The sequence below is a fragment of the Desulfuromonas svalbardensis genome (assembly GCF_055389415.1).
This window is the reverse complement of sequence record NZ_AP042416.1, coordinates 1,381,798-1,843,170: the sequence shown is the minus strand read 5'-3', so window position 1 is coordinate 1,843,170 and position 461,373 is coordinate 1,381,798. Positions and strand designations below refer to the sequence as shown.

Sequence of the window (461,373 nt, the reverse complement as noted above, 5' to 3'; positions counted from 1 at the left end):
GGATTAATTCCTGAAATCTCCAAGCCAGCATCCGTCAAAACTTGGCGGTAACTGTTATTAAATTCATACCGATGGCGATGGCGCTCAGCAATTTTCTTCTTACCATAAATCCGATAAGCAAGACTGCCCTCGACCAGTTCGCAGTCATAAGCACCCAGGCGCATAGTGCCGCCCTTACCTGTAACTGTTTTTTGATCTTCCATAATATGAATAACAGGGTTCTCTGCTTCAACACGAAATTCAGCAGAATAAGCATCTTCAAGTTTACAAATGCTGCGAGCAAACTCAACGACTGCCATTTGCATCCCAAGACAGATACCAAAAAATGGAATATTGTTTTCACGAGCATAACCAATGGCAGCAGTTTTACCTTCACTGCCGCGCTCGCCAAAGCCGCCGGGAACTAGGATTCCATCCACATCATCAAAGGTCTCGCCAATACCGTGCCGTTCGAGTGATTCAGAATCAACATATTTTAGATCGACGCGACAATCGTTACCAATACCACCGTGGATCAACGCTTCAGCAAGTGATTTATAGCTTTCGGTCAACTCAACATACTTGCCGACAATGGCAATGGTTGTTTGAGATTGCGGCTCTTTAACACGCCGAATCACTTCATTCCACGCTGAGAGGTCTGGAGCTTTTGTCCAAATCTCTAACCCTTCAACCACGCGCTCATCAAGGCCTTGCTCGTGATAAATAACTGGAACTTCATAAATCGATGCAACATCTCGAGCCGTAATAACGGACTCTTCGCGAACGTTGCAAAACAGCGCAATTTTATTTTTCATATCGCGCGGAATTTCACGATCACAACGGCACAGCAAGATGTCAGGTTGAATACCAATTTGACGTAGGTCTTTAACACTGTGCTGTGTTGGCTTAGTTTTAAGCTCACCAGCCGCGGCAAGATAAGGAACCAAAGTTAGGTGAACATAAAGAACATTGCTATGTCCTAAATCGGCGCGGAATTGACGTATCGCTTCCAAAAATGGGAGCGATTCAATATCGCCAACGGTACCGCCAACTTCGACAATCGCTAAATCAACATCTTGCGCATTATCAATGATTTTGCTTTTAATCTCATTGGTAATATGTGGAATGACCTGAACCGTTCCACCAAGGTAGTCACCACGGCGCTCTTTACGAATAACTGAATCGTAAATTTGACCCGTTGTGAAGTTTGACTTACGTGTCAACCGCGCCGAGGTGTAACGCTCATAGTGACCTAAATCGAGGTCAGTTTCAGCACCATCATCGGTGACAAATACTTCGCCATGTTGAAACGGACTCATTGTGCCTGGATCAACATTGATATAAGGGTCAAGCTTTTGCATAGAGACGCGCAGTCCCCGAGCTTCCATCAAAGCACCGATTGATGCTGCAGCGAGTCCCTTCCCTAATGAAGATGCAACTCCTCCGGTAACAAATAGAAACTTAGTTTTCATCTAAACGGCCTCCAGGCAAAACTTTAAAATTTAATTCAGAATACGACTAACACTAGCCATACCCGCAAATGTTTTTATACAAATTCGGTAAAACAACACAACGTAAATAGTTAATCAAAGCCCTACTATTTAGAGTGTTTCGTACAAGCGAGAAACACTACACTGAACAGGTCGAAAAGAAAAGAGGAAACACCAGACATTCCTCACTTTATCCCTTCAATTTTTGCCACAATTAAACGAACTTTTTCCAAATCTTCAGGGGTATCAACACCCTGCGAAGGTCGAGCCGTTTCAGCGACATGAATTTTGTATCCATGTTCAAGGGCGCGGAGCTGTTCAAGTTTCTCCATCGACTCGAGCGGCGTTACGGGCAACGTCGGATATTTCAATAAAAACTCACGTCGATAGACATATAAGCCAATATGTTTAAACGCCCTCACTGCACTAAAGTTATCGTGCAAGGAATCAACATAATCACGAACGCATGGGATCGGTGAACGAGAGAAATAGAGCGCGGTATTGCGTTGATCTGTAACCACTTTGACCGCATTCGGACTCAAAAACTCTTCAACAGAGTCAATCGCAACCATTAATGTTCCCATAGAGATCGTTGCATCATCAACCAATGGCCCAATGGCCTGATCAATCATGCTCGGTTCAATCAACGGCTCATCACCCTGAACATTTACAATTAAATCTGAAGTTAATGTTGCTGCAACTTCAGCCAAGCGATCGGTTCCCGTTTCATGCTGATCTGAAGTCATACAAACTTCACCACCAAAAGCTGTCACTACTGCGGCAATTCTCTCGTCATCCGTAGCAACAATCACCCGGTCAATTAATGACGATTGCGCCGTGCGCTGATAAACGCGCTCAATCATGGTTTTACCGTGGATATCAACGAGGGGCTTTCCCGGGAAACGGGTCGAGCCATATCGAGCGGGTATGATAGCTGTTATGTTCACACAATTCTCCATGCTGAGAGATTCATTTACTTGGGCTGACAATCAGCACAGACACCATACAGCTCTAACCGTTGATGAGATAAGGTAAAACTATGATCTTTGGCTGTTTGTAAAAACAGAGCTTCAATTTTCGCATCTTCGAATTCAATAATTTTACCACACGAATTACAAATAAGGTGGTAGTGATGCTCTTCACTAATATTGGGTTCATAACGCGTTTGACGATCACCAAAATGGCGTTCACTGGCGATACCACTTTCCGCCAAAATTTTCATAGTCCGGTAAACCGTCGCATAGCCAATATTAGGATGATTACTACGTAACCGCAAATAAAGTTCTTCGGCAGAAAGGTGAGAGGGAGAGCAAAGAAACTCCTCTAAAATAATCTCACGCTGCCGGGTAACTTTAAGACCATGAGTAGAAAGATACTCACGAAACGAATCTTTTACGCTCGCCATTTCCTGCTCCTTAATTGAAATGAAATTGAACATCAACTTATCAAAACCGCACCAGAGCGTCAACTATTCAGCTGACACCATTCCAGCTTTGAGTAACGAGCGAAGATAAGTGATCATCTGCAAACTATTCCAATCAAGCGATCCAATTACTCGCTCACGCACAACACCTTCAGCATCAATAATAAAAGTTTCTGGGTATTTCGAAACACCAAATTTTCCACGAACCGTTCCGTCGACATCAAAAAGAACTGGAAAACCAAAAGGAACTCGCTGCATAAACTTAGGCACAGTCTGAGAACCATCAGGCTCAACATTAATCGCCAAAAGTTCAACCCCTTCACTGTGCAACAATTGATACAAACGATCCATAGATGGGATCTCTTCGCGACAGGGTGGACACCATGTCGCCCAAAAGTTAACCAATACAACCTTACCTCGTAGGGCTGAAAGTGAGACCGTGTTGCCCTTTAAATCTGACAATTCAAAATCGGGAGCCATTGGCCGCTCTTTAGTCAAATCAACCCCAGAAGAAGTTGATGTCGTTGGTGCTTGGCTGCTAATTAACAGAAAAAATATCACGACAGTTAGTAAGATCATCACAATAAACAAACGCTTCATTTAATTTCTCCATTTTTTTAATCGATGATGTTCATCGCTAGCAGTATAATAAAGTCAAACCAATTGACGCCCCCAATTACACATGAAATACTCACAGCGACTTAAGCAACCTACCGTATTTTACTGAAAGGAACAACTTGTGGGACGTGAATTTAGCGCTTTTACTATTGGAGAACATTTCCGCATTTTACCTGAGGGGGGTGTCCCGCAACAGGATAATCGAATTGAAATCGTTATGGCAGCAGGAGCTTTTGGCTCAGGTGAACACGAAACAACAGCGAGCTGTCTTGAAATTTTAGAAAAACATCCCGATATTAAAGGAGCGAGAATTCTTGATTTAGGCAGTGGTACGGGGATTTTATCGATTGCAGCCTTAAAACTTGGGGCCAAGAGTACCCTGTGTGTTGATATTGATCCCCTTGCCGTTGCAACCTGCCAACGCAATTGTGACATCAACCATGTCAACAGCCAAGTGGAACATTTTTGTGGCACCCTCGATAAGGTTGAAGAGGGAAACTTTGATTTCATTTTAGCCAATATCTATGGTGACATTTTAATTGATGTCGCCAAAAACCTAACTGCCAAGGCCGCGGATAAAGCCCCGCTACTGCTCTCAGGCGTTCTCTATGAATACAATTTCGATGTTCGTCAAGCGTACAAACGACTCGGATTTGAAGAGATAAAAAACTTCATGCTTGATGAATTTAGTACCGTATTACTACGAAAAAAATAAAGCGCCCCAATAATAGGGCGCCAAAAAAGTAAAGCTACATAAACCGCTCATAAGCGGCAGCAGGCTCTTAGCCTGCCATACAGCGAAACGACTCTTGTGTCCACCGCCGATAGCGACAATTATAACAGGAGCACTCCTCATCAGCGACCCACTCATCTTCATCGTCAGCGACAAAAGATGAACACTCGTTTGCGATCTGCGCTACCTCAGAATCTGCATCTCGCCCCAAGAGAAACACCCGCGTTCTATCTGCCATAATGTTCCACATATACGTTCTCCGAAATTCAATACACCTTAAGTTTTTGTCGACTTAAATTTTGCCAATGTCCCTGTTCATTGCGTTGAACCAGCAATACGGGTTGTCCTTTAACCTGAACAATTTTGACCTTATCGATCAAACAAATTCGAGCATCACCAGAGAGAACCTCCCCTTGCTCCGTTTGGACAGTAGACACCCACTTATGATTAAGAAGACTGGCAACATCAATCCCATTGTCGACAGGATCCGTATCAAAAGCTATTTTGCCCTTCAAACGGCCATCGTGTCCGCCCATGCGTAAGCCAATGCCAGCAATGGCACCAATAACGCCCTGCCCTGTCCCACCGTGCTGTGAAAGATGAACACCTGAGTGTAACGCTAACTCATAAGCCTGTGCCTTGGTTAACACTATTTTCTTAGCTTGTAGACCAAAGTCAATGACTTCGGCAACACAACGTAGCGTTTCTGGCAGGGCGACACACAATCCGGGGTCGGAACCCGTTGCACTCTCACTCGCTAAAAAATCACTGGCATAATTAATCACTTTACCCAGTGCGTGATCCTCAATCTGGGCCTGAAAACACATGGAACTATTGTGTGAGGTATAGGGGATATCAGGATGGATAAAAAGCTGATGGCGGGTAATATAGCTACACTCCCCCCAACCTTGTGTGTGGATATACGCGGCAATTTGACTGGCTAACTCGCCAGTGCCACAGCTCTCAAGATTATCAGTATCGTCGATGGACAGATAAATTTCCATATGGTGTTATTCTCCACCCGGTTGAGGTTGGACGAGGATACCTCGTGCTTTAAGTTTACGTAAGATCGAAGGGATAAGTAGCGCGCCAAGACAAGCAAACATGAGGCTAAAAAATGCATCAATTGACGCTTGTTGCACTAACACAATTCGATCCATTCCCAAAAAATAACCCTTTAACCAACTATTGATAAATTTACTCGCTCCAGCCAGCGCCGCGACAACAACACAACCCGTGACACTGAAAAAAAACAATGGCATTACCAGCGCTGCCAGATCGATCACTAAAGCTGGAAATAAAAATTTCAAAACAATTAGCGGCCCCCCTTTACCTAGGCCAATACTGGTAGCCATAAGTCCGGCCAAAAGAGCAGTCAGGCATGCCGACCAGCGGTAATTAACACAGCCGCGAGCAAGAAGTAACAGAGCTACGGTAAAAAACATGGCATGGCCGTTAATACCTAAGTGCCAACGAAACAACAATTTACACACAATAATAGAACCTGCACAAAAACCGATAAACAGTGCATCATTGAGCGGCAATCGATCCAACATCGTCTTTTTAGTCATCGTTCCTCCGACCAGCAACTGCGTTGGCCATTGTGAAAATTGCGTGCTTTGGCCGCCACGGCAATCTCAGCAGTAAGGGCTAAAGATTGCACCACAGCCGGCACGATTAAGCAGGTAACAAAATCAGGCCAGTGCCACGGACATAATAAATCACGAGCCGACAAACGCGCGCCCTTCAACACCTGCACTTGGTACAGAGCGGTCATATCAGCCAAGGCTAACGGGAAAAAATGTAAACTTGAGGCAAGAACAAAAGAAGCTTGCGCGGGTAAAAAGCGGCTGACAGTTTGAGCCAATTGGGAAGGTGACGTACTCCACAACAGCACCATACCGGGTACTAACGTCAAGAGTAATTGACACGAAATCTGCAAACCAGCACTTGCCCCTGCTGGATACCCCTGCTGATACAAATAAAGCGGGATAAGGACAGCAGTTTGGACCATAAATGGCTTCACCAACTTCAACCATAATCGCGAAGGTAAACCACACAACACAAACCATAAAACATTGATACTGGCGAGCGTAGCAACAGCCTCAGGCGCACGAACGATAAAAGCAAATGCTGACAACAGTAAACAAACCACTAAACGTACGCCAACAGGAGCGCGAAGCATCACCGCCCATTTTTTACTTAACGTTTGTACGTCATTGGCTGAATTCATCAGTTGCATTAGATCAGAACGATTGCGTCGCAAAAAGACCTCCTGAGATCGTATGGAGTTGATCGACCTGATCCATTACGCCTGGTTGATGATGACTGGTTCTCACCACCAGCGTCCCCTGCTCACGACTTTGGTGGTGTAACAACTGATACACTCGTTGCTGGTAATGGCTATCGAGGCCGGCAAAAGGGTCATCCAGCAACAACACCTGTGGCCTGCTCACCAACAACGAAGCGAGGGCCACCAAATGCTTTTGACCATAACTGAGTTTATGCGCCGAACTTTGTTCGAGATGATCAAGACCGCATGTAACGAGCGTCTGCTTAACAAGATCAGCCCGCTCGTTGCGGCATCGACCTGCCAAGCGATGACTCAACGCCAATTCATCATAGACACTGTTTTCACACAGCTGACGTTGTGGATTTTGCAGTAACCAACCAACACGACCGCGCATCATACGAGGCTGAGGGTGTTGGCCAAACAAACGCACCTCACCATGCAGCGGTGCTAAAAAGCCGCAGAGACACCGCAACAGCGTACTCTTTCCAGTGCCGTTACCGCCAACGACAAGCACCTGCTGACCTTGACTCCAACTAAAATCCTCGGCACGCCATAACGGCTGCTGCACATCACAACCAACGGTTAAATCAGAGGCTGTTAGCAGCGTCGCTCCTTTATTCATTGAAGAGGAGCCTACGGAGCTCGAAGCGTAAAGATGATCACCCTCTGTGGCCGTATATGTTGAGGGTGCCATTTTTCCCTCACGATCTAATAACCAGAACGAATCGATGAGATCACTAAGCGGCCCAGGGTTGTGTTCGCAGATGAGTATTGCCACCCCCTGCTGGAGCAGGCGCCGCAAGATGTAACGCAAATCGCGTAAGCCGCCTTCATCTAACTGAGCTACCGGTTCATCAAGGATTAACAGCTGAGGTTCAAGCACCAACATTGACGCCAGTAGTAAACGGTACTTTTGCCCCATAGAGAGCGTTGCCACCGGTGCACTAAGAGGAAGATCTAAGCCGACATGAGTCAATGCCTGTTCAACCCGTGCAGCCATCTGTTGTGGCGCAACCGCCATATTTTCTAAGCCAAATGCGACTTCAGCGCCAACCGTTCGCGCGAACAGTTGGCTCTCCGGGTTTTGTAGTACCAAACCAACACGCAATGTCGGAGTTTCACTCTCCAGCTGATAATGAATACTCCCTTGTTGCCGCCCTGTGGCCAGCAAACCTTTCAACGCTAAAGCAAGGGTCGACTTGCCACTGCCGGTGGCACCACATAAACAGTGGCACTCACCGGCAGCAATTGACCAATCAATATCGCGCAGCGTCCAATCACGCTCATCATAAGCGTAACTAAACCTCTGCAGCGACACTAACGCACTATCATCATAACGATTAGAAACGATATGAAACTCCACCGTAAACATTACGACCAGGTTGAGGATAACCATAACTTTGCTCATAATCTTCATCGAACAGATTATTGGCACCAAGATATAGCTCTAAGGCATCATTGAGCAGAGATTGACTGACCTTCACATCCACCAAAGTATAGGCTGGCGCGCGTTTTTGGCCCAATTCGTCCTTACCATAAAAATATTGGTTAGCAACATAGACCACCGAAGCTTGAGCCGTCATCCCCCAGGCAAAGTCGTAAAGCGTTTCAAAGGTCACCCGATCTCGTGGTCGGTTCTGCAGTTGATGCTTTTCACTGCTGGAAGAACGATCTTCCGACTCAAGATAGGAGTAACTTAGACTTAACAACAGATTGTCAAATTGACGGTTATCTAAAGCGACCTCAAAACCATGGAAAAGATATTCATCGTTATTTTGATTGATATCGGTATCATCTTTTTCGATGAAGTTGCTCGCATCGTTGACGAAGCCATTAATGGACAACACCGTGTTGGCGGGCAGCTGCTGTTCTAAGCCTAATTCATAGTGGAGAGTTTCTTCGGCCACTAAATCGGCATCGCCACCGCTCCCATAAAGTTGCTTAATTGATGGAAAACGAATTTTACGCGCATGGCTGAGCTTAAGACGGCTACTCGTAGTCACATCGTAATAAAGACCCATCATGTACGAATAGGTATCTTCATCGTTACCAGTGTCGCGATTTTGCCAGTGGTAGCCATAGCCTAAAACCATACCAAGGTTGTCGAGCAGGTTGACCTCATATTCTAAAGCCGTGCTATACACTTGAACATCTTCATCTTCAGAAGTGCGGAGAGTCTCTGTCTTTTTAGTCTTTTTGTCTGTAGAGATCGCAAAACCACGGTCAGACCAATCTTCATTTCGGCCCATCAACGCTAAGGTTAGTCCACCACGTTGCTGGAGATCCGCATTGATCTGCAGCGTTCCACCTGTTGATTTAGTGGTGCTATCCGAGGAGTAGGCACCATCCTTATCCTGAGTGTCATAAGAATCATCGTCGTAACGGTTTTCTTCTAACTGCAACTCATTGTAAAAGCCCCAACCACGAATACTAAAAACCCCCTCAGTCTGATGACTAAATGCCAACTGAGTTGCCACCCCTTCACTGTCATCAACCCGTAAATACTTCGGTTTCTTAGTATAGATATCTTTTTTATCGTAATTGGTGATCGCTGGCTTACCGTACTCGCCCTGTTGATAGTTGATGCTCACACCAATTTGAGTTCGATCACTGAGGGCATAATCAAGATTCGTGAACAGATCTGTTTGTTCGAGATCACTATTATCACGATCATCGCCATCTTCAGCGTCAGTGGTTGAATAATGGTTAGAAAGTGGAGCGCCATCACGATCAGCTCGACTGGCACTCACAAAGGCATTGTAACGTTCGCCCCCCGCAGCCATGGTTAAGCGACTAAGATAACTTTGCTCCTGAGCCACTTCAGCATTCAGCGTTCCCTGAAAGCCCTGTTGGCCGTGCTTAGTTATAATGTTAATCACACCACCATTACCGCCGGCACCGTAGAGCACCGAACCACCACCTGTTGTCACCTTGATTTCAGCAATCATTTCGGCTGGAATGGTGCGCGGATCAAACTGTCCATCGTAAGTGGAATTCATTGGAATACCGTTGAGCAAAAACAGCACGTGACGGGTTCTCATGCCGCGAATATCAATACGCGGTGTACCATCTGCGCCAACACGAATATTAACGCCTGGCACCAACTGTAGTGCTTCATTCAGAGTGCGCACGCCGCGAGATTCAATCGTCGCCGCTGTGACCGTCATGACTGTTGCCACTTTCTCCGTCGCCTGGTCCTCAGCGGTAACGATAACTTCACTCAGGTTGTATAATTCTGGCTCCTGTTGTACGGTTGCCATCGCAGTTGTCCCATATAATATTGCACTCGCAAGAACCAAACCGATTCGCAAGTTGCGCTGCCACACCATAGTCATAAAAAATCTCCAGTCTTCTCTTCACTAAATTGTTGAATAACGAAATGTTAGCCAACTAACATTAACAACAAGAGCATAACAATCCGCTCTTTGGCCTATTTAAACAATTATCCAAGCAATAACCATACCCGATGTATAACCTGATATATAACGCTTGAGCAACAACGTTTTAAGCAAAATCGTTGTCACAACAACCTGAACACCACTGTTCCAACACGTAACACCAACGTTCCAAAATGGTACAAAATGAATTTACCTTGAAACAATCACGACTGAAACCTTTATCAATAGTAAACGCTAATAAAGTTCATAGAGCCTATTGTTTCTAAAATCTTAATTCCCTTGTCAATCCATCCTGATACGAATTGTCTCAAAAAAGACCACATCCATATTTTTCGGCACAAAACACCAAATTTTATGAGCCATAAATCAGCTAGTTACAATTTTTGAAAAGTTGGCACACCTTTCGCAAAACAACACTAAAGCAAACAGTTGCACGGTATACATTGTTACCATTCAACGTTGCATCAACAGCAACGTCACACATAACTCAGTACTTTTAATAAAAAGGAGAAATCAGATGGGTAGGAAAAAGGAAAATGCAAAAAAGAATATTATTTCTTGTCGGATTGATGATAACGAAATGACAATGCTTAAGAAGTGCGCCAGCAGAGAGGGTGTCAGTATCACTGAAGTGCTGCGTCATAGCATTAACTTACTTCTAACCACCCCAGCCACCTAAGACAACAATTCTAACGGTGCTAGTTTACACAAATAACCCGGTAATTTATTTACCGGGTATTTTACTAAAAAATTAACAACAGACAGGCAACAATTCAGTACCGTAAAAAACGATACAATATCGCAGTCACTCCTGGATTATTACGATGATTAAAGCGAAAAACAGCTTCGGTCATCAGCAACTTACCAGATAGCGAACTGCGCTCTTTTTTTCTGCGACACAACTCTTGGATTATTTTTTCAAATTTTTCGAGATCACTCCTCCAAGATTTCGCCACACCTCCAATTGTAGCTTGGTCTACATAAACCAAACAATGAACCACCATCGATGGGATCCCTAACAATATCATCGCAGAATACCACCACCGATAATCGATAGATTCCGCACGAACATGTCGCCAAGACGGCTGAGATAAGCGCTCACACCACGTTGTCTCTGAATCAACAAGCAAACAGAACACCTCGGGCTCACTCTCATTGCGCGGTAAACGACAAGTTTTTTTCTCCTCGGCGTTTATCCCCTGCTCTATTAAGCCATAATGACGACACACCGTCTTGCGATCAAGATTCAGATTTACAGCAACGGTCTTAATTGGCGCACTAAGCCAAAAATAGAGCGCAATCTGCTTAAGAGTTTTTGCTGACAAGCGACTTCGCAAATGGCGGCGTGAATATTTTTTACCACAACGGCAACATTTTCTACGGCCATCACCAAGACGGTAACCTTCTCGAGAATGGCACTCAGGACAACAACTATGTCGTGATAACTGTGACATGGGTATACCTTTTTTCTGCCAAAAAAATAATTTCTATCCAATTGAAATAATTAAATAAAGCCCCTCTTATTCAGTCCGACAAACTGGATATCAACCCAAAACGCAAACTTGATATGTCATTATATAACGTATACAGTACACCACACCAACACTACTTCAAACTAAATACCATTTAAGGTTCCAACTTTAATGGTCACAACAAAGGATTGACAGCAGTTTTAAACAATCAGGGCGTACACCAGGTTAAAAACGGGAGGAAGCGATGACAAAAGATATTCAAGCTTACGTTGCCCACTATGCAGGGCAACTGATTGCCGACTGGTCCAACTCATCAATATGTGACAAAGACCAAAACAAACACATGTTAATCACGACAGAGGCAACAGGATTCGACCTGAAAATTTATCCCGCTCGAACAGGCTGCAATAACAACAAAAGCCGAGATGGTACTAACTACTGCATCATTAACGATGAAAAGGGTCACCACATTTGCATGTCAATTTACGGAAAATTATTTGATGGCTACGATCATGCCAGCACTTCGCATTTCAGTGGCATGGTTGATGATGACATTGTCGAACTTTATGATTATAACGAATCAGATTTCTTCAGATTCGAAAAGAATTAAACAACACAAAACGTTACAATACTGCCCTGAGCTTTCCTCGGATTTGTGGTTAAAACCACAGATTCGAGGGTTTTAGCTCTCACGATACATTATTGTAAAACAAATATTTGCGTACCAGCCTTTACGGGACCGCCCTCTATCACTTTGACGAAAATACCCTCTTTCGGCATCACACAATCGCCAGCTTGATGGTAGATTGCACAACGCGTGTGGCACTCTTTACCGATCTGAGTCACTTCAACGATGGTCGAACCGATATTAAGCTGAGTACCAACAGGCAGAGCGACCAGATCAATACCTGAAGTGGTGATATTTTCACCAAAATCTCCCGGACCAACCTCAAGACCTAATGCCTTCATTTTTGCGACACTCTCCATCGCCAACAGACTTACCTGTCGGTGCCACGGACCAGCATGAGCATCATCGACTATGCCATGCCGTTCTTCAAACATCACGCAATCAACGGGAGTTTTGCGCTCCCCTTTATTTTTACTGGTACAGACTGCTACAACTTGAGCTTGCATGGCAAAGATTCCTTTCTATTCAGCCACCGATGTTTGACATTGAAAAGGGGACATGCGGGGCATGAGTTGTGGATAAGTGGTGCCGAGCTGGTTTCGCTCCGATCATCTGCCGCAGTTCATCCATAAGAAACGAATCTGCTTCATGGCTAAGTGCTGGGCGTAAATTAATTCGATCATCTGAAAACAAGCAACTACTCGCATGGCCGTCAGCAGAGATTCTAATTCGATTACACTGCGCGCAAAAATGTCCCGACAACGGTGTAATTAAACCAAAGGTTCCACTAGCACCTTTAACACGGTACATTTTGGCTGGGCCACAGCGTAGGCCCGAATCAACAGACTCAATCTGGTGAGTTTGACAGATATGTTCAAGAATTTCCTGCCCAGTCATCACCAATGATTGCCAACCAGCTTCCTTAATAACAGGCATATATTCTATAAATCGAACACTCACTGCTGGTTCCATGGTTTTAGCGATAAAATCTAAAATTTCACCGTCATTGACCCCGCGCATGACCACGGTATTAATTTTAACCGGAAAACCAATATCACGTGCGGCCTGAATACCTTTCAGCACTGCACTGAGCTTTCCTCGACGGCTAATGCGAGTAAAAATCTCATCATGAAAGGTATCGAGACTCACATTGAGACGCTTAACACCCGCAGCATGGAGATCCGCAGCCATCTCAGGGAGCAATATGCCATTGGTGGTCAACACCAACTCTTTGAGTTTCGGCAGCTCTGATAACCGAGCCAAAAAATCGACCACCCCTTTACGTACCAAGGGCTCCCCGCCAGTAATCCTGATTTTCTCGATGCCTAACTCAGTCGCCACTGAAGCGATACGATACAGCTCTTCAAATCGGAGAATGTCACTGTGAGTCTGTTTCACTACACCATCGTTCGGCATGCAGTAACTGCAACGCAAATTACAGCGATCGGTGATGGATAAACGTAAATAGTTTATTTTTCGCCCAAACGTATCAATCAGTGACATGCAACCCCCATCGCACTAGCGTACTATTTAACGATAAACTAAATCTTGTGTTTTGCCAGAAGCTCAAATCGTATTGAACAACAAACTCGATGGTCTCGCAACTTACACTTGGGCCGTATCAGGATTGATCATCCCACGCACTTCAGAAATACGGCTCACAGGGAAGCCGCCCTTCGCAGCATGCTCTTGAACCGACTCTTCATCAGGAGCAACATATACGCAATACAGTTTATTTTCAGTGAGATAGCTTTCAATCCAACGAATTTGCGGCCCCATTTCATTGAGGATTGAACACGATTTTTGTGAAATGGCCTGTAGCTCAGCAGGGCTAAGATTTCCTACTCCGGGAATTTCACGTTCGATAATATATTTAGGCATAGTTAAAGTTCCTTTTGCTATTTTTAAAGTTAAGAGAAGTTACTTGAAGCCTCACATAAACCACCACTAACCAGGGGAAACAAAGCCAAGACATCCCCCTCATTCAACATTTTCGTTAGTGGCACATGGCGACTATTCATCATGACAACCACAATTTCAGATTCAGCAATCGCCAAAGTTGCAACGATGCCTAAACAGGTCACCGCTTCAGGAACGTCACGTTCCTCAATTTTAAAGCGGTCATTGCGGAATTGGGCAAATAACTTAATCGTCACCGCCATAATATTCACCCCAACCTATTTACTTATAGGACTGGACTATTCATCATAAAATTGTGCTAAAAAAACCGACGTGATCGAGGCAGACGATCACGTCGGTAAGGAGAGAGAGCCTAAGCTCCCATCAGAGTTTGTTTAAAAATCCCAAAAAGCATCGATCTCTGCATCGCTAAAATCCCAAACAGCATTGTGCGGAAGCACAGGCTCTTTAAAGAATTCAGGTAGACGGTCATGCTTATTGTTCAACCCTGCAGCCAAGTTAAAAGCATGCTCAGTTTTGAGGATTGACTTCCCGAGATTGGTCACATCATCACCTGTAAGAGCAATACCAAACCGCGCATTGAGCATATCGATCAGAGCGGGTAAACACTCAGGGTTGTCAAGAGCTGGGAACGCAATAAAAATACACATACCTGTTGAATCAACTGCAGCAGAAGCAATTTGAAGATTACGAGAAAGCTCAACTTGGCCTTCTTTTTTCAACGGATCGACAAAACCGCCAACATTAAGAATATTGGTAGCAATTGTGTAGCCTGCGGTATGGTCAGCGCCCATAGTGCTTGTGGCGTAGGTGATACCAATCCCTTTAACACTACGGGGATCGTAAGCTGGAATCGCTTGATTCTTAACGACAGGCACACGAGTCACGCCGTAAGCTTTACCAACGCTCGCGGTACCACAACCCAAAATCCGACCTAGAGGAGTTGCCATGGCAATCTCTTCTCTGAGCATACGCAGAATTCCTGCACCGTCACCGAAAGGTAGGATGCCAGCTTCCATTGCGACAGCGAACATCACCACAGTTTCGATGGAATCAATACCGATATCATCCATGATATTGTCGGCTTCTGCGATCTGATCAAGATTATCAACGAGGCAATTTGCGCCCATACCCCAAATGGTCTCGTACTCAAAACCTGAGGTCAGATAGTTACCATCTTTATCGTTATAAACTTGTGAGCACTGAATGAGGCAACCTTTATGACAACCGTGCTTCGGTTTACCACCACGCTCAACGATCGTGTCGTGCATGGTCTCGCCAGAGATCATGTCGTGCTTCTCCCAGTTACCTTCGGTAAAGTTACGTGTTGGTAGCCCACCAGCTTCGTTGAGGATATTAACCAGAATATTGGTGCCAAACGTAGGCAGTCCTTCACCAGCAACAGGGTGATCCATCAATGCCTTAGCAAACACCCGCGATGCCACTTTAAACTTTTCAGGGTCAGCAATAGCAACACGGCCAGAACCTTCAGGGTTAACAGTGATATATTTGATCTTCTTTGAGCCCATTACAGCCCCCAGACCACCACGGCCGTGACTACGGATTTTGCTGTCTGGATCTTTAACTGAGATATTCGCCGCAGTCATTTTCGCCTCGCCCACTTGGCCGATACTCATGACGCCGACTTTCTTATCGTACTTGGCTTCCATTGCCTCGATAACTGCGAAGTTACCCTTGCCAAGCAACTCAGTCTCTTCCGCAATGGTCACACCATTCATGGTCACATCAAGACTATAGTACTTGTCTTCTTTAGGTAGACCTTCAATGATAAGTGCTTTGATGCCCATTTTGGCAAATTGCTGAGCTGTAGTACCACCAACATTACTCTCTTTAATACCACCAGTAAGGGGGCTCTTAGCACCGCAGGACATACGTCCTGAGTTTGCTGCAGCTGTTCCAGAAAGCAGGCCTGGAGCGAACACTAACTTATTGCCATCACCAAGAGCATGGCACATTGGGTCAACTTCTGCGGCAACGATTGTCGATGTTAAACCTCGACCACCGAGACCAAGCCAGTTTTGTGGAACTTCCTCAACACTCGTAGTGAGGTTTGTCATATTTACGCGAAAAATTTTATCCATAGGTGCTACTCCCTTTTATCAAAGCTATTGCCTAATGCGATGTACACGTCATCAATCTCCTTTCCAAAAGGGAGGCTTCACCGTTTCCAGTAAAACCCGTCGACCTGCTACCATCAGGAAAAACCTCTAAGGCAATCAGGTTCGGAGACCGGTCATTGATTCCATCAACGAATGACCTTTACAACTCGTTGCAATAAAAACGTTGCAATAAAAAGGCCAAGAGAAAAATTCCTCTTGGCCTAGAATTGAACGCGATTTACATTGACGCCTTGTAAATATTGATCACTTCCTCAAGTTTTGCTTTACGAGGGTTAGTCAACATACATGCATCTTTCTGAGCATTTTCAGCCATGGTAGAAAGATCAGCTTCCTTAACATCAAGAGCAGTCAAACCAGCAGGAATACCGATAGAAGCAGAAAGATCACGAATTGCAGCAATACCTGCTTGAGCCGCCTCAACAGTGTTTAAGCCTTCGATGTTCTCGCCCATTGCAACAGCGATATCTGCGAAGCGTTGTGGGTTTGCGATGGTGTTAAACTCACATACCGCAGGAAGAAGGATTGCGTTGCACAGACCGTGTGGCAAGTTGTAGAAGCCACCAAGTTGGTGAGCCATAGCGTGAACATAACCAAGTGAAGCGTTGTTAAACGCCATACCTGCGAGGAATTCAGCATAAGCCATCTTGTCACGCGCTTCGAGGTTTTCGCCGTTGGCAACAACAGGGCGTAAGTATTCAGCAACCAGCTCAATCGCCTTAATTGCACACGCATCAGTGATTGGTGTTGCAATAGTTGAAACATACGCCTCAATCGCGTGAGTCAATGCATCCATGCCTGTTGCAGCAGTTAAGCCAGCTGGCTTACCAACCATCAAAACAGGGTCATTGATAGCGATATTAGGGGTACAACGCCAGTCAACAATTGCCATCTTAACGTGGGTTTCTGTATTAGTGATGATACAAAAACGTGTCATCTCTGAAGCGGTACCAGCGGTCGTGTTAATTGCTACGAAAGGAGGCATTGGCTTAGTGGTTTTGTTTACCCCTTCGCAATCACGAATGTGGCCGCCGTTTGAAGCAACCATGCCGATACCCTTACCACAGTCGTGAGAAGAACCACCACCGAGTGTAATGATAGTGTCACATTTTTCGTCTTGATAAACCTTCAGACCATCATGAACGTTCTTATCAGTAGGGTTAGGCTCTGAACCGTCAAAAATAACAACTTCAATACCAGAAGCTTCAACCTGAGCCTTAATTTGATCAGCCATGCCTGTTGCCACAATACCCTTGTCAGTTACCAACAAAGCCTTTGAACCGCCGAGCGCCTTAACTTGCTCGCCAGTTTCCTTTGAAGAACCAACGCCCATAAGTGAAACAGTAGGAATGTAAAAACCATAAGTTTGATCTGCTAAAGCCATTTTTTTCTCTCCAGTTTTGTTGTTAGTGCTACATAAATAAAATACATACGATATATTCCCACTGAGCAACAACAATGCCAGCCTTAAAATAAAATCGGTAACATACTGTAAACACAAGTCTTCTTAGCGAACAAACGTTCACAAGTGAAAGGACACCCCCCTCAGACAACATGAGACAAATCGACTCGAAGCGTTCCAATATGTGACAGTATGTAACATTGCCCCCACAATCAACGTTCCATCCAAGCAAACCAATACGACACCAACAGGTGTTCCACAATGGGTCACTTTGCATCAATTCGATACACTCAGCCCCCTCTGTGCACAACGGCCCATGCGAACCAAGAAAATCAATCGCCACATTTCGTTCCAACCGTTCCAAATTCTAAACTGTAGTGGTGCACTAAAATACCCACACTGAGCACCACTTATCCAGCCATCGCCATTTACCGCCTTGGAAACAAAACCTTATCTAAACAAAATGATCCATTTTTGCATGGCTCTTGCATGTATAATTAGTGCAGAATGAACAACAGTACGATCATTAGTATAATTATCCCACGATGACTGACCATCACAACTGACAAGGAATTAATGCAATGAAGCCTATTTTGACACTAATCATGGCAGTAAGCCTATGCGTAGCATTCACTATACCGGCACTGGCCACTGAACACTTACGCTTAGCAACCACGACCTCGACCGAAAATTCGGGTTTACTCGCCGTACTATTGCCCCCCTTTGAACAGGCTAACAATTGTCAAATTGATGTCATTGCCGTCGGTACAGGCAAAGCTATTAAACTTGGTGAGTCGGGTGATGTAGATGTTGTAATGGTGCACGCCCGCAGTAAGGAAGATAAGTTTATTGCCGATGGCTACGGTGTGGATCGCCGCGACGTGATGTACAATGATTTTGTTGTTCTTGGACCTGCTAACGACCCCGCTGGCGTAAAACAAACAACGGATGTAACCGCAGCGATGGCGACCATTGCTCAGCACCAGGAAACGTTTGTTTCTCGCGGCGACGATTCGGGAACCCATAGCCGCGAAAAACAACTGTGGCGTGCAGCACATGTTACTCCAGAGGGTAAGTGGTATTTAGAAGCTGGCCGAGGTATGGGCGAAGTGATTATTATGGCAGGTGAGCGAAAAGGCTACACCCTAAGCGACCGCGGCACCTATCTTGCTTTTAGTGGCAAGACTGATCTAGAGGTTGTCAGTCAAGGCGATTCTCAGCTTTTTAACCCATATGGGGTGATCATGGTTAACCCCCTAAAACACCCACACGTAAAAGATGAATTAGCCAAAAAGTTCCTTGCCTTCCTCGTGTCAGATCAAGCAAAAGCACTGATCACTGGCTATCGTCGAGGCGGTGAGCAACTTTTCTACGTACAATAAGGGGATCGAATTGGACTACCTGTTCGAATCAATACGCGCCGCTATAAAGCTCATCTTTGCCTTCGATCAGGACATACAGAGGATCGTTTGGACCTCTCTTTACACCTCCTTTTGCGCGATTACGTTATCTGCAGCAGTTGCCGTTCCAATGGGCGTTGTTCTTGGTTTAACACAGTTTCGCGGGCGGCGTATCGTGATCACTCTGCTCAATACCTTAATGGCGCTGCCAACCGTTGTCGTAGGGCTGGTATTGTTTGGGGTGTTCAGTCGACAAGGCCCCATGGGCAACCTTGGTCTTCTTTTTACACCCATTGCCATGATTGCCGGACAGATGGTTCTAGCAACGCCCATCATCTGCAATTATGTACTCGCTGCAGTTGAAGGTTCCGATAGCCGAATTATAAACACCGCTCTTACCCTTGGCGCGACACCGTTACAGGCCAATATTCAACTCATTAAAGAGATCCGTTTCGGGGTGATGGCGGCAATCATAGCGGGTTTTGGCCGAGTGATTGGTGAAGTGGGCGTAGCGATGATGCTTGGTGGCAATATTCGTAACTCAACCCGCACCATGACCACAGCAATTGCCCTCGAAACAAGCAAGGGTGAATTTGCCTTTGGCTTAGCATTAGGTATTGTTTTATTGAGCGTAGCGCTGTTCGTAAATATGTTTTTAAATCTACTGCAACAAAGGTAATAGGATGGAGCCAATACTCAGCTTGAAAAATGTGGTGATCCATCAAGGTGACAATTTTTGTTTATCAATTGACAGCCTTGAACTTTTCCCCCAGCGCAGCTATGCGCTCTCAGGGGCAAATGGTTCAGGTAAGAGCACCCTGCTAAGGGTTCTTGCCTTATTACAACAACCACAACAAGGGACCATTATTTTTGACAGTAAGGCTAAAACAATCACCGAAAAAAGGCAGCAGATCACCCTCGTTGAACAATCGCCCTATCTGTTTAAAGGAACCGTGTATGACAACCTCGCTTTTGGCCTCAAATTACGCGGCATACACACTAAAGATCAACAACAACGCATTCAATCAGCTCTAGAGATGGTAGGACTCTCAGCCCTCGCGCAGCGTATGTTCGACAACCTTTCAGGTGGCGAAATTCAACGTATCGCTCTGGCACGCGCGCTCGCTTTAGAGCCAAATATTATTCTGCTAGATGAACCAACGGCCAGTGTCGATGGTGACAGCGTACAGAACTTTGAAGCATTACTCAGCGAGTTACCGCGTCGTGGAGTAACCGTGGTGTATTCCACTCACGACCAATCACAGCCGCAACGAATCGGCAGTGAAGTGATACGCATTGATCATGGACAGCTCGTCAATGCATCAAACACACGACAAAAAAATACCAATGATAATTTAAAGGAGAACACAATATGGCAACGTCTTATGAACGTGCACGAGAGCTAATCTTAGACAGATCAGCTCTACTGCAAAGTGAATCTATAGCACTCATTGATCTCGCTGGCCGAGTACTTGCCGAAGAGATCGTATCTCAGTGTGAACTACCACGTTGGAACAACTCAGCGATGGACGGATTTGCAGTGTGTCATGAGGATAACCGAGTTGGTGCGCAGCTAAAAATCATTGGCTACATCCCAGCTGGAGCTGTCGCTGGTGAGCTAAATGTTGTACCCGGTACCGCGATAAAAATCATGACTGGCGCTCCAACACCACAAGGGTGCCAAGCCATTATTCCCATTGAAGATACTGAGAATGATGAGGACACGGTCACCATTACCCAGCCTTTTAAGATGGGGGACCATATCCGTGTCCAAGGGGAGGATATCCCAAAAAATGAGCTAATACTGACGGCTGGAACCGTTCTGCGCCCAGCCGCGATTAACCTGTTAGCAACTTTAGGGTTTTCCACCGTCAAGGTATTTAGAAAACCGAAAGTCGCTATTTTATCGACAGGAGACGAACTGGTAGAACCCGGTGAAACGGTTGGCGCAGGTCAAATCACCAACAGTAACGCCTATTCAATTGCTGCGGCAGTCAAAGAGGCTGGCGGTGAGCCGATCCTCCTCGGCATCGCTCGCGATAACCGCGAAAGCCTACAACAAAAGCTTAGTGAAGGATTAAAAGCCGAAGTGTTAATCACCTCGGCGGGTGTCTCCATGGGAGATCGTGATCTTGTCTGCGACATGTTAAACGAATCGGGCGTAGAACAGATATTTTGGAAAGTTGACGTTAAACCGGGCCGCCCCACTGCCTTTGCTGTGAACGATGGTAGGTTGATTTTTTCTCTACCGGGGAATCCCGTATCAACGATGGTCACCTTCGAAGAGTTTGTTCGACCTGCATTACTGAAAATGCAAGGTCATCGCAACCCGATTAAAGACACCGTCAAGGCCACATTAACTGAGGCGGTGAAGAAAAAGGAGGGTCGCGTTCAATTTTTACGCGTTTTCGTTACCAACAGTGATAACGGCCTGACTGCCACAAGTTCAGGGGATCAAAATACTGGAATTTTAAGCACAATGATTCGCGCCAACGCCATCGCTATTTTACCCGCTGATCGCGACCGAATTGAAGCAGGTGAAACGGTGGAGATCCAAATGATTTAAAGGTGGTCATCGCCACCAAACAGCAATATTGAGGATCCAGCACTGATACACATTTAACAGAAAGAACAAATATGAATATCACCAAGTTTGTCACACCAGAAATTATCTTCGGTTGCGGTTCTCTCAGTCAAATTGGAGAAAGCGCATTGCGTCTTGGTGCGTCCAAGGTTTTTATCGTCAGTGACGAAGGGGTGATTGACTCAGGCTGGGTCGAGATTGCCTGTAGCTACCTGAAACAAGCAGGATTGGAGATTGAGATCTTTTCGGCATTAACAACAAACCCTAAAGATCATGAGATCGATGCAGGCCTTGCCCAGTATCTCGAATCTGGCTGTGATGCCCTCATCGCCGTTGGCGGCGGTAGCCCCACCGATGTCGCTAAGTCGATCGCGATGTTAGCCACCAACGGCGGCACTCTGCGCGACTACGAAGGTGTCAACAATATCAGTCGGCCTCTGCCGCCAATGATCATGGTCCCCTCCACTGCTGGTGCGGGTTCCGAAGTGAGTCAATTTGCCATCATTGTCGATACCGAACGGATGCTGAAGATGTCGATCATCTCAAAATCATTGGTTCCCGATATTGCCATTGTTGACCCCGAGCTACTGCGCACCAAAGACAGTTGGCTCGCCGCAGCGACAGGCGTTGATGCGCTAACCCACGGCATTGAAGCCTATGTCTCTTTGGCAGCAACACCACTGACAGATATTCATGCTCTCAATGCTATTCGACTGGTTTCTGGCAATCTACGTCATGCAGTTCTTCATCGTGATGATATTGAGTCTAATACCAATATGGCGATGGCTAGCCTTTCAGCGGGAATTGCCTTTTCCAATGCAATTCTTGGCGCAACGCATGCCATGACACACCAGGTTGACGGCCTTCTCGATCATCATCATGGTGAAACTAACGCAGCAATTTTGCCACATGTTATGGAATTTAATTTGTCAGCAAACCCAGCTAAATTCGCCACCATTGCCGAAGCAATGGGCAAAAACATTCGCGGTCTAAGCAGTATAAATGCGGCGCAACTTGCCATCACTGCGGTGAATGAGATCATATATGATATTGGTCTCGCCAAAGGGTTAGCCGAGTTCGGTATCGAAAAAGAGATGATCAACGCATTAAGTATCAATGCACTAAACGATGCCTGCCTGATTACCAACCCGCGTGAAACAACTCTTCAAGATATTGAAGAAATCTTTCACCAGGCACTGTAAAGGGTTCTTACCTAAGGGAGTCATCGTGGATAAAAAAGAGAAACAGCTTGAACAACTGACGGGGGTCAACTCCTCAAAACTGAACTACTATGTTGAGTTAAAAAAAACTACAGAGGAAGCCCTTAAGCAAAATGAGCGACTGGAGGTTCTCCATCAGTTACTTCACGATATCAATATTGACATGTCGATTCAGGACATCCTTGATCGTACGTACACTCGCTTGCCTCAGGCGCTCCCTTGTACTTTTATGGCGCTTATTGCTCTCAACGAGGATGAACTTCATCTTAAAGCCGTTGCACCACGTGACTACTGTCGCGTTAGCCACTTTCCTGACAACTCACCATCATGGCAAGTGATGAAAAGTAAAGAGGCTACTATTTTCAAAGCTTCACAAGTAGAACACTCTCACGTATGGCAAAATTCTAAGTTCCCAAAGCAATTAAGTTCATTTGCTATTGCACCACTGTTTGAACGCGCTAAAGTGATTGGCGTCATGGTCGTTGGCCGAACAAATGAAGCTGAATTTTCAGAGCCAGAACTTGAATTTATTAGTCACCTCACTGATCAAATGGCGATCAGTATCCAGAATTCAAGACTCTACCGACAGGTTGCGCACACGACAAAGGAGTGGGAAGAAACATTTAATGCAGTAACAGACCCCATTTTTCTAGTCGATTCCAACTACAATATTTTGCGCCATAATGATCGTTTTACTCCCGAGATAAGCCGCCACTGGCAAAAATCGTTAGTAAACAAATGCTATTCACGGCTTCATGGCAGAGATAAACCGTGCCCTGTTTGTGCCATGGAAGAGATCAAAAGCAGTAGTCAACCCGCTCACCGCAATTGGCCAACGGATTCTGGTGTTTTACTGGAGACCTATTACTATCCCATTTTCAATGATGAGAACAAACTCGCCGCGTTCACCATCATCTTAAAAGATGTGACCCAAAAAACAAAAATGGAAGCTCAATTGCTTCAATCGGCAAAACTTGCCGCATTAGGTGAAATGGCCGCAGGGGTCGCCCACGAACTGAATAGCCCAATGACAGTGATCATCGGTACCGCTCAGATGTTGGCGAGAGAGTTCGCCAGTGAATCGGTTGAGAATGAGAGTTTACAGGATGTGATCAATTGCGGCTTACGTTGTAAGCGAATTATTCAAAACCTGCTCACCTTCTCCCGTCAAGACCAAATGCCGATGACAGATAGCGATATCAATGAGCAGGTTCGATTGGTGTTAGGACTGATCCGCTATCAAATTAATCGTAACCAGATTCAGATTATCGATAAGCTCGATCCAGATTTGACCATGGTCAATATCAACGGCTCTCAAATTCAGCAGGTTTTAACCAACTTATTGATCAATGCCCGCGATGCGTTAAATGAATCAGATCAAGAGTACAAACAGATTACGGTTTCCTCTTTTGTCCGCCACGATGAAGCAAAAACGTGGGCGGTCATCAGCGTTCAAGACAATGGTACCGGGATTGATCAAGAGAATCTCAAAAAAATATTTACCCCGTTCTTTACCAGTAAAGATGCGACAAAGGGAACAGGACTCGGACTTTCAGTCAGTCTTGGAATCGCTGAATCACATTCAGGAACAATTGAAGTTGAAAGTACGCTTGGTGAGGGAAGTACCTTTTCTCTTTTACTGCCCGTTCCATTAAAGGCTATCGCGGCCCCCCATTCAACAGAGGTGAGAGACATTGTCTGAGAACCGAATATTGATCATTGACGATGAGGTAGATGTTTGTAATTTTTTCAAACGCCTACTGCATAAAAAAGGTTATCAAGTTGTCACAGCCACCAGTGAGAAAGAAGCTCTGACGGCCCTAGAGGACTGGGATTTCAATGTGGCAATGGTTGACCTCAAGTTGCCTGACACCGACGGCTTAACGCTACTGCAAATGATTAAAAGAGCTCAACCCAGCTGCGAAGTGATTATCATGACGGGCTTTAGCACCATTAAAACAGCTGTTGACGCCATGCATTTGGGCGCATTTGAATATATCGAAAAGCCTTTTGACAACATAGACGAGATCGAAAACCTCATTCAAAATGCTGCCAGCCATGCTCATAATCGGCAAAATGGACAGGTCGGTGAAGAAGATTGGACAGCTGTCGCCGAGCGAGTTGGATTCTTTGTCGGCCAGTCACCACAAATGCGCCGCCTGGTAAGCTTGGCCTATAAGATCGCCAGTAAAAACATTAACGTCTTGATTCAAGGCAATACCGGAACGGGAAAAGAGGTGCTTGCTCGCTTTATCCATGCAGCCTCCAATAGAGCCGACCAACCCTTCATTGCCATTAACTGCGGCGCATTACCAGAAAACCTTCTCGAAAGCGAGCTTTTTGGACATGAGCGAGGCGCCTTTACTGGGGCCAACCAAGCTCGTCGTGGAATTTTTGAATTATCGCACCGTGGAACACTTTTTTTAGATGAGATTGGTGATGCCAGTCCATCGATTCAAGTCAAACTGCTGCGCGTGTTAGAAACAGGTGAATTCTGCCGTGTTGGTGGTGAGCGCTCAAGCAAAACAGATGTTCGTATCCTCTCAGCCACCAACATCAATTTAGAGGAGGCGATTCGCGAAAAAACCTTTCGCGAAGATCTATTCTACCGCCTCAATGTGGTAAGCCTCACCAGCCCCGATTTGGCCCAGCGTCGTGAGGATATTAAAGCCCTAGCTGAACACTTTATCCAGCAATACAGCCCTAACGTCAAATTACACCCAAAAGCAGCCCTTGCCTTAGAAAACTATGCGTGGCCAGGAAACATTCGCGAGCTATCAAATGTTGTCCGCCGTGCTATCGCATTATCAGATGACCAGTCGATTCAGATTCAACATTTGGCAACCCAACTAACTAACGATTTCTCAACACCAACCACAAAAATAATCTGCGAACAACCGCAGGATCTTGTCCACCAACATAACCCGAATGTTCTGGAAGATTTTTGGCAGCACTACGCCAAAGAGGAACACCTGCAAAACATGAGCGCCAGCGAGTTAAATCAGCTATTACTATCACTACGCGGACTAGAGAACTCGGTGGTCACCATCATGCGCAACAAAGGGTTAAAGCCGTCGCAAAACCGTATTCTCAAAGAATCGGAAGCAGACACCATCAAAAAGACCCTTGAGGAAAATCTTTGGAATGTCACGGCAACAGCCAAAGCATTAGGAATTGCCCGTAATACGTTACACCGTAAAATTAAACTATATGGGCTACAGAACCCATAGCAGACCGCAATGAAACCGCAAACAATTTGCAGACAATAGAAAGGCACACTATGTCATTTAATCACTTTGATGATCAAGGGCACGCCATTATGGTCGATATCAGCGCCAAAGCACCAACGTTGCGCCGCGCTGTCGCCTCAGCCCAAGTTCAGTTACAACCAAAGATTTTAAAAGCAATTTTAGATCAAAAAATCGCCAAAGGTGATGTCCTTTCTGTTGCCAGAATCGCGGGAATCGCTGCAGCAAAAATGACACCAACACTGATACCGCTATCCCATCCTCTCGCAATTCATAAGGTCAGTATCGACTTTGAGCCCGATCCAGAACGTGGCATTTTAAACATCATCAGTGATGTCACGGCACTGGAGCGCAGTGGCATGGAGATGGAAGCGATGGTTGCCGCATCACTGGCGGCGTTGACAGTATATGACATGTGCAAAGGAAGCGATAAATCAATACTGATCAGTGAAACGAAACTGCTCTATAAAGAGGGCGGAAAAAGTGGCGTATTCAAACGGGATGAAGCCTTATGAATTGGAACAGAGTAGCGATTCTCACTTTAAGTGACAAGGGCGCACGTGGTGAACGTGTTGATGAAAGTGGCCCTGCCCTGTCAACATGGCTGGCTGATCATGGAGTCATTACCGTAGAGGCGCTAATAATTGCCGATGATTTAAACCTGATTACCGAAACACTGATCGACTGGGCTGAACTGGATATTGCCGACTTGATCTTGACGACTGGGGGAACAGGACTTTCACCCCGCGATGTCACACCTGAAGCGACAATGCAGGTTGTTGACCGACTCGTTCCCGGTCTCGGCGAGTTAATGCGCATGGAGAGCCTTAAGAAAACTCCGATGGCGTCCCTGTCAAGAGCCGTTGCTGGGATAAAAGGTCGCTCATTGATTGTTAATCTACCGGGCAGCCCTAAAGCTGCATTGGAAAACCTACAAGCCGTATGGCCTGCTATTGGACACGGAATCGACAAAATTCGTGGCGACCAACAAGACTGTGCCGGCCAGTTTGATCGATAGTTCAAACTTTATTTCTTTTTCTGCATAAAAAAATCGCCCCGAAAACTTTTTCGGGGCGTTGAATTATTTAATCACTACCGTACTTCCAATCGTCGTCGGTAGTACCTGTGCTGAGAAAACACACATCTTGTTCAAGATCAATTGGTGGAGCCGGTGGATAGATTCCTTCAGGCCAATTCCAATGTTCGCAGCTGATTTCTACGGCAACGTTCTCCATGATGTTTCTCCTTTGGTACGTTAAAGTACAGTAGCTCAATAATGCTGTCGTAACACATATATTGCTAGCAACGTGCCAAAGTCGAAATAAATAAAATAACTATTCTAAATCATTGACTATTTTTCTAACAAAACCTATAACCTCTTGTTTTACAGTAGAAATCCAACTGTTTCACATTGGAACACAGTGCTACAAAACAGCTCATTTCTCAGCAATTTCTAGTTACATTCACTGGATCAAGAAACCTGTATGGTTTGACGAACCATAGCGAGAAACAGTCGACTAGCCCATCAAATCATTCCTTGAATGAACCATCCGGCCATGCTGTAACGAGTAATAACGAATCCAACTGGGGGCATGTGACATAAATCCAGAAATAACAATAATAACGATCAGGGATGGAATCGTAAATTGAGGATAAAGGTGCATAAACAATAAAATAAGCAACTTTAAATAAACTGCGACAGCCCTGAGCTGAACAAACCAGATCCAACGAGAATAGGCATCCATCACAACGAGAAGAATGCCAGAATAGATCGCTAGGGTAATATAGATCGACGCAGAAACACCCATCATTGCATTACCAAAGGTTCCAGCAATGCCGACAAGGTGTAGGGTTCGTAACATGACTTTAAATAAACGCCTGACGGTGTTGTCAGGCAAGGTACTTAGTAACGACATAGAATATCTCCGTAAAAAAACGCCATAAAAACACAATAGGAAAAAAAGTGAGAAAACTTCAAGACAATTGTCGCGTCGCCCTTAGTCGATATAACACACTTAATGCGAACCATCACTTTATGCCTAACGACTTTTAAAGTCGCGCAATTTCCTCTCCAAGACTAAATCAATGCCTTTAACTATACAGAGAACAAAACCTCTTTAAGCAACCTTTTGTGCGCGAATCCCCTTCAGGGTACTAATCGATATTTATGTCCACAACAAACAAAATCAATTTCGGCCCTAAACGACCAAACAACCATTAAGTGGCCCATAGCATGGAATTTTCAGCCCAGCTCATCTCCATGCGAGCTGAGAGCTCATAGGACATTTTATAGTCAAGAATGGATCATCAATAGACACCAGAATGTAACGGATCCAAGGAATCACTAATTAGCTCTAAAATATAGTTGAGACGAAAAAAAAGAGCCAAACCAGTAAAAACTGATTTGGCTCTATTATTTATGGTACCGGGACGAGAATCGAACAGTTAATATAAATGCCTAAAACTATAAGCACTCCATCTATTCAATTTTAAAAAGTATCCCTAAAAGTATCCCTAATGGGTTTTGTCCCTAGTTTTTTGGTAATCATCTAGGACGTGTTTCTTACCTGACTCGAATGTGTTCAGTTCCCATGTGACTAGAGATTCTTTCCGAAAAATTGCTTCGTAGTGCTCAGCATCTTGTGTCTTGCCGATAGCGTAAGAACAGTTAGCCAGTGTAGCGTAAACCCATCGGCGGTCGGAGCGTTCTTCAAAAGAGGGTTCCTCTAACGCGGCGGTAAGTTCAAGAATAATCTCTTCTCGCACCTTATGTGCACTCATCCGATCATATTGCGATTCATCCTGATCTGAATGCAGGTGCGATCTGAAGTCGTAGCAGACAGCAAGGTTCTCTCCGTTGTAGTAGTCACGCCGAAACTCAAATCCACGCCCGTAATGGCGGATGGCAGCATCCAGTTGTGCTGGATCTTTAGTTGATAACCATAGCCTCTTGTTCATGGCTCCCGTTATGCCACGTGTCTCTGGGTCGTTTGAACTGTCTGGCTGAAGTACTGAGATGATCTGAAGTCCATTCACGAGTGCGCTAATCACAGATGGCTGTTCGGATTTGTACGTGGCGAGCGCAAGTTGCTGGATAATGAACGGGTCATTAGGTTTGAGCTGGCTTGCCGCCGCGTAAGCTGTGACAGCATCACTATGCCGACTGTCTTTACTGGCAGACTCCCCTGCGCACATATAACCAGATAGACGCTCTTGCTCGGCTTCTTTCTCGTCAAGCAACTCGGCAAATTCTTCGTCGCTCAGCCTAGGCTGCTGCAGTTTGGGCAGGAAGGTATAAACCGGACTGTCTGGACGCTGCGCAACGAGCACTTCTTCAATTAAGGCATGCAAGTCACGCGACGCCCGTATTGCCTCACGAGCACCGATATCCACACCCAAGTGTTGGTATTGAAATGTACTGACATGGTCTAAATCAAAATAGAGACGGCCCTTGTCCTCTTTCATGATTATGGTCGAGTTCGGTCGTAGTGCATGGCGAACCCCAAGCTCGTAAACCGCATTGACGTTACCTGTTGATATGTCAGCTATCACCAGTTCGGCACGCAGCAGCATTTCGTACATCTCAGTATCAATAACACCGGAATGCATAACCTCGTCCGCACGTATGCACCGTAGCCCGGCATTTGTTGCTGCCGGCTGGATAATTGCCTCGTAGGTAGCGTTTAGATCAAGAGTCCGACCAGACTCAAAGTCAGTTTTTTTCCCGAAACCCATCACAACAAAGCAAAGCTTACGGCTATCTGTCATTTTCCCTCGCTAGTTTCGTCAAAAATGTGTCTGTCTGGGGCTATCTCACATGGCCGTAATATCTTAGATATTGTTTTTTTTCGAGGTCCACCATGTAGGGTTAGAATTGACAACCTAGGACAGCCCAAACACCTCATCTATCTGTCTGGCACCATCTTCCCCAAACACACGCAATGCAACAGCTACAGCTTGCATGTGCATGGAATCGCATTCTCTCAGTTTTGTTGCCAACTCTCGAGCCCTTTGATAAGCAACCACTCCCGATTCTAGATCACCTAGTAACAAGGAAGCTTCACCTTTAGTAGCATAAGTCCAATGGTTCTCACGCGAATTTTCGACATGATTTAACGTCCTCCTCGCCATAGTCTCAATCTCAGAGGTGACGGATCCAACTTCTGTTGTTGCCATCAACAGAAGGAACGCCACGTTGATGGCATGGTAGTACGCTTGGCTACTGTCTACGTTTGTCTCAGCACGCTCTAGCCCCTCAGAGTATAGTTCAAGAGCTCGGTCGAAATCATGTTGCTGATGTGATACTAACCATCGACGTTTTAAGCGCCCTGCAAGGACTCCTATGGGATCAAGTGTGCGGCACTCATGATTACGATTCCATTTTCCGATCACAGTCATTGCCTCTTCACCGCGACCAACACTCTCAAGTGCAAGCGCTAAGGTAACAATCCCGGAATCGTCAAGACCATCCTGCTTTTGCATCAAGAGTTCAATCGCACGGTAAAACTGGTTGTGTTCTACCGCAAGCCGTGCGCTTTCTATTACTGAATGGTCTCCACGCGCTCCCGTCAAAATTTTGTAGAACAATACATATGAGTAGTGATTTGTCGAGTCTGGCCGCACAATTTCCAGGTGGTTACCTGGTACCACAGCCTGCTGTGACGATGGAAAGGGATCAAGAGATGAAGACGCTGGGATAAAAGCGTCGTCTTCACCTGCGATAGAGATAAATGTGAACGATGGCTGTGTACCAATTGTTCCCTGCCACTCCTCTCGAATCTTTGCTATGAATGCACTGCCTTCTCTCATTTCCCGCGCCTGTCGCTTAATGCGCGATCCCAGGGCAGCCTTCGACACCCCAGCACTTGGCGTACCATAAAGCATAACGTGACTAAGGCGCTCTCTTAAATCAGCACTGTCAAGAATGGCTTTTTGTACTACGAGCCCGCCCATGCTGTGTGCAACCAAGGTTATAGCCTTGTATCTCTCTAGTGGGGCGAGACCTAATTTCGTGACTAAGCCTTTAGCACATGAACTGATATCTGGGTCCGAAGTCCAAATTGGCAAATCAACAGAAAGGTTCGTAGCATAACCAACGCTATAGATATCCCAGTCATTGAGACGATAATCTATAAGAAATTGCTTGTGGAATGATGCCCAAGTCTCAACAGCCTCACCATGGAACCCATGTACAAAAACAACCGCAGCATGGCTTCCAGCGTTCCTTTTCGTTACAAGAGGTTGTATATGTTTTTTTTGCCCCCCATGTAAAATATTCACAACTATATCTTTAATCTTCAACACCCTCTCCTTACAGTGAGAACTGTCTTTTTTTCGAATCCTTGAGAGAGGGCAATACGCATAAAATCCGCTGTGGAGTCGCCCTTTCCACGAGATTTCCCTTCCCAAACAACAAAGGCAAGTTTTCGATTAAGGCCTAATGTTAATGCCTCCTGAATTATCCTACTGTTTGTTTTTGAAAAGGAATTATCGTCATCGACGTCAAATCCAAGCTCTACAAGGTTGCCTCGATCACTAGCTAACTTTACCACATTATCAAAGCGTTCCCCCCAGTTGCCGGGACGATCAGTTACAGAAATTTTTCGAAAGGTATGTGATGAAAAGGGCAGAACTATTATTGCAGGGACTGCTAATTTTTCTGCAGCTTCAAGTGCGAGAATGTCTGCACCGCACGCGGCAGAGCAGACGAGATAATCAATGCTCTCCTGACGAAAGCGGCGAACGAGTTTATTAAACACATTTTCAGCTTCAAAGAGTGGAAAACGAACTTTATCGGTATCTTGATTATCTATTCGACGACCAGCAAGTGCTGCGACAACAGGTGTAACGCTCTTGACACCCACCTTTACTTCAACTCATCCGACAATTTGGACCAAGGCACTACTTTGGTACCTTCAGGGAGCCAAGCGGGTTTCTCCCCTTTGAGTTGTGCACCCGAATGTACCGCGATGACCCTCTTGCCCAGCTCAAGACTCTTGTCAACTTCCCACTTGACCCATTGGCTATTAGCTGCATTTGGTGAAAGATAGACAACCGTGGTTGAAACCCTGTTTATGCGCTCCGAAATCTTGCGCTTAATATATTCTGCTCTATCACTGTTGTACGGTTCACGTACCGAGTGATCATTAAACTCGATGTCACTTTTTTCGTTTTTGGCCTGACCACGAAGAAGATTGACCTCATCCATATCCTCGGTTGCAAAACTGATGAAGACGTTTCGCTTTCCGCCTTGAAGCGCTTCTTTTGCCTTTTGTTCGAGCGCTCGAATATCACCTAGTGTGCTCCAACCACCACCACCGTTACCACCCATCTTAGACCTCCTCGAACTTGTATTCATTGCACGCGATGCACTCGCCACAGGCTATTTCACCACCCATATGGCAAGAGTAAGTGTTTAGAATGCCTTTATTCCTAGCAAGTGCTACCACATCTACTTTATGAAATGCAGCGAGAGGCGCGAGCACTTTTATTTTTTTACTCATGCATTGGCTAATCAAGCCTTCAGCGTCACCAAGAAAGGCAGGAGTTTGGTCAGGAAACAAGGCGGTACTTTCATGGAGTAGCCCTATCGAGACCGCATCGGCACCGACTTGATATGCATAAGCTGCGGCGGTTAACAAAAACAACATATTCCGACCAGGCGTGAAAGCATCATCGATTAGATGAAGATTTGGGTCTGTAAGCCCTGAGCGAATGAGTTCACCGAAGCCGGAGAGGTCTACTACCTTCAGCTCAGGCAGATTAAGGTCAACCATAGCGCGACGGCAAGCCGCCAACTCCCGATCACGTGAGCGCTGTCCATAATCGACGAATAAAGGATATTGCTGAAGTCCTTCTTCCTGTGCAAGTTTTGCGACAAGAACCGAGTCAAGCCCCCCCGAAACAAGTGTGACAATACTCATAGTGCAACGGGCTCCATATTACGGTTTGCTACACGCATAACGATCCATATTGCCCAATCAAGAAGTCCAACTGGACAGTCCAGTTCTTGAGCATGCTCGCGTAGAACCTCTTCATGTCGCTTGTATTGCTTCAGACCGGAAATAAAATGCTTAGTGCCTGAATAGAGACCGAGCGTTGACATGTAATTCAGAACGTGTCGGTCAAGGATTGCCAGGTCATAACTTACACCCGCATTACGTAAAAACATGCTGGCCTGTTTTGGCCCGATACCAGGAACATGCTCGACAAACCAAGTGCGAGCCTCCATAGCACAATTGAAATTATTGACGAGTTCGCGTAGTGAACCCGTTTCCGACGTGATGGTGGCACGTGTTGCTGTAAGGTGCTGAGCACGAGCCACAGGGAAGCGATACTTACGCGCCCGACCTTCAACCATTAAAGGCACGCTCAGTAGTTCGATTAATTGTTTCACTAGCTTCTCGGGGCTGGCTTGAGTGTTCAAAAGAAGCTTTTCCTTATCTATGGCGTTGGCTGCAGAAACGGCAAGTGGGTACGGGACCTGACTGCTTAAAATACACGAGGACAACTCCCACCACAGACGTCTTTCGGTGTGAGACTTTGAAGCGCTCCTTACTCGGTCCTGAATATCTGGACAAATCGCGGCGACAGCCTTCGAGAGAACATTAGGTTCGTATATACTCATTCAAATAACTCCGGAAATTGCTCTTTCAATTTTTGGAATGCATTTTTACTGAGCACTCCCTGCACAAAAGATTCAATCTTATTTTGGGTAAACATATCATGCATAATGTTCCCAAACGAGGTGAAATATTTAAGATTATGTAAGGTGACGCTATTTCCAAACCCCATCTCCGTATCAACATCATCAAATAAATCAAAAAGTTGGAAATGATTTATTCCTTCAAGTTCAGTATCTAACGTATAGCGACACCACTCTAGGCCGTCAAACGTATCAGCACCAGCCGCCGCAAGGACAGCGATGGACCAAGGATTGCCTGTCCCAAGAAGGTGGATTGGTTGGTAGTAAGGTAACTTGTCTAACTCTTTTCTTATCTCTCGAACCGTTTTGGCTCTTGCGATGAGCCCAGCTCCCAGTTCACGCTCTGGAATGGCTATCAAAGGTGGCTCTAGAATCTCAGATACTTCGCGGATAATCTGAGGTATTTTTTCAAGTTGGAATCCACCCTTTTTAAGCTTAGGAGCATGTATGATCGGGAGTATCGTCTTCGAAGTAAATTTTTGGTCACGCTTAACCGCCTTGACAATTTCTTCCACGGCAAGGCGATGGCCCTTACTTGGATCCATGTTGTCAAAACAGAATGCCCAATGATGCGGAGTACAAGAAAGAGCCTCTTTCAAGTTATTTTCCACCCAAGACTTATCTTTTAGCTTAGAGGATTCATACTTTCCAGAATCAATCAGAATTAAACCTTCTTTTTGGTATTTTTCCAATTCCTTGACCATAGCCAGAGCCGCATCACGGCGGTCTTCATCTTGGCGAGAAGCCGCGTTATAAGCCCAAGCTAAATCATAAGCCGATACAAGGATAGTTGGCATCTTAAGTGCCAAAAGGATTCTCACAGCATCAGGTGGATCAACGTTCGTATTAAAGGATGAGACTGACATAAAAATTGTTGGTAGAGGCACTTTCCCATGTGCTATCGCTTTGGGCCGTTGAGGCTTTTCCCTTGCAGGAACAACGTTGGAAATTTTCCGTTGCAAGAGTTTGAATCCGGAATGGTCAACTTCGCCAGTCCAATCACGCATATCTATACTACTGATATTGCCGTAACCATAAGGTGCCCTGCTTTCATCAAGTTTAATCGGCAGTAATTTTATATTATGCTCCATAGCGAGCCGTAATTCGTCAGTAACCGTGCCTTTCTTTCGTGAGTTTACTGTGAACAGAGGTATGATACACCGCGCCTTAGGGATTTCAGCCTCAATCTCTTCAGCGAAATCACCAACGATGTCTTCATCCCACCAAGTGGTCCACTGCTGAGACAGGAGCTCATGGAGTTTTTCAGCTTTCTCATGATCCTCCCTCGCATATATTATGCAGATATCAGCCATATACAGCTTATCCCTCTCTTTTTATCGCAAACAACCCCGGATAAAATTCAACTTGCGAGTTAAGTGGCATGCTCCGCTGCAGCCCAAGCGGCGAAATAAAGTGCTGAAGTAAAATCATCGCTGATAGTGACATCGGCTTCAGAGGTAAAGGATCTTGCCGTTTCCACTCCGTTTTCACGTAAAACCACCATAGACATTCCGGCAGTTTTTTTTCTTATTTGTTTGAACGCTTCATTATCGACCCCCTCAGCAAGAACCAAGACTGCGTTTGCCTTCGGATTTATGGAGCAGTCCAATGCAGGGCAAAACACTTCAACTCCGAGTTCACGCAGTACAAATCGAGCCTCTTCAGTCGTATATCGTTGCCCAATGCTATCAATTGACCCTTCAAGCAAAACGGAACCGGGAGAGGTAAATTGAATCGGCACCAAAGCACGGAAATCTTCATCAGTAAGTGGCAAATGACCAGTACTGCAATATGCAGCAACTGAACGCGAGGCAATGTCTGCGCCTTCAGCTGCGGACAATCTCTTCTCTGCCCAGAAATGAGCAAAGATAGCACTGAATACGTCGCCGGTGCCGATCTTGAATACACGCGTTGAACGGTATGCAGGGATAGGAGTGGTTCTTCCGCCACGCTCAAAGACCGTAGCTCCTCGAATTCCCCTTTTGACGACAACAATTTCTGCATTTTGCTGTTCAATGAGATTTAAGGCTGCCAACTTGATATCATCGAGGCCAGTAGCTGATCGTAGTTCAAGTTCGTTGAGCACAACAGCTAGCTCTTTTGCGACAGACCCGTTCGCACCAAACGTAATCGGGTTTTTCCAGGTCTGAGGGTCGTAAACTGCACGGTTTGCATCTACAGCCGCATCACCTTCGAGAAATCCAAAGCGAAGGACAGCATCACCGCTAACCTGAATTATTGGTTGCTGCTCAATCTCAACAGGTGGTGGTTGGATATGTGGTCTTGATAGGGGATGGAAATAGGTAAAAACAATTGCCGTTGGCCGCGGGCTGAGACGCAACTCAATTCCCAGTTTCTTTAGCGAGTCAACATCTTTACTGTCGGAGTTTTCGGCATAGGTATAAAGTACACTGCCCGGCGAAAGCATCGATAATGCCGCTGCGGCGCGGCCACCAGAACCAAACACAGTGTCCCACTCAGGTATGCAGCATTGTTCTCTATAAAAACCACCGACAATATGCATTCGATTACCTCTTCTGTATTGACACAACCGAGTGACCAAAACCGATAGTAAAAAAGCCACCGCCCAAATATGGTTTTAGGTAATGGCTTCTATTCATTGCTGATCCATGACCTCACTGCCGTCCTTCATTTATATATTAATTTTTTTTCAGATACTGGTCTTACTTGCTTATTTAGTCAAGAATATTTTTCACACGAAGGATCAGTAAAGATAGCATCTGTATCAAGAGGGGTGTCGTAATCCTCATTATGGTCGCCTCGATCGTTAATGTGGTTATTTCATTTCAAAGTTCAAAAGGTTTAGAACCATAGTTTGGAAACTCATCAGACAATTGACTGATAAGCGCCTCCACAGGTGGCCCAAAATGACAATGAACATCGCTTTCTCCACTATAGTATGCAATATCTCCCCTAATACGACTTTGCATAATCCCCCGCAAACGGTCATAAAGGTTAAGCTCCTGAGCAGCATCCGTACCGTAAAGTATTTCGATCCAACGCTCTAAGAGCAAAGCTTCCTCTTCCATGCCAACGCGACATCCATGAAGTCGCCATAGGGACTCAATGGTTTTCTGTGCGGGATACTGTGGATCAACAAGGGAGGTATTAGTTTTAATCGTCTTTTTTAATTCGTGTTTTCGCTGCCAGATTTCAAAAAAATTAATACAATAGAAAACAGGGATCATTAGAGCTAAAAAAGAAACCACAAGAACAGCTACAGGCATAAGTAAAACCTGATTCCTTCGACCTGCAGTATCATCTTTCCACTTAAAATCCCAAGCGAAACCAGCCAGTGGCGATTCAAAAGAAGGAGGATTTTCCCGAAGATCTGCTAATTCAATTTTTGCATCTGCCACACGTGCTTCGGCCGCAACCTTAATACATTGAAGCTCTTTGGAGTGTTCCATTTTGCCCCTAGGCGATAAAAAAACGTTAAACAGATAAAACCAATTATTTATTGCAAATTCTATGTCCAGCACGACCCTATGTCAAACGCTGGTTGACACTCTCAGTGGTTGTGGTCTGTTTCTGTATAGCCAGGAGCGACGATCTCTATTCGCATAGGCATGATGATACTAGGACCGTCATTTACACCAGTGAATGCATTGACCGCTTTGTGTTTGCCCAACAACTCTAGGTTTTTCAGTTTATCTGGCCACTTGATTTTTTTCAGAAATGCAACAGCAACGCCAGAATCAACTGGACCTGCCGTCACTTCTTGCACATCGAAACTTGATAGGTAGGTGCGCCACACTTTCGGCCACTCGCTTAATGGCTTCAAGGTCCAATCGTCGTTAAGGATGTCGATGATGTCCATTTGATCTATTTCAACGAATCGGTTTAGCACGTAAACAGCATCAACCAAAGCCTCTTTAGTCACCTGCTCACACAACTCATTCAATCTTGTGGCAATCTTGGGGTTTTTAAGCAGTGAGTGAGCTTCACGGTGAATAGTAGTATTTTTCATTCGTGTAACATTAAAAACCTTACGATACGCTTCAGTGGCGCAGTTAGTACGGATATATTCAGCGCAAAACAAGCTCTGTTTTGGGGTTAACTTACACTTGGCCATTTTCAAAACTCCTCTTAAGATAACACCTTGTTTTCATTGCTTTTACAGCCCTCCCACACAACTCTGATTACTGAACGAGAAGTACGGGAGGGAGTTAGGTAAATCACGCCTGATTGACATTGCCAACTTCATGAGCTAACTGATGGCCTTGCTGGCGTCCAATCTCATCTTCCCGTCGTTGCTAATTACACGCTTTAAACCGCTGATACTCGCCATGGAACTCACACCGTATCGCCACGTTCCGCTGTCCTCCGCGATTTTTGCCAACGATGATCTCAGCCCTGCGCTGGTGTTTTTTCAGATTGTGGTCTGCGTCGTCGATGAAGTCTCGGCACTTTTGGCAGTATTCACACTCGCGGAAGGGAAATAAGATCACGTCGCAGTCTTGCTCTATCTCACCAGAATCCCGCAGGTCGGACATTATCGGCTTCTTATCTGGCCGCTCGTCAACCTTTCTGGATAACTGACACAGTATCAGCACTGGGATCTTCAGATCCTTTGCCAGCTGCTTGAGCCCCCTGGTAACAGACCCCACTGCTGCCGAGCGCTGTGGACCATCTGGCATTTCCATTAGCGTTAGGTAGTCAACGACAACTAACTTCAGCCCCCGCTTGCTCTGCATCTGCCGTGCCTTCGTTTTGATGTGCTGGATTGAAACGGTTGATGTGTCATCTACGGCAAAGTCGAGATCCCTTATTTTTTGTGCCGCACCGGTCATGCGTGACCAGTCAGCATCGTCAAAGCAACCGCTAGCAATGTTGGAATATTTCACACCCCCCTCATCGGCAATGATCCGCTCAACAAGCTCGGCAATCAGCATCTCCATCGAAAAAAATAGAACCTGGCCCGCTTGTCTTGCAGCAGACATAGCAATATTCACAGCGATAGCGGTCTTCCCCATACCTGGACGACCAGCAATGGCGTACAGCTTGCCTTCAATTAACCCATTGATCGCCTTATCAAGCCCTTCGATGCCAGTAGGGATACCAACAACCTTTCCCCTGTTTTTATGCCGCTGATCTAGGACACTAAATACTTCAGCAAGGGCATCACCTACTTGCCTCGGTTCGTTATTGGTCGATGGAGCCACTCCAAGCAGCGCCGTCTCTGCGAACTCTATCATTTGCGCAGCAGAGCTGCTTTGAGCCATCCCCGTGAGATCAGAGGCGATTCGCACGATGCGTTTGCAGGTGTTTGCGTCCCGTAACTGCTCACAGTATTTTTTCAGGTGAAAGCGTGAACCATTACCTTCAAGCCACTGCGCCAAGGTTGTTGATGGCACCTCAGTTGCGGAGCACAGGCTAACGATGTCTGCGCTACCGCTTGAGGCTATCTCACTAAACACTTTCCGGTACTGCCCGTCGAAATCATCAACAGTGAGCAGATCTAGTACCGTATAGACTTCTTCTGGGAACGTAAGCAGTGTGCCAAGAATCTCTTGCTGTAAATTTTTCATGGGCAGGTATACTCCTGAAATACGTTTGATCCATCGTGGCGCGAAAACTTTGATTGCTGCTGGTTGCTACCTTCGGCCCACTCAGCTTTGAACCCCACCCAACTACGCTCACAGCACATCGTGATAATTTCACCCCACGGCTTGCCTGATTTTTCAATCTGTGTGGTTAGTCCGTTAAAGGCTGTTTGAGTATTGGCCGCTTTCTTTTTTGAACGCACTAGCATCCAATCTTTGGCGACTTGTTCTTCAACGCCTTTTGCCTTTAGAGACTCAAAGAAATTAAACACACGGTCTTTAGGGTTTATTTCTTTAGTTCTTAACTTCTTTACTTCTTGTTTGTTGTTAGTCGACTGTTGCTCGGCTATTGGTGGGCTGTTAGTCGAAACTTCACCACCCTGAAATAAGTCATAATTACAGATGGTTATTACTGAAAATTGACTGTTAGATTTTCTTGAAACTTCTCTGGTTTTTTTGAGATGTTTCAAGGCTGTCCTGACAGACTGAACCGAAAGCCCCGTCTCTTGGCTCAAGGTTGGCAATCCAGCAACCAATTGACCACGTTCAACCATAATCCCTTTCCAACGCTTTGGTTCATGATTGGCCTTTAAAAGCAGGTGGATAAACAAAACCTTGGTGTTAATGTCTTGGTACCACTCCCAGCTCAAAAGGTCCCTGTGTAGTTTGATCCAACCAGTTGCCATCATTACCGCCTATGCCGCGAGCTTAAATTCCAGAGAAACACGCAAATCGCGCTCTTCACGCCAACAGTGTTCGGTTGTCGCTAATGCCTGTTCAAGTTCTATGATCCGTGCACCCTTGCGCTGATTATCTTCGTACAGGGCTTCGATATGGGCGGCCTGACGCAACAGACGCACTTTGATCTCGTCAGCAATCATACTGCGACCTCTAAATTGCTAGAGATTTCCAAAACCTCGGATTCCTTCCATACTGTGGTTTTAGGACCAAGTTTAATAGACTGAGGGAAACGGCCCGTTTTGATGCCAGCCCACCAAGAAGATGAAGATACGGGGATAATTGGATCAATTTTTTCTTGTGGTCGTCGCGGTGATTTACCAATCTTTCGATTGATGGCCGCTTGTTCTGGGGTTATTTGTGGTTGGCCGATGATTTGGTTTAAACGTAGATAACGATCTGTCTTTTTCATAGTGTCCTCCATTGCACAAGAAGTGATTGTGATGGACTCTACGATACAGAGCAAAAACTCGTATGTCATTGATGTTACTAGGCGAATCGTCGCTCAATAAAAGCGTAATACGATTCGCCTAGAGGTAAGATCAGGAAGATTAGGTAATAATAGAGAGGAGTTCGTTTTTAAGTCGGTCTATCGCTGGAGACAAATAACTATCTAGTCTCGCGTTTTCGTCTACAGACTCACCACTCATTTTTAAAACATAGCGCATAAGCTTTATAGAGACATCATCATCTTGGGAAGGGGCCCTAGTGTTAGGGCTAATACCTTCGCCACGATGATAGTCTTTGTGAGTTGTTTTTGCTTCAATACCACAACTATGTAATGCAAGCACAACCCTGTCGGCTAATTCCAACTTTGCAGCATCAGGTGGGGTATTGGCAGTCTTTTGAGAATGCAGATCTGCTCTCTCTAAGAGAGCAACCAATGGACTTATTTCTCCTGTGGGTGCGCCTAAAAGAAATTTGACATCGCGGATAACGTCAAGTTGTTCTTCATCATAAATCCATTCCCACCCTCTTTGAGGTACTACAGATAGAATTCGTTGAAACTCTTTAGCAAGAAACAACAATCCTGGCTCCTTCTTCTTAGAGTTTGGGTTTCCAAAAAGCGCCCTTCTAGCTTCAGCCACCATACCAAATTGCTCTTGCAATGTTTTTTCCGCCTCATAACACGTCATTGCCGTGTTTAGTTCAATGCGCAATTTAGAAACAGTTTCTGGGTTTTTAAGGCCTGTAATCTGCGAAAGGGTCAGATCAACTTCATCAGAAAGTTTTTCCTGAATTAAGCGACAAATTTCCCCATAAGAACTACCTGTTACCTCGGCCAACTCTGAAATAGTACAATGAGCTTTTTCTATTTGGACAAACATATCTTCGCAAATCCTGAAATCGGTAACCCCAGTAGGCAAATCATGTCCTTTTTGATTTTCTTTTTTTTTCATGAGCCCATCTTTTACAGCCCCTCAATAAAAGATAACGCGTCAGGCTGGTGAGGCAACCAAACTTACCCGCTTATAATTTATGCTTCGCTTCGATGAGATGAAACAACTTGAGTCCCTTGTTTCAAACCATCAAGATAATCAGCCCAGCGCTGCATCATCTTCCGTCGTTCTTCAAGGTGCGTAGTTCGGTTGTATGCCCTGCCTAGAGGATCTTTAACGCAATGGGCAAGCTGTTGCTCGACATACTCAACTTTCTCGTGCAGGACCTCTTCCAAGATTGTGCGAGCCGTGGCCCTAAAACCGTGAGCGGACACCTCTTCTTTGGTAAATCCCATACGTCTCAACCCAGCATTCAAGGTGTTGTCACTTATTGGTTTTGATATCGTACGAATCGATGGAAAAACTAATTCACCTGCACCAGTCAGATCATGTAAGGACTTCAGTACGTCCAATGCCTGCCTAGGTAACGGGACAATGTGTTCAGTCTTGGTTTTTGGTACGACGTAACGCCACTCAGATGTTTCAAAATCTAGATCAGACCATTTCATTGCCCTGAGTTCCCCCGGTCTAACAAACAGCATAGGAGCCAGTTGCAATGCGTGTTTAACAACGGCATAACCTTCGTAATCATCAATCGCACGTAACAAAGGGGCAAGCTTTGACGGTTCCGTAATTGCCGCCATGTGGCCGCGCTCAACCTTTTTCAAAGCACCTAACAGGTCAGTAGTTGGATCACGCTCGACATACCCACATGCGACACCGTAGCGAAACACCTGTGAAGTAATACTTTTCACTCTAAGTGCCAAGACCCCTACCCCCCGACGTTCCATGGGTCGCAGTACCTTATCAAGAATTTGCTTTGGCTTGATCTCAACAATGGGCATATTCCCAATCTGAGGGAAGATATCTTTTTGCAACCTACGCAAATTCAATTTCCTGGTCGATTCGGCAAGATGAACCTGATTGCCGTACCATTCGAGAGCCACTCGCTTGAAGGTGTTCTCTAGGACAGCCTTTGTCTGCTCTCTCCTGTCACTTCGCTCTTGCATAGGGTCAACGCCCTTTACGATGAGTTTTTTTGCCTCAGCACGTAAATCACGAGCATCTAACAGGCTAACTGCTGGGTATGGCCCAAAAGACATCAGCTTTTCTTTACCCAAAAAGCGATATTTGAAGCGCCACCCTTTTGATCCCGACGTAGAGACAAGCAAGAAAAGTCCTCCACCATCGAAAAAAGTTACCTGTTTTCCGTCTTTTGCTTTTGCATTTTTAACGTCAGTATCAGTGAGCGGTTTAGCCCTTCTGGCCATCGTGTCCCCCTTTTAGGTATAGAAATATTGAAAAATAAATACCTATACCTATCCACTATACCTAAAAACAGTGGATGTCAAGACACGGTCTTGGACGTAAAAAGACAAAAAGAAGAACAACCAAAGAGAATTGAACAAAAGGAGAAAACCTGTAACTACCAGCAATATAGGGACGTTCAGGTCGTAACTGGACATTATTGGACGAAAAAAGACAAAGAAAAAGCCCCTGACGAATCAGAGGCTATTTCTTCAAATGGTACCCGGGACGAGAATCGAACTCGTACAGGCCGAAGCCCGAGGGATTTTAAGTCCCTTGCGTCTACCAGTTCCGCCACCCGGGCAAAATGTGAGGCTAGTTTTAATGCATTCCCCACTCTGTGTCAAACAAAAACAATTTTTTCTTTACCGATCCATGTCAACAAAAGAGATTTCTGGCATTTCAGCCAAATATTTATACTTAACACAAAGGTGAAAGAACAGAGTCAATCCCTTTACATGTTGATCCTCTAAAGAATATGACATTGACTGCCAATACTCAACGAGTTGCTCAGCGGTGATCCACTCTTTACCTTGAACACTTTTTGCCAAACTATTTAAATCGGCAAAGGCCATCTTACGTGAGGTCTCTAATTGCTGTTGAAGTTGCAATAATTCATCGGTTAAAGTAGCGAGGCTTTCGCGCCGAACAATCCATAACGCAAAGACAAACGGTAACTGAGTGAATTGGTACCAGAGTTGTGCCAGATCATATTGATACCCCTGCCCCATATATTGTGATGCGGCCCTTAATGCACGATCACCGATCAATAAGACAGGATATTTTTTTTGTAGAAGATCTTCTATTGGCTGCTCTGGCACGAGACATTTAACGTCGCTCCATCCATAATACTCACGCAACAGTACTCGCAGCAAATTAACCGAGGTCGCTGATTCACCGGTAAGATAAATACATTGCCCCTCAAGCTCCTCAATTGGCACAGGAGAAAACAATAAAACGCTTTTAACGCTGTGTAACGCACTAATCGAATGGTGCGGCAACAGGACGTAATCTTTAAAGCGACAGCCATATTCAAATGATGATGAGGGACTGACATCGATGGTTCCTTGAGCTAACATTTCGTTTAACTCGGCGGGCACACCAGCGATTGTGTTTCCATCAAATCCACACTGTGGTAAATAATGAAAAAATGGAACACAATTAAGATAATCAATTCGTCCTAGTTTTAATGTCATCGATTTTTCTACTTTAAAAGAATGAAGGGCGAAAACTTAGCCTCCGCCCTTCACAATCAATTAATATATCTTCCGACTAAATTTCTAAAGCTTTACCCGCTCTAGGAAACTTGTATCAATATCACCTTCAATAAACTCTTTATTATTCATAATTTTTTGATGGAATGAGATCGTTGTCTTAATTCCTTCAATAATATACTCGTCTAACGCTCGCGCCATCCGCTTAATAGCCTCTTCGCGAGTATCAGCATGAACAATAAGTTTAGCGATCATTGAATCGTAATGAGGTAGCACCTTATATTGATCGTAGACAGCACTATCAACTCGTACTCCTAAACCACCAGGAGTGTGATAACCGTCAATCAAGCCTGGGCAAGGCGTGAATTTAACGGGATCCTCAGCATTAATACGACACTCGATCGCATGACCTTGAATCTTAATGTCATCTTGAGTAAAGCGTAGTGGATGACCCGCCGCCGAATTAATCTGCTCTTTAATAATATCGACGCCAGTGATCATTTCAGTAACAGGATGCTCTACTTGAACACGGGTATTCATTTCCATGAAGAAGAAATCATTGTTGGCATCAAGTAAAAATTCGATCGTACCAACACTCGAATAATTGACCGCTTTTGATGCTGCTACCGCACAATCACACATTTTCTGGCGAACTTCTTCTGGTAAAATCGAACATGGTGCTTCTTCTATCAACTTCTGATGGCGACGTTGAATGGAACAGTCGCGCTCACCAAGATGGATGACATTGCCATGTTTATCAGCAAGAATCTGAATCTCAACGTGACGAGGCCGTTCACAGTAGCGCTCCATATAAACTTCAGGATTACCAAAGCCTGACTGCGCCTCAGATCGGGCAGCAGCAAATGCATTCGGCAAAGATGTTGGCGAATGAACAATTTTCATGCCGCGACCACCACCACCTGCTGTTGCTTTAATAATCACAGGGTAGCCAATTTCCCCAGCAATGCGTACCGCCTCTTCGGCCGTAGGCACACCTTCTTTAGTACCTGGTAAAATTGGAACACCAGCGGCAGTAACAGTTTGACGAGCGCTGATCTTATCACCCATAAGGCGCATATTCTCAGCAGTGGGGCCAATAAAGGTCAAACCACAGTTTTCGCAAATCTCTGCAAATTCTGCATTCTCAGACAAAAAACCATAGCCCGGATGAATCGCATCGGCATCGGTGATCTCAGCAGCACTAATAATCGCCTTCATATTGAGGTAACTATCAATACTGGCAGCAGGACCAATACAAACACTTTGATCGGCTAACTTGACATGTAGTGCTTCACTATCGACGTCGGAATGAACCGCAACGGTTTTAATTCCGAGTTCTTTACACGCACGTAAGATACGTAACGCAATCTCACCGCGATTAGCAATGACAACCTTGTGTATCATAATCTCTCCAGAATTCGAATCAGGTGTATTTCAAATTAAGCCTGAAAGTGCAGGATCACAATTACAACTTTTCTACGAGGAACAATGCATCACCAAATTCAACTGGCTGAGCGTTACCTTTGACAAATTCAACAATCTTACACTTGAACTCAGCTTCGATTTCGTTCATCAGCTTCATGGCTTCAACAATACACAATGTTTGCCCTGCTTCAACAATATCACCCACGTTGACATAGTCATCAGACTCAGGAGATGGTGCACCATAGAAAGTACCAACAATCGGTGAGGTGATCGTTTCGTATTTATCATTCACAACAACGTCAGCAACAGGTGCTGCAGCAGGAGCAGCAACGGCTGGAGCAGCGGCAAGAGGTGCAGCATAATTTGGCGCTGACATATGGATCACTTCTTGATCTTTGCCACGCTTTATCACAATGCGTTGTTCTTCGGTTTCCATCTCAAATTCAGTAATATCTGTGTCAGTTACAACTTTGATCAATGTTTTAATGTCTTTAATATCCATCAGATTCTCTCCACTTCATTGTTGATGAAGACTGCCTAGCAGTCACGGCAACATGATATGTGCCTTAATTATTTGCCACATTTTTTATCAAATACGAATAGTTAGATTACTATGCTTTCCAAATTTACCTTAACTTTCGACATGCTTTTACAGCATAAGATCATTGATTGTTACGCGCAGGAAATTTCTTGATAACTCTTTTGACACTGCGTTAAGCAGCGGTATCCATCCATGGACAACAAAACAGTATCTTCAATTCTTACACCACCGACACCTGGCACATAAATACCTGGTTCAACAGTAAAAACCATTCCTGCACTTAAACGTGCTTCTGAACGAGGTGATAACGTTGGCGATTCGTGAACCTCCAAGCCAACACCATGACCTAATCCATGACCAAAATATTTTCCAAACCCATGGTCGTGAATATAATCACGAGCAACACGATCCACCTCTTTGGCTGCCACTGATATCTCCAAAGATTCCAAAGCAAGGTCGTGTGCACGAAGCACTACATCAAACATCGTACGCAATTGATCTGAGACATTACCAACACCAAAAGTAACCGTCTCGTCAGAATAGTACCCATTGCAACGAGTACCAAAATCAATCGTGACTAACTCACCACACTCAATCTTTTTATCAGAAGCAATACCATGTGGTAATGCGCCACGTACTCCTGATGCGACGATAAGATCAAAGGCTTTATCCTCGCCACCTAGTCGGCGCAAGGTAAACTCTAAATCAAGGGCCACTTCTCTCTCGGTCATACCCACTTGAATACGGGGGAAAACCTCCTGAAAAGCGACACAATTCAATCGAGCCGCCTCGTCTAGGAATGAGAGTTCTTCTTCATCTTTAATTTGACGAAGAGAACTTAATTCTTCATCAACAGCTTGAAACGTGAGGGTTGAACACTTGTTTTCAAGGCGGCGAAACTGGTCCACACTTAATACCTTAGATTCAAAACCCACGTGTTTCACTAAAAGAACGTTAAGCTGATGATCAATTGCAGCAAGCTTATCACTATACTCAAGCACATCATCGGCTAACACCTCAGTTTTGGACTGAGTTGTGTAACGTGAATCGGTTAAAAAAAGAGTCTGATGCAAGGTAACAAGTAGAGCACCATCAGAACCTGTAAAACCACAAAAATAGCGAAGACTTACACTCCCCTGTATTAAAAGGGCGTCTAAATTCTTCACTCGTAAGATATCACGAAGCCGATTAACCCGAGACTTTAACATATCACCACATCTTCAGCGAGACTAAAAAAGGAAATTATCCGTTTAAACATTCGATCAAACCATCCACAGCCATCATGTAACCTTTTGTACCAAATCCAGCAATTTGACCAATGGCGACTGGAGCAATAAAGGAGTGATGTCGAAACTCTTCACGAGCATGAACATTCGATAAATGCACCTCAACGGTCGGCAGTGCAACAGCTGATATCGCGTCACGCAATGCCACACTGGTATGGGTCAATCCACCCGGATTGATTACAATACCTGCAAAGCCATCAGCAAAAGCCTTATGGATCTGGTCGATCAGGAATCCTTCAACATTTGATTGATAAAAATGACACTCTATATCCAAATTCTTGCTTAATGCGTGTTGAGTGATTTTTTCGTTAATCTCTGAAAGCGTTTCACTCCCATAGATATTTGGTTCTCGTATGCCGAGCATGTTGAGGTTTGGACCATGTGCAATGAGGATTTTCATAAAATATGTCCTAGCAGGCTATCGAACTTGACGGTCCGTAGCGAGAAATAGACTGCTTGAGTCCAGATTTTCGAGAATTTGAGAGCGAATAGTTGACCTATTTGTCGAGAATTGTCGGGAATATGGTCCAAGTCAGGCTTTATCGCAGTAGGTCCATGTGAAGTCCGACAATTCGCTAAATCAATCTAATGCTGTGCGTAAAAGATTGGCGTCACGGCGAAGTAAATAGCGTCCCTTTGCAGCATTACCATCTCGATCGACAAGTAATGCGACAAAATATTCGCTCGTCAACATCATGAGGAGTATGTTCAATTTCTCGCACTTAACAGCAATCTCCTCAAGTCCACCAACATTAAGAAGTGATGCGGTATGTGCCACCTCGGTGACAATTGCAGCAAACTCTACAACTACGGATTGGGCACCTTCTTCAGAGGTTAAATCAACGCTAAAGTGATCAACAGCAATACCATCACAGCCCATTAAAATTGCGGACCGAGCTCCTGGTGTATGTTCAACTAAATTCTTTAAAATCGGCTTAAACATTGTTCCTCCTACGTTCAATTGCAAACAACCATTGCTCTAATCCCGCAACGTGCCTATCCGTTATATCTTTCGCGCTCTCGTCACCACTGCTCTGCAACAATTCAGCAAGCTTATCTCGATAGTGTTCATTATCTGGATAACGATGTGACAAACTATGATAAATAGAGGTCGCTTTCTCCTTCAAACCTTGACTCAAATAAAGTTCAGCCATCGTCGCAGTGGGCAATAAGATACTCTCATCATGTTCAACCTTAAATGACTTGAGTTGTTCCTTAAGGGGCTCAATGGCTTCATGTTTAGGATCAACACTAACAAGCTGATTGATGTGAATCTGGGCACGCTCACAATGCTGCTGGCGTAGATCTAACTGTATCAGCCCCACTAATGCATCACAGTTGTGTTCATCAAAAGACAAAACACGTTCATAGTACACAATAGCTTCATCAAATTCTTGAAACTTTGTCAGTAAATCAGCAAAAAACAATACCCCTAATACATGGTCTGGATTCTTTTCGATTCCACGCTTTATAGCATCAAGGCCAGCCGCATCCAAGCCAAGCTCACAGTAACAACGAGCCAAAGGTAAAAACACATCCGAAACAGGGTCTATGCGAAGCTGTTCCGTGTAGTCTCGTATCAAACCGAGAAGTTGTGTTTCATTTACAGGTACCTCCACCAATACAGTCCCCTTTATACTTCAACAAAAAGATCAAGGTTTGCAAGTTTTCCACCAAGATTCGACACCGACCGGATTTCATAACCTCCTATGCCACGGTTGAAAATCATGCGTAACACACCATCTTGAACTTTTTTGTCACGTGACATGGCATCCATATAACGTGATAAATCAAAAGACGGCGGAAGCACAGGTAAATGACATTTAGATAATAATTCGACCAGACGATCAACATCCTGCTGCGTACATAACTGTAACTGTTTAGATAACTTAGCCGCGACAACCATACCAATGGCAACAGCTTCACCATGTAGAACGTTACCATAGCCCGACAACTGCTCAACAGCGTGGCCAAAAGTGTGACCATAATTCAAGATAGCACGAACGGATGTCTCTGTTTCATCCTCTTCCACGACACGCGCCTTAATTGCACACGAACGCGTTATCGCTGTAATCAATGCATCACGATCACGGTTAACCAATTGATCAATATTCTCTTCAAGCCACGCGAAAAAATCGCCATCATAGATCATCCCATATTTGATCACTTCTGCTAAGCCAGCAATAAAGTCACGATCAGAAAGGGTACTCAAGGTTTTGACATCAATCATGACATGACAGGGTTGATAAAACGCACCAATAAGGTTTTTACCTAAGGGATGATTGATGGCGGTTTTACCACCCACAGAGCTATCAACTTGAGACAAAAGAGTGGTAGGAACCTGAACAAAGGGTACTCCACGCAAGAAAGTTGCCGCAGCATAGCCCGCCATATCACCAACAACACCGCCACCAAGGGCAACAATACCGGTACTTCGGTCACACTGTTGTTCAATTAATTGAGTGTAGATAGAGTTCAGTGTTTGCGACGTTTTATAACTCTCACCATCAGGGACACTGATCAAATCAACCTTAAAACCTGATTGCTGCAAAGAACTGAGAACAGCACTACCATAGAGAGGCTCAACCGTTGTGTTGGTCACAATCACTGCGTGACGAGGAAACTTCAAACGCTTCAACGTAGTACCTAATGTGCTCAGGCAATCATAATCGACATCAATATCATAACTACGACAATCTAAACCAACAGTAAGTTTTTGCATTTGATTAATCATTCTAGGAGCCTGTCGAGTTTAGCAAATCGTAGCGAGAAATTGGATAATCGTGGGCATATTTTCAAACATTTGAGAGCGAATAGCCAGCCTATTTGTCGAAAATGTGAGGGAATATGCACCGAGTAGACGATTTCGCAGTAGATTTTTGCTAAGCCCGGCAACCTCCTCGGGCAAGGGCTAACAAAATTTGGTCAACGACCTGTTGTGGATTAAGTTGATCGGTAACAATGACCACATCGGCTTGTTGGTAAAGTGGCAGGCGCTTTTTCCACAACTGGTGCAACTCACTATCCGTACCATTTTTCGCCAGAGGGCGATGTGACGTGTCAATCAGGCGTGATGAAATGGTCGACCAATCAGCATGAAGATACACCACGGTACCTGATTGCTTCATGATATGCCAGTTGTCTCCCCTGCCAACAATGCCACCACCAGTTGAAACTACGGCACAATCATGACCTTGCAAGCGAGATAGAGATTCGGTTTCTAGCTCGCGAAAAAACTGTTCTCCCTGCTGTTCAAAAATATGAGAGATTTTTAAACCGATAACGGATTCGACCTCTGCATCGGTATCAAAGAAAGGGCAATCAAGTTTTTCTGCTAGCAGACGACCAACAGTCGACTTGCCAACTCCCATAAAACCAATAATATAAACTGCACGCTCAAATCGTAACGTCATATAAAGTCACTAAAATGAAAAAGGACAGGGCAAGCCCTGTCCTTTATTTTCAACTCAAACAAACGACCTTATTGAACCACGATATGTGGTGTAATGAAGATCAATAGTTCACTGCGATCACTACTGGCACTATTTGACTCAAACAATTTCCCCAAATAAGGAATATCTTTCAAGAACGGCGTGCCAGTATTACTATTTATAGTACTCTCAATAAAAATACCACCAATTACGGTTGTTTCACCATCTTTAAGCAACAATTTCGTTTCTGCTTCTTTTGTATCAATCGCTGGCGCACTGCCTGCTCCAGTCGAAACAGTTGAGCCAATGGTACTGTTCGATGCAATGATTTCTAAAATCACGGTATCGTCAGGATTAACTTCAGGTGTTACTTCTAGCGACAAAGTCGCATTTTTAAATTCAGTAACGGTTCCCTGATCACTGACTGACTGGTATGGAATTTGAGTTCCTTGCTCAATTCGTGCCGATTCACCATCAAGGGTTAAAATGCGAGGTGATGACACAACCTTAACATTACCACTTGATTCAAGAGCTGAAAGTCTCAAACTGATGGTTGTCGAATCCAATCCTACACGACCAAAATTAAGTAATCCTCCTAGTCCCGAGGTGCCAATAGTTGACGGTAAGGCAAATGCTCCCCCCAAACCAAAAGCTAAATCATTAATCGTATTAGTACCAATACCAATCAAACTTGTATCAACATTATCAACGGTATTACCGGCGCCATCATCAGTACTTATCGACGTTGTCTGCACACCGTCAACACGGGTTAAACTACTACTCGTAGTGGCATCACCAACCTTAGTATCGAGGGATCTATTGATGTCACTGGTAGCAACATCATTCGTATAACCAATTCCCCAGTTCACACCAAGATCAAGACCTTCAGTTGTTCTCATCTCAACAATTCGCGCTTCAATCAAGACCTGCTTAACAGGTTCATCAAGCAAAACAAGCAAATCTCTAATTTCAACCAGCTTAGAAGGAATATCCGTTACCATTAACTTTTTGCTACCGTCAATCGCAGAAACTTCACCTTGATCGGAAAGCATGTCTTCAACAACATTTTCAATGGTATCAACATCTTTATAATTAACTTCAAAAATTTGTGTTTGCGTTTCTTCGAGGCGCTTAATCGTTTGCTTAGCCTGTAAGCGCGCAGTCTCCATTGCTTCAATTTGTTTAAGTGGTAACACTCGAACAACATTACCCTGATCTATCGTACCTAACTCTTTAATCTCTAGCACCAAATCAAGAGCTTGATCCCAAGGCACATCATGGAGGCGAAGAGTAATATTGCCACTAACGGCGTCAGATAAAATAATATTTTGATCACTTATTTCAGCAATAAGTTGCATTACCTTACGGATATCTGCATCATCAAAAACCAACGTAACAGGTTCACCTGTATAAACCTTAGATTTAGCGGTATCAGCGCCTAAAGTACTCGAAGCAGATTCAATACTTTGCGATGAACCACCCAAGGACTCAAGAACTTGAGCCACATCATCACTATCATTAACAAATTCGTTCACTTGATCTACTTCAACAGGCACAACAACTGTGCTCAGCTTCGCTGCGGGAGCTTCAGCAAAAGGGCCATCATTCGTACGGAACACCAATGAAGAACCAACAAGATTAACAGTGTAATCAACAGGCCCCTTCATTCGCGCAGCAAACATGACACAACGTTCACCTGCAACGATCGTAGAATATGGGGTAATTTGTAATACAGCACTTGGAAAAACTGACGCATCAACCACCCGACGAAGCGAGCGCGGTATGACAGTGTCTTTCACACCAAAGCGGATGACATCACCATCAACTTCAGGAGAGATCAACTCAGCTTGAGATGAAAGAGAAGCGGTAAAAATAGATTGGCCGTTCCTCGCATCAAAATCAATTATCTCTATTGCATTCGGAGTACCAGGCACTACTGGCGCAGTAACAACTTCCCCCTGAATGCCCCATGATATAATTAATTTGCCATCAACGTGCTCAACTCTTGACTCAGGTAAAACATCATTAAGAGCATCAAACACAAACCGAGTTTTGTCCGCATATAATCCTATGCGCAGTTCTTTAAAACCATCATTAATCGTAAACTTTCGATCACTGAATTCAGGTAGCGCATTTTCAACATCAACAACCAAGCGTGAAGGAGCACCAAGAGTATAGGATTTAAATACCACCACGCTAGAGTCCGTATTCAACACAACACTACCGGTGCTAATGTCTACAGATGTGACAGTAACCATTGCGGACGATGCTTGAACGCTATTCGCACCACCAAAAAGCACAGTTGCCAATAACAGCAGCGAGCACAGATTCATAAGCTTTGTCCGTACATTTGAAATCATTATTAGCACCCCTATTCCCCGTCCCTATGAGGGAGAGTAATTTTTTTAATCTCTGTTCTTACGCCGCCAGAGAAATCACGAAACTGCTCTTCGACGACAACTTCATCCGCTGTTATCTCTTTTACATACCCCTGATTGCGTCCAACCTTTACGCCTAGAGTCAATATATATGCTTTATTATCTGGCGCAATGATCATCGCTCGAGTTTGCCCTTTACCAGAAACAATTGCAGTTAGCCTCAGTTCTTTAACACCAAAACTTTGCAGTGGCGTTTTTGGTTCAAAATCATCTTTTAAAGGTTCACGAACAACCATTAATGACGTAAAAGGGTCTCTGCGATCATTGTAAACATAACGGAAAGCATCCTGTTTAGAACTCTCAACCACTTCAGCAACCACCACAGGTACACTCGTTTTTTTGGTCACTGCACGAGGTTGAACTGTTCGCTTCTGTGGGGGGGGAGTATCATCGCAAGCAGCAAGACTAAACAACGCACCAACGCTTAACAAAACCACGATAAATTTCATCATCTCTTTTTCCCCTTTTTCGAGGGCGTTGGTGGATTTTCTACAAATCGATATGTAACTGCATTCGATGTAATAGACAACTGCGTTTGGCCATCAGTCGTTTTAGCCTTACCTAGGGTAATATTTTCAATATTAACAATTCGGTCTAACTGTAGTGGTCAACTAATTTCGGACAGTACGTTAGGTTCTTTTTCTGCAACAGCTGGTGCAAGCCCATCATTTCTCTGATGTGGCCGTTGCCAGTTGTAGTAATCCATCAAGTATTTACCAATGTCTTTCTTTGCTTCGCTGAAGCTCAAATAACCTTTTGATGGCATCCATTCACTTTTGTAGCTACGAAATACGCGTTCCATTGGGGCATTGTCCCAACAATTTCCTCGCCGACTCATGCTTTGCTTTATCTGGTAACGCCATAATCTCTGACGAAAGGTTTTGCTGCTGTATTGGCTGCCTTGATCTGAGTGGAACATCACACCCTGTGGTTTTCCTCGTAGTTGATATGCATGATCAAGTGCTGCAATGGCTAAATCAGCATCGACTTTTTCAGATACACTCCAACCAACAACTCGGCGCCTACAAAGATCCAAAACGACGGCAAGATACATCCATCGTCCGTGTGCCCAAATATAGGTAATATCGCCGCACCATAATTGATTCGGTCGTTTCACATCGAACTGACGGTCTAAATGATTCGGTATGTCTGGTCGCTCCACCTTTGCTACTTTGTATGCGGGTGGTTTGGGTTGTTTACTAACTAAACCGGCTTCCTTCATCAAGCGACGAACTTTAAACCGACCAATGATTTCACCCTGTTCACGTAATTTGGTGACGATGCTCCGACTGCCCGCTGATTGGCGACTGGCATTGAATATTTCCGTTGCTTTGGCTCGAAGACGTAACCTTGTAATATCTATCCTTGTTCGTCGCTGTAGATGATCATAGTAGCTTGAACGTGGTACTGAAAATAGTGCGCAAAGTTTGCGAACATTGCTATGCTCTCTTAATTGGGTGATCAACCTGAACGTTTTATATCGTCCGACATCAAGAGAGCGGTAGCCTTTTTTAGTATCATTTTATCGGTCTCTAACTCTTTGATTCGTTTTTCCAGTTGTTGAATACGTTGCTGCTCTGGCGTTAACGCTGCAGCTTTAGGAGTTCCGCCACCATATTCTTGTTCGAGTTGGTTAACCCAACGGCTGATGGCGGTAGTACCAACATCCATCGCACGGCTGGCTTCAGTAACAGAGTAGCCCTCATTGATAACCAAGTTGGCGGCTTCTCGTTTAAACTCTTTCGTAAATGATCGTCTTCCCATAGCTATGAACACTCCTTGTTGATGGCTCAATATACCACCTTAAGTTGTGTCCGGCTTTAGTAGACCACTTCAAACATCGAAACGGCCTCACAAAACAACGCCATTTCGTGATATGACCCTGAAAGCTTTAGAGAGACGGGGACTTTGGCATAGAACCCTTGTGCCACTTCTTTTGCTGGTTTAAATTCAATAATTTCTAACCCGTTATCACGAGCTAAGCCTGCAATACTCGACAATAAACTCGGTATTTCACTCTTATTGGGCAACTCATTTAGAGCCAATTCAAGACGCTCTTTCATTTGCTCATATTCGGCTTTAAACCGAGGTAAATTATTGGCAATACGTCGGCTCTCTTGCAATTTAATCAGCAGTTTGTCGTTTTTAGCATTCTCATTAACTAGCGTTTGTTGCGCAGGCAATTGCAAAAAGTAAACATACCCGCCAATAATTAGACCAACAACAAGCAATAACAACAATAGGCGTTGGTATAGTGGCAACTTTAAAATATTTTCTATCCGAGGATCCATTGTTATTCCTCCTATTTAGCTGAATCTGGAGTAGGTTTTTGTTTCTCAACTTGGCAACTCAGATCGAAAATTTGTAACCGCATGCCGCTCTCAACTTTTTGTTTGGTAACTTTCAATAACACATTTTGATAATATGGAGAGGCTTCAAGTTGTGTCATGAAATCCGCGACATCATCCTCACTCAGACCAACACCCTTCAGAGTAATCTGACCACCCTTCTCTTTATAGTCGGTAATCCAAAGTTTTTCAGGAAGTGCACTTATGAGGTCATCCATCAAGTGAACAGGGCCAGACTTGGCTGCCTTCAAAGTCGCTAAAACCTCGAGTTTATTTCTCAGTTCTTCTTGAAGTTTTTTAAACTTATTTACTTCACCAATTTGCTTCTTAAGCTTGGCTATTTCTGTATTGTTTCGACTGATTTCACTCTTAACAGAGCTAATTTCAGATTGTAATGACGAATAGAAGGTAAAGCAACCAACTACAGTAACCAACACCACAAACGCACCAACAATAAGCTGATTACGAAGTTGTTCTTTTTTTTGAGCCGCTTTAATAGGAAGTAGATTGATACGAATCATAATTTATCTCCCACCTTGCGGGTTGCCAAACCTGCAGCAACAGAGAAAAACGGCGCAACCGATTTAACATAATCAAGATCAAAATCCTTTTCACTCACAACCATTCGACTAAAGGGATCTAGCACCTCAACAGGCATATCCAACCCAGTAGATAAGGAGTTAAGAACATTGTCAGTTAACGTGACACCACCTGTTATATATATTTTCTGAATACGCTCATCAGCGAATGTTGCAGAAAAGAAATCTAGCGCGCGACGAACTTCCTGTACTAAATTATCGGTAATTTCTTGAATCGCAACCTTAACAAGTGAAGGATCAACACCAGCGAGCTCTCCACCAAGTTTTAGATCCTCAGCATCTTGAGTATTGAGCCCAAAACGTTTTTGTAGTTCCTCATTGTAACTATTGCCGCCGAATTGAATATCACGAGTAAATACAGAGACAGACTCTTTCAATATATTGATTTGAAGCCCGCTCGCGCCCATATCGACAAGTCCAACAACATCAAACGTCTCATCGTCATAAACTGAGCAATAAATATTTTCAATGGCGAAGCAATCAATATCCATAACAACCGGATTGAGTCCACCCTCTTTTAATACCGAGATGTATTCATCAACAAAATCTTTTTTTGCGGCAACAAGAACCACTTCCATCTGACCTTGATCGTTTTGGTCGGGACCAAGAATGTGGTAATCGAGAAAAACTTCAGACATTTCAAAGGGGATATACTGCTCAGCCTCCCACTGGATTGACTTATCAAGTTCATCTTCAGTCATGAGCGGCAAAGAGATTTTTCGGATAATAACAGAGTGACCTGAGACAGATGCGGCAACATCCTGTGACTTAATATTGTTTCGAGATATCAAGTCGCGAATTGCGCTAACAACGACACTCGAATCCATAATAGAATCATCAACAACCGCTTCAGGTGGCAAAGGTTCACGATCTAACCCTTTTAGTTGAAATCCATTTTTAGATTCTTGTAACTGGACGAGTTTGACAGAACTAGCGCCAATATCGATTCCAACAATATCTTTCCTTGATCCAAACATAGATAAGATCCTACGGTAAGAGATGGTTGCTAAGAACACAGAAGAACAACAGCGTCTTCCTGTAATTACACGTATTTGATTATAGGGATTTTTAAAGGTGCGTCAAGAATAATTAAAAAATAACAAGTTGGCGAAACTGGCGTTAATAATAAAAGCTAAGGTACCACCGAATGATTACGGGGCCCCAGAATAAGTAGACAATACTTGCAATGGCCAAAAAAGGGCCAAAGGGGATCGCCAAGCGACCATTTTCACCCTTAATTAACATCAGCGGCACGCCAATCAGCGTGCCAGCAAGAGAACTTAAAAAGATAATCGGCAACACCGCTTTCCAGCCTAAAAAAGCACCCAGCATTGCCAAAAGTTTAATATCTCCCCCGCCCATCCCTTGTTTCTTTGTCAACAGCTCATAACCCGCCGCCACCGCGAACAAACTACCACCACCAAGCAATATTCCGAACAGGGAATCCTGCCATGAGAGCCACGGCAACATAAACGAACAGCCAAAGCCAACAACAATGCCAGATAAACTAATCACATCAGGGATGATTTGATGATCAAGATCGATAAAAGTGATAACGACTAAAGCAGAGACAAACAGGAAGAATACTAATGCTGGCGAACTAAAACCAAAAAACCAAAAAACCAACACGAACAAACCACCATTGAGTGCTTCAATTAACGGATATCGCCATGATATTTTCACCTGACAAAATGCACACCTGCCGCGTAAAACTAAAAAACTTAGAATCGGGACATTGTGATACCAACGCAATGTTGTTTCACAACTCCCACAGCGCGACGGTGGGGAAACAATCGATAGCCCAGCAGGGATTCGGTAGATACAGACATTAAGAAAGGAGCCAATAACTGCCCCCAAAATGAAGACAGCACACAGTAGAAAGGTTTCACTCAGTACATCTATTGGCATAAGATATTGTTCCAATAAAAGGATTAAACAACCTACACCCTAATCTAGCGGGAAGGGCGATCCAGCGACAACAATTGATCACGCCAATGCAATTCAAAATCTACAAAAGTGGGGATAACGGAGAGGAAACCAGGAACCAAACTTTCTAACTCGGGGGGATATACACCATAGGTATCAAAATATTGCTGAATCGCCTTTTCAACACCAATCGCCTGATTAAACACTTCAATTTCATCACGGTAGCGTTGCTTCATCACTTCATCGGATTCAACGGCGAGCATCGACTGCAACGAAATAAGCCCTGCATATAAATTGCCGCCACGCGCAGATAAAATTGCGGCAAAATGACCAAACCATGTTGGCGCACCATCGCGTGAAGCCAACTCAGCAAACACCTCCGAGGCACGTTGTGGCTCGTTCATGTAGTAAAAATAGTTAAAACCACGAAAAAAGTGGATGATGATATCCTGCTGACCACCAGTACCGGTATAGCGGGCTAAAATAACATTGGCGATACCAGCATATGTGGGTGAAATATGGGGAAGAGTAGCCTGACACAAATAATAGGGGTCAATGAATTCGGGATAAATACTCGTAGCAACATCAAGATTAGAACTTAGGCTATTAGCATTTTTTTCCATAACAGCCGCAGGGAGGTTGCTGCCATTAAACACTGCACACTTGACAAACAATAACTCGGCACCAAGCTGTTGAAAAAAACCTAATACTGCACGTTGAACAACTGCTGGCAACGGCGGCGCTAAGGTCGGCAACACACGAGTGGCCAGTTGCTGTTGCTGTTGCTGTGAAAAAACCGCCAGATATACGCCGGCAACTATGACAAAAGTAACAGCAAAACGTTTCATCGCAAATCCTTGCGACCATAAACGAAACAGGCCAACAATAAAACCAGCACTGCGTAAAGCAATACGGTAAAAAAATTAACGGCTACCTCATTTAGCGGCAGTAATACCTGAGCTGAAACGACATATGCTTTAAAATCCAGAGGGGAGAAATCGGGAAATAGTGCCGACAACCACACTAGAAACTGGCCACGTAATTCTGGATTGCTGCCAGAATTTTGCAACACCGTATCGCGAACGACAGGCAAACCAGAGCAGATTAAATAATAGGAGAGCGACATCAGTAGCACAGTAAAACTGCCGCGAATCAAACCAGACAGCAACAGGATCACGGCCAGCAGGGTTAATTCAATCAACGACACTCCCAACCAGGTTAACAGGTAATGAGTGGTTGAAAAATAGCTGAAATAAACTGGACCAACCTGCCCTTTAATAGTAACCAACACGACATAACCCACCCCAGCCAGCAATAGGTTCAAGAGGAGCAGCAAGGTTGTTAGCCCAACAAACAGGCCCAACACATATTCCGCCCGCGACAGTGGTCGAGCTAAGATAGTATGAATTAGACGCTTATTGCCCCCCCACGCTGTAATGTTTACGGCATGAACAAACAGGAAGATCAAACCAGTTAAAAAGCTGATGGAAAAAATAAAGTCGCTTGAAACTCGGCCAATATCACGGGGGATAAAACCAAAGAACAGCAACCCTCCCGCTTCACACGCCACAGCCAAACAGAGCAAACCAATAATAGCGTGGGAACGCATACCATCAATCACAATAATCCGCGATAAACTAGTGATTCGTCGCCAACAACTAAGCATTTCCACCACCATCCCCCTGTATCACGGCTAAAAAGGCCTCTGTGAGTGATGAAACACCTTGTTGCTCACACAACTGATCAACCGTGCCATCAAACAACTTTTGACCATGATGCAACACCAACAAGCGGTCAGCCAAACGATCCACATCCTCTAAAATATGAGAACAGAACAGAATAGTTTTACCTTCCCCCTTAAGTCGGTGAATTAAAGCGATAATTTTTTCTCGCCCAACAGGATCTAGGCCGCTCATCGGTTCATCCAAAATCAATAATTCAGGGTTGCCAATCAGAGCCACCGCCAAACTTGCTCGCTGCTGCATCCCTTTAGAATAGGAGCGTAACGGTCGATTACGAACATCCCACAGTTCAAGTTCTCGCAGCAGTAATGCGCCGCGCTGCTTAATCTCTCTGACGGATAGGCCACAAGAGGTTCCAGCAAAGCGGAGCATATCCATCACCGTTAAATTAGCAGGAAACGTTGCAATTTCAGGCAAATAGCCAATGGAAGAACGCAAGGATGAATCATTAACATCTTGGCCTTTAATAGTTATCTCGCCGCAATCAAGGCCAATAAAATTCATCAGCAGGTGAATACAGGTACTTTTCCCTGCACCATTCGCTCCAACAAGTCCCAACATACAACCTTGTTCTAGGTCGAATGAAACCGACTTTAAAGCTGTATGCGCCGAAGAGCCTAACTCTTTCGGGTATGTTTTCCAAACTTGATCGAAATGAATCAGCCGGTTTGCTAACATATCGACAACCTTTATGCCATAAATGCTTATAAAAATAGGCACTGCTCGACAACACGAACAGTACCTATTTTCGTTCTCAAAATACTTTGTTACACGCTTGCCATTGTACCATAAATCTAATTATAAAACGGTATAAGCATTTGTGCTTGGCCCGTTAATAACCACGCCACCCGGTGCAAAGTCATCAACAGCAACAGTAGATGCAGGCTCTTCACCACCAGCTATTGCTACACCGATATTTACAGCGGCTCTATCAGCATAAATATTTGTAGTATCTCCATCGGTACCATAAAAACTATCACCTTGAAGATGTTTTGCCAAAGTTGTAAAGCTACCACCTGTACCATCAGTAGTCGCTACGAGATTAACACCATTACTAAGTGGAATTTGTAGATCCTGAGCAGCACCATTTATATCAGTACCAGTAATGAGGTCTGTGACATTATTACCACCAACGCAAAGACCACCAGCACCAAAGACACCCGCTCCAGCACCAACTGCGGCTTCTTCACTTGCACCAAACACGCGCCAATCACCAAAAAATGCCGCTTCAGATACCGAGACATTACGAACATCTGATTGACTGGCAGAGTTAAATGCACGAACTCGATACGCTGCAAACTGAGGGATAGCAATGGCGGCCAAAATACCGATAATAGCAACAACGATCAACAGCTCAATGAGGGTAAAACCCTGCTCATTCTTTTTAAACTTATTTAACATAATCTTGTTCCCCTTTCGTGAGAAAAACAGTGGGCCGAATATTTCGACCCGTCGGTTAATAAACATTTGCGAACAGTAACACTATTCACCATCTTTGTTAAAATCTTTTTCACATACAAACTATTTAGTAATAATTACTCTGCCTTCAGACTCTAACAACTACAATTACTATGCCAGATTAGCCGAACCGCAGCACCGCCCACTTAAACAGAGATTGGTCGATATGTATCAAGCCTACGAAGGCGTAGAATAACAATTTACGCGTGTTGATGTGACGTTTTTTGTCACCCCCTTCTCGCGCCAAGGAAGATCAGAATCTAACACAGGAGCGTTCTCACACGGAGGCTCAAAGGCACCAAGAAGAGAAAAATCAAGAACTATCAATCTTCTGGGTTCAAGATCCGCCCTTTGTGGCTTTGTGTGAGCCGATCCTGACTTTAAATCAAAAGCGTTCTCTCACGGAGCCACAAAGTCACTAAGAAGGGCTAAATCTAAAACAACCCATAGCCTTCTGGTTTCAAGTCCTCTTTGTGGCTTTGTGTGAGTCGGTTCACGCATGAAAAGATTATCGTAACAGCCACAACGCTTTGACACTAAGACACTAAAGCGCTACAATACATAAAATAAACAACAAAAAGGGAGGAATCGAACCATGGGTGAATTATCTAAAAGATCGACCGTTTATTTTAAACAGGAAATCCACCAAGCCCTAAAAATCAAAGCAGCAATAACACAGCAATCCATTTCGCAAGTTGTCAATGAGGCGATACGTATTGCGCTGATTGAAGACAATGAAGACCTAGAAGCCTTTACAGAAAGAGCAGACGAACCGGTACTAACCTATGAAACACTGCTGGCTGACCTGAAATCGCATGGCAAGATATAGGCATGGTGAGCTATCGGCTTGTATTTAAAAAATCGGTCACCAAAGATTTACATGCCTTGCCAAATAACGCTGTAAAGCAGATCCTCAAACGGATCGATCTATTGCGCGAGGCCCCCAGAGGAGTTGGCTGCATTAAACTTTCCAGCCAGGAACGTTATCGGGTCCGGCAGGGGTGCTATCGGATTATTTATGAAATTAAGGACACGGAATTGATTATCACCGTTGTCAAAGTAGCGCATCGCAAGGATGTGTACAGGGACAGCTAAAACATAGTGATAAAGAGCGTTCTCACACGGAGACACAAAGGCACTAAGAAGGGCAAGGTCTACATCAAGGCCAAAATCTTCTGGTTCCAAGATCCACCCTTTGTGGCTTCGTGGCTTTGTGTGAACCGAGCTTGACTTTAAATCAAAAACATCCTCTCACGGAGACACAAAGGCACTAAGAAGGGCAAGGTCTACATCAAGGCCAAAATCTTCTGGTTCCAAGATCCACCCTTTGTGGCTTCGTGGCTTTGTGTGAACCGGTTGCTGCTGTATAAAAAAATGATAATTTTCGGCCATGTGATTTAGTGGAGGAAGTATGAAACATAGCGACAAAACTGATATTCGTTGGAAGCAAAGATTTATCCATTTCCAGCGATCATTTCAACTGCTTGAAAATACCATGGCCATTCAACACCCTTCCGAAGCTGAAAGAGCTGGCCTGATCCAGTTTTTCGAAATATCGTTTGAATTGAGTTGGAAAGTTCTGAAAGATTACCTTGAAGAGGAAGGGTTTACCATTTCAAGCCCTAGAGATGCGATTAAGCAGGCCTTTCAGATCAACATCATAAACGATGGCCATGTTTGGATCGAGGCATTAAAGGATCGCAATTTGACGGTTCATACTTATGAGGAAAAAATTGCCATTGCGGTTGAGAAGAAAATAAGGGGTACTTATTTTCCAGCGTTACAGTGTTTTTCAGTCGCATTTACAGCAAAGTTTGACGAATGAAGTTTGGCCTACGACAACAAGACATAGCTGAAATCATTCAGATGCTTAAACAGCATCCTGCGATAGAAGAAGCGATTATTTTTGGTTCGCGAGCCAAGGGAAACTATAAAAAAGGTTCAGATATTGATATTGCCCTCAAAGGGGAGAGCCTTAATTACGATACGATTTCAGCACTCTCATTTTATCTGAATGAGGAATCATCTCTGCCCTATTACTTTGATGTTGTTCATTTCGAAGAGATTTCTGAAAAAAAGCTTACCGAGCATATTGATCGCGTGGGATGCCTACTTTACTCGCGTAACGATAACCATCCAGAAATAAAATAACATCACTATCATTTTCTCGCGCCAAGCCGTAAAAACCGCGATAGAAACTGCAAGGCTAACTCACACGGAGGCACAAAGGCACCAAGAAGAGCAAAATCAAGAGCTAATCTTCTGGTTTCAAGATCCACCCTTTGTGACTTCGTGGCTTTGTGTGAGACAGTTTTTTATCGCCCTCTCCTTACAGCCCCAACTTATCTAAACGATAACGCAGTGAACGAAAACTGACTTTCAATAATTTTGCCGCATGCTTGCGCACGCCGTTGCAACGATCCAACGCTTGGATAAGAACTTTTGATTCAACCTCAGCCATATAGGCTTCAAGATCCAACCCATCTTCAGGGATTTGACAAATTAAGGCTCCAGTTTGCCCATGCGAGCAATCGAAGTGAACAGGTAGCCCTGCTTCGGTGAGCAAAGCCCCCTCTTCCAGAATCAGACACCGCTCGACAATATTCTCAAGTTCGCGAACATTACCCGGCCAATGGTAATCCAGCATGCGTCGCATCAATCCCGTAGAAATTTCAACATCTCGCCTGGGTGCGAGTGAGTGACAAAAGGACTGAACCAACAGCGGAAGGTCTTCTTTGCGTTCGCGTAGTGGTGGAATTTCGACATGGATAACATTGAGACGGTAATAAAGATCACTACGAAAAGAACCGTCACTTACGGCTTGCTCCAGATTAATATTTGTTGCAGCGAGTACGCGAACATTCAATTCTAAGTCAACGGTTCCGCCGACGCGTCGAATTTGTTTTTCCTGTAATGTCCTAAGCAACTTAACTTGCATGGCGACTGGCAATTCGCCGATTTCGTCTAAAAAAAGGGTTCCACCTTCAGCGACTTCAAACAATCCTATTTTTGTTGCTACGGCCCCAGTAAATGACCCTTTTTCGTGGCCAAACAATTCACTTTCTAGCAAATTTTCGGGTATCGCACCGCAGTTTACTGGAACAAAAGGGGCCTCATGCTGCTGTGAATGGTGATGAATTGAGCGCGCAACAAGTTCTTTACCAGTACCCGACTCGCCAGTGATCAAAATATTTGCTTTCGATTTCGCTACCTTTTCAATCAAACGATACAGATTTTGCATGGCTACGCTTTTACCGATGAGACGGTCAAACGAGTAACGCTCATCAAGAACCTGCCGCAGGCGACTGTTTTCCTTTTTTAGTTGATGATGCTGGAGTGCTTTGCGAATCACCAGGCGAATCTCATCATTTTTAAAAGGCTTCAGCAGGTAATCGTATGCCCCCTGTTTCATGGCCTCAACAGCTTGTTCTGTTGTCGAGAACGCCGTCATCATAATGACAATCGTATCGGTGCCTAATTCTTTTACTCGACCGAGCAATTCAATGCCATTTAATGTTGGCATACGAATATCACTTAGAATTAGATCGTAAACATTCTCGCAAATCATGCCACATGCCATCTCGCCATCAACGGCACAGTCAACGCAATAGCCCTCTTTTTCAAGCATAATAGTTAAGAATTCACGCATACTCTGTTCATCATCAACAACAAGGATATGTGCTTTGATTTTCATAATAACGTCTTTCGCATGCTGACAATTAAAGATTCACCTGAAAACGAGCCCCTCCAAAGGGGCTATCCAAGCATTCAATGGTACCACCGTGAGCGCTAATAATGGTATGCACAATGGCAAGACCTAATCCTGTGCCTTCAGCACGTGTTGAAAAAAATGGCTCGAAAATTTTCTTTTGTGCGCCCAAAGAGACGCCTGGGCCATTGTCATCAACCCAGAAAGTACCTGCCTCTGAATCAGTTCCTATGCATATTTTTTTAGGAGGAATTGAAAATTGCACCGCATTAACAAGCAAATTCAACAGCACTTGGTGGATTTGATTCGAATCCACAACAGCTAGATAGACCTGATCATCATTAAAGATAAGCTCAACGTCAGCAAAGAGAGGATCTGCCTTGAGCAGCATTACGACCTCTTTAAATATTGCGGTCAGATCACATTCACACATTTGTGGTAGGCGGGGTTTGGCAAAGATCAAAAAATCAGACACTAAGGTGTTTAAACGGGCCGCTTCACGGCTGACGATATTAATTAATCGTTGATCGGACGAAGTAAAATTTTCATCTTCAGAAAGTAATTGCACACTGCCACTTAAAGAGGCAAGGGGATTACGAATCTCATGCGCAAGCCCAGCAGCTAATTTACCCACAGCAGCTAACCGTTCTCCAAGCTGAAAATTTTCTTCTAACTTTTTCGTTGCCGTCAAATCCTGAAAGGTGATCAAAGTTTTAAGGTCATCCGTTGCCAAATCGGTAATCAGGGTCGCATTATAGCCAATGACACGCTTCATTCCTTGCGAATTAACAAAAGAAAACTCCCCGCGATCAACGGGTAATTGCAGATCGTTTAGATTAAAATCAGGAAAAACCTCCGCTAAAGTTCTCTGGCAGGCGTTTGCAGTATCAATCATACAAATAGCGGATGCCGCCGAGTTAAACGAACAAATCTGACCAGAGGGTTCAACAACGATTAACCCACTCGGAATACTTTTCAAAATCATTCGATTCAAGTTCTCGAGTTCAGCATAGTCATCTTGATTGCGTAGCAGCAAGTATTCAGAGTGTCGCAGGCGTACAGAGAGGATAGAACCGAGAAGTCCCGCGAGCAAAAAAGCGACAATATTCAAAAACAGACGATAGATAATATCGGTACCGCTTAAGGTAACGCTATCCCCGACTGGGGGTAAATAACCATAGTGTAGTAAGCCAACCAGTCCGCCATAGAGGACTACTGCTGCGACAATCGTCACATCCAATTCAGTGCGGCTAGACATGAGCGCACAACTCAAAATGACGAAGATAAACAGGAATGAGAACAGGCTCTCTACTCCGCCGGTATAATAGACCGTTAGTGCACTAAGAATGAGATCCCAAACAAGTTGGAACTGAATGAATAAACGTAACCGTTTTTGCCAGCGCAACAACCACAACAGTGAAAAGCAAATCTGAAGAAAGGTGACAAAGAGAAGTGTTACGAGCTGAACATCGGGAAGGTGAAAAAATTGAACTGAGGAGCTAAACCGTACTGCAACGGTTACCCCTAAAAATAACGTCACAATGAAGGCGCGGCCGAGTAAATACCACAGTAAGCTGCTCAAAGAACTTGAAGCCACTGCGTCATCAGGATTAAACCCTTTATTAACAAAAACCATGCCGCTAAACACCTCATAACGATGGCTCAATAGATGATGGCGTCGCAAAAAGTCCGCCCACCTGCGTTGCAGCGTTTATTCAAGACTTTGACATACAACAGGTATGCCTTCACCCTTGAACAACCACTACGCCTTGGGGGACGAAAATTTTGCTTAGCCATCTTATTTGTTTTTGCGAGACCATCAATAGATAAAAGAAAAGCCTCCATCGGAAGGCTTTTCTTTTATACCGTTTGTAGTGCTACTGTTGGGTTGGATTTCGCTACGCTCTACCCAACCTACTCTCAAATTAGGGGCACCGTACCTATATCCCCTGGTTTTGCGTGTAAAACTCACAACCAACATGGTCAATATGCGCCAAAAGATCAGTATTTTCGATTTCAACAAAAAGTGAAATATCAAACAGGTAGATCAAATCAAGCTCGTCAATAGCTTCAAGAACATCGAACAATAACCTCTCTGTTTCACTACCGTCAGTCTTTATGGTGAGGTCTATATCTGAGCCGGTTCGATACGTTCCTTTTGCTCTTGAACCGTAAATAATCACAGATTCGACAGCAGGAAACTGTTCAAAAACTCCCCGGATTTTTTTGACAACATCAGGAGCCAAACCGTATAATGGAGTGTCTTTACACATTAGGAGTTTTCACCGCTAATTTTGTCAGTTTTTTGTGTAACGATTGAAATTCCGCATAATAATCGTCAACAATATGAGCAAGAATCTTCCTTGTTACATCTTGATTATAGGTATGTGACGTAAGGTTACGATCAGCAATCATATCCATCCACGGCTGAGGGTTTGTGATTAATCCACTACTGAACGCTGCTCGCGTTACATCTTTTGAACCGTACAATTCAGCCACACCACGTTCCTGCAAAAAATCCTTTTGTGTTTTCCAGGCAAGCTCGTGGTTATATTCAAAAGACTGGATCAGTCCCTGTTCCTGTAACTCATCCAATTCTCCTTTTGCAATAAACCTCGACAACTGACTCAGTGCCTTTGACCAGTTATTCAACCGCTGTATCCAGCGAACCTCATCTTTCATTGACTTGATCTCCCAAAAACATCTACTTGAGAAGAAAAACAGCTGTTAACATACAGAAATAACTAGCAATCAAAACCGAGAATTAACTCAAACGCATCAAAAAACTCTATTTCCCTACGAAGAGATACAAGGTTGGGTACTGTCCGACGGATTTTGATTGTACGCTTAATGATCAATAAATGGTATTCGACGTTGGTGGCCTCTACATTGGCGGACAATGTCCGCCCAACCAGATCATTAATCGAGAAAAATACACTATAAAAATTCGCCCGCAGGGCGTGGGTCGCTAATCAGGAGAGTTTATATATTGCGTTAACCACCTGAAGCACCAGCTAATTTAAAGATTGGCAAGTACATGGCAATAACAAGTCCACCAACTGTTGTCCCTAAAAATAGCATCAACAAGGGCTCCATCATGGCGGTTAAGTTACCCACCGCATCGTCGACCTCATCGTCATAAAAATCGGCGATTTTATTCAGCATGGTATCAATCGAACCTGCTTGCTCACCCACAGCAATCATTTGACATACCATGGGGGGGAACACGCCCGACTTAGTTAACGGATCAGCAATGGTATTGCCCTCGCTAATACTCTGACGCACCTTGACAATCGCTTTTTCAATAGTACGATTCCCTGCGGTCTTCGCCACAATATCCAAACCATCAAGAATGGGTACGCCACTAGAGACCATCGTACCAAGGGTGCGGGTAAATTTTGCCACCGCGACCTTGCGAATCAAAATCCCCGCCACAGGCGCCTTAAGCGCTAAGTCATCAACAATTTCACGCCCTCGTTTAGAGGCATAAAACTTTTTAGACAAAAAGACCGAAAGCATAAAGCCACCAATAATCACTAAAATATAACTCTGAATAAAATTACTAATATTGATAACAATCTGTGTCGGCATTGGCAGTGCACCACCAAAACTGGCAAACATTTCTTCAAAGGCAGGGATAACAAACACCAAAATAACACCGATAACCACAGAAGCAATACCAACGATAGTTGTTGGATAGGTCATGGCACTCTTGACTTGTTTTTTTAGCTTCATTGATTTTTCAATATAGGTGGCTAAACGGTTTAAAATCGTATCGAGAATGCCGCCTACCTCACCCGCAGCAACCAAGTTGACAAACAGCTCATCAAAGGCCTTTGGGTGTTTACGCAGCGCATCGGCAAATGTTGAACCGGCCTCGACATCCTCTTTAATTGTCAGCAATATCTGCTTAAAAGTGACATTTTCTTGCTGATTGGACAAGATATCCAGACACTGAATCAGTGGCAATCCCGCATCAATCATGGTGGCAAATTGACGGGTGAAGACGACCAGATCCTTGGTTGTTATTTTGGGCTGCATGCCGGGGATATTTATTTTGATATCCATCCCCTTGCCGCGTTCTTTAACCTTATTGGCAACTATCCCCTGACGGCGTAATTGCGCACGTACCATTGCTTCATTGGGTGCTGCCATCTCACCTTTTTGAACTTTTCCGCTGCGATTTTTACCTTGCCAGGAGTATTTAGCCATTGAGCACCTCACCGAATATCTAGATTTTCGAAGAAAAGATTATTTTTTGAAAGTTTGTCCAATGATGCCATCGAACAACGCACGATTCGATAGATAACTACGCCATTTTCTGAGGACCACCATGGGGTCTCTTAAGAGCACCGGAAGGGTTGGCAATCATCTGTCGCAATTCATCTTTTTCTGATGAGCGTGCCATCGCATCATCAAGAGAGATTAACTTGCGATGATACAGATCAAACAACGACTGATTCATGGTCACCATGCCATATTTATCTTGCCCCATTTGCATTTGCGAGTAGAGCTGGTGAACCTTATCGTCACGGATCAGTGCTCTAATTGCGATATTTGGCACCATCACCTCTAGTGCCAAAACACGCCCTTTTCCTGACGCTCTCGGAATAAGAGTTTGTGACAAAACACCCTCAAGAACAAATGATAACTGAGTTCGGACTTGAGCCTGTTGATTGGTTGGAAACACATCAACGATACGGTTAATCGTTTGGACACAACCATTTGTATGTAACGTTGCAAAGCACAGATGACCCGTTTCAGCAATCGTTAGCGCCGCTTCAATGGTTTCAAGGTCGCGCAATTCGCCGAGTAAAACAACATCGGGATCTTGACGTAAAATGGACTTCAACGCCCGCTTAAAGGACTGCGTATCGCTGCCGACCTCACGTTGATTAACAATACAGCCCTTGTGAGGATGGATATATTCAATTGGATCTTCAATGGTAATAATGTGATCGCGGCGTTCAACATTGATGGCATCAATCATCGATGCAAGGGTTGTCGACTTACCACTGCCCGTCGGTCCGGTGACCAAAACAAGCCCCCGTGGTCGACGCGAAATCTCTGTGATAACGGGGGGGAGTCCTAGCTGTTCGAAGGAGAGAAATTCGTAAGGAATCCGACGAAAAGCCCCTGCTATCGCTCCACGCTGAACATAAACATTGCCACGAAAGCGGGCCAACCCTTTGACACCAAAGGAGAGATCGAGTTCATTATCCTCTTCAAGGGTGCGCTTTTGGGCATCCGTTAAAATACTGTAGCACAACTGTTTGGTATCAGCAGGCATCAATACAGGATGTTTTAATGGGCGAATTTCACCATCAATACGAATTTGAGGTGGCGTTCCAGTGGTAATGTGCAGATCAGAAGCACCAGAGTCTACCATAACTTTCAAGAAATCGTGGATCGTTGCCATGTTATTTCTCCGCTCCTGTTATCAACTTATTTTTAATCATCAGAAATCGTGCAACGGACAACCTCTTCAAAAGAAGTCGTTCCGTCTTTAAGTTTTCCTAAAGCCGACTGACGCATGGTTTGCACTCCGAGACGCATCGATTCACGCTTAATTTCAGCAGTATTGGCCCCAGCAAGCACCATCTCACGAATCTCATCAAACATCGGCATCACTTGATAGATACCAACTCGCCCCTTATAGCCGCTATCATTGCAATGACTGCAACCCTTGCCCTTATAGCAGACATATTCATCCACTTCCTCGGGAGAAACACCGGCATCAAGTAACGACTGCTTGGAAATATCATCAACCTCTTTACATTCTGAACACAGGCGACGACCCAACCGTTGCGCTGTAATGAGGTTAACGGCTGACGCCACCAGAAAAGGCTCGATCCCCATGTTCAACAAACGGTTGATGGTACTCGGCGCGTCATTGGTATGCAGAGTCGACAATACGAGGTGACCTGTCAATGCAGCCTTAACGCCGATTTCAGCGGTCTCGAAATCTCGAATCTCACCAATCATAATAATATCGGGGTCTTGGCGCAAAAAGGCACGCAAAGCGCTGGCAAAATTCAAGCCGATCTCTTCGTGCATCTGAACTTGGTTAATTCCAGCAAAGTTAAATTCTACAGGATCTTCAGCTGTTGAAATATTTTCTGTCGTTTTATTCAGTTCGCCCAATGCGGAATAGAGAGAAACAGTTTTACCACTTCCTGTTGGCCCGGTAACAAGCACCATACCAAAAGGCTTGCTGATCTCTTTCTTAAACCACTTAAGGGGTTCCTCTTCATAGCCTAACTTAGTCATATCTAGCTGAAGATTCGACTTATCCAGTAATCGCAAACAGATCTTTTCACCAAATAGTGTTGGCAAACAGTTCACGCGATAGTCCATATCTTTGCCACCAGGCAGTTTGATCTTAATTCGACCATCCTGAGGTAAACGACGCTCGGCAATATCCATCTCGGATAAAATTTTAATCCGAGAGGTAATCGCATTTTTAAGCTTAATTGGTGGCTTCATCACCTCATAAAGCACCCCATCTATCCGATAGCGAACGCGAAATATACGCTCATAAGGCTCGATATGAATATCGGAAGCACCTTTTTTGATGGCATCGGTTAGAATGAGGTTAACCAACTTAACAACGGGTGCATCTTCCGTCGCCATTTGAAGCTCATTCAGGTCAACCTGATCGTTTTCATCAATCACTTCAAGGTCGATGTCATCAAGATCACTCATTACATCGGCGAGTGAAGCTGATTGATCGTAATACTTATCAATCGCGTCCTTAATTGCACCTTCCGTTGCCACCACAACTTCAACATTGTGGCCGGTCATAAACTTTATGTCATCAATTGCAAAGATATTGGAGGGATCGCTCATGGCAACAATAAGCGTTGCACCAGCGCGACTGATTGGAATTAAATGATATTTTTGAACAACATCAGCACCGATAAGTTTAACAACACCGAGGTCAACCTCAAACTCGGCAAGGTCAATAAGAGGGGCACCATATTGACGTGATTGAAACGCCGCTAACTCATCTTGAGTAATATATTTTAAACGGATCAATGTAGCGGGGAGGCGCTCCCTGTTCATTTTTTGTTCACTGACCGCTTTTTCAAGCTGTTCAGCAGACAAAAGATTGTTACGTATCAGTAGATCACCTAGTCGATTATTGGCCATATTTCTCACTCGTTAACGATGAAGTTCACGTTTGTTTTCTATTGATGGAACCAGATTATGCCCAGCCGACAAGTCACAGATCACAGACCTTTCAAATAAGTGTCAAGAGCCACCCTCATCACGCCATTAGGGCACTCTCCAGTCCACAGCCTAAAAGCCTCTTCTCCTTGCGCCGCCAACATACCTAAACCATAACAGGCCCTAAACCCAGCCGCTTTAGCATCACGAACTAAAGGGGTTCCCTTGGGTGAATAAACCATATCGTAGACAGCACACCCCTTTTTCAAATCGGTCCATGCTACCACATTAAAGGATTCACCCGATAGCCCTATTGATGTTGAATTGATAATTAATTCACATTCTCCAAAAAACGAGGTCAAACATTTCTCATCAAGGAGAACAGCAGTAAAATCCGTTTCAGGAAAGTGCGGACGATAGAGGTCAACAAGCTCCTGCGCCCGCCCAACCGTCCTATTGACAATGCAGATTTGCTCTACCCGTTGTTGAGCCAACGCAACAACAGCAGCACGAGCAGCGCCACCAGCTCCGAAAACGACAACGCGCGTTGTCGGTGAACATTCGAAATCGAGATCTGTCTGTAATGATCGTATAAGGCCAATGCCATCGGTATTATAACCTATAAGTCGTCCATCCTGATTGACAATTGTGTTCACGGCACCAATCAGTTGCGCCGCTTCATCAATGTCGTCTAACAACGGGCAAACGGCTTCCTTGTGGGGGATGGTTACATTGACACCTTGGATATTTAACGCCCGCAAACCATCGACCGCTTGCGCAAGAGATTCAGGCTGAACCCTAAAGGGGATAAAAACAGCATCCATTCCAAGAGCTAAAAATGCGTCATTTTGCATCACCGGCGACAAAGAGTGAGCGATGGGGTCGCCAAGAATGCCATAAACGGCCGTCGTCCCTTTCACGACTCTGCTTGAATCTAAACATTTCACAGGTACCACTCCTTCAGACGATCGTCAAATACTCTCGAAACTCAATAATTCTCGTTTTTGCTAGGATCGCGCGCGCGCGCTGAACATCTTGCGTAATCGCACGACATAACCCTTCCTTCGAGGTAAACTTCTGTTCATCCCTCAATCGCTTTACAAAATAGACCCGTAATCTTTCACCATAGAAATCAGCCTGCGCGTCAAGAAGATGCGCTTCTATGGTAAGAGGATGATCACCAAAAGTTGGTTTTTTACCAATATTAACCACGGCAAGATATTCCTTACAGGGCTCGCAGTCACCCTGCTGCTGTTCGTAGCGAACAATGGCAGCATAGACCCCGTCACGAGGCAACAATTCTTTTGTCGTCTGCAAATTTGCTGTAGCAAAACCAAGCCCCTGCCCACGACCATCACCGTGAACCACGACTCCTTCAAGATTGAAGTGACGACCCAGCAACGCCACGGCCCCATCAACATTTCCCGAAAGCAATGCTTGACGCACGCGGGTAGAACTGAGGACTAAATTCTCCTGTTGGACAGGGCCAAACACATCAACCTTAAATCCATATCGAACACCCTGCTCTTTCAAAAAGCTAATTGAGCCACTACGTCCACGACCAAAGGCATAATCGTAACCAACAACGAGATGCTTCAACCCAACCTTCTCCACCAATATATCTCGAACAAATTCCTCCGGGGTGAGATCTGCAAGCTGTTGAGTGAATGGAATGGTCAGCAACACATCAACGCATGACGCCTCAATAAGCCTTTCACGCTCCTGCGGCGTATTGATCAATCGTGGCGCATGGTCGGGAGCCAGCATTTTCAACGGATGAGGCTGAAAAGTGCAAACAATTGATGTTCCACCACTCTCTTTAGCGGTCTTGACGACAGAGCGAAAAATCTCTCGATGACCAAGATGGACACCGTCAAAATTACCCAATGTCACCACAGCATGATGGAACGGTTCTTCTATGTCATTTAAATCATTAATTATTTTCATAGTAGACAATTCGTTGTTTAAATTGAGTCAATACATGGCAGACTGTCGAACTTCACATGGGCCAAGTCAGGCTATTTCGTAGTAGGCCCGTCAAATCCGATAGCCTGCTAGCGACGATTCCGACCTTTGGTCCGATGACGACCACCCTGTTTATTTTTATGCTTTGGTGGTCGACGCTTTTCAATGGAAGCGTTTACATTCTGTTGTGATAGAGAGGGTAAAATAAAATCAATTTCACGTTTATCAGATTGAATCTGTAATACCTCAACGGCAACCGAGTTGCCAACCTGAAAGATTTGGCGACGATTCTGGCCAATCAAACAATGGCGTTCAGGGTCGTAGCGATAATAATCATTATCCAAACGGCGGATATGAACCAACCCTTCAATGAAAAATTCATTCAATTCAACAAAGAAACCAAACGCAGTCACCGCGGTAATGGTTCCAGTATAACGCAAACCGACCTTATCTTCCATAAACTGACATTTACGCAGATCGACAATATCCCGTTCGGCGAGCATAGCCCGGCGTTCAGTGATCGTTGTATGCTCAGCCAATTCGGCTAACGACTCTCCCGGCCAATGATCATTTCCAGCTAACAGCTTCAACAGAAGACGGTGCTGAATTAAATCAGGATAACGGCGAATGGGCGAAGTAAAGTGGCAATACGCCTCACTGGCTAAGCCAAAGTGTCCATGGTTTTCGGCATCGTAACGCGCCTGCTTCATACTGCGCAGCAAGATACGATTGATGGTGTATTCCTGCTCTGTCCCTCGCGCCTGCTTCAACAACTTAAGCAATTCATGCGACTGGACACCACCCTCAGCAACATTAAAACCCATGTCAAATGTCGCAACAAATTGCTGCAGGGACTGCATAGATTGAAGATCGGGTGCATCATGAACCCGAAACAACGCTGATGATCGTTGTTCAAGTACCAAAGAGGCAACAGCCTCGTTGGCGGCCAACATAAACTCCTCAATCAAGCGATGAGACTCTAACCTTACCCGTCTCCCGACAAAATGGGGAACGCCAGCATCAGTCAGTCGAATATCCGCTTCAGGCAGGTCAAAATCGAGAGCACCACGACGATTACGACCACCCCGAAGCTGATGAGCTAAGCGATACATACTCTGAATCATCGCAGAAATGGTGGGATCCATCGCCTCATCCTGACCATCGCCCCCTTCACCTTCGCCCCCGACATCACCATTGACCTCACCACCATCAAAACAGTGCTGAACGTGCTCATAGGTTAATCGAGCATGACTTTTCATCACCGCAGGAAAAGCCTTCATTGCCGTTCGATTACCCCGTTGATCAAACTCTAACTCCAGCGCAACAACCAATCGTTCAACATCGGGATTCAAGGAACACATGCCATTACTAAGCACTTCGGGCAACATCGGAATACACGAGCCAGGAAAATAGACACTGGTTCCGCGCTCCCATGCCGCCTGATCTATCGCACTATCGGGTTGGACATAATGGCTCACATCGGCAATAGCCACCCACAAACGATAGCCACCATCCAACTCTTTTAACGCCACCGCATCATCAAAATCGCGCGCATCGGCACCGTCAATGGTGACCAACGGCAACGAACATAGATCAACGCGCCCAGCATAGTCTTGCTGACAAACAGGAACGGCAGCGGCTTCGGCCTCGCGCAACACGGCAGAGCTAAACTCTGTCGGTATCCCTTGACGATATGCCGCCATTTTAACGTCAACCTGCGGATCACCAGCCTCACCAAACAGCTCAACAATATGACCTTCACCGTGACTCTGCGCTGTGGGGTAACGGTCAATCACCAACACCGCAATCTTGCCCTCTAGCTCGGCAATCGGCCACTGCTGCGCCTTAGCAACAGTAAATTGTATTCCCGAAGGTTCGCTACAGAACAGCATCTGACCATTACGATGCTGACTACAGCGGCCCAACAGACGGCCATGCGCTCGCTGAGTCACCGCAATAACAAGTCCCTCTTTGCGCCGACCGCTTCGGCTACGACGCTCATAATTTTCGGGTAAGATCAATGCCGTGACGGTATCTCCGCACATCGCCCCCATTAATCGATAACGGGAGACGTATAAATCTTCATCCTCGTAAGGCCGATCACCCCCACCATTCCCATCGCCACAATATTCCGTAGGTGACAAAAAAGCATGCCCAGCCGATTGGAGCTGGATCGGCCCAGACACCATTTTCACACTCCGCCGCATGATATAGCGACCATGACGCATATGTTGCAACAACCCCTCTATGACCAGCGCATCAAGAAAGCGGATAAGCTGGCGACGGGTATCACGTTCCAAACCGGTGGCAGCCATGAGTTCCTGCACAGTCGTAGACTGACCATGGTAACGGCGTAATTCTTGAATAATTTTAATTATTGGCAATGTCATAGTAAAGAGGAGATCTAATCCTTTTGTAGGTTACGGTATTGGCTCGTAATCATTTAAGACTTACGGTAATGTTGAACATGAACTGAGTACTCACTGATTCAGCAACCAATTTTAAGCAGACACCACCATGGATGCAAGGGAAAACCTTTTCTTTCACATTCTCAGCATTGGATAGCCCGAATGATTCAAGCGATTAATCTTATCGAAAAATACTTTCTGCCACACACCAAAGCCTATCATATTTTGCGAACCCACAGCGAGCAGGTCGCGAATAAGGCAATATTAATTGCCCAAATGCTCAATCAACGAAACCACAACAATTTTATCGACATCGATTTCATTTCTGAAGCGGCTCTGCTGCACGATATTGGCATCTTTGCAGTCCACGCTCCAGGGCTCGGCTGTTTTGGCCAGCAGCCCTACCTTCGCCATGGCCTCATTGGCGCACAACTCCTCAACGAAATAGGGTTGCCCAGACATGCCCGCGTCTGCGAACGTCATATTGGTGTCGGCCTTACGGCCAAAGAGATTGCGATACAGGAATTGCCCCTGCCCCACCGTGATTATTTACCACTGACCATTGAGGAGCAGATTATCACCTATGCTGATCTGTTCTTTTCGAAAAACCCTAATAAATTAACACAGGAAAAACCATCCACAAGAGTCCGCCAGACCGTCATCTACTATGGTGAAGAGAAAGGACTGATCTTTGATCAATGGCAGTCACAATTCGACCAATAAAAAGAGCTACAACGAACAATCCTTCATTTAAAACCATAAACATGTTACATATTCGGGTGCTTTAAATAAGAATCAATACTACGACTCACATGCGGAGAAGCGATACAATGATCCAGCTCTTTAATGTTGGAAAAATCTACAAAAATGGAGCCCCTGCCCTGCATGACGTTAGCTTGAAAATCCCTTCGGGTGATTTTGTCTATGTCACAGGTTCCTCTGGCGCAGGAAAATCAACCCTATTGCGGCTGCTGTACTGTGCAGAAAAACCTTCACGCGGGCAGATTTTAATGGGTGACCGTAACACCACTCGCCTTAAATCACACAATATTGCCCTATTGCGCCGCGATATTGGCTTTGTTTTCCAAGACTTTAAGCTTCTCAATAGTCGAACCGTTTTTGAAAATGTCGCCCTGCCGTTACAGGTGCAAGCAGCATCACGACAAGAGATCAGTACCCGAGTTTATCAAGTACTTCAATATGTCGGCCTTGAGTACAAACTGCAACGAAAACCCCTTGAACTTTCCGGAGGAGAACAACAACGGGTAGCCATTGCCCGAGCGATGGTGGTAAACCCTCGTTTACTCCTTGCCGATGAGCCAACAGGAAATCTCGATCACGATTTAACTGTCGAAATTATGGAGATGTTTAACCGCATCAACGAATCTGGAACAACAGTTTTGATTGCAACCCATGATAAGGAGATGCTGCAACGCTTTCCTCGGCGCACCATTGTACTTCACAATGGCAATATCGTCTCCGATAGCGCTCCACCTGAAATAGCTGCCAGAGAAGAAGGACTTTAATTCATGGAACGGTTCCGTTATTTCATTCAACGTACCCTATTCAGCATGCGCCAAAGCCCACTTCTGTGCAGTGCAACCATTGGCACCGTGGCCATCGCCTTAATGCTACTCGCATTCTTTACCCTTATTGTCCTCAACATTCAGAATTTGACACGAGAATGGAGTCAAGATATTCAAGTCATCGTTTATCTGGACAATGTTCCCAGCGACGACAAACTCCAACAATGGATGGATGAAATTCAGCAATACCCTGACATTGAGCATGTGCGCTATGTCTCTCAACAACAAGCCTTCGATCGTTTCCATAAACGATTAGGACAAAATGCTGACCTTCTTGAAGGGTTGATGCCTGAGATTCTTCCCGCTGCGCTTGAAATTAGCCTAGAGGAGATCGCCCGTTCGCGAGCAGGAACGGAGCGCTTAATTGAGCTACTAAGAAACAACAAAGACTTTCATAACTTTCGCTATGGTCAAGAATGGCTGGATCGCTACGATGCATTTATCTTTCTGTTGCGACTTACAGGTACAATGGCGGGCGGCTTTCTCATTTTTGCGACCCTATTTATCATCTCCAACACCATCAAACTAACCATCTATGCCCGCCGTGATGAATTAGAGATTATGGGACTCATTGGCGCAACACCGATGTTTATCAAAGCCCCATTTATGGCTGAAGGTGCCTGCCAAGGTGTGGTTGGGGCCCTACTTGCCCTCGGTGGCTGCCACGTCCTGTATTACTTTTTCCTTAAAAAAGGACTCGCAGCGCTGTTAACAACCACCGCCGCTGAGAACGTCCATTTTTTACCCATCCATTATCAAGGGGGAATCATCGTTCTCGGATTATTGCTCGGCTTTATTGGTAGCCTATTACCCTTACGAAAATTTGTGCGGATTTAGCATGCACTTTCCAACACTAAAAACAGTCTATATTTCGCGAAATTCAGCGAAGAAAGCATGGCTAGCTCTGGCACTATTATTTGCTAGCTTCATATTGAGTCACCCCGCGTTAGCTAACGATCTAGATGATCAACGCGGATCATTACAGCAGGTAAAAAAGCAAATAACCGATACCGCAGGCCAACTCAAAAAGAAAAAACAAGCGGAACGTTCAGCATTGCAACAACTCGAACACCTCGACAACCAAATATCAAGTAACAATGCAGCACTCAATTCAGCCGCAACAACCGTTGAAGATTCTCGCAAAAAGATTAAAGAGCTGAAGGGGAAAATCATCCGCTACCAGACGATTTTAGCCCGCTCACAAAAAAGTGTCGAGAAACGACTTAAAGCCCTTTATACCAGTGGTGAGATCAGCTCACTGCGTCTTGTATTTTCAACCGAAACTCCGTTAGAATTGGCTGAAAACTTGAACTTTCTCAGCCGTATTTCGAGCCATGATAAAGACCTGCTAAGTAGTTATCGGCAACGGATGTCTCAACTACATCGAGCCCAAGATGATTTAGAGCAACAGATCGCTCAACAACAACAGACCTTTCAACAACAAAAAGACAAAAAAAAGCAGCTCGTTCAAAACCGAAACCAACGCAAACAGCTCATATCGACCATACGTCGTGACACGACATCGCTTAGTAGTCTTCTGGCTGAGCTTGAAGACCGTTCGGCACGCATGTCTGAACTCATCCAGTCGATGAAAAAAAAGCAAGCCCTAGCCTATACGCCGTCAATAAATAGTCGCAGTTTTCTTTCAGGAAAAGGCACTATCCCTTGGCCATCATCTGGGGCAGTACGTGCTAATTTTGGCACTCAAAAAGATAAAAGCTTTGGTTCACAAATCAAAAGTAATGGCCTCGTCATCACGGCTGTTCCGGGGACACGCATCAAGGCTATTTGGCCTGGTCGCATCGCATTTTCATCACCATTTAAAGGCTATGGTAACCTCATTATCATTGATCACGGCAACCAATACTATAGCCTCTATGCGCAGGCTTCCCATCTTACCCTAGCGGTTGGTACTGTTGTAGACCAAGGTGAAGTCATTACCACATCGGGATTTGAGGGCCGCGACAGTTACTACCTTGAAATTCGTCATGGCGGAACCCCTGTCGACCCACGCAAGTGGTTAACAGCGCGAGCACGTTAAAGAAACCACTGAGACAAAAAGATCAATAACAGCAATGGAGGGGCTAATGCTCACACTTCCCCCAGCAATAAAGACCACAAAAAAAAACATACCATTCATCGTTCTTATTTTGACATGTACACTCTATTTCACATCAATGTGCACTGCGGCGGCAACATCAAAACCTCAGAGCGATTATGAGCAACTCGACCTTTTCAGCGACGCCCTGTATCTGATTCAGAGCAACTATGTCGAAACTGTTGACATGAAAACCTTGGTTCAAGGAGCGATGAAAGGGATGTTGTCAGAACTAGACCCCCATTCTGAGTATCTTACTGCTGAGATGTTTGCCGAACTTGAGATTGAAACCAAAGGGCAATTTAGTGGCTTAGGGATCGAAATAACCGTTAAAGATAATCTCATTACCATTATCGCCCCCATCGCAGATACTCCTGCTGACCGTGCTGGCATTCAAGCGGGTGATAAAATCATCAAAATTGATGGTCGATTTATTAAAGATATGACCACGATAGATGCCGTTAAGATGATGCGCGGCGAAAAAGGGACTCAAATCACCCTCGGCATTATGCGCGGCAATCAATCAGCACCGCTGAAATTCACCCTTACTCGTGAAATGATTGCGATTGAAAGCGTTAAACACCACTATCATGGTGCAGGAATAGGCTATATTCGTCTTTCTCAGTTTCAACAAAAATCTGATTATGAATTGCGTCAAGCCCTACAAGCACTCAACTTTAGTAGCGGTGGTTCGCTCTCTGGCTTGGTACTTGACATGCGTAACAACCCTGGAGGGCTGCTCGATCAAGCCATTAAGGTTGCTGACCTTTTTCTCGAGACAGGTGAAATCGTTTCAACACGTGGACGAAATGAGCAAGAGAATGAAACCTATCGCGCAACAAACATCGCGGGGGAAGAACAAAGCCATTATCCTATAGTTATTCTGGTTAACGGTGGCAGTGCGAGTGCTGCTGAAATTGTTGCCGGCGCACTTCAAGATCAAAAACGAGCTCTTGTTATGGGAACTCAAAGCTTCGGTAAGGGTTCCGTTCAAAGCTTGATTGAATTAAGCGACAAGTCGGGGCTACGCTTAACCACTGCACGCTATTTCACACCAAATGGTACTTCAATCCAAGCACGAGGCATCACTCCTGATATTCACGTTGAACAAGCTGTCTGGAGCGACTCACAAAAAACACAAATTCGTGAACAAGACCTCGACAATCATTTTGAAACACCAGATAATAGCAGTGCAACCGCGACAGAAACACCTGTCACACCACACACACCAGAATCTGACTATCAATTGCTCCGCGCCTTAGACCTGCTACGCGGATGGCAACAACTCAAAGAGTTGACCGTTGCGACAAAACCCTAAGGGTAGAAGTGAAAATATACACATGGTTAAAAAATCAACACCAGAAAAATCAACAACCTCAAAGGCTCCAGCTAAAAACGATGGCAAAAAGGTTCCAGCTAAAAGTGGACTAAAGGGTTGGTTAAAAAAAGTAACTAAAAAGAAAAAAATAACGCCAAAGGAGGTTCAAGCGCAGAGAATTAAAGCACTATTAGCGCTCTCCTTTTTAGCACTGGTTGTCACGGCAGGGTTATTCATCGTTGTCAGTTGGCCAACATCAGCCCCAATCGCACCACCTGTCACTGAGCGTATGCCACCACCACCTGCTGACACAAGCACAGTACCAGCGATCACCGATCCAGTACTCGGACCCGAACTCCCGATTCCGCAAACAGTCAAGGAACGGGTAAAAGTTGCAATTTTGATGGATGATTTGGGGATAAACCTTAAACGAGGAATTGCTGCGATCAATCTCGACATCCCTATTTCAGTTGCCATTATCCCTGGCGAGCAACATGCAACAGATTTGATGAGGTTCGCTCACGAAAAACAACGTGAAATCCTTATTCATATGCCGATGGAACCAGTCAGCTATCCAAAGAATAATCCTGGCCCATTAGGGCTATTTATCTCTCAAACAGATGAAGAGATCATCGCCAACACCCAACACCTTATCGAACTAATCCCGTATGCCACGGGTGGAAACAATCATATGGGGTCGGAGTTTACCCGCCATAGCGATAAAATGGATCTAGTGTTGACCGAAATGGGGAAATCTCATCTGTTTTTTGTCGATAGCCTAACCATTTCAGACTCGGTAGCCCATCAAGAGGCGAAGCGCCTCGGTGTACCCACAACCATACGTGACCGGTTTCTTGATAATGAACGAGAGGTCGAAAAAATTAGCGCTCAGCTTGAAGGTCTTGTCGCGCTAGCCAAAAAAAATGGCCACGCTATTGGTATCTGCCACCCCTATCCTGAAACAATTCTCGCTTTAGAGCTGTTTGCTCAGCAGATCGATTTACTGAATATTGAGATTGTCGCTCTGGCGCAACTCGTAGACTAAAATTGACAAATCTAGGATCACAATGACCCCATCGATACCAAGTATCATAACCGTCTCTACCTTGACGGAGTTAATCAAGGATACACTTGAGGATAATTTTGCCAACGTGTGGCTGCGTGGTGAGATCTCTAACCTATCGATTCCCGCTTCAGGTCATTGGTATTTCACCCTCAAGGATAGCCGTAGCCAACTACGCTGCGCGATGTTTCGCACCAGTAATCGCCGCATTTCTTTTCGTCCCGAAAATGGCCAACAAGTGATCTGCCAAGGCCGTGTTTCACTCTATGGTCAACGAGGTGATGTTCAATTTATTGGCGACAGCATGGAAGTTGAGGGACTTGGCGGGCTTCAACTCGCCTATGAACAACTTAAAAAAGATCTCGAGACCGAAGGGCTCTTCCATGAGGGGAACAAGCAAACACTCCCCCCTTTTCCTCGAACTGTAGGTGTTGTGACATCGGCCACAGGTGCTGCCATCCATGACATCATGAATGTGCTCACCCGCCGTGCGGCAGGAATCCGCATCATCTTACGACCAGTACTCGTTCAGGGAGATCAAGCGGCAAGAGATGTTGCCACCGCCATTACAGAATTCAACCAGCACCAGCAAGCAGACGTTCTGATTGTTGGTCGAGGTGGCGGCTCGCTTGAAGACCTTCAAGCCTTCAATACTGACCAGGTCGCTCGAGCAATCTACGCCTCAAATATTCCAGTTATTTCTGCAGTCGGTCACGAAACAGACTTCACGATTGCCGATTTTGTTGCCGACCACCGGGCACCAACACCCAGTGCCGCAGCAGAACTTGTTGTTAAGAATCGCCACGACCTTGAACAACAGATCGATCAACTCAGTATTCGACTTCACTCCTCTTTGCGGCAACGCTTAGTACGAGCTCAAGATAAAACCCAAAGCCTCGTCGATCAATTACGCTCCCCAGCCCAGCTCCATCAACTGAAAAAGCAACGCACCTTAGCACTGCGTCAACGGCTGCTAACCGCCTTTGAACGCCACACCACTTCAGGTCGACAACAGCTGCTACGTTTGACGAGCCAGTTGGATATTTTATCGCCACTCAATACGCTAGAGCGTGGATTCACGACGGTATCGCTAACCGGGCAGCCAAAAAAAATGATCAGCCGAGTCAAGCAATTACAACGGGGTGATTCAATCACTCTACGCTTCAGCGATGGCCGTATCGCTGCAACCGTTACGAGTCAACCACAGTTTGAAGCATCAGAGCACGAACAGCCTTGACTCTATCAGCAGATGTCGCGATAATTAACCGCTTACATTTTTGATTAAGTTTACAATAGAGAGAAAACTAAATGGCTAAAGCAATTCCGTTCGAAAACTCCCTAGAAACCTTAGAGGAATGTGTTCGACGACTAGAACAAGAAGATCTTCCTATCGATGATGCTTTTCAACTCTTTGAAACCGGAGTTAAAAGTGCACAACGCTGTCAAAAATCGTTGCAGAATATTGAGACCAAGGTGGAAAAACTGATGAATGACCACCGCAATCAGCTCACAACTGAGCCACTCAACCTCACCGATTAAACTAACGCACACGTAGGAACACGAATGGAACTCAAGCACTATATGGAACAGATTTGCCACCAGATTGACGGTGCGCTTTCATACCTGCTACCAGCAAAAGAACAACGTCCTTCGCAGCTTCACGAAGCGATGCACTATTCTGTTTTTGCTGGAGGAAAACGGATACGGCCTATCTTGATGGCCGCTAGTTGCGAAGCAGTTGGCGGAAATATTAAACATGTAATCCCTGCGGCATGTGCAATGGAGATGATCCATACCTACTCACTTATTCATGACGATTTACCTGCTATGGATGACGATGATTTTCGCCGTGGGCTGCCAACAAACCACAAGGTCTACGGAGAAGCCACAGCAATTTTAGCTGGTGATGCCCTTCTCACTCAAGCCTTCATCACCTTGGCAAAACCCAACCCAGCCATTGACATGACAACACAACAGCGCGTACTCGAAATTATAGCTCAGGCCGCAGGTGCCGCTGGAATGGTCGGCGGCCAGATTGTTGATATGGAGGCCGAGGGGCAAACACCAAACCTTGAAACCGTTGATTATATTCATCGCCACAAAACAGGCGCGCTGATCCTCGCCGCAATTCAATGTGGGGCCTTGCTGGGTGGTGCCGATCGAAAAACATTTGAAGATCTCACTTGCTTCGGTAAAGCTGCAGGATTAGCGTTTCAAATTGCTGACGACATTCTCGATATCATTGGTGATCAAGATCAGCTAGGAAAAGATATCGGCAGCGACCAGCAACGCGGTAAGGCGACCTACCCTGCAGTTTTAGGACTTGAAGTTTCACAGAAAAGAATGGAAGAGTTACATCAACAGGCACTGAACATTCTGTCCAGCTACGGCGCAAAGGCAGAACCGCTGCGACAGATTTCGGAATATATTATCAACCGTTCAACATAATACGGCTGAGAAAGTAGAACCTGAACCATGAGTACATTGCTTGAGAACCTTGAATCCACTTCAGACTTAAAAGACTTTTCCCAAGCTGAACTAAAACAGCTGGCAGAAGAGTTACGCGAAAAAATCATTGATACAGTCTCGCAAACAGGCGGTCACCTAGCCAGTTCGTTAGGAATTGTTGAGCTGACCCTCGCGTTGCATACCGTTTTGAATAGCCCAAAAGATAAAATCATTTGGGATGTTGGTCATCAAGCTTATGCCCACAAACTGCTTACGGGCCGCCTCGACACCTTTGACACCCTGCGCCAGCTTAACGGGATCAGCGGTTTTCCAAAACGCCAAGAAAGCCCACACGATTGTTTTGATGTCGGCCACTCAAGCACCTCAATCTCGGCGGCAATGGGTATGGCTATTGGCCGCGACAACTCAGGATTAAGCAATAAAGTGGTTGCGGTAATTGGTGATGGCTCGCTCACGGCAGGAATGGCTTTTGAGGCGCTGAATCACGCTGGTCACCTTGATCGCGATATGATTATCATTCTAAACGACAATGAAATGTCAATCTCACCCAATGTCGGTGCATTATCGTCATTTTTAAGTCGAAAAATGACATCGCGGTTCTTTGTCCGCTTTAAAAAAGAGACAGAAAATTTCCTTAACAGCGTACCGCTCTTTGGAAAAGACCTCATCCAGTTAGCACGGCGTACCGAAGATTCATTTAAGGCATTCGTTACCCCAGGAATGTTATTTGAGGCATTCGGGATTGAATATGTTGGCCCTATTGATGGCCACAACATGGAGGAATTGATTGAGACACTCAAAAATGTTTCTCACCTCCAAGGACCATCTCTTATTCATGTCATCACTAAAAAAGGGAAAGGCTATCAACCCGCAGAAGACAATGCCTCGTTGTTTCACGGTGTTGGCCCATTCAATAAAGAGACAGGTATTGTTAATGCACCAACAGTTAAGACACGCAGTTATACCTCGATTTTTGGTGAATACTTGTGTCAGTTAGCGAAAGAAGACCAACGGGTTTCTGCCATTACAGCAGCGATGAGTTCGGGAACAGGACTGCTGCCATTTGCGGAACAATTTCCTGAGCGTTTCTTTGATGTCGGCATAGCTGAACAGCATGCGGTAACCATGGCTGCGGGGATGGCCTGCGAAGGAATGCGCCCTGTGGTTGCTATCTATTCAACATTTCTCCAGCGCGCATACGACAACATGCTCCATGATGTTTGTCTACAAAATCTGCCTGTAACTTTTGCTCTGGACCGTGGAGGACTGGTGGGCGCCGACGGCCCAACTCATCACGGCGTATTCGATCTGTCTTACCTACGCCATATTCCGAACATCACCGTAACAGTTCCCCGTGATGAAGTGGAACTTAAACGAGCCATGTTAACAGCGACAATGCACGATGGCCCCTTTGTCTACCGCTATCCGCGTGGTAACGCTTTAGGGACTCTTGATTCGAACACAGTTGAACCATTTAACATTGGCGAATGTGAGCTGCTGCGACAAGGTGAGCACGCAACAATCATCGCACTAGGAACCTGCGTTCAGACCGCCCTTGAAGCTGCCGAATTACTAGCGAAAGAGAAGATAGAGGTCTGCGTTATTGATTCACGGTTCCTCAAACCTTTAGACGAAAAACACTTACTTGACGCAGCACAAACCACACCTTGCCTCATCACCATTGAGGAAAACGTACTCGCTGGTGGTTTTGGCTCGGCAGTGATGGAGCTATGCGAACAACATTTCGTATACCCTAAAATACTACGCCTTGGCCTGCCCGATCAGTTTATTGAACAGGGGACACAAGAGGAACTGCGTCAGATTTATGGACTTGATGTCGTAGGTGTCACCAATAAAATAAGAGACTTTTTATCTAAAATTTGATACATGAACTAATATGTAGTTTTATCCATAACTCATTAAACAAACAGGTGATCGTCAGTGCACAATCATATTATTGATAGTATTCGAAAAATTAAACAGCTCCCGCCACCGAGCGGACTGTCGCGCGAAATCATTCGCATTGTTGCTGACGACCAAGTTGATCTTATTGATCTGGTCAGTATTATCAATAAAAGTCCTGCGATCACGGCACGTATTTTACGTTGTGCTAATTCCGCCTACTATGGCCAACGAGGTGAGATCTCCACCGTACGTGAGGCAATTATTCGTGTTCTAGGCCTAGGAATCACCCGCAGCTTAGCTCTCGCAATGGCTCTGACGAGTTCATTTAATATTCAAAAGAGTGCTGGTTTTGATGCTGAGCGTTACTGGTTTAATGCGGTTACAACGGCAAGCATTGCCCAGGGCCTTTCCCATTTTTTGCGTATTCGTGTTAAGCCTGCCCCCGCCACCGCCTACACAACGGGACTAATTCATAATATCGGTATTCAAGCTCTGGTTCATTGTTTTCCAGAACAGATGGAAACTGTTTTTTCTAAACAAAATAAAAAGATTGCCCTTTCAGAGCTTCTTCGTGATGAACTTTCCATCAATCATCATCAAGCCTCAGCAACGTTAGCGCAAAGCTGGGATCTGCCTGAGGAGATTATTCAGGCAATGTCAAGCCTCGATATCAATATTGACTTAGATGTAAATGCTCCGCTCGTTCACCTTGTGTGGCTGAGTTCGCAAATATCAGATAATCTCTATCGCAACCAAAATGATCCATTGAAAGATCTAAGCATCAATGACGAATTCATTAGCATGGATCATGTCCAGAAAGTAATTTCGGATATTGAGGAAAAACTTGAGGGTCTACACGAACTTTCTCAGCTTATTACTAACGGAGGGGGGAACTCATGAGCCAAGATCTAACACTCTCTTCTACGGTCATCAATTTGTCCGACACTTTTGATGATCTACTCGAATCATTATCAACGCTACAGCAACTTGGTGACCTGCGCGCCGACATCCTTGATGAACAACAGATTATGCGAGAAGCGCTGCAAATCCTCTATCAATCCTACAAAGCAACCAGTTGCACGATTTATGTTTGGCCAAGTGATCAAACCAAACAAACGCTACCAACAGCAACACAAGACCTTATAGCAATTGATTCGAATGGAACAATTCACCAACGTGCCGCAACACAAAACGAATTTCTCTTTATAAAAAACACGATTGCAGAACAATCGATGCAACATTGCGATGACTGCTGTACTTTAGGCGATGAATATCAATGTACAGACCATGAGAAGTCGATCATCAGTGTCCCGATCAAAATAAAAAATGAATTGGCTGGCGTCATCACCATTAGCCACAGCAATCGAGCGCATTTCAACTCGTGGGGTTACCGTTTGATGCAGATATTTTCTACATTTCTAAGTCAGCAATTAACAATTTGCCGTCTTAAAAAACAACTTAAATAACAAAAAAGGTTCGGTCGCCATTGGCAACCGAACCTTTTTTTTACGTTATCCAACACGCACGTTCTCTTATGCTGATTCCTCAGCAATAAACTTTTCTGCCGTTGCAACATCCTCGCAACAACCAATAAAAACGGGAGCGCACATGTCGATGCCTTCAGGCTCAATATCGAGAATCGGCATCGATCCATTTGATGCCGCGCCACCTGCTTGCTCAACAAGGAAAGCCATCGGATTCAACTCATAGAGCAAACGTAATTTCCCATGTGGCCGACCTTTGAGGTGTGGGTACATAAAAATACCACGCCCCTTCATCAATATTTGATTAATATCGGGAACAAAACCGCCACTGTAACGAAGTTTGTGTCCACTTGCCTCTAAGCTCAAAACATACTTTTCAGTTCCAGAGGTGTAGAGATTGCGTTGCCCGCCAGGAGAGTAAATTCCCCCGACACCATCAATGGTGACATCTTCTTGAACAAGGGTGTATTCCATTAATTGGTTCATACCGAATTCATGAACACCATCACCAGTAGAATATACAAGCGTCGTCCGTGGCCCGTACAAAACATACATGGCTGCAACCTGCTCACGCCCTTTCAAGAGCACATTATCCCCTTTATAGATTGAGATAATGGTTCCAACGGCTAAATTGACATCGACCAGAGACGAACCATCGAGAGGATCATACGCCACGGAGTAACAATCATCGCCATCACACTCAAAGCGAATAATATCGTTATTTTCTTCAGAAACCATACTGGCACACACACCAGAGTTTTTTAGCCTCTTCTGCAAAATTCGGTCAGATAAAACATCAAGTGCTAACTGCTCCTCACCATAAAGGTTTGAAGTACCCGCAACGCCAAGATCTCCAGTACGGATGGAGTTGATGATATATTTCGACGCTTCAGAAATTTCACAGATAATCCTGATTAAGTTTCTATCAACACCACGTTGACGTAAATGACGACGTAAATCCGTTTGGAATTTAGTTGATCCAGCCTCGCCCATAAAATAATCTCCCTAATATAAATACGAAAAAATTCGTTACATTAACATTGATCGCTACAGCAGATCTGCGTGGCGGCAACAACCGCCAACGGAATTGTTAAAAATTGGACAAACGGGATGAAAAGCATACACATCACCGCAAGACCAAAGCCAAGAGTACTCATCTTATGCGCAAAAATAAACTGACGTTGCTCCTTAAAGCCAAGATGCTTGCGACTATATATATATCCCGTATATTCAACAATCAAAAAGAACACGGTTAACACCACCGAACACGCGGCATATATCGCCGAACCAATTCCAGGTAAGAGATTAAAACCAAGGATTAAGATCATCAACAAAATGAAAATCGACATTTTACGAATTTCGTCTTTCATAACTCGCCATAAATCCACACCAATCTGGCGCAATGAAAATGGTTCATCATTCAACTGATCAGTCAACAACTGTTCAGTTTTTTCGGATAAGATATCATTAAAAGGGGCGGCAATGAGATTCCCAATGACCGTAAATGTAAAAAACACCACCACCAAGGTGATCAGGGCAGCTACCAATTTCACAGCTGCCGCAACAATATGCCAATACCAAGTATCGTACGGAGCAAGATACTGGCCAACCAAGTCACCAAAAAGATCAAAGCCCCAATAGACTGAGCCACAGAACACAATAACGTTAATGATCAATGGAATAGCAATATATTTATACAATCGGGGATTTTTACCAACAAAGCGGAACGCATTCCACAGTGAAAAAAAACCCATGATAAATCCCCGAACACCTTTTTGAGCAGCAACCATTGGTACAACACCTCTTAGTAGAAGAACTAATTTTAAGAACCAAACACCAGCCATCAGTGCAACAGCACAAAGAAAATCGCACTCTAGCATGGTTTGTAGCCGAAACCAACTAAAGGCCATAGCGCTGTGTTCACTTATTTCATCACATCTATCTCTTTTCTCCTTGCTACTCATTGCGCTTTTTCCTATACTGAATGTACGTAAATTGCTCTCTGCTCAACAGGTGACATCTTGACGCCCACGCGGAATAATTTTTCACCGGAGTTTTTTTCGAAATGCGGTGTGCAAGCCCTCCTTTTTAGAGGGACGCCTAATGCGTTTCCCGAAAACACCACCTAATGTCCCTCGTAGTGAGGCCAAAGATGCACGGTTGACGTGGAGAGCTCTCAAATAAAAAGGCATCAGGATTTTTCCCGATGCCTTTTTACGTTTTTGGATTACAGCAAAGACCGACACTCTATTCCAGTATTAACCCCTTACCTTTAACGGTCCACACCATGTCTTTACAGCACGTACCCGCTTCAGAAGAGCTTTCGCAAGAAAGTTCATCATCTGACATTCACCATATTCAAGACGGCTCACGAGAAATCATCCTTATCGGCACAGCGCATATCTCACGCGAATCCGTCGATACAGTCACCCAAGCGATTGAACAACACCAACCTGATTGTGTGTGTGTTGAACTTGATGAACAGCGCTACCAAGCACTTAAGGATCCCAACCGCTGGGAAAAACTCAACATCATTCAAATTGTCAAAGCGGGTCAAGTGCCCTTTTTAATGGCCAACCTCGCTTTAGCCTCATTCCAAAAAAGAATGGGACTACAAACTGGAGTTAAGCCTGGCGAAGAACTTGCGGCGGCGGCCAAAACGGCGGAAGATAACGGCATTGAGGTTACTTTAGTTGATCGCAATATTCGCATTACCCTGTTAAGGGCGTGGCGAAAAACAGGATTGTGGAAAAAACTCAATCTTGTAGCGACGTTATTTGCTGGTATGTTTGAGAAAACAGAGCTAGATGAACAGGAGCTCGCAAACCTACGCCAAAGCGATAACTTATCATCAATGCTCGAAGAGATGGGCGACCTACTTCCTGCGGCAAAAGAGACTCTTGTCGATGAACGCGATGCGTGGATGTCTCACCATATTCAGAACGCTTCAGGTAACAAGATTCTTGCAGTAGTCGGAGCTGCTCATATCCCAGGCATTAAGCGCTGTCTGAAAAATCCGGTCGCGAAAGAACTAATTGAAGAGATGGGGATCATCCCCCCTAAACCCACCATTTCCAAAGTGATCCCTTGGCTTATCCCAGGTGTTGTCATTGCCCTGTTCATTGTTGGCTTCTTTTTTGGCGACCGCAGTCGTCTTCTCGATGCCGCCAGTGCATGGATTATTGCGAATGGTACCCTGTCAGCCATTGGAGCGATCATCGCTTGTGGACATCCATTGACAATCATCGCAGCATTTGTAGCAGCCCCACTCACCTCGCTCAATCCAACCATTGGTGCAGGGATGGTCACAGGATTAGTGCAAGCCTTTATTGCTCCACCGACAGTAAAAGATATGGAACAGGTTGCTGACGATATTGCCACCGCAGGTGGCTGGTGGCGCAACCGAGTTACCCGAGTATTACTGGTCTTTTTCTTCTCATCTATGGGATCAGCAATTGGAACCTTTGTTGCCTTTGGCTGGTTAAAAGATCTGCTGTAATTACAGTTGCATCGCGATACGAAGTTGTATACAATCTCTCAGATCAATATGTAACTATAGCGGGAGGGAACGAAGCACATGACTGAAAAAATCGATCTTCAAAAAGCCATTAAAGAAGCCATGCAAACTGAAAAGAATGCCATGGATTACTATAAGTATGGTGCTGAGAAAATGCATGATGAGAAGGCCAAGCGGTCTTTTGAAATTCTTGCAACAGAAGAGAAGCAACATGCACACATGTTCTTCAGTATCTACAAAGGGGATGACATTCCCGACTTTGAGGCATTCATTTCATCAGCTCCTGATACCGAATCGACTTGGTGGAAAGCACTTCAAAGTGCCATACTAGGTGACTTCGATGAGCGTAAAGCGATTGAACTCGCCATTGAACAAGAAGCACAGCTCGAAAGTGATCTATGCGCCATGGCTGAAAAAATAGATGATGAGGCGGTTAAAAAAATCTACTTAGCCAATGCTCGTTCAACGCATCATCACTATGAACTCTGCATGGAAGAGCGTAACGCTCTATTCGGAGCTTCAAACTAAATATCAAACGGAAAAAGCCCGCTTTAAGCGGGTTTTTTTTGTTAAAAGTAAAACCTTTTAACTCAATTTTTAACCGAAAGCGCACAAGAAGAGATACAATACCCACTCACAACTTGCTGGAGACCTATTATGGCTGTAAAGATCATCATTATCCGCCAAGTTCCACAAGAAAAAGAACCTGAGATCCGCCCCCTTCTACTTAAAATGCGCTCGTTAGCCCATGCCCAATCGGGTTATATCTCGGGTGAAACCCTCATCAATTTTGACAATCCAAACGAACGCATCGTCATCAGCGCGTGGAAATCAATTGAAAACTGGAACCATTGGTTAAACAACCAAGAGCGGCTGTCGCTTCAGATGGAAGTCGATCAGATATTAGGGACAGAAACCCTTTATCAAATTTACTATAACGGCTGATAAAACAGACGCGTTCATTGCACTAACATGACCTCAATTTGATCACCAATCATCACTTCATGTAACAGTTGATGCCAGTGACCGAATTCATCATTCAAAGTGAGAAATCATATGCAGAACAAGATCGACACACTTCTGGCTCTTCGCCAACAAGCGCTTCAAGGTGGCGGTATTGACCGTCAAAAAAAACGGCATAAAAGTGGCCGTTTAAATGCCCGTGAGCGGATCGAACTGTTACTTGATGATGGCAGTTTTGAAGAGTTTGATGTTTTTAAAAAACATCGCTGCACCCAGTTCGGTATGGAACAAAAACACCTCCCAGGTGATGGAGTAATTACTGGCTATGGCACCATCAGCGGGCGGCTGATCTATATTTTTTCTCAAGATTTTACTGTTGTTGGTGGGTCGCTATCTGAAACACATGCTGAGAAAATTTGTAAAGTGATGGATATGGCGCTTAAAAATGGTGCGCCAATTATTGGTTTAAATGATTCTGGTGGTGCTCGTATTCAAGAGGGGATCGAAAGCCTTGCTGGTTATGCTGAAATTTTCCAGCGTAACGTTATGTGCTCGGGGGTGATTCCACAACTCTCTGCCATTATGGGACCCTGCGCAGGTGGTGCCGTGTACAGTCCAGCATTAACCGACTTCACCCTAATGGTACGAGACCAAAGCTACATGTTCCTTACCGGACCAAAAGTGGTTAAAGCTGTAACCCACGAAGATGTTGATGTTGAAACACTTGGAGGTGCTGAGGTTCATACGACGCGCAGTGGCGTGGCTCATCTTGCTGTTGATAATGAACGGATGGCGATCACCGCATTACAACAGTTGCTGTCGTATCTACCACAGAACAACATGGTTCCACCGCCAATCAAAGAAACGGATGATCCACCAACGCGCAATATTACTCAACTCAACAGCCTCATTCCTAGCGACAGCAATCGTCCCTACGACATGAAGCACATCATTGAACTCATCACCGATGATGGGATTTTTTTTGAAATTCAGCCCGATTATGCTCAAAACCTCATCATCGGATTTGCTCGATTTAATGGCATCGCTGTCGGATTAGTTGCCAATCAGCCAAATCATATGGCTGGTGTTCTTGATAACAATTCTTCGATCAAAGGGGCTCGTTTTGTCCGTTGCTGCGATGCCTTTAATATCCCCATCGTTACCCTCGTCGATGTTCCAGGGTTTATGCCAGGAACGGTGCAAGAGTACGGCGGCATTATCCGTAATGGGGCAAAAATCCTTTACGCCTATGCTGAGGCAACGGTACCAAAAGTCACCATTACCACTCGCAAAGCATACGGCGGTGCCTACTGTGTCATGAGTTCTAAGCACCTAAGAGGGGATATCAACTACGCATGGCCATCGGCTGAAATTGCCGTCATGGGTGCCAAAGGAGCGGTTGAACTCCTCTATGGCAAAGAGATTGCCAACGATCCTCAACTCATGCAGGAAAAAGAAGCGCACTACAACGAAACCTTTGCGACCCCTTACGCCGCTGCACAGCGCGGCTATATCGACGATGTCATCTTACCTGAACGGACTCGGCTACGAATCTGTAAAGCTTTAACGATGCTATCAGACAAACAAGATACTAATCCGCCTCGTAAGCACGGCAATATTCCTCTATAGGGTAGGATAACATCATGTTTAAGTTTGAAAATATTAGTGCTGGAAATGGCTATGAAATAAGCCTCACGGGAATGGCGATTGTTTTTAGTGGGTTACTGCTTATCAGTCTGTTCATTATTCTACTGCCACGCATGCTTGCCCTGCTTGATCGTTTGACAGCAAAGGGAAGTCCGCCAACAACAGGGACCGAAACATCAGCATCGGCTCCGGCTCCTGCAACTGAGGCGGAAATTATGGCGGCGATCTCTCTTGCGATCCACATTGAATTAGAACGTTGTGGCGGCGATCTTCAACGTATCACCATGGCAAAACGCCCCTCTTCAGGATCGTTTTGGCACACTGCGGGAAAAATGCGCAGCCTCTCCAACAGGAGCCCTTATGCGTAAATATCAACTCACCATTAATGACAAGCAGATTACAGTCAATCTTCTCGAGTTAACTGCCGAGGCTGCTGAAGTAGAGGTGGATGGCACCAACTACCGCATCACCATTGATTCCATTAGTCAAGATAGAGACAGCGCCGACTCAACACCGCCGCGCAGCTTAGCAAATTCAGCACCATCGCCATCTCCAACAACCACCCCAAGTGGTAACAGCGATGGAATCCTGTGCGCGCCGATCCCTGGTTCCATGCTTGCCCTGTACGTAAAAGTTGGAGATACCGTTAAGGCGGGACAGCCTCTATTTAAAATGGAGGCAATGAAGATGGAAAATGAGATCAACAGCCGCGTCAACGGAACCATTACCGCGATACTTGTAAGTGCGGGTGATAGTGTCGCTCAAGGACAAGAGTTGATCCACATTAGCCCAGCGGAAAATAATCGCCGTGAATCGGATCAATAACAGCGAAGGAGTGCTCAATGAATACCTTTAGTCAATTCTTCGCCGGTACGGGATTTGTCGGCATGACCTGGGGCAATGCCTTAATGATTGTGATCGGCATTGTGTTTATCACCCTAGCGATTGTCAAAGATTACGAGCCCCTGTTACTCGTACCCATCGGTTTTGGTGTTCTCGTCGGCAATATTCCCCCTGTCGCTGGGATGGCACTCAGTGTTTACGATGACGGCAGTGTATTACAATACATCTATTTTGGTGTCAGTCAGGGTGTTTTCCCACCCCTTATTTTTCTCGGCATTGGAGCGATGACCGATTTTTCAGCCATGCTCTCCAACCCTAAATTGATACTCCTTGGCGCTGCGGCTCAGGTAGGGATATTCCTAACCCTCATGGGGGCACTAGCCCTAGGCTTTACCTCGCAAGAAGCCGGTGCTATTGGCATTATTGGTGGCGCAGACGGACCGACAGCGATATTCTTATCGTCAAAACTCGCTCCGCACCTACTTGGCTCTATTGCCATTGCTGCGTATTCCTATATGGCCTTGGTTCCGGTGATCCAACCGCCAATCATGATGCTATTGACCAGCAAAAAGGAGCGGCTTATTCACATGAAAGCGCCGCGTCATGTCAGCCGCCGTGAGCGCGTGATCTTCCCTATTGCCGCATTTTTAATCTGCGCTCTCATCGCTCCCGGTTCAATGGTACTCATCGGCATGCTGTTTTTCGGTAATCTGCTCAAAGAGAGCTTAGTTACTGACCGTTTAGCCAATACAGCGCGTAATGCCATGATCGACATCGTTACGATTTTACTCGGATTTTCTGTTGGCGCGAGTACCAGTGCCGATCATTTCCTGACACCGCAATCTATTTTGATCTTTGCCCTTGGTGCGATCTCATTTTGCATTGCCACCGCAGGGGGAATTCTGTTTGCTAAGTTTATGAACCTCTTCCTAAAGGATAAAATCAATCCTCTCGTCGGTGCTGCGGGCGTTTCTGCGGTACCCGATTCAGCTCGTGTGGTTCATACTGTTGCCCAAAAAGAGGATCCAACCAACTTTCTTCTCATGCATGCCATGGCTCCAAATGTTGCCGGCGTCATCGGTTCAGCTATAAGCGCAGGTGTGCTTTGGACAGTATTGGTTAAATAACTTCTTTCACAAAAACGCAAAAGGGCCGCTTCTCACGAAGCGGCCCTTTTTTTGTTTTTTAGCTATCGGAACGTTTACAGTAGATCGGCAATCTCTGGAGCCATGCCAATATAGCTAGCAGGAGTCATCTCGGTCAGGCGCTTCTTGTCATCAGCGGGAAGATCAAGACCTTCAACAAAATCACGAATGATCTCTTGAGTAATTTTCTGACCGCGGGTCAACTCTTTGAGTTTCTCATAAGGATTTTCGATACCAGCCTTACGCATCACCGTTTGAATTGGCTCAGCCAACACTTCCCACGCCTGATCTAAATCAGCGGCAAGGTTGTGCTCGTTCAGCTTCAACTTACTCAAACCTTTCAACACCGAATGATAAGCGATCATACTGTAACCAAAACCAACCCCCATATTACGTAATACGGTTGAATCGGTCAGATCACGTTGTAGACGTGAGATAGGTAACTTAGTCGCTAGATGACCAAACATGGCATTAGCAAGACCACTGTTGCCCTCAGAGTTCTCAAAATCGATGGGGTTAACCTTATGTGGCATGGTAGAAGAACCAATTTCGCCCTTAATGGTCTTTTGACCAAAATAACCCATTGAGATGTAGGTCCAAAGGTCGCGATTCATATCGGTCAAAATGGTATTCCAACGCGCCATGGCATCAAACAACTCAGCCATATAATCATGCGGCTCAATTTGGGTGGTAAATAGGTTTTGCTTCAAACCAAGACCATCCTCAATCACTCGTTGCGCTAATGCTGGCCAGTTGACATCGGGGTATGCGGACAAATGGGCATTGAAGTTACCCACGGCACCGTTAAGCTTACCTAAAATTTCAACAGTGGCAATACAGGTGCTTTGACGTTTCAAGCGGGCAACAAACACCGCCAGTTCTTTACCGATCGTAGTCGGTGAAGCCGTTTGTCCATGAGTGCGAGCCAACATCGATACTGAACGAAAATCATGTGCCAACTGAGCCACTTGCTCCTCGATCTGTTGTTGAAGAGGAACTAAAGCACTCAAGCCATCCTTCAACATCAACGCATGTGACATATTGTTGATATCTTCAGAGGTACATGCGAAGTGGATAAATTCTGTAATATCTGCCATTGACGTTGTGTCAAGCTGGCGCTTCAAGTAATACTCAATCGCTTTGACATCGTGATTGGTTTCACTTTCAATATCTTTAACAATTTGAGCTTGCTCAGGGGTAAAGTTATCGACAATCGCCCGCAAAGTTTCTTGCTCATCGGTACTTAACGCGCGGCACTCAGCAATACCAGCTTCTGCACACAACTCCAACAGCCACAAAACTTCGACCTTCACACGGTTGCGCATGAGAGCGTATTCTGAAAAACAGTCGGATAAAACAGAAACTTTTGACGCATAGCGCCCATCAATTGGGCTGATTGCCGTAATCATTATTCTCTCTCCTTGAAGTTGACCTATTTAAAGGGTGGTCGTTTCACAAAATGAATTAACTGGCGCAATATATCGCATCCCCCAAGTCGCTGCAAGGTGGTAATCACTCCGACAGCCTGCTAGTGGTTCTTACTTGAGCTGAAGATGAGTAACTGCTATTTTAACAAAGATCTTACACAATGACTTTCAGGTTTTGGCCTACCCTTATCACGTAGGCAGTCAACCTTGCTTTTTAACGCAAGATAAACGGCCTGAACCACTTATCTTTTCAGGAGTCCACGATGAAAATTATTATTAAACTCTTAGTACTCATTCTCGTTGTTGCAACAGTGGTTATTGGTGCGGCAACGTTTTATCTCGATACTATTGCCAAAAAAGCGATTGAGTTTGGTGGCAGCGAAGCGTTAGGTGTTGCAACCACAGTTGATGACCTTGATATCTCGATTTTTAATGGCAGCACCAGCTTGTCAGGATTTTCCATCGCCAACCCACAAGGTTTTAGCGACAACTTGTTTATGGTTCTTAAGCAAGGAAAAGTGAATATTGACACCGAAACATTAATGTCAGATATCATCCATATTTCAGAGATCTCATTTGTTGGTCTCCACCTCAGCCTTGAACAAAGTAGCCAAAGTTCCAACGTCAAAGCGCTACTCGGTAATGTTCCACAATCCAAATCATCGTCGTCAACAACACAGTCTGATACACCCGCATCACCCCCATCAAGTCAAAGCACTAAAAAGTTTGTTGTTGATCGCTTGATCCTTGACGACATCGCCGTCAGCGCTAAAATTCAGGCACTCGGCACGAAATTGAGTGATGTAAGCCTCACCGTTCCACGCATCGAATTGACCAATATCGGCCAACAGCAGGGCGGTATGATGATGCCTGAATTAGTGGAATTTATTGTCACCGAGGTGATCAACGCCGTCGCCAAAAACTCAAGCAGTCTCTCGCCAGCGCTCGCCAGTATGCTCAAAGGTGACTTAGCAAGCATTGACGGCATTAAAGCAGGTGCGATGGGTGCGGCCACGGTCGAAGCTAACCGCGCAGCAAAAAAACTCATTGACGACCTTGAACTCCCTGAAGGCAGCAACACTGAACTAGAAGAGACAGCAGACACCTTGATCAAAGGGTTATTTAAATAACTGGCGCAAGCCAACTGTTTAACAGAGGATCGTAACCATGACCACATTTAGCATTAATCAACAACTTGACAACGATTGCATAACCCTGGGCACATTTGGTCGCAGCCAACTATTATTATTTAACAACTCGTTGGTGCCATGGTTTATCCTCGTTCCTGAAACTGAGGCATGTGAAATCTTCGACATGAAGCCAGATGAGCAGACCATTTTATTTGATGAAATCAACACACTCGGTCGCTTTGTCGATCGCGAATTTAACACCGACAAAGTGAATACCGCTGCCATTGGCAATATTGTCCGCCAACTCCATGTTCATGTTGTCGGTCGCTATGAAGATGATTACTGCTGGCCAAATGTGGTGTGGGGAAACACAGAAAAAAAAAGCTATACCACCTCTGAAATTCAATCGATTATTATCCGCTTAACCACCAAAGTAGACGATTATTTCTGCCCAGCATGTGAACACATCACCAATTAATTAACATGCTTCCTTATGGCGGCGATTACATTAATAATTCAAACACAACCTGCTAACGTTGCGTTATTTTTTTACCGTTCGATGTGCCGAACAATAGAGGCGCTGACTCGTGAGAGTCAGCGCCTTTTTAGTAATTGATCAGTCGAGCAACCCTTCAAGTTCAGGATCAAAAATTTCCCACACCCTCTTCTCTAACTGAGCAAAAAATTGTTCTGAAGTAATATTAGGCAACTGAATATGGGTATTGGGATTTTTATGGACCTCCGCTGGCAAGGAAAATTCATTTTTTTCATAGCCCTGACGTAACTCCAATGCCAAGCCGAGGAGAAAAGCCCGACGCACAGCAGCTCGAATCAGTTGCGCATCGACCTCAAAGCCAAACTCGCTGCGCAAGCAGTCAACCACCATCTGGGTTCCGATACCGTTATTAATATCGAAGAATTTGCACAACCCAATCATGTCGAAACCAACGATATGCAATTTATCCTCGGTGATCCCCTTTACCCACGAATCAATATCGGTCTTGCCTTCACGGGTTAACAATCCATAGGTTCCCATCGACATATGACCACCAGCAATCGCCCACGCATAACCTGGGTTGCTTTCTGGCTGATACGCTGCCAGCTCTAACCCCTTAACATGGTAAGCATAGTCCGTTTCCCCCATCTGCTGCGATAGCCGCATAGAGCCGCAACCAACCTCAGGTAACGTTCCCTCACCAGCTTGAATAATCAGTTGGCGTATCTTTTCATAATCGCCAAATTGCGCCCCGTTAAGGATCGGCTGATCACTATGACGTTCGTTATAGGAAAGTACATACGAGATAGTTACCCCCAACGAAATAGCATCCATACCGTAATTATCGCTAAGTTGAATTAAACGAGCAGCCTGCCCCGCCTCATGGATACCGATATTAGTACCGAGCAGGTTAAGTGGTTCATAGTCGAACTTACCCAAAAACTCGCCACGACTGCCATCAGTATTTTTTTCTGAAATGTTATTATGGCAGGTGATGCCACAGCGATAGCAGGCTTGGGACTCAATAAAATAATCTTTCTCCACATTTTCACGAAACAGTTTTTCGGGGAGTTCGTTACCCTGCGGTCGAAAGTTGTTCACCGGTACAGCATGGAAAGCCTGAAGGACATCATAAGCAGCCCAAGTACCACCACCGCCACCACGCTTGATCGGCTGTAAACGCGCCGCGCCGCCTCCCTTAATAACATTGCGGTTCACCTTTTTCACCTCGGCAGTTACCGGCTTGATCTTATCCTCGCTCTGAGCCACCAGAGCGACCACATTCTTATAGCCCATGATGCTACCCATGCCACCACGGCCAGCAAAACGGCATTTATCTTCGCCCGATTTCAACTGATTTTCAGTACTCAGCGCCACGGCCCCCATATAGACATTTTCCCAATGCTCGCCAGCCTGACCAATCGCGGCAAAATGGGCATTATCATACGTTTTATGCAATGCCATGATTTTATCATGCGTGGAAAGACCAAGCAGATGCTCCGCTGGCCTTAATTCAATCTGAGGTCCTGTCGCTGTCTCCTTAATCAACACATAAACTGGCTTAGGTGAACGGTTTTCGATCACCAGTTCATCCAACCCTGTCCATTTGAACTTAGCGCCAAACTTACCACTACCCGCCGACCACATCGCTGCGGGTAATCCCTTTATTGACCCTTTTATCGGACTATAACTGGAAAAATAGCTGCGCATCCCAGTCATGGCAGTGCTACCAGTCAACAACCCCGTATTAACAATAAGTGGGTTTTCATCGCAGTAAGCGTTCTCAATGCGACGCTGAGCCAGATCTTGAAACGAACGGCCAAAACCACCAAGAACGTCCTCAAGGTTGCGACAAGGGACATCTTCAATGGTGTGTTGTCCATTACTTAAATCAACAGTACCTCGGGTATACAGCACCTTTTCTGGGTGCGCCGCTGGATCGGTAGTATTCATTTCCATCAAGATCTCCTCCCCCTACTCACATAAAAATAACGTATCAATTTAAAAAGTAGTACAGGACTGTAATGACAAAAAGTTATCGCCATCAATTTGGATCGGCCACAAGCTAACCGCCCTCAATGAGCGGCATCAAGGTCAAACAATCCCCATCCTGAAGCTGATCTTCCTCGCTGGCATGCGTTCCATTAATTAGGATAATCCCCAACAATCTCCGTGACAATTTAAGGGTTTCAATCACATCAGCTGCTCGACTACCACCAACCAAAGTGCAACGTTGTTCCTTAAATCGATCAATCCTAAACACGCCAACCAATTTTACCGTAACGGTCATCTCCCTCACATACCTCTCTACTGCCTATCACGACTCACTTACCTATCAAAAGATGCTGTCGTAAAAGATGGTTAATCAATAATTTGCCCAATTGTACCGATAAAAACAAGTAAAGAGTGATGTTTGAACAAAAGTTAGCCAACAACAGATCAGATAAAGGGCAAACCCCCTTGCCCATTGACAAAAATTCTGCAATAGTCCCGAACAGACAATGAAATCACCCAAGGAGAATGACGTGGACTGGAAACGTTTTTTCGATAATTTAGGCATGAATGGTACCCGCTGGCAATGGCGAATTATGCGCTGGCAACGACAACTCAAACAGATGGCACGTGGCGAGCGAGTCCCGAACTCAAGTCTCACCCTGAGCCAAGTTCTATTAATCATGAATCTCGCCCTGTTTTCGGTGATGATTCTGCGTGGTGCAACAGCAGGTGTCGGCATGTCAACCTTGATGCGACCAGGAGGAGAACTTCTCGTTCAGTCTGGTGGCCAATGGTGGCCCCTAGTGGTCCAAAACGGTGAATGGTGGCGCTGTATCACCTACGCCTTCACCCACGGTGGCATTATCCATCTCGGCTTTAACATGATGGTCCTTTATCAAATCGGCCCTCAACTTGAAGAGGAGATCGGTCCCAGCGGCTTTCTCACTCTATATGTGGTTACGGCACTCGCCGCGACAGCACTCGGTTACTTCTGGCATCCTATGACCGTTGTCGTTGGAGCCTCAGGAGCACTGTTTGGTATGATCGGCTTCTCCATCACTTACTTTCACCGTATCGGTGGCCACCATGCACTAGCACAACGCGATCAGATGCTACGCTGGGCAATCTTTGCTTTTATCTTTGGCTTTATCGTCGGTGCCGACAATGCGGCCCACCTTGGTGGCGCTGTCAGCGGTGCACTATTTGGTTTAGTTTTCCCCATCGCCATGCGCGTGCGCCGTAACCTCGCTCCGCTAATCAATACCTTGGCGGTATTAAGCGGCCTCGCAATTATCACAAGCATCGGTCTACTCATATTAAGCTGGTTTCGCTAGAGGATAGTATGGCAAAAGAAAAATTCCCAACAACAGCGGCCATACGCCAGCTTAAACAGCACAAAGTAAACTACACGCCACACCTTTATCCTTACGAAGAAAAAGGCGGTACACGTGCTTCATCTACACAACTTGGAGTCGATGAGAACTGTGTGATCAAAACCTTAGTGATGGAGGATGAGAGCAAACATCCCCTTATCATCTTAATGCACGGCACCTGCGAAGTTTCAACCAAAGAACTTGCCCGCACCCTCAACGTTAAACGGATCACTCCCTGTGCCCCCCCCGTTGCTCAAAAGCATACAGGGTATCAAGTAGGCGGAACCTCCCCTTTTGGCCTATTAAAGCCACTACCCGTTTATGTTGAACAATCCATCCTTGAGTGTGGGGAGATCTATATCAATGGTGGTAAACGGGGATTTTTAGTGAGCTTGCAGGCCGACTCTTTAACTCAAGTATTGCTAGCAACAGCTGTGAATGTGGCAATTCAACGATAAAAACGATCACTCTCGCTCTGCATCAAAGATCCCCAAAAATCAAATTCCACATTTTTAGCACCGTTGCCAAACAACACAACCAACCCTAAATTAAATTTTTCAGCATTCATTAGATTTAGTGAAAAACAGTTTGACATACTGTACTCTGTTACGACTTATCTCACCTCAGCACTGTTACATCACAATGTTTTAAGGAGAAGTCCATGAACAGAGGCATCCAAGCCATTGTGTTGGGATTATTTCTGTCACTATTGCTCGGCTGTTTTGGAAACACCCCTCTCAAAACGCTTAACTACCCTTCTCAAAACGATACAAAACATAAAAACCTTATTATTTTCCTCAGAGGATTGGGTGGAAATCACCATGACTTCGTTCGCGAAGGGTTTGTCGACAGTGTGAGGCAACGTAACCTCCCCTTCGATATGACAGCGCCTGATGCCCACTTTGGTTACTATTTTGCGCAAACCATTACCAACCGTCTTAACACTGACATTATTGCCCCCGCTAAAGTGAACGGTTATGAAAAGATTTGGTTGATCGGCGTTTCGATGGGAGGGTTGGGCTCGCTCATGTACGCGCGCGAGCACCCTGAAGATGTAGACGGTATCTATGTGATCTCCCCTTTTTTAGGCTATGAGGATATTATTGATGAGATCACAGCTGCAGGGGGAGTCCAGCAATGGCAACCGGGCGAGTATGACCCTAATGAAGACTGGCAACGGATGTTCTGGCACTGGCTAAAACAATGTTCAGAGGGGCAGAAGCCAATGCCAAACCTCTACCTCGGTTTTGGCTCACAAGACCGTTTCCACCCTGCTCATCAGCTGTTAGGTGACTTGCTCCTCACAGATCATATCTTTACTATTGCCGGGGGACACGATAAGAAAACGATAAAAAAACTGTGGCTACTTTTTCTTAAACATGATGTTTTGTAACGAACCATTCGTTGTCAAAACAATCGACACAACTACCATTTATTATAGCAATGAATAGCAAACATCTTATTATTCTGGAGGCTTTATGTTTAGACGCTCAACAATAATGATACTACTGCTCATAATCGGCTTGTCTACCGTCTCTTTAGCACAATCTGCTCCGACAGGATTATGGAGCCTTGGCATCGCCAATGACAGTTTTTTTAATCAAGACCGTGGCTATACCAGTGGCCTTGACCTCTCATTTACCCCGACCAATGCGTGCTACACCATCAGTTTAGGTCAAGATATATTTACCCCTGAAACGCGCAGTACCCTACAACCACCTTACGGCGAACACCCCTACGCCTCGTGGTTGTACGTAAAAGGGGAGCACCGTTATTCAATCGTCCCCACACTATTAATCACCTCAAGTTTAAGTTTAGGAACCACTGGCGAACGGGCACAAGGAAAAGAGGTCCAAGACTTTGCTCATCAGGTGCTTGATTTTAACGAATATTCAGGCTGGGACAGTCAGGTCTCAAATCGTTGGGGCTGGGTCGCCAGCGTTAAAGGGCAATGGTTATTACCGATAGTTGAATTCAATGCAGCGGGTGTTGATCTTATCACCCACGTTCAGGGCCGTGGTGGTAATGTTCACGTTGATGGTGAGGCGGGTGCAACCGTTCGCTTCGGATACCACCTGCCCCAACTCAAAGCGCAAAAGAATATTCCAGCAACTACCAGCCTATACGTGACAGTTACGGGCAGTCGAAAAATAGTTGATAAAAACGTCCTACTAGAGGGGGTAAGCAGCAGTGATTATCATGTTGCCCCTGAACGCGGCGTTAATACATTAATTTGCGGCGTTCATTGGCTCTATGATGCCTATCAGGTCGACCTTGATTTTCATTTCCCTGAAAAGGAATTTAAAGATCAGGACTACACCAACTCATACGGAATACTGCGCTTAAGTTACTGGTATTAACTGCTTGGGAGAAACACAACACAGTATAAATAATAATGGAATCTCAGATGAGTCAAACGATAAACATTCAGGACGTACAACGTACTGTCGAAGCGTTAAAACACGCCGAAGCTTTGGTCATTTGCACTGGTGCGGGGATGGGAATTGATTCAGGTTTGCCTGATTTCCGTGGTGATGAAGGCTTTTGGAATGCCTACCCGATGTATGAAAATTTGGGGGTTAATTTTTACGACGCAGCAAACCCTATTCACTTTGCTTGTGACCCTGAGTTTGGTTGGGGATTTTATGGCCATCGTACAAATCTTTACCGTGCCACCACTCCACACAACGGATATTCTTTGCTCAAAGAATGGTCAGGGCGTTTGGAATTAGACACCTTTGTGGTCACCTCAAATGTCGATGGCCAATTTCAAAAGGCGGGATACGATCCTAACAAAATACTAGAGGTACACGGCTCAATCCACCATCTGCAATGCCTGAGGCCATGCAGTCGTGAAATTTGGCCGAACAATGAAGAGATACCCGTCACCCTAACGACGATGCGCGCCCAACATTTGCCCAGTTGTCGTCATTGTCATCAACTGGCTCGTCCCAATATTTTAATGTTTGGTGATTCAAGCTGGCTATCCAATCGAACGGATGAACAACAGCAGCGCTTTAATCAATTTTTGATTGGTAATAACGGTAAAAAATTGGTGGTCATCGAACTCGGCGCTGGAACAGCTGTGCCGACGATTCGTCACCTCACTCAAACACTGAGCCGTAAAGATGAGGTGCTGGCAGTTCGCATCAATCCTCGCGAACCACTCATTAGTTCTCCTCATATCAGCTTTGCTCATGGCGCTTTAGAAGCGTTAACCGCAATTGATCAGCAATTGCGCTAATCGGCCTCGCCCCCAGAGAAGTCATTGTTAGTATTCAATAACTCGTCGAGCTGGAGAGTCGCAATATAGTTGTGGCGAATCGCGTGTAATCGTTCAGCAACCTTAGTCACTTCGACGGGAAGGTGACTGGATTTTTCACGCGGTGTGAGAATTCGTTGCAGATTCAGTGCTTCAATGGGCAGTATAGGGATGACCATCTCAGTATCGACAGTTTCTTCGCATGCCACGATCACCACTCCTTGTTGCTGTAAATGCTTGAGGACCTCTTGTGCTGATTCAGCAGGGACATCTACTTGTTCAATCAACTCTTCAACCGACCAACACATCTCACCACGAACAAAACGATTATAAACCAATAACAACACCTCTAACACCTGTAACGGTTGCCACGCCACCGTATTGCCGTGCCAAAGTAATCGACCTAAATGTAACCGGTTTTGATGAGCCCAGCACACCTGTAAACCAAGCAATGCAATCATCCACGAAAGGTAGACCCAAATCATAAAGATCGGCAATGCCGCCATCGTGCCATAGATTGCATTGTACTTTGCTACGCCATATTGAAACGTTACGTAGCCCCACTGGGTAATCAACCATAGTGTACCAGCACTCATACCACCAATAACGGCCGAAAAAATATTAACCTTTGTGTTGGGGATAAACATATACAAGAAGATAAAAGCTGCCCAAATAACTATAAACGGCAACACCTCAAACCCTAATAGCAACAGATCGCCAAAAACGGGCATATCCAACAACCATTGCACGAGGTCTTGATTGCGTAACGAAGTGTTCATAGAGATGGCAGCAATGAGGAACAGCGGGCCAAGGGTCACAACAGAAAAGTAATCGGCAAAGCGACGAAACAGCGTTCGCGTTTCGCTCACCCTCCAGAGGCTATTAAAACTTTTCTCAATATTGGAGATCAACGCTAAAACCGTAAACACCAACATCACCAAACCGACCGAACCGAGGCGAGCCACGTTGGTATTATTGATATAATCAATAATTTTAAGTACAACATCTTCGGGAACCACAGTCAGATTTTCTAACAACAGTGGTTCGATGGTGTTATGAACACCAAGCCCTTTTAGTAAGGCAAACATGATCGCCAGCAACGGAATAAAAGCAAGCAGAGTACTAAAGGTTAATGCCGCAGCTTTTTGAACACAGTCATTGCGCTGGAAACCGAGTACCGCAGCAATCGGAACGCGAATAGCGTTTGAGCACAACCGATCTTCACCATCTCGCCACACGTCGCCCTGCAGCCATTTCCGTGCCTGTTTCACCTGTTTCAACATATAAGCACTCCATAAAATAAATAGAAAATTCTCTCTAATCTAGCACGGCTTGATCATCTCACCGATGAAAAACATGGCTAAGCTAAAACAAAACAGCCCCACGATTATTAATCGCAGGGCTGTAGAATAAAAAGCTATTCAATTTTTTTAGAACTTACCAAACTCATCGTCATCAAGTGAAATACGCGGTGTCGATTGCCCGCCACCCCACGCATCATCACTCACTGCCACAGGTGGGATATACGCAGGAGTTGTCGCTGCACGATGAGAATATGCTGGCGGGGAACTCATTACTGGTGATCCACCGCCACGACTCAAGGTAAAGCGAGCGAGCATTTCACGTAGATCATTAGCTTGAGCCGCCAACTCTTCACTGGTCGCAGCGCACTCAACGGCATTCGAGGTATTGGATTGTGTTACTTCGTCAATTTGACTTAATCCGACACTTATTTGTGAAATACCCTGTGCCTGTTCATCAGATGACGCCGAAATCTCACTCACCAAGTCGGAAACCTTACTGATACTGGTCACAATCTCATCTAACGCACCAGCGGTATCTTCGGCAATTCGACTACCATTACTCGCTTTTGCCACAGAACCTTCAATGAGTGTTGCTGTTTCACTTGCGGCCTTAGCACTTCGGGCAGCAAGGTTACGCACCTCTTCAGCAACCACAGCAAAACCTTTACCATGCTGACCTGCACGCGCTGCTTCGACCGCAGCATTTAAAGCGAGAAGGTTGGTTTGAAAGGCAATTTCGTCGATAACTTTTATAATCTTCGAAATATCCTTCGCAGAGTGATTAATATCACTCATGGCTTCCACCATATCGCGCATTTGACGATTGCCCTTTTCGGCCACTTGTCGTGCTTGCCCCGTTAACTGATTCACCTGAACAGCATTATCGGCATTCTGCTTGGTGCGCGATCCCATCTCTACCATTGAACTAGTGATCTCTTCTAGGGAACTCGCTTGCTCAGTTGCCGCCTGAGATAATGCCTGACTGGTATCGGAAATTTGATCGGCGCCGCCTGATATCTGCTCAGCTGCCATCTGTACACGGCCCATACTATCATTCAAAGAGGCATTTGATGCAGCAAGAGGTTCACGGATTAACCCTTTAGCCTCAAAGGTAAAGTCACCATCTGACATCTTCTTAAATGCAGTCAGTATCTCATCTTCAAGATTATCAGCAAAAGAATCCATCGTTGCCGCCATAACACCAATTTCGTCACTACGGTTCATTCGCAAGCGTTGATCTAAGTGCCCCGCTTCTAGCCCCTTAATCATTGAGATTAATTGCTGTACCGGCTTGATAATTAAGCGATTGATCACAAACCAACACACAATAAAGACAATCAACACTCCACAAATTCCAGCATAAAGAATGAGTTTTAACGTACCCATCTTTTCTTTAGCGGCTTGTTCATACAACTGCACCGCTGCATTCATCTGCGTCAATAAGGTCACATTGTTATTCAGTACATGGTCTAAAGCACCTATAAAGGCTGGATCGTCCACCTGAACACGCTCGATCGTTTGAATATTCGAGCTGAAATCACGCCACAGGCCTTCTACTTTTTTTAGCTGTGCTTTAATTTTTGGTTCTTGTGTTTGCGGAACCCCCATTGACTTGTCGCCATGGATGAGTGCTTTGAGGGAGGTATCGAAGAGTTGACGTGTTTTAGAAAGATCTTGGCGCGCCTGCTGCTCATTCGTTTGCGAGGCAACAGTTAAAGATTCCTTGGTCATTTTTTGGCTTAACATCCGTTGACGACCCGCAATATTTATAACAGGTGCATCTTGCTCTTGCGCGGCTAAAAAATAGAGTGAGGTTATACTACTTGCAGCAGCTGTAAAAACAGCGAGTCCAACTAACCCTAATAAAATAGTGCGAATACCAAAACGTGATTGACCTTCTGTACAAGCTTGAGCCGTGACCATACAGTTTACCTCTCTCAATGTGTCAACAAATAATAAATATGCAACAAGTCAATAGAGCATCCCATTGAAATACAACGTCTCTAATATAGTTCTCCGCTCTAATAAAAAGCAACTACAATTAATCTTTTACGGACTAAATGAATTTAAATTCAGATCGAATCTCAGAGCAAGAAATGTTGTAACTGAGGCAGCATTCGAGCAACACAGGCTTCGCCTTCAGTAATCGCTTCTTCTGCACGAAAAAACTCCAGCAAACCAAGATGTGAGAGCTTCGGAGTAAGAGTAATATCGGGTGGGTCGCCAGCCATACGGCTGCGAGTAATGCGATCTTGGGTGATATTGATGGAGCTAGCGAGGGTATCAAAGAAACCAGGAACACGAAGTTTTTCGGAATCGCCAAACAGACGAATAGAATACTCTTTTAGAGCCTTGCTAATATTCTCAGCAAACCCATCCTCATCAGCATCGTGTTCCTCAATTTGCGGTTCTGTTTTTTGCCGTTCTTGGTAAAAATGTTTGCCGACAATATCACCATTGAGATTGACCGCAATGACATACTCAGCTCCCAACGCACGGCATAATGATACTGGAACGGGATTAACTAATCCGCCATCAATAAGCCAGCGATCTTGCGAACGCACAGGAGGGAAAACACCTGGCAGGGAGATCGACGACCAAACTGCTTCGACCAATGACCCTTCGGTAAACCACACTTCACGCCCCGTTTCGAGGTCAGTGGCAACGGTAGCAAAGGTTTTCTCAAGGGTTTCGATTTTTTGTGTTTCATTACCAACGTATTGCAGAATGAACGACTGTAGTCGGTCAACATCGACAAAACCATTCATAGAAAAATTGAGTAAGCGCGCCACATCTATTTTCGAAAGGGATCGAACCCAACACTCAAGCTCCGTGAGGTTGCCCGCAGCATACGAAGCGCCAACCAAGCCACCAATAGAGCAACCACAAATGATATCAGGCTCGATACCCACCTTAGCCAAGCCATTAATAACACCAATATGACTCCAGCCTCGTGCAGAACCACTACCAAGAGCGAGCCCTATTTTAGTTTTTCGATTTTGATCTGCCACAACGCCCCCCCTTGAAATTCACTCAGCAATTAATAGGATCGGTTCATCACCTTAATATTAATAATGTGGTGGTTTCTCCTCCGCTGCACTGGTGGCTCCCGATCCGGCGCTAGGTTGGGCATTTATTTTTTTCAATATCAACTTGCAAAACTCTTCCAAGTCGTACAATTGTTTTTGCTGAACAGCGACGAGTTCGTTCAGTTCTTCGATACTATGCTCTTGAAAAGAAATACGCGATTCCAACTCGATAAAACGTTCCTGACTCATAAATAATAGGATCCTTAAACAAAAGATAAAATGATGACACACCGTCATTAACGTATTAAAAAGTGTAGCACAAAGTCAAAAAACAACGCACATAATTTAGCGAATGAGGGGGTTAACTGTTATGATATGTGCAGCACAAATCAAACCACGACGAAAAAGGTGACCAGATGAATTATTGGCTAATGAAATCAGAACCTGAAGCATTCAGTATTGACGACTTAGAGCAGATGGAGAACCAAACTGAACATTGGGATGGTGTCAGAAACTATCAAGCTCGAAACATGATGCGTGATGATATGAGATGCGGTGATCAGGTGTTTTTTTATCACTCGAACTGCAAAGTACCAGGAATCGTTGGCATTATGGAGGTGGTCCGCGAAAGCTATCCAGACTTCACCGCCTTTGATTCCAGTTCAAAATATTATGACGTGAAAAGCGATAGCAATCACCCACGCTGGTTCATGGTCGACATCCGCTTTGTCCGTCGATTAGACAGAACGATACCATTACAAGAGCTTAAACAGATTCACTGTTTAGAAGAGATGCCGCTAGTGCGCAAAGGTAACCGCCTGTCCATCATGCCCGTAAGTGCTGAGCATTGGCAATTTATTCTCGGATTAGAACCACACGCTAACAATGAGTAACACTTTTCGCTCTTTTGCCAATGATACGCCTACGTTAAGGGCGTGTCTTGGCTAAAGAGAATAACCAATTCTTCTGCTCGAACGCACAACATCATCAGAACGACCCTCCTGCGAACACAGCGCAAAGTTCCTCAACACAACACCAACAGACCAATCGAACAAATCCATCATCACGATTGACACAGCATCCTTCTCCTTCGGCACAAAAGAACCAATAAAGTTGACTGCGGTCACTTTTACATTGACAACAACTCCCTCATCTACAAAAATGACCGCAGTCAACTTTTATTAAGGGTCATTATGAGTGGTAAACGAGAGCAGAATAAACGCAAGAACCGACAGGCAATTCTTGACGCAGCGGAACAATTATTTATTCAACGCGGCTTTGAATTAACGCGTATCGACGATCTCGCTCGCGTGGCTGGAATAGGTAAAGGAACCGTTTATAGCTACTTTACCAGCAAAGAAGCTATATTGCTGGAGCTTATCTCCTTTTTCCGTATCGGTATCCATCAACAGTTTGCCGAGCTCAACGATCCCGATGCATCCATGACCGATCAACTGTTAACTCTGTTCATGTGCCAGTTCGACTTTGTCGAAAAAAACCCAGAACTCGCGCGGATCATGCTGCGTGAATCGATGTTTCCCATACAAAACACGGTTGAACAACGCAATCAAGTAGACACGCAATACCTCAACGCCGTAACAACTATTTTGCACCACGGGCAACAAAGTGGTGCATTGCGCCAAGACCTTGACCTACTCACCTGTACGCTACAGTTCTACAGCAACTATCTGATGATTGTTTCAGGTTGGTTTATCGGCTACACCAACAGCCGCGATGATATCTATAACAGTTTACGCCATAGCACCCTAGTAAGCCTATCGGGTTGTGCCAGCGAACCCTTTGCCGAACAGTATAAAGCCGCAACCCCCTATCAAAACCCTTACCTCACTTTACGTCACGAGGACTAAAACAATGCGATTGATTCACTATTTTCAGCCACAGCAGTTGCTCGCTCTATCATCGTTATTAACACTGTTGCTTGTGGGGCCCCTACAGGTCGAAGCTACAGAACAACTTCAAGTTCGCGCAGGTTTCGAGCAGAAAACATTTCAAGGTTACAGTCGTGCGTTTAGCACAGCAACCATCGCTTCTGAAGTGGCGGGCCGGATCCAACGCGTTAATTACGACATCGGTGACACACTGAGCTCAGCAGCGTTACTTCAGATTGATCAAACGTTTATCAACCTAGAGCTACAAGAGATTGCTGTGGCTGTCGAACAAAACAAAATCAAACAACAACAAGCCGAACTACGCACAGCATGGTTGCAACGCGAATTTGAGCGGCGACAAAAGTTGGTCGATGAAGGGCGGGTCTCGCGGGTCGCATTTGAAGAGATTGAACAACAACGTGATCAATCCCAACTGGAAGAACAGCAACTGGTTCAACAACAGCGGCAACTACAAGTGAAACAACAAACAGCTCAGCAGCGACAACAACGTCACCAACCTCATGCTCCCCAAGGATGGCTTGTGAGTGAACGATTAGTGGAACCAAGTGAGCAGGTTAAAGTGGGTGATCCGTTGTTCACTATTCAAGATTTTAGCCGGCTATTGATTCCCTTAGCGCTCAGCCACCCACAACTGAGCGCATTACAGCAACAACAACGTGCCACCCTTAATAATCAAAATATCCACTATCGTGTCTACAGCGTAAGCCCCGCATTCGATGAGAGCACACGAAAAATCCAAGTGGAACTCGAAGTTCTCGACTACCCTGAGAAATACCGTGAAGGGTTACTGTTTAAAGTGCCCGTCACATTGCCGCAAGCGGGACTCATGGTTCCTGACGCTGCGATAACCAGTCGTTACGACCGCCCCCAAGTTCAACGGGCTGACACTCAAGAGCTCATCACTATTCAGATTTTAGATCGTCAAAGAGACTGGGTTAAGATCGCGCCCATTGATAACTTAAAGGCTGGAACGGTTCTCGTCCCGGCACGGAGTGAGGTCCAGTGAAGAATTTTGTCAACCTGACTCTGAAGCAGACCGTTTTCATCAACGTTGTCTTCATCATCCTGATGGTTGGTGGCGTCTATAGCGTATTTCACACCCCAGTGGAAAACCTACCGCCCGTCGCTATTGGTAAGGTTTTTATCACCACCGTCCATTATGGTGCTTCGGCTGAAGATGTAGAACAGCTGGTCACGCGCGAGATTGAAGAAGCCATCGATGGTCTTGAAAGTGTCGAATATGTTCAGTCGACCTCCATGCGCAATGTCTCATCAATTCTAGTTAAATTTGTTGACGACACCGACTACCGTCATCTGTATGACGAATTGCGCCTGCGGGTTCTCAATATTCGCAACGAACTACCGAATGAAGTCGATGACCCGATCTTTACCTATCTAGACAGTCAAGAGTGGAAACCCGTCATTGTCGCCAACATGGTTGGTGAATTATCCAATGCTAGCCTCACCCTATTGGCCGAAGAGTTAAAAAGTGATCTGCGTAAGATTGATGGGGTGCAGGAGGTTGAACTCCATGGTGATTACCATCAAGAGTTTCAAGTCCATCTTGACCCCGACAAGCTGCGTAGTACTGGAGTTAGTTTTGCCGAAGTTGGGCAGGCGATCTCCGATAGCAACATCAAAATTCCCAGCGGTCGCTATCGCCAGGGGGGGCGGAACACCCTCCTCGATACGGGACGCACTTTTGAGCGCCAACAACAGGTTTTGGATGTCGCCGTGCGCCGTGATGGTGATGGCAATTTCATCCGCGTGCGCGAACTGATCGCTCAAGCCAGCCTCAATTATCGCGACCCCGACATCATCTCAACCGTCAACGGTTTAAGCACCGTAAGTTTGAAAGTAAAAAAGCAAGACAGTGCGAATGCAATCACCATTGCTGAACACGTTAAGGCTGAAGTGGAGCTGTTCAATCAACACCATCAACGCGACGGCGTCAAAACAATTCTCACTAACGATTCGACCATTGAAATTGACGACTCGGTGCGCACCCTCGGCGGCAACATGATACTGGGGATGATTCTGGTCACCATCGTTTTATGGCTGACCCTCGGCTTTCGCAATGCCATGCTCACCGCCATCGGTATCCCGTTTTCATTTTTAGTTACCATCATCATTGTTAAATTTACAGGTCAATCGATCAACACCATCAGCTTGTTTTCCTTTGTGTTGGTCTCAGGAATTATTGTTGACGATGCTGTCATCATCATCGAAAACATCTACCGCCATCTATACATGGGAAAAACGCGGCGCACAGCGGTGGTCGATGGTGTCAGCGAAGTCTTCCTTCCCGTCGTCAGTTCAGCGATGACCACCATCTTCGCCTTTGCACCGATGTTGATTATGACTGGCAGCACGGGTGATTTTTTCAGCGTTATCCCGAAAGCGGTCAGCTTTGCTCTGTTTGCGTCGTTGGTTGAATCGCTCTTTATCTTACCGATTCACGTTCTCGACTTCGGCCCGCGCCAAATTGAAAAAAACATCCATGCCGAGGGTGATTACCATCACCTACAGCAAGGACCGTTTGCACCAGCATGGAAACTGTATCGCCGACTCCTCAACACGTTACTCAACCATAAGTTGAAAGCACTTTTTGGTGTGGTGGTTATCTTCTTTATCGCCCTCACCATGATGGCGCTCTCTGCCAGCGGCCGTGTCCCGTTGATTAAGGTGAAGTTTTATCAAGATAGTTACCTGCGCTACCATGTTGCGGTGCAGATGCCGACGGGCACTTCGGCGGAAGGAACCGACGTGGTGGTCCGTGAGCTATCGAAGTACCTCATCAACCTCGGCCCGCAACAAACCCTATCAACATCTGGAATCGCTGGGATCATGGAGGATCGCGACTATCAAGTTCATCGCGCTCAACATTATGGTCAAGTGGTGGTGGAACTACCCGCCCAAGATCAGATGGATCTACCGACGGGTAACGATCAAATCCCCGCCTATATTGATCAAATTCATGACCAACTTGAAGAGTACGTCAGCCTTCACTATCAGCAATGGGCCGGGCGACCCGAACTGCTTGTTTTTGGCGAAAACACTGGGCCACCAGCAGGTAAAGCGGTCAATATCCGTTTGACGGCTCCCGATATTGCTGCGGCCACAGCGGTTTCAGATTTGATGATGAACAACTTTAAAACGGACCAACAAAATGGCGGTGCGTTCAGTGACCTTGTTAACCTTGAAGATAACCGTGCTGAAATACAGTCAGTGTTAACCTTTAGCGTTAAACGCGAGCGCGCTTTAGAGTACGGTCTCACTAGCACTGCGGCAACACAGCTCATTGCCGGCGCCTTGAATGGGATGCCCAGTGGTCAATTTCGCACCACCACTGAGGAGATCGATCTGATGGTCAAGCTAGCGCGAGAGAATGGCAGCGAGGGTGGTTTATCCAGCCCTGAGGCCATTGCTCAGATCCCGATCATCGAGCATAGCCAAAAACCAATTCTGATCGGCGATATTGCCACAATTCGCTACCGTCAAGAGCCCGACACCCGTACACGCTACAACGGCAAACCAACCATCACCATCACCGCTGATATCCGTGATGGATCAACACTTTCAGCAAGCCGTGTTCAGGTGTTAGCGCAACAGTATTTTAACTCCATCACCGCTCAGCACCCTGGCGTGGGTATCGCCTTTGGTGGTGAGTTTGAAAGCACCAACCGTGCTTACACCTCTTTGGCAGCAGCCTTCATTATTGCGGTGTTGGCCATCTATCTAATTTTAGCATCGCAGTTTAATGACTACGTGCAGCCACTTATCATTTTATCGGCGATCCCTTTTGCCTTTATCGGTGTGGTATTCGGCTTGTTCTTTACCCGCTCAGTTTTCACCATCGGCAGCTTTATGGCGGTGATCGGTTTAGCAGGTGTTGCCGTCAACGACTCGTTGATCCTCATCGACTTTATGAACAAAGAGCGTCGCCGCGGCGTGCCCTTACGTGAATCGGTTATCAACAGCTGTAGTGCGCGCATGCGTCCAGTGCTCATCACAACCGTGACCACCATGTTGGGAATGTTGCCCATGGCAATTGGCATTCCGCACAAATCCATCACCTGGGCTCCTATGGCAACAGCTTTTGCCACAGGTCTTGTTAGCGCCACAACTCTGGCATTGCTCATCATCCCTGTTGAATTTGAATTAACCGAACTGATGAAAGAGAAACTATCAGGATTTGGTCATCGGCGCTTACGTCGCAAAGCACGAAAAAAACAACTCAAGGACAACCGCCATGCGTAGTTTAAGCAAACAATGTCTGATCGTCGTTAGCGTCGTAGCACTATGGTTACCCACCTTCACTAACAATGCGTTGGCCATTGATCTTGAAGCCGCACAACAGATGGCTCGACACCATTCAGAGCAGAGCCAGGTCATTGCAGCGCAGCGCGATTATAGCGATGCCGTCGCTCGACAAAGTACCGCCTTTTATCGTCCACAGCTGCAAAGCTATGCCAGTTGGTTTAACTACGACAGCAATAACAATAACGTTTTCACTACCCCCCCTGAACGGGAGATTACAGCACGGGTGACAGCCACCCAATTACTCTTTGCTGGAGGGCGTATTTGGCAGAGCGCTCAACAGCAAAACAATCTTGAACAATTGGCCCAACTCGAACAAACAGAGCAACAGAGAACCCTTGAATACGATGTGGCAATGAGTTATATCGACGTGCAGCGGCAACAACAGATTTTGACCATTGCCACCGACCGCTTACAGCAGCGCCAGAAAGAGCTTAATGATGCCCAAGCGTTGTTTGATGTCGGCAGTGCCCCCCATCTAGATGTCCGTGAAGCACAACTTGCCGTGCAACAGGCTAAAAATGATCAACAAGCCGCCCAAAGCAACCTCTTTGTTGCCATCACAACGTTCAACCACCAATTAGGCCGCAGCGCAGACAGTCCTCCACTGACGCCAACTCAAGAGTTCACACTGCAACCACAGATCGAAGAACTGTTGTTACAGCTCCAACAACAAATTGAGGGAAATGGTCAACTGAATCAACAGATTGGTGAGATAAACTACGATATTGCGACACAACAAAAGAAGATAAACAGCGGTGAGCTTTGGCCGACACTAAGCCTTGTCGCCAGTGGCAATACCACTGGAGTTGATCGCGACACCATGAGTGAAACAACAATGATTGGTGTACAACTCGACTGGAACCTTCTCAACGGCGGCGAAACGCAGGCTAAGGCGGCACGAGCACAAGCCTCAAGGAATCGAACTCTGGCACTGAAACACAAAATGGATAAACAACTCATTGATGCTCACGCGAATATGGACCAACAGCATCGTGATTTATTACAGCAAATTGAGAGACAGCACGATTCGATCAAACTGGCGCAGGAAAACTACAATGATGCTCGTGCACTCTATATGGAGGGGGTCATCACTCTCAGCCACCTTGGTCAATACAACCTTGCTTATGCTGAAAGCCGTTTTACCCTAACGCAGTTGCTTTATGCGTATAATCAATTGTTCCATCAACTGCAACGATTCGCACCGCTTAGCTGAATGGCAGAAGGACAAGATTAAAACAACAAAAGCCCCTTGGCTATGCCAAGGGGCTTTTGTTTATCAACTATAGGCTGTCATTACGCTTTGGTATTAATCAACTGCCCCTTACCTGTAAATTCAGCAATCTGCGCTTGTTGCGCTTCATCGACCTTAAGCTCATCAGAACCTTCAATCGATTTGTCCAAAAGCTCTTGAGCAACTTTAGGCTGTTCATTGGCCCGAGCCAAAACAGATAATCCAGGATTCGAAGTGTTACTTGTATTAATATCCATGCTAAAACTCCTTACTGAGGCAATTAGTTAATCTGCCACGATTTTTTAACACTAACGCCAAAAAACCCTTCTGTCAAAGGGTGTTATCACACAACCAGGAAATTCACGGCTAACTATCTAATAAGAATATAAAAATAATGAAAAAAATAACCACTCTGTGTAATCGGCCAGAATATGGTAAGATTCCTCATTTGAAGCTAAAACATGTTTATATAGAAATAAACAAGACAACGAGAGAGAGTCGTGACATTATTTGCCATTAAATGGTTCCTTGGAATCCTAACAATTGTTCTACTGACGGCATCGCTTTCGCTATCGGGCAAAAGAACTCACGGCAGCCTGCGCAAACTAACGTTAAAATGGAATCTACTCTTTTTTCTCGCAGCGGCGTGCCTCATCTCGTTCATCAACATTCAAACCCATCAACAACAGTTTGAAATCAGTACGCAACAACTTGAGCAAGAACTTCGAGCCAACGCACATGAACAAGTAAAACAACGCGCGCTTTTCATTCAAGACCTCGTCAACAATGAGATTCACCAAAGTAAGGCTCAACTTCGCAAGCAATTAACCATGATTGTTAATCAAGCAAGCAATACAGCCAATCACCTTTATCAGCAATACAAAGCTCAGCTCTCACAAAAAGAGCTCACCCTGCTAATCATCAATTCATTAACATCTTCTCTCTATAACGATGGACGTAGCTACCTTTTTGCTATTCAACTTGACGGCAGGGAACTACTTCTTTCTCCGCAAACACAACACGCAGGTCAAAACGTTCTTAGCTTTTGTGACAAAAATGGAGTTTATTTTGTTCAAGAGATGATCGATCTCGTTAATACACATGGTAACGGCTTTATCTCCTACCATATAAAAAAACCCGGAGATGACTACACTGAGTACCAAAAGCTATCGTACCTCACTTACTTTGCCCCCCTCAATTGCCTAATTGGTACGGGCGAATACCTTGATGAGCACCAACAAGAATCAAAAAACAACATATATAATCGTCTCAATAAGTTAGCAGGAGAAGGTTCCTTAAGTATTTTTGGTGCAAACTATGAAGGTGTTTCGCTGTTTGGTCCAGCACAAGGACAAAACCAACTCAACATTCAAGATCGTGATGGTGTTTTTATCGTTCAGGAACTTATCACACTCGCTCGAAGCGGCGGTGGGTTCCTCACCTATCAGATGCCAGACAGTCTTGCGCCAAAAAGCTATGGAAAAATCAGCTACTGTCTGCCCATTAAAGATTGGGATAGCTATGTTGGTGCTGGAATAAACCTAAACTATGTAAATAGAAATATCACTCTAGCACGCGCTATTCTCAAGAAAAACATCTACCAACAACTCAAACAGGCAGTGATTTTTGTCATCATCGTAGCGCTATTATTGTGGTATATCAGCCGCCGTTTTTCGAACACAATTGAACAAAATGTCACGTTACTTAACCACTCATTACAAAAAGTAGCCACGAGCAACCAATATCTCAATTTGGACAATATTCATATAGATGAATTTAACGCCATTGGTCAAGCCGCCAACGATATGCTGTTTGAACGACATAAGATTGAAGACACCCTTTATGAAAGCGAATCACGGTTTCGTACGGCACTAGAGCGGGCGCCACTACTTGTCGCCCTCTTTGATGCACAACAAAATGTTACCTTTGGCAATACCCTATGGTTCAAAGCGATTGGTCAAATGGCCCCTGTTACAGGGCAACCCCTACTACAACAACTCCTCCCCGTAGAGCAATATGATCACTTTGAATTGGCATTTGGCCAACTGATACAGAGACAAAAACACCATAAAAAACTCGATGCGTCCTTCATGAATGCAGCTTCGGATCGCATTGATTTGGATCTCTCTCTTGTTTCGATTCCAGATACTAAAAACAACAGCGTGTCAGTTCTTCTTATGGCCAAAGACATTACCGCAAGACGTGCTTCAGAACAAAAACTTGAATGGGTCGCCCACTATGATCACTTAACAGGTCTTGCCAACCGCCACAGTTGTGTCGAACAGCTGGAAATTCTACGTCAACTCCCCCAATCATCGACAACATTATGGTTATTCATGATCGACTTAAGTCGCTTTCAGCATGTCAACGATGCCTACGGTCATGATGCTGGAGATTACGTATTAAAAGAGGTGGCGAAACGGCTGTTAAATCTTGGGCAAAAACCTCTTCTTGTCGCCCGTCTCAGCAGCGATGAATTTATCTTGTCAATGGTATTACCTGAAGATACCAGCGCTAAAGAGATTGCCTCCTTGCTGCACAATGAAATTATTAAACCGCTGCACTACAACGGTGAAAACTTTCAGATAAGCAGCTGCATTGGTGCCGTTCCCTTTGCTCAAAGCTCAATAGATCAATTGTTACAGCAAGTTGACATTGCCGTTCGCTCATGCAAGGAACATAAAGGAAAAACAAATTATGTTGAATACGGCAACGAGCTTGAGCAAACATTTCAAAAAGCGCAACAACTTGAAGAAGCATTACGCTCAGCGTTGCAGTCCCCCGACCAGTTCCAATTAAACTTTCAACCAATATGGGATCTATCACGATCAACCCTTAAGGGGTTTGAAGCACTCATCCGCTGGCAACATCCGACCCTTGGACCCATTTCACCAGCGATTTTCATCCCTTTTGCGGAGCAACGTTCATTGATCATCCCATTAGGAAAACTTATCTTTGAGCTTGCCTGTCAAACATTACAGCAATGGATCAAGCTCGATCCACTACTGATCGATGAGCCAATACGACTATCGGTAAATATGGCACCACAGCAATTTATGACCGATACCTTTATTCGCGATATCCATTTAGCCCTTAAGCGCTACGATATCCCTGCGTCTATGCTGTGTGTTGAGATTACTGAAACCAGTTTAATGGAAGACCCTGACCTTGCAGCACAACGAATTCAAGCGTTAAAACAGATGGGGATCGTAATTGCCATCGATGACTTTGGTACCGGCTATTCCTCTTTGGCATATCTCAACCAATTTGATGTGGACACCATAAAAATTGATCGCTCTTTAGTTGAAACGATTTCCACTGATCATTCCGTGGCTAAAATCTCTGAAGCGATTATCAAACTAGCTCATGACCTAGATCTCAAGGTTACCGCTGAGGGGATTGAAGATCACGATCAACTGAACCACCTAAAAGGCCTTGGCTGTGATTTTATTCAGGGGTTCCTCGTGGGTAAACCACAATCTGAAACAAATGCTGAAGCCCTTCTCATTGCCCGCAACAAACCGTGGTCAAATCAAGAGATTGGTGGGTAGAAAAGGGGACGATATTTAGCTTGCGCCATCATCGCCCACAACGTATGATCCGAGCCGAAATCAATAGGGATCAACAGCTTACAACGATTGGATAATCAAATGAGTGCTTTACCAAACTGCCCAAAATGTCAATCTGAATACACCTATGAAGATGGCCTATTATATGTTTGCCCTGAATGCGCCAATGAGTGGCCTCAACAAGAAGAGAACGACAGCGCTGAAGATGAATCAGTCATTAAGGATGCCAACGGAAACATTCTTCAGGACGGTGATTCCATTACGGTGATCAAAGATCTAAAAGTTAAGGGCACATCACTGGTTGTTAAAGTGGGCACTAAAGTTAAGAACATCCGTCTTGTTGATGGCGATCATGATATTGATTGTAAAATTACAGGAATTGGCCCCATGAAACTCAAATCAGAATTTGTCAAAAAGTTGTAGTACCAGACATCACATATCAAAAATTAAAATGCCGCGAACATAAACTGTTCGCGGCATTTTTTATTGCACCACTACGCTCTATCAACATCAAACGTTAACGATACGCCGCCATACACACTAAGGTGTGCGCAAAAGAATAAAGAAAAAAAAGCGAGCCGAAAATATTCGGCTCGCTTTATCTACACACTGATTCAAACCGCGCGATTAATTGACGTCAACACCTTCTGACATCAGTTTAGAGAGCGCCTTAGCAAACACCACAGGATCACGAGGCTTATCGCCCTCAAGCAACAACGCCTGATCGTAAAGCAATCCAGCATATTCTTTAAGCTTTTCACTACTGCTATCGGTAGCAAACAACTTTTGCATGCGACCAATCAGATCGTGATTAGGGTTGACCTCTAGCATCCGTTGCCCTTGTGGCACTTGTTGCCCCATTGCTTCAAACATCTTCGCCATTTTAGGATCAAGATCATGATCTCCAGCTACGAGACAAACTGCAGAATCTTTTAAGCGACCAGAGATACGAACCTCAGAAACGAGATCTTTAAGTTCCTCTTTCATCAACTCTAACAGGTCACCGTATTCTTTTTGTTGTGCTTCTTTATCCCCTTCGCCGAGGTCAAGATCACCCTTAATCGCCGATTGGAATGGTGTATCTTTATAATTTCCGAGACCTGAGATGATAATGTCATCAAAGTCATCGGTCATAATCAGTACTTCAATGCCACGCTCTTTAAATACTTCAAGGTAAGGTGAAGCTTCGGCGCTAGCACGATCACCACCAGTAATATAATAGATCTCTTTTTGATCCTCAGGCATCCGATCAACATACTGAGCTAAGGTCGTTGTTTCACCTGGCTTAGTGCTGGTCGACTCAATCAGCATCAAATCAGCGATGGTATCACGTCGTTCAAAATCGTGATGAATCCCCTCTTTGAGGATACGGCCAAACTCAGCGTAGAAGGTCGCATAGGCTTCAGCGTCATCTTTTTTAAGCTTTGTCAGCGTATCAAGAACTTTTTTGGTGACGTTCTTTTTAATCACTGAAACCACTTTATTTTCCTGAAGGATCTCACGACTGACATTCAGTGGCAGGTCGGAAGACTCAACCACCCCTTTTACGAAACGTAAATAGGAGGGCAGCATCGCTTCGCAGTGATCCATAATCTGCACGCGGCGAACATAAAGTGTGGGACCGATCTTGTAGTCTTGATAGAAGATATCGTGCGGACGCTTTGCAGGAAGATAGAGCAATGCTGAGAATTCAGTGGTTCCCTCAGCACGATAGTGGATCACCTTGGCGGGATCACTAAAGTCGTGCGACACATGCTTGTAAAACTCATTGTACTCTTCGTCAGTGATCTCATCCTTGCTTTTTAGCCAGATCGCTTTACGTGAGTTAAGAATCTCCTCCTTAACTTCAGTGACCTTTTTCTCCTCATCTTCGGGATCAGCCACCTCACGAGTGATATCCATGACGACTGGATATTCAATAAAGTCAGAGTATTGCTTAACAACCTTGCGAATCTCCCACTCTTCAAGGTACGCTTTAGCATCCTCTTTGAGCGTTAAGATAACATCTGTACCCTTACCCTCTTTTTCAGTTTCATCAATAGTGTAGGAGCCATCAGCTTCAGACTTCCATATTACTGCCTGATTTTTATCTGCTCCAGCCTTACGTGTGATAACAGTAACCTGATCAGCAACCATAAACGACGAGTAAAAGCCAACACCAAACTGACCTATCAGTTCAGGATTGTTCTCAACTTCGCGGCTTTCGAGCAGTTGGATAAACTCTTTAGTGCCCGAATGAGCGATGGTTCCGAGTGCATCAACTGCTTCGTCGCGGGTCATGCCAATACCGTTGTCGCGCAAGGTCAGCGTGCCAGCTTCAACGTTAGGGATAAGCTGAATTTTCCACTCATCACCACCTTCAGCAAGGGAAGAATCGGTCAACGACTCGTAGCGTGCTTTATCGATCGCATCCGACGCATTGGAGATCAGCTCACGGAGAAAAATTTCTTTATTGGAATACAGAGAGTGGATCATCAGGTCGAGAATTTTATTTACTTCGGCCTTAAATTCATGCTTGTTCGCTGTCATTGATTATAGTTCCTCGGCTAAGGTTAATATAATGGGGTAACGGCAGTGAAGATAAGTACCCTGCCTTGAATTGTCAACTAGCACCCGATAATTTTACCAAAATTATCGACATACATCAGCATACATCAGCCTACCATTAATCTAACGGCAGATACGCAACCTGAGTGATCTCGAACTCCTCATCACCACCGGGAGTCCTAACAGTCACCGCATCACCTTCGTATGCACCTAACAGGGCTTGACCAACAGGGGAGACCCAGCTAATTCGTCCGCAGCTGGTGTCAATTTCATCGACACCAACAATGCTGACAACCTTTTCCACACCCTCTTCATTTTCAATGGTTACCGTACAACCAAAGAGAACTTTATCGCCAGCAACATTCAGCTGTGCCACCGGATCAATAATTACAGCCGCATCCATCCGTTTTGTTAAATAACGGATGCGCCCATCAATTTGCCGTAACCGTTTTTTGCCATAATGGTAATCGGCATTTTCAGAACGATCACCATTCGATGCTGCCCACGTTACGGTTTTAACCATCTCTGGTCGCTTAACATACAACAGATCTTTAATTTCAGCCTTGATTCGCTCAGCGCAGGAGACCGTCATATAGTTGCCCTGCCCTTTTATTGCGGGCGGGACCGACTGATCTTCGTCGTCCTCATCAGACCAATCATCTGTTGATGGTAGATTGAAACTGTTAACACCCATAACAAACTCCCTATAAGTACGACGCAGCATTCAGCCGTTACCAGCACATCAAACTAAAAAAGGTTAGCTGAAAAATCAGCTAACCTTTTATTTTTTAGTATGGTGGAGCTAAACGGGATCGAACCGTTGACCTCTTGAATGCCATTCAAGCGCTCTCCCAACTGAGCTATAGCCCCAAATCAGTGGTGTTTATACCAAAACAAGCTTCAACCTGTCAATGCATTTCTATCATTAACAGCGATATGCTTGCGTAACGGCTAAACAGTTATTCGTTGCCACAACCACAACCGCCGCCACAGCAAGAACTTGGTGCAGTTTTAAGAGTCACAGGCATGGTCAAGCGGGTCATCGCCTCCATATATTTTTGCCCTGTTTTCTCAACGATATCCTGAGGAAGATCAGGCGCAGGCGCTGTTTTCCCCCAATCCAACGTTTCGAGGTAATCACGTAAAAACTGCTTATCAAAGCTTGGCTGGACACCGCCGGGCTGATACTCGTCGGCTGGCCAAAAACGGGAAGAATCAGGGGTGAGTGCTTCATCGATCCAGATCAACTCACCCTCAAAGATACCGAACTCGAACTTGGTATCGGCGATGATAATCCCTTTTTTTGCTGCGATCTCACGAGCGCGCTCATAGATGGCAATGGTTACATCACGAACTTGCGCGGCAAGTTCTGCACCACACAACTCTTCAACAACATCAAAAGAGATATTTTCATCATGCTCACCCAACTCAGCTTTAGTTGAGGGAGTAAAAATTACTTCAGGAAGTTGCTCGCTCTGCTTAAGCCCTTCAGGAAGTTGGATGCCGCAAATACTCCCCTTTTCCTGATATTCTTTCCAACCAGAACCAGAGATATAGCCGCGAACAATACACTCAACAGGGAGTGGCTTGGCCTTTTTAACCAGCATGCTTCGCCCTTCGAGTTGATCACGGTATTGATGGGTGATCTCAGGAAAGTCATCCACATTGGTGCTGATGATGTGATTTGGGATGATATCTTCCATCTGCTCAAACCAGTATTTGGAGATCTCAGTGAGAACATACCCTTTTTGAGGGATACCCTCATTCATAATGACATCAAAGGCTGAGATTCGATCACTGGTGACAATCAAAAGATATTCACCGACATCATACAGGTCGCGAACTTTCCCTTGATTGACAAGTTTCAGCTCAGGACAATCACTTTTCATCACAACTGGCATCATTTTTTAATTCCCTTCAATAGAGCGCAGAATCGACGGTGCAATAGTTACATCGGCAGATTCTTTCAGTGTCGCAATTTTAGTTCTTAACAGTTCATCACGTTGTGCAGTCAAAACAGCGCTACGGATCCGTTCGGATTCTTCAGGTGTCAAACCGTTGGGATCGGCTGGTTTTAACTGCTTCAAGCGCACCACATAAAATGTATTATTGGCAGTAAATAGTTGCTGAGCAACAGCATCTTTTACCGTTAACGAGAACGCTGCTTCCGATAGTCCTAAAACATTACCCAGTGTTGGCACAAAATCGCCAAGAGTTTGACTAAACAGTCCCGTTTCTTTCAACGTTACCCCTTTCGGCGCAACAGACTTCAACGGTGTTCCAGCAATCACTTTTGCGAGGGCTTCTTCAGCTTGTTGCTGTGCTAAAGAGACAGATTCACCATTTAACAACTCAACTTCAACGATTGCTTTGACAACGGAAAGTTCAGGGATGTGCGTTTCTTTGATCTCTGCAACTTCACTGATGTAGATTCCAGCATCACCTCGAACAGGCGCAATCAAACTACCCTCTGGAGTTGAAAATGCGCGCTGAGTCAATGCCTCATTTACGCCAACCGCTGGGATTGCTGCAGCACGTTGAAATAACCCCGTCTCAACGACAGTAAGATTCAAGCCCTCAGCAATCGTCGCCAGAGATCCTGTTTTGCGATTAACATTATAGGCATCCATTGCATCTTCATAAGCGAGTCGTTCAGACTCCTCAGCGATCAGCGCCTCTTTCACCTCGGCCTCAACATCAGCCAACGCCTTAAAGCCAGCTTCGATACGACCCTGACCTTTAATGATATGGTAGCCAAAACGACTTTTAACAATGGCACTCAATTCGCCTGCTTGCAGAGCGAATGCTGCCTCTTCAAAGGCTGGATCCATAGCACCACGAGCAAAGAATCCAAGAGCACCACCATTTGCAGCGGTAGCCTTATCGTCAGAATACTGCTGAGCTAACTTTTTAAAATCGCCCGACTGCGCTTTTTCCAGAACTGAAGTCGCTAACGCTTCACGAGCAGTTATCGTTGCTTCATTAGCATCGGGTGAAACCATAATCAGAATATGTGCCGCGGAAACTTGTTCTTGAATCTCAAATTGCGACAGATGGCGCTCGTAATAACGTTGCACCTCAGTTTCATCGACAACAACCTCACTCCGATACTGATTGCGGTCAAGCTGAACAAAACTCAGTGCACGTTGCTCTACAACACGGAAGTCTTCTTGATGTTCGGTATAGTATTTATCAATCTGCTCGGCTGTGAGCTTAATCTGATCGCGGAAGCCACTGGCTGCAAATGGAATGTATTCCAAATTGATTTTTTCATTCAAACGACGGAATTCATTGGCAACATCCTCATCACTGACAACAACGCCATCCTCAAGAGCTTGACGCGTCATTTGAACCAATATTTGCTGCTCTTGCATTTGCTCAAACAATTCAGGCTTTAAGCGTTGGTAGGTTAGAACTGAAAGGTATTGTTGTTTATTAAAGGTGCCATCCACTTGAAACGCTGGAACAGCAGCAATGGATTGAACCAATTCCTCTTTTGAAACACTCAGATTAAGGCGATCCGCTTCTTGCAACAACAATGTTTGATCAATAAGAGTATTAATCGATTGCTCTGCTAAACGTAATTGGCGTTCCATCTCTGGAGTAAAATTTTGGCCATAAATATTACGGTAAAAATTATACATACTATTATATGTGCTTTTAAATTCATCAAAACTGATCTCAGTTCCATTTACCTCGGCAGCAACGGTGAACTCGCGAGTTTGCTCGTTACCCTTTCCCCATACAAGAAAAATGGTACCAATAAATGTTGCGATGATGACCCAAAAAACAACTTGGACGACGGTGGTTTTCTGCTTCTTACGAATCAGATCGAGCATAAAAAATATTCTCCTTGAGGGACGCGGAATTTCTAATAAAAAACAGCATCGCATATTACGTTAATTTTTAAGATAAATGCAATAGTTTTTACCTCAGCACCTCCTTGTTTACCCTTGAGAACCAGCCTATTTTCTGTTACTTTAACACTCTTGACCGTTGTCAGAAACTCACAGAAGGAAATGTGACTATGTTTAAACTATTAAATTCCATATGGGGACTCTTTTCAAACGACCTAGCGATTGATCTTGGTACCGCCAATACACTTGTATATCTCAAGTCTAAAGGGATTGTGGTCAGCGAACCTTCAGTTGTTGCCGTTCAAAAAGATGCTTCAGGCAATAAAAAGGTATTAGCTGTTGGTATTGAAGCAAAAAAAATGCTTGGCCGTACTCCGGGCAGTATTGTTGCCATCCGGCCAATGAAGGATGGGGTCATTGCTGATTTTGACATCACAGAAGAGATGCTCCGTTACTTTATACATAAAGTACACAACCGCAAAGCTCTTGTCCGACCTCGTATCGTCATCTGTGTCCCATCTGGAATCACTCAGGTCGAAAAACGGGCGGTTAAGGAATCGGCGGAATCGGCGGGAGCTCGTGAAGTATACCTAATTGAAGAACCCATGGCTGCGGCCATCGGCGCGGGTTTACCTATCACTGAGGCGAACGGCAACATGATCGTCGATATTGGCGGCGGCACAACCGAAGTCGCTATCATCTCATTAGCTGGTATCGTTTACGCGCGAAGCGTCCGTGTCGGCGGCGACAAGCTGGATGAAGCGGTTACGCAATATATCAAACGTAAGTACAACATGCTGATCGGCGAGAGAACGGCTGAGCAGATTAAAATTGAAATCGGCAGTGCCTTCGCGGGTGAAGAGGTTCTGGAAATGGACGTTAAAGGACGTGACCTCGTCACGGGCATTCCACGGACACTTCAAATCAACTCTGAGGAAATTCGAGAGGCGCTGGCTGAAACGATCAATGCCATTGTCGAGGCCGTGCGCGTTGCCTTAGAGCAAACGCCTCCAGAGCTTGCAGCTGACATTGTCGATCGCGGTATTATATTAGCAGGCGGTGGGGCGTGTCTTAAAGGGCTGGACCAACTACTCAAGCAAGAGACGGGGCTACCAGTTGTTATCGCTGACGATCCTTTATCCTGTGTTGTTCTTGGCTCAGGGGCAGTCTTAGACGAGCTGGATCTATTGCGCAGAGTTACGATTGCATCTTAGCGTTGAGCCTGTAAATCACGTGAATGCCCCTGCTTGTTGGTGGGGGCATTTCGCTAATCAAACACCCCTCAGCCATGCTGGCCTCACATGCTGGATTTTTTAAAAACACATCGAACGGCACTTCTTCTTGCGAGCATTTTCACATGCGCTCTGCTGGTCTACTCCAGCAGTTTGCGCCAGCAAAATAAAACAACCTTATTCGAACGCGGTGTTTTACAGCTCACCAGCCCTTTTTATCAAACCCTCGACAACACCCAAAATAAAATTACAATATTATGGAACAACTACATCGATCTAATTGGTGTTCGACAGAACAATATCATCCTCAAGCAGAGAGTTCGCGAACAACGTCAGCATCTACTCCAATTACGTGAAGTAGCTCAAGAGAATAGCCGCCTGCGCAAACTGCTTAACTTTCACGATAACGCTAACGCCCCTGAGCTGCCAGCCCGTGTTATTGCTGTTGATGCCACGAGCTGGTTTCGAACCATCACTATTGACAAAGGTACAAGCGATGGACTACGTGAAGGACTTGCTGTTGTCGTTGCCGAAGGGATTGTTGGTCGTACGATCAAATGTGCGAGCCACACCTCTCGGGTGTTATTAGCCAACGATGCCGCCTCTGAGGTTTCGGCCCTAATTCAGCACAATCGCACCCGTGGCGTAGCTCGCGGCCAAGGGAACACCCTTACCCTCAACTATGCATTACGCAGCAAAGATGTCCAGATCGGCGATGCGGTGATTACGGCGGGAATAGGTGGTATCTTCCCAAAAGGGTTACCCATTGGCACCATTACCAATATTATTAAACACGATTACGGCTTATTCCAAACCCTCGAAATAACACCCAGTGTCGACTTCTCACGACTTGAAGACGTGCTTGTTATCCTTGGTGAACCGAAATGAAGCGACTCGTACTCTACCTTATCTGCGGTCTTTTCTTAATCCTTGTGCAAACATCCTTACTGCCCCTATTTTTCGGTTTAACACTGCGCCCCGATCTAATATTGCTACTCGTCCTTTATATTGGGCTCAACGAACCCCCTATTGCAGGTGCTTTCTATGCATGGTTGCTCGGCTGTATTCTTGACGTGTTTTGCGGCATGACATTAGGGTTAAACGGAATGATTATGTTGCTTATCTTCTGTGGCACCTATATGGGCGGGCGGCAACTGAACCTTAAAAATGATCTGGTAATGCTGGTCGCCACCGTTCTTGGCACGACAAGCAATTCACTATTACTAATTTTGACATTACTGTGCTTTTCAGAGCAGAGTCAAAGTAGCTTTCTCATCTTAAATGGCTTACCTGCACAACTATTTATTAACTTAATAACAGTATTGAGCGTCACGCTACTATTATTAGCAGTCCGAACTCGCTCACAATACAACAAACGTAAAACCTCCCACCAAGGGCTGAGTACATGGCATTAAATAGCCCTCAACCTGACGATTCAAGTCGAAAACGACGCTTTGAATGGCTCGCATTAGCTGCGATCTTTTTTTTCTCGCTGCTCGGTATCCGCCTGTGGTCACTTCAGGTCATCTATGGCGACCAATATCAAACGCTTTCGCAGAAAAATCGCACCCGCTACATCCCTATTGCCGCACCGCGTGGGCCAATCTATGATCGCAATGGGCTACTATTGGTTGATAATCGTCCAGCTTTCACTGTTTCGGTATTACGCCAAGAGGTCACCGACAAAGAGCAACTGCTAACACGCTTAGCTACCTACTTAAGTGCTGATTGGAATCAACTTGAAGTCGACTGGAACAAGCACCGTTATTACCCACAATATCGCCCTATTCCCCTAAAGCGTGACGTAGATCGGGAAACGGTTGAGAAACTTTCAGAGAACTCCATCGACCTCTCGGGGATGTTGATTGAGGTACAGCCAATGCGCGCCTACCCATACCATGAAGCGGCAGCTCATCTCTTCGGTCACATCGGTGCCATTACAGAGAAGGAATTAACACAGCAACGTTATGGTGACTATCATGCGGGTGATTTCATCGGCAAAAGCGGCATAGAAAAACACCTTGAACCGTACCTACGTGGCATCGCCGGTGAAAAACTGGTTGAAGTTGATGTTAAAGGTAAAAAACTACGCCAACACCAGGTAAAACCACCATTACCCGGCAAGAGTGTTTTTCTCACCCTTGATCGTAGTTTACAACTTCTTGCCGAGCAAGCCTTTGGCGATCAATCAGGCGCTGCTGTTGTCTTAGATGTCAACAATGGTGACATTTTAGCAATGGTGAGCCGACCAGCATTTGACCCCGCACTCTTTGCTCGCGGTATCAGTAACGAACAGTGGCAAGCTCTGGTTAACAATCCTGACCACCCGCTTCAGGCCAAAGCAATCAGCGGACAATATCCACCGGCATCGACGTATAAGATGGTTACCGCCCTCGCAGCCCTCCATGAAGGGGTCATCACACCTAACGACCTCATTGATTGCGAGGGACGTACAACAGTAGGTAACCGTTCATTTCGCTGTTGGAAAAAAAGGGGCCACGGGCCCACCAACCTCAAAAAAGCGCTACGCGAAAGTTGTGATGTTTGGTTCTACGAAGTATCTCTGAAGCTTGGTATTGAACGGATGTCGTCGATGGCGCGAAAACTTGGACTCGGTCGCACTTACGATCTGCCACTGGACAATGAACAACCTGGGCTGATCCCAGACAAAGCATGGAAACGTAATCGCTACAATGCCCCTTGGTATAAAGGGGAAACAGTGATTGCTGCAATTGGTCAAGGATATGTTCTCACTACACCATTGCAGCTTGCCGTCATGACCTCGACTATTGCCAACGGTGGCACCCTTTACCAGCCACACCTGATTAAGCGTATTGAAGAGTTTGACGGCCAAATCTTAAAACAAAACACACCTCACGTATTACACGATTCAGATTTAAACCAAGAAGACTTAAGTTATGTAAAAAAGGGGATGGAAGAGGTCGTTAACCATCCACGCGGCACGGGAAAATCAAGTGCACTCAAAGACGTTGCTGTTGCCGCAAAAACTGGAACAGCACAAGTGGTTCGACTTAAAGATGATCCTATTGACGGTGAACCAATCGATATTGAAGAGATTGCCTATCGCCATAGAGATCATGCCCTATTTGTTGCATATGCTCCGGCAAACAAGCCCGAAATAGCCGTTGCCATTGTTGTTGAGCACGGCCAACATGGTGGTAGTGCTGCGGGGCCCATTGCCAAACAGATTTTCACCCATTATTTCAACAACCAACACGCAGTTCAACAGCCAACCGAGAACTCTGGAGAGTCCGATGTTTGATCGTCGCCTAGTAGCTAATTTTGATTGGGTCTTACTCGCCTTAGTGTTATTGGCAGCAGCGGTCGGCATTGCCAATCTGTATAGCTCTACGTCATCGTGGAACCTAAACGGATCACCTGTCTACATGAAACAAACCTATTGGCTGGCCATTGGTTTCTCGATCGCCATCGCGTTAATCATCTTTAGCTATCGCCACCTAGAACATATGGCGACAATCACCTATATTGGCTGCGTTTTCCTACTCGGCTCGGTTCTAGTTTTTGGCAAAACAAGCATGGGTGCCACCCGCTGGATCGATCTTGGTTTCTTCAACTTACAACCCAGTGAAGTGATGAAGGTGGTGATCATCATTACCTTAGCCGCCTATTTCAGCCAGCATGAATCAAGCGAAGGATATCGCCTCAGCGAGTTAATCGCGCCCGGGTTGCTGTTGAGTGTTCCTGTTATTTTAACCATGAAACAACCTGATTTAGGCACAGCCATGTTGCTGCTCTTCATTGGCACAACCATGGCATTGTTTGCCGGAATTCGCCGCTATGCGCTAACCGTCCTAGCCCTGCTGGCCAGTTGCGCCATGACAGGCGGCTGGTTTCTTCTTCACGGTTACCAGAAGGATCGGATTCGAACCTTTCTCGATCCCGAGCGCGACCCTCTCGGTACGGGTTACCACATTATTCAATCGAAAATTGCTGTTGGCAGTGGTCAATTATGGGGCAAAGGGTTTATGCAAGGAACCCAATCACAACTCTCTTTTCTCCCCGAACGCCACACCGATTTTGCTTTTTCCGTTTTTGCCGAGGAGTGGGGGCTATTTGGCTGCACTTTACTGCTAGGACTTTATCTCGCTATCGTGCTGAGAGGAATCAATATTGCTCGTAAAGCCGATTCAAGTTTTGGTATGTATCTAGCCATTGGTGTCACAGCGATGATCTTCTGGCATATCATCGTTAACCTCGGGATGGTCATTGGACTCCTGCCAGTAGTCGGCGTCCCATTGCCTCTCTTTTCCTACGGTGGCACCAGCATGGTGACAACGATGATCGGCTGTGGCCTTCTTCTCAACATCAGCATGCGCCGCTTTATGTTCTAGAAAGATTGCCCAAGCCACATTAAAATAGTACAATCACGCAATCTTCTCGCTTTTTTCTGATTGCATTGTGATGACTACTTGGATCAAACAACTGCCAAATCAAGGAATCTGGCTAACGCTGACAGGCTACAGCAGTGGCATAGTAATCAGTGCAGCACTTCCTTCAGCTCAGCAGCTCCTAAACCACCCTTTTGCCATCTCTGTTATCCTAATCCTTTCACTTTATATCACTAGCAAATGCCGCACTGTTCCACTATGGCCAATCATTGCAGCCCTAAGTTTTATGATAGGCTTTAGTGCTTACGCCTTCGCAATCAGACCGCCAGATGAAACAACCAACCTCTCAGGATTCGCTAATAATCAATTTGTCACCATTACGGCAACGGTCGTTCGAATCGAGCCACAGCAAGGTCGTTGGCGTATGGATGTATCGCTGGAGAACATTGCCAATGGACAACTCACAGCACAAGCGACTGGTAAGCTGCGCGTTCAGGTTGGTCGCAAACAAAAAAACTTAATTAATCCCACACCACGCACCAACGCGATTCTGCCCGGAGACCACATCATATTTAGAGCAAAACTTCGCAAACCAAGACGATACGGTCTCCCCGGTGAGTTTAACTATCCGCAGCACCTTGCGCGGTCACATATCTATATGACAGCATTTGTTGACCAAGAGCAGAGTATTGTACGCTTGCCACAACAACCTGAATCATCGCTACGTTACCGTATCGAACGATGGCGAACCGCGATAGGCGACCAAGTTTCTGCATCCTATTCACCACAAAAAGCTGCTTACCTACTCAGTTTAACCCTCGGTCAAAAATCACGGTTTTCACCAGAGCAGCGCGAACAATTAGCAAACTTCGGCATCTCACACCTTTTTTCAATTTCAGGTCTCCACCTTGGCCTCATTGCCTCTTTGATCTACCTACTATTAAATCGTCTCTACCGCAGCAGTGAACAACTCATGCTATGGCGACCAGCGCAGATGGTGGTACCACTGCTAACCCTGCCACCGCTGTTATTCTACTTATCCCTTAGCGGCAGTGCGCTACCCACAGTGCGAGCAACCCTACTCACAGGCATTACCGTTGCTGCGCTGATCAGCTATCGCACAACACCGCCGTTAACTCTGCTAGCCCTGGTCGCGACAGCCATTATTGTCTACGATCCATTGGCGCTTTTTTCGGCATCGTTTCAACTCTCCTTTGCAGGAGTTGGCGCACTTATTTATTGCCTAGCCAACAAAAAAAAAGATGTCAATTCCGTCGTCAATAAGTGGTTAATCGTACCCTTTACCGCAACAATTATTGCAACAATTGCCACCACCCCAATTGCATTAAGCCACTTCCATACCCTTGCCCCAGCTGGAGTGCTCTGCAACCTGATCGCCATCCCCTTGATTGGAGTTCTAACCGTGCCATTGGCGCTACTTGCAACCCTGTTATTGCCCGTATTTCCGCAATTTTCATTCGCTATCTTCGACGGATGTTTGTGGTTGATTGACACAACGCTAGGTCTAGCAAGCTCTATCGCTCAAGGGCCACTGGCAGGAACATTTGTCTATTTAAGCCCTACGCAGCATGGAGCACTCATACTGCTTGCTCTTGCTACGCTAACCTTCATTGTTAACAAATGGCGTCACACACTACTCTTGTTCAGCGCAAGCGTGGTGGTCTTCATGTCACCCCAATTTCACGCCCCACCCGCGCACCTTGAACTTACCCCTTTCAGTGTTGGCCAAGGTGAATCGCTCCTTCTTCGACTCGGAAATGAGAAGAGCTATCTGATCGATGGTGGTGGATTTTATAGTCAATCTTTTGATGTCGGCAAACAACTTCTCGCCCCAGCCCTTGGCGCTCTAGGTATCAACCACTTAGATGCAGTGATTCTCAGTCATGATCATCCTGATCACCGCAAAGGACTCATTCACATCCTAAACCATTTCGATGTAGAACAATTTTGGAGTTCCGACCCTGTTAAACAATTGCACTGGAGCCTACAAAAGGCGCTGAGAGAGAAAAAGATTCCAACACGACGGTTTGTCTCTAGCTGGACAAATATCCCGCTAAAGGGTGAAGCACAATTAGATGTTTTTGTTCCACCAGACGATACAGCTAAAATGAACGACCGCTCCTTAGTTGTTCTCGCCCGCTACAAAAACGATGGCATCCTGTTAACGGGAGACCTTGAGCATCATGGGGTGACACAACTATTAAATGGCCCGCTATTATCCCCCGTTACTGCGCTTAAGCTTCCGCATCACGGCAGTCGGCGTTCTCTCCCCCACGCTCTCATTCAAGCAACACAAGCAAAAACCGCCATCGCTAGCGTTGGCTTTAACAATTCGTATCACTTTCCTCACCCTGAAACTCTCGCAGCACTTGATATAAATCAAACCACATTAATTCGCACCGACCACGATGGAACAGTACGCCTAAAGAGTTGGGGCAATGGCTGGCAACAACAGCCGTTAGCTCATCCTTAACATTTAGATTTTTGACAAAAAAAGGCCCACCAATTGGCGGGCCTTTTTAATGGATCACTATCTGACAGAGAAGATAACTCTCAGTCAATCAACGTTATTTACATCGCGTCGATAATTGCATTCAAAGTCGCACTAGGACGCATTGCAGCGCTAACCTTCGCAACGTTTGGCTTGTAGTAACCATCAATGTCAACAGGTGAACCTTGAGCAGCAAGAAGCTCCTCATTGATTTTTGCCTCATTGGCCACAAGATCAGCAGCTACTTTAACAAACTTGGCTTTCACGTCAGCATCGGTGTCTTGAGCAGCAAGAGCTTTCGCCCAATACAGACCAATATAGAAGCTACTACCACGGTTGTCGATCTCATTGACCTTACGAGAAGGTGCTTTTGCATTTGAGAGATAACCAGTTACTGCCTCATCAAGGGTATCAGCAAACAATTGAGCCGTTGCATTACCTGTAGATGTAGCAACTTGCTCCAAAGATGGAACCAGAGCACAGTACTCACCGAGTGAATCCCAACGCAGGTGACCTTCTTTGAGGAACTGCTCAACGTGCTTAGGAGCACTACCACCAGCACCAGTCTCAAACACACCGCCACCTTGAAGCAGGGGTACGATAGAGAGCATACGAGCACTTGTACCCAGCTCTAAAATTGGGAACAGGTCGGTCAAGTAGTCACGCAGTGCATTACCTGTACACGTGATCGTATTTTCGCCGCGACGACACCGCTCACACGCAAGAACCATGGCATCATCAGGAGTCATGATACGGATATCAAGACCTACTGTATCGTGGTCCTTGAGGTAAGTTTCAACTTTAGCAATGATTTGTGCATCATGCCCACGCTTAGGATCAAGCCAGAAACAAGTAGGTACACCCTCTGCTTTAGCGCGAGTTACTGCCAACTTGACCCAGTCACGAATCGACTCGTCCTTAGTTTGGCAAGAACGGAACACATCACCAGTTTCAACTGTTTGCTCCAGTAATACACTACCAGTTGCATCATCAAGAACCTGAATTTTACCATCGCCAGGAGCAAAGAAAGTCTTATCGTGTGAACCATACTCCTCAGCTTTTTTAGCCATAAGGCCAACGTTGGAAACAGCACCCATTGTTGATGGATCGAACTGACCATTTTTCTGGCAATCTTCAATAACTGTTTGATAGATTGTTGCGTAGCTACGATCAGGAATCAAAGCGATAGTATCTTGAAGCGCGTCTTGAAGGTTCCACATCTGACCACCATCACGAACAACAACTGGCATGGAAGCATCAATGATTACATCGTTGGGTGCATGCAGGTTGGTGATCCCGTTACGCGAGTCAACCATTGCCACAGCAGGACTGGTCTTGTAGACCTCCATAATTGCAGCTTCGATCTCTTCACGTTTGGCATCTTCCAAGCGGTCAAGTTTGGCATATACATCGCCGAGACCATTACTGATATTCACGCCAATTTTGTCAAAATCAGAACCGTACTTTGCAAATACATCCTTATAGAAAACCTTGACGCACTGACCGAAGATATAAGGGTCAGAGATCTTCATCATGGTTGCCTTCAAGTGCAACGAGAACAATACGCCCTCTTTTTTTGCAGCTTCAATTTGCTCGGCAAAGAACACGCGCAATGCAGCCATGTTCATGGAAGAGGAATCGAGAACCTCACCTGCCAGCATAGGAAGGTTTGCTTTCAGTACTTGCTCACTGCCATCGTTGCCAGCAAACTTGAAAGTAACAGTAGTGTCTTTATCAAGCGTTAGTGAAGTCTCACTACCGTAAAAATCGTTATCGCTCATGTGCGCAACACGAGTTTTAGACACTGCAGGCCAAGGCTTCATCATGCGATGTGGATTTGTTTGAGCAGATTTCTTAACAGAAGCCGCTGCACGACGATCAGAGTTACCTTCACGCAATACTGGGTTTACCGCAGAACCGAGGCATTTAGCATAACGAGTTTGCAACTCTTTTTCAGCATCATTTTGTGGCTCTTCAGGATATGTAGGAACAGCATAGCCCTTGCCTTGAAGCTCGGCGATCGCTTCTTGAAGCTGAGGGATAGAAGCACTTACATTAGGAAGCTTAATGATGTTTGCCGCAGGATCTTGAGTAAGCTCACCTAACTGAGTTAGATAATCTGCTACTTTTTGATCATCCTTCAGCGCGTCAGGGAAATTAGCAAGAATACGTCCTGACAAGGAGATGTCACGTGTCTCAACATCAACACCTGAGCCCTTGAGGAATTTTTGTACAATTGGTAGCAACGCATATGTCGCTAACGCTGGTGCTTCATCAATTTCTGACCAAATAATCGTTGACATGTTCTCTCCTTAAGATTGTTGATAACAACTCGCCTGAGGTCTAAGAAAAGGAGAGATAATCCCCTTACTCAGCCAAATGATATGGTCTCAAGCATTGCAAATAAGTGATATAGGTTACTTCAAAACGTTGTATACAGTATGCAAAAGAGCAACCGCTGTCAAGCAAAAACACCGCGGGACAAGAGGGCCCAGCGCTCGCCCTTAAGTCCTTGTCGTTAGGGACAAATTTTCCGTGGACACCAAGTCACAACAAACATATTTCAACAGGACATTCGTCACCCAAAACGGACAAAAACCTAGCACAATCAGCACATTAATCACGTGAGAAAAAAGCTCTTTTTCGCGCAACGCCCAGAAAAGTTAACTATTAATCTTAATCTAGCAAAAGATGTCATCGCGCAATCAATCAACATTTTTCTCACATACCCTCTTCCAATGGCCGCTTATTTACTGTATTAAGAGGGATTCCACTACAGAACGCACACTAAGTACACATGGTTATCGGCTACCCCAAGCACAACCTGTAGTATTTTAAAATAAGGAGTTTCTTGTGAGTATTACTGGTATTAAAGGGATGAACGACATCTTGCCAGCCGATGTGGCAACATGGCAATTTCTAGAGCAAACAGCTCGCGATATTTTTGGCACCTACGGCTGTCAAGAGATTCGCGTGCCTGTCGTTGAAAAAACGGAGCTGTTTTGTCGTTCCATTGGTGAGACAACGGATATTGTTGAAAAAGAGATGTACACCTTTGACGACAAGAGTGACCACTCTCTGACCCTGCGTCCCGAGGGAACAGCACCCGTGATGCGCTCATTCATCCAACACAAGCTCTTCAATCAAGACCAAGTTACCAAGCTTTACTATATGGGGCCGATGTTTCGCTATGAGCGGCCACAAAAAGGGCGTTACCGTCAGTTCCACCAAATCGGTGCTGAGATCATTGGTATCGATGACCCACGTATTGACGCCCAAGTATTAGCGATGCTCAGTCACTATTTTGAAGCGGTTGGCATTGATGACGTCAGCCTACAGATCAACTCACTTGGTTGCCCTGAGTGTCGGCCCAGTTACCGCGCTACCCTGATCGAATTTTTACAACAGCGCATGGAACAACTGTGCCCAGACTGCCAACGCCGTTGTGCCAGCAACCCCCTACGGGTACTCGACTGCAAAGCTAAATCATGCCAAGAGGCGACCGTTGGGGCACCCTCTGTCCTCGACCACCTGTGCACAGACTGCGAAACACATTTCGCCTCGGTTCAAAAGCACCTCGACCTTATTGGCACACCATACAGCATCAATGACCGCATGGTCCGTGGCTTAGATTACTATACAAAAACAACATTTGAGATGATAACCAACAACCTCGGCGCACAAAATGCCGTGGCTGCTGGAGGTCGTTACGATGGCTTAATTGAGGACCTCGGCGGACCATCATTGCCGGGAATTGGCTTTGCTATGGGGGTCGAACGGCTAGCACTCCTGCTTGAAGGCAACGGCATCACGACTGCCACACCTAAACTCTTTATTGCCGCCATGGGGAGTGAAGCTGAAAACATTGCATTTGGCTTGCTCAGTCAATTGCAGCATCACGGTATTTACGCTGAGATGGATTTCAGCGGCAAAAGCCTTAAAGCTCAATTGCGCCGCGCCAATAAGCTCAAGTGCAGCTACACTCTTTTTCTAGGCGAGAACGAACTTGCCGACGGCAACGCACAACTAAAGTGCATGAGTGACGGCGAGCAAACCGCCCTACCGCTTGAAGGTATTTTCGACCAACTGCGCCAGCTACTTGACGCAGCATCGTCAACATCGCTATAATTGCTCTCTTAACGTTTAAACCTGCGCAAACAGAGTCAAGCACCAGAGAGACTCTTTGAAATAAACTATTTTAAATCTTTTATATTGGAGGAAGACCCTTGAACGACGCACTCGGAAACTGGAAAAGGACTCATTACTGCGGCGATTTGACCAGCGACAACATCGGTAAAGAAGTTTGTCTCATGGGCTGGGTACAGCGCCGCCGTGACCACGGCGGGTTAATTTTCATTGACCTGCGTGACCGCGAAGGGATCACACAACTCGCCCTTGACCCCGACCGCGACCCTGAAGCACACGCAAAAGCAGATAAAATTCGTAATGAGTTTGTCATCGCCGTCAAAGGAACCATCTCTCCACGCCCTGAGGGAACCATCAATCCAAAGATGAAAACAGGCGAAGTAGAGATGGAAGTCAGTGAACTACGTATTCTCAACACCTCCAAGACTCCACCATTCCTCCTTGATGATCACGTAGACGTAGCGGAGAACATCCGTCTCAAGCACCGCTACCTTGACTTACGTCGCCCGGCGCTACAAAAGAACATGATCTTGCGCCACAATGTGACAAGAACAGTCCGGAACTACCTTGATGAAAACGGATTTCTTGAAATCGAGACCCCCGTTCTCAACAAGAGCACCCCAGAAGGTGCCCGTGACTTCTTGGTCCCTAGCCGCGTTAACGGTGGTAATTTCTTTGCCTTGCCGCAGTCGCCACAACTATTCAAACAACTGCTAATGGTTTCAGGTTATGACCGCTATTGCCAGATTGTTAAATGTTTCCGCGATGAGGACCTTCGTGCTGACCGCCAACCAGAGTTTACTCAAATTGACTGCGAGATGAGCTTTGTTGACTGCGACGATGTCATCACCATCATGGAAGGGATGATTGCCCGCGTCTTTAAAGAGACCATCGGCGTCGAGGTCCCTGCCAAAATGGCACGCATGACCTATGCTGAAGCACTCAATCGCTTCGGTGTCGACAATCCAGACCTACGTTTTGATCTTGAGCTGGTTGAACTATCGAGCATCGTTGACGGTTGCGGCTTTAAAGTATTTGCCGATGCTGTTAAAAATGGCGGTATGGTTAAGGCTATCAATGCCAAAAAGTGTGCGACATTCTCACGTAAAGACCTCGACAACCTTACCGACTTCGTCAAAATTTATGGCGCCAAAGGTCTGGCGTGGGTCAAGATGACCGAAGACGGCTGGCAGTCACCAATTGGCAAATTCTTCACTCCTGAGGAACTTGAGCAGATCAACCAAGCGATGGACGCTGAAGTTGGCGACCTGCTGATGTTTGTTGCCGACACCACCGCCATCACCAATGAAGCACTCGGTCGCCTGCGTGGTCACCTTGGCCAAAAGCTCGGCTTGGCAGCCAAAGACAATTATCAATTTGTCTGGATCACCGACTTCCCACTCTTGGAATGGGACGGCGAAACGCGCCGCCACATGGCTGTGCACCACCCTTTCACCGCACCTCGCGATGAAGACATGGGCCTACTCGATACCGAGCCAGCCAAAGCTTGCGCAAAGGCTTACGACCTCGTACTTAACGGTTCTGAAATTGGCGGCGGCAGCATCCGTATCCACGACCAACAAATTCAGAGCAAAATGTTTGAACTTCTCGGCATTGGTGCAGAGGAAGCACGCGAAAAGTTCGGTTTTCTTCTTGACGCCCTCGAATTTGGTGCACCACCCCACGGCGGCCTCGCATTTGGCCTCGATCGTTTAGTGATGATCCTAACCGGCTCAGATTCAATTCGCGATGTCATCGCCTTCCCTAAAACCCAAAAGGCCACCTGTTTACTCTCAGGAGCCCCCAGTGCCGTTGAGGAGAAGCAGCTTCAAGAGCTTTCTATCCGCTTGCGCATGAAAAAAAAGGACGTTGCCCCGCAATAAAGTGGTGCCAACCAAACAAACTCTTTACACGTACATAGGTAAATATGGTGTTCGTTTTTCTTCGCAGTATCACAATTTTATTTGCAACATTCTGTGCAACTGGCCTACTGGCCAGTTGCACGGCAACGCAAAAAAACAAAAGCGCTAGCAGCACAGTAACGCTCCCTGTAACCGTAGCAACACCTCAAGCAACAACAGACAGATCGGCCGACAACCATTCCACTGTTACGGGCCATAAAGCCCTAACAACACAACAACATGTTGACCAGCTCCAAAAAGACCAACTACGGGCCTTCACTGAAAAGTATACTTATTCGGCACCAATAACAGTGACTTATGACGCCCCGCAACCAGTGGTTAAGCGTAAAGCAACACCCCACAAAGCAACACCCAACAAAGAAACACTCATCGAATACATCGTGCAAACAGGTGAGAACCTATACTCCATCGCAGCACGAACCAATATTTACCACGAAGGACTTCTCTGGCCACTTATCTACAAAGCAAATCGTGACCAAATAAAAGACCCTCAACAAATATTCCCAGGCCAACTATTAACCATTACGCGAAATCACAGCGAAAACGAAAAAGAGAATGCCCGCGAAACAGCACGAAATTCGGGGATATTTATTCAACAGCACGGCAGTTAACAAAGCACCCCATTATCCGCAAGATAGAGGATAAAACCCCCATCAGATTTTCCCTTGACAGCTTTTACCCTTTTGCATACTGTATACATCGTTCAGCAATGATCTATATCTGACCTTTATAACTTTATATTGAGCATCAATTTCATCTAAATATAAGTATCTTATTAAGTTTACTGTTTAGATGATTGAATATCCCGTGCTGGAGCGACAGGTGTTGCTCCCGCTTTTTATTTCATTTGATTGATTTGAAGGAGAGAGACATGGCAAGAGCAAAAATTTCATTGATCGGTGGCGGTCAAATCGGTGGTGTTTTAGCACAACTTTGCGCACTTCGTGAGCTAGGTGACGTTGTACTATTTGACATCGTTGAAGGATTACCACAAGGCAAAATGCTCGACATCGCTGAAGTTGCACGTGTTGATGGTTTCGATGTAGACCTCAAAGGTACTAACAGCTACGCTGATATTGCTGACTCTGATATTGTTATCGTTACTGCAGGCCTTCCTCGTAAGCCAGGCATGAGCCGCGACGACCTACTCGGCGTTAACGCTAAGATCATGTCACAGGTTTCTGAAGGCATTAAAGAATTTGCTCCTAACGCATTTGTTATCATCATCTCCAATCCTTTGGATGCGATGGTTACACTCTGTCAAAAAGTTACAGGCTTCCCAGCTGAGCGCGTAATGGGTCAAGCGGGTGTTCTCGACTCAAACCGTTTTTGCTCTTTCATCGCTTGGGAATTAGGCGTATCTGTACGCGACGTAAACGCAATGGTACTTGGTGGTCACGGCGACACAATGGTTCCTATCGTTCGTTATGCAAACGTCAACGGTATCCCAGTTATGGAGCAACTTGTTCGCAAGTACGGTAGCGAAGCAAAAGCTCAAGAAGTTATGACTGCAATGGTAGAACGCACTAAGATGGCTGGTGGTGAAGTTGTTAAATTGTTGGGCAATGGCTCAGCATTCTACAGCCCAGCATCATCTGCTATCGGCATGGCTGAAGCAATCTTGCGCGACCAAAAGCGTGTTCTTCCTGTCTGTGCACTTCTTACAGGTGAGTTCGGCGTTGACAACTACTATGTTGGCGTTCCTTGTATCCTCGGCGCTGCTGGCATCGAAGGTATTCTCGAATTTGATCTAGACGCTGAAGAGCAAGCAATGTTTGACAACTCAGTAGCGGCCGTTAAGGGACTCATTGACGAGCTTCCTAGCATCCTACCTGACCTTGCTGACGTGCTTAAAGGTTAATTAAATAGCGTAATCTATAGGCTATATGATCCCAACAAGGGCAATGGAAACATTGCCCTTGTTGTGTGTCACGCGCAAAGGATTAGTAAAAGCTTACCTTTTTCAACATCCCTAACGCTGTTTTAGTCGCGCTAAAAAGTTTTGTATACAATTTTGCCGTTTGCTCTATATCTGCTTGCATAGTACATAGTGTTAGTGATATATGATTCGCGATTGGCAAGTGACGATGTTTGATTGCTGTAAATTTGCAGCATACTTTATTAAAACATCTCTTTTTTTTACAGGAGACAGTATGGCAGAGAACGCAAAACTCATGAGTGCTGAGCAAATTGTCGTAAAATTCACCGGTGATTCTGGTGACGGCATGCAGCTCATCGGTAACCAGCTTACCGCCCTTGCAGCATTGGACGGTAACGATGTTAACTCCCTTCCCGATTATCCTTCTGAAATTCGTGCCCCTACCGGTACGATTGCCGGTGTTTCCGGTTTCCAGATGTGCCTCGGCGATCACAAGATCTACACTGCAGGTGATGCACCTGACGTACTGGTCTCGTTTAACCCTGCAGCTCTCAAGCACAGTGCTCAATTCGTTAAAGCGGGTGGTATCATTATCACCAACTCTGACTCATACACTGAAAAAGCACTCACTAAAGTCGGTTACGAGAGCAACCCTCTCGAAGACGGCAGCTTGAATGGTTATGACGTTAAAGCAATCCCTATGTTCACCCTCGTGCGTGAAGCACTGGCTGAAATGGATATGCCTAACCCAGCAAAAGACCGCTGCAAAAACTTCTTCACCATGGGCGTACTTTGCTGGTTGTTCAACAAGACTCCTCAGCTTGTTCTTGAGTTCATCCAAGAGAAGTTTGGTGCTAATGCTAAGAAGCCGAAGCTGCAAATCGCTGAAGCGAACACTTTAGCGTTTAAAGCCGGCCTACACTACGGTGAAACTGCTATTATGTTCCAAGAGCGTTATGACCTTGGTGCAGCTCAAATTGAAAAAGGTCTTTACCGTAACATTACAGGTAATGACGCAGCAGCAATCGCGATTGCTGCCGCTGGTGCTAAATCAGGTTTGCAACCATTTATCGGTTCTTACCCAATCACCCCAGCAACAGACCTTCTTCACCTTGCATCTGAATTTAAAGATGTCGGTCTAGTCACCATGCAGATGGAAGACGAGATCGCTGGTATTTGCTGTGCGATTGGTGCGGCATGTGCAGGTAATCTTGCATTCACCACAACTTCAGGTCCTGGTTTGGCTCTCAAGACAGAAGCTGCTGGTATGGCTCTGATCCTTGAAGTACCTTTGGTTATCGTTAACGTTCAACGTGGCGGTCCATGTACAGGTCTTCCTACCAAGACAGAGCAATCTGACTTATTGCAATCTATGTTCGGCCGCAACGGTGATAGCTACATGCCTATCATTGCTGCTAACAGCCCAGCTGACTGCTTTGATGCAACGTATCAAGCAGCAAAGATTGCTCTACAATACCGCACACCTGTAATCGTCTTGACTGACGGCTACATTGGTCAAGGTAGCTGCCCATGGAAAGTACCTACCATGGATGAGCTCGAAGACTTAACACCCTATGTAAACTTCTGGACTCCTGAAGATCACCCAGGTGAGACATACATGTCTTACAAGCGTGACCCTGAGACTCTTGCTCGCGACTGGGCTATCCCTGGAACAAAGGGCTGCCAACACCGTATCGGTACTCTTGAAAAAGATGAGACTGGTGCAGTTAGTCACGATCCAATGAATCACCAGTTGATGACAGAGATTCGTAAAGCTAAAGTTGACAACCTAGCCAAGGTTCTTCCTGAGCTTGAGATCAACGGTAAAGATTCTGGCAAAGTACTCGTTATTAGCTGGGGTGGTACTTATGGCGCGGTTAAAGGTGCTGTAGATCGTATGATCACAGAAGGCAAAGAAGTATCAGGTATCAACCTACGTTGGGTATGGCCTTTCCCACCAAACTTAGGTGAGATCATCAGCCGTTTCGACAAAGTACTCGCACCCGAGCTAAACATGGGTCAATTAAGCCTCATGCTTCGCGCCAAATTCCTAGTTGACGTTCAATCTCTGTCTAAAGTACAGGGCGACCCATTCCGTGAGTTTGAGGTCATCGAAAAAGTCAACGAAATGTTAGGAGAATAAGACCATGGCAGATACTCAACTGACAAAAAAATATTTCGCATCCGCTGCGGAAGTAAAGTGGTGCCCAGGCTGTGGTGACTTCGCTATCATGAACGCTGTTCGTGGCGGCATGGTTGCAGCGGGTAAACCTCGTGATGAAGTAGCTATCGTATCAGGTATCGGCTGTTCTAGCCGTTTCCCTTACTACATGGAAACTTACGGCTTTCACACCATTCACGGTCGTGCTGCAGCTATTGCATCGGGTGTTAAAGTAGCGAATCCTAAGCTTGACGTATGGACAATTTCTGGCGATGGCGACTCTACTGCTATTGGTGGAAACCACTTCATCCACGCGATTCGTCGTAACATCAACCTGAACTATGTTCTCATCAACAACAAGATCTATGGTCTCACCAAAGGTCAGTACTCTCCTTGTTCTGACATGGGTCAAATCTCTAAGACCAGCCCTTATGGTGTTATTGACTACCCCATGACACCTTTGCGTGTTGCGGTAAGCCTTGGCGGTACATTTATCGCGCGTAGTATCGATGCACAAATGAAGCTCTCTGAAGAGATTTGTGTACGCGGCGCTAAGCACAGGGGCTTCAGTATGCTTGAGATCCTTGCTAACTGTGTTATCTACAACGATGGCGCACATAAGCAACTCACTGACAAAGCAACAGGCGCTGACTTCTACATCGTTGTACGTGACGGTGAGAAGTTGACTTTCGGTACAGAAGGTCAGTTCTGCCTCGTTCAAGATGGCTTTAAGCTTAAAGCAGCTAAAGTTGCTGATGTTGCTGAAGCGGACATTCTTGTTCACGATGAGAAGAACGTTGAAGTTGCCGCTCTTCTTACTGAGATGCGTCCAGACGATGGCCTACCTATGGCTTTCGGTGTTATCTATGCTGATGACACAAAGAAAACCTATGATGACATGGTATACGAGCAACTTGACGCTGTTAAAGCGAAGCGTGGTCGTACCTTAGATCAAATCATGCAAGAAGGTCACACTTGGACTGTTTAAGTTCACTGTTTGATTAGGTCAAAAAAAAAGGCTTGGGGAATCCCCAAGCCTTTTTTATTTACAATAATCACCGATTATTTATTCAAACAACATATCCCCTGCTCTATCAACACCTTAATTTGTGATGGCAACACAGGCTTTGAGAACAAAAAACCCTGCATCTGCGGACAATTTCTATCAACTAAAAACTCAATCTGCTCGTGAGTTTCTACCCCCTCGGCAATCACATGTAGGCCCATGTTACGTGACATCGCAATAATAGTTTCTACGATCGTAGCATTATCCGTATCATGATAAATATCCACCAAAAAAGATTTGTCGATCTTTAAACGATCAATCGGAAAATTCTTCAAATAGCTTAAAGATGAATATCCGGTGCCGAAATCATCAATGGCAATTTTCACCCCTAAACTTGAAATTTTATGTAATAAATTCAATGCTTGATCGGTGCGTTCAACCAGTACAGATTCAGTGATCTCCAACTCAAGTTGCTCGGAAGGTAAGCCACTTTCATGCAGTGCAGTGAGAATAACCTCAACAAGGTTTGGTTGTTCAAGTTGAACACCTGACAAGTTGACGGAGAGACTCAATTCAACATCAAGCTCGACCTGAAGTTGCTTCAACTCCTTACAGGCACGACGGAGCACCCATTCACCGATAGAAGTAATGAGTCCCGTCTCTTCAGCAACAGGAATAAACATATCGGGTGAAATCAATCCAAATTCAGGATGATTCCAACGCAGTAGGGCTTCAACACCCACCACCTGTTTCGTTGTCCAATCAACTTGCGGTTGGTAACAAATAAATAGCTGTTCTTCTTCAATTGCATGCCTCAAACCATTCTCAAGCTTTAGCTGTTCGACAGCATTAAGATTCATACTCTCGGAGTAGAATTGAAAGCTATCACCTTTCTCACCCTTTGCCGCATACATGGCCATATCAGCATTACGCATCAGATCATCAGCATTGGTGCCATCTTGAGGATAGATAGCAATTCCGACACTACCCGACAACACTAATTCATGACCTTCAAGCACATAAGGACGAGAAAGATTTTTTAGAATTTTTTGCGCAATATGGGGAACATTAAATGAGTTACGATACCCAGATAGAATGACAACAAACTCATCACCACCTAACCGAGCAGCAGTATCGTTTTCACGAAACGAACTGCGCAAACGCTTAGCCGCTTCCCCCAAAAGAAGGTCACCAATATAATGGCCCAAGGTATCGTTGACTTTTTTAAAGTGATCAAAATCAATAAACATCACACCCAAATGATGGTCAAACCGTTTAGCGTCAGCAATGGCATGAATCAAACGATCTTGAAGCAATGTTCGATTAGGCAGGCCTGTTAACTTATCGTAATAAGCAAGCTGAGGGATCTTGACTTCTGCAGCTTTACGTTCTGAGATATCGCGATAAATGGCGCGAATACTATGGGGCTGGTCATTTTCAAAGCGTAAACTTACATTTCCTTCGAGCAACACAGGGCAACCATCTTTGCGCAAAAATGTCACCTCAGCAGAAGTAACAACCTCACCTGCTATGAGAGATTCAAACCGCTGACGACAATGATGGTGGTCGTCAGGACTTATCACATCAAAGATATTGAGCGAATAAATTTCACTATCGCAATAGCCTAAGGTGTCACGCCAAGCTTGGTTTACAAACAGAAAACGGCCATCAAGGTCCACCGACTGTATTAGATCGGATGCATTTTCAAACAGATCATGATAACGCTCTTGCATGCATGCTTGAGCGTGCATGGCTCGGCGTAACCGGCCGGACCAGATCCCCAGCAGTCCGCCGGCAATACTGCCGTAGACACTTGGAAAAACATAATTGGAGAGATTCCAAATATTCGCACCAAATTGAGACTGAGGCACGATTGAAAAAACAGCGAGAATGATCGCGCCAGCAATGGCAAACAGACAAAAATCAATGACGGGTCGAGAACGCAAACGACCAATAAAAATTTTCATAAGAACAGTCCTTGCACAGTCACATTAAGAACGAATTATTCTTTCTAAACCAAACAGCCTGCCATTGAAAGAAGTTAATAACTATACACTTATTGTTTACCCCATTCATCAAAACCCATCCCCTGAAAACGCGGAACCCAAGGTGATGTTTCCATACTTACAGGCTCAGCAGGTTCCAGAGGCTGTACCTGTTGGGCTGGCACAGCAGGTTCCATTGGTAGCACCTGTTGGGGGGAATCTTCGAGGGGAACAGAAGAAACCTCTTCAACGGTAATGGTTTCTGGATCATTTTGAAGCTGCTTGACAGGCTGAATAACACTAGAATCCTGCGCGACATCTATTGGCGGGGTCGTTATTCGCTCAACAGGGCTCTGCTGTGAAACAGGCTGAGTTTTCGGCAAAACAGCCTGTGGTGCAGACACAACCGGTTCTTGCGTTAGAGCTGTCAATGCGGCATTAACACCACCAATGAGATCTTCAGTATTGTTTGAATAAAAATAATCAGAAACAGCTAAAATTTTGGGCTGTTTAACAGAAATCACCTGAACATGAAAACTTTTCACAACTTCGACAGGCTCGCTTTCCTCAGTTAAGTCTGTCTGTCTCATCCAACGACAGACAACCCGTGCTTGAGCTTGCTCATGATCAGCAACGACATGCCACCCCAAGCGCGTTAATATACTTACAATATCAGCCGTTGTCACATCCTCGGGAGCTTGCTCATGCTCAACGACCACAACAGAAATATTTCGTGCTGACCACGAAGAATCGAAATCAACATTCAAATGGCTGCAACTGATACATAAGAAAGAGACAACAAGCACCATAAATAATTGAATGGCACGAATTCGGAATATTTTTTTCATTGGAGCGGCTCCTTCACTTTTAGTGGCCAGGTTTCATCGATTAACTTAATCACTTCCTGCTCTAGCAACACGACAGGCAGCATCCGCGTTAACGGTCGAATCTCGCGCGGGTTCTTAATCCATTTTTTCAAGCCTTGAACATCCCAAGGCTGGTTGTCTTTAAACGATTTGGGGTAAAACTGACTCAGCAGTCCCGACAAATTTGGTGCAATATCCCCTATCCCAAGACCTCCTTGTTGTGCCGTCAACACGCGATGACAGTTACCACAATGTTTTTCAAACAGGTTTTCTTCATCAACTTCATTTTCAAAATGGACAATTTGTGGTGGTTGCAAACCGGGCTTTTGTGGCCTAAGTCCAGCAGCAAAAATGACATTAACAAGAGCATCCACGTCGTCGTGTTGTAGTGAAAAATCTGGCATAAAAAAAGCGGGGGCACGGATCGAGGTAACCACTTCAGCGGGTAAAACTTGATGAAATAATCGATCTAAATCGGTCGCTACTGAGTTGCCTTTACCTGCCAAAACGTGACAGCGACGACATGCCAACAAATCAACGAGATGTTGACCACGCTTTACAACATTAGACTCGGGGAAACGATACCAGGAGTGACTCGCTTCAATAAGGCGATAATGTGCCAGGTCCCGTCGTAAAGTCGTTGGATTACCACGATGGCAACCAACACAGCCCATCGTCTGCAACGACACGTCATGGTGCCGTTGCGCAGCCCTCGCACCACCACAGAGGTCGTGACAACGCAAACAGCTGGATGGCACTGCTAAGCATTCGCTCGCCCACGTAAGGACGATAACCGTAATTAAAAGAACCAGCCGAATGACCAATTTTCGCCTCTAAAATAAAATGCCACCACCGTCAGAGCAATAATCACTAAAAACGAGATCACTGTTGCCAAATTAATTATTTTTTGATCCGCAGGAAACCACTGTGCGTGCTCACTCGGGCTCATCTTCGGCAGCCAAGGTAACGCGCAAAACACACCCCCGAGAAGGATAATAGGGTAGATCGCGTACTTACTGTAACTAACCAACTCTTGCATCCAGATGAGAAACCATGCCGCACGCGAGGGGTTGGGAACCCGTGACACATCGGCGGGGTCAAGTAATGGTGCAGGGAACAGTGCGGCAAACACCACGACAAGCAGGACAATAGCCGCCATCGATTGTTTGATTAAGCGGAAAAAAACAGGATCACTTTTTACATAATTTTTCACAGGTACGGTAACACCCCTTTTTGCTTGCGAATTTTATAAAAATGTAAAAAACACAACATCAATGTTACCCCAGGCAGAACCACAACATGCAGCACATAAAAGCGCAACAGCGATAATGGCTGACCGACTGCATCGGGGACTAAAAAGCCATGCAGCAACTCACCGAAGGGAACCACGCGGAGTAATTCCATCCCCGTTTGTGTCGCCCACAGTGCCAGTTGATCCATCGGCAACAGATAACCGGTGTAACCAGAAAACAACCCTAAACATAACAGCATGAAGCCAATCAACCAGTTCATCTCACGCGGCTTGCGATAGGCACCCGTCAATATCACCCGCAGGGTATGCAAGAAAAGAAGAATCAAATAAAAATTTGACGCCGTGCGATGCAAACTGTGCAAAAAATGTCCGGCAAACACCTGCTCTTCAATATAAAGAATGGAGTTGTACGCATGATCAGCATGCGGTTGATAGTACATCGACAACAACAGCCCACTCACCATCAACACCATAAAAAGTGTAAAGGCCATGCCCCCCAAACAAAAGGTATAGCTAATGCGTAAGTTGCGCTCAATAACCACCCGCGGAAACAAATGTTTAATAAAATCTTTAATCACAGGAGTACCCTTTATCACGCGCTATAATGCTATCCATAAACAACCCAATCCTCACCCTGTTGTTGTAACTCTAAGCGCGGCAGATCTTTGTCAGCTGGCCCCTTTAGCACAACACCAAACCGATCAAACACACTCCCATGACACGGACAACTCAGGCCCTTTGGTGTCACACTCAAAGTACAGCCTAAATGCGTGCATACCAAACTCAGGACATAAACAGTTCCCTCTTCACGAATCAAAGCGAACCGTTGTTGACGGTACACCAGAGCACCGCGACCAGGAACTGATGCCATTGGAACCCGAGCCAACAATGTTTTCGCTACGGAAGCTGGGGCAAAGAACTTTTGCAGAAACCATAGCCCCGCACCTGCCGCTACTGCGGTGCGGAGGAAGTTTCGTCTTTTTTTAGAAAAGTTTGCCATTTTCTCACATACAGTTCGGCATAGTTGCGATCTCGACGCGACATGCGTTGAAACCGTTCTGCCGGATAAAAGGATCCATTAACAACCTGTTGTCCATCTTGACTCCAAAAGCTTGATAAACCAAGACCGTCTCGGTCTGGACGGTAGATCCGTTTCTCTTCAGGTTGCAACATGAACCGCCGTGGTTCATTGTGACAACTATCGCACATTACGGTACCGCGACGAATGGTGTGCGGCGTATAGGCTTTCCATTCAGCAGCAAGCAACCGATTTTCATCACCCACAGGCTGATTGTTCTCTATCTCACTGTAATAAGCAATAAACTGTGGGCGGATCGGGCTGACACGGCCGCGTTCATTTAAGCCCAGAATCGGCGAATCTTGCCGTTTCAAATAACTACTTTTGACATACTGATCATTCGTTGGCCGCACTCTAAAAAAATTACGATTCGAACTGTCCGTCGTTTTGATATAAAACGTGCCATATTCTTGCGCCGACCATGCCGCATGGCAGCTCACACACTCCATCTTCTCTAAGTGAGCGGCAACGCTGTGTTCAATCACATTCGGGTCGGGGTCATGGCAGTCAAGACAACTGCTGGCGACAACCTTACCCTGTTGCAAGCTCGCCATGGTATGACAATCGCCGCAATCCATCCCCGCTTCAGCGTGGACATCGGGGCGCATTTTTAAATAATATTGACCGTGATTTTGACCACCACGTTGATAGCGCACACTGTCTTCACGAGGCGCACGACCTGAAAAATCCCAGCCGACAAAGTAACCATTATGACATTGCGAACAAGTCTCGGTAGAGGGGCGATCAATAGCATGCCCTTCGCCATGACAATCCAAACAACGTGTCACATGGCAGCCCATACAGTTGGTGTCAAAGAACTGCGGATCGGCTTGCGACCAACTTCGCTGACAGAACTCCTGCTCCGCCTCACGTGTACTCATGGCGTGATCAAAAATATGCTCTGACTGCTCATGGCAGCCCGAGCAACCAACCGCTTTGTTAGCAATGGTTGTTGGATCAGCAACATTACCCGCCGCACCATGACACGCGCGACAGCCTAGCGTTGCATGAACACCGCGAACAACGTGTTCATGGCAATCCTGACACGCTGCCCCAGCAGTCAATTCGGCCAATTGTGCATGGGCTGGTATCGGCTCGGCATGGGTCGGTATAGGTTCGGCATGGGCCGTAACGATGCTACTGAGTACCAGCAGCGCTATTAAAACACTCTTCAACACGATTATAATCCAGTGATTGTTGATAGATAGGATCTTTCGGCTGATCATGGCACACCAAGCATTGATTGACAGCCAAAATACGATGAACTTCTTGATCATTTAACGCCCGACTATGTTCGCGTACCACACCTGAGAATGATTGCACTTCCCCCTGCTGCATCACCATAAAACCATCCAACGGCAAGTTCTCGGCCTTTTCGCACAGCAAGGTGCTTTCAACACTCTGTCCCTCGACAACATGCTGACCAAAGCCCAAAAATGCGGGATTAGCATGGCACTCGCTACAGCCGACAGCCTTAGCCGCGGTATTGTGAGAATAAAACGGTGCAAAACGCAGTTGCTTTTTGCCCTTAAATGTTGAAACGTACTCCTCCACCTGCGGTTTAGCCTCTGCATCAAGTATCGTGACAAAGGTTTGACAACCTGGAGTTAGGGGCGCAATTTTACCGCGCTGATCTAAAGCTAACGGAAAGGGGTACAACGAACGATAATCCTCTGTTTCGCTAAAGCTGCCGCGTGTTTTACGGCCAAGGACGTAATCCATCCCTTGTTGCGACTGATCATACTCGGTATGACAACCAAAACATTGCGGCACTGCAGCCGAATGACACGCATAGCACTCCATTCGCTCATGACCGACAATCTGATGTTCAGGAGTACCTGTGATCACTTTGCTAATATGCTCACGTCCGTCACGCTTACCCACCACAACGACCTTGCCATCACGATAAAAAACATTAGAGTAAGGACGCCCCTTTGACGTTAACACCAAAGCATCACCGCTATAGACCTGCTGCTGATAACTACGCGATTCGCGCACCGCTTCATCATTTTCACGTTCTACTATTTGTACTTTGGGACGCTCTAACGCGCTGCCATGGCAATCTTCACACGACACCTCGGTTTGTAAATACATATTTTCATACGCATAACCATCACCCATCACATCACGAGAGGTATGACAATCAATACATTCTAAACCTTTTTCATGGTGGATATCAGCTTGAATTTGGGTCACGTTACGCGCGCCAGAGATCACTTCGGGGCCGGGGAAGGCATTGCGCACCGGAACGCCACCGCTATTGCCATCGTTCATCCCCTGATAAGACAGGGCGATACGTCCGCTACGGTTGTGACAACGGATGCACACGGTATTGGTTGGCAACGGCTCAAGTCGGTGAGTTTCTGAATGGGGCCATTTATTGCGTAAACTGAGATCATTGCCCTGATAAGTGCCATTTTCGTTAAAAGGGAAATGGCAGGCAGCACAGCCGGACGCATGGGAACCTTTCCACGATTGGGTTGACTCAACCCCCACATGACAAAGAGCACAGTATTTACGATACAATTCTCCCGCCAAATTGTTCAACTCGCGAACAGAGTGCAACTCAACAGGTTCACCTTGAGCATCAAATTGTTGCTGGGCGCTTGTGGCATACAGACCCTCTTCGCCGCCCTCCCAGGTCAATCGAATATTCTTAATAAAGCCGGTATTGGTAAACATCAGGTTTGATTTTAGCCGACGTAATTGATATTCATGGCACTTCCCACACGTTTTATCCCAAAATTCTGGGTCGGATGGATTGCGCGGGCCGTACATACTCGCGTGAGCCGCTTTTTTATCGACTAAGCTCGCATCACCGCCGTGACATTCGATACAATCGCCATGATTCTCTGATGCAAGCTCTAAACCAGCATGACAACGCACACACTGTGAGGCAGGCTCTGAAAACATACAGCCAAAGCACATACAACATAAAACAACCACCACTGATAAACAAAAATATCGAAGCATGAAACCCTAAGGGTAAAGGTGAGGAGCGAAACAGCACAGATAGTGTCCTAAATCTAGCATAGTTCTGAACTTTGCCCAACGGTAAACACCACAAAAAAATGCCCGCACAACATCGTTGTACGGGCATTTTTTATCCGATCATTTCAACTCAAATCAAGCGTTAGAAGCGCACCTGAATTTGTGCTGTTAAACTATCAAAATCTTCAACATCAGCTGACTCGGTGTCATAATCAGTTGCTGAATACTCAACAGTGAGCTTCAATTGCTGGCCACGGAAGTAATAGTTAAAACCACCACCATACCAGTCAATTTCTTGGTCAAAAATACTATCTAGCTGAGCAAAAGACCAGTTTTCAGCACGAACGAAAAACTGAAGTGGTGTATTTGGTAGCATGTAACCAATCTTGGTATAACCACCATTTTTCTCGCCAGTGAGACCATAAGTAAGAGTGTCAGCATCATCACCCTGATAAGCATCATCAAGATCATAATCTACATAAGCGGTAGAGAATGTGAAGGTACCGATATCTTCAAGAGGATACTCGAAGAACAGATCGGCAGTCCACGCCTTGTAGTCAACAGCATCTAACTCCGTAGCATCAGAATAAGCAACGTCTTTCTCCATGGAGTAAGCAGCACCGATGGTCAATACTTTCTTCTTGCCCATGTAAGTACCCTTGTAGCCATAACCTTTTTCTGGATCAAGCAGGGAGACGTGAGCACGAGCGGTATAACGGAAGTTAGAATCAGGAGCAGAGGCAGAATCATTACGACCATTCATCACATCAACACGGTACTGAAACTTGTCCTCAAACAGATTACCGAACACGGCAACACCCTTATCACGGGTGCTAACATAAGGAGCACGGATCATGACTGAACGATCTAAACTCAGCGGATCCTCACAGGATTCAAGGTTTTCACGAGTTAGGTTGTACTTAAATTTACCCGCGCGAACTTGAAGGGCGTTGCTGAACTTGTAGCGGATCTGAGCGTCAAGCATTTGGAAGTTACTACTAGAGCCATCAGTAACAGCGAACGGGCTGATATTGACATCCTCAGAGTACTCGGTTTGAACATAGAGCCCGAGCTTGCCATAAGCACCCATTAAAGCGATACGGTTACGACGGAAGTTAAACTCCATGCTGTCGTCATCATCGGCACCAGCACCATTATCACGCCAGTCAAGTTGAAACTGACCTTTATATTCAAGCTTCATCAGGCCTTCATCATCAGGGCCAAAAGTCCATGTTGGCCCAGCAAATGCTGCAGTGGCAAACAGAGTACACGCCAGCAGCAGACTGCTAACAACGCCAATTTTTGTTAATTTAACCATAAAAAACTCCCTTAAGTTCAAAGCTCCACTCCCCTCTGAGGGAGTGGAGCAATTCATTTAAATCTTAGCAACCTACTGTTGCACCACCACCAGCTGTAGGTGGAGCAACGACAGGCGCATCGTCCTGATTAGTCAGGATCTGATACTCGAAGTCAGCATTTTCAATCTGATTTGCTGCGGTATCGCTAGGCAGCAGATCGAGAGCAGCCGCATCAGCATTCAGAGCCTCAAGAGCCGCAGTGTGATCAACATTGTAGTTGATGATCTGCATGTACTCAGAGCTATCAGTTGCCCAAGCACTATCTGCAAGCTCACCACCTTTTGCTGTATCAGCAGACATTTTGCCCCATTGGCTCCAAGAACCATCGTAGGTCATAACATCAAGACCCATGATAGCGTCCATAACAAAGAAGCCAGTTGAAGCGATGTAACCAGTACGACAGTAAGAGTACACAGGATTGCTGTAAGAACCATCGCTGGAGAACGCAGACACGTCAATACCTGCCGCTAGCATCTCAGCTGCAATTTCAGCTTTAGACTTATAAACTAAGTTACCACCAGCATAGTCGGTATTGAAGTTTTGCCAGCTGAAGAAAGTACCATTATTGAGGCGACCTTCAAAGACACCATAGTCACCACTTGCGCCAAACACGCCAGGCGTTCCTGCTGTAGCAGCTTTGTCGCCACGGAAATCAATCGCAGTACCACGATTATCACGGGCTGCATCCATCAACTCAGCTAAAGCAACACGAGTATCCAGTTGCACACCAGAGTTCAGGTCAGCAACACTGAGAGTCGAAGCAGTAACGGTCGGAGCATCATCTGTGAGGTCAGGAGTTGGCCACGCAGCATTGTAACCATTAAGAACTTTGATACGTGCTTTATCGAAGCCCCAGTAACGGAACAAGAAGTAAGCACGGCTTGGGAAGTACGTCGCAGTTGCCGACGAAGTGATAACAACAGTGGTGTTCGCATCAATACCAGCAGCTTGGATACGAGCGTCCATACTGGCTCCGTCGAGTACCATGTTTACTGCCGGAGCAGGACCCTCAGTACGAACGATAGCTTGACCAACATAGTTCCACAGCTGAGCACCAGGAATGTGCGCCGTACCGTAAGCCAACTCACTGGTAACGTCGAGAATGACAACCTTCTCACCCGATGCTGCATTGACTAGACCTGCATCCATCCAACCTTCGAGAGTATCGTAGTCGATCATGACGTTATCGTTAAATGTTTTGGTCAAGACAGGGGCATCCATGTCGATGCCACCCATTCCAGCAGCGTAATCAGCATCGGCCGCTTCGACCTGGCTTTGAACAACATCACTATTGTCTGCAGGTACATCACCGGTAAACGGTGCAGCCTGAGGAGCAACAGCAGAAGCAGCATCAAGAGTTTCAATGGTTAAAGGAGAGGCAATATCGTCATTGTAATTGTAGACTTCAAGATATTCGTCGATTGCCCATGCAGAACCAGGAGGAAGCTCACCACCTGCTGCAGTAAAATCAGAGTACTTACCAAACTGGCTCCAAGAACCATCGTAGAGTTGAACGTCTACGCCTAACAGAGCGTCGAGGGCAAAGAACAGCGGTGTTGCAGAATAGCCGGACGTACAGTAAACGGTCGCCTTCTTATCTGCAGAGAATGTAGTGGTAGCTTCAAATATTGCTAGAATATCAGCAGCACTCTTGAATTTACCACCCTTGTAAGTATCTACATACAAGCCACCTTGGCCAATGAATTCGCCGCCTGCAGGATGACCATCGACAACAACAACGCCGTCACCCGCGGGTGGGACATAACCAGGGGTCACACCTTCACCATTATAATTTGTAGCACCGCGAGCATCGAACACCATATTGGTGGTTGAGCCTGGCAGAACTTTTACAATTTCAATCATTTCACCAACGGAAGCACGCAGATCGTCGTTCAACCCGGCAAGCTTCTGCACGCTGAAAGTCGAAGCAGTGGGAATTGGTACATCCGTGGTCATCAGTTCAGGATAAGCCGCCGCAAACGCGGTATTACCGCCATCGAGAACTTTCAGGTTATCACGAGAGAAACCCCAGTAGCGGAACATCCAGTAAGCGCGGGTGGTGAAATACCCAGGATTGCCTTCCTTAGTGGTAAAGACAATAGTGGTATTTTCATCAATACCCAGACGTTGGATCACGGAATCAATCTGTGCACCAGTAGCGACCATCGGATATGCTTCAGCAATCCCGTCAACACGCTGAGAGCGCAGGTCACCGATGTCTACGCGACAAGAGCCCTTAATGCGATCAACGCCCAGAGCTTCTGCTGTAGGATAGGAACCGTAATCGAGAACAACCACCTTACGGTCAAAAGAAGCAGCCGCACCAACCTGGCCACTGGCAATCCAAGCTGCAACAGTATCAGCACCAACCAATACATCAGTTGCCGCGCCATTAATCGGAGCAGTCTCAGTTGTCGCAGGCGTATCGTAGCTATCAGAGCCGCCTCCACCACCAGAACCACAACCCGTCAACACCAGACTCGACAATGCGAGCACTGAGGCAAACAGCACCACATTGCTTTTTGCGTTTTTTAACACTTTTTGAATCATGTAGCCTCCACGTAAGTTAAAAAAACCTCTGTTACCCAAACCGTAGACCATCACTTCCCAATCAGGCCTACACGGACGATTATTCAATCTCCCACTTACCAAAAAGCGAGAGAGTATGAATCTAGATTTCTCACGTTCAACACTAACATTAAAAGCATACTGAAAGAGCGTTCATTCCCTAATGAAAACGTAGTTGTGCATGGAATAAAACCAATAATCAATCAAAACGATGCCGCCCTAACTTTCGAACTAAAAAACATTTGAGCGAATCATATCACACATAAATCAAATAACGAATGCTCTTTCTTTTATTTTTCTAAAAAAGTCCTCACCTATAAAGCTTCAAATGTGACCAAACCGCACCCACTACTTCTTGATCGCTGCCCAAGCATTATAGAGCAGATCATCGGCAAACTCTTGTAGCGGATTATTGATCACGCATAACAAGCGTAACTCAACGGCACGGAGAACAACACCGGTGTAGGTGATCGCCGCCGCGTACAGATCTTGCTGACGAATAACACCCGTCGCCATACCCTCTTCAAGCATCAAACGTACCGCCTTAAACGGTTCGGTGAAGCACATTGGCACCGCATCGGTCATAAATTCGGAGTGCTTCATATACAGCATATATTCCATCATCACTGGATCAGATTCTGCAATATCAAACGACAAGTGGCCAAACGACTCAAGTTTTTCACGGACTGTCGTCGCATGTGCTAGGCGCTCTTGTAACATCAGGTTAAACTCTTCGAGGGTATTGTCATGAATCTGTCGGGCAAGACTCTCTTTGTTCTCAAAGTAACTGTATATAGCACCTGTACTCACTCCCGAAGCCTTAACAATGGCCGGGATAGAAACATTATGGTAACCCTTGCTAACAAACAATTCTCGAGCAACCTTTAACACTTTTGCCATTTTTTCCTGTGGTGCAATATGACGCTTTTTTTCCAAAGACATTGATTCCCCCTGCCAAACATAAACCTTATAATATAACTACGATCCACAACATAGCGAAAACAAACACAAAACAAAAGGCGAATCAACGCTGGAATAATTATTTACCCAAGCTGATCCTCCAACAATTGTGAATCCTTGGATTTCTTTCAAAATCCTGTGGGATCGTTTGCTGCGAGATGTCCTCAATATCAAGACCCGTCAATTCATCATGGTCCATCTTAAAACGGCGTAAATTATTCGAGAAGATCAACACACCATCGTCCGTTAACAAGCGACAGGCATTTTGGATTAACGCCACATGATCGCTTTGAATATCAAAGCAATCATCCATTTTTTTAGAATTGGAGAAGGTCGGTGGGTCCAGAAAGATCAAACCATATTTACGTGAGTGCTGTTCCACCCACTTTAAACAATCAGCACTGATCACTTGATGAACATGGGACTTAAAACCATTCAATTCGAGGTTTTCTTTTGCCCACCCGCAGTAGGTACTCGACATATCAACAGTGGTCGTTGATCGTGCCCCACCCGCTGCTGCGTAAACGCTAACACTACCGGTATAGGCAAACAGATTCAAAAAATCACGCTGCGGTGCCAGGTCGCGAATTAACTCACGGGTAAGACGATGATCAAGAAACAGCCCCGTATCGAGATAATCGGCCAAGTTAACCTTAAAGCGTAAACCACCCTCTTGAACTTCAAAGAAATCACGCTGTTTATCTTGACGATCATACTGATCGGCACCGCGTTGGCGCTTGCGTGTTTTGACATAAACATGTTCCGCATCTACCCCTAACAGTTCAGGGAGCACGGTGACAACCTCTCGCACACGACGGCGCGCTAAACGCTCATCAATGGTTGATGGTGCTTGATACTCTTGAACGTGAACGCGATCATCATATAGATCAACGGCCACCGCATATTCAGGCAAATCCGCATCATAAACACGATAACAGCTGATTCCGTTGCGCCCCGCCCAGCGCTTCATTTTTTTCAAATTCTTACGCATACGATTAACGAACATCTGCGCACCATCGCTGAGGGTGACGACGTTAGCGAGGCCATGAGAGGCGGTAATCGGTGCACGGAAAAAATGTTCTGGTTCAACCTTAAAGTGAAGCAATAAGCACTTAAGGGCACCGTTGTAAAAAGTGTGTTTATTCTGCGCACGCATCGCTAATGCTTGACCAAACTCACTGCCCACGGTAAAGACGGAAACATTCCAGTGAAGAAAGTGCTCCCGCATCTTCTCGCCCAGTAGAGTGTAGAGGGCCATAGCCTCCTCTTTTTCACCAAGTCGCTCGCCGTACGGTGGGTTGGTAATCAACAACCCAGGCTCAGAAAAGTCATCACTCTCGCCGAGCTGCTTCAGCTCACGCCGTTCAAAATGGACGCACAAGTCAACACCTGCACGTTCGGCATTGGCCCAGGCATTTTTTACCGCTCGTGGATCACGGTCATAACCAACAATACGCGATACCGACTCTAAACCCTTTTCGCGCCGCGATTGCGCTTCATCAAGCAATTGCTGCCACAGCTGGGCATCGTGTTGTTGCCAATGCAAAAAGCCATAATATTCACGCAACATCCCCGGCGCACAATCACCCGCGATCAGTGCGGCCTCAATGACCAGAGTTCCCGAACCACACATGGGGTCAACCAATGGCGCCCCCGACTGACTCAAGGCGTTCCATCCCGCTCGCACTAACAGTGCGGCAGCTAAATGCTCTTTAAGGGGGGCACGACCACCTTCGGTGCGATACCCACGGCGATGCAAACTATCGCCCGACAAATCGAGGCTCAGAATGAGCTTGTCGTGGTTAAGCCACGCATTAATTCGCCAGTTCGGTTGCTTAACCTCAACGTCAGGGCGTTGCCCCGTGAGTTCACGAAAGCGATCGACCACCGCATCCTTTATCTTTAGTGCCGCATAGCGCGAGTGAGTGATTTTCGATGAGGACAGGTTACAATCCACCGCCATGGTTGCCGTCGAATCAAAGTGATCTTCCCAAGGAAAGTCATGAACGGCCGTATAGAGTTGATCAGGGTCTTCAACGGGTTGCTCGATCAATGGCATCAAGATTCTACCCGCTAACCGCGACCATAAGCATACGCGATACACCACTTCTAATGTGCCGAAGAATTCAACACCACCGCGTGTTTGCCGTGCTGTTGTCGCGCCGAGAGAGCTGAGTTCATCCACCAACAGAGGCTCTAACCCCTTCGGTGAAGTAGCGAATAATTTAAATGATTCCTGTGCCATGAGTCGTATCACTTCATAAAAAGTTGAGAGTTTACTGCTTAAATGATTCTGTACCTGTTGGAAACGCTATTCGTCCTCGGCGATCTCGACCAATTGCAGAGAAAAGTTTAACACTTTACCCGCCATCGGGTGATTACCGTCTAGGGTGATTTGATCGCCGTCAACGCCAGCAATGGTGACCACCAACGGAATACCCTCATCGGTATCAGCTTGCATTTGCAAACCAACCTCAAGCTCCATCCCTTCTGGCAACATGGAGCGATCCACCGTTGCGAGCTGGTCTTCGTCGTACTCACCATAGGCATCAACCGCTTCAATTCGAACCTGCTTTTCTTGGCCAACAGACATCCCCTCAACAGCCTTCTCAAAACCAGGGATCACCTGTGACTGACCGAGAGTAAATTCAAGCGGTGTACCGCCCGTTGAGGAATCAAACTCAGTACCATCCTCATACGTACCAACATAATGAACCTTAACAAATTGACCTTGCTGTACAACATTCATAATCAAATCTTTCTAGTTAAATAATATTTCAAAATAGTGTGACAGAGAATCAGTTCTCTTCAATACGCTTAAGTAATACCTCGGCACAGTCCGTTGGAATTGAACCAATCGACCGAATTTTACCCAATTCCGCGCCGCCCGCTTCAATGCCATGAAAGTCGGAGCCGCCGGTAACCAGTAGTTGCCGTAACCTCGCCTGAGTAAGATACCATTCAATCTCACTACTATTGGCGCCGTTATTATACACTTCTATACCATTTAAACCAACCGCGACCAATTCATTGAGCAATATCTTCATCTTCTCGTCGTCACGCGTCACATAAGGGGGGTGAGCCAGCACCGCAACACCACCCGCAGAGTGAATCAGATCGATCGCTTCATCGACAGGAAAAAATCGTTTCGGAATATTACACGGTACTAAATATTTATTGAAAGCATCCTCCATCGTTTTCACATGGCCCGCCTCCATCAGCTCCATAGCAATATGTGGGCGACCCACCGTGCCATCAGCGCGCGCTTCCACCCGTTCAAAAACGAGCGGTTCCACCCCTTTTTCGACTAACAGGGTATTAATTTTATCGACAATCAATTTATTGCGCTCAGCGCGGAACTTTTGAAAACTATGCAACGCCTGTTGCAGAGGGATATCATGACAATCGAAGCCATAACCGAGAAGATGAACATCTTGATACTCGCCCCAAATACACGACAATTCAACACCAGAGATCACCTGAACACCACACTGTTGACCCACTTCGCGTGCGATCAGTATCCCGTCAATATTATCATGATCACACACTGCAAGCGTTACCACTCCCGCCTGTGCGGCCTTTTCAACCAGCTGCTGCGGTGAATAGACACCGTCAGAACAGCGACTATGGACATGAAGGTCTATCAAATGTGTCATGGTTGTGCTGCTCCTATTTTTTCTGTTGTCTCAGTCTCGACAACCTGCTTCATTGATAAGCTAATGCGACGACGCTTTTCATCAACGCTCAGCACCTTAACACGAACCAACTGCCCAACATGGACACAGTCGGCGGCATCTTTAACAAAGCGGTTCGCTAATTGGCTGACATGCACTAAACCGTCCTGATGAACGCCGACATCGACAAACGCTCCAAAAGCGGCAACATTAGTCACGCAGCCATTTAAAATCATCCCATCATGCAGATCACCAATTTGTGTCACATCGTCTCGATACTCGGCGGTCTCAAATTCCTGCCGTGGATCACGCCCCGGCTTTAACAACTCAGCATGAATATCACGTAACGTTGACAAACCAATCGTCTCATCAACATAGAGAGCCAACGCTACCCCTTTAATTTTTTCTGTTTGGTCGAGCAATTCAGGCACCGTACAGCCCGCATCGCTGGCCATACGCTTGACCAATGCATAATGTTCAGGGTGAACAGCAGTATTATCCAACGGATCACCATGGGTCACTCGCAAGAATCCAGCCGCCTGCTGATAGGCCTTGGCTCCCAAACGTGGCACCTTGAGTAGATCTTTGCGCCGCTTAAACGCTCCATTGTCATCACGGTAAAGAACAATGGCTTTAGCCAATGCTGGGCCAATGCCCGACACATAGCTCAACAACGCTGACGACGCGGTATTCAGATCGACACCGACATAATTGACGCAACTCTCAACCACCGCATCAAGGGAGGTCTTAAGTTCCTTTTGATTAACATCGTGTTGATACTGACCAACACCGATACTTTTCGGATCCACCTTCACCAGTTCAGCAAGAGGATCTTGCAAGCGCCGCGCAATCGAGATCGCTCCGCGAATAGTTAAATCAAGATCAGGAAACTCTTCGCGGGCGCAATCCGAAGCCGAATAAACACTCGCCCCCGCTTCGCTGATCATCACCACCGCAGTCTTTGGATGAGCAGCTGATGACTCTTGTAACTCTTGGCGGCAAAATTGTTCCATCTCACGCCCTGCCGTACCATTACCTACGGCAACCATCTGGATATTATATTTTTTAACCAACGCCAAAAACGTCGCTTTGGCGGCGCTCGCCGAACCTTTACCCGTATGCGGGTAGATCGTCTCATGAGCTTGAAAACTACCCGTTTCATCGACCACGGCCAACTTTGACCCCGTGCGTAACCCCGGATCAACACCTAGCACCCGAAATGACCCCGCAGGTGCCGCTAACAGCAAGTGGCGTAAATTGTCAGCAAAGACCTTAATTGCCGCTTCGTCAGCACTGTTTTTGGCCTTGAGACGTAATTCAACTTCAATAGCTGGAGCCAACAATCGTTGATAACTATCTGCAACCACTTCGAGCAAAAATTGATAACGTTGCCCTGAACAGCGCAGCAGTTTTTTCGCCAACTGGCGGACCAACTCCTCAGCAGGAGCAACCAACGACAACCTGAGCACATCCTCTTTCTCGCCGCGACGCATCGCTAACAATCGGTGCGACGGAATGACACGGATCGGCTCCGAAAAATCATAATAGGTCTCATATTTAGAGATTTCACCGTCAAACCCTTTGGCAACGGTTGACTTCAACACACCAGCCGCCCAGGTGCGCTGCCGTACCAACGTGCGCACATCGCTTTGTTCACTGTAGCCTTCGGCAATGATGTCACCCGCACCGCGTAGTGACATGTCAGCAGAGTCCAACTCGTCATTGGCTGCGGCTAGCCGTTGAGCCTGCCGCTCTACGTGATGCCACTCCACGCGCTGGTCCAATATCTGCGCAGCCAACGGTTCAAGGCCGCGTTCACGTGCCATGGTTGCCCGAGTGCGCCGCCGTGGCTTAAACGGCAGGTAAAGGTCTTCAAGTAACGCTTTTTCGCGCACAGAATGAATTTTCTCGCGCAATTCAGCACTCAACGCCCCCGCAGCCTCAATGGTTTTCACCACCGTTGCCTTGCGGTCGTTTAATTCATTAAAGTAACACAGCTGCTCCTGAAGTTGGCGTAACACCACTTCATCTAGCTCGCCAGTTTGCTCCTTACGATAACGGGCAACAAATGGGATAGTCGCACCGCCATTTAATAGCTCAACGGTGTTCTCAACCTGCCATAATTTTAGGGTAGTACCCTCAATGAGCCAGTGATGAATCTGTCTTTGCGTCTCTGTGTTTTGTTGCATATCGGCCATTCTATTTCGTAAAAGTTTTCATTCAATAAAAGGGAGTAACCCTAGCACACCCAACCTACACCGCCAAATCATAACGACACACGATCAGCCATGAATAAATCACCCCTTGTCAAAGTGCGCCCTTTTATCTTAAAGTGACTAAGTTACGTTTAATTTTACCATTCCCCTAAGCCATAGGCTACCGATGAAATCAGTTCGTGAACTCATCTCAATGATTGCCTCATTTGCACTCGGCAGCACTATTTTTACCTTTTTATCCTATATTCAAAAAAACATTATTGGCATTCCCCATGAGTCAATGGGCTATATTGTACCAGTTTTAGCAGGGGGCTGTATTGGTGGTGTTCTGTACACTCTATCCTTGAATATTGCTCGATTATCAGCACACAATCACGCCCTTACTTACAGCAATAACCGACACGATGACGCGTCGACAACATCGCGCATCCAGCTGATCATCTATGTTCTTCTCGGCATGGCTTTGCTCGCTTTATTTTCAACAATACAAAAATCGCTTGCTGGCTACCCCATCCAATTTGAAGGATATGTCGTTCCACTATTTTTTGGTGGCATCAGCGGTCTCTTTGTTGGCGAACTACTAATCCGCAACCAAATCCTCCTCAAGCAAGAGCGACAAGCCGTTGTTTACTGGCAGCAGGAGAAAGATAAGACTCTCAACATTTTAACCTCATTAGCCGATGGCCTACTGGTCACCGATGCCAGTGGTCGTATCGAACTGATTAATGAACCTGCCCAACTCATTCTCGAACTTGATAGTGACGCGCTTAAAGGACAAAGCCTCGCCGCCATTTTCTCCCGCGCCACCGGCAATGACTACACACACACCTTTATACCATCGAAGATCGGTGAATCATTCCAAGATACCATTATTACCAAAGATGGCAGCATCCGGACCATTAAGGGCAGCACCTCTGCCGTGCAAACACGCCACACCAATACGGGTGCCATCATTGTGTTACTGCGCGACAATACTGAGGAGCAACGCATTGATCGGATGAAATCGGAATTTATCTCTGCAGCGACGCACAACCTTAAAACACCCATTACCACCATCACCGGCTACTCAGAACTGCTGCTGTCACGTAACAATCTCGAGCAAGAACAACAGCAGGAATTTCTGAACCAAATTAATGATAAGGCATGGCAACTCGATAAATTGATTAACTCGCTTCTCGATATCAATCAAGTCGATTCGGGCGGTGAAGTTCACCTAATCAAAGAGCCGTTCCCTGTATCAGTGCTGTTCGATAGCGCGCGTAAATTCTGCTCAACCCAACAAAGCCGCTGTGATCTGCGTTTCAATATCAACGACACCAACTCCATGCTGTTTATTGATCTGAGTAAAATGGAACTTGTGCTCGAAAACTTGCTCAGCAATGCCTTTAAGTTCTCACCCAACGGAGGATTAATCAGGGTATCAGGAGAGTTAAAAGACCTTCGTTACGCCATCACCATCGCCGATGAAGGGATCGGAATGAGCCAAGAGAACTGCCAAAGAATTTTTGATAAATTTTACCGCATCAATGGTACTTATCGCGGTCAGCGCGGTATTGGCCTCGGCTTAACTTTAGCCAAAAAGCTGGTCGAAGCACACGGTGGCGAGATCCAAGCCGAAAGCACATTAGGCAAAGGGACCACGCTATCATTTAGCCTGCCAGTTCGGAACGTAAGCTAAGATGACTAACAACCACACAGTAGACACTGTCGTATCACCCTGCTTGACCCTACACGGTCTTCACACCTACTTTTTCACCCCCGAACGGCTGGTCAAAGCAGTTCAAGATGTCACCCTCACCATCCCTTCGGGTAAAACGGTGGCCATGGTTGGTGAATCAGGCTGTGGAAAATCGATGACTGCACTCTCGATTTTACGCCTGGTGCCGCAACCCGGCCGCATCGTTAGCGGACAAATCAATTTCAACAATGAAGACCTACTGCAGTTGCCCATTGAGGAGATGCGCCGTGTACGCGGTAATCGCATCGCTATGATTTTTCAAGACCCGATGACCGCCCTTAACCCTGTGTTCACCGTCGGCAATCAGATCGCCGAAGTGCTGCAACACCACAAGGGATTAAGTGCTAAGCTAGCTCAAGAACAAGCAGTTGAACTGCTCCATCAGGTCGGAATCCCCAATCCTGGGCAGCGCTATTACGATTACCCGCATCAACTTTCAGGAGGAATGCGCCAACGAGTGATGATCGCCAGCGCGCTGTCATGTGATCCCGATCTGCTCATTGCCGACGAACCAACTACCGCTCTCGATGTCACCATTCAAGCGCAAATTATGGCACTGCTCAACGAGCAACAACAGCAACGGAGCATGTCAACACTGCTCATCAGTCACGACCTTGGTGTGGTTGCCCAAAATGCCGACATTGTTGCCATCATGTACGATGGCCTTATCGTCGAGCAAGCCCCAGTAAATACAATCTTTTCGGCGGCGCAACATCCGTACACGCGCGAACTACTTAACTGTATCCCCACCATCGGTCAGCGTAAAAAACGGCTCAATATCCGTCCACAGTCTGAAAGTTTTTGGGATAATTGCCCCGTTGATTTTGCCCCGCGTGACAGTAAAGCCCCCCCACTGCAAACCATGGCCAACGATCACTTTGTTCGCCATTGGAACGATTAATAAAATTAATAACGATGGAGCAACCAATGCCCGCCACAGTTGAAACCCTACTCGAAATCAAGCATCTACATAAAAGCTTTAAACTCAACAGTAGCGGCAACAGCCTCAAACGGCCGATATTGCCAGCGGTAATCGACGTTAGCCTGAGTCTCAAAAAAGGGCAAACCCTCGGACTTGTTGGTGAATCGGGCTGTGGCAAATCGACCATCAGTAAACTGATCATGGGCTTACTCAAGGCCGACAGCGGCGAGATCTCATTTCACGGTCATGACATTGTCCAGCTCAACCAACAGAAAATGCGACCGCTGCGGCAAAAGATGCAGATGATCTTTCAAGATCCTTACGCCTCTCTTAATCCGCGTATGACCATCTTTGACACTCTGGCCGAACCGTTTCGCATCCACCAGCTTCACAATAAAAAAGCCCTCGCCACCCGTGTCAATCAGCTCCTTGAACACGTCGGACTCGATGAGGAACACGGTTCCCGTTTCCCCCACGAATTTTCAGGAGGTCAACGCCAGCGCATCGGAATCGCTCGCGCCTTAGCGCTCAACCCTGAGCTAGTGATTGCCGATGAACCGGTATCGGCCCTCGACTTGTCGATTCAAGCACAGATCATCAATCTGCTACAGGATCTACAACAACAATTTGGCCTCACTTATCTGTTCATCTCTCACGATCTTTCGGTGGTTGAACACCTATGCGATACCATCGCCGTCATGTACCTTGGCCGCATTGTTGAGCAAGCTCCCATCGCTGAGTTTTTCGCGCGCCCCCTCCACCCCTACAGCGAGATGCTACTGCAAGCGCTACCCGTTGCCGACCCACGCTACAAAAAACGGGCGATCCCTCACGGCGAAGTTCCCTCACCGCTAACGCCACCACCGGGCTGTCCGTTCCACCCGCGCTGCTCCTACGCGCAACCGCAATGTTCACAACAACGCCCAGAGCTCCAGCAATCCGCCCCACAGCGGTTAGTTGCCTGCCACCGCAGCGCTGAGATCACCCTTGAAGGCGTTGCCAGCGAATAATGGATTAAGATTTATGCGACACGACAAGCAATGTCCCTGTCGTTTCATCTATTGAACAACTGAAATAAAATGGAGGCACAGATGGAAATACGTGAAGTGGAATATGCCATTATTGGCGTTGGCACAGCCGGTTTAGGCGCATTCAGTCGCATTCGTAAACAGACGGACAGCGTCGTGCTCATTCAGCATGGCCCGTACGGAACGACCTGTGCGCGTGTCGGTTGCATGCCGAGCAAAATGATGATTGTCGCCGCTGAACTGGCGCATGCCATAGATGAAGGTTCCTATTTTGGTATTGATGGCAGCTATCAGGTCAACGGCAAGCGCCTGTTTGAACGTATCCACCAAGATCGCGCCGAAAAATTTGTTGGCGGCGTAATGAAATATGTCAACAGCATCAGCGATCAATTCAAGCTTGAAGGACAAGCCACCTTTGTCGATCCGCACACCATTGATATTGATGGCCGCGTGCAGGTGAAGGCCAAAAAAATCATTCTCGCCTGTGGATCCACCCCCCATATCGCCCCCGTATTTGAGCCCCTGCGCCATGAACTCGATACCAGCGATACCATCTTTGAACTCAACGATCTGCCCAAATCACTTGCCGTAGTTGGTCTTGGCGTCATCGCTTTGGAGTTAGGTCAATCGTTTCATCGCCTGGGTGTGCAAACCACCCTTTATGGTCGCAGTGGTCGCATCGGCTCCTTTACTCATCCCGACATGCAGCGCGATGTGATGCGCACCATGGAGCAAGAGTTGGACATTGTCTCTCAAGGGCAGTTTACCCAAGCGACCAAGGTTGATGGTGGCTATCAACTGACCTATCGCACCAGCGATGGCGAGGAGAGTATCCGAACCTTTGAGCGCGTATTACTCGCCAGTGGCCGCAGCTCCAATCTACGCACCATGAACCTTGAGAATTCAGGACTTACGTTAGACGACAGAGGCTTACCGCACTACGATCCACTCACCATGCAATGCGGTGACTCGCCGATCTTTGTCGCTGGTGATGCGACGGAAGATCTACCTCTGTGGCATGAAGCATATATTGAAGGGCGCATTGCAGCAGATAGCGCCATCGCATTTCCTACCCGAACAGAGGGGAAACGAACAGCCGCATTGGGGATCTACTTCACCGACCCACAAATGGCCACTGTCGGCGCAGGATACAGCGACCTTAATCCCGAACAGATCGTTATCGGCCAAGCGCGCATGAGTAGCGGCCCTCGCCACGAAATCTACAACGATCATCGCGGGATGATTCAAGTATATGCCGATAAAAAGCGCGGGACGCTGTTAGGAGCGGAGATATTTGGTCGCGGAGCAGAGCATATGGCGCAAACTCTGGTATTAGCCATTGAACACGGTATGACCGTCGATGAGATATTGCAGATGCCTGTCTATCATCCCTCGTTGGAGGAGGTGATGAAAGGGGCGTTGAATAAAACGCTCTTTAAGCTTAAATAGTTCGTATTTAGAACGATCCTCTACGACATAATCATACTAAAACCATTTCATTCCGATTCAGCTCAAACAACAACAGGGGAGCACCGTGACGATGCTCCCCTGTTGGGTAAAGATATTCTAAATTTGTTACACCATGATCAGCTGATGTTATCAGCCTCTTGCTGAACACTTTCAAGTTCAACGCAGGAGAACACCTTGTCAATATTGAGGAGGATAACAAACTCCTCGTTATGTTTTCCCATCCCCTTAATGAACTCTGTATTCAAGCTGGTACCGATTCGTGGTGCCGGTTCAATCTGCTCAGGTGGGATATCAAGTACCTCCTGTACCGAATCGGCCAAGGCTCCGAGAATCGTCGACACACCGTCCATATAAACTTCGGCGATAATGATGCACGTATTCACCCCCTGCTGCGTCCTCTCCATACCGAATTTAAGCCGCATATCAATAACCGGAACAACGCTACCGCGCAGATTTATCACGCCACGCATGAACTCAGGGGCCCGAGGTACTTTAGTGAACGTTGTAAAGTCGAGCACTTCACGTACCTTGTCAATCCCCAGAGCAAACACTTCGTCATCAAGGACAAACGTTAAATATTGGTGACTATCGTTGTTTAAATCCTGTTGCATGGTCCCCCCCTTTCTGCTGTAGATTCGCCATTAAAAGCGCTTGGTGTCATCATCTGCGCTAGGGCCACTTATCGCCAGAGTCGATTGTCTTGAGGTCGACTTCATATCGCGCTGCCGACTGTCGTCATTCTGGTCGATGATGAAAAAACCGATCGCCTGTTGCATTTGGTCGGCCTGAGCATTGAGTTCTTCAGAGGTGGCGGCCATCTCTTCGGCTGCTGAAGCATTTTGTTGAATCACTTGATCCAGTTGCTGAATCGCCTTATTGACCTGATCGGCACCAGCGTCCTGCTCCTTGCTGGCAGCGGCAATCTCCTGAACCAACTCCGCCGTACGTTGAATATCGGGAACCATTTTTTCTAGCATATCGCCAGCATTCTCGGCCACATCAACACTACTGGAAGAGAGCACGCTGATCTCGGCGGCGGCACTTTGGCTGCGTTCGGCCAGCTTGCGAACCTCGGCGGCAACAACGGCAAAACCTTTGCCGTGCTCACCGGCTCGCGCAGCTTCAATGGCGGCATTAAGGGCGAGTAAGTTCGTCTGACGGGCGATCTCTTCAATGATGGAGATCTTACCAGCAATGTCTTTCATCGCCTTGACAGTATGATTGACCGCTTCGCCACCACCCTCAGCATCTTGCGACGATTTGAACGCGATTTTCTCCGTTTGGAGGGCATTGTCGGCATTTTGGCGGATATTGGCGGCCATCTGTTCCATCGATGAGGACGCCTCTTCGGCGGCGGCAGCCTGCTCGGTCGCCCCCTGGCTCATCTGCTCTGAACTCGCCGACAACTCCTGACTCCCTGAAGCGACGTTGTTGGCAGACCCTTTGATATTGTTGACCACCTCTTTGAGGTTATCAGCCATGGCGTTAAGAGCCTCAGCCAGCTGGCCGATCTCATCTTTTTGCTGAATATTCAACTGCTGAGTTAGATCACCAGATGCCAATGATTTAGCGAAATGCACTCCGAGTAGAATAGGCCGGACAATGCCGCCAGCAAAGAACCACAACAAAGCAACGCCGACCAAGATCACCATAAAGCCCATACCGAGCAGCCAATTGACATTGTTATCACCGCGTGAAGCAAGGGTCTGGTCGAGAGCATTGGCTTCGGCCAGAATCACCTTTTCGTTGATGCGGATAAAAACAGACCACGGCTTACCAGTGCGGCCGAGCGCGATTGGCGCCAGAGCCTCAACATCACCGCTAATTTTGTTGGCTTCGACCACAGTTTTTCCAGCTTGAATAATTTCCAGGTCATCTTCCCAATCAGCATTAATCGCCTTGAAGTGTTTGCCGATCAACTCTGGCGATTCACTGTGGGCAACAATCAGCCCCATGTTACTGACGATGATCACTTCGCCTTGGCCGTCAAACAGAGACTTATCTACCTTGATGCTAAGCTCTTGGACAAAATCGAGGATGTAGTCACTACCGGCAACACCGTAAAATTTGTCACCACGCAGAATCGGCACCGACAACGTGGTCAACCACACCTGCTTGCCCTGAACTATATACGGGAACGGATCAAGCACGCTCTCGGTATGGTTTTCCTTTGGCCCTAAATACCAGCCACCTTTACGCACCCCGTTAGCATGGAGAGCGTAACTATCGTATTCAACCAATGGTTGCACGGCAATGTTGCCACTGGCGTCGCGGTTCCAATAAGGGCTAAAGCGACCCGTATCAGCATTATTGCCATCTTTTCCAGTGCGGAAAGCGTCGTCATTGCCATCAATAGCATTAGGTTCCCAGCACGAATAAGTGCCGTTAAGAGACTTGTTCTGCTTGAGAACATTCAACAGCACGCCATTAACACTATCACGGTCAAGAGCCAATAATGGATTGCCATTCGCATCCAGCTCCTTGACCATCTCAAACGTATGGGCCATGGTTCGTGCTGCATTCAGCGCGAGGTCAAATTCGGCCCGAATGACCGCCGCTTCGGCTCTAGCCTGATGTTGCAATTGCAACCTGACGTTGCTGTCAAGCAGCCCAGTCACCTCGGTATTGACAAAGGCTTGGGTATTTCGACTGGTGACTAGGCTGTAACTAACGAGTGTTACAGCAGAGACCAGTAGACAGAGTCCCGCGATGAGCGCAATTTTGAGCTGGATCGATTTAAGTTGCATATTACTCCTCCTAATAGCGTTAGTTATCTGGTAATCCATGCGATATTTGCAATAGCCGTGCCGCGCTCTAATTAAGTGTATTTTCTTAATTTAAGACACACGGAAAGGTTATTGATGCCAGTTGTGTTGCTTGATTGAGCACCGGGCGATAGAGGTGCCGCCACAAGAACCTAACCATCCTTGGCACACATCGAGCCAAAGTGTTACAGCGTGTAACGATTCGGCTATTCTTCATTGGCGGTGCGCGCTACGAGCCAAACCAGTGGAGCACGTCATGTCTTACCCACTCAAAAGTGACCTCACCTAGCCCTCATGAAGTACCAGCATTCAAAGTCGATAAAAAAATATTCATCCATTTTCAAGCAGATACAAATTATTACGCTAAACTATTTAAGACCCCCGACATAAGCAGGGTCAGGCTAATTCGTAGTAGGTCCACGTGAAGTCAGACAGACTACTAGGTCCAGATGTAAGTCCGACAGTCTACTAGCTATATTTTTTCGGGAGGGTGCGATGGGAACCAGAGGGATTGAAATTGTCACCATGGATGTCAACCGGGTGCTAGAGCTATTAAACAAGGCCTTTGCCAATGGTAGACACACGCCATCTCCAGCTTGCACCACAATGACATTACTATGGCGTTAAAAACAGACACCCTGACAGTTGATCGTTGATCGTTGATCAGAGGGCCGTCGGACATTAAGGAGGAATTTATGCAACCAGAGCAATACGTATGCACGGTGTGTGGTTACAACATGGTCGGTTATCATCCGCACCAGTGCCCATTTTGTGGAGCTCGCGACAATACCTTCATCACCGCCCAACGCTGTTCCGACACCTATCACGTACAAACGATACCCGTCAGCGATCATGTCAGCCGCCTCAAGTCAGTGCCAGAACTCGGCATTGAACACTCAGCCTACCGCATCGAGACACCAGAAAAAGTCTACTGGATCGATTGTCCATCCTGTTTCGATACGCACCTAGACGCGGCCAATGTGCTGATGTTTACCCATCATCACTTTCTCGGTGCCTCTAATTTGTACCGTCAACACTTTGGCGCCGATGTGCGTATCCACCGCAATGATAGCGAGCACCTATTGTGTCGCGGCTTCACCTTCGATAACCCGTTCAGCAGCGATTTCAGCGAAAACGGTATTGAAGCGTTTCATATCGACGGCCATACGCCGGGGTTTACCATCTATTTTTATGACGACATTCTGTTTATCTGCGACTACGTTTTTCTCGACGACGGCGTGATGAAATTCAACCCGTTCGGCCCGCTCGATAAAACCATCCTCGGCGGCCATACCATTATCAAACTGTTGCAGGGTCGCACCATCCGCACGGTCTGTGGCTACAATGCCGTGACGGACTACCCCGTGTGGGAACCGCTGTTTAACGAATTACTTGAACAGGTTACGAACTGATTCCAGCCGTGGCAAAATCGCGTTCACCTCACGGCCAGGCTGGGTTGATCCGAGCAAGCACAAACAGGGCAGAGGTAAACCAGCCATGACCATTTCAGCCCGGTTCTCTGCCATTCGCTACCCTTCTCTGCATCCATTCATTTTCCAGCTATCATTAATCATTCCTTTCACTTCAAGCCCATTTGTGCCATCATTCCCACTGCGTTATGACCGTTGTTCACTTACGTTGCATTAAGTATGGGAGATCACTCCATGACAAAACGCAAAAACACAGGCCTAAGCAAATCACTGGTACTCAAAGGGCTACAGTGTCACAAAGCCCTCTGGCTAAAGAAAAACCCACCCGACTTTCACCTAGCACCGCGCCCCGAACTTGAAGCAAGATTTGCTGCCGGCAACGAAGTTGGTGTTTTAGCCCAACAACTGTTTCCCGGTGGGGTTGAAGTTCCCTATGAAGGCCTGCCCTTCGCCGCCCAACTCGCCCGCACCAAACAACTGATCGCCAAAGGCTGCAACGTCATTTACGAAGCCTCGTTCTCGCGCGGTGGTGTGTTTGTTAAAGTGGACATTTTGGTACGCGATGAATCCGTTGGCAACAGCGGCGGCGATGGCGAGAGTTGGCAGATCTATGAAGTTAAAATGGGCACCAGCGTCAAAGAGGTTAACCTTGACGATGTCGCCACCCAATATCACGTATTAACACAATGCGGCCTCAACATCAGCGCCGCCTACCTCACCCATATCAACAACCATTATAAACGCCATGGCGAACTAGACGTTCAACAACTGTTTCGCAGTGAAGATGTCACCGCCGAAGTGGTCGAGCTCCAAGCGCAGCTACCCGAACAACTCGACCAACTACGCGACACCCTGCGCCTCGATGAGGAACCCACCATCGACATCGGCCCATGGTGCACCGCCCCCTTTGAATGCGATTACATCCCCTACTGCTGGCAACATATTCCCAATAATTCGATCTTCGATTTGCGCGGCCGAGGGATCAACAAATTTGCCTACTACCATCAAGGGGTCACCAAACTCGAAGACCTGCCCATTGAGGCACTCAACCCAGCCCAACGCTTTCAACTTGAAGCGACACTCAATCAACAGGACACCACCGACATTCCCGCCATCCGCGAATTTGTCGAGAGCCTGTGGTATCCGCTATGTCATCTCGATTTTGAAACCTTCGATACCCCCATTCCGCCCTTCAATGGCGTGCGCCCGTATCAAAAAATACCGTTTCAATATTCGCTCCATATTCAGCAACAAGCCGGTGCCGAGCCACAGCACTATGAGTATCTTGCTACCGCCACCGCCCACTTTGATCCGCGCCGAGAGTTAGCTGAACAGCTCATTGCTGAAATTCCAGCTGAAGCCTGTGTGTTGACCTACAACCAAGCCTTTGAAAAAAGTGTGCTGCGTGAACTGGCTGAGTTGTTCCCCGACCTTGCCGAAGCTCTCCAGCTGCGTATCGATAACGTGCGTGATTTGATGGTGCCGTTTAAGAAGCGTCATTTGTATCGTTGGCAAATGGCTGGTTCGTATTCGATTAAAGCGGTGCTGCCGGCGTTAGTGCCGGAGCTGTCGTATAAGAGGTTGAGTATTGGCGATGGGCAAATGGCGATGGTGGCTTATCGGGCGATGTGTGATGAGTTGGATTTGGTGACGTTGGCGGAGATTCGGAAGGATTTGTTGGCGTATTGTGAGTTGGATACGTTGGCTATGGTTAGGATTTTAGGGGTTTTGCGGATGGTTGGTTAACGATGGGTAGCGATTATGAACCTGGTAAATTGTCCCCACAATTTATAAAAATAAAATAATAATATCTCACCAAGTTCAAAGATCATTGGAGACACTGTGAACAGCAAATTAAATTGGTTACATCTTTCAGATATTCATTTTAGCCAAAAAACTGAATGGCGTGATGGAACCGCTAGAGATGCTTTACTCGAATATCTTGATGAGATATTCAAAAGCGATAATTCAATACGTCCAGATTTAATTTTCTGTACAGGTGACTTAGCTTTCGGTGAAATAGGCACAGACCCCTTAACTCAACAATATGTTGAGATCGCCAAATTCTTTGATTCACTGCGTTCTATCTGTGGTAAAAGCGATAATCCATTACCTAAAGAACGATTGTTTGTAGTTCCAGGTAATCATGATATTAATCGAAAGAGTATTAATATAGATGCGCAGGAATCTTTGATCGGAAAAGCAAAAGAAGCTCGCAAACACAGCTCGGTGATTAATCAACGCGTAGCAGACCTGTCACCTGAGTTCATCGACAATATCAAACGACTAAATGAATATGTTGGTTTTACCAAAACTCATCTCCCACATCAGTACGACAACAACGGTAGATGTTGCTATACCAATGAAATTGTTATAAATGGAATTATCGTTTGTATTACTGGGTTTAATTCAGCTTGGTCTTGCGCAGGGCCAGAGGATGACCGACACCTTTGGCTTGCTGCCGACTGGCAATTCAATAACGCGAAAAAAAACTCTAAGGATACAAACCTCCGCATCGGTCTAATTCACCACCCGATCGACAACTTCAATGTAGAGGACAGAGACATAGCTACCCGTCGCGTTACCAATGATTTTCATTTTTGGCTACATGGACACAGTCACAACGCCTGGGTAACTCCAACGCCGAGCAATATCACCATAGCCGCAGGTGCTGTTTGTGCTGAGGATAATGAAGAATTTGGAATCAATCTAACATGTCTGGACTTGATTAAATCAACAGGTATTGCACACCTCCATTCCTTCTCTGTAAAAGATAGCGGTTGGGCTATTAAACCAATACCGGGAAAGGCTCCCAAAGCCGAATGGAAATTCGACATTCCAGAAACCCAACACAACCAAAAGCTCCTTGCCGCAGCTACTGTCTCCACTGCAACGTCGCAAGTACTACCGTTATCAGCCAAATACGATACCGCAAACAAAGTCTTCAACTTACCTTTCCGTGAAAAAGGCGAGCAAGTTATCGGCAGAAATGATGCGCTGAGACAACTAAGATGCCAGTTAAACGAAGGGAAGCCAACCTCTGTTGGGCATGCAGCATCATTTGAAGGATTAGGGGGGCTTGGTAAAACACAACTTGCCGTCGAATACGCTTATCGTTTCAGAGAAGAATATACAAATGGTGTCATATGGATCAATGCTGACCAAAATATCGATGCACAACTGACAAACATTGCCGTTTTAGCAAACTGGATTGCCCCAGAAACAGAGCATAAATTAAAACTTGACGTTGCGTTGCACCGCCTTCGTTCCTTTTCCGATTGCTTAATCATTTTTGACAATGTAGATGATTTTGCTGCGATAGAAGAATATTTGCCCCTCCCAATAGCAACGCCTCATATTTTAGTGACAAGTCGTATCCCGTTACCAGGCTTTACACCAATTCAACTTGACCCTCTTAGCGAACCGCAGTCATTAAAACTACTACTCCAAGAAGCAAGCCGTCAAATCACCGCCGAGACAGAAATGGATGCAGCATGTGACATTGTCAAACAGTTAGATGGCTTACCCCTAGCCTTAGAGTTAGCCGGCGGATATCTTCGTCACCGTTCGTCTATGACCTTTTCTAAATACCGGGACCGACTTCTAGATGAACCACTTGATACACTTTCAAAGAGCACTTTTGCAAGCTTCACTAAACATGATGCCGATCTCTTCAAAACGCTTAAAATTGAAGAAGATATTATTCAAGAAGAGCCGCTACTCGAAGATATCTTGCAACTCCTCACATGGAGTGGACCCGCCTCAATGGGATTAAAATCATTATCCACTCTTCTCGGTATCGAAGAAATTAAGCTGTCAGGAGCATTAGCATTCGGCACACAACTAAAACTTCTCCAAAATAACAATGATGATCGCTATGCGTTACATCGTCTGGTACGGGAAGTACGTCGCAATGAAAATCCGTTAGATAGCTCTGGAGAATGGGCAAATGATACGTGCAAGAGGCTCGGAGATTGGCTTGAAGATATGCGCGAAGATTTTCATGCACTCCCTCATTTTGAATCGGAGATTGATCATCTTATTGCATGGCGCTCCAATGTAGAACAACACATACCGGCACATGCGTGCAGGCTTACTTGGCTTCAAGCTTATCCAGCCTATCACAGAGGCCTATATCGCGAATGCCTCAAAATCATCTCGAAAGCAGAAGATATTTACAACTCCGCAGGCTTAACAGACTTAACGCTGCGCGCCAATCTAGATAGCGACCTCGGTTCTACTTATGGATTTTTAGGTAACTATTCAAAAAGCCTAGAATATTTAAAAAGAGGATTAGAACTTCGGGAACCACATCTTGGAAAATTTCATCGTGACACCGCAATGTCGTACAGCAATATTGGCCGCACACTTGATGTATTATATAACCATGAGGAAGCACTTGAATATGAAGAAGTGGCTCTACAAATTAGACAAGCAGTCTTTGGTGAAAACCATCGTGACACCGCAATGTCTTATAATAATATTGGCACTACCTATGGGAGTCTAGAAGATCACCAAAAATCACTAGAATATCAGCAAAAAGCATTGGATATAAATCAAACGGTCCTAGGAGAAAACCATCCAGACACTGCAGGTTCATACAGTTCGATCGGCAACACTTATCGCAAATTAGGCAACAACAACGAGTCAATAGAGTACATTGAAAAAGCTCTAACAATCTACCGCGAAGTTTTAGGTGAAAACCATCCACACATAGCGACTCCATACAGCACTCTTGGAGCTACATACAGTAAATTAAATGATCAACAAATGGCATTAGATTGTGCGAAAAAAGCATTAAACATAAGAGTCGCTGCATTGGGTGAATATCATCCATTCACGGCAATCTCATTCGGAAATGTCGGCAGTGCATATGCCGCCAAGGGAAAGAATCAGGCAGCACTTCAACACCTTGAAAAGGCCCTATCAATTTATAAAAGTGTATTTGGTCAAGAACATCCTGAAACAATTAAAAGCTACCTAAATCTTAGCAACTGTCATTGCAATATGGGAAGATTTGATATTGCTTTTAAATATTTACAAACAGGAAAAAAACTTGCCCAAAAATCACTTCCAAACGCCCATATTTTACTTCAAGAATTCGATGACGCAATAACCAAAGTAAGCAAAAAATATATGCGGCCAGGCTTTCGCCATCAGAAAAAAAAATCAGGAAAAAAGAAAAGGAAATAGGGAACTAAGAGGGGACGGGAAACCAAGAATAAAACCAAAGGCGAAAAGAAGGTCACCATTCTATTTACCAAGGTCAGGCAGAACCGATGCGGTTCGTTGCCCTCACCGCATCCTACTTGTCTGCGGGTCATGTTTTGCATACTTTTGGATGAGATGGATTCAACTGGTCATTGCAACACACCAAATAAACCTTTTATAATGCAAGGGGAATGGTGTCATGCAAAATAAAGATCAAATGAAGGATTCAAAGAAATCCACTATCTGGGAAACAAAAGGGGACATTCTATATCACCAACGTCAACTAAAATAATCCCCACTGCAAAATCAGCAAGTTAAACATGTCGCCCAATTTTGAACGTACCACTGCTGCTATTTCAACACTTGGCGTTAGTCTCACAACTTGGCGAACCTTGAGTTTAATCGTTACAAATATCCGGCATCCCCCGTCCTCAATGGGAGCGGGGCCGCCTCATCATTCCTTATCCAATCTTCAAGATTCCAGTGAGAGGTCCCTGTTTGTCCCGCCCGAGGTCTTTATGCCTCAACGTTCTTGATCGGACTCGTCTCGCCAATGGCTATTTCGAAGGTGGTTTTATACCTTGAAATGGCCAGAATCAAACACTTCGTTTCGCTTCATCATTGTCCATGCCACGATAAGCAGTTTTGCGGCTAATTTGATTCGCATTTTAGTTTTAATGCCGCGTTCTAGTTCTCGCCCTTTGAGTAGTCGGGTAAAGTAGTTTCTGATAGTTTCATCTTGGTAACTGGCAATCAGGGCTGCTTGATATAACCCGTAGCGTAATGCGGCTTTGCCCTGTTTTGAAATTACGGGTACAGCACTGTTGCTTGTTTTACCACTGCGTGATGCGCTTAAATCTAACCCTGCGAGCCGTAACACCTGCTTGCGACTGGTAAAGCGATGGGCATCGCTAATAGCACCAAGGGTCATTGCTGAGATGATTGGCCCAAAGCCAGGGATGGTTATAATGCAGCGGTATGATGAGAACTTCTCTCCAACGTATTTAAGTTGTTGCTCTAAGTCGTGCTTGATCTGTCTGGTATGATGGAGCTGATCAACCATCATCTGTCCTTCCCATGCGGCAGATTCGGGGAGGAAGCAACCGATAGATTGCTGACTTTGTTCCCAAATGGTGCGTAACCGTTTTTCATAGGTAATGGGTCGCCGTGATAGTTTGTATTGTTGGCGAAATGTTTCAAATGGTGTTGCAGCAATATGCGTTGGATCAAAGTCTTTAGCGATAATATCGAGGATCAAACCATCTTGACCGCCTTGAGGCATCTGTTTATCGAGTTCAGGAAAGTATTGAGCTAACAGGTTGTTGCGGATACGCATCCGCAAGCTGTGCTCCTGCTTTTTAAGCTTATTGCGATAAGCGAGGAGACTGCGTAACTCTCTGATGTCATTAGCGGCGAGATCATAGTATTGACAGCGGCTTTGACCGATTAGATCAGCAATGTTCGCAGCATCTTTAGTGTCGTTTTTATCCCAACGACCATCTAAGAGTGATCGGTTATGCTTTACCGCAACATTAGAAACATAAACAACCTGCTCATTGTTACGGATCAGATATTCAGCAAGTGGTTTATGGTAAGAGGCCGTAGGTTCAACACCATACACACACTGCTCTAAAGCATGTCTTGCTACTAAACTACTCGCCATGCCGCGAAGCTTTTGAAACCCTTCAAGATCATTATCAAAAATCAGCCTCTTGTGCAGAGTTTTACCGTTGGCATCACCGAAAAAGGCATGATGGCTACTTTTAGCAACATCAATCCCAACAACCAGAATTGATTTTGATCCACGAATGGTAGAGCGTAGTTGCCGAAACTGTTCCAATCTGTCCAGTTTATCCAACATAAAAGCCTCCTGTTTTGTGGGGTTTGCTTTTATTGTTAGCAGAAAGAACGACCAAAAACAGGCTATTGCTTTTTTATTAATTCGCTTAACTTCCAGGAAGTTAGCTTTGATCGTGAGTCATATATAACGTTCTTGCTTTATTGCTTTAGGAGAAAAGAAGGTAACCATTCTATTTACCAAGGACAGGCAGAACCGATGCGGTTCGTTGCCCTCACCGCATCCTACTTGTCCCTTCCCCTTTGCCTTGGTTCTTTCGACAGGGCGAACCGTCAGACAATGCCTGACAAACCTAACACCAAATAAACAAAGCCAATTCGGAAACTTTCCGAATCGGCTTTCACAACAAACAGCAATTGGTCATGATAAAACCTACGGGGCGATCATCAACTTGCAACCCAAGGCCTCGACAATTTTATTAATCGTATCAAAGCGCGGATTACCATTGTCAGAAAGGGATTTATATAGGCTGGCACGGGTGACTTGTGCAGAACGAGCGAGATCACTCATCCCTTTAGCTCGTGCAGCAATACCGAGAGCATGAATAAAATCGGACTCACTACCTGTAGTAATGGCCTCACTTAAAAACTCATGAATATCTTCATCGGTTTCAAGGTGTTCTGCGATATCAAATCGTTCAATTTTTACAGTCATAATTTACTCCAATTCTCTCAACATTCTCTTGGCTTTTTCAATATCACTTGACTGGCGTGACTTATTACCACCCGTTAGCAACAAAACAACCCTCTCGCCGCGAAGCGTGTAGTAAATGCGTACCCACCACCAAAGGTGCAACGTAGCTCAAATAAGTTTTCGTCGAGTTGTTTATAATCACAAAAGTTATCATTTTCAATTCGTGCTAAACGGAGCAACAGCCTATTTTTACAGGTTTTATCTTTAAGCTGCAAAAACCACTTTTTATATTGGAGTGTATTTTCTAAAATATAATCCATGTTAAAAGTGAATCCCGCAGAGAACACACCGTCAAGATGTAATCTTTATGCCCCCCACTGTCAAAGCAGAACCGCTGCGGTTCGTTGCCCTCACCGCATCCGACCTGAACTAAGCTATCTTGAGTAAAATCTACAAGCGTCGGCCAATGGCCGACCTACCGAAACCAAAGCAACAATGGTTTCAAGGTTTAGTTATTTCGCACCACCCTCCCCCATTTGCCGCAGCCGAACGCAATGAGCGTCATCAGAGCTGCTTGTGCCAAAACTGTCTGAGCGTAGCGAGTTTTTTGGCACACTCTGATATAAGCGATTGAAGTGAGGGAACCCGCAGGGCAAGACAATTGCGGGTCATGTTTTGCCTACTTTTGGATGACGCTAAAAGTAGGGCGACGGTCGGGGGCGCAACCCCGAATTACTTCAGCCGAGGGGTGTTATTATCAGGCTTTCAATATTAATCACGTTCCACAACCTCACAAAATAAGATCAAGTTCGCGAGTCTCGTCTCGCAGCCGACGTACTTTTTTGGTGTGGAGGCTATTGCAGCCACCGAATCTACTGCGAAAAAGTGTGAATGGCCCATATCTCCGATAATCCTCGACAAATAGCCCTGCTATTCGCTCTCAAATTATCAAAAATCTGGTCTCACCCATCCTTTCTCTCGCAACGATCCGTTAACTTCAACAGTCTCCATGCCTCAAAAAAGTAAGCAAAAAACGGCCTTGAAGTTCACACCTGCAGCGGGCCGCATTCTACCTACAATGGTTCACCTTCCCTCTTACATAAACATTGGCGGCTCGTCGGCCTCTCGACCTCCAAATCGGTTTTAATTCGTTATGGCGGCGTAGAATATTTTGGTTGAGTTTTATTATCTAGCTTTAGGGTGGAACCTAACTTGAAAGGAATTACGAAAACTCTAGCTATATAATAGTTTTCCAGTGGTCGGTGACCACTTTTCAATTAGATCAAAGGCAGTGAAGTGCCCCGTTATGCTTCACGAGAAAAAGCCTCTGTTTCCTTTTCTGGAACAAGATCTCGCATGGGATTACGACGATTAAGCGCTTTATTGTGAAGGTAGAACAACAGAGTAAAGCCAGCAACGGCCATGTTGAGATCAAAGAAAACGGTCACTATCGCGGTTCCACTAATCATCAACCCTTCGCGATTGGTAATATAGATTTCACGATCATCATGACGTGAGAAAAAATCCTGCCACTGGTGTCGGTGTTTTATGATCAATTGCTTGAGATAAAGACGCAATGGCATGAAATCAAACACATCATAACCAACCTTGATCAATATACCGACAAACACAGCCTTCGGAATGGCATTGATCCATTCTTGAAACAGAAACATTTCGACCAGAACGAATACCCCCGTCATAATTCCTGCCAACCTGAGGTTGGCCTGCTCCTTCAACATAAGTACTGAACGGATGGTTGCCTGAGCTCCGGGGATACCGCCAACTAAGGCACAGACACTGTTGCCGACGCCTTGAGCCATCAATTCCTGATTTTGGCGAGTTGTTTCGCCACTCATTTTATCGACAACTAACGAAGTCAGCAGCGTATCAAGGTAGCAGAGTACGGCTAACTGCAACGCAAAGGGGAACGCTTTTATCAGGGTTGAAAAGGACCAGTCGCGCGGCCATTGTTGCTCTATTAAGTGGGTAAAATCAGAGAAGTTTTGTAGGTTACCACTGAGCTGTACACGTTCAACGGGGATCTGGAGCACGGCGCAGCCGATACTGACACAAAGGATTGCTAGCAGAGTCGAGGGTAAAAAACGAGAACGGTTGCCAATCACTTTGCGCATTAACGGTGCAAAAACAAAAATGAGCATCAATGTTGTCAAGGCGACCAAACCATTTGCTATACATCCGCCGTGCAGGGCAATTTTTCCGTCCCACCCGAACAAAACATTGAGCTGATCCTGCCAAATCAACAAGGCAATACCGCTCATAAATCCCGATATGACAACATTGGGCACAAAGCGAATAAATCGGCCAAAGCGTAGAACTGCCATGCAGAGCAGGACAAAACCATTGAGCAAAAACACAAGATTAATAAAATGGTCACTATTGGTGATGTGCCCAAGTTGATTGACTTGATCATAGGCATAAGCAACAACGAGAGCACTGACGGCGCTCATGGGAGCTGTTGGGCCTGAGCACTGAACCCGCGTGCCGCCCAACAGGGCAGTAAATAAAGCGATAATACCGGCAGAAAACATACCGGCAAACGCTCCTCGACCAGAAAGAATACCCAGGGCAGCGCCAAGGCTTAAGGCGACAAAGCTGACGGTAAAGCCGATAATAATATTGCGAATGATATTTTGCGCTGGGGAGGAGGACATCAGGCTCTCCGTAGAAGGGGTGTCCAACAAACAGCGTTCTACTCCTAGGGAAAATATACCTTCTAAAGGGATTAATGCAAGATATTTATTACAAAAACATTCGTATAATCAATATGTTAATTAATCTCATTCTCTGGGCAAGCTAGGGTCACTACCCCTTAAAACCAAATTATAAGATCAAGTTCGCGAGTTTCGTCTCGCAGCCAACGTGAGAACTTCAACTGTGTCGTTATACACCAGTGGTCGGTGACCATTGTTCAATCAAACAACAAAAAACTAGGACTCCACCCTTTTGATGTCCACCTCGTTAACTTTACCCATCACCACAGTGATTGATCAAAAATCATACGATAGCGTTAAAAATCGACACGCAATCCAAGCACAATGTTATGGCTAGAGAACTCGTAGTCAACGTCGCTATCAAAGTGTGGATTTTCAGTGGCAAGGTAACGATAATAAACGACTAACTGGTAAGATTCACTCAACGCAGCCGCAACACCTGCACTAAACTGATAGCCAAGCACAGTATCATCGCGACTCAAGGTTTTAGACCAGCCTGTCGCGAGCAAGTCATTTATTTCCACCTTGCTGGCTCCAAGTCCTGCGCCAACAAACGGAGTAAACTTACTGTCATTTAAAAAATCATAATAACCATTCAACAACAGAGACTGATTTGATATAGACCCCTTAGCATCAGCATAAGCGCCTGAAGAGTTCTGGACTTTATCGTAATCATTTTCCTGAAAGACAAACTCACCTTCAAGCCTTAGGTTGTCCCACCTGTATCCCGCAGCGCCACCATAAACCTGCCCCGGATCAAATTTGTTATTAAAACTGCTATTGTATGGCGAACTTCCTGAAATATCTTCGACAAAAGAAGCACCAATGCTGCCCCTTATATAAGGCCCGCTGGACGCAATAGCGACACTTTGAAATATTACAATGATCAGACAAGCAAGCGCTATTTTCACATTAGACCCCATCTTAAACCTCCAGAAGATTTACCATTAAACAAAAAAGACATTAGTAGGGATATGTCAATGAAAGGTACTAGCAGACTGGCGGACTTGAGGCTTCGATAAAACGTACCTCACCCAATTACCGCCGCAAAACGCAATGATCGTCATCGAGCACAGCGCTTTACTTTCCCTCCACTGCAAATGCCTCCGCAGCAGGGATTCCACTTTTAACAGCCTTGATCTGTCGGGAAAGACACATATCACGATCAAGAATATGATGAACAATCCAACTCTTTAAAAAATCAAGCAACTCCACCTTGGCATTCTCACGGCCAAACACCATATTTTGATGAAGATCGAGAACGGCTCGCAAGAAATCATTGTGCTGCTGCATATGTTCTCCAGTATGACGCTCATCAATGGCGACTTCTGCCATCAACTTTTCTTCTTCTGCAAAGTGATACTGAGTGTATGATGCAAGTTCGTTAAACACCTCTGTTAGTGCCTGCAAAGACACGTCATTGCTCGCCACCAACTTAGAAAAATCGTTTGTTACATTTATTAGGTGACGATGTTGCTTATCGACTTCGATCAAACCTGTTTCAAATTTTTCATTCCATTCAAAAGAACTCATTTACATATCTCCAAAAACAAATGGACAATAGTTATCGCAGGTCATTATTCCCTATAATATCAACTGAGTAAACAACTGTTTTCCCACAGTCAACACGCAATTTTCTCGCAATACATGGACGACCATCGGCCCTCAGGGGGCGAAATATGCTAACCAGAACAAAATAAATCCGAACGAAATGAGCGTCATCAGAGCCGCTTGTGACAGAACGGTTTGAACGTAGAGAGTTATTTGGCACGCTCAGGTGGGTGTTAGGCTTAAAGAACCGTAGCGAGAAATTGGCTGTTTGAGATCAGATTTATGAAAATTTGAGAGCGAATAGTTCGCCTATTCGTCGAAGATTTGAATGAATATGAGCCAAACAGACGACTTCGTCGTAGTTTTTTGTAAGCCTGACAGCTACCTAATGTAAGTGATTGGAGGGAGGGAACCCGCAGGGCAAGGCAATTGCGGGTCATGTTTTGCCTATTTTTGGATGACGCTAAAAGGAGGGCGACAGTCGGGGGCTCAACCCCGAATTACTTCAGCCAAAGAATGTTATTTTCACCATTCCTAAGTTGATCACAACCACAACCACACAAACCAAGATCAAGTTCGCGAGTTTCGTCTCGCAGCCGACGCTGAAGCCTAAAGGATATCAATTGTTTTGCCGGACGAAAAACGGCCCCCCCCCTATTTTCAGGTGCTAAAGTACCTTTTCATGGTAAAAATGGTTATTCTAAGAAAAAACTCAACAACGCACACCAATACAAAAAAGGGAACGTTATGAACATTTCAGCGTGGTTAGATCAAAAGCTTATCGATAACGCCGATTTTTCGCAGCTCGAACTACCCTCACAGATGACCTACGATGAAGACCCTAACGAGATTGTTTATTTTGAGGAGTATGATCCGTGCGGAATTTTGTGTGACAAGAATCATCCGTTTTCAACGGTTGAGCGCTATGGTCATTGGTATTACTGTCGCGGGCAGGATAAAAAAGCGGGTATCCATTCGGCACTCATGCAATGGCGACTGTTTACCAAGGACAGGGAACTTGCGGTGCAAACGGCTAAAGAACATATTGAGGAAAACTAAAAGCGTCGGCCAGTGGCCGACCTACCGAGACAACAGCAACAATGGTTTTAAGGTTTAGTTATTTAGCACCACGCTCCCCCATTTGCCGCAGCCGAAGGCAATGAGCGTCAACGAGAATGATTGCCCACTAACTGTTTGAACGTAGTGAGTTGTAGCGGTTCAGGTGGGTGTTAGGCTTGAAGAACCGTAGCGAGAAGTTGGCTGTTTGAGATCAGATTTATGAAAATTTGAGAGCGAATAGTTCGCCTATTCGTCGCAGATTTGAATGAATATGAGCCAAACAAACGACTTCGTAGTAGGTTTTTGTAAGCCTGACAGCGACCTAATGTAAGCGATTGAAGTGAGGGAACCCGTAGGGCGACGGTCGGGGGCGCAACCCCGAATTACTTTAGCCAAGGGTTGTTATTATCAGCCTCACAATGTTGATCACATTCCACAACCACACAAACCAAGATCAAGTTCGCAATTTTCGTCTCGCAGCCGACGTAAGAATCCCAACCGTATCGTTATGCTCCAGTGGTCGATGACCACTTTTCAATCAAAACGTGGCATGACAACGCCCGACCTGATCTTTGTTCTCTAGCAATAGCGCGGCTAGAAAGCCCGAAAGCTAAATTTTTGCCCACCTATTGCCGCTTCGTACATCAAGCCACCTTTGGCGTGAATGAATACAGCCATCCCTTTTTGATAGCCAATGATAGCCTGAGCACCGGTTTCAGGCCCAGCTGTTGCGCTAGCTGAAACACCTACGGTGCCGGCTCTGGCTTGCACACCTGCTGTGATAGCAACGACAGACGCCGCTGCATCGAATTCAAAGTTACCACTGATGAATTCGTTATAGGCGCGCTGATCCTGTAAAAAGATAATTTCACTAAACGCCTGACCACCAAGTTGAAAGCCAATCGAGGCTTTGATGAGCGAGGTTTTTCCGGTGACCATGCCACCACGGTACACTTGGCCGGTGCCGTATGCGCCACCGATGAAAAAACCAGCCTTACCAACGGTTGGAAAAATGGCGTAACCGTAGGAGTTTTGAAAAAAAGGTTGAACTGCTTCTGATTTATTAAACACCGCAATCGTTCGACTGAAACTGTCTGCCTGTGCCGGAGCGGCGATGACCAGTGTCAACAGCAACGCAGCAACGCCCCCTAAAATACGATAACTCTTCATCGTGCCCTCCCATCTCTATTTTCTGTCAGCAATGACCGCTTCCCCTTAACTAATCAAGTGTTGCATCGTTTACAGTCTATCAAAGAAATGCTTGAGTCAAAGCTAAGACGCGTTATTGCTGTTTCCCAATCAAATCATAGGAGATGTCCTATGATGAAGACTCTACCGAAATTGTTTATTTTAAAGGGTTACGGCAACCAAGGGGGGGGGATAAATGGAAGCGAATCGACGACAGAATGGCCAACAAGGAGCAAGGTCCTTGTTAAAGCAAGTACGACCATAACAAGACAAGCACTGCGGCACCGACCAGAACCGTCCCCCTGTATCACAAAAGTGTCTAGGAATGGTTTTTAAGCGTTAATCAATAGGCTAAAAACCGTTCAACAGCTTGCGGAATTTCGTGTTGACTGACATTACCAAAAGCAAGCCTTAAGTAACCTTCTAGCCCCGGGCCAAACACTTCCCCCGGCAGGCAAATAAGATTCGCCTCATCTGCCAGTTTTCGCGCTGCTTGCCGCCCCGTCAATGATGACCACGGATGTTTAACCCATGCAAAAAAAGCACCGCTGCGACACAGGGTAAAACGGTTACTCTTCACACCGAAAAGCTGGCAAAAAAGATCATGACGCTGTTGCATCATGGCGCTGTTTTGATCGACCCAATCGCTCAGCTCTTCGCAACCATAGGCAATGGCGTGCTGAGTGATGCGGGGCTGACACACCACCATGCTATCCTGAACTTTTAGGGCATGGTGAATCAACTCTTTGCCTGCCACCAGAGCCCCAGCCCGATAGCCAGTGAGAGCAAAAGTTTTACCAAATGAGGCAATATGGATAAATGTTTCACCCCAATCCTCCTTAGAAAAAAGGTGATGTGGCACCTGGTTTGGCGGCAAAAAAGCGTTGTATGTTTCGTCTAATATCAAAGCGATATTATTTTGCTTTGCTAAATCATACAAAGTCTCAATCCGTTCTGGAGGCAATACTGTTCCAGTCGGATTACTGGGAGTGACCATAAGAATGGCACGGGTACGTGGGCCAATGGCTGCCGCAATCACATCAAGATCAGGCAAGGGCTGCTCAGCATCGAAGGGGATAAATTTCGGTACAACGCCGAGGGCCCCAAGCCCCATGGGGTGATCAAAATAAGCCGGCAGTGGAACAATCACTTCATCTCCAGATTCACACACCGACAATATCGCCAACCAAAAAGCCTGACTGGCACCAATGGTCATGCAGATCTGATCGGCTGACGGCCCAGATTGATAACGACGTGTGTACCACTCGCTCACCGTCTGGCGAATCTCCGGCAACCCTTCATCGGCTGAATAGACAGACAGCTGTGGCTGAGCCAGCTGATGACGTAAATGAGCCACCAACGATTCCGGCGGAGCATAATCTGGAATCGCTTGGCACAAATCAACCAACGGCTTTTCAGCATTAAACGTACGGTCGGCAATCCAACTTTTCACCTCAGTAATGGGTGGAAAGGTTACCTGTTGTAACCGGGGAGAAATTCTCATTTATATATTACCTCGGCACCACGATCAAAAGCAGCCTGAAAACAAGGCGTTAAGAGATCCGAATAAATTCAGTTAAAAGACGACAGACACTAACAAGATCATCAACGAGAATATATTCATCGACAGAATGAACCTGCTGCATCCCGGTGGCCAAGTTTGCCGTTTCAATGCCATGCTGATTAAACAGATTAGCATCGCTGCCGCCACCCGAAACACCGACCTCCAATGTTTGGGCAACATCTGCCGCAGCTTGACGTAAGTGCTGCAATACCACCGCTTCAGGAGCAACATTCATAGCGGGATAATCATCGATCACATCAATATGAATCTTCGCCTGACAGAGTTCGCCGCGAATGGTCACTGCGCTCTGCTCTGCAGCATCATAAAAACACTGCGACATATGCTCGGTTTGGCGCTGTAATTTGTCGACGTCAAAACTGCGTGCCTCGCCCATCATTTGAACATTTTTGGGGATAATATTTGTCGCCTGACCACCCGTTATCAAACCTATATTTGCGGTCGTTTCACCATCAACACGACCCAACTTCATCGTACTAATCGCTAAAGAGGCAACCTGTATCGCTGAAAGGCCGTGCTCGGGGTCAATACCAGCATGCGCCTCAACCCCTTCGACAACAAAACGCAATTTATTGGCGCATGGTGCTTTGCGCGCAACCATGCCAACGCCAGAAGTATCTAGCACCAGACCACGCTTGGCTTTGAGTTGAGAGTAATCGAGCTGCTTGGCACCAAGTAGACCGACCTCCTCACACACGGTAATCACCACCTCTAACGGTGGATAAGGGATATTGTTTTCTTGTAAAACCTCGATGGCTTCGATGATTTGGGCGATCCCTGATTTATCATCAGCGCCTAAAATTGTTGCCCCTGCGCTGCGAAAGACACCATCGTGCAAAATAGGCTCAACTCCCTTTGCCGGTGAAACCGTATCCATATGGGCAGAGAGCAACAACGGTTCACGTGTGGGATCAGTACCGACAAAGCGGGCAATTAAGTTTCCCGATTCACCGTTAATTGCATGTCCAGCATTATCAATCTCAATCTGTGCACCGAGAGCACAGAAACGTTGATGCAAATACGTGGCAATTTCACCTTCATGAAAAGAGGGGCTGGAGATTGCCGCAAGGGTGGAAAATTCATCACACAAGCGTTGTACATTTATCTTCATATAGGTGTCCTTTTGAACGGCAAAGTAATATTTTAAAAAAGTATAACTGCAAACAACAGATATTCAGACCCAGCTTGGTCTCGGTATCAAGACGATTTCGCAGTAGGATCAGGGTAACTCCGACACCCTGCTGGACAAAAGAGCAACAAAACTGATATGGTGTCGCGATTAATATTCGGTTAGATTTTCATCAAGAATGGATACCGTACCCTATGTCATACAATGCTCGTCGTCGCTCACCGATGGCTAGAAATCGTCGCCGTAAGCAGAATACGACGTTATTCCTTATTCTGGCAAGTGTTGCACTGGTTCTTTTTCTCTTTGTTCGCAACGACAATCCAGAAACTTCGTCGGCGAAATCTGACCAACTTGCCCCTATTGCCTTTACCGAGCCACCAACTGAAGCAGTCATTCAAATTCAACGTGAAACCATCTGCCAATCAGTCCAACCAGGTGATACCATTACGGCAATTTTAGGCCATTACTTTTCACCCGCCGAGATTTTAGTGATTTCGCGTAAAAGCCAGCCAGTTTTCCCATTATCGAACCTCTGTGCGGGTCATCCCTATCAAATTGAAATTGAGAACGAAAACTTTGTCAGTTTCTATTACGATATCAACAAAGAAGATCAATTAGTCATTGAGCAACAGCAGGGCGATTTTTTTGTCCGCCGACAAGCCATCCCTTACACCATTAAAGTAGAGGCCATTGGTGGCCGCATCAACTCAAGCCTGTTTAGCACCGTTGGCCAACTCGGTGAAACTTCAGAACTCGCGGTACGAATCATGACCATTTTCGCATGGGATATCGATTTCATTCGTGATATTCGTCAAGGAGATTATTTTACCGCATTAGTCGAAAAACGCTATCGCGATGGCAATCTTGCTGGCTACGGCGACCTGCTTGCCGCGCAATTTAGCAACCGGAATCTAACCTACGACGCCTTCCGTTTTAATGATGGCGATACTGACTTTGGTTACTACGATGAGCAGGGGAAAAGTTTGCGCAAAGCATTTTTAAAAGCGCCGCTGTCCTATACACGAATTTCATCGGGCTATACGAAACGACGCTTTCACCCAGTACAAAACAAATGGAAGCCCCACCTTGCCATTGACTATGCCGCACCAATTGGCACACCCGTTATGGCTGTTGCCGACGGTACGATCACTCAAAAAAGCTATGATCGCTCGAACGGTAATAAAATTCGTATTCGGCATCCGAATTCGTATGAAACCACCTATATCCACCTGAATAAGTTTGCCCGAGGCATGAAAAAAGGGCGGCGCGTTCGTCAGGGCGAGGTGATTGCCTATGTTGGTACCACAGGTCTGTCCACAGGGCCGCACCTCGACTTTAGAGTCTTTAAAAACGGCCAGGCGATCAATCCGTTGAAGATGAAATCGAGTCCAGCGAAACCAATTTCAAGTGCTAGAAAAGAGGCTTTTGCTGCTGTTGTATCTCAGAGGCAACAGCAACTTAGTAGCATTCAGCAGCAACTAGTTGAAAAGACTAGCGCAACTGAGGCGCCCCCCACGGACACACTTAATTAGCAGTCCGTCAAGTCCGACAGGCTGCTAGCCTCGTATTCGACGCACACGGAAGGTACGGCCTTTCATTTTACCGTTGGTTATTTTTTTCAGTGCGACATTCGCCACATCGCGATGAACAGCGACATACGCCCAATTAGCAAAAACGTTTATGTTCCCTACTTGGGACCCCGATATTCCCTGTTCGCCAGTTAAGGCACCGAGGATATCTCCAGGTCGTACTTTTTGCCTCTTACCACCATCAATTTGTATGGTTGCCATCTCTGGTTGAATCATTTCCGCATCAAAAACAGACTCAGCAGGCAATGGTTCAGCCTCAATCTCCCGATCCATCAGTTTCGCCAATAAATCTATTTTAAAGGTCTCTCTATCGCTAAAGAGGGAGCAGGCAATCCCCGTACTGCCCGCACGACCAGTACGACCAATTCTGTGCAGATGCACTTCTGTTTCACGGGCAAGTTGATAATTAATTACCGCATCTAGATCATCAATATCCAGCCCTCGCGCGGCAACATCCGTTGCAACAAGAATGGAAACACTTTTGTTAGAAAAACGGATTAATGCCTGATCACGATCTCGTTGCTCTAGATCACCGTGGATCGCTAATGCGCTAAACCCTTGAGCGCATAACTCATCCGCGACCTCTTGAGTTTCGCGCTTGGTGTTACAAAAAACAACGGTCGATTTGGGTAAATAATGCAGCAGCAATAAACGCAACGCTAAACGACGCTGTTCACTGCCCTCCTCAATCTGATAATAATGTTGCTGAATCGTACTATTGTCATGCGTCGATTCCACTTTCACCATCGCAGGGTCAGTCATGATCCGTTCTGAAATCTGCTTAATTTGTGCTGGAAACGTCGCACTAAACAGCATCGTTTGGCGCTCAACAGGCATCTGCTCCATAATCTTATCAAGAGCTTCCTGAAAGCCCATCTCCAGCATACGATCCGCTTCATCTAAGACCAACATTTTCAAGTTACTGAGATCCAATGCCCCCTTGCGTACATGCTCCTCAATCCGGCCAGGAGTACCAACAACAATATGAGCCCCATGTTCTAGTGAACCAATTTGCGGACCAAAAGGCATGCCACCACACAGAGTGAGGACTTTTATATTGTGGATCGAACGCGCTAATTTTCGAATCTCCTTCGAAACCTGATCAGCCAGCTCTCGGGTCGGACATAAAACCAACGCTTGTACTCGAAACCATCTCACATTTAAACGATGCAATAAACCGAGACCGAACGCCGCCGTTTTACCTGAACCTGTTTTCCCTTGCGCAATCACATCACGCCCAGAAAGGATCGGCGGTAAACTTTGTGCCTGTATCGGTGTCATCGCCTCATAACCAACGGTTTCAAGGTTTTTAAGTAGATTGTGGTCTAACTTTAAGGTGGAAAATTTCGTTTGATTCAAAATCAATAATCCCAAATAAAAAGTAAAAAGTATAAGCAGTATGTGCCGAAAATTACGCTTCCACAGTCTGCCCCTTTCACCTACTGCTGTCATCATCAAACTGAACTAATTTTATAAGTTAAAAAAATAAATTACCAATGATAGCGGTATAGACTCAACAAGAGATTTTTGATAGTATTCCCGCGATTCTTAAGCGATAGTATGAAGTAAGTGCTCGACCAATGATGTTAATCACCATGCACAAGGGGGCTGAGTGGAAGATTTACTCAATGCTGCAGAAGAAGAAATTCTTTTAGACATTGCTCGCACAACAATTGTGAGTCATGTTTGCAACAACAAGGTATGCGTTGTCCCTCGCGAGGAGCGGCGCCTGAACTTTAAACATGGTTGTTTCGTTACCATTAAACAAAAGGGTAAACTACGAGGCTGTATTGGCAACTTCCAATCGGAACTACCTCTATTTAAAGAGGTGTCTGAAATTGCCATGGCATCAGCCTGTAATGATCCCCGTTTTTATCCACTAAAAATACAGGACCTCGATTCAATCTCATTACAAATCTCCGTACTCTCGCCACTGATTAAGATCGATAACATTGATGAAATTATCCTTGGCACCCATGGCATATATCTTGAGTGTGGTCACAATCGCGGAGTTCTATTACCGCAAGTAGCGATTGAGAACCATTGGGATCGAACCACCTTTTTAAATCAAACATGTATCAAAGCAGGATTGGCGTCAACAGCATGGCAAGGGACGAATGCCGATATTTATATTTTTAGCGCTCAAGTTTTTGGCGACGAAGTTCACAACTGCTAACTGTTTAGTTAAGAGAGTCAAACGGGCCTTCTGTTGAGGCAGTTTGTTGTCATCAGGCAGTGAGTGAGCGCTCACTCACGCAATTACACCAACTAGCATCACCATTTGGATAAAACAAATTATGAAAAAAAAGATAGAATCTCCGTCACAGGAATTGCGTAATAAAATATTACAAGCTTGTCTTACTCTGTTCAGCACAAAAGGGTATTTTAGTACCTCGGTTGACGATATTCGTCGTGAAGCACAAATAAGTGTTGGCTCAGTCTATAACTACTTTAACAACAAAGAAGCTATTGCCGTTGCGTTATTTGATGATCTATCTAAGACAATGGCTAAAACAATGGCAGATATTCTTGCTGATTATGATTCAGCTCATGACCGGTGTCGAGCAGCAATCGAATATCTTTTTGAGTGTACAGAAAAAAACCCTGATGCGATGCATTTCATCTTTTATGCAAAACATAGTGAGTTTCTCCCCGGGGTCAAATCGATTTGCTCTTCAGAGCCCTTAACTCTGATGCGACAAATGCTTACCGATGGCATTAAAAGTGGTGAGATTGTCGAGATGGATACGCTCGTAGCTTCAGCTTGCGTCTTCGGCATTCCGCTGCGAATGGTTCGCATGCGGCTGGATTGTGTTGTCCCCAACCCTCTGCCCACCTACCTCGATACAATTTGGCAACATGCTTGGAGCACCGTTTCAGCCAAATAAGTGCAAAAAATGAACTTACATTAAAAAGCGGCCCGATTTAGGTAGTTTTATTTTGCGATATCCACGTCAAAAGCCTTTTTATGCCGGCTTACAACCAAATCCGACCAAAAATATAATTAAAACCCAACACTCTAATCTGTTCCGATTAAAAAAGTATTGCACGAAAATCAAAACAAGGTTAATGTAAATCGAGGCTGAATGAATCCTCACTCAACAATTTCAACCAAGGTACACGTTTCAGAAGTAAATAATAATTGAGCAGACTCCATCAGTACTATAAAAGCAAGGAAGCATAACTAGCAGTCAATGAATGAACCCTCACTCAAGGGCTATTTATGGCACCACCCTAGAAATGGATATTTTCACCTGCAATGTTGAGTGAATATTCACTCAACATTGCAACAAACAGCTCTCTTCCAGCCCAGCAGCGAATGTCGGTTCACTGCTGGACTAAAAAGGAAGAGAAACTCTAACGGAGGCAACATACTATGAAGATGAAAAGATTGCTATTCATTTGCAGTCTGGCAACGACTCTGGCGCTCAGTGCGGCAGCTATTGTCACAGCCAGCTCTGCAACAAGCCATGTAAGCGTTCAAACCAAGTCTTATGCCAACCCAATTAACACCAGCGAGTGCCTTGTCTGCCACGGCCAGCTCGACTATCTGCGTTCAGTTGTAACCGACACCAAGGATGGCTACGGTCACGATGTTTTAGCTGAGGCCGTCGCTCAAGGTCTTTTCGTTGATCAAGACTTTGTCAACGACCGTATTCATGGCAAGGCATCATGTGAATTCTGCCATGCTGGCGATCCCACAGCAACGGACAAAACCACGGCCCATAAAGGAATAATCACCGACCCCACTGCCGACGGTGGCGAAAAAGTTTGTGGCTCTTGTCATAAAGAGATTGTTGTCAACGCCCAAACATCTATCCACTTCAACATGACAGGAATTAAGCAGAAACTAACTGGCCGCTTAGGTGCAACACACAATAAAGAGGTTGTTGTTGGTCAGATCATGAGTGGCGACTGTATGGCATGCCATGCAACATGTGGCACCTGCCATATCGGCACCCCTCTTGTTGCGAATAGAGGCTTACAATCGAACCATAAATTTGAAGGAAAACCTGACAATCTACAAGTGTGCATCCCTTGCCACCACTTAGCAGGTGCAGGATTCTTTACTGAAGAGAAAAACCTCCATACTGCTATCGGCATGGATTGTAACTCTTGTCATAGCAGCGACCAAGAGTTCCATGGTCGGGGTGGCCCAGAAGAAGCTCAGGGAATGATGACTCCAGGTCTTATCAAAGCCAGTTGCTACAATTGCCATCAAGATGCACCAACCAGTAACTACGCTCACGAAATACATGACGAGACGGTTAGTTGCCAAGCCTGCCACGGTACAGAATACGAGTCGTGCTTATCCTGTCACAACCGCGTTGCTGAGCCAGAGTGGATCTTCAAGCTCGGTCAATTTGGCGGCAAAATCTACCCAATGGTTCACACCACTGGTGACACCTCTGCAGATGCCTTTTCAAGCATGGGCGTAACGTTAAACCAAGAGGATCTTGAATCGAAAGCAACGTGGGCGCCCTACCCAACCCACTTCCTCCAACTTGCACCAATTCACAAAGATGGTGCATCGGTCATGTGCGAAAACTGCCACGGTAATGAGGATATTTTCCTTCAGGAAGATGATCTCACCTTCGTGGAGCTTGAGAAACATTTACTCTACCAAGCTCCTGATGCTTTAAGTAAAGATGAATTAGAGCAAGCACTACGGGAAGCGACAAAGTAATACACCTGCTCCTCCCGAATCTCGCTTCGGGAGGAGCGTTATCGTTTCTATCATGTACGCCTCAGATAATTAGAGGCGAGGAGGTTCGATGAACAAGTTTTTCAAAACTGCTATAATTATGTGCGCCGCGCTGGTACTGCCACTAAGCGCTCACGCAACCAACGGTGATAACCTGATCGGTATCGGCCCAATCTCCCGCGCCATGGGTGGCACCGGCATCGCCGCTCCTCAGGATGCCATCAGTGCCACCTTCGCCAATCCGGCGGCCATGTGCTTCACCAAGTGCTGCCCCTCTTCACAGTTTGACTTTGCCGCTACCCTGTTTTCACCCACCATCGATGGTAAGGTTACAATCGGAAACGATGGAGGTTTCCCCGCACCCGGAATCTACCAAAACGAGGCTGACAAAAAAACCTACATGGTACCGGCCTTCGGTTTTACTGCGCCGATCAACGAAAAATTGCGTTTTGGTCTCGCAGCGTACGGTATTACTGGCCTCGGTGTTGATCATAGCGACAGCGAGTTAAGCGGCGGCTTACTTGCCACCAACATGACTCAATTAATGATCCTCAAGGTAGCCCCAACCCTCTCCTATCAGGCAAGCGACAACTTTTCTATTGGCGCGGCACTGCATGTCGTCAACTCAACGCTTGATTTAGGTCAGGGGTCCTCAGCTGCCTACGGCTACGGTGTACAGATCGGTGCCTTATATCATGTCGATTCATTCCATTTTGGCCTCACATATATTTCCCCAATTTCGGCTGACCACAAAAACGTTTTTGACTTAGACCTTGATGATAGCCAAGATGATTTCGAGCTAGAAGCACCACAACAATTGGGCTTTGGTATTGCTTACGAGCCCAATGAAAAGATACTCGTTGAACTCGATACCAAATGGATTAACTGGGCTGATGCCGCAGGTTATGAAGATCTTGACTGGGATGACCAGGTAAGTGTCGCCATTGGTGTGCAGTTTAAACCCGTAGAAGCACTGGCGCTGCGCATTGGCTACAACTACGCAGAAAGTCAAATCAGCTCGCACACCTTTAACGGTGACGATAGTGTCCGCATTCAAGGAAAACAAGTCAATGCCTACGGTTTTGAAACCCTGAGAATCATCGGTTTCCCTGCCGCAGTTGAGCATCATGTCACCGTTGGTATTGGCTATCAAATCACCCGTGATGTTTCAGTTAACTTCGGCTACATGCACGCCTTCAAGGAATCAGTCAAATCGACCGGCACCCTGCCGACAGCCTTCGGCGGCAACTCTGTTGAGCTCGAGTATGAAGTCAGCGAAGATGCACTCGACTTCTCGATCGCTTGGATGTTCTAACTTCTGTCTTAGATGTTCTAACTTCAATACAGTTTGCCCAGCCACATCAGGTGGCTGGGCCATTTTTCAAGGAGATAGCTTATGTTAAAAAAATGGCACCTGATACTCTGCGCAGCGATATTCCTTGTCCCGACCCTCTGTTGGTCGATGGCGTGTCATTGCTATAGCCAGAAAGATTACGACCCTAACAACCCAACATCAGCTGACCCATACTTATTAGCAACATCACAAAATTCACTGGTAGCCAATGTTTATAATGTTGCAAAGAAAAAAATTGTCCTAGCGAAGCAAAAATCATCGACAACATCAGAACGACTGTGGGTTGCGCACTGGGTTGCTGAGAGAACAACATTCACCCCTGGCGAGCTATTAAAAGCCAGGTACCGTAACGACTCATGGCAGGAAGCCCTCACAACCTTAAAAATTGACACACAAAGCTTTGGTAGCGATTTCACACAGACACTAGGAACCCTTGATGTCGATACCAACCTTTCTCAATTTGTTGTTGATGATGTCCTGCTCTCCAATCAGATCATTGCAGAAAAACAATTAAATGTATTGCGCAAGATGGGTTCAAACGATGCTGAAACCATAATATCAAGCCTACTCGCGCTAAAAACAAATCAACCTGCTAACGAATTTTACAATTCGGTTAAGTATGGTGGAGCGAGTTGGGGATCACACCTCATGTCAGCAAAGATTGATGGCACACAGATGGTTGAGGAGATCAAAGGGTTGTTAGTTCATGCTGCTCCACAACAGATCTAAATTGGCTCCTGCTGCGGCATGAAATGTCTAAAACCATTACCCGAAACAAAAGCAGGGGAAATTGATATCAAAATAGGGGTAACTCCCAATAGCCAAACACCTCATTTAGCTTAAAATTGATTGAGATTTCACACGAAAGTTTGCCACTGCAAGCACACCAATGCTTCGGCGAAACTGAAACAGTTTTCACCATTGGCAGCCAAAAGGAAAAACGACTATGCATGCATTTAATTCATCCAAAACTTATCGGGTTTCGACGCTAGTATGTTTGGGGATAGTTGCAGCGATGCTCGTTTTTTTGGCCTGCCATTTTTATATCATTCCGCAAATTAAACATCTTGAGCAACAAACAGCTTTGCAACAGATTGACCGCTTGCGTTTAAATCTCGATAGCGAACTCGATGCCCTCAATACCACTGCCGATGACTACGCTTCATACACCACACGTTACGCCGATCTGAGCACGCAATCAGCGCTATTTTGGGACCAGTCGTATCCTGATGAGCTTCTTCGACTTCACGGTTTAAGTGATGTGGCAATCTATACCAATAAAGGGCAACTCCTAAGTGGTAAGGGTTTCGACAACGGAACCTCAACATCTCGATCAGTCAATGAAAAGCTGTGTACAAAAATCATCAATATTGCTCTCAAAAACTCACAACACTCGATTACGGGACTGATTGCAGGCGAAGAGTCATTGATGATGGTGACAGCACATTCTCTGTCGCAGGGTCCGAGCACTGCGGGGCCAATTGTTATCTTTTGTAAGCCGTTGACGAATCATGTCATCAACCAAGGGACAAGCCTATTTCAAAGTGATATTGCCATTTTGCAATTACCACTCTCACCGAAAGGTTCGTATCCCTATACCGTAAAAGCTCTGAATCATTTATCAGAGAACCAACACGTATACTTACAACAGATGTCCGATAAACGCTTCATCACTCACGCTCGCCTTATTGATGTAAACCAGCAACCACTGGGTTTGATTCAGTTAACTCTTGACCGACAACCTTTTTGGGATCTTGAGAAAAAAGTGGCCTCAACATTGGCGCTACTACTTGTTGCATTAACCTTAATCATACTACTGATGATAGACCAGCTTAAAAAGATGATCCAACATCCTTTTAAGCTGTTGACCAAACAGCTATGTCACGTACGACAGCAAGGTAAAACAACCATATTCAAGTCCATCAAGGGGGCAGAAAAACTGACCCATGAGATCAATGTGCTACTTGGTGGTTTTGATCTCATCCAACAACAGCAGAACTGCAGTGAACTTGAAATAGACCTCATAAAACGCGTGGTCCCTTGTGCCATTTTCACTATTGATTCAAACCAGTTAATCACATGCTGGAACGAACGCGCCGAGCAGATGACGGGTTATTTCGCCAATGAGATGGTTGGTACGCCCTACTGTCGGTTTATACAGGACACAGGTACGGAGCATTCAGACTGTACGGTGAGCCATCGTTTCACGACACAAAGCACTGGCCGCAAACACACTATTTTCCACAAAAACGGCTCACGTCTCTCAATCAATATGCATTCTGAACCGCTAATCGACAGTGATGGAATTGAAATGGGACGTATTGAATGCTTTACTGATACCACTCTTCATAACCGGGATAAAGACGCGCTAAAGTGGCAGGCTTCAATCAATAGGCACTTATCGAACCTATCTCAAACGATGGTCAAATTTATCGATGATGAAACAGAGGTGGCAAAGAAAGTACTCATGCAAGCACGAAACCTTACCGGCAGCGAACATGGTTTCATCGCAAAACTAGACCCGAGTGGTAAGCAATGGTTGTGGGATTACACCTCCTTATTCGATGAATTTGACATGATGGATAGTCCATCGTTTATTCCATCGGCCCCCACGGGACGGGGCTCACTACTCCATGCAGCCTATAACCGCAAAAATGGTGTTCTGTTCAATAAACTACAACATCTCAACGTTGCTCATCTCGCTGGGGTAATTGATAAACCTTTTTGCCATTTCATGGCGGTACCTATTTGGCAAGATAATAAGATTGTTGGCCAAGTTGCCTTAGCAAACAACAAAACGGGATACATGGCTCGCGATATTCAAGCGGTAGACCAATTGGCCGAACTCTTTGCCGTGTTGCTTGTTAAAAATAAAAACGATAGCGTCAAACATGAAGACCTGCAAGTAAGCCCGTTCAGACTAAAGTAAAATACTGACAATGACACCCATGCCAGAACAACGGAGCTATTTCGATAGCGTTTGAATCAGAAAGCTTTCAGACATGCAGGTAGAAAATTCCAAAAAAGTATCACTATTCACCAACAGCGATCATCAGGCTCTTGCTGACAACAATCATCCTCTTATGCGTCAAATATTGCGTGAGTTTCATCAACGTATTTCCTCAGTTAGCGGTGATGAACTATTTTTCGCAACACTAAAGGACTTAGCTGTTTTATCTGACGCAGACTACATTTTTATTTGTAAATTTTGCAATGAAGCCAAGACACGAGTCAGGACCATTGCAGTGTATGCTGATGGTAAGATCTGTGAGAACTTTGAATTTGACCTCAACAACACGCCGTGCGAAAAAGTGGTTAAAGAGGGACCGTTTTGTTCCCTCAGTGGTGTACAATCGAAGTTCCCACTCGATGAACTTAGTGTCGAATTAGGTATCGACAGCTACATTGGAATACCATTAATTGATTCTACAGGCGAAATTCTTGGACCTATCGCTATACTAGGACGCGAACCATTACGTAACAATGTATTCGCTGAATTATTATTACAGAGCTATGCCCTGCGAGTTTCAGCCGTGCTTGAAAGCAGAAACTATAAAATAGCACTCGACAGCCAAAAAAATCGCCTCCAAACAATACTTGATGCCATACCACAACCAATCTTCTTAAAAGATCACTCTGGGCACTATACTGATTGCAATAAAGCCTTCCAGCAACAGCTAGGGATAGGTAAAAATCAATTACTTGGAAAGACTGTTTTTGATCTGGCTCCAACGCGCGCAGAGAACTGCCATAGTGAGGATATTGCCGTCTTTCAAACTAAAGACTTGCGTGAATATGAGGAACTCATTGATTACGCCGATGGTTCCCGCCGTGACGTTGTTTTCACCAAATCCCCAATTTTTTGCAACGATGGCTCTATTGATGGACTGGTTGGAACCATTCGCGATATCAGCACTAATAAGCGCGCCGATGAAACGATTAATACCCTCATCAAAAGTATCGTCGGGCTTGACGGAACATTATGCCTTTATAATGTGCTCAGGGAGTTATGCAACTGGCTTGATGCTGAATACGCAATCGTTACTGAAGTTTTTGCCAAAACCAAAATTAAAATTCTCGCGATGCATTCTGACAGAATGCTACTGGAAGGCCATATCCTCCCTTTTGATGGAACCCCTTGCGGCAGTGTCATTGAAGATGATTACTCCTATTACCCTAAACAGGTACAAGAGCTTTTCCCTGCCGATGAATTACTCGCGAAACTCGACGCACAAAGCTACATCGGTGTCCGCCTTTATGGTGAAGATGGCAATGTTCTCGGTACACTGTGTGTTCTGGCTCGCCACGTGCTCAACTTGCCACGACGAACCCGCGAACTAATGGAGATTCTCGCGGTTAAAGTTGCGGCAGAGATTGACCGAAATCACACCAAAGATACGCTACAAAAAAACAAAGAATACATTAACTATATCGCTAACTATAACCAAATAACGGGCTTACCCAATATTCTGTTGTTTCAAGATCGACTGCAACAGATTGTAAACAGTGGCAGTACAGGGAATAATCAAGTTGCTTTGCTTCACCTCGAAGTAGATCGTTTAAAAAAAATAAATAATTCTCTTGGCCGCAAGATTGGTGATCAAGTATTAAAAGAGGTCGCGCAACGACTCGTTGAGTGTATTGAAAACAAAGGATCTGTCTCCCACCTTTCTGGTAATGAATTCGGAATTATTCTCGAGTGCAACAGTGACATCAACAATGTTGTTTCCCTTATCAAAAAAATTCAAAAGAACGTTGCTAGCTCGATCAGGATCAACAAAGAGAGCCTCTACATCTGTACCAGTATCGGCATCTGCCTCTATCCCGCCGATGGCAACGATATGTTATCACTGCTCAATTGCGCTGACTCAGCTCTTTGTCGAGCAAAAGAAAACGGTAGCGGTAACTACCAATTTTACACCACAGCCATGAATGACCATGCTCACGAGTTATTGCGATTAGAGAATAACCTTAGAAATGCACTAAAAAATGACGAGTTTGTTTTAAATTACCAACCGCAATTTGACCTTAATTCAAACACAATTATCGGTGTCGAAGCCCTAATCCGCTGGCATCATCCACAACTGGGGATGGTGCCCCCAAATGACTTCATCCCTCTGGCAGAGGAGACGGGGTTAATCATAGACATTGGTGAATGGGTCCTCTACACGGCCTGCCAGCAAAATAAACGTTGGCAACAATTAGGTTACCCATGTTTTCCAGTAGCAGTCAATATTTCCGCTCGTCAATTCGCTCAAGATAATCTGGTCAATCTTATTGAGCACGTGTTAAATGTAACAGGACTGGAACCACAGTTTCTTGAGCTAGAGATCACCGAAAGTTTAATTATGCAAGATATCGATGCGGCGATAATCACCATGAACCACTTAAAAGAACTGGGTTTATCACTCTCAATTGACGACTTTGGCACGGGATATTCATCCCTTAGCTACTTAAAATGTTTTCCCATTGAGAAGTTAAAAATTGACCGATCATTCATTAAGGATGTCATGCAGCAAGGTAACGATACCGCCATCACCACATCAATCATTGCCCTAGCACAAAATATGAAACTTAAAACCATTGCTGAAGGGATTGAAACGGAGGAACAACTCCAATTTCTTCGCCAAGCAGGATGTGAAGAGGGGCAAGGTTTCTATCTTGGTCGACCGAAATCGAACTCTGAGATGCAACAACTATTAGATAACTCAATAGCAGTGGATTAATGCAACAACTATCGTATGGCCGCTTAAGGACAGAGAAAAATTCTTTCGATGTCAATTAAAACACAAAATCCCCGCAGTGTTGCGAGGATTTTGTCAACCGTCTGAGGGTCGCAATCGTTGCGATCCTTTTTTATTTATTCGAAAGTACTGCAAGGCCGGCAGTTAGAAGAAATAGTGCCAAATCCAATCGAGCCGACCGCGCTTAACATAATAGATCCCACTAAATTTCATTACTTCACGTATTTTTTGTCGCATCTCTGGCTTATAGCAATGCACTGTGCAGTGGCGGCAAACGGGTTTTGGTACGAGCGGACAACGGTCGTTACGCTGTAAAGCATACTGTAACAACGCATAGCATTCTGAACAATATTCACGGCCTTGATCACGATGGGTCACACCATCAGACTGCTCACCACCACTAAGATGGTGAATCTGACAATACGCCGAGATAAAGGCTCGTAGAACCTTTTCATCCTTTGCGATCCGCTGCTGCTTTTTTTTCTGCTCTGACGTAGCCAATATTACACCCTAATCCCTGCCGCACGAATGGAAGATGGATCACTGGCATGACAAGGTGTCACAGCGTAAACCATTCCGCAATCGGGGCATTGTCCCTCAAATGTTTCCATAACAAAGGGAGTTTGGCATTGTTCGCAAGTCATTGATACGACCGCCGGCATTGGCTGAGTATTGAATTCCATTGAACGAATTTTATTGAGGACATCTAGTCCTGATGAAAAGTTTCCAGCGCAACCATCGTGCATGAGTGAGTCTCCTTTATTGTTGTTTAAATTATTGCGTTATATTAAACACACCGTCGTCAAGTTCGACATAACTATATGGTTTCGAGCGTTTCACCTTGACGGATGCGATGACGTAGGGCCATCAATTTACGGTCGAGAACTTCAAGTTGTTCTAGATTATCGCGTTCGGCTTGTCCTGTTTCAATGATTTTAGCGACTCCGCCATTTTTGATCACCAAGCGGCGCTGACCCATTAAGGCCAAAATCGGGTCATGGGTTGCCATCAACACAATTTTCTCCTCTTTAATCAACAGAGCTAACGCTTTCTTACGGTCGATTCCGGCATTTTCAATTTCATCAATTAAAACGATAGGTGACCGACTTAAAATTGCCGTATCGGCAATCATCAATGCTCGAGATTGACCACCACTGAGCGAGGTGATCGGTGTATCAGCGCTGAAAGATTCACCCGCTAGCTCGTTAGCCTGAGCCAAAATTGCGGTAATTTTCTCATCGACGTTGGCGACAAAACGACTTTCAGCATGCATACGAATAAATTCTTCGACGCTCAAATCCATGACAAAGTTCATATTTTGCGACAACTGGGCCACCAACTTATGCTCAATGGAAAAGCGCCATTTGGCGTCGGGAACTTGACCATTGATTAGGATATGTCGCCCCGTTGGAGTATCTCCCTGAGCCACCCATTCAATATCAGCCAGCAAACGGCTTTTCCCCGAACCAGTGGGCCCAACAATACAGGTTATTTGTCCGGGTATTAAATCGAGTTCAAAGTTTTCCGCTTCACGGTCTTTATTAAAACCACCACGAATCGTTAACTTTGCTACGGTATCAACTTCCTGCTGCAGTGCACCCATGCCCTCAACGTAGTCACGCAGAGCTGTGCGCAATTGATCCAGTGTCAGCCCCATATCATCAAGGTGATCGTCACTTAACCCGGCAAACAGCTCTTCAACGGTGCCCGTAAGATTCACCGCATCAAAGCCAAAAGAATCAAAAAAATCTTTAAGATAGGGCGCTTCATTGATCAGCTCCTTGAAGGGTGTTGTTAACAACTGGTGTTCATTCATTATTTTGGCCCTTCAGCTGTTGGTTTTGAACTCAAGTCAATTTTGCGTACGTTACCCATTTGATACTCATCGCCAATACGCGTTTCACCTAAACAGTATGAGCACAATGCCGCTGGCATAGAAAAACGCAGAGATTTGCCTTTGAGGGTGTTGATCTCCTCTGTTTGCGCTAACAGCGTTGACAATTCAAACGCGCCTTGGCCGGTTATGCCATTGACATTCATAATTACAGCCTTTGGGTTCACCTGCCGTACCCGTGAGGCAAACACTTCGCGTTCTGCCTGCGAAACGATATCGCCTTTGGTTATCACAACGATATCAGCTGCTTTAAGCATCGGGCCGATTTTTTTCGGTGTGCCAATACCGCTGAGGTTGTCAATGACGCAAATGGCCGTGACATCTTTAATATGGGGAGAACAGCGGTTACACAACCCAGCACTTTCGCTGATAAGAATATCGAGATCTTGCTCTAAGCCCCACTTCATACAGGCTTCAACATTGCTGACAAAATAGTGATCAGGACATAATGCCCCCGAGAGCCCTTTTCTTACCGGCACACCACGTTTTTGATAGAGCTTATCGTCATCGGTGACCAGACAATCAAACTTAACAACACCGATCTGAAAGCGACGCTCCTTGAGGGCATCAATCGCTTGAAGGATGATCGCTGTTTTCCCTGATGAAGGTGGCCCTGATACCGTGACAAATTTCATACTCTACTCCTGGGTCGCTGCCGCATTAAAAATGGCATCGGTGTGACAAATGAGCTCGGCAATATTGTGGTCGTAGATGTAATCCCAGCCTAACCATTTCCACGGTGCGTTCCCGTGAAAACTCTCTGGTAAAACATTCTCAACTTCGGGGTTCAAGGATGGGAACAACCCTTTTTGAGCGAGAACCTCACCGACCGCTTTACTGGCTAAAAATTCTGCAATTTCGCGAGTCTTGTCTAAACTCTGTTTCTTTGCAAGGAGAAAAATCGGGCTGATGATCGCACCATCTTCTGGCCAGACAATCTCTACTGACTTAATCGCACTCGCCATACGGGTGAAGAAATAGGGCAAAATAGTCACTAACGGTTTGTCCTCTTTAACGCGCCCTGCCCCTTTAACCATTTGTGCAGGGTGCATTGACTGCAGCATTGAACGACCAAGGCGTTTTACACCATCGTCACCAAACTCTTTATGAATATTGAGCAAAATAGCATTAAACAGATCAAAGTCACCAACGGGTAAAGCGACCTTCTTTTCATAGATCGGCTTGAGCAAGTCGGCCCATGTCCGCGGTACGGGCAAGTCACCAAGTTCAAGTTTATCAACCATAAATACCGCAGGAACGACCGAAACAATTGAATAAGCATGACGCGGGTCAACCAGATCAACTTCAGAAAAATCCCGATTGATACCAGTAAACTCGACAGCCTCGAAAGCCCCCTGCTGTTGATACAAGCCAATCCCTTTCGGATCAAAAAATGTATCAAACCCAGCCGAGATAAAAAGATCGGGCAACTGACTTGCGCTCGTCAAACTATTAATATTCTCTTCCATCCAATCGGCACCCACAGAGGCCGCCTCAAGGCGACTACGCGTTTTAAAACCACTGCGCTGCTGGTAGTCATCGGTAAAGGCATTGAACGCCTCTAAGAGAGGAACACGGACAGGACACGGCAAAAGACCTGCTACATCAATATCGTAGTCGTCCAGTTTCTTCTCTACCAAGGTAATATCAACTTGGTTGCGCTGTTCGTTCACTTTATCTTCAAGTAATTGAACAAAGGTATCAACCGCATAGCCTTTATTATTCAGTGCAGATTCGAGCTTAAGAAATTTACCGACACTCTCAAGAACTTTTGGCTCCTTTAAATTTTCAAAGCCATTCGCAATAAACACATCCAACGTTTCGGGCCATGCTTCAACGATCTCTTTTATGGTCATTGATAACTGTATCGTCACAATAATCTCCTTTTGTTGATTCAGACTATGCCGAAGCTGTATTCTTTTAAAATTGACACACATCAAAAAAAAGACATTTTGTACATTTCGACGATTGTACGCTCTCACTTATCAGAGACAGTTCTCATTGTCTTACAACCAATTATTAGTTTTCATTACCTGTTTGACTTCTTTAAAACTATGACTATAATTGTCAGGCAAATTTGGACATGATGTGTTTTTAATTACCAGGCCCTTAGCTTACAACCATTGATCTGATGAACGAGAACTCTCTTGTAATAGGCGATGTCATACATGGCCATTTTTATTAATCTTGAATCAAGTACGGAGGAAACATGAAAAGAGTGATCATTATTGCACTAATGCTGTGCACCCTACCAACAATGTTGTTGGCAAGTGAGGCAAACCAGTCATCACAAGCAGGCCGTTTCTACATCAACCCAATGGTTGGTGGCTTAGATATGGAAAGTAGCTCATACGATCCTGAAATCAACTATTCCCTTGGTGGCGGTTACAACTACAATGCCAACCTTAGTAGTGAATTTCGTGTCAGCTTTGCTAACGAAGAAAACGGCGCTAACAGCGATGCAACAACAGCATTTATCGGCGCAATCTACCACCTTATGCCAGAAGGACGACTTGTCCCTTACTTGGCTGCAGGAATTGGTGGTTTATTAATCGATGATAGCGATGCTGATAGTGACCTGTTCTCACAGGTCAACTATGGTGCAGGTCTAAAGTATTTCATCAATGAGGACATGGCGATCAATACTGAAGTAAGGCACATGCTTGCTTCAAGCGGTGAGCCAAACAATGTCATGTATGGCGCCGGTCTTGTCTTCTATTTTGGCGGCGATAAACCAGCTCCTGTTGCGACACCAGAACCTGCACCAGTAGTAAAACCAGCTGTTGACAGCGATGGTGATGGCGTCTTTGATGAGATGGATAAGTGTCCTAACACGCCATCAGGTGTTAGTGTAGACAGCAAAGGTTGCCCTCTTGATAGCGACAACGACGGTGTTTACGATACGTTTGATAAATGCCCAACCACCCCAGCGGGTGTAGCCGTTGATAGCAAGGGCTGTGCTCTTCCTGTCGATAGTGATGGCGACGGTGTTTATGATAATGTTGACCGCTGCCCAAATTCTGCTCCAGGCGCACACGTTGACGAATATGGCTGCCAATTAACCCTAACACTCTTGATTCAGTTTGATACGAACAAGGATGCGATTCGGCCACAACACACCCAAGACATGGTTAGTGCAGCGGCTTTTATCAATAAGTATCCCAGTGAAACCGTTATGATTGCTGGCCACACTGATAGCGATGGTAGCGAGCTATACAATCAACAACTTTCACAAAAGCGTGCACAAGCGGTATGTGACTACCTCGTTACGAGCCACGGTATTAATGTTGAGCAAGTGACTGTTAAGGGCTTTGGCGAAAGCCAACCTGCTGTTGAAAATACGTCAGCTGCGAACAAGCAACAAAATCGACGCGTTGAATTAACTTTGTTCAACAACTAGTCGTGCAATAAACCAGACTCACGACATCTCAGATGTCGTGTTGACGGACAAACAAAAAGCCCGCTGAGTTTTCAGCGGGCTTTTTTATGATCTATATCTTCCTATTTATTCCGTAGGTTCATCCTCTTTTTTCTTACCAAAGAACCGAGCAACCCACACTCCCACCTCGTAAAGAACAATAAATGGCAGCGCAATTGAGACCTGAGAAAACAGGTCAGGCGGAGTCAACATCGCCCCTACAACAAAGGCCAGTAAAAAGGCATAACGTCGGTTACGGGCCAGCCAGTGGTAATCAACAATACCGAGGCGGGCGAGAAAAAAGATCACAATGGGTAACTCGAACACTAAACCAAAGGCGAGCAACAGCCGAGTCGACATACTCAAGTAACCGCCAATCGACAACATCGCCTTGACATCACTGACGCCAATACCGTAATTGATCAGAAACGTGAAGATTATAGGAAAAACAAAGGTAAAGCCAAAGTAGGTGCCAGCGGCAAAACACAAACAGCTACTCAACACAAACGGCACAGCGAGACGTTTTTCACCGGGATACAAGGCAGGGGCAACAAACATCCACAGTTGCCAGAGTAAAACAGGTAAGGAAACCAGTAATCCCGCAACCGCAGCCACTTTAAGGTATGTGAAAAAGGGTTCTGTGGCATGAATAAAAACAAGAGAGCTGCCTTCCGGTAGGGCCTGTCGAACCGGTTCAGCAATAAATTGAAACAACAACTCCGCGTAGTTATAACAAACCATGAAAGCAACCAACCACGCCACAACGCCAATAATCAACCGCCGGCGAAGTTCCCGCATATGACTAAAAAATGGTTGTTCAGGTTCAGTCATGATTCGACTCTGTCGTTGTTTTCTTATCCTCTGGTTCGCTACAAGTATCATCAGACAAGATGACTTCGCCTATTGGTGCATCATCGTTAACAGGATCGTCATTCGCTGCCACCACCGAAACCGCTTCTTCAGCTTGAGGCTCTTGTTGACCATGAATCGTAGGTTGTTGCTGTGGTGAAACAACGTGCGCTTCTAGATCAATACTATTCTTCAGATCATCGGTAGCACGGCGAAATTCACGCAAACCACGACCTAACGCACGAGCAACATCCGGCAGCTTGCTTGGCCCAATGAAGATAATCGCAATCACTAAAATGACGAGCAATTCGGGCATTCCAATGCCAAACATGAACCCTCCCTAAATCGATACACTACAATGAAATAAAGCTTTGACTAAAGCTAACAATCCTTGTCATTTGAATCATCGAGCCTATCATTTGAATCATCAACCGGATCATTATCGTCAGAATTAATCCCTTTTTTAAAGTTTTTAATCCCTTTGCCGAGTCCCGCCCCTAATTGAGGCAACCGTTTAGCACCAAACAACACAACAACAATCACGAGAATAATAATGAGTTCTTGTGAACCTAATCCAAACATAGATTGATCCTTTCATTGCTATCACAACAGGTCAGCAACTGATTACTGAGAGAGAGATCGTCAAGACAATTTAAATTAATAAACGCATTTTCAATCCCTTTAATATCAGCAAGTTGACTAAAGGGAACGTGGCAAACAGTTAACGTATCAAAAAGATCTACAATTTTAAATTGAGAATTTTTCAACGCTTGCTCCATAACGGGCAAACAATTTTTAGAATAACAAGCAAACAGTGGCTCAGCACCTTTTTCGCTGTATGGAACCACAACATCACATTCAGTAGTTAATGATAACAGAAAATTGACCACTTCCACATTAACAAAAGGGAGATCACCAGCTGAAACAAAAATCCATTGTGTTTTTGCGTGAAAAAGGCCAGTAAATAAGCCCCCTAAGGCACTTCCGGGGTAAATATCTTTATACACAGGACAAGAAAAATAACGAAACGGATCACGCTCGTTAGCAATCACCATTATTTGACCAAATAGATGTTGCATGGGTTGGAGTACTCGCTCAAACAACGGCACACCGCCAACATCAAGAAACAGTTTATCCTGTCCCATGCGGCGACTTAATCCACCGGCGAGAATTACCCCTGTAACAGTATCTGAATAATTATCAGTCATAACCATTTCACCTTATTGACAAATGGTGGTCACCACGCCAGAGGTTTCAATTATGGGCTCACCGCTTAAATCGAGATCATCGATCATTTGTGCAACACTGATACGAGTCGCATCCCAATACGTAACAGGATCAAGGTTCCATGTTGTGACCACCTGCTGGCTTAAGCGACTGCGTACGGTCAAAATCATCGGACACGACCTTTGGTCGAAAAGGCTCGTCAAAGACTCAGCCCATCCTTCGCCGCGAAGTTCGAGAGGGCCAATTTCATCGACAATAACAAGATCAACTCCGTCGAGAACCTCAACATTTAATGCGGCAGCACCGAACTGAAGACCTTCTTCAAAAAAACCATAGGGACCATGGTTCGACACAGCGTTTTCTACATCGCGCCGACACAGTGGACAACTCTGCTTTGTCTTCAAATTGACTAAATCAAACCCATAGCGCTCACTATCGCGCCATAGCCCTTTAGCCACAAGGCCACCAATGGTATAGCCCCTTAATTCAAGTTCAGCGACTAACATTTGCACCATTGAGGTTTTACCACAACCGCGATCTCCAACTAGTAAACAAACTGAATCACTTTGACACTGTTGCCGAAACTGCTCTAACCAGCTATCCATCTGGCGCAACATTTGTGCCAGCACCTGTAACGGTGATCGCAACGGAAGATGGTGGGCCATCAACGAGCCCAACATCTGTGGCATCACCCGAAACGATAATTCTAGTGCTGCTGAAAATTGACCTAATCCGCGCACCTGCAACTGTTGTTTGATCCGTGGATTACCAAGTTCCACTCCCAGCGCAGTGAACGTGGCAAGAAGTAATAGCGCACGTAAATTCATCTTTAAACCAATCAGAATGCTTTGCCATTTAAAACTCAACTGAGGGTCATGGAGTGTCCCTAAGAATAGACCCGCTAAGACTGTGATCAAGATAAATACAACCCAAAAACCAGGTTTACAAAAACGACGGTACGCGTTTCGGTAGCGATACACACAGATACTGCTATAGACGAGACAAAACACAGCTCCGTAAATAAACGGTGCTGAAGAAAACAACCATAACCCATACACAACAGCAACAAAATGGCCTATTAGCCAGAGAAATGACCATTGTACGGGTGATGTGATCCGTTTTGTTGGCATCGCTTCGGGTGATGGGTCGACCTCAATCGGCCGTAGCCCCTTCAATCGTTGCCCCAAGCGCCAACCAATGGTGACAGCAACAACGGCCAATAACAGGTAGATCATAACAACGACAATAAAAAAATGCTGCGGCTCAACCCACATCAGCGAGAGCCGTTGTTGAAGATGAGCCAGCATCTCCAAATAGAGGTCGATCATGTCGCGACCATAAAAAACCAACAGTCTTCCAACTTTTTGTACCGGTAGCCACAACATCGCCAGGCATCCTGCGACGAGGCATCCAATCCTGTTTCGGCCAAGTAAACGAATGCCTGTTTCAAACAAAAACGCCTCAGCTATAATTGCCACCATGGGCCCGAAAATTACCGCTCCCGGCGAAAGCGACTTCATCATGGCACAGACAACACCGGCACGCCAAACGAGTCCTTTTTCTGGCCATATTTGAATGAGGGCAACAAGAAAAACAAGAGCTACGGCAGTAAGAAAGCTGCCGGCAAAAGGAAGATGTAAATTATGCAAAAAACTGCCCAGAACAATCTCGACGCATGCCCACAAACTGCCACCGACAGCTGCCTTTAACCACAAATCATCAAGTTTTTTTGCCATAGGTTATCCTCTACTAAACAAATAGAGCCATTGTGATTCTTTGGTGTCATTCTTATCAAACTGACACGTTGACCGCACTCTAAAAGGTAACTCGCAAACCAGTATAAAGTTGACGCCCGGGCTGCGGGAATCCCGCTTCCAATTGGTACTCCGCATCAAGGAGGTTGCGAACACCTAAGTTCCATTGAATATTAGCAGTAATAGGACAATTTAACTGCGCATTGCACAACCAATAGTCATCGGTTGTTTGCCAATCGAAGGTCGTACTATCTTGATAATGACGACGACTGTTCCACTGGGCCTGTGTGACGAGATTCATCGCAGCAGGCAACTGCCACGTGACAGAAACATTAAACTTATGCCGTGAACGGTACGGGAGATGGTCACTACTACGCTGTGCAGAACGGTTACTGGCATCAAGAAAGGTATAATGGCTAGTGAATTCGTGCCCTGCGTCGCTATGGTAGCGTAATGAGACTTCAGTACCGACATAACGCGCTTCACCAACATTTTGTAGCTGTTCTACCCCTGCACCGACAGGCTCACTTTCGATAAGGTCATCTATTTTCGAATAGAAGACGCTGAGCTGAGCAATCAAATCATCACTAAAAAAATGCTCAAATCCCAGTTCATAGTTGAGGCCCTGCTCCTGATTAAGTTCTTCATTTGAGAGTGTCCGAGTACTTTCTAGTCCTGAATACAGTTCTTTTAAGCTCGGGAAGCGAACTTTCTTTGCGACGGAAAACCAACTCCGCGTTGTGAGACCCAGTTGCCAATTTAAGCCAACCAGCGGATTCCACGCATCCTCACTTTGACGATCAAAATCAGTTGATTCGGTCAAAGGTCGTTGCTGGTCATAACTTAAACCAATCACCATGGACAGGGTGTCGCTGAGACTAAAATTATCTTCTATGGCACACGAGTATTGTTCGCTGCGACTTTTCAGCCAGGCTTCACCGCGATCAGATTGTGAACGATGGGTGTCCCGACGGTAATGCACTGCCACGGCGGTATCGTGATCGGGTAAAAGATTCGGACGAAAGGTTAAATTACCACCATAGCTATGATCATCATAAGTACTATGAAAGGCGTATTTGCGTGTTTGACTGGTAAAGTTATCATCGTCATACGAATCTAAAACATTATCAAAGGTGTCATAGAAAAAACGACTGTGAAGCGTTCCGAAGTCGCCTAATTGACTTTTACCCGTCAGATAACCTGTTGTTCGTTGCCACGTACTAAAACGCCAATAACGCCCCCAGCCCTCATCAATGGTTGGCAGACCCCACTCACTATCAACATGATGAATTCCGATGGCATATTCATGCCCTTGTGCAGGTTCATAACCGACCTTAATAGCGATATTTTCCCGTTGCCGATCGCTATTTTGTCGTACACCACCATTCTCATTTTCATGTTTACCATAATCATCGGATAAGCGAAAATTATCGCTATCGCTGTAGCCATAGTCGGCACTAAGATAGTACCTGTCTTGACGACTAGCGATGCGCGCATGGCCCCACGCCGTTCCCCGTTCTTCAATACCACCATCTACTGAGATCTCTAAAGGTCGCTCCGGTTTTGCACTCACCATGTTGACTACGCCGCCCATGGCGGTGCCACCATAAAGAACCGAACTATTTCCCCGAGTAACAGTGATTTTTGCCAAACTATCGATGGGTAAACTGCCACTATCAATAAAACCATCATAGGGAACCATCAATGCAATTCCATCAAGCAAAACAGGGACTTGGCGTTGTTCAAAACCGCGAAGGTTAAATGTTAATTCATTGCGCCGACCAACGTTCGTATAAACTCCAGGCAATGTTGAAATCGCCTCACCGAGGGTACGAACACCTCGTTGGTGCAATTTCTCCTGTGACATCTCATCCACTGCGGCAATTTGAGTGATGGTTTGACGGCTATTTTTTACAACAATCTCCCCTAAAGTAAAGGTTTCAGCGTGAACGAAATGGCTGCAAAGAAGACAAATTGCACACCAAATCAATCCTGTCCTTCTAACCATAGAACCTCCAACAATATGCGAGCACCATCAAACCTAGTCGACAATTACACTTCATAACATGTCACCGTTTATCCCACCAAACAACACACTTTGCCATGAAAACTTTCGCCGCAAATACTAAAGTCCGGGCACTGACAGTGCTGTATTACTCCATAAGGGTCTATGCCACCATGAAACAACAGCTTCTCAAACATTAATATCACATGAAACGGCTTCCGCCCCCTTCCTCGATCAGATCAGAGGCGCTGAACCTATCACCTTAACAACGGTGCAATGCTCATCAAATCCACGGACGCCAACACAATCATTAATGTTTTTCTTACCACCAGCTAACTCGTGTTGTCCACTCAACACAACACGCATAACTTGAACCGGTCATGACATCATATTTACGAACAGGCCGATCGTCCAGTAAACAGGTTTGTCGCAAAAAACAAAAGGGCCCTGTCTGTATGGTACAGACAGGGCCCTTAAGCATACAGAGGTGTTCTAACGCCTATTCACTATAAGACGTACTGAACTCCTTCACACGAGTCGCAGGGTCATAGATCCCTTGAGTCGCCGCTTCTCTTACCCATTCTTCACGCAAGGTACCGAGGAACTTTTTCTTAGCATTAACCAGCTCATCCATTGGCAAACCAATCAACTCCTGAGCTTCTTCCTTGGTAGCATAACCAGGTGCCACGTAATCAACAGCATCATACTTAGCCAAGATGATACGCAATTTCAAACGAGCGTCCTGGGCCTTGTTAATAGCACTACCAAGAATACGTAGAGTCTCTTCTGGTGCATGGAAGAAACCGCCGTGAGCAGCAACAGCAAAATCCCAACGCCATTGACCATGGCGAATATCCGTCAACGCTAGCTTCATCTCATCTTCAGTAGCGCCTAACTCCCAGGCTTTGGCTGCTTCAAGGTGCGCCAGAGCTAAAATTTCAGTCGCAATACCTGCCAACTCGTTCTTGCGCTCTAATTTACGAGCAATGATGTCCTTGAACTCCTGCTCAGTCTCACCATGGCAATTCAGACAGGTGTTTTGGATATTTTCCAATGGGCTACCAATTTTATGGCTGGAGTACTTAACACCACCTTCGCGCACATATGGCATATGGCAATCAGCACAGGCTAGATTGTTTTGGCCGTGAATACCAGTTTTGAACGTTTCATAGCCGGGGTGCTGAGCCTTAAGCATCGGAGTTCTACTCAACTTATGAGTCCAGTCAGCGAACTCACGCTCATCGTAGTAGCTCTCAATATCCTCGGCGGACAAACCGTTGTCCCAAGGTAAAGTAACAACAGCAGCTGTCTGCTCGGCACCAGTTGGATCGGTCCACTTAGTTTTCTTAAAGTAGTACTCGACGTGGCACTGAACACAGACCAACGTGCGCATATCTTGATGATTGGCATCAGCAAACGGCGCACTACCTTCAGCATCAAGAGCACGCTTGAGGTAATCGCGAGTGACAGTCAACTTCATAGTCTCGTTGTCATGGCAATCAGCGCAGCCAACAGGGTTGACAATCTCACTGCCCCAACGGGCCCACTTACCAGTAAAAAAGTCGAGTTCACCCTTCTCTTCGATCAGCCGTGGTACATCTGGCGATTTACAGGTCCAGCAAGCAGTAGGCATTGGACCTGTTTTTTGATCCACAGGGGCTCCCGTACGCAGAGAGTTAATATTGTCTTCCAAAATATAGTAGTGCCCTCGGGGAGCATTGTAGTCCTTGGAGAAGCCGTAACCAGCCCACATTACAACTAAATTTGGATCCTGCTGCAAAACATCTTTAATCTCATCGCTCTTACGAGTTTCGAGATAAGAATCATACTGTCGAGGATAATATCTACCCCACTCAGCACTCTTTGGCTCCAATTCCGCGATTTCAGGTACAGCATTGATCACCTCTTGCTCCGCCTTATTCCCCTTAATCGAGAACGCCAGCATCAGCATGGGGACCAATATGACCACAGAGGCAATTGTCACGAATGTTGATCTTTTCATAGATTCATCTCCTAGTTGGGTCTTCTAAAGTTCTTTGACACCTAAATTATGCTGTGTTGTCGTTAGGTTGCGGGTACGACCATGAGGCACCATCCGGTGGCAGTCCCAGCAACGGCGACCCATAGGTACGGCATCATCAAACTGACGGTACAACTGGCTGTTCATCTGCATTTGCGATACAGCTTCTGCATGGCATGAAATACAATTATTTTGTATCCGATCAGCGGCATCATCAGTAATGCGTAGGTTGTAACCATAAGTCCTGAAAGTCATGGCCATGGAATGGTTAAAGCCATCTTTAGACTTAGCCAGCATCTTGTTGGCAAACGAATCTCGCGGCAGATGGCAGTCAATACAGCTGGCTTGCTCGCGATGAGAGCTATGCTGCCAAGTTGCATAATGGGTGTTCATGGTGTGACAGTTGATGCAGACCTTGGGGTCTCCGGAAAGATAGGACAGCATCTTAGATTCATAGACTATATATAAAAACAGTCCAATCACTGCCACAACACAACAGGTTGCTACATACCTCATAACGTTACTATTTTTCATAAGCAGCCTTTTGAGTAGTGGAACGTTTCTGTTTCGCGAACATTAAGTCTTGATCCAGCATTGCTCTTCGCCAGTGATACATTGCCTCACCTCCCTTGAGGGTTCATAGCTGCGGTAAAGTCCGCTAAAGCCGAATCGGTAGTTCACTTATTGGATTAAAGATTCAGCGTTTTCTCTCCCTCTTCAATTGGAGCGGGAGAGAAAACCTGCCATTAAAACGTGTACTGTAACCGTGCAGTCAAAATTTCAGTATCTACAGTTGGATTAGCGACGCCGTTAGAGGCATCATCATCTTGCATAAAGTTAGCATACTTAATTAAAAGCTTGATATTTTCATTGATCGATTTAACTAAAACGAGATCAATTTCATCACCGTATGTGCCATCAAAAGCATCATCTTCAACAGTATCAAAGTAGTGATAGACAGCAACTAACTTACAACCAAACAGCTTGGTGTTGGCTTTTACATAATAATCCTCTAAACCACCCAGTAAACCACCACCGTTGGTTGCCAAAAAGAGGTCAGCAAAACCATTAAATTTATGCGCGGTACTAAACAAAGTATCAAAGCCACGATCTTGACCATCTTTACCCGAGATATAAGAATAACCAGCACCGACATTAACCTTAGCGATCTGCATGCCAAGATAAACATTTAGCATATCGGCATCGTGATTTTCGCCATCAGCAAAATCTGACTGGTGGGTATAATCTATATAGTAATCAAACGGAGCTGGCTTACCAACAAAGCGGAAACCGTATGTCGCTGAATCGCGAGCCGTATCAGCAGTACTTTCAGTATCGAGAAGATAGACGAAACCAGAGAGTGAGTGTTTCTCAAATGGGGAATATTTCGCATTAAGAAGATAGAAATGGTCTAGGTCTGTATGAGTTAAAAAGATATCATTGACTTGATTTACATACGAAGCAAAAACTTTAAGATCTTTAATCGATGTATTGGTCACTGAAACAGCATCGAACGATTGTCCGTTCAGACGCCAACCAATATTACCCAACAAACGTGCATCATCAAGAATGATCTCTTGACGACCTGCACGAACCAACGTGTTGGAAATACCTTTATAATCAATAAATGCTTTATAAAGACGGTTCCCATCAGGATCGGCAATAATATCGCGATCTAAATCGCCATGAAATGAACCATCTTGCTTAAAGCGAAAATCTTCTTGAAGGTTGGTTAGGTTATGGAATTGGGCATAAGCTTCAAAATCATAAAATGATCCCGTACGGTAGCCAATGCGTGTACGAAGACTGAACTGCTTACCAGGACTAGTTGCATCATCACGATTTTTATACTCATAACTCGCTAAGACATCAAGATCTGCTTTACCACTCTTTATTGCAGTTGTAAAATCATCTAATACCGTTGCACTGGACACTGAAGACCAGCCTAAAAAAATCACCCCTAGTACAACAAAAAAACGCAACAGTTTACTCATTCGCCATTCTCCTCTCAATTAAACCCAATAATTAATAGTGGCTGGCCGACATCTAAGCCTAACGTACAATTTGCAAAGAGCAAGCAAAGGCGCGTCAAAGATCGGTCAACAACCGTGCGTTTGCACAGTCTTCGTATACTATCTACACTGACTGTGCCAAAGGCCAATAACTACCTGTAAACACAAGGGAATAAGAGATAAAGATCTACAATGGCATTTCAAACCAACTTACAGAACGGCAAACGATACCAAACAGTAACAAAATTGCCATTTTGACGTTACCCAGAGGTAACGTCGTCATCTAAATGATAACGTTGAACCTTTTCCCAGAGACTTTTTCTCGAAATTCCGAGCAACTGGGCGGTTTCACCTTTCTTATCGTCACACGATTTCAACGCCTGTGCAATATATTCGCGTTCAAAAAAACTTACAGCTTCTTTAAGTTTGTGACCACTTTGATATCTAAAACCTGAAGACGAATCTGATAGTTTCAATAGATCACGCGGTAGGTCATCAGGGAGGATTAATTCACCTGAACTCAAGGCTACTGCGCGCTCCATGGCATGTTCTAACTGACGAACATTACCTGGAAAACGGCATCCAAGGAGAATATCGAGAGTTGATTGCGATAATCGACAGGTGGGTTTATTCATTTTTTGAGAAAAATTCTCCAAAAACATCTGTGCTAATGGCTCGATATCATCAACCCGCTCACGTAAAGGAGGGACTTCAATCTGAATAACATTCAAACGGTAAAAAAGGTCTTCGCGAAACTTGCCACTCGCAACATCATCAGCTAAAACATGGTTTGTCGCTGCCACAATCCGAACATCGACCGAAACTTCACTCTTACAACCAATAGGTTGAACTGTCCGACTTTGAATGACTCGAAGCAACTTAGCTTGTGCAGCTAATGGCAAGTCACCGATCTCATCTAAAAAAAGTGTGCCTCCATGGGCCAATTCGAACTTGCCTTTACGGTTTTCATTGGCGCCAGTAAAAGCCCCCTTTGCATAACCAAACAATTCAGATTCAATTAAATTTTCAGGTAAGGCCGCGCAATTGACACGTATCAATGGACCATTACGACGGACACTATGTTGATGCAATAATTCAACCACACATTCTTTACCTGTTCCGTTTTCACCACTAACCAAGACCGTTGAATCAATCGCCCCTAAGGTCGTAGCCATCTCCATGACCTTTTGAGCAGCTTCGCTTTTCACCACAAGGCACTTCATCTTATCTTGATCAGCCGGATTTTTTAAAGATTCATTCTCAACGAGCAAACGTTTCTGTTCGGTAACATCGCGACTGATCAATAACGTTCCAAGAAACAATCCCTCTGGGGAACGAATAGCGGTGTATGAATTTGAAAAAAAACGCTTTTGTGCGTTAACAATTCGATTACCTGAAGAGATTTTACCACTTTTCAGGCTTTCAATAAGTTCACGAATTCGATGATGCATACGGGGGGGATGGAGAGATAAAATACTTTTACCAAGGATTCTGTCTGCCTTAACGCGGCGAACACTCTCTGCAGCAGGATTACAAATACGGATGATATCGTTTTCATCGAGAAAAACTACACCCTCAGACATCTCTTCGATGATTGATTGGTAAATAGAACAAAAGGACATTAGCGCACCTCCAAATGTTTACTTTAGGTAACAAAAGTACAGGCTACAACACACCCTGTCAAGATGTTGAAGCCTGTAAACATTTGGCGCGCCATGGTCGCAACGTATTCCTCGATTATTTAATTAGTCTCGGGTTATGCCATTCGCCCCCCAAGTAAGAGACTTGGCGATCCAACCTCGTTTTCCACTTTCATGCACAACACTGAACCAATCATTATTTTCATCAACAATTCTAAAGGCGACACCTTTAGCAGACTTGAAAACAATGCGGTGATTTGTTCCTGGATTTTCTCGAATATTTGCCATTTTTACTGCGATCACGACACTTGGTGTGACATTGACTTGCACAGTGCGAATCCATCCTGTGCGCCCCAAAAAATCACTAACCTGACAAAAACCATTCTCTTCGGAATCCGACAGCAATGGATAATACCGAGGAACCTGCAATACGACGTAACCAAAAGATTCGACGGGAGCGCTAAAGATATCCGCAGTTTCAACATTGACAGACACAACTTTCGCCTGACATAGACTACTCAACATCAGTAACATAACTAGTGCAGCCAGATATTTCATACAACCTCCTTCAATTTAGGAATGTTACTCTCATTGCTTTGCATCAGTACTCACAATGCGGGCAAAGTATGCAAACCGTTGGAATGCATAATTATATTCTTAAAATCATAGCGCCACCTGTGGGTTAAGGAACGAGTTCAGATTTTTTAAGTGGTTCAGACCTTACTCTCTTCAATCGGGTGCGCACTGATTCAGGGCCACGCATTAGCTTAGGAATTATCACCAGCTCCGTCTATTCATCGAAACCATCGCATCAATTAGCGAGCTTCATCCGATTAAGTTGATCTAAATTATTCTGTGCACGGACATAAAACCGTGGATTAAGTTCAAGGGCACTTTTAAACGCATGTTCGGCACGGTTCCACTCCCCAGTTTCCATCAGTAAATAGCCAATATTATTGTACGCAATGGCCTTATCTGATGCGCTTGTAAATAAGCGGATTGCTCGTTCCTCATTACCACTTAGAGCATAGGCAATAGCGAGATTATTCTGCGCATGCACATTCTGTGGTTGAATCGTTAAAGAACGACTCAGTACCGAAATTGCCTCAGAATAATCTCCTTGTAACATCAAATTAAAACCAAGATTGTTGTAACAAGATGCGGTTTGTGGTTGCAATGAAACCACTTGACGATACAGAGGTTCAGCCATTTCAGCATGACCAGAGTTATCGTAACTCATGGCTAATTCCGTCAACACTTCGACATTTTGTTCATTATTCGTTAGTGCCTTAGTTAAAACTTCAATGGCTTCAGAATAATTACCTTGAACACGGTGAACGCGTGCAAGAGCTAACATTGCTAGGCTATAGTCGGAATCTTTTTCTAGCGCACGTTCATACGCTTGAGTAGCGGGTTTAAAAGCTCCATTGCGAAAGAAAATATTTCCTACCCCCGTTAATGCCGCTGCGGACTCAGGGTTTTTATTGATGGCCATTGCGTAATAAATACGCGCCAGACTCTCATTCCCTTTAGCTAGCACATCATTGCCTCTAAATATTAATTGTTCGATAGACAAATCATCCAATTTTTTTTCACTGTTTTTCTCACTATTCAATGAATCAATCGCGGCGTCTGGCCACTGAGAACTGTACGATCTGACCGATTTGGTACAACAACACAATGACAAAAGGATGCTAAGAAGAAGTGCTAAAAAAAGGGTTCTGCGAAAAACTGGTAATAATGTTATTAAAAATATTTTTAGGGGGGCAATTAACATCAATGAGTAACCTCCTTTGCTAAAGACAACTTCAACGCTTAAAAATCACGCTGTGCATTACTCGCCACCTAAAACAGGTAACAAGATTGTTATAACCCGAATAGCGGCCGGACCAAGGAGCACCACAAACAATGCTGGGAAAATAAAAAACACCAGCGGAATAACAAGCTTAACGGCTGCCTTAGCAGCTCTTTCTTCAGCAAGTTGTCGCCGCTTAATTCGCATCGCCTCGGCATGAATGCGCAGAGTTTTTGCGAGGCTTGTTCCAAAACGATTGGTTTGAATGAGTAGAGTCATTAAATTACTGACTTCGGCAACACCTGTTCTCTCAGCCATATTTTTATAGTTTTCATCTCGTGGTCGACCAGCACTCGCTTCCAAATTTGTTAAGTTAAATTCATCGCTGAGATCTGCACTGATGGGACGAATCTCAATCCCAACCCGCTTAAAAGTCATATCCAAACCAAGGCCCGCTTCCACACACACAACCATCAGGTCAAGAGCATCGGGTAATGCTTTTGAAATATTCTGTTTGCGCGACTTCGTTCGATAGTAAAGTACAATATTTGGTAAAAAGAATCCCGTTAGGGTCAAACAGGCTGCCACGGCAACAACCTGAGCCGAAAAACTATAGAAATAACGAGCAAATAGAAATGCACTAGGCAACAGGGCGGCCAAAACAATTTTCAATGCTAAATAATTTTGCACGGCCCTTTCTGAGCGAAAGCCCCCTTGTATTAATTTCAACCGTAACTTTTTTTTAGTCTCATTTTCAGTCGGCGCAACCAGATCATGTAATGGTTTGACGACTTTCGTTACAAAACCATTCTGTTCTGCGACCAGCCTTGGCCTAGAAAGATCAACATCATCTTGCTGATGGACAAAGCGGCCAAGCCTTTGCTTCACATCACTTTGGCGGTTAAACACAAAGTAAAGGCCGAGCAGAACACTTACTACAGCAAGGAAAACAAGCAATAGCATGCCGTAATAGTTTAGATTTTCAATAACTAGATAATAACCATTCAGCAGATAACTCATGTGCCCTCCTACAGTTCAATTGCCACAATTCGTTTGATCAGGTAGGCTCCAAGAATCTGCGATATCACAGCCCCAATCACCATGTAGTGGCCAAGCTCTTCAGTCCACAACAAAGAGACATATTCATAGTTTGCCATGTAGATATAACCGAACATCAATAATGGCAGGAGGACCAATATGATCCCTGAAAGTCGTCCCTCGGCGGTCAATGTTTTTACTTGGCGATCAAAAACGGTACGCTCCCTAATCAACTTACTGATCTGCTCAAGAACTTCAGTCAGGTTGCCCCCAGTATCTTTTTGCACCAATACTGCAATCGCAAAAAAACGTAGATCCATGCTATTTATTCGTGCGCACAAATTGTCGAGTGCCTCCTTCATTGTTAATCCAAGACCTATTTCATCAACCACTACTGAAAACTCAGTTCGAATCGGATCACTCATTTCAGTCGCAACCATTTCAAGCCCTGACACGAGTGCATGACCTGAGCTTAACGCTCGTGAAGTGAGGTCAAGCGCTTCTGGCAACTGCTCTTGAAAGTCGTCAAAATATTTTTGCTCTGCGAATTTCAACATCATGTATGGCACACCTAGCAACAGGCCACCGACAACAACGGCCAAACCTTTTTGCGGTAAAAAATGCCAACCAATCAAAAGACCTGAGCACCCCAAAAGCAAGCTAATCACAACAAAACCACTCGCATTTAATGGCATGTGAACTTTTAGTAACAGGTTATCCAATGAACTTAATCGAGGTAGTGTTAACAGGAAACGCTCCATGACCCCCACATCACGTAGAACCCTATTTCGGTAAACAGAAAGCCTTTCATGCCCGTGTTGTCCACCGGCAGAAATATATAAAAGCCGCTTTTTCATTGTCCGTTTTTCAGCAAATTGACTTTCTTTTACGAGATAAAACAGACCCACAGCAAAAGCTACTGTGCACAAAAAAATGGTCATCATCAATATCGTTTGCTGGTCCATACCACCCTCCTCTACTCGTAGTAGCGGTTACTATTGAACAGGTCCTCGCTCACCGTAATGCCAGCAAGTTCTAATTTGTCGGCAAACTGCGGTCGAATCCCCGTTGATTTAAAGCACCCTCTTACTGCACCATTTTGGTCAACTCCCTGTTTTTCAAAAACAAACAAGTCTTGCAACGTAATGACTGAACCCTCCATCCCAACCACTTCACTGATAGAGGTAACCTTTCTTGTTCCGTCACTTAAACGTGAAATTTGTATGATCATATCAAGTGCTGAAGCAACCATAAAACGCAATGCGCCCTCGGGCAGTCGAATGCCTGTCATCAAAACCATGGACTCAAGCCGCGTCAAAGAATCACGTGGCGTATTCGCATGAATGGTTGTCAAAGAGCCTTCATGCCCTGTATTCATCGCTTGCAGCATGTCAAACGCTTCGGCACCACGAACCTCACCAATGATGATTCGATCTGGCCGCATGCGTAAACTATTTCGCACCAAATCACGTGGCGTAATCTCTCCTGTCCCTTCAATACTTGTCGGACGAGTCTCAAGCCGCACCACGTGATCTTGCTGCAACTGCAGCTCGGCTGAATCCTCAATGGTAATAATCCGTTCGTTATCAGGGATATAAGCGGAAAGGATGTTGAGAAAAGTGGTTTTACCCGATCCCGTTCCACCAGAGATCATGACATTAAGCTTACACTTGACGCAGCCAGCTAAAAAATTAGCTAATTGAGCGGGTAATGATTTGTAATCAATCAAATCATTCATTTGTAGCGGGTTTACCGCAAATCGCCGAATAGACAGGCTCGGCCCATCGATCGCCAGAGGTGGGATAATGGCATTAACACGCGAGCCATCAGGCAGTCGAGCATCAACCATTGGCATTGATTCGTCAATGCGACGTCCCACCTTCGAAACAATACGATCGATAATGTTCATAAGGTGAGCATCGTCAATAAATCGTGCATTCGTTTTTTCAATTAACCCGTGACGTTCAACATAAATATTTTTGTAACTGTTGCATAAAATATCTGAAACCTCAGGATCTTTTAAAAAAGGCTCAAGGGGGCCAAAACCAACGAGTTCATCGACAATTTCAACGACAAGATCTTTTCGTTCCTGTTCATTGACAAAAACTTTCTCCTGCTGAAGATAGTGCTCAAGGATTTGTGCAATTTCACTACGGATATCATCCTCATCCATCTGATCCAGCATGGAAAGGTTGGCTTCCTCAACCAATTGTGTGTGCAATTTTTGTTTAATTTCATAATAATGGTTATCCTTTGTTGTCGGCTTAGCCCTCACAACATCAGAATTTGTTTTATTTTGGGACAAAATATCGCGAAGTGCCATGCTAACCTCCTAAGGACAGAATAAAAACTAGATCGCCTTTCCAAACGTACCGCGGACACCTCGATAATTACCGGCAGACTGTGGATCTTTCAGCTTTTCTACAAAATGTAGAATATTGCTGGAAAACGGGGCATGAGGATGGAGCAAAAGTAAAGGAACACCCTGATTAATCGAAGATACAATGTCATCAAAATCATTGGGAAATAACCAAAAAACTTTCTGCTTTACTGTTTTCTCAACATCGGCAACAGAAAGAACTCCCCCGCGAATGTAACGATTAACAACAACCTCAATTTTATCGGCGTCGATGCCAACTTTACGGATCAACTGAATTAGCCTTGCAGTATTGCGGACGGCTAATACAGAGAGTTCAGTAACGACAATTACTTTTTCTGACGCTTTAAATGCCTCGACAGTGCATTCATCAATAAACATTGACGTACAATCGATGATTGTCTGGTCGTAAATCTTTTTTGAAAGCTTAATAATCTGTTCCACATGGTGAGCACTTACGCTTTGGTAATCTTCCTGATCCAGAGGCGCAGCAAGAAAATCAAACCCAGAGGGTGCTTTAGACATGGCACCGCGCAACAAGGCCACGTCGAGGCGGTGAAAGTTTTGACAAATATCTATGATTGTTGTTTCAGGTACGACATCGATCATCACCGAAGCGTCGCCAGACTGAATACTCATGTCAAAAAAATCGACATCACTTTTCTTATCCGCTGCCATTGCAACAGCGGTATTTACCGCAATGACTGTTGAGCCCAGCCCCCCTTTACTGCCAATAAAACTATAGACTAAACCATTAGCAACTTTATCAACCACATTAGTCAGCCGAATACGTACATCTTCGATCGCTTTATTCAGCGTTTGTTTATCAACTGGAACCATCAAGTATTCAGCAATACCTGACTTCATCATTTCGACAATTCGCTGTGGTGAAGCATCGGTAGAGACAAGAAAAACAATCCGTTCAGGAACCTCAGCGCAAAGAGTTTTCAAAACATTGAACATTGAATTTTCTCCATTATCATCAATGATCACAATATCTGGCTTCACTTTCGTAACCAGCTTCGCAACAGGGACGACCTGAACCGCGTCAAGGCGCTGAATCAGTAACAACAATCTTTGCAACAGATCGTTGTTACTGATTTCTAGTGCGATGTTGATAGTTCTGATCATAGGTGAACTCCACTTTCATTAAAACTTCTTCGCGAGGATAAATAAATCAAAAGGGCACGATATCAAAACTACTCAACAAGGTTCGGAATGGCGCCAATAGTCCCTCCACTGCCACCACCACCACGTAACGCCTTATAATTACAATCGATAACAGCATCGATCGAGTTTTCCGGTGGTCCATTAATTTGAGTCACAATAATATCAGCTTGGCCAATTATAAGGAGTTCTCCTGTTGGATTTTCACATGGGACCCCATCAGCATAAACAGGAACCGTTGCCACCCACACATCATTACGATCAAATCCTTGGTCAGTGAACGGGGCCTTGTCGGGGAAATTGTATTCTTCGTCATCATCCCGTTCTTTCCAAAAATCGAACAAAGCCTCAATAGGGGCGGGATTGTTGACATCGCTATTAAACAGACTGGCAATGGTTCCACCTTGAAAATTAAATATGGTTTCACCCGAAGTAACATGCGGCGAATCATAACCAGCAGGAACTTTTTTTATGTTTGGAAAATTCTCCTCTAACCAAGACAACCCATCGGGGTGGGCAACAATCATACCGATAATCATGGCATCAAGATCGTTGGAATTGATTTTATCCTCATCAAAGATATGCCAGCCAGCACAACTATCCTTCGTATCGCCAAACGTAATTGGTTCCTTACAGTTATCGGGGAACTGATTCTCTGACAAGCCAACCGGTAATTTCAGCACGCCTGGGTCCATCTCAGCTGGCCCCGTCAACGCAGCAACAGCATCGGCCATAACTGCAACCGAATCCTCACCAAACACTCGAGCAAAAAATGTTGATATTTTTCCATTAACGTCATCAGTCAGACCAACAGTAACCCGAACAGCATCGGGATCAGCTGTATTGCTGGTAAAACGCGGTGATGCCCCAGGATCAGCATTCCATGAACCAATTTCTATATCAGAAACAGCTATCGCAATGGACAAACCTGCCGCGCGGTTGTTTTGGCCCACGGCTATTGCGATGTCCTCAATCAACATATGGTCGGTGTCATGATTATACGACCCGTTGTTCATATAGATTTCACCAAGCTTGCCTGCTGCGGCAAGAGCCGAGGCATCACTAATATTTTGCAGTTCGTTCCGAGTCGTTGCAACATAGCCAATATCAATAGCTAATGCAGCAAAGCCAATCAACACTGTCATCAGGATTGCAACGAGAACCAATGTTGCGCCACGTGAATTGAGCAGTACAAAATGTCGTAGATGTCGATACCTCATGATTTCAACTCTCCTCACTTTCAACTACTCCATCTTCATACGAGTCACAGCCGTTAATGTGACTGGCCCTAGCCCAAAGTTTGACAGAACTAAAAAGGAAAACGGATAGGTAACAGTGACCTCTAAATCGTCACCAAAGGATGTCCCATTACGATCAACAACGGTAGTTAGAAGTGCAGAATCACCAAAAGTCACGAGGTGTTGTTGACAATAATGTTCGACAACATCAATCACATCTGACTCTGGTAAACGTGGCACCCGAGACACAACCGCGGCACGGGCCCCCTCCCTGCTGGCATTCGTTAGCACATGCTGGTCAAACAGAAGCACACCAAATTCGATAATCCCAAAAACAATCGAAAGCAGTACAACAACAATAATTGCAAATTCTACCATCGTCGTTCCCTGCTCATTTTGAGCTGGGTTTCTTGTCGCCATGCTTGCCCCCCTTCGGAACCACCAGTTCACAAACAATTTTCGAAGACTATTCAACAACAATCATCATCATCTTCATCACCGTCACTGCACTTAGCTGCATTCTGGTACCAAAACCAAGCAACGATGGGAGCATAAAATCATAATCATAATTGACAGTTACCATCAAATCATCATTAAGTGCGCCCCCTTCGCCAGCAACAGACGTTGTCACATCGTTGGGACTACTAAAGCTGATTAAGCGATCGCGACAATAGTCATCGACAATATCGGAGATATTGCCAACTCGAGCTATTCCAGCACGGGCACCTTCGCGACTGGCGTTGGTCAGCACCTGTTTATTGTAGAAGAGCAAGCCAAATTCAATTATGCCGACGAGCAACAGCAACAACAACGGCAACACAATGGCAAACTCGACAAGGGCGGCACCACGATTGTTTTTCACTGGATTTATTTTCACCATATCGGCCTCCCATACTCAGCCATACTCAGCCATACTCAGCCATACTCAGCCATACTCAGCCATACTCAGCCATACTCAGCCATACTCAGCCATACTCAGCCATACTCAGCCATACTCAGCCATACTCAGCCATACTCAGCCATACTCAGCCAAACTCAGCCATACTCAGCCATACTCATGTTTGCCACAATAATCTTATTGTGGGAGTCAGCAAAACTAATCGCCACCAACCCCAAGCTGGAAAACATCGATTTTAGCTGGCTTTTCAGCAAATGTTTCATTGTGAACGGCCATCACTTCTTCGGCGGTAATGCCACCTAAAGTATCAGGCACTTTGTCAACATAGCGATAATCAGGATTGGCCACCTGCTGATCCCAAGTGATCTGACTGGCTTCGCCAAACTCCTGATCAAGATAATACGCTTCTTCAACCGAGGCGCAGCCGCCAAGAACAATGATTATCGCTATAGTAAGCAGAAAAGCTCTCATGATTGATCTCCTCCGTTATTGGCCTGAAACCGGTTGATGCCCAAATGTACCTTCCAATCCACCCTGAGATTGAACCGGTATGGCGCGGGCCTCAAAACTATGCGCCGACACAGCAGATACGTCATCAGGTCTGCGTTCCCCCTCCAGGCGCCCTTCCAGATAGAATTCAAAGGCATTGGGAGGCTGGAAAAATTCACCCGGATAACGGACAGAACCTTCTTTCACTGGCTTCACCAGATGTGGGGTAACGGTGATCAACAGATCGGTTTTATCCTGTTGATAGTTACTGCTTCTAAACAGAGCACCCAGAACTGGAATATCGCCCAAGCCAGGGACCTTTCTAACGGTCTCTCTCAAATTGTCTTCAAGTAAACCAGCCAAAGCCAAAGTCTGCCCATCATAGAGCTGGACAGTCGTTTCAAGTTTGCGTGTTGACAGACTCGGGATAAAAAACTCTTGCCCCCCCCCAGCACCTATCTTGACGGCCGAGTCAGCAGTTGTCCGGGTTACGCTAGGTGAAACGCGCAGGCTGATTTTGCCATCACTGAGAACCACCGGTGTAAAAATAAGCCCAACACCAAATTCGCGAAACTCAATGGTGATATCTCCGTCACCCTGCGGAACCGGAATCGGGAATTCACCACCAGCCAAAAAACTTGCTTCCTGGCCGCTCATGGTCACCAAGCGAGGTTCCGACAACAAACGGGCCAAGCCCTCGGTTTCCAAAAACTCCAATGCCGTGGTAATATTGTCAAATTTTGCAAAAACATTATTGTTGATACCAGCGAAATTACCCAACAACGATCCGGGGTTATGCGCCGCATTACCAATAATGCCATTACCAATAACATCCCCGCCCACCTTAAAAGCACTACCAAAAATGTCAGTGCCCACATTTGCGACACCGATAGTTCCTAAAAAATGATTGCCGATATCATTAAGTCCCAGCGCCACCTGCAAATCCCGGATGGAGTTACGGTTGACTTCGGCAAACTTCACTTCCAGCATCACCTGCTGCATCCCTTCAACCTGCAGCAGATTGGTCACCGCGTGTCCTGAGCGACCTGTCCCTTGTTTGCCACCATCGCCCTCAGCTTTTTTAGGCATGTAAGTTTGTGTCAGACGCAACACCTGTTCTACAATCTCCGGCCCTGAAACAGTTCCAGCTAACACAACACCTGTTTCTGAACCGTAAACTTCAATTCTCTGTTCAGGGTACAATTCATATATTTTTTGCTTTAACGCCGTCAAATCAAGAGAGACAACAACATCCAGCAAGGTCTTACCTTTACCCTCGGCCCACAGGATGACACTTGTGTAACCCACTTTTTTTCCGTAAACATACAGTTCGTGCGGTGAAAGAACGACCACATCGGCAACAGTTGGATCGGCTATAGACACACGCTTGAACGGATGCGATGTCTTGATCAGATCAGACCCCCCGAGCTTTAGTTCTCGTGTCGTTCGCTCCATTTCTGCGGCCAAGACCGTGCTGCAACAGATAAGTGTTATGGCAAACACCGATAGACCGATGCCAAATCGTAATATACAGTTTCGTCTCATCATGCTCCCCCTCCTGATTAAATTCTCTGTTCCGAATTGACGTGTTGAAATTCAATTTTCTGCACTGGTTGTGATCCTCTGATCACCTCCACATCATGAGATGAAAGTGGCGGTACGCGAACCCTTGATCTGAGCACAGGGACAGGGACAGGGACAGGGACAGGGACAGGGACAGAAGATTTTACTTGTGCCACCTTTTTAATTTCTGGCTTTACGTCATCCAACGGGTTACGTAAAATTAAATGGATCTCCCCTTCGTTGGTTTCTAACGCCAGTTTTTCTGCCTGTTTTGGCTCTAACTCTAAGGTGACGGTACGCACGATCTTAGCTTTACCTTCTTCGGTATACGTCTCTTGAGCAATGGCAAGAACCTCAATTTTTTCAAGGATTGTTTTTACTTTTCGTTGCTGCTGCCCTGACACTTTTTTTACAGAAATAACATCAACAAACGTATTGGGCAGAATAAAACCACCAACTCCGATCACCTCATCAACTTTGATTGACATGGCGCGTTTTCCTGGCTTAATCACCGCGACAAGACCAACACCAGACCCTGGTGCTGCTAACGCGGAGGACACAATAGGCATCCCAGCAACCATCTTATTGACGATGATTCTCCCTTCGACATCCGCTATCGCTGGGTACGAACCCACGGGTGTATTGCCCTTTGGCCAATCGACTAAAGTAAGGTTTTCTGACGACAGCAACGTACCCATATCAAGAGGTTGATTGGCGGTCACAACTGTAGACATGGGTACTTCTGCGTTCTGAACTACCAGCTTTTCAGAACCGTTATTTTCCAGCCAACGATTGGCCATAACGACGGCTCCAAGACCCAAAAGCACGGCAACGCTAAATGCGATGAGAGTGCTATATTTTTTCATGCCTAACCTCCTTGGTGTGGGTTGCTCTTTCGCAATATACTCACGGATATGGCGAGTAACTAACTCTGATTACCGGATTTCAATTCACATTTTTTCACTAATTAGCACTGCTCTTTCGCTCTAGCCAAAAGATCATCTCTGCCACGAAGGCGGGAGCCCAGAAATCTGTGTAAAATTTCTAGATCTCCGCTTTAGCGAGGAGGATGGGTAAAAAGTACAGATCAAGAGAGGAAGATTGACACCAATTAGTTTATTTTTAGATCAGTGGCCCCCATTGGACGAAGGCAAAAAAACCAAAGCCAATCGCTGCAGCATAGGGAAAGCGTAACCGCTCACCTTGACGATCTGGAATAAATAACCTGAAATTCCAGGTGTAAACAAAGGTGCGCAATGTCGTGAAGAAACTGCGACATTTATTGATAAAATTATCCGCCATAGCGTAATGTAAAATCGCCATGGCACCGCCAACCAAGGCGATATAAAGGAATACTTGAAAAACACTTGCGGGGCCAAGCAAAGCACCAAGAGCGGCCAACGCCTTGACATCGCCAGCTCCCATCCCGCCCATCAGGTAGGGAATAATAAGGAGCAACAAACCCGTAATCAGCCCCAGTAGAGAGGTGATAAAACCCGCGAATCCCGCCAGGTACAGGTTGTAACTTGTACCAGCGAGGATTAACCCGAGATTAGCAATATTCGTTATTTTGGCGTGAAACGTGTCGGTAATACAAATATTGAGGATGAAAAGAGAGGCAAGGAGAACAGTCACACTGTTTGCGCCTTCTACTACAGCAAAGTACACAGAGCATGCAACGGCAGCCCCACCTGTAATAAATCGAACACTATTTTTCGAAATGCTCACGCTCACCACCTTGCCTCTTTAATTGATACAGCTCATACTAAATCGTCCCTCAGCCAAACATAACTTACTGAAATCAAAAACAATGACACCGTTCCTGAGTTAGCTTGGTAGCAACTATTGATGAAAGATTAACCTGCAGATCCCCCTAATTTGGTGGAGGCTTTATCAAAGATAGCGTCAACCGAAACGCCCATGGCAGCTGCGCCAAGCATTGCCACAATGGCAATCAGGGCAACCATCAAGCCATACTCGACCATTGTCGCGCCCTCTTCATCTTGCAAAAATGCAACCATTAATTTAGTTATTTTTTTCATCACAACTCTCCTCTTGGGTGTGTCGTACACACCTGAAAATGACTCTAGTTAGCGATAACAGCGACCTGACCAGTCATCATTAAAGACTAGCCTCCAACGGAATCTATTGTGGTGGAGGCATCGGAAAAGAGCGTATTAACTGAAACGCCCATGGCCCTTGCGCCAAGCATTGCCACAATGGCAATTAAGGCAACCATCAAGCCATACTCGACCATTGTTGCGCCCTCTTCGTCCTGCAAAAATCCAACCATTAATTTAGTTAGTTGTTTCATCACGACCCTCCTGATCGGTGTGTCATACACACCTAAAATAGATTCCAATTATCGATAACAACGACCTGAGAAGTCATCATTAAGGACTAACCTCCAACGGAATCTATTACTGTGACGAGCTGTTTAAATGCAGCATTAATTTGATCTCTAAGTAGCTCAACACTAGCAATCGCCACTACAGAGATCAGCGCAACCATGAGTCCGTGATCAACGGGGTTACACCCTTCTCCTCCAAGAGTGATGCATGCAATTTTTTTAGGATTCTTCACTGAGTACCTCCTTTCCTGACATCACTCGCTGCCCACTGTTAATAAAATCATATCTTTCAATTACTGACTGTCAAGCTAGGGAAAAAATTATTTCCATTCTCTAATCTTCGTATAGCCGGTTATCATTAAAAGAAGAAAACAACCATATCTTCCATTCTTAGAGTTTTTTGTCGGAAGGTGACTAAATGAAAAACACTGTTATAGTTCTAAAGTAGGGTTAATATTTGGAATAGTTACAAGACATAGACTTTAGTTGTTCAGAAAGGGCTATTCGTTACGTTATGAATCACTTGACAACTCTCGCTATCAAAAATATTTATCTTCAATTCATGGAAGCAGTGCGTTCACAGCTATTACTCATTGGAATAATCACCCTATACGCATTAACGAGTGTCGCTGTTGCCGACCGATTTAACGTTGCGGCGCAAACGGCTACCACCCTCTACACTCGTGAACTGGGGATACTGAGCGCATGCTTTATATTTTGTTATTTTTGTAGCCACGCTCTCTTTATAACGTTATGGATCAGACCAAACAGACTTTTCAAATATTATTTTAATGACTTACGTGACAACATCTTTATCAGCAAAAGAATTTTTACAGCGGCTCCCATGTTACTTTTTTTCCCGCTATTTTTTTCCGCATTTACATCATTTAAAAATATTCTGCCTGTTATAAATCCATATTCATGGGATCACTCACTCGCAGAACTCGATGCGCTAATCCATGGCGGTATAATGCCGTGGCAATTGCTGCATGCAATCGTTGGCAAACCAATTATCACCAGCGGCATCAATTTTTTCTATCAGTTATGGTTCTTTGTGATGTACGGGATGCTCTTCTGGCAGGCTTTTAGCTTGCGGACACCATTATTGAGGATGCGTTTTTTATTGAGTTTTATCGGGATATGGATACTATTCGGCACTATCGGTGCTATCGGCTTATCTTCTGCTGGGCCATGTTATTACGGACGGATCACTGGACTTTATGACCCCTTTCAATCATTACTAGAATACCTTCGCAATACAAACGAAATCTATCCGATCCTCGCTGTAGATGTACAAGAAATGCTTTGGGAGAACTACACAAATAAGTCAATTGTCCTTGGCAGTGGAATTACTGCAATGCCGAGTATGCATGTTGCCACTTCAACCTTATTTGCACTGTTAGGATGGTGTATCAATCGAGCATTAGGGATACTGCTTACAATTTTTTTGGTGATTATCATGATCGGTTCTGTCCATCTTGGTTGGCACTATGCCATCGATGGTTATGTTGCCATCATCGGAACGTGGCTGATGTGGTTAGGCACAGGATGGATGTTGAACCGATATCCGAAATTAATTGGGTAATCACTCGTTGTAACCGAGAGTTAAGAGATGTCGATATTTCGACTGTTTATGCCGTCCCACCTCCCAGAATGCTAACAGGCTGTGCATTTAACATGATGCGCAGCCTGTTGAGTATGAAACGAATTGTAGCAAAATCAGCGTTACAAACTATTTATCCACAAAGTGCTGGATTTTCGTGAAATAAAGATTTGCAGCGCGTTCTAACTTGTCTCCAGTCAATGGTGTAGCTTCACCTTCATACTGATCAATCGAAGCGACAATATCTAAAATATCCTTCGGAATACACGCTTGAAGGATCTTAGAACCCATGGCAAGGCATAAGTGTCTCAATGAAGCAGCACAGTTTGGTTGACACAACAACTCGCGCTGTTCTACTAATTTATAAAAAATCTGATCGAAAATTTCATCACTGACTGGGGCTACATAGATTTTATTTTTGATTCTGCGTAAAAAGGCATCATCAACAAGACTTCGAGGATCCACATTTGTTGCGAATAAGATGTTCATCTCAAAAGGAACTTGGAGCTTCGCACCATACTTTAAGGTCAAAAAATCAATTTTACGTTCCAAAGGTACAATCCAGCGATTAAGTAATACCTGCGGTGACATGGTCTGGCGTCCAAAATCATCGATCACTAAAATCCCGTTATTTGCCTTCATTTGCACTGGTGCAGCATAGACATTTGCGCCCTCATCTGCGTGTAATTCCAACATTTGTGTTGACAACTCCCCACCACAGACGACAAACGGTCGGCGACAAACTACCCAACGAGGATCACCTGCATATTCAACATCATCCACCTTCTTATGCACAGCGGCATCATAAACAATAATAATTTGGCCATCAAATTCCAATGCATAAGGGATCAATACAGTATCATGGTAAACATTCATAACCTGGCTGGCAACGAAGGTCTTCCCATTCCCGCTCGGACCATAAAGGAAAATAGGGTCTTGTGTCATCAAGGCGGGCCCCAGTTGATCAAGAAAATCATCAGTGACCACTGCATCCGCCAGCGACTCCTTCAACAGCCTACGATTAAGCCTAAGGTCTGGAATCTGTTCAGTCACCATCTGAGTATAACTCGAAACGGATACGGGGATCGGACCCGAATAATGACAGGTATCATAAAGTTTTGCGGCATAATTTCGACCTGGGCCAGAAAGGGCAATCTGGTAATCGTGACCAACCATTCCAGTCACTTCAAACATATTCCTCTCACGTAAGCGTTGAAATAATGCCTGAGTTAAAGAGAATGAAAGCTTCAATGCTTTACCTACATCCGTAAGACTTGAAGAACCTCGACTATACAGATAGCGCAATAAAATACTTTCTACCAAAGGTAATGAAACATCAAGTTCAGCAATACTCTTTGGACCGCCATCAACACGATTAAAGATTCGATTACCCGCTGTGTGTACGCTCATCAATCCCTCCCATTGCAATGAGAACAACTAAATTCTCTTTTTATTGATTGGAAACTTACATCCACAAAAAATGCTATTTCACTTAATTCATTTTAAGTGTAACAGCATATTTTTGTGCAACAAGTGGACGTTGCAATGAAATGGTCATGACAAAGATATTTTCAAAGAATTTTACAACACAACTTAAAGGATAAGCCGAGAGGGAACTTAAGAGTCGGAAACATGATAAACAATGTGTATTTGGAATTTGTTTGGACATAAAAAAAGGGGTGCCCAGTGGACACCCCTTTAATTCTAAAAATAAATTTTAGATATTTTCTATGCGATACCTGCTACTTTTTCGAGCATTGCAGTGGTAACAGACTTAGGACGCTCAATAGCGTAACCCAAAGCACGGTCCCATGTAACGTTAGGTAAGCAACCTAAAGCACGACCTACACCGAAAAGAACAGTGTAGAACTCATACTCTGTTAGGCCATAGAACCACTGAATAACACCAGACTGTGCGTCAACGTTAGGCCAAGGGTTCTTAGCTTTACCTTGCTCAAGCAATACGTCAGGAGCAACTTCATAGATCATGCTAACAAGTTGGAACAGAGGATAGTCTTTCAAGCCCTCTGTAGCGAGGCAGAACTCACGCTGTGAAGTATAACGTGGGTCAGTCTTACGCAATACTGCGTGACCATAACCAGGGATAACTTGACCACTGTTAAGTGTTGCCCAAAGAGCTTCTTTTAGACCTTCAGCAGTTGGAACTTTACCACCTAGTTGCTTCATGAAGTTTTGAGTCCAACGAAGAACTTCTTCGTTAGCCAAACCGTGAAGAGGACCAGCTAAGCCGTTGATACCAGCTGAGTAGGAGTAGAAGATGTCAGAAAGTGCAGAAGCAACCAAGTGAGTGGTATGTGCAGAAACGTTACCAGACTCATGGTCAGAGTGAAGGATGAAGTACATACGTGCAACATCTTTGTACTCTTCGCATTGACCGATCATGTGAGCGAAGTTACCACCCATGTCTAACTCAGGATCAGGAGCAATATGAACATCTGCTTTGTACTTCATACGATAGATATAAGCTGCCAAAGGAGCAAGCTTAGCCATCAAGAAGCTACAATCATCAAGCATGTCTTCCCAACAAGTCATCTTGTTGAATTTGCCCGCTGCATAGTTGTTTGAGAATACAGAATCGCGCTGCATTGCCAAGATACCAGTAGAGAACATTACCATTGGATGGGAGTCACGTGGCAACGCACGGACAACATCAATAACATACTGAGGAAGAGCTGAAAGAGACTTCCACTCCTCAACAATCTCAAGTGTTTGCTCCATTGAAGGAACATCACCAGTCATTAACAAGAACCAGAATGATTCAACATAAGGATACTCACTACCTGGAACTTTAGGTAGTGCAGCAAATGTCTCAGGAATAGTCATGCCACGGAAACGGATACCTTCGAGAGGATCAAGATAAGAGATATCTGTAACAAGACTTTTGATACCACGTCCACCACCGATGCATTGTGCAATAGTAACTTCACCTAAAGACACATCACCAAACTCTTTTACCAGCTTGGTTGTACGAGGACGATGAGCATCAATCTTCTGCTTCATTACTTGCTTTAATGTTGACATTTTTTCTCTCTCCTTATAAATGGAAATGAAAATGGGGTGATCTACATGACCACCAACCAACTACAATAACTTCAGATGAGTAAGTCCCCCGACCACTCATCATGAAGAAAAAACCAATTTCAAAAAATAGGTACGTGTTCTAAATTCGGACACCTTTTTTTACCAACATAAGTTTTAACAAACTCACGGTAGAGCGTCAAGGCATTTTTGTATACAGTATTTTTACGGCCATGTCTCTTTTGGCATTCACAGGGGAAGGACGTCCATGATACATTGCCTAAATTATGAGCAATTCAAAACTTAAAATTGGTTCTCTTATCCTTGAGAATAATGTTGTACTCGCTCCAATGGCTGGGATTACGAACTCCCCTTTTCGCCAAATCTGTAAGCAATCGGGAGCTGGACTTGTCTACTCTGAAATGATCAGCGCGAATGGACTTATTCGTGACGGTCAACGAACAGTTGAACTTCTGCAACGCTCACAAGCTGAAACCCCTTTTGGCGTTCAACTCTTTGGTGATGACCCAGTTGTTCTTGCTGAAGCGGCTAAAATTATTTCTGAATATGGAGAGATCCTTGACCTAAACATGGGCTGCCCTGTCAAGAAAGTAGTGCGTTCGGGTGCGGGCAGTGCGCTAATGCAAAAACCTCGGCATGCTGGTGACGTGATCAGCGCGATGCGCAAAGCGTCAACTCTACCAATGACTGTTAAATTTCGTTCGGGTTGGGACACTGCAACCATCAATTTCATTGAAATTGGTAAAATTGCAGAGCAATGTGGTGCTGATGCCCTTATTCTACACCCACGCACTCGCTGCCAAGGTTTTGGTGGCCAAGCAAACTGGAACCACATTGCTGAACTGAAACAGTCTGTCAATATTCCAGTTATTGGCAGTGGGGACATTATGACCCCTGAAGATGGACTTAGAATGATACAACAAACAGGCTGTGATGGTATCATGATTGGCCGTGGCTGCTATGGCAACCCATGGCTTATTGAGAACATTTTGCGCCTTCAAAGTGGTGAAGAACTTCGTGAAATTTCACCTCAGCAGCGACTAGTGACAATCATGCGTCACCTTAAACTTTATCAACAATCATTTGGCGACCGTCGCGCTGCAGCTGAGATGCGCAAGCACTTATGTTGGTACTCTCGTGGGCTGAATGGAGCGGGGGAATTTCGTTTTCGGGTAAACCAAATTGACCAAATCAATGAGCTTGAAGAGGTCATCCATTCTTTCTTCACTGGTCTGGAGTAATATCATTATCGACTCACATTTAGATCAAGAGAAGCTATCGACCCACGTTCTTAATAGTACCAATGAAGCCATCATTGCCATCGACAGTTCACACCGCATCGTCCTCATCAACCCTGCGGCGCAAATCCTCACTGGATTATCCACTCGCCAAGCTTCTCACTGCGACGTTCGAAAGCTCTTTAAAGATCAAGATGACATCATCTATCTGATCAATACCGCAATGACTGAGGGTCGATCAATCTCTGATCGAGAAACAATCCAGCTACGAAGACCAAATGCCTTACCGCTATCGGTCAGCGTAAACGCCTCGCCTCTTTATACGGATGCAGGAGTACAAAACGGCATCATCTTAACATTACATGATGTATCCAACCTCAGGCAACTGGAACAGGACATTCAACGGGCACAACACTTAGAGATGCTCAAGACCCTAGCTGCTGCACTTGCCCATGAAATAAAAAACCCACTCGGCGGAATTCGTGGAGCAGCACAACTACTATCTATGGAACTAGACCAACATCAGGATTTGCTTGAATACACCCATGTAATGATCAAGGAAACAGATCGTATCAATGGTATCATTGAGGAGTTAATGAATCTCACCTCGCCACGACCTAAAGTAACTAGCGAGGTCAACCTAACCAAGATAATCAATGACATTGTTCTACTTCAGGCGCAGACAGAACAAGGGAAAAAGATTCAATTTAATCTGCAACTCGACCCAAGTATACCGCCTATCAAAGGCGATCAAACAATGCTCACGCGGTTATTTCTAAATTTAATCAAGAACGCGACAGAAGCGATCACCAGCAATGGAACCATTACAGTATCGACACGAATTGACAGCGAACATCACTTAACCCGTCCTGGCCAAACACCCGTACCATTTGTTGTTGTTAAAATAATTGACAATGGCCCGGGCATTAGCGCCAACATTGTACAGAAAATTTTCACACCGTTTTATACAACAAAAAACAACGGTAGCGGCCTTGGCCTAGCGATCAGCCAAAAGATTGTCACCGACCACGATGGGCTATTACGAATTGACAGTGCACAGAAACAGGGCACGTGTTGTAGCGTCTACCTACCGTTCATCTCAACCATTATCCCCAATATTGATCTGGAGTTATAAAATGTCACTTAAACGTGTTTTAGTTGTCGACGACGAAGAGAGTATTCGCTGGGTCCTATCCAAAGCCCTTACTCGCCAAGGACTACACGTTGATGTAGCAGACTGCGGTTCCAGTGCACGTGAACTACTAAAAAATCATTGCTATGACCTTGCCATGATTGATATTAAAATGCCCGACATTTCAGGTCTTGACCTGCTTGATGAGGTACTCAAAAACCACCCTTCCCTTTTTATAATTATGATGACGGCAGAATCATCAATGCAAAATGCGGTTGAGGCGATGAAACGCGGAGCATACGATTACATCACGAAACCATTCGACCTTGATGCTCTCGAAGCAATCATTCTTAAGGCACAAAAAAACTCTATTTCAAACGGAACAGCACCTGCTGCGCAAACACAAAGCCCAACAAGGTCAAGCTCTGAAAAGGCGATCATCGGCAACAGTCGTCCCATGCAAGAGGTCTACAAGCTGTTGGGAAAAGTATCGACATCAGACATTACGGTATTGATTACAGGCGAGTCTGGGACAGGAAAGGAATTGATTGCGCGCGCAGTTCACCACAACAGCAAACGGTCAGACATGCCGTTCGTAGCTTTAAATTGCGCAGCTATCCCACACGAACTACTTGAAAGTGAATTGTTTGGTTTTGAGAAAGGATCTTTTACGGGAGCGAACGAGCGTAAAATTGGCAAATTTGAGCAAGCCAATGGCGGAACAATTTTTCTTGATGAAATTGGCGATATGCCCTTGGATTTACAAACAAAGCTGTTACGGGTTCTGCAAGAGAAAGAGATCACTCGAACTGGAGGGAATCAGCCGATTCCGATCAATGTTCGCATTGTAGCGGCAACAAATAAAATCATTGAAAAATGTGTTGCTGAAAAGACTTTCCGTGAAGATCTATACTACCGCCTCAATGTTTTGCCTCTTGAGCTACCACCATTACGAGATAGGACTGAAGACATTCCACTCCTTGTCAATTTTTTCATTCAAAAAGCGAACAGCGAATTTAATTCAGAGATCAGTCATTGTAGCGACAAAGCCATGGGAATCTTAGTCAATCATCGTTGGCCAGGCAACATCCGTGAGTTGGAGAACACTATCCAACGAGCAAGCCTGCTCAGCCAAGGCAGCACCCTACAGGCTAGCGATTTTCCGCATCTAGTGCAAAACAATGACCAGGAGGCTAAAGAGGATTGTGCCCTTGAAGCTCTTATAGAAAACAAGCTTCGTTCTTCCTTAGCACAACGGGATATCGTTGAGATAAACGACCTATACGAAATGGTTTTGCATCAAATGGAACGACCATTGATTCAAATCATTCTGGATAAAACACGCGGAAATCAGGTTCGTGCTGCTGAGGTCCTCGGCATAAACCGTAATACTCTACGCAAAAAAATTCAATTATTAGGGATTGCAACAGGCAAGAATAGCGGGCACTAAACAGATCAGCTTTCACTTCGATTAGATTGATTTTCGAAGCGTGTAAATTGTCCACGAAAAGTCAAGTGTACGGTTCCAATGGGACCGTTACGCTGCTTACCAATAATGATTTCAGCATCCTTATCATGATCTTTATCACAGCTACCATCACGTCGACGACAGGCTTCACAATATACGGACTCACGATAAACAAACATGATAACATCGGCGTCCTGCTCAATCGCTCCTGATTCACGTAAGTCAGACATCATTGGTCGCTTATCGGTTCGACTCTCCAAAGAACGGTTCAACTGAGACAGCGCGATAACAGGAACATTTAATTCTTTAGCTAAAGCCTTCAATGATCGAGATATCTCTGAAATCTCTTGTTGACGACTCTCAGGATTATTTCCCTGCATCAGCTGCAAGTAATCGATAACGATTAGACCCAAATCATGCTCAGCTTTCAAGCGACGGGACTTAGATCGCACTTCGAGCACTGAGATAGCTGGAGTGTCGTCAATATAGATTTTAGCCTCAGACAACAACCCTGCACCATTGGTCAATTTAGGCCAATCTGACTCACCGAGATGCCCCGTGCGCAAACGGCTAGCATCAACACGAGATACCGAACACAACATACGTTGCACCAGCTGCTCTTTTCCCATCTCTAGAGAAAATATCAATGCTGAAATAGGCTTATCGGAATGCATTGCTGCATGCTCAACAACATTGACGGCAAAGGCAGTCTTACCCATTGAAGGCCGGCCGGCAACAACGATAAAATCACCACCCTGCAAACCAGCTGTCATGGTATCCAGATCGGTATAACCCGTCGGTACACCAGTAACCATCTCTTTACGCTCATACAATTTCTCAATCGCTTTAAACGTATCCTTCATAATCTCTTTAGTCGAGAAATACGAAGGACGAATTTTCATGTTGGCAATTTCGAAAATTGATTTTTCCGCCCAGTCGAGGGTCTTATCCATCTCTTGTCCCTCATAACCGCGAGTGGCAATCTCAGTGGCAACACTGATCATATGACGAGCAACGGATTTTTCTTTAACAAGACGGGAGTAGTAAACAATATTTGCAGCTGTGGGAACGTAATCTACCAGCGACGCAAGATAAGCACTTCCACCAACAGCAGAAAGACTATCACTTTGCTTCAACTGTGAAGTAAGGGTCACTAAGTCTGCGGGTTCACTGCGTTCAGAAAGTGTTACAAGAGATGTGAAAATTTGCCGATGGCTGTCTCGATAAAAATCTTCAGAGGTAAGGATTTCAAGAACCTTATTCAAGGCCTCATTATCTAGCAGAACCCCACCAAGAATAGACATCTCGGCTTCGAGGTTTTGCGGTGGTAATTTATGACTGAGCATCTCTGACATAGGGCGAACCAAAACCTTAATCTGTTAACACCATGATAAAATCAAAGATTTAGTCTACGATTTCATTAGTGACATTACCCAGATGTGAAGGATAAATCAAAAGATGAGAACCCTACGACAAGCCAAAGCCTGTCGCAGGGTTAAACACGCTACTCTGCTGCAATAACAGAAACAGAGATTTGTGCAACAACTGTTGCAGGAAGCTTAACAGCAACCTTATGATCACCCAGAGTCTTGATTGACTCATCAAGTTGGATTTTTTTGCGATCGACTTCAACACCAGCTTCAGCAAGCTTGGCACAGATATCAGCTGAGGTTACAGAACCAAACAGCTTACCATCATCACCAGCACGAAGAGCAAAGACACAAGCAACAGCTTCGATCTTTGTTTTCATAGCATCAGCAGACTTAGCCAATTTCAATGCCTTATGCTCAAGTTGACGCTTTTGGTGCTCAAACTGCTTAACACTGTTTTTATCAGCAAGAACAGCAAAGCCTTTAGGCAATAAATAATTACGAGCAAAACCTGGCTTTACAGTTACTATTTCGCCAATTTCGCCTAACCCATCAATACTTTCAGTTAAGATGATTTCCATCGTTCTCCTCCACAAAGGATCTACGTAGTTTTTGCACGTGGCTTACGAAAATCAAACCACATATCAAACACCCCCATGGCCGTCACCAATAAGGGCAAGGGATTAATAACGAGTATTAGCACATAACCAAATACTCGCGACAAAGTCGAAAACGCTTTCTTTCTAAAAAAGAAAGTCATTATGGCAATACCTTGCAAGAAATACAGTGGCAATAATACGGTTAACACGTTTAAGGCAATTTGTTGAACTACAGTAAAATCCAACAACAAACTAAAGCCTGAAACAATTAAAAACCAAATCAACCATTCTGGCAGATGGAGATCATGAAACAAACCACCAGAAATCACATATCGTCCTCGAGCAACAACACTAAGCAATAATAGCGTAACTACTAACACAACAGCAAAAGAGATCACAGCTAAGCCAACATAGGCTTGCTGAAAGAATATCGCTGTTGTGTCAAGAACCGCTAGTAACTCATCTAGTTGTTCTGGAGCCAACCCTGCATCTTGATAAATCTGACGTGCACCAGCTACTTCATTCGAAATATATGATGCCACAATCGAGGGTACCGTTGTCTCTAACCGTGACGCATAGCCCCAGCCAAAAACAAAAACGATTGTGCTAGTCAAAAGTAAACAAACACCGATCGACTTAAACCAGCCTACACCTAACCTCAACAACTTAGGTAATACGACAGAGGCACTACCAAATTGCAAAAGGTAAAACAATCCATGTTGCATGCTAGACAATTGAACGTCGACGACAAACACAATCAGTAACGCAATAAGTGCAGCGACAAAACCAGACCTCATGCCAACATAAGCAATAGGTAAAGATAAAGCCAAATTTAAAACTACTGCAAGAGGCCCCAGTGCTTGTGAAAACATCAGCAACCCACATGTTACGATTGAAGCGACAACAACCATCAAAAGGGTAGTCGTAAAGCTCGATTTTTCTTGCACAGCAAAGTTAATTGCCAATTAATCAACCGTCCGATTTGAAGTAAATGACAACAATGCAATATTACGCGCACGCTTAATTGCTTCAGTAACCTTACGTTGATGAGTTGCACAGTTACCAGAGATCCGGCGAGGAACAATCTTACCACGCTCAGAAACAAAGTAACGAAGAGTACGAACCTCTTTGTAATCAATTTTAATTGTATTATCAGCGCAGAAACGGCAGCCTTTACGACGACCAAAACGGCGACCAGGGGTACTTTTTTTTACGAAAGCCATATCAAATAATCCTTCCAGATTGTTTCTTTACGAATTACTCCGCAGCGTCAGCTTCAACAGCAGCGTCAGCTTCAACAACAGCGGCACCTTCAACAGCAGCGGCATCACCTTCAACAGCAGCTTCAACTTCTACTGGTGCTTCAACTTCTACAGGAACTTCAAAGCCACCTTCTAGAAGTAAGGTTTGAAACTTGATGATTGATTCATCAAGGCGCATACGACGCTCAAATTCTTTAACAACGTTATTTTCAGCGTTGAATACTACAAGAACATAAATGCCTTGGTCATTTTTCTTAACAGTATAAGCAAGGCGCTTAGTGCCCCACTCGTCTACTTTAAGAATTTCAGCTTGTTGCTCAGTTAAGACACCTTTGAACTTGTCTACTACTGCGGTGTAATCATCACCAGCAAGCTGAGGATTTACAATAAAAATTGTTTCGTAGGTACGCATGCGTAAACCTCCTCATGGATATTAGCCCCGGTCTCCCCCGGAGCAAGGAGCGGACACTTACTATAAGTGGCCGACTTGCAGAATTGGATTAAATAACATAAGGATTGACCGTTGTCTATTGAAAACGGAACCCACTACGTTAACTAAATCATTTCTAACTGCTAAACATTGAAACGGAAATGCATAACATCCCCATCTTTAACAGGATACTCTTTGCCTTCAACACGCAGAAGTCCTTTTTCTTTCGCTCCAGCCTCACCACCAGCAGAGATAAAATCTTCGTAACCAATCACCTCTGCACGGATAAACCCTTTTTCAAAATCAGTATGGATAACGCCAGCGGCTTGAGGGGCCAAAGCATCACTAGAGACAGTCCAAGCACGAACCTCTTTAACGCCCGCTGTAAAATATGTGATAAGTCCCAACAGTTGATAGCCAGCATGAATCATCCGGTCTAACCCGGGCTCATCAAGACCAAGCTCTGCAAGAAATTCAATTTTCTCATCGGCTTCAAGTTCAGCAATTTCGGATTCAATTTTGCCACAAATCGTAACAAACTCAGCCCCTTGATCTGCTGCATAATCTCGCACCTTATCAACATGTGGATGCTCACCAGACAAATCATCTTCAGATACATTTGCCACATACAACACTGGTTTTATCGTGATGAGGTGCAGATCCTTGATCAATGCCAATTCGTCTTCAGTTAATTGAGCTGTCCGCGCGGGACGACCTTCATTCAAACAGGCCTCTAAGGTTTCCAGGGCCTTTAGTTCCACTTTAGCGACTTTGTCACCACTTCGAGCTAGTTTCTGCACCCTGAGGTGACGCTTTTCAACAGAATCTAAATCAGCAAGATTTAATTCCGTTTGAATCACATCAATATCCCTGAGGGGATCAACTGAACCATCAACATGAACAACATTATCGTCTTCAAAGCAGCGAACAACATTTGCAATGGCATCGACCTGTCGAATATGTCCTAAGAATTGATTACCGAGCCCTTCACCGCGGCTAGCCCCTTTTACCAACCCTGCAATATCAACAAACTCCATTGATGTTGGCAAAACGCGTTGTGGTTTAACAATTTCAGCGAGAGCATCAAGACGCCGATCAGGCACAGCTACAATACCGACATTTGGCTCAATCGTGCAAAAAGGGTAATTTGCTGATTCAGCACCAGCAGATGTGATTGCATTGAAAATAGTCGACTTACCAACATTGGGTAACCCAACGATACCGCACTTAAATCCCATAACGCTCTCCAAACAACGATAGCCGAGACAGAGTGTCTCGGCTATCGTCAAACATGTTACATATTCGATTCTAGGCTAATAATGGTGCAATAACCAAAGAAACAACACTCATCAACTTGATAAGGATGTTCATCGCAGGACCAGAAGTATCCTTGAATGGGTCGCCAACGGTGTCGCCGATAACAGCAGCATGGTGAGCTTCACCACCCTTAGACTCGCCTTCAATCTTACCTGTTTCAATAAACTTCTTCGCATTATCCCATGCGCCACCACCATTTGACATCATAAGAGCAAGAAGAACACCAGCAAGCGTTGCACCAGCAAGCATGCCACCGAGAGCTTCTTTACCAAGAATAAAGCCAATAAGGACAGGAGCGACAACAGCCACAACACCAGGAAGAACCATCTCTTTTAGTGCAGCTTGAGCTGCAATATCAATACACTTTCCAGACTCGGGCTTAACACCCTCTTTACCTTCAAGAAGGCCTGGAATCTCACGGAATTGACGACGAATTTCTTCAACCATCAATCCTGCAGCACGACCAACACTGGTCATGGTTAGAGCACCAATGAAGAATGGAAGTGCACCACCAATAAACAAACCAACAACAACGCGTGGCTCAACTAGGTTAATCGTTTCAAGGCCAACAGTTGTTGCATAGGCAGAGAATAGAGCTAACGCTGTTAATGCAGCAGAGCCAATAGCAAAGCCCTTACCTACAGCAGCAGTTGTATTACCGATTGCATCAAGACCATCGGTGATTTCACGAACGTCAGGTCCAAGACCTGCCATCTCAGAAATACCACCAGCATTATCAGCGATTGGGCCGTATGCATCAACCGTCATGGTAACACCAACAGTAGCAAGCATACCAACTGCAGCAATGCCAATACCGTAGAGACCGGCAAAGTAGTTAGCAACCATGATTCCAGCACAAATAATTAGGACCGGAGCCGCTGTACTCTCAAGACCAACAGCTAAACCTGCAATAATGTTTGTTGCAGGACCTGTCTTACTTGCTTCAGCAATACGACGAACTGGAGCTTCAGCAGTGTAGTACTCAGTGATCAAACCAATTGCAATACCAGCAAGTGAGCCGCCAACCAAAGCAAGGAAGATACCGAAATTAAGACCCATAATCAGGATAATGAAGAGAGATGCAGCCAAGAAGCCACCCGCAGCAACAAACGTCGTTAAACGTAGTGCATCAGCAGGATCCTTGTCCTGAAAACGCTTCATGGAGTAGATACCTGCAGCGGAGAACAGCAGACCAAAGGTTGCAAGAACCAGTGGAAGTAACATAGCTGCAGATTGAACGCCCTCACCGCTACCAAGCTGTGCTAGCAATGCTGGGCTAGCAGCCGCGGCAATGGCGATGGTCGCAATAATTGAACCAACATAAGATTCAAAAATATCAGCACCCATACCAGCGGTATCACCAACGCAGTCACCAACGTTATCGGCAATAACACCAGGGTTACGTGGATCATCTTCTGGAATGCCAGCTTCAAGCTTACCAACAAGGTCAGCACCAACGTCAGCAGCCTTGGTATAGATACCACCACCAACACGTGCAAACAGAGCGATAGATGAAGCACCCATAGCGAAGCCATTGATGTAACGAGTTGTTTCAGGATCACCACCAAAGAAGATATACATTGCGCCAACACCGACCAGGCCGAGTGATGCAACAGACAGCCCCATAACAGCGCCACCGTTATAGGATACTTCTAGAGCACGTGCTTGACCATGCAGACGTGCTGCTTCAGTTGTACGAACGTTAGCACGCGTTGCTGCTTTCATACCAATAAAGCCACAGGTCATTGAACATGCTGCACCAGCAAGGAAAGCCATCGCAGTCTGATAGCCCATACCGGCGAGAATCAGCAGAAAAACACCAGCAACGAAAATAGCAAGTACGCGGTACTCACGACGCAAAAAAGCCATCGCACCATCGTGGATAGAATCCGCGATTTCGGCCATGACCTCATTACCTACAGGCTCTTGCTTAACCTTGTTGTACAACATAATAGCGGCCGCGAAGCCTACCATTCCTAGAATTACGGCAAAATATGCCATTGCCAATCTCCCCTTTGAATTAATATTTTACGGATTTAAAATATTGCGCCCATTGTATTCGCACATGGCATACTGTTCACCATGAGTCAGTAAAGCTTCAACCACTTCGGCTGCATACAAGAGCACCTCATCAAGATCTTTTTTTTCACTTCCAGAAAACGACTTAAGGACATAATTAGCGACATCACCCCCCTCAGAGGGTCGACCGACACCAATTCTCACGCGAACATAGGAATTATCACCAAGAACTTGATGAATATTACGCAGGCCGTTATGCCCGCCATGTCCACCGCCAACCTTGACCCGAACAGCGCCAAAGGGAAGATCTATTTCATCGTGTATCACGACCAAATCCCCCGATGCAATATCGAGGGATTTACTCGCAGATGCTACACTAGCACCACTTAAATTCATAAAGGTTTGCGGTTTAAGCATTACAGCACTTTTGCCACAACAACGACCAACCCCATAAAAAGATTGATGGCCCTTTTTCTTTAATGAAACACTGTGACGAGCGGCAAGAAGATCCACAACCATAAACCCGACGTTATGTCGTGTTGACGCGTACTTTTCACCGGGATTACCAAGCCCTGCAATTAAAAACAAAACTAGGCTTCTTCCGCTACAACCTCGCCGTCACCTTCTTCAACATCTTCTCCGCCTTTATAACCAATAACAGTGATAACGGTGTAGTTAACATCGTGAGGAAGTTCTACACCTTCAGGAACGACAACATCATCAATGTGAACAACATCGCCAATCGCTAACGAATCAACAGCGATATCGATCGCAGCAGGAACTTCTGTTGGCAAACAGAACACTTCTAGCTCTTTACGAATCAATTGAAGACTGCCACCCTCTTTTACACCAATCGATTGCCCAACAGCGTTTACAGGAACCATAAATGACGCTGAAACCGTCGCATCAATCGCTTGAAAGTCAACGTGAGTCGGTACGCGGGAGATAGAATCAACCTGCATATCTTTAACAATGGCAAACAAGCCATCAAAAGAACCAACACCCTTAAGTGTCAACATTGTGTTCCAACCAGCAGCGCCACCAATTGCTGTAGCTAACGCCTTTGGCTCAACATTAACGGTGCAAGGAGTGACATTAGGACCATAAACTACGCCAGGTACAAGACCAGCACGACGAGCACTACGTGCTCCGCCTTTGCCAACTCGCTCACGCAGTACAACATTTAATTCCGCTTGTGCCATGATTACTACCTCCAGATATAACAGCGTACTGGCTCAACGGCACAGCATGCTTTGATTTATTTATACAAACAAGGAACTAACTGATTCATCCGCATGAATACGGCGGATAGCCTCTGCCAAAAGTTGAGAAACTGGCAAAGGACGAAGTTTATCACATTGAGCTACTTTATCCGAACAGACAATTGAATCAGACACAACAACTTCTTCAAGGCAACTCTCTGAGATTCGATCCATAGCAGGACCAGACAGTACCGCATGGGTCGCATAGGCAAACACCTGCTTTGCACCTTGCCCTTGTAGCGCCTTTGCCGCCTGGCATAACGTACCAGCGGTATCAATCATGTCATCAACAATGATACATATTTGATCTTTTACATCACCAATAATATGCATCACCTCGGACACATTAGGTCCACTACGACGCTTATCAATAATGGCCAACCCAGCGTCAAGGCGCTTAGCGAAAGCACGAGCACGTTCCGTCCCACCCGCATCAGGTGATACGATAACAACTCGGTCACTAAATTTCGACTGTACATCGTCAAGCAACACAGGAGCAGCATAAAGGTGATCAACAGGAATATCGAAAAATCCCTGAATTTGCCCGGCATGGAGATCCATTGTCAACAAACGATCAACACCAGCACGAGCGATCAAATCGGCAACCAATTTACCCGTAATGGGCGTACGTGGCGCAACCTTGCGATCTTGGCGCGCATACCCAAAGTAAGGCACAACAGCTGTAATGCTCGCTGCCGAAGCTCGCTTCAGCGCATCGGTCATGATCAATAGTTCCATCAAATGGTTATTTGTTGGGGCGCTAGTAGATTGGACGATATAGACATCACAGCCTCGGACATTTTCTCCGATTTCTACCATGATTTCGCCATCAGAAAAGTTCTTAACTTTGGCGCTTCCAAGTGGCACTGAGAGGTGCTCACAAATGTCCCGAGCCAAGAGAGGATTTGAATTTCCTGCAAAAATCTTGATTTTATTCACGGTACATCCTGAGGTGTCAAATTTGTAATTTAAGTATGCCGCCCCCAAAGAGGACAACACAAACAAAAAAAACCTCTCGACGCATGACCGAGTTCCGATCAAACTGTCATCGTAAGAGGTTTTTTAAAAGTGGCTGGGGCGCCAGGGTTCGAACCTGGGAATGCCGGAATCAAAATCCGGTGCCTTACCACTTGGCCACGCCCCATCATAAATCTATTTCTGACTTGAGTAGATCACACTTCGCGTTGAAGGTGTTTTTTATCTGCTCAATTCGTGGAGGCGTTATACAACAAAGATTGAAGAGATGTAAATAGAAAAATTACCTTTCCTGTATTTTAGTATTAAGATAATGGTGTAACAACCTGTGCCCAATAGCCATATTCTTCAACAAAAACCTTAGCAGCTTTTTGTGCTTGACCATACTCAAAGAACACACCAAATACCGTGGCACCACTGCCTGCCATCAAAACGCCTTCTGCATTTAAGTCAACAAGAGAGCTCTTTAGCGTTCCAATTTCGGCACATAAATTCATCGCAACACGCTCAAGATCGTTATGAAGCAATGAAATGAACCCATCTTGCGTTGTGATTGTTTTCGGCATTGAACAACTTGAATAATCTAGCGGGGACAACGCACAATATACTTGAGCTGTTGACACGCCAACACCAGGATTAACAAGAACAACCCAAAATGGTGGCACAATCACTATAGGCGACAATTGGTCACCGACGCCACAGGCCCAGGCAACAGGTTGATACAAAAAAAATGGTACATCGGCCCCCAATGCTAAAGCTTCCCTATGCATCACTTCGGGAGCAAGATCCAACTCCAACAATTGGTTTAAGGCCATCAGTGTTGTCGCAGCATCAGATGATCCACCACCAAGACCTGCAGCCACAGGAATGTTTTTGTGTAACACCAAATCGACACCACGACCAAGTTCATCGTAAGCCAACATAGCACGCGCCGCCCGTACAACAAGATTGTCATCAGGGTTACCTAATTCGGCCTCACATTGAAAACTAACTCCAGGGGTTGCGGCAATTGCAACGTGCAACTCGTCGTACAGTGATACACTCTGCATAATCATAGAAAGCTCATGATAGCCATCTGGGCGCTTGCCATTCACATGTAAACATAAATTTATTTTAGCTGGAGCTAGGTACTTTCGGTGCTGCATACGTATATATCCATGATCGTTAATTTAAACTTTCAAGTGCCGCATTGGTCCAATCAAGTGCATCAATATACGCACGACCAACTAAAGCTTGGTCAAAACCACACTCATCGACCTCACCCCAATTTGCACGTTCATAGGACTCAACACAAGACAGAGTTCTGCCTAGCTGCCCCTTACGTTGCAGCAAAGCAATATTCACCTCTTCAATCAGCGGCAAAGTATTTAAGACTTCCTTCATCGGCATGTCTAAAATGCTATCAAGCATCGAAAACAATCCAACTGTAAAAAACATTCCTCGCTGTTCTGAATCATCAGAACCAGACATAATTTCACACATTTTGCCTCGAATCAATGCCATAGACATCAGTTCCTGCGGCTTATCACTGATACTTCCCATTGAGACAATACATGCCCAATTACGGATATGCAGCAACCCCAAATAAATAATAGCTTGTCGAATTGACTTCACCTCAGAAAGCAAACTATAAAAGCTAGAATTGATTTGCCTCAACAACTTAACACTCAAGTTGACATCTGTCTGAATAATTTCCTCGAGGTTCGTAAGGTCAATATCGACCCTCGAAAGTTCTGCCATTAGGCGCAACATCGCCAATCTACTTGGTGGGACCTTACGCCCCGAAACAACCTGAGGCTTGCTGAAAAAATAACCCTGAAACAAATCAAAACCAAGATTGCGGCAAAAAACATACTCATCGTGTGTTTCAACTTTTTCGGCTAAAAGCTGCAATGGCTTCACTTGCCGTAATTTTCCAACTTGAGAGATTACTTCATCACGCGACAGAGCAAGCACATCAATCTTAACCACATCAGCTAGCTCAACCAAGGGCAGCAAGTCGTCAGTGACGACAAAATCATCCAAAGCAATAAGGTGCCCACTACGTGACAGACTTCGAATCGCATCGATCACCTCGACTTCGGGTGAAACGTTTTCTAACACTTCAACTACGAGTTGATTTGTGGGGAAAGGGATTGACGCCCCCTTTATAAGGAAATCGCGCGTAAAATTGCAAAACGCTTTCTTATTACCAACCAAACGGTCGAGGCCAACCTCAATCAACGAATTAACAACAACTTCAGAACTTGCGGCGTTAAAGTCGGTAATGACTGCGTGATCGACAAAGCCATGCCGGTACAGGAGTTCATAAGCATAAACCCGCATATGTCGATCAAAGATAGGTTGTCGACCTATAAAAACATCAGCCATGAAATACCCTTTAAAACATGTAACTACTCTACGAATGACGGCAAAAACACTAGACGATTAACCTGCTGGTGCAACGAGATTGAACTGATACAAAAACAACAACAATCTAAAATAACAAATTAGCTAAAGATAAACTACTTTAATTATCTACAGTTGATTCACGTCAAAATCATTACGCTTTTTGCACACAAAGCAAAATGCTACAAAAAACATCTTCCTTATATATCCAAAACTATCACATTTGTTACGGGGAAGACTTAAGAAGTATACCTGGAATGGCACGGGGAACGCAGGTTAGCCTTTTTAATTAAGCAAAAAAGACCACACATTAAAAGCTAGCCAACGTGCAAATTTTGATTTCGCGCACGGTTTGCGACAATTGTTGCGTCGAGAATTTCACCACAGCAACTGCACTTCCACGCTTCAAACGAACGCACAAAATCAAAGTATTTCTCTACATACATTCGGCCGTTACATTTTGGACACTTCATTCTTTCGCCCTTTCACTTCACGACTACCTGAAAAACACTTAATATCTGTTTTGATAGTACACCATAAAAACTATAGGGAAAACTAATCTAATCCGGTTAATTTAATTCTAATCAAAAATACTTTTGCCAACGATTTAGACTTTTCTGCGCAATTCCACGTACTCGCCTGAGATTCTCAAACGTATAAAAATCACCATTTTGCTCTCGGTTCACAGTAATCGCGCGAGCCATTGATGCTCCGATGCCAGGGAGTGACTGCCAATCCTCAATTGTCATGCGATCTGGATGTAGGGCTACCCCTAATGTCATCCTCCGCCCTGCAGTCATAAACTTACTCTCTACAGTGACCCTACCACTACAATCTTGGTTGAGTTCAACAGAGTGCCCATCCATCAACTTATGATGAGTTAAATATTTCAGTAAAATTAATTTGCCGTTTGTATCATCAACACGACAAAGCAGGTCATTAATTGAATCAACTTCGACCACTTGAAGACCGGAGCAGATAAATAAGTTTCCCGACAGTTCAACAAATTGGCTTTCACGACTTGGAGCATCAACAAAAACAGGGGATACCTGCGACGCAGGTATCCCCTGTTGGAGATAAAAAAAAGTAACAACGATCACCAAGGCAACAACCAAAGAGCCTCGGTGGTTAAACATCTAGACGGCATCCTTAACCAATTTATACAGCAGAGCATCAACCAGGGCATGGTAGGAGGCGTCAATAATATTATCACTGACCCCAACTGTGCCCCATCGTGAATCGCCATCTCCTGACTCAATTAAGACTCGTGTAATCGATGCCGTGCCATGACCACTTGGCAAAACACGAACTTTGTAGTCGAGAAGCTTCATCTCGTTAAGCTGAGGGTAGAAATGTTCCAATGCTTTACGTAAAGCATTATCTAACGCATTGACAGGGCCATCACCTTCAGCAGCAGTGTGCTCGATCCGACCACCAACCTTCACTTTTATCGTTGCTTCAGACAAAGGCTTATCATCTTCTTTAAGCTTGGTATCAATCACGCGAAAGCCAATCACTGAAAAATAATGGCGCAAGGTACCAAGAGCTTTTCGCATTAACAATTCAAACGATGCTTCAGCACCCTCAAATTGGTAGCCTTTATTCTCCATCTCTTTAATATTTTCAAGAATCTCGAGAGTGACAGGATCCTTGCTATCGAGATTAATATTAAATTGCTCAGCTTTAGCAAGAATATTAGCGCGACCAGATAGATCAGAAACAAGAACTCTCGTCGAGTTACCTACTTTTTCTGGGCGCATATGTTCATAGGTCTCAGGGTGACGCTGAATGGCTGACACGTGGACACCACCCTTATGGGCAAATGCTGAATTCCCGACATACGCCTGGTGTTTATTGGGGATCAAATTCGCCAACTCATACACATAACGTGAAACAACACGTAATGTTTTCATTTGCTCATCGGTCACACAATCATGGCCCATCTTCATCTTAAGAGCAGGAATAATTGAACACAAGTTTGCGTTTCCACAACGCTCACCGAAACCGTTCAGGGTCCCTTGGACTTGTACCGCGCCCAAAGAAACGGCCATTAGTGAGTTTGCCACCGCACACTCACTATCATTATGAGCATGAATGCCAAGCGGTGTGGACACAGCAGCTTTAACTGCTGCCATAATTTCAGGGAACTCACTAGGCAAGGTTCCACCATTGGTATCACACAACACAATACAGTCAACTCCAGCATCTTCGGCAGCCTTGAGCGTTTTGATAGCATATTCAGGATTCGCTTTATAGCCATCAAAAAAATGTTCAGCATCAAAAATAACTTCAGGGATATGTTTTTTTAGATAGGCGAGCGAATCATTAATCAGTTCGAGATTTTCTTCGAGAGAGATACGTAATGCTTCATGGACATGGAAATCCCAAGATTTACCAAAAATAGTTACGACATCAGGATCGGCCTGAATCAGCGTTTGAATATTATTATCTAATTCAGGTGTCGTTTTTGCTCGCCGTGTCGAGCCAAATGCAGCGATTTTCGCCTGCTTCAATGTGACATTCTTGATCTCTTGAAAGAAAGCAATATCCTTGGGATTTGAACCAGGCCAACCACCTTCAATATAATGAACACCAAGTTCATCAAGTCGTTGAGCAATACGCACCTTATCACTCACCAAAAAAGAGATATCTTCAGCTTGTGTTCCGTCGCGTAATGTTGTGTCATAAAGCATTATCTGACTCATCAACCTACTCCCTGTTGGACTGTAATTATTTATTGATCACTACCAAGTTCAAAAGCATCATGCAAGACACGAACAGCCAACTCCGTGTATTTATCTTCAATAACACAAGAGACTTTAATCTCACTGGTTGAGATCATTTGGATATTGACCCCTTCTGAAGAGAGGGTACTAAACATCTTACTAGCAATACCGGTGTGCGAACGCATACCAACCCCGACAATTGAGACCTTTGCAACCTTATCATCAGACGTAACACCGCCAGCACCAATCTGCTGCGCTGTGGCCTCGACAATCTTAAGAGCTTTTTTCACATCACCCTTGGGTACGGTGAATGTTAAGTCGGTAAATCCTTCATGGGAGACGTTCTGAATAATCATGTCAACGGTGATACTTGCCTCAGACAATGGGGAAAAAATATCTGCTGCAATCCCAGGGTGATCGGGGATACGCAAAACTGAAATTTTTGCTTCATCTTTATTACAGGTTACCCCTGAAACCAGTACGGTCTCCATTTCAGAATCCTCCTTCATAACCAGTGTTCCAGGATTATCGTTAAAACTGGAACGAACGTGAATAACTACATCATATTTTTTAGCAAATTCAACGGAGCGAATCTGCAGAACCTTTGCGCCCAACGATGCCATTTCGAGCATCTCTTCATAGGAGATTTTCTCGATTTTACTAGCATTCGGCACAATACGTGGGTCAGTGGTATAAACGCCATCGACATCGGTATATATTTCACACACGTCTGCCGATAACCCAGCCGCAACAGCGACAGCAGAGGTGTCGGAACCACCGCGTCCAAGGGTCGTAATATTGCCCTGATCATCAATCCCTTGAAAACCAGCAACCACAACAATGGTACCGTTTTTCAGGTCCTCACGAATATTATTTTCGCCAATCTCTTTAATTCGTGCTCGCGATGACGAATTATCGGTCAAAATGGGAATTTGATGTCCGAGATAGCTTTTTGCCTTGTATCCCATCGACTGTAAACACATCGACAATAGGGCAATAGTAACCTGCTCACCCGTTGACACCAAAACGTCATATTCACGTTCACTGGGAAATTCGCAAATCTCATCAGCTAATGCGACAAGTTTATTTGTTTCACCTGACATGGCTGAAACAATCACAACAACATCGTTACCTTCATCATAGGTCCGAGCAATCCGCTGAGCTACATTGCGAATTTTATCTGTCGTCCCTACGGAAGTACCACCATATTTCTGTACGACCAGAGCCATTTTCGGTCTACCTCCTTGATCAATCATCACTATCAACATACATATCTGATATCATTTAAAGTATCTGTTTTTAGGCGATTACACCTTAACACAGTGCTTTTAACAGGTAATGATAACAGGGTCAAAACTTTTATTGTATTTACGCTACGCTAACGACTCATCACCGAATTGACCAACAGCAGCAAACTCCGCTAACCCATCGAGTACAGATTGATACTTCGTGGGCTGACCAGCAATTGTAACAGTCAGTTGCCGCGCTTCATCACCAACATATACTAAATCGACAATCAAAGCCTCACAACTCAACCCAGGACAACGTTCCGGCCATTCAACGAGCGCGACACCGTCACCATGAAAATAATCATCAAAACCGAGATCTAACAGTTCATCTTCTGAACTTAGGCGATAAAGATCAAAATGATACAATGGCAACCGTCCCCCATAGCTGTTCATAAGCGTATAGGTTGGGCTCGTGACAGGAGTTGATTCTGCAACCCCTAAACCACGAGCAATTCCAGTGGCAAGGCACGTTTTACCAGCACCGAGATCTCCACGAAGTAGCACCAGTGAACCAGACATCAGGAGATGTCCAAGTTGACGACCAACCTGATCTGTTTGCGCCGCTGATTCTGTTAGAATAGAAAACTGATTAAGGTGTGACAAAAAACTACACTCCAATTGCTCGAATAATATCTAATCGAGCAATAACACCCATCACCTTGGAATTATCGACAACTGGAACCAAATGAACCTTGTGCTGAACCATCAATTCAGCGACCTCCGACACAGGAGTCTCAGCGGTGCAGGTAATAACATCTGTTGTACAAATTTCATCGACAGTTTGTGCGCTAATACGACGAACTTGCTCTTCGAAGTCTTTTTCGCTCTCAAGGTAAAGTACCCAATCGAAAATTGAAACAACCGTTGGGATATGCAACGTTTTATCGCAATCAATAAGATCAGTGGTCGTAATAATACCAACCAAATCATCCTGTGCATTGATAACAGGCATCGAACTCACATTGTGTTCTTGAAACAATGCAGCCAACTCTTTTAATCCTGTTTGCGGTGCAACAGAAATCACCTCGGTAGTCATAATATTTTCAGCTCTTAACATAAGCTACTCCTCTCCCATAAGGGATTGACGAACAACAGGAAGTTGTGGCAACAAATCGGTGGCAACATAACCAGCACTGCCATAATGTGCCACACACTGGTCGGCGGCTTTTCCATGCAAGTAAACGCCAAGCACTGCCGCGTTAAACAGATCGACCCCCTGAGCCAACCAACCCGCAATAACACCAGTTAGTATATCACCCATTCCACCACTACCCATACCAGAATTGCCACTACTGTTGATCCACACTCGACCATCAGGAGCTGCAATCACTGTTCTAGCGCCCTTTAGCACAACGACAACATCCCATTTTTCAGCAAACTTCCCAGCTACCTCAGCACGATGGTTTTGAATTTCGTCTATCGACAAACCTGTCATGCGCGCCATTTCACCCGGATGGGGAGTCACGACAACATGTTTCGCCTGCCGGTTCTTCATGCAAGAAAAGTTACCCTCTAACGCATTCAATGCATCAGCATCAATAACTACAGAACAAGGTACAGACAAAACAATGTCACGTACCAACTGTTTCACCGTATCGGTTTGCCCCAATCCAGGACCAAGCGCAACAACGTTTTTTCCGTGCCATAACGAACGTATAGTTTCAAAACTATCACAGGTCAAACCACCATACTCGCTCGGCAATGCAACGGTCATCACTTCGGGAATAGCTGGTGCAATAAAAGGCTGAACGGTATCCGCTGTTGCAAGAGTCACCAAACCAGCACCTGAGCGCAAACCAGCGGCTGAACACATTTGCGCTGCGCCACCTTTGCCTGTCGATCCAGCGACTACCAGCACATGACCAAACGTCCCCTTGTGACCACCGGGCGGTCGCAGAGGAAGTAGCGTTGCGGCAACCTGTCTTGTTACAAAGACATATTGATTAGAGACAGTTTGCCGCAAATGGTGTGGCATGCCAATATCGGCAACAAATAATTCACCACCACACTGGTACGCGGGATAACTAACCTGCCCTAGCTTAGGAAAAGCGAAGCTGATTGAACAATCGGCCATAATTGATTCAGCGAGAATATCACCAGTGGTCCCATGACAGCCTGAGGGCATATCAACAGCAACCACGGGTAACTTCATCGCATTAATCCGCTGAATAGCATAACGGTAATGACCGCGTACGGCTGAATTGAGTCCGTTGCCAAAGATCGCATCAATTACGAGCGCAACACCCGATAGCTGGTCAATAAATTGAGCAATATCATCATCACTCAGGGCATAATGAAGTAGATGCTGATTGGACTCTAAAATACTAAGATTTGTTGCTGCATCACCAGTAATCCCACTACGCGAAGCAAGAACCAGCGTTTGGACGTTCCAGCCCATATTTTCAAGATGACGGGCCATCACGTAGCCATCACCGCCATTGTTCCCTTTGCCAGCGACAACTAAAATTGAACCAGGACGTAAAGATGAATAACGGTCATTGACAATTTGTGAGGCACCGCGACCTGCATTTTCCATAAGAATAAGGCCGGGGACATTGCAGTCCTCAATCGCGCACCGATCTAATTCTCGTATTTGGTTAGCAGTTAAAAGCCTCATGCTCGCTCCAATACAACGGTTGCCACCGCATACTCCTGCTCGTGGCTATAGGAAAGGTGCGGCGTTGTCAGATTGCGCTCAAGCATAATTTCAGCAGCGCGACCAGTTAAATACAGTGAGGGACAACCAAGGTCATCGTTACAAACCTCCATATCATGCCATGTTATCCCATCACGCAACCCCAAACCGAGTGCTTTAACAAAGGATTCCTTTGAGGCAAAACGTGCGGCAAGATGCTGAGCTGCACTTTTACGCGGAAGTGCGTAAGCTAACTCGCGTTTGGTAAACAAACGCTTCAACAAAGCATCTTCCTGCCGCTCTAGAAAGCGCTGAAAACGTTCCACACGAACAATATCTGTGCCGATCCCAACTATTGCCACAATAGACTACCTTACCAACAGTGCCTTCATTTCACGCACAGCTCGATCGAGACCGACCAAGACAGCGCGAGAAATAATGCTATGTCCAATATTAAACTCTTCAACCACACCTAACGCCACAACAGCTTGAATGTTGTGGTAATTAAGTCCATGCCCCGCATTAACCCCTAACCCAGCTTGTTTTGCCGCATGAATCGCACGTTCAACCTTACCTAGTTCGGCCAATTGAGCACCACGTGAAGGCGCATCACAATAGCTTCCGGTGTGAATTTCAACCGTATCAGCACCCACTTGAAAAGATTGGTCTATTTGATTCAAATCTGGATCAACAAAAAGGCTTACGATGATGCCGTACTCTTGCAACGTAGCAATATGCTCTTTTAATTTCTGCGAGCATGAGGCGACATCAAGACCACCTTCAGTGGTTAGTTCTTGCCGTTTTTCAGGCACTAAAGTCACAGCATCGGGACAAATACGGCACGCAATCGCCACCATTTCATCCGTGCTAGCCATTTCTAAATTGAGTGGCGTTTGGACGGTTTGACGCAACAATTCAACATCTCGATCTTGAATATGGCGTCGATCTTCACGAAGATGAACGGTGATACCATCTGCACCAGCAAGTTCAGCCATCGATGCCGCAGTAACGGGATCAGGATCTATCGTCCCACGTGCTTGACGAATCGTTGCAACATGATCAACATTTACCCCAAGACGAATCATCAATGGTCCCCTTCCGCAACACCGCCAAGGTGTGTTTCAACAGCAGCAACAATTTCACCAGCAAGCTGTTTAATTTGTGAATCACTCTCACCTTCCAACATAATTCGTAAGAGTGGTTCAGTACCAGAATAACGGATCAAAACACGTCCAGACTGTCCTAGTTGCTCTTCACAGTGTTCAATCACCTGTTTAATCTCAGGAATCGTTGCGAGATCAACCCGCTGCTTGACACGAACGTTACAAAGCAGTTGAGGCAAGGCGGTCATCACCTTTGCCAACTCCGACAAGGGCTTTCCTGTCCGCTGCATGATGGCTAGCATCTGCAACGCCGAAAGCGTTCCATCTCCGGTGGTATTATAATCAAAGAAGATCATATGCCCTGATTGCTCACCGCCAAAGTTATAACCATTACGCAGCATCTCTTCTGTGACATAGCGGTCACCAACACCCGTTTTAACCACTTTTCCGCCAGCATTACGTAACGCAATATCTAAACCCATGTTACTCATAACCGTCGCAACGAGTGTGTTCTTTGCCAAAGCGTTATTCTTCATTAGATGGGTCGCGCAGATTGCCATAATATGGTCACCATCAACTTCAGTGCCATGTTCATCAACAAAGATAACGCGATCGGCATCACCATCTAAGGCAATTCCAACATCAGCACGATATTCACGTACCGCTTCGGCCATTACTTGAGGATAAAGTGAGCCACATCCTGCATTAATATTTGTACCATTGGGACTCACGCCCAAGGTGATCACTTCAGCACCAAGTTCTTGAAGCACTGCGGGGGCAACCTTGTATGCCGCACCATTTGCACAGTCAAGAACAATACGTAAACCACGAAGATCGAGGTCACGCGGAAATGAGTTTTTCAAGAAGACAATATAACGTCCCGTTGCATCATCAATACGAAAAGCACGCCCCACCTCATCCGCAGTAGGACGTAAGAGATCCAGCTCTTCAGAAAACATCAACTTTTCAAGTTTAAGCTCCATCTCATCAGGTAATTTCAGTCCTGAATGAGAGAAAAACTTGATCCCATTATCCTGATACGCATTATGTGATGCAGAGATCACAACGCCTGCATCAGCTCGCATCGAACTCGTGATAAAAGCAATGCCTGGCGTTGGCAGCGGTCCAACCAATTGGACATCAACCCCCATTGAACAAATACCTGCAGCCATGGCATTTTCAATCATATAACCCGACAGCCGCGTATCTTTTCCAATCACAATACGACGACGCTTATCTGAGCCTTTAAAAAGATAAGCAACAGCACGACCAAGTTGCATCGCGATCTCAGTGGTCATGGGATACACATTTGCCACACCGCGAACACCATCAGTTCCAAATAATTTTTTTTCCATAATGACATCTTTCAAATAAAGCTGAGTTGTCCATCCAACTTGTTAATTATTATACACACCCTCTTGAGGTAGAACCTCATCACCAACATCTGGTTCAGAATGCTCAGTCGGGGTCGAATTCAAAATAAGTACCTCTACTTCGACCGTTTTTTGGTCCTTCAATTCTGTGTAGGTTCCACGATATTCTATCGGCAACGTAAGGGTAAAACTTTCTTGCGCCAGCGTAATGTCAATGGTTTCGGTTTCAACACTATCAACATCCTTAACCTCGCTTTCGGCTCCTTCAACCGTTACCGATTCGGGACGAACAACGACAGTACCTAACGTTGCACCATTGGCTAGCTGCCCGTGAAATGACACCCGTACAGGAACATTTTTTTGCCTTATTCGCTCAAGTTTTACTTCAACGTACGAAGGAGATAAACGGGACACTCGTAGAGCGCTGGGAATATTTAGGTTTTGATCAAGCCGCTTAAATGTTGTCAACCCAGCCTGCAACCCTTGTAAATCGACTGACATACTTAACGCTGAAGACTGAATATTACTCAATAATGTTCGAGGGCCACTAATCCGGACATCGACTAAACTGGGAACCTCATTGGCAACAACAAGTCCAACGGGAAGGTTTTTCAGCTCTAAAGGAACCGTATAACCAACTTCTGCTTTTTGCTCGCCCATTACAAACAACCATAGCAACAAGGCAAACGTTAACGACAAAAGCTTAAGTCCCCAGTTCCGTATAATCAGTTGAAACATCGATTTAATTGCTCCTATGATTTACGACCTGGGTCAAGTAAACGGGTTAGAATTCGACGCAATGAGGTTGAATCAAGATCACGAGTCATACGGGCCCCAACAACAACTGAAATCTTACCCGTTTCCTCCGACACCACAATGGTTACAGCATCAACAACTTCAGTAAGTCCAATTGCGGCACGATGCCGGGTACCGAGGCTTTTACTTATATCCGGATTTTGCGACAACGGTAAAAAACAACCCGCTTTTTTTAAACGACCATGTTGCAAAACTAAAGCGCCATCATGGATAGGCGAACGAGGCAGAAAAATTGCGGTGATTAGATCAGCCGTCACCTTCGCGTCAACTTCAACCCCCACCTCAAGAAAACTCTTCAAACCAGTTTCTCGCTCAATAACAACCAAAGCACCAATTTTTTTACTAGCAAGATTGATTGCCGCAGTGACAAGCTCGTCGATAACTTGCGTCTCCTCACGGTAGGAAACATCTGCGAAAAAAGGATTACGTCCAACATGCATCAACGCACGCCGAATATCGCTTTGGAAAATAACAACAACAACGAGTACGATTGAGGTCAGAAAATTGTCGAGAATCCATTGGAGGGTATAGAGGCCAGTTAACTGGGAAGCAACATAAACGGCCAGAATAACAGCCAAACCAAGCAGCATCTGCACTGCTCTCGTGCCCTTGATGAGAAGAATTATCCGATAAATGATAAAAGCAACCAAGGCGATATCGAGCGCATCGAGCAGCCACCTAAAGTCTTTCATCATCTCATCGATCATTCCCATACACGTCTCTCTAATACGATTGGAAAATTATTTAATTAACAACGAGCGGTCATCGCCCATGCCATGTCAGCCACATGGCGAGTCGCTTCAACATCATGGACCCGAAATAATTGAACACCTCGAGTCACAGCCACACTGACCGTTGCGAGCGACCCATTTAGGCGCTGTTCAGGCTTCGGTTGATTTAGGATATTACCGATAAAACTTTTACGCGAAGCTCCTAACAGAACAGGGTAGCCAAGACCGCGCAATTCAGACAAACGCTTTAAAATCTCAAGAGTACCGTCTACGGATTTACCAAAGCCGATGCCAGGATCAATTGAAATTTTATCGATTGAAACACCTGCCTCAATAGCCAGATTTGTAGAATGGCGTAAACTCGAAACAATCTCAGCAACAAGGTCCCGATACTGAGTATCCTCCTGCATCACCTCAGGGCGACCACGGGTATGCATGACAAAAAGACCCGCTCCGCTTTGAGCAACAACGTGGGCCATGTTGGAATCGAAGGTCAGGCCGCTGATATCATTAATAAAATTTGCGCCATACTCTATAGCGGCCTGTGCGACAGAAGACTTTGTGGTATCGACCGAAATCGGTATGGTAAAACGTCTTCGTATTGCCTCAACAACAGGGATAACGCGATCACACTCAGTTTGTTCGGCAACACTTAATGATCCAGGCCGTGTACTTTCACCACCAACATCAAGGATGTCAGCCCCAGCAGCTACCTGCACCTCAGCCTGACGTAGTGCATCATCAATAGTGCAGCTTGCACCACCATCATAAAATGAATCAGGGGTAACATTGATGATCCCCATAATCTGCGGATGATCCAACTCAAGCCTGCAATCTTTACCAGCTAGATAGGTTGGATATTCGCTACAGTGAATTAATAACGTGTGTAACTGCTGTGCAACGGTTGCAAGCCCAAAAGGCTGGTATGGCAACCGTTGCACGAGAGCATTCAGCTGTTTCCTTGTCCCCATTAACAGAACATCAGTCCGTTGACGGCTACAGGTAACAGAACCGCGAGCAACAGCGGCATCGGCTCCAATCGCCAACATCTCTTGTTTTATAATATTGGCAGAACCACAAGGGACTGCTTCAATCAAAACATTCAGACTTTGCGCTTTACCCACCATCTTTTTAATACCAGCGGGATCAACACCCAGCGCGGTCATAGCCGATAGCACCTGAGCTTCGGTCTCCAAGTCTAGGACTCGCAGATCAAAACGGCTCACCTACGCATCAACCTCTACGGCAGCAACAGATTCAGACGCTTCAGCAACAGGTTCAGCATCTGTATGGTCGGCCAGAATTCGAGCAATATCTTGTGAGTCAAGGGTTTCAATTTCGAGTAACTCTTGTGCCATCTGCTCAAGAATTTCACTATTATCACGTAAAATCTTCTCAGTTCTCGAGTAGGACTCTGTAACAAGGCGGCTCACTTCTTCATCAATAATCTGCGCCGTTGCCTCACTATAATTTTTCTTATGCCCCATATCTTTACCGAGAAAAACTTCACCCTCTTTCTCACCAAAAGAGATCGCACCCAATTTATCGCTCATACCCCACTCACAGACCATCTTGTGGGCTAAACTGCTGACACGATCAATATCATTACTGGCTCCAGTGGTGATATTACCTAAGAAAATCTCTTCCGCAGCACGACCGCCGAGCAAAGCGCACATCGAAATGAGTAGGCCTTCTTTTGTCTCGCTGTATTTTTCTTCTGTGGGCAGGTACATTGTCACACCTAACGCACGGCCACGGGGAATAATAGAAACCTTATGGACAGGATCGGCACCGGGAATCATCATTGCAACCAATGCATGCCCTGCTTCATGGTAGGCAGTAACCTTTTTCTCTTTCTCAGTGATCACCATCGAGCGTCGTTCTGCACCCATCATCACTTTATCTTTCGCAGCTTCAAGGTCTGCCATTTCAACCAAATCTTTATCACTACGTGCAGCCAAAAGAGCTGCTTCATTGATAAGATTGGCTAAATCAGCACCTGAAAAGCCAGGTGTTCCCTTAGCAACGACTTCTAATTTCACGCTATCCGCCATAGGAACCTTACTTGAATGAACTTCAAGTATCGTTTTTCGCCCCTTAACATCTGGTCGAGGAACAACAACTTGACGGTCAAAGCGGCCCGGACGAAGTAAAGCTGGGTCCAATACATCAGGTCGGTTTGTCGCCGCGATGAGAATAACACCCTCATTGGACTCAAACCCATCCATCTCAACCAGCAACTGATTGAGTGTCTGCTCACGCTCGTCATGCCCACCACCTAGGCCAGCACCACGATGACGACCGACAGCATCAATCTCATCAATAAAGATAATGCATGGTGCATTCTTTTTACCCTGAGCAAACAGGTCACGCACACGACTTGCACCAACACCAACAAACATCTCAACGAAGTCTGAACCTGAGATCGTAAAAAATGGCACATCGGCTTCGCCTGCAATAGCACGGGCCAAAAGTGTTTTACCTGTACCGGGCGAACCGACAAGTAAGACACCTTTCGGAATACGGCCACCAAGGCGGGTAAACTTTTTAGGATCCTTCAAAAAGTTAACGATCTCTTCAAGCTCCTCTTTGGCTTCGTCAACACCCGCAACATCTTTAAACGTCACCATCCCCTGTGTATCAGAGAGTAAGCGAGCACGACTCTTACCAAAGTTCATCGCCTTACCGCCACCACCTTGCATTTGGCGCATAAAGAAGATCCAAACGGCAATAAGCAACAAGATTGGGCCCCACGAAACCAGCATCGTCATCCAAAAGCTTCGATCCTCTTCAGGACGAGCTTCGATCACTATGTTGCGCTCACGCAGTTCTGAAATCAAATTAGGGTCAGACGGGGAAAATGTTTTGAAGTGAGTGCCGTCGCTATAAACACCCTCAATATTAGACCCCTGAATGACTACTTCCTGCACTCGACCATCATCGAGAGCACTCATAAACACGGTATAACTCACAGACTCTTTAGGCTGATCTTGTTGCGTCATCATATTAAACAACAAAATCATGACCAAGAAGATCACAAGCCATAAAGCGATATTTTTATAAAACTGATTCACGTTTCCTCCCAAGGGACAACTTCATTCCCAACACCATTCAGCGTTGGGGACAAATTCACAGTAATTAGACAAGCCTCAAACTACCATAGAGACTGTGTTTTCTCAATTATATTTTACGTATCAATTGTAGATATTGAGATAGTCAAAACGCGGGTTGTTTTGTCATCTACACACCACTCTCCACAGCGCCGAACTCCCACCAACCACAACAACCCATTCACACTTCCTAACACTAATGAGCGAGCCCGATCCTCTTGCTCCATACACTTTTCAGCAAAGATATCGTTAACCTTCTTACTCCCAATCATCCCAACACATGACATCTTATCGCCAGCTCGGAAAGTACGTATCTGAAGCGGAAAAGCGACCTTGTCAGCATCGAACTCCACCCTCGACCGCGACTCTCCAGTTGCAGCTTCAACAATAGCCACCCTTAAAGCACAACCATCAGGCAAAGAGTAGGACCCTGGGCCAGAGACACTGAGCTGAAACGGCACGGCTGGCCTAGGAGCTTCAACACGAAACACCAGCACATCATAACGACGAGCCACCCAGGCGTTAGGTAGATCCAACTGTAATTGAGGACGCGACGATGATAAGAGCCCATCAACAAGCTCAATATGTATCGACTCAATACAACGCAGGTCACCACGGACTCGCTTTAAGCATTCACGAATCACCCGTAGCCTTAACGCTTGATGCAACGCCCCAACCCCGACGCAAGACAAGCGCAACTCTGTATCACGCAACACCGCACAATCATCAAGCACTGAAAAAACCTGTTGCTGCCAACACGATTCCTCTAAAGATACTCGTTGCGACAAACGGTACAGCTGCAAGGACACCTCTGGGTTGATCTGCCGCAGAGCAGGAACAACCTCATGCCTTATCCGGTTGCGTGAATATTTCACCTCGGCATTACTACTATCTTCGACAAAAGGAAGTTTGTTGTGCTGCCGATAGTCCTCAATCGAACTTCTGCTCACATTCAATAATGGCCGAATAAACTGCCCCTGCTGCCACGCCATGGCTGCGAGACCTGAGACAGCACTACCGCGAGTCATTCTCAGCAAAACAGTTTCGGCTTGATCATCCATGTGATGCGCTAACGCGATTCGTCCACACCCTTGCTGGTCAGCAATCCGTTGCAAAAATGCGCGTCGGGCATCACGCCCCGCCTCTTCGATACCACAACCAGACCGACAAGCCAAATTCTCCACATCGACCCTGTCAACGTAACAGGCCACCCCCCAATCACTGCACAATTGACAAACAAAATTGGCATCTTGCGCACTGGTAGCGCGAAGACCATGATCAAGATGAGCAACCGAGATCCGGAAGCGAGAAAACTGATGGGAGAGTGAGATTAGAGCGAACAACAGACTAACGGAATCAACGCCACCAGACACAGCAACCAAAACATGGCCGCCATCAGGGATCAAATGATATCCACGCAAAGACAAAGCCAACAGCTTTTCCATTTCGCTTTTGCCGTCCACGCAAACCTCCCGTTATTAAATTAAATAAAAAAAGCCCCTCCAGCGACTGAAGGGGCTTAATTGGTGGCGGTACAGAGATTCGCACCGCAACAACCAAAGCCCTCAATATTGCTCACATAGATTAATATCACACTCAATCAACGATTAAATCATGTAGCAAAGCTTGTAGCAGGGCGAGCAGAGCTGAGTCAATAGCCAAGTTGAATAAGCTCATCTATAACCATCGCCACTCCACCCAGCAATCGAGGGAATAGTAATGAAGATCACATAGGTGATTACATTCAAGTTTTGATATGTGTTCTAAACGCTATAGTGACTCCACTTCATTCATTCTGTCACCAGTAAAACGGGCGACTCCGCGCCACCCATCCCAGATAGTTTCCAACTAAGTAGTTCATATCTAGTAAAACATCTACAATATCAATCACTTAATTTTACTTTTTAATTCAGTAATATAATTAGTGCGTCAGACGTACATAAGGGGGGAAAGGCACAAAAACACCTGAAACCAAGGAGACCCAATATGTACCGACGCATCCGCAAGACCGTCCCGACCCAAGACCAAGACGCCCAAATGTTTAACAAGCAATTCGATGATGTATCTCGTTATAGCCAGACAGGCCGCGAGCTACACGACATTTTCTATGGTCGTTTTTCAGGCGACGAAGCCGAGTTTAATCGATGGGTTCGATCGAATCTGGATCGATCCGCACTCACCATTAAACGATATCTCAGCATCTATGAAAATATTGAGATGTTGCAGTCCGCTGGGGTCATCAGACTCAGAGACGCTTACATCCTCCTAGGACTAACTGGCTCTACCTCTACCCGCGAATAACCCTCCACAAGTCACATCCTCCATATGGATCTACCGCCATGACTGGCGATCCGTGGCACGGACACCAAGTCAGCGATAGGGCTCCATCTATTCACGCCAGTACTGACACCCACTAACCCACAAACTCTGATAGTCACCGCCTCAACTATGTGAGGTTGGGTTGGGTGAGTAGTACCTAATAGGATCCAACATGAACGCTTTGAAGCACATAGGCTGGGACTTAGCCCTCACAGTCAGTCACAGAAACCTCTCAGATCCCGACGCGGTCTACAATTTAGTCCAATCGGAAATCATCAGACCGCTATCTAAACGGTATAAGACGCAGCTGGTAGCCGTCGGTGTGGTAGCCGCCACAAACCGCAACCACAGTCATTATGCAATCAAGGCCCTGAAGTCGGGTGTTTTGGAAACTGTAACTAACGACAGTCTCCACGCTATGCTCACTGCGAACAAGAGCCCATTAGGTCACCACAGAGACACTGTTCATCTCAGACGATACAACGACGAAGGCTGGATTAACTACCTGAAGAAGAACTTCAATCAATCTAGAGGACTTGGGGCGTGGGTTCCGTTTAACTGTAAGGCCCTGAATAAGCTCACAGGCTTTCGACCAAGACATAAGGCCTAGACATTAACCCTCGCTAACCTTAGTGCCTTAGAAGGCGAATTTGGAGCTCTCACGATGAGGTACTCAGCCTTACGCCGTGTTGCTGACGACATATCGGCCACGACACTAGAATGGGCAGTGTGCACACCTCCAGCAATCAGAGGTCGTGCGCTAACGCTCTACAGTTGCGAAGCGATAAACCGCCGAGGATTTTCCTTCGATGCCTTGTCGCCACAGACGAGGTATGAGCTTCGTACCTTGATCGATGAACATGCAGTTATAGGATTCATTGAGATGCAGGATTACCTCATAGAGGTTTACGCAGCAGAGAACAACATCTCCGAGCGTTCAATAAGAATCAGCCCTACCATCTAGAAGCACAATCTTCAGAACATAATACGACCAGTGTTTCTAACTATCACGAGCTATCTATCGATGACTAACTCAGTTTGACGAACAAATTGAAGTTTAAAGGTTGTTTTAAACATCTTTTCTTTTTATGAGTTAACAGCTCCATTCCTTGTAGAGAATTTTTTTAGCAACAAGTACCGCTTTTTCTCTCGAGAGACACACACCTAAATCAAGCCAATGATACACATTGTAATAACGATACTCATCGCCTACTAAGTAATCATTTAAGATTTTTTTTATACGTTTTTTTGGTAAGGACCTTACACTCTTTACTGCCGTAAACTTACGTATCTCAGAATTTTCAAAATTCAACATGGCCAAGATCGATTCATTACTCAAAGTTCGAAAGATTTGATCTGAAATTTCAACGATTAGATGAGTAAACAACTGACTTGGCATCACGATTGCCACCAACTCACTCAATCTATCTTTACCTAAGGCATAGATCACATTGGCTGCTTTTTTATATCTGGCAACATCAGATGGCAACAAAAGAGAACGACTGTCATTAACTTCTGGTCGCGACAATAAAGATATGATCAGCGGAACATCCTCCCATTCGCCAAATTGTCGAAGGTACTCTATGTCACCTGCTGAGTAATATTTTATATCGTTACTTAACGTTTTTCGAACTAATTGTAGATCTTGAGGGTCAGATTTCTGACATATTATATCAAGCCCCTGTCGTACATAACCTTGCCTTAAAAAACTACCTAATGATCGTGTTCCTTCTATGGTTGTATCATCAACATTTAACCCTGAAAGATAAGCCAATCCCCTGTCGAATACTTCTACAAATTGATTTCTTAAGTCAAAACGTAGGCTATCACCCCGTTTTTTGAAATGTCGAATGTCTAGAATAAACCGATTATCTTGATTGTAAATTGAGCCTGCCCTTTCAAGTTCGTTATCAGTTAGTAAATTTAACCGTTCAAAATTGAAATGTTCCCAGCAACTTTGGCCTGCTGAGTCGGGCTTACCGACCACCAAACCTTGTTGTTGAGTTGACGGGTGCTTGATAATAATTTCTTTAGCCCTAGAATCTGAAAATACATCTCCATTATCAATAAGGAACTTCAATGCTTCACACCTGATTATCGCATCGTTATCGCTCAACAATTTTTGTGCAATCTCAGGGGTTAAAGCACATCGTTGAAGCAGAAGGCTAACAACGATACGGCGGACATCGGCATTCTGATGTCCAACTCCTCTTAAGATGAGCTCTGTACTTAAGGTACTATCATTATCAAACAATTCTTGAATCAAACACTGATCAAGGGTTGTTGGTTGGAGTTCAAAAAGTGCAAGAACAGCCTTCTCACGACAATCACGAAGCTTGATTCGAATGAGTGCCATAACCGCAGCTGTGGCGGTCTGGTAATTATTCTTATCAAGCTCTTCTTTGATGATCAATAGGTCTGAAGTAATGCCACACTCACTGAGGTAATTTAGAGCTGCAACTTTTACGGTACTATCAGACACTTCTGAAAACCATGCTGTTATGTAGGCTTCCCGCCCATCTATCCCTAAATCAATAAGAGACATCGAGAGAAGTCGCATGACAGCGAATGCATTTGCCTGCCTTTTTGAAGGGCCGAATCTCGTGAAAACTGGTAACATTTTTGAGGACAGATAATCACATTCAGCAACCCACCTCCAAAGCGGTACAGTTTCAAAGTGCAGATTGTCCAACCCGCTAACAACAAGCTGGTCTTTCTCGCTGTGTCCGAGATTAAGCGGCTCCCTGTAGGAAAAGATAAGATTTGCGTCGTGCACCCCCAAGGAACTCTCGTCGTTGTTATGATTTTTTACTATATTAGAAAGTAAGCGAAATCTAGCAACTTCAATACTGGTAATGGCGGAGTCGTCTTTAGATTCGGTTTTATCTAAAAACTCGCGAAGGAATTGTACGCCTTCTGCGGATAGAGGTGACGGATTAACCTTTTTGTTGGCTTGTTGCTCATCGCTTTGCTGCTCATCGTCGATTACGGATCGAGCTTGGGGTTGCTCTAAGGACTGGTCTAATTCATCACCGCGAAGCGTTATAATATAAGAAGTAATAGATCGCAAAAGCTTTCGTTCGAAATCTCGAACATTCTGAAAACCTTCGTAGTAAATCTTTTTTTCCTCAATGAGCCGCGCCTGAAACGCTAAAACCTTTTTCAACTCTTCGCCGGGATCTTGTGAAGCATCAGAATTAACCTCCTTAAAGAAGAGGCTCATTTGTGGACTCCCATTTTTCTCGCGGCGACTAAGGGTTCGCATAAATTCTTCTTCAAACCCTGAGGAATACGCACCAGTAATATCGGGCGGAGTTCCCCATCGCTTCCACATCAATCCAACGAAGAGCTCGCATCGGTCAACTTCGAGATTAATCGTAGCTTGAGGACGACCAAAACTTCCAACGGTATCTTCCCACCCAGTAAGTTCAATATGATAACCAAGTTCTTCGGCCCAAAGATCGTTGAAGTCATTAACGACTTCTTTTGCAGCTTTTCGCTCTTCAGTGAGATCTCCGGGTGAAGCGAGAAATACTTTTACAATCCTTCTGCTATTAACCATGCTATCCCTCAATTTCAAAAACATACTTTTATGTCATATAGTTACGCAGCGATTAGAATACACTATAAATCATCAAAGGCACTATACGACACGCCAACGCTTTCGTCAAAACTATCAATTAATATCAATCCTGCTCGCGCCTACAGTGACCAGCCCATTTAACCATGCCCCTGTGGGATTGTGCTAGGCAGGACAACATTCATCCCAATAGGACTAGGTTAGTTATTTTGGGCCACTAATACCGCAACATCCTTGACTCTATTGGGACGCAATGCTAGTGTCCAGACAACAACCAATCGGAGGGACATGCTATGGCACTAGTCGGATATGCGCGAACATCAACAGTGGGTCAGCCGCTGGAAGTACAACGTGACAAGCTCAAAGCATCAGGAGTTGATAGGATCTACGAAGAACAAGTCTCAGGCGTAAAACAGGATCGACCAGAGCTTAAAGCTATGCTCGATTACGTGCGTGAAGGTGATACTGTTGTTGTCTGTAAGTTTGATCGAATAGCCAGAAGTACTAAGCACCTACTGGAGATCGTTGAGGGGCTGGAGGCTAAAGGAGTCGCATTTAAGGCTCTAAACATAGACTTAGACACATCAACTCCGACAGGTAAGCTTATGTTGACAATGCTTGGAGCTGTCGCAACATTCGAGCGTGAGATGATGCTTGAGCGTCAAGCTGAAGGGATTGCACAGGCTAAAGCTAATGGCGTCTATAAAGGTAGGAAAGCTACCGCCATGGCTAAGGCGACCCAAGTGTTCGAGTACCTCGACCAAGGACTCAGTAAAGCCTCTATTGCTCGCGAGCTGGAGATCGGCACTAGCAGTGTCTTCAGGATCATTGCAGCAGGACGACCTTAACGACGAGATAATGGCTATAGGTGGCGGCGGTCTTTTTATAGGATACGACCGTCCCTATAAGCTACCCCTCCTTTAACCCGCGAAAAACAAAACCACCCTGACTATACACTCTACTCAACACACAGGGAGGTTACCATGGGCACTATAAGCATTCGACAACATCCGCCAGTTAATGCCAATCGTCCCAGTGACCAAGAACCCCAACAAAATCGACATCGTAATCAATCAGATTCATCACTTCCAACTTCTTATCCAAACCATACTCCTTCATATAGCGATTGGCAGCGAGGGTTTCCTTAGCGTGCCCCATAAGCTCCGACAAGAGACGATCACTGATATCCATATGCCCTAATGCTGTGGCGTATGTATGCCGCAGACTGTGAAACGACTTACTGGAGCAATCGTCTACATACTTATTCTCGAACCCGATGCCTTTACCCTTCTGACCATTGTACCAGTCGCGAAAATTAGCTTGGTACTTGCCATCAGCACGCCCCTTGCTCAAACGGTGAAAGAGCCTAGTATGACCAGCCGCCTTAGTTTGCGCCCAGAAAGCCATGAAGCCCAGATCAAGGAGCACCTGAGGAATCGGCATCGCACGCTTACTCGCAGTATTCTTCAAACTCTTAACTTCAACACCATCTTCATCGAACCAATCACATACTGCACACAAGTTACCCTCGACCTGTTGGATATCGGTTACCAGCAACTGACAAGCTTCCTCAAGACGAAACCCACAGAACAAAGACAGCAGTGGCACCCAAAAACGTTCTGGGCGACCAAGAAAAGTCGTATTTGGCCTCAACCCTAAGCGCTGATGCTCCTGCATTCGCTCTGCCCTTAACCCATTAACAAGGTTAGAAACATCTTGCTGACTGTAAGCAGCTCGCTCTTCATTCTGTCGTTTACGCTTGAGTACGACATGATTGATGCCTGTAGATACGTTGCGCTCAGCATAACCTTCATCAGCCAACCATGCGCAGAACGATTTAACTTGGCGAAGTCCATTCTTAATCGTCTGACCAGCTTGCGGCTTCACGTTAGGAAGAGCAAGAATATCGTCGATAGATTTATCACGGTATATCTTGGCCTTCTTGCGATTGGCAGGCAACCCCTTAGCTACTTTGAGGTATGCATGGATATCGTTGCGGCAGAGTTGGTCAACTCGCTTGTCACCAATGATTTCAATAAATTCATCGAGCATGCCACGATACTCCAACACAGTTTTCGACTTACGCTGTCGCTGAGACTCTTGCGTCTCAAAATATTGATGAACCAGCTCACTCAATAATGGCCCTTGAGGTAACGCTTCATCTTGCTGTACCGGCTCAGACTTAACCAGAAGCCCTCTGTTGGCACCATCATATGAATTTCCATAGTCCCCCTTAACGCGAAGCATTTCGACTCCATAGGCTGCTATTTTAGCCTTCACATAGGCTCTATAGAACATCCGAAAATTTTCGTCAGTCACGCCATGTTGATATGACAGAACAACAATTTCGAGATCCACATGAAAAGCGCAATTATCCTGCTCATAGCGATCCGCTACATACCCAGCAGTAAGGATCTCTTTCAGATTGTTAATTTGTGCTTGGTAAAACCGAACAAGCTCCCGCCGCTTATCAGCAGAAATAAGCTTACCATCACGACTAAATGTACCCTCAAACGCCCTCCCTATCACAGGGCCAAAGTCTGAAGAATAGACAGGTGGGGCTACGTAAAAGTCATTAAGGTTTGCGCCTTTATCACGAAGATCTTCCATACCATCCAACAATGTCCGCATATAGTCCTGAACGATCACGCCGATTTGTTCCTTGGTCAATACAGTACTCCTGATTAATGTTGCAACATCATCAAACGCAGAAGACCATCGGCGAACCAATGCCAAGGCTTCACGCTTACGCGTACAACGTGTAGATTTCCAAATTTCTTGTTTAAAAAAGTGCTGACGGATGTCAGCAGGTATCGCACGACGAAAATAAAACACTTCACCGCGCTGCATGAGATAAGTCTTGTTCATTTCGGCTCCCATGTAGCAGATGATGTAGCACCTGCAACGGTGGAGCAATACTAAAGGGGGGTCAAACAGATAAAAGTAAGGCCCAGTCTACGTTTTCGACTGGGCCTTACTTCTTGATGGTGGCGGTACAGAGATTCGAACTCCGGACACTGCGGATATGAGCCGCATGCTCTAACCAACTGAGCTATACCGCCAAACTTTGTATGTACAACCAAAGGCTCACACCTCTGATTTTGTTGTTTTGGTTGCGGGGGAAGGATTTGAACCTCCGACCTTCGGGTTATGAGCCCGACGAGCTACCAAACTGCTCCACCCCGCGTCAAATCGAGACGAAATTTACGTCTTTAGCCCAACAAAGTCAAGACAAAAAAACAAACAAATTATTTTCAAAAAAACAGACCCAAGGAAGTGATTTAAAGCGGCCTACAAAGTTGTTTTTTTAACAAAACCTGACATCTTATAGCGAGACTGTAATTGTTCCTTTATTTGTACCGCGTCCTTCTTTGTTGTGGACGTTCCGACCAGAACACGATACCAGATCCCCTTTGCACCAAGATCTACTTTACGCACCAACACTACATAGTCCTTTTGGAGCTTAAGTTGGAGTGCTTCAGCATCAACACGGCTCTTAAATGAACCAGCCTGAACAACATAAGCCACAGTCCCCGGGGCAGAACTAACACTCGCCGTTGGGATTGCGACCGTCTTCTTTTGCACCTCAGGTACGACAACAGAATCAGTAGTTTTTTCAACTGCGGGGACCACAGCAGGATCGGATACAACAGTTACCTTAGCCATAACTGGTGTAGAATTCATCCCACTGCCTAAGGGAGATTTCACAATAGACGTGGTAAGTTGCGCCAAAGGGTCACTGTTCGGCTGCGGAGCAACCACCACTACAGATTCAACAGCGTTTTGTGCCACAACGACCGCCTCAACGCTGGCCTCATCACCCACTGGCAAACTCGTCACATTCCCTACCGATTCGGCAACAACTTCCCTAGCCTGAACAACCAGATCTTCACCCGCAACAACAGAATCAGGCTTAGAAGCTGCAGGATGGGTAACAGGAGCACCTGAATCGGCATCTCCAGCAACTTTCTGCCGCTGTTTACCGACAAAAATCCCCAGTGAAAAGGCAGCGAGGCACAATACAACAACGACAACAAGCGCAACAATAGGACGACGGCGACTGTGTTGTTGTGGTGATCTTGAGTATTCAGATTGGCTCATAATTCTTCTCCTGATTCACTACATTTTTTCTGGTGCTGAAACACCAAGAACACGCAGCGCATTATGGATGACAATCTTCACCGCATTAACCAAATACAAACGGGCCTCACTGGTCGCAACATCATCAACGATAACGCGGTGCTGGTTATAGTAACTATGAAATTTAGCGGCAAGTTCCTGGAGGTAAAACGTAACGCGGTGGGGCTCATACTGAAGTGCAGCGCCAGCGATAACCTCAGGGTAACGCGACAACATCTTCGCCAAGGCAAGCTCATCGGCCAATGTCAAAGTGTCAAGCTGAACCGTATTTGTGGTTGGCAAAGTCAAACCAGAATCCTGAGCATTGCGATTAATACTGCACACACGAGCATGTGCATACTGAACATAAAATACGGGATTCTCGGTACTTTGTTTTTTTGCCAATTCGAGATCAAAATCCAACTGGCTATCGGAACGACGCATCAAGAAGAAAAAACGACACGCATCTTTACCAACTTCATCAAGTACCTCTTTCAAGGTGACAAACTTACCCGAGCGGGTACTCATGGCGACCTGCTCACCTTCACGAAGTAAATTAACTAGTTGCACCAAGATGATTTGTAAATCTTCAGGGTTGCGGCCCAAGGCGGCAAGAACAGCCTTCATGCGCGGCACATAACCGTGATGGTCGGCTCCCCAAACATCGATAACCGTATCAAAGCCACGACCATATTTTTCACGATGATAGGCAACATCTGATGCAAAATAAGTTGTCACACCGTTGGAGCGAATCAAAACGCGATCTTTATCATCACCGAAGTCAGTAGTACGGAACCACGTTGCACCATCCAATTCATAGGTATAACCGTCACGAGTCAATGCATCAATGCCCGCCTTGACTAACCCACGGTCATAAAGAGTTTGCTCACTATACCAGTTATCAAATGTGATACCGAAAGACTTCAGGTCATCATCAATTCCAGCACGTATAGCATCACCGCCTGAACGGGAGAAGTGGGCAATCGCCTCTTGCTCGGGGCAGTTCAAAAATAAGTCGCCATGTTGCTGTTGTGCCTCAAGGGCAATGGTTTTGATATAATCACCCTGGTAACAATCTTCAGGGAATTCAATTTCACGACCGAAGACCTGACAGTAACGCAAAAAGATTGAGCGGCCCAAGGTATCCATCTGGTTACCAGCGTCATTGATATAATACTCACGCTGAACCTCAAAGCCAGCCTCTTGCAACACCGACGCAACGGCATCTCCTGTTGCAGCACCACGCCCGTGACCAATATGAAGTGGCCCAGTTGGGTTAGCACTCACAAACTCAACTTGTACTCGGCGACCCTCACCTACAGTTCCCTTGCCAAAAGAGTCTCCCTGAGCATAAACATCTTCAAGAATGGCATACCAACTTTGAGCTGGTAGAAAAAAATTGATGAATCCCGGCCCAGCAATTTCAACACGGTCCCATAGGTCGTGCTGTTGCTTTAATTCCTCTAACAAAATTTCAGCTATTTTACGTGGAGCTTTTTTCTCAGCACGAGCCAACATCATTGCAACATTAACAGCAAAATCTCCATGATCCGTACGGCCAGGAACTTCCAGAGTAAATTCGGGCATCACACCAGAAACAAGCGTTTTCTCATCATAACATTTCTGCAATGCAGCTTGAACCGCATCGATCAATCTTGTTTTCATAAAAAGTACCTTCTTACCAATGAAAATAGGGGACATGACACGTCCCCCATCAAAAAGTGATTATCAACATTTCTAAAAAATTAACGTGATCGTGGCAGAAACTGATACACCAATTCTCCATCACGGACAAAACTTAGCTGCCCACGAGCAACCTGTTCCAGATAGCGGTCATCATTTTGCAGTGCGGAAACCTCATTACGCAACACAAGATTACTCGTATTGAGCTGCTGAACGTGCTCCATCAACTGAGCTTGATGCTGACGCACCTGATGTAAGCGCAACGCACCTTTTTCACCAAACACAGCAAAGCTCAACCCAACCAGTGCCACAAGAGTTAAACAGACAGGTCGGGACTTTATGGCACGTTTTCTTTGATCGTCTGACGGTTCAGATGTCATCGATTAACCATAGCTCAAGAAAAAGATAAATATTCGCACACAACTTAACAATTTTGCCAGTTTATTCCATCCATTTTTTTTGTTCAACCGTTTATTCCACAACATTCACCATCATTGAATTGTTGAACAAATAAAAATATACTATATTGCTGCAATTCAAGGTAAATCACATAAATCTCAGCAAAACAGTTTACAACTAACATTACGAGTGAAAAGCACATCAGAAAGGTTCGGTCATGACAACTAAAATCAATAGCACTCCCAATAGCACCACCGCAGGGCAAGACAAAACCACCCAACCACCTCGCTTTTATGTCATTATGCATAATGATGATTATACCACCATGGAATTTGTTATCGAGCTTTTGGAAAAAGTTTTTCGTAAAACGCCTCGTGATGCCGCCCACCTTATGTTGACCATACATACTGAAGGGCAAGCAACGTGCGGCTGCTATCCACATGAGGTTGCCGAAACGAAGATAACTCAAGCTCATCACTACGCCAAAGAGTCAGGATATCCTTTACGTTGCAGTCTTGACAGAGGCTAACAAAAAATCTATATCAGCACTGCAATAACGTTAGCCATTGCAGTTGATAGAAAGAATTGTTTCGTGACATTCACAAAAGACGTTCAAATTATATTTTCACTTGCCGTGCAAGAAGCTAAACGCCGTCACCATGAATACCTCATGACAGAGCACCTACTCTACGCCATGCTCTACACTGACGAATCTAAACAGATCCTGATCAGTTGCGGCGGCCACATCGACACACTGCGCGACACCCTGAATGATTACTTCACCACCCAAGTTGAGAGTCTTGACGACATCGAGTTGCTGGATGATGAAATTCCGGAGCAAACAGTTGCCCTACAACGAATCCTACAAGATGCCATCACCCATTGTTCTGCAGCGGGAAAAGAGAGTGTCAACTCGGGTGACCTCTTGGTGTCAATCTTAGCAGAAGAGCAGGCGCATACGGCCCAACTGCTCATCAACCAAGGGGTGCTACGACTCGATGTCCTCAACTACATCTCACATGGCACAACGAAACATCCCCACCCTCAGCCACACTTTGAGACGACGGATGAAGAAGCCGAGAGCCAACCTACTCCAATTAAAAAAACAGCTCTAGAAAGTTACACCACCAATCTTCGTCAGCGAGCTGAGAAGGGGCAAATTGACCCACTTATTGGCCGCAAGGCGGAACTGCAACGCACCCTGCAGGTTCTTTGTCGGCGACGTAAAAACAATCCTATTCTAGTTGGAGAGCCCGGCACAGGAAAAACAGCCCTTGCTGAAGGCCTCGCTACCATGCTTATCAACGGTGATGTGCCAGCGTTCATCAAAGATACCGATATCTTTGCTCTCGATATGGGCGCATTGATTGCTGGAACAAAATTTCGCGGTGACTTCGAAGAACGTCTTAAGGCAGTCCTACATGAGCTCAGCGAAAAAGATAAACCAATTCTTTTCATTGATGAGATCCACACCATAATTGGCGCGGGCGCGACAGGTAGCGGCACCATGGATGTATCCAACTTGTTAAAACCTGCCTTAGCTTCTGGAGAGATCCGTTGTATCGGCGCCACAACTTATGATGAATACAAATCACTTTTTGAAAAAGATCGCGCCCTGTCTCGTCGCTTTCAAAAAATTGACGTACACGAACCAAGCGTTGGAGAAACCATTGAGATACTCAAAGGGCTTAAGAAACATTACGAAAGCTACCACAATATCCGCTACAGTGATGATGTACTCCGTGCGGCAGCCGAGTTATCCAATCGCTACTTGACCCATCGCCACCTTCCCGACAAAGCCATCGACCTCATTGACGAGATTGGTGCGCGGCTAAGAACTCAGCAGACGAAACGGCGAACTATTAAAGTTGCAGACATCGAATCTGTTGTTGCCGAGATGGCTCAAATCCCACCACGCTCGGTTTCGCGTGATGACCGAAAAAGCCTTATCACTCTTGAAAAACGCCTAAAACGCAAAGTCTTCGGTCAAGATAAAGCGTTGAAGCTCATTACGCGATCGATCCTCCGCTCACGCGCTGGGCTGGGACACCCAGAACACCCCATCGGCTCTTTTTTATTTGCCGGCCCTACGGGCGTTGGCAAAACAGAAGTGGCACGACAACTTGCCACTGAGCTCGGTGTCGCTTTTAGCCGCTTTGACATGAGTGAATACATGGAGAAGCATTCTGTCGCCCGACTCATTGGTGCTCCTCCGGGCTATGTAGGCTTTGATCAAGGAGGCTTGCTGACCGATGCCGTCAGCAAAAAACCACACACGGTCCTTTTGCTCGATGAGATCGAAAAAGCCCACCCCGATCTATTCAACATTTTATTGCAGATCATGGATCATGGTAGTTTGACGGATAACAACGGCAAAACAGCAGACTTTCGCAATGTCATCTTAATTATGACCAGCAATGCTGGCGCACGCGAGATGAGCAGTACCCTCATTGGATTTAATGCAGAGGGGAGTTTCTCAGGTGGAAGCCCCGACCAAGCCTTAGCTAAAACATTTTCTCCTGAATTTCGGAACCGCCTTGATGCAACAGTTGTCTTTTCAGCATTGGCAGCAGACGACATTCGCAACATTGTTGATAAATTCGTTGCCGAACTTCAACAACGGCTAGATGAAAACAACGTCACCCTCCACTTAAGTTCAGCAGCGCGAAACTATTTTGCCCAGCATGGCTTTGACCCCAAATTTGGCGCCCGCCCTCTGAGCCGGCTTATTCAGGAAGAACTCAGCGACCCATTGGCCGAAGCAATCCTATTCGGTTCACTTGCTCACGGAGGTCAGGCACAGGTAGGTTCCCGTCATGACACCTTGACGTTTCGCTTTAGTGCAAACAAAAAGTAATCCAATTATGGCTATTTTTGCCCTTGATCACCAATTGATTTTCCCCGCTCCTTATCTGGCTGAAGATGATGGACTGCTTGCTGTCGGTGGTGATCTCTCCCCGCAACGACTTCTATCAGCCTACAGTTGCGGCATCTTCCCGTGGGGGCACCCCAGCGATCCACTGCTTTGGTGGTCACCCGATCCGCGCTGTGTATTGGCTCCTAACGAAATCCACATCTCACGCAGCATGGCAAAAACAACCCGAAAAGGTCAATTCAACATCACTTTTAACCGCGCATTTAGACGCTGCATTGAGCTATGTGCGACAACAAATCAACGCGCCGCCGAAACATGGATCAGCCCCGCTATGATAAAGGCCTATACAGCACTTCACACCATGGGGTACGCACACTCCGTTGAGTGCTGGGAGAATGGGGAATTAATCGGGGGGCTTTACGGTGTCGCGATTGGTCGTTGTTTTTGTGGCGAATCAATGTTTCACACTCGCCGTGACGCATCAAAGTTGGCCTTCATTGCGCTGGCAAACCACCTTAAACGACAGAACTTCAACTTAATTGACTGCCAGCTCCCCACAGAACATCTGCATTCGTTGGGAGCTTACGACATATCTCGCAGGGATTTTTTAAATCGATTACAGGGGTGTGAAATAATGAAAGACGGTCAGATTAAAGCGGGAGAGTTTTGTCGCGGCAAACAAGATATAAGTATTAACCAAACCATGAGCGATTAACCACGAACTGGCTGGTAACGGAAATTATGTTGTTTCTGCTCACGAATGTAGGCATCAATTTGGTCTAGCGAGAGCATGCCCTGCTCAACGAAATACTGACCAAAAAGTTTTTGTAGCTGACGCTGATGACGGAGCAACACCTGCACCTGAAACGAAGTGAGGTAACCCAGCTCAACAGCACGTGCGCCAAACCGACCACGACAACCACTCCTACGATTGATCGCTTGAACGTCGCTGGCCTTCAACCAACCCCAACGTTCCGCCAAAGTACCAAGGATAGGACGCTGGCGCCGTTGCCACACTAAAGCTTCGATCATTTCAGCATACGAAATAACGCCACGATAATAGAGAAACAGCCCCGTCTCAAGATGGCGCTTAGGCAAACTAAAGGGTGATTCATCCGTTTCGAAGTGATTGTTACGGGTCTCACGCGGTTTCGAATAAGATGGATTAGAGGTAGACGGCTGCTGTTGGTTAAACCCAGCATTCCAATCTGCTGGTGTCCAAATCCTCTTGCGCTCAGTTGATGAAAATGAATCGAGCAATTGGTAGGCTTGACTGACGTCACGAAACAGTTCTGCGCGACGATCATACTCCTCAGGTGCGGCACCAATCAAACGATCAGGATGTGTCTCTTTCGCTTTTTGCCGATACGCCGTCTTAACCCCACTGGGTTGGATGTAATACAGAAAATCTCGATTAATCTGCAACTCGCCACTAAATAGCACACGGCAGGCATCTAAAAGTTCTGTTTCGGCAAATGAAGACATTGCATACCTTAAGGATAAATAACAACAAACGCAGTCAATCTCTGAGAATCAATGACATTGGGTCGTATTATACTGAAAAAGCGCTAGAAACAAAGACAAATCCCCTTGAATTTACAGTTAAAACCATTAGAATTTATCGGCATCCAACAGTATTAGAAATAAAAACCGTGCAACCTACTGCCGATATTGAACAAAAAACATTTTCAGCCTAAAGAGCTACATATGGTATAGCAACAAAGCTATGACCACTAACGGTAGCCACCACCGATCTCAACTCTCAAACTGGCAACATCAACAGCAATGTGTTAGTCTTTCGCACCCCATACGGGGGTTATCCTAACATTGGAGCACAAATGAAAAACACCACCGAACAATTTTTTGTCATTGTCCCACCGGGATTTGAATCCACCTGCGCCAAAGAGTTATCGCAGTGGGTTGACGCTCCATTGACCCTCTGTCACGGTGGCATCACATTTTCGGGCAAGTTACGAGATCTCTATCTTGCCAACCTCTGGCTACGCAGCGCTAGCAGAGTTTTGGTGCGCCTTGACAGCTTTAGCTGTCGCGACTTCCCAACACTTCACCGGAAATCACTCCGTTTACCTTGGGGCCGCTTTATCCAGCCAGATCGTCCGCTTACTCTGCGTGTCACCTGCCGTGGATCTCGGCTTATCCATAGTGACCGCGTTGCTGAAACCATCGAAAACGCGATCAATAAAGCTCTCGGAACCACCGCAGCAGGTAGCAATACTGGCCAAGAGAGCCAAATGATCTTTGTCCGTCTCGATGAAGATATGTGCACAATCTCTATTGATAGCAGTGGTGACTTACTGCACAAACGGGGCTATCGGGTTAAATCAACAACCGCACCCTTACGTGAGACCCTTGCTGCGGGCTGCCTTCTCCATTGCAACTGGCATGGCGAGGTACCACTATGGGATCCTTTCTGTGGATCAGGAACCTTCCCAATTGAGGCAGCGATGATTGCGGCAAACATCCCCCCCGGCAACCAGCGCACGTTTTCGTTTATGAACTGGCCTGGTTTCCGTCAAGGACTTTGGAATGCCCTCATCAGCGAAGCAAACAAACTTAAACGTGACACTTCCGTAACGATATATGGTAGTGACCTGAATGAAGAAGCCCTCAGTGCCGCGCAACATAATGCTAAACATGCAGGGGTAGAAACGATGATTCAGTTTCATCAGCACGATGCATTTACCCCTTTTAACGCATTTGATGAGGGGTTATTTATTTGCAATCCCCCTTATGGTGAACGGCTCGCATCCGCTTTCTCACCGGCAAAACTATTAAAAAAGTTAGCACAACAACTTAAGAACTCACCGAATATAGAAACAGCTATTGTCCTGCCTCACGACAAACAGATGCCGCAAAATACGCGACTTACTTTCTCCAATGGCGGCCTTGATGTTGCCCTCTATTCAACAAAAAAAAACCATACCCGTTAATGGGTATGGCGTTTTGAATTTCCTTGATCACAACACGACTAATCTGAAGTCAGGCTACTACCAACATGGCCCACATTACCAATGCCACTCAGCGCAAAGGTAAACATAATCTCCTCATCATCTAAGCGATCGCGATAACTAACAAACAAACTCCAGCATTGGGCACGATACTCAAGGCTGACGAGGTTTTCGAGTCTTTGTTTGTCACCAAGGTCGTAGCGATACTCATACTTAGCATACACAGGTTTCAACAAATCAATATCGACTGTCGCAGCCAAATATTCGGAGGCATTGCTAGCTTGGACTGAATTATCTTCAGTGTAACGATATGAGGCAGAGAAACCGACATCATCAGAATAACGGGCACCCGTTTCAGCATTGAATTTTGTAAATTGATTGCGGTGCGGATCATAACTCAAATCGACATCAACAATCCATTGTGTAGTGGGCCGCAAAATGAGTTCCGTGCGAATATCGGAGAAACGATCCGTGCCCTCTTTCTCCTCGCGGTCGCGACGACTGAGCCAAAAATCATGGCTTTGTGAAAAACGCAAATAACCGAGTTCTCGGTAAGTTGGTCGATTACTTTCTTCAACAAATCGACCGACAAAACGGTTAACCAGAGCGTATTCCACCTCATTTCTGTTTTCGATAAGGTCCTGTGAATCAAAATAAGGCAAATCACTCTGCTTAGTATTCGGAGTGTAGTAGTAGGTCACTTCGGGTTCAATACTGTGCTTAATCTTGGTCAAGCCCTGCTGCCGACCAAGATCAAAAATACGTGAGACCCTGGCCGAAAAACGCGTTGAAAAATCAACATTTTCAGCATGTTCAAACCCAGGCCCTTCACTTGAGGTCCAGTACAAACGCTCACGATAGCCAATCTCAGGTTCGACCTCTACGATATCTCCAGGTTGAAAAAAGGCAGATAGAGTGGGACGCATATCAACGCGCTCGCCCTTAAGACCTTCACGTCGCCAAAAGTAGGTGGAGGTTGAATCGAAGCTAAAGTAAAAAGGGCTTTCCCCAAGCCGGGTGCGATTATATTCCAGTTGAATTTCAGGCAGACGTTGCAAAGTGGTATCATTATTAGCGGTAAGATCGAGATCCTTAGTATAAAGTATTTGCCCCGTTAATGATAAATTCCCCCAGCGACGACTTAGGGCAATGGTCGATTCAACCTCATCCTTATCGTATTCCTCTGCGATCTCACCAAAATCTTCGAAATACTCGCGGTCACTGACGTATTCAACATCAGCACTAAAGCGTACATCGCCAGATAGTGTTCCAAGATGATCCCACCGATAGGCGAAACGATCATCTAGATCACTATAGTTTGAATCACCAGTGCTCGACACATAATAAAAGTTGGCGACACCTTCATTATCGTCACCGAAAACATAGCGGTACTGAAGCCCAGTACCAACGCCCATGTCTGAAAAATAATCAAGATAGAGGGTGGCATCCATGTTGCGTCCCATCACTTGATAGTATGCAAGAGATAGCTGCGATCCAAGTTCAGTGGAATAGCCAAACATCGGCAACAAAAAACCAGACTCACGTTTATCACTGACAGGATAGGCTAAATAGGGGACATAGAGAACGGGAACATCATAGAGATAAAATTTAACATGCTTAGCACGCGCAAACCCACCGACGGTTACGTCGAGAGCACTTGCTCCAAATTTCCAAGCGGGAACATCACCATCGCACGTGGTAAATGTACCATTCTTTATTCGATAACTGGCTTCACCGAGCTTGCTAATTTCATCACCTGAAATATGGAAATTATACGCAGCAAGAAAACCGTGAGCATATTGGGCAACGCCAACACCTGTCTTGATGTTGACATTCATCAACTCACCCTCAAGGGTCCCATCGGGATCGTCTAGCACTGCATTACCGACAGCGTCAGCATCACCGGTAAGGGCGTTGTAATGAACTTGATCAGCCTGCAGCCTAGTTTGGTCTTGTTGTATGTCAACCTGACCTTGAGCAGAGTAGACCGACGTCGCCTTGTCAAAATCAAGTTCATCAGCCTGAATCGACACCGGACTATCACTTTGATCAAAATCGCCAGCAATTGCTGAGGTGGTCAGCAGGCAAACGAAAAACAAAAGCTCTACCACAATACGATAACTATGCTTTACATCGTGCATCACGTCATTCACCTACAGAGATCAAATATTCACGACAGGCTGCCACCAAAAATAACGACCCGGCAACAACGACAATTTCCCCAATATAACAATCTTGCTGTGCAGCTTGAAGGGCCAAACCAATATTACAATAATTTTGAGATTCAACACCGACGGCATTAATCTGTTGCTGAACACTCTCCAGAGGATAGGGCTCTTCGACTGGCGGTGCAACACCATAAAACTTTTTCGTTAATGGCAATAACACATTAAGAATCGCAGGAACATCTTTATCAATTTTAAAGCCACCGACCCAGCGTATATGACACAACTTCTGCGAGGTTAAGTACTCGGCAAGAACCTTCGCGCCAGCAATGTTATGCGCACCATCAAGTAGCACGGCAGGATCGGCGCCAGGCCACCATTCTAAACGACCAGGCCAAAACGCTTGAGCTATCCCCTGCTCAACGGCAGAATCTGTAACAGGGAACCCATATCCAGCAAGAACCTCTAAGGTCATCAGTGCTACCGCAGCATTGTCCCCCTGGTGGACGCCAACAAGTCGAGGTTTTAACCCTGTCCAGTGGTTTCGAGGAGTTGTCACAGACAAAAAATCATCACGATGCTCGCACGTATAATCTTCACCACTCACCCAAGTGTCGCAATGCTTTTCTACAGCGATATCGGTCAATACCTGCAACACTTCATCGGACTGTGGACCAACAACCACAGGAGTGTGAGACTTGATGATTCCACCCTTTTCAACAGCAATATCGGCAAGGTTATCACCTAAATGGCTGACATGATCACGGCTGACGGGAGTAATCACTGAAACGAGGGGCTGAACCACATTGGTAGCGTCGAGCCTTCCTCCCATACCAACTTCAAGCAACACAATATCTACGTTTTGACGTGAGAAGTAAAGCAAAGCCAAGGCAGTCGTGAACTCGAAAAAAGTAGCTTGGCAGTGTGTGTTTTTATCACGAAGTTCTTCAACAAGAGTGATCAAATCATCATCGACGATAGGCTGACCGTCAATGGTGATCCGTTCGTTAAATTCATGAAGGTGGGGCGAGGTATAGGTGCCAACGCGATAACCAGATTGCGTTAGTATTTCACGCATAAAGGTACAAACAGAACCCTTACCGTTAGTTCCAGCCACGTGGACAATCCCATAACTGTTTTGGGGATTGTCCACTGACTGTAATAGTTCATAGCTATTTTCGAGACCGAGTTTTATCCCGAACATCTGGAGCCCGTAGAGAAACTCCAATATGTCATTTTTTGCCATATCAGTTCTTCGTAAAAATTCGTAACACTTGTGAAAGACGAGCCTTCATCTCTTTTCGACGAACAATCATATCAATCATTCCATGTTCAAGTAAGTACTCAGACCGCTGAAAGCCTTCAGGCAGTTTTTGGCGAATGGTTTGCTCAATAACGCGGGGACCAGCAAAGCCGATCAACGCCCGTGGCTCAGTCATATTAATATCACCCAACATGGCGAAACTAGCTGTAACACCGCCCGTCGTCGGATCAGTCAGTACTGAAACAAACGGCAAGCCCGCCTCTTTAAGCTTAGCTAAGGCTGCACTTGTTTTTGCCATTTGCATCAGAGACAAAATACTCTCTTGCATCCGAGCGCCACCAGAACATGAAAAGATAATGACAGGTGCCTGAGTCTCAATCCCTTTTTCAATAGCACGTGTGATTTTTTCACCAACAACCGAGCCCATGCTGCCGCCCATAAAGCTAAAATCAAACACAGAGACCACAACAGGCAGGCTATCAATTGTACCGCTGCCGCAAATCACTGCATCACCGCCACCAGCTTTGGCTACCGAGGCCTTAATACGATCTTTGTATTTTTTGGAATCTTTAAATTCTAGAAAATCAATGGATTCTAGCCCAGCGTCCATCTCCACAAACGAACCTTCATCAAGAACCAAATCAATACGATCTTTGGCACTAATGCGGAAGTGATAATCACATTTGGGACATACGTTGAGGTTTCGCTCAATCTCTTTTGCATAAATAATTTCAGCGCAATTTTTACATTTTGTCCAGATACCTTCAGGCATTTGAACAGTCTTTTTTGCAACAGGCGTAATGGGTGCCTTTGATTTTCTAAACCAGGACATGAGTTACCTCACTTAAGTAAGATCTGTCGCTCGAAGAATTCCCTGTTTAAGGCCATCAACGAATTGATAAACTTCTTCGAGCAAACGAGACGAATCAGCATTTTGCTTAATAACATTAACGAGAGCGCTTCCAACCACAACGGCATCGGAAAAACGTGCAATTAACTCTGCATCCTCAGCGGTAGTAATGCCGAAACCAACGGCCACCGGTACAGGACTGAGATCACGTAAACGCTTAACTTGTGCTTCAATTGAAGCGCCATCAACTTTTGTTGTTCCAGTGACACCCGTCATCGACACATAATAAACAAACCCACTTGCTTGAGACAATAATTCTTCCGTTCTCAACGCTGGAGTTGTTGGTGCCAATAACGTTATCAGATGAATTCCCTGAGGCTCCAAATAGGTGCACAATTCATCTTTTTCTTCAGGCGGAAGATCAACGAGGAGTACTCCATCAATCCCAGATTTTTTTGCATGTTCAGCAAAAAGTTTTGCTCCATAACATAAGATTGGATTGTAATATCCCATCAAAACTATTGGAACTTGAGTCCGCAGGCGAACACGCTCCACCAAAGCTAGAACACCCTTAAGTGTTGTCCCGGCAGCAAGAGCCCTTTCAGAGGCCGCTTGAATGGTTGGGCCATCAGCCATCGGATCGGAAAAAGGCATTCCAAGCTCGATAATATCTGCGCCAGCATCAACCAAAGTATGAATAATCTGCTCTGTTGTCGCTAAGTTAGGATCGCCAGCGGTAACAAAGGGGATCAGTGCTGCTTGTTGGCGCTCTTTTAGCTGTATAAATGTCTTTTCTATCCGCCTCACGCTATCCCCTTGTTCAATCAATCAAATTCAACAATTTGATTTCAGTTCAACTTTTACATAATCGCATAAGTGTAATTCAATAGCGGGTTCTGTTTCAACCGTTTTCTCATGTTAAAAATACTGCCAGCATCAGCAAGCCAGACAAACAACTGTTTATATTGACTTAATGTTATTTATTTCGGTCAAACATCTCTTTAGCTTGCTCTAGTACTGCGTGAAACAGTTGAGGAGTTATGCGCCGAGTCTGTACGTTATAACGACTCGTATGGTAGCTCGCGAGTAAGTACTGACCGTTCGGTAACCGGTAGGCCTCATTGTGTTTGAAAGGATAATCGGCTATTCGTTCAACCAGCCCAACCTCCTTTAAAAGGCGCAATACACTCATAAAGGCATCACGGCCTAATGCTAAAATCACCACCACTTGAGACAGTTGCTGCCACTCTTGTTTCAAATAGGGACGACAGGTATTAAATTCAGCGCCTGTTGGCTTGTTATCAGGTGGGACACATTTTACCGCATTACTGATATACAGATCGTGAAGAATCAAGCCATCATCACTATCACACGCAACAGCTTGATTACTAAAGCCTGACTGATGGATGAGCGGGTACATAAAGTCTCCCGCGCCATCACCAGTAAAGGGCCGACCTGTTCTATTCGCACCATGTGCACCAGGTGCGAGCCCAACAAGCCACAATCGAGCATCAAGATCTCCAAAACCTGACACCGGATGGTTCCAATAATCGTCACGATTGCGGCCAGACTTAGGTGGTAACTGCTTAAGGTATTGCACAAGTCGCGGGCAACGTGTGCACTCGTACAAACCGGGTAAACTTAATTGTGCCAACGACACTATGAGTTCTTCCCCGAAGGGGCTGATGGTTTGCGTCGCCGCGGACGAGCACTTGAAGGCTTATGTCCTGCAGGCTTACCCGCTTGTTTACGGTGAGGTGGTGTTTTCTTCTTAATCTGAGGTCGTTGATATTTCCAGCGGAACAATGCCTCCGCAGGAATTTCACTCGGAATTTTAGCGCTAATGTATTCCTCAATAGCAGGCAAGTGAAAGACAAGGTTTTCATCGGCCATGGTAATGGCAAGTCCCGATGCGCCGGCACGTGCAGTACGACCAATACGATGAACATAGTCTTCTGCATCTTGCGGAACATCGTAATTAACAACATGTGTCACATCATCAATATGAATCCCACGAGAGGCCACATCAGTAGCAACAAGAATATTCAATTTACCATCTTTAAACTCTTGAAGAATTCGCATCCTCTTTGCTTGCGAGATATCGCCAGAAATTTGAGCAGCCTTAAAGTTATTCGCCTGCAACACCAAAGTTACATACTCGGTATCCCGCTTGGTATTGGCAAACACCATCACTCGACCAGCCGCCATGGGTTCATCGAGAAGACCAATCAACAACGGCAATTTCTCTTTCATACCGACATGATAAACAATCTGGTCCACTCGTTCAGCGGTAACTTGTTCAGGTTCGATATCAACCTTTTCGGCATTGTTCATAAAGTCATAAGCAAGTTCCATGACTCGTGGTGATAATGTCGCTGAGAACAACATGGTTTGACGTTTATCAAATGACGGCAAGCGACGTAATATAAAGCGTAGATCACTAATGAAGCCCATGTCGAACATACGATCTGCTTCATCAATAACAAGGACCTCAATATGGTTAAACGAAAAGACCTTCTGCTTGGCGTAATCAATTAAACGACCAGGGGTCGCAACGATCACATCAACACCATCCTGAAGTGCTTTCCGTTGCTTCTCATAATCTACGCCACCAAATACCGGCAGTATTTTCAATCCACACGCTCCACCCAGCCCCTTAGCATCTTCGCAAATCTGCACGACAAGTTCTCGTGTTGGTGCAACGATTAAAGCGCGGGGATTTGTTGAGGTGCTCTGACGTTTTTTAAGCAATTTCGTAAACAGTGCGATCAAGAACGCCGCGGTTTTACCTGTGCCAGTTTGGGCTTGCGCCGCAACATCTTTACCCAATAACGCCAACGGGATTGCTTGCTCTTGTACGGGTGTCAACTCTTCGAAGCCAAGTGCAACAACGCCCTGTTGCACCTCTTCGGGTATTTCAAGTTCGGTAAAACGCATCAGTAAACTCCCGCTATAATTTCACATTAAAGGCTTCGGCAACAGTGTGTATATCCTTGTCGCCGCGCCCCGATAAACATACCGCAATAGTTTGATCCGCCCTCATTTTAGGTGCAAGCTTAATCACTTCAGCAATTGCATGAGCACTCTCAAGTGCGGGGATAATTCCCTCCAATTGCGTTAACATTTTAAACCCATCAAGTGCTTCTGCATCGGTTACAGCAGTATATTCAGCTCGTTTTATCTCATGAAGCAATGCGTGCTCGGGTCCCACCCCTGGATAATCAAGGCCTGCACTGATCGAATGTGCGTGTTCAATCTGACCATCATCATCTTGAAGTAGATAGGTTTTATTGCCATGTAAAACACCGACACGCCCTGCACTGATGCTTGCGGCGTGCTTATCCGTGTCCATACCAAGTCCCGCTGCTTCAACACCTATAAGACGAACTTCTTTGTCATTAATAAAGGGATAAAACATCCCCATCGCATTTGATCCGCCACCAATACAAGCTAAAGCGACATCGGGCAAAGAACCTTCAAGTTCCAGCATCTGCTCTCGCGTTTCACGGCCAATAACAGCCTGAAAGTCGCGCACGATCTGAGGGTAAGGATGTGGCCCCGCAACGGTTCCTATGACATAAAAGGTATCTCGTACATGAGTAACCCAGTGACGCATGGCATCGTTCATAGCGTCCTTAAGTGTTGCCGTACCGCTAGTAACACCATGTACCGTGGCACCCAGAAGTTTCATCCGAAAAACATTAAGAGACTGACGCCGAATATCTTCCGTACCCATAAACACATCGCACTCAAGACCAAAACGTGCAGCAACAGTAGCCGTAGCGACACCATGTTGTCCCGCACCCGTTTCAGCGATCACTTTCTTTTTACCCATCCGCCGCGCTAGTAGTATCTGCCCAACGGTGTTATTCACCTTATGAGCACCAGTGTGATTGAGATCTTCGCGCTTTAAATAGATCTTCGCGCCACCCAAGTGTTGGGTTAATCGTTCAGCATAATACAACGGACTTGGGCGGCCAACATAATGATGAAGATAGTAATCGAATTCAGCGTGAAACTCTGGATCTGCAATTGCTTGCGCATAAGCTTCTTCAAGTTCAAGCAGTGCAGGCATAAGAGTTTCGGCAACATAACGCCCACCAAACTGTCCAAAATGGCCACGATCATCTGGATATGAATACATTATTCTTTCTCCGACATTGATTTGGCGTTAAAAATAAAAGACTGAACACGTTGTGGATCTTTGCGCCCAGGAGACAGTTCAACACCGCTTGAGACATCGACAGCGTAGGGGATAACAGCCTCAATGGCTGCAACAACATTGTCTGGGGTTAACCCGCCGGCAAGAATAACAGGTCTCTTCTGCGCGACTTGCGCGGCTAAGTCCCAGCACCCAAGTTCCCCTGTGCCACCATAGGAGCCATCAACCCAAGCATCAAGCAGTAATGCCGAAACGGAATAATCTTCGAGTCCGACAAGGCATTTCTGGCTACGAATGCGTATGGCCTTGATCACCTTCACACCATCATACTGGCATTGAGACGGCGTTTCATCTCCATGCAATTGTATAATATCAAGGCAACATTGATCAATAACTGTCCGAATAAACTTCGATGTTTCATTAACAAACAAGCCAACAATAGACACTAAAGGTGGAAGTTGTTTAATGATTTTAGCCGCTTGTTCAGGCGAAATATATCGAGGACTTTTACGATAAAAAACAAACCCGAGTGCATCAGTTCCTGATGCAATGGCGTGTAGGGCATCTTCTAGTGAAGTAATCCCACAAACCTTAACTCGGACCGCCCCACGATTCATGGAGAGCGCTTTAGCGTGTACCACAATCTTCACCAATTAGTTCACGCAGCTTTGCAGTAAAATCATCCTCTCGCATCAGACTTTCACCAATCAAGAAGGCACCCGCACCAGCATGCTGCAGTTGCTCAATATCTTCACGGCAATGGAGGCCACTCTCAGAAACAACAAAACGATGTGAAGGAATCAGCTTCATCAATCTTTCACTGGTGCCGAGATCTGTCTTAAAAGTTTTAAGGCAGCGATTATTGATCCCTAACAGGGTACATTCTGTTTGCAGCGCCATCTCTAACTCTTGCTCGTTGTGCACTTCAAGCAAAACATCCATGCCAAGTTCACGCGCTAGCGCGTGGAAATCACGCAGCTGTGACAGATTCAGAGATGCAGCAATCAACAAGATTGCATCAGCACAATTCGCACGTGCTTCATAAATTTGATAAGGATCAACAATAAAATCTTTTCGCAATAAAGGCAGCTTTACCTGTGCGGAAATCTGAGACAAGTAACTGAGATGTCCAAAGAAAAATTGTTCATCGGTCAAAACTGACAAGCAGGTCGCACCAGCAACCTGATACCCTTTAGCGATAACGACAGGGTCAAAGTCCTTACGGATAATACCTTTAGACGGTGATCCTTTTTTTACTTCAGCAATAATCGCTGTCGACACCAAACTGCGACCACGAAGACTCTGCTCAAATCCACGAGGTGCTTCAATAGTACTAAGATCAGCTTCAAGGTCAGCAACAGTCCGGCTTAGCTTAGCTAATGCCACCTCTTCTTTTTTATGACGGACTATTTTATCAAGAATCATTGGTTAGTCATCCGAACGAGGGCACTAAGTTTTGCCTTAGCAAGACCATTATCAATAACCTCTTCAGCTGTGCGTACACCATCTTCAAGGCACTGAACAACACCTGCTGCAACTAAAGCGAATGCGCTATTTATAACAACGATGTCACGGCGTGGGCCGCATAATCCATTTAATATTGATCGAATAATTTCAGCATTACAGGTCGCATCACCCCCCTGAAGATCTTCGATTTGGCAGCAATCAAAACCTAAACTCTCGGGTTTAAATACTTGCATAGTAACCCGACCATTTTCAATTGAGGCAATCGTGGTTTCGCCTGTCATAGTGATCTCGTCCATGCCGTCACACCCATGAACCACAAAACCACGCTTGCACCCTAAACGATTCAACACTTCGGCAATGGGCTGAACTAAGCTTTCTTGATAAACCCCTAAAACTTGATGATCAGCACCTGCTGGATTAGTGAGAGGGCCTAAAAGGTTAAAAATGGTCCGAATACCAACCTCACGTCGTGGTCCAATCGCATATTTCATAGCACCATGTAACGCAGGAGCAAATAAGAATCCAAGATTAAGCTCCTGAACACACTGCTCAACAGTCGCTGGTGACACATTGAGGTTAACGCCTAACTCTTCGAGAACATCCGCACTACCACATGCTGATGAAATGCTACGATTTCCATGTTTAGCGACCTTTACCCCACATGAAGCAACAACAAAGGCAACAGTTGTTGAAACATTAAACGTTTTAGTGTTGCTACCACCAGTTCCGCAGGTATCAAGGATAGTTTCTCGATCGGTATTAATCTCTTCACGATCAAGATCAAGAGTGTGACCAACGCGTATTGGAGTGGCATGTTGCCGCATAACTCGAGCTGCACCAGTAATCTCTTCTATGGTTTCACCCTTCATACGCAATGCAGTAATTAATGACGCAATTTGAGCGGAGGTTGCTTCACCACCCATTACTTGGTTCATCACATCAACCATCATATTTTCACTTAAGTTATGGCCGTCAACAACAAGAGTAATGGCTTCTTTAATCATGATCACTCCAAAACTTATCAGCAAGGCGTAAAAAATTATCCATCAGTTCTTTCCCTGAAACTGAAAGAATTGATTCTGGATGAAACTGCACCCCCCAAATAGGAAGCTCTCGGTGCGCGAGGCCCATAATCATCTGATCTTGAGTCCATGCTGTAACGTTAAGTTCCGCGGGAAATGACGCTTTTTCAACGACAAGTGAGTGATAACGGGTTGCAATAAATGGACTTTCTAGCCCCGAAAAGAGATCACTATCTTCATGATAAATTTCACTGGTTTTTCCGTGCATCAACTCGTGCGCGCGTACGATAGTACCACCAAACGCCTCAGCAATGGATTGATGACCGAGACAAACACCAAAAAGTGGAACCTTACCAGCAAAATGTCGAATGGTTTCAACCGAGATACCCGCTTCGCGTGGTGAACAAGGCCCCGGTGAGATTACAATCTTTTGTGGATTAAGTTCTTCAATAGCATGAAGGTCGATAGCATCATTACGATAAACCACAACCTCCTCACCTAGTTCACGAAAATACTGAACAAGATTGTAAGTAAAAGAGTCATAGTTATCAATCATCAACAACATTACTCTAACCCCCCCTCGGCCATCTCAATGGCTTTCATGACACCACGCGCCTTATTAATTGTTTCATCATATTCAGCTTGAGGATCAGAATCAGCAACAATACCTGCACCAGCTTGAAGATGAATCATATCATCGTGCACAACTAATGTTCGAATCGCGATGGCTAAATCCATATTTCCAGAATAAGAAAAATAACCAACAGCACCACCGTATATTTCACGCCGGACAGGTTCTAATTCATCAATAATTTGCATCGCGCGAATTTTCGGTGCCCCAGTGAGCGTCCCAGCAGGGAATGTTGCTTTGAAGGTATCGAAAGCATCGCAACCATCAGCCAAACAACCACGAACATTTGAGACGATATGCATAACATGAGAATAACGCTCGATCATCTTAAACTCTGAAACTTCAATGCTACCAGTCTTACAGATCCGACCTAGATCATTTCGACCAAGATCAACCAGCATCACATGTTCAGCTAGTTCCTTGGGATCCGTTAAAAGTTCCTGTTCAAGTCGGCGATCATCGACGGAATCAACTCCTCTAGGACGAGTGCCTGCAATAGGTCGAACCTCAACAACGCTGTCCTCTTTTCTAACAAGAACCTCAGGTGAAGCACCGACAACTAGCGTCGAACCAAAACGGAGAAAAAACATGTAAGGTGAGGGATTTATCGTTCTCAATGATCGATAAATATCAAAAGGATCAACACGTAATGGTGCACTAAAGCGTTGAGACAAGACCGTTTGAATCACATCCCCAGAGCGGACATATTCTTTACATTTTTCTACAGCTTTTTTAAAATTTTCAGGAGTAAAATTAGGAGTTAATACGGATGGGTCCTGAACAATGGAGACCTTTGGAGCATGAGGCAAAGGGGTACGGAGTTGATCAATCAATACCTGAATTTTACTTACACCATCGGCATACGCATATTCAGTATCAGTTGAACCATCAACAGACACATTGCAAACAACCTTAATTTTTTGCAATCGATTATCAAAAATAAGGATGGTGTCTGTGAATAAAAAACAGCTGTCGTACGCACCAATTTCTGAATCATTTGAGTCAGGCAACGTCTCCACATAGCGAACCATGTCATAGCCAAGGTAACCCACAGCGCCACCATTAAAACGTGGCAATTCTGCAAGTTCAACGGGCTGATATTGAGCCATTATCGTCTTAAGAACATTGATCGGATCCTTGCTCTCACCTGAATCTATGACGTGTCCATTTTTAAGAACTTCATATCGATCAGATTGTGTGCGAAAGACAGTCCCCGCTCCTGAACCTAAAAACGAATATCTAGCCCATTTTTCCCCACCCTCAACACTCTCCAAAAGAAAGGATAATTCACCATTATCAATTTTCTTAAAAGCCGAAACGGGTGTTTCCATATCAGCTAGAATTTCGGCGTATATTGGTATTAAGTTGCCAGATTGTGTTAACGACTTAAATTCGGTGTATGACGGGTAGATTTGCATAGGTCCACTCAACGACTAGCTAGAAAAAAAGGCAAGGGTAGAAACCCTTGCCTTAGTAAAATCTAAATTTTATAACACCTTACTCTGCTGCCTGCTCTTGTTCAACAAGTTCAATGATTGAAACAGGTGCATTATCACCAAGGCGATTACCAACCTTGATAATACGGGTGTAACCACCAGGGCGGTCTTGGAACCGTGGAGCTAAACGATCAAACAATTTAGCAACAACTTTCTTGTCAAATACAACACTCAATGCTTGACGACGCGCATGCAAATCACCACGTTTACCGAGAGTAATAAGTTTTTCTGCAATTTTACGAACTTCTTTTGCACGAGCATCAGTAGTTGTAATGCGCTCATGATCAAGCAATGATGTAACCATATTTCTTAGCATTGCCTTACGGTGACTGGAATTACGTCCAAGGCGTCTACCTGATTTATTGTGACGCATAACTCGTTTTCCTTTCTATGCGTAGTCGAAAAAGTCTAAGCTTCTTCACGACTTTTCTGAAGCACTTTCAAGTACTCAGGATCGGGGAAATTTTCCAACTTCATGCCTAATGTTAAACCCATCTCAGCAAGGATATCTTTAATCTCATTGAGTGATTTCCGACCAAAATTTTGAGTTTTGAGCATTTCGCCTTCTGTGCGTTGTACTAAATCACCAATCAAGCCAATGCGAGCATTCTTTAGGCAATTTGCACTACGTACAGACAATTCGAGTTCTTCAACGCTACGATAAAGATTCTCATTGATTTTCTGAACTTCATCTTCTTCAGGTTCTTCAACTGGAATCTGTTCTTCATCAAAGTTGATGAACATTTGTAAGTGCTCTTTCAAGATTTTCGCTGCGTAAGCAACGGAATCTTCAGGAGAAACGCTACTGTCTGTCCAAACCTCAAGAGTGAGCTTATCGTAGTCGGTGATTTGACCAACACGTGCATTTGTAACACTATAATTCACCTTTTTAATCGGTGAAAAAATCGAATCAATTGGAATAGTTCCAACAGGTGCCTTTTCATCACGATTTTTTTCTGCTGTTACATAGCCTTTACCAATAGAAACCACCATGTCAATTTCGACATCAGCTTCCTTGGTGCAGGTTGCTATAAACATATCGGGATTTAATACTTCAACATTTGCATCGGTTACAATATCAGCAGCAGTAATGACCCCTGCACCTTTTTTGACGATACGAACATTGCGACTCTCTTGCCCTTCTAAACGAAGAAGTACTGACTTTAAGTTTAGAATAATATCTGTAACGTCTTCAGTAACACCAGGGACAGTAGAGAATTCATGAAGAACCCCTTTAATCCGTACTGAGGTTATTGCCGCTCCCTGCAATGAAGACAATAAAATTCGGCGCAAAGAGTTACCAATCGTAGTACCAAAACCACGTTCAAACGGCTCAGCAAAAAACTTGCCGTAATTGCTAGTCAGACTTTTGGTGTCGACTTGCAGACGCTTCGGCTTGATCAGATCTCTCCAGTTTTTATACATGCATTTGCTCCAAGTTGAGGGTTACAAAGTGATTGCGATTACTTCGAATAAAGTTCAACAATCAACTGTTCCTCGAACACAGGAGAAGTCAGTTCCTCACGTGCCGGCAACGTCTTGACAGTACCTTTAAACGCATCACGCTCAAGTTCCAACCAAGCAGGAATCCCACGACGCATAACACTATCAAGTGCTTCAGCGATCTTAACAACCTTACGACTCTTCTCGCGAACTTCAATCACATCACCAGTGCTTACAAGGTAAGATGGGATGTCGACCTTACGTCCATTGACCAAAAAGTGACCATGGCGGACAAAAAGCCTCGCTTCAGTGCGTGTTGAGGCAAGACCTAAACGGTAAACCATGTTATCCAAGCGACGCTCTAAAAGGATTAACATGTTATGTCCAGTAATTCCCTTCATGCTCTTAGATTTATCAAACACTCTACGGAACTGCTTCTCACTAAGACCGTAGCAAAAACGAACCTTTTGCTTTTCAATCAATTGGCGAGAGTAGTCTGAAGGCTTCCCCTTACGACCGGCACCATGCTCACCCGGAGGTGTTGGACGACGCTCTAATAAGCGGTCATACTTTGGGTTACCGAAAATATTAACACCAAGACGTCTTACAATTTTACCTTTAGGCGTGAAATTTTTTGCCATTTCTTTTTATCCTCTACTGTCTATCGTCAACCTGTCAGAAACTACCCTTAAACGCGACGGCGCTTGGGTGGACGACAGCCATTGTGGGGAATAGGTGTAACATCCTTGATCATTGTGACATTGAGACCTGCCGCTTGCAACGCACGCAGAGCAGACTCACGACCAGAACCAGGTCCCTTGACACACACCTCAATATTACGAAGTCCATGTTCTTGTGCCGCCTTTGCAGCTGTTTCTGCTGCGACTTGTGCGGCAAAAGGAGTACTCTTACGAGATCCTTTAAAACCTGAGCCACCAGAAGTTGCCCATGAGATAACATTACCACTAACATCAGCAATGGAAACGATCGTATTGTTAAAGGTTGCCTGAATATGAGCAACACCGTTAACAATATTCTTTTTAGTCTTATTTTTTCTTACGACTTTTTTACCTGGCTTAGCCATCGTTCCTCCAATTATTTCTTCTTACCAGCAACCGTCTTACGTGGGCCCTTACGGGTACGTGCGTTGGTTTTGGTCTTCTGCCCACGAACTGGCAATCCACGACGATGACGCAGACCACGGTAGCAGCCAAGATCCATCATACGCTTAATATTCATGGAAATTTCACGGCGCAAGTCGCCTTCCACTTTATAGTCAGCATCAAGAACCTTACGAATCTGAGCAATTTCTGATTCGGTTAAATCGTCTGAGCGGGTACTAAAATCTACACCAGCTTGAGACAGGATACGTTGAGCTGTCGAGCGACCAACACCATAAATATAGGTGAGCGCAACTTCAATACGTTTATTTTTCGGTAAGTCAATACCAGCAATACGAGCCAACTTAATACCCTCCCAGTTCTAACCCTGTCTCTGCTTATGTTTAGGGTTTTCGCAAATGACACGCAAAACACCCTTACGCTTAAGAATTTTGCATTTATCACAAATTGTTTTAACCGATGCACGAACTTTCATAACCAACCTCTGTAAAATACTTTAGTTACACCTCGAACTACAATTTTGTCAAAATTACGGCACCATTTTCTGTAACAGCAACCGAATGCTCAAAATGTGCTGAGGAGCAACCATCTTGAGTCACTGCAGTCCATCCATCTTCCAAAACCTTAACATGATGCGTCCCTGCATTTACCATAGGCTCAATAGCAAGAACCATCCCTGCTTTGAGTACTGGGCCAACCCCCGGCTTACCATAATTAGGTATCTGTGGGTCTTCATGCAGTGCACGACCAATTCCATGTCCAACAAATTCTCTAACAACCGAATATCCGGCTTCTTCAGCAACAGCTTGCACTGCAGCCGAAACATCTGACAAATGAACACCCGCTGCAACCGCTTCAATACCAGACATCAAAGAAGCTTTTGTTACATCCATCAAACGTTGACGTTGACTACTCACAACCCCTACGGGCAACGTCACCGCTGAGTCGCCATAAAAGCCATCATAGAGAACACCAAAATCTATACTTAGTATATCACCCTCAACCAAGGGTTTTTCAGTAGCAAAACCATGAACAACAACTTCGTTAGGTGATGCACATATCGCACAAGGAAAACCGCCGTAACCTTTAAAAGCAGGAACTGCATTTCGTTTCCGACATGCCTCCTCTGCCATCCGATCCAAATCTTTGGTCGTTACCCCTGGTACAACATACTGAGCTAACTCACTCAAGACTTCAGCGACCATTTGGCATGGCACTCGCATCCGTTCAATCTCGCGTGGCGTCTTAACTATGATCACACCGAAGCCCCAAGGATTGTAAGTACCGACTTGCCAACCTCATCAATTGGCAACATACCATCAACACAGGAAAGAGACCCGGCTTTACGGTAATATTCAACCAAAGGTAGTGTTTGATCATCATATACTGACATGCGGTTGCGAATAGTATCCTCGCAGTCGTCTTCACGCTGTATCAGTTTGCCACCACACGAGTCACAAACTCCTGACTCAAGGGGTGGTTCATACTGAAGATGATAGCCTGCTCCACATGCAGAACATGTTCTACGCCCCGCCAACCTGATAACCAGTGCTTCAATATCAACTTCAAGTGAAATCACAGAATCAATATCTTTACCCAGTGCAGCAAGCGTTTTAGTGAGAGAATCAGCCTGTGGCAGAGTGCGAGGAAAGCCGTCCAAAATAAAACCATCTTCGCAATCTGACTTAACAAGACGCTCTTCAACAATCCCAACTACTACTTCATCCGGAACTAAAGCACCAGAATCCATGAAAGACTTAGCCTTAACTCCCATAGGAGAGCAATCTTTAACAGCAGCGCGTAATATATCACCTGTTGAAATCTGTGGCACACCAAAGTACTCAACGAGCATCTTAGCCTGTGTACCTTTACCGGCACCAGGTGGTCCAAGCAAAATAAGCTTCATTACTTAATTCTCCACTAGCCGCGACGACCTTTGATCGTAGCGCCACGCATAAAACCTTCATAAGATCTTGAAATCAAGTGCGATTCAATCTGCGATGCCGTATCAAGCCCAACACCAACAACAATAAGCAAAGAGGTACCACCAAAGTAAAACGGCACATTAAATTGCCCAATAAGTAGAGTTGGGAGCACACATACAACCGAGACATATACTGCACCAGCGAAAGTAAGACGACTCAAGACAACATCGAGATAGTCAGACGTTGGCTTACCTGGCCTCACACCGGGGATATATCCACCTTGATTTTTAACATTTTCTGCAACATCAACAGGGTTAAACGTTACAGCTGTGTAGAAGTAACAGAAGAACACTATAAATGCAACAAAAAATACATTATATAACCAATGGCTCGGAGTCATCATCCCTGCCAACTGCTGAACCCACTCAACATCAACAAAGTTCGCGATAGTCGCTGGAAACATAATGATTGAACTGGCAAAGATCGGTGGAATAACACCACTCATGTTAATCTTCAATGGAAGGTGGCTTGACTGCCCACCATGGTTACGCATTCCAACAACACGTTTCGCATAATGAATTGGTACACGCCGCTGCGCACGCTCCATAAAGATGATTGCCATCACAACCACGACCATTGCTAAAAGCAAAAAAAGCATCGTCACAGGCGCCAAAGCACCCGTACGCAACAATCTAATTGAATTAACAATTGCAGATGGCATATTAGCTACAATGCCGGCAAAGATAATCAGGGAGATCCCATTACCAATCCCGCGCTCAGTAACTTGCTCGCCAATCCACATAATAAATGCAGTACCAGCAGTCAAAGTGATCACAGTTAAGATAATAAACGCAATCCCCTGATCTGGAACAACGGGATCACCAGCCGGCCCACGCATTGACTGTAGGCCAACGGCAATACCAGCACCCTGAACAACCGACAAAGCTATCGTGCCGTACCGAGTCCAGCGAGTAATGACCTTTCGGCCCTGCTCGCCTTCCTTCGACAGCCTCTCAACAGGTTCAAACACAACCGTCAATAACTGCAAGATAATTGATGCACTAATGTAAGGCATAATACCAAGCGCAAAGACAGTCATACGCTCTAACGCCCCGCCAGTAAAAGCACTGACCAGCCCCAGCAACGTACCCTGCGTGCCTTCAAAAAAGCTTGCCAAAACTTGACCATTCACGCCCGGTGTAGGCACATGACAACCAATGCGGTATACAGCAAGCATCATCAATGTAAACAGAATACGGTGGCGCAGTTCGGCAATGCCGAAAATATTTTGAAGACTTTTAAACAATTTTAAAGAACCTCAATAGTGCCGCCAACAGCTTCAATTTTCGCCGCTGCCGACTTGCTAAATTTATGTGCTTTAACTGTGACAGCCTTTGTCAACTCACCATCAGCCAGAATTTTGACACCATCACACACGGCCTTAATAAAGCCGGCATTGATCAGCATCTCTGGGTCGATAGAAGAACCAGCTTCAAACGTCTCTAAATCACGGAGATTAACTAACGCATAAACTTTTTTGTTTAACGAAGTAAATCCGCGCTTAGGCAAACGACGCTGAAGAGGCATTTGACCACCCTCAAACCCTGGCTTAACACCACCACCGGAACGAGAGTTTTGGCCTTTATGTCCACGCCCTGAAGTTTTACCTGTTCCAGAGCCAGCACCACGACCAATTCGCTTTCTATTTTTAACCGATCCCGCAGCGGGGCTTAAATTACTCAGATCCATCATCATTTATCCTATTTAGGCTTCAGTAACGACAACCATGTGACTAACCTTATTGATCATCCCACGAATCTCTGGCGTGTCCTGTAGAGAAACAGTCTTATGTAGTCTTGTAAGACCCAACCCCTTCAATACACGAGCAAAGTACTCTGGTCGGCCAATACCACTTTTCTTTAATGTAACTTTGATTTCGTTCGCCATTATCATCTCCAGAGTTCTAATCTTAAGCTTTAAGTCCGCGACGAGATCTGATCTCGTCAGGGCTTCTTAGTTGCCCAAGTGCATGCATCGTAGCTTTTACGACATTATGGGGATTGTTTGAGCCAAGGCATTTCGACAAGATGTCACCAACACCAGCAGCTTCAAGAACCGCACGAGTTGGACCACCAGCAATAACGCCAGTACCTTTAGAAGCAGGCTTCAACAATACACTACCAGCGCCGAACTTACCCAGAACATCATATGGAATTGAGCGATCTTCCAAGGGCACAGTAATCATGCTTTTCTTAGCCTTCTCAACCCCTTTACGGATTGCCTCAGGCACCTCTTTAGCTTTACCGTGACCAAAACCTACACGACCATTACCATCACCCACAACTACGAGTGCTGAAAAGCTAAAACGACGACCACCCTTAACAACCTTGGAACAACGGTTAATATGGATGACACGATCAATCATTTCTGTTTCATTTGGCTCATTGCGATGCAAAGGACCCTCCAATCTCATTAAAACTCAAGTCCGGCTTCACGCGCTGCATCAGCCAAGGCCTTAACACGGCCATGGTATACAAAACCATTACGATCAAAAACAACCTCTTTAATTTCTTTCTCGAGGGCCATTTTCGCAATAGCTGCACCAACCGCCTTAGCGGCTGAAATATTACCGGTATAATTAACACCTTCAGAAACACATTTACATTGTGTCGACGCAGAAACAAGAGAAGAGCCTGTTGCGTCTTCAATAATTTGCGCATAAATGTGCTTAGCACTACGGAAGACAGAAAGACGAGGCCTACTTGCCGTTCCAACTACCTTACGACGCACCCTTGCTTGCCGTCTCTTTCTTGCTTCCGCTCTTGATTTTACGCCAGCCACTTTATTTCTCCCGTATATAAATTAATTACTTACCAGTCTTACCAGCTTTACGCAAGATCCGCTCATCAGCATACTTGATCCCTTTGCCCTTGTAAGGCTCAGGCTCACGAAATGAACGAATTTTTGCAGCAGTAGCACCAACAAGTTCCTTGTCGATACCGCTAACTGTTAAACGGGTTTGCTTCTCTACTGCAACAGTAATACCTTCAGGCAGTGGATATTCAACAGGATGAGAAAAACCCAACGCCAAATTAAGCATTGAACCTTTGACATCTGCACGATAACCAACACCATTAATTTCAAGTACCTTTGAAAAGCCTTTTGTTACGCCATCAACCATGTTCGAGATCAAAGTACGATACAATCCCTGCATTGCTGTGTCGCGACGCACGCTTTCAATCGGTGCAACAAAAAGAGTATCAGCATCCATTGAAACCAAAACAGTCTCAGGAATACTTCTTGTCAAAGCGCCCTTAGGGCCCTTTACACTAACACAACCAGCGGCCAGATCAACAGTTACGCCCGCTGGAATTTGAATAGGTTTTTTACCAATTCTTGACATTGCCTACACTCCTTACTCTAATTACCAAACGGTGCAGATCAATTCGCCACCGATCTGGGCCTCACGTGCAGCAACATCAGACAACACACCACGAGACGTAGAAACAATCGCACAACCTAAGCCATTCTTGACCTTAGGAATATCACCATTACCTACATATAAGCGGCGTCCAGGTGTTGATTCACGCTTAATCTCGTGAATAACGTGAACGTTTTCATTATCAAACTTAAGGTAAATACGAAGAACACCCTGAACACCTTCATTGATGAACTTGTAATTCTTAATATAACCTTGCTCTTTTAATACTGAAGCTACAGCAATCTTTACCTTACTTGAAGGCATTTCTAACTTAAGATGCTTTGCCATTCCCGCATTACGTATGCGAGTCAGCATATCCGAAATAGGATCGGTCATTGCCATGGATCCATCTCCTTGTACGTTACCAACTAGATTTCAAAACGCCTGGAAGTTTACCTTCTAGTGCCAATTTACGCAAGCAAATCCGACACATGTTAAACTTCCGATAATAGGCGCGCGGACGACCACAGAGAGGACAGCGTGTATACTTCCTAACTTGAAATTTTTGCGTCCGAGCCGCTTTTGCTATCATTGATTTTTTTGCCAAAACTTCCTCCGATATCGCCTTATTATTTCCTGAACGGCATGCCAAACTCTGCTAACAGAGCACGACCTTCTTCATCAGTTGCCGCTGAGGTTACGATCGAGATATTCATTCCGCCGATTTTAGCGATTTCCTCTAAGTCAATCTCAGGGAAAATAATCTGCTCACGAACACCTAGCGTATAATTGCCACGACCATCAAACGCTTTAGGGGAAATACCCTTAAAGTCACGTACACGTGGTAGAGCAATATTAATTAAGCGATCGAGAAATTCATAAGCACGATCACGGCGCAATGTCACCATACAACCGATTGGCATATCCTCACGAAGCTTAAAGCCTGCAATAGACTTTTTAGCCTTTGTGATGACCGGCTTCTGTCCAGTAATCATACGGAGTTCTTCAACAGCAGACTCCAGCAGTTTAATATTCTGGATAGCCTCACCGATACCCATATTCACAACCACCTTTTCTACACGCGGTACCTGCATAACATTATCTAGCTGCAGGGACTTAAGTAAATTAGGTGCCAGCTCACTATTGTATCTTTCTTTTAACCTGGCCATTTAAATCTCCATTACCTATCGACAGTCTCGTTGCATTTTTTACAACTACGAACTCTTGTACCATCTTCTAGTGTGCGAAGACCAGTACGAGTTGGTTGATTGCAAGAACTACAAACGATCATGACATTAGAGGCCGCAATTGCAGCTTCTTTCTCTACGATTCCACCTTCTTGATTCTGACGAGAAGGCCGCGTGTGGCGCTTAACGATGTTCAGGTTCTCAACTGTTAGGCGGTTTTTGGTGAAAAAAACTTGAAGCACTTTACCTTGCTTCCCTTTTTCTTTACCAGCCATCACCTGAACAAGATCGCCTTTTTTGACATGAAACTTTTTTACAGCCATTTCTGATAATCTCCAGGCCGTATCAAAGCACCTCAGGTGCCAGAGATACGATTTTCATAAAACGCCGTGCACGCAATTCACGTGCTACAGGACCAAAGATACGAGTACCTACTGGCTCACCTGCGGCGTTGACGACAACAGCAGAATTCTTATCAAAGCGAATACGGGAACCATCTGGTCGCGTAACCTCTTTGGCGGTTCGAACAACAACCGCTCGAATAACATCACCTTTTTTTACTTTAGAATTGGGCATGGCCTCGCGGACAGAGCACACGATGATATCACCGAGTCCTGCATATTTCCTTTTTGAACCACCCAAAACCTTAATGCAGCAGAGTCTCCGAGCTCCGGAGTTATCGGCCACATCAAGTACGGTTTGCATCTGAATCATTATTGATCTCCCAGCCTACAGCGTATTATCAAGAATTTCACTGACACGCCAGCGTTTATCTCTTGACAGAGGACGCGCCTCTGAAATGAGAACTTTATCACCAACAACACATGTATTGTTCTCGTCATGTGCCTTATATTTTTCACTGCGCTTCAGATATTTCCCGTAAACAGGATGCTTTACAAGTTTATCTACTTTAACAACGACAGTTTTATCCATCTTATCACTGGTAACAAAACCTACCAGTTTCTTTTTATTACGAAGATCTGTTGCCATTTTGCTCACCTCAACACCTATTACGCTAGTTTCTGCTGCAGAACAGTCTTAACTCGAGCAATATCCTTCCGCAAACCAGAGATCTTAGCGGTATTCTCAAGATGCCCAGTGTGCAGTTGAAATTTCAAGTTAAAAAGTTCCTGACTCAACTCCAGAGATTTCCCCTCAAGCTCTTCTACGCTGAGGCCAACTAATTCTTTAGCAGTCATTAGAAGTCTCCTCTCTAGCTATAAACTTTGTAGGAATTGGCAACTTATGCGCCGCTAAACGAAATGCTTCACGTGCTATCGCTTCAGTAACACCATGCATTTCATAAAGAATCTGACCTGGCCTAATTACCGCAACCCAACTATCAGGTGACCCCTTACCTTTACCCATACGCGTCTCAGCTGCCTTACGAGTTAGGGACTTGGCAGGAAAACACCGGATCCAAATTTTACCACCACGTTTAATATACCGAGTCATTGCACGACGCGCTGACTCAATTTGCCGCGATGACAACCAGCCACGATTAGTTGCTTGAAGACCATAGTCACCGAAATTAATATCGGTGGCTCCCTTCGCAGCACCTTTCATGCGGCCCTTAAACTGCTTTCTATGCTTAACCTTCTTAGGCATTAACATAACTACATACTCCTATCCGACAAGACTATAGTTCTCGCGAAAGAACTTCACCCTTGAAGATGAGAACTTTAATACCAATAATGCCGTAAGTCGTTTTAGCCTCAGCAAAACCGTAGTCGATATCTGCACGAATTGTGTGCAAAGGAACACGGCCCTCACGATACCATTCTGTACGGCTCATTTCAGCACCACCAAGACGACCACTACACGTAATCTTAATGCCTTGAGCTCCAAAACGAAGAGACTGACCAACACTGCGTTTCATTGCACGACGGAAAGCAACACGACGCTCCAACTGCAATGCAACACCTTCTGCAACAAGTTGCGCGCACATTTCTGGCTTGCGAACTTCTTGAATGTTGAGAAAGATCTCTTTATCGGTGAGTTTGGCCAGCTCTACCTTGAGAGCCTCAACTTCCGAACCACGCTTCCCGATAATAATACCAGGACGCGCCGCGAAAATATTCAGCTTCATCTTACCTGCAGCACGCTCAATTTCAATCTTAGCGATACCGGCATGATAAAGCCGTTTTTTTAGATAATTACGCAGCTTAAGATCTTCATGCACAAATTGTGCATAATCCCCATCTGCATACCACTTTGACTCCCAGGTTCTAATAACACCCAGGCGAAAACCTATAGGATGAACTTTCTGGCCCAAACTATCACCTCCTTGATCGGCTAATGTTCGTCCAGTACAACCTGAACGTGACTTGTTGGTTTACGAATCTTACTTGCACGCCCCTGAGCACGTGGGATAAAACGCTTCAAGGCAGGACCTTGATCAACAGTTATCTCACGGACAAACATACTGTCAACATCAGAGACACCTTTTTGTTCAGCGTTTGCCACTGCAGACTTCACCAACTCTGCAACAATATCGGCAGGCTTTTGGGGTGAGAAACGTAAAATATTCAACGCATCTTGAACATTTTTACCACGTATCATGTCCACAACTAATCGTGCTTTTTGAGGTGACATGCGAACATATCTTAATTTCGCTTTTGCTTCCATGCTGGAACTCCGTTGCGATTATTTTCTCTTGGATTTCTTGTCAGATCCATGACCGTAATACGTACGGGTTGGAGCGAACTCACCAAGCTTGTGACCTACCATATTTTCAGATACATAGACTGGCAAAAACTTTTTACCGTTATGTACCGCAAAGGTATGTCCTACGAACTCGGGAATAATCGTGCTTCGGCGAGACCAGGTCTTAATAACCTTACTGGCCGTAGTACCACCATCCAAATCAACCTTACGTAACAAGCTATCCTGAACGTATGGTCCTTTTTTAATTGATCTAGCCACGATATTCTCCTCTACTTATTCCGACGCCGCACAATAAAACGATCAGTACGTTTATTGCTACGAGTTTTATATCCTTTGGTCGGAACACCCCACGGTGTCACTGGATGCCGTCCGCCTGAACTCTTACCTTCACCACCACCATGAGGGTGATCGACAGGGTTCATAACAACACCACGAGACTGAGGACGTTTGCCCAACCATCTGTTACGACCAGCTTTACCAATCTTGATATTTTCATGATCAGTATTGCCTACTTGACCGATTGTTGCACAGCACTCTTGCAGTACGAGACGCACTTCGCCTGATGGTAACCGCAACTGGGCATAACGACCCTCTTTTGCAGCTATCATTGCATAGGCACCAGCACTACGAGCCAACTGACCACCCTTACCAGCCTTTAGTTCTACATTATGAATCCAAGTCCCCAAAGGAATTGATCGGATCATCATTGCATTACCTGGTTGGATATCTGCTGTTTCGCTTGCAATAACCTCAGTACCAACGGTTAATCCTACTGGTGCAAGGATATAACGCTTCTCACCGTCGGCGTAATTAAGCAATGCAATACGAGAAGATCGATTAGGGTCATACTCTACAGAAACCACACGTGCTGGAATCTCTTTTTTCTCACGCCTAAAATCAATTACCCGGTATTTACGCTTGTGTCCACCGCCTGTGTGTCGCTTGGTTATTCGCCCGTTATTATTACGTCCACCAGACTTTTTCAAAGGTTCCAAAAGTGACTTTTCCGGTGTCGCTGTTGTAACCTCCTCGAAAGTTGAGGCGGTCATGTGACGGCGCCCCGGCGAGGTCGGCTTAAACTTTTTGATCGCCATTATTCTAACTCCGTATCTCTAAGACTGTAATCACACACCAAAGAAGTCGATGTTACTACCTTCAGCGAGAGTCACATATGCTTTTTTGCGATTTGGCCTCTTACCAAACTGCTTGCCAACACGCTTCACTTTACCCGCAACAATCATGGTGTTAACATCTTCTACCTTAACGTCGAAAGCTTTTTCTACAGCCTGCTTTATCTCGATCTTGTTTGCGTCCTTAGCCACTTCAAACACGACAACGCGTCCTTCTTCTTTCTGCATTGCAGTTTTTTCGGTAACCAGAGGCTTCTTTATTACTTGATGTAAAGGTTTCATTACGCCAATGCTCCTTCCAGTTGATCAACAGCACCTTCTGTCAGAACTAAATTGGAGTACTTCATAACGTCATAGACGTTAACACCTTCAGCACGAACAACTTTGATCTTATACAGGTTTCTTGCAGATAATTCAACCTCTGGACATGCAGAACCAATAACTACTAAAGCATTATCCATGTCAAACGTATCAAATACCTGTTTAAAGTTCTTTGTGCTAATCGCATCAAGTTGCAAATCTGACAAAACAGTCAATTTTTCAGCCTGAAAACGGGCAGACAATGCTGAGCACAGTGCCAATTTTTTAACCTTGCGATTAAGCTTAAAGCTGTAATCGCGTGGGCTTGGGCCAAATGCACAACCACCACCAACATGATTCGGTGCTGAAACTGTACCCTGACGTGCATTACCAGTACCTTTTTGCTTAAATGGTTTCTTACCACCACCGGCAACAGCACTACGGTTTTTCGTAGCTGCCGTACCTTGACGACGAGCCGCCATCTGGTAGCGAACCATATCATGAACCAAATATTTCTTCACTTCTGTGTCGAAAATTGCATCTGAAAGCTCACGCTCAGACACTTGGTTCTTTTCCATATCGTAAACTGTTACCTTTGCCATCTTACTTCTCCCGTATCACCACTGGGCCCGACTTATGCCTTAACGGCCTTGTGGATTGAGACCAGTCCATTCTTAGGGCCCGGTACTGCGCCCTTGATGAGAATCAAATTTTGGTCTGCACGAACGGCAACAACTTCAAGATTTTGAACTGTTACGCGTTCATTACCCATCTGGCCTGCCATTTTCTTGCCTTTAAAAACATGAGCAGGCGTAGCACTACAACCAATCGAACCAGGGCCACGGTGAAATGTAGAACCGTGAGTAGAGCGACCACCGGAGAAATTCCAGCGCTTAATTACCCCCTGAAACCCCTTACCTTTACTTGTACCAGAGACATCTACAACATCACCGACAGCAAACACATCAGAACAAACAATTTCTGAACCCACTTCACAGCCTTCAATGTCGCCATCCATCTCACGAAGATGAGCAAAAACACCCTTCCCCGCTTTCTTAAAATGACCCATCTCTGGCTTGTTAATGCGGTGTGCTTTCTGTGCTCCAAAGCCAAGTTGAACTGAACTATAACCATCAGTCTCAGTGACTTTCTTCTGCACAACCGTACACGGCCCAGCTTCAACAACAGTTACCGGGATGCGCATACCGTTCTCGGTAAATATCTGGGTCATACCCAGTTTTTTTCCCAGAATTCCGTTTACCATCATACTATCCTTATCAAAAGCTATTCGAACCTAGAGCTTAATTTCAACGAAGACACCAGCTGACAAATCTAACTTCATCAACGCATCTACCGTTTGCTGTGTAGGATCCAATATATCTACGAGACGCTTATGAGTACGAATCTCAAATTGCTCACGACTTGTCTTATTTACATGGGGACCACGCAACACACAGTACTTATTAATTACTGTAGGTAGCGGGATAGGACCCGCCAAGTGGGACCCAGTCCGTTTCACCGTATCGACAATTTCATTGACTGCCATATCAAGCAGCTTATGATCATACGCCTTCAGGCGAATTCTTATTTTCTGACTGGACATTTTCTAACCTCGATTACTCAATAATTTCACTAACGACACCGGCACCAACAGTACGACCACCTTCACGAATCGCGAAGCGCAGCTCTTTATCCATAGCAATTGGTGTGATCATATCTACAGTCATGGCGATATTGTCACCAGGCATTACCATCTCAACGCCTTCTGGCAATTCTACGATTCCTGTTACGTCTGTTGTGCGGAAGTAGAACTGTGGACGATACCCTTTAAAGAATGGAGTGTGACGACCGCCCTCTTCTTTTGTTAGGATATAGGCCTCTGCCTTAAAGCGTGTGTGAGGCTTAATGCTGCCTGGGTGCGACAATACTTGCCCGCGCTCAATGTCTTCACGTTTAACACCACGAAGGAGTACGCCAACGTTGTCGCCCGCTTGACCTTGATCAAGTAGCTTACGGAACATCTCGACACCCGTTACGGTTGTCTTAGCTGTTTCCTTCATACCAACGATTTCGATCTCTTCACCAACTTTAACAATACCGCGCTCGATACGACCTGTTGCAACAGTACCACGACCAGAGATTGAGAACACGTCCTCAACTGGCATCAAGAATGGAAGATTAACTGCACGCTCAGGCTCAGGAATATAAGCATCAACAGCAGCCATCAAATCGTGAATGGGTTGCTCATCAGCCTCACCTGTTGCACACTGGAGAGCCTTAAGAGCAGAACCTGGAATGACAGGGAGGTCGTCGCCGGGGAAGTCATAAGCGGACAACAGCTCACGAATCTCCATCTCAACCAGCTCCATCAACTCTTCATCATCAACCATGTCTGCTTTATTCAAGAAAACAACGATCGCAGGAACACCAACCTGACGGGCAAGCAAAATGTGCTCACGAGTCTGAGGCATGGGACCATCTGCTGCTGAACATACAAGAATTGCTCCGTCCATCTGAGCCGCACCGGTAATCATGTTCTTTACATAGTCAGCGTGACCGGGGCAATCAACGTGTGCATAGTGACGAGCCGCTGTTTCATACTCGACGTGAGCTGTTGCGATGGTAATACCACGCTCGCGCTCTTCTGGTGCATTGTCAATTTGGTCAAATGCGCGCATCTCTGCTTGACCCAGACCAGCCATTACTTTTGTAATTGCTGCAGTCAGTGTGGTCTTACCATGGTCAACGTGGCCAATTGTACCAATGTTGACATGGGGTTTTGTTCTTTCAAATTTTTCCTTTGCCATGACTTTACTCCTTAGCCCTTAACTTTTGCGATAATTTCTTCAGAAATCGCCTTAGGTACCTGCTCGTAATGATCAAATACCATTGTGTAGTTCGCACGACCCTGAGTTGCACTTCGCAAATCTGTCGCATATCCAAACATACTAGATAGAGGCACATGCGCACCAATCACCTGAGCACCACCACGAGATTCCATACCCTGAATCTTGCCGCGACGACTATTCAAGTCACCAATTACGTCACCCATGTACTCTTCAGGAACAACCACTTCAACTGACATCATCGGCTCAAGCAGAGCGGGACCAGCCTTGGCTGCACCCTCTTTAAAGCCCAGTGAACCAGCAATTTTAAATGCCATCTCGTTTGAGTCAACATCATGATAAGAACCGTCATAGACAGTTACCTTAACATCGACGATTGGGAACCCTGCAAGCACACCGTTCTGAGATGCTTCTTCAGCACCCTTGCCGACAGCACTAATATACTCGCGAGGAATCGCACCGCCCTTGATCGCATCAACAAACTCAAAACCATCACCCGGCTCCGAAGGCTCAATACGCAACCAACAGTCACCATACTGACCACGGCCACCAGACTGACGAACAAACTTACCCTGAACCTCGACCTTACGTGTAATGGACTCACGGTAAGCAACCTGAGGCGCGCCAATGTTTGCTTCAACACTAAACTCACGCTTCATACGGTCAATAATAACTTCAAGGTGGAGCTCGCCCATACCCGACAAGATCGTCTGACCAGTTTCCTCATCAGAACGAACGCGAAGAGAAGGATCCTCAGCCAAAAGTTTACCAAGAGCCGTACCCATTTTCTCTTGATCACTTTTAGTCTTAGGCTCAACAGCAATATGAATAACTGGCTCAGGAAATTCCATAGCTTCCAGCAGACATTCGTCATCAAGAGCACAAAGAGTATCACCGGTGGTACTATACTTAAGACCGACCGCAGCCGCAATATCACCAGCGTAAACTTCCTTAATCTCTTCTCGCTTATTGGCGTGCATCTTAAGAATACGACCCAAGCGCTCTTTTTTGCCTTTGGTCGAATTCAGAACAAACGATCCGGCCTGAGCAACACCTGAATAAACACGGAAGAAAGTAAGTTGACCAACAAAAGGGTCTGTCATGATTTTGAAAGCAAGAGCAGCAAAAGAACCTGCGTCATCGGCAGGACGGGTAATATCATTACCCTTAGGATCGACACCCTCGATTGCTGGAACATCGGTAGGACAGGGCATGTAATCAACAACGGCATCAAGCAAATGCTGAACACCTTTGTTTTTAAATGCACTACCACATAGGACAGGATTAATATGAAGGCCAATCGTCGCACGACGAATGCTCGCCTTCAATTCGTCAACAGTAATCTCTTCACCACCGAGGTATTTTTCCATCAAATCATCATCGTGAGACGACAACTCATCCAACATCGCTTCGCGCGCTTCCGCAACCGCTTCAACCATGTCAGCAGGAATTTCAACTTCGTCAAATTTAGCCCCGAGAGACTCATCGTCCCAAACAAAAGCCGTCATTTTAACAAGGTCGACAACACCCTTAAAGTAATCTTCCTTACCAATAGGAAGTTGAAGCGCGACAGGGTTTGCACCCAAACGGTCACGCATCATATCAACACCATTTTGAAAGTCAGCACCAGTACGGTCCATCTTATTAACAAAAGCAAGACGAGGTACACCGTACTTATCAGCTTGACGCCAAACAGTCTCAGACTGAGGCTCAACGCCACCAACAGAACAGAACACAGCAACAGCACCATCAAGCACGCGCAAAGAGCGCTCTACTTCAATAGTAAAGTCGACATGACCAGGGGTATCAATTATATTTACTCGGTAATCGTTCCAGAAACAGGTTGTTGCAGCTGAGGTAATAGTAATTCCGCGCTCTTGCTCCTGCTCCATCCAGTCCATTGTGGCTGCGCCATCATGAACTTCACCGATCTTGTGAGACACACCTGTATAGTACAGAATACGCTCAGTTGTTGTCGTTTTACCCGCATCAATATGTGCCATGATGCCAATATTACGTGTCTTAGATAGAGATACATTACGTGCCACAGCTCAACATCCTCCAAACAACAAACTACAAGTTACCAACGGTAATGAGCAAAGGCCTTATTCGCCTCAGCCATACGATGAGTATCTTCCTTCTTCTTCACAGACGCACCGCGATTATTCGCTGCATCCAGAAGCTCGGCTGCCAAACGCTCACACATGGTCTTCTCACCACGGCCACGTGACGCTGTTAATACCCAACGGATCACGAGTGCATTTCGACGGTCAGGACGGACCTCAATGGGAACCTGATAAGTTGAACCACCAACACGGCGAGACTTAACCTCAAGAAGTGGGCGAATATTCTCGAACGCCTTCTTGAACACCTCAACAGCATCCTCACCACTTCTCTCGACAACTAAGTCAAACGCACCATAAACAATCTTTTCAGCAACACTTTTCTTGCCACCGATCATAAGGTTGTTAACGAACTTTGTCACTAACTTGTCGTTGTACTTCGGATCAGCTAATACGATCCGCTTTGCGACTTCTCTTCTTCTTGGCATAACTGGACTACCCCATCATTAACGAAAATTTTACTTAGGACGCTTAACACCATACTTCGAACGACCCTGCATACGACCCTGAACACCGGCCAAATCCAAAGTACCACGAACGATATGATAACGAACACCAGGTAAATCCTTCACACGACCACCACGAACAAGAACAACAGAGTGCTCCTGCAAGTTGTGACCAACACCTGGTATATACGAAGTGACAACGATGCCATTTGTAAGACGGACACGAGCGACCTTCCTCAAAGCAGAGTTTGGCTTCTTGGGTGTCGTAGTATATACACGCGTACATACTCCACGGCGCTGCGGATTCGACTTTAGTGCAGGCGCGGTTGACTTCCGCTCTTTTTTCTTGCGTCCCTTACGGACCAACTGATTGATTGTCGGCATTTACTTACTCCCGAAATTACTATTCACAGAATTGAAAGAACAAGTTTCCCGTCAGGGAAACCAGCGAACAATAACAACTGCCTCGACACTTGTCAAGGCAGTTGTACGAAAAAACAAACTTTTTATTTACTGCATTAACTTTCTGCCGTAACTGGTTCTACATCCGCTGCATCTGCAACCTCAGTAGACTCTACAACGCCTTGCTCAGCAAGCTGCTCTGACTCAGCAACCAGCAGCTTAGCACTGCGATACTTAACGATCCCTGTTCCTGCGGGGATCAAACGGCCCATAATTACATTTTCCTTCAAACCACGAAGGTGATCGACTTTGCCCTCAATTGATGCCTGAGTCAAGACTTTTGTTGTTTCTTGGAACGATGCAGCCGAAATAAATGACTCAGTAGACAATGAAGCCTTGGTAATACCAAGCATAACTGGCTCACCGATGGCCGGTTGACCATCCAGATCAAAGATGCGCTCATTTTCGTTTTCAAAATCAATACGAGAAACTTGATCATCGATAAGGAAATGAGTATCACCAACTTCAAGAATTCTGACTCTTCGAAGCATCTGACGAACAATTGTCTCAATATGCTTATCGTTGATAGCAACACCCTGGAGACGATAAACCTCTTGAACCTCATCAACCAAGTACTTAGCTAATTCCTTTTCACCCAATACACGTAAAATGTCGTGTGGATTACGAGGACCATCCATCAGCGGCTCACCAGCTTGTACAATATCACCTTCATGTACACTGATATGCTTGCCTTTAGGGATCAAAAACTCCATTGGCTCGCCAAACTCTGGTGTGACAACAACCTTACGCTTACCTTTTGAATCCTTACCAAACGTAACAATACCATCAATTTCGGTCAAGACCGCAAATTCCTTTGGCTTACGTGCTTCAAACAGTTCCGCAACGCGTGGCAAGCCTCCAGTAATATCTTTGGTCTTAGTCGTTTCACGAGGAATCTTAGCTAAAACGTCACCGGCAAGAACTTCTGTACCCTCAGGAGCAATAATATTTGCACCAACTGGAAGCATATATCTTGCAGGAAGCCCCGTAGGCAGCTTAACAGAGCGACCCTCTTCATCTTTCATGACAATTCTTGGTCGTTTGTCCGTAAGCTTTGTTTCAATAATAACCTTACGTGACAATCCGGTTACATCATCAACTTTTTCATCCATAGTAACGCCGATAAGGACATCACTAAAGCCTACTTGACCAGATACCTCAGTCAAAATTGGCATGGTGTAAGGGTCCCACTCCGCCAACAACATTCCAGCAGTAACAGGTGCACCATCGCCAACAGTTATTCGTGAACCATAAACCAGTGCATGGCGCTCGCGCTCACGACCGGTTTCGTCAACGATAACGATTTCACCATTACGACTCATAACGACGTAATGCCCATCACGGTCGATAACCGTTTTCAAATTGACAAACTGCAAGTCCCCATCAAACCGTGCCTCAAGGGATGTCTGTTCAGCACGACGCGATGCAGTACCACCGATATGGAAAGTACGCATTGTAAGCTGCGTACCCGGCTCACCGATTGATTGTGCAGCAATAACACCAACAGCTTCACCGAGATTAACCATATGACCACGAGCAAGATCACGTCCATAACAGGTCGCACAAATACCGTGCTTACTCTTACACGTTAATACGGAACGAATCTGCAGTTTTTCTATCCCTGCTTGCTCAATTTGAGCAACCAGCGTTTCTGTAATCTCTTGGTTGGCAGGTACAATTAACTCGCCCGTCATCGGATCACAAACATCTTCAAGAGCAGTACGACCTAAAATACGGTCGCCAAGCGACTCAATAACCTCACCACCCTCAGTGAGTGAATTAACCATAATACCATCAATGGTTTCACAATCACGTTCAGTAATGATGGCATCTTGAGCAACATCAACAAGACGACGGGTCAAGTAACCAGAGTTCGCCGTCTTAAGCGCGGTATCGGCCAAACCTTTACGCGCACCATGAGTCGAAATAAAATACTGAAGTACCGTTAAACCCTCACGGAAGTTCGCGGTAATCGGTGTTTCAATAATTTCACCTGAAGGCTTTGCCATCAAACCACGCATACCTGCCAACTGACGAATCTGTTGCGCACTACCTCGAGCCCCAGAGTCAGCCATCATATGGATCGCATTAAATGATGCAGACTCTATTTTTTCACCCGATTCAGAGATAAACTCATCAACAGATAAATCACCAAGCATAGTGCCAGCAATATCTTCAGTACATTTCGCCCAGATATCAATGACTTTGTTGTAGCGCTCACCATCAGTAATTAAACCTTCGGTATACTGACTTTGAATCTCCTTAACCTCAGAGAGGGCCGTGTCAATATATTCAGGCTTACTTTCAGGAACGACCATATTATCGAGGCAAATTGAAATCCCAGCCAATGTTGAGAAGCGATAACCTGTCTGTTTGAGCTTGTCAGCCAAGATAACCGTTTCCTTATTACCAACAAGACGGAAACTTGCATCAATCAGTTCACCAACCTGCTTTTTAGTCATGACTTTGTTGATATAGTCGAAGGGGATCCCAGCAGGGACAGCCTCACGCAACAAAACACGACCTACAGAGGTTTCAGTTAACACAGCCTCTTCGCAATCGGTACGCTTGATCCTAACCTTAATTCCAGCCTGCAAGTCAACAGCACCAGAATCATAAGCAATTTGAACTTCATCTGAAGAGGAGAAGATCTTACCTGAACCTTCAACAAATGGACGAATTCTCGTCATGTAATAGATGCCCAAGATCATATCCTGTGAAGGTACAATAATTGGCTTGCCATTTGCTGGAGACAAGATGTTGTTGGTCGACATCATCAACACTCGTGCTTCAATTTGACTCTCTATTGACAGAGGTAAATGAACCGCCATCTGGTCACCGTCAAAGTCAGCATTAAATGCAGCACAAACCAAAGGGTGCAACTGAATCGCCTTACCCTCAACAAGAACAGGCTCAAACGCCTGAATACCTAAACGGTGCAAAGTTGGTGCCCGGTTCAGCATAACAGGATGCTCTTTAATGACCTCTTCAAGAACGTCCCATACTTCGGGCTTCTCTTTTTCAACTAATTTCTTAGCACTCTTAATCGTCGTGCAAAAACCACGCTCTTCAAGTTTATTGTAAATAAAAGGCTTAAACAGCTCAACGGCCATCTTCTTTGGCAAGCCACACTGATGAAGCTTAAGCTCAGGACCAACAACAATGACTGAACGACCTGAATAGTCAACACGCTTACCAAGAAGGTTTTGACGGAAACGACCGCCTTTACCCTTGAGCATATCTGACATGGATTTTAACGGGCGCTTATTGGGCCCTGTAATTGCACGACCACGACGACCATTGTCAAATAAAGCATCAACCGCTTCTTGCAACATCCGTTTTTCGTTACGGATAATAACATCTGGAGCACGCAATTCCATCAAGCGCTTCAAGCGGTTGTTACGATTAATAACACGACGATACAAATCATTTAAATCTGAGGTTGCAAAACGTCCACCATCGAGAGGAACCAATGGTCGTAACTCTGGTGGCAGCACTGGGATAACTTCAAGAATCATCCACTCTGGGCGGTTACCACTACGCATGAATGCATTGACAACCTTAAGTCGTTTAGCAACCTTCTTGCGCTTCGCCTCACTGGCTGACTCACGCATCTCGACACGAAGGACTTCGGCAATCTCTTCAAGCTCAAGGGCCGAAAGAAGTTCACGAACAGCCTCAGCACCCATGCTTGCGGTAAACTGGCCAGCAAACTCATCCATCAACTCGCGATATTTATCTTCCGAAAGAATTGCACCATTTTCAAGCGGTGCGTCCCCTTTATCAAGGACAACATAAGCTTCAAAATAAAGTACTTTTTCAAGTTCCTTCAGGGTCATATCAAGAAGCGTTGCAATACGAGAAGGCAAAGACTTCAAGAACCAAATATGCGCAACAGGGCAAGCCAGATCGATATGAGCAAGACGCTCACGGCGAACCTTACTAGGGATAACCTCTACACCACATTTTTCGCAGACGATACCACGGTGCTTCATCCGCTTGTATTTGCCACAATTGCACTCGTAATCTTTTACAGGTCCAAAGATTTTCGCACAAAACAGACCATCACGCTCGGGTTTAAACGTGCGATAATTAATGGTCTCCGGCTTCTTGACTTCACCAAAAGATCGCTCCCTTATTGCCTCGGGTGAAGACAATGATAGTCGAATTTTATCGAAACTCAATGGATCTTTTGGACGTTCAAATAGGCTAAAAATATCTTCCAAAACACATCTCCTTAGGGGATGGCAGGTTTATTCGTTTTCCTGAAGCTCAACATCTAGACAAAGTGCTTGAAGTTCCTTAATCAGAACATTAAACGACTCAGGCAAGCCTGCTTCTAACGTATGGCGCCCTTTAACAATGGCTTCATACATCCGCGTACGACCAGCAACATCATCCGACTTAACCGTTAAGAATTCTTGCAATGCGTGCGCTGCACCATATGCTTCCATAGCCCAGACTTCCATCTCACCCAAACGCTGACCACCAAATTGAGCTTTACCACCCAATGGCTGCTGCGTAACAAGGCTATAAGGACCAATACTCCGTGCATGAATCTTATCATCGACCAAGTGATGCAATTTCAACATATACATAATGCCGACGGTAACTTGCTCTTTAAAAGCCTCGCCAGTTTTACCATTATATAATGTAAGTTGACCTGATGTTGGATAGCCAGAGCGGCTGATCTGCCTTTTAATTTCTGCTTCGTTGACTCCCTCAAAAACAGGAGAAGCCATCGGCACACCTGGAGCTAACCGTTTTGCCAGCTTCATCACATCAGTGTCAGGTAACCCATCTAAAAATGGGTTCAACTCTTCATTTTCATAAACATCTTTAATCTTATCACGAACTTCATTTATTTCATGCTGACGATTTAACACTTCCTGAATTTGATTCCCTAGTCCGCGCGCAGCAAGTCCTAAGTGAATCTCTAGGATCTGTCCGACGTTCATCCGTGAAGGGACACCCAATGGATTCAACACAATCTCGACAGGAGTACCGTCTGCAGTATATGGCATATCTTCTTCGGGCAGAATTCTTGACAAAACACCCTTGTTGCCATGTCGTCCAGCCATCTTATCACCAACGGACAATTTCCGTTTAATGGCGATATAGATTTTGACCATCTTAATCACGCCGGGCTGCAAATCGTCGCCGCGCTTAATTTTATCTATTTTGTCCGCAAAGAAACGCTTAATTAACTCTTCACGCTCTCCAAGACGCTGCGTAATTTCCGCAACGCGCTCTTCAATTGCTTCACCATCTACAAGAGACAATTCACTCCAGCGTTTCATAGAAAGTGCAGATAATGTTTCAGCGTTAAGCTCAGAATTTTTCTTAATCACAACGGCATCATCATCAGAGATGGACGCTGCAACGGTATAACCAGACAATAGTTCAATTAGCTTATTGCGGGCTGATTCACGAATAATTCGAATCTCATCGTTCTGATCCTTAATGAGCTTATCAATCTCTTGTTGCTCAATTTTTTCAGTACGTGCGTCCTTATCAGACCCCTTACGTGAGAAAACACGCGCTCCGATAACAACACCTTCGACACCTGGAGAAACACGCAAAGAAGTATCTCTTACATCTCCAGCTTTCTCACCGAAAATAGCCCGAAGAAGTTTTTCCTCTGGCGAGAGTTGCGTCTCACCTTTAGGGGTGATTTTACCAACGAGAATATCACCCGGCTTAACTTCTGCACCAATACGGATAATTCCACTCTCATCTAAATCCTTGAGAGCATCATCTCCGAGATTAGGAATATCATCAGTAATTTCTTCTTTACCTAACTTTGTGTCACGCGCCACACATTCAAATTCTTCAACATGGATGGAGGTGTAACGATCTTCTTTGACCAACTTTTCAGAGATTAAGATCGAGTCCTCAAAGTTGTAACCTTCCCAAGGCATAAATGCGACTAAAACATTTTGCCCCAAACCAAGCTCACCCCATTGAGTTGACGGGCCATCAGCAATAATCGCCCCACTCTTTATATGATCTCCAACTTCAACAATTGGCTTTTGATTTAAACAGGTGTTTTGGTTCGAACGGATAAACTTGATCAGGTTATAAATATCAACACCTGTACCCATTTCATCCTCTTGCCCTTCATCAATACGGACAACAATCCGGCTCGCATCAACAGCTTCTACAACACCATCATGACGAGCGACAACTGCAGCACCTGAGTCATGAGCAACGGTACGCTCCATCCCAGTTCCAACCAATGGTGCATCAGCACGCAATAGCGGCACAGCTTGGCGCTGCATATTGGAACCCATCAACGCACGGTTCGCATCATCATTTTCTAAGAATGGAATAAGCGAAGCAGCGACAGATACAAGTTGTTTTGGTGATACGTCCATGAGCTGAATTTCATCACGATTAAGCATCATGAATTCACCCGACTGACGAGCATTAATCACTTCATTTACAAAGCGACCATCGTCATCCAAAACAGCATTGGCCTGAGCAATAGCATGGCCCTCTTCTTCAAGAGCCGAGAAATACTTAATCTCACTAGTCACACAACCATCATTGACAAGACGGTACGGTGTCTCAACAAAACCGTGCTCGTTTATCCGTGCATATGTTGACAACGAAGCGATCAGACCAATATTTGGTCCCTCTGGAGTTTCAATGGGACATACGCGACCATAATGAGTCGGATGAACGTCACGCACCTCAAAACCAGCTCGTTCACGCGTCAAACCACCGGGTCCGAGTGCGGACAGGCGACGCTTATGAGTAATTTCAGACAAAGGGTTCGTCTGATCCATGAACTGCGAAAGCTGAGACGAACCAAAGAACTCTTTAACCACTGCAGAAACAGGCTTAGAGTTGATCAGATCATGAGGCATCAGGCTATCAACCTCTTGCAGACTCATTCTCTCCTTTATCGCTCGCTCCATTCGTACCAAACCAACACGATACTGATTCTCGAGCAACTCACCAACCGCACGCACACGACGATTGCCAAGGTGATCAATATCATCAATCGTACCGCGACCGCTACGTAACTCAATTAAGTAACGAACAACTTCAAGGATATCCTCTTTTGTGAGCGTTCTATGCTCAAGCGGAATATCCAAATCTAGCTTATAGTTCAACTTTAATCGACCAACGACAGATAGATCGTAACGCTCAGGGTTGAAGAATAAACCTTCAAAAAGAGATGTAGCACTACGCACGGTTGGTGGATCACCAGGACGAAGACGCCGATAGATCTCAATCATTCCCTCTTCTGGAGTGGTCACAGAATCCTGAACTAACGTATCACGGAAGTATGAACCAACATGGACACTGTCGATAAAGAGAGTCTCTACTGAAGTGATCCCTTTTTCTCGTAAAATTTCAAGTGTTGCTTCAGTGATTTCCTGATTACACGCAACTAGAATTTCACCGGTTTCCATATCGATAATATCAGAAGCAACAACTTTACCAATCACCTCGGTTTCAGAGATCATGATTGTCTCTAAACCGCTGTCGGCAATCTTGCGAATTGCTGCTTTAGTAAACTTACGATTAGCCTTTACCAGAACTTCGCCTGCTGCATCAACAACATCTAAAACAGCACGCTGTCCTGTCAAAAGTTTCAGATTGACCTTTTTTGAATAAACACCATCAGCAAGTTGCAATTCTTCAACGTCATAGTAGTACCTGAGTAGCTCCTCAGCACTATATCCGAGAGCTTGAAGCAAAACTGTCGCGGGCAACTTACGCCGCCTGTCGATGCGAACATAAAGTAGATCTTTATGGTCAAAGTCAAAATCTAACCATGAACCACGGTAAGGAATCACACGAGCACTGTAAAGAAGCTTACCGCTTGAGTGAGTTTTACCTTTATCGTGATCATAAAATACGCCCGGCGAACGATGTAATTGACTTACAATAACACGCTCAGTGCCGTTGATAACAAACGTACCATTTTTCGTCATCAGAGGAATTTCACCGAAGTAAACTTCCTGCTGCTTAATATCACGAATCGATTGGACACCAGTATCTTTGTCAACATCCCATGATACTAGGCGCACCCGCACCTTCACCGGTGCAGCAAATGTCATACCGCGTTGGTGACACTCCTCAACATCATATTTGGGAGTTTCCAACATATAAGAAACATATTCAAGCGAACAGGTTTCACTGAAATCCTTTATCGGGAACACAGAACGAAACACTGCCTCTAAACCGACATCTTGACGCGCGGTTGCAGGCAACTCGGCTTGAAGAAATCGCTTATATGAATTTTTCTGAATATCGATAAGGTTAGGCATATCGATGACACGTTTGATTTCAGAAAAATGTTTGCGTAATAACGGGTTATTCGCAATCGAATAAGCCATGGTCACTCCTTAAGACATAAGAAAAGAACGTAGAACAGCCAAGGCCGTAGAAACGACCTTGGCTTATAGCAGAATTATCGAAATAATTACTACTTAAGTTCGACTGAAGCGCCTGCTTCCTCGAGTTGTTTCTTAACATCTTCAGCTTCTTCTTTAGAAGCAGCTTCCTTAACTGGAGCAGGTACACTGTCAACAACAGCTTTAGCTTCTTTGAGGCCAAGACCAGTAATGGCACGAACAGCCTTAATAACGTTGATCTTTTTGTCACCAACAGCAGTCAAGATAACATCAAACTCTGTTTGCTCTTCAGCAGCAGGACCATCAGCAGGGCCAGCAGCAGCAGCAGCAGCAGGAGCCGCTGCAGATACACCAAACTTGTCCTCAAGCTCAGATACTAGCTCAGAAAGCTCGAGTACTGACATGCTTTCGATAAATTCAATTACTTGCTCTTTTGTAATTTCAGCCATTTTAATCTCCATCACACTATTAATTTATGTGCTTAAGTTGTCTATTAATTGTTTTATGCTTCTTTTTGGTCTTTGATCGCGCCAAGAACCTGCACCAATGAACGTGGGACAGCTGCTAATACACCAACAAAATTAGATATTGGTGCGTTAATAGAACCAAGCATTTTGGCAAGCAACTGATCACGACTTGGAAGCTCAGCAAGTGCGCTAACTTCGGCAAGACTTAACAGTTTACCATCAAGGACTGCTGTTTTGAGCTCAAAAACCTTGCTCGCTTTAGCAAAATCAGCTAGTACTTTTGCAGGAGCAACAGGATCGTCCTGTGCAATTGCAATTGCCGTAGGCCCCTTGAGGTATTCATCAAGACAGGTAAAAGGTGTATCTTTCGTAGCAAGACGAAGTAAAGTATTTTTAACAACACGGTACTCTACGCCAGCTTCACGAAGCTTACCGCGCAGCTCATTAACTTCATCAACAGTTAATCCGCGATAGTCAGCCAAAAAAGCAGCCTTAGCCGTCGCAAGTTTTGCAGACAGCTCTTCAATAACCTGAGTTTTACTCATTATAGCCATTCAATTCTCCTCCTTTCCTAGATTTCTAGAACAAAAATCCCTGCTGCGTCTAGAAATAACTGGGAGAACACGAAGTGTCTCATACAGTCTCGGCAGGCGTACAACTTTAAACCGAAGTACCTGCTGTCTTTGACAGGGAACGTACAAACAGCAGGACAATATACTTGTCCTGCTGCAAGATTTAATTCTAACTACTTAACTGCTGCTTGAACACCGGCGATATCAACAAGAACACCTGGGCCCATTGTGCTAGAAATACTGATCTTCTTAAGGTAGGCACCTTTTGCTGTTGAGGGCTTAGCTTTAACCAAGGCATCCATAAGAGACAATACATTCTCTTCCAGCTTTTCTTGATCAAAAGAAACCTTACCAACAGGGGCATGAATGATGCCTGTTTTCTCAACGCGGTACTCAACCTTACCAGACTTTGATTCGTTAACTGCACGAGCAACGTCAAAGGTCACAGTACCAACCTTGGGATTAGGCATTAAACTGCGGGGTCCGAGTAAGCGACCAATTTTACCTACAGTTCCCATCATGTCAGGTGTCGCAATGGCTGTATCAAAGTCAAACCAACCGCCTTGAATTTTCGCCACAAGATCATCACCACCGACAAAGTCTGCACCAGCATCCAAAGCTTCTTGAGCTTTTTCACCTTTAGCGAAAACTAAGACACGTACCGTTTTACCAAGACCATTAGGCAGCACTACAGCGCCACGAACCATTTGGTCGGCTTTACGGGGGTCAACGCCAAGACGTACCGTCAAATCTAACGTTTCGTCAAAGTTGGCCGAAGACACTTCCTTTACCAAACCAATTGCATCAGAGAGAGGATAAGTAACGTCTCTGTCAATTTTTGATTTGGCAGCTATCATTTTTTTTCCTGTTGCCATGTGCTATCACTCCAACTTTATTCGACTTCAAGACCCATACTACGAGCAGTGCCAGAAATAGTACGTACTGCAGCATCTTCGTCAAACGCATTTAAATCGGGCATCTTGATCCGCGCGATTTCACGCACCTGATCTACGGAAATCTTCCCAACTTTTTCTTTATTGGGAACACCTGACCCCTTTGCAATTTTAGCTGCCTTCATAAGCAACACTGCCGCAGGGGGAGTCTTTGTTATAAAACTAAACGAGCGATCACCGAAAACTGTAATGACAACAGGAATAATCATCCCATCTTCACCTTGAGTTTTTGCGTTAAACGCCTTACAAAATTCCATAATGTTAACACCGTGCTGACCTAGCGCGGGTCCAACTGGAGGCGAAGGATTAGCTTTGCCTGCCGGAATTTGCAACTTAATTTGCCCAACTACCTTTTTAGCCATTACGAACTCCTTGACTTATCATCCCAGCCTAGCTGGTCTTCTCAACCTGTATAAAATCTAGTTCAACAGGGGTAACTCGACCAAAAATACTTACCATAACTTTCAGCTTACCCTTGTCAGGCTTAACGTCCTCGACAATACCGGTAAAATTAAGAAATGGTCCATCGACAACCCGAACTGTTTCACCTACCTCATACAACACTTTAGGCTTAGGACGCTCAGCACCCTCTTCCATCCGTGCCATAATTTTTTCTACTTCATCGTCAGGAATCGGTGGGGGTGAAGTACCACCGCCAACAAAACCCGTGACCTTCGCAGTGTCTTTAACGATATGCCACGTTTCGCTGTCCAACTCTAACTGAACTAAAATATAGCCAGGGAAAAACTTCCGAGTTGAAGTTTTACGCTCGCCATTTTTTAACTCAACGACGACCTCTGATGGAACGAGTATCTCGCCAAACTGATCTTCGACACCTAGCATGCGGATGCGCTCTTCTAGATTCAGCTTTACTTTATACTCAAACCCAGAATACGTATGTACACCGTACCACTTCATTGTCATTTACAATGCATCCTATTAGCTAAGCAATTTTTTAACTAGGACCGACAATACGCTATCAACCCCCCAGAGAAATACTGCCACCATAAATACAAATGCGATAACCACGAAGGTTGACGAATAGGTATCTTTCTTTGTTGGCCACGTAACCTTTACAAGTTCACTTTTAACATTCCCTAGGAACGTCGAAACCTTAGATATCACGATATAAACCTCAAAGACGACAAAATTAAATTGGCAGGCCAGGAGGGACTCGAACCCACAACACCCGGTTTTGGAGACCGGTGCTCTAGCCATTAGAGCTACTGGCCTGCAACAATCATAAACAGTTACCTCACTGCAATACTACTTTGTCTCGCGATGAAGTGTATGACGACGGTCGAAGCGGCAATATTTTTTAAACTCTAAACGGTCTGGCAAATTGCGCTTATTTTTTGTCGTTGTATAGTTTCTACGCTTACACTCAGTACAAGCGAGAGTTACGATATCACTCATTTTTATTCTCCGCTTTCACCTTCAATAACTGAAGACAATAAAGCTAATTCGATTACTCGATAATTTCACTAACAACACCAGCACCAACAGTACGACCACCTTCGCGAATCGCGAAGCGTAGCTCTTTATCCATAGCAATTGGTGTGATCATATCTACAGTCATGGCGATATTATCACCAGGCATTACCATCTCAACGCCTTCTGGCAATTCTACGATTCCTGTTACGTCTGTTGTGCGGAAGTAGAATTGTGGACGATACCCTTTAAAGAATGGAGTGTGACGACCGCCCTCTTCTTTTGTTAGGATATATGCCTCTGCCTTAAAGCGTGTGTGAGGCTTAATGCTGCCTGGGTGCGACAATACTTGCCCGCGTTCAATGTCTTCACGTTTAACACCACGAAGAAGTACGCCAACGTTGTCGCCCGCTTGACCTTGATCAAGAAGCTTACGGAACATCTCGACACCCGTTACGGTTGTCTTAGCTGTTTCCTTCATACCAACGATTTCGATCTCTTCGCCAACCTTAACAATACCGCGCTCGATACGACCTGTTGCAACAGTACCACGACCAGAGATTGAGAACACGTCCTCAACTGGCATCAAGAACGGAAGATTAACTGCACGCTCAGGCTCAGGAATATAAGCATCAACAGCAGCCATCAAATCGTGAATGGGTTGCTCATCAGCCTCACCTGTTGCACACTGGAGCGCCTTAAGAGCTGAACCTGGAATGACAGGGAGGTCGTCGCCGGGGAAGTCATAAGCGGACAACAGCTCACGAATCTCCATCTCAACCAGCTCCATCAACTCTTCATCATCAACCATGTCTGCTTTATTCAAGAAAACAACGATCGCAGGAACACCAACCTGACGGGCAAGCAAAATGTGCTCACGAGTCTGAGGCATGGGACCATCTGCTGCTGAACATACAAGAATTGCTCCGTCCATCTGAGCAGCACCAGTAATCATGTTCTTTACATAGTCAGCGTGACCGGGGCAATCAACGTGTGCATAGTGACGAGCCGCTGTTTCATACTCGACGTGAGCTGTTGCGATGGTAATACCACGCTCGCGCTCTTCTGGTGCATTGTCAATTTGGTCAAATGCGCGCATCTCTGCTTGTCCCAGACCAGCCATTACTTTTGTAATTGCTGCAGTCAGTGTGGTCTTGCCATGGTCAACGTGGCCAATTGTGCCAATGTTGACATGGGGCTTTGTTCTTTCAAATTTTTCCTTTGCCATGACTTCTCTTCCTCTCGATCACTTAAACTTAACGATAACTAAACCATACGGCTTACAAGGTTCCAACAGATAGCCCACCTGAATCCAACCCAAACTAGAACGTGGAGCCCACAACCGGATTTGAACCGGTGACCTCTTCCTTACCAAGGAAGTGCTCTACCTACTGAGCTATGTGGGCCAGCAGTCGTTCCGGTTTGAATTTATGGAGCGGGAAACGGGATTCGAACCCGCGACCCTCAGCTTGGAAGGCTGATGCTCTAGCCAGCTGAGCTACTCCCGCCCAAAATTCAGACTTTACACCAAGGACTACAGCGGCCCACCTTTGCAGTATTCGCTAAAAAGCTCCTGCAACAGACAGACCGTCTTCGTCCGATATGAAATTGTGGTGGAGGGGGGAGGATTCGAACCTCCGAAGTCTACGACGTCAGATTTACAGTCTGATCCCTTTGGCCACTCGGGAACCCCTCCAGGGGACGTTCTGAAAGGCTTGCGCCTTTTACTTTTTTAATGGAGCTGGCGATAGGAATTGAACCCACAACATCCTCATTACAAGTGAGGTGCTCTACCTATTGAGCTACGCCAGCACAGAGTCGCAATCTATACAACACCAGCCAAGGCATTGCAAGCTTTTATTTCCCAAAGCTGCTTATGAAAAGATTGCGTAAGCGATGAGATTTATAAATGATTCGGCGCCGGCTGTCAATAGCCTTTTATCCTTTTTTACTTTTTAATTGCAACACGGCGACGAACAACCTCAAACAATGCGATTCCAGTTGCCACTGAAACGTTAAGAGATTCGATCGCACCAAGCATTGGAATCGACAATAAGGCATCACAGCTCTTACGAATAATTGGCCGCAACCCCTTACCTTCGCTGCCGGCAACAAGGGCTACATCACCGCACAAGTCCACATCATAGAGACAACTGCTCTCTTCTCCAGCTAAGCCGTACACCCAAACACCTGCCGACTTCAACTCTTCGACTGCCCTGGATAGGTTTGTGACGCGACAAATAGGGATATGGGCCGTGGCACCCGCAGCAGTCTTTTCGACGACCGCAGTAAGGGGACACGAACGATCCTTACCGACAATAATTCCTTGGCAACCCGCAGCAACAGCTGAACGAATTAAAGCACCAAAGTTATGCGGGTCGGTTACTCCATCCAATACGAGGAAAAATCGTTTACCAACTTCGGTATTATTCAATAAGTCGACAAAAGAAATTGTTCTTTCGGGTGCAAGGCGCTGAGCAACCACACCTTGATGACTCACTTTACCCACCATTTTATCCAGTTCAAAACGTTCAACACGCTTAACCGTTACATTTGATTCCAGCGCGAGATCAACAACCAACTGTACACGAGGCTTTGTTTCACCTCGTAATATCCACAACACCTTAAGCTGACGATTCTGTTCGAGAGCTTCAATGATTGGATTAACTCCATACAACAAGTCTGCCACTACATTACTCCTTGAGACATCTCTGCAACAATCTCACGCGCAGCAGCAGCAGGATCAACGGCTTTCGATATTGGCCGACCAACCACAAGATAGTTTGAACCAGCACGAATTGCTTCAGCAGGCGTCATGACACGCTGCTGATCATCCTGAGAAGCCGTAGCGGGACGAACGCCTGGAGTTACCACGACAAAATCATCACCACACGCAGCACGGATCAGGGCCAATTCTTGCGCCGAAGCAACCACTCCGCTTAAGCCAGACTTTTGTGCAAGATCTGCCAACAGTGGAACCATCTCCACGACAGGCTTGAGAATGCCAACATCTTGCAAATCAGATTCGCTTGAAGAGGTCAGAATCGTCACACCGAGCATAATAGGCAGATCAAAACCCTCGACCTGAGAAGCGCGCACCACTTCATCGACCATGCATTTCATCATCGTCCGACCACCGAGAGCATGAACGTTGAACATCTTAACGCCCATTCTCGCTGCTTCAATACTCGCCTTGGCAACCGTGTTGGGGATATCGTGATACTTGAGGTCTAAAAACACCTCACCACCCTCATCACGAATCATCTGCACAACAGGCGGCCCACAACGAGTGAATAACTGCTTACCAACCTTAAACATACCAACTTCATCATGAAGCAAACGCACCCAACTCCGTGCCTGTTCAAAGCTATCAACATCTAATGCAAATATCAGACGCTCTTTCATACTCCAGTATCCTCCCCAACTAAACGTTTCGCTCGAGCCGTTATCTCTTGAACACGACGAACCAATTCAGCACTTCCTTGCGCGCCAAGAGCCCGTCGGGCAATGGTGCACTCCATATAAACCAATTCGTTCAGCGCTTCGACAATCATCTTTTTTTGTTCGAGCGGTTCAAGACCAACGAGATTTTTCATAATTATTCGACCATCAACGGCTCCATCCTTCTCAAGACAGATCCCTCGAACGACATACAGCATGGGATGTGGCACTTCACGCAAAAACCGATTCACATCCTCCAAAAAACTCGGTGTGGTTTCGCTAATACAATCATGGAGCAACTTAAGTACGCCATTGTAAACTTCAAACAACTCCATAAAGGAGGAACTAACCGTCACCGCCTCGGGCTGAGACAGCTCAACTAACCCCTTCTCAAGTAGCTGGTACAATATCCGTAACGCATCAAATTCGGACAAGCCACCTCGTGCGACCAACTGAGCTACCGTAGCAGGAACGGAATAGACAAAACTCACCAGCTTCTTTTCTTCATCACTTAAGTTTGCAGGTGATTTTCCAGTATAGGAAAGCGAGGCATCCATCGAACGAAAGCGACGTAAATAAAGAGCTCGCTCATCGACCCGCCGCAAGCCCTCCATAATCAAGTTTTGCGTACTCATTGACAGACGAACAATATCGTCGCGTTCCAGCTCCTGTGCAACAAAGTAACAACCACCATCTTGATTTGAGAACAGGTTGTAAACGATCGCTTCAACCTGATGGCGCGTAGCTAACCACAGGTCGCGTGCAACAACGATATTTTTACGCACTAATACCTGGCTGAGAGTTGTCCCCTCTTCCATGTCGGAGCGAATGGCTGTCAAAACATTACGTTCTAACTTACCTAGCTCACATAAGATCTCGCCAAGGTCCTCTTCAAAGCGTTGACTGGTTGCAAAGATAATCTCGCCATCTTGAAAGAACACCTGACGATTGCCATCCGACAAATCAAGATAAAGAACACCTGTTTTACGAAACATATTAAAAAAGGAGAGGACGTCCGCAAGCCCCATCGAGCCAAGAGAAGCCGTCATACAGGCTTCCCCAGCACCATCAACAGCAAGTAATACATGTTGAGGAGATGACGACGTTATCGCTAGGTCGTTTGAACTCAACGCTGCCGCAACACGCCGCGGCAGATCAACACGTCCACTATCATCCAAACAAACACGATACATAAATTAACCTGCGAGCTGACGTTGAACTTCTTCAACCAACCACGTAGCTGTTTCTGCGACCAGCATCATTTGACGCTCGCCACCACCACGCACTTGAACCTCAAAGGCACCCTCTTTTAACGCGCGGCCGCCTACCGTAACCCGAATGGGGACCCCGATCAGGTCAGCATCCTTAAACTTACTACCAGGACGGTCAGCACGGTCATCTAACACCGCCTCAATGCCCGAGTTTAACAATGAATTATAAAGTTCGTTGCCCACAGAAACTACTTGCTCGTCTTTAGCATTCAGCAAGGTAATCATGACCTGAAATGGGGCAATGGCCATCGGAAAGATAACGCCATTATCATCATGGTTTTGTTCTATCGCAGCGGCAACGGTGCGACCGATACCGATACCATAACAGCCCATAACCAATGGGACATCCTTACCCTCACGATTGAGGACCGTTGCACCCAGAGCTTTGGAATATTTTGTCCCCAGCTTAAAAACATGGCCAACTTCAATACCACGCCAGCTCTGCAATGCACCTTCACATCTTGGGCAACCGTCACCCGCTTCAGCTTGGCGTAAATCAACGTACTCACTGACTTCAAAATCTCGACCGGGGCACACACCAACGCAGTGCATATCAGCAGCATTGGCACCGACAACACAGTCAACCATATTTCGTACTTCATGATCGGCAATAATGCGACAATCTAAACCAACAGGACCAGCAAATCCACTGGGTGCCCCTGTTAATTCAACAACTGTTTTTTCGTCAACCATCTCAATTTCGATGCAATCCAAGAAGCGACACAGTTTAATTTCATTCAACTCTCGGTCGCCACGCAACAGAACGGCTAACTGCTCACCGGTATCCGTTTGCACTAGCAGGGTTTTAATCAATCGGCTTTGTGGTAGGTCTAAAAAGTTAGCGACCTCAGCAATCGTCTTACGACCCGGTGTTGCAACCTCGGCCACCTCACCAACAGCCTGTGGAGGCTCTTGATTCTTTAACCGAATTTGGGCTTTTTCGACATTCGCAGCATATTCACAGCTATCACATGAGACAATAGCATCCTCACCGGAATCGGCTAATACCATAAATTCATGTGACGATGAACCGCCAATATTGCCAGTATCTGCTTCAACGGCACGGAAGTTAAGGCCACAACGTTTAAAAATATTTTGATAAGCACGATACATTTTATCATATGAAATATCAGCACTGGCATCATCCAAATCAAACGAATAAGCATCCTTCATAATAAATTCGCGCCCACGCATTAAACCAAAGCGAGGACGGATCTCATCACGAAATTTCCCTTGAATTTGATACAGGCTCATAGGCAATTGACGATAGGAGCGAACCGTACCGCGCACGATGTCTGTAATCACCTCTTCGTGAGTTGGACTAAGGCAAAACTCCGTGTCTTTACGATCACGAATTCGCAACAACTCTTTTCCATATTGCCCCCAACGCTCAGACTCTTGCCACAGCTCAGCAGGAACCACCATCGGCATCAGCAACTCCATAGCCCCAGCACGATCCATCTCTTGACGAACGATTTGCTCGACTTTACGTACAGACCTCAATCCGAGAGGAAGATAACTATAAATTCCAGCAGCGACCTTGCGAATCATTCCCGCGCGCAGCATCAGTTTATGGCTAGCAATTTCGGCATCAGCTGGCGATTCTTTTAATGTTGGCAGCAAATAATTGGTTAAACGCATATTCGATGGGTCCTTTTTATTCTCATTGCTATGTTCTTTGCCGCAGCAAGGAAGATGTTAAACTAAACGATAAATTGATCCACAACGGACAGCCTGCAACGCTAGCGTATTTCTTAGCAAATTGCAAGCGGTGCCACCCAGAGTAGACATTTCCCGCAAAATCCTCTAAGCTCCTGCTAACTAACAAGATTATCCCCTCTTAAATACACATAATCACCCCAAATTGATGAAGGCTGAGATGAAAGAGACCCTAACCATTACGACCTTCGCCCAGCATGTTGCAGCAGGAACTCCACTTCTCGCTATTTCGACTGAAAACGAGCAACGTGCAACCCACCTAATCCACAGCGCGGCAACACACGCAATTAAAGGGTTAGCAGCACCACAGATCTGGTCATGTACCGATGGGTTTGAGGGTGTTGCAGACACCAAGGAGCCGATTGCAGCACTACGCTGGGCATTAGAGCAACAAGGACACGGCGTTTATATTTTTCTCGATATGCACTGGTACTGGAAAGACAATCCGATCATCCAACGACTTCTGCTCAACTTTGCCCAACAACGATCGGCAACCAGAAAGTGCTTGGTTTTCCTCGCTCAGTCAATCCAGATCCCTGAAAATCTAAGCAATTACATTGTCCGCCTGAGGCACCCATTGCCGAACGCTCAAGAGCTAGCTAACTTCTTAGAAAACGGTCGCAGCAATGACCCATTCCTCGACCAAATCTTAACTCAAAAAGATGCTCTACATAAGCTGGTTATTGCAGCGCAAGGGCTAGACTTAATTCGCCTCGAACGCGCATTGCGAATGGCCAAGATCACTCGCGGTCAAGACGTCAAAGAGGTTATTGCCGCCCTGCATCTCGACAAGAAGCAAGCACTCCAGCAAACTGGCATCATAGAATTTGTTGAAAACGATCTTAACGGCGATCATGTTGGCGGGATGAACAACCTCAAACACTGGATGGACAAACGGGAGCAAGCCTTTGGCTCTGAAGAACTCAGCCAAGGAAACAATCTGCCGAGCGGGGTGTTGCTCATGGGGATTAGTGGCTGTGGTAAAAGCTTGTTCGTCAAGGCCATCGCGGCACGCTGGGGATTACCGCTAGTACGACTCGACATGGCAACGATTTACGCTGGAACCCATGGTTCACCTGAGAGCAGCCTACACCGAGCCTGCCAACTGGCCGAAGCCATGGCACCATGTGTACTCTGGATTGATGAAATTGAATCGGGGATCTCGGAACAGGGGTTCAAATCGGGAGGAGGTTCGTCATCACGCGTATTGGGTTATTTCTTAACATGGATGCAAGAGAAGAAAAGCCCCGTGTTTGTCGCTGCTACCGCTAATGCAATTGAGATGCTCCCTGCCGAAGTGCTTCGTAAGGGACGTTTTGACGAAATATTCTACATTGCCCTACCGGGGCTAGATGAACGCCAGGAAATTTTTCGCATCCACATCGCCCGTCACGGACTCGATCCAGAAATTTTCGATCCCGAGACACTTGCTCATTCAAGTAAAGGATTTTCGGGTGCCGAGATAGAACAGGCTGTTGCCAGCGCATGCTTTGAAGCGCTAGCCCTCAAGCGCCCCCTCTCTGCTAAAGATATTATGGAAGCGATCAGTCGCACTGTACCTATCTCTGTCACCATGGCTGAGCAGATCAAGAAAATTGAAGCCTGGGCATTTAAACGGGCCGTTCCTGCCAGCACACGCGGCGAACGGTAATCTACTGTTACTGGTCCTCCAGTGAGGCCTCTTGCTCTTCGGCCATCGCCAATGCTTCGGCAACGAGAGCATCGGCCAACTGAGACTGCGGCACACGCTTAATAATATCACCTTTACGAAACAATAAACCCATCTCTTTACCACCAGCGATACCTAGATCGGCCTCGCGAGCTTCTCCGGGGCCATTAACCACACAACCCATTACGGCAATGGTCAGCGGTACTGACAACGACTGTAAGCGCTGCTCCACCTCTTCGGCAACGGGGATCAAGTCAATCTGACAGCGGCCACAGGTGGGACAACTGATAAAGATGGGGCCACGTTGACGCAACTCCATCGCCTTGAGGATCTCCCAACCGACCCGCACCTCTTCAACGGGATCTCCCGTTAACGAGACACGTATCGTATCACCAATACCATCGTAAAGGAGCGCACCAAGTCCTGCGGCACTCTTGATAGTACCAGCCCACGTGGTTCCCGCCTCGGTAACACCAATATGTAGCGGGTAATCAACTTGATCCGCCAGCAGACGATATGCTGCGACCGTGCGTCGAACATCAGAGGCTTTGAGACTGATCTTCATCTGCTCGTAACCAAGATCCTCTAAAATCCGAATATGACCTAAAGCGCTATCCACCATCGCTTGTGCCGTGGCATGGCCATATTTTTCTAACAGCTCTTTTTCGAGCGAACCGCCATTTACGCCGATCCGGATCGGAACCTGCCGCTCAGCACACGCCTTAACCACCTCAGCGACCTTCCAGTTTTCGCCAATGTTGCCCGGATTAATACGCAAACCAGCCACACCACTATCAACAGCCTTCAGAGCTAAACGATAATCGAAATGAATATCAGCAATCAACGGAATGGGGCACTTCGTCACAATATCATTCAATGCCATGGCTGCAGATTCGTCGGGAACGGCGCAACGTACAATTTCGCAGCCAGCAGTAACGAGGGCATCAATCTGATTCATAGTTGCCAACACATCACGTGTATCAGTGTTGCACATTGATTGCACAGAAACAGGGGCTTCGCCGCCAATATCCATAGTGCCTAACTTCAGTGTGCGTGTTTTTCGCCGAAACGGTTCCATCTTCTACCCCTTCAATAGCTATCTACTTAACACCGACAACAACCTCGTCGGCCACAATGGTAACAATTAGCCACTCGCTTCATACGCCATTTAACTCTCAAATGTTATCTAGCCACAGTCATTACAGAGCGTCAAGAGTCAAGAGAAGATTGACAGTCCACCAACAAGAAGTTACTGTCGCTGAAAATCAACTTTATTTTCAGGACACACTATGAGTAAACAGCAGCAAAGACCACGTAACAAACAACATAAAAAACCAACCGAAACCTGCACCCTCACCATCGACAGCTTAAATAGTGATGGTCTAGGTGTTGGCCAACATCAACGTCGCGAGATGCACGTCGCAGGGACACTCCCTGACGAAGAGGTCAAAATTGAAATTGAGCACCAAGGACAGCGCCGCTCCATTGGCCGCTTACTAAAAGTGCTCAAAAAAAATCCTCAGCGCGTCATCCCCGGCTGTTCGCTAGCCAGCGAATGCTCAGGTTGCCCAATTATCCATTTGGCCTACCCACAACAGCTGAAATATAAAGAGCAGCGGATCACCTCCGCGTTACGCTTTTATCCAAGCTTGAACAACTTAAAGCCGAACCCTGTGTTACCTGCACCAGAAACGTTCGGCTACCGCACCACGGCCAAACTAGCCATCTCTAAAAGCCATGGCGTAGCACAGATTGGCCTCTACAAGCGCGGAACCCATGATGTGATCGACATCGGCAACTGCCCACAACAGCACCCCCTTATTAACAAGGTGGTACAGGCTGTTCGGGATGAAATCGAAAAGCAAGATGTCTATGTTTACAATCCCATCACCCGTCGCGGAATTTTGCGCTACCTTGCGGTTCGTGTTAGCCCAAAATCGAACAAGGCGCTGGTAACCTTCGTTTGTGCCGAACGTAATTACCGCGAAATGACTCATTTAGCTAAGTGGGTTAAAAAGAAGGTCCCCGAGATTATCGGTGTTCATCAAAACATTAACGGCTCAGCAGGTAATGTTGTTTTCGGCCCCACGACAGTTAAAATCATCGGCGGTTCCGACCTAATCGACACTATCGGTGAGATCCGCATGCGCCTGTCGCCAAGTTCATTTTTTCAAGTCAATCACACTCAGGCGGCAAAAATTTACAACCTGGTTACTGAGTGGGCTGGACTAGAAAAAAACGATACTGCTCTTGACCTCTATTGTGGGGTGGGTGGAATCGCTATGCACTTGGCGCGTAGTGGAGCAAGAATCATTGGTGTCGAAATCAACCCTGAGGCTATTTTCAATGCCAAAGCTGCTGCCAAGCTTAACGAGATAAAGAACTGCCGCTTTATTGCTGGTGATGCAACCGACGTCATTCAAGATCTGCAAGATGACTTACCCGCTCTCAAAGCTGCCGTTGTTAATCCACCTCGAAGTGGGTGCAGCGAAGAGGTTCTCAATACGTTGACCGACTTGGGCCCTGAAACACTCCTTTATGTTTCATGCCACCCAATAAGTTTGGCGCGCGACCTCGACCTATTAGACCAACGTGGCTATCAAGCTGTAGAGCTTCAACCCGTTGACATGTTTCCACAAACACCTCACGTTGAATCGGTGGTACGGCTGGTAAGAAAAACAATTTAAAGCTAACGCGTCCATGAGTAGTGGCCGGAACTGAAGGATCAGCAAAATGAATACAATTGATTGCCGTAACATGCCATGTCCTAGGCCTGTTCTCGAGACACGCAAGCAACTGTTAGCGAGCCCCGAAAGCAACCTAACAGTTCTAGTCTCGAACGATATTGCTCAAGCCAACATTACCCGTTTGGCAAACAAGCAAGGCTTTAGCGTTGAGTCAACCGTTACGGATAATGAAATCACTTTGATTCTTACGCCAAGCACGCAATTCGTCGCGCCAACGGACTCTGGGTTAGGTGCTGCAGCGACAACTGATGGGGATACGATTATCTACATCTCCAGCTCGTCTATGGGAACAGGCAGTGATGAACTTGGTGAAGTTCTAATGCGTAACTTTATCTTCACGTTGGCCCAAACTGACAACTATCCAAGCACCATTCTTTTCGTCAATAGCGGTGTAAAGCTCACCTGTGATCAATCGACAGTTCTTGAGCCATTACAACTCCTCGCTGACAACGGTGTGACGATCTGTTCCTGTGGCTTGTGCTTAGATTTTTTCGACCTTCAAGATCAACTCAAGGTTGGCCAGGTTTCAAATATGCTCGAAACAGTCGAAACAATGCAGCAAGCTGAACGCATCATTCAGCCTTAAAGCACATATAACCATGAATATACTTGAATCCATGAAGTCGAGCTGATATATAGAGCTCACTTGTTTGATGAGGGAGTAGTCAGTAGCCTGGTGGCGCTCACGGTCTTCAAAGCCGATGGGGGGCGTACCCCGTCCCCGGTGGGTCCGATTCCCATCTACTCCCGCCAAGCACCTTCTGAAAAATCTAGGACCAACGACAAAACCCGCCTTCATAGCGGGTTTTTCTGTTTCTAGCATTTGAATTAATTTTACACAACGGTCAGACCTACAAAAATAACCAACTCAACTAAATGGCGAGGTGAAATGTTCTATCCGTTCATCTATCGCCGCTTGGTTTTTAGCTTGTTGTTCTTGTATTTTCTTTTTAACAGGATCCTCAACGGACAGTGTAAAGGGGACCTGAAAGGTGATGCGGTGCGCTGAGGTAACAGACTCTCCATCCTTCACTGACACCACTTTGACGGTATTGCCAACTTCGGCAGTCTGTTCATCACCGACGGAGACAGCAACGTCAAATTTGATCACAAGAGCATCATCAGTATTAGCACTCATGCCCAGAGTTCGTAGCTCCGCTTGCGCCCGACTAACACCATAGACAACCTGAACTAAAGTTTTTTTTACAAACTCAGCAAGATCCATAACATCCAGCTCCTCAATTATGACCTATTATTTAAGTAATCTCCTTATACTTTACGCTACAGCACCATTAAACCCTCGGCAATAATTCTAACATTAACCCACCACATTGCTTATTAGGCAGATATTGAGTAAAAAGGACACGCGCATCAATCTACCAATTCAATATCAAGACTTTCGAGTAGTCGAACAGCCTCTAGACGACAAAACCTTGCATGCTTAATTTGGTTATTATTGATATCGATGGTGTAGTTAATGGCATTAAAAAAATTAGCACTAATAAGCGTTGTACTCGCAAACAAACTATTCAAAAGATCAGTAGATGAAAAATCTGCACCACTGAAATCAGCACCACGAAAATCAACATCATGAGCGCGACAATCCTCAATCACGCAGTCCTTGAGATGTAACCCATAAAAAGATGACGCATTGATCACACATTGCTTAAATATAAGCGGTGAGCCTAATCCTAATCGTGGCCATTGGCCCTGAGTCCAGTCGACCCCAACAAGCTTGCACTCATCAAAAACAACATCAACAAATCGGCTATAACCGATTTTGATCACACTTAAATTACAATTAACAAAACGACAGTCACAAAAAGTGCAGCGACTAAACGAACTCTCGCTGAAATCGCAACCTTCAAAGGTGCACCCATCGAATAGTTCCTCATTAAACTCATTTCGTGACAAGCTGTGATTTATGAACTCCTGACCATAATGTTCACCATACTTTGTACCAATATCAACCATTGTAGTCCCTAGTACAAAAATAGAATTAAAACGGATGGTCAAAATCAATCAACAGGGCCGTTGGAATAAACGTATCGAGTTCAACTTGACTACGCCCCGTCAGTTGCAGACTAAATCGACTCAACAACTCAACTTCACGTTGAAAAAAACTCTCAAAATTTCCACGCAACTCAGCCAGCTCCAACGGGTCACAATCGACAAAATTCAAGGTGCAATAGCTGTCACAAAACACCTCTGAACTGATATCAACCTGGGGAATACCATGCAAACGGCACGTTAACGGGCGATAGTCATAGACCATGCATCGTCCGTCCTCACCCAACAATGGGCACGGAGTAAGATCATCTTCTGGCATGTTAAGCCATTGATCGTGCGACAAACGGTTAAGAATAAAAGGGGAATGAAAATCCGGCCATTGTTGCTGGAGCTGTTGGAGACGAGCATCAACTCGCACAAGGACATCACGTTGCAGCACTGGTGATAATTTTTTAAACCCTTGTTGTAGCAGGTAAGCATCAAGTAGTGTGATATCAAACAGCCCGCGACAACAGCCAGAGCAGCCTTCACGACAAGCCATTTTATCACCGTGCGCACCAATACTGTCACTAAACCACGTGTCTACGTGGGTTAACAGTTGCCGATAGTGATCAACAATTTCAATATCCATTTTCAAACTCAACAGTAAATAGAAGGGAACAAAAGTGACAAGTTAGCCATTGGGTATATTGGTGTGTTTAGGAACGAGATACTCTTCAATATCTTGAACGTTTTTAGGTTTACTGAACAGATAGCCTTGCCCGTAACGACAACCGTGGGAATAGAGGAACTGGCGTTGCGCTTCATCTTCAATCCCTTCGGCAATAACATTAAGGTTCATATTTCGTGCTAAATCAATAATCGTTGTCGCAATCGCAGCATCATTGGAGTCAGTCACCACATCACGGACAAAAGACTGATCAATTTTCAATGTATCAATTGGGAATCTCTTCAAATAAGCTAACGACGAGTATCCTGTGCCGAAATCATCAATAGAAAGGTGCACACCGAGCTCATGTAATTGCGTCATGGTTTCAATGGCACTATTAACATCATCCATCAAAACACTTTCAGTGATTTCTAAATCAAGACAATGGGGATCGAGCCCTGTTTGCGTTAACACCTCAGAAATCATTGATACCACATTTTTTTGATTAAATTGACGAGCCGACATGTTGACGGAGATCTGGATTGCTTCATAACCGTGATCTTGCCATTGTTGGCACTGCGAACAAGCACTGCGCAACACCCATTCACCGATTGATACAATTAATCCTGTTTCCTCAGCGAGAGGAATAAAGTCTGCGGGGGAGATCATCCCCTGTTCAGGATGAAGCCAGCGCACTAAGGCTTCAACACCTATAATACCACCAGTCTCCAAATCCACTTGCGGCTGGTAATGGATAACAAGTCGGTCTTGATCGACCGCTTGACGTAACGCCCCCTCAAGCTTTAACAACTCACTGGCGCGCTCATTGACTCCCGCGGTATAGAAACGATAATTATCGCGCCCCAACTGCTTTGCTTGATGCATGGCAGCATCGGCACCCTTGAGTAAAGAGACAACGGTTTTTCCGTCTTGCGGGTACATAGTAATGCCAATACTCACGGTCAAAAACAACTTGTAGTCATCCACCTCAATCACTTTATCAAGAGATCGGCGAATCTCTTCAGCAACTAATATGACGTTTTCAACACTCGATATTTGATCGAGAACGATCCCAAATTCATCGCCACTAATTCGGGCAACAGTATCTACCTCACGCGCACACCCTTGAAGACGCTTGGCAACTTCACAGAGAAGCTGATCACCAAATTCGTGGCCTAATGAATCGTTGACCTTCTTAAATCGATCTAAATCTAGAAACAGAACGGCTACCTGTGACCTGGACATGCGTGCCATAGATATGGCGTGTTGTAACCGATCACGAAATAGTTGTCGATTCGGTAATTCAGTTAACACATCATGGTATGCCAAATATTCAAGATGAGTTTCATTCTCTCGTAACTGGTGCTCTGATTGCTCCCGTTCAATTTCTGCACTCACCCTTGCCGCCATGATCGCCAAAACATCTTTAGCGCGGCCCATACTCTTTATGGGGGCACGTGACAGCACACTAAGCACCCCAATTATTGTGCCATCGTGACTGCGAACAGGGATACCGACATACCCCACAGCTTCGAGGTCTCGAACAATACAACTATCGGGAAAATGACCAAGCAGCCCGTCAGTAAAAAGACACATGCCGTCATTAATCACCTTTTCACAAGGCGTGTTAGCAATATCAAAGCTGTATTCGTCAAAAAAGGTACCATCGCGCCATGTCGCGAGTGACGTCACCTTACCGTCACCATAGATACGGCCAACAATGGCACAATCAGCACTAAACCATTGGCACAATTGTTCCGCAACACGATTGTAGCACTCCGCGCCAGTATGACCAATTGTACTCTCAACCAGCGATTGCATAGCTGTTTCTATTTGTTTCAGTGATGTAATGTCTTGGATTGTGCCAACAAGCCCCATCATCTCACCATCACGGTTGAAGAGTGGTGCCTTGTTGAATAGGACATCGAGTTCATTGCCGTCGGGACAAGTAAATTGATTTTCATAGGTACGCGGCTGCTTAGTCGCAAACACGTTATGATCTTCATGAAGCCCTACATCTGAACGCTGTTCAGGGAGCAACTCTTGTACTGTCTGGCCAAATATCTCCTGACGAGACATGCCGACAATTTTTTCATAACTTTTATTGCAGCCTAAATTACGCCCGTTAATATCCTTGTAAAAAACAGGATTAGGAACCGCATCCAGCAAACTCTGCAAAAAGTGAAGCTCATCTTGGCGTTTTTCCTCTAACGTCAATCGCTCTAGTTCAGCTGATGCCCGCAAGGCGAACATATGTAACGCGGTTTCGATTAACAATAAATGATGCAGCGGCTTACGGCTAAAAATGGCCAAGGGACCAAGCACCGTACCAGATGAGTCGATAAGGGGAACGCCAACATAACTGTCAACATCGAGTTGAATGGCGAGGTGGTCTAAAGGAAAAAGGTCAAGAACACTATGAGGATAACTTTGATAGCCGTTTTCAACGACCACTTCACAGGGGGTGTTTTTTATTTCAAACTCTATATTATCAATAATTTCGCCATCGGCATAAACGGCGACAGTACGAACTATCTCACAGGTTTCTGACGTAAACTGACCAATAAAGGCGTAATCAGCCCCAGCAACGCGTGCAAGTTTAGTTACCAGTGCAGCAAAAAACTCTTTGCCCACTAATTCCATTAGATCATCACAAAGATCGCGCAGTATTTTTTCGTTACTGCCTGTATATATCTCTACTGACATTTATCAAACTTTCAATCTGCAACAGCAGCCTATAATGTATAAAAAACACAGTGAAAGTAACATAAATAACACTTATCTATTAACAGTGCGAACACAAACAACATCGTTATAATTGTGCACTTCCATTGGCGCAGACTGATCACTCAAAAAAGACAACGCCCAATAACGGCGGAGATCTCCGCCAAAGGGCGTAGAAGTCCAGTAAATAGCCCGTTCCACACGAGCTGTGTTTTTCCGCCGACCACCCGAAACATCTAATAGCGTTTCCAATTCCGGCAATGTCGGCAATCGCCAGTCGTAGTGGTTACTAAGCTCCAGTTGTTGGCAATATCTTTGTGCATCCTTATGCCAAAAACGTCGATCATATGTCTGTATTTGCCAGAACTCAACCTCCCGCTGTTCCCACTGTACCGAGGGTTTTGTTGCTGCTCTCGAAGGCGCATAGAAATAAAACATCCCGACACCGAGTGAAAGGACAAGCAACGCCCGAACAAAATTGAGTACGATTCTTTTATTCTTAGTCAAACCACTGTTATGCATCTTGTTGCCCCTGTCAAAGATATGGTACTATTCACCTTCTTGAATGCAACAATATTGCCACCACTGACACTTTTACACATTAGCCCCTGTCAACCCTATTAATGGCGACAAAATATTCCATGAACAAATCAATTGATGACCTCAAAAAACTCCCTTCGATCGACAGCCTTCTTCTAGATCCTCAACTCGCAGCGGCGATTGTCCCGCATTGCTTAAAAGTTGAAGCTGCTCAAGAAGCCGTCGATGCATGTCGAAAACAGATTCTACAGGGAGATTCGCCACAGACTGACATGGTGGCTTCGATTGTTGCGGATGCCTGCCAACGCTTAGCAGAAAAAGCACACCCCTCACTGCGTGAAGTGATCAATGCAACAGGAACTCTGCTGCACACCAACCTTGGCCGTGCCCCACTGAGTGACGCCGCGCTACAATCGATAAACACCGTAGCCAGATCTTACTCAAACTTAGAGCTTAACCTTAAAACGGGTAAACGCGGTCACCGTTACAGTCATATCGACACCCTCCTCTGCCGTCTCACTGGTGCAGAGGCAGCTGCAGTTGTCAACAATAACGCTGGCGCAGTCTTACTTGCGTTAACAGCGTTAGCGCAAGGCGATGAGGCTGTGGTCTCGCGCGGTGAACTAGTTGAAATAGGCGGGGCGTTTCGTGTCCCTGACGTGATGGAAGCTGGCGGCGTTCTTCTGCGTGAAGTGGGTACAACCAATAAAACCCACCTGCACGACTACGAAAACGCGATCAACGACAAGACTGGGTTACTATTAAAAATTCATACTAGCAACTATCGTATTGTTGGTTTCACCGATTCCGTTCCTGCGGCTGAGATGGTGGCCTTAGGCAAGAAGCATAAAATTCCTGTCATGGAGGATCTTGGCAGTGGAATGCTTTTCGACCTATCACGTTTTGGCCTCCCCAAAGAACCAACGGTTAAAGAGGGGGTTGATGCTGGAATTGATGTGCTGACGTTTAGTGGCGACAAACTTTTAGGGGGGCCTCAAGCGGGCCTTATTGTGGGCAAAAAATGGGCGATAGACAAAATTCGCAATCACCCTCTGGCTCGAGCATTGCGGATCGATAAACTGACCCTAGCAGCTCTTGAAACCACCCTTAGCCACTACCTCGATGAGCAGCAGGCCCTTGATGAAATCCCCGTGTTGCGGATGCTCAATATGTCTATTGAATGTCTCGAACAACGAAGCCAAGCCTTTAAAGAGCAACTTCAGAAACAGGTAACACAAACCTGCACGGTAGAAATAATTCTTGAGGACTCCTGTGTTGGCGGAGGCGCACTACCTATCACCAACCTCCCTGGTGCCGCTTTGGCGTTAACACCTCTGCATCTCACTCCTGATCAATTGACCAACCGCTTACGTTCTGCTGAACACGCGGTGGTAGCACGAATTCAGGATAATCGAGTCATCATCAACTTGCGAACAGTACTGCCGAATCAGGAAGACAGCGTGATCCAGACCCTTATCAGCAGTCTCCAACAGAAAAGCAACTAACCATGTCAACACCTCGGACCAAAAACATCATCATCGGCACTGCTGGCCACGTTGATCACGGAAAAACAGCCCTCATTCAAGCTCTAACGGGAGCCAAAACGGATCGGCTCAAAGAGGAACAACAACGAGGGATCTCAATTGACCTTGGCTTTGCCTCATTTGAGCTACCGAATGGTGATCAAGCTGGAGTTATTGACGTTCCGGGTCACGAAAAATTCATCAACAATATGCTTGCAGGTGTCGGCGGGATTGATCTCGTTCTCCTTGTTGTCGACTGCAATGAAGGGGTGATGCCGCAAACCCACGAGCATCTTCAAATCCTCAATCTGCTACAAATTCCACGAGGAATCGTCGTTATGACCAAGGTCGACCTTGCCGATGAAGAGTGGGCCGATGTAGTTGAAGAGGAAATTAGAGAAGAGATCGCGACAACTTTTTTGAAAGATGCACCCTTTTGTCGTGTCTCATCGATAACAGGTCAAGGGATTCCCGAACTGATTCAAACCATTGTTGAGGTGAGCAGCAAAATCCCTCAACGCGATTCAGATGGACCGATGCGCCTACCTATTGACCGCCATTTTTCCGTTGCAGGTTTTGGCACAGTGGTAACAGGGACCCTGCTTACAGGCAGTGCCCATGTCGGTGAAAGTGTCGAAGTATTACCACCAGGTGAAAAGGTTCGAATTCGTGACATTCAGGTGCATGGAAAAAAACAAGAGGTGGCCTATTGTGGACAACGCGTAGCTCTCAACCTAGCAGGATTAGAGCGAAGCGTCTTGCAACGGGGCAGCGTCATTGGCACCCCAGCGATTTTTGAACAAACCAACCGTATTGATGCACGCCTCACCTTGCTGGCCGATGCGCCACGAACGATAAAGTTTCGTGACCCCGTCCATTTCTACCTCGGCACGGCACGCGTTGTAGGGTTGATTGCCCTACTCGATCGCGACCAGATGGAAGCGGGTGAAACCGCATTGGTACAGATCCATCTCGACCGTCCCCTTGTTGCTCACCGTCAAGACCGATTCATTATCCGTTCATACTCACCGATGTTTACCATCGGCGGCGGCATTGTGGTTGACCCTGCACCAGTAAAACACAAACGCTTTCGCGATGAAGTGATCAAGCAACTTGAGGAACTTGAATCGGGTGAAGGGTCGTTTCTACTACAAAAGCTCACTGAGTTACAATGTGCGCGAATCAAAGACCTTGAACAGATATCAGGGATGGGCCGAGAAAAAATCACCAATCACCTGAAAGATCTCGAACAACAAAAGCAGGTGTGTTTACTGGCCGACCAGTGGCTGCCCTCGCCAGTGATGCGTAGTTTTAGTGAACGGATGATTGAAAGTATCGCTGAATTTCATAAACAAAATCCGTTACTACCGGGCATGCCTCACGCCACCCTGAAAGCCAAATTATCGAAACGTTTGACCGGCAAAGCGTTCGATCAACTGCTTGCCAATACCGCGCTGCAACGAGCGGGAGAATGGGTGCAGGTCGAAGGCTATATCCCTCAACCTTCAGCTGAACAGCAGCAGATTCTTGATAAAATTGAGGTCAACTACCGAAAGGCTGGAGTGGTGGCAAAAGGTCGACGAGAGATGCTCGAACCACTTGGTCTTGATGATAAGACGATTGAAGATTGTCTCGGATATCTGTTCTTTAACAATATCTTGATCAAGCTCAACGAGGAAACATTTTTTCATCACACCTACTATCAACAAGCACTGCAACAATTAATTGATCACTTTGCTAAACAACAGAGCCTGACCTTAGGCCAATATCGTGATTTAATTGGCAGTGCACGCAAGCCAGTTCAAGCACTACTAGAGTATTTTGACACGTTAAAGTACACTATGCGCAAGGGCGATGCTCGCGAAGCATGGAAACTTCCAAGTTCAGCACAGTAGCCAACCATTTAACGAATTATTAGCATAAAAAACCATATTAATAACCATGAAGGAACACTTAGTGAGTACTGAAAAAATAACCCTGACTCAACTGGCCCGTAGCGCTGGATGAGCGGCAAAACTTGGTCCTGAGACCTTGGCACAGGTTCTGTGCCAGTTACCGCAAAATGATGACCCCAACCTCTTGTCACGCGATATCCCGTGCGCTGACGCGGGGATCTATCAAATTACGCCAGAATTGGTATTACTGCAGTCCATCGACTTCTTTACCCCGGTGGTTGATGACCCGTATCTATTTGGCGCGATTGCTGCTTCCAACGCGCTTTCAGATGTCTATGCGATGGGTGGTAAGCCGATCACTGCCATGAATATGGTTGCTTTCCCAACCTGTTTGGACATAGACATTCTCACGCAAATTTTATGTGGCAGCACCGATAAGGTTCATGAAGCTGGAGCAACGGTTGTCGGTGGACACTCCATTGAAGATGAAGAGCCAAAATTTGGCCTCGCCATTACCGGAACCGCGCACCCTGATCGACTGATCACCACCCTTGGCTGTCAAGCAGGTGATCTTCTTGTGCTCACAAAACCTCTCGGCACAGGGCTACTAACTACGTCGCTTAAGGCTAAGGTTTTAAACGAGCAACAGATTGGTGTTGCCCTAAAAGGGATGGAACGTCTCAACCGCTACGCCTCTGAAGCAATGCTGAAAGTTGGTGTTTCAGCCTGCACCGACATCACTGGATTCGGTTTGATCGGCCACGCCTTAGAGATGGCAGATGCCAGTCAAGTGCGTCTCACAATTCACGGTGACAGCTTGCCCGACTACCCCCATGCTATTGACATGGCTGAAAACGGTCTGGTTCCCGAGGGTCGCTTCCGTAACCACCGTCACTACATGCCGCGAGTGAGCGGCGAAGCGGGGCAACCGCAACACGTAATCGACCTGCTATGTGACCCACAAACCTCTGGTGGCCTATTAATTTCAGTTCCAGCACAACGTCTTGACCAACTGCTTAGTGCCCTTCAAGAGGCGGGAGACCAAGCTTTTATTATTGGTGAAGTCGAACATGGACCAGCTGGGTCAATGCAACTCATTTAACGAACACCCACAACTTGATAGTACGCACAACGTAAAAAGCCCCGCTCAGCAATCTGAGTGGGGCTTTTGTTTCAAAAATTTGTCCGTCACGTTAAAACTCGTCTGCTGACCACATCGATTCATCAAAGCGTATCGACTTATTGCGCCCCGTATCTTTGGCATTATACAACGCAACATCGGCATACTTAATGGATTGCCAGAAGCCATCGGAATCTAAAGGAAATTCACTCACACCGATACTTATGGTCTTTCTAACTTTTTCAGAGCCAACAATAAACACTTTTTCCTCAATGTTAATTCGGATTTTTTCCGCAACAGCCAATGCGTCGCCTGATTCAACATCAGTAATAATAACCAAAAATTCTTCGCCACCAAAACGAATCACCACATCAGATTCACGTACACTCTCGCTGATGATATTTGAAGTCCCTTTGAGAATTTCATCTCCAGCATCATGACCATATTGATCGTTCACCTGCTTAAAAAAATCGATATCACACATCAACAAGCCAATCCCTTTTTTACGCCGCAAGCTGCCAGCAATAAGATGACCCGCTTGATCTTGTAAGAAACGCCGATTGAATAACCCAGTCATCGGATCGCGTAACGAAGATTCGCGCAGGGTGTTCATCAATCTTTTAGCTTCGAGCACTGATAGCGACTGCTTGATATAGGCTTCTGCCTTTGCAACTTTACGTTCGATCTCATTGCGTGAAAGTGCATATTCACCAACCTTATCAAAGACAAATTGCACTACTCCGCCAGCATGCCCACCAATAATCATCGGCACACAAACATGAACCTTAGTTTGATCGTCAATGAATTGCTTACAGACTCGATCATAAGCGAGGGACGAGATGGGATGACCCGTTTTAACAGCGCGACAAAGATCACATGAAATTAAAATGTCAGCATGACACTGTAGTTCTTTTTCAGACAACGCCATTGGATAAACTGCTTGCATTGTTTTGTAATCACCACTGACTTCATAAATGCAGTACTGATCAATGCCAACATTACAGCTGAACGCCTCCCCCATCCTGGAATACACATCTTCGAGGGTTGCATCTTCTTCAATCACACTTTTAAAGACTGTCATACCATGTACGGTATCCATGAGATCATTAAACTCTTGTGACATTTCACCGATTTCATCGTCAGAACGAATCTCGATTTTGTCTGTCAAATCAACGTGTCCCGTTGCCAAGGTATGAATTTTGGTTATCATCGATGAAACAGGCAAGACAATTGAATCGGATATCCAGAAAGTAAATACCGCCAACAAACCACTGGCCAACGTTAGTACGGTTAGAATCATCCAAAAAGCATAGCTGGTTGTAGTGGTGATACTGGTCGAATATTGATTCGTTTGTTGAGAGACCGATTCTAAAAATTCAACCGAGGCATTTTTAAGCTCGGCTTCGATGGCACCAAAGCGCCCACGTTGATTCTCAAGTCCCGAGCTATTATCTGCACGGTTTTTAACTTGATCAATCTTGAGATACGTCATTTCATTGAGTAATTTTAGCAGTGAAGTTGTTGAACCTTTTACCAACTCAACATAGGCACGATTCCCCTCTTGATCAAGCCATTCGTCATCAGACAATCGATCCCAAATCAAACGCAGTGGCGACAGCATTCTCGGCGCATCTAACTGATCAATTCTTGCATCAATTGCTAACAGATTTGACTTAACCCGCTCTGCTTTTAGAGTAATAATCTGTTCACTCTCGGCATGAATTAAATCGACAATGAGGTGATCAACCTCGTTGGTATTACGTAGGGTATCTTGTGCAAACCACTCATACGGCAGTAAACTATCAACCACTTGGGCAGTTTTAATATTCACATCTACCAGCACATAGAATGAAACACTGGTCAACAAAACAAACCAAAAGAGAACGCCAACGGCAAAGAGGGTAAATTTGCGACGAATAGGCAGGTCGACAAACGTAATCAAACGAACGATTTTTCTAACAATTCCTCGTTTTTTCACTTCTGACATCGAACGATTCCTCTCCGTTGATTCACACCTTATTGACTGTATAATACGCGATAACTCACCCTAATTGAGTCATATTGCTCAATTAATAATGATATCTGCTTTAATTATTCAATCATTTGTTGGATGCAATATCTTTACCAACAGCAAACGCCTGACCAACAAAACCACCTATAGCAAAATATGCGCGATTACCTGGCGCAAACAACAATGGGTCAACCAACCGAATATCAGGTTGTCCATCCGAATTGAGACACCGCTCTTCGATCTTTACATCTACAATTTCACCTACAAACTGAGTATGCGCACCAAGGTCATGCGTTGCCATAAGACGGCACTCCAACACTAAAGGGCAGTCATTTAACATTGGCGCATCAACATGCTCAGCCCGCTCAATCTCGACACCACTGCACTTCACCTTGTCGCATTTTTTACCCGAAACCAATCCGAAATAATCAGCTACTGCAACTTGGCTTGTTGACGGAATATTAATAGTAAAGGCTTGACGATGGATGATATTGTCATAGCTATGCCGTTCTTGACGAATCGATACCGCAACACTAGGCGGATTAGAGCTACACAAACCACCCCAAGCGGCATTCATCATATTTGCGACACCATTTACATCATAACTACCAACCAAGAATACAGGTGTCGGATAGACAAGCGGCTTCGCACCAAGTGATTGTTTCATTTGATCTCCCATTTGTACTTAACGATATATGCTCAAACTATTTAGTTAATGAATCGACTTTACGGCAGACGCCACAGCGGTCACAATTTTTTTGGCACGGTCTTGAAAGTGTTTCTTTGATTCCAGCTTGATATTCGCGCCACAGGTACTCTTTGACAACGCCTGCGCTAATCACATCCCATGGCAGTACTTCGAACTGAGTCCGTTGCCGTTGTGCGTAAAAACTTGGATCAATTCCCTCACCACGGCAAGCAGCATTTAAATTATCACCCTGAGCCAACCGCGGAAGTATTGCAGCAATTCGTCGATCACCACGCGCAAGCACGGCTTGAAGTTGCGCACTACGGACCGATTCAACCTGTATTTTCATATTAGGCATACGGTTAACCTGTTTACGCAAATACTGAATCGTCCGTTTTAATTCTGGAATGGAGGCCATACCAGCCCACTGAAAAGGTGTCATCGGTTTTGGAATAAATGGGTTAACGGAGAGCGTGATGGTACCCAGACGTCCGAGAGGCCGTTGAGCTTCGATCCAAATGGAACGAATTTTAGTTACCAACGCAATAAGTTCTTCATTGTCGGCATTTGTTTCTGTGGGTAATCCAATCAAAAAATATAATTTTAAATTTAGGATACCCTCTTCAGCTAAAATTTTTACCGCCCCAATAATTTGCTCTTCAGTGAGATGCTTATTAACCAAATCACGTAAGCGCTGACTCCCTGCTTCAGGAGCTAAGGCAAGCGTTTTCTGACCAGACTGTTTTAATATCCTCACCTGATTACTCGTCATGGTATCAATGCGTAAACTGGCAACAGAGACATCCGCACCGAAGTCAAGAACCTGCTCAGTCACCTCATCCAATGATGAATAATCCGACACAGCGGCGCCGACTAATCCCGCGGTACTGCTAGAAGACAAACAGGGTGTCAATTGTTCCATCACACACTGTGCTGTTTTTTCTCGTGGGGGTAAGTAAACAAACCCGGTGGCACAAAAGCGACATCCACGCGAACAACCACGCGACACCTCGATAAGATCCATTGTGCCAAATGCGGTATGTGGTGTCTTGATCAAACTTTGACACTGAGTGGTATTGAGATCCTTTACCCACTGCCTTTGAACAGGAAAACAACTCTGATCCTTGGCCGTGATTGACTCAAGGGTTCCATCTTCATGGTATTCAATTTGATACAAGCTCGGCACATAATAGCCCGCTTGTTGCGCGAGGAACGCTAAGCACTCACTTCGCTCTTGCTCAATCAATATTTGATCAAGAAGTGGATTCAGAAGTACTTCCGCTTCGCCAACAACAAACAGATCGACAAACTCAGCAATGGGTTCTGGATTCAACAGGGCGCAAATACCACCTGCTATGACCAAAGGATGCCCTTGATTGCGTTGCTGACGCCATAACGGCAAACGAAACAAGTCAAAGAGAATGGGGAGGTTGATATAATCATTTTCAAATGAAAGTGAAAAAGCGATGACATCAAAGGAGTCTATTGTGCGGCCTGTTTCCAGCGACACAACAGGTGTATTGATTTTATGGTGACGTTCAAGGTCTTCAGAATCAGGGAGAAAGAATCGCTCACACAAACAATCATCACGTTGCTGAATAAGCTGATAGACGGCCTGAAAACCAAGATTACTCATGGCATGATAATAGGTGTTTGGATAAACTAACGCGACACTGAGTCGTCCGCCCCAAGGCTTGGGTTCGCAACCAATCTCATCGGCAAGACGCTGTTGGCGTTTTTCACGTAAATGATGGGGCATGACTCACCTATTTTCAAAAAAGAAACGGGGACCATAAAGGTCCCCGATCTGAGGGAGTTATACATGACACCTGTCAGTACAACCTATCCAGCACTGCGGACGGAGACCGCTTACTGGATAACTTTAACACCATGTCTACGCATAAATATGTACAGTAAATCAATGGTGCGTTATGGAGTACTTAGTCCTGCCGCTTACGCAAAAAGGTAGGGATGTCATATTCGTCATCCTCATTACCCTTGGAACGCATAGAACGAGTTGCTTCACGTTGTTGATTGCGAATGATCGTTGGCACATCAAGGTCAACCTTTGAGCCGATCCGTTTTGAGGCATCACTCTTGAGGTTTTTCAAGTGACGTTTATCCTTTTCAAACGAATCACCAAAGCCTGTCGCAATCGCTGTAATTTTTATTTTTTCTCCCAGCTCTTCGTTGATGACCAGACCAACAATAATATTGGCATCTTCATGAACTTTTTCGTGAACAATGCGTGACGCTTCATCAAACTCTTCCATCGTCATGCTGCTTGAGCCAGAGATATTAACCAATACCCCTTTAGCGCCTGAGATATCAATATCTTCAAGCAACGGACTACTAATCGCTTGCTGAGCAGCCTCACTTGAACGCTTCTCACCTTCTGCGATACCAATCCCCATCATTGCCATGCCACGCTCACTCATCACCGATTTAACATCAGCGAAGTCAACGTTCATCAAGCCACTGGTGGTGATCAAATCAGAGATCCCTTGAACCGCTTGGCGCAGCACATCATCTGCGGGTCTAAACGCATCGAGAATACTCATATTTTTTCCAGCTAAACCAACAAGGCGATCATTTGGGATCACAATCAGCGAATCAACCACTTTTTTGAGTTCCTCAACACCACCTTCAGCTTTAAGCAGTCGTTGACGACCTTCGCGGGTAAAGGGCTTGGTAACCACACCAACCGTTAATGCGCCAATTTCACGTGCCGCTTCAGCGATGACAGGCGCAGCACCAGTTCCAGTGCCGCCGCCAAGACCGCACGCAACAAAGACCATGTCAGCGCCGGTAAGAAGCTCAGTGATTCGAGCACGGTCTTCCATCGCTGCTTCTCGTCCTGTTTCTGGATTCGCTCCGGCACCGAGCCCCTTGGTCAACTTAGTTCCAAGTTGAACCTTCATGGGCGCTACGCTACGCTTCAACGCTTGCGCATCGGTATTGGCAACAATAAATTCAACCCCTGTGATATCAGCATTAATCATCGCATCTACGACGTTACTACCTCCACCGCCGACACCGATCACTTTAATCTTTGCCGTTTGGTCTAACGATTCATCAAATTCAAACATGACTCCCCCTGCATGTGAATATCCCGTAAAAATTTTCTCCGTAAACAGATACGGGTGTGTTTAATTCGCTATCGGTATTAAATCAACAACGATAATTATTTCTAGCCTTTAAAAAAACTCGCCAAACCACTCTTTCATTCGGCGCATAACACGATCAAATACTTTTTCCTCACCAATTGAGAAATTTTCGCACTGTTGATTTTGGCTGCCATAAATGACAAGGCCAACACCCGTTGCATAAATTGGTGAATTAACAACATCAATTAACCCGCCCACGCCTTGTGGCGAACCACGACGAACAGGTAAATTAAAAATTTGTTCAGCAAGTTCTGGCATCCCCGGCAAAATACTGGTTCCACCAGTGATAACAACACCCGAAGCAATTAGGTCCTCATAACCGCTGCGGACAATCTCACGATTTACCAAGGTGAAAATCTCTTCAACGCGAGGCTCAAGAATCTCTGCGAGAAGTTGGCGTGATAAAATCCGTGGTTCACGTCCACCTACCGATGGTACCTCAATCGTTTCATCCGCACTGATATCACTGGTCAAACAACTACCATAAGTGCGCTTGATCCGCTCCGCTTCAGCCATCGGGGTACGTAAACCGACTGCGATATCGTTGGTGAGGTGATTTCCACCTAAAGACAGCACCGAGGTATGCTTAATAGCTCCATCGACAAAAATAGCTAAATCGGTGGTACCACCGCCAATATCAACAATGGCCACACCCAGCTCTTTTTCATCAAGAGATAACACAGCTTCAGACGAAGCCAGCGGCTCTAAAACAATATCCGCGACATTAACATTGGCCTTATTGCAGCTTTTTATAATATTTTGTGCGCTGGCGACAGCACCTGTCACAATATGCACTTTGGCCTCAAGGCGTACACCACTCATACCTAGCGGTTCCTTGATTCCATCTTGATCGTCGATAATATACTCTTGCGGCAACACATGGATCACTTCGCGATCCATCGGGATAGCAATTGCCTTTGCCGCATCAATTACGCGCTGTATATCTTCGGTAGTCACCTCACGATTCTTTATCGCAATTACACCCTGCGAATTAAAACCAGTGATATGAGCGCCTGCAATCCCTGCAAAGACCGAGTTTATCTCGCATCCCGCCATCAATTCAGCCTCTTGGAGCGCCTTGTGAATTGACTGAACTGTACTTTCAATATTAATAACAACACCCTTACGTAATCCTTTGGATACGCTAGTGCCGATACCGACAATTTCAAGTCCTGATTCCGTCATACTTCCGATAATGGTACAAATCTTAGTTGTGCCAATATCAAGGCCGACAATAAGGTTTTCCTTGCGGTTGCTCATTCCTATCCTTCCCACGGTTCCCCATCGTGACGTATTTTACCGCTACGACCTACTCTACATGTTCATAACAAGCGGTAAGCTAGAATCAATTTAAATCGTGTTTGTTGAAAATGGTTGAGTTTAACTGTTTTCATCAGCAACTGGAACCTATTTAACAATTACTTTATCGGGTACGTTTAGATCAATGTATTGCAACACTGGTAATCGTTTTTCAATATCTAAATAAATCTGTTCGAGTCGATCAATTTTTTCACTAAAGTGTTGATTGCCAACATGAATCGGCACCCCAAAAGGATCACTGTACAGCACAAATCCCTCTTGTGGGTTTATATCGATTTGCGCCACATCTGAAACGTTGAACACTTCTCTTTGCTGTAAATCATTGAGCATTTCAGCAACCTGTTGCAAGCGCTGCTGGCTCACCTCAGGACGATCAAGCAATTGCTGGCGATCTAAACCTGTCACTAACGGATAATCAAGAGCATCGCCGCCGCGTAACACCTTGAATATCTCACCGTCACGATCAACGTAATAAAGATATTCGAGATTAATGATGTAACACGCTTCACGCTCAGAAATATCTACGATAATTCCCTGCGGAAGTTTACGCATAATACGCGCTGAATGAATCCAGTCACTTTCAGCGATCTTTTCACCAATACTTTCAAGATCTAAGTCAAAAGTGCTTACCCCCTGTCGGATATCTGACAGATCGATGACATCTTGATCGCTTAAGCGATGGTTACCTTGTACCGTCACGGATTGAACTTGAAAATGTTCCGAGTTCATCACCAGATCCATCAATATCATCGCCCCAACAGTGACAAGACCAACACAAGCAGTAAACATAACACCCCGAGTACAGCGGGATATCAGCTTTTTCCAGTTACGGCTCGACGGATTTCGAACATTTCGATTAACCCGTTTCAGCTTGGTTGTTTTCGCTGCAGGGACCTTTTTCAAATCACGCATAATTTTCAGATGGCCCTAAATTTTAACAATCAGCGATCAAGTGACGCATCTCTAACAATACTTTCCACCAATGATGCAAAATCTATACCGCTACACGCTGCCGCTTTAGGCAATAGGCTGGTTTTAGTCATTCCGGGTATCGTATTCACCTCAAGAAAGTAACATTTATCTTCGGTAACAATAAAATCAACCCGTGCTGCACCACGGCAACCAATGATGCCACAACACGTTACGGCAGCCTGCTGTAGTTCACTGTATTGCGTATCTGGAAATTCTGCTGGTACAATATATTGTGTCGTCCCAGCTGTATATTTTGCTGCATAGTCGTAAAAACCATCAGCGGGAACCACCTCTATTACGGGCAAAGCTTCATTTAAGAGTACTGACACGGTAACTTCACGCCCAGATATAAATTTCTCGACTAAAACCCGGCGATCAAAGGTTTGTGCAAAGGTGATGGCCTGCTGAAGTTCTTCACGATCATTGACAATTGTAATTCCAAGAGTTGACCCTTCACGAACGGGCTTAACAACCTGAGGGTAGTGGCAACAGTCAGAACAAAGGGCTTCAATATCACTTCTTTCATCGACCAAAAAAGAGTCGGCAACGGTAAGCTTGGTGGCTACCATTTTTTTCGTTATGTCTTTATCAATGGCAATCGCAGATGCAAGAACACCGCTTCCAGTATAAGGAATTTGCATCATCTCCAACAACCCTTGCAGGGTACCATCTTCGCCGTGGCGGCCATGGACAGCGATAAATGCAATTTCGGCACCCGACTCAGTGAGTTGCTGAGTTAATCGCGAGACAGAATCAATTGCAACGGCATCGTAGCCACGTTGGATTAACGCATCAAGAACTGCTTCCCCTGTACGTAATGAAACATCACGTTCTGCAGAGTCTCCGCCCATGATTACCGCGATCCGTTTTGATTTGATTGCGTCATTCACGCTCATCATTTTTCCTCTTCCCAATGTAAATGTTTGCACGGGCCGTTCACGTGTTCGTCAAATTCACCCATGTTATGCACTTCAGGCCACAAACATATACCTGTTTGATCAATAACGGTTTGTTGTACCAATTCCATCAATTGTATAATCTCGTCGGCAGTTGCATTACCACGGTTTACGATAAAATTGGTATGATGTTCAGAAATCTGGGCGTCACCAATAATTCTACCGCGCAAACCACACTGGTCAATCAATTTCCACGCCTGAAGTCCAGTCGGGTTTTTGAATACCGACCCAGCTGTTGCCCCCTTAACAGCATGGGCATGACGACGATGTTCACGCGCTGCTGCAACCTTTTCTCGTAGCAATTTTGGATCACTACGTTCACATGCAAAGACCACCTCTAACACCATATGTTTATCGTCGATAGCACTACTGCGATAACCGAAATGAAATTCATCTCGTCCCCAGAGTTCCACGGCCGCATCTTCGGCCACTAGTGCCGATTGAAGGCAATCAGAAATCTGTTGATCAAAAGCCCCAGCATTACCAGCGACAGCACCACCAACTGTGCCGGGAATCCCAGCAAGGGATTCAAATCCAGCATACCCTAAGCGCACTGCCTCTTTTACAAGATGACTTAACCGGCACCCTGCACCAACTGTTAATTGACGCGTTCCAGTTGGAATGATTCGGTTCATATCAGATAATTGAATGACTAAACCTCGCACCCCTTTGTCGGCAATGAGAAGATTACTTCCACCACCCAGCACCCGCCACGGCACACGATGGTGACGGATAAAAGCAAAAAGGGTATGAACATCTTCAACATCTAGCGGTCGAACCAGTAGATCAGCACGGCCACCAACTCGCCAGGTGTTGAGACCATCCAAGGGTTCGTCAATGAGACATTCCCCCCGTATTCCCCAACATCCTTGAGTTAATTCCTCACGCCAATCGACTTTGATCATTTTGATAACGTTTCGATAAGTTGCTCACCCACTTGCCACACTGAACCAGCACCAAATGTGATCACCATGTCACCCGTCTTCAGCTCTTCTTTCAAATGATCAAGAACCTGCTGTCCTTCACCGCAATAGTGAACATTGCGATGACCATGCTCTGATATGGCTTGGACCAACAACTGGCTGTCTATGCCGTCAATCTTTGCTTCACCTGCTGCGTAAACATCCATAACGATCAGACAATCTGCTTGAAAAAAAGCCGTAACAAAATCATCAAATAACGCCTTGGTTCGGCTGTACCGATGTGGTTGGAAAATTGCTACAATCCGTCGATCCCATCCATTGCGTGCTGCGGCGAGGGTTGCCTTAATCTCAACGGGATGATGTCCATAATCATCCACCACCATTACTTCATTATCATGCTTAATTTGAAAGCGGCGCTGCACTCCAGCAAATTCGGCAAAACCGTGTTGGATCGTATCTACATCAAGCTCTAACTCACGGGCGACCGCCAACGAAGCCAGAGCGTTTAACACATTATGCTCACCGGGCATCTCGATCCGCATACGACCAAGATCCACATTCCGATAACTCACCTGAAACTCAGTGCCACCGCCACTGTATTGAATATCTGTTGCTTGATAATCGGCCTGTGGTGTTATGCCATAGGTCACATAACGTTTCTCAACCTGCGGTAGAATTGTTTGAATATTGCTATCATCAAGACATAAAACGGCTAAACCATAGAATGGCACTTTATTGATAAAGTCGATAAACACCGATTGAATTTCATCCAGCCCCGAATAGTAATCCAGATGATCAACATCAATATTAGTCACCACCGCAATACAAGGTGATAACTTCAAAAATGAACCATCAGATTCATCGGCCTCCACCACCATAAACTGCCCTTGGCCCAACTTAGCATTCGAGCCTAGTGCATTAAGTCGTCCGCCAACAACGGCCGTCGGATCAATTCCGCCATGAGACAACAGGGTGGCAACCATACTGGTCGTTGTCGTCTTTCCATGAGTACCAGCAATGGCAATGCCGTACTTCATCCGCATCAGTTCAGCGAGCATCTCTGCCCGTGGAATGACTGGCACATGCAAACGCTGCGCTTCGACAACTTCAGCGTTATCGGCTGCAACAGCCGTACTCGTGACCACCACTTGAGCGTCAGTGACATTCTCTGTGGCATGACCATAATAAATTGTGCCGCCGAGTTGCTCAAGCCGCCGAGTTAAATCACTGGCCTTAAGATCAGAACCCGACACCTGATAATTAAGATTAAGCAGGACCTCTGCGATACCACTCATTCCAATACCACCAATGCCAACAAAATGGATTCGACGAATTTTCCCGTACATAGCTTATTTCCGTTTCTGTACCAGCATTTGGCACTCATGAAGAATGAGATCTGCGGCCCCTTTTGCCCCGAGTGATCGGGCCTGCTTCCCCATCGCGTCTAACCGCTGTTGATCGTTCAGTAATTCGATAATAGTGTTCGCTAACGTCTCACCACCCAATTCTCTTTGTGGTATTAAGCACGCCGCCTCAACATCCACCATCGCTTGAGCATTACAGGTTTGATGGTCTGCAGCTGCTTGTGGAAATGGGATCAACACCGAGGGTCGGCCACAGGCCGCCAACTCTGCCACAGTGGTAGCTCCAGATCGACAGACAACTAATTGGCTTTGCGCATATGCCGTGGCCATATCATCGATAAATTCGACCACTTCAACCTCATTCAAACCACAATCATTGTAATCCGTTACCACATCAGCCATCGCATTACGACCCGTCTGATGAATCACTTTCAGGGTCGGAAAAACTTCCATCACCTGCGGCAATGCTGCAACCATTGCCTTATTGATAGCACTCGCTCCTTGACTGCCACCAAAAACCAACAGTTGCGGTGCTTCACCACGCCAAGGGCGACAATTAAACATCTGCTGCCGAACGGGGTTGCCCGTTAACACCACCGCGTTGCGACCAAAACCTTTTGCCCCCTGAACCATTGATAGACAGATGCGTCCTGCCCACAATGACGCCACGCGATTGGCTAAACCGGGAATGGCATTTTGTTCATGCAATACCACGGGAATACGAGTTAATCCTGCAGCAACCAATGTTGGCAAAGAGGCATAGCCACCGACACCGATCACCACATCAGGCTTAAACTTCTTTAAAATACTAAGAGCATCGCGCGTACTGCGCACCAACTTTGCCAGCACCATTATTTTTCGAGAAAACGATTGACCAGCGAAGCCACAGAAGTCAACGGTTTCGAGATCGAAACCTTGTGGTTCCACCACCCGACTCTCAATCCCTTGCTTTGTGCCAACAAATAAAATTTCCGCCTGTTGATCCTGTTGTCGAGCCTGTTGAGCCATCGCTAAAGCGGGGAATATATGTCCCCCCGTGCCACCGCCGGTAAATAGGTATCTCATCGCTGAACCTTTTCTACTGAAGCAGATATATTAAGTAGCACCCCAATTGAAAACAAGGTACACAACAAGCTGGTCCCACCATAGGACAACAGCGGCAAAGCGAGTCCCTTATTGGGAACCATCCCCATAACAACAGCCATATTGGCAAATGCCTGTAAACCAAACAACAAACTAATACCGAACGCCGTTAGGCGACCAAAACCATCATCAGATTGAAATGCAACCCGTAAGCCGAGTAACACCACGCCAAGAAACATGGTGATCACAATCACGACCGCGACAAAACCAAGTTCCTCGCCGACCACCGAAAAAATAAAATCGGTATGTGCTTCGGGCAAAAAGAATAGTTTTTGCATCCCCTCACCTAGACCTTGTCCGGTAAGACCGCCGACTCCAAACCCCATCCAACTTTGGATAATTTGAAAACCTGTATCTCGCGGATCTTGCCACGGGTCCCAAAAAGCCATAATCCGTTGTCGCCGATACTCTTCATGCATGATCAACCACACCAACATCGGAAAGGCCGTTAATACACTAAGCATCAAATAGCGCCACTTGGTGCCCGCTACCAACAGCATCAACCCCGTAACGATCGCCATGGTAGCTGAACCACCGAGGTCGCGTTGGGCGAGCATAAGGCTGAGTAACACCATCAACACCACCATGTAGGGGACAAAACCATACTTGAACTCTTTTAATCGATCCTCTTTTTTTGTTGCCGAATGAGCAAGATAAAAGATCAAAGCCAGTTTCGCAGCTTCAGAGGGCTGAATAGTAAAACCTGGCATCTTAATCCACCGACTTGCGCCACCGGCTTGATGACCAATACCGGGGATAAAAACGGCGGCCATCAGTAATGTACATATCACTAACAAGGGGACCGAAAGTTTCCGCCACCAATGATAGTCAATCCGCGTTGCTACGGCTAAAACAAATAAACCCAACGCCGCAAACACTCCTTGGCGCTTCAAAAAGTAAAAGCTATCGTGATACCTTCTATCAGCCATAATCGACGAGGAGGAGTAGACCATCAGCACCCCAAAGCAGGTCAATGCTACGGCCAGAATCAGAATCGTTGTGTCGTACTCCCGCTTCATCTCTTAACCCTCACCGTTCAAATGTGGGCCAAAGTGCGAGGAGTGATCGGCGAGAGCCATCACCGCCTCGGTAAAGATTTCACCACGCTGCTCAAAGCTGTCAAACATATCAAAACTTGAACAACCGGGAGATAACAATACCGCCCCACCATTGGTAGTAACATCGTGGGCAAAAGCAACTGCTTGCTGCATACTGTCGGCCCGGTAGATCGGCGCAATATCCTGCCACGCTTGTTCCATCTTATCGGCAGCTTCACCAATTAGTATAAATTGTGTCACCCGACCACTGAGGCAATCACACAGGTCACGATAATCGCCACCCTTATCTTTACCACCAGCAATTAACGTCACTGGAGCCGGTAAGCCTGCAACACTCTTCATGACGCTACCGGGGTTGGTTCCCTTCGAATCATTATACCAACGTACCCCGCCTAGCTCGCGAACCAACACCATTCGATGAGGTAAGCCCGTAAACGCACACGCGGCTTGCCAGAGCTGTTGCGGGTCAAATCCTTCCAGCAACGGTGCAATCATGGCGGCCATCACATTTTCGATATTATGAACGCCACATAAACACAATTCGCTGGTGTTAAATTGCAAAGTCGGCCCATACCCGCGCCACTCAATGACACCATTAGCGTAACTCATCCCTTGTTCGAGACGTTGGCGCGAGGAGAACAGCACTTTTTGCGCGCGGCAGTGTTGGGAAATTCGCAACACGTCGTCATCATCGCCATTGAGAATGGCCACATCGTCTGCAGTTTGATTGTTGAAAATCGCCCCTTTTGCAGCGATATAGCTTTCCATGTCGGGGTAACGATCTAAATGATCGAGGGAGATATTCAATAGTGCTGCATAGCGAGGTCGAAACTGGGCAACGCTTTCTAGTTGAAACGATGACAGTTCCACTACGGCATAATCATCCGTAGCCTGTGGCTGACAGGCTCTTGCGCTAATCAACGGTGTACCGAGATTTCCGCCAACAAATATCTGCTGACCACAGTGGTGGAGCATCGCACCGAGTAATTCTGTTGTCGTTGATTTGCCATTAGTGCCGGTGATCGCCAAAATAGGACAATGCAATTGTCGGCTTGCTAACTCAATTTCACCGATAATCTCTACGCCAGACAGATGCGCAGCCTGAAGAGCGGCAACGGTTAACGGCACCCCTGGGCTGATGACAATCAGATCGGCAGCAACAAAAAATTCTCGATTATGACCTTCTAAATCAAGGGTTAACTCCGAGCGCAGCGCAGCAAAAGAGCCATCATCGGACCCTAGTATTTGATCGCCACTGCGGCGGTCACTCAGTACCACCTGTGCTCCGCAATCGAGTGCGTACCGGCACACAGCAAGGCCACTGCGACCTGCACCAACAACGACGATATTTTTCCCCTTTAATTCCATGCTTCTATCTCAATTTAAGGGTGGATAGAGCCACCAATGCCAATACGATACTGATGATCCAAAAACGGACAATAATCTTCGGCTCGGGCCACCCCTTTAACTCAAAATGATGATGGATCGGTGCCATGCGAAACACGCGCCGGCCAAGAAAACGGAACGACAGCACCTGAACGATAACGGATAATGCCTCAACAACAAAAATGCCACCAACAATCACCAGAACCAGCTCTTGCTTAACAATAATCGCAATCGTCCCCAGTGCTCCACCTAACGACAAACTACCGACATCGCCCATAAAGACTTGAGCTGGGTAGGTATTAAACCACAAAAAACCTAACCCTGCGCCAACCATTGCGCCGCAAATAATCGACAACTCGCCAGCTCCCGGAACCCCGGTAATTTGCAGATATGACGACAAGCGTGCATTGCCAGCAAGGTATGCAAACAGTAAGTACGCCCCCGAGGCGATAATCATCGGCCCGATGGCAAGGCCATCCAAACCATCGGTTAAATTTACGGCATTACCACTGCCAACAATTACCAGTAATATAAGGGGGATATAAAACCAACCGAGCCACGGATTGACCCCTTTAAAGAAGGGTACAGACAGCACAGGTTCAAAATTAGTTGCTTGAAACAACACTGCTGCCGCAATCAGGGCGATTACAATTTGCCACAACAATTTGTACCGCGCTGACAAACCATCGCTGCTCTTAAGTTTGACTTTTCTATAATCATCAACAAAACCGATAGCACCGTAGCCAACGGTGACCAACAGGACCACCCAAATATAGCCATTGGTTAGATCGGCCCACATCAATGTCGGCAGTACAATGGCAATCAAAATTAGAGTGCCACCCATGGTCGGTGTTCCCTCTTTTATAAAATGGGATTCAGGCCCACACTTGCGAATTGTTTGACCAATTTGCAGTGATGAAAGTCGATCAATCACCCATGGGCCCAGTAAAAATGAGATAACCAGAGCCGTAATGGTCGCGTAAATGGTTCGAAAGGTGATAAATCGAAACACATACAGTGCTGAGAATTCAGTATGAAGTGGATAAAGGAGATGGTACAGCATCGAGGCCCCCTAACGTGCTGGTTGAGATACATTCAACCTAATTTGCATTTATTATTGCAGGCAACCCATTCGAGTTGCGTTACTTGTCATTACCCTAGATCCGTGATCAGGCGTTGTACAATTTTTTCCATGTGCATGCCGCGTGAACCTTTTATCAACACACAATCTTCTGCGGATAAATTATTCTCAAGCCAAGCAACAATCTCATCGTGATCAGTACAAGGCGGCAAGACGATCTCAAGGTGTTCATCCGTATTTGCATCATCGGCACCCTGCACAACATAATTGGCCCATGCGCCCATGGTAATTAAGCAGTCCGCACGGCTAGCAGCATAGGCGCCAAGGTCTCGATGGCACTCTGCGGCGGCATCTCCAAGCTCAAGCATATCGGACAAAACCGCAATTTTACGACCTAAGCACGGCCAATCACCCAGCGCTTTGAGTGCCGCTTTCATCGACTGCGGATTAGCATTATAGCTATCATCCAACAGCGTCACACCCGACGCTAACTCCCGCACCTCTAAGCGCGCCGCAGCCATTTTAACCACAGATAAGCCCGCAACAATGTGAGCTACCGCGATACCAGCACTGTGCGCAGCAGCTGCTGCTGCCAAAGCATTCGACACCTGATGTTGCCCCGGTAAAGGTAACGTCACCTCATACTGCCCACCATCGAGATGCAAGGTAAAACTTGTTTCGCGTCCACATCTAAGATCAGTAGCCCACACGTCGGACTCATTCTCAATGGCAAAGCTAACTCGTTTAACCCCAATGGGCAGCGGTAGTGCAACCACCCAAGGATCATCATTGTTAACAATGGCAATCGAACCAGGCTTTAATTTCTCGAACAATTCCCCTTTTGCTTGAGCAACACCGGCAATATCACCAACCCCAGCAAGATGACCTGCTCCAACATTTGTAATCACCGCTACGGTAGGTTGGGCAATCTGTGCAAGACGGGAAATTTCTCCGAGGTTGCTCATACCCAGCTCTAACACCATCCAACGATGATCTTCACTTAACCGTGATAGTGTCAACGGCAATCCAATTAAATTATTGAAATTACCTTCGGTTTTTAAGCCTTCATCCTTTTGACCTAAAATCGATGCCAACATCTCTTTGGTAGATGTTTTACCTGTTGTCCCCGTTACGGCAAACACGGGCCCAACAAAATTTTGGCGTAAATATCCAGCAAGCTCGCCTAAACATTTTAACGCATCATCGACCTGAATGACAGGCACAGGCAAACCACCGACAACCTCTTCGCTTAAGCATGCCGTCGCACCATGCTCGACAGCATGGCGCAAATAATCGTGCCCATCATAATTGGGCCCATGCAGCGGCACAAATAGGTCACCTGGTTGCAACGATCGACTGTCTGTCGATACTCCCGTTACCGTAGCGCCTGTAGTTGCGGGCAAAAGACTGCCGCCAACGATTTGAGCGATCTCTTCAGTGGTAAACTTCATTACAATTTTAATTCCCTGATTGATCACGTTGTTGTCGAGCTGCAAGGGCGAACGTTACTTGTTCACGGTCATCAAAATGGATCTTTTCGGTCCCAAGAATCTGGTAATCTTCATGTCCCTTACCAGCAATCAACAACAAATCATCAGCTTGTAATAAAGCGATGGCTGTTTCAATGGCTTGGGCACGATCTTCAATCACACAGTAGTGACAATCTTCCGCATTAAATTCTGGTGGATGTATTAGCCACGACTGAAGATCTCTTTGATCATAGCGCTGACAACACTCATCAAAACCACGACATACGTCAGCTATAATCATTTGCGGGTCTTCAGTGCGAGGATTATCGGATGTAACAATACTCAACGTCGAATAGCGTGCCGCAACGGATGCCATGACAGGACGTTTGGAACTATCACGATCACCACCACAGCCAAACACGGTGAAAATCCTCTGTGGCTTGAGTGCACTTACCGCCTGCAAAGCCTTTTCTAAAGCATCTCCAGTGTGGGCATAATCAACAAGAATCAACGCTTTCAGCTCGTTATCCACCCGTTCCATGCGACCAGGAACCGTACGGGCGTGAGACAAGCCTTGTTCAATGGTAGAAATGGGCAGTTCTAATGCCACCCCAACGCCAACAGCACAAGCAAGATTTTCCATATTAAATCGGCCAATTAATGCCGAATGTAGCTGGACATCGCCATACGGTGTATGAAGCTGGGCTTCAATGCCTGACAAAGATTGGTTAAACGTGTCAACGCGTACGGCGGCATAATTTTTTATCCCAACACTGATCGCCCCATCTACGAGAGTCAGCAACTTAGCACCATATGGATCATCGGCATTAACAACAGCACGGCTATTTCCCGCGATAGAGGGATCAGTAAACATCAACAATTTTGCAGCAAAATAGCCATCCATCGTCTTATGATAATCAAGATGCTCTGGTGTCAGATTGGTAAACACTGTCGCCTTAAACTCCAAACCACATGCGCGAGACTGCATCAACGCATGAGAAGACACCTCGATCACTAACGCATCGGCACCGCGCTGACGAAAGTCTGCCAGCATACGCTGTAAATCCAACGACTCGGGAGTGGTGTGGCACGCTTCAAGATCGTAACCGTCAAATCGATTACTAATGGTACCAACCATAGCGGGTTTATATCCCGCTTGAACTAACAACGATTCAACCAAATAAGTCATTGTCGTTTTACCATTGGTACCAGTGATACCAATGGTGAGTAATTCACGTGCGGGATAACCGTAAAACGCAGCAGCCATTTTCGCCATGCTTTGCCGTGCATCAGCAACAACAATCAACTGCACCGCTTCAGGCAACAAAACCTCTCGCTCGGCAACGATGGCCAGCGCACCATTTTTTATGGCCGCATCAATATAGTCATGGCCATCGACCATGTCACCAGGTAAAGCAAAAAACAGCCCCCCTTCGCGCACACAACGCGAGTCATAATACAATGCGTCAATCTCCTGCGTCGTATCATGCAGATCATTCAAACAGCAGACATCGACTATAATTTGATGCAGTTTCATAGCCCCTCGCTTTAATTCGGTGGTTGTAACTTCACCCATACGGCACTCTCGGTGTTAACACTTTCCCCTGCTAAGGGGTACTGATCGACCACTCGACCAACGCCTTTGATCATGATATTTAAACCACTTTTCGCCATTAAGCGGAGCATTTGGCGTGAACTTAACCCTTTACACTCAGGCATCAACTCTGTACCCGGATCAATCGCAACGGTAACCGAACTTAATGCCGGGACATCAGCCCTTATCGGCACATTTGGGTCAATTTCCATATTTTTTCTGTGCATTGCTGGCACGTGAAGGTAGCGCAACGCTTGCTCAGCAATACGCGAGAAAACAGGTGCTGCCAATAGTCCGCCATAGGTTTTTTTTACTTTTGGCTCATCTAGCACCACAAGAATCACCATCTTTGGCGCTTCAGCGGGTGCGAATCCGATAAATGATGATACTCGTTTATCCACCGAGTAAGTGCGTGTCACTGTATCAACTTTTTGCGCTGTTCCCGTTTTACCGCCGACATCAAAGCCAGCAACACGTGCGCGTGACCCCGTACCATCGGCATCAGTTACCGTCACCATCATCTGCTTAAGTTCATGAGCAATGTCACGACCAATCACTCGACGAATTAATTGTGGAGTTTGTTCATCAGTAACGTTATTAACTGGGTTGGTAATTTTTTTAACCAAATAAGGCCGATACAACTCACCACCGTTAACAATAGCACTTGCTGCTGAAGCCAATTGCAACGAGGTAACAGACAAGCCCTGACCAAATGAGATCGCTGCCAAGTCTATCTCAAACCATTTTTGCGGTTGGCGTAGCAACCCTCTCGCCTCACCATCAAAATCAATTTCAGTTTTTTGAGCAAATCCAAACTGAGTAAGGTAAGAATAAAAAGTCTCTTTGCCAAGCTTTTGTGCAATCTTCGCACAGCCAATATTTGAGCTATACTTCAGTACATCACTAATACTTAGGCGCCCCAGTTCTGTGTGGTCATGAATCACCTTCCCGCCAATTCGATACGATCCGCGACCGCAATCTATGACATCATCAGGCTTAATCACATTCGAATCGAGGGCTGCCGCTAGTAAGAATATCTTAAACGTTGATCCCGGCTCATAGGTGTCACACACGATACGATTACGCCTTTTCGCAGCAGAAAACGACCCAAAGTCATTAGGATCATAATCGGGCGAACTGGCCATCGCCAATACTTGACCGCTAAACGGATCAAGAATAACAACGCTACCGCTTTTAGACTTCGACTCGCGTACCGCAACCGCCAATTCCTTTTCAACGATATATTGAAGCTGCTTATCAATAGTAAGGGTTATATCTTTACCCAATTGCCCCTTAATCACCTGACGTCCACTACCGATGCTACGCGAACCTCCATCACGTTGCATAACCAGATAACTGACATCACCTGCGAGGACACCATTGTAGCGTCGTTCTACGCCCTCTAATCCGTCATTATCGGTACCAGAAAAACCTACAATCTGACCTGCAACACGACCATTCGGATACCAGCGTTCATGCTCGGGGATAAAGTGAACTCCGGGCAAAGACTGGTCTATTAATGCGCGACTCTCATCATCGGTAGTTCTTCTTTTCAACCAGATAAATTTTTTATCTTTTTGCAACTTGGCTAAGACTACGGAGTATTTTAAGTCAAGCCCCGTTGATAGTGCCGTGGCAACAGACTCAACACTGTGAACAATTGGTTCGGACTCTTTTGAGGATGATTTAGGAGTTTGGGGGGCCGCGTCACGTACAGCTTTAGCCTTTGCAATCAGTTTTTTTAGCTCTGCTGGATTGATATAAACAGAGTTCGCAACGAGACTAACGGCCAGTGCCTCTCCATTGCGATCAAAGATCGCCCCACGCTGTGGGGTCAGAGTAATTTTCTTTTTATGCTGCCGTGCTGCAAGAGATTGCCATTTTGACGCGCTGTAAACCTGAAGGTAATAAACGCGACTTACTAAGGCAACGTAAGCCAGAACAAAACAAACCCCGACTAGCAAGATACGCACACGAACTCCGTGCGCTTCCTGTTTCGAACTCGGCAGTTTCCGCGCTGAGGCTTTATCAGATAGAGAGTGTTTCCGCGATTTCAATGACATCATCCCTCTGATCAAGATGTGCTGCTGAGCTATTGTCCACAGAAGTTTCAACTTCTAACGATTGCCCCTGCACTTGTAGATAGAGAGGATCCTGTGGAACGATGGATGCTTTGTATAAAAAAGCTCCCCCCATCAGTAGCACAGATACCATTGCCAAAGCACTCAACCGCAACTTCCGGCGACGTAGCTGACGGTTTACCCACAGCTCATTCATCTCTGACCATAAATCCTGTTTTTCCGCATAATCTCGGTTTACCATAATAGACCCCTTTACTTCCTTTAACTTTTCACCTGTGTTGTGCCCAGCCCAGTTATTCAAGTTCTATCGAACGGTAATAACCTGTTCCGCTCGTGGAGCTCTCAAACCTAATCGTGTTGTGGCAATTTTTTCGATATAGCGCGGGTTCGTCAACTGCGCGATCGACACGGTTAAGCTCTTTTGGTCATACTCTGCTTGTCTAATCTCTTTTTCCAGCCGCGACACGTCATACCCGCATTGAGTCACCTCAATACGAACCCATACGTGAAACAGCCCAATCACCAACAACAACACAATGGCAGCAAGGACCGATGTCACCTTCACATTTGCAATGCTTAGCCCCGCAGAGGGCCAGGTATTTTCCATCATATCTATTACCCCTTCCTTGCGCCTAAAACAGCCGCTTAACAGCCCGCAAAATAGCACTACGTGAACGAGGATTTCCATGCACCTCTTCAAATGTAGCGCGAACTCCTCGACGGGTTAACACTTCAACATCAGCGACCAGACCACAGGCGCACATTGGCAGTCGTGGTGGGCAGGTACAAGGATTCGCCCGATGCTTGAAAATATTTTTAACAATACGATCTTCCAACGAGTGAAAGCTGATCACTGCCAGCACGCCGCCGGGCTTGAGAAGTTCAATGCCTTGTTCAACCCCTTTTGCTACATGCTCTAACTCTTCATTGACGCGAATTCTCAGAGCTTGAAACACCCTTGTGGCAGGATGGAGACGCCCAGGAATCATGCCACCCGGAACCGTTTCTTGGATCAATGTCGCCAGCTGTAATGTTGTTGCAATGGGCTCAATCTCACGCACGCGTTCAATTTTTCGTGCAATTCGCTTGGACCAGCGCTCTTCGCCATATTTTTTAAAGATCAGCGTCAGCTCCTCGACACTCTCCTCATTGACAAGTTCAGCTGCAGTAATCCCCGACTGACGATTCATGCGCATATCAAGAGGTGCGTCGAAACGGAATGAGAATCCGCGCTCAACTTCATCCAACTGGTAGGATGACACTCCCAAATCCAACAACATGCCATCTAAACCATCAATGCCAAGCTCCTCTAACACCTGTCCAGCTTCAGAGAAATTGGCATGACGCAAAATAGCGCGATCACCATAGGGGGCTAAAACTTCAGCCGCCTTCTTCAGGGCATCCTGATCACGATCTAAACCGATCAACACCCCATCAGGCGCTGAGGCCTGAAGGATCAAGTTTGAATGTCCACCTGCGCCAAGCGTTCCATCAAGAACAATTGCACCAGGTTGCACATCAAGCAAAGCCAAGACTTCTTTAGGCAGCACCGATAGATGTTTGAAATTTGTAGTATCCATATTAGAAGCCTAAGTTTCCGAGTTCAGCCTTCATGGTATCAAGCTGCTGCTCTGCTGCTTCGAGTTGCTCATCGAACAAGTCCTGACTCCACATTTCGATTTTACCCGCCATCGCAACAATCACGATCTCTTTGTCAAATTTTGCAATAGTCCGCAATGAAGCGGGAAGGGCAATACGCCCCTGACGGTCAAATGTACACTCCACCGCAGGACTAATACGACTACGGTAGATCAAATCTTTTTCGTTACCATTTGGCATCGCATCGACACGCGACTTCGTTTTTTCCCACTCTGATGCAGGATACGCCACCAAAGCATCTTTACGTCGGGTGACCACCAACAGCTCATCACCATAGGTATCCGCAAGCAAGCTGCGTAACTTCGCAGGGATGCTCAAGCGTCCTTTTGGATCGATGCTATTAATGAATGTTCCCGAAAAACTCATATGGCCTCTTCTGCTCCAGACATGTGTCTATTTAACACTTAAATACACTTATTGGGAAATATAACCTCAGCACAACATTTATGTCAAGGGCTTCCCCCCTTTTCGCCCTAAAGACAAACGAACCTGACAGAACCAAATAAATACAATATTTACAGTCACTTAAGGTAAGATGAAACAAGATAAACTCCTCGGTTTTTCATTAAAGGACAAAAAAAAACGAAAAAAAACCGCATTTAATAAAGTACGGCTCAATATTCGTGGGAATAATCACCACCATCTGCCAAAGGACCTTTCGTCCCTTTTTCTTTCATCGTCAGTTCTATTGATGAAAAAATACGCTATGATTTATACAGTCAATTGTACAGATGCGGAGACAATTCCTATTGCCGGAATCAGTGATTTAGGGGCAAGTCAAACACGATGAGAGTGGGGCGCACATGGAATATGGTCACAGAAATTCACCCGATATCAACAACCTGCTACCAAAGCTCATCAAGCTAGCAGAATCCGACACTCTCTATCGCGATGAGTACATCCGACGAGCTCGCCACTATCTGGAACCTCAACTTTCTCCTGCCGGCTACATAGAACTTAAAAAAATGCAGACACTGACAGTCAGCCTGCCCAACGAAATCCGCAACGCGATGCTTCACGGCGAGTGGAATAAAGTTTACGAACTAACAAGCCGCAACAGAAAGTTCAAACAGCAACTTAATGACAAAATCAATCTGACTGGTTTCGCCCACCAGATCTACGGCCACTCTAACATCCCAATCGACCCGTTCTCTCCCGGAATGCACAAACTCGCCAACCTCACCACAGACCAACTTGCCGAGTTACGCACAACAATCATTTCCACCCTCAACGAGCTCAGCAAAGCTGACAGAGACTGGATAACGTTTTATTCCGACAGATTAGCAACCTTTACCGCACTGACAATCAACTCTAAGTCCCTCGACAACCTGTCACAAACTACATCATCAGCGGTGCTTGAAGATGAAGCCGCCGAAGCACTCGAATCGGGCAACATGGCCCGGCTCGAACTTTTAGCTGAAAAGCTTTCAAGAGCAACCACATCAGCCGATCGTGGCACAACAGCTACCGACCTGTTGCAAGAGGTCCATCAAGCCCCAGCTGAATATCATTACGAATTCTCACCACAAACCATTAACTCAGCACAAAAACTAGGGTTAGAGTTTTTCTCAGTCCCCTCACGCAATATCGAATTTGAACCCTTTTCACGTTTCATGTGGCACCCCACCTTTGCGGCCCAACAAGGAAACCACAAAAATGTGATCCAAGTCCCAGACTTGCCACAGTTAAAAGGGCTACCCGAAGCACTCAAGTCACGTATTCAACTGTTTGCCATCCACCCGTTCATCAACTCTGCAGGAATTCGCTACCTGCCCAGTATTGTTGCCGAAGATGTCCTAGTCGAAGGGTTCCCCGAACCAGAAGCTGGTGCACCACTACCGTCATCAGGACTGCTTGAAGCCCTTGGTCTCAAACAGAGGAATCAACTGACCCGACAACAAATTGAAGCTACCCTTCTCGATAAAGGGAGTGGAATCGTACAAGACGAATTGGGGCTCGACCCCAAAGAGTTTAAACTGGTGTGCATTCCACCCGATCTTCATCTACGAATTGGTCTAGAGCGCGGCTGGGGGCAACAACAGATTTGGACCCATTTTGATGGCTATATGATTATGGCCGACGGCAGTCAACGTGCGCTAGCGGGTGGTGATATACGCTATGGAGGGATTTACGATCTGCTAGGATTAAGTTGTAGCTACGACTCGGAGCGGATTATTGCGCGCTTTGCAGTGGTGCAAAGGTGGCGTATGGCGGTGTGGCAGTAAAACAGGAAATGAATGAGAAATCCGTAGGTTGGAACTTTAACCATCCACATAGATTCAATCGGATTTGGTAGGGTGGGCATTGTCCACCGCCACAAGTGTGACAATCACCCGAGCAACAATACTCCCCCCAATGCAGAGTCAAAAATCAATAAGCTGTCAGACAGTGGCCAGTCCGCAGCTACACGCATAGCTAATCTGACAGAACATCAAGAAAGAAAACTACCTCTCAGGCAACCTCAACTCAATCTGCTCAATCCGCTGCTGAACGACTTTCCGCACCGTCAAGACCACACCGTTAATCACACACTGCTCACCCGCAGCAGGAATATGGCCAAACTGACTGAGCATTAACCCGGCAAGGGTGGTGGCATCTTCCTCTAAAAAGTCAAACTCAAAACGGCGGTTCAGTGCCCGTATGGTGACTCCGCCATCAACAAGAAAGCACGTTGTCCCTAACGGAACCACACCCTGCTCTTCGTCATCATATTCATCCTGAATCTCACCGACAATCTCTTCGAGTACATCCTCTAAGGTGACAATTCCTTCGACACCACCGTATTCATCGAGAACCACGGCAAGGTGAACGCGACGATTACGAAAGGCGAGCAGTAACGATTCGACCTGTTTGGCTTCGGGCACAAAGTATGGATCGCGCATCACGTCTCGAATACGAAATTTCTCGGGATCATCGACAAAGCGCAGCACATCTTTTGAGTGAATGATACCAACCACATCGTCTAAGGTTTCGCGGTAAACGGGAAAACGTGAATGAGTCGAACGCTTGACTTGATCGAGGATAGTGGCAAAAGGAGACTCTACATCAATTCCAGCTACTTCGGTACGCGGGATCATCAACTCCCTCACCCGTAATTGCGACAGCTCGAAGACCCCATGCAACATATTTTTCTGGCTACCAGCAAGAGAACCTGACTCTGCACCAAGGGAGATCATGGTTTTAATCTCATCGGCGGAGAGCCCAGAACTGGAATCAACAACCTTGAACATGCGGGTAATCAAACCCGACAATCCTGTGACCAACCAGATGATTGGGGTTAACACCCACAGCACAAAACGGATCGGTTTTAATACGCGAAAAGAGACCACCTCAGCACGACGGGCGGCGTATGTTTTTGGGAAGACCTCAGAAACAATCAATAGCACAGGGGTCAAAATGGCGATGGTCATCAGATCGCCACGAGCACCAAAAATTTCGACAAAAAAAGTGGTGGCTAGGACAGACAGAGCAATATTGACGAGGTTATTACCGACAAGGATACCACCAAGCAACCATTCGGGGTTATCGAGTAAGTTCTCTAGAGCCTGGGCTCCACGGCGCTGCTTCTCAACGAGATATTTAACACGTAAACGATCGATCGACAGCAGTGCGGTTTCTGAGCCTGAGAAAAAGCCCGACAGCAAAAACAAACACCCCATTACTAACAGTTGATACCATTGATCTTCAGTCATAAGTTCCTCAATGCAACAAATTACATCATCATTTCATCAAAATTAATGGCCCATATTAGCCCACTCAATTACGAAACACAATTAACAAGCGCGTCAGGCAACAGCCAGTTGATAATAGTTGACAATACTATCTGATACCCTGAGGATATGGACGATCAAATTATCTAAAAATAATCACTGTATCACCCAATAAAGGCCTACCATGCTGAGCGAAAACCATAAACAGATTTTAGCCGTCGCAGCGATACAGTTCAACGCTTTGACCGAACTAAGCATTAGCGCGCTGTGCCTGCACAAGATTGAGGCCAGCGAACTGAGTGACGACGAGTTACTTGAGTTTTTAACCATTGCCAATGCCTTATATCGCAGCGGTGATCGATTGATCTCTGACGCCGACTACGACTTTCGCTTCTTAGCCGAGTTAAAGCATCGCCAGCCAAACCATCCATTCCTCACAGAAGTTGAACCCGAGGCGACAGCTACGACCAAAACTGTGGAACTACCAGTACGGATGTTATCGACCGATAAAGCGTACACGATCGAGGAGATGATGCGTTGGCTTGAGCGGATCAAAAAGGCCGCTACCGACCTCAACAAGCCGTTTGCAGAACTGACATTTAAAGCGACCCCTAAACTAGATGGCTTTGCCGCCTATGATGATGGCCAACGCCTGTACACCCGTGGTGATGGTAAGCGCGGTACGGATGTTACCCGAGTTATGCAACGCGGTTTAGTGGTAGCAAACGGCGGTAAGCGTGGCCTTGGTGCCGGTGAAATTGTGGTCAGCACCAGTTATTTTAAGCAACACCTCGCCGAACATTTTGAAAACTCGCGTAACTTTCAAGCCAGCGTAGTAAAAGAGAAAGAACTCGATCCCCCTGCGGCGGAAGCGATTAAAGTTCAAGCGGCCGTTTTTTATCCATTTGCATTGTTACCAAACTGGAGCGGTTCCGCTGAGCAGCTTGAACAACAAATTGAAACAATTTTCAAGCAACAACTCAGTGCCGTTGACTATGATGTCGATGGCGTGATTTTCGAGATTATTGATGCCGAGTTAAAAGAGTACATGGGCGCGACTCGTCACCATCATCGCTGGCAGATTGCGTTAAAGGAGAATGTTGAAACCGCCGAGGTCAACGTGATTGCCGTACATCCACAAACCTCACGCTCGGGCCGTGTTAACCCAGTGGTTGAAGTGGAACCCACCCGCCTCAGTGGCGCGATGATTCAACGGGCGACGGCGCATCATTACGGCATGGTTAAAAGCAACAACATTGGCCCCCAATCGATCATTGAATTAACCCGCAGCGGTGAGGTGATCCCTAAAATACTTCGCGTTATCAAACCAACCGAGGCACAGCTTCCAGACATTTGCCCAAGCTGTGGCGGTGAACTAACATGGGATAATGACTATCTATTTTGCACCAACAACAGTCAATGTCCCGCCCAGATCGCCCACACCATTGAGCATTTCTTTCGCACCTTAGGCAATATTGATGGCTTTGGCCCCGCTACCATCGAAAAACTTTATGCTAGCACTGTTCGCACCCTGCCCGAAATTTACACTCAAAGTGCCTTCGATTTTGAGGGGATCGGTTTCGGCCCTAAGCAATCAGAAAACCTTGTCACTCAATTGGAACGCAGCCGCAGTGAACAGATTGAGGATTGGCGTTTTCTCGCGGCATTTGGCATCTTTCGTATGGGTGGCGGCAACTGCGAGCGTTTGCTCAGCCACCACAAACTCGAAAATATCTTCGCGTTAACTCTTGAGCAGATTATCTCGATTGAAGGGTTTGCCGAGCGCACCGCAGAAATTGTTATCCGTGAATTGACACGGATAGCACCACTTTTTCAGCAACTATTTCAACTCCACTTCAACTTGGCGATAACTCCATTGATCTCAGAGTTGCAAGATTCAGGAGAACTGAGTCCCATTGCGGGTAAGTTGCTGGTATTTACTGGCACCATGACTCAAGGTAGCCGCTCTGAAATGCAAGCCAACGCCAAAAAAATGGGCGCGAAGATCGGTAGTTCGGTATCGGGAAAAACAGATTATCTTATAACGGGTGAAAAAGTGGGCGCAAGCAAGCTCAATTCAGCTCAAGCGAAAGGGGTTGAGGTGTTAACAGAACAGCAATACCTCGAACTGATTGGTCACTGAAAAAAGGACTGAATAAACATGGCACAGATAAGAGTACAGCTTGAGATTGGCGGTCGCGTGCAAGGGGTTTGTTATCGCTATTTCACGCAACAAACCGCCCAAACAGCAGGAATTACTGGCTGGGTTAAGAATCGAATCAACGGTAACGTTACCGCTTTACTTGAGGGGGACGAGCACGCCGTAGCCACCGTGATTGAGCTGTGCCGCCAAGGGCCACAGTTGGCCCATGTCGATCACATCGAAGTGGAGCATCACCCCTACACTGGTGAATTCACCGAGTTTAACATTCGACGTTAATCACACTTGCCTTGTAAGCGCAAACTCTCCTGATACACTTCGCTGCCACTCACACCGTGCGTTTTCGCTACCTGTTTAACAATGGCTTTCATGTGTAGATCACTCTCTTGACTTAAACGCTCCAACGCCTCGCGAACGGTTTCGGTTGGTGCGGATTCTACAGCAGGTGCCAGCAGCAGAACGATCTCACCACGAACTCTTGCTTGAGAAAAATGTTCAATCGCTTCCGATACGGTGCCACGAAACAACTCCTCGTGCAGTTTGGTTAATTCACGAGCGATGGCAAGCTGCTTATCGTCACCGAGAACGGTGGCGATATCTTGCAATGAGTTGAGTAAGCGATGAGGGGCTTCATATAAAACCACCGTCCGTTTTTGAGTCACGTAAGGCTGCAAAGCACGGCAGCGGGCGACGGTTTTGGGAGGTAAGAAACCATCGAAACAAAAACGATCCGTTGGTAGCCCGGCAACGGATAACGCCGAGATACAGGCACTCGGTCCCGGTACGGGGAGAACCGTAACTCCGGCGTTGCGACAATGCTGGACCAATACATTGCCCGGATCGGAGATCGCTGGTGTTCCAGCATCACTGATGAGAGCGATGGACTTGCCTTGTTGCAGCAAGCCGAGGAGGTAGTCCATCTTCTGTGATTCGTTGTGCTCATAGCATGAGGTTAAGTTGGTCTCGATACCAAAATGATTGAACAGCTTACGGCTGTGACGGGTATCCTCTGCGGCAACCAGATCGACCTCTTTCAAGATGCGGATGGCGCGAAAAGTAATATCTTCAAGATTACCAATGGGGGTCGCAACAACATACAAAGTTCCCCACTGCTCTGAATCAGTCATGGTTCAACTCCACTTCCTCTAATTCATTCAACCACAAGCTAACACTGGCATCACTCGGCATGCGCCAATCACCGCGAGGTGACAGAGCGACACTACCGACTTTCGGCCCATCGGGTAAACACGAGCGTTTAAACTGCTGCGAAAAGAAACGCTGATAAAACACCTTCAACCAGCGTAAAATTGTCGCTGAATCATACACACCAATAAAGGTTTGTTGTGCCAAGAAATACACTTTTTGCGGCGCAAATTGGTGGCGAACCACCTGAAACAGGAAGAAATCGTGAAGTTCATAGGGACCAACATGATCTTCGGTCACTTGACTGATCTGCCCTGCGGCATCGGGTGGTAACAATTCGGGCGAGACGGGTGTGGCACACACATCATTTAGCACAACGCGTGTTTCACCACAGTAAGCCGTTTCAGCACACCATGACACCAAATAGCGCACCAATGTTTTTGGCACACCGCAATTGACACCGTACATCGACATATGATCAGCATTGTAGGTGCACCAACCAAGAGCCAGCTCCGACAGATCTCCGGTACCAATTACAATACCGCGCACCTGATTGGCAATATCCATCAATAATTGTGTGCGCTCACGTGCTTGGCTATTTTCGTAGGTGATATCGTGTAGGGTTTCATCGTGACCGATATCACTAAAGTGTTGGCGGACAGCGGTATCAATGGAGATCACTCGACTACTGGTACCGAGCAGTTCAATCAATTTTTCAGCGTTACCTCGTGTCCGTTCAGTGGTACCAAAGCCGGGCATCGTCACCGCTTCGATCCCTTTGCGGTCAAGCTGCAACAGATCAAATGCTTTAATCACCACCAACAAAGCCAAAGTAGAATCGAGGCCACCAGAGAGACCAATAACCACATTTTTAGTACCAATATGCTTTAATCGCCGCGCTAAGGCAGTAGTTTGTAAGGCAAAAACTTCCTCACAATGTTGATTGCGCTCTTCATTATTACTGGGCACAAAGGGGTGGCGATTAAGTTGTCGCTTCAGGTCGCACTGTTCAGCTACAACAGCAGGTAATGAGTTCGACACCTCAACCACGCGATAGTCACCCTCGGCACAACTGGCAGCAAAACTATTATTTTTGTGGCGTTCGTTCATCAACCGATTGAGATCAATATCGGCACACGCCCACTGACTATCGAAGGAGAAACGCTCGGTTTCACAAAGAATCGTACCATTTTCAGCGATGAGCGAATGACCTGAGAATACCAGATCGGTACTCGACTCCCCTGCCCCTGCCGAAGCATAAGCGTAAGCGGCCAAACAACGCGCCGATTGCGAACGCACCAACTGTTGGCGATACTGTTGTTTACCCAGGATCTCTGGACTCGCTGACAAATTTAGCAGCACCGTCGCACCAGCAACGGCCATCTGACCACTTGGTGGATTGGCGACCCAGCCATCTTCACAGATCTCAACACCAATGACACAGTCAGGTCGGTGCAAATCTTGAAACAACAGATCATCACCAAATGGGATCGGCTGACCACCAATCACCACCTCATCGGCACTGCGATCAGATGCGGCGGAGAACCAACGCTCTTCGTAAAACTCTTGAGTATTTGGCAGAAAGTTTTTCGGTACAATGCCAAGAATCTCACCATCGGCGATCAAAACCGCGCAATTAAACAACCGCCCACCCTGGGCGATGGGAGCACCCACGACCAGTAACGTGGACAATTCAGCACTAAATTTAGCCAGCTCAACCAACCCTTGTTGCGCCTTATCGATCAACAACGACTGAAAAAAAAGATCGCCACACGTGTAACCTGTTACGGCCAACTCGGGGAAGACAAGACAATCACAACCACTTGAGTGGCCGTTACGGATCACCTGTTTTATCTGCTCAATATTGTAATTAACATCGGCAACACGATGGGCCACCGAGGCCACAGCAAGACGATAATAACCAAATTTCAAACGCTGATTGAGTGTCATATCAATTATTCTACCTATCTAGTTACAGGCTAAAAGCATCCTTCAAATGTTTCAGATCATGGCTGGTTTCATCGGCCTGAATCGCAATCACGTCGAAACGTGGCTGGAGGGTCGATGGGTCTTGTTTCGCCAAGTACCATTGTGCTGTGCGGATAATTTGTCGTTGTTTACGCGCGTTAACAGCTTCGACGGCTTCGCCACATTGTGTACCACGGCGGGTTTTCACTTCGATAAACGCTAACATTTTGCCACGGCGAGCGATAATGTCAATTTCACCGGTGGGAGCGCGATAATTAGTTTCGATAATCCGGTACAGTCGCCGTTTAAGATAGCGAACCGCCTGCTGTTCCCCCCACCGTCCAAAGCTCAGGCGCTGCTCGGTCACACATGCTCCTTCACACCGGCAAAACTTTTACGGTGCAACGGGCATGGCCCGTGTTCAGCAATTAAAGCACGATGCTTGGCACTACCGTAGCCTTTATGCCCTGCGAAGCCGTACTGAGGGTAATGGCGATCATAAACCACCATCATACGATCACGTACTACCTTGGCAATGATTGAGGCGGCGGCAATGGATAACGAACGGGAATCACCCTTTTTGATTGTTTGCTGGGGATGCGATAAGGGAACTGGGGTGATGCCATCGATGAGCAAATGCTGGGGCGCAATTTTCAATCGTGACACAGCCTGACACATAGACCTCAGGGTCGCTTGAAGAATATTAATCTCATCAACCTCTTCAGCATGGACAAAGCCAACCCCTACGGCCAACGCCTGTTGGCGGATCGGGCCGAAGAGCTGTTCTCTTTTTTTAGCACTGAGTTTTTTTGAATCGGTCAAACCGGGAAGATCAAAGTGTTCGGGCAAAATGACGGCTGCTGCAACAACAGGCCCGGCAAGGGGGCCGCGACCCGCTTCATCAATTCCAGCAATGAGGGTCACACCTTGTAGGCGAAGTTGTTTCTCATAATAGGTCGGATCAAAAACCTCGTTAAGAGGATCATCAATGAGTCCAGCGAACAGAGATGCTGTGGTCGGGAATGAAGACACGTCATGAACTCCTTAGCATATTGAAGGATCGAATGATCATCGATCACCCTACACCAACATGGCAAACGCAAAACACCAATGAGTATAAGTCAGACAGACAAAAACCGCTAAGGATTAAATCGGGGAATACCTTGAAGGGGAACAAAAAACACCCCGCAGCACCTTGAGTGCTGCGGGGTATTGATTTGTTTAGTACTGACGCTTCTCGCGAATACGTGCAGACTTACCTTGCAATTGACGCAAGTAGTAAAGCTTCGCACGACGTACGCGACCAACCATAAGTACTTCGATCTTATCAACGAGGGGTGAGTGAAGAGGGAAGATCCGCTCAACACCGATGCCACCAGAGATTTTACGTACGGTAAAAGTGGAACCGATTCCACGGTTTACCCGCTTGATGCAAACACCTTGAAAAACCTGAATCCGTTGTTTGTCACCTTCAACAATTTTTGCGTGAACGCGCAGTGTGTCCCCTGCTTTAAATACAGGAAGATCTGTTTTCATCTGCTCATTACCAATTTCATCAACAATGTTCATCATTGCCTCCTTATTTATCTTTAAAAAGCTTATTTTATCATTACGTGAATGAGATCAGAGAATTTGGCGTAACCGCTTTAATTCTGCAAGATCTTCATCCGTTAATTGTACCTTATCCAATAAGTCGGGTCGCCGTTGCAACGTGCGCTGCAATTGTTGGCTCCGCCGCCATGCTGCTATCCGAGCATGATTACCGGACAACAAAACTTCAGGAACCTGTTGTCCCATGAATTCAGCAGGCCGCGTATAGTGTGGATGCTCCAACAGCCCATCCGAAAAGGAATCGGCTTCAGCACTCCCAGCACTTCCGAGTACTCCCGGCAGTAACCGCGCTATCGCATCGATCATCACCATTGCGGGTAACTCGCCTCCAGTGAGGACAAAGTCACCAATGGAATATTCTGCGTCAACATAGGAACGAATGCGTTCATCAAACCCTTCGTAACGACCACAAACAAAAATCAATCCAGCTTCAGCAGAGAGTGTTTCTGCCGCCTGCTGGCTGAAGGTCTGACCTTGAGGAGTCATCATAATAACTTTTGACCCCGGGCGTTGCTGCTTCAGGTTTTCAATCGCACGACAAATTGGCTCAGGTTTCATCACCATGCCAGCTCCGCCGCCATAAGGTGTATCATCCGTCACCAGATGACGACCTTCTGCCCAGTTTCGTAAGTTGTGAGCAGTTATGCTAATCAACTCTTTCGAAACTGCTTTGCCGATAATGCTGCCAGCAAAGGGAGATTCAATCATCTCAGGAAACAAGGTTACGACATCAAAATTCATCCGTTCAGTTCAATCAGTCCATCAGGCAAAGTCACTCTCATTTGCCCTTGTTCAAGATCTATTTCATCGATAAACGCTTCAACGGCTGGAAACATCACCTCGCCGTGAACCCCTTCGGCCACATAAACATCATGACCACTGGTTTCGAGAACAGAAGTAAGGGTACCGATGTCACCGAGTTGACTATCGACAACCTGTAGCCCTTGCAGTTGATGCCAATAATGGCTCCCTGCTTCAAGTTCAGGGAATTGTTCGCAGGCCATAAAAACCTTAGCACTGAGCAACCCTTGAACTTTATCAATATGGTCGTACCCCTCAAGGGTCAGCAAAATAATTTGCTTATGCATTGAAGTTTTAACCACACCGACCGTTAATTGTCGGCCATCGGTACAGTGCAACACAACGGTTTCTGCACCGAGTAACACTTGAGAACCATTGGTCGTAGGGCGAACTTTAAGATCACCTCTTAAACCATGTGTTCCAGCAATGGTTCCTGTTTCAACTAACGAGTCTTCTGTCACGTTTACCGTTTCACTATTGTGTTAATGGGCTGAGTTGCCCAATGTACTTACGCTTCAGTTTTTTCCTGAAACTTTGCCCACACACCCTCTTTGCGCAACAATTGAAGCACAACGTCAGAAGGTTGAGCACCTTTGTTCAACCATGCCAAAGCACGGTCTTCTTTTAATGCGACCATTGGTGGCTCAACCAAAGGGTTGTACTGACCAATGTTCTCAATGTAACGACCGTCACGAGGACAACGCTCATCCGCTACAACAATCTGGTAAAATGGTTTCTTCTTAGCACCACCACGGGCCAATCTGATTTTTACTGACATATCTACTTACCTCTCTATAACGACACCTGGACATCAGGTGTTCCAAAACTGTAATAATTTGTTTGAATTACGACAGGGTTTAAAACGGCATACCGCCGCCGCCCATCATCCCTTTGAGACCTTTGGGCCCCATCTTCTGCATTTTTTTCATCATCTTCTGCGCTTCGGTAAAGCGTTTTAGAAGTTGATTCACATCCTGAACGCGAGTACCGCTGCCATTGGCAATACGCATGCGCCGTGAACCGTTGATCATTTTATGATTGCGACGCTCTTTCACTGTCATTGAAGAGATAATGGCTTCAATGCGCTTCATCTCTTTATCGGGCATTTGCATATTACCCGCTTTTTTCATCGCTTTATTGGCACCCGGAATCATCTTAAGTAATGATTCCATTGAACCCATTTTTTTGACCATTTGTAACTGGTCACGAAAAGACTCAAGGGTAAAGCCATCTTTACGCATCGTTGCTTCAAGCTTAGCCGCATCATCTTTATCAATGGCTGCCTCAGCTTTTTCGATCAGCGAGAGAACATCGCCCATACCAAGAATACGTTGCGCCATACGGTCGGGATGGAACACCTCAAGGGCATCCATTTTTTCCCCCATACCGACAAATTTAATCGGCTTACCTGTTACCGCACGAACCGACAAGGCTGCACCACCACGAGCATCACCATCCATCTTGGTCAGGATGACACCAGTGATATTTAATTTTTCATCAAAACTCTTAACGACGTTGACGGCATCTTGCCCCGTCATGGCATCGGCAACAAACAAAATTTCACGTGGCTGCAGCAAAGCGTTGATTTTCACCAACTCATCCATCAGCTCTTCGTCAACATGAAGTCGTCCAGCGGTATCTAAAATCAGCGTATCATGTCCATTGAGGCGGGCATACTCACGCGCTTTTTCACAAATCTCAACGGGATTGTCGCTGGGCTGACTATCAAAAACAGCCACACCTAACTGACGACCTAATACTTTTAACTGTTCAATCGCTGCCGGACGATAAACGTCGGCAGGAACCAATAACGGATCGCGTTTGTCGCGGCGTAACTGGAGAGCCAACTTGCCACAGGTTGTTGTTTTACCCGCGCCCTGCAAACCACACAACATAATGGGTACAGGAGCTTGAGCAGCAAGGTCAAGGGTTGTTACATCGCCCTCGCCCATCAACATGCCTAGTTCATCACGAACTATTTTTATAACTTGTTGCGCAGGCGTTAAACTTTTGAGGACATCGGAACCTACGGCACGCGCGCTGACAGCGGCAATAAAGTCCTTTACAACCTTAAAATTAACATCGGCCTCAAGTAAGACGAGACGTACTTCACGCATAGCTTCGGTAACATGAGCTTCAGTCAAACGCCCTTTGCCACTTAGCTTTTTAAATACTGCGTCAAATTTATCGGTCAAATTATCAAACATGAAAATCCCTGCGTCGTGGAAATCGCAAATAAAGGAATATAGTGACCTCCCTCCTCCTTGTCAAGAAAATTCCCCCACAAGTTCGAACCCTTCACCACTTAAACGATAGGTTGAGAAGGGTGCTAATCCTTTAGATTGCAACACTTCAATTATCCCTATGGACTCATTTTCTCCGATTCGGATCACCATGCCACAATCGGCAGTGATCGCTCGTGGTACAGGCATCAACAGAATATCAAATTTCGGTTTCAGGGTCATTTCGGCTATCATAACACGATGGATCGAATTAAAAAGAACCAGCAGATGCTGTTCATTAACCATCTTCATCATTCATCCTCCTCTGCAGTGCTCAAACCAAACAACTGCACTACCGATTAATAGCGTGGATTGACAGCCGTGTCGCTAAAAGCTATGGTGTAACACTATTGTAGTCACCTTGCAACTTAACCGCACACAGAGGAACTCCACCAACTTGAACACTCATGCTACCCAGCTATCACTACTTCTACTCTTTGCGCTCCTATCAAATATCCCGTTAGGGTACTTCAGACAAGGGACAAAAAAGCGTTCGCCACTTTGGTTCCTCTATATTCACTTATCGATCCCTTTTATTATTGTTCTGCGGCTTTACTTCGACTTCGATTGGCATATCATTCCGTTCACCATCGGTTGTGCCGTCATCGGTCAACTTACGGGCGGATTGCTGTGCAAACGTAAAGAGCGTGGTTAACACTGATGGCGCGTCGTAGCCGTAGTGCGGACTCACTTAAATCAACACGTAGCCTCATTGAGGGAATTCTCGGCAACCTTGGAATTTCCAACAAGATTGAGCAACATCGAATATGGGCGATATGGGAAGAGGCTGTTGGCGAACAAATTGCACAACACGCCATCCCATCCAAAATACGCAATGACGTCTTAGAGATAAAAGTGGCTCACCCTGTGTGGATGCAACAACTACAGCTTCTCAAGCCACGGCTTCTGAAGCAGATCAATGAGCACCTTGGCGATACGCCGATTAAAGACTTATATTTAAGGCGAGGACAAGTCGTTAAGGAACCGGTTGTGATTGTTGAGCCCTCCGTACCACTTCCCGAGCTCAATACAGATGAGATTGAATCGGTCCACAAACTTACCGAACATATTAAAGACGACGAGGTGCGCACAGCGCTCAATGAGCTCATGCAGAAGCAACGTCGGCTAGACAAGCGCGAGCAATCGTAACCCACTGTCACTAACGATACATTGCCGTCACTTCGTCGGTATAATCCATCCCATTATAAACATAAAGTGGTGGTTCAATCTCTAAACCAGGTCGACCACGTTTACGCCCTTCAATTAAAACCAAACGTGCAGCACTGTCGCTGCGACTATGGATCAATCGCACTCGCTTTGGTTCAATATCTGCCTGACGCATCCCTGCAATAATATCGACCAATCGCTCTGATAGGTGGATCATACTCAGGGTTCCCCCCTGACGTAACAACGCACTGCCAGTCGTTAAAAAATCATTCAAACCACCAGCGAGTTCATGACGAGAATGGGCCCTCTCGTTGCCAAAAGAGCATTGACCCGATTCAGGAGCGCGAAACGGTGGATTAGATACCACGCGATCGAACAGACCATGACTATGCTCGGTTAGTTCGCGCAGATCCCCATGGCAGATGGTAACCCGCCCACTGAGATCATTTAACACAACATTACGTTGAGCGCGCTCAACTTGAGCGGGCTGAATTTCGATGCCGATGATCTCTTTGGCAGTCGTCCAGCGGGCAATCAGCATGGCGATAATGCCGCCACCACAGCCGAGGTCTACCACCCGATCCCCCTCAGAAACACTGACAAAGTTTGCTAGCATCACCGGATCAACGGAGAACCGATAACCACGTTGATGCTGGATCAACTTGAGCGCCCCTCCTTTTAAAGTATCGAGGGATTCATCCTCTCTTAACTCAACCTGTTGCATCGCTATCCAAATTCCTTACAAAAAAAAGGAGAGCACTAATGGCTCCCCTTTTTTATTCACATCAAAACGCGTCTTAACCGCCGTAGGAGTGAAGTCCCGCGAGCAGTAGGTTCACACCAAGGTAGCAGAAGATGGTTGCAATAAAGCCAACAATCGACAGAATTGCAGCCCGACGTCCTGCCCAACCACGAGTAATCCGCGCATGGAGAAATGCTGCATAAATAAACCAAACAATCAGGCTCCACGTTTCCTTCGGGTCCCAACTCCAGTACGTTCCCCAAGCATAGTTAGCCCATGCTGCACCAGTGATAATTCCCAACGACAACAGTGGGAAACCAATCATTATGGCTTTGTAGTTCAGATCATCGAGAATTTTAGCACTAGGGAAAATCCCCACGATACCGCCTGCAGGGGAGTCCGAAGCATTATCCTCTTTGCCAACCTTGATCAGATACATGATTGACACACCACACGCGACCGCAAATGCAGCATAACCGAGAAAGCAGGTGATAACATGGTATGTCAACCAGTTACTTTGCAATGCGGGTACCAGTGGTGAAATCGTTGAATCTAAGCTTAATTGCGCCCATGTCATCGCTAAAAATGCAAAAGGGATAACAAATGCACCGACCGATTTTTGCTTGTAACGCAGATCAATCAATAGATAAATCAGCAAAATGGTCCACGAAAAGAAAACCACCGACTCATAAAGATTTGACAATGGCGCATAACCAGCACCACCTGGGATCTGGTATGTTTCATACCAGCGCAACCCTATGGCATACGTTTGCACCACAAAGCCAGCATAAGCGAACAGTGTTGCTAACTTAGCAACAACCATACTGCGCGTTGCTAAGTAGCCGATAAAAAGTATCATTGCTGCAAAGTAGCCGATGGTAACAAAGTTAAATAACTGACCACTACTCATAATAAGTAACCCTCCTCGCGATGCTAGTCTTGTGCTAACGCATCACGAAATTTGTTTTTAAGTTCATCAAAATAGAGTTCAAAACCGGGTTGATTCCTATGGGCCGAACCAACAAGTCGAACGCCAACCTTACCGTTTTGATCACTCAATACAATCCATATTCTACGATGAGAGAGGAAGAATGCAACTAAACAGCCCACAATCATCAGTGTGCAACCTAACCAAACAACCCAGACACCCGGATCTTTGGTGACCTGCAAACCAGTATAATAAAGTTGATCAAAATCAACGAGGGTAAAAACGTAAGCCCCTTGTCGTTCATCATCAAACTGAGGAAAGTTTTTAAATACGGTAACAGTGCGCGGCTCACCATCTTTAGGCACCACTTGAAGCCGTGCGGCTGGACCGAAATTACGGAACGATGCAGCAAAATCTTCGACCTTAATCGTGTCACCGTTGGGCAATTCTACAATTTCACCCTTAGCTAACGAGAAGGCATCAACCTTGTCTTCACCACGCACTTTAACCTTAATTGAAACCACTTCATCACCAGCAGGACCAAAGCTAGACTGATAAAAAGTAAGTCCTTTATACGAAAGCGGATCGTTAACAATGATCGGCCGACGATCAATGACCACTTGACCTTCATCAATAACGGTCAACACGCTGCGATACTCTTTTGGCCGTTGCGAATTTCCGTAATAACTTACGGAAAACTCTTCGCAGCGGACACTAAAATCAATCGGCAATGGGGTTTGGCCATTTCGTAGCCAAATCCGATCAATCGAGCCCCCTTCGGGAATATTTACAAACCCTTTAAAGCCGTAAATATTACCAATAATTGCTCCTAAGAAAATGATCAAAATCGATAAATGGGTAATATAAACACCAAATCGAGCATATTTCATTTTATCAGAATAAAGGAACACCTCACCCGCTTTTTCATTCTCCTGTGGAGCTGAAAATTCTTGGGACAAGAAGCCCTTCATCCGGGCGGTAACAGTTGCGATATCGCCCTTAACCACTGTCTCATCGGCATTGGAAAAGGTTTTAAGCACCTGTTGACTTGGCGTCAACAGTGGATTGTGAACAACCTTCCACACCCGTGGAAATCGTTTAACTGAACAACAGATCAAGTTGATACAGAACAACACTAGCAGCCCAATAAACCACCAGGAATGGTACATATCAAAACATTGAAGTTGATCTAATAAATTATACGTTTTCTCGCTAAAAACCCGCAAGTACTCTTGTCGAGAAAGATTCTGTTGAATCACGGTACCGATGATTGATGTCGCCGCAAGCGATATCAAAGAAAATATCGTCAGCTTCAACGAACAGAAAAAATCCCAGATTCGGCCTAACACGCCACGCTTTTTTGCACCCAAGTCGGGTCTCCTTTATTTAAAAATAGATGGACTACAGTCCATCTGCTGCTAAACGCTGCTGAAGTTTGTCGCTCTTCAAAGCCACTGCCTCAGCCATCTCTTTACGTGAAATTATTAATTTATCAGCGAGCTCGGTATTGCTAATAGCCAAAAGTTGCACAGCGAAAATAGCTGCATTTTTTGCTCCAGCTTTACCGATAGCCATGGTTGCGACAGGGATGCCACCAGGCATCTGTACGGTTGCCAACAACGCATCAAGACCTGCAAGCGCTGAACTATCAATCGGAACTCCGATAATAGGCAATGTCGTTTCAGCGGCAATGACACCAGCAAGATGAGCGGCTGCTCCTGCACCAACAATTAAGGTCTTAATGCCACGCTGTGCTGCGCTTGCTGCATATTCAGCAGTCCGTACAGGAGAGCGATGAGCACTACTGACGATCAACTCATAGGCAACGCCAAACGACTTGAGAACCTTCGCAGATTCAGCCATCACAGGATAGTCTGAATCGCTACCCATCAAAATTCCTACTACAGGTTGTTTTTCCATTGTGATCTTGTTTCCTTTTACTCTTGATCGATTATGTTTTAGCGATTTAACGCTTTTTGACCAATATCAGTTCTAAATTGAGCACCATTCCAGCTTATTTTTTGCGTTCCCTCGTAGGCTTTTTCGATTGCCGAGGCGACATCATCGCCCCAACCTGTCACCCCGAGAACACGACCACCTGCGGTAACAATGTTGCCATTGATCTCAGCAGTACCAGCATGAAAGACTCTAACGCCTTCAACCGCATTTGCATCATCAATACCAGAGATAACATCGCCCTTAGCGTAATCAGCAGGATAACCACCTGCCGCCATCACGACACAAACCGAAGCACGATCATACCATTCCAACGCCTTGGTTGTCAGTTCACCACGCGCACAATCAAGCAATACCGGTACAACATCCGACTTCATGCGTGACAATAATGGTTGTGCTTCAGGATCACCAAAGCGTGCATTAAATTCCAACACCTTGAAATCATCATTTTCGATCATCACACCAATAAACAAGATTCCACAGTAAGGGCAACCCTCAGCCGCCATGCCGTCAATCGTCGGCTGAACCACCTCGGCAACAATTCGCTCATAAAGTGGAGCTGTCACAACGGGTGCAGGAGAGTAGGCCCCCATACCACCAGTGTTAGGACCTTTATCACCATTAAAGATTTGCTTATGATCTTGCGCCGAGGCCAAAGGTAAAATATTTTTACCGTCAGTAAAGGCAAAAAAGGATGCTTCCTCACCAGTAAGAAACTCTTCAATAACGACCGAATCACCAGCATCACCAAATGTTTTCCGTACCAGGATATCGTCGACCGCATCAATTGCTTCTTGCTCAGTTTGGGCGAGGATAACCCCCTTGCCCGCAGCCAAACCATCGACCTTAACAACGATTGGAGCACCCTGTTCGCGGATATATTCTACAGCAGCATCGCGATCACTAAAAGAAGCATAGGCCGCTGTAACGATATTGTACTTGGCCATTAAATCCTTCGAAAAGCCCTTGCTACCCTCTAACTGGGCCGCAGCCTTACTCGGGCCAAACACCGCTAAGCCTTCAGCTTTAAAACGATCAACCATCCCTAATGTCAACGGTAGTTCAGGGCCAACAACGGTTAAGTCAATCTGGTTCTCTTTGGCAAAAGTACACAGACCATCAATATCGTCAACAGCTAGGGCGACATTTTCAGCAGCATCAGCAGTACCTGGGTTACCCGGGGCGCAATAGATCTTATCTACCAGTGGTGATTGGGCAATTTTCCACACCAAAGCATGTTCACGACCACCACCACCTACGACCAAGACCTTCATAACTCTATCCTTTTCATAATAAACGGAATCCCTCTGTAGCGAATAGCAGAGGGATACGTTTGGTCATTTAATTTAGCCCTAAACATCCCATAAGCGACTAACATACTTGAGGGAACAAGGATTCTATCGTTTGTTATGCTAATAAGACAGCGTCAAACTACGCACATCTAGAGGGTAATTTGCACAGTCGCTTTCGTCTTACTAATGACGGAAGTGACGCATTGTCGTGAACACCATGGCAATGCCATGCTCGTCCGCAGCAGCGATCACCTCTTCGTCGCGAATAGAACCGCCCGGCTGAATAACCGCCTTAATGCCAACAGCAGCGGCATTATCTAAACCATCGCGAAATGGGAAAAATGCGTCCGAGGCCATAACAGATCCCGTGACATCAAGTCCTGCGTGCTCGGCTTTAATGGCGGCAATACGCGCTGAGTTAACACGACTCATCTGTCCTGCACCAACACCTATAGTCATCGCATCTTTGCCATAGACAATGGCATTTGACTTAACAAATTTAGCCACTTTCCAGGTAAACAACAGATCCTTCATCTCTTGATCGGTTGGTTGACGCTTGGTCACCACTTTCAAGTCATTATACAATGCGTGATCAGCATCTTGAACTAAAAGGCCACCATTGACACGTTTGTACTCGAAACGATCAGCAGGTTGATCTGCCCACTCACCGCACGCTAACAAGCGGACGTTCTTTTTGGCTTTAATAATTTCAATGGCTTCTGCACTGACAGTTGGAGCAATAATGACCTCAACAAACTGGCGATCAACAATTGCTTGAGCTGTTTGCGCATCGAGTTCACGGTTAATAGCAATAATGCCACCAAAAGAGGATTCAGGATCAGTACTAAAGGCGCGCTCATACGCCTCAAGGATCGTTTCACCAACAGCAACACCGCACGGATTTGCATGTTTCACAATGACACAAGCAGGGCTATCGTTGAATTGTTTTACACACTCCAAAGCCGCATCGGTATCACCAATATTGTTGTAAGAGAGCTCTTTTCCTTGCAACTGCGTTGCCGTTGCGATGCACGCCTCACTGATATTCTTCTCAACAAAGAAAGCAGCTTTTTGGTGAGGGTTCTCACCGTAACGCATCACTTGCTTTTGTTGGAATTGCAGACTCAATGCCGCAGGGAAGTCATCCACACCTTCACCTAATCGGCTACCTAGCCAGTTTGAAATAGCACCATCATAGGCAGCAGTATGCTGATATACTTTTACCGCCAAACCAAAGTTGGTCTTTTCACAGACTGCGCCACCACTGGTCTTCATCTCAGCAAGTACGGTTGCATAGTCAGCACAATCAACAACGACAGTGACAAAACGATTATTTTTTGCCGCACTACGGAGCATCGTTGGGCCACCAATATCGATATTTTCAATGGCATCAACGAGAGTGCAATCAGGCTTAGCAACGGTCGCTTCAAAAGGGTAAAGGTTAACCACCACCATATCGATCGGCTCGATATCGTGCTCGGCCATCTTTGCCACATGCTCAGGATTATCACGCAAACCTAGAAGGCCACCGTGAACCTTTGGGTGCAATGTCTTAACCCGACCATCCAGCATTTCGGGATAGCCTGTATAATCAGAGACATCAACAACGCTGACACCCTCTTTACGTAACAAACTGGCGGTTCCACCGGTTGAGAGGATTTCAACACCATAAGAACTGAGTTCACGAGCAAATTCAACCACACCCGTTTTATCTGAGACACTGACAAGAGCACGCTTAATAGTAGCCATTTGTTTCCCTTTCGTACGACGACTGTTAAAATTCAAAAAACAATTAATTGATGTATAAAATGAATTACCAACCTTCACGCTAGCTCAGATTGTCGATAATTCGTAAATCGTTATTTTTACGCTGTTACCTTGCCAGACACAAGATAAATCGCCCTTTTCCTGCGCTAATCTGCGTCATTTACTCTATTTGGGAAATTAATGGCTGCCACAAAGGCCGTTTCGAAATGGGGCGTTCCCGACAACGGATAAGGTCGTAGCGAATCGGTAAGGGCCTGGACCTCGGCATCAACATCTGCATCATGAGCGTTTAGCACGTAGCGGCTTAAGCCAGCAAGAACACCACCACCGTAAAAGGTTACTTTTTTAATCAAACTTTCGGGCAGCATCCCAACAGCTGATAACACATTGCGCCCAATGGAAAAACCCAACGCACCTGTAACCACCGCAGCCGACAACTCATCACTGGTAATTCCAGCACGAGCAAGCAAACACTCAGCGCCGGCATACACAGCGCCCTTTGCTAATTGAAATTGACGGATATCATCCTGAGTCAACTCCAACCTTGTTTTGGCATCACGATACAAACAGATCGTTCGCCCCTGATCATTGTGACTGATATAACGCGACAGATTCGTCGCCACATCATCAACATCAACAATAGTGCCGCCTGTGTCAATAAGTCCCGCAGCAAGCATGATACTCATGGCTTCAGTTAAACCACTGCCGCACAATCCACACGGCAAACCACCACCACGAACCTCAAGCACGATCCGATCATCTTCCAATGACACACCCGTTACCGCCCCCGCTGAGGCAACCATGCCGCAGGCAATATTCCCACCTTCGAAAGCTGGACCCGCAGCAACAGAGGTCACCCACCACTTTCCACCAGCATACAATGCCATTTCACCATTGGTACCGACATCGACAAAAAAAGTTTTATCGGCACAGGGTGCAAAGCCATACAACACAGCAACAAGGTCACCACCAACATAACCGCTGACAAGGGGAAAAAGAAAAAGTGGTACCGGCAGGCAATCGAGTTGAAGCCGTACAGAGGAGTATGATGGGGGCCGATGCGGTGGATAGAGTAAGGACTCAACGGGCAACCCTTGCAACAAACAACTTATCGCAGGATTCCCTGCTGCAGCGGCACGAACTATATGTGCGCGTGAAGCGTGGCATTGATCGAGAAGCAGGGTCACCAGTTCATCTATGCCGTCCTGCAAAGCGAGCTGAAGGGCAGCAGCATCTCCTGCAATGGATGCCTCCATTCGCCGTAACACATCGGCACCAAAGACACCTTGAGGATTAAACAAAGTCGCTTCAGCACAGAGTTCACCGTCGGCACGGAATAAACGTCCCGCAAGAGCGGTAGTACCAAGATCAAGAGCTAGTAACAATTCATTAGCCATGTCCACTCCTATCGTTATGCGGGACTGTTGGGTGCTGCCTCAGTCTGATAATAGCGCGGCACCCGCTTGCTGATCTGACAAAACACCTCGTAAGAGATCGTACCAATCTGCTCAGCCCACTGCTGCGCCGAAACACACTCATCGCCATCACAACCCAGAAGTGTTACCTCATCGCCAGCGCATACGCCGTCAATATCGGTTACGTCAAGAAGAGTCCAGTCCATACAAACGGTTCCAGCGACGGCCACCCGTTGACCACGAACTAAAGCGGTACCACTATTGGACAACAAACGATTGTACCCATCGGCATAACCAACAGGTATGGCAGCAATGACTGAGGGTCGCTCAGTGATAAAATGAAGTCCGTAAGAAACGCCACACCCTACAGGCAAGGTTTTAAGGTGAGCAATCTTAGTGCGTAAACTCATGACAGGCCGCAGCGCTAATGCGTGCGCGCTAAAAGGTTGACCACCATAAAGAGCGATCCCCGGCCGAACAAGATTACAGCCCTTCGCCACTTGGCTAAATGTTGCAGCACTATTGGCAGCATGAATATAACGTGGAGAAAATCCCGCATCACGCACCTGTTGAACACATTCCAAAAACAGTTTCAACTGCTGAGAAGTATACGGATGATTCTCTGAATCAGCCACAGCTAAGTGGGTCATCACACCATCGAGAACAAGAGTGTCAGAACACTGAAACTGCGCCAAAATCTCCTCAAGATTGGCAGGCATAACACCTAAACGACCCATTCCAGTGTCAATTTTTAAATGGCAACGGCAACGACAGCCTGCCCTACTTGCGGCCTGCTCTAAACGTTGCAACTGCTCCGGCTCGAACACCGCCACCTGCAAGTTTTGGCGAAGAATAAGATCTTCCTGTCCAGGCCAAGGACCACCCAACACAAGAATCGGCATTTCAACGCCCGCATCGCGAAGCTCAACACCCTCTTCCGCAATGGCTACACCTAGAAGATTAGCGCCAAGTCGCTGCAATATCTTAGCGACTTCTACCGCACCATGGCCATAGGCATCAGCCTTCACAACGGCTAACACACCACATGCGACAGGCAGCTGTTGCCGTATCATTTGGTAATTATGCTGAAGGGCAGTTAGGTCAATCTCCACATGTGTTGGTCGCTGTATAGTCATAGTCAACTCAAGGGTCTTTGTTTAAGGCTAAAGAGGCAGCTTAATCGGTGTGAATGAAAAAAGGCCGCTTAGCGGCCTTTGTCTATAATAAGTTGTGTCATTTTATTAGCATGGTGACCAGCGACTGTAAAGAGCGATTCATCACTTAAACAAGATCAATCAGAATCTTTATCTTCGCTAACCAGCCACGTCGTGGCAACATCATTCGCTGAAAGAGGCTTACTGAAATAGAAGCCTTGAACTTCATCACACTCACGACCCTGAACAAAACCAAACTGTTCCGCAGTTTCAACCCCTTCAGCCGTAACATCTAAACCTAACCGTTTCGCCATGGCAATGGTCGCTTCAACAATGGCCCGATCATCAGGGTTACTTTGCAAATCAGCAATAAAGGATTTATCAATTTTCAAACGGCTGACAGGCAGGTTTTTCAGACAGCTTAACGACGAATAGCCGGTACCAAAATCATCAATAGCCATATGAATGCCTAAATCACGCAGCTTATTTAAAGTAACAACTGCCTCATCGACATCATGCATGACAACGCTTTCAGTGATCTCAAACTCTAGCAAATTGGGATCAACTCCAGTTTCCTCAATGAGTCCGCAAACAACATCAACAAAATCATCCTGTGTAAATTGTCGGCCAGACACGTTGACGCCAACACGAAACGGCAACCAACCGCTCTTCGCCCAGATAACGCATTGCTCAAACACTGTCCGCATCACCCACACCCCCAGAGGGAGTATCAAATTTGTCTCTTCCGCCAATGAAATGAATTGGTTGGGAGGAATAATACCAAGGTTAGGGTGTTGCCAGCGCACCAACGCTTCAACACCAGCAATTTGATTGGTCACCAAATCAATTTGCGGTTGGTATTCAACAAAAAATTCATTCTCATCCAAAGCACGGCGCAAGTTCGACTCTAGATCCATGCGCGATACAGCCTTGGCGTTCATCTCTTCAGAATAGAAACGGAAGGTATTGCCCCCCGCATCCTTTGCTGCATACATTGCCATGTCGGCATGGCGAAGAAGATCCGTTGGATTGGTACCATCCTCAGGGCACACAGCAATACCAATACTGGTTGAGCTAAACACCTCACGCACATTCAGGTCAAAGGGCCGCGACAACTCTTCAAGAATTTTTGTCGCAATATGCGGCATGTTGTCAGCACTTTTATAACCAGAAAGGATCACGACAAATTCATCGCCGCCAAGTCGAGCCACCGTATCATTTTCACGCAAGCAATGACGCAAGCGATCTGCCGCTTGACACAACATCTCATCGCCAACGGCATGGCCCAACGTATCGTTAACCCCTTTAAATCGATCCAAATCTAAAAACATTAGCGCAAAAGGTTTTTCAAGGCGATGAGCATTAGCCAGCGCCCGATCTAGGCGATCATTAAACAGGCTGCGATTAGGCAAACGAGTCAGACTATCGTAATAAGCAAGTTCACGAATCTTAAATTCTGCCTCTTTACGTCGAGTAATATTTTGAATAACAGGAACAGTATAAAGAGGTTGACCTTGTTCATCGAAGAACCACGTTGATGACAACTGTGCCCAAAACAACGTACCATCTTTGCACAAATATCGTTTTTCACAGACAATCGACCGTGATTTATTAGCTAAGGCAATATTTCGTCGGGAGAGGGTCTCTTCAACATCATCGGGGTGGGTAATATCGGTGATTTTAAGTTGCAGAAGCTCACTTTCAGTGTAACCTAAAAACTGACAAAAAGCTGGATTCGCTTGTAAAAACAAGCCATCAGGAGCCAACATTGCTATCCCGGCAACAGATGATTCAAAAATCGTGCGGAATCTCGATTCAGACGTTTGCAGTGCTAACTCAGTCTCTTTACGGACGGTAATATCACGAAAGAAACCCTGAATCCCCTTGGGCTTGTCCCCTTCTAGATATAACGAGATACTTCCTTCGGCGACCACTTTATGTCCATTTTTAGCCTTAAACTGGGCTTCAAAACAGGGAACATTGCCCCCCTCAAGTAGCAACTGAATCCTCGACTGACAATCACAGTGAAAATCTTCGTGAAGGAGATCAAAAAAATTCAACCCCGCTACCTCAGCCACATCGTAACCGAGAACCTCGCGCCACATGCGGTTAACGTAGATCACACCTCCATCAAAACCGACAACTTGGATTAAGTCATTACTATTTTCTACTAAGCCTGCGTATTCCAAAATACCCCCTGAAGAGTCATCAACAAGCTGCCCCTTCAACCAGTTTTTTTCTTTCAAATGACCCAAAAAGCCACTAAGGTATGCACAAAAGGTTCAAACTATTTCATCAGCCAAACACCCACCGCACCCAAACATAAATAAATTCGTCAATTACAGTACACCACAAAAACAATAATTGACAATGAGTTTCTCCGTCAGTTCATTAAAGGAGCTAAATTTATAATTTTTCAGTACACAACCTCCCCATTCAGTATCAAACTCAAATGGCACCATTTATTTAAAAATTGCCCTTACCACTGTCGAGAGCTACAACCAAACAGGGTCTTGAGTACACCAAAGGCAAACCAATTGTTGCAAGAAGAACATTGACATGAGTTTTCGAATCCACTAGGCTCGCACGACCATACTCAATACTATTTACAGAGATGGCTGCTGGGGGAGTGAAGCACTGAGAGCTCTAATTGATAGAGCGACCCTTGGAACCTGATCCGGATGATGCCGGCGTAGGGAAGCGACCACACAAACACCAATTCCGGTGTTTTGACCGCACCCATTCCGGCTGTGGTTTTTTATTTATGACACATACTTTAGATTTGAAAACAACTCGAAGCGCGATTCACGGTGTGTATTTAATTACCGATGACCGCGATGCCGCACAGCTGACCAACCATGTTGAGCAGGCTTTGCGCGGCGGTGTACGCATTGTCCAATATCGCGACAAGGTTCGTAATCGCAGCGAAAAACTGCAATTGGCCATCATTTTGCGTGAACTCTGCCATCGCTATCAGTCCCTGTTCATCATTAATGATAACGTCGAACTAGCTCGCGATTGCGGTGCCGACGGCGTCCACCTTGGTCAAAAAGATGGTAGCATTGCCGACGCACGTCAGGTTATTGGTAACAATGCCATTATCGGCGTATCAACCCGCACCGTTGACATGGCAACCACTGCAGAGCAACAGGGTGCCGACTACATTGGCGTCGGCAGTGTTTACCCAACTGGAACAAAACTCGATGCTGTCCACATTGGTTTGGCTGGATTAACAGCGATTCGCGCAGCCGTTCAACTGCCCATCGTTGCCATCGGCGGCATTACCACCACAGCACTTGCTGATGTGATCGGTGCGGGAGCAAATGCCGCAGCCGTCGTCTCTGCTATTATGGCTGATCCGCAACCAAGCGTTGCAGCAAAAGAGATGAGCTTGCAGTTTAACATCAACAACCCACGCTCCCACGGGCGTGTTCTCACCATTGCAGGTTCAGATTGCAGTGGCGGCGCAGGCATTCAAGCAGACCTGAAGACAATTAGCCTTCTCGGTTGCTACGGCAGCAGTGTCATCACCGCCCTAACGGCGCAAAACACCCTCGGCGTCAGTGCCATTCACGCCCCTCCAGCAAAATTCATTCAACAACAACTGCAAGCGGTACTCAGCGATATCGGCACCGACATCATCAAGACAGGCATGCTATACAGTACTGAGATCATCGAGACCATCGCTGACACCTTAACCGATGACACGCTACTGTGCGTGATCGACCCGGTGATGATTGCCAAGGGTGGTTCGAACCTGCTTCAACAATCAGCGGTTGATGCTTTCATCCAACGCTTATTACCCAAAGCCTATCTCTTGACACCGAACGTACCTGAAGCCGAAGCGTTAACGGGGATCACCATTAACGATTTCGACTCAATGGAGAAGGCGGCACGTCAACTTCAAACAATGGGTGCACGCAATGTCCTTCTTAAAGGTGGCCATCTCGAAGGTGACCCCATCGACCTACTTTTACAGGGCGATGAATGTTACCACTTCAGCGGCAAACGCATTGACACACCGCACACTCACGGAACAGGATGCACCACGGCTTCGGTCATTGCCACCCTATTAGCTCAAGGGACACCACTCTATCGTGCCGTAGAACAGGGCAAACAGTTTATCACTCACGCGATCATGACCGCCCCCCAACTAGGGCAAGGACATGGACCAATTAATCATTATACCGCTTCACTTAACCATGTCGGCCAGCAACTGGCCGCAACCAACAAGGAAACACTGTCATGACATTAATGGAATCTGCCCGCCAAGGGATCATAACCGATACGTTACGCCAAGCCGCAGAAGCAGAAGGCATTGACGCAGAAAAGCTTCGCGCTCTCGTTGCAGAAGGCACTGCCTGCATCTGTCACAATGTAAAGCGGAAAAACGGTATCCCTCTTGCTGTTGGTAAAGGGATGACTACCAAGGTCAATGCAAATATCGGCACCAGTAAAGATGATACCAGCATCGACAACGAGATGGAAAAAGCTCGCGTTGCCGTGGCTGCTGGCGCACACGCCCTGATGGATCTGTCAACAGGTGGCCCTATTGATGAGATTCGTGCTGCAATCATTGCCGAAACCGAGGCCTGTATCGGCAGCGTGCCCCTCTATCAAGCTGCTGTTGACACCGTTGCCAAAAAGAAAAAAGCAATGGTCCAAATGACTGTCGATGAGATCTTTGACGGCATCAAAAAACACCTCGATGATGGCGTTGACTTCATCACTGTTCACTGTGGTGTCACACAGCTGACCCTTGACCGCATGGATCAAGAGGGCCGCATCATGGACGTTGTTTCACGCGGCGGTTCCTTTACTGCTAAATGGATGGCCTTCAATAAAGCTGAAAACCCTCTCTATGAGCACTATGATCGTTTGTTAGAGTTGGTCCGTCCTTACGACGCCGTACTGTCGCTCGGTGATGGGTTCCGCCCAGGTTGCCTCAGCGATGCCACCGACCGTGCTCAAATTCAAGAGTTACTTATTCTTGGTGAATTAACCAACCGCGCTTGGGATGCAGGGATTCAGGTGATGATCGAAGGGCCAGGCCATATGCCACTTGATCAAGTTAAGGCAAATATTGAGCTACAAAAACAAATCTGTCACGGTGCACCGTTCTACGTGCTGGGACCTTTAGTAACTGACCTTGGTGCGGGCTACGACCACATCACTTGCGCCATCGGTGGTGCGATTGCCGCCTCGGCTGGGGCTGATTTCTTGTGCTACGTTACTCCAAGTGAGCACCTATGCTTACCTGACGTGAAAGACGTTCACGAAGGGGTTATCGCCTGCCGTATTGCCGCCCACGCTGCTGACATTGTTAAGCAGGTTCCCGGTGCGATTGAAAAAGATCACGCCATGGCACAGGCGCGTAAGGACCTTGACTGGGAAAAACAATTCGAACTTGCACTCGACCCAGCAAAAGCCCGCGAGCGTCGTGGATCAAACGTTGCTGCTGATGAGCACGGTGCATGCACTATGTGCGGTGACTTATGTGCCGTTAAGGTGATGGATGAACGTCGTGAAGAGTTAAATAAAAACAAGTAATCATCAAAACAACAATTCACCTGTTACGCAAAAAAGCGCCGCTTTGAATTATCAAAGCGGCGCTTTTTCTTTAAATAAAAAGAGCGCACGAGAACCGCACAATATCGACTTTAAAAAGCCTGCTACACTGGTTTTACATTATAAGTTGATTGCACAAAACCGACATCAAACGATTTGGTGGCAACGTGTTCAAGGGTAATATCTTTTTTAACACTGCCAAACAAGGGGATTCCACTGCCAATGACTACAGGAACGGTGGTTATCGTCACATCAGTTATAAGGCCATCAGCGAGAAATCGCTGAATGGTGATCCCTCCGTCAACATAAAGATGCTTCTGACCTTCACCCTCTAAACGGTTACATAACTCTTCAAGTGATTCTGAAGTAGTGGAAACCTTGTGATCTGGATCATCGGGAAATTCGATCTGTGTGCGACTCAAAACAATGACAGAAGCTGTGCCGTATGGCCAACCACCGAAGGATAATACTTTCTCGTACGTATTCCGCCCCATCACAATAGAATCTACAGATTGCATAAATTGAATAAAGCCAAAGTCCTCGCTGTCTGGAACATTGGCATTAGCGGCATCGAGCCAATCAAGGTCACCGTTTTCCCTAGCAATATAACCATCTAAACTTGTTGAAATAAACACCGATATTTTAAGACTCATATCCTATCCTTTAAATAAAAAATCCACTGTAAAACTGATCTGAGCATCACATTAAAAACCATAACACATTAAAACAAAAAATCTAGCACACGCCCTACTGCTGATAATCACTCTTGGTCTTTTCCACTTGCTCGGCATAGTGAGCTAACACAGCACGGCGTGACAACATGAATAGCACTTCATCAGGATGAACGGAATCCACCACAGGGATCTCTTCAAGGTTTCGTGCAGTGATTTTCTTCATCACATCGGTCAAGTGATCCTGCGGCGTGGCATAAATCACCTGACTTGTCGCAATATCTCCAGCAACGACTAAACCAGGCGGGATCTCCTCGTTAAGAATGCGTCGAATATCATTGAGTGAAAAAATACCGACCATTTTTTGGTCGGAATTAACAACAGGAAAGTATGCATTCTTTGCGGCCGAAATTTCTTGTAACACATTCGGCAACGTCATTTCAGCAGGAATAAAGGTTGGCTTACGCCCTTTGCTTGCCAATTCGGAGACAGTAATTCCTTCAAGTACGTCGATAACAAAATCACCAAAGTGGGCAGGTGAATCAATACGGGCAGGTACTTGTTTTTCATAGATACTATTACGGCGCATGGCGATCATTGCCACCACGCACACCAGCATGAGCGGAGCAAGCAAGCCATAGTTACCCGTTAGTTCGCTGACCATAATCAGTGTCGCAATGGGAGCGTTAGCAACTCCAGCGAAGAATCCTGCCATACCAACCAAAACATAGGCTTGGGGATCTTGCGTTAAATTCGGAAATACTACCTGTGCTGTCGCGCCAAAAGCACCGCCAAGCATGGCACCAATCACTAGACTTGGCGCAAAAACTCCGCCAGAACCACCCGATGAAATGGTCAAGCTGGTTGCTAAAATCTTAGCTAGAGCAATCACCAACATCACCCACAGCGCCACATTACCATACAGTGCCGACTGCACCCAACCATAACCTGAGCCAAGAACTTGCGGCACAGCCATCGCTAACAGGCCAAGGAGTAGGCCGCCAACTGCGGGTTTTAACCAGTCGGGTATCGCTAAGCGCTTAAAGAGATTGCGCATGCCATAAAACACTTTGACATAACCGACGCCAAGCAGCGCGCAAACAACACCAAGGACGAAAAAGATTAACAATTCGCTCGGTTGTTCAAAACGAAAATGGGGCGTAGCAAGAAGAGGTTCCCAGCCTGTTACGGCACCAAACAATGAATAGGCAATAATGGAGGAGATAATACAGGGGATTAAACCCTCATGTTCAAACTCAGGGTCACGATAGAGCACTTCCACGGCAAATAGAGCACCGCCAAGGGGAGAGCGAAAGGTAGCGCCAACACCACCAGCCATACCGGCGAGGAGTAAAATTCGTCGATCAGAAACGCTCAAGCCTAAACGCGTGGCCACAAAAGATCCAAATCCTGCGCCAATTTGGGCAATCGGTCCTTCTCGCCCTGCGGAACCACCTGTGCCGATGGTGGCAATAGAAGCAATAGATTTAACAATAGGCACCCGAGCACGAATTAGACCACCGCGTTGATGAAATGCTTCGAGGGCACCATCGGTTCCGTGCCCTTCAGCTTCTGGGGCATACGTATAAACCAGCCAGCCACTAAATAGCCCACCGATCATCGGCAACAGATAAAGATACCAGCTGGTATTCATTTTCAGAGAATCAATATAGGGTGCAGCGGCATCAACAGCAACCCCTTCAACTGGCGGCTGATAATGACCCACACCGTGGAGCATTAAATGGTCAACAGCATTGGTAGCATAATAAAAAGCCAACGCTCCCGCTCCAGCCACAATACCGACTAATGCAGAGAGAATTAACAATCTAAAGCCTGAACTACCTAACTGATTTTTCCATCGTCTAAATTGTGTTACAATTGCTCGCAACTAAGCACCTCATGACCACGAAAATATATATTATCAAACTGAAAAGTGGTGGCATTAAAACAGATCAACCACACCGACTACAAGGATTAAGTCACAAACACAACAAATCATTATTTAAGCAGCGGTATCCGCAGGATCCTTCACACAATCAGTATGAACTATTTAGAAGTGAGTTAAAAATGACACGAGTCAGCCTGATCATCCCATTCCTCATTCTGAGTCTATACCTTGGCGGTTGTGCAGTTAATCCTGTTACGGGAAAAAATGAAATCGCATTGATGTCTGAAGCTGCCGAAATCAGCACTGGCAACAAGCAATATCTGCCCAGCAGACAGATGCAGGGTGGCGACTACAATGTTAACCCTGAGGTTGTTCAGTATGTACAGCACGTTGGCAACCGTTTAGCTGCAGTCAGTGATCGTCAACTACCATACGAATTCAACGTGATTAACGATTCGACACCCAATGCATGGGCACTACCTGGTGGCAAAATTGCAATCAACCGTGGTCTACTAACAGAACTTAATAGTGAAGCTGAACTTGCCGCAGTTCTCGGACATGAAATCATTCACGCAGCGGCACGCCATGGTGCGAAGGGGATGGAGCGCGGCATGCTGCTCCAAGGGGTCGTTTTAGCTGCAGGAATGGCATCACAAAACAGTGAGTACTCTGGCCTTGCTGTGGGCGGAGCAGGTGTTGCAGCTCAATTGATTACCACTAAATATGGCCGCTCGGCAGAACTTGAATCCGATTTTTATGGCATGAAGTATATGGCTAAAGCGGGTTACAATCCACAAGCTGCTATTGATCTTCAACAGACATTTGTCCGTCTGTCAGAGGGTCGTGATTCAAATTGGCTCACAGGTCTATTCGCCAGCCACCCTCCTTCGCAAGAACGCGTCGATGCAAACCGTCTCACCGCTTCCACCCTGCCAACGGGTGGCATAATTGGCCGCGAACGCTACGCGGCAGCCATCTCTTCGTTACGCAGCGACCAAGACGCCTATAATGCCTTTGACGCTGGCCGAAAAGCTCTTAACGATGGCGACACAGCTCTCTCCCTTGCGCTGGCCCAAAAAGCGCTTAAACTTCAACCACGCGAGGCCCTGTTTCATTCCCTACGTGGCGACATTCGCTTTAAACAGCAGCGTTATCACGATGCCATCATTAATTACAATCGGGCGTTACAACACAACAACAACTATTTCCACTATTATCTTCAACGTGGACTGGCCAACCTTGAATTAAATCAAACGACTCTAGCCAATAGTGACCTTGAAAAAAGCATTGAACTACTGCCAACGGCACCAGCGTTAAATGCCCTTGGCCAAATGGCACTAAGTCAAGGTGATAGTAGCACCGCTAAACGCTATTTCACCTCAGCAGCAAGCTCAAACTCTACCGCAGGAAAAGCGGCCAACCAATCATTGATCAAGCTAGATTTACCTGATAATCCACATAGATATATACATGTTCAAATGCTTAGAGATCAGAATGACACCCTTCAGCTACGGGTGATGAATACCACCCAAATGACAGTAAACAAAATACGTATTGTTGTACAATTCACTGACAAAAACGGGAAAAAACACCAACGTCAACTACAACTCCATCGTTCCATCGTTGGGAAAGAGAGTGAGACTTTGTCTACAGGAATTGGCCCACTTACAAAGTTGACCCAATTTCGCGCCCAAGTAACACGGGCAAAGATCGTAGAGAAATAAGGGCCCGTCCCGCCAACTCATAAATCAACACAATGCCCTCGTTCGCTATTTGAGAGAACGGGGGGATGTTACTAAAGAATTCAGAATTTACAGCAGATATCGATTTCAATTGGATTACAGCAACAGCGCGCAATACAAAGGGTCACGACCACCAAGGGGAACGTGCAGAATTCATCCAACGTGTCAAACTCTCAAAACTATTAAAACCAAAAAGATAACGTCACGACGATGCACCAACTGTGCAGATACACAGATAAAGATTGTGGTTCATGTGTTAAACAAATGCGGGTGTTACGGTATTAAAGGTTGCCATAACTGGTTAGTATCATAACCATCAAATCTTGTTGTGGCAGGCGAGATTTGAAACTCCTTTCTTCCTAAAATATATAAAACACAAAGCCGATTCGGAGCCTCCCTGAATCGGCTTTGTTGCGTTTAGCAGTCCCACTCCCCTTTTCTTCCATCGCTTACGCCCAACACAACGCACAGCCCTAATCTATCTACTTGTAAACATTAATATTGGCAGGGTAATTTAAGTTATGAAAAAAATGGATGTGCGAAAAAAAATAATGCTCTTAATTTTTTATTCAAGTGGTTATCCTGCTACTAGGACTCGGTTTTTTATATCTTCTTGAACACTATCAAGCGCGTCAAACTACCCTTGCCAATGTCACAACTTCGCTAAAAAAAACCATTACACGTGACACCAACGACACTCAAGAACGTTATTCCTCACGCATAAAAGGATTTGTCAAAACGAGCGATAAGGTTGTAAACGCTTTTGCTCAACAAGACCTTGATGCACTTCAGTTAGCCCTTAAAGACAAAATCAAAACCTTAGAGAAAGCGGATTCATTTTTTAATTCGATCACTTTTGTTCTTGCTGATGGGACGGTATTCTACCGTAGCGCACAAACTCAAGCCTCTTTTGGCAAAGCTTGGGACATCCCTTTTGCGACAACCTCCTTAACAAAACAAGAACCAATAGGGGGACTAGTACTTGCTCGGTGGGGACTCGCTTACCGGTTTAGTCACCCTGTTTATGCCAACCAAGAATATATTGGCATGATTGTCTTTGTCATAAAGCCACTGCGAGCTTTGACACAGATGAATGAAATTTATGCGGTGGATAGTGGGATTTTTGTTTTCAATGACAATTTGCGTGCGGTACAAAAAACAAGCGACCGCACGTTTAGCAACATGACCCTCATGGCAAGCATCGGCCAGTCATTTGATGACCTGCAATTAAGCGGAAAGCTTTTACTCGCTGAAAATGGCGAACAGTTTTCCTACTTAAATCAATCCTATCTAAAATACAAACCGGTTCCAATCGTTAATTACCTTGGTGAAAAAATCGGCTTTATCGTCTCAGCAAAAAACATGACAATTGGGCGCCATAATATGGTTCAAACCGTTACCCGCGGTGCAATCCTCAGTACGATTATCATCATAATCACCATGTGTGTGCTCTACTTTGGTCTTGGCATCATTTTAAAACGACTGCACTTACTTAACGCCGAACTTGAGCAACGCGTTGAAACACGAACAATTGAACTCCGTGAGGTCAACAAGCAGCTGGAGCAGCAGGTTCTTGAGCGCACCGAGGCACAACAAGCTCTCCAACTGCTCTGTCAACAAGATGGCTTGACAGGGATCTCGAATCGGCGCCATTTTGATTCAATACTTGAACTAGAATGGAACACTGCAATTCGAGAAAAAAGAAAACTATCGGTACTTATGATCGACATCGACAGCTTTAAAAGCTTCAACGATAACTATGGCCACATCGAAGGTGACCAATGTCTTCGTGTCGTATCGAAAGCCCTTGAGTATCACCTACGCAGATCAAGAGATCTTGTTGCCCGCTTTGGTGGCGAGGAATTTGTTTGTTTGCTACCTGAAACAGAACTATGTGATGCAAAGTCTATGGCTGATAAACTTCGCGCCGAAATTGAAGAGCTAGCGATCCCCCATCTTTATTCTGACGCCGCAAACGTTGTCACAATCAGCATTGGTGTTTGTTGTATGACTCCACTTGTCGATGAGATTTACCAACTGATCTTAAGTCGAGCCGACGAAGCAATGTACATCGCTAAAAACAAAGGTCGAAACCAAGTGCAATGCTATAAATTTTAAAAGGGGTGCAGCCCTAACAGGACGCCCCCCCCTTTTTCAAACTTTTCCAGTCAACCACATCTCTAGCGATCAAGTAATCCTTGCGGATCGAGTCCGACGCGAAACCCGCCCCAATGTCGCCCATTTATCATGATTGGCAGCGATAAGTCACTAACCACCTGCCCCGTATCACGGCAATAGGTTTGCAACACAAAGTTTTTTTTGTTGCGGGCTGCAGTTAGACCAACAGGGTCATCAAACATCCGCTTATCGCGACTATTGACAAGATCTTGCTCAGGGTTTCCCGTTAACTGTTGTGAATAAAAACTGTTATGGGTGGGCGCATAGCCATTCCTATCAACACAAAGACAAAACAACCCACCCTTAGCCCGGCTAACAACTTCATCGTATGTTGATTGCAACTGTTGCTCAAAAAAATTATCGTAAGCCGTTGAATACTTAACAGGGTTGGTACCTAGGATGGGTTGGTAATTGGCATCAAAGACATTTAACCCCTTTGACGCATAGTCACTAATCCTCGTTTGCAACTGATCCCTTACGCGGCGAGCGAGTTCGAGCGTCTGCTCAAAGTTACCGCGACCAACCTTAAAGTTCGACACTGTTTCCTGCATTAACTGAGTCGTCGCATTCAAATCATGGGTAAAATCAGTCGCCTCTCCCATCGCCTGAGCAACGGTACCGCTAAGTTGCTTCACTTGACTAATGTTCTGATGCACCATCGTCGAAGCTGCCGAGAGTTCCTCAACCGAAGCACTAATTCGATGCAGACTATCATGGGTTTGTTCAAAATCATTGACCATTTCAGTGAATTGATTGCAGGAATCTTCGACCACCTCTTTAGTTGAAATAATATGCTTCGAGATGATGGCCGTACCTTTTTGAGTCTGCTTCACCCCTTCAATCATATCGTGAAGTGTCACTGAGATATTATTGGTGGCATCGCTTACCTGAGTGGAGAGATTCTTAACCTCTTCAGCAACCACAGCAAACCCTCGCCCAGCCTCACCAGCACGAGCTGCTTCAACAGCCGCGTTAAGAGCTAACAAACCTGTTTGATTAGAAATGCTTTGGATCAAACCGACAACTTGCTCAATCCCCTTCGATTTCTCATCCAACCCTTCTACGGTTTTGACAAAATCAGTCAAAGTGGTATCCACCTCAGCAATATGCTCAGTGGCTTGCTGGAGACGCCCCAACGAGCGACGAGCCTGATCAAGCTGCTCAGATGTACTCGCTTGAATGGTCTGCGAATTATCTGCAATTTCACCTGTAGCCCCCGTACTTTCAGCACTACTTGAATAAATCGCATCGGACAGCTCACCCTGCTGGGTTGAAATTGCCGCTGTTTCGCTCACCTGCTTACCAACGGAAGCGGAGCGAACTGCAATCTGAACCCCTTGCTGACGGACAAGCCCAATTATGTCACGTAATTTATCCATGAAATGATTATAGCCTTTAGCCAAATCACGAATCTCATCATGAGTTTCCAAAGGAACATCAATGGACAGATCTCCTTCACCGCTACCGATAGATTCAAAAATTGTAGTAATATTCTGAATCGGTCGAACAATCATATAACGTAGGAAAATGATCTGAATAATACAGACGAGAACACTGACAGCAACAACAACGATCAACCACTGTTGCGCCGTGTGATGAATAGCAACAATACCCGAAGTTATCTCAGACACAGATTGCGAATTGCGCATCACCTCAGCAACAGCACTTTGCTCCCAACTCATAACGCCGTATGACGCAAGAACTGCGAACAAGAGAAACAACATGTTGCCCGTGATTTTTTTAGTCAGTGAATTAAAAAACTGTTTCTCTAAGCCTTGATAGGCCTCTTTGAGCATTCCCATCTGTCCCCCTTAAACAATTCAAAACAACACTATTACAATGATTGAGCTACAACTTAGCTCTCATCATATTCAACAACGATGAATAAATCAAACACTGTTTGCTAATAGTTAATTTTAGATTATTAAAGGAGAAATCGTTGATTATTTGCGAGGTTTGGTTGGTGCTTACACCAGAAGGTAAAAAAAAACCGCTGATCAAAGATCAGCGGGTTGAGAGATAGAACATTCAGGTAAGAATTGTTTTAGGTCAGCAGGCAGTGGGCTTTCGATTTCCAAAACCGCACCGCTAAACGGATCAACAAATGCGAGCCGGCAGCAATGCAAAAACATTCGCGGTAACGCAGCAGGGCACGGGCCACCATAACGACGATCACCAAACAAAGGATGACCAAGATCAGCAAGTTGGCGACGGATTTGATGCTGACGTCCGCTATGCAAGGTGAGTTCAATAAAAGAAACCTCCTCCGTACGTTGCAGAGCACGAAATGCGGTATGAGCTTCCTTCTCTTTACCTTTTGAGGTCACCTTGGAACACAACATTCCACTACCGGGCAACCGCCCCTTGGCCAACGCGACATAACATTTTTCAACATCATGTTGCATAAACATTTTACCGAGTTCGCTACAGGCCTTTTTCCCTTTACCGAACAGCACAGGGCCAGAGGTGTCGAGATCTAAGCGGTGGATCGGCGCGCAATTAAAGTCCACACCACGGCGACGATACAGCTGTTCAATTTGGGTGGTAAGATTCGTCTTTTCGTGACCAACACTTGAATGAATAGCCAGTCCAGCCGGCTTATCGACGATAAGGATTTCACGGCTTTCATAAAGGATTGAAACAGGGCTATCGACTTCAGGGGATTTATATCCGTTGAGTAATTCTCGCATCCGACCACTATCAGGAAGCTGAATTTCTAAGCCTGCGGATAAAACACTTTCCTCAGACAAAGTTCCTGAAGTAGTGACAACCTTGCCTTTTTTGAGCAATTGACGCAGATAACTACGCGATGCCGCAGAGACATGCCGCTGTAAAAAATCCAGCGGGGACAAATTTATTTCGTTAGATTCTACAATTATTTTAGACATAACGAACAGAATAGCCTTTTATCGTGTTCAGAGCAAGGACGAACCGCGACAACTTGCCTAATCACGTTAACAGCGCAATTGCGCCCAACGCCAGCCACGAACCGAATTGATAAGATAGACCTGGTCTGCGCCGCGCAATTGCGCCACCGTGATCACCCGCTCAATAAGCACTCCTTGCTCTAGCAAGTGTTGCCGAAAGGTTCCCGCCAACAACCCGCAATGCAGTGGCGGTGTTAGCCATTGCCCTTTTAAGTAGATAACAATATTAGCAATGGTGGTCTCGGTTACTTCATTGCGTTGATTAAACAGCACCACGTCATCGACCTCAGTACCATACTCATTCTGAGCCGATTCAATCATGCCTTGAAAGAACTTTCGATCATCAGTTTTATGGCTAAAAAACTCATCATCGCTCGCTATTGCCTTTCGCGCTAAAACTAATTTAACCGCTCGGAGTTGGCCGCAGTAAGGCTGAGGGATAAACTCAAACTCTAATTGACCCGTAGATTCCAACAAGCAACGCACCCGCCAGCGTTGTACTGCGCGGGCAGCGGCTTCATCAATGAGTCGCTGCCGTAGAGAGTGGATATCTACAAGATAACCAAAGCGTTGTGCCGACACGTCTAGACGTTGTAAATGCTGCTCGAATAGTCGATAGCCTGTTTCAGGCTCCCACAGCAAGGTTTCAAGTAGCCGTGGCTGCCCCCCTTGCCCTTCCAATACTTTGGCCTTGGTCTGCGTTTCGCGATATTCTTGCTCAGCATCAGAATCCCATATAATTCCACCACCGACGGGATATTCCCCGCAACCCTGCTGGCGATCAATCAATGCCGTACGGATGGCCACATTAAATTGCGAGCGGCCATCTGGAGAGATAAAGCCAATTGACCCTGTATAGATTTGACGTGGCGAAGATTCTAGCTCGTTAATAATTTCCATTGTCCGCACCTTTGGTGCCCCAGTTATTGAAGAGCACGGGAAAAGAGCGGTAAATAGTTCAACAATCGAACAGCGGCTGCGGGCCTGAACCTGTGTTGTCATTTGCCACAGAGTTGGATAGGCTTCAACCTGAAACAATTTATCGACATGAATCGATCCTACCTCGGCGATACGGCTCAAATCATTGCGAAGCATATCGACAATCATTAAGTTCTCAGCGCGATTTTTTTCACTACCGGCTAACTCATCGCATAGGCGTAAATCTTCGATGGGATCATCACCTCGTGGTGCCGTCCCCTTCATTGGTCGCGTTGTAATCAAATCCTCTTTACGAGAAAAAAACAGTTCTGGTGAGGCCGAACAGATTGCAAAACGACCGAGATCGACAAAAGCGCCATACCTCCCTTGTTGAGCATGCTGCAGCGACAAAAAGAACGTCCACGCATCAACTTCAGCATTAACAGTACATTCCAAAGGATAGGTATAATTTACTTGGTAGGTATCGCCCTGAGCGATGTAATCCTTAACCGCAGCAATCGCCTTAAGGTAATCCCCTTTATGGTGCCGTGGCTTCCAGCTAAACGGTACTGAAGTTGATTTATCTAACGGTAAAACAACAACGGGTGCTGCTTCGTACAAACCAAACCACAGCAACGGCAACTCACCGCCGACACGAGTTACTAGTCGTGAATCAAAGGCTGGTGACGCTTGATAGCCGACATACCCCGCAGCATATAAACCTTCGCTATTCACCAGAGATTCAACCAAGCGCAGCTTTTCAACCACCTGCGCCACCGTTGTCGCAACAACAACATGCACTGGCGTTTCGAATTTTAACCATTGGTCACATTCAGCATCATGAATGACCAGAAAAGGATCGCTATGAATCATCACCACTCCACCCGACGGTTAAATAAAGACGGCCCCAACCTAACGCAACCACGTATTACATGCGAGATATTTTCAAGACTCACATCGTCATGCTAGCCCCGATCCTCCCCCTGACAACGTCAAGAACAAACGACAGCGATTGATCAGATCAATGATACTCGGGACATCTTCGGTCCGTTTTAGTTTTCTGTACAAAACCGTGTAACTCTGATATTCAAACAGGCCTTCCTAAACGAGGAGGGCCTGTTTTGTTTTACGAAAGGACCACCATGAGGTTCACCGATCGGCGCAGCCAACTGTTGAGCACTGAATTAATAAAATTGATCAATTTAAGCCTGCCGCTGATCCTCGCACAGTTGGCGCAATCAAGCATGGGCTTTGTCGATACAGTGATGTCAGGCCGTGTAAGCGCGCATGACCTCGCAGCGGTTGCCATAGGGTCAAGTATCTGGTTTCCACTGATGCTGTTATTGCTTGGTATCTTGAGCGCCCTAACACCGACCATCTCGCATGCCTACGGTGCGGGCAAGCAACAAACCATCAGCCACGTTGCGCCACAAGGGATCTACCTAGGAACCATACTCGGCACCATCATCCTTATCTTACTCCACCAAGCGCACTATCTATTGCCGTGGTTACAGGTGGCTCCACAACTTGAGCCCATCATTACCGGCTACCTAGAAGGCATTTCGTGGGGATTCCCAGCGCTCGGGGCATGTTTTGCCTTACGCTACTGCAGTGAAGGACTCTCCCTCACACGCCCCAGTATGCTGGTCAGTTTTTTTGGTTTAGCAATAAATATCGTCGCCAACTATATTTTAGTTTTTGGCAAACTAGGCTTACCCGCCATGGGTGGTATTGGCTGTGGCCCCGCTTCAGCTATCACCATGTGGGCGATGTTTCTAGGTATGCTGTTTATCTTTTGGCGCGGTGCACTTTATCGACGTTTACAGATGTTACGCCTTAATGCCGCGTGGTGCTGGGAGACACAAAAACAGCTCCTCAAATTAGGTCTACCTATCGGTGGCGGACTGTTTATTGAGTGTAGTATTTTTGCCACCATCGCCCTACTGTTGGCCCGCTTTGGCGCTCAAGCAGTCGCCGCACACCAAATTGCCTTAAGTTTTACCTCCATGACCTTTATGGTTCCGTTGAGCATTGCCACCGCCATATCTGTTCGTGTCGGCCACACCAGCGGTCGCAAACGCCCCCTACAAACTCGACGTGTCGTCTATATTGGCATCCTGACAACGCTCGTTTGTGCCTTAGTGAGTTGCACGGTGATGGCCACGTTCCCCCATCTGTGTGTCTCTATTTTTACCAACGATACACAGCTACTCAATGCGGCAGCATCACTGCTTTTTCTCGCTGCTATTTTTCAAATTCCCGATGCAATGCAAGTGTGCTGCGCAGGTGCCTTACGTGGTCTCAAAGATACTAAAATACCCATGATAATCCAAACAATCTCCTATTGGGGCATTGGCTTACCCATCGGTTGCTACCTTGGCCTCCATTTAAATTGGGGCGCAAAAGGATTTTGGATCGGCCTAATCTGTGGACTCACCAGCGCTGCAATTATGCTGTCTATCCGCCTCTTTCACATGTTCAAACACTCAAGACTCCACCCCTCGGCATAATTATTTTATCTCTGATATAAAATTTATACTTGACGATTCTGCCATATCGCGGTACTGACTGACTACTCACTCAGTTTATTGCGGAAGGCTACAAATGAAATCAAAAAAAGATAAAATCATCGATGCGGCTGTAGACCTGTTTGCCGATAAAGGGTTCAACAACACATCCACTGCTGAAATCGCCGCCCTATCAGGAGTTGCCCAAGGAACCCTATTTTACCACTTCAAACAAAAAGAGGGCATTTTGTGTGAAGTACTCAACCAGATCCTCCAACACACAATCATGGGCTACGACAACATTTCTCAGCACGAAAAAAACGGATTGGAATGCGTTGAAGCACTCCTTCGTAGTGAAAACCTCGTTGTCGAACAGCACAGCAAAAAGGTAACCGTTCTCATCCGTGACATGACCGATGAGGTTCATAAACCAGGCACAAACGGCTTTGCCCTCATTGATTCATTTCTGAAACACAAAATCAACCTCCTGAGCCAGTTCATCAGCAAGGGAATTGCCGACAAGAGCATCCGCCCCGTAGCCATCGAAGAGACGGCATGGTTCCTTGATGCAGCTTTTTATGGCGTGATGCACATTAAACTTTTCAAGCATCTCCCCGTACCGCCCATTGATGAACATGCCATCCGTTTTTGTATCGACGGCTTAAAACCTAATCCTAATTTATCATAACCATCATTACTAACCATGAGGTATCCAATGCGGCACACTCTTGCTCTCGTACTTATTCTATTGATCATCACACCTGTTTTTGCAGAGCCCCCAGCAGCGCCACCCGCTCGGGTCAAAATAACAGCACTGCAAAGTTCACTGGCAGCGCCAACCCAATCATTTGTCGGCACCCTTTATTTTGATCGCATCAGTCAACTCTCAGCGGAAGTGAGCGGTCGTGCGGACAAGGTTCTTTTTCGCGAAGGCGATCAGGTTAAAAAAGGCCAAGTTCTAGTTCAACTCAACACCGACTTCATTGATAAAGAGTTGATGCGAATTCAGTCAATGATCGATTTAACGCAGGCCAAGCTTGATCACAAGAATAAAGACCTCGCCCGTTATCAGCAACTTCTTGAACAACAAGCGACTAGCGCCACAGCATACGACCAACTATTTTACTCGGTTGCCGAGATTAAAGCGCAAAAGGCTGCCTATATTGCCGAGCTCGAATCAACTCAAATAAAAAAAGGTAAAAGTGTCATTCTCGCCCCATTTAACGGTCGAATTCTTGAAAAAAATATTGATATTGGCAACTGGGCGACAACAGGTAGCCCCGTCGCTCGCATTGGTGCGCTAAGTGATATTTTCATCCAAGTTCCCACAAGTGAAACCCTTTTACCTTTTAGCACCATCGGTCAACAGGTTGAAGTGTGGTTACCGGCAACCAACCAACACCTTAAAGGGGTCCACAAAGGGTTTCGCCCTGTTGTCGATGCGCAAACAAAAAACATTTACAGTCGCATTCAGCTCGAACAGATGACACTCCCTTTCGAAAATATGTCCGCTGAGGTCAGTTTGCCAACCAGTACCGAAAGCGTGCAACTGCTCGTCCCTCGTGATGCTCTGGTGACCTTTAATGGCCAGAAATTTGTCTACAGCATCAAAGACGGCAAAGCAGCCATTATCCCCATTGAGATTGTGAGCTTCAGCGGCGATCGTGCCGCAATTAAAAGCCCTCACATTCAAGCAGGGATGCCAATCGTGATCGAAGGTAATGAGCGTTTACGTCCAGATCAACCCGTAACCGTCATAAAGGATTAATTCGATGAGCATATTGCACTACAGCATTAAAAAACCCGTTTCAGTGGCAGTGTTTGTCATCACAGTATTGCTCTTCGGCATTATCGGATTAACAAGCTTGCCCGTTCAATTGACACCTGACGTTGATCTGCCAGAGATCACCATCACCACGACGTGGCCTGGTGCGACCCCATATGATATTGAGCAGGAGATTATAGAAGATCAGGAAGATGCACTAAAGGGACTACAAAACCTGGTCAGCATGGAAAGTTCAAGTTATAACGATTACGGCACCATCAGCCTAGTATTTAAGGTTGGGGTTGATATTGACAACGCTTTACTACGCGTTGCTAACAAACTCGACGAAGTCAGTAACTACCCAGAAAATGCAGATAAACCAATCATGGAAGCCGCTGGTGCCAGCAGCTCACCCGTCATCTGGATATTGCTTAAAACCAAAGCTGAAAATCCTGAAACAATTGATCACTACCGCACTTTTTACGATAATGAGGTGGAACAGCAATTAGAACGAATTGATGGCATTGGTTCTCTATTTGTTGGTGGTGGAACGGAAGACCAACTCCAAATTGTCGCCGACCGTCAAAAGATGGCACGCAGCAATATCACCATCAACCAAATGGTTAGCTCAATTCAACGGGCAAACCAAAACACCTCAGCTGGCACCCTCGGTATTGGCAATAAAGATTACCGAATTCGTACCGTCAGTCGCTTTCAAAATGGTAAAGATCCTCTTGGTGTGGTGTTAGAAGATGACGGCCTCAAGCGGGTTCTGTTGCACGATGTCGCAACAACACAAAAAGGATACGCTAAAAAAACAGTTGCGATTCAGTCGAATGGTAAACTTAGTATTGTTATCGGGGTTCGTAAGGAAAAGGGTGCCAATGTTCTCGACATGACCCGCCGCACTCGCCAAGTTGTTGACGAATTAAATGCAGGGATTCTTGCCGAAAAAGGGCTATACCTTGACTGGGTATACGACCAAACTCCTTACATCAATACCGCGATCAGTATCGTGAAGAAAAATGCTTTGATCGGCGGAATTCTTGCCGTCATGGTACTGCTATTGTTTCTACGCAGCGTTTCGGCGACAGCCATTACAGCCATTGCAATCCCCATCTCAGTTATCGGAACCTTTATTTCGTTGTGGGTATTCGACCGAAATATCAACGTGGTCAGCCTCGCGGGGATCTCATTCGCCATTGGTATGCTGGTTGATAATGCCATCGTCGTACTGGAAAACATCGACCGCCACCGCCAGATGGGCAAAAAAGCGTTTGATGCCTCTCTCGATGGTGCGCAAGAAGTTTTTGGCGCAGTTCTCGCCTCGACAGCAACAACGATAGCCGTATTCCTCCCCGTTATCTTTATTGAACAAGAAGCTGGGCAACTCTTTCGCGATATCGCCATCGCCATCACCTTTGCTATTTTATTGAGTATGCTGGTCTCGCTAGTGGTCATCCCATGCTTGGCCAACCTTGTCTATTCGCGTCGCCCGTTAGCAAAAGTGAAGAATGATGCCATTGGTCGCCAAGGACAAAAAATAGCTAATGTACTGATAAAGTTGTCCAACCTCTCGCTACGTTCGCTCACCAGCCGGATACTCAGCATCACCTTATTTACCCTTGCGGCAATTCTTATTACCTGGGTTTTACTACCAAAATCAGAATACTTGCCTCAAGGCAACCGTAACCTTATTCTAAATATCCTTATCCCCCCCCCTGGTCTATCCGTGGAAAAACGCTCACAGATAGGGGAATTTGTTTACCAAGAGGCCCTACCCTATACTCAAGAAGATGGTAAGGATGGTGTACCGCAAATCAAAAATCTGTTTTTTGTCGCTACTCCCGACCTCAATATTATTGGTGCCATTAGTACTCACGAAACTGAAGCAAAAAAATTAATGCCGCTGATGTCACGAATTATGAACAGTATTCCTGACATGATTGGCGTCAGCTTACAGTCTGGGATCTTCGAAAGTGACATTGGTGAAGGACGAGCTGTTGAGGTCAATATAACAGGCACCGACCTTAACACCTTGGTTAACGCTGGCCGCACCCTCTATGGCGGAATTAGCCAGGCGCTAACATCAGCCCAAATACGGCCCATCCCATCTCTTGAGATCAGCTATCCTGAGGTGAACATTATTGCTGACAAGCAAAAGTTGGTGGCCAATGGTCTGGATGAAACAATTTTGGGCCAATACATCGACATCCTTATGGATGGTCGCCAGATCAGTGATTATATGCCCGACGGCATGCGTAAAGTCGATCTCGTCCTCAAGGCGAGCGATTCCGAAATTCGTAGCCCTGAGGATATTCTCAACAGCACCATTGTAAATAGTCATGGTGAACTGATTCGTATTGGTGATGTCGCACGCGCCGAATACTCGCAAGGGATGACTCAGGTTGACCACTATGAACGCCGACGAAATATCACCCTACAGGTGACACCTCCAGCAGAGATGCCACTGCAACAAGCGACAGAAACAATCGAAGCCATGGTAGAAAAACTTACCAATGACGGAACACTCGGTGACGTAAAAGTTTTCATCGGAGGAAATGCAGATAAGTTAGTTGAAACACGTGAAGCGCTACAATGGAACTTACTCTTAGCATTGGTACTCACCTATCTGTTGATGGCGGTTCTATTTGAGAATTTCTTCTATCCACTGATCATTATGTTTAGTGTTCCCCTTGCCGCAGCGGGTGGATTTATTGGCCTCACTACCGTTAACCTGCTTGTTGCCCCGCAAGGATTCGACATTTTAACTATGCTTGGTTTTATCATCCTCATCGGAACGGTGGTCAACAATGCGATCCTCATTGTCCATCAGTCTCTCAACAATGTACGCTATGAGGGTTTATCTGGCATTACTGCAATTAGTGAATCGGTCCGAACGCGTATTCGTCCTATCTTCATGAGTACCACAACCAGCCTGTTTGGCTTACTTCCTCTTGTCCTTTCAACTGGGGCAGGAAGTGAACTGTATCGTGGAATCGGTAGCGTGCTCCTTGGCGGGTTACTCGTATCGACTCTATTTACCCTGTTTGTCATTCCAGCACTGCTGGCATTCTTTATCCACAAAGAAAGGGCTGAAAATGTTGAATAAATCCATATCAAAGGATCTCATACTTTTTTTCATTCTCACGCTATTCATACCTTCGTTCGCTTCTGCATGGACGGTGACAGAGTTGCAAAAAAATGCGGCGTCGCAACGTTATCTCGTTCGCGACTACCAAGCGGCATTAGAGCAACAACAGCAAAATGTCCGTAAGCAACGCGGTACATTTCTGCCAGCTATTGATCTTTTTTATCAAGCGGAACAATTGCGCGACCAAACCATTATTCAACAGGAAAAAACACATCGTCGCGGTGTTGAGCTAAGCTGGAATTTGTTTCATGGTTTTGGCGATTACTATCGTTTACTCAGCAAAAAGCAACAGCAGCAGGTTGCCGATCTACAGTTGCAAGAGATTCAACAGAGCGTGCAACAAGAAGTGGCACAAACCTGTTTAAACCTGCATCAGCAACAACAAAACCTTCAAGTCGCACAGCGCCAATTGATGCTGTACCAACAAGAGCGCCAAAACGCCCAAGCTAGGTTTGATGTTGGCCTCATCACTCGCAACGAGGTGCTACGCATTGAAGTGGAACTGGAAAACTCTCAGCTTGACGTGAATCGTGCGCAAACTATCATTCAGCAACAACTGGCTCAACTACAACGGCAAACACTTACAAATGTGCAACTAACAGACCTTGATTTGTCGGAGTTTTCAGCATTACCAGAATTGAATCAACTGCCGCAACTGCAGCAACAACTTCTAACAAGCAACCGTGAACTACAATCACTGCAAACGGTTATCGAAGCAGCACAACTTGATCGTAAAGCGGCGCGTGATAATTTTTTACCTCGTGCAGACCTTGCAGCGACCTATCAACGTGGTGAAAATGAGTTGGCGATGAATGATGGCGATATTCGCGATGAGCAACTAAGCGCTCAACTACGTCTTTCAATTAACGTGTTTGATGGCTTCAAAGATGATGCGGACTTACAACACGCACGCATTGCAGCCAAGCGAGCAACATACCGTTATCAAGAGCGCGAGCATGAACTTATCACCGAAATAGATAATACCTACCGCGAGTTTCACCTCGCAGTTGATAATCTTCAGGTAGCCAAATCAAACCGTCAACAAACGGAAGAAAATTTACGCATCACTCGTATCTCCTTCGATCAAGGGTTAACCACTTCAGTCGAACTCTTAGATGCGATCTTCTTTCAATCTCGGGCCGATTTCAATATCATCGAAGCGCGATCATCGATCTTTTCAGCACAATTTTCGATAGAGCAACTAACGGGTTCTTACCCGAACTATTCTCAAGCAAATTAGCTCATTTACACCATCACGATTCAACTTTAATTGCGCTGTTGTCGCTGTAATTTTCGACAACAGCGCAATTTTATTTTCTTGTTCTTCCCTAGCGGTTATGGTCTTATAGCGCAGTTTGGCTCGACCAAACATCTCGGCAATTTGTCCGGAGCAATTCATCAAAAACGGCTCCGCTCAGTACTGGTTTATATCATTACTGTTTGTTCAAAATCGATACCATCAAGGGTATCCATTTTGGGTTTCTGTCCGCGGAAACCACAGGTTTTTGTTACTTAAAGCCTGTCGAAGGAGATGCCGCCATGTGCGCAAAAAAAATCTCACGTACCAAGCGTTCCCCCAAAATTAAGCTGCGAGGGTTCAACAACCTCACCAAAACCTTATCATTTAATATTTACGATGTTTGCTACGCAAAAGCACCGCAATCGCGTAAAGAATACCTTGAATACATTGATGAAGAATATAACGCTGAACGTTTAGAAAAAATCCTATGCGAAGTTGCGCAGATCATCGGTGCCACGATTCTCAATATCTCCAGTCAAGACTACGAGCCCATGGGAGCCAGCGTTACGGTTCTGATCGCCGAAGAACCCCTTGAACCCAAATCGGATCAAGTATTAGCTCATCTTGACAAAAGTCACCTGTGCGTTCACACCTACCCTGAAACGGATAACAAACTCGGCATATCCACCTTTCGCGTTGACATTGATATCTCAACCTGTGGTCAAATCAGTCCGTTAAAGGCACTGAATCATCTAATCGAATCGTTCGAATCGGATATTGTCCTGATGGACTACAAGGTGCGCGGCTTTACCCGCGACGTTCACGGTAAAAAGCACTATATCGACCATCGCATCCACTCCATTCAGCAATTTATTAAAAAAGCGACGCGTGAACTGTACGACTGCGTTGACATCAATATCTATCAAGAGAATTTGTTTCATACCAAGATGTTGCTCAAAGAGGTCGATTTAGAGCAATACCTGTTTGGTACCGCGATGCAGGATTTTTCTGACAAAGAAAAAAACCGAGTTCGTGAACTATTACGCCGAGAAATGACAGAGATTTTTTACTCTAAAAATATTTATGATTAAACGAAAGTACCCGCTATCATGGCCCTATTTACTCGCGTACTTATCGTGGCATTTATTTGCATGAGTGCCGCATGTTCCCCCATCGTAGCACCCTCGTCAGTTAGTGAACCGTATCCACCGGCAACGGAACCCGTTATTGGCGACATTCAACACCTGCCGACAGGAACGCTACTTTCATTCCAGCAGATGGTTGCAGGAATACGCGGTGATCGTCTGATCTATATCGGCGAAACCCATGACAACCCAGCTTCGCACCGCCTCCAAGTTGAAACAACTCAAGCACTACATGCCAACTCGAAACGGAATCTTGCTGTTGGCATGGAGATGTTTCATTCCGGGCAACAAGCGGTACTTGACGCCTGGAGCCAAGGGAAATTAAGCGAAAAAGAGTTTATTCAGCAATCTAACTGGTATGAATCATGGCGTATTGATTATGCCTACTACCGTGAACTATTAAATTTAATCCGTGACCTTAAACTGCCAATTGTCGCGTTAAATATCAGCAAGCAAGATAAAATGTCGGCAATGAGTGGCAACACGCCGCTGCCAACAAATATCGATCCTTACTACCGCGAAACCCTACTCGCCTACTTTGAAGGTCACAGTCACGGCAGCGCAAGCCCCGATTCATTTATCCAAATTCAAAGCCTATGGGATGATACGATGGCACAATCCATCGTCAGCTTTCTCCAACACCCCGACCACCTCAACGATCAGATGATTGTTATCGCAGGTGGCAACCATATCCGCCACGGCTATGGCATTCCACGACGTGTTTTTCAACAACTGCCATTCGGTTATACTCTCATCGGCAACAAAGACCTTGAGGTGGATGACAGCAAAAAAGAGCAGTACATGGATGTCACACTGCCTGAAGTTCCACTTCCTGCCTATCATTACCTTGTTTACACTCGCTACGAAGCGGGTCCCGAACGGCAGCAATTGGGGATTATGTTAGCGGACAACGATGGCGTCGTGATGATTAAAGAGGTAATTAAGGACAGTGTTGCAGAGCGCTACAACCTTCTGGCTGGTGATCATATCGTAGCAATTGACGACACTACCGTGAGCACACCATTTGATGTGATCTATGCTGTCAGTCAGTGCCAAGAGGGTGACAGCCTATCATTATCGCTTCAGCGAGAGAGTGAAATGAATGAAGTGACAATTCAGTTTTAAGCTGAGGGGTAATCAAACAGGACATTGTTGGCAAATCACACTGAAACAACTTCAGCAATACAAAGAACAAGCCTACGATGAGTTGCGGGAAAAGTGGTAAACAACAAATTTTAAGACAAAACGCCCGCTAGAATCATCTAGCGGGCGTTTTGTTTATTCTACGTATTTTGTCCTGTCACGAAACCTATCGTTGAGGAAAAACACTATTCTGAGTACGGAGAGAAATCTTCTTTACCAACACCACACACAGGGCAACACCAATCATCGGGCAGATCAGCAAACGCTGTACCTGCAGCAATACCTGAATCTGGATCTCCTTCAGCAGGATCATAAATATAACCACAAGGATCACAAATAAACTGTTCCATGACATACTCCTTTGTTGTCGATCACTCTATCGATCAAATAATTAAACGGTTGCTGCTGGTGCTGGGCGTTGGCCAAGCTCGTTATTCAGCATAAAAATGCCGTTACCTGTACTTTCGACAAGCTTCACCTTATCAATAATACTGCACACAGTTGATTCCTCTTCCACTTGCTCGTTAACAAACCACTGCAAAAAGGAATTAGTCCCATGGTCGCGCTCTTCAAGAGCTAAATCAACAAGCGCATAAATCCGCTCTGTCACTTCGCGTTCATGGCCGAGTGTGGTCTCAAAAATATCGAGTACACTACCATAATCGGTTTCAGGCTTAGGGCACGCTGCCAATTCGACCGCTTGACCTTGATCGAGGATATAATCATACATTTTCATCGCATGAATCATCTCCTCTTGGTATTGGTTATAAAACCATGAAGCAAAACCATCCAAGCCCTTGTGGTTACAGTATGCGCTCATAGAAAGGTAAATAGTCGATGAATAAAACTCAAAATTCATCTGCTTATTTAATGCATCAGTCATCGCTTTACTTATCATCGTAACTCTCCTTGAAGAAATAAAACCAATTAAGTTATAATTTCAAGATACCCCATCCTCTTCATTTTATCAAATGAAAAGAATTTCTCAACTAGGAGGCTGTCCGACAATAGGAGACGTAGCGAGAAATCGGCTGGGCGAGGGCAGTTTTTCTCAGATTTGAGAGCGAATAGCTCCGCTATTTGTCGAAAATATGCGAAAGAATGAACCGTTCAGACGGTTTCGCAGTAGTCTCTTCTGTTGTCGGACAACCTCCTAGCCTTTGCCGGCACTGCCGAGAACAAATTCATTTTTGTGAGTCATGAGAGCAACCAGTTCATCGCGACCAGCGCCTAAAAACTTACGAGGATCAAATTCACTTGGATTGTTAGCAATAAATTCACGGACTTTAGCTGTCATTGCTAAACGACCATCAGAATCAATATTAATCTTACATACGGAACTTTTTGCCGCCAAACGTAATTGCGGTTCAGGGACACCGACAGCACCATCTAAGTGACCACCATATTGATTGATCAATTGAACATATTCTTGAACAACGCTGGATGCACCATGCAGAACAATCGGAAAGCCCGGGATACGCTTTTCAACTTCTTCGAGGATATCAAAACGTAGCGGCGGTACCTCTTCACCTTCAGCGAGTTTAAACTTGTACGCACCATGACTTGTACCAATGGATATCGCTAACGAGTCGACGCCAGTCTTGGCAACAAAGTCTTCCACCTCTTCAGGTTGAGTATAGGTTGATTCCTCAGCGACCACATCATCCTCGATCCCTGCCAACACACCAAGTTCACCCTCGACGGTAACATCAAACTGATGAGCATACTCAACAACTTTACGTGTTAACGCGACATTGTCATCATAGCTAAGGTGGGAACCATCGATCATGACTGACGAGAAGCCGCTATCAATACAACTCTTGCACAACTCAAATGAATCACCATGATCTAGGTGCAAACAGATCGGAATATTCGAATCGAGTTCTCGCGCCATGGCTACAGCACCTTGAGCAAGAAAACGCAGCATAGTACTATTGGCATATTTTCGCGCGCCATTACTCACTTGCATAATCACGGGTGAATTAGTTTGAACGCAGGCAAGTACAATTGCCTGAAGCTGTTCCATATTATTAAAATTGTAAGCGGGAACGGCATAACCACCTTTGACTGCTTTTGCAAACATTTCGCGCGTATTGGCCAAACCTAAATCTTTATAGTGAATCATTTCACCCATGTTTTGCCTCCTGAGTTGAATGTTAAATTTATCTTGTTCTCAACTGTTTTAAATAACAGCGTTGCTACGCTAAGTCCAGTGCTAACTCATGTTTTTACCCATTTTTACATTGCTAACTCAGTACAAATAAAGAGCATTATTGAATAATCGGTAAAATTGATCTCTGCAATCACATTACGGTAAGAAAGATTGGATGACACAATCGGTGATAAAGGGTTGAAAAACAAAGCAACTTCAATTAGGATACGCCCGATTTAGCAAGTATAAATTGACAATCATCGGCGGTATAATTTTCCCGTTTACACCCAACTAACACAAGGGGCTTGAGCATGGATTGCAACAAAACTGAAGCGTATTTTAACGACTGGACAGAGCGGATTGACCTAGCTGAAGCAATGATTCCATTGATTGGTAGTCTTTACCGTAACAAAGGCATCAACATCAGCATCTATGGCCGCACCTTAGTCAACAGAACTCCCCTCGGGATTTTACGCGCACATCGGTTTGCACGCCAAATTCTCGATAACGAGATCTCTGTTCGTGATAGCTTTCCTATCCTTGAAGCAGTGAGCAAACTCGACTTAGCCCCCGGTAAAATAGATATCGGCAAGCTGACCATTCGTTATCAATCCCAAGGGGTTGGTAAAGATCTTGCTGAATTTGTCGGTCAAGAGCTAACCTCCCTCAATACGGGTAAAACCTCCGTTCTCGATGAGCCACGCGATGTCGTACTTTATGGCTTCGGCCGCATCGGTCGCTTGCTCGCTCGAATCCTGATTGAGCAAACGGGCGGTGGCGACAAGTTACGTGTTCGTGCCGCAGTCGTTCGTAAGGGCGGACCTGATGACCTCGTCAAACGCGCGAGCTTACTTCGACGTGATTCTGTCCACGGTCGTTTTCAAGGAGTTATTAAAGTTGACCGTGAAGAGAACGCGATCATCGCCAATGGCAACATGATCAAAATCATCTATGCCGATGCTCCTGAAGATATCGACTACACGCAATATGGCATCGATAACGCGATTGTTATCGACAACACAGGTATCTGGCGTGACCGCGAAGGTCTCGGCCGCCACCTTCAAGCCAAAGGGGTCTCCAAGGTTATCCTTACTGCGCCAGGCAAAGGAGACATCCCTAACATCGTATTTGGGGTAAACAACGAACTCATTGCAACAGAGAAGGAGATCTTCTCCGCAGCAAGTTGTACCACCAACGCCATTGTTCCTATACTGAAAGCCGTTCAAGATAAGTTTGGTATCGTCAACGGCCACGTTGAAACCTGCCACTCTTATACCAACGATCAAAACTTGATTGATAATTACCATAAAGGGGCTCGTCGCGGTCGCAGTGCGGCACTGAATATGGTTCTCACTGAAACAGGCGCCGCTAAGGCGGTTGCCAAAGCATTGCCGGAACTCGGTGGCAAATTAACAGGTAACGCTATCCGCGTACCTACACCCAATGTTTCAATGGCGATTCTTAACTTAACACTCGAAAAGGGAACAACGCCTGAAGAGCTTAATGCACATCTGCGTGACGTCTCTCTTGATTCTCCACTTCAAGACCAAATTGATTACACCAACTCACCTGAAGTTGTTTCCACCGACTTTGTCGGATCACGTTACGCAGGTGTTGTTGACTCACTCGCCACCATTGCCGAAGGTAATCGCTGTGTGCTTTATATTTGGTATGATAACGAGTACGGTTACAGTTGTCAGGTCGTCGGATTAGTCAAAGAGATTGTTGGTCTTAACTTGCCAACGTTACCTTGTTAATTCGCAAGACATAGCAGAAACAAAACCTCGTTCAGCTTTTTCAAAGTGAACGAGGTTTTTTATTACCACTTGCGATAAACAGGGTGATCCCCCCCCATAAAATGGGTCATTTACCCCCAAACCACACCCTTTCTCCCTCCCCCAGCTCTACCATCTCCGCCATACTGTTATTTGCAATTAGGTATATTTTTTGCAGAACAATCTCCACACTAACGTCTACTGACCAATTCATTAAGGTTAAAACTATCGTCTACACATTATTCGACAAGAGGTCACGATGGCGAAACGTATAAAAGGAAGGTTGACCCCTCTCCTACTTCTCACGGCAATAGGACTCTTTATAGCCAGCCTCCTATCAATTACGCCCAGCGCAACAGACGTGACCATTAATTTCGATAAGACGGTCATCATCCCACATGAACATACAGGACCAACCCTTCATGTTGCTGTAGCAGCTATGACCTCACCACAGACAACAGGGAGATTGTACCGTGATTTAATCTTATTAATCGGCGAAAAACTACACTACTCTGCTGAATTCATTCAACGATCAACGTACACCGAAGTGGATAAACTTCTCGAAAGAAATGAGGTCGATGTCGCATTTGTTTGCTCAGGATCTTACGCCCTCGGTCATAATCTCTACGGCTTAGAACTCCTTGCTGTCCCTGTCATTGACGGCAAGACAACCTACAACTCAAACATCATTGTTGCCAAAGACAGTCCATTTCAATTACTTGAAGACCTGCGCGGTCACCGTTTCGCTTTCACTTCAAAAACTTCCAATACGGGATGCTTAGCACCGAGTTTTCTTTTGGCGACACAAGATGAATCGCCACAAACATTTTTCTCAGAGACATTGATGAGCCATGGGCACGACAACTCCGTTCAAGCTGTAGCCAATGGTTTTGTGGCTGGAGCGGCCGTTGATTCCTTAATTCTTAATCACATGATCATCGAAAATGACCCCGATGCTCTCAAAGTGCGTATTATCCATACCTCAAATGACTTTGCCATTCCACCTGTTGTGGTTCCGAAACAATTGGATCCAAAGCTTAAACAGCAACTACGAGATTTTTTTCTTACCGCGCATCAAAGCCCAGAGGGGCGCAAAATTCTTAATGCACTTCGAATCGATCATTTCACCCTCGGTAACGACAGCGACTACAATTCAATCCGAGAGATGGCCAATGTATGCGCAAAGCACTAAAACTGATCGACAGGTCAGGACTTAAAAAAAGGGTTTTTTGGCGTTCATTTGTTCTACTAACCCTTTTGATTCTAGGGGTATGTACCACTGCGACCATCTCTGAGACCAACCATTACCGCCAAGCAACTCAAACATTTTACATTGCTCAAGCGCGTCTACTGTCCCTTCAGATTCCAGATCAAGTTCTCTGGAACGATCAAGTTGGCCTACTGAAGCGACTACAAAGTACCGTCACCAGCGATAACGCCATCGACTATGCCTATCTCGTTCAAAACGGTGTGCCCGTGGTCTCCACTTTTAAAGATGGTTTTCCTCAAGGCCTCCTCCAACTAACAATCGATAACGACAACGCGATTAGTATCAAAAATGTCGCCGACCAAAGCAAACAGCACTATTATCATATTATGGTCAATGTCGGCACCACACGCGCAGCGCTTCATTTGGGGATTCGAAAAAGTGAACTCAACCGCCGCGCTTGGAATAATATCCAGCAAATTATCGCCATGTCGCTGTTAGCGGTATTGATTGGTGCAGGCCTCAGCCGCCAAATTGCCCTTGTCACCACCAGTGAAGTTGCCCAAATCACAAAGAAGCTTGATCGCCAACGTCACTTTCTGCAATCGATCATTGATGGCATTGTCGATCCAATTCGTGTCGTTCGTGACACAAAACAGATCATCCTCATGAATCGTTCGGCTGTAAACAACCTTAGTAATAAAAAAACGCAGGGGAATTTGTGCTGTGATAATTATTGTGGTGAGCGTGATGACCAAACCACGTGCCCCCTTAAAGCTGTGAAAGAGAACAATGGCCCAGTACGTGTCATTCAACAGCGTCATCAACAAGATGGAAGCACTAAAATCTACGAGATTGAAGCCTCTCCGTTGATCGAAAAAGGGCAAATTTCTGGAATGATCGAAACCACTCGCGACATCACAGATCGACTGCAACTCGAGGCCAGCCTCGATGAAAAAAAATCGAAGTTGCTTTACATGTCACATCACGATCTGCTAACAAATCTTCCTAACCGCACTCTCTTGCGCGATCGATTAAGCCAAGCACTGAATCGCAACACACCGCCCGCGATGGTCGCTCTGTTCTTTATCGGCATGGATAGATTTAAGAAAATCAACGAATCTCTTGGTCGTGAAATAGGGGATCAAGTGTTAACCCAAGTATCGAACCGGTTAAGGAACAGCTTTACCAACGGCGAAGTGATGGCACGCCTCAGTGGTGATGAATTTGCCGTAATCGTTGAAAACACTCGTGAACTCACAGCAATGAGCCGGATGGCTAAACAGATATTGGATCAATTTTCACAACCGATTATTCTTAAAAGTACCGAGATCTATCTCACCGCAAGTATCGGCATCAGCCTCTACAACAGTGATGGGAATGATACTCGACAACTGATGACCAATGCTGATATTGCCCTCACCCGTGCAAAAGATGAGGGGAGGAATCGATATCAATTTTTTGAAGCGGAGATGACCCGCCATGCCAACAAGTTTTTTCAACTTGAGAACGATCTGCGTAAGGCAATTGATCACAACCAACTCGTGGTTTACTACCAACCTCAAATCAACTTACTGTCCCGCCAAATTACAGGACTGGAAGCCCTTGTGCGCTGGAACCACCCAGAGCTTGGGTTAATCTCGCCCCTCGATTTTATCCCCCTTGCTGAAGAGTGTGGGCTCATTGTCCCAATTGGCGAGTGGGTGTTACGTGAATCGTGCAAACAAATCGTCAGTTGGCAGAAACAAGGTCGCGCGCCAATTACCGTGGCAGTCAACCTTTCGCCATTACAATTTCGTCAAGACAACTTGGTCGCAACGGTTGATAACATCATCAATGAGACGGGGATTGACCCAACGATCCTTGAGCTGGAAATTACTGAAAGTATGATTATGGATGGGCTTGAGAAAGCCACATCAACCATGGTTGAATTAACGGAGCTTGGCTTGCAGTTGGCTATTGACGACTTTGGTACAGGTTATTCATCACTGAGCTACCTGCGCTACTTCCCATTGTCGAAACTTAAAATCGATAAGTGCTTTATTGAACGGGTAACCAGCGATGAAGATGATGCAGCCCTTGCTTCAGCGGTTATTGCCTTAGCGCACAGCCTTAATCTAAAAGTCGTTGCAGAGGGGATTGAAACCGAAGCCCAGGCTGATTTTTTGCGCCAAAAGAACTGCCATCAGGGGCAAGGATTTCTCTTTAGCAAACCGTTGCCAGCGCATGAGCTTGTTGAACTTATGGATGACAGGTAGACAACAACCGTGCAGATTAAACGCAAAAAGGGCGAACCGTATAACGGTTCGCCCTTTCCATTTGAACTATTTAGACTGAGGTGATCAGTCAGTGCGCATCAGACGCATTTTTTTCCGCAGACGACGCTGTGCTTCTTTTTCTTTACGCTTACGTTTTACGCTTGGCTTCTCGTAAAACTTGCGTTGCTTCATTTCACGGAAAAGTCCTTCCTGCTGTAGCTTACGCTTAAGCACTCGGATCGCTTTTTCAACATTATTGTCAAGAACTTGAATTTCCACGAAAATCACCTCATTTCCATTTAAGATATTCCCCCCTAGGAGAGAGGAGGCTGTAATCTAACGGCCAGCCTTATTAAAGTCAAGCCCATTTCACGCATAACAGCGATTAATCAACGTTATTAGCCAAAGCTACTCTTTACTCTTCTAAATAGGACAACACATCGGCCGTTAGCTCCGCACTGTCGGTATCCATACTATTCTTCTCCATCGCAGCAGCCAGACCTTGATAGGCAACATCAAAGAGATTTTTTTGGAACAGATTCATCGTTATCGGTATCTGCTCACCCAATGCCTGCATCGTTAAGGCATCACGGCAATCTTGCGCATTGATCGATGTAATAGAGCGACACAACAGTGGTCTAACAGGGTAAATCGTACACTCCCCTTTTTCGCTCAAAAAGACGCAATTTTTACGCATGGCAATCCGCTCCTCTTCATCGACATTACAGATATGATTTACCATTTTTTTCATCGACAAAAGGAGAAGTTCACGCTCATCATCAGCCAACGTATGCTTAAGGTAGCGCGAAATATTGATCGATTCGGGTTCAAGGACCGACACATTTACCATGCAACAGCTACCGCACCCAGCCGCGCAGGCGAGACACTCATGATCGGCAGCGGTTAAATGTTTTGCAAGTTCAACCTCTAATTGATCCGTTAACTCCGTCATCACAACGCATAAATCACCAGAACTCTTTACCTTTGACAACGCTGAACTTAAAGAATCCATTAATTGATCATGATAACCAATAAAATCGAATGATTGCATCATCTCCTCCATATACAGAAATACAAGCTACTCCCATAAACAATAGAACACTGTTGTTCAATATCAAGCGCTAAAGCAATTTTACCCAAATAATATTCTATTAAACCAAACAACAGCCCCTATTCGGGTTTACTTTTAGCCCTCTCGTCCCTATATTGATTGCCGTGGTATACATTTATTTTCTCGACACTCAATCTTCCATGAATAGGACCCCATCCATGTTACGTGCATTTATTTTAGTATTATCAACCCTGCTTCTCACAAGTTGTGGCTACAACCAGATCCAAACCAATGAAGAGGCTGTTTTTGCCGCCTGGGGTGATGTTGAAGCCACCTATCAACGTCGTGCTGACCTCATCCCTAACCTTGTTGAAACCGTTAAAGCCTATGCCAAGCATGAGCAGGAGACGTTACAGAATGTCACCGCCGCCCGTGCCACGGTTGGCAAAACCACCATTTCAGCTCAAGGCTTAAGTGATCCAAAGAAGATGGAGCAGTTCGCTCAAGCGCAACAGCAGATGTCAGGAGCATTATCGCGCTTGTTGGTTGTTGCTGAGCGTTACCCCGATTTGAAGGCCAGCCAAAACTTTCGCGACCTACAACATCAACTTGAAGGCACCGAAAACCGCATCAACGTTGCCCGCCAACGTTTCAACAAAGCGGTACAACAATTTAATAGTTCCATCCGCTCCTTCCCTGGCAATTTAACGAACAGTTACATGCTCAACCTTGAGCGCAAAGAATCGTTTAAAGCGACAGCGGGTAGCGATGTTGCCCCACAGGTGAAATTTTGATCCGACACCTCAGCTACGCCTTAGTGGCTATCTTGCTGCTGTGCACCTCGGCAGCAGCACTCGACATTCCGCGCCTGGACGGCTATATCAACGATCAGGCGGGGATGATCCCAGCCTCAACCGAACTCAAGCTCGAACAATACCTTGAGCAATTTGAGCAAACCGACTCGACACAGATCGCCGTATTAACCCTGACCAGCCTTGAAGGTGAAGATCTCGCAGACACTGCGATAAGGGTTGCGCAGCAATGGAAACTAGGTCAAAAGCAGAGTGATAATGGCTTGCTGCTGCTCATTGCCAAAGATGACCGTAAAATTCGCATTGAGGTCGGCCGCGGCCTTGAAGGTCGGATGACCGATCTTCTTGCCGGTCGAATTATTGATGGTGAAATCAGCCCGTATTTTAAACAGGGTGATTTTTCTGGCGGTATCATTGCTGGTGTTGTCTCAATGAGTGAAGCAGTACGCGGCGAATACACGGGTACAGGAAAACCCAAGAAAAAGAAACGTAGCTCCCTCGGATGGCTAACGATGCTGCTATTTCTCGCCCCAGGATTACTACCTTTTGGCGGTCGACGCCGACGCTCGATGTTTTGGATGGGCAGCGGCTTTGGTGGCGGTGGTTTCGGCGGAGGCGGCGGTGGTGGATTTAGCGGTGGAGGCGGTGGCTTCGGCGGCGGCGGTTCTTCTGGAGGCTGGTAACAGTTAGCTTCGGATAGTGCGTTTCAACAATTTTCCCCAGAAAGTACCGATCCATGAAAGCATTCAGCCAACAAGAACAACAGCGTATTGAAGATGCCGTAACGCAAGCCGAAAAAAAAACCAGCGGCGAGATTGTACCGCTCATTCTGGCTCAGGCCGATGATTATCAAGGCAGTCATAGCCGCTTTAGCGCGCTATTCACGCTCGCGCTTGCCAGCATGACCCTGTGGTGGTTCCCCCACCTGCCCTTCTGGGGACTAGCTCTACTACTCGTTGTTAGCTATATTGTTACCGGTTTAGTGATTAGCAACACTCCAGCCTTGCTGCGCCGCTTTATCTCTCAGGATGAGATTAACGAGTGTGTTGATGAAAAAGCCCACGCATCCTTCACCCGTCACGGTTTACATCATACCCGCGATGAGACAGGGATATTGATCCTGATCTGCCTGTTTGAACGCCGAGTACAAATCCTCGCTGATCGCGGCATCAACAACAAGGTGCAGCAGCAACAATGGGATGAGGTCGTGCAGACCATCACCAAAGGATTGCACAACGATCATGCCTGCGATGCGCTTTGTGACGCGATTGGGCAATGTGGTGAGTTGCTTACGCCTCATTTTCCGATTAAAGAGGATGATGAAAACGAGTTGCCTAATATCATTCATCACTAGAGTTCATGCCTAAACAAAAGAAGCCCCGCTAGATATCTAGCGGGGCTTCTTTTTATTCTTTTTTTGTGGCGGACAATGCCCGCCCTACCCGATTTATCTAAATCACGTACCACGGAAAAAGTAGAGAAACACGCTCAATAAAAACCCTCTATACCAAATCAACGAAAGAACACCGATTTGGAGATCGAGAGGCCGACGAACCGCGCTGACATGTAAAAGGGAAACAGATTCATTGTAAGTAGAGTGCGGCCCGCTGCAGGCGTGAACTTTAAGGCCATTTTTTGCTTACTTTTTTGGGGCCAGTCAAAAAAGTACGTCGGCTGCGGGACGAGACCCGCGAACTTGATCTTATCTTTGATTTCGAGAGTCGTGGAATCTGATCAACATTAAATGACAGAGAACAACCATCACCCGCTGAGGCAAATGGGGGAGTTGGGGCGGTAAACAACCAGAACGAAACCGTCGGACGATGCCCGACCTATCAATTATAATTCTCGCAGCGGCGCTTGATAATAATTCCACTGCCGTGACTTCCCCTGCCAACCCGGCAAAAGAAGCGAATAAAACCGCGTCACCTGATCCTCTAAATCCATCATCCACTGCGCGTGCTGACGCACTTCACCATCTCGACCATAGTGACGATTAAGCAATGACTGAATACGTGACTGATTAGTCACTAGCGGTATAGGCAACTCTTTACGACACTGACTCAAGAACCGTTCACCATTTTGCGTAGCACCGAGAAGCTGCAGATAGGGGATCGGCTGCGCAAGAGCATTGGCCACCTCCTGTGAACGGAGACTAAACAGTTGATAACACAACAGCCGTTGAACACGGGTACGGGTAAGATGGCGGGCTTTGACTTCATCGACCAGTTGTTCATAATCATTGGCAGCCAACGCAGCTTGAAAAATCCGCTGATCTAAACCGGGTTCCATCTGATAAACATCGATAAGAGCACGACGTTGATCTAAGCAACTCTGCTGCAACATGCTAAACCAACGTTGCGGATCAACCACCATCTTTTGCTCGACGGCCTGCACTAACAATTCGTGTGCTGCTGTGGGAAGATACGGCTGCACCGCGTCACCTGCGTAGAGGCGCTGACGCAGGGCTGTGGCACTGGCGATATTGTCGACAGGCTGGAGATCGTGATATCCCGCACCAATACGCTTAATGGTCAGCGGTTCTAAGGCGCTATTGTGTTGGTCAATGGCACGTAAATAGGCCAAGGAGAGGATATTATTCGGTTGATCGAGCAATGCCGCATCAAACCCTTTATTAGCAAGAGCAGCAGCCCGTGCCTGCGGGAACGTTTGCCCCGTACGCGCATGGTGATGATCGACGTCAGCCGAGTCGTAGCCTGCCATCGCTTTAGCCAGCGGTTTTAACTGCTCCAGTTCACCGCTTTCGCTACCAAAACACATGCTATTGATGTGAGGACGAAACAGATCAAGAATTTGGATCGCACCATCAGCAAAGTGTGGTGCGCTGTTGCAGGCAAAGGGAAACGGTAGTTCAATCACCACATCGACACCGCAGCGCAAGGCCATCTGAGCGCGTGTCCACTTATCGACTAACGCGGGTTCACCACGTTGCAAAAAGTGGCCGCTCATCACCGCCACAACCACATCAGCACCGCTGACTTTTCGCGCTTGCTGAGCATGATAGCGATGGCCGTTATGAAACGGATTATATTCGGTCACCAAGCCGACGGCGCGTAGCATTAAACCACCACCGGAAGACGTTCAACGATCTGTGTTGCGAATTCGGTTGTTGCGGTGCGGCAGGCATAAGCTTCAACGCCCGCATCAAGGGCTAATGTCAACTGCTCAGCATAGGCGGGATCAATATCGGCAGCGGGAGAGAACAATTTGGCCTCGCTGCGTTGGATCAAAAACAGGATCACGCCGCGATCGCCCTGCTCCTTGGCAGCCATCAACTCAACCAGATGGCGTTTTCCCCGTTCAGTAACCGCATCGGGAAAACAAGCACACACCTCACTGCCCATCATGGTGACATTCTTCACTTCGAGCCACACCCGCTCATCGCCGCCATCAATCGTTCTCTCAAGCAAAAAATCGATACGGCTGTCACCCAATTTTTTTTCAGCCTGAACATGGTAGCCCGCCAAGCCATCAATCGTACCCTGGGTCAGTGCTTCAGCCACCACCTTATTACTGCGCTGGGTGTTAATATCAACCCACGAGTCATTAACCTGAATCAACTCCAAGGTACACGGGTATTTACGTTTGCCATTATCACTGCGTGAAAACAACACCTTTGACCCAGCAACGGCACATTGGCGCATGCTACCAGTATTAGGCGTATGGGCGGTAAAAACACTACCGTCAGCTAACTCAATATCGGCTAAAAACCGTTTGTAGCGACGCACCAGCGTTCCCGCCTGTAGCTGTGGTAACTTCATCCCATACCTCCCTTAGTCCCCACTGATCTCCGCCATCTCCCGTTCCGACAAACCAAGAAGATAGAGGATCGAATCAAGCCCCTGTTGATTGATATGGGTATCGGCCTGCTCACGCACACGCGCTTTGGCATTAAAGGCGATCCCCAACCCAGCTTTACCCAACATCGGCAAATCGTTGGCACCATCACCAATGGCAATCACTTGATCGAGAGTGATCCCCTCACGCTGGGCAATCTCCTCAAGCAGTTGTGCCTTGCGCTCACCATCAACCACCACCCCTTTTGTGCGGCCAGTAACCACGCCATCGACAATTTCGAGTTGGTTGGCAAAGGCGTAATCGAGGCCTAAATCATCTTTGAGACGATCGGTAAAAAATTGAAAGCCACCTGAAATGACAGCGGTTCTAAAACCAAGCCGCTTGAGGATACGCACCAAGTTCCGCGCGCCGGTGGTTAATGGGATATTCTGATATACCTCCATCAACGCTTCCTCTTTTAATCCCGCCAACAGAGCGACACGCGCTTCGAGGGAGGCTTTAAAATCGAGTTCACCATTCATGGCCTGTTCGGTAATCTCAGCAACCTGCTCGCCAACACCAGCCAGACGAGCGAGTTCATCGATCACCTCGATTTGAATCAGTGTCGAATCCATATCCATCACCACCAACCGTTTAGCGCGACGATAGAGACTCTCTTTTTGCACTGCCACATCGACATGCTGGCCGCCACTGAGTTGCAACAGTTGCCGTTTCAGGGCACGAATATCAAGCTGGGCATCGGTACCAATCAATAACTCGACGCAGCGTAATTCGCCCTGAGTCAGTTTAGAAATACGCTCAATATTGGCATGACAGTCAACTAAAATTGTCGAGACGTGTGCCAGAGATTCGGCATCTACCTGACTGCCCATAATGGTGACAATATAGCGGTTTTTTGCTGTTTTACGCCGATAGTCTTCCTCACTAACAACAGAGAAATCAAGATGAAGCTTCATCTCCATTGCGGCAAAAAGAAGCTCTTTTATCAACGGTTTTTCACAACTATCACCACTGGAGAGATCAAGCAGAACCGTCAACACCATCTGTGGATGAGTGACCGTCATCTCGATATCACGGATGCGCGCACCTTCCGTTTTAGAAATTAAATCGGTAACTGTGGCAAACACACCAGGACGATCGAGTCCCGTCATCGTTATCAAAATCAACCGCTTATCCATCAATACCTCGTAGAATTAAATTTATTACATGACAAAATCGATATCAGTTTACCGATATTCACGACAATGAGCAACTGCCACATCAGGATAAAATAGTACATAAAAAAGGGCGGCCTGCTTGGCCGCCCCAGTAATCACTATCGGTAAATCTTTATTCGATGCTAAATAACCGGCGATAGCTAAAACATCCATCATCATCGCCATACAACAGCACATTATTACCGACGCTTAGATCGTTGCGAAAGATCTCGGTCAAACTATCATCGCCAAGCAGATAATAACGAGCGGCTATCGCCTCTTTCGCACACTGACCATCCACCGTCAATGTCAGAGGATCGACCACCTCTAACTCACCCGCTAGCGTATCAACACTTTCTAAACAGGTGGCAACAAATGCCGCGTAATATGCCTCATCAACCATTATGGCATCAACGGCAATGCGTTGACCATCAACCAAAGCTGCTAAAGTGGTCGCCAAACCAAAGCAGTCATAATAAGCCGTATCGGGGTCTAAATTAACAACGAAAACTTCATCGTCATCATCGGTCACAGTCACGCTATCAACACCAACGGTCACCGTCCCACGGAGTCGCTGATAATCGCCCTCTTCAACGAGCAAGGCATCAAACACGGGCTGGCTATCATCACTACCTCTACGGAAATGACCAATGACGGTGACTAGATCCTCAGCGACAAGATCAGCAAATGTCGTTGGCGTACCTTGCTCCCCAAAGTAAACCGTAGCGCTGTCAACATGGATCAGAAATTCCTGATTTTGTGCCAACAACACAAATTGATTGTTGACGGTATCAACACTGAGGATTTCACCGGGCAAACGAACCAGACGACCGATATCTACAGCGGTTAAGATATCAACAAACACCACGGGACGCAGACGATAATGTCTCGGATTAACCAGATGAATTGATTTGTTCGCATCAATATCGAGCTGCACCACTAACGTCTCATCGGCACTAACATAGAACTGTCCGCGCGGATTTAGATCAATTTTACCCGACGCGGGGACATCGACATCAATGCGGCTATCATCAAAATTGACCAATTCTACAGCACTGACCTGCAAGCGAATTTTATTATACAGTCCCACCGGAACATCGCTAGCAAGGGTAAATAAGTCGGCTTCTGTTTCCAACTCCAGCAGATTGATTATCTGCCCAGAAGGCAGCGACCAGATCTCGACAAGATCATCGTCGTCATCTATTAAACTGATGCCAGTAATCGTAATCTCAATCGCCTTAAACTCATCGCTCGGAGCATCGGTCACCAACACGGCCACAGAGCCAGTTGTCGCTTCGCTGCTAGCCGAGTCACTACTGCTACTACCTCCGCCGCCACAAGCAAAAAGGGTAAGACTACAAATCAAAATCAAGCCACTGAGAAACCACCACGTATTTTTTGCTTCCATTGCCACCTCCCATATGAAAAACAACGCTAAAGCTACTACTTGAAAAGTCTAGCATGTTTATTCTAAGGCACAATGCAATCTAATTCATAAGATGTTCAATTAATATTTTCACGCCTAAACAGCAGAGTAATACACCACCAAAGACTTCCATCCGCTGGCCCCATAACGCACCAACACGTCGCCCTAATATCATCCCTACCATGGTAAATAGGGCGGCAACAACGCCAATAACTAGTGCTGGATACCAGACATCAACTTTAAGAACCCCGAGGGTTAAACCAACCACCAAGGCATCAATACTGGTGGCGACACTCAGGGTAACCAGAGTCATCCCCCGAGTTGGATCACGGCGGGGGGCATCATCGTCACAGGCAAACGCTTCATGTACCATTCGAATGCCGATAAACATCAACAAACCAAAAGCAACCCAGTGATCATAATCGGCAACCAGATCATAAATACGCGCACCGATCAACCAACCAATGATCGGCATTAACCCTTGGAAAAGGCCAAAATGAAAGCTTAAACGAAACAGATGGCGACCAGTCAAGACCGGTAAAATGACCCCTGCCGATAACGCCACGGCAAAGGCATCCATCGCTAAAGCAATGGCGACACCCAAAAGTGCATACAGTTCCATGGTTACAACTTAGCCTTAATTTTAACACGCTCGCTGTCGAGCAAACCATCGAGTTTGTCACGCTTGCGCTGGACGGCTTCAGCAACCCGTTCGGCACCAAACATCCATGTCAACTGACCAACCATCAAGGTCACATCAGCCAATTCATCAATGACCTGCTGTGCATCGACCTTTTCGCGCCGATAGTGCATCAGCGCGGCAATCAGCTCGGCGCACTCTTCCACGGCTTGATCATATTGAGCGGGTTCACCCCACACATCGACAGTTGTGCGATAAAGTTCTTCTAAGTCCAAGGGTTATTCCTTCACCTAAAATAAATTGATAATAGCGGCACTTTACACTGACAAGCACGGTGTGGCAATGGCTCCGTTACCAAGCCATTCCTGCCTGCTGAAGCAATTGATGGTCGAGGCTTAGAGCACTCCCCGAGGTGGTTAAAAAATCACCGATCATCATACCACTTGCGCCTGCTTTAAATATCTCATTTTGCCGTGTTTTAAGTTGATACTGCCGACCACCACAAACTGAAATTCGCGCCTGCGGCAACAGGTAGCGAAACAGACTAATGGTTGTCAAGCAATCGTCAGGAGAGAGGGCGGGTTGATTTTCAAGGGGAGTGCCAGCCACGGGAGTCAAAAAATTAATCGGTACCGAATCAATTTTTAAATCGCGCAAGGTACAGGCTAGTTCGATCCGCTGCGCCCAACTTTCCCCCATACCAAATATGCCACCACTGCACACCCGTAACCCTGCCTGCCCGGCAACAGTCACCGTATCAATGGCATGATGATAATCGTGGGTGGTGCAAACGTTTGGGAAAAATGAACGTGCCGTTTCAAGGTTATGGTGATAGGTCACACACCCTGCATCCACCAAGCGAGTAGCCGTCTTCCGATCGAGAAAGCCAAGCGAAACAGAGGGATCCAGATCACATTCCGCTGCAATTCTCTCGATCGCCCGCAACAAGGTATCAATCTCCTCCCCCGGTAAAACACGCGTTCCGCTAGTGACCAAGCTAAAACAGCGCGCACCACCCTGCTCGGCCCTCTTCGCCACGTCAACTAATTGATCGGCCCCCTGCAAAGGGTAGATAGGAGCAGCCGTTTGATGATGTTGCGACTGGGCACAAAATGCACAATTTTCAGCGCAACGACCTGATTTAGCGTTCACAATCGAGCACAATTCAACCTGGTCACCACAAAACTGTTGCCGAATTGCTTCAGCCCCTTGGTGCAATGACTTCAGGGCGACCTCATTCTCTTCACTCTTGCGAACTAACGATAACACCTGCTGTGCCGTTAAACTTCCACCCGATAAGATCGTTTCGATTCTTTGATGTATGCTATGGTTCATTGCGCCTCCTGTTGACTTTGAAGCTCTGACTTTACGGCTCTGGGCCAGCCTTGTCAACCAAGAGATCGCACAAGTTTACGACCCTCAACCAGTAAAGCAAAAAGGTTTGACAGCGCAATCGAATTACGGTACATACAAATCGTTGAAATTGATGCCGTTATAGCTCAGTTGGTAGAGCACTTCACTCGTAATGAAGGGGTCAACGGTTCGACTCCGTTTAACGGCTCCAATTATATAGTGCATGTGTTGCACAGAATAAAAACGCCCTTGATTTTTCAAGGGCGTTTTTGTTTCTGTCATGGTTAGATCAGCAAGTAAGTATTACCTTACTCGATGAGGCAAGATAGTTAGCTGTAACGTTTGCGATTGAATAAAATTTATTTGGGAGTAATCATGAAATTACGCACGAATATTATCGGCTATAGCACTGCGATTATAATGCTATTTTTGAATGGCTGTTCTGTCACTGATATTCCGCTGCGAGCCAGCGAAATCCCCACCGTTCGTATCGAGAAAGAAATTCACTCGCGCACAACAGGATCTAACGAAGTTATTGGCGAGTTACGAACACCTGAGGGGTTTTACGCAATCGCCACAACCCTTCCCGTGGCGGTTGAAAAACAGATGCTTCTTAAAAAAAGTTGGAAACAAGGATGTCCCGTAGGGCTGGCTGACCTGAGTTACCTTGTCCTGACACACTGGGGCTTTAATGGTCAAATCAAGGTTGGCGAACTGGTGGTGCACCGTAAGCTGACAATGCCAACACTACACACGTTTGCCGATCTCTTCGCCGCTCGCTACCCTATTGAGAAAATGGAGTTAATTGAAAACTACGATGCCAGCGATGACCGTTCTATGGAAGCCAACAACAGCTCGGCATTTAACTGCCGCGATATCACAGGAAAACCAGGTGTTTTTTCCAAGCATAGCTACGGTGGTGCTATCGACATTAACCCGCTTCAAAATCCCTATATTGCCCCGCGAAGTGCTTCACTCAAGACCATGGGCTGGGACACGATTGAAGGCAAAGAGGAGTTTTTACGCCGCAATGGATACAACACCGCATCACCAGTCTTAAGCTTTTGCACTGATCGACCCAACGATTGCCTAGTATTTCCTGAGATAGGTAGAGAGTATATTGATCGAAGTAAAAAGGTGCCGGGATACCTGCAAACAGATTCCGCAGCGGTAAATGCGTTTACTAATCAAGGTTTTGTTTGGGGGGGAAGCTGGTCGAGCCTACTTGATTACCAGCACTTTGAGTACGATAGCGCAAAGCTATTGGGCGAGTGACGCTTACCAATTGACCTGACAGGAAAAAATATGGGAATCAGAGCAATCGTTTACATCTGGTCTCTTCATACGATTAAGTGACAACCGTTAAACACAAAACGGCAGATCCTAGGATCTGCCGTTTCTATTTTAAACGTTATTGACAGCATGAAGATTAGGCCATCATCACCCCATCACGCGTGGTTTCTTTCACTTTGTACATCATGTTATCAGCCAAACGAATCAGATCGATCTTAGTGGTTGCATCGTCTGGATAGCTAGCAATACCAAAACTTGCTGTGACATTGACCGTATCACCAGCTTCAGTGGTTAACGTGTGAGCACGAACCATGTCACGCAAATTGCAGACCAAATCATAAGCACCTGATTTATCGGTTTGCGGTAGGATCAATACAAATTCATCGCCGCCATAACGCGCACCAAAGTCAACGGAGCGTATCCGACGTTTAAACAATTGACCAATTTCTGCCAACATTCGACTACCGATTAAGTGGCCATGTTTATCGTTAACCAATTTGAAAAAGTCCAAGTCAATAAAAACCAAAGCCACCTTTGAGTTAAAACGCTCAGCTCGACTAATTTCAATATCGAGAAGGTCATCTAAATAGCGGGCATTATACAGACCCGTCAGGTCATCAGTGATCACGAGTTCTCTTACGCGACTAAAGTTTCGGGCATTGGAAATTCCAATGGCGATATAATCAGCAATCGCTGAAAGCAGAGCGAGGTCGCTATCGGTAAAGGGGTCATCACCACAGCCATTGACTAACTGCATGACACCGAGAAGTTGGTTTTGAATTTGAACTGGAACGCAAACCATTGAACTCGTCTTAAAACCGATCAATTGATCGATTTTATCACTAAAACGGGGATCAACGGCAACATCTGAAACACAAACAGGTTGGCGCTGATTGACCACCCAACCAGCAATTCCCTCATTGAGGGGAATCCGTTCCCCCTTGAGGTCGTCGTCAGCAGTATCGGAAACGACGACATCAAAGACAAGCTCTTGATTGGCTTCATCGACGAGCAACAACAACCAAGTGCGCGACTTAAGGAGTAAATTACCTTTTTCGATAATTCGATTAGACAGTTCTTCGGTGTCGAGAGTTGAGGTCAACGTTTTGCCAATTTGGACTAACGTTTCCAACTCTTCATTACGACGATGCAAAATTTCGAGTAGTTCACGATCATCTTGCTGTTCTGTCATCAGGCACCCTCCTACGAATCCCTAGTCACTTATTACAAGGATAATGAACCTTAACATGAAAAATCAATGATTTACAGCTCATTATTCCACGCCTTTTCAATCAACACACCACGAAGTGTATGTACTGATAATTTTTATTTCCGAAGTAATTGGACCGTCGTAAACCAAAACAAGGAAAAGGTTTACTTCGGATTGACAACGGCCCCCGCAACCGCTAGAATCTCCTCGTCAACCAAAAAATTAAACATGTTTACGATCTGTGGAGGCTTCAATGTTTTTCCGTACCTTATTTGCATTTATAGTGTTAACCCTTGTCTTGATTGGGTCGAGCTTCGCCAACGACACCCTTTCTGAGCTGGAACTGAGTCCTGTGGTTGTGACAGCAACCCGCTCCCCCCAGTACCTCAACAAGATTGCTCAATCTGTTTCGATCATTGATCGTGCTGACATTGAAGCTGCACCTGCAGAGAGTTTAGCCGATTTACTCGAATATGTAAGTGGTGTCGACGTTCGCCAGCGCAGCACTCATGGTGTGCAAGCCGATGTCAGCATCCGGGGTGGTAGCCACGAACAAACATTAGTACTGCTAAACGGCATCAGCATGTCGAACCCCCAAGTTGGTCACCACAACATGGATATTCCTGTTGCCCTGAATGATATCGAGCGCATCGAAATCATCAAAGGCCCTGGGGCACGAGTTTACGGCGCCAACGCCATGGCAGGAGTGATTAACGTCATCACCCGTAAAGGGCAAGTTCCATCGATATCAGCTCAAATTAAAGCGGGTGACTACGACACTCATTCAAGTGAGTTCCAAGCCCATTTTTTGACAGGAGATTGGCACAACAACCTATCGGCTTCGCAGAGCTACTCCTCTGGTTTTGACGACAATGAACCAACAGGGTTTAATCTTAAAACGATCAATTATCAAGGACAAGGGCAGGTTAACAATGTCGATATAGAAACAGGGATCGCTTACACAGATAAAGACTTTGGTGCCAGCCGTTTCTACTTTAACGCCCCCTATCAGCACGAACATACTAAAGGTTCCTTAGCCTATGTTGCTGCCAACCTGCAATCGGGTATCATTGACTGGCGACCTCAAGTCTCATGGCTCCACCATGAAGATATCTACACCTCCGCCTATGGCATCAACGACACCGATACCGATAAATATTCCTTTCAAATCACCGGCAACACCTCACTTCGTTGGGGCGACATTGCCTTTGGTGTAACCACAGAGCGTGAAGAGATTAACAGTTCGAACCTCGGTGAGCATCACCGCAATAATACCAACCTGTCACTGAACTACACCTTAGCTCTTACTGAAGCTCTATCTATCAGCCCGGGTGTTTCAGCAGCACATTATTCTGATTGGGGTTGGGAATATTGGCCTGGCGTTGAAGCGAACTATCGTTTCAACAACAACCTGCAATGGTTCGCATCGGTTGCTAAATCATTTCGAATTCCAACCTACCTTGAAATGTACTACAACACACCGAGCAACATCGGTGATCCTAATCTCGACGCTGAAGAAGCATGGACATGGGAGAGTGGACTTCGGTGGCAGAAAAAACGGATTAGCGCCAACCTCTGTATTTTCCTGCGTGACAGCAGTGATTTAATTGATTGGTCTAGAAAATCTTCAAGTGATGCGTGGATGGTGCGAAACGTTACAGACAGCACAACCCGTGGCATTGAGGTGGGCGTTGACATCAAACAACCCCTGACTGCACTACCAATTATTGGTCGCGTTTCACTGGGATATACCTATCTCGATCAAGATATCGACAGTGCAGGACTTGAATCAAAATACAGCTTAAACAACTTGCGCCACCAACTTCATGGTGCACTGTATCTCGATTGGGCGCCACGAATCAGCCACGTTATTAAAGCGCGAATCGAGGAGCGGATGATGGGCGACACAAGTTTTGTTGTTGATAGTAAGTTAAGCTATCAGGCCAGCGAACAGATCTCACTCTCCATTGAAGCGAGCAACTTACTCGATGAGGAGTATATCGAATCGGGTGACGCACCGATGCCGGGACGCTGGATCATGGTTGGCCTCGCCATTCATCACGACTTTATTTAGCCCCATACCCGAATATAAAAAGGCGGAGCCGACAATGCTAGCGAGTCGTTTTATAATTGGTCATATTTCGCCAAGTTAGGATTACGCAATACTGGATCTTATCTGATCGCCACTTTGCAGCCTGTTGGCAATGACTCGCTCTACACAATCAGGTGGTGTGTGAAAATTAGCGCTTATGGGATTCCAGAGACCACACCCTTTTGACCGTTGCTTATAATCTGTACCAACTTGTCGGACAAATCTCGTGCCCGCCCACTAACCCAGCGAGTTGCCAACAGACGAACTTATGGTGCCTACTATTGCAAACTGACTTCAGCAGCGAATAGTGATTTTATTGGCATGCGAAAACAGCGTTTTAGGTTTGTTGTCCAGCTTCATGTCGTGGTAGGTTTAAACATAGGGATTAAAATTCTATATATATTCGAGCAGTGAGGTTAGACGTGCCATATATATTTTCTGATGTCGTGGACATTCAGTCGGTTCAGAGCCTAATGGATAACCTTTGGAATATCACCGGCATTTCCACGAGTATTATCGATGTTGACGGCACGGTTCTGGTGGCCAGCGGTTGGCAGGACATCTGCACCCAATTTCATCGCCAACACCCAGAGACCAACGTGCGTTGCCTGGAGAGCGATTCTTACCTCGCAAAGCATCTGAATAATAGCCCCGGCCTACCGGAATGCGGCTACATCGAATACACGTGCCGAAACGGAATGATGAACATCGGCATCCCCATTGTAATTGAAGGCCGCCATCTGGCCAACATTTTCTTGGGACAGTTCTTTTATGCTCCCCCAGATGAAGAGTTCTTCCGCCACCAAGCTCGAAGGTTCGGGTTCGACGAGTCGGACTACCTCGCCGCCGTCAACAAGGTCCCCATCTTTTCCCGCCATAAGGTGATTGAAATCGCTGGTTTCAACACAGGACTGGTGGGGCTGCTTACCCGCATGGGGATCGAAAAGATCCGCCAACTTGAGGCGCAAAGTGAGCTGCAGGAATCCGAGGGGAAATTCCGCAATCTGTTCGAAAGCTCAAATGACACCATCTACATCGTAGGACGGGGTGGCCAGATCCTTGAGGCTAACCATATGGCCTGCGAGCATTTCGGCTTTTCCCATCAGGAGTTACTTCAAAAAACAATGCCTGAGCTGTTGACTCCGGACGAGGTCAGCAAGATCAGCAATCGGATTCAGGAGATACAGGAAAAGGGCCGGCTTATTTTTGAAGCCGTCCATGTTCGCAAAGGCAATATCCCCTTTGCCGTCGAGGTCAGTGTTCGACCATTTACTTACCAGGGGCAACAGGCTCTACTAGCAACGTCCCGAGATATCACTGATCGCAAGCGCGCCGAGGCGAAGGTCCAGGAAAGCGAGAGAAGGCTCGCCACCCTGATGTCCAACCTGACTGGCATGGTCTACCGCTGCCGCAACGACCAGGAGTGGACGATGGAGTTCGTCAGCAACGGCTGTCGCGCCTTGACCGGTCACCCGCCTGAAGACCTGATCGAAAACAACAAACTCTCCTTCGGTGACATCATTCACCCGGAGGACCACGAAAAAGTGTGGCAGCAGATCCAGGTCGGCTTGCGGAAGAATGAGCCGTTTCAGGTCGAATACCGCATCCGCACTGCCGCTGACGAAGAGCGCTGGGTTTTGGAGTTGGGCCGTGGCGTCTCTGCCAGTGGAGGGGGACTGGTCGCCCTAGAAGGCTTTATCACCGACATTACCGAGCGCAAAAAGGCCGAGGAGATACTGCGGCAAAGTGATCGGATGAAGAGCGAATTCATCAAGACGGTGGCCCATGAATTTAGAACGCCGTTGACCTCGATTCAGGGGTTTTCGGAAGTATTGCTGACTCACGACCAACTCTCTCCAGAGGTTCAGCGGGAGTCACTGCGTTACATTTACGAAAGATCCGTCGCCCTGGCGGATATGGTGGATGACATTCTCGATATTGCTCGCATCGAAGCCGGGAGAGGGCTTTCGTTAAAAGTCTCTCCCTGCCTGGTGATGGAACTATTTCGCCAAGTTGAACCCTTCTTGAAAATCCAGGGAACTAAATACCGATTTGAAGTCAATCTAGCCGAGAAAGATCTTCTGTTAGAGATTGATAAACGCAAAATGGGACAGGTTTTGGTAAACCTGCTCAGCAATGCCATCAAATTTTCACCCGAGGGGAGTTTAGTCCAGATCAGAGGCGACTTTTTTCAGGGGAAATACCGAATTTCCATTGCCGACCAAGGGGTCGGGATGACTCAGGAGCAGGCGGCCATGGTATTCGACAAATTCTACAGGATTGATGCCTCCGACACGGCTGTCGAGGGTATCGGCCTGGGCATGAGTATTGTTAAGCACATTGTTGAAGCCCATGGCGAGAAACTCTGGGTGAAGAGCGAACTAGGCAAGGGGACAACAGTAAGCTTTACCCTCCCCTTGACCTTACAGTAGGCGGAAAAAGTGCCAACAGTTGATAAAGGAGGGCCAAGTGAAAAAGATATTGATCGTCGAGGACAAACTTGAGATCCAAAAGCTCCTGGAAATGATCCTAGAAAGCGAGGGCCGCCAGTTACTGATAACGGGAAGCGGGTCAGAAGCCGTTAAAATGACCCGGGAGTTCATGCCGGATGTGATACTTCTGGATGTGATGTTGCCCGGGGGGATGAACGGGTATGAAGTCGCACGGACCTTAAAAAGGGATCCAGCAACTGCCTGCTGTGCCATCATTATTATGACCGCTAAAGTCCAGGATGAGGACAAGGCAGAAGCATTCGATGCCGGAGTCGACGATTACATTGCCAAACCTTTCAATATGCTTGACTTAAAAAACAAGGTGGAAAAGTTTCTGGGTAGGTGAATTTTTTAGGGAATGTTCTTGAAGTGGCCGACTAAAGCACCAAAGGGGGCCCGACAATTGCTCACCATTCTCATGCCTAGCACCAAGTAATTACAACTGACTACTGATCTAAAAAAAAATCCCCCTGCCGCAAAATTACAGCAGGAGGAACACTATACCTAGGGTGCGAAATCTACCCACTCATAAAAAGACCGGTTAACCACAATAGGCTCCGCCATTTTTCATAATTCCATTACTTTGTCTGTGACAGTTGATAAATTTTTTCATACAGCGTCATGGGATTAACGCCCTGTTTCCCTGCCAGTTCTTTAAGACTAATCTCTTCAGTCGCAAAAGAACTGCCATCACTTTGCGTCACACGGAGCGCAGCAACGACAGCCTGACAATCCAAACCATAAGTGGTGCAAATTTCACTGAGAGTCAGTCGCCCCACCCCTGTCGGCGGTAATTGCGGTAACGATAGCGTCTCCCCTGCCGCCAACACAGGTTTTATCAACTCAAACAGTTGCTGCGGACTCAGATCATTGAGCTGGGCAATCTCCAACACGGACTGTTCCGCCGAATCAAACACCACCTGCGCCACCTTCAACTGCTCGACAACCGTATCCAAATCTAACCCTGTATGGCGCACTAACACCATTAACGAGGACAATTCAGCGTGACCATACGGTGGCTCTCCGTAAACGGCAGAAGCGCGGTCTTTAAACCCTTCACTTACAGACATGACAGTACTAAAAGGGGGAATATTAACAAGAGTTCCGACACTCACAACAAGGGTGATCAACAGTGACCAACCCGTTGCCGAGGAACACATCACCCGCCGACTGCGGACAATATAACCAACAATGGCGTTCCAATTCAGAACAAGGTGCCAAACACTTGCGACAACAAACAGTAGACCCAGATTGGTATGCAGCGCCCCCCATTGTGTTTTTGTTAAATTGGCCCACTGCCAATGCGCCCAATAGGCGACACGACCATGTGGTGCCACGTAGAGAACAATACTGGTTGCAAACAACAGTACGAATGAAAACAACGTCGTCAGAGAGATAATTTTACGCATCTGCAATCCTTTATGGCACCAAACAAAACAGGAGAGCATAAAAATGCTCTCCTGTTTTAAACTAGTATTTATACTGCGGTAAGCGAGTCGACTACTTGCGTAATACTTTAATAATCGCTGAGAAATCTTCTTCGCCACGACCATCTTCCATCGCTTCAGCATAAACATCGAGAGTCGCTTCCATTGCAGGCAAACGAGCACCAGTAATATCTGCGGCTTCTTTAACCTTGCGCAGACCTTCATAAACATATTTCAGAGCGAGGTTCCGGGTGAAATCACCGCGAGCCATTGAGCGCCCCTTTTTGTGCAATAACGGTGAGGCAACACCACCAGCATCCAACACTTCTAAAATCTGATCATTACTAAAGCCTAAACGATCACCAAGCACTAAACCTTCAGCCAACGCCTCCATAAGCTGCGACTGGACAAGGGTTACAACAAATTTCATCTTAGTTGCATCACCAATTTCGCCGACATGAAGAATATTAAGACCAACAAGACTAAGGACTTCGCGACAGCGACTAACAACCGACTTATCACCACCGACCAAGATCGTTAACAGGCCATGGGCAGCATGCTCTTTTGTTCCCCATACTGGGGCATCAAGGAATAGAATTTTACGTTTCGCCGCCTTTTTAGACACCTCTTTGGTGACCTCAAGCGAATGAGTTCCTAAATCACATAGGATCGTACCGGGTGAAATTCCGGCTAAAAAGCCACCATCGGTAGAAAGAGCCTGCTTGAGTTCTTCTTCGTCAGGCAAAACAGTTAATACAAGATCTTTACCTTTGATTGCTTCGAGGGCTGAATCTGCAGCAGTCGCGCCCTTATCAACCAACGCTTTAACAGCATCAGTATTTGCATCAAAAACGGTTAGATTATAATTACCCTTAAGCAGGTTGATCGCCATGAATTTGCCGACCGTTCCCAATCCGATAAAGCCAATCTCTTTGATCATATTCCCTCTCCTTACATCTTTTGTACAGAGCGTTAGGTCCCAACTCTGTACCCCCATATTTAAAATTACACAAAGTGTTTTAACACATTTATTCAAGTCCCAATCACCGAAACGTTAGTGACGTGGGCAAATTATTTTTGAGTATACCCTAGTTCTAAATTAAGGGGAATTTTTTCTATGCATTGGAGTTAATGCGCTTCACGCCAATTTTTACCATATCCAACACAAACATTAATTGGCACACGCAAATCAACGGCCCCTTCCATCTCCTGCTGAACCAAACGCTGAAGCTGTTCCAGTTCACCTTCAGGAACATCGAAAACCAATTCATCATGGACCTGCAGCACCATTTTACTCTGTAGCCCTTCGTCTTTTAATCGCTTATGAACAGCGACCATGGCAACCTTGATAATATCCGCGGCCGAACCCTGCACGGGATAGTTCACCGCATTACGTTCAGCATAGCTGCGGATTTGACCGTTTTTACTGTTAATATCAGCCACGGCACAATGACGGCCGAGTAGAGTTTTAACATACAGATTTTGCCGTGCTTCCTCTTTACGTTCTTCAATAAACTGGTTCACCTGAGGGTAACGCTCAAAATAACGATCAATATATTTCTTAGCTTCCTTAGTGGTGATATTCAAGTCTTTGCCAAGACTAAAGGCTCCCATACCATATAACACACCAAAGTTGATCGTTTTGGCACGACGGCGCATCTCATCGGTCACTAGGGCTGGAAAGATATCAAAAATTTCGCTAGCCGTTTGTTGATGAATATCTTCATCACGTTGAAAACTTTGTTGCAACGCCTGCTCATCAGCCAGATGTGCCATGACACGTAGTTCAATTTGTGAATAATCCGCAGCAAGCAACACATGTCCCGCTGCGGGGATAAAGGCTTCGCGAATCTCTCGCCCTGCATTGGTGCGAATAGGGATATTTTGCAAGTTTGGATCGCTGGATGAAAGTCGACCTGTTGCAGTCACCGCTTGATTGAATGAGGTGTGAATACGACCCGTCTCAGGATGAACCAAGCGCGGTAAGCTGTCGGTGTAAGTTCCCTTGAGCTTAGCGAGTGAGCGATACTCCAACACTAACGACACAATCTCATGCTGATCGGCCAGCTTTTGCAGTACATCCACCGCAGTCGACCAACCGGTCTTAGTTTTCTTGCCATGTGGCAGACCAAGGCGGTCAAATAAAATCTCCCCCAACTGCTTCGGCGAATTGATATTAAATTCCCCCTCGGCAAAGGTATAAATTTTATCTTCGAGTGCCGAAATTTGCGTAGCAAACTCCTGACTCAAACAGCTCAACTTGTCACAGTCAACACCAATACCGTTCCACTCAACCTCTGTTAGGACCAGCATCAATGGCAACTCGACATCTTCGAATAATTGCCTCAACTCGCCCTTTAATTGTGGGTTGAACAGTAGGAACAGTTGCAACGTGATGTCAGCATCTTCAGCAGCATATTCGGTTGCTTTATCGACAGCAACTTCAGCGAAACCAATCTGCTTTTTCCCCGTACCCGTTACGTCTGAATAAGGGATCATTTTGTGATTCAGATATTCAGCGGCCATACTATCTAAGCTATGAGAACGCGATTCAGGATGTAACAGATAGGAGAGCAACATGGTATCCGCCGCCACACCATTGAGGGAAATTCCTGCGCGCCGCAGGACGATGATATCGTATTTAAGGTTTTGGCCAACCTTGGGCCGATCCGCGTCTTCGAGAATAGGCCGCAGCACTTCCAGCACCTGTTCACGGTCCAACTGCTTCTCAGCACCTTCAGCAGTATGCCCCACGGGTATATACCATGCTTCTCCAGCGGTAATCGCCAGCGAGATACCAACAAGATCGGCTTCCATCGCCTTCAATGCTGTCGTTTCGGTATCAATACTGATCCATTCAGCACCTTGAAGCTGAACAACGACCTCTTCAAGTTGAGACAGCGTGGTGACACAGTGATACTCGCCAGCCAGACTACGCTCGACAACAGGGCTAGAGAACTCATTGTACAACTGAGCAAACTCCATCTCTTTAAAAATGGCGGAAAGCGCCTCACTATTCGCAGGCTTGATGGTAAAATCGACATCATCAACATCCAGCGCCATATCATCAATAAGGGTCACTAGTTCACGCGACAAACGTGCTTGATCGGCAAAGGTGTGCAGATTTTCCTGCCGTTTTTTCCCTTTAACCTGATCGATATTAACAAGTAAATTTTCAACAGTGCCAAACTCTTCAATGAGCGCCTTTGCGGTCTTTTCACCGATGCCCGGTACCCCAGGAACATTATCCGAACTATCACCTGCGAGAGCTTGAACCTCAATCACCTTATCGGGTGTGCCACCAAAACGCTGAGCAACCTCGGCAAGGCCGGAGATCTTATCCTTCATAGTATCTAACAGTTGAACCCGTTCATTAACCACCTGCATCAAGTCTTTATCGCCAGTGACTACGGTCACATTTACCCCTTCAGCACTTTTCTGCCGTGCCAAGGTGGCAATAATATCATCGGCCTCAAACCCTTGACGCTCAATACTAACAAGGTTAAAACCGGCCACCACATCCTTAATGATCTGAATCTGCGGCACCAGATCGTCGGGCATTTTCGAGCGATTGGCTTTGTATTCTGAATAGATCTCTTTACGAAACGTTGGCCCTTTTGCATCGTAAATTACGGCCAACTGATCGGGATTATGGTCTCGAATCACCTTGAGCAACATTTTGGTAAAGCCCAACACGGCGTTACAGGTGAATCCTTTAGAGTTGGATAAGTGGCGAATCGCAAAGTAAGCACGATAGATATAGGAGGAACCGTCGATTAAAAATAGACGTTGAGGCTTGGGCATGAGGCTCACAGTTCAGAAGGTGGTTAACTTGGGATATTATGAACACAGGTGACACGCAGTTTTATTTGACGGTCACCTGTGTTGGTATAAATTACAGCAGATCAAATTTTTTCATACGATAACGAAAGGCATCAATTCCCAAGTGCAACTTGCGAGCGGCTTGTGATTGATTGCCATTACTCAATAGTAGTGCTTGCTGAATCAATTGTTTTTCAACCACTTCAATATCAATCCCTTCTGGTGGCAACTGAAAACTCCCTGTTGAATTAGCAGCAGGTTGACCGAGCATCTCACGCGGCAACAACTCAAGCTTAAGGGTGTCACCACTTTCAAGGATAATGGCCCGTTCAATGACGTTACGCAGCTCACGAATATTACCCGGCCAATCGTAATCGAGTAGATATTTTTCCGCCGCACGGGAAAACCCTTTGATGCTTTTACCGAACTCAGAATTGTAATGATTGACAAAGTGATAGGCCAGCGGCAAAATATCATCGGGACGTTCACGTAATGGTGGGAGGTATATAGGGATAACTTGGATACGGTAGTACAAATCTTTACGGAAGCCACCCTCTTCAATTGCTTTTAACAGCTCTTTATTGGTCGCCGCGACAATCCGAATATCGACATGAATATCCTTGGTTCCACCAATACGACGGAACGATCGTTCCTCCAAAACTCGCAACAATTTAGCCTGTGTTCCCATTGGCATATCACCAATTTCATCGAGAAACACCGTGCCGCCATTGGCCATCTCAAACAGCCCTTTTTTCTGGTTTTTAGCATCGGTAAAGGCCCCTTTTTCGTGGCCCATCAGCTCACTTTCGAGCAATGTTTCTGGCACCGCAGCGCAGTTGATCGCCATAAATGGCTGCTCACATCGCGAGCTATCGTAGTGCAGAGCCCGTGCAACAAGTTCTTTACCCGTACCACTTTCACCTTGAACCAATACCGTTGCGGCATCACTTTTGGCGATTTTAGAAACCATATCGAGAACACTCTCCATATGAGAACTCTCGGCAATAATCTTTGAAGAACCTTGCGTCCGCTTTTTTTCAGTACGTAAGTGTTCAACCTCTTTTTTTAAAGCCTGCGTTTCAAGGGCTTTACGTAAAACCACCGACAACTCATCGAGATTGAAAGGTTTGTTGATATAATCAAACGCACCAAGTTGCATCGCCTTAACGGCGGTTTCAAGTACACCAAGTGCAGTGATCATGATGACGCTGATCTCATGATCAATCTCTTTGATCTGCTCAAGGGTCTCGATACCATCGATGCCCGGCAGTTGAATGTCTAACAGAACTAGGTCAGGCGAGTGCTTACGAACATAGTCGAGGGCCTCTTCACCAGAACCCACCGTTTGAACCATGTATCCCTGTTTTTTAAGACTTTGCTCTAAAGACCAACGAATCAAATGTTCATCGTCAACAACTAATACCCGATAATTATTCATGTGGTTCCTCTTCCGTCTGCTCAGTGGGCAACACGGCAACTGGCAGGGAGATAGCAAAGGAGGTCCCCTCATCGGGAGAACTCATTACTGAGATATGTCCATCATTCTGCTTGACTAACTGCTTACAGATCGCTAAGCCAAGGCCCGTTCCACGGTTTTTAGTGGTGTAAAACGGGGTGAATATTTTATCCAAACGCTCAACCGGAAGACCTGTTCCGGTATCAATCACCTGAATTCTCACATAATTCTGGCCATCATTTTCACTGTTAAGTTCAGTTTGAACCGTCAATGTGCCACCTTCTGGCATCGCTTGCAAAGCGTTAATGATCACATTGAGTAAAACTTGTTGCACTTGCTTGCGATCCGCCCACACAGGCGGTAAATTACGTGTTAGTTCAGTGACATGTTGAACATCTTTCGACTCAGGGTGTTGAGCAACAAAAAACAATGTCTCTTTGACCACATTATTGATATCGAGATAATCGCAATGGGGCAGACCAGGACGACCAAAATTGAGCAGATCCGTTGCAGTCTTGTTTAACCGCGCAATCTGCGCCAGAATATCTTGTACAACTTGGTGGCGTTCATCCTCGCGTGGAAAATCATCAGCCAATACCGTTACGGCACCACTAATACCCGCCAATGGGTTTTTAATTTCATGGGCCATCCCTGTCGCCATCTCACCGATAGAAGCCAAACGATCGGCTTGCTCCATTTGGCGAAAGTGACTTTGTTCAATCTCCTGTTTAGCCTCGGAAAGCTTGCCAACCATAGAGTTAAAACTATTCATCAGATCGGCAATCTCATCGTTGTGCTTGGGGGCAATTCTAACATCGAGATCACCCGCCTCAACTTTCGCCATCCGTTTAGTAATCACCTTAATGGGTTCACGAACAAAACGAAGGAGAATAATGGCAACCCCAACAGAGAGAAGTACGGTGACAAAAATCATCGACAACGAGAAGCAGCGAGACGAGCGATTGAGCTTTTCCATCGTCCCCTTCATCGAATAGGTCAGATTTAACACGCCAAGAACTTTTTTCGCCTCACCATGACAGCTTTGACACAAGGCTCTTGAATTGATCGGCTTAATGATACTCAAGTACTCTTGACCTGATTGTTCAAAAATCCCCGAAGTTTTACCTTGTTCAAAGACTCGACGATCATGATCTGGGATTGGCAGATTAATCTCGTCAGCGATAGATGAATTAACGACCAAACCATTGTCAGGATTGAAAATTCGCACCCCAAGCAAGCTGGGATTACGGGAGATATATTCGAGGGTTTTTTGCAGCCGAGCGGCATCACCCTTACATTTCGAGTTAAAAATGGCATTTTCAATTGTTGCCATCAGAATTTCAGCGCCATCGGTGGTCATTTCAATCATATTTTCATGGTCACGCTTATAGTGGAACGCGGTAAAAACACCGATTCCCACTGTCAACAGCACCACATTCATCACAACAATTCGAACAATCAAACTACTTCTAAACACAGATTTTCCTTCGCCCCGATCATTACAGGACTTGTATATAATTATCGTCCAGCGGTCAAATAGGCGAAGATCAGATCATTGAGCCCCTTCGCCGTGGTTGTGGCCTGCACTGGTTCTGATGGTTCATCGTGCTCCGGCTGCTTCTCCGGTTGCTTCTCCGGTTGCTTCTCCGGCTGCTTCTCCGGCTGCTTCTCCGGCTGCTTCTCCGGCTGCTTCTCCGGCTGCTTCTCCGGCTGCTTCTCCGGCTGCTTCTCCGGCTGCTTCTCCGGCTGCTTCTCCGGCTGCTTCTCCGGCTGCGAACCAGCGCCTAATACTTCGACAATACTGGCATCGTAATGACCACCTTTAAGCTGACGAAGCATCTGCTTATGCTGTTCCTTCATGCGCGATTCAACGAGGTTAGGCAACAATTCGTCGTTTAAGAGTTCCGTATAGGATGTGGTTTGACGCGCTAAAATTGTGCCACCACTATAGAGCAACGTGGTAATTTCAGCCTTCTTTACACCACTGTCCTCAGTTTGGACGTGGAACATCTGCTCTTTGTACCGAAAATTGTGATTAAATCCACCAACCATAATACCAGCCCCTAGTTAGTTAACGTGACGCAAACGATTACTCAGCAACGTTCAATAATTTCTTTATTTTAGCCACAGCTTCCAGCGCATCTTCAGCATAGAGATCAGCACCAATTTCATCGGCATATTCTTGCGAAACAACAGCACCACCAACCATGGTAAACACCTTCACCCCAGCTTCGCGCAAGGCATCAACGGTCACTTGCATCTGTTGCAGAGTGGTGGTCATCAGCGCTGATAAACCGACAGCATCCACATTCTCCTCAACGGCTCGTTTTACAATTGTCGCCGATGTCACATTTTTACCTAGATCAATCACCTCAAAACCATAATTCTCAAGCAGTGTACAGACAATGTTTTTGCCAATATCATGAATATCACCCTCTACCGTTGCCATGATGATTCGACCAAGAGAGACTATTTCACTGCCCTTCATCTCCTGTTTTAACCGTGTAAAAGCTGTTTTCATGGTATCGGCACTCAACAATACCTGCGGCAGAAAAATCTGATTGGCACCAAAGCGACGACCAACCTCTTCTAAGCCAGCTAACAAGCCTTCATTACTGATCGCAAGAACCTCTAAACCTTCGGCCAGAGCTTCTTCGACCAAGGCCGCCACGCCATCCTTATCACCATTTATGACCGCTTGAGCCAAGCGCTCACGCATGGTTGCCGGGCTAGCACTCGCCGTTTCGGTGGTTGCGACTGCGGCACTCACCCCAGCATAGCTGTCGATATACCGTTCCGCACGGATGTCTTTACCTAGGAGCACCATGGCGCTACGAAATGCGCCCATCATCTCACCGTCTTTTGGGTTAACAATCGCCGCGCTTAGCCCCGCCTCTAACGCCATGGCGAAAAAAGTGGATGACAGAAGTGGCCGATTCGGTAAACCAAAGGAGATATTACTTACGCCGAGAACCGTCGCCATCCCCATCTCTTGACTCAGAGTGCGGATCGCTTTTAAGGTTTCAATCGCCTGATCTTGCTCGGCGGAAACCGTCAACGCTAAACAATCAATGACGATATCGCAGCGGGGAATCCCCAGCGCAACTGCGCGCTCAATAATCCGTGTGGCAATATCGATTCGACCTTGGGCGGTTTTCGGAATACCAGAACCATCGAGGGTCAGGCCGATAACGGCTGCCCCATATTTTTTCGCCAGCGGCAACACAGCATTCAGGCTTTTCTCCTCGCCGTTCACCGAGTTAATAAGTACTTTACCGTCGGCGGCTTTCAGGCCACGCTCTAACGCTTCAGGATCTGAAGAGTCGAGCACCAATGGCGTTCCCGTTACACCACTAATGGCATAAACAGCTCGCTCTAAGGCCAACGGCTCATCGGCCCCAGGTGCACCGCAGTTGACATCGAGCAATGTGGCACCAACAGTCGTTTGCTCCTGTGCTTCACGACGGATATAAGCCGTTTTACCTTCACGTAGTTCAGCACTGTAACCTTTTTTACCGGTCGGATTAATCCGCTCGCCAATGAT

General features: G+C 45.8%; 428 protein-coding genes, 12 tRNA genes, 1 other RNA gene, 1 pseudogene and 2 riboswitches (2 of these 444 cut by a window edge). Of the genes and pseudogenes, 126 read left to right on the top strand and 316 right to left on the bottom strand.

Going from position 1 to position 461,373, the window contains the following annotated elements; all coding sequences use genetic code 11:
* From ACZ5KY_RS08360 to ACZ5KY_RS08345, 4 genes are all read right to left on the bottom strand, one after another.
* Positions 1-1,451 carry the 5' portion of a CTP synthase gene (locus ACZ5KY_RS08360; RefSeq protein ID WP_464243440.1) on the bottom strand. Its footprint begins 157 nt before the window's first position, so the window shows 1,451 of its 1,608 coding nt (coding positions 1-1,451); its start codon is at positions 1,449-1,451; the stop codon falls past the left edge of the window.
* 203 nt (positions 1,452-1,654) lie between these two features.
* A complete protein-coding gene (kdsB, locus tag ACZ5KY_RS08355) occupies positions 1,655-2,416 on the bottom strand; it encodes a 3-deoxy-manno-octulosonate cytidylyltransferase (protein ID WP_464243439.1) in 762 nt (253 codons plus the stop codon).
* Between the two features lie 26 nt (positions 2,417-2,442).
* Positions 2,443-2,874: a Fur family transcriptional regulator gene (locus ACZ5KY_RS08350; RefSeq protein ID WP_464243438.1), complete on the bottom strand. Its 432-nt coding sequence runs from the start codon at positions 2,872-2,874 to the stop codon at positions 2,443-2,445.
* 63 nt (positions 2,875-2,937) lie between these two features.
* The gene (locus ACZ5KY_RS08345; RefSeq protein ID WP_464243437.1) at positions 2,938-3,492 is read right to left on the bottom strand and encodes a TlpA disulfide reductase family protein; all 555 of its coding nucleotides are present in this window, start codon (positions 3,490-3,492) and stop codon (positions 2,938-2,940) included.
* 139 nt (positions 3,493-3,631) lie between these two features.
* Between ACZ5KY_RS08345 and ACZ5KY_RS08340 the strand changes: the two genes are divergently transcribed.
* Entirely contained in the window at positions 3,632-4,225 is a 594-nt protein-coding gene (locus ACZ5KY_RS08340; protein WP_464243436.1) for a 50S ribosomal protein L11 methyltransferase, read from the top strand.
* A gap of 67 nt (positions 4,226-4,292) precedes the next feature.
* On the opposite strand, the gene ACZ5KY_RS08335 is transcribed toward ACZ5KY_RS08340, so the two are convergent.
* From ACZ5KY_RS08335 to ACZ5KY_RS08310, 6 genes are read right to left on the bottom strand one after another with little or no spacing between them, the layout of a single operon-like run.
* On the bottom strand, positions 4,293-4,481 hold the full coding sequence (locus ACZ5KY_RS08335; RefSeq protein ID WP_464243435.1) for a hypothetical protein: 189 nt from the start codon (positions 4,479-4,481) through the stop codon (positions 4,293-4,295).
* Between the two features lie 28 nt (positions 4,482-4,509).
* Entirely contained in the window at positions 4,510-5,247 is a 738-nt protein-coding gene (locus ACZ5KY_RS08330; RefSeq protein WP_464243434.1) for a hypothetical protein, read from the bottom strand.
* Positions 5,248-5,253: 6 nt separating this feature from the next.
* Positions 5,254-5,814: a hypothetical protein gene (locus ACZ5KY_RS08325; RefSeq protein ID WP_464243433.1), complete on the bottom strand. Its 561-nt coding sequence runs from the start codon at positions 5,812-5,814 to the stop codon at positions 5,254-5,256.
* Complete coding sequence (locus tag ACZ5KY_RS08320; protein ID WP_464243432.1) at positions 5,811-6,509, bottom strand: energy-coupling factor transporter transmembrane component T family protein; 699 nt, start codon at positions 6,507-6,509, stop codon at positions 5,811-5,813. Before ACZ5KY_RS08320 ends, ACZ5KY_RS08325 begins: the two co-directional genes overlap by 4 nt.
* Positions 6,490-7,932: an ABC transporter ATP-binding protein gene (locus ACZ5KY_RS08315; protein ID WP_464243431.1), complete on the bottom strand. Its 1,443-nt coding sequence runs from the start codon at positions 7,930-7,932 to the stop codon at positions 6,490-6,492. The genes ACZ5KY_RS08320 and ACZ5KY_RS08315 overlap by 20 nt, the downstream gene beginning before the upstream one ends.
* A complete protein-coding gene (locus ACZ5KY_RS08310; RefSeq protein WP_464243430.1) occupies positions 7,877-9,871 on the bottom strand; it encodes a TonB-dependent receptor plug domain-containing protein in 1,995 nt (664 codons plus the stop codon). Before ACZ5KY_RS08310 ends, ACZ5KY_RS08315 begins: the two co-directional genes overlap by 56 nt.
* Positions 9,872-10,451: 580 nt before the next feature.
* On the opposite strand from ACZ5KY_RS08310, the gene ACZ5KY_RS08305 reads away from it, so the two are divergent.
* The gene (locus ACZ5KY_RS08305) at positions 10,452-10,613 is read left to right on the top strand and encodes a hydrogen-dependent growth transcriptional repressor (protein ID WP_464243428.1); all 162 of its coding nucleotides are present in this window, start codon (positions 10,452-10,454) and stop codon (positions 10,611-10,613) included.
* Between the two features lie 94 nt (positions 10,614-10,707).
* Here ACZ5KY_RS08305 and ACZ5KY_RS08300 read toward each other — a convergent pair whose 3' ends face one another.
* Complete coding sequence (locus ACZ5KY_RS08300; protein ID WP_464243427.1) at positions 10,708-11,388, bottom strand: hypothetical protein; 681 nt, start codon at positions 11,386-11,388, stop codon at positions 10,708-10,710.
* 262 nt (positions 11,389-11,650) lie between these two features.
* Here ACZ5KY_RS08300 and ACZ5KY_RS08295 point away from each other — a divergent pair, with 262 nt between their 5' ends.
* Positions 11,651-12,016: a hypothetical protein gene (locus ACZ5KY_RS08295; RefSeq protein WP_464243426.1), complete on the top strand. Its 366-nt coding sequence runs from the start codon at positions 11,651-11,653 to the stop codon at positions 12,014-12,016.
* An 89-nt stretch (positions 12,017-12,105) separates the two neighbouring features.
* Here the strand turns inward: ACZ5KY_RS08295 and ACZ5KY_RS08290 are convergent, their stop codons facing one another.
* The 6 genes from ACZ5KY_RS08290 to ACZ5KY_RS08265 form a co-directional block, all read right to left on the bottom strand.
* Positions 12,106-12,540: an MOSC domain-containing protein gene (locus tag ACZ5KY_RS08290; protein ID WP_464243425.1), complete on the bottom strand. Its 435-nt coding sequence runs from the start codon at positions 12,538-12,540 to the stop codon at positions 12,106-12,108.
* Positions 12,541-12,559: 19 nt separating this feature from the next.
* Positions 12,560-13,537, bottom strand: a complete 978-nt coding sequence (gene moaA, locus ACZ5KY_RS08285) for a GTP 3',8-cyclase MoaA (RefSeq protein ID WP_464243424.1) — start codon at positions 13,535-13,537, stop codon at positions 12,560-12,562.
* A gap of 102 nt (positions 13,538-13,639) precedes the next feature.
* Entirely contained in the window at positions 13,640-13,915 is a 276-nt protein-coding gene (locus ACZ5KY_RS08280; RefSeq protein ID WP_464243423.1) for a DUF4242 domain-containing protein, read from the bottom strand.
* A 29-nt stretch (positions 13,916-13,944) separates the two neighbouring features.
* The gene (locus tag ACZ5KY_RS08275) at positions 13,945-14,196 is read right to left on the bottom strand and encodes a MoaD/ThiS family protein (RefSeq protein ID WP_464243422.1); all 252 of its coding nucleotides are present in this window, start codon (positions 14,194-14,196) and stop codon (positions 13,945-13,947) included.
* 132 nt (positions 14,197-14,328) lie between these two features.
* Positions 14,329-16,056, bottom strand: coding sequence for an aldehyde ferredoxin oxidoreductase C-terminal domain-containing protein (locus tag ACZ5KY_RS08270; RefSeq protein ID WP_464243421.1), 1,728 nt, complete (start codon positions 16,054-16,056; stop codon positions 14,329-14,331).
* A gap of 40 nt (positions 16,057-16,096) precedes the next feature.
* Positions 16,097-16,215, bottom strand: a riboswitch (molybdenum cofactor riboswitch).
* Positions 16,216-16,312: 97 nt separating this feature from the next.
* Positions 16,313-17,476, bottom strand: a complete 1,164-nt coding sequence (locus tag ACZ5KY_RS08265) for an iron-containing alcohol dehydrogenase (RefSeq protein ID WP_464243420.1) — start codon at positions 17,474-17,476, stop codon at positions 16,313-16,315.
* 599 nt (positions 17,477-18,075) lie between these two features.
* Here ACZ5KY_RS08265 and ACZ5KY_RS08260 point away from each other — a divergent pair.
* From ACZ5KY_RS08260 to ACZ5KY_RS08220, 9 genes are all read left to right on the top strand, one after another.
* Positions 18,076-18,876 (top strand): ABC transporter substrate-binding protein, encoded by an 801-nt coding sequence (locus tag ACZ5KY_RS08260; protein ID WP_464243419.1) that lies wholly within the window; start codon positions 18,076-18,078, stop codon positions 18,874-18,876.
* Between the two features lie 10 nt (positions 18,877-18,886).
* Positions 18,887-19,573, top strand: a complete 687-nt coding sequence (locus ACZ5KY_RS08255; RefSeq protein WP_464243418.1) for an ABC transporter permease — start codon at positions 18,887-18,889, stop codon at positions 19,571-19,573.
* Between the two features lie 4 nt (positions 19,574-19,577).
* The gene (locus ACZ5KY_RS08250) at positions 19,578-20,300 is read left to right on the top strand and encodes an ABC transporter ATP-binding protein (RefSeq protein ID WP_464243417.1); all 723 of its coding nucleotides are present in this window, start codon (positions 19,578-19,580) and stop codon (positions 20,298-20,300) included.
* Entirely contained in the window at positions 20,267-21,460 is a 1,194-nt protein-coding gene (locus ACZ5KY_RS08245; protein WP_464243416.1) for a molybdopterin molybdotransferase MoeA, read from the top strand. The genes ACZ5KY_RS08250 and ACZ5KY_RS08245 overlap by 34 nt, the downstream gene beginning before the upstream one ends.
* 71 nt (positions 21,461-21,531) lie before the next feature.
* Positions 21,532-22,680 (top strand): iron-containing alcohol dehydrogenase, encoded by a 1,149-nt coding sequence (locus tag ACZ5KY_RS08240; protein WP_464243415.1) that lies wholly within the window; start codon positions 21,532-21,534, stop codon positions 22,678-22,680.
* 25 nt (positions 22,681-22,705) lie between these two features.
* Positions 22,706-24,400 (top strand): GAF domain-containing sensor histidine kinase, encoded by a 1,695-nt coding sequence (locus ACZ5KY_RS08235; protein ID WP_464243414.1) that lies wholly within the window; start codon positions 22,706-22,708, stop codon positions 24,398-24,400.
* Positions 24,393-25,928 carry a sigma-54-dependent transcriptional regulator gene (locus ACZ5KY_RS08230; RefSeq protein ID WP_464243413.1) on the top strand — a complete coding sequence of 512 codons (1,536 nt, stop codon included), beginning with the start codon at positions 24,393-24,395 and terminating at the stop codon, positions 25,926-25,928. The genes ACZ5KY_RS08235 and ACZ5KY_RS08230 overlap by 8 nt, the downstream gene beginning before the upstream one ends.
* Positions 25,929-25,978: 50 nt before the next feature.
* Positions 25,979-26,461 (top strand): cyclic pyranopterin monophosphate synthase MoaC, encoded by a 483-nt coding sequence (gene moaC / locus ACZ5KY_RS08225; RefSeq protein ID WP_464243412.1) that lies wholly within the window; start codon positions 25,979-25,981, stop codon positions 26,459-26,461.
* Complete coding sequence (locus ACZ5KY_RS08220) at positions 26,458-26,964, top strand: MogA/MoaB family molybdenum cofactor biosynthesis protein (RefSeq protein ID WP_464243411.1); 507 nt, start codon at positions 26,458-26,460, stop codon at positions 26,962-26,964. Before moaC ends, ACZ5KY_RS08220 begins: the two co-directional genes overlap by 4 nt.
* 67 nt (positions 26,965-27,031) lie before the next feature.
* On the opposite strand, the gene ACZ5KY_RS08215 is transcribed toward ACZ5KY_RS08220, so the two are convergent.
* The 40 genes from ACZ5KY_RS08215 to ACZ5KY_RS08020 all read right to left on the bottom strand — a co-directional run bounded on the left by ACZ5KY_RS08215 (position 27,032) and on the right by ACZ5KY_RS08020 (position 61,054).
* Positions 27,032-27,181 (bottom strand): hypothetical protein, encoded by a 150-nt coding sequence (locus ACZ5KY_RS08215; RefSeq protein ID WP_464243410.1) that lies wholly within the window; start codon positions 27,179-27,181, stop codon positions 27,032-27,034.
* 282 nt (positions 27,182-27,463) lie between these two features.
* On the bottom strand, positions 27,464-27,862 hold the full coding sequence (locus tag ACZ5KY_RS08210) for a hypothetical protein (protein WP_464243409.1): 399 nt from the start codon (positions 27,860-27,862) through the stop codon (positions 27,464-27,466).
* 598 nt (positions 27,863-28,460) lie between these two features.
* Complete coding sequence (locus ACZ5KY_RS08205; protein ID WP_464243408.1) at positions 28,461-29,714, bottom strand: tetratricopeptide repeat-containing protein; 1,254 nt, start codon at positions 29,712-29,714, stop codon at positions 28,461-28,463.
* A 114-nt stretch (positions 29,715-29,828) separates the two neighbouring features.
* Positions 29,829-31,247: a tetratricopeptide repeat-containing protein gene (locus ACZ5KY_RS08200; protein WP_464243407.1), complete on the bottom strand. Its 1,419-nt coding sequence runs from the start codon at positions 31,245-31,247 to the stop codon at positions 29,829-29,831.
* Positions 31,244-31,810, bottom strand: a complete 567-nt coding sequence (locus ACZ5KY_RS08195; RefSeq protein WP_464243406.1) for a hypothetical protein — start codon at positions 31,808-31,810, stop codon at positions 31,244-31,246. Before ACZ5KY_RS08195 ends, ACZ5KY_RS08200 begins: the two co-directional genes overlap by 4 nt.
* Positions 31,811-31,812: 2 nt before the next feature.
* Positions 31,813-32,277 (bottom strand): TIR domain-containing protein, encoded by a 465-nt coding sequence (locus ACZ5KY_RS08190; RefSeq protein ID WP_464243405.1) that lies wholly within the window; start codon positions 32,275-32,277, stop codon positions 31,813-31,815.
* 1 nt (position 32,278) lies between these two features.
* Entirely contained in the window at positions 32,279-32,869 is a 591-nt protein-coding gene (locus ACZ5KY_RS08185) for a 7-cyano-7-deazaguanine synthase (RefSeq protein ID WP_464243404.1), read from the bottom strand.
* Positions 32,866-33,573, bottom strand: coding sequence for an 8-oxoguanine DNA glycosylase (locus ACZ5KY_RS08180; protein ID WP_464243403.1), 708 nt, complete (start codon positions 33,571-33,573; stop codon positions 32,866-32,868). Before ACZ5KY_RS08180 ends, ACZ5KY_RS08185 begins: the two co-directional genes overlap by 4 nt.
* On the bottom strand, positions 33,570-34,964 hold the full coding sequence (locus ACZ5KY_RS08175) for a toll/interleukin-1 receptor domain-containing protein (protein ID WP_464243402.1): 1,395 nt from the start codon (positions 34,962-34,964) through the stop codon (positions 33,570-33,572). Before ACZ5KY_RS08175 ends, ACZ5KY_RS08180 begins: the two co-directional genes overlap by 4 nt.
* A 59-nt stretch (positions 34,965-35,023) precedes the next feature.
* The gene (locus tag ACZ5KY_RS08170) at positions 35,024-36,175 is read right to left on the bottom strand and encodes a PfkB family carbohydrate kinase (protein WP_464243401.1); all 1,152 of its coding nucleotides are present in this window, start codon (positions 36,173-36,175) and stop codon (positions 35,024-35,026) included.
* A gap of 283 nt (positions 36,176-36,458) precedes the next feature.
* Positions 36,459-37,082, bottom strand: a complete 624-nt coding sequence (locus tag ACZ5KY_RS08165; protein WP_464243400.1) for a hypothetical protein — start codon at positions 37,080-37,082, stop codon at positions 36,459-36,461.
* A gap of 101 nt (positions 37,083-37,183) precedes the next feature.
* On the bottom strand, positions 37,184-37,747 hold the full coding sequence (locus tag ACZ5KY_RS08160) for a terminase small subunit (RefSeq protein ID WP_464243399.1): 564 nt from the start codon (positions 37,745-37,747) through the stop codon (positions 37,184-37,186).
* Positions 37,748-37,928: 181 nt separating this feature from the next.
* Positions 37,929-39,203, bottom strand: coding sequence for a replicative DNA helicase (locus ACZ5KY_RS08155; protein WP_464243398.1), 1,275 nt, complete (start codon positions 39,201-39,203; stop codon positions 37,929-37,931).
* Positions 39,200-39,904 carry a hypothetical protein gene (locus ACZ5KY_RS08150; protein WP_464243397.1) on the bottom strand — a complete coding sequence of 235 codons (705 nt, stop codon included), beginning with the start codon at positions 39,902-39,904 and terminating at the stop codon, positions 39,200-39,202. The genes ACZ5KY_RS08155 and ACZ5KY_RS08150 overlap by 4 nt, the downstream gene beginning before the upstream one ends.
* A 9-nt stretch (positions 39,905-39,913) precedes the next feature.
* Positions 39,914-40,099, bottom strand: coding sequence for a hypothetical protein (locus tag ACZ5KY_RS08145; RefSeq protein ID WP_464243396.1), 186 nt, complete (start codon positions 40,097-40,099; stop codon positions 39,914-39,916).
* The gene (locus tag ACZ5KY_RS08140) at positions 40,096-40,368 is read right to left on the bottom strand and encodes a helix-turn-helix transcriptional regulator (protein WP_464243395.1); all 273 of its coding nucleotides are present in this window, start codon (positions 40,366-40,368) and stop codon (positions 40,096-40,098) included. The genes ACZ5KY_RS08145 and ACZ5KY_RS08140 overlap by 4 nt, the downstream gene beginning before the upstream one ends.
* Positions 40,369-40,507: 139 nt before the next feature.
* Positions 40,508-41,356: a hypothetical protein gene (locus ACZ5KY_RS08135; RefSeq protein ID WP_464243394.1), complete on the bottom strand. Its 849-nt coding sequence runs from the start codon at positions 41,354-41,356 to the stop codon at positions 40,508-40,510.
* Between the two features lie 77 nt (positions 41,357-41,433).
* Complete coding sequence (locus ACZ5KY_RS08130; RefSeq protein ID WP_464243393.1) at positions 41,434-42,666, bottom strand: tyrosine-type recombinase/integrase; 1,233 nt, start codon at positions 42,664-42,666, stop codon at positions 41,434-41,436.
* Positions 42,667-42,920: 254 nt separating this feature from the next.
* A tRNA-Leu gene (locus tag ACZ5KY_RS08125) sits at positions 42,921-43,007 on the bottom strand.
* A 61-nt stretch (positions 43,008-43,068) separates the two neighbouring features.
* Positions 43,069-43,899: a menaquinone biosynthetic enzyme MqnA/MqnD family protein gene (locus ACZ5KY_RS08120; RefSeq protein WP_464243392.1), complete on the bottom strand. Its 831-nt coding sequence runs from the start codon at positions 43,897-43,899 to the stop codon at positions 43,069-43,071.
* Positions 43,900-43,983: 84 nt separating this feature from the next.
* Positions 43,984-45,321 (bottom strand): acetyl-CoA carboxylase biotin carboxylase subunit, encoded by a 1,338-nt coding sequence (gene accC, locus ACZ5KY_RS08115; protein ID WP_464243391.1) that lies wholly within the window; start codon positions 45,319-45,321, stop codon positions 43,984-43,986.
* Between the two features lie 61 nt (positions 45,322-45,382).
* Complete coding sequence (accB, locus tag ACZ5KY_RS08110) at positions 45,383-45,844, bottom strand: acetyl-CoA carboxylase biotin carboxyl carrier protein (protein ID WP_464243390.1); 462 nt, start codon at positions 45,842-45,844, stop codon at positions 45,383-45,385.
* Positions 45,845-46,014: 170 nt separating this feature from the next.
* Positions 46,015-47,091 (bottom strand): M24 family metallopeptidase, encoded by a 1,077-nt coding sequence (locus ACZ5KY_RS08105; RefSeq protein ID WP_464243389.1) that lies wholly within the window; start codon positions 47,089-47,091, stop codon positions 46,015-46,017.
* Positions 47,092-47,125: 34 nt separating this feature from the next.
* Positions 47,126-47,569 (bottom strand): type II 3-dehydroquinate dehydratase, encoded by a 444-nt coding sequence (aroQ, locus tag ACZ5KY_RS08100; RefSeq protein ID WP_464243388.1) that lies wholly within the window; start codon positions 47,567-47,569, stop codon positions 47,126-47,128.
* A 180-nt stretch (positions 47,570-47,749) separates the two neighbouring features.
* Positions 47,750-48,112 (bottom strand): roadblock/LC7 domain-containing protein, encoded by a 363-nt coding sequence (locus ACZ5KY_RS08095; protein WP_464243387.1) that lies wholly within the window; start codon positions 48,110-48,112, stop codon positions 47,750-47,752.
* Positions 48,105-48,788, bottom strand: a complete 684-nt coding sequence (locus ACZ5KY_RS08090) for a tetratricopeptide repeat protein (protein WP_464243386.1) — start codon at positions 48,786-48,788, stop codon at positions 48,105-48,107. Before ACZ5KY_RS08090 ends, ACZ5KY_RS08095 begins: the two co-directional genes overlap by 8 nt.
* 14 nt (positions 48,789-48,802) lie before the next feature.
* Entirely contained in the window at positions 48,803-49,891 is a 1,089-nt protein-coding gene (gene aroB, locus ACZ5KY_RS08085; protein ID WP_464243385.1) for a 3-dehydroquinate synthase, read from the bottom strand.
* Between the two features lie 160 nt (positions 49,892-50,051).
* Positions 50,052-50,582, bottom strand: coding sequence for a shikimate kinase (locus ACZ5KY_RS08080; RefSeq protein ID WP_464243384.1), 531 nt, complete (start codon positions 50,580-50,582; stop codon positions 50,052-50,054).
* 68 nt (positions 50,583-50,650) lie between these two features.
* Positions 50,651-52,960, bottom strand: a complete 2,310-nt coding sequence (gene pilQ, locus ACZ5KY_RS08075) for a type IV pilus secretin PilQ (protein ID WP_464243383.1) — start codon at positions 52,958-52,960, stop codon at positions 50,651-50,653.
* 11 nt (positions 52,961-52,971) lie between these two features.
* Positions 52,972-53,490 (bottom strand): pilus assembly protein PilP, encoded by a 519-nt coding sequence (locus ACZ5KY_RS08070; RefSeq protein ID WP_464243382.1) that lies wholly within the window; start codon positions 53,488-53,490, stop codon positions 52,972-52,974.
* Positions 53,487-53,627 carry a hypothetical protein gene (locus ACZ5KY_RS08065; protein WP_464244649.1) on the bottom strand — a complete coding sequence of 47 codons (141 nt, stop codon included), beginning with the start codon at positions 53,625-53,627 and terminating at the stop codon, positions 53,487-53,489. Before ACZ5KY_RS08065 ends, ACZ5KY_RS08070 begins: the two co-directional genes overlap by 4 nt.
* 18 nt (positions 53,628-53,645) lie before the next feature.
* A protein-coding gene (locus ACZ5KY_RS08060) for an IS3 family transposase (RefSeq protein WP_464242671.1) occupies positions 53,646-54,802 on the bottom strand; the annotation gives its coding sequence in 2 pieces (ribosomal slippage) (positions 53,646-54,553 and positions 54,553-54,802; 1,158 coding nt in all).
* 56 nt (positions 54,803-54,858) lie between these two features.
* Complete coding sequence (locus ACZ5KY_RS08055) at positions 54,859-55,329, bottom strand: type IV pilus inner membrane component PilO (RefSeq protein WP_464243381.1); 471 nt, start codon at positions 55,327-55,329, stop codon at positions 54,859-54,861.
* A gap of 11 nt (positions 55,330-55,340) precedes the next feature.
* Positions 55,341-55,907, bottom strand: a complete 567-nt coding sequence (locus ACZ5KY_RS08050) for a PilN domain-containing protein (protein ID WP_464243380.1) — start codon at positions 55,905-55,907, stop codon at positions 55,341-55,343.
* Complete coding sequence (gene pilM, locus ACZ5KY_RS08045) at positions 55,904-56,962, bottom strand: type IV pilus assembly protein PilM (protein WP_464243379.1); 1,059 nt, start codon at positions 56,960-56,962, stop codon at positions 55,904-55,906. Before pilM ends, ACZ5KY_RS08050 begins: the two co-directional genes overlap by 4 nt.
* A gap of 142 nt (positions 56,963-57,104) precedes the next feature.
* Complete coding sequence (locus tag ACZ5KY_RS08040) at positions 57,105-57,893, bottom strand: prepilin peptidase (protein ID WP_464243378.1); 789 nt, start codon at positions 57,891-57,893, stop codon at positions 57,105-57,107.
* A gap of 44 nt (positions 57,894-57,937) precedes the next feature.
* Positions 57,938-58,759, bottom strand: coding sequence for a hypothetical protein (locus ACZ5KY_RS08035; RefSeq protein ID WP_464243377.1), 822 nt, complete (start codon positions 58,757-58,759; stop codon positions 57,938-57,940).
* Positions 58,756-59,577 carry a hypothetical protein gene (locus ACZ5KY_RS08030; protein ID WP_464243376.1) on the bottom strand — a complete coding sequence of 274 codons (822 nt, stop codon included), beginning with the start codon at positions 59,575-59,577 and terminating at the stop codon, positions 58,756-58,758. Before ACZ5KY_RS08030 ends, ACZ5KY_RS08035 begins: the two co-directional genes overlap by 4 nt.
* A complete protein-coding gene (locus tag ACZ5KY_RS08025; protein WP_464243375.1) occupies positions 59,570-60,331 on the bottom strand; it encodes an ABC transporter ATP-binding protein in 762 nt (253 codons plus the stop codon). Before ACZ5KY_RS08025 ends, ACZ5KY_RS08030 begins: the two co-directional genes overlap by 8 nt.
* Positions 60,332-60,451: 120 nt before the next feature.
* Positions 60,452-61,054: a type IV pilin protein gene (locus ACZ5KY_RS08020; RefSeq protein ID WP_464243374.1), complete on the bottom strand. Its 603-nt coding sequence runs from the start codon at positions 61,052-61,054 to the stop codon at positions 60,452-60,454.
* A gap of 652 nt (positions 61,055-61,706) precedes the next feature.
* On the opposite strand from ACZ5KY_RS08020, the gene ACZ5KY_RS08015 reads away from it, so the two are divergent.
* From ACZ5KY_RS08015 to ACZ5KY_RS08000, 4 genes are all read left to right on the top strand, one after another.
* Complete coding sequence (locus ACZ5KY_RS08015) at positions 61,707-61,940, top strand: CopG family transcriptional regulator (RefSeq protein ID WP_464243373.1); 234 nt, start codon at positions 61,707-61,709, stop codon at positions 61,938-61,940.
* A 2-nt stretch (positions 61,941-61,942) separates the two neighbouring features.
* Complete coding sequence (locus ACZ5KY_RS08010) at positions 61,943-62,206, top strand: type II toxin-antitoxin system RelE family toxin (protein ID WP_464243372.1); 264 nt, start codon at positions 61,943-61,945, stop codon at positions 62,204-62,206.
* A 316-nt stretch (positions 62,207-62,522) separates the two neighbouring features.
* A complete protein-coding gene (locus tag ACZ5KY_RS08005; protein ID WP_464243371.1) occupies positions 62,523-62,936 on the top strand; it encodes a nucleotidyltransferase substrate binding protein in 414 nt (137 codons plus the stop codon).
* On the top strand, positions 62,933-63,262 hold the full coding sequence (locus tag ACZ5KY_RS08000) for a nucleotidyltransferase family protein (RefSeq protein ID WP_464243370.1): 330 nt from the start codon (positions 62,933-62,935) through the stop codon (positions 63,260-63,262). The genes ACZ5KY_RS08005 and ACZ5KY_RS08000 overlap by 4 nt, the downstream gene beginning before the upstream one ends.
* Before the next feature lie 178 nt (positions 63,263-63,440).
* Here the strand turns inward: ACZ5KY_RS08000 and ACZ5KY_RS07995 are convergent, their stop codons facing one another.
* From ACZ5KY_RS07995 to rnr, 10 genes are all read right to left on the bottom strand, one after another.
* Positions 63,441-64,799, bottom strand: a complete 1,359-nt coding sequence (locus ACZ5KY_RS07995) for a sigma-54-dependent transcriptional regulator (RefSeq protein WP_464244648.1) — start codon at positions 64,797-64,799, stop codon at positions 63,441-63,443.
* 31 nt (positions 64,800-64,830) lie between these two features.
* Positions 64,831-66,504, bottom strand: coding sequence for a two-component system sensor histidine kinase NtrB (locus ACZ5KY_RS07990; RefSeq protein ID WP_464243369.1), 1,674 nt, complete (start codon positions 66,502-66,504; stop codon positions 64,831-64,833).
* 256 nt (positions 66,505-66,760) lie between these two features.
* Entirely contained in the window at positions 66,761-67,093 is a 333-nt protein-coding gene (locus ACZ5KY_RS07985) for a nucleotidyltransferase domain-containing protein (RefSeq protein ID WP_464243368.1), read from the bottom strand.
* Positions 67,086-67,502 (bottom strand): nucleotidyltransferase substrate binding protein, encoded by a 417-nt coding sequence (locus ACZ5KY_RS07980; RefSeq protein WP_464243367.1) that lies wholly within the window; start codon positions 67,500-67,502, stop codon positions 67,086-67,088. The genes ACZ5KY_RS07985 and ACZ5KY_RS07980 overlap by 8 nt, the downstream gene beginning before the upstream one ends.
* A gap of 312 nt (positions 67,503-67,814) precedes the next feature.
* Positions 67,815-69,032, bottom strand: coding sequence for a type II secretion system F family protein (locus tag ACZ5KY_RS07975; RefSeq protein WP_464243366.1), 1,218 nt, complete (start codon positions 69,030-69,032; stop codon positions 67,815-67,817).
* Between the two features lie 97 nt (positions 69,033-69,129).
* Positions 69,130-70,239: a type IV pilus twitching motility protein PilT gene (locus ACZ5KY_RS07970; RefSeq protein WP_464243365.1), complete on the bottom strand. Its 1,110-nt coding sequence runs from the start codon at positions 70,237-70,239 to the stop codon at positions 69,130-69,132.
* Positions 70,240-70,271: 32 nt separating this feature from the next.
* Positions 70,272-71,972, bottom strand: coding sequence for a type IV-A pilus assembly ATPase PilB (pilB, locus tag ACZ5KY_RS07965; protein ID WP_464243364.1), 1,701 nt, complete (start codon positions 71,970-71,972; stop codon positions 70,272-70,274).
* Between the two features lie 80 nt (positions 71,973-72,052).
* Entirely contained in the window at positions 72,053-72,937 is an 885-nt protein-coding gene (locus ACZ5KY_RS07960) for a shikimate dehydrogenase (protein ID WP_464243363.1), read from the bottom strand.
* A gap of 13 nt (positions 72,938-72,950) precedes the next feature.
* Positions 72,951-73,937, bottom strand: a complete 987-nt coding sequence (locus tag ACZ5KY_RS07955) for a bifunctional riboflavin kinase/FAD synthetase (RefSeq protein WP_464243362.1) — start codon at positions 73,935-73,937, stop codon at positions 72,951-72,953.
* A gap of 107 nt (positions 73,938-74,044) precedes the next feature.
* Complete coding sequence (gene rnr, locus ACZ5KY_RS07950) at positions 74,045-76,345, bottom strand: ribonuclease R (RefSeq protein WP_464243361.1); 2,301 nt, start codon at positions 76,343-76,345, stop codon at positions 74,045-74,047.
* 180 nt (positions 76,346-76,525) lie between these two features.
* Between rnr and ACZ5KY_RS07945 the strand changes: the two genes are divergently transcribed.
* From ACZ5KY_RS07945 to ACZ5KY_RS07890, 12 genes are all read left to right on the top strand, one after another.
* Positions 76,526-77,086 carry an HD domain-containing protein gene (locus tag ACZ5KY_RS07945; RefSeq protein WP_464243360.1) on the top strand — a complete coding sequence of 187 codons (561 nt, stop codon included), beginning with the start codon at positions 76,526-76,528 and terminating at the stop codon, positions 77,084-77,086.
* A gap of 107 nt (positions 77,087-77,193) precedes the next feature.
* On the top strand, positions 77,194-77,889 hold the full coding sequence (ftsE, locus tag ACZ5KY_RS07940; RefSeq protein ID WP_464243359.1) for a cell division ATP-binding protein FtsE: 696 nt from the start codon (positions 77,194-77,196) through the stop codon (positions 77,887-77,889).
* 3 nt (positions 77,890-77,892) lie between these two features.
* Positions 77,893-78,786, top strand: coding sequence for a permease-like cell division protein FtsX (gene ftsX, locus ACZ5KY_RS07935; RefSeq protein ID WP_464243358.1), 894 nt, complete (start codon positions 77,893-77,895; stop codon positions 78,784-78,786).
* Between the two features lies 1 nt (position 78,787).
* On the top strand, positions 78,788-79,990 hold the full coding sequence (locus ACZ5KY_RS07930; RefSeq protein WP_464243357.1) for a murein hydrolase activator EnvC family protein: 1,203 nt from the start codon (positions 78,788-78,790) through the stop codon (positions 79,988-79,990).
* A 46-nt stretch (positions 79,991-80,036) separates the two neighbouring features.
* A complete protein-coding gene (locus tag ACZ5KY_RS07925) occupies positions 80,037-81,365 on the top strand; it encodes a S41 family peptidase (RefSeq protein WP_464243356.1) in 1,329 nt (442 codons plus the stop codon).
* 22 nt (positions 81,366-81,387) lie between these two features.
* Positions 81,388-82,410, top strand: a complete 1,023-nt coding sequence (locus ACZ5KY_RS07920) for a divergent polysaccharide deacetylase family protein (RefSeq protein ID WP_464243355.1) — start codon at positions 81,388-81,390, stop codon at positions 82,408-82,410.
* Positions 82,411-82,432: 22 nt separating this feature from the next.
* Positions 82,433-83,665, top strand: coding sequence for an exodeoxyribonuclease VII large subunit (gene xseA, locus ACZ5KY_RS07915; protein ID WP_464243354.1), 1,233 nt, complete (start codon positions 82,433-82,435; stop codon positions 83,663-83,665).
* Positions 83,666-83,736: 71 nt separating this feature from the next.
* The gene (gene xseB / locus ACZ5KY_RS07910; RefSeq protein ID WP_464243353.1) at positions 83,737-83,967 is read left to right on the top strand and encodes an exodeoxyribonuclease VII small subunit; all 231 of its coding nucleotides are present in this window, start codon (positions 83,737-83,739) and stop codon (positions 83,965-83,967) included.
* A 24-nt stretch (positions 83,968-83,991) separates the two neighbouring features.
* Positions 83,992-84,876 carry a polyprenyl synthetase family protein gene (locus tag ACZ5KY_RS07905; protein ID WP_464243352.1) on the top strand — a complete coding sequence of 295 codons (885 nt, stop codon included), beginning with the start codon at positions 83,992-83,994 and terminating at the stop codon, positions 84,874-84,876.
* 27 nt (positions 84,877-84,903) lie between these two features.
* Positions 84,904-86,781: a 1-deoxy-D-xylulose-5-phosphate synthase gene (gene dxs, locus ACZ5KY_RS07900; RefSeq protein ID WP_464243351.1), complete on the top strand. Its 1,878-nt coding sequence runs from the start codon at positions 84,904-84,906 to the stop codon at positions 86,779-86,781.
* A gap of 57 nt (positions 86,782-86,838) precedes the next feature.
* Positions 86,839-87,702 (top strand): HDOD domain-containing protein, encoded by an 864-nt coding sequence (locus tag ACZ5KY_RS07895; protein WP_464243350.1) that lies wholly within the window; start codon positions 86,839-86,841, stop codon positions 87,700-87,702.
* Positions 87,699-88,268 carry a GAF domain-containing protein gene (locus ACZ5KY_RS07890; RefSeq protein ID WP_464243349.1) on the top strand — a complete coding sequence of 190 codons (570 nt, stop codon included), beginning with the start codon at positions 87,699-87,701 and terminating at the stop codon, positions 88,266-88,268. Before ACZ5KY_RS07895 ends, ACZ5KY_RS07890 begins: the two co-directional genes overlap by 4 nt.
* Before the next feature lie 66 nt (positions 88,269-88,334).
* Here the strand turns inward: ACZ5KY_RS07890 and ACZ5KY_RS07885 are convergent, their stop codons facing one another.
* Both ACZ5KY_RS07885 and ACZ5KY_RS07880 read right to left on the bottom strand, forming a co-directional pair.
* A complete protein-coding gene (locus ACZ5KY_RS07885; protein ID WP_464243348.1) occupies positions 88,335-89,279 on the bottom strand; it encodes a class 1 fructose-bisphosphatase in 945 nt (314 codons plus the stop codon).
* 41 nt (positions 89,280-89,320) lie between these two features.
* Positions 89,321-90,250: an EI24 domain-containing protein gene (locus ACZ5KY_RS07880; RefSeq protein WP_464243347.1), complete on the bottom strand. Its 930-nt coding sequence runs from the start codon at positions 90,248-90,250 to the stop codon at positions 89,321-89,323.
* Positions 90,251-90,282: 32 nt separating this feature from the next.
* On the opposite strand from ACZ5KY_RS07880, the gene ssrS reads away from it, so the two are divergent.
* The 8 genes from ssrS (at position 90,283) to ACZ5KY_RS07840 (ending at position 96,383) form a co-directional block, all read left to right on the top strand.
* A non-coding RNA gene (gene ssrS, locus ACZ5KY_RS07875) (6S RNA) lies at positions 90,283-90,462 on the top strand.
* A gap of 30 nt (positions 90,463-90,492) precedes the next feature.
* Entirely contained in the window at positions 90,493-91,785 is a 1,293-nt protein-coding gene (locus ACZ5KY_RS07870) for a TraB/GumN family protein (RefSeq protein WP_464243346.1), read from the top strand.
* 78 nt (positions 91,786-91,863) lie between these two features.
* Positions 91,864-92,331, top strand: coding sequence for a ferritin-like domain-containing protein (locus ACZ5KY_RS07865; RefSeq protein ID WP_464243345.1), 468 nt, complete (start codon positions 91,864-91,866; stop codon positions 92,329-92,331).
* A gap of 129 nt (positions 92,332-92,460) precedes the next feature.
* Positions 92,461-92,748, top strand: coding sequence for an antibiotic biosynthesis monooxygenase family protein (locus ACZ5KY_RS07860; protein ID WP_464243344.1), 288 nt, complete (start codon positions 92,461-92,463; stop codon positions 92,746-92,748).
* A gap of 111 nt (positions 92,749-92,859) precedes the next feature.
* Positions 92,860-94,395, top strand: a complete 1,536-nt coding sequence (locus ACZ5KY_RS07855) for an acyl-CoA carboxylase subunit beta (protein ID WP_464243343.1) — start codon at positions 92,860-92,862, stop codon at positions 94,393-94,395.
* Positions 94,396-94,409: 14 nt separating this feature from the next.
* Complete coding sequence (locus ACZ5KY_RS07850) at positions 94,410-94,781, top strand: OadG family protein (protein ID WP_464243342.1); 372 nt, start codon at positions 94,410-94,412, stop codon at positions 94,779-94,781.
* Positions 94,774-95,238, top strand: coding sequence for an acyl-CoA carboxylase biotin carboxyl carrier protein subunit (locus tag ACZ5KY_RS07845; protein WP_464243341.1), 465 nt, complete (start codon positions 94,774-94,776; stop codon positions 95,236-95,238). The genes ACZ5KY_RS07850 and ACZ5KY_RS07845 overlap by 8 nt, the downstream gene beginning before the upstream one ends.
* 17 nt (positions 95,239-95,255) lie before the next feature.
* The gene (locus ACZ5KY_RS07840) at positions 95,256-96,383 is read left to right on the top strand and encodes a sodium ion-translocating decarboxylase subunit beta (RefSeq protein ID WP_464243340.1); all 1,128 of its coding nucleotides are present in this window, start codon (positions 95,256-95,258) and stop codon (positions 96,381-96,383) included.
* Between the two features lie 74 nt (positions 96,384-96,457).
* Here ACZ5KY_RS07840 and purB read toward each other — a convergent pair whose 3' ends face one another.
* A complete protein-coding gene (gene purB / locus ACZ5KY_RS07835; protein WP_464243339.1) occupies positions 96,458-97,810 on the bottom strand; it encodes an adenylosuccinate lyase in 1,353 nt (450 codons plus the stop codon).
* 281 nt (positions 97,811-98,091) lie between these two features.
* On the opposite strand from purB, the gene ACZ5KY_RS07830 reads away from it, so the two are divergent.
* Positions 98,092-98,958, top strand: coding sequence for a hypothetical protein (locus ACZ5KY_RS07830; RefSeq protein ID WP_464243338.1), 867 nt, complete (start codon positions 98,092-98,094; stop codon positions 98,956-98,958).
* 37 nt (positions 98,959-98,995) lie between these two features.
* Positions 98,996-99,436, top strand: coding sequence for an HIT domain-containing protein (locus ACZ5KY_RS07825; RefSeq protein WP_464243337.1), 441 nt, complete (start codon positions 98,996-98,998; stop codon positions 99,434-99,436).
* Positions 99,437-99,574: 138 nt separating this feature from the next.
* Here the strand turns inward: ACZ5KY_RS07825 and ACZ5KY_RS07820 are convergent, their stop codons facing one another.
* Entirely contained in the window at positions 99,575-101,413 is a 1,839-nt protein-coding gene (locus ACZ5KY_RS07820; protein ID WP_464243336.1) for an aldehyde ferredoxin oxidoreductase C-terminal domain-containing protein, read from the bottom strand.
* 106 nt (positions 101,414-101,519) lie between these two features.
* Positions 101,520-101,744: a MoaD/ThiS family protein gene (locus ACZ5KY_RS07815; protein ID WP_464243335.1), complete on the bottom strand. Its 225-nt coding sequence runs from the start codon at positions 101,742-101,744 to the stop codon at positions 101,520-101,522.
* 235 nt (positions 101,745-101,979) lie between these two features.
* Here ACZ5KY_RS07815 and ACZ5KY_RS07810 point away from each other — a divergent pair, with 235 nt between their 5' ends.
* A complete protein-coding gene (locus ACZ5KY_RS07810; protein WP_464243334.1) occupies positions 101,980-102,783 on the top strand; it encodes a rhomboid family intramembrane serine protease in 804 nt (267 codons plus the stop codon).
* A gap of 8 nt (positions 102,784-102,791) precedes the next feature.
* Complete coding sequence (locus ACZ5KY_RS07805; protein ID WP_464243333.1) at positions 102,792-103,280, top strand: aminoacyl-tRNA deacylase; 489 nt, start codon at positions 102,792-102,794, stop codon at positions 103,278-103,280.
* Here the strand turns inward: ACZ5KY_RS07805 and ACZ5KY_RS07800 are convergent.
* Complete coding sequence (locus ACZ5KY_RS07800; protein WP_464243332.1) at positions 103,271-103,417, bottom strand: hypothetical protein; 147 nt, start codon at positions 103,415-103,417, stop codon at positions 103,271-103,273. The genes ACZ5KY_RS07805 and ACZ5KY_RS07800 overlap by 10 nt on opposite strands.
* Before the next feature lie 66 nt (positions 103,418-103,483).
* On the opposite strand from ACZ5KY_RS07800, the gene ACZ5KY_RS07795 reads away from it, so the two are divergent.
* From ACZ5KY_RS07795 to ACZ5KY_RS07785, 3 genes are all read left to right on the top strand, one after another.
* On the top strand, positions 103,484-104,215 hold the full coding sequence (locus ACZ5KY_RS07795; protein ID WP_464243331.1) for an alpha/beta fold hydrolase: 732 nt from the start codon (positions 103,484-103,486) through the stop codon (positions 104,213-104,215).
* Positions 104,216-104,300: 85 nt separating this feature from the next.
* A complete protein-coding gene (locus ACZ5KY_RS07790; protein WP_464243330.1) occupies positions 104,301-105,182 on the top strand; it encodes a lipid A-modifier LpxR family protein in 882 nt (293 codons plus the stop codon).
* Between the two features lie 47 nt (positions 105,183-105,229).
* Positions 105,230-106,066, top strand: coding sequence for an SIR2 family NAD-dependent protein deacylase (locus ACZ5KY_RS07785; protein ID WP_464243329.1), 837 nt, complete (start codon positions 105,230-105,232; stop codon positions 106,064-106,066).
* Here ACZ5KY_RS07785 and ACZ5KY_RS07780 read toward each other — a convergent pair.
* From ACZ5KY_RS07780 to ACZ5KY_RS07765, 4 genes are all read right to left on the bottom strand, one after another.
* Positions 106,063-107,367 carry a YihY/virulence factor BrkB family protein gene (locus ACZ5KY_RS07780; RefSeq protein ID WP_464243328.1) on the bottom strand — a complete coding sequence of 435 codons (1,305 nt, stop codon included), beginning with the start codon at positions 107,365-107,367 and terminating at the stop codon, positions 106,063-106,065. The two genes, ACZ5KY_RS07785 and ACZ5KY_RS07780, sit on opposite strands and share 4 nt — an antisense overlap.
* Before the next feature lie 147 nt (positions 107,368-107,514).
* Entirely contained in the window at positions 107,515-109,311 is a 1,797-nt protein-coding gene (locus ACZ5KY_RS07775; RefSeq protein ID WP_464243327.1) for a methyl-accepting chemotaxis protein, read from the bottom strand.
* Between the two features lie 161 nt (positions 109,312-109,472).
* A complete protein-coding gene (rssA, locus tag ACZ5KY_RS07770; RefSeq protein WP_464243326.1) occupies positions 109,473-110,399 on the bottom strand; it encodes a patatin-like phospholipase RssA in 927 nt (308 codons plus the stop codon).
* Positions 110,400-110,456: 57 nt separating this feature from the next.
* The gene (locus tag ACZ5KY_RS07765; protein WP_464243325.1) at positions 110,457-110,666 is read right to left on the bottom strand and encodes a SlyX family protein; all 210 of its coding nucleotides are present in this window, start codon (positions 110,664-110,666) and stop codon (positions 110,457-110,459) included.
* Between the two features lie 167 nt (positions 110,667-110,833).
* Here ACZ5KY_RS07765 and ACZ5KY_RS07760 point away from each other — a divergent pair, with 167 nt between their 5' ends.
* Positions 110,834-111,310, top strand: a complete 477-nt coding sequence (locus tag ACZ5KY_RS07760) for an EVE domain-containing protein (RefSeq protein WP_464243324.1) — start codon at positions 110,834-110,836, stop codon at positions 111,308-111,310.
* 51 nt (positions 111,311-111,361) lie between these two features.
* Here ACZ5KY_RS07760 and ACZ5KY_RS07755 read toward each other — a convergent pair whose 3' ends face one another.
* Positions 111,362-111,493, bottom strand: a complete 132-nt coding sequence (locus tag ACZ5KY_RS07755; protein ID WP_464243323.1) for a hypothetical protein — start codon at positions 111,491-111,493, stop codon at positions 111,362-111,364.
* Positions 111,494-111,610: 117 nt separating this feature from the next.
* Here ACZ5KY_RS07755 and ACZ5KY_RS07750 point away from each other — a divergent pair, with 117 nt between their 5' ends.
* From ACZ5KY_RS07750 to ACZ5KY_RS07735, 4 genes are read left to right on the top strand one after another with little or no spacing between them, the layout of a single operon-like run.
* Complete coding sequence (locus tag ACZ5KY_RS07750) at positions 111,611-112,285, top strand: TetR/AcrR family transcriptional regulator (protein ID WP_464243322.1); 675 nt, start codon at positions 111,611-111,613, stop codon at positions 112,283-112,285.
* 4 nt (positions 112,286-112,289) lie between these two features.
* Entirely contained in the window at positions 112,290-113,333 is a 1,044-nt protein-coding gene (locus ACZ5KY_RS07745) for an efflux RND transporter periplasmic adaptor subunit (RefSeq protein WP_464243321.1), read from the top strand.
* Entirely contained in the window at positions 113,330-116,587 is a 3,258-nt protein-coding gene (locus ACZ5KY_RS07740) for an efflux RND transporter permease subunit (RefSeq protein ID WP_464243320.1), read from the top strand. Before ACZ5KY_RS07745 ends, ACZ5KY_RS07740 begins: the two co-directional genes overlap by 4 nt.
* A complete protein-coding gene (locus ACZ5KY_RS07735; protein WP_464243319.1) occupies positions 116,580-117,863 on the top strand; it encodes a TolC family protein in 1,284 nt (427 codons plus the stop codon). Before ACZ5KY_RS07740 ends, ACZ5KY_RS07735 begins: the two co-directional genes overlap by 8 nt.
* Positions 117,864-117,943: 80 nt before the next feature.
* Here ACZ5KY_RS07735 and ACZ5KY_RS07730 read toward each other — a convergent pair whose 3' ends face one another.
* Positions 117,944-118,138 carry a hypothetical protein gene (locus tag ACZ5KY_RS07730; protein WP_464243318.1) on the bottom strand — a complete coding sequence of 65 codons (195 nt, stop codon included), beginning with the start codon at positions 118,136-118,138 and terminating at the stop codon, positions 117,944-117,946.
* A 243-nt stretch (positions 118,139-118,381) separates the two neighbouring features.
* Between ACZ5KY_RS07730 and ACZ5KY_RS07725 the strand changes: the two genes are divergently transcribed.
* A complete protein-coding gene (locus ACZ5KY_RS07725) occupies positions 118,382-121,432 on the top strand; it encodes a bifunctional diguanylate cyclase/phosphodiesterase (RefSeq protein WP_464243317.1) in 3,051 nt (1,016 codons plus the stop codon).
* A 99-nt stretch (positions 121,433-121,531) separates the two neighbouring features.
* Complete coding sequence (locus tag ACZ5KY_RS07720; RefSeq protein ID WP_464243316.1) at positions 121,532-121,873, top strand: zinc ribbon domain-containing protein YjdM; 342 nt, start codon at positions 121,532-121,534, stop codon at positions 121,871-121,873.
* Positions 121,874-122,077: 204 nt separating this feature from the next.
* Here ACZ5KY_RS07720 and htpG read toward each other — a convergent pair whose 3' ends face one another.
* The 5 genes from htpG to ACZ5KY_RS07695 all read right to left on the bottom strand — a co-directional run bounded on the left by htpG (position 122,078) and on the right by ACZ5KY_RS07695 (position 127,836).
* On the bottom strand, positions 122,078-123,979 hold the full coding sequence (gene htpG, locus ACZ5KY_RS07715; RefSeq protein WP_464243315.1) for a molecular chaperone HtpG: 1,902 nt from the start codon (positions 123,977-123,979) through the stop codon (positions 122,078-122,080).
* A gap of 136 nt (positions 123,980-124,115) precedes the next feature.
* Positions 124,116-124,691, bottom strand: a complete 576-nt coding sequence (gene greB, locus ACZ5KY_RS07710; RefSeq protein ID WP_464243314.1) for a transcription elongation factor GreB — start codon at positions 124,689-124,691, stop codon at positions 124,116-124,118.
* 100 nt (positions 124,692-124,791) lie between these two features.
* Positions 124,792-124,867 (bottom strand) — tRNA-Ala (locus tag ACZ5KY_RS07705).
* 89 nt (positions 124,868-124,956) lie between these two features.
* Positions 124,957-125,901 (bottom strand): phosphoribosylaminoimidazolesuccinocarboxamide synthase, encoded by a 945-nt coding sequence (locus ACZ5KY_RS07700; protein WP_464243313.1) that lies wholly within the window; start codon positions 125,899-125,901, stop codon positions 124,957-124,959.
* A 3-nt stretch (positions 125,902-125,904) separates the two neighbouring features.
* Complete coding sequence (locus ACZ5KY_RS07695) at positions 125,905-127,836, bottom strand: SurA N-terminal domain-containing protein (RefSeq protein WP_464243312.1); 1,932 nt, start codon at positions 127,834-127,836, stop codon at positions 125,905-125,907.
* Positions 127,837-128,024: 188 nt separating this feature from the next.
* On the opposite strand from ACZ5KY_RS07695, the gene ACZ5KY_RS07690 reads away from it, so the two are divergent.
* The 6 genes from ACZ5KY_RS07690 to ACZ5KY_RS07665 all read left to right on the top strand — a co-directional run bounded on the left by ACZ5KY_RS07690 (position 128,025) and on the right by ACZ5KY_RS07665 (position 135,950).
* Positions 128,025-129,068: a rod shape-determining protein gene (locus ACZ5KY_RS07690; RefSeq protein WP_464243311.1), complete on the top strand. Its 1,044-nt coding sequence runs from the start codon at positions 128,025-128,027 to the stop codon at positions 129,066-129,068.
* An 87-nt stretch (positions 129,069-129,155) separates the two neighbouring features.
* The gene (mreC, locus tag ACZ5KY_RS07685; RefSeq protein WP_464243310.1) at positions 129,156-129,974 is read left to right on the top strand and encodes a rod shape-determining protein MreC; all 819 of its coding nucleotides are present in this window, start codon (positions 129,156-129,158) and stop codon (positions 129,972-129,974) included.
* On the top strand, positions 129,971-130,501 hold the full coding sequence (mreD, locus tag ACZ5KY_RS07680) for a rod shape-determining protein MreD (protein ID WP_464243309.1): 531 nt from the start codon (positions 129,971-129,973) through the stop codon (positions 130,499-130,501). The genes mreC and mreD overlap by 4 nt, the downstream gene beginning before the upstream one ends.
* Positions 130,492-132,369: a penicillin-binding protein 2 gene (gene mrdA / locus ACZ5KY_RS07675; RefSeq protein WP_464243308.1), complete on the top strand. Its 1,878-nt coding sequence runs from the start codon at positions 130,492-130,494 to the stop codon at positions 132,367-132,369. Before mreD ends, mrdA begins: the two co-directional genes overlap by 10 nt.
* On the top strand, positions 132,362-133,459 hold the full coding sequence (rodA, locus tag ACZ5KY_RS07670) for a rod shape-determining protein RodA (RefSeq protein ID WP_464243307.1): 1,098 nt from the start codon (positions 132,362-132,364) through the stop codon (positions 133,457-133,459). The genes mrdA and rodA overlap by 8 nt, the downstream gene beginning before the upstream one ends.
* A 70-nt stretch (positions 133,460-133,529) precedes the next feature.
* The gene (locus ACZ5KY_RS07665) at positions 133,530-135,950 is read left to right on the top strand and encodes a DNA internalization-related competence protein ComEC/Rec2 (RefSeq protein WP_464243306.1); all 2,421 of its coding nucleotides are present in this window, start codon (positions 133,530-133,532) and stop codon (positions 135,948-135,950) included.
* A gap of 98 nt (positions 135,951-136,048) precedes the next feature.
* On the opposite strand, the gene ACZ5KY_RS07660 is transcribed toward ACZ5KY_RS07665, so the two are convergent.
* Positions 136,049-138,271, bottom strand: coding sequence for an NADP-dependent isocitrate dehydrogenase (locus tag ACZ5KY_RS07660; RefSeq protein ID WP_464243305.1), 2,223 nt, complete (start codon positions 138,269-138,271; stop codon positions 136,049-136,051).
* Between the two features lie 574 nt (positions 138,272-138,845).
* Here ACZ5KY_RS07660 and hisS point away from each other — a divergent pair.
* The 6 genes from hisS to ACZ5KY_RS07630 all read left to right on the top strand — a co-directional run bounded on the left by hisS (position 138,846) and on the right by ACZ5KY_RS07630 (position 147,064).
* A complete protein-coding gene (hisS, locus tag ACZ5KY_RS07655; RefSeq protein WP_464244647.1) occupies positions 138,846-140,096 on the top strand; it encodes a histidine--tRNA ligase in 1,251 nt (416 codons plus the stop codon).
* A gap of 98 nt (positions 140,097-140,194) precedes the next feature.
* A complete protein-coding gene (gene aspS / locus ACZ5KY_RS07650) occupies positions 140,195-141,997 on the top strand; it encodes an aspartate--tRNA ligase (protein WP_464243304.1) in 1,803 nt (600 codons plus the stop codon).
* 44 nt (positions 141,998-142,041) lie between these two features.
* A complete protein-coding gene (locus tag ACZ5KY_RS07645; protein WP_464243303.1) occupies positions 142,042-142,647 on the top strand; it encodes a LysM peptidoglycan-binding domain-containing protein in 606 nt (201 codons plus the stop codon).
* 260 nt (positions 142,648-142,907) lie between these two features.
* Positions 142,908-143,897, top strand: a complete 990-nt coding sequence (gene mdh / locus ACZ5KY_RS07640; protein ID WP_464243302.1) for a malate dehydrogenase — start codon at positions 142,908-142,910, stop codon at positions 143,895-143,897.
* Between the two features lie 292 nt (positions 143,898-144,189).
* Positions 144,190-146,058, top strand: coding sequence for a 2-oxoacid:acceptor oxidoreductase subunit alpha (locus ACZ5KY_RS07635; RefSeq protein WP_464243301.1), 1,869 nt, complete (start codon positions 144,190-144,192; stop codon positions 146,056-146,058).
* Positions 146,059-146,062: 4 nt separating this feature from the next.
* Complete coding sequence (locus ACZ5KY_RS07630) at positions 146,063-147,064, top strand: 2-oxoacid:ferredoxin oxidoreductase subunit beta (protein ID WP_464243300.1); 1,002 nt, start codon at positions 146,063-146,065, stop codon at positions 147,062-147,064.
* Positions 147,065-147,138: 74 nt separating this feature from the next.
* On the opposite strand, the gene ACZ5KY_RS07625 is transcribed toward ACZ5KY_RS07630, so the two are convergent.
* The 15 genes from ACZ5KY_RS07625 to ACZ5KY_RS07555 all read right to left on the bottom strand — a co-directional run bounded on the left by ACZ5KY_RS07625 (position 147,139) and on the right by ACZ5KY_RS07555 (position 166,003).
* The gene (locus ACZ5KY_RS07625) at positions 147,139-149,049 is read right to left on the bottom strand and encodes a putative bifunctional diguanylate cyclase/phosphodiesterase (protein ID WP_464243299.1); all 1,911 of its coding nucleotides are present in this window, start codon (positions 149,047-149,049) and stop codon (positions 147,139-147,141) included.
* 89 nt (positions 149,050-149,138) lie between these two features.
* On the bottom strand, positions 149,139-149,915 hold the full coding sequence (locus ACZ5KY_RS07620; protein ID WP_464243298.1) for a hypothetical protein: 777 nt from the start codon (positions 149,913-149,915) through the stop codon (positions 149,139-149,141).
* A complete protein-coding gene (extS, locus tag ACZ5KY_RS07615; protein WP_464243297.1) occupies positions 149,912-150,757 on the bottom strand; it encodes a selenite/tellurite reduction operon c-type cytochrome lipoprotein ExtS in 846 nt (281 codons plus the stop codon). The genes ACZ5KY_RS07620 and extS overlap by 4 nt, the downstream gene beginning before the upstream one ends.
* On the bottom strand, positions 150,733-151,146 hold the full coding sequence (extQ, locus tag ACZ5KY_RS07610; protein WP_464243295.1) for a selenite/tellurite reduction operon b-type cytochrome membrane protein ExtQ: 414 nt from the start codon (positions 151,144-151,146) through the stop codon (positions 150,733-150,735). The genes extS and extQ overlap by 25 nt, the downstream gene beginning before the upstream one ends.
* The gene (locus ACZ5KY_RS07605; RefSeq protein WP_464243294.1) at positions 151,143-151,763 is read right to left on the bottom strand and encodes a cytochrome b N-terminal domain-containing protein; all 621 of its coding nucleotides are present in this window, start codon (positions 151,761-151,763) and stop codon (positions 151,143-151,145) included. Before ACZ5KY_RS07605 ends, extQ begins: the two co-directional genes overlap by 4 nt.
* 29 nt (positions 151,764-151,792) lie before the next feature.
* Positions 151,793-152,185: a QcrA and Rieske domain-containing protein gene (locus tag ACZ5KY_RS07600; RefSeq protein WP_464243293.1), complete on the bottom strand. Its 393-nt coding sequence runs from the start codon at positions 152,183-152,185 to the stop codon at positions 151,793-151,795.
* A complete protein-coding gene (gene extO / locus ACZ5KY_RS07595; protein ID WP_464243292.1) occupies positions 152,137-153,441 on the bottom strand; it encodes a selenite/tellurite reduction operon b-type cytochrome iron-sulfur cluster-binding subunit ExtO in 1,305 nt (434 codons plus the stop codon). Before extO ends, ACZ5KY_RS07600 begins: the two co-directional genes overlap by 49 nt.
* Positions 153,401-155,176, bottom strand: coding sequence for a selenite/tellurite reduction operon c-type cytochrome ExtM (gene extM / locus ACZ5KY_RS07590; protein ID WP_464243291.1), 1,776 nt, complete (start codon positions 155,174-155,176; stop codon positions 153,401-153,403). Before extM ends, extO begins: the two co-directional genes overlap by 41 nt.
* 220 nt (positions 155,177-155,396) lie before the next feature.
* Entirely contained in the window at positions 155,397-156,572 is a 1,176-nt protein-coding gene (extI, locus tag ACZ5KY_RS07585; RefSeq protein WP_464243290.1) for a selenite/tellurite reduction operon porin ExtI, read from the bottom strand.
* Between the two features lie 64 nt (positions 156,573-156,636).
* The gene (gene extH / locus ACZ5KY_RS07580; RefSeq protein WP_464243289.1) at positions 156,637-159,162 is read right to left on the bottom strand and encodes a selenite/tellurite reduction operon rhodanese-like protein ExtH; all 2,526 of its coding nucleotides are present in this window, start codon (positions 159,160-159,162) and stop codon (positions 156,637-156,639) included.
* 366 nt (positions 159,163-159,528) lie between these two features.
* Positions 159,529-160,122 (bottom strand): TetR/AcrR family transcriptional regulator, encoded by a 594-nt coding sequence (locus ACZ5KY_RS07575; protein ID WP_464243288.1) that lies wholly within the window; start codon positions 160,120-160,122, stop codon positions 159,529-159,531.
* Positions 160,123-160,219: 97 nt separating this feature from the next.
* Complete coding sequence (gene rlmKL / locus ACZ5KY_RS07570) at positions 160,220-162,385, bottom strand: bifunctional 23S rRNA (guanine(2069)-N(7))-methyltransferase RlmK/23S rRNA (guanine(2445)-N(2))-methyltransferase RlmL (protein ID WP_464243287.1); 2,166 nt, start codon at positions 162,383-162,385, stop codon at positions 160,220-160,222.
* Between the two features lie 66 nt (positions 162,386-162,451).
* A complete protein-coding gene (locus tag ACZ5KY_RS07565) occupies positions 162,452-162,889 on the bottom strand; it encodes an FKBP-type peptidyl-prolyl cis-trans isomerase (protein ID WP_464243286.1) in 438 nt (145 codons plus the stop codon).
* Positions 162,890-162,938: 49 nt separating this feature from the next.
* Positions 162,939-163,796, bottom strand: coding sequence for a PHP domain-containing protein (locus tag ACZ5KY_RS07560; protein WP_464243285.1), 858 nt, complete (start codon positions 163,794-163,796; stop codon positions 162,939-162,941).
* A complete protein-coding gene (locus ACZ5KY_RS07555) occupies positions 163,793-166,003 on the bottom strand; it encodes a Tex family protein (protein ID WP_464243284.1) in 2,211 nt (736 codons plus the stop codon). Before ACZ5KY_RS07555 ends, ACZ5KY_RS07560 begins: the two co-directional genes overlap by 4 nt.
* Positions 166,004-166,196: 193 nt before the next feature.
* Here ACZ5KY_RS07555 and ACZ5KY_RS07550 point away from each other — a divergent pair, with 193 nt between their 5' ends.
* From ACZ5KY_RS07550 to ACZ5KY_RS07535, 4 genes are all read left to right on the top strand, one after another.
* Positions 166,197-167,708 carry a sensor histidine kinase gene (locus tag ACZ5KY_RS07550; protein WP_464243283.1) on the top strand — a complete coding sequence of 504 codons (1,512 nt, stop codon included), beginning with the start codon at positions 166,197-166,199 and terminating at the stop codon, positions 167,706-167,708.
* 1 nt (position 167,709) lies between these two features.
* Complete coding sequence (locus ACZ5KY_RS07545; RefSeq protein WP_464243282.1) at positions 167,710-168,669, top strand: ABC transporter ATP-binding protein; 960 nt, start codon at positions 167,710-167,712, stop codon at positions 168,667-168,669.
* A gap of 26 nt (positions 168,670-168,695) precedes the next feature.
* A complete protein-coding gene (locus tag ACZ5KY_RS07540; RefSeq protein WP_464243281.1) occupies positions 168,696-169,700 on the top strand; it encodes an ABC transporter ATP-binding protein in 1,005 nt (334 codons plus the stop codon).
* A gap of 81 nt (positions 169,701-169,781) precedes the next feature.
* The gene (locus ACZ5KY_RS07535) at positions 169,782-171,167 is read left to right on the top strand and encodes a dihydrolipoyl dehydrogenase (RefSeq protein WP_464243280.1); all 1,386 of its coding nucleotides are present in this window, start codon (positions 169,782-169,784) and stop codon (positions 171,165-171,167) included.
* Positions 171,168-171,304: 137 nt separating this feature from the next.
* Here ACZ5KY_RS07535 and ACZ5KY_RS07530 read toward each other — a convergent pair whose 3' ends face one another.
* Both ACZ5KY_RS07530 and ACZ5KY_RS07525 read right to left on the bottom strand, forming a co-directional pair.
* Entirely contained in the window at positions 171,305-171,799 is a 495-nt protein-coding gene (locus ACZ5KY_RS07530) for a chemotaxis protein CheW (protein WP_464243279.1), read from the bottom strand.
* Between the two features lie 30 nt (positions 171,800-171,829).
* On the bottom strand, positions 171,830-173,935 hold the full coding sequence (locus ACZ5KY_RS07525; RefSeq protein ID WP_464243278.1) for a methyl-accepting chemotaxis protein: 2,106 nt from the start codon (positions 173,933-173,935) through the stop codon (positions 171,830-171,832).
* 513 nt (positions 173,936-174,448) lie between these two features.
* Here ACZ5KY_RS07525 and ACZ5KY_RS07520 point away from each other — a divergent pair.
* Entirely contained in the window at positions 174,449-174,580 is a 132-nt protein-coding gene (locus tag ACZ5KY_RS07520; protein WP_464243277.1) for a hypothetical protein, read from the top strand.
* Between the two features lie 68 nt (positions 174,581-174,648).
* Positions 174,649-175,365 carry an MBL fold metallo-hydrolase gene (locus tag ACZ5KY_RS07515; RefSeq protein WP_464243276.1) on the top strand — a complete coding sequence of 239 codons (717 nt, stop codon included), beginning with the start codon at positions 174,649-174,651 and terminating at the stop codon, positions 175,363-175,365.
* Here ACZ5KY_RS07515 and ACZ5KY_RS07510 read toward each other — a convergent pair.
* Complete coding sequence (locus ACZ5KY_RS07510; RefSeq protein WP_464243275.1) at positions 175,342-175,479, bottom strand: hypothetical protein; 138 nt, start codon at positions 175,477-175,479, stop codon at positions 175,342-175,344. The two genes, ACZ5KY_RS07515 and ACZ5KY_RS07510, sit on opposite strands and share 24 nt — an antisense overlap.
* A 138-nt stretch (positions 175,480-175,617) precedes the next feature.
* On the opposite strand from ACZ5KY_RS07510, the gene ACZ5KY_RS07505 reads away from it, so the two are divergent.
* Positions 175,618-177,129 carry a DUF2779 domain-containing protein gene (locus ACZ5KY_RS07505; protein ID WP_464243274.1) on the top strand — a complete coding sequence of 504 codons (1,512 nt, stop codon included), beginning with the start codon at positions 175,618-175,620 and terminating at the stop codon, positions 177,127-177,129.
* Positions 177,130-177,225: 96 nt separating this feature from the next.
* Positions 177,226-180,576, top strand: coding sequence for a tetratricopeptide repeat protein (locus tag ACZ5KY_RS07500; protein WP_464243273.1), 3,351 nt, complete (start codon positions 177,226-177,228; stop codon positions 180,574-180,576).
* A 592-nt stretch (positions 180,577-181,168) separates the two neighbouring features.
* On the opposite strand, the gene ACZ5KY_RS07495 is transcribed toward ACZ5KY_RS07500, so the two are convergent.
* The 5 genes from ACZ5KY_RS07495 to ACZ5KY_RS07475 all read right to left on the bottom strand — a co-directional run bounded on the left by ACZ5KY_RS07495 (position 181,169) and on the right by ACZ5KY_RS07475 (position 187,350).
* Positions 181,169-182,455, bottom strand: a complete 1,287-nt coding sequence (locus ACZ5KY_RS07495) for an IS110 family RNA-guided transposase (protein ID WP_464243272.1) — start codon at positions 182,453-182,455, stop codon at positions 181,169-181,171.
* 369 nt (positions 182,456-182,824) lie between these two features.
* The gene (locus ACZ5KY_RS07490) at positions 182,825-183,106 is read right to left on the bottom strand and encodes an addiction module antidote protein (protein WP_464243271.1); all 282 of its coding nucleotides are present in this window, start codon (positions 183,104-183,106) and stop codon (positions 182,825-182,827) included.
* 1,283 nt (positions 183,107-184,389) lie between these two features.
* Positions 184,390-185,757 (bottom strand): SulP family inorganic anion transporter, encoded by a 1,368-nt coding sequence (locus tag ACZ5KY_RS07485; protein ID WP_464243270.1) that lies wholly within the window; start codon positions 185,755-185,757, stop codon positions 184,390-184,392.
* 356 nt (positions 185,758-186,113) lie between these two features.
* Positions 186,114-186,740 (bottom strand): outer membrane protein, encoded by a 627-nt coding sequence (locus ACZ5KY_RS07480; protein WP_464243269.1) that lies wholly within the window; start codon positions 186,738-186,740, stop codon positions 186,114-186,116.
* 157 nt (positions 186,741-186,897) lie between these two features.
* Positions 186,898-187,350, bottom strand: coding sequence for a bacteriohemerythrin (locus tag ACZ5KY_RS07475; protein ID WP_464243268.1), 453 nt, complete (start codon positions 187,348-187,350; stop codon positions 186,898-186,900).
* Positions 187,351-188,115: 765 nt separating this feature from the next.
* On the opposite strand from ACZ5KY_RS07475, the gene ACZ5KY_RS07470 reads away from it, so the two are divergent.
* On the top strand, positions 188,116-188,427 hold the full coding sequence (locus ACZ5KY_RS07470) for a hypothetical protein (protein WP_464243267.1): 312 nt from the start codon (positions 188,116-188,118) through the stop codon (positions 188,425-188,427).
* Between the two features lie 594 nt (positions 188,428-189,021).
* On the opposite strand, the gene ACZ5KY_RS07465 is transcribed toward ACZ5KY_RS07470, so the two are convergent.
* From ACZ5KY_RS07465 to ACZ5KY_RS07455, 3 genes are all read right to left on the bottom strand, one after another.
* A complete protein-coding gene (locus ACZ5KY_RS07465; protein ID WP_464243266.1) occupies positions 189,022-189,597 on the bottom strand; it encodes a lipid-binding SYLF domain-containing protein in 576 nt (191 codons plus the stop codon).
* Between the two features lie 361 nt (positions 189,598-189,958).
* Complete coding sequence (locus tag ACZ5KY_RS07460) at positions 189,959-191,119, bottom strand: aminotransferase (RefSeq protein WP_464243265.1); 1,161 nt, start codon at positions 191,117-191,119, stop codon at positions 189,959-189,961.
* Positions 191,120-191,168: 49 nt separating this feature from the next.
* Complete coding sequence (locus tag ACZ5KY_RS07455; protein ID WP_464243264.1) at positions 191,169-192,308, bottom strand: M20/M25/M40 family metallo-hydrolase; 1,140 nt, start codon at positions 192,306-192,308, stop codon at positions 191,169-191,171.
* Positions 192,309-192,520: 212 nt separating this feature from the next.
* On the opposite strand from ACZ5KY_RS07455, the gene ACZ5KY_RS07450 reads away from it, so the two are divergent.
* Positions 192,521-193,858, top strand: coding sequence for a peptidoglycan DD-metalloendopeptidase family protein (locus tag ACZ5KY_RS07450; RefSeq protein WP_464243263.1), 1,338 nt, complete (start codon positions 192,521-192,523; stop codon positions 193,856-193,858).
* Positions 193,859-193,882: 24 nt separating this feature from the next.
* On the opposite strand, the gene dbpA is transcribed toward ACZ5KY_RS07450, so the two are convergent.
* Positions 193,883-195,274, bottom strand: coding sequence for an ATP-dependent RNA helicase DbpA (gene dbpA, locus ACZ5KY_RS07445; protein ID WP_464243262.1), 1,392 nt, complete (start codon positions 195,272-195,274; stop codon positions 193,883-193,885).
* 253 nt (positions 195,275-195,527) lie between these two features.
* Here dbpA and amrA point away from each other — a divergent pair, with 253 nt between their 5' ends.
* The 7 genes from amrA to ACZ5KY_RS07410 all read left to right on the top strand — a co-directional run bounded on the left by amrA (position 195,528) and on the right by ACZ5KY_RS07410 (position 205,700).
* A complete protein-coding gene (gene amrA / locus ACZ5KY_RS07440) occupies positions 195,528-196,091 on the top strand; it encodes an AmmeMemoRadiSam system protein A (protein WP_464243261.1) in 564 nt (187 codons plus the stop codon).
* A 121-nt stretch (positions 196,092-196,212) separates the two neighbouring features.
* A complete protein-coding gene (locus tag ACZ5KY_RS07435) occupies positions 196,213-196,803 on the top strand; it encodes a TetR/AcrR family transcriptional regulator (protein ID WP_464243260.1) in 591 nt (196 codons plus the stop codon).
* A gap of 488 nt (positions 196,804-197,291) precedes the next feature.
* Positions 197,292-198,602 carry a hypothetical protein gene (locus ACZ5KY_RS07430; protein ID WP_464243259.1) on the top strand — a complete coding sequence of 437 codons (1,311 nt, stop codon included), beginning with the start codon at positions 197,292-197,294 and terminating at the stop codon, positions 198,600-198,602.
* 88 nt (positions 198,603-198,690) lie between these two features.
* Positions 198,691-199,935 carry an OmpP1/FadL family transporter gene (locus tag ACZ5KY_RS07425; protein ID WP_464243258.1) on the top strand — a complete coding sequence of 415 codons (1,245 nt, stop codon included), beginning with the start codon at positions 198,691-198,693 and terminating at the stop codon, positions 199,933-199,935.
* 81 nt (positions 199,936-200,016) lie between these two features.
* Positions 200,017-200,703: a hypothetical protein gene (locus ACZ5KY_RS07420; protein WP_464243257.1), complete on the top strand. Its 687-nt coding sequence runs from the start codon at positions 200,017-200,019 to the stop codon at positions 200,701-200,703.
* 286 nt (positions 200,704-200,989) lie between these two features.
* Positions 200,990-202,903, top strand: a complete 1,914-nt coding sequence (locus tag ACZ5KY_RS07415; RefSeq protein ID WP_464243256.1) for a GAF domain-containing protein — start codon at positions 200,990-200,992, stop codon at positions 202,901-202,903.
* A gap of 73 nt (positions 202,904-202,976) precedes the next feature.
* The gene (locus ACZ5KY_RS07410) at positions 202,977-205,700 is read left to right on the top strand and encodes a sensor domain-containing protein (RefSeq protein WP_464243255.1); all 2,724 of its coding nucleotides are present in this window, start codon (positions 202,977-202,979) and stop codon (positions 205,698-205,700) included.
* A 162-nt stretch (positions 205,701-205,862) separates the two neighbouring features.
* On the opposite strand, the gene ACZ5KY_RS07405 is transcribed toward ACZ5KY_RS07410, so the two are convergent.
* The 5 genes from ACZ5KY_RS07405 to ACZ5KY_RS07385 all read right to left on the bottom strand — a co-directional run bounded on the left by ACZ5KY_RS07405 (position 205,863) and on the right by ACZ5KY_RS07385 (position 209,486).
* Positions 205,863-206,219, bottom strand: a complete 357-nt coding sequence (locus tag ACZ5KY_RS07405) for a nitrous oxide-stimulated promoter family protein (RefSeq protein ID WP_464243254.1) — start codon at positions 206,217-206,219, stop codon at positions 205,863-205,865.
* Positions 206,220-206,221: 2 nt separating this feature from the next.
* Positions 206,222-206,464 (bottom strand): hypothetical protein, encoded by a 243-nt coding sequence (locus ACZ5KY_RS07400; protein ID WP_464243253.1) that lies wholly within the window; start codon positions 206,462-206,464, stop codon positions 206,222-206,224.
* A 71-nt stretch (positions 206,465-206,535) separates the two neighbouring features.
* Positions 206,536-207,534 carry an ATP-binding cassette domain-containing protein gene (locus ACZ5KY_RS07395; protein ID WP_464243252.1) on the bottom strand — a complete coding sequence of 333 codons (999 nt, stop codon included), beginning with the start codon at positions 207,532-207,534 and terminating at the stop codon, positions 206,536-206,538.
* Positions 207,534-208,247 carry a GTP-binding protein gene (locus ACZ5KY_RS07390; protein ID WP_464243251.1) on the bottom strand — a complete coding sequence of 238 codons (714 nt, stop codon included), beginning with the start codon at positions 208,245-208,247 and terminating at the stop codon, positions 207,534-207,536. The genes ACZ5KY_RS07395 and ACZ5KY_RS07390 overlap by 1 nt, the downstream gene beginning before the upstream one ends.
* Positions 208,248-208,250: 3 nt before the next feature.
* Positions 208,251-209,486: an ABC transporter substrate-binding protein gene (locus tag ACZ5KY_RS07385; RefSeq protein ID WP_464243250.1), complete on the bottom strand. Its 1,236-nt coding sequence runs from the start codon at positions 209,484-209,486 to the stop codon at positions 208,251-208,253.
* Between the two features lie 335 nt (positions 209,487-209,821).
* Here ACZ5KY_RS07385 and ACZ5KY_RS07380 point away from each other — a divergent pair, with 335 nt between their 5' ends.
* Positions 209,822-211,012, top strand: coding sequence for an OmpA family protein (locus tag ACZ5KY_RS07380; protein ID WP_464243249.1), 1,191 nt, complete (start codon positions 209,822-209,824; stop codon positions 211,010-211,012).
* Between the two features lie 105 nt (positions 211,013-211,117).
* Here ACZ5KY_RS07380 and tatC read toward each other — a convergent pair whose 3' ends face one another.
* The 26 genes from tatC to ACZ5KY_RS07250 form a co-directional block, all read right to left on the bottom strand.
* The gene (tatC, locus tag ACZ5KY_RS07375) at positions 211,118-211,861 is read right to left on the bottom strand and encodes a twin-arginine translocase subunit TatC (protein WP_464243248.1); all 744 of its coding nucleotides are present in this window, start codon (positions 211,859-211,861) and stop codon (positions 211,118-211,120) included.
* The gene (locus tag ACZ5KY_RS07370; RefSeq protein ID WP_464243247.1) at positions 211,854-212,210 is read right to left on the bottom strand and encodes a twin-arginine translocase TatA/TatE family subunit; all 357 of its coding nucleotides are present in this window, start codon (positions 212,208-212,210) and stop codon (positions 211,854-211,856) included. Before ACZ5KY_RS07370 ends, tatC begins: the two co-directional genes overlap by 8 nt.
* Before the next feature lie 50 nt (positions 212,211-212,260).
* The gene (gene tatA / locus ACZ5KY_RS07365; protein WP_464243246.1) at positions 212,261-212,461 is read right to left on the bottom strand and encodes a twin-arginine translocase TatA/TatE family subunit; all 201 of its coding nucleotides are present in this window, start codon (positions 212,459-212,461) and stop codon (positions 212,261-212,263) included.
* The gene (mobA, locus tag ACZ5KY_RS07360; RefSeq protein ID WP_464243245.1) at positions 212,449-213,087 is read right to left on the bottom strand and encodes a molybdenum cofactor guanylyltransferase; all 639 of its coding nucleotides are present in this window, start codon (positions 213,085-213,087) and stop codon (positions 212,449-212,451) included. Before mobA ends, tatA begins: the two co-directional genes overlap by 13 nt.
* 12 nt (positions 213,088-213,099) lie before the next feature.
* Positions 213,100-214,842, bottom strand: a complete 1,743-nt coding sequence (locus ACZ5KY_RS07355; protein WP_464243244.1) for a nucleoside-triphosphatase — start codon at positions 214,840-214,842, stop codon at positions 213,100-213,102.
* A 79-nt stretch (positions 214,843-214,921) separates the two neighbouring features.
* Positions 214,922-216,868 (bottom strand): TonB-dependent receptor plug domain-containing protein, encoded by a 1,947-nt coding sequence (locus tag ACZ5KY_RS07350; protein ID WP_464243243.1) that lies wholly within the window; start codon positions 216,866-216,868, stop codon positions 214,922-214,924.
* Between the two features lie 496 nt (positions 216,869-217,364).
* Positions 217,365-218,867: an ammonia-forming cytochrome c nitrite reductase gene (gene nrfA, locus ACZ5KY_RS07345; protein ID WP_464243242.1), complete on the bottom strand. Its 1,503-nt coding sequence runs from the start codon at positions 218,865-218,867 to the stop codon at positions 217,365-217,367.
* 24 nt (positions 218,868-218,891) lie between these two features.
* Positions 218,892-219,419 carry a cytochrome c nitrite reductase small subunit gene (nrfH, locus tag ACZ5KY_RS07340; RefSeq protein ID WP_464243241.1) on the bottom strand — a complete coding sequence of 176 codons (528 nt, stop codon included), beginning with the start codon at positions 219,417-219,419 and terminating at the stop codon, positions 218,892-218,894.
* 212 nt (positions 219,420-219,631) lie between these two features.
* Complete coding sequence (locus tag ACZ5KY_RS07335) at positions 219,632-220,879, bottom strand: alginate export family protein (RefSeq protein ID WP_464243240.1); 1,248 nt, start codon at positions 220,877-220,879, stop codon at positions 219,632-219,634.
* Between the two features lie 278 nt (positions 220,880-221,157).
* Positions 221,158-222,519 (bottom strand): sigma-54 interaction domain-containing protein, encoded by a 1,362-nt coding sequence (locus tag ACZ5KY_RS07330; protein WP_464243239.1) that lies wholly within the window; start codon positions 222,517-222,519, stop codon positions 221,158-221,160.
* Between the two features lie 123 nt (positions 222,520-222,642).
* Positions 222,643-223,095 carry an SH3 domain-containing protein gene (locus tag ACZ5KY_RS07325; protein WP_464243238.1) on the bottom strand — a complete coding sequence of 151 codons (453 nt, stop codon included), beginning with the start codon at positions 223,093-223,095 and terminating at the stop codon, positions 222,643-222,645.
* Between the two features lie 253 nt (positions 223,096-223,348).
* Entirely contained in the window at positions 223,349-224,077 is a 729-nt protein-coding gene (locus tag ACZ5KY_RS07320) for a tetratricopeptide repeat protein (RefSeq protein WP_464243237.1), read from the bottom strand.
* 294 nt (positions 224,078-224,371) lie between these two features.
* Positions 224,372-225,352 (bottom strand): type II secretion system F family protein, encoded by a 981-nt coding sequence (locus ACZ5KY_RS07315; RefSeq protein ID WP_464243236.1) that lies wholly within the window; start codon positions 225,350-225,352, stop codon positions 224,372-224,374.
* Positions 225,353-225,360: 8 nt separating this feature from the next.
* On the bottom strand, positions 225,361-226,335 hold the full coding sequence (locus ACZ5KY_RS07310; RefSeq protein ID WP_464243235.1) for a type II secretion system F family protein: 975 nt from the start codon (positions 226,333-226,335) through the stop codon (positions 225,361-225,363).
* An 11-nt stretch (positions 226,336-226,346) separates the two neighbouring features.
* Positions 226,347-227,693 (bottom strand): CpaF family protein, encoded by a 1,347-nt coding sequence (locus ACZ5KY_RS07305; RefSeq protein ID WP_464243234.1) that lies wholly within the window; start codon positions 227,691-227,693, stop codon positions 226,347-226,349.
* A gap of 27 nt (positions 227,694-227,720) precedes the next feature.
* Complete coding sequence (locus tag ACZ5KY_RS07300; RefSeq protein WP_464243233.1) at positions 227,721-228,878, bottom strand: AAA family ATPase; 1,158 nt, start codon at positions 228,876-228,878, stop codon at positions 227,721-227,723.
* A 68-nt stretch (positions 228,879-228,946) separates the two neighbouring features.
* Positions 228,947-230,134, bottom strand: coding sequence for a pilus assembly protein TadG-related protein (locus ACZ5KY_RS07295; RefSeq protein ID WP_464243232.1), 1,188 nt, complete (start codon positions 230,132-230,134; stop codon positions 228,947-228,949).
* A gap of 24 nt (positions 230,135-230,158) precedes the next feature.
* Positions 230,159-230,572, bottom strand: a complete 414-nt coding sequence (locus ACZ5KY_RS07290; RefSeq protein ID WP_464243231.1) for a TadE/TadG family type IV pilus assembly protein — start codon at positions 230,570-230,572, stop codon at positions 230,159-230,161.
* A gap of 46 nt (positions 230,573-230,618) precedes the next feature.
* Positions 230,619-231,032 (bottom strand): TadE/TadG family type IV pilus assembly protein, encoded by a 414-nt coding sequence (locus tag ACZ5KY_RS07285; protein WP_464243230.1) that lies wholly within the window; start codon positions 231,030-231,032, stop codon positions 230,619-230,621.
* Positions 231,033-231,248: 216 nt separating this feature from the next.
* On the bottom strand, positions 231,249-231,521 hold the full coding sequence (locus tag ACZ5KY_RS07280; protein WP_464243229.1) for a hypothetical protein: 273 nt from the start codon (positions 231,519-231,521) through the stop codon (positions 231,249-231,251).
* Positions 231,522-231,536: 15 nt separating this feature from the next.
* The gene (locus ACZ5KY_RS07275; protein ID WP_464243228.1) at positions 231,537-233,006 is read right to left on the bottom strand and encodes a type II and III secretion system protein family protein; all 1,470 of its coding nucleotides are present in this window, start codon (positions 233,004-233,006) and stop codon (positions 231,537-231,539) included.
* A gap of 95 nt (positions 233,007-233,101) precedes the next feature.
* Complete coding sequence (gene cpaB / locus ACZ5KY_RS07270) at positions 233,102-233,968, bottom strand: Flp pilus assembly protein CpaB (RefSeq protein ID WP_464243227.1); 867 nt, start codon at positions 233,966-233,968, stop codon at positions 233,102-233,104.
* 256 nt (positions 233,969-234,224) lie between these two features.
* Entirely contained in the window at positions 234,225-234,830 is a 606-nt protein-coding gene (locus ACZ5KY_RS07265) for a prepilin peptidase (protein ID WP_464243226.1), read from the bottom strand.
* A 128-nt stretch (positions 234,831-234,958) separates the two neighbouring features.
* A complete protein-coding gene (locus tag ACZ5KY_RS07260) occupies positions 234,959-235,144 on the bottom strand; it encodes a Flp family type IVb pilin (RefSeq protein ID WP_464243225.1) in 186 nt (61 codons plus the stop codon).
* A gap of 86 nt (positions 235,145-235,230) precedes the next feature.
* Positions 235,231-235,416, bottom strand: coding sequence for a Flp family type IVb pilin (locus tag ACZ5KY_RS07255; RefSeq protein WP_464243224.1), 186 nt, complete (start codon positions 235,414-235,416; stop codon positions 235,231-235,233).
* An 86-nt stretch (positions 235,417-235,502) separates the two neighbouring features.
* Positions 235,503-235,685 (bottom strand): Flp family type IVb pilin, encoded by a 183-nt coding sequence (locus tag ACZ5KY_RS07250; RefSeq protein ID WP_464243223.1) that lies wholly within the window; start codon positions 235,683-235,685, stop codon positions 235,503-235,505.
* Between the two features lie 281 nt (positions 235,686-235,966).
* Here ACZ5KY_RS07250 and ACZ5KY_RS07245 point away from each other — a divergent pair, with 281 nt between their 5' ends.
* A complete protein-coding gene (locus ACZ5KY_RS07245) occupies positions 235,967-237,037 on the top strand; it encodes a phosphatase PAP2 family protein (protein ID WP_464243222.1) in 1,071 nt (356 codons plus the stop codon).
* Between the two features lie 147 nt (positions 237,038-237,184).
* Here ACZ5KY_RS07245 and ACZ5KY_RS07240 read toward each other — a convergent pair whose 3' ends face one another.
* Together ACZ5KY_RS07240 and ACZ5KY_RS07235 are read right to left on the bottom strand one after the other, a co-directional pair.
* Positions 237,185-238,465 (bottom strand): AAA family ATPase, encoded by a 1,281-nt coding sequence (locus tag ACZ5KY_RS07240; protein WP_464243221.1) that lies wholly within the window; start codon positions 238,463-238,465, stop codon positions 237,185-237,187.
* 318 nt (positions 238,466-238,783) lie between these two features.
* Positions 238,784-240,097 carry a citrate (Si)-synthase gene (locus ACZ5KY_RS07235; protein ID WP_464243220.1) on the bottom strand — a complete coding sequence of 438 codons (1,314 nt, stop codon included), beginning with the start codon at positions 240,095-240,097 and terminating at the stop codon, positions 238,784-238,786.
* A gap of 284 nt (positions 240,098-240,381) precedes the next feature.
* Between ACZ5KY_RS07235 and dusB the strand changes: the two genes are divergently transcribed.
* Genes dusB through ACZ5KY_RS07220 form a run of 3 tightly spaced genes read left to right on the top strand, consistent with a single transcriptional unit; the run spans position 240,382 to position 243,935 of the window.
* A complete protein-coding gene (gene dusB, locus ACZ5KY_RS07230; RefSeq protein ID WP_464243219.1) occupies positions 240,382-241,356 on the top strand; it encodes a tRNA dihydrouridine synthase DusB in 975 nt (324 codons plus the stop codon).
* Entirely contained in the window at positions 241,298-242,488 is a 1,191-nt protein-coding gene (locus tag ACZ5KY_RS07225; RefSeq protein WP_464243218.1) for a two-component system sensor histidine kinase NtrB, read from the top strand. Before dusB ends, ACZ5KY_RS07225 begins: the two co-directional genes overlap by 59 nt.
* A 1-nt stretch (position 242,489) precedes the next feature.
* Positions 242,490-243,935 carry a sigma-54-dependent transcriptional regulator gene (locus ACZ5KY_RS07220; RefSeq protein WP_464243217.1) on the top strand — a complete coding sequence of 482 codons (1,446 nt, stop codon included), beginning with the start codon at positions 242,490-242,492 and terminating at the stop codon, positions 243,933-243,935.
* 5 nt (positions 243,936-243,940) lie between these two features.
* Here the strand turns inward: ACZ5KY_RS07220 and dnaB are convergent, their stop codons facing one another.
* The 27 genes from dnaB to tilS form a co-directional block, all read right to left on the bottom strand.
* Positions 243,941-245,308, bottom strand: coding sequence for a replicative DNA helicase (gene dnaB / locus ACZ5KY_RS07215; protein ID WP_464243216.1), 1,368 nt, complete (start codon positions 245,306-245,308; stop codon positions 243,941-243,943).
* 149 nt (positions 245,309-245,457) lie between these two features.
* Positions 245,458-245,904 carry a 50S ribosomal protein L9 gene (gene rplI / locus ACZ5KY_RS07210; protein ID WP_464243215.1) on the bottom strand — a complete coding sequence of 149 codons (447 nt, stop codon included), beginning with the start codon at positions 245,902-245,904 and terminating at the stop codon, positions 245,458-245,460.
* Between the two features lie 20 nt (positions 245,905-245,924).
* On the bottom strand, positions 245,925-246,887 hold the full coding sequence (locus ACZ5KY_RS07205) for a DUF2232 domain-containing protein (RefSeq protein ID WP_464243214.1): 963 nt from the start codon (positions 246,885-246,887) through the stop codon (positions 245,925-245,927).
* Positions 246,888-247,145 (bottom strand): 30S ribosomal protein S18, encoded by a 258-nt coding sequence (gene rpsR, locus ACZ5KY_RS07200; protein ID WP_464243213.1) that lies wholly within the window; start codon positions 247,143-247,145, stop codon positions 246,888-246,890.
* Positions 247,146-247,179: 34 nt separating this feature from the next.
* A complete protein-coding gene (gene rpsF, locus ACZ5KY_RS07195) occupies positions 247,180-247,596 on the bottom strand; it encodes a 30S ribosomal protein S6 (protein ID WP_464243212.1) in 417 nt (138 codons plus the stop codon).
* 161 nt (positions 247,597-247,757) lie between these two features.
* On the bottom strand, positions 247,758-248,852 hold the full coding sequence (gene ychF / locus ACZ5KY_RS07190) for a redox-regulated ATPase YchF (RefSeq protein ID WP_464243211.1): 1,095 nt from the start codon (positions 248,850-248,852) through the stop codon (positions 247,758-247,760).
* A 70-nt stretch (positions 248,853-248,922) separates the two neighbouring features.
* Positions 248,923-250,932, bottom strand: a complete 2,010-nt coding sequence (locus tag ACZ5KY_RS07185) for a sodium-translocating pyrophosphatase (protein ID WP_464243210.1) — start codon at positions 250,930-250,932, stop codon at positions 248,923-248,925.
* Positions 250,933-250,959: 27 nt separating this feature from the next.
* Positions 250,960-251,538 (bottom strand): aminoacyl-tRNA hydrolase, encoded by a 579-nt coding sequence (gene pth, locus ACZ5KY_RS07180; RefSeq protein ID WP_464243209.1) that lies wholly within the window; start codon positions 251,536-251,538, stop codon positions 250,960-250,962.
* A 2-nt stretch (positions 251,539-251,540) separates the two neighbouring features.
* A complete protein-coding gene (locus ACZ5KY_RS07175; protein WP_464243208.1) occupies positions 251,541-252,152 on the bottom strand; it encodes a 50S ribosomal protein L25 in 612 nt (203 codons plus the stop codon).
* Positions 252,153-252,212: 60 nt separating this feature from the next.
* On the bottom strand, positions 252,213-253,151 hold the full coding sequence (locus ACZ5KY_RS07170) for a ribose-phosphate pyrophosphokinase (protein WP_464243207.1): 939 nt from the start codon (positions 253,149-253,151) through the stop codon (positions 252,213-252,215).
* 130 nt (positions 253,152-253,281) lie between these two features.
* Positions 253,282-253,356 (bottom strand) — tRNA-Gln (locus tag ACZ5KY_RS07165).
* 136 nt (positions 253,357-253,492) lie between these two features.
* The gene (locus tag ACZ5KY_RS07160) at positions 253,493-254,332 is read right to left on the bottom strand and encodes a 4-(cytidine 5'-diphospho)-2-C-methyl-D-erythritol kinase (protein WP_464243206.1); all 840 of its coding nucleotides are present in this window, start codon (positions 254,330-254,332) and stop codon (positions 253,493-253,495) included.
* Positions 254,333-254,351: 19 nt separating this feature from the next.
* Positions 254,352-255,557: an EAL and HDOD domain-containing protein gene (locus tag ACZ5KY_RS07155; RefSeq protein ID WP_464243205.1), complete on the bottom strand. Its 1,206-nt coding sequence runs from the start codon at positions 255,555-255,557 to the stop codon at positions 254,352-254,354.
* 602 nt (positions 255,558-256,159) lie between these two features.
* On the bottom strand, positions 256,160-256,711 hold the full coding sequence (locus tag ACZ5KY_RS07150; RefSeq protein ID WP_464243204.1) for a ComEA family DNA-binding protein: 552 nt from the start codon (positions 256,709-256,711) through the stop codon (positions 256,160-256,162).
* A complete protein-coding gene (gene cimA, locus ACZ5KY_RS07145) occupies positions 256,712-258,280 on the bottom strand; it encodes a citramalate synthase (protein ID WP_464243203.1) in 1,569 nt (522 codons plus the stop codon). It abuts the gene before it with no gap.
* 29 nt (positions 258,281-258,309) lie between these two features.
* Positions 258,310-259,530 (bottom strand): aspartate kinase, encoded by a 1,221-nt coding sequence (locus ACZ5KY_RS07140; RefSeq protein WP_464243202.1) that lies wholly within the window; start codon positions 259,528-259,530, stop codon positions 258,310-258,312.
* Between the two features lie 144 nt (positions 259,531-259,674).
* Positions 259,675-260,193, bottom strand: a complete 519-nt coding sequence (gene tsaE / locus ACZ5KY_RS07135; protein ID WP_464243201.1) for a tRNA (adenosine(37)-N6)-threonylcarbamoyltransferase complex ATPase subunit type 1 TsaE — start codon at positions 260,191-260,193, stop codon at positions 259,675-259,677.
* Between the two features lie 4 nt (positions 260,194-260,197).
* Entirely contained in the window at positions 260,198-260,647 is a 450-nt protein-coding gene (locus tag ACZ5KY_RS07130; RefSeq protein WP_464243200.1) for a CBS domain-containing protein, read from the bottom strand.
* 3 nt (positions 260,648-260,650) lie between these two features.
* Positions 260,651-262,207, bottom strand: a complete 1,557-nt coding sequence (locus ACZ5KY_RS07125; RefSeq protein WP_464243199.1) for an NAD(P)H-hydrate dehydratase — start codon at positions 262,205-262,207, stop codon at positions 260,651-260,653.
* The gene (locus ACZ5KY_RS07120; protein WP_464243198.1) at positions 262,204-262,587 is read right to left on the bottom strand and encodes a holo-ACP synthase; all 384 of its coding nucleotides are present in this window, start codon (positions 262,585-262,587) and stop codon (positions 262,204-262,206) included. Before ACZ5KY_RS07120 ends, ACZ5KY_RS07125 begins: the two co-directional genes overlap by 4 nt.
* Before the next feature lie 6 nt (positions 262,588-262,593).
* Positions 262,594-263,310, bottom strand: coding sequence for a pyridoxine 5'-phosphate synthase (locus tag ACZ5KY_RS07115; RefSeq protein WP_464243197.1), 717 nt, complete (start codon positions 263,308-263,310; stop codon positions 262,594-262,596).
* Positions 263,310-264,683, bottom strand: a complete 1,374-nt coding sequence (glmM, locus tag ACZ5KY_RS07110; protein WP_464243196.1) for a phosphoglucosamine mutase — start codon at positions 264,681-264,683, stop codon at positions 263,310-263,312. The genes ACZ5KY_RS07115 and glmM overlap by 1 nt, the downstream gene beginning before the upstream one ends.
* Before the next feature lie 42 nt (positions 264,684-264,725).
* On the bottom strand, positions 264,726-265,439 hold the full coding sequence (locus ACZ5KY_RS07105) for a CdaR family protein (RefSeq protein ID WP_464243195.1): 714 nt from the start codon (positions 265,437-265,439) through the stop codon (positions 264,726-264,728).
* Between the two features lie 14 nt (positions 265,440-265,453).
* Positions 265,454-266,230 carry a diadenylate cyclase CdaA gene (cdaA, locus tag ACZ5KY_RS07100; protein WP_464243194.1) on the bottom strand — a complete coding sequence of 259 codons (777 nt, stop codon included), beginning with the start codon at positions 266,228-266,230 and terminating at the stop codon, positions 265,454-265,456.
* A gap of 35 nt (positions 266,231-266,265) precedes the next feature.
* Positions 266,266-267,474, bottom strand: coding sequence for a dihydropteroate synthase (gene folP, locus ACZ5KY_RS07095; protein WP_464243193.1), 1,209 nt, complete (start codon positions 267,472-267,474; stop codon positions 266,266-266,268).
* Complete coding sequence (gene ftsH, locus ACZ5KY_RS07090; protein ID WP_464243192.1) at positions 267,475-269,322, bottom strand: ATP-dependent zinc metalloprotease FtsH; 1,848 nt, start codon at positions 269,320-269,322, stop codon at positions 267,475-267,477. It lies immediately after the preceding gene.
* A 113-nt stretch (positions 269,323-269,435) separates the two neighbouring features.
* Positions 269,436-270,821, bottom strand: coding sequence for a tRNA lysidine(34) synthetase TilS (gene tilS, locus ACZ5KY_RS07085; RefSeq protein ID WP_464243191.1), 1,386 nt, complete (start codon positions 270,819-270,821; stop codon positions 269,436-269,438).
* A gap of 523 nt (positions 270,822-271,344) precedes the next feature.
* Here tilS and ACZ5KY_RS07080 point away from each other — a divergent pair.
* Both ACZ5KY_RS07080 and ACZ5KY_RS07075 read left to right on the top strand, forming a co-directional pair.
* Positions 271,345-271,659 (top strand): hypothetical protein, encoded by a 315-nt coding sequence (locus ACZ5KY_RS07080; protein WP_464243190.1) that lies wholly within the window; start codon positions 271,345-271,347, stop codon positions 271,657-271,659.
* A 682-nt stretch (positions 271,660-272,341) separates the two neighbouring features.
* Entirely contained in the window at positions 272,342-272,641 is a 300-nt protein-coding gene (locus ACZ5KY_RS07075) for a hypothetical protein (RefSeq protein WP_464243189.1), read from the top strand.
* Positions 272,642-272,770: 129 nt separating this feature from the next.
* Here ACZ5KY_RS07075 and ACZ5KY_RS07070 read toward each other — a convergent pair whose 3' ends face one another.
* Complete coding sequence (locus ACZ5KY_RS07070) at positions 272,771-275,239, bottom strand: DUF4062 domain-containing protein (RefSeq protein WP_464243188.1); 2,469 nt, start codon at positions 275,237-275,239, stop codon at positions 272,771-272,773.
* Between the two features lie 311 nt (positions 275,240-275,550).
* On the opposite strand from ACZ5KY_RS07070, the gene ACZ5KY_RS07065 reads away from it, so the two are divergent.
* A complete protein-coding gene (locus tag ACZ5KY_RS07065) occupies positions 275,551-276,105 on the top strand; it encodes a recombinase family protein (protein WP_464243187.1) in 555 nt (184 codons plus the stop codon).
* A gap of 169 nt (positions 276,106-276,274) precedes the next feature.
* On the opposite strand, the gene ACZ5KY_RS07060 is transcribed toward ACZ5KY_RS07065, so the two are convergent.
* The 6 genes from ACZ5KY_RS07060 to ACZ5KY_RS07035 all read right to left on the bottom strand — a co-directional run bounded on the left by ACZ5KY_RS07060 (position 276,275) and on the right by ACZ5KY_RS07035 (position 281,439).
* The gene (locus ACZ5KY_RS07060) at positions 276,275-278,125 is read right to left on the bottom strand and encodes a DUF6538 domain-containing protein (protein ID WP_464243186.1); all 1,851 of its coding nucleotides are present in this window, start codon (positions 278,123-278,125) and stop codon (positions 276,275-276,277) included.
* Between the two features lie 117 nt (positions 278,126-278,242).
* Positions 278,243-278,319, bottom strand: a tRNA-Met gene (locus tag ACZ5KY_RS07055).
* 48 nt (positions 278,320-278,367) lie between these two features.
* Positions 278,368-278,444, bottom strand: a tRNA-Met gene (locus ACZ5KY_RS07050).
* Positions 278,445-278,548: 104 nt separating this feature from the next.
* On the bottom strand, positions 278,549-279,358 hold the full coding sequence (locus ACZ5KY_RS07045) for an SPOR domain-containing protein (protein WP_464243185.1): 810 nt from the start codon (positions 279,356-279,358) through the stop codon (positions 278,549-278,551).
* Positions 279,359-279,376: 18 nt separating this feature from the next.
* Entirely contained in the window at positions 279,377-281,041 is a 1,665-nt protein-coding gene (argS, locus tag ACZ5KY_RS07040) for an arginine--tRNA ligase (protein WP_464243184.1), read from the bottom strand.
* Between the two features lie 80 nt (positions 281,042-281,121).
* Positions 281,122-281,439: an FtsB family cell division protein gene (locus ACZ5KY_RS07035; protein WP_464243183.1), complete on the bottom strand. Its 318-nt coding sequence runs from the start codon at positions 281,437-281,439 to the stop codon at positions 281,122-281,124.
* Between the two features lie 236 nt (positions 281,440-281,675).
* On the opposite strand from ACZ5KY_RS07035, the gene ACZ5KY_RS07030 reads away from it, so the two are divergent.
* The 3 genes from ACZ5KY_RS07030 (at position 281,676) to aat (ending at position 285,048) form a co-directional block, all read left to right on the top strand.
* Positions 281,676-281,987, top strand: coding sequence for an ATP-dependent Clp protease adaptor ClpS (locus tag ACZ5KY_RS07030; RefSeq protein ID WP_464243182.1), 312 nt, complete (start codon positions 281,676-281,678; stop codon positions 281,985-281,987).
* Between the two features lie 63 nt (positions 281,988-282,050).
* The gene (clpA, locus tag ACZ5KY_RS07025; protein ID WP_464243181.1) at positions 282,051-284,315 is read left to right on the top strand and encodes an ATP-dependent Clp protease ATP-binding subunit ClpA; all 2,265 of its coding nucleotides are present in this window, start codon (positions 282,051-282,053) and stop codon (positions 284,313-284,315) included.
* 7 nt (positions 284,316-284,322) lie between these two features.
* Complete coding sequence (gene aat / locus ACZ5KY_RS07020; protein ID WP_464243180.1) at positions 284,323-285,048, top strand: leucyl/phenylalanyl-tRNA--protein transferase; 726 nt, start codon at positions 284,323-284,325, stop codon at positions 285,046-285,048.
* Here the strand turns inward: aat and ACZ5KY_RS07015 are convergent.
* Positions 285,045-285,818: a J domain-containing protein gene (locus tag ACZ5KY_RS07015; protein ID WP_464243179.1), complete on the bottom strand. Its 774-nt coding sequence runs from the start codon at positions 285,816-285,818 to the stop codon at positions 285,045-285,047. The two genes, aat and ACZ5KY_RS07015, sit on opposite strands and share 4 nt — an antisense overlap.
* Positions 285,819-286,171: 353 nt before the next feature.
* Here ACZ5KY_RS07015 and ACZ5KY_RS07010 point away from each other — a divergent pair, with 353 nt between their 5' ends.
* The gene (locus tag ACZ5KY_RS07010; protein WP_464243178.1) at positions 286,172-287,284 is read left to right on the top strand and encodes a THUMP domain-containing class I SAM-dependent RNA methyltransferase; all 1,113 of its coding nucleotides are present in this window, start codon (positions 286,172-286,174) and stop codon (positions 287,282-287,284) included.
* Positions 287,285-287,322: 38 nt separating this feature from the next.
* Here the strand turns inward: ACZ5KY_RS07010 and ACZ5KY_RS07005 are convergent, their stop codons facing one another.
* From ACZ5KY_RS07005 to ACZ5KY_RS06685, 65 genes and pseudogenes are all read right to left on the bottom strand, one after another.
* Positions 287,323-289,443 carry an LPS-assembly protein LptD gene (locus ACZ5KY_RS07005; protein ID WP_464244646.1) on the bottom strand — a complete coding sequence of 707 codons (2,121 nt, stop codon included), beginning with the start codon at positions 289,441-289,443 and terminating at the stop codon, positions 287,323-287,325.
* 4 nt (positions 289,444-289,447) lie between these two features.
* Positions 289,448-290,713: a bifunctional folylpolyglutamate synthase/dihydrofolate synthase gene (locus ACZ5KY_RS07000; protein WP_464243177.1), complete on the bottom strand. Its 1,266-nt coding sequence runs from the start codon at positions 290,711-290,713 to the stop codon at positions 289,448-289,450.
* A gap of 1 nt (position 290,714) precedes the next feature.
* Positions 290,715-291,563: an acetyl-CoA carboxylase, carboxyltransferase subunit beta gene (accD, locus tag ACZ5KY_RS06995; RefSeq protein ID WP_464243176.1), complete on the bottom strand. Its 849-nt coding sequence runs from the start codon at positions 291,561-291,563 to the stop codon at positions 290,715-290,717.
* Between the two features lie 12 nt (positions 291,564-291,575).
* A complete protein-coding gene (trpA, locus tag ACZ5KY_RS06990; protein WP_464243175.1) occupies positions 291,576-292,388 on the bottom strand; it encodes a tryptophan synthase subunit alpha in 813 nt (270 codons plus the stop codon).
* A 169-nt stretch (positions 292,389-292,557) separates the two neighbouring features.
* Positions 292,558-293,115: a uracil-DNA glycosylase gene (locus tag ACZ5KY_RS06985; protein ID WP_464243174.1), complete on the bottom strand. Its 558-nt coding sequence runs from the start codon at positions 293,113-293,115 to the stop codon at positions 292,558-292,560.
* 125 nt (positions 293,116-293,240) lie between these two features.
* Entirely contained in the window at positions 293,241-294,518 is a 1,278-nt protein-coding gene (locus tag ACZ5KY_RS06980; RefSeq protein ID WP_464243173.1) for a DEAD/DEAH box helicase, read from the bottom strand.
* 13 nt (positions 294,519-294,531) lie between these two features.
* Positions 294,532-295,725: a tryptophan synthase subunit beta gene (gene trpB / locus ACZ5KY_RS06975; protein ID WP_464243172.1), complete on the bottom strand. Its 1,194-nt coding sequence runs from the start codon at positions 295,723-295,725 to the stop codon at positions 294,532-294,534.
* Positions 295,725-296,360 (bottom strand): phosphoribosylanthranilate isomerase, encoded by a 636-nt coding sequence (locus tag ACZ5KY_RS06970; protein ID WP_464244645.1) that lies wholly within the window; start codon positions 296,358-296,360, stop codon positions 295,725-295,727. The genes trpB and ACZ5KY_RS06970 overlap by 1 nt, the downstream gene beginning before the upstream one ends.
* Positions 296,361-296,370: 10 nt before the next feature.
* A complete protein-coding gene (trpC, locus tag ACZ5KY_RS06965) occupies positions 296,371-297,168 on the bottom strand; it encodes an indole-3-glycerol phosphate synthase TrpC (RefSeq protein ID WP_464243171.1) in 798 nt (265 codons plus the stop codon).
* Positions 297,165-298,214 (bottom strand): anthranilate phosphoribosyltransferase, encoded by a 1,050-nt coding sequence (gene trpD / locus ACZ5KY_RS06960; protein ID WP_464243170.1) that lies wholly within the window; start codon positions 298,212-298,214, stop codon positions 297,165-297,167. Before trpD ends, trpC begins: the two co-directional genes overlap by 4 nt.
* The gene (locus ACZ5KY_RS06955) at positions 298,207-298,797 is read right to left on the bottom strand and encodes an anthranilate synthase component II (protein ID WP_464243169.1); all 591 of its coding nucleotides are present in this window, start codon (positions 298,795-298,797) and stop codon (positions 298,207-298,209) included. Before ACZ5KY_RS06955 ends, trpD begins: the two co-directional genes overlap by 8 nt.
* Positions 298,797-300,281: an anthranilate synthase component I gene (gene trpE, locus ACZ5KY_RS06950; protein WP_464243168.1), complete on the bottom strand. Its 1,485-nt coding sequence runs from the start codon at positions 300,279-300,281 to the stop codon at positions 298,797-298,799. Before trpE ends, ACZ5KY_RS06955 begins: the two co-directional genes overlap by 1 nt.
* 94 nt (positions 300,282-300,375) lie before the next feature.
* A pseudogene (rplQ, locus tag ACZ5KY_RS06945) lies at positions 300,376-300,732 on the bottom strand (50S ribosomal protein L17); the annotation flags it as partial.
* Between the two features lie 35 nt (positions 300,733-300,767).
* A complete protein-coding gene (locus ACZ5KY_RS06940; protein ID WP_464243167.1) occupies positions 300,768-301,784 on the bottom strand; it encodes a DNA-directed RNA polymerase subunit alpha in 1,017 nt (338 codons plus the stop codon).
* 38 nt (positions 301,785-301,822) lie between these two features.
* Positions 301,823-302,443 (bottom strand): 30S ribosomal protein S4, encoded by a 621-nt coding sequence (gene rpsD / locus ACZ5KY_RS06935; protein ID WP_464243166.1) that lies wholly within the window; start codon positions 302,441-302,443, stop codon positions 301,823-301,825.
* 47 nt (positions 302,444-302,490) lie between these two features.
* Positions 302,491-302,886, bottom strand: a complete 396-nt coding sequence (gene rpsK / locus ACZ5KY_RS06930; RefSeq protein WP_464243165.1) for a 30S ribosomal protein S11 — start codon at positions 302,884-302,886, stop codon at positions 302,491-302,493.
* An 11-nt stretch (positions 302,887-302,897) separates the two neighbouring features.
* Positions 302,898-303,266: a 30S ribosomal protein S13 gene (rpsM, locus tag ACZ5KY_RS06925; RefSeq protein ID WP_464243164.1), complete on the bottom strand. Its 369-nt coding sequence runs from the start codon at positions 303,264-303,266 to the stop codon at positions 302,898-302,900.
* 18 nt (positions 303,267-303,284) lie between these two features.
* Positions 303,285-303,398: a 50S ribosomal protein L36 gene (gene rpmJ, locus ACZ5KY_RS06920; protein ID WP_464243163.1), complete on the bottom strand. Its 114-nt coding sequence runs from the start codon at positions 303,396-303,398 to the stop codon at positions 303,285-303,287.
* Positions 303,399-303,435: 37 nt separating this feature from the next.
* Positions 303,436-304,182 carry a type I methionyl aminopeptidase gene (gene map, locus ACZ5KY_RS06915; protein ID WP_464243162.1) on the bottom strand — a complete coding sequence of 249 codons (747 nt, stop codon included), beginning with the start codon at positions 304,180-304,182 and terminating at the stop codon, positions 303,436-303,438.
* Positions 304,179-304,829 (bottom strand): adenylate kinase, encoded by a 651-nt coding sequence (locus tag ACZ5KY_RS06910; protein ID WP_464243161.1) that lies wholly within the window; start codon positions 304,827-304,829, stop codon positions 304,179-304,181. The genes map and ACZ5KY_RS06910 overlap by 4 nt, the downstream gene beginning before the upstream one ends.
* Before the next feature lie 14 nt (positions 304,830-304,843).
* Positions 304,844-306,154 (bottom strand): preprotein translocase subunit SecY, encoded by a 1,311-nt coding sequence (secY, locus tag ACZ5KY_RS06905; RefSeq protein WP_464243160.1) that lies wholly within the window; start codon positions 306,152-306,154, stop codon positions 304,844-304,846.
* 2 nt (positions 306,155-306,156) lie between these two features.
* Complete coding sequence (rplO, locus tag ACZ5KY_RS06900; RefSeq protein WP_464244644.1) at positions 306,157-306,597, bottom strand: 50S ribosomal protein L15; 441 nt, start codon at positions 306,595-306,597, stop codon at positions 306,157-306,159.
* A 15-nt stretch (positions 306,598-306,612) separates the two neighbouring features.
* A complete protein-coding gene (gene rpmD / locus ACZ5KY_RS06895) occupies positions 306,613-306,795 on the bottom strand; it encodes a 50S ribosomal protein L30 (protein ID WP_464243159.1) in 183 nt (60 codons plus the stop codon).
* A gap of 22 nt (positions 306,796-306,817) precedes the next feature.
* Positions 306,818-307,321, bottom strand: a complete 504-nt coding sequence (gene rpsE, locus ACZ5KY_RS06890; protein WP_464243158.1) for a 30S ribosomal protein S5 — start codon at positions 307,319-307,321, stop codon at positions 306,818-306,820.
* The gene (gene rplR, locus ACZ5KY_RS06885) at positions 307,321-307,689 is read right to left on the bottom strand and encodes a 50S ribosomal protein L18 (protein WP_464243157.1); all 369 of its coding nucleotides are present in this window, start codon (positions 307,687-307,689) and stop codon (positions 307,321-307,323) included. The genes rpsE and rplR overlap by 1 nt, the downstream gene beginning before the upstream one ends.
* Before the next feature lie 25 nt (positions 307,690-307,714).
* Positions 307,715-308,251: a 50S ribosomal protein L6 gene (gene rplF / locus ACZ5KY_RS06880; RefSeq protein WP_464243156.1), complete on the bottom strand. Its 537-nt coding sequence runs from the start codon at positions 308,249-308,251 to the stop codon at positions 307,715-307,717.
* A 21-nt stretch (positions 308,252-308,272) separates the two neighbouring features.
* Positions 308,273-308,671: a 30S ribosomal protein S8 gene (gene rpsH, locus ACZ5KY_RS06875; protein WP_464243155.1), complete on the bottom strand. Its 399-nt coding sequence runs from the start codon at positions 308,669-308,671 to the stop codon at positions 308,273-308,275.
* A 19-nt stretch (positions 308,672-308,690) separates the two neighbouring features.
* On the bottom strand, positions 308,691-308,876 hold the full coding sequence (locus ACZ5KY_RS06870; protein ID WP_464243154.1) for a type Z 30S ribosomal protein S14: 186 nt from the start codon (positions 308,874-308,876) through the stop codon (positions 308,691-308,693).
* Positions 308,877-308,898: 22 nt separating this feature from the next.
* On the bottom strand, positions 308,899-309,438 hold the full coding sequence (gene rplE / locus ACZ5KY_RS06865) for a 50S ribosomal protein L5 (RefSeq protein WP_464243153.1): 540 nt from the start codon (positions 309,436-309,438) through the stop codon (positions 308,899-308,901).
* Positions 309,439-309,449: 11 nt separating this feature from the next.
* On the bottom strand, positions 309,450-309,779 hold the full coding sequence (gene rplX, locus ACZ5KY_RS06860) for a 50S ribosomal protein L24 (protein WP_464243152.1): 330 nt from the start codon (positions 309,777-309,779) through the stop codon (positions 309,450-309,452).
* 22 nt (positions 309,780-309,801) lie between these two features.
* Positions 309,802-310,170 carry a 50S ribosomal protein L14 gene (gene rplN / locus ACZ5KY_RS06855; protein ID WP_464243151.1) on the bottom strand — a complete coding sequence of 123 codons (369 nt, stop codon included), beginning with the start codon at positions 310,168-310,170 and terminating at the stop codon, positions 309,802-309,804.
* Between the two features lie 15 nt (positions 310,171-310,185).
* On the bottom strand, positions 310,186-310,446 hold the full coding sequence (gene rpsQ, locus ACZ5KY_RS06850; protein WP_464243150.1) for a 30S ribosomal protein S17: 261 nt from the start codon (positions 310,444-310,446) through the stop codon (positions 310,186-310,188).
* 20 nt (positions 310,447-310,466) lie between these two features.
* Complete coding sequence (gene rpmC / locus ACZ5KY_RS06845) at positions 310,467-310,655, bottom strand: 50S ribosomal protein L29 (protein WP_464243149.1); 189 nt, start codon at positions 310,653-310,655, stop codon at positions 310,467-310,469.
* The gene (gene rplP / locus ACZ5KY_RS06840) at positions 310,645-311,070 is read right to left on the bottom strand and encodes a 50S ribosomal protein L16 (RefSeq protein WP_464243148.1); all 426 of its coding nucleotides are present in this window, start codon (positions 311,068-311,070) and stop codon (positions 310,645-310,647) included. Before rplP ends, rpmC begins: the two co-directional genes overlap by 11 nt.
* Before the next feature lie 25 nt (positions 311,071-311,095).
* Positions 311,096-311,731 carry a 30S ribosomal protein S3 gene (gene rpsC / locus ACZ5KY_RS06835; RefSeq protein ID WP_464243147.1) on the bottom strand — a complete coding sequence of 212 codons (636 nt, stop codon included), beginning with the start codon at positions 311,729-311,731 and terminating at the stop codon, positions 311,096-311,098.
* A gap of 20 nt (positions 311,732-311,751) precedes the next feature.
* Positions 311,752-312,084, bottom strand: coding sequence for a 50S ribosomal protein L22 (rplV, locus tag ACZ5KY_RS06830; RefSeq protein ID WP_464243146.1), 333 nt, complete (start codon positions 312,082-312,084; stop codon positions 311,752-311,754).
* A gap of 18 nt (positions 312,085-312,102) precedes the next feature.
* A complete protein-coding gene (rpsS, locus tag ACZ5KY_RS06825; RefSeq protein WP_464243145.1) occupies positions 312,103-312,381 on the bottom strand; it encodes a 30S ribosomal protein S19 in 279 nt (92 codons plus the stop codon).
* An 11-nt stretch (positions 312,382-312,392) separates the two neighbouring features.
* A complete protein-coding gene (gene rplB / locus ACZ5KY_RS06820) occupies positions 312,393-313,217 on the bottom strand; it encodes a 50S ribosomal protein L2 (RefSeq protein WP_464243144.1) in 825 nt (274 codons plus the stop codon).
* 30 nt (positions 313,218-313,247) lie between these two features.
* Positions 313,248-313,535 carry a 50S ribosomal protein L23 gene (locus tag ACZ5KY_RS06815; protein ID WP_464243143.1) on the bottom strand — a complete coding sequence of 96 codons (288 nt, stop codon included), beginning with the start codon at positions 313,533-313,535 and terminating at the stop codon, positions 313,248-313,250.
* Complete coding sequence (gene rplD / locus ACZ5KY_RS06810) at positions 313,535-314,155, bottom strand: 50S ribosomal protein L4 (protein ID WP_464243142.1); 621 nt, start codon at positions 314,153-314,155, stop codon at positions 313,535-313,537. The genes ACZ5KY_RS06815 and rplD overlap by 1 nt, the downstream gene beginning before the upstream one ends.
* 32 nt (positions 314,156-314,187) lie before the next feature.
* Complete coding sequence (rplC, locus tag ACZ5KY_RS06805) at positions 314,188-314,817, bottom strand: 50S ribosomal protein L3 (protein WP_464244643.1); 630 nt, start codon at positions 314,815-314,817, stop codon at positions 314,188-314,190.
* Between the two features lie 30 nt (positions 314,818-314,847).
* Positions 314,848-315,156, bottom strand: coding sequence for a 30S ribosomal protein S10 (gene rpsJ / locus ACZ5KY_RS06800; protein ID WP_464243141.1), 309 nt, complete (start codon positions 315,154-315,156; stop codon positions 314,848-314,850).
* 13 nt (positions 315,157-315,169) lie between these two features.
* Positions 315,170-316,360, bottom strand: coding sequence for an elongation factor Tu (gene tuf, locus ACZ5KY_RS06795; protein ID WP_464243128.1), 1,191 nt, complete (start codon positions 316,358-316,360; stop codon positions 315,170-315,172).
* 11 nt (positions 316,361-316,371) lie between these two features.
* On the bottom strand, positions 316,372-318,447 hold the full coding sequence (gene fusA / locus ACZ5KY_RS06790; RefSeq protein WP_464243140.1) for an elongation factor G: 2,076 nt from the start codon (positions 318,445-318,447) through the stop codon (positions 316,372-316,374).
* Between the two features lie 32 nt (positions 318,448-318,479).
* Entirely contained in the window at positions 318,480-318,950 is a 471-nt protein-coding gene (gene rpsG / locus ACZ5KY_RS06785; RefSeq protein WP_464243139.1) for a 30S ribosomal protein S7, read from the bottom strand.
* A 30-nt stretch (positions 318,951-318,980) separates the two neighbouring features.
* Positions 318,981-319,352, bottom strand: coding sequence for a 30S ribosomal protein S12 (gene rpsL / locus ACZ5KY_RS06780; RefSeq protein ID WP_464243138.1), 372 nt, complete (start codon positions 319,350-319,352; stop codon positions 318,981-318,983).
* Between the two features lie 134 nt (positions 319,353-319,486).
* On the bottom strand, positions 319,487-323,656 hold the full coding sequence (gene rpoC, locus ACZ5KY_RS06775; RefSeq protein ID WP_464243137.1) for a DNA-directed RNA polymerase subunit beta': 4,170 nt from the start codon (positions 323,654-323,656) through the stop codon (positions 319,487-319,489).
* Positions 323,657-323,683: 27 nt separating this feature from the next.
* Positions 323,684-327,784, bottom strand: a complete 4,101-nt coding sequence (gene rpoB / locus ACZ5KY_RS06770) for a DNA-directed RNA polymerase subunit beta (protein ID WP_464243136.1) — start codon at positions 327,782-327,784, stop codon at positions 323,684-323,686.
* An 89-nt stretch (positions 327,785-327,873) separates the two neighbouring features.
* Positions 327,874-328,251 (bottom strand): 50S ribosomal protein L7/L12, encoded by a 378-nt coding sequence (rplL, locus tag ACZ5KY_RS06765; protein ID WP_464243135.1) that lies wholly within the window; start codon positions 328,249-328,251, stop codon positions 327,874-327,876.
* A 53-nt stretch (positions 328,252-328,304) separates the two neighbouring features.
* On the bottom strand, positions 328,305-328,823 hold the full coding sequence (rplJ, locus tag ACZ5KY_RS06760) for a 50S ribosomal protein L10 (protein ID WP_464243134.1): 519 nt from the start codon (positions 328,821-328,823) through the stop codon (positions 328,305-328,307).
* A 191-nt stretch (positions 328,824-329,014) separates the two neighbouring features.
* Positions 329,015-329,716 (bottom strand): 50S ribosomal protein L1, encoded by a 702-nt coding sequence (rplA, locus tag ACZ5KY_RS06755; RefSeq protein ID WP_464243133.1) that lies wholly within the window; start codon positions 329,714-329,716, stop codon positions 329,015-329,017.
* A 17-nt stretch (positions 329,717-329,733) separates the two neighbouring features.
* Entirely contained in the window at positions 329,734-330,156 is a 423-nt protein-coding gene (gene rplK, locus ACZ5KY_RS06750; RefSeq protein ID WP_464243132.1) for a 50S ribosomal protein L11, read from the bottom strand.
* A 28-nt stretch (positions 330,157-330,184) separates the two neighbouring features.
* On the bottom strand, positions 330,185-330,718 hold the full coding sequence (gene nusG, locus ACZ5KY_RS06745) for a transcription termination/antitermination protein NusG (RefSeq protein ID WP_464243131.1): 534 nt from the start codon (positions 330,716-330,718) through the stop codon (positions 330,185-330,187).
* A 15-nt stretch (positions 330,719-330,733) separates the two neighbouring features.
* Positions 330,734-330,919, bottom strand: a complete 186-nt coding sequence (gene secE / locus ACZ5KY_RS06740) for a preprotein translocase subunit SecE (RefSeq protein WP_464243130.1) — start codon at positions 330,917-330,919, stop codon at positions 330,734-330,736.
* Positions 330,920-330,950: 31 nt separating this feature from the next.
* Positions 330,951-331,027 (bottom strand) — tRNA-Trp (locus tag ACZ5KY_RS06735).
* Between the two features lie 33 nt (positions 331,028-331,060).
* Positions 331,061-331,210, bottom strand: coding sequence for a 50S ribosomal protein L33 (gene rpmG, locus ACZ5KY_RS06730; RefSeq protein WP_464243129.1), 150 nt, complete (start codon positions 331,208-331,210; stop codon positions 331,061-331,063).
* Between the two features lie 52 nt (positions 331,211-331,262).
* Positions 331,263-332,453 (bottom strand): elongation factor Tu, encoded by a 1,191-nt coding sequence (gene tuf, locus ACZ5KY_RS06725; RefSeq protein ID WP_464243128.1) that lies wholly within the window; start codon positions 332,451-332,453, stop codon positions 331,263-331,265.
* A gap of 102 nt (positions 332,454-332,555) precedes the next feature.
* A tRNA-Thr gene (locus ACZ5KY_RS06720) sits at positions 332,556-332,631 on the bottom strand.
* Between the two features lie 25 nt (positions 332,632-332,656).
* Positions 332,657-332,733, bottom strand: a tRNA-Gly gene (locus ACZ5KY_RS06715).
* A 103-nt stretch (positions 332,734-332,836) separates the two neighbouring features.
* Positions 332,837-332,921: transfer RNA gene (locus tag ACZ5KY_RS06710), tRNA-Tyr, on the bottom strand.
* A gap of 40 nt (positions 332,922-332,961) precedes the next feature.
* Positions 332,962-333,037: transfer RNA gene (locus tag ACZ5KY_RS06705), tRNA-Thr, on the bottom strand.
* A 136-nt stretch (positions 333,038-333,173) separates the two neighbouring features.
* Positions 333,174-333,914, bottom strand: coding sequence for a 23S rRNA (guanosine(2251)-2'-O)-methyltransferase RlmB (rlmB, locus tag ACZ5KY_RS06700; RefSeq protein WP_464243127.1), 741 nt, complete (start codon positions 333,912-333,914; stop codon positions 333,174-333,176).
* Positions 333,914-334,630 carry an orotidine-5'-phosphate decarboxylase gene (gene pyrF / locus ACZ5KY_RS06695; protein WP_464243126.1) on the bottom strand — a complete coding sequence of 239 codons (717 nt, stop codon included), beginning with the start codon at positions 334,628-334,630 and terminating at the stop codon, positions 333,914-333,916. Before pyrF ends, rlmB begins: the two co-directional genes overlap by 1 nt.
* Positions 334,627-335,859 carry a DUF4388 domain-containing protein gene (locus ACZ5KY_RS06690; RefSeq protein WP_464243125.1) on the bottom strand — a complete coding sequence of 411 codons (1,233 nt, stop codon included), beginning with the start codon at positions 335,857-335,859 and terminating at the stop codon, positions 334,627-334,629. The genes pyrF and ACZ5KY_RS06690 overlap by 4 nt, the downstream gene beginning before the upstream one ends.
* A gap of 3 nt (positions 335,860-335,862) precedes the next feature.
* Positions 335,863-337,578 carry a proline--tRNA ligase gene (locus ACZ5KY_RS06685; RefSeq protein WP_464243124.1) on the bottom strand — a complete coding sequence of 572 codons (1,716 nt, stop codon included), beginning with the start codon at positions 337,576-337,578 and terminating at the stop codon, positions 335,863-335,865.
* A gap of 238 nt (positions 337,579-337,816) precedes the next feature.
* On the opposite strand from ACZ5KY_RS06685, the gene ACZ5KY_RS06680 reads away from it, so the two are divergent.
* Entirely contained in the window at positions 337,817-339,307 is a 1,491-nt protein-coding gene (locus tag ACZ5KY_RS06680; RefSeq protein WP_464243123.1) for an AAA family ATPase, read from the top strand.
* Positions 339,308-339,314: 7 nt separating this feature from the next.
* Here ACZ5KY_RS06680 and ispG read toward each other — a convergent pair whose 3' ends face one another.
* Complete coding sequence (ispG, locus tag ACZ5KY_RS06675; protein ID WP_464243122.1) at positions 339,315-340,403, bottom strand: flavodoxin-dependent (E)-4-hydroxy-3-methylbut-2-enyl-diphosphate synthase; 1,089 nt, start codon at positions 340,401-340,403, stop codon at positions 339,315-339,317.
* Between the two features lie 211 nt (positions 340,404-340,614).
* Here ispG and rlmD point away from each other — a divergent pair, with 211 nt between their 5' ends.
* The 3 genes from rlmD to ACZ5KY_RS06660 all read left to right on the top strand — a co-directional run bounded on the left by rlmD (position 340,615) and on the right by ACZ5KY_RS06660 (position 342,825).
* Positions 340,615-342,012: a 23S rRNA (uracil(1939)-C(5))-methyltransferase RlmD gene (rlmD, locus tag ACZ5KY_RS06670; RefSeq protein ID WP_464243121.1), complete on the top strand. Its 1,398-nt coding sequence runs from the start codon at positions 340,615-340,617 to the stop codon at positions 342,010-342,012.
* Between the two features lie 46 nt (positions 342,013-342,058).
* On the top strand, positions 342,059-342,658 hold the full coding sequence (gene yedF, locus ACZ5KY_RS06665) for a sulfurtransferase-like selenium metabolism protein YedF (RefSeq protein ID WP_464243120.1): 600 nt from the start codon (positions 342,059-342,061) through the stop codon (positions 342,656-342,658).
* Between the two features lie 71 nt (positions 342,659-342,729).
* Positions 342,730-342,825 (top strand) — tRNA-Sec (locus tag ACZ5KY_RS06660).
* A gap of 115 nt (positions 342,826-342,940) precedes the next feature.
* Here the strand turns inward: ACZ5KY_RS06660 and ACZ5KY_RS06655 are convergent.
* From ACZ5KY_RS06655 to ACZ5KY_RS06635, 5 genes are all read right to left on the bottom strand, one after another.
* Positions 342,941-343,297, bottom strand: coding sequence for a hypothetical protein (locus ACZ5KY_RS06655; protein ID WP_464243119.1), 357 nt, complete (start codon positions 343,295-343,297; stop codon positions 342,941-342,943).
* Between the two features lie 146 nt (positions 343,298-343,443).
* Complete coding sequence (locus ACZ5KY_RS06650; protein ID WP_464243118.1) at positions 343,444-344,046, bottom strand: pentapeptide repeat-containing protein; 603 nt, start codon at positions 344,044-344,046, stop codon at positions 343,444-343,446.
* A 25-nt stretch (positions 344,047-344,071) separates the two neighbouring features.
* Positions 344,072-344,713 carry a YkgJ family cysteine cluster protein gene (locus ACZ5KY_RS06645; RefSeq protein WP_464243117.1) on the bottom strand — a complete coding sequence of 214 codons (642 nt, stop codon included), beginning with the start codon at positions 344,711-344,713 and terminating at the stop codon, positions 344,072-344,074.
* A 42-nt stretch (positions 344,714-344,755) separates the two neighbouring features.
* Entirely contained in the window at positions 344,756-347,437 is a 2,682-nt protein-coding gene (locus ACZ5KY_RS06640) for a bifunctional diguanylate cyclase/phosphodiesterase (RefSeq protein ID WP_464243116.1), read from the bottom strand.
* Positions 347,438-347,509: 72 nt separating this feature from the next.
* Positions 347,510-347,977 (bottom strand): Lcl C-terminal domain-containing protein, encoded by a 468-nt coding sequence (locus tag ACZ5KY_RS06635; protein ID WP_464243115.1) that lies wholly within the window; start codon positions 347,975-347,977, stop codon positions 347,510-347,512.
* A gap of 119 nt (positions 347,978-348,096) precedes the next feature.
* Between ACZ5KY_RS06635 and selA the strand changes: the two genes are divergently transcribed.
* From selA to selD, 3 genes are read left to right on the top strand one after another with little or no spacing between them, the layout of a single operon-like run.
* A complete protein-coding gene (gene selA, locus ACZ5KY_RS06630; protein WP_464243114.1) occupies positions 348,097-349,500 on the top strand; it encodes an L-seryl-tRNA(Sec) selenium transferase in 1,404 nt (467 codons plus the stop codon).
* Positions 349,501-349,502: 2 nt separating this feature from the next.
* Positions 349,503-351,413 carry a selenocysteine-specific translation elongation factor gene (selB, locus tag ACZ5KY_RS06625; protein WP_464243113.1) on the top strand — a complete coding sequence of 637 codons (1,911 nt, stop codon included), beginning with the start codon at positions 349,503-349,505 and terminating at the stop codon, positions 351,411-351,413.
* A gap of 46 nt (positions 351,414-351,459) precedes the next feature.
* Complete coding sequence (selD, locus tag ACZ5KY_RS06620) at positions 351,460-352,515, top strand: selenide, water dikinase SelD (protein ID WP_464243112.1); 1,056 nt, start codon at positions 351,460-351,462, stop codon at positions 352,513-352,515.
* A gap of 91 nt (positions 352,516-352,606) precedes the next feature.
* Here selD and ACZ5KY_RS06615 read toward each other — a convergent pair whose 3' ends face one another.
* From ACZ5KY_RS06615 to ACZ5KY_RS06520, 20 genes are all read right to left on the bottom strand, one after another.
* Positions 352,607-354,520, bottom strand: a complete 1,914-nt coding sequence (locus ACZ5KY_RS06615) for a diguanylate cyclase (RefSeq protein ID WP_464243111.1) — start codon at positions 354,518-354,520, stop codon at positions 352,607-352,609.
* A gap of 112 nt (positions 354,521-354,632) precedes the next feature.
* Complete coding sequence (locus ACZ5KY_RS06610) at positions 354,633-355,211, bottom strand: flavin reductase family protein (RefSeq protein ID WP_464243110.1); 579 nt, start codon at positions 355,209-355,211, stop codon at positions 354,633-354,635.
* A gap of 37 nt (positions 355,212-355,248) precedes the next feature.
* A complete protein-coding gene (locus tag ACZ5KY_RS06605; protein WP_464243109.1) occupies positions 355,249-356,991 on the bottom strand; it encodes a radical SAM protein in 1,743 nt (580 codons plus the stop codon).
* Between the two features lie 181 nt (positions 356,992-357,172).
* Positions 357,173-358,321 (bottom strand): cell division protein FtsZ, encoded by a 1,149-nt coding sequence (ftsZ, locus tag ACZ5KY_RS06600; protein WP_464243108.1) that lies wholly within the window; start codon positions 358,319-358,321, stop codon positions 357,173-357,175.
* A gap of 108 nt (positions 358,322-358,429) precedes the next feature.
* On the bottom strand, positions 358,430-359,659 hold the full coding sequence (gene ftsA, locus ACZ5KY_RS06595) for a cell division protein FtsA (RefSeq protein WP_464243107.1): 1,230 nt from the start codon (positions 359,657-359,659) through the stop codon (positions 358,430-358,432).
* Between the two features lie 147 nt (positions 359,660-359,806).
* A complete protein-coding gene (locus ACZ5KY_RS06590; RefSeq protein WP_464243106.1) occupies positions 359,807-360,631 on the bottom strand; it encodes a cell division protein FtsQ/DivIB in 825 nt (274 codons plus the stop codon).
* A gap of 29 nt (positions 360,632-360,660) precedes the next feature.
* Entirely contained in the window at positions 360,661-361,590 is a 930-nt protein-coding gene (locus ACZ5KY_RS06585) for a D-alanine--D-alanine ligase (protein ID WP_464243105.1), read from the bottom strand.
* Positions 361,587-362,552, bottom strand: a complete 966-nt coding sequence (gene murB / locus ACZ5KY_RS06580) for a UDP-N-acetylmuramate dehydrogenase (RefSeq protein ID WP_464243104.1) — start codon at positions 362,550-362,552, stop codon at positions 361,587-361,589. The genes ACZ5KY_RS06585 and murB overlap by 4 nt, the downstream gene beginning before the upstream one ends.
* On the bottom strand, positions 362,549-363,916 hold the full coding sequence (gene murC / locus ACZ5KY_RS06575; RefSeq protein WP_464243103.1) for a UDP-N-acetylmuramate--L-alanine ligase: 1,368 nt from the start codon (positions 363,914-363,916) through the stop codon (positions 362,549-362,551). Before murC ends, murB begins: the two co-directional genes overlap by 4 nt.
* Positions 363,917-363,919: 3 nt before the next feature.
* Positions 363,920-364,999 (bottom strand): undecaprenyldiphospho-muramoylpentapeptide beta-N-acetylglucosaminyltransferase, encoded by a 1,080-nt coding sequence (gene murG, locus ACZ5KY_RS06570; RefSeq protein ID WP_464243102.1) that lies wholly within the window; start codon positions 364,997-364,999, stop codon positions 363,920-363,922.
* Positions 364,996-366,096, bottom strand: a complete 1,101-nt coding sequence (ftsW, locus tag ACZ5KY_RS06565; protein ID WP_464243101.1) for a putative lipid II flippase FtsW — start codon at positions 366,094-366,096, stop codon at positions 364,996-364,998. Before ftsW ends, murG begins: the two co-directional genes overlap by 4 nt.
* Positions 366,097-366,099: 3 nt before the next feature.
* Positions 366,100-367,503 carry a UDP-N-acetylmuramoyl-L-alanine--D-glutamate ligase gene (gene murD, locus ACZ5KY_RS06560; RefSeq protein WP_464243100.1) on the bottom strand — a complete coding sequence of 468 codons (1,404 nt, stop codon included), beginning with the start codon at positions 367,501-367,503 and terminating at the stop codon, positions 366,100-366,102.
* Between the two features lie 4 nt (positions 367,504-367,507).
* Positions 367,508-368,584, bottom strand: coding sequence for a phospho-N-acetylmuramoyl-pentapeptide-transferase (mraY, locus tag ACZ5KY_RS06555; RefSeq protein ID WP_464243099.1), 1,077 nt, complete (start codon positions 368,582-368,584; stop codon positions 367,508-367,510).
* Between the two features lie 89 nt (positions 368,585-368,673).
* The gene (locus ACZ5KY_RS06550) at positions 368,674-370,053 is read right to left on the bottom strand and encodes a UDP-N-acetylmuramoyl-tripeptide--D-alanyl-D-alanine ligase (RefSeq protein WP_464243098.1); all 1,380 of its coding nucleotides are present in this window, start codon (positions 370,051-370,053) and stop codon (positions 368,674-368,676) included.
* A gap of 7 nt (positions 370,054-370,060) precedes the next feature.
* Positions 370,061-371,608 carry a UDP-N-acetylmuramoyl-L-alanyl-D-glutamate--2,6-diaminopimelate ligase gene (locus ACZ5KY_RS06545; RefSeq protein WP_464243097.1) on the bottom strand — a complete coding sequence of 516 codons (1,548 nt, stop codon included), beginning with the start codon at positions 371,606-371,608 and terminating at the stop codon, positions 370,061-370,063.
* Between the two features lie 11 nt (positions 371,609-371,619).
* On the bottom strand, positions 371,620-373,638 hold the full coding sequence (locus tag ACZ5KY_RS06540) for a penicillin-binding protein (RefSeq protein ID WP_464243096.1): 2,019 nt from the start codon (positions 373,636-373,638) through the stop codon (positions 371,620-371,622).
* 55 nt (positions 373,639-373,693) lie between these two features.
* On the bottom strand, positions 373,694-373,987 hold the full coding sequence (locus tag ACZ5KY_RS06535) for a hypothetical protein (protein WP_464243095.1): 294 nt from the start codon (positions 373,985-373,987) through the stop codon (positions 373,694-373,696).
* Between the two features lie 63 nt (positions 373,988-374,050).
* Complete coding sequence (locus ACZ5KY_RS06530; RefSeq protein ID WP_464243094.1) at positions 374,051-374,356, bottom strand: hypothetical protein; 306 nt, start codon at positions 374,354-374,356, stop codon at positions 374,051-374,053.
* Between the two features lie 22 nt (positions 374,357-374,378).
* The gene (rsmH, locus tag ACZ5KY_RS06525; protein WP_464243093.1) at positions 374,379-375,326 is read right to left on the bottom strand and encodes a 16S rRNA (cytosine(1402)-N(4))-methyltransferase RsmH; all 948 of its coding nucleotides are present in this window, start codon (positions 375,324-375,326) and stop codon (positions 374,379-374,381) included.
* 1 nt (position 375,327) lies between these two features.
* Positions 375,328-375,771 (bottom strand): division/cell wall cluster transcriptional repressor MraZ, encoded by a 444-nt coding sequence (locus tag ACZ5KY_RS06520; protein WP_464243092.1) that lies wholly within the window; start codon positions 375,769-375,771, stop codon positions 375,328-375,330.
* A 437-nt stretch (positions 375,772-376,208) separates the two neighbouring features.
* Between ACZ5KY_RS06520 and ACZ5KY_RS06515 the strand changes: the two genes are divergently transcribed.
* Positions 376,209-377,630 carry a hypothetical protein gene (locus tag ACZ5KY_RS06515; RefSeq protein WP_464243091.1) on the top strand — a complete coding sequence of 474 codons (1,422 nt, stop codon included), beginning with the start codon at positions 376,209-376,211 and terminating at the stop codon, positions 377,628-377,630.
* Between the two features lie 219 nt (positions 377,631-377,849).
* Here the strand turns inward: ACZ5KY_RS06515 and ACZ5KY_RS06510 are convergent, their stop codons facing one another.
* Complete coding sequence (locus ACZ5KY_RS06510; protein WP_464243090.1) at positions 377,850-379,097, bottom strand: HlyC/CorC family transporter; 1,248 nt, start codon at positions 379,095-379,097, stop codon at positions 377,850-377,852.
* 202 nt (positions 379,098-379,299) lie between these two features.
* Between ACZ5KY_RS06510 and ACZ5KY_RS06505 the strand changes: the two genes are divergently transcribed.
* Positions 379,300-381,258 carry a BRCT domain-containing protein gene (locus tag ACZ5KY_RS06505; RefSeq protein WP_464243089.1) on the top strand — a complete coding sequence of 653 codons (1,959 nt, stop codon included), beginning with the start codon at positions 379,300-379,302 and terminating at the stop codon, positions 381,256-381,258.
* 18 nt (positions 381,259-381,276) lie between these two features.
* The gene (locus ACZ5KY_RS06500; RefSeq protein ID WP_464243088.1) at positions 381,277-381,555 is read left to right on the top strand and encodes an acylphosphatase; all 279 of its coding nucleotides are present in this window, start codon (positions 381,277-381,279) and stop codon (positions 381,553-381,555) included.
* Here the strand turns inward: ACZ5KY_RS06500 and rsmI are convergent.
* From rsmI to ACZ5KY_RS06450, 10 genes are all read right to left on the bottom strand, one after another.
* Positions 381,552-382,403 (bottom strand): 16S rRNA (cytidine(1402)-2'-O)-methyltransferase, encoded by an 852-nt coding sequence (rsmI, locus tag ACZ5KY_RS06495; protein ID WP_464243087.1) that lies wholly within the window; start codon positions 382,401-382,403, stop codon positions 381,552-381,554. The two genes, ACZ5KY_RS06500 and rsmI, sit on opposite strands and share 4 nt — an antisense overlap.
* On the bottom strand, positions 382,396-384,369 hold the full coding sequence (locus tag ACZ5KY_RS06490; protein WP_464243086.1) for an NAD(+) synthase: 1,974 nt from the start codon (positions 384,367-384,369) through the stop codon (positions 382,396-382,398). The genes rsmI and ACZ5KY_RS06490 overlap by 8 nt, the downstream gene beginning before the upstream one ends.
* A gap of 22 nt (positions 384,370-384,391) precedes the next feature.
* On the bottom strand, positions 384,392-384,754 hold the full coding sequence (locus tag ACZ5KY_RS06485) for a YraN family protein (RefSeq protein ID WP_464243085.1): 363 nt from the start codon (positions 384,752-384,754) through the stop codon (positions 384,392-384,394).
* Positions 384,751-385,392 (bottom strand): ribonuclease HII, encoded by a 642-nt coding sequence (locus ACZ5KY_RS06480; protein WP_464244642.1) that lies wholly within the window; start codon positions 385,390-385,392, stop codon positions 384,751-384,753. Before ACZ5KY_RS06480 ends, ACZ5KY_RS06485 begins: the two co-directional genes overlap by 4 nt.
* 216 nt (positions 385,393-385,608) lie before the next feature.
* Positions 385,609-385,959 carry a 50S ribosomal protein L19 gene (gene rplS / locus ACZ5KY_RS06475; protein ID WP_464243084.1) on the bottom strand — a complete coding sequence of 117 codons (351 nt, stop codon included), beginning with the start codon at positions 385,957-385,959 and terminating at the stop codon, positions 385,609-385,611.
* 51 nt (positions 385,960-386,010) lie between these two features.
* Entirely contained in the window at positions 386,011-386,739 is a 729-nt protein-coding gene (gene trmD / locus ACZ5KY_RS06470; RefSeq protein WP_464243083.1) for a tRNA (guanosine(37)-N1)-methyltransferase TrmD, read from the bottom strand.
* On the bottom strand, positions 386,736-387,260 hold the full coding sequence (gene rimM / locus ACZ5KY_RS06465) for a ribosome maturation factor RimM (RefSeq protein WP_464243082.1): 525 nt from the start codon (positions 387,258-387,260) through the stop codon (positions 386,736-386,738). The genes trmD and rimM overlap by 4 nt, the downstream gene beginning before the upstream one ends.
* A gap of 47 nt (positions 387,261-387,307) precedes the next feature.
* A complete protein-coding gene (gene rpsP / locus ACZ5KY_RS06460) occupies positions 387,308-387,577 on the bottom strand; it encodes a 30S ribosomal protein S16 (protein WP_464243081.1) in 270 nt (89 codons plus the stop codon).
* Between the two features lie 79 nt (positions 387,578-387,656).
* Positions 387,657-389,006 carry a signal recognition particle protein gene (gene ffh, locus ACZ5KY_RS06455; RefSeq protein WP_464243080.1) on the bottom strand — a complete coding sequence of 450 codons (1,350 nt, stop codon included), beginning with the start codon at positions 389,004-389,006 and terminating at the stop codon, positions 387,657-387,659.
* A 60-nt stretch (positions 389,007-389,066) separates the two neighbouring features.
* Entirely contained in the window at positions 389,067-389,336 is a 270-nt protein-coding gene (locus ACZ5KY_RS06450) for a putative Se/S carrier protein (protein ID WP_464243079.1), read from the bottom strand.
* Positions 389,337-389,478: 142 nt separating this feature from the next.
* Here ACZ5KY_RS06450 and ACZ5KY_RS06445 point away from each other — a divergent pair, with 142 nt between their 5' ends.
* Complete coding sequence (locus ACZ5KY_RS06445; protein ID WP_464243078.1) at positions 389,479-389,736, top strand: hypothetical protein; 258 nt, start codon at positions 389,479-389,481, stop codon at positions 389,734-389,736.
* A 5-nt stretch (positions 389,737-389,741) separates the two neighbouring features.
* Positions 389,742-390,230 carry a DciA family protein gene (locus ACZ5KY_RS06440; RefSeq protein WP_464243077.1) on the top strand — a complete coding sequence of 163 codons (489 nt, stop codon included), beginning with the start codon at positions 389,742-389,744 and terminating at the stop codon, positions 390,228-390,230.
* 10 nt (positions 390,231-390,240) lie between these two features.
* On the opposite strand, the gene ACZ5KY_RS06435 is transcribed toward ACZ5KY_RS06440, so the two are convergent.
* The 9 genes from ACZ5KY_RS06435 to ACZ5KY_RS06395 form a co-directional block, all read right to left on the bottom strand.
* Positions 390,241-390,972, bottom strand: a complete 732-nt coding sequence (locus ACZ5KY_RS06435; protein ID WP_464243076.1) for a tRNA1(Val) (adenine(37)-N6)-methyltransferase — start codon at positions 390,970-390,972, stop codon at positions 390,241-390,243.
* Positions 390,973-391,045: 73 nt separating this feature from the next.
* Positions 391,046-391,900, bottom strand: a complete 855-nt coding sequence (ccsB, locus tag ACZ5KY_RS06430; protein ID WP_464243075.1) for a c-type cytochrome biogenesis protein CcsB — start codon at positions 391,898-391,900, stop codon at positions 391,046-391,048.
* Between the two features lie 23 nt (positions 391,901-391,923).
* A complete protein-coding gene (gene resB / locus ACZ5KY_RS06425) occupies positions 391,924-393,288 on the bottom strand; it encodes a cytochrome c biogenesis protein ResB (RefSeq protein ID WP_464243074.1) in 1,365 nt (454 codons plus the stop codon).
* 31 nt (positions 393,289-393,319) lie between these two features.
* On the bottom strand, positions 393,320-393,838 hold the full coding sequence (gene purE / locus ACZ5KY_RS06420) for a 5-(carboxyamino)imidazole ribonucleotide mutase (RefSeq protein ID WP_464243073.1): 519 nt from the start codon (positions 393,836-393,838) through the stop codon (positions 393,320-393,322).
* Between the two features lie 38 nt (positions 393,839-393,876).
* Positions 393,877-395,148, bottom strand: coding sequence for a phosphoribosylamine--glycine ligase (gene purD / locus ACZ5KY_RS06415; RefSeq protein WP_464243072.1), 1,272 nt, complete (start codon positions 395,146-395,148; stop codon positions 393,877-393,879).
* A 201-nt stretch (positions 395,149-395,349) separates the two neighbouring features.
* Positions 395,350-396,915, bottom strand: a complete 1,566-nt coding sequence (gene purH, locus ACZ5KY_RS06410) for a bifunctional phosphoribosylaminoimidazolecarboxamide formyltransferase/IMP cyclohydrolase (protein ID WP_464243071.1) — start codon at positions 396,913-396,915, stop codon at positions 395,350-395,352.
* Between the two features lie 164 nt (positions 396,916-397,079).
* On the bottom strand, positions 397,080-398,330 hold the full coding sequence (locus ACZ5KY_RS06405) for an ASKHA domain-containing protein (RefSeq protein ID WP_464243070.1): 1,251 nt from the start codon (positions 398,328-398,330) through the stop codon (positions 397,080-397,082).
* A 14-nt stretch (positions 398,331-398,344) separates the two neighbouring features.
* A complete protein-coding gene (gene alr, locus ACZ5KY_RS06400; protein WP_464243069.1) occupies positions 398,345-399,484 on the bottom strand; it encodes an alanine racemase in 1,140 nt (379 codons plus the stop codon).
* A 155-nt stretch (positions 399,485-399,639) separates the two neighbouring features.
* Positions 399,640-401,691 carry an EAL domain-containing protein gene (locus ACZ5KY_RS06395; RefSeq protein ID WP_464243068.1) on the bottom strand — a complete coding sequence of 684 codons (2,052 nt, stop codon included), beginning with the start codon at positions 401,689-401,691 and terminating at the stop codon, positions 399,640-399,642.
* 424 nt (positions 401,692-402,115) lie between these two features.
* A riboswitch (TPP riboswitch) is annotated at positions 402,116-402,218 on the top strand.
* Between the two features lie 48 nt (positions 402,219-402,266).
* Between ACZ5KY_RS06395 and thiD the strand changes: the two genes are divergently transcribed.
* Positions 402,267-403,751: a bifunctional hydroxymethylpyrimidine kinase/phosphomethylpyrimidine kinase gene (thiD, locus tag ACZ5KY_RS06390; RefSeq protein WP_464243067.1), complete on the top strand. Its 1,485-nt coding sequence runs from the start codon at positions 402,267-402,269 to the stop codon at positions 403,749-403,751.
* A complete protein-coding gene (gene thiC / locus ACZ5KY_RS06385) occupies positions 403,748-405,052 on the top strand; it encodes a phosphomethylpyrimidine synthase ThiC (protein ID WP_464243066.1) in 1,305 nt (434 codons plus the stop codon). Before thiD ends, thiC begins: the two co-directional genes overlap by 4 nt.
* A 122-nt stretch (positions 405,053-405,174) precedes the next feature.
* Here the strand turns inward: thiC and ACZ5KY_RS06380 are convergent, their stop codons facing one another.
* Together ACZ5KY_RS06380 and ACZ5KY_RS06375 are read right to left on the bottom strand one after the other, a co-directional pair.
* Positions 405,175-405,723: a dihydrofolate reductase family protein gene (locus ACZ5KY_RS06380; RefSeq protein WP_464243065.1), complete on the bottom strand. Its 549-nt coding sequence runs from the start codon at positions 405,721-405,723 to the stop codon at positions 405,175-405,177.
* A 94-nt stretch (positions 405,724-405,817) separates the two neighbouring features.
* Entirely contained in the window at positions 405,818-407,629 is a 1,812-nt protein-coding gene (locus ACZ5KY_RS06375) for a chloride channel protein (RefSeq protein WP_464243064.1), read from the bottom strand.
* Positions 407,630-407,808: 179 nt separating this feature from the next.
* Between ACZ5KY_RS06375 and ACZ5KY_RS06370 the strand changes: the two genes are divergently transcribed.
* From ACZ5KY_RS06370 to ACZ5KY_RS06360, 3 genes are all read left to right on the top strand, one after another.
* The gene (locus ACZ5KY_RS06370; RefSeq protein ID WP_464243063.1) at positions 407,809-409,353 is read left to right on the top strand and encodes a M48 family metalloprotease; all 1,545 of its coding nucleotides are present in this window, start codon (positions 407,809-407,811) and stop codon (positions 409,351-409,353) included.
* 65 nt (positions 409,354-409,418) lie between these two features.
* On the top strand, positions 409,419-409,571 hold the full coding sequence (locus tag ACZ5KY_RS06365; protein ID WP_464243062.1) for a YfbK domain-containing protein: 153 nt from the start codon (positions 409,419-409,421) through the stop codon (positions 409,569-409,571).
* 373 nt (positions 409,572-409,944) lie between these two features.
* Positions 409,945-411,489 (top strand): diguanylate cyclase, encoded by a 1,545-nt coding sequence (locus ACZ5KY_RS06360; protein ID WP_464243061.1) that lies wholly within the window; start codon positions 409,945-409,947, stop codon positions 411,487-411,489.
* A 62-nt stretch (positions 411,490-411,551) separates the two neighbouring features.
* Here the strand turns inward: ACZ5KY_RS06360 and ACZ5KY_RS06355 are convergent, their stop codons facing one another.
* From ACZ5KY_RS06355 to pabB, 3 genes are all read right to left on the bottom strand, one after another.
* Positions 411,552-413,351, bottom strand: coding sequence for a methyl-accepting chemotaxis protein (locus ACZ5KY_RS06355; protein WP_464243060.1), 1,800 nt, complete (start codon positions 413,349-413,351; stop codon positions 411,552-411,554).
* A gap of 195 nt (positions 413,352-413,546) precedes the next feature.
* Positions 413,547-414,437 carry an RluA family pseudouridine synthase gene (locus ACZ5KY_RS06350; protein ID WP_464243059.1) on the bottom strand — a complete coding sequence of 297 codons (891 nt, stop codon included), beginning with the start codon at positions 414,435-414,437 and terminating at the stop codon, positions 413,547-413,549.
* Positions 414,438-414,503: 66 nt separating this feature from the next.
* Positions 414,504-416,267 (bottom strand): aminodeoxychorismate synthase component I, encoded by a 1,764-nt coding sequence (pabB, locus tag ACZ5KY_RS06345; protein WP_464243058.1) that lies wholly within the window; start codon positions 416,265-416,267, stop codon positions 414,504-414,506.
* A 248-nt stretch (positions 416,268-416,515) separates the two neighbouring features.
* Between pabB and ACZ5KY_RS06340 the strand changes: the two genes are divergently transcribed.
* The 7 genes from ACZ5KY_RS06340 to ACZ5KY_RS06310 all read left to right on the top strand — a co-directional run bounded on the left by ACZ5KY_RS06340 (position 416,516) and on the right by ACZ5KY_RS06310 (position 426,330).
* Complete coding sequence (locus ACZ5KY_RS06340) at positions 416,516-417,904, top strand: MATE family efflux transporter (protein WP_464243057.1); 1,389 nt, start codon at positions 416,516-416,518, stop codon at positions 417,902-417,904.
* 94 nt (positions 417,905-417,998) lie between these two features.
* The gene (locus ACZ5KY_RS06335) at positions 417,999-418,589 is read left to right on the top strand and encodes a TetR/AcrR family transcriptional regulator (protein ID WP_464243056.1); all 591 of its coding nucleotides are present in this window, start codon (positions 417,999-418,001) and stop codon (positions 418,587-418,589) included.
* Positions 418,590-418,616: 27 nt separating this feature from the next.
* Entirely contained in the window at positions 418,617-419,669 is a 1,053-nt protein-coding gene (locus ACZ5KY_RS06330) for an efflux RND transporter periplasmic adaptor subunit (protein ID WP_464243055.1), read from the top strand.
* Between the two features lie 4 nt (positions 419,670-419,673).
* Complete coding sequence (locus tag ACZ5KY_RS06325) at positions 419,674-422,778, top strand: efflux RND transporter permease subunit (protein ID WP_464243054.1); 3,105 nt, start codon at positions 419,674-419,676, stop codon at positions 422,776-422,778.
* A gap of 82 nt (positions 422,779-422,860) precedes the next feature.
* Positions 422,861-424,060, top strand: coding sequence for a TolC family protein (locus ACZ5KY_RS06320; RefSeq protein ID WP_464243053.1), 1,200 nt, complete (start codon positions 422,861-422,863; stop codon positions 424,058-424,060).
* A 299-nt stretch (positions 424,061-424,359) separates the two neighbouring features.
* On the top strand, positions 424,360-425,151 hold the full coding sequence (gene speD / locus ACZ5KY_RS06315) for an adenosylmethionine decarboxylase (protein WP_464243052.1): 792 nt from the start codon (positions 424,360-424,362) through the stop codon (positions 425,149-425,151).
* Positions 425,152-425,169: 18 nt separating this feature from the next.
* Complete coding sequence (locus ACZ5KY_RS06310) at positions 425,170-426,330, top strand: ChaN family lipoprotein (RefSeq protein WP_464243051.1); 1,161 nt, start codon at positions 425,170-425,172, stop codon at positions 426,328-426,330.
* Between the two features lie 203 nt (positions 426,331-426,533).
* Here the strand turns inward: ACZ5KY_RS06310 and rd are convergent, their stop codons facing one another.
* From rd to ACZ5KY_RS06295, 3 genes are all read right to left on the bottom strand, one after another.
* Positions 426,534-426,698, bottom strand: a complete 165-nt coding sequence (gene rd / locus ACZ5KY_RS06305; RefSeq protein ID WP_464243050.1) for a rubredoxin — start codon at positions 426,696-426,698, stop codon at positions 426,534-426,536.
* 41 nt (positions 426,699-426,739) lie between these two features.
* Positions 426,740-427,246 carry a ferritin gene (locus ACZ5KY_RS06300; protein ID WP_464243049.1) on the bottom strand — a complete coding sequence of 169 codons (507 nt, stop codon included), beginning with the start codon at positions 427,244-427,246 and terminating at the stop codon, positions 426,740-426,742.
* Between the two features lie 255 nt (positions 427,247-427,501).
* The gene (locus tag ACZ5KY_RS06295; protein WP_464244641.1) at positions 427,502-428,473 is read right to left on the bottom strand and encodes a class II fructose-bisphosphate aldolase; all 972 of its coding nucleotides are present in this window, start codon (positions 428,471-428,473) and stop codon (positions 427,502-427,504) included.
* Between the two features lie 338 nt (positions 428,474-428,811).
* On the opposite strand from ACZ5KY_RS06295, the gene ACZ5KY_RS06290 reads away from it, so the two are divergent.
* The 3 genes from ACZ5KY_RS06290 to ACZ5KY_RS06280 all read left to right on the top strand — a co-directional run bounded on the left by ACZ5KY_RS06290 (position 428,812) and on the right by ACZ5KY_RS06280 (position 433,740).
* On the top strand, positions 428,812-430,257 hold the full coding sequence (locus ACZ5KY_RS06290; RefSeq protein WP_464243048.1) for a glyceraldehyde-3-phosphate dehydrogenase: 1,446 nt from the start codon (positions 428,812-428,814) through the stop codon (positions 430,255-430,257).
* Positions 430,258-430,534: 277 nt separating this feature from the next.
* Positions 430,535-431,467, top strand: coding sequence for a substrate-binding domain-containing protein (locus ACZ5KY_RS06285; RefSeq protein ID WP_464243047.1), 933 nt, complete (start codon positions 430,535-430,537; stop codon positions 431,465-431,467).
* Positions 431,452-433,740, top strand: coding sequence for a putative bifunctional diguanylate cyclase/phosphodiesterase (locus tag ACZ5KY_RS06280; protein WP_464243046.1), 2,289 nt, complete (start codon positions 431,452-431,454; stop codon positions 433,738-433,740). The genes ACZ5KY_RS06285 and ACZ5KY_RS06280 overlap by 16 nt, the downstream gene beginning before the upstream one ends.
* An 84-nt stretch (positions 433,741-433,824) precedes the next feature.
* On the opposite strand, the gene rpsU is transcribed toward ACZ5KY_RS06280, so the two are convergent.
* Complete coding sequence (gene rpsU / locus ACZ5KY_RS06275) at positions 433,825-434,019, bottom strand: 30S ribosomal protein S21 (protein WP_464243045.1); 195 nt, start codon at positions 434,017-434,019, stop codon at positions 433,825-433,827.
* Positions 434,020-434,155: 136 nt separating this feature from the next.
* Positions 434,156-434,791 (bottom strand): YkgJ family cysteine cluster protein, encoded by a 636-nt coding sequence (locus ACZ5KY_RS06270; protein WP_464243044.1) that lies wholly within the window; start codon positions 434,789-434,791, stop codon positions 434,156-434,158.
* Between the two features lie 218 nt (positions 434,792-435,009).
* Here ACZ5KY_RS06270 and ACZ5KY_RS06265 point away from each other — a divergent pair, with 218 nt between their 5' ends.
* Genes ACZ5KY_RS06265 through ACZ5KY_RS06255 form a run of 3 tightly spaced genes read left to right on the top strand, consistent with a single transcriptional unit; the run spans position 435,010 to position 436,957 of the window.
* Positions 435,010-435,585: a LemA family protein gene (locus ACZ5KY_RS06265; protein ID WP_464243043.1), complete on the top strand. Its 576-nt coding sequence runs from the start codon at positions 435,010-435,012 to the stop codon at positions 435,583-435,585.
* On the top strand, positions 435,582-436,286 hold the full coding sequence (locus ACZ5KY_RS06260) for a TPM domain-containing protein (RefSeq protein WP_464243042.1): 705 nt from the start codon (positions 435,582-435,584) through the stop codon (positions 436,284-436,286). Before ACZ5KY_RS06265 ends, ACZ5KY_RS06260 begins: the two co-directional genes overlap by 4 nt.
* A 53-nt stretch (positions 436,287-436,339) precedes the next feature.
* Positions 436,340-436,957, top strand: a complete 618-nt coding sequence (locus ACZ5KY_RS06255) for a TPM domain-containing protein (RefSeq protein ID WP_464243041.1) — start codon at positions 436,340-436,342, stop codon at positions 436,955-436,957.
* 485 nt (positions 436,958-437,442) lie between these two features.
* On the opposite strand, the gene ACZ5KY_RS06250 is transcribed toward ACZ5KY_RS06255, so the two are convergent.
* The 7 genes from ACZ5KY_RS06250 to bioB form a co-directional block, all read right to left on the bottom strand.
* Positions 437,443-438,684, bottom strand: a complete 1,242-nt coding sequence (locus ACZ5KY_RS06250) for a nucleotidyltransferase (protein ID WP_464243040.1) — start codon at positions 438,682-438,684, stop codon at positions 437,443-437,445.
* Positions 438,684-439,385, bottom strand: a complete 702-nt coding sequence (gene sfsA, locus ACZ5KY_RS06245; protein WP_464243039.1) for a DNA/RNA nuclease SfsA — start codon at positions 439,383-439,385, stop codon at positions 438,684-438,686. Before sfsA ends, ACZ5KY_RS06250 begins: the two co-directional genes overlap by 1 nt.
* A gap of 12 nt (positions 439,386-439,397) precedes the next feature.
* Positions 439,398-440,600: a phosphoserine phosphatase SerB gene (serB, locus tag ACZ5KY_RS06240; protein ID WP_464243038.1), complete on the bottom strand. Its 1,203-nt coding sequence runs from the start codon at positions 440,598-440,600 to the stop codon at positions 439,398-439,400.
* Positions 440,601-440,751: 151 nt separating this feature from the next.
* The gene (locus tag ACZ5KY_RS06235; RefSeq protein WP_464243037.1) at positions 440,752-442,026 is read right to left on the bottom strand and encodes a DUF4382 domain-containing protein; all 1,275 of its coding nucleotides are present in this window, start codon (positions 442,024-442,026) and stop codon (positions 440,752-440,754) included.
* A gap of 79 nt (positions 442,027-442,105) precedes the next feature.
* Positions 442,106-442,666 carry a manganese efflux pump MntP gene (locus tag ACZ5KY_RS06230; RefSeq protein ID WP_464243036.1) on the bottom strand — a complete coding sequence of 187 codons (561 nt, stop codon included), beginning with the start codon at positions 442,664-442,666 and terminating at the stop codon, positions 442,106-442,108.
* A 2-nt stretch (positions 442,667-442,668) separates the two neighbouring features.
* The gene (locus ACZ5KY_RS06225; RefSeq protein WP_464243035.1) at positions 442,669-442,959 is read right to left on the bottom strand and encodes an antitoxin; all 291 of its coding nucleotides are present in this window, start codon (positions 442,957-442,959) and stop codon (positions 442,669-442,671) included.
* A 76-nt stretch (positions 442,960-443,035) separates the two neighbouring features.
* Entirely contained in the window at positions 443,036-444,019 is a 984-nt protein-coding gene (gene bioB, locus ACZ5KY_RS06220) for a biotin synthase BioB (protein ID WP_464243034.1), read from the bottom strand.
* Positions 444,020-444,172: 153 nt separating this feature from the next.
* On the opposite strand from bioB, the gene ACZ5KY_RS06215 reads away from it, so the two are divergent.
* Both ACZ5KY_RS06215 and ACZ5KY_RS06210 read left to right on the top strand, forming a co-directional pair.
* Positions 444,173-444,248, top strand: a tRNA-Thr gene (locus ACZ5KY_RS06215).
* Positions 444,249-444,412: 164 nt separating this feature from the next.
* Positions 444,413-445,312: a M15 family metallopeptidase gene (locus ACZ5KY_RS06210; RefSeq protein WP_464243033.1), complete on the top strand. Its 900-nt coding sequence runs from the start codon at positions 444,413-444,415 to the stop codon at positions 445,310-445,312.
* Positions 445,313-445,466: 154 nt separating this feature from the next.
* Here ACZ5KY_RS06210 and ACZ5KY_RS06205 read toward each other — a convergent pair whose 3' ends face one another.
* Positions 445,467-446,522, bottom strand: coding sequence for a sensor domain-containing diguanylate cyclase (locus ACZ5KY_RS06205; protein ID WP_464243032.1), 1,056 nt, complete (start codon positions 446,520-446,522; stop codon positions 445,467-445,469).
* 271 nt (positions 446,523-446,793) lie between these two features.
* On the opposite strand from ACZ5KY_RS06205, the gene ACZ5KY_RS06200 reads away from it, so the two are divergent.
* From ACZ5KY_RS06200 to ACZ5KY_RS06190, 3 genes are all read left to right on the top strand, one after another.
* On the top strand, positions 446,794-448,614 hold the full coding sequence (locus ACZ5KY_RS06200) for a TonB-dependent receptor plug domain-containing protein (protein ID WP_464243031.1): 1,821 nt from the start codon (positions 446,794-446,796) through the stop codon (positions 448,612-448,614).
* A 428-nt stretch (positions 448,615-449,042) separates the two neighbouring features.
* The gene (locus ACZ5KY_RS06195; protein WP_464243030.1) at positions 449,043-451,064 is read left to right on the top strand and encodes a PocR ligand-binding domain-containing protein; all 2,022 of its coding nucleotides are present in this window, start codon (positions 449,043-449,045) and stop codon (positions 451,062-451,064) included.
* Positions 451,065-451,101: 37 nt separating this feature from the next.
* A complete protein-coding gene (locus tag ACZ5KY_RS06190; protein ID WP_464243029.1) occupies positions 451,102-451,470 on the top strand; it encodes a response regulator transcription factor in 369 nt (122 codons plus the stop codon).
* Positions 451,471-451,702: 232 nt separating this feature from the next.
* Here the strand turns inward: ACZ5KY_RS06190 and ACZ5KY_RS06185 are convergent, their stop codons facing one another.
* The 7 genes from ACZ5KY_RS06185 to ACZ5KY_RS06155 all read right to left on the bottom strand — a co-directional run.
* Positions 451,703-452,533, bottom strand: coding sequence for a DUF4405 domain-containing protein (locus ACZ5KY_RS06185; protein WP_464243028.1), 831 nt, complete (start codon positions 452,531-452,533; stop codon positions 451,703-451,705).
* 91 nt (positions 452,534-452,624) lie between these two features.
* Positions 452,625-453,491 (bottom strand): NAD(P)-dependent oxidoreductase, encoded by an 867-nt coding sequence (locus ACZ5KY_RS06180; protein WP_464243027.1) that lies wholly within the window; start codon positions 453,489-453,491, stop codon positions 452,625-452,627.
* Between the two features lie 188 nt (positions 453,492-453,679).
* Positions 453,680-456,355: a DNA polymerase I gene (gene polA, locus ACZ5KY_RS06175; RefSeq protein ID WP_464243026.1), complete on the bottom strand. Its 2,676-nt coding sequence runs from the start codon at positions 456,353-456,355 to the stop codon at positions 453,680-453,682.
* Positions 456,356-456,446: 91 nt separating this feature from the next.
* The gene (locus ACZ5KY_RS06170; protein ID WP_464243025.1) at positions 456,447-457,811 is read right to left on the bottom strand and encodes a sigma-54-dependent transcriptional regulator; all 1,365 of its coding nucleotides are present in this window, start codon (positions 457,809-457,811) and stop codon (positions 456,447-456,449) included.
* Positions 457,804-459,306, bottom strand: a complete 1,503-nt coding sequence (locus tag ACZ5KY_RS06165; RefSeq protein ID WP_464243024.1) for a sensor histidine kinase — start codon at positions 459,304-459,306, stop codon at positions 457,804-457,806. Before ACZ5KY_RS06165 ends, ACZ5KY_RS06170 begins: the two co-directional genes overlap by 8 nt.
* A gap of 41 nt (positions 459,307-459,347) precedes the next feature.
* Positions 459,348-459,881, bottom strand: coding sequence for a hypothetical protein (locus tag ACZ5KY_RS06160; protein ID WP_464243023.1), 534 nt, complete (start codon positions 459,879-459,881; stop codon positions 459,348-459,350).
* Between the two features lie 37 nt (positions 459,882-459,918).
* A protein-coding gene (locus ACZ5KY_RS06155) for a homocysteine S-methyltransferase family protein (protein WP_464243022.1) crosses the window boundary here: on the bottom strand, positions 459,919-461,373 show its 3' portion. 960 nt of this gene lie beyond the right edge of the window; only the last 1,455 of its 2,415 coding nucleotides appear in the window; the start codon falls outside the window, past its right edge — the gene reads right to left on this strand; it ends in the stop codon at positions 459,919-459,921.

What these genes read in the sequence shown, in the direction of transcription:
- ACZ5KY_RS08350 (WP_464243438.1), bottom strand. Translation starts at nt 2,874, where the DNA reads ATGGCGAGCGTAAAAGATTCGTTTCGTGAGTATCTTTCTACTCATGGT.
- ACZ5KY_RS08345 (WP_464243437.1), bottom strand. Translation starts at nt 3,492, where the DNA reads ATGAAGCGTTTGTTTATTGTGATGATCTTACTAACTGTCGTGATATTT.
- ACZ5KY_RS08335 (WP_464243435.1), bottom strand. Translation starts at nt 4,481, where the DNA reads ATGGCAGATAGAACGCGGGTGTTTCTCTTGGGGCGAGATGCAGATTCT.
- ACZ5KY_RS08330 (WP_464243434.1), bottom strand. Translation starts at nt 5,247, where the DNA reads ATGGAAATTTATCTGTCCATCGACGATACTGATAATCTTGAGAGCTGT.
- ACZ5KY_RS08325 (WP_464243433.1), bottom strand. Translation starts at nt 5,814, where the DNA reads ATGACTAAAAAGACGATGTTGGATCGATTGCCGCTCAATGATGCACTG.
- ACZ5KY_RS08315 (WP_464243431.1), bottom strand. Translation starts at nt 7,932, where the DNA reads ATGGTTATCCTCAACCTGGTCGTAATGTTTACGGTGGAGTTTCATATC.
- ACZ5KY_RS08310 (WP_464243430.1), bottom strand. Translation starts at nt 9,871, where the DNA reads ATGACTATGGTGTGGCAGCGCAACTTGCGAATCGGTTTGGTTCTTGCG.
- ACZ5KY_RS08305 (WP_464243428.1), top strand. Translation starts at nt 10,452, where the DNA reads ATGGGTAGGAAAAAGGAAAATGCAAAAAAGAATATTATTTCTTGTCGG.
- ACZ5KY_RS08300 (WP_464243427.1), bottom strand. Translation starts at nt 11,388, where the DNA reads ATGTCACAGTTATCACGACATAGTTGTTGTCCTGAGTGCCATTCTCGA.
- ACZ5KY_RS08295 (WP_464243426.1), top strand. Translation starts at nt 11,651, where the DNA reads ATGACAAAAGATATTCAAGCTTACGTTGCCCACTATGCAGGGCAACTG.
- ACZ5KY_RS08290 (WP_464243425.1), bottom strand. Translation starts at nt 12,540, where the DNA reads ATGCAAGCTCAAGTTGTAGCAGTCTGTACCAGTAAAAATAAAGGGGAG.
- moaA (WP_464243424.1), bottom strand. Translation starts at nt 13,537, where the DNA reads ATGTCACTGATTGATACGTTTGGGCGAAAAATAAACTATTTACGTTTA.
- ACZ5KY_RS08280 (WP_464243423.1), bottom strand. Translation starts at nt 13,915, where the DNA reads ATGCCTAAATATATTATCGAACGTGAAATTCCCGGAGTAGGAAATCTT.
- ACZ5KY_RS08275 (WP_464243422.1), bottom strand. Translation starts at nt 14,196, where the DNA reads ATGGCGGTGACGATTAAGTTATTTGCCCAATTCCGCAATGACCGCTTT.
- ACZ5KY_RS08270 (WP_464243421.1), bottom strand. Translation starts at nt 16,056, where the DNA reads ATGGATAAAATTTTTCGCGTAAATATGACAAACCTCACTACGAGTGTT.
- ACZ5KY_RS08265 (WP_464243420.1), bottom strand. Translation starts at nt 17,476, where the DNA reads ATGGCTTTAGCAGATCAAACTTATGGTTTTTACATTCCTACTGTTTCA.
- ACZ5KY_RS08260 (WP_464243419.1), top strand. Translation starts at nt 18,076, where the DNA reads ATGAAGCCTATTTTGACACTAATCATGGCAGTAAGCCTATGCGTAGCA.
- ACZ5KY_RS08250 (WP_464243417.1), top strand. Translation starts at nt 19,578, where the DNA reads ATGGAGCCAATACTCAGCTTGAAAAATGTGGTGATCCATCAAGGTGAC.
- ACZ5KY_RS08245 (WP_464243416.1), top strand. Translation starts at nt 20,267, where the DNA reads ATGGCAACGTCTTATGAACGTGCACGAGAGCTAATCTTAGACAGATCA.
- ACZ5KY_RS08240 (WP_464243415.1), top strand. Translation starts at nt 21,532, where the DNA reads ATGAATATCACCAAGTTTGTCACACCAGAAATTATCTTCGGTTGCGGT.
- moaC (WP_464243412.1), top strand. Translation starts at nt 25,979, where the DNA reads ATGTCATTTAATCACTTTGATGATCAAGGGCACGCCATTATGGTCGAT.
- ACZ5KY_RS08220 (WP_464243411.1), top strand. Translation starts at nt 26,458, where the DNA reads ATGAATTGGAACAGAGTAGCGATTCTCACTTTAAGTGACAAGGGCGCA.
- ACZ5KY_RS08215 (WP_464243410.1), bottom strand. Translation starts at nt 27,181, where the DNA reads ATGGAGAACGTTGCCGTAGAAATCAGCTGCGAACATTGGAATTGGCCT.
- ACZ5KY_RS08210 (WP_464243409.1), bottom strand. Translation starts at nt 27,862, where the DNA reads ATGTCGTTACTAAGTACCTTGCCTGACAACACCGTCAGGCGTTTATTT.
- ACZ5KY_RS08205 (WP_464243408.1), bottom strand. Translation starts at nt 29,714, where the DNA reads ATGACAGATAGCCGTAAGCTTTGCTTTGTTGTGATGGGTTTCGGGAAA.
- ACZ5KY_RS08190 (WP_464243405.1), bottom strand. Translation starts at nt 32,277, where the DNA reads ATGGGTGGTAACGGTGGTGGTGGTTGGAGCACACTAGGTGATATTCGA.
- ACZ5KY_RS08185 (WP_464243404.1), bottom strand. Translation starts at nt 32,869, where the DNA reads ATGAGTATTGTCACACTTGTTTCGGGGGGGCTTGACTCGGTTCTTGTC.
- ACZ5KY_RS08180 (WP_464243403.1), bottom strand. Translation starts at nt 33,573, where the DNA reads ATGAGTATATACGAACCTAATGTTCTCTCGAAGGCTGTCGCCGCGATT.
- ACZ5KY_RS08175 (WP_464243402.1), bottom strand. Translation starts at nt 34,964, where the DNA reads ATGGCTGATATCTGCATAATATATGCGAGGGAGGATCATGAGAAAGCT.
- ACZ5KY_RS08170 (WP_464243401.1), bottom strand. Translation starts at nt 36,175, where the DNA reads ATGCATATTGTCGGTGGTTTTTATAGAGAACAATGCTGCATACCTGAG.
- ACZ5KY_RS08165 (WP_464243400.1), bottom strand. Translation starts at nt 37,082, where the DNA reads ATGGAACACTCCAAAGAGCTTCAATGTATTAAGGTTGCGGCCGAAGCA.
- ACZ5KY_RS08160 (WP_464243399.1), bottom strand. Translation starts at nt 37,747, where the DNA reads ATGGCCAAGTGTAAGTTAACCCCAAAACAGAGCTTGTTTTGCGCTGAA.
- ACZ5KY_RS08155 (WP_464243398.1), bottom strand. Translation starts at nt 39,203, where the DNA reads ATGAAAAATTTACAGCAAGAGATTCTTGGCACACTGCTTACGTTCCCA.
- ACZ5KY_RS08150 (WP_464243397.1), bottom strand. Translation starts at nt 39,904, where the DNA reads ATGGCAACTGGTTGGATCAAACTACACAGGGACCTTTTGAGCTGGGAG.
- ACZ5KY_RS08145 (WP_464243396.1), bottom strand. Translation starts at nt 40,099, where the DNA reads ATGATTGCTGACGAGATCAAAGTGCGTCTGTTGCGTCAGGCCGCCCAT.
- ACZ5KY_RS08140 (WP_464243395.1), bottom strand. Translation starts at nt 40,368, where the DNA reads ATGAAAAAGACAGATCGTTATCTACGTTTAAACCAAATCATCGGCCAA.
- ACZ5KY_RS08135 (WP_464243394.1), bottom strand. Translation starts at nt 41,356, where the DNA reads ATGAAAAAAAAAGAAAATCAAAAAGGACATGATTTGCCTACTGGGGTT.
- ACZ5KY_RS08130 (WP_464243393.1), bottom strand. Translation starts at nt 42,666, where the DNA reads ATGGCCAGAAGGGCTAAACCGCTCACTGATACTGACGTTAAAAATGCA.
- ACZ5KY_RS08120 (WP_464243392.1), bottom strand. Translation starts at nt 43,899, where the DNA reads ATGACATTAAAACTAGGACGAATTGATTATCTTAATTGTGTTCCATTT.
- accC (WP_464243391.1), bottom strand. Translation starts at nt 45,321, where the DNA reads ATGATACACAAGGTTGTCATTGCTAATCGCGGTGAGATTGCGTTACGT.
- accB (WP_464243390.1), bottom strand. Translation starts at nt 45,844, where the DNA reads ATGGATATTAAAGACATTAAAACATTGATCAAAGTTGTAACTGACACA.
- ACZ5KY_RS08105 (WP_464243389.1), bottom strand. Translation starts at nt 47,091, where the DNA reads ATGTTAAAGTCTCGGGTTAATCGGCTTCGTGATATCTTACGAGTGAAG.
- aroQ (WP_464243388.1), bottom strand. Translation starts at nt 47,569, where the DNA reads ATGAAAATCCTCATTGCACATGGTCCAAACCTCAACATGCTCGGCATA.
- ACZ5KY_RS08095 (WP_464243387.1), bottom strand. Translation starts at nt 48,112, where the DNA reads ATGTTTAAGCCGATTTTAAAGAATTTAGTTGAACATACACCAGGAGCT.
- aroB (WP_464243385.1), bottom strand. Translation starts at nt 49,891, where the DNA reads ATGCAAAAACTTACTGTTGGTTTAGATTGTCGTAGTTATGATATTGAT.
- ACZ5KY_RS08080 (WP_464243384.1), bottom strand. Translation starts at nt 50,582, where the DNA reads ATGACGTTACGATTTGAGCGTGCAGTTTATATTATTGGTTTTATGGGA.
- pilQ (WP_464243383.1), bottom strand. Translation starts at nt 52,960, where the DNA reads ATGATTTCAAATGTACGGACAAAGCTTATGAATCTGTGCTCGCTGCTG.
- ACZ5KY_RS08070 (WP_464243382.1), bottom strand. Translation starts at nt 53,490, where the DNA reads ATGATGAAATTTATCGTGGTTTTGTTAAGCGTTGGTGCGTTGTTTAGT.
- ACZ5KY_RS08055 (WP_464243381.1), bottom strand. Translation starts at nt 55,329, where the DNA reads ATGGATCCTCGGATAGAAAATATTTTAAAGTTGCCACTATACCAACGC.
- ACZ5KY_RS08050 (WP_464243380.1), bottom strand. Translation starts at nt 55,907, where the DNA reads ATGATTCGTATCAATCTACTTCCTATTAAAGCGGCTCAAAAAAAAGAA.
- pilM (WP_464243379.1), bottom strand. Translation starts at nt 56,962, where the DNA reads ATGTTTGGATCAAGGAAAGATATTGTTGGAATCGATATTGGCGCTAGT.
- ACZ5KY_RS08040 (WP_464243378.1), bottom strand. Translation starts at nt 57,893, where the DNA reads ATGCCAATAGATGTACTGAGTGAAACCTTTCTACTGTGTGCTGTCTTC.
- ACZ5KY_RS08035 (WP_464243377.1), bottom strand. Translation starts at nt 58,759, where the DNA reads ATGAAACGTTTTGCTGTTACTTTTGTCATAGTTGCCGGCGTATATCTG.
- ACZ5KY_RS08030 (WP_464243376.1), bottom strand. Translation starts at nt 59,577, where the DNA reads ATGCTTAGTTGTTGGCGACGAATCACTAGTTTATCGCGGATTATTGTG.
- ACZ5KY_RS08025 (WP_464243375.1), bottom strand. Translation starts at nt 60,331, where the DNA reads ATGTTAGCAAACCGGCTGATTCATTTCGATCAAGTTTGGAAAACATAC.
- ACZ5KY_RS08020 (WP_464243374.1), bottom strand. Translation starts at nt 61,054, where the DNA reads ATGTTAAATAAGTTTAAAAAGAATGAGCAGGGTTTTACCCTCATTGAG.
- ACZ5KY_RS08015 (WP_464243373.1), top strand. Translation starts at nt 61,707, where the DNA reads ATGGGTGAATTATCTAAAAGATCGACCGTTTATTTTAAACAGGAAATC.
- ACZ5KY_RS08010 (WP_464243372.1), top strand. Translation starts at nt 61,943, where the DNA reads ATGGTGAGCTATCGGCTTGTATTTAAAAAATCGGTCACCAAAGATTTA.
- ACZ5KY_RS08005 (WP_464243371.1), top strand. Translation starts at nt 62,523, where the DNA reads ATGAAACATAGCGACAAAACTGATATTCGTTGGAAGCAAAGATTTATC.
- ACZ5KY_RS08000 (WP_464243370.1), top strand. Translation starts at nt 62,933, where the DNA reads ATGAAGTTTGGCCTACGACAACAAGACATAGCTGAAATCATTCAGATG.
- ACZ5KY_RS07985 (WP_464243368.1), bottom strand. Translation starts at nt 67,093, where the DNA reads ATGTGTAAAGACACTCCATTATACGGTTTGGCTCCTGATGTTGTCAAA.
- ACZ5KY_RS07980 (WP_464243367.1), bottom strand. Translation starts at nt 67,502, where the DNA reads ATGAAAGATGAGGTTCGCTGGATACAGCGGTTGAATAACTGGTCAAAG.
- ACZ5KY_RS07975 (WP_464243366.1), bottom strand. Translation starts at nt 69,032, where the DNA reads ATGGCTAAATACTCCTGGCAAGGTAAAAATCGCAGCGGAAAAGTTCAA.
- ACZ5KY_RS07970 (WP_464243365.1), bottom strand. Translation starts at nt 70,239, where the DNA reads ATGGCAACGATCCACGATTTCTTGAAAGTTATGGTAGACTCTGGTGCT.
- pilB (WP_464243364.1), bottom strand. Translation starts at nt 71,972, where the DNA reads ATGGCCAATAATCGACTAGGTGATCTACTGATACGTAACAATCTTTTG.
- ACZ5KY_RS07955 (WP_464243362.1), bottom strand. Translation starts at nt 73,937, where the DNA reads ATGAAAATAATTAATGATTTAAATGACATAGAAGAACCGTTCCATCAT.
- rnr (WP_464243361.1), bottom strand. Translation starts at nt 76,345, where the DNA reads ATGACATTGCCAATAATTAAAATTATTCAAGAATTACGCCGTTACCAT.
- ACZ5KY_RS07945 (WP_464243360.1), top strand. Translation starts at nt 76,526, where the DNA reads ATGATTCAAGCGATTAATCTTATCGAAAAATACTTTCTGCCACACACC.
- ftsE (WP_464243359.1), top strand. Translation starts at nt 77,194, where the DNA reads ATGATCCAGCTCTTTAATGTTGGAAAAATCTACAAAAATGGAGCCCCT.
- ftsX (WP_464243358.1), top strand. Translation starts at nt 77,893, where the DNA reads ATGGAACGGTTCCGTTATTTCATTCAACGTACCCTATTCAGCATGCGC.
- ACZ5KY_RS07930 (WP_464243357.1), top strand. Translation starts at nt 78,788, where the DNA reads ATGCACTTTCCAACACTAAAAACAGTCTATATTTCGCGAAATTCAGCG.
- ACZ5KY_RS07925 (WP_464243356.1), top strand. Translation starts at nt 80,037, where the DNA reads ATGCTCACACTTCCCCCAGCAATAAAGACCACAAAAAAAAACATACCA.
- ACZ5KY_RS07920 (WP_464243355.1), top strand. Translation starts at nt 81,388, where the DNA reads ATGGTTAAAAAATCAACACCAGAAAAATCAACAACCTCAAAGGCTCCA.
- xseA (WP_464243354.1), top strand. Translation starts at nt 82,433, where the DNA reads ATGACCCCATCGATACCAAGTATCATAACCGTCTCTACCTTGACGGAG.
- xseB (WP_464243353.1), top strand. Translation starts at nt 83,737, where the DNA reads ATGGCTAAAGCAATTCCGTTCGAAAACTCCCTAGAAACCTTAGAGGAA.
- ACZ5KY_RS07905 (WP_464243352.1), top strand. Translation starts at nt 83,992, where the DNA reads ATGGAACTCAAGCACTATATGGAACAGATTTGCCACCAGATTGACGGT.
- dxs (WP_464243351.1), top strand. Translation starts at nt 84,904, where the DNA reads ATGAGTACATTGCTTGAGAACCTTGAATCCACTTCAGACTTAAAAGAC.
- ACZ5KY_RS07890 (WP_464243349.1), top strand. Translation starts at nt 87,699, where the DNA reads ATGAGCCAAGATCTAACACTCTCTTCTACGGTCATCAATTTGTCCGAC.
- ACZ5KY_RS07885 (WP_464243348.1), bottom strand. Translation starts at nt 89,279, where the DNA reads ATGGGCGAGGCTGGATCAACTAAATTCCAAACGGATTTACGTCGTCAT.
- ACZ5KY_RS07880 (WP_464243347.1), bottom strand. Translation starts at nt 90,250, where the DNA reads ATGAGTAGCAAGGAGAAAAGAGATAGATGTGATGAAATAAGTGAACAC.
- ACZ5KY_RS07870 (WP_464243346.1), top strand. Translation starts at nt 90,493, where the DNA reads ATGCCTTTTTACGTTTTTGGATTACAGCAAAGACCGACACTCTATTCC.
- ACZ5KY_RS07865 (WP_464243345.1), top strand. Translation starts at nt 91,864, where the DNA reads ATGACTGAAAAAATCGATCTTCAAAAAGCCATTAAAGAAGCCATGCAA.
- ACZ5KY_RS07860 (WP_464243344.1), top strand. Translation starts at nt 92,461, where the DNA reads ATGGCTGTAAAGATCATCATTATCCGCCAAGTTCCACAAGAAAAAGAA.
- ACZ5KY_RS07855 (WP_464243343.1), top strand. Translation starts at nt 92,860, where the DNA reads ATGCAGAACAAGATCGACACACTTCTGGCTCTTCGCCAACAAGCGCTT.
- ACZ5KY_RS07850 (WP_464243342.1), top strand. Translation starts at nt 94,410, where the DNA reads ATGTTTAAGTTTGAAAATATTAGTGCTGGAAATGGCTATGAAATAAGC.
- ACZ5KY_RS07845 (WP_464243341.1), top strand. Translation starts at nt 94,774, where the DNA reads ATGCGTAAATATCAACTCACCATTAATGACAAGCAGATTACAGTCAAT.
- ACZ5KY_RS07840 (WP_464243340.1), top strand. Translation starts at nt 95,256, where the DNA reads ATGAATACCTTTAGTCAATTCTTCGCCGGTACGGGATTTGTCGGCATG.
- purB (WP_464243339.1), bottom strand. Translation starts at nt 97,810, where the DNA reads ATGATTACGGCAATCAGCCCAATTGATGGGCGCTATGCGTCAAAAGTT.
- ACZ5KY_RS07830 (WP_464243338.1), top strand. Translation starts at nt 98,092, where the DNA reads ATGAAAATTATTATTAAACTCTTAGTACTCATTCTCGTTGTTGCAACA.
- ACZ5KY_RS07825 (WP_464243337.1), top strand. Translation starts at nt 98,996, where the DNA reads ATGACCACATTTAGCATTAATCAACAACTTGACAACGATTGCATAACC.
- ACZ5KY_RS07820 (WP_464243336.1), bottom strand. Translation starts at nt 101,413, where the DNA reads ATGGAAATGAATACTACCGATCCAGCGGCGCACCCAGAAAAGGTGCTG.
- ACZ5KY_RS07815 (WP_464243335.1), bottom strand. Translation starts at nt 101,744, where the DNA reads ATGACCGTTACGGTAAAATTGGTTGGCGTGTTTAGGATTGATCGATTT.
- ACZ5KY_RS07805 (WP_464243333.1), top strand. Translation starts at nt 102,792, where the DNA reads ATGGCAAAAGAAAAATTCCCAACAACAGCGGCCATACGCCAGCTTAAA.
- ACZ5KY_RS07800 (WP_464243332.1), bottom strand. Translation starts at nt 103,417, where the DNA reads ATGTCAAACTGTTTTTCACTAAATCTAATGAATGCTGAAAAATTTAAT.
- ACZ5KY_RS07795 (WP_464243331.1), top strand. Translation starts at nt 103,484, where the DNA reads ATGAACAGAGGCATCCAAGCCATTGTGTTGGGATTATTTCTGTCACTA.
- ACZ5KY_RS07790 (WP_464243330.1), top strand. Translation starts at nt 104,301, where the DNA reads ATGTTTAGACGCTCAACAATAATGATACTACTGCTCATAATCGGCTTG.
- ACZ5KY_RS07785 (WP_464243329.1), top strand. Translation starts at nt 105,230, where the DNA reads ATGAGTCAAACGATAAACATTCAGGACGTACAACGTACTGTCGAAGCG.
- ACZ5KY_RS07780 (WP_464243328.1), bottom strand. Translation starts at nt 107,367, where the DNA reads ATGTTGAAACAGGTGAAACAGGCACGGAAATGGCTGCAGGGCGACGTG.
- ACZ5KY_RS07775 (WP_464243327.1), bottom strand. Translation starts at nt 109,311, where the DNA reads ATGGTCACGGCTCAAGCTTGTACAGAAGGTCAATCACGTTTTGGTATT.
- ACZ5KY_RS07765 (WP_464243325.1), bottom strand. Translation starts at nt 110,666, where the DNA reads ATGAGTCAGGAACGTTTTATCGAGTTGGAATCGCGTATTTCTTTTCAA.
- ACZ5KY_RS07760 (WP_464243324.1), top strand. Translation starts at nt 110,834, where the DNA reads ATGAATTATTGGCTAATGAAATCAGAACCTGAAGCATTCAGTATTGAC.
- ACZ5KY_RS07750 (WP_464243322.1), top strand. Translation starts at nt 111,611, where the DNA reads ATGAGTGGTAAACGAGAGCAGAATAAACGCAAGAACCGACAGGCAATT.
- ACZ5KY_RS07745 (WP_464243321.1), top strand. Translation starts at nt 112,290, where the DNA reads ATGCGATTGATTCACTATTTTCAGCCACAGCAGTTGCTCGCTCTATCA.
- ACZ5KY_RS07735 (WP_464243319.1), top strand. Translation starts at nt 116,580, where the DNA reads ATGCGTAGTTTAAGCAAACAATGTCTGATCGTCGTTAGCGTCGTAGCA.
- ACZ5KY_RS07730 (WP_464243318.1), bottom strand. Translation starts at nt 118,138, where the DNA reads ATGGATATTAATACAAGTAACACTTCGAATCCTGGATTATCTGTTTTG.
- ACZ5KY_RS07720 (WP_464243316.1), top strand. Translation starts at nt 121,532, where the DNA reads ATGAGTGCTTTACCAAACTGCCCAAAATGTCAATCTGAATACACCTAT.
- htpG (WP_464243315.1), bottom strand. Translation starts at nt 123,979, where the DNA reads ATGACAGCGAACAAGCATGAATTTAAGGCCGAAGTAAATAAAATTCTC.
- greB (WP_464243314.1), bottom strand. Translation starts at nt 124,691, where the DNA reads ATGGGTGTTAACAGTTTCAATCTACCATCAACAGATGATTGGTCTGAT.
- ACZ5KY_RS07700 (WP_464243313.1), bottom strand. Translation starts at nt 125,901, where the DNA reads ATGATGCCAGTTGTGATGAAAAGTGATTGTCCTGAGCTGAAACTTGTC.
- ACZ5KY_RS07695 (WP_464243312.1), bottom strand. Translation starts at nt 127,836, where the DNA reads ATGCTCGATCTGATTCGTAAGAAGCAGAAAACCACCGTCGTCCAAGTT.
- ACZ5KY_RS07690 (WP_464243311.1), top strand. Translation starts at nt 128,025, where the DNA reads ATGTTTAAACTATTAAATTCCATATGGGGACTCTTTTCAAACGACCTA.
- mreC (WP_464243310.1), top strand. Translation starts at nt 129,156, where the DNA reads ATGCTGGATTTTTTAAAAACACATCGAACGGCACTTCTTCTTGCGAGC.
- mreD (WP_464243309.1), top strand. Translation starts at nt 129,971, where the DNA reads ATGAAGCGACTCGTACTCTACCTTATCTGCGGTCTTTTCTTAATCCTT.
- mrdA (WP_464243308.1), top strand. Translation starts at nt 130,492, where the DNA reads ATGGCATTAAATAGCCCTCAACCTGACGATTCAAGTCGAAAACGACGC.
- rodA (WP_464243307.1), top strand. Translation starts at nt 132,362, where the DNA reads ATGTTTGATCGTCGCCTAGTAGCTAATTTTGATTGGGTCTTACTCGCC.
- ACZ5KY_RS07665 (WP_464243306.1), top strand. Translation starts at nt 133,530, where the DNA reads ATGACTACTTGGATCAAACAACTGCCAAATCAAGGAATCTGGCTAACG.
- ACZ5KY_RS07660 (WP_464243305.1), bottom strand. Translation starts at nt 138,271, where the DNA reads ATGTCAACGATTATTTGGTCAGAAATTGATGAAGCACCAGCGTTAGCG.
- hisS (WP_464244647.1), top strand. Translation starts at nt 138,846, where the DNA reads ATGAACGACATCTTGCCAGCCGATGTGGCAACATGGCAATTTCTAGAG.
- ACZ5KY_RS07645 (WP_464243303.1), top strand. Translation starts at nt 142,042, where the DNA reads ATGGTGTTCGTTTTTCTTCGCAGTATCACAATTTTATTTGCAACATTC.
- mdh (WP_464243302.1), top strand. Translation starts at nt 142,908, where the DNA reads ATGGCAAGAGCAAAAATTTCATTGATCGGTGGCGGTCAAATCGGTGGT.
- ACZ5KY_RS07635 (WP_464243301.1), top strand. Translation starts at nt 144,190, where the DNA reads ATGGCAGAGAACGCAAAACTCATGAGTGCTGAGCAAATTGTCGTAAAA.
- ACZ5KY_RS07630 (WP_464243300.1), top strand. Translation starts at nt 146,063, where the DNA reads ATGGCAGATACTCAACTGACAAAAAAATATTTCGCATCCGCTGCGGAA.
- ACZ5KY_RS07625 (WP_464243299.1), bottom strand. Translation starts at nt 149,049, where the DNA reads ATGAAAATTTTTATTGGTCGTTTGCGTTCTCGACCCGTCATTGATTTT.
- ACZ5KY_RS07620 (WP_464243298.1), bottom strand. Translation starts at nt 149,915, where the DNA reads ATGAAAAAAATATTCCGAATTCGTGCCATTCAATTATTTATGGTGCTT.
- ACZ5KY_RS07600 (WP_464243293.1), bottom strand. Translation starts at nt 152,185, where the DNA reads ATGGCAAACTTTTCTAAAAAAAGACGAAACTTCCTCCGCACCGCAGTA.
- extM (WP_464243291.1), bottom strand. Translation starts at nt 155,176, where the DNA reads ATGTTTTCAGAGCCTGCCTCACAGTGTGTGCGTTGTCATGCTGGTTTA.
- extI (WP_464243290.1), bottom strand. Translation starts at nt 156,572, where the DNA reads ATGGTTAAATTAACAAAAATTGGCGTTGTTAGCAGTCTGCTGCTGGCG.
- extH (WP_464243289.1), bottom strand. Translation starts at nt 159,162, where the DNA reads ATGATTCAAAAAGTGTTAAAAAACGCAAAAAGCAATGTGGTGCTGTTT.
- ACZ5KY_RS07575 (WP_464243288.1), bottom strand. Translation starts at nt 160,122, where the DNA reads ATGTCTTTGGAAAAAAAGCGTCATATTGCACCACAGGAAAAAATGGCA.
- rlmKL (WP_464243287.1), bottom strand. Translation starts at nt 162,385, where the DNA reads ATGGCACAGGAATCATTTAAATTATTCGCTACTTCACCGAAGGGGTTA.
- ACZ5KY_RS07565 (WP_464243286.1), bottom strand. Translation starts at nt 162,889, where the DNA reads ATGAATGTTGTACAGCAAGGTCAATTTGTTAAGGTTCATTATGTTGGT.
- ACZ5KY_RS07560 (WP_464243285.1), bottom strand. Translation starts at nt 163,796, where the DNA reads ATGACACATTTGATAGACCTTCATGTCCATAGTCGCTGTTCTGACGGT.
- ACZ5KY_RS07555 (WP_464243284.1), bottom strand. Translation starts at nt 166,003, where the DNA reads ATGCAACAAAACACAGAGACGCAAAGACAGATTCATCACTGGCTCATT.
- ACZ5KY_RS07550 (WP_464243283.1), top strand. Translation starts at nt 166,197, where the DNA reads ATGAAATCAGTTCGTGAACTCATCTCAATGATTGCCTCATTTGCACTC.
- ACZ5KY_RS07545 (WP_464243282.1), top strand. Translation starts at nt 167,710, where the DNA reads ATGACTAACAACCACACAGTAGACACTGTCGTATCACCCTGCTTGACC.
- ACZ5KY_RS07540 (WP_464243281.1), top strand. Translation starts at nt 168,696, where the DNA reads ATGCCCGCCACAGTTGAAACCCTACTCGAAATCAAGCATCTACATAAA.
- ACZ5KY_RS07535 (WP_464243280.1), top strand. Translation starts at nt 169,782, where the DNA reads ATGGAAATACGTGAAGTGGAATATGCCATTATTGGCGTTGGCACAGCC.
- ACZ5KY_RS07530 (WP_464243279.1), bottom strand. Translation starts at nt 171,799, where the DNA reads ATGCAACAGGATTTAAACAACGATAGTCACCAATATTTAACGTTTGTC.
- ACZ5KY_RS07525 (WP_464243278.1), bottom strand. Translation starts at nt 173,935, where the DNA reads ATGCAACTTAAATCGATCCAGCTCAAAATTGCGCTCATCGCGGGACTC.
- ACZ5KY_RS07520 (WP_464243277.1), top strand. Translation starts at nt 174,449, where the DNA reads ATGGGAACCAGAGGGATTGAAATTGTCACCATGGATGTCAACCGGGTG.
- ACZ5KY_RS07515 (WP_464243276.1), top strand. Translation starts at nt 174,649, where the DNA reads ATGCAACCAGAGCAATACGTATGCACGGTGTGTGGTTACAACATGGTC.
- ACZ5KY_RS07510 (WP_464243275.1), bottom strand. Translation starts at nt 175,479, where the DNA reads ATGGCAGAGAACCGGGCTGAAATGGTCATGGCTGGTTTACCTCTGCCC.
- ACZ5KY_RS07505 (WP_464243274.1), top strand. Translation starts at nt 175,618, where the DNA reads ATGACAAAACGCAAAAACACAGGCCTAAGCAAATCACTGGTACTCAAA.
- ACZ5KY_RS07495 (WP_464243272.1), bottom strand. Translation starts at nt 182,455, where the DNA reads ATGTTGGATAAACTGGACAGATTGGAACAGTTTCGGCAACTACGCTCT.
- ACZ5KY_RS07490 (WP_464243271.1), bottom strand. Translation starts at nt 183,106, where the DNA reads ATGACTGTAAAAATTGAACGATTTGATATCGCAGAACACCTTGAAACC.
- ACZ5KY_RS07485 (WP_464243270.1), bottom strand. Translation starts at nt 185,757, where the DNA reads ATGTCCTCCTCCCCAGCGCAAAATATCATTCGCAATATTATTATCGGC.
- ACZ5KY_RS07480 (WP_464243269.1), bottom strand. Translation starts at nt 186,740, where the DNA reads ATGGGGTCTAATGTGAAAATAGCGCTTGCTTGTCTGATCATTGTAATA.
- ACZ5KY_RS07475 (WP_464243268.1), bottom strand. Translation starts at nt 187,350, where the DNA reads ATGAGTTCTTTTGAATGGAATGAAAAATTTGAAACAGGTTTGATCGAA.
- ACZ5KY_RS07470 (WP_464243267.1), top strand. Translation starts at nt 188,116, where the DNA reads ATGAACATTTCAGCGTGGTTAGATCAAAAGCTTATCGATAACGCCGAT.
- ACZ5KY_RS07465 (WP_464243266.1), bottom strand. Translation starts at nt 189,597, where the DNA reads ATGAAGAGTTATCGTATTTTAGGGGGCGTTGCTGCGTTGCTGTTGACA.
- ACZ5KY_RS07460 (WP_464243265.1), bottom strand. Translation starts at nt 191,119, where the DNA reads ATGAGAATTTCTCCCCGGTTACAACAGGTAACCTTTCCACCCATTACT.
- ACZ5KY_RS07455 (WP_464243264.1), bottom strand. Translation starts at nt 192,308, where the DNA reads ATGAAGATAAATGTACAACGCTTGTGTGATGAATTTTCCACCCTTGCG.
- ACZ5KY_RS07450 (WP_464243263.1), top strand. Translation starts at nt 192,521, where the DNA reads ATGTCATACAATGCTCGTCGTCGCTCACCGATGGCTAGAAATCGTCGC.
- ACZ5KY_RS07435 (WP_464243260.1), top strand. Translation starts at nt 196,213, where the DNA reads ATGAAAAAAAAGATAGAATCTCCGTCACAGGAATTGCGTAATAAAATA.
- ACZ5KY_RS07430 (WP_464243259.1), top strand. Translation starts at nt 197,292, where the DNA reads ATGAAGATGAAAAGATTGCTATTCATTTGCAGTCTGGCAACGACTCTG.
- ACZ5KY_RS07425 (WP_464243258.1), top strand. Translation starts at nt 198,691, where the DNA reads ATGAACAAGTTTTTCAAAACTGCTATAATTATGTGCGCCGCGCTGGTA.
- ACZ5KY_RS07420 (WP_464243257.1), top strand. Translation starts at nt 200,017, where the DNA reads ATGTTAAAAAAATGGCACCTGATACTCTGCGCAGCGATATTCCTTGTC.
- ACZ5KY_RS07415 (WP_464243256.1), top strand. Translation starts at nt 200,990, where the DNA reads ATGCTCGTTTTTTTGGCCTGCCATTTTTATATCATTCCGCAAATTAAA.
- ACZ5KY_RS07410 (WP_464243255.1), top strand. Translation starts at nt 202,977, where the DNA reads ATGCAGGTAGAAAATTCCAAAAAAGTATCACTATTCACCAACAGCGAT.
- ACZ5KY_RS07400 (WP_464243253.1), bottom strand. Translation starts at nt 206,464, where the DNA reads ATGCACGATGGTTGCGCTGGAAACTTTTCATCAGGACTAGATGTCCTC.
- ACZ5KY_RS07395 (WP_464243252.1), bottom strand. Translation starts at nt 207,534, where the DNA reads ATGAATGAACACCAGTTGTTAACAACACCCTTCAAGGAGCTGATCAAT.
- ACZ5KY_RS07390 (WP_464243251.1), bottom strand. Translation starts at nt 208,247, where the DNA reads ATGAAATTTGTCACGGTATCAGGGCCACCTTCATCAGGGAAAACAGCG.
- ACZ5KY_RS07380 (WP_464243249.1), top strand. Translation starts at nt 209,822, where the DNA reads ATGAAAAGAGTGATCATTATTGCACTAATGCTGTGCACCCTACCAACA.
- tatC (WP_464243248.1), bottom strand. Translation starts at nt 211,861, where the DNA reads ATGACTGAACCTGAACAACCATTTTTTAGTCATATGCGGGAACTTCGC.
- ACZ5KY_RS07370 (WP_464243247.1), bottom strand. Translation starts at nt 212,210, where the DNA reads ATGTTTGGCATTGGAATGCCCGAATTGCTCGTCATTTTAGTGATTGCG.
- tatA (WP_464243246.1), bottom strand. Translation starts at nt 212,461, where the DNA reads ATGTTTGGATTAGGTTCACAAGAACTCATTATTATTCTCGTGATTGTT.
- mobA (WP_464243245.1), bottom strand. Translation starts at nt 213,087, where the DNA reads ATGACTGATAATTATTCAGATACTGTTACAGGGGTAATTCTCGCCGGT.
- ACZ5KY_RS07355 (WP_464243244.1), bottom strand. Translation starts at nt 214,842, where the DNA reads ATGGCAAAAAAACTTGATGATTTGTGGTTAAAGGCAGCTGTCGGTGGC.
- ACZ5KY_RS07350 (WP_464243243.1), bottom strand. Translation starts at nt 216,868, where the DNA reads ATGGTTAGAAGGACAGGATTGATTTGGTGTGCAATTTGTCTTCTTTGC.
- nrfA (WP_464243242.1), bottom strand. Translation starts at nt 218,867, where the DNA reads ATGAAAAGATCAACATTCGTGACAATTGCCTCTGTGGTCATATTGGTC.
- nrfH (WP_464243241.1), bottom strand. Translation starts at nt 219,419, where the DNA reads ATGAAAAATAGTAACGTTATGAGGTATGTAGCAACCTGTTGTGTTGTG.
- ACZ5KY_RS07335 (WP_464243240.1), bottom strand. Translation starts at nt 220,879, where the DNA reads ATGAGTAAACTGTTGCGTTTTTTTGTTGTACTAGGGGTGATTTTTTTA.
- ACZ5KY_RS07330 (WP_464243239.1), bottom strand. Translation starts at nt 222,519, where the DNA reads ATGTCCTTTTGTTCTATTTACCAATCAATCATCGAAGAGATGTCTGAG.
- ACZ5KY_RS07325 (WP_464243238.1), bottom strand. Translation starts at nt 223,095, where the DNA reads ATGAAATATCTGGCTGCACTAGTTATGTTACTGATGTTGAGTAGTCTA.
- ACZ5KY_RS07315 (WP_464243236.1), bottom strand. Translation starts at nt 225,352, where the DNA reads ATGAGTTATCTGCTGAATGGTTATTATCTAGTTATTGAAAATCTAAAC.
- ACZ5KY_RS07310 (WP_464243235.1), bottom strand. Translation starts at nt 226,335, where the DNA reads ATGGACCAGCAAACGATATTGATGATGACCATTTTTTTGTGCACAGTA.
- ACZ5KY_RS07305 (WP_464243234.1), bottom strand. Translation starts at nt 227,693, where the DNA reads ATGGCACTTCGCGATATTTTGTCCCAAAATAAAACAAATTCTGATGTT.
- ACZ5KY_RS07300 (WP_464243233.1), bottom strand. Translation starts at nt 228,878, where the DNA reads ATGATCAGAACTATCAACATCGCACTAGAAATCAGTAACAACGATCTG.
- ACZ5KY_RS07295 (WP_464243232.1), bottom strand. Translation starts at nt 230,134, where the DNA reads ATGAGGTATCGACATCTACGACATTTTGTACTGCTCAATTCACGTGGC.
- ACZ5KY_RS07290 (WP_464243231.1), bottom strand. Translation starts at nt 230,572, where the DNA reads ATGGCGACAAGAAACCCAGCTCAAAATGAGCAGGGAACGACGATGGTA.
- ACZ5KY_RS07285 (WP_464243230.1), bottom strand. Translation starts at nt 231,032, where the DNA reads ATGGTGAAAATAAATCCAGTGAAAAACAATCGTGGTGCCGCCCTTGTC.
- ACZ5KY_RS07280 (WP_464243229.1), bottom strand. Translation starts at nt 231,521, where the DNA reads ATGAGAGCTTTTCTGCTTACTATAGCGATAATCATTGTTCTTGGCGGC.
- cpaB (WP_464243227.1), bottom strand. Translation starts at nt 233,968, where the DNA reads ATGAAAAAATATAGCACTCTCATCGCATTTAGCGTTGCCGTGCTTTTG.
- ACZ5KY_RS07260 (WP_464243225.1), bottom strand. Translation starts at nt 235,144, where the DNA reads ATGAAAAAAATAACTAAATTAATGGTTGCATTTTTGCAAGATGAAGAG.
- ACZ5KY_RS07255 (WP_464243224.1), bottom strand. Translation starts at nt 235,416, where the DNA reads ATGAAACAACTAACTAAATTAATGGTTGGATTTTTGCAGGACGAAGAG.
- ACZ5KY_RS07245 (WP_464243222.1), top strand. Translation starts at nt 235,967, where the DNA reads ATGAATCACTTGACAACTCTCGCTATCAAAAATATTTATCTTCAATTC.
- ACZ5KY_RS07240 (WP_464243221.1), bottom strand. Translation starts at nt 238,465, where the DNA reads ATGAGCGTACACACAGCGGGTAATCGAATCTTTAATCGTGTTGATGGC.
- ACZ5KY_RS07235 (WP_464243220.1), bottom strand. Translation starts at nt 240,097, where the DNA reads ATGTCAACATTAAAGCAAGTAATGAAGCAGAAGATTGATGCTCATCGT.
- dusB (WP_464243219.1), top strand. Translation starts at nt 240,382, where the DNA reads ATGAGCAATTCAAAACTTAAAATTGGTTCTCTTATCCTTGAGAATAAT.
- ACZ5KY_RS07220 (WP_464243217.1), top strand. Translation starts at nt 242,490, where the DNA reads ATGTCACTTAAACGTGTTTTAGTTGTCGACGACGAAGAGAGTATTCGC.
- dnaB (WP_464243216.1), bottom strand. Translation starts at nt 245,308, where the DNA reads ATGTCAGAGATGCTCAGTCATAAATTACCACCGCAAAACCTCGAAGCC.
- rplI (WP_464243215.1), bottom strand. Translation starts at nt 245,904, where the DNA reads ATGGAAATCATCTTAACTGAAAGTATTGATGGGTTAGGCGAAATTGGC.
- rpsR (WP_464243213.1), bottom strand. Translation starts at nt 247,145, where the DNA reads ATGGCTTTCGTAAAAAAAAGTACCCCTGGTCGCCGTTTTGGTCGTCGT.
- rpsF (WP_464243212.1), bottom strand. Translation starts at nt 247,596, where the DNA reads ATGCGTACCTACGAAACAATTTTTATTGTAAATCCTCAGCTTGCTGGT.
- ychF (WP_464243211.1), bottom strand. Translation starts at nt 248,852, where the DNA reads ATGGGATTTAAGTGCGGTATCGTTGGGTTACCCAATGTTGGTAAGTCG.
- ACZ5KY_RS07185 (WP_464243210.1), bottom strand. Translation starts at nt 250,932, where the DNA reads ATGGCATATTTTGCCGTAATTCTAGGAATGGTAGGCTTCGCGGCCGCT.
- ACZ5KY_RS07175 (WP_464243208.1), bottom strand. Translation starts at nt 252,152, where the DNA reads ATGGCACAAGCGGAATTAAATGTTGTACTGCGTGAGCGAGTTGGCAAA.
- ACZ5KY_RS07160 (WP_464243206.1), bottom strand. Translation starts at nt 254,332, where the DNA reads ATGCAGCACCGAAAGTACCTAGCTCCAGCTAAAATAAATTTATGTTTA.
- ACZ5KY_RS07155 (WP_464243205.1), bottom strand. Translation starts at nt 255,557, where the DNA reads ATGGCTGATGTTTTTATAGGTCGACAACCTATCTTTGATCGACATATG.
- ACZ5KY_RS07150 (WP_464243204.1), bottom strand. Translation starts at nt 256,711, where the DNA reads ATGTTTAACCACCGAGGCTCTTTGGTTGTTGCCTTGGTGATCGTTGTT.
- cimA (WP_464243203.1), bottom strand. Translation starts at nt 258,280, where the DNA reads ATGAGTCAGATAATGCTTTATGACACAACATTACGCGACGGAACACAA.
- ACZ5KY_RS07140 (WP_464243202.1), bottom strand. Translation starts at nt 259,530, where the DNA reads ATGGCTCTGGTCGTACAGAAATATGGTGGTACTTCCGTAGGGACGACA.
- ACZ5KY_RS07130 (WP_464243200.1), bottom strand. Translation starts at nt 260,647, where the DNA reads ATGTTAAGAGCTGAAAATATTATGACTACCGAGGTGATTTCTGTTGCA.
- ACZ5KY_RS07125 (WP_464243199.1), bottom strand. Translation starts at nt 262,207, where the DNA reads ATGAGGCTTTTAACTGCTAACCAAATACGAGAATTAGATCGGTGCGCG.
- ACZ5KY_RS07115 (WP_464243197.1), bottom strand. Translation starts at nt 263,310, where the DNA reads ATGATTCGTCTTGGGGTAAATGTTGATCATGTTGCAACGATTCGTCAA.
- glmM (WP_464243196.1), bottom strand. Translation starts at nt 264,683, where the DNA reads ATGGAAAAAAAATTATTTGGAACTGATGGTGTTCGCGGTGTGGCAAAT.
- ACZ5KY_RS07105 (WP_464243195.1), bottom strand. Translation starts at nt 265,439, where the DNA reads ATGTTTCAACTGATTATACGGAACTGGGGACTTAAGCTTTTGTCGTTA.
- cdaA (WP_464243194.1), bottom strand. Translation starts at nt 266,230, where the DNA reads ATGGGAATGATCGATGAGATGATGAAAGACTTTAGGTGGCTGCTCGAT.
- ACZ5KY_RS07080 (WP_464243190.1), top strand. Translation starts at nt 271,345, where the DNA reads ATGTACCGACGCATCCGCAAGACCGTCCCGACCCAAGACCAAGACGCC.
- ACZ5KY_RS07075 (WP_464243189.1), top strand. Translation starts at nt 272,342, where the DNA reads ATGAGGTACTCAGCCTTACGCCGTGTTGCTGACGACATATCGGCCACG.
- ACZ5KY_RS07070 (WP_464243188.1), bottom strand. Translation starts at nt 275,239, where the DNA reads ATGGTTAATAGCAGAAGGATTGTAAAAGTATTTCTCGCTTCACCCGGA.
- ACZ5KY_RS07065 (WP_464243187.1), top strand. Translation starts at nt 275,551, where the DNA reads ATGGCACTAGTCGGATATGCGCGAACATCAACAGTGGGTCAGCCGCTG.
- ACZ5KY_RS07060 (WP_464243186.1), bottom strand. Translation starts at nt 278,125, where the DNA reads ATGAACAAGACTTATCTCATGCAGCGCGGTGAAGTGTTTTATTTTCGT.
- ACZ5KY_RS07045 (WP_464243185.1), bottom strand. Translation starts at nt 279,358, where the DNA reads ATGAGCCAATCTGAATACTCAAGATCACCACAACAACACAGTCGCCGT.
- argS (WP_464243184.1), bottom strand. Translation starts at nt 281,041, where the DNA reads ATGAAAACAAGATTGATCGATGCGGTTCAAGCTGCATTGCAGAAATGT.
- ACZ5KY_RS07035 (WP_464243183.1), bottom strand. Translation starts at nt 281,439, where the DNA reads ATGACATCTGAACCGTCAGACGATCAAAGAAAACGTGCCATAAAGTCC.
- ACZ5KY_RS07030 (WP_464243182.1), top strand. Translation starts at nt 281,676, where the DNA reads ATGACAACTAAAATCAATAGCACTCCCAATAGCACCACCGCAGGGCAA.
- aat (WP_464243180.1), top strand. Translation starts at nt 284,323, where the DNA reads ATGGCTATTTTTGCCCTTGATCACCAATTGATTTTCCCCGCTCCTTAT.
- ACZ5KY_RS07015 (WP_464243179.1), bottom strand. Translation starts at nt 285,818, where the DNA reads ATGTCTTCATTTGCCGAAACAGAACTTTTAGATGCCTGCCGTGTGCTA.
- ACZ5KY_RS07010 (WP_464243178.1), top strand. Translation starts at nt 286,172, where the DNA reads ATGAAAAACACCACCGAACAATTTTTTGTCATTGTCCCACCGGGATTT.
- ACZ5KY_RS07005 (WP_464244646.1), bottom strand. Translation starts at nt 289,443, where the DNA reads ATGCACGATGTAAAGCATAGTTATCGTATTGTGGTAGAGCTTTTGTTT.
- ACZ5KY_RS07000 (WP_464243177.1), bottom strand. Translation starts at nt 290,713, where the DNA reads ATGGCAAAAAATGACATATTGGAGTTTCTCTACGGGCTCCAGATGTTC.
- accD (WP_464243176.1), bottom strand. Translation starts at nt 291,563, where the DNA reads ATGTCCTGGTTTAGAAAATCAAAGGCACCCATTACGCCTGTTGCAAAA.
- ACZ5KY_RS06980 (WP_464243173.1), bottom strand. Translation starts at nt 294,518, where the DNA reads ATGCGTTTTACCGAACTTGAAATACCCGAAGAGGTGCAACAGGGCGTT.
- trpB (WP_464243172.1), bottom strand. Translation starts at nt 295,725, where the DNA reads ATGTATTCATATCCAGATGATCGTGGCCATTTTGGACAGTTTGGTGGG.
- ACZ5KY_RS06970 (WP_464244645.1), bottom strand. Translation starts at nt 296,360, where the DNA reads ATGAATCGTGGGGCGGTCCGAGTTAAGGTTTGTGGGATTACTTCACTA.
- trpC (WP_464243171.1), bottom strand. Translation starts at nt 297,168, where the DNA reads ATGATTCTTGATAAAATAGTCCGTCATAAAAAAGAAGAGGTGGCATTA.
- trpD (WP_464243170.1), bottom strand. Translation starts at nt 298,214, where the DNA reads ATGATTAAAGAAGCCATTACTCTTGTTGTTGACGGCCATAACTTAAGT.
- ACZ5KY_RS06955 (WP_464243169.1), bottom strand. Translation starts at nt 298,797, where the DNA reads ATGTTGTTGATGATTGATAACTATGACTCTTTTACTTACAATCTTGTT.
- trpE (WP_464243168.1), bottom strand. Translation starts at nt 300,281, where the DNA reads ATGCAAATCTACCCGTCATACACCGAATTTAAGTCGTTAACACAATCT.
- ACZ5KY_RS06940 (WP_464243167.1), bottom strand. Translation starts at nt 301,784, where the DNA reads ATGTATAAAAACTGGAGAGATCTGATCAAGCCGAAGCGTCTGCAAGTC.
- rpsD (WP_464243166.1), bottom strand. Translation starts at nt 302,443, where the DNA reads ATGGCAAAAAATTTCACGCCTAAAGGTAAAATTGTAAGACGTCTTGGT.
- rpsK (WP_464243165.1), bottom strand. Translation starts at nt 302,886, where the DNA reads ATGGCTAAGCCAGGTAAAAAAGTCGTAAGAAAAAATAAGACTAAAAAG.
- rpmJ (WP_464243163.1), bottom strand. Translation starts at nt 303,398, where the DNA reads ATGAAAGTTCGTGCATCGGTTAAAACAATTTGTGATAAATGCAAAATT.
- ACZ5KY_RS06910 (WP_464243161.1), bottom strand. Translation starts at nt 304,829, where the DNA reads ATGAAGCTTATTTTGCTTGGACCACCTGGTGCCGGTAAAGGTACACAG.
- rplO (WP_464244644.1), bottom strand. Translation starts at nt 306,597, where the DNA reads ATGGATCTGAGTAATTTAAGCCCCGCTGCGGGATCGGTTAAAAATAGA.
- rpmD (WP_464243159.1), bottom strand. Translation starts at nt 306,795, where the DNA reads ATGGCGAACGAAATCAAAGTTACATTAAAGAAAAGTGGTATTGGCCGA.
- rpsE (WP_464243158.1), bottom strand. Translation starts at nt 307,321, where the DNA reads ATGAGATTGGAGGGTCCTTTGCATCGCAATGAGCCAAATGAAACAGAA.
- rplF (WP_464243156.1), bottom strand. Translation starts at nt 308,251, where the DNA reads ATGTCAAGAATTGGTAAAAAACCTATTCAAATTCCAGCGGGCGTAACT.
- rpsH (WP_464243155.1), bottom strand. Translation starts at nt 308,671, where the DNA reads ATGGCAATGACCGATCCTATTTCGGATATGCTGACTCGCATACGTAAT.
- rplE (WP_464243153.1), bottom strand. Translation starts at nt 309,438, where the DNA reads ATGGCCAGGTTAAAAGAAAGATACAATAGTGAGCTGGCACCTAATTTA.
- rplX (WP_464243152.1), bottom strand. Translation starts at nt 309,779, where the DNA reads ATGGCTGTAAAAAAGTTTCATGTCAAAAAAGGCGATCTTGTTCAGGTG.
- rplN (WP_464243151.1), bottom strand. Translation starts at nt 310,170, where the DNA reads ATGATTCAGATGCAAACCGTACTTGATGTGGCCGATAACTCCGGAGCT.
- rpsQ (WP_464243150.1), bottom strand. Translation starts at nt 310,446, where the DNA reads ATGGCAACAGATCTTCGTAATAAAAAGAAACTGGTAGGTTTTGTTACC.
- rpmC (WP_464243149.1), bottom strand. Translation starts at nt 310,655, where the DNA reads ATGACTGCTAAAGAATTAGTTGGCCTCAGCGTAGAAGAGCTTGAGGGG.
- rplP (WP_464243148.1), bottom strand. Translation starts at nt 311,070, where the DNA reads ATGTTAATGCCTAAGAAGGTTAAGCATAGAAAGCAGTTTAAGGGCCGC.
- rplV (WP_464243146.1), bottom strand. Translation starts at nt 312,084, where the DNA reads ATGGAAGCAAAAGCGAAATTAAGATATGTTCGCATGTCACCTCAAAAA.
- rplB (WP_464243144.1), bottom strand. Translation starts at nt 313,217, where the DNA reads ATGGCGATCAAAAAGTTTAAGCCGACCTCGCCGGGGCGCCGTCACATG.
- ACZ5KY_RS06815 (WP_464243143.1), bottom strand. Translation starts at nt 313,535, where the DNA reads ATGAAACCTTTACATCAAGTAATAAAGAAGCCTCTGGTTACCGAAAAA.
- rplD (WP_464243142.1), bottom strand. Translation starts at nt 314,155, where the DNA reads ATGGCAAAGGTAACAGTTTACGATATGGAAAAGAACCAAGTGTCTGAG.
- rplC (WP_464244643.1), bottom strand. Translation starts at nt 314,817, where the DNA reads ATGGTAAACGGAATTCTGGGAAAAAAACTGGGTATGACCCAGATATTT.
- rpsJ (WP_464243141.1), bottom strand. Translation starts at nt 315,156, where the DNA reads ATGTCCAGTCAGAAAATAAGAATTCGCCTGAAGGCGTATGATCATAAG.
- tuf (WP_464243128.1), bottom strand. Translation starts at nt 316,360, where the DNA reads ATGGCAAAGGAAAAATTTGAAAGAACAAAACCCCATGTCAACATTGGT.
- rpsG (WP_464243139.1), bottom strand. Translation starts at nt 318,950, where the DNA reads ATGCCAAGAAGAAGAGAAGTCGCAAAGCGGATCGTATTAGCTGATCCG.
- rpsL (WP_464243138.1), bottom strand. Translation starts at nt 319,352, where the DNA reads ATGCCGACAATCAATCAGTTGGTCCGTAAGGGACGCAAGAAAAAAGAG.
- rpoB (WP_464243136.1), bottom strand. Translation starts at nt 327,784, where the DNA reads ATGGCTTATTCGATTGCGAATAACCCGTTATTACGCAAACATTTTTCT.
- rplL (WP_464243135.1), bottom strand. Translation starts at nt 328,251, where the DNA reads ATGGCTGAAATTACAAAAGAGCAAGTAATTGAATTTATCGAAAGCATG.
- rplJ (WP_464243134.1), bottom strand. Translation starts at nt 328,823, where the DNA reads ATGGCTATAATGAGTAAAACTCAGGTTATTGAAGAGCTGTCTGCAAAA.
- rplA (WP_464243133.1), bottom strand. Translation starts at nt 329,716, where the DNA reads ATGGCAACAGGAAAAAAAATGATAGCTGCCAAATCAAAAATTGACAGA.
- rplK (WP_464243132.1), bottom strand. Translation starts at nt 330,156, where the DNA reads ATGGCTAAAAAGGTAGTTGGGCAAATTAAGTTGCAAATTCCGGCAGGC.
- nusG (WP_464243131.1), bottom strand. Translation starts at nt 330,718, where the DNA reads ATGACAATGAAGTGGTACGGTGTACATACGTATTCTGGGTTTGAGTAT.
- rpmG (WP_464243129.1), bottom strand. Translation starts at nt 331,210, where the DNA reads ATGAGTGATATCGTAACTCTCGCTTGTACTGAGTGTAAGCGTAGAAAC.
- tuf (WP_464243128.1), bottom strand. Translation starts at nt 332,453, where the DNA reads ATGGCAAAGGAAAAATTTGAAAGAACAAAGCCCCATGTCAACATTGGC.
- pyrF (WP_464243126.1), bottom strand. Translation starts at nt 334,630, where the DNA reads ATGAAAGAGCGTCTGATATTTGCATTAGATGTTGATAGCTTTGAACAG.
- ACZ5KY_RS06690 (WP_464243125.1), bottom strand. Translation starts at nt 335,859, where the DNA reads ATGTATCGTGTTTGTTTGGATGATAGTGGACGTGTTGATCTGCCGCGG.
- ACZ5KY_RS06685 (WP_464243124.1), bottom strand. Translation starts at nt 337,578, where the DNA reads ATGCGTTTAACCAATTATTTGCTGCCAACATTAAAAGAATCGCCAGCT.
- ACZ5KY_RS06680 (WP_464243123.1), top strand. Translation starts at nt 337,817, where the DNA reads ATGAAAGAGACCCTAACCATTACGACCTTCGCCCAGCATGTTGCAGCA.
- ispG (WP_464243122.1), bottom strand. Translation starts at nt 340,403, where the DNA reads ATGGAACCGTTTCGGCGAAAAACACGCACACTGAAGTTAGGCACTATG.
- rlmD (WP_464243121.1), top strand. Translation starts at nt 340,615, where the DNA reads ATGAGTAAACAGCAGCAAAGACCACGTAACAAACAACATAAAAAACCA.
- yedF (WP_464243120.1), top strand. Translation starts at nt 342,059, where the DNA reads ATGAATACAATTGATTGCCGTAACATGCCATGTCCTAGGCCTGTTCTC.
- ACZ5KY_RS06655 (WP_464243119.1), bottom strand. Translation starts at nt 343,297, where the DNA reads ATGGATCTTGCTGAGTTTGTAAAAAAAACTTTAGTTCAGGTTGTCTAT.
- ACZ5KY_RS06650 (WP_464243118.1), bottom strand. Translation starts at nt 344,046, where the DNA reads ATGGTTGATATTGGTACAAAGTATGGTGAACATTATGGTCAGGAGTTC.
- ACZ5KY_RS06645 (WP_464243117.1), bottom strand. Translation starts at nt 344,713, where the DNA reads ATGGATATTGAAATTGTTGATCACTATCGGCAACTGTTAACCCACGTA.
- ACZ5KY_RS06640 (WP_464243116.1), bottom strand. Translation starts at nt 347,437, where the DNA reads ATGTCAGTAGAGATATATACAGGCAGTAACGAAAAAATACTGCGCGAT.
- ACZ5KY_RS06635 (WP_464243115.1), bottom strand. Translation starts at nt 347,977, where the DNA reads ATGCATAACAGTGGTTTGACTAAGAATAAAAGAATCGTACTCAATTTT.
- selA (WP_464243114.1), top strand. Translation starts at nt 348,097, where the DNA reads ATGAACAAATCAATTGATGACCTCAAAAAACTCCCTTCGATCGACAGC.
- selB (WP_464243113.1), top strand. Translation starts at nt 349,503, where the DNA reads ATGTCAACACCTCGGACCAAAAACATCATCATCGGCACTGCTGGCCAC.
- ACZ5KY_RS06615 (WP_464243111.1), bottom strand. Translation starts at nt 354,520, where the DNA reads ATGTCAGAAGTGAAAAAACGAGGAATTGTTAGAAAAATCGTTCGTTTG.
- ACZ5KY_RS06610 (WP_464243110.1), bottom strand. Translation starts at nt 355,211, where the DNA reads ATGAAACAATCACTTGGTGCGAAGCCGCTTGTCTATCCGACACCTGTA.
- ACZ5KY_RS06605 (WP_464243109.1), bottom strand. Translation starts at nt 356,991, where the DNA reads ATGCCCCATCATTTACGTGAAAAACGCCAACAGCGTCTTGCCGATGAG.
- ftsZ (WP_464243108.1), bottom strand. Translation starts at nt 358,321, where the DNA reads ATGTTTGAATTTGATGAATCGTTAGACCAAACGGCAAAGATTAAAGTG.
- ftsA (WP_464243107.1), bottom strand. Translation starts at nt 359,659, where the DNA reads ATGAGCAACCGCAAGGAAAACCTTATTGTCGGCCTTGATATTGGCACA.
- ACZ5KY_RS06590 (WP_464243106.1), bottom strand. Translation starts at nt 360,631, where the DNA reads ATGCGTGATTTGAAAAAGGTCCCTGCAGCGAAAACAACCAAGCTGAAA.
- ACZ5KY_RS06585 (WP_464243105.1), bottom strand. Translation starts at nt 361,590, where the DNA reads ATGATGAGCGTGAATGACGCAATCAAATCAAAACGGATCGCGGTAATC.
- murB (WP_464243104.1), bottom strand. Translation starts at nt 362,552, where the DNA reads ATGATCAAAGTCGATTGGCGTGAGGAATTAACTCAAGGATGTTGGGGA.
- murC (WP_464243103.1), bottom strand. Translation starts at nt 363,916, where the DNA reads ATGTACGGGAAAATTCGTCGAATCCATTTTGTTGGCATTGGTGGTATT.
- murG (WP_464243102.1), bottom strand. Translation starts at nt 364,999, where the DNA reads ATGAGATACCTATTTACCGGCGGTGGCACGGGGGGACATATATTCCCC.
- ftsW (WP_464243101.1), bottom strand. Translation starts at nt 366,096, where the DNA reads ATGAAGCGGGAGTACGACACAACGATTCTGATTCTGGCCGTAGCATTG.
- murD (WP_464243100.1), bottom strand. Translation starts at nt 367,503, where the DNA reads ATGGAATTAAAGGGGAAAAATATCGTCGTTGTTGGTGCAGGTCGCAGT.
- mraY (WP_464243099.1), bottom strand. Translation starts at nt 368,584, where the DNA reads ATGCTGTACCATCTCCTTTATCCACTTCATACTGAATTCTCAGCACTG.
- ACZ5KY_RS06550 (WP_464243098.1), bottom strand. Translation starts at nt 370,053, where the DNA reads ATGAAGTTTACCACTGAAGAGATCGCTCAAATCGTTGGCGGCAGTCTT.
- ACZ5KY_RS06545 (WP_464243097.1), bottom strand. Translation starts at nt 371,608, where the DNA reads ATGAAACTGCATCAAATTATAGTCGATGTCTGCTGTTTGAATGATCTG.
- ACZ5KY_RS06535 (WP_464243095.1), bottom strand. Translation starts at nt 373,987, where the DNA reads ATGGTAAACCGAGATTATGCGGAAAAACAGGATTTATGGTCAGAGATG.
- ACZ5KY_RS06530 (WP_464243094.1), bottom strand. Translation starts at nt 374,356, where the DNA reads ATGATGGAAAATACCTGGCCCTCTGCGGGGCTAAGCATTGCAAATGTG.
- rsmH (WP_464243093.1), bottom strand. Translation starts at nt 375,326, where the DNA reads ATGGATACTACAAATTTCAAACATCTATCGGTGCTGCCTAAAGAAGTC.
- ACZ5KY_RS06520 (WP_464243092.1), bottom strand. Translation starts at nt 375,771, where the DNA reads ATGAGTTTTTCGGGAACATTCATTAATAGCATCGATCCAAAAGGACGC.
- ACZ5KY_RS06515 (WP_464243091.1), top strand. Translation starts at nt 376,209, where the DNA reads ATGGAATATGGTCACAGAAATTCACCCGATATCAACAACCTGCTACCA.
- ACZ5KY_RS06510 (WP_464243090.1), bottom strand. Translation starts at nt 379,097, where the DNA reads ATGACTGAAGATCAATGGTATCAACTGTTAGTAATGGGGTGTTTGTTT.
- ACZ5KY_RS06505 (WP_464243089.1), top strand. Translation starts at nt 379,300, where the DNA reads ATGCTGAGCGAAAACCATAAACAGATTTTAGCCGTCGCAGCGATACAG.
- ACZ5KY_RS06500 (WP_464243088.1), top strand. Translation starts at nt 381,277, where the DNA reads ATGGCACAGATAAGAGTACAGCTTGAGATTGGCGGTCGCGTGCAAGGG.
- rsmI (WP_464243087.1), bottom strand. Translation starts at nt 382,403, where the DNA reads ATGACTGATTCAGAGCAGTGGGGAACTTTGTATGTTGTTGCGACCCCC.
- ACZ5KY_RS06490 (WP_464243086.1), bottom strand. Translation starts at nt 384,369, where the DNA reads ATGACACTCAATCAGCGTTTGAAATTTGGTTATTATCGTCTTGCTGTG.
- rplS (WP_464243084.1), bottom strand. Translation starts at nt 385,959, where the DNA reads ATGATGAACATTGTTGATGAAATTGGTAATGAGCAGATGAAAACAGAT.
- trmD (WP_464243083.1), bottom strand. Translation starts at nt 386,739, where the DNA reads ATGAATTTTGATGTCGTAACCTTGTTTCCTGAGATGATTGAATCTCCC.
- rpsP (WP_464243081.1), bottom strand. Translation starts at nt 387,577, where the DNA reads ATGTCAGTAAAAATCAGATTGGCCCGTGGTGGTGCTAAGAAGAAACCA.
- ffh (WP_464243080.1), bottom strand. Translation starts at nt 389,006, where the DNA reads ATGTTTGATAATTTGACCGATAAATTTGACGCAGTATTTAAAAAGCTA.
- ACZ5KY_RS06450 (WP_464243079.1), bottom strand. Translation starts at nt 389,336, where the DNA reads ATGATGAAGATGGTTAATGAACAGCATCTGCTGGTTCTTTTTAATTCG.
- ACZ5KY_RS06440 (WP_464243077.1), top strand. Translation starts at nt 389,742, where the DNA reads ATGGCGCGTCGTAGCCGTAGTGCGGACTCACTTAAATCAACACGTAGC.
- ACZ5KY_RS06435 (WP_464243076.1), bottom strand. Translation starts at nt 390,972, where the DNA reads ATGCAACAGGTTGAGTTAAGAGAGGATGAATCCCTCGATACTTTAAAA.
- ccsB (WP_464243075.1), bottom strand. Translation starts at nt 391,900, where the DNA reads ATGAGTAGTGGTCAGTTATTTAACTTTGTTACCATCGGCTACTTTGCA.
- purE (WP_464243073.1), bottom strand. Translation starts at nt 393,838, where the DNA reads ATGGAAAAACAACCTGTAGTAGGAATTTTGATGGGTAGCGATTCAGAC.
- purD (WP_464243072.1), bottom strand. Translation starts at nt 395,148, where the DNA reads ATGAAGGTCTTGGTCGTAGGTGGTGGTGGTCGTGAACATGCTTTGGTG.
- purH (WP_464243071.1), bottom strand. Translation starts at nt 396,915, where the DNA reads ATGGCTACTATTAAGCGTGCTCTTGTCAGTGTCTCAGATAAAACGGGT.
- ACZ5KY_RS06405 (WP_464243070.1), bottom strand. Translation starts at nt 398,330, where the DNA reads ATGGCTAATGAATTGTTACTAGCTCTTGATCTTGGTACTACCGCTCTT.
- alr (WP_464243069.1), bottom strand. Translation starts at nt 399,484, where the DNA reads ATGACTATACAGCGACCAACACATGTGGAGATTGACCTAACTGCCCTT.
- thiD (WP_464243067.1), top strand. Translation starts at nt 402,267, where the DNA reads ATGACACATACTTTAGATTTGAAAACAACTCGAAGCGCGATTCACGGT.
- thiC (WP_464243066.1), top strand. Translation starts at nt 403,748, where the DNA reads ATGACATTAATGGAATCTGCCCGCCAAGGGATCATAACCGATACGTTA.
- ACZ5KY_RS06380 (WP_464243065.1), bottom strand. Translation starts at nt 405,723, where the DNA reads ATGAGTCTTAAAATATCGGTGTTTATTTCAACAAGTTTAGATGGTTAT.
- ACZ5KY_RS06370 (WP_464243063.1), top strand. Translation starts at nt 407,809, where the DNA reads ATGACACGAGTCAGCCTGATCATCCCATTCCTCATTCTGAGTCTATAC.
- ACZ5KY_RS06365 (WP_464243062.1), top strand. Translation starts at nt 409,419, where the DNA reads ATGTTACTAAAGAATTCAGAATTTACAGCAGATATCGATTTCAATTGG.
- ACZ5KY_RS06355 (WP_464243060.1), bottom strand. Translation starts at nt 413,351, where the DNA reads ATGGGAATGCTCAAAGAGGCCTATCAAGGCTTAGAGAAACAGTTTTTT.
- ACZ5KY_RS06350 (WP_464243059.1), bottom strand. Translation starts at nt 414,437, where the DNA reads ATGTCTAAAATAATTGTAGAATCTAACGAAATAAATTTGTCCCCGCTG.
- pabB (WP_464243058.1), bottom strand. Translation starts at nt 416,267, where the DNA reads ATGATTCATAGCGATCCTTTTCTGGTCATTCATGATGCTGAATGTGAC.
- ACZ5KY_RS06335 (WP_464243056.1), top strand. Translation starts at nt 417,999, where the DNA reads ATGAAATCAAAAAAAGATAAAATCATCGATGCGGCTGTAGACCTGTTT.
- ACZ5KY_RS06330 (WP_464243055.1), top strand. Translation starts at nt 418,617, where the DNA reads ATGCGGCACACTCTTGCTCTCGTACTTATTCTATTGATCATCACACCT.
- ACZ5KY_RS06325 (WP_464243054.1), top strand. Translation starts at nt 419,674, where the DNA reads ATGAGCATATTGCACTACAGCATTAAAAAACCCGTTTCAGTGGCAGTG.
- speD (WP_464243052.1), top strand. Translation starts at nt 424,360, where the DNA reads ATGTGCGCAAAAAAAATCTCACGTACCAAGCGTTCCCCCAAAATTAAG.
- ACZ5KY_RS06310 (WP_464243051.1), top strand. Translation starts at nt 425,170, where the DNA reads ATGGCCCTATTTACTCGCGTACTTATCGTGGCATTTATTTGCATGAGT.
- rd (WP_464243050.1), bottom strand. Translation starts at nt 426,698, where the DNA reads ATGGAACAGTTTATTTGTGATCCTTGTGGTTATATTTATGATCCTGCT.
- ACZ5KY_RS06300 (WP_464243049.1), bottom strand. Translation starts at nt 427,246, where the DNA reads ATGATAAGTAAAGCGATGACTGATGCATTAAATAAGCAGATGAATTTT.
- ACZ5KY_RS06295 (WP_464244641.1), bottom strand. Translation starts at nt 428,473, where the DNA reads ATGATTCACTATAAAGATTTAGGTTTGGCCAATACGCGCGAAATGTTT.
- ACZ5KY_RS06290 (WP_464243048.1), top strand. Translation starts at nt 428,812, where the DNA reads ATGGATTGCAACAAAACTGAAGCGTATTTTAACGACTGGACAGAGCGG.
- ACZ5KY_RS06285 (WP_464243047.1), top strand. Translation starts at nt 430,535, where the DNA reads ATGGCGAAACGTATAAAAGGAAGGTTGACCCCTCTCCTACTTCTCACG.
- ACZ5KY_RS06280 (WP_464243046.1), top strand. Translation starts at nt 431,452, where the DNA reads ATGCGCAAAGCACTAAAACTGATCGACAGGTCAGGACTTAAAAAAAGG.
- ACZ5KY_RS06270 (WP_464243044.1), bottom strand. Translation starts at nt 434,791, where the DNA reads ATGCAATCATTCGATTTTATTGGTTATCATGATCAATTAATGGATTCT.
- ACZ5KY_RS06265 (WP_464243043.1), top strand. Translation starts at nt 435,010, where the DNA reads ATGTTACGTGCATTTATTTTAGTATTATCAACCCTGCTTCTCACAAGT.
- ACZ5KY_RS06255 (WP_464243041.1), top strand. Translation starts at nt 436,340, where the DNA reads ATGAAAGCATTCAGCCAACAAGAACAACAGCGTATTGAAGATGCCGTA.
- ACZ5KY_RS06250 (WP_464243040.1), bottom strand. Translation starts at nt 438,684, where the DNA reads ATGCTACGCGCCGTCGGCTTGGTGACCGAATATAATCCGTTTCATAAC.
- sfsA (WP_464243039.1), bottom strand. Translation starts at nt 439,385, where the DNA reads ATGAAGTTACCACAGCTACAGGCGGGAACGCTGGTGCGTCGCTACAAA.
- serB (WP_464243038.1), bottom strand. Translation starts at nt 440,600, where the DNA reads ATGGATAAGCGGTTGATTTTGATAACGATGACGGGACTCGATCGTCCT.
- ACZ5KY_RS06235 (WP_464243037.1), bottom strand. Translation starts at nt 442,026, where the DNA reads ATGGAAGCAAAAAATACGTGGTGGTTTCTCAGTGGCTTGATTTTGATT.
- ACZ5KY_RS06230 (WP_464243036.1), bottom strand. Translation starts at nt 442,666, where the DNA reads ATGGAACTGTATGCACTTTTGGGTGTCGCCATTGCTTTAGCGATGGAT.
- bioB (WP_464243034.1), bottom strand. Translation starts at nt 444,019, where the DNA reads ATGAACCATAGCATACATCAAAGAATCGAAACGATCTTATCGGGTGGA.
- ACZ5KY_RS06210 (WP_464243033.1), top strand. Translation starts at nt 444,413, where the DNA reads ATGAAATTACGCACGAATATTATCGGCTATAGCACTGCGATTATAATG.
- ACZ5KY_RS06205 (WP_464243032.1), bottom strand. Translation starts at nt 446,522, where the DNA reads ATGACAGAACAGCAAGATGATCGTGAACTACTCGAAATTTTGCATCGT.
- ACZ5KY_RS06200 (WP_464243031.1), top strand. Translation starts at nt 446,794, where the DNA reads ATGTTTTTCCGTACCTTATTTGCATTTATAGTGTTAACCCTTGTCTTG.
- ACZ5KY_RS06185 (WP_464243028.1), bottom strand. Translation starts at nt 452,533, where the DNA reads ATGCGTAAAATTATCTCTCTGACGACGTTGTTTTCATTCGTACTGTTG.
- ACZ5KY_RS06180 (WP_464243027.1), bottom strand. Translation starts at nt 453,491, where the DNA reads ATGATCAAAGAGATTGGCTTTATCGGATTGGGAACGGTCGGCAAATTC.
- polA (WP_464243026.1), bottom strand. Translation starts at nt 456,355, where the DNA reads ATGCCCAAGCCTCAACGTCTATTTTTAATCGACGGTTCCTCCTATATC.
- ACZ5KY_RS06170 (WP_464243025.1), bottom strand. Translation starts at nt 457,811, where the DNA reads ATGAATAATTATCGGGTATTAGTTGTTGACGATGAACATTTGATTCGT.
- ACZ5KY_RS06160 (WP_464243023.1), bottom strand. Translation starts at nt 459,881, where the DNA reads ATGGTTGGTGGATTTAATCACAATTTTCGGTACAAAGAGCAGATGTTC.